Source organism: Klebsiella sp. RHBSTW-00215 (assembly GCF_014103785.1).
Taxonomy (GTDB): domain Bacteria; phylum Pseudomonadota; class Gammaproteobacteria; order Enterobacterales; family Enterobacteriaceae; genus Klebsiella.
The window spans coordinates 2,757,735-3,219,107 of record NZ_JABXQS010000001.1; the positions used below are offsets into that span (position 1 = coordinate 2,757,735).

Annotated in this window: 417 protein-coding genes, 3 tRNA genes, 1 other RNA gene, 18 pseudogenes and 1 other annotated feature (2 of these 440 running past the window's edge); of the genes and pseudogenes, 236 read left to right on the forward strand and 203 right to left on the reverse strand. The window is 52.5% G+C overall.

What is annotated here, in order from left to right:
* From gpt to crl, 3 genes are all read left to right on the forward strand, one after another.
* Positions 1 to 85, forward strand: the end of a protein-coding gene (gene gpt / locus HV127_RS13075; protein ID WP_110273886.1) for a xanthine phosphoribosyltransferase. It extends 374 nt beyond the left edge of the window; 85 of the gene's 459 nt are visible here — the last part of the coding sequence; its start codon lies off the left edge, out of view; it ends in the stop codon at positions 83 to 85.
* Positions 86 to 191: 106 nt separating this feature from the next.
* Complete coding sequence (gene frsA, locus HV127_RS13080) at positions 192 to 1,436, forward strand: esterase FrsA (protein WP_182236529.1); 1,245 nt, start codon at positions 192 to 194, stop codon at positions 1,434 to 1,436.
* Between the two features lie 57 nt (positions 1,437 to 1,493).
* Positions 1,494 to 1,892, forward strand: a complete 399-nt coding sequence (crl, locus tag HV127_RS13085) for a sigma factor-binding protein Crl (protein WP_181483450.1) — start codon at positions 1,494 to 1,496, stop codon at positions 1,890 to 1,892.
* Positions 1,893 to 2,008: 116 nt separating this feature from the next.
* Here crl and gabD read toward each other — a convergent pair whose 3' ends face one another.
* The 6 genes from gabD to uxuA form a co-directional block, all read right to left on the reverse strand.
* Positions 2,009 to 3,457 (reverse strand): NADP-dependent succinate-semialdehyde dehydrogenase, encoded by a 1,449-nt coding sequence (gabD, locus tag HV127_RS13090; RefSeq protein ID WP_182236531.1) that lies wholly within the window; start codon positions 3,455 to 3,457, stop codon positions 2,009 to 2,011.
* Positions 3,458 to 3,822: 365 nt separating this feature from the next.
* Positions 3,823 to 5,931: a ferrioxamine B receptor FoxA gene (foxA, locus tag HV127_RS13095; protein ID WP_182236533.1), complete on the reverse strand. Its 2,109-nt coding sequence runs from the start codon at positions 5,929 to 5,931 to the stop codon at positions 3,823 to 3,825.
* 121 nt (positions 5,932 to 6,052) lie between these two features.
* The gene (locus HV127_RS13100) at positions 6,053 to 7,045 is read right to left on the reverse strand and encodes an AraC family transcriptional regulator (protein WP_182236535.1); all 993 of its coding nucleotides are present in this window, start codon (positions 7,043 to 7,045) and stop codon (positions 6,053 to 6,055) included.
* 165 nt (positions 7,046 to 7,210) lie between these two features.
* Positions 7,211 to 7,987, reverse strand: coding sequence for a Uxu operon transcriptional regulator (gene uxuR, locus HV127_RS13105; protein WP_181483446.1), 777 nt, complete (start codon positions 7,985 to 7,987; stop codon positions 7,211 to 7,213).
* A 134-nt stretch (positions 7,988 to 8,121) separates the two neighbouring features.
* Positions 8,122 to 9,597 (reverse strand): fructuronate reductase, encoded by a 1,476-nt coding sequence (locus HV127_RS13110; protein WP_182236537.1) that lies wholly within the window; start codon positions 9,595 to 9,597, stop codon positions 8,122 to 8,124.
* Positions 9,598 to 9,672: 75 nt separating this feature from the next.
* Entirely contained in the window at positions 9,673 to 10,857 is a 1,185-nt protein-coding gene (gene uxuA, locus HV127_RS13115; protein ID WP_182236539.1) for a mannonate dehydratase, read from the reverse strand.
* A 527-nt stretch (positions 10,858 to 11,384) separates the two neighbouring features.
* Between uxuA and HV127_RS13120 the strand changes: the two genes are divergently transcribed.
* The 5 genes from HV127_RS13120 to HV127_RS13140 all read left to right on the forward strand — a co-directional run bounded on the left by HV127_RS13120 (position 11,385) and on the right by HV127_RS13140 (position 16,176).
* A complete protein-coding gene (locus HV127_RS13120) occupies positions 11,385 to 12,317 on the forward strand; it encodes an ROK family protein (protein WP_182236542.1) in 933 nt (310 codons plus the stop codon).
* 100 nt (positions 12,318 to 12,417) lie between these two features.
* Complete coding sequence (locus tag HV127_RS13125) at positions 12,418 to 13,392, forward strand: LacI family DNA-binding transcriptional regulator (protein ID WP_182236544.1); 975 nt, start codon at positions 12,418 to 12,420, stop codon at positions 13,390 to 13,392.
* Positions 13,393 to 13,710: 318 nt separating this feature from the next.
* A complete protein-coding gene (locus tag HV127_RS13130; protein WP_110273875.1) occupies positions 13,711 to 13,968 on the forward strand; it encodes a YjhX family toxin in 258 nt (85 codons plus the stop codon).
* Positions 13,969 to 13,978: 10 nt separating this feature from the next.
* Positions 13,979 to 14,530 (forward strand): N-acetyltransferase, encoded by a 552-nt coding sequence (locus HV127_RS13135; RefSeq protein WP_182236546.1) that lies wholly within the window; start codon positions 13,979 to 13,981, stop codon positions 14,528 to 14,530.
* A gap of 11 nt (positions 14,531 to 14,541) precedes the next feature.
* Positions 14,542 to 16,176: a class I SAM-dependent methyltransferase gene (locus HV127_RS13140; protein WP_182236548.1), complete on the forward strand. Its 1,635-nt coding sequence runs from the start codon at positions 14,542 to 14,544 to the stop codon at positions 16,174 to 16,176.
* A 290-nt stretch (positions 16,177 to 16,466) separates the two neighbouring features.
* On the opposite strand, the gene HV127_RS13145 is transcribed toward HV127_RS13140, so the two are convergent.
* Entirely contained in the window at positions 16,467 to 17,144 is a 678-nt protein-coding gene (locus tag HV127_RS13145) for a sigma-70 region 4 domain-containing protein (RefSeq protein ID WP_139541196.1), read from the reverse strand.
* A gap of 627 nt (positions 17,145 to 17,771) precedes the next feature.
* Positions 17,772 to 18,539 (reverse strand): winged helix-turn-helix domain-containing protein, encoded by a 768-nt coding sequence (locus HV127_RS13150; protein ID WP_139541198.1) that lies wholly within the window; start codon positions 18,537 to 18,539, stop codon positions 17,772 to 17,774.
* 371 nt (positions 18,540 to 18,910) lie between these two features.
* Between HV127_RS13150 and fimA the strand changes: the two genes are divergently transcribed.
* From fimA to HV127_RS13190, 8 genes are all read left to right on the forward strand, one after another.
* Positions 18,911 to 19,459 (forward strand): type 1 fimbrial major subunit FimA, encoded by a 549-nt coding sequence (fimA, locus tag HV127_RS13155; RefSeq protein WP_004099233.1) that lies wholly within the window; start codon positions 18,911 to 18,913, stop codon positions 19,457 to 19,459.
* A 79-nt stretch (positions 19,460 to 19,538) separates the two neighbouring features.
* Positions 19,539 to 20,075: a fimbrial protein gene (locus HV127_RS13160; protein ID WP_182236550.1), complete on the forward strand. Its 537-nt coding sequence runs from the start codon at positions 19,539 to 19,541 to the stop codon at positions 20,073 to 20,075.
* 100 nt (positions 20,076 to 20,175) lie between these two features.
* A complete protein-coding gene (locus HV127_RS13165; RefSeq protein WP_228727522.1) occupies positions 20,176 to 20,832 on the forward strand; it encodes a fimbria/pilus periplasmic chaperone in 657 nt (218 codons plus the stop codon).
* An 89-nt stretch (positions 20,833 to 20,921) separates the two neighbouring features.
* The gene (locus tag HV127_RS13170; protein WP_182236554.1) at positions 20,922 to 23,549 is read left to right on the forward strand and encodes a fimbrial biogenesis usher protein; all 2,628 of its coding nucleotides are present in this window, start codon (positions 20,922 to 20,924) and stop codon (positions 23,547 to 23,549) included.
* Between the two features lie 54 nt (positions 23,550 to 23,603).
* On the forward strand, positions 23,604 to 24,101 hold the full coding sequence (locus tag HV127_RS13175) for a fimbrial protein (RefSeq protein WP_139541443.1): 498 nt from the start codon (positions 23,604 to 23,606) through the stop codon (positions 24,099 to 24,101).
* A 12-nt stretch (positions 24,102 to 24,113) separates the two neighbouring features.
* Positions 24,114 to 24,620: a type 1 fimbrial protein gene (locus tag HV127_RS13180; RefSeq protein WP_139541202.1), complete on the forward strand. Its 507-nt coding sequence runs from the start codon at positions 24,114 to 24,116 to the stop codon at positions 24,618 to 24,620.
* Between the two features lie 25 nt (positions 24,621 to 24,645).
* Positions 24,646 to 25,581 (forward strand): fimbrial protein, encoded by a 936-nt coding sequence (locus HV127_RS13185; protein WP_228727523.1) that lies wholly within the window; start codon positions 24,646 to 24,648, stop codon positions 25,579 to 25,581.
* Positions 25,574 to 27,037 (forward strand): EAL domain-containing protein, encoded by a 1,464-nt coding sequence (locus tag HV127_RS13190; protein WP_182236556.1) that lies wholly within the window; start codon positions 25,574 to 25,576, stop codon positions 27,035 to 27,037. Before HV127_RS13185 ends, HV127_RS13190 begins: the two co-directional genes overlap by 8 nt.
* 320 nt (positions 27,038 to 27,357) lie before the next feature.
* Here the strand turns inward: HV127_RS13190 and HV127_RS13195 are convergent, their stop codons facing one another.
* Positions 27,358 to 27,750, reverse strand: a complete 393-nt coding sequence (locus HV127_RS13195; protein ID WP_182236558.1) for a DUF1090 domain-containing protein — start codon at positions 27,748 to 27,750, stop codon at positions 27,358 to 27,360.
* A 258-nt stretch (positions 27,751 to 28,008) separates the two neighbouring features.
* Between HV127_RS13195 and HV127_RS13200 the strand changes: the two genes are divergently transcribed.
* Entirely contained in the window at positions 28,009 to 28,221 is a 213-nt protein-coding gene (locus HV127_RS13200; protein WP_139541206.1) for a hypothetical protein, read from the forward strand.
* A 170-nt stretch (positions 28,222 to 28,391) separates the two neighbouring features.
* Here HV127_RS13200 and HV127_RS13205 read toward each other — a convergent pair whose 3' ends face one another.
* From HV127_RS13205 to HV127_RS13225, 5 genes are all read right to left on the reverse strand, one after another.
* Positions 28,392 to 29,123 (reverse strand): molecular chaperone, encoded by a 732-nt coding sequence (locus HV127_RS13205; RefSeq protein ID WP_182236561.1) that lies wholly within the window; start codon positions 29,121 to 29,123, stop codon positions 28,392 to 28,394.
* Positions 29,123 to 30,469, reverse strand: coding sequence for a fimbrial protein (locus HV127_RS13210; protein WP_139541208.1), 1,347 nt, complete (start codon positions 30,467 to 30,469; stop codon positions 29,123 to 29,125). The genes HV127_RS13205 and HV127_RS13210 overlap by 1 nt, the downstream gene beginning before the upstream one ends.
* Entirely contained in the window at positions 30,469 to 33,060 is a 2,592-nt protein-coding gene (locus HV127_RS13215) for a fimbria/pilus outer membrane usher protein (RefSeq protein ID WP_142982646.1), read from the reverse strand. The genes HV127_RS13210 and HV127_RS13215 overlap by 1 nt, the downstream gene beginning before the upstream one ends.
* A complete protein-coding gene (locus HV127_RS13220) occupies positions 33,020 to 33,664 on the reverse strand; it encodes a molecular chaperone (RefSeq protein ID WP_182236563.1) in 645 nt (214 codons plus the stop codon). The genes HV127_RS13215 and HV127_RS13220 overlap by 41 nt, the downstream gene beginning before the upstream one ends.
* 109 nt (positions 33,665 to 33,773) lie before the next feature.
* On the reverse strand, positions 33,774 to 34,310 hold the full coding sequence (locus tag HV127_RS13225; protein WP_182236565.1) for a fimbrial protein: 537 nt from the start codon (positions 34,308 to 34,310) through the stop codon (positions 33,774 to 33,776).
* 1,003 nt (positions 34,311 to 35,313) lie between these two features.
* On the opposite strand from HV127_RS13225, the gene HV127_RS13230 reads away from it, so the two are divergent.
* Complete coding sequence (locus HV127_RS13230) at positions 35,314 to 36,795, forward strand: EAL domain-containing protein (RefSeq protein WP_182236567.1); 1,482 nt, start codon at positions 35,314 to 35,316, stop codon at positions 36,793 to 36,795.
* 333 nt (positions 36,796 to 37,128) lie between these two features.
* Here HV127_RS13230 and HV127_RS13235 read toward each other — a convergent pair.
* A tRNA-Thr gene (locus tag HV127_RS13235) sits at positions 37,129 to 37,200 on the reverse strand.
* A gap of 151 nt (positions 37,201 to 37,351) precedes the next feature.
* On the opposite strand from HV127_RS13235, the gene HV127_RS13240 reads away from it, so the two are divergent.
* The 7 genes and pseudogenes from HV127_RS13240 to HV127_RS13270 all read left to right on the forward strand — a co-directional run.
* Positions 37,352 to 38,752, forward strand: a complete 1,401-nt coding sequence (locus tag HV127_RS13240) for an integrase family protein (RefSeq protein ID WP_020323778.1) — start codon at positions 37,352 to 37,354, stop codon at positions 38,750 to 38,752.
* Positions 38,749 to 39,441 carry a hypothetical protein gene (locus HV127_RS13245; RefSeq protein ID WP_020323782.1) on the forward strand — a complete coding sequence of 231 codons (693 nt, stop codon included), beginning with the start codon at positions 38,749 to 38,751 and terminating at the stop codon, positions 39,439 to 39,441. The genes HV127_RS13240 and HV127_RS13245 overlap by 4 nt, the downstream gene beginning before the upstream one ends.
* Positions 39,442 to 39,655: 214 nt before the next feature.
* Positions 39,656 to 40,681 (forward strand): IS110 family transposase, encoded by a 1,026-nt coding sequence (locus HV127_RS13250; protein ID WP_001101446.1) that lies wholly within the window; start codon positions 39,656 to 39,658, stop codon positions 40,679 to 40,681.
* 338 nt (positions 40,682 to 41,019) lie between these two features.
* A pseudogene (locus tag HV127_RS13255) lies at positions 41,020 to 41,283 on the forward strand (transposase); the annotation flags it as partial.
* A gap of 18 nt (positions 41,284 to 41,301) precedes the next feature.
* A pseudogene (locus HV127_RS13260) lies at positions 41,302 to 42,161 on the forward strand (IS66 family transposase); the annotation flags it as partial.
* Positions 42,162 to 42,447: 286 nt separating this feature from the next.
* Entirely contained in the window at positions 42,448 to 45,753 is a 3,306-nt protein-coding gene (locus tag HV127_RS13265; RefSeq protein WP_249421909.1) for a VPA1262 family protein, read from the forward strand.
* 82 nt (positions 45,754 to 45,835) lie between these two features.
* Positions 45,836 to 45,943 (forward strand): annotated as a pseudogene (locus HV127_RS13270) (DUF2274 domain-containing protein); the annotation flags it as partial.
* 247 nt (positions 45,944 to 46,190) lie between these two features.
* Here HV127_RS13270 and HV127_RS13275 read toward each other — a convergent pair.
* Together HV127_RS13275 and HV127_RS13280 are read right to left on the reverse strand one after the other, a co-directional pair.
* Positions 46,191 to 46,901, reverse strand: a complete 711-nt coding sequence (locus HV127_RS13275) for an HGGxSTG domain-containing protein (RefSeq protein ID WP_022631218.1) — start codon at positions 46,899 to 46,901, stop codon at positions 46,191 to 46,193.
* Between the two features lie 853 nt (positions 46,902 to 47,754).
* Entirely contained in the window at positions 47,755 to 48,000 is a 246-nt protein-coding gene (locus HV127_RS13280) for a helix-turn-helix transcriptional regulator (protein ID WP_071604874.1), read from the reverse strand.
* A 157-nt stretch (positions 48,001 to 48,157) separates the two neighbouring features.
* On the opposite strand from HV127_RS13280, the gene HV127_RS31695 reads away from it, so the two are divergent.
* The 10 genes and pseudogenes from HV127_RS31695 to HV127_RS13330 all read left to right on the forward strand — a co-directional run bounded on the left by HV127_RS31695 (position 48,158) and on the right by HV127_RS13330 (position 53,809).
* On the forward strand, positions 48,158 to 48,544 hold the full coding sequence (locus HV127_RS31695; RefSeq protein ID WP_022631219.1) for a hypothetical protein: 387 nt from the start codon (positions 48,158 to 48,160) through the stop codon (positions 48,542 to 48,544).
* Positions 48,545 to 48,904: 360 nt separating this feature from the next.
* Positions 48,905 to 49,309, forward strand: a pseudogene (locus HV127_RS13290) (IS21 family transposase); the annotation flags it as partial.
* Between the two features lie 167 nt (positions 49,310 to 49,476).
* Positions 49,477 to 50,028: a thioredoxin fold domain-containing protein gene (locus tag HV127_RS13295; RefSeq protein ID WP_020323942.1), complete on the forward strand. Its 552-nt coding sequence runs from the start codon at positions 49,477 to 49,479 to the stop codon at positions 50,026 to 50,028.
* A 199-nt stretch (positions 50,029 to 50,227) separates the two neighbouring features.
* Positions 50,228 to 50,476: a hypothetical protein gene (locus tag HV127_RS13300; protein WP_020323951.1), complete on the forward strand. Its 249-nt coding sequence runs from the start codon at positions 50,228 to 50,230 to the stop codon at positions 50,474 to 50,476.
* Positions 50,477 to 50,614: 138 nt separating this feature from the next.
* Positions 50,615 to 50,899: a hypothetical protein gene (locus tag HV127_RS13305; RefSeq protein WP_023279821.1), complete on the forward strand. Its 285-nt coding sequence runs from the start codon at positions 50,615 to 50,617 to the stop codon at positions 50,897 to 50,899.
* Positions 50,900 to 50,902: 3 nt separating this feature from the next.
* Positions 50,903 to 51,347, forward strand: a pseudogene (locus HV127_RS13315) (DUF2280 domain-containing protein).
* 143 nt (positions 51,348 to 51,490) lie between these two features.
* Entirely contained in the window at positions 51,491 to 51,784 is a 294-nt protein-coding gene (locus HV127_RS13320) for a hypothetical protein (RefSeq protein ID WP_023279819.1), read from the forward strand.
* Positions 51,777 to 51,904, forward strand: a pseudogene (locus tag HV127_RS31700) (single-stranded DNA-binding protein); the annotation flags it as partial. The gene HV127_RS13320 and the pseudogene HV127_RS31700, both read left to right, overlap by 8 nt.
* Positions 51,905 to 52,071: 167 nt before the next feature.
* The gene (locus HV127_RS13325; protein ID WP_020323948.1) at positions 52,072 to 52,722 is read left to right on the forward strand and encodes a hypothetical protein; all 651 of its coding nucleotides are present in this window, start codon (positions 52,072 to 52,074) and stop codon (positions 52,720 to 52,722) included.
* Positions 52,703 to 53,809, forward strand: coding sequence for an XRE family transcriptional regulator (locus HV127_RS13330; RefSeq protein WP_022631223.1), 1,107 nt, complete (start codon positions 52,703 to 52,705; stop codon positions 53,807 to 53,809). Before HV127_RS13325 ends, HV127_RS13330 begins: the two co-directional genes overlap by 20 nt.
* Positions 53,810 to 53,942: 133 nt before the next feature.
* On the opposite strand, the gene HV127_RS13335 is transcribed toward HV127_RS13330, so the two are convergent.
* Together HV127_RS13335 and HV127_RS13340 are read right to left on the reverse strand one after the other, a co-directional pair.
* On the reverse strand, positions 53,943 to 54,581 hold the full coding sequence (locus HV127_RS13335; protein WP_023279818.1) for a hypothetical protein: 639 nt from the start codon (positions 54,579 to 54,581) through the stop codon (positions 53,943 to 53,945).
* 5 nt (positions 54,582 to 54,586) lie between these two features.
* Positions 54,587 to 55,606 (reverse strand): ImmA/IrrE family metallo-endopeptidase, encoded by a 1,020-nt coding sequence (locus tag HV127_RS13340; protein ID WP_020323938.1) that lies wholly within the window; start codon positions 55,604 to 55,606, stop codon positions 54,587 to 54,589.
* A gap of 294 nt (positions 55,607 to 55,900) precedes the next feature.
* On the opposite strand from HV127_RS13340, the gene HV127_RS13345 reads away from it, so the two are divergent.
* Both HV127_RS13345 and HV127_RS13350 read left to right on the forward strand, forming a co-directional pair.
* Positions 55,901 to 56,086, forward strand: coding sequence for a hypothetical protein (locus HV127_RS13345; protein WP_020323937.1), 186 nt, complete (start codon positions 55,901 to 55,903; stop codon positions 56,084 to 56,086).
* Positions 56,087 to 56,401: 315 nt separating this feature from the next.
* Positions 56,402 to 57,609 (forward strand): IS3 family transposase gene (locus HV127_RS13350; protein WP_109455549.1). Its coding sequence is split into 2 segments (ribosomal slippage): positions 56,402 to 56,723 and positions 56,723 to 57,609, totalling 1,209 coding nucleotides; the frame shifts between segments, so codons are not numbered across the junction.
* Here HV127_RS13350 and HV127_RS13355 read toward each other — a convergent pair.
* The 8 genes from HV127_RS13355 to proB form a co-directional block, all read right to left on the reverse strand.
* Positions 57,601 to 58,935, reverse strand: coding sequence for a hypothetical protein (locus HV127_RS13355; RefSeq protein WP_182236571.1), 1,335 nt, complete (start codon positions 58,933 to 58,935; stop codon positions 57,601 to 57,603). The genes HV127_RS13350 and HV127_RS13355 overlap by 9 nt on opposite strands.
* Before the next feature lie 138 nt (positions 58,936 to 59,073).
* Positions 59,074 to 62,580: a DEAD/DEAH box helicase gene (locus tag HV127_RS13360; protein ID WP_020323939.1), complete on the reverse strand. Its 3,507-nt coding sequence runs from the start codon at positions 62,578 to 62,580 to the stop codon at positions 59,074 to 59,076.
* Positions 62,567 to 63,349, reverse strand: a complete 783-nt coding sequence (locus HV127_RS13365) for a DUF1837 domain-containing protein (protein ID WP_020323947.1) — start codon at positions 63,347 to 63,349, stop codon at positions 62,567 to 62,569. The genes HV127_RS13360 and HV127_RS13365 overlap by 14 nt, the downstream gene beginning before the upstream one ends.
* A 542-nt stretch (positions 63,350 to 63,891) precedes the next feature.
* A complete protein-coding gene (locus HV127_RS13370; protein WP_020323953.1) occupies positions 63,892 to 65,661 on the reverse strand; it encodes a DUF5906 domain-containing protein in 1,770 nt (589 codons plus the stop codon).
* Positions 65,658 to 65,927 carry a hypothetical protein gene (locus tag HV127_RS13375; RefSeq protein WP_223178539.1) on the reverse strand — a complete coding sequence of 90 codons (270 nt, stop codon included), beginning with the start codon at positions 65,925 to 65,927 and terminating at the stop codon, positions 65,658 to 65,660. The genes HV127_RS13370 and HV127_RS13375 overlap by 4 nt, the downstream gene beginning before the upstream one ends.
* Before the next feature lie 786 nt (positions 65,928 to 66,713).
* A tRNA-Thr gene (locus tag HV127_RS13385) sits at positions 66,714 to 66,789 on the reverse strand.
* A gap of 112 nt (positions 66,790 to 66,901) precedes the next feature.
* Positions 66,902 to 68,155 (reverse strand): glutamate-5-semialdehyde dehydrogenase, encoded by a 1,254-nt coding sequence (gene proA / locus HV127_RS13390; protein WP_182236573.1) that lies wholly within the window; start codon positions 68,153 to 68,155, stop codon positions 66,902 to 66,904.
* Positions 68,156 to 68,165: 10 nt separating this feature from the next.
* Entirely contained in the window at positions 68,166 to 69,269 is a 1,104-nt protein-coding gene (gene proB / locus HV127_RS13395) for a glutamate 5-kinase (RefSeq protein WP_182236575.1), read from the reverse strand.
* A 290-nt stretch (positions 69,270 to 69,559) separates the two neighbouring features.
* Between proB and phoE the strand changes: the two genes are divergently transcribed.
* Positions 69,560 to 70,615, forward strand: coding sequence for a phosphoporin PhoE (gene phoE / locus HV127_RS13400; RefSeq protein ID WP_182236577.1), 1,056 nt, complete (start codon positions 69,560 to 69,562; stop codon positions 70,613 to 70,615).
* Between the two features lie 62 nt (positions 70,616 to 70,677).
* On the opposite strand, the gene HV127_RS13405 is transcribed toward phoE, so the two are convergent.
* Entirely contained in the window at positions 70,678 to 71,238 is a 561-nt protein-coding gene (locus HV127_RS13405) for an NlpC/P60 family protein (protein ID WP_182236579.1), read from the reverse strand.
* Between the two features lie 547 nt (positions 71,239 to 71,785).
* On the opposite strand from HV127_RS13405, the gene HV127_RS13410 reads away from it, so the two are divergent.
* Both HV127_RS13410 and HV127_RS13415 read left to right on the forward strand, forming a co-directional pair.
* On the forward strand, positions 71,786 to 72,655 hold the full coding sequence (locus tag HV127_RS13410) for a DMT family transporter (protein ID WP_182236581.1): 870 nt from the start codon (positions 71,786 to 71,788) through the stop codon (positions 72,653 to 72,655).
* Between the two features lie 94 nt (positions 72,656 to 72,749).
* Positions 72,750 to 73,412 (forward strand): HAD family hydrolase, encoded by a 663-nt coding sequence (locus HV127_RS13415; RefSeq protein ID WP_182236583.1) that lies wholly within the window; start codon positions 72,750 to 72,752, stop codon positions 73,410 to 73,412.
* Positions 73,413 to 73,509: 97 nt separating this feature from the next.
* On the opposite strand, the gene phnE (HV127_RS13420) is transcribed toward HV127_RS13415, so the two are convergent.
* The 4 genes from phnE (HV127_RS13420) to phnC form a co-directional block, all read right to left on the reverse strand.
* Positions 73,510 to 74,391, reverse strand: coding sequence for a phosphonate ABC transporter, permease protein PhnE (gene phnE / locus HV127_RS13420; protein WP_182236585.1), 882 nt, complete (start codon positions 74,389 to 74,391; stop codon positions 73,510 to 73,512).
* Complete coding sequence (gene phnE / locus HV127_RS13425; RefSeq protein ID WP_182236587.1) at positions 74,388 to 75,260, reverse strand: phosphonate ABC transporter, permease protein PhnE; 873 nt, start codon at positions 75,258 to 75,260, stop codon at positions 74,388 to 74,390. Before phnE (HV127_RS13425) ends, phnE (HV127_RS13420) begins: the two co-directional genes overlap by 4 nt.
* A 68-nt stretch (positions 75,261 to 75,328) precedes the next feature.
* On the reverse strand, positions 75,329 to 76,270 hold the full coding sequence (gene phnD, locus HV127_RS13430; RefSeq protein WP_182236589.1) for a phosphonate ABC transporter substrate-binding protein: 942 nt from the start codon (positions 76,268 to 76,270) through the stop codon (positions 75,329 to 75,331).
* A gap of 23 nt (positions 76,271 to 76,293) precedes the next feature.
* Positions 76,294 to 77,136 carry a phosphonate ABC transporter ATP-binding protein gene (gene phnC / locus HV127_RS13435; RefSeq protein WP_182236591.1) on the reverse strand — a complete coding sequence of 281 codons (843 nt, stop codon included), beginning with the start codon at positions 77,134 to 77,136 and terminating at the stop codon, positions 76,294 to 76,296.
* Between the two features lie 925 nt (positions 77,137 to 78,061).
* Between phnC and HV127_RS13440 the strand changes: the two genes are divergently transcribed.
* From HV127_RS13440 to HV127_RS13470, 7 genes are all read left to right on the forward strand, one after another.
* Complete coding sequence (locus HV127_RS13440) at positions 78,062 to 78,604, forward strand: helix-turn-helix transcriptional regulator (protein WP_182236593.1); 543 nt, start codon at positions 78,062 to 78,064, stop codon at positions 78,602 to 78,604.
* 206 nt (positions 78,605 to 78,810) lie between these two features.
* Positions 78,811 to 79,791: an IS5-like element IS5 family transposase gene (locus HV127_RS13445; RefSeq protein WP_042934497.1), complete on the forward strand. Its 981-nt coding sequence runs from the start codon at positions 78,811 to 78,813 to the stop codon at positions 79,789 to 79,791.
* 172 nt (positions 79,792 to 79,963) lie between these two features.
* Positions 79,964 to 80,551, forward strand: a complete 588-nt coding sequence (locus tag HV127_RS13450) for a common pilus major fimbrillin subunit EcpA (protein WP_182236595.1) — start codon at positions 79,964 to 79,966, stop codon at positions 80,549 to 80,551.
* 59 nt (positions 80,552 to 80,610) lie between these two features.
* Positions 80,611 to 81,279: a hypothetical protein gene (locus tag HV127_RS13455; RefSeq protein WP_182236597.1), complete on the forward strand. Its 669-nt coding sequence runs from the start codon at positions 80,611 to 80,613 to the stop codon at positions 81,277 to 81,279.
* 25 nt (positions 81,280 to 81,304) lie between these two features.
* Positions 81,305 to 83,830 (forward strand): fimbrial biogenesis outer membrane usher protein, encoded by a 2,526-nt coding sequence (locus tag HV127_RS13460; protein WP_182236599.1) that lies wholly within the window; start codon positions 81,305 to 81,307, stop codon positions 83,828 to 83,830.
* 19 nt (positions 83,831 to 83,849) lie between these two features.
* Positions 83,850 to 85,463, forward strand: coding sequence for a hypothetical protein (locus tag HV127_RS13465; protein ID WP_228727525.1), 1,614 nt, complete (start codon positions 83,850 to 83,852; stop codon positions 85,461 to 85,463).
* Positions 85,432 to 86,136, forward strand: a complete 705-nt coding sequence (locus HV127_RS13470; RefSeq protein ID WP_182236601.1) for a fimbria/pilus periplasmic chaperone — start codon at positions 85,432 to 85,434, stop codon at positions 86,134 to 86,136. Before HV127_RS13465 ends, HV127_RS13470 begins: the two co-directional genes overlap by 32 nt.
* A gap of 27 nt (positions 86,137 to 86,163) precedes the next feature.
* Here HV127_RS13470 and HV127_RS13475 read toward each other — a convergent pair whose 3' ends face one another.
* The 4 genes from HV127_RS13475 to HV127_RS13490 are packed head-to-tail and all read right to left on the reverse strand — an operon-like array spanning position 86,164 to position 89,228.
* Entirely contained in the window at positions 86,164 to 86,847 is a 684-nt protein-coding gene (locus HV127_RS13475; RefSeq protein WP_182236603.1) for an amino acid ABC transporter permease, read from the reverse strand.
* Positions 86,837 to 87,589 carry an amino acid ABC transporter permease gene (locus HV127_RS13480; protein ID WP_182236605.1) on the reverse strand — a complete coding sequence of 251 codons (753 nt, stop codon included), beginning with the start codon at positions 87,587 to 87,589 and terminating at the stop codon, positions 86,837 to 86,839. Before HV127_RS13480 ends, HV127_RS13475 begins: the two co-directional genes overlap by 11 nt.
* A complete protein-coding gene (locus tag HV127_RS13485) occupies positions 87,586 to 88,404 on the reverse strand; it encodes an amino acid ABC transporter ATP-binding protein (RefSeq protein WP_182236607.1) in 819 nt (272 codons plus the stop codon). The genes HV127_RS13480 and HV127_RS13485 overlap by 4 nt, the downstream gene beginning before the upstream one ends.
* Positions 88,405 to 88,418: 14 nt before the next feature.
* On the reverse strand, positions 88,419 to 89,228 hold the full coding sequence (locus tag HV127_RS13490; protein ID WP_110273847.1) for an ABC transporter substrate-binding protein: 810 nt from the start codon (positions 89,226 to 89,228) through the stop codon (positions 88,419 to 88,421).
* A 710-nt stretch (positions 89,229 to 89,938) separates the two neighbouring features.
* On the opposite strand from HV127_RS13490, the gene HV127_RS13495 reads away from it, so the two are divergent.
* Positions 89,939 to 90,115, forward strand: a complete 177-nt coding sequence (locus tag HV127_RS13495; protein ID WP_110273846.1) for a hypothetical protein — start codon at positions 89,939 to 89,941, stop codon at positions 90,113 to 90,115.
* A gap of 119 nt (positions 90,116 to 90,234) precedes the next feature.
* On the opposite strand, the gene HV127_RS13500 is transcribed toward HV127_RS13495, so the two are convergent.
* From HV127_RS13500 to HV127_RS13520, 5 genes are all read right to left on the reverse strand, one after another.
* Complete coding sequence (locus HV127_RS13500; RefSeq protein ID WP_182236609.1) at positions 90,235 to 90,930, reverse strand: ABC transporter ATP-binding protein; 696 nt, start codon at positions 90,928 to 90,930, stop codon at positions 90,235 to 90,237.
* Positions 90,923 to 91,705 (reverse strand): ABC transporter ATP-binding protein, encoded by a 783-nt coding sequence (locus tag HV127_RS13505; protein ID WP_182236611.1) that lies wholly within the window; start codon positions 91,703 to 91,705, stop codon positions 90,923 to 90,925. The genes HV127_RS13500 and HV127_RS13505 overlap by 8 nt, the downstream gene beginning before the upstream one ends.
* Positions 91,692 to 92,741 (reverse strand): branched-chain amino acid ABC transporter permease, encoded by a 1,050-nt coding sequence (locus HV127_RS13510; protein WP_182236613.1) that lies wholly within the window; start codon positions 92,739 to 92,741, stop codon positions 91,692 to 91,694. The genes HV127_RS13505 and HV127_RS13510 overlap by 14 nt, the downstream gene beginning before the upstream one ends.
* Entirely contained in the window at positions 92,741 to 93,640 is a 900-nt protein-coding gene (locus HV127_RS13515; RefSeq protein WP_112214060.1) for a branched-chain amino acid ABC transporter permease, read from the reverse strand. The genes HV127_RS13510 and HV127_RS13515 overlap by 1 nt, the downstream gene beginning before the upstream one ends.
* Positions 93,641 to 93,713: 73 nt before the next feature.
* Complete coding sequence (locus tag HV127_RS13520) at positions 93,714 to 94,820, reverse strand: ABC transporter substrate-binding protein (protein WP_182236615.1); 1,107 nt, start codon at positions 94,818 to 94,820, stop codon at positions 93,714 to 93,716.
* Here HV127_RS13520 and HV127_RS13525 point away from each other — a divergent pair.
* Positions 94,813 to 94,956: a hypothetical protein gene (locus HV127_RS13525; protein WP_182236617.1), complete on the forward strand. Its 144-nt coding sequence runs from the start codon at positions 94,813 to 94,815 to the stop codon at positions 94,954 to 94,956. The genes HV127_RS13520 and HV127_RS13525 overlap by 8 nt on opposite strands.
* A gap of 259 nt (positions 94,957 to 95,215) precedes the next feature.
* Here the strand turns inward: HV127_RS13525 and eutC are convergent, their stop codons facing one another.
* The 4 genes from eutC to HV127_RS13545 form a co-directional block, all read right to left on the reverse strand.
* The gene (gene eutC, locus HV127_RS13530) at positions 95,216 to 95,992 is read right to left on the reverse strand and encodes an ethanolamine ammonia-lyase subunit EutC (protein ID WP_182236619.1); all 777 of its coding nucleotides are present in this window, start codon (positions 95,990 to 95,992) and stop codon (positions 95,216 to 95,218) included.
* A complete protein-coding gene (locus HV127_RS13535; RefSeq protein WP_182236621.1) occupies positions 95,989 to 97,377 on the reverse strand; it encodes an ethanolamine ammonia-lyase subunit EutB in 1,389 nt (462 codons plus the stop codon). Before HV127_RS13535 ends, eutC begins: the two co-directional genes overlap by 4 nt.
* Before the next feature lie 11 nt (positions 97,378 to 97,388).
* Complete coding sequence (eat, locus tag HV127_RS13540) at positions 97,389 to 98,768, reverse strand: ethanolamine permease (protein WP_182236623.1); 1,380 nt, start codon at positions 98,766 to 98,768, stop codon at positions 97,389 to 97,391.
* A 518-nt stretch (positions 98,769 to 99,286) separates the two neighbouring features.
* Positions 99,287 to 100,669, reverse strand: coding sequence for a glycosyl hydrolase family 28 protein (locus tag HV127_RS13545; RefSeq protein WP_182236625.1), 1,383 nt, complete (start codon positions 100,667 to 100,669; stop codon positions 99,287 to 99,289).
* 228 nt (positions 100,670 to 100,897) lie between these two features.
* Between HV127_RS13545 and mmuP the strand changes: the two genes are divergently transcribed.
* Together mmuP and mmuM are read left to right on the forward strand one after the other, a co-directional pair.
* A complete protein-coding gene (gene mmuP / locus HV127_RS13550; RefSeq protein ID WP_182236627.1) occupies positions 100,898 to 102,304 on the forward strand; it encodes an S-methylmethionine permease in 1,407 nt (468 codons plus the stop codon).
* On the forward strand, positions 102,291 to 103,223 hold the full coding sequence (mmuM, locus tag HV127_RS13555) for a homocysteine S-methyltransferase (RefSeq protein WP_182236629.1): 933 nt from the start codon (positions 102,291 to 102,293) through the stop codon (positions 103,221 to 103,223). The genes mmuP and mmuM overlap by 14 nt, the downstream gene beginning before the upstream one ends.
* A 321-nt stretch (positions 103,224 to 103,544) precedes the next feature.
* Here mmuM and fbpC read toward each other — a convergent pair whose 3' ends face one another.
* The 6 genes from fbpC to HV127_RS13585 form a co-directional block, all read right to left on the reverse strand.
* The gene (gene fbpC, locus HV127_RS13560; protein WP_182236631.1) at positions 103,545 to 104,582 is read right to left on the reverse strand and encodes a ferric ABC transporter ATP-binding protein; all 1,038 of its coding nucleotides are present in this window, start codon (positions 104,580 to 104,582) and stop codon (positions 103,545 to 103,547) included.
* An 11-nt stretch (positions 104,583 to 104,593) separates the two neighbouring features.
* On the reverse strand, positions 104,594 to 106,672 hold the full coding sequence (locus tag HV127_RS13565) for an iron ABC transporter permease (protein ID WP_182236633.1): 2,079 nt from the start codon (positions 106,670 to 106,672) through the stop codon (positions 104,594 to 104,596).
* Between the two features lie 70 nt (positions 106,673 to 106,742).
* Positions 106,743 to 107,774, reverse strand: coding sequence for an ABC transporter substrate-binding protein (locus HV127_RS13570; protein WP_182236635.1), 1,032 nt, complete (start codon positions 107,772 to 107,774; stop codon positions 106,743 to 106,745).
* Positions 107,774 to 109,063, reverse strand: a complete 1,290-nt coding sequence (uhpC, locus tag HV127_RS13575) for an MFS transporter family glucose-6-phosphate receptor UhpC (protein WP_182236637.1) — start codon at positions 109,061 to 109,063, stop codon at positions 107,774 to 107,776. Before uhpC ends, HV127_RS13570 begins: the two co-directional genes overlap by 1 nt.
* A gap of 84 nt (positions 109,064 to 109,147) precedes the next feature.
* Entirely contained in the window at positions 109,148 to 110,689 is a 1,542-nt protein-coding gene (locus HV127_RS13580; protein WP_182236639.1) for an MASE1 domain-containing protein, read from the reverse strand.
* Positions 110,689 to 111,318: a response regulator transcription factor gene (locus HV127_RS13585; RefSeq protein WP_182236641.1), complete on the reverse strand. Its 630-nt coding sequence runs from the start codon at positions 111,316 to 111,318 to the stop codon at positions 110,689 to 110,691. Before HV127_RS13585 ends, HV127_RS13580 begins: the two co-directional genes overlap by 1 nt.
* A 253-nt stretch (positions 111,319 to 111,571) precedes the next feature.
* On the opposite strand from HV127_RS13585, the gene tauA reads away from it, so the two are divergent.
* The 4 genes from tauA to tauD are packed head-to-tail and all read left to right on the forward strand — an operon-like array spanning position 111,572 to position 114,984.
* Entirely contained in the window at positions 111,572 to 112,534 is a 963-nt protein-coding gene (gene tauA / locus HV127_RS13590; RefSeq protein WP_181483401.1) for a taurine ABC transporter substrate-binding protein, read from the forward strand.
* 10 nt (positions 112,535 to 112,544) lie between these two features.
* Positions 112,545 to 113,312 (forward strand): taurine ABC transporter ATP-binding subunit, encoded by a 768-nt coding sequence (gene tauB / locus HV127_RS13595; RefSeq protein WP_182240650.1) that lies wholly within the window; start codon positions 112,545 to 112,547, stop codon positions 113,310 to 113,312.
* The gene (gene tauC, locus HV127_RS13600) at positions 113,309 to 114,136 is read left to right on the forward strand and encodes a taurine ABC transporter permease TauC (protein WP_142982628.1); all 828 of its coding nucleotides are present in this window, start codon (positions 113,309 to 113,311) and stop codon (positions 114,134 to 114,136) included. Before tauB ends, tauC begins: the two co-directional genes overlap by 4 nt.
* Positions 114,133 to 114,984, forward strand: coding sequence for a taurine dioxygenase (gene tauD, locus HV127_RS13605; RefSeq protein ID WP_182236643.1), 852 nt, complete (start codon positions 114,133 to 114,135; stop codon positions 114,982 to 114,984). Before tauC ends, tauD begins: the two co-directional genes overlap by 4 nt.
* A gap of 171 nt (positions 114,985 to 115,155) precedes the next feature.
* Here tauD and HV127_RS13610 read toward each other — a convergent pair whose 3' ends face one another.
* On the reverse strand, positions 115,156 to 116,874 hold the full coding sequence (locus HV127_RS13610) for a lysophospholipid acyltransferase family protein (protein WP_182236645.1): 1,719 nt from the start codon (positions 116,872 to 116,874) through the stop codon (positions 115,156 to 115,158).
* Positions 116,875 to 117,134: 260 nt separating this feature from the next.
* On the opposite strand from HV127_RS13610, the gene HV127_RS13615 reads away from it, so the two are divergent.
* Complete coding sequence (locus HV127_RS13615) at positions 117,135 to 117,626, forward strand: transposase (RefSeq protein ID WP_182236647.1); 492 nt, start codon at positions 117,135 to 117,137, stop codon at positions 117,624 to 117,626.
* A gap of 85 nt (positions 117,627 to 117,711) precedes the next feature.
* Here HV127_RS13615 and hemB read toward each other — a convergent pair whose 3' ends face one another.
* Both hemB and ampH read right to left on the reverse strand, forming a co-directional pair.
* Positions 117,712 to 118,686 carry a porphobilinogen synthase gene (hemB, locus tag HV127_RS13620; protein WP_181483396.1) on the reverse strand — a complete coding sequence of 325 codons (975 nt, stop codon included), beginning with the start codon at positions 118,684 to 118,686 and terminating at the stop codon, positions 117,712 to 117,714.
* A gap of 106 nt (positions 118,687 to 118,792) precedes the next feature.
* The gene (gene ampH / locus HV127_RS13625; protein WP_182236649.1) at positions 118,793 to 119,953 is read right to left on the reverse strand and encodes a D-alanyl-D-alanine-carboxypeptidase/endopeptidase AmpH; all 1,161 of its coding nucleotides are present in this window, start codon (positions 119,951 to 119,953) and stop codon (positions 118,793 to 118,795) included.
* 222 nt (positions 119,954 to 120,175) lie between these two features.
* On the opposite strand from ampH, the gene HV127_RS13630 reads away from it, so the two are divergent.
* From HV127_RS13630 to HV127_RS13640, 3 genes are all read left to right on the forward strand, one after another.
* Positions 120,176 to 120,688, forward strand: a complete 513-nt coding sequence (locus HV127_RS13630; RefSeq protein ID WP_167492891.1) for an isochorismatase family protein — start codon at positions 120,176 to 120,178, stop codon at positions 120,686 to 120,688.
* Positions 120,689 to 120,804: 116 nt separating this feature from the next.
* Entirely contained in the window at positions 120,805 to 122,025 is a 1,221-nt protein-coding gene (sbmA, locus tag HV127_RS13635) for a peptide antibiotic transporter SbmA (protein ID WP_181486482.1), read from the forward strand.
* An 18-nt stretch (positions 122,026 to 122,043) separates the two neighbouring features.
* The gene (locus tag HV127_RS13640; RefSeq protein WP_182236651.1) at positions 122,044 to 123,150 is read left to right on the forward strand and encodes a DUF1615 domain-containing protein; all 1,107 of its coding nucleotides are present in this window, start codon (positions 122,044 to 122,046) and stop codon (positions 123,148 to 123,150) included.
* On the opposite strand, the gene HV127_RS13645 is transcribed toward HV127_RS13640, so the two are convergent.
* Entirely contained in the window at positions 123,147 to 123,449 is a 303-nt protein-coding gene (locus HV127_RS13645) for a DUF2755 family protein (protein ID WP_112214084.1), read from the reverse strand. The two genes, HV127_RS13640 and HV127_RS13645, sit on opposite strands and share 4 nt — an antisense overlap.
* Positions 123,450 to 123,830: 381 nt before the next feature.
* On the opposite strand from HV127_RS13645, the gene HV127_RS13650 reads away from it, so the two are divergent.
* Complete coding sequence (locus HV127_RS13650; RefSeq protein ID WP_110273818.1) at positions 123,831 to 124,034, forward strand: DUF2754 family protein; 204 nt, start codon at positions 123,831 to 123,833, stop codon at positions 124,032 to 124,034.
* A gap of 274 nt (positions 124,035 to 124,308) precedes the next feature.
* On the opposite strand, the gene ddlA is transcribed toward HV127_RS13650, so the two are convergent.
* On the reverse strand, positions 124,309 to 125,406 hold the full coding sequence (gene ddlA, locus HV127_RS13655; RefSeq protein ID WP_182236653.1) for a D-alanine--D-alanine ligase: 1,098 nt from the start codon (positions 125,404 to 125,406) through the stop codon (positions 124,309 to 124,311).
* Positions 125,407 to 125,505: 99 nt separating this feature from the next.
* Between ddlA and HV127_RS13660 the strand changes: the two genes are divergently transcribed.
* The 10 genes and pseudogenes from HV127_RS13660 (at position 125,506) to psiF (ending at position 134,565) form a co-directional block, all read left to right on the forward strand.
* Complete coding sequence (locus HV127_RS13660; protein ID WP_182236655.1) at positions 125,506 to 126,189, forward strand: extensin family protein; 684 nt, start codon at positions 125,506 to 125,508, stop codon at positions 126,187 to 126,189.
* A gap of 169 nt (positions 126,190 to 126,358) precedes the next feature.
* The gene (locus HV127_RS13665; RefSeq protein WP_110273816.1) at positions 126,359 to 127,558 is read left to right on the forward strand and encodes a multidrug efflux MFS transporter; all 1,200 of its coding nucleotides are present in this window, start codon (positions 126,359 to 126,361) and stop codon (positions 127,556 to 127,558) included.
* Between the two features lie 177 nt (positions 127,559 to 127,735).
* Positions 127,736 to 128,278, forward strand: a pseudogene (locus tag HV127_RS13670) (SDR family NAD(P)-dependent oxidoreductase); the annotation flags it as partial.
* Positions 128,279 to 128,349: 71 nt separating this feature from the next.
* Positions 128,350 to 129,330, forward strand: a complete 981-nt coding sequence (locus tag HV127_RS13675; RefSeq protein WP_042934497.1) for an IS5-like element IS5 family transposase — start codon at positions 128,350 to 128,352, stop codon at positions 129,328 to 129,330.
* A 150-nt stretch (positions 129,331 to 129,480) separates the two neighbouring features.
* Positions 129,481 to 129,699, forward strand: a pseudogene (locus HV127_RS13680) (SDR family oxidoreductase); the annotation flags it as partial.
* Positions 129,700 to 129,795: 96 nt separating this feature from the next.
* A complete protein-coding gene (locus HV127_RS13685) occupies positions 129,796 to 131,085 on the forward strand; it encodes an MFS transporter (protein WP_182236657.1) in 1,290 nt (429 codons plus the stop codon).
* 66 nt (positions 131,086 to 131,151) lie between these two features.
* Positions 131,152 to 132,144 (forward strand): substrate-binding domain-containing protein, encoded by a 993-nt coding sequence (locus HV127_RS13690; protein WP_061155604.1) that lies wholly within the window; start codon positions 131,152 to 131,154, stop codon positions 132,142 to 132,144.
* Positions 132,145 to 132,372: 228 nt separating this feature from the next.
* Positions 132,373 to 132,633 (forward strand): anti-adapter protein IraP, encoded by a 261-nt coding sequence (gene iraP, locus HV127_RS13695; protein ID WP_110273811.1) that lies wholly within the window; start codon positions 132,373 to 132,375, stop codon positions 132,631 to 132,633.
* Positions 132,634 to 132,722: 89 nt separating this feature from the next.
* Positions 132,723 to 134,153, forward strand: a complete 1,431-nt coding sequence (gene phoA / locus HV127_RS13700) for an alkaline phosphatase (protein WP_182236659.1) — start codon at positions 132,723 to 132,725, stop codon at positions 134,151 to 134,153.
* A 91-nt stretch (positions 134,154 to 134,244) separates the two neighbouring features.
* Entirely contained in the window at positions 134,245 to 134,565 is a 321-nt protein-coding gene (gene psiF, locus HV127_RS13705; protein WP_110273810.1) for a phosphate starvation-inducible protein PsiF, read from the forward strand.
* A gap of 46 nt (positions 134,566 to 134,611) precedes the next feature.
* Here the strand turns inward: psiF and proC are convergent, their stop codons facing one another.
* Positions 134,612 to 135,421 (reverse strand): pyrroline-5-carboxylate reductase, encoded by an 810-nt coding sequence (proC, locus tag HV127_RS13710; RefSeq protein WP_112214092.1) that lies wholly within the window; start codon positions 135,419 to 135,421, stop codon positions 134,612 to 134,614.
* Between the two features lie 159 nt (positions 135,422 to 135,580).
* Here proC and HV127_RS13715 point away from each other — a divergent pair, with 159 nt between their 5' ends.
* Positions 135,581 to 136,039: a YaiI/YqxD family protein gene (locus HV127_RS13715; RefSeq protein WP_110273808.1), complete on the forward strand. Its 459-nt coding sequence runs from the start codon at positions 135,581 to 135,583 to the stop codon at positions 136,037 to 136,039.
* Here the strand turns inward: HV127_RS13715 and HV127_RS13720 are convergent.
* Positions 136,036 to 136,734: a DUF2076 domain-containing protein gene (locus tag HV127_RS13720; protein WP_182236661.1), complete on the reverse strand. Its 699-nt coding sequence runs from the start codon at positions 136,732 to 136,734 to the stop codon at positions 136,036 to 136,038. The two genes, HV127_RS13715 and HV127_RS13720, sit on opposite strands and share 4 nt — an antisense overlap.
* Before the next feature lie 335 nt (positions 136,735 to 137,069).
* Between HV127_RS13720 and aroL the strand changes: the two genes are divergently transcribed.
* The 4 genes from aroL to ppnP all read left to right on the forward strand — a co-directional run bounded on the left by aroL (position 137,070) and on the right by ppnP (position 139,168).
* The gene (aroL, locus tag HV127_RS13725; RefSeq protein WP_182236664.1) at positions 137,070 to 137,597 is read left to right on the forward strand and encodes a shikimate kinase AroL; all 528 of its coding nucleotides are present in this window, start codon (positions 137,070 to 137,072) and stop codon (positions 137,595 to 137,597) included.
* A gap of 71 nt (positions 137,598 to 137,668) precedes the next feature.
* On the forward strand, positions 137,669 to 137,860 hold the full coding sequence (locus tag HV127_RS13730; RefSeq protein ID WP_110273805.1) for a YaiA family protein: 192 nt from the start codon (positions 137,669 to 137,671) through the stop codon (positions 137,858 to 137,860).
* A 255-nt stretch (positions 137,861 to 138,115) separates the two neighbouring features.
* A complete protein-coding gene (locus tag HV127_RS13735; RefSeq protein WP_182236666.1) occupies positions 138,116 to 138,796 on the forward strand; it encodes an AroM family protein in 681 nt (226 codons plus the stop codon).
* A gap of 87 nt (positions 138,797 to 138,883) precedes the next feature.
* Complete coding sequence (gene ppnP, locus HV127_RS13740; protein ID WP_004099395.1) at positions 138,884 to 139,168, forward strand: pyrimidine/purine nucleoside phosphorylase; 285 nt, start codon at positions 138,884 to 138,886, stop codon at positions 139,166 to 139,168.
* A 42-nt stretch (positions 139,169 to 139,210) separates the two neighbouring features.
* On the opposite strand, the gene rdgC is transcribed toward ppnP, so the two are convergent.
* A complete protein-coding gene (gene rdgC / locus HV127_RS13745) occupies positions 139,211 to 140,122 on the reverse strand; it encodes a recombination-associated protein RdgC (RefSeq protein ID WP_110273804.1) in 912 nt (303 codons plus the stop codon).
* A gap of 91 nt (positions 140,123 to 140,213) precedes the next feature.
* On the opposite strand from rdgC, the gene mak reads away from it, so the two are divergent.
* The gene (gene mak, locus HV127_RS13750) at positions 140,214 to 141,119 is read left to right on the forward strand and encodes a fructokinase (RefSeq protein ID WP_182236668.1); all 906 of its coding nucleotides are present in this window, start codon (positions 140,214 to 140,216) and stop codon (positions 141,117 to 141,119) included.
* Between the two features lie 48 nt (positions 141,120 to 141,167).
* Here mak and HV127_RS13755 read toward each other — a convergent pair whose 3' ends face one another.
* The 3 genes from HV127_RS13755 to sbcD form a co-directional block, all read right to left on the reverse strand.
* On the reverse strand, positions 141,168 to 141,530 hold the full coding sequence (locus HV127_RS13755) for an NUDIX hydrolase (RefSeq protein ID WP_182236670.1): 363 nt from the start codon (positions 141,528 to 141,530) through the stop codon (positions 141,168 to 141,170).
* Between the two features lie 269 nt (positions 141,531 to 141,799).
* Positions 141,800 to 144,934 carry an exonuclease subunit SbcC gene (gene sbcC / locus HV127_RS13760; RefSeq protein ID WP_182236672.1) on the reverse strand — a complete coding sequence of 1,045 codons (3,135 nt, stop codon included), beginning with the start codon at positions 144,932 to 144,934 and terminating at the stop codon, positions 141,800 to 141,802.
* On the reverse strand, positions 144,931 to 146,133 hold the full coding sequence (gene sbcD / locus HV127_RS13765; protein WP_182236675.1) for an exonuclease subunit SbcD: 1,203 nt from the start codon (positions 146,131 to 146,133) through the stop codon (positions 144,931 to 144,933). The genes sbcC and sbcD overlap by 4 nt, the downstream gene beginning before the upstream one ends.
* Before the next feature lie 184 nt (positions 146,134 to 146,317).
* Here sbcD and phoB point away from each other — a divergent pair, with 184 nt between their 5' ends.
* The 5 genes from phoB (at position 146,318) to malZ (ending at position 153,647) form a co-directional block, all read left to right on the forward strand.
* Positions 146,318 to 147,007: a phosphate response regulator transcription factor PhoB gene (gene phoB / locus HV127_RS13770; RefSeq protein ID WP_181483373.1), complete on the forward strand. Its 690-nt coding sequence runs from the start codon at positions 146,318 to 146,320 to the stop codon at positions 147,005 to 147,007.
* A 21-nt stretch (positions 147,008 to 147,028) separates the two neighbouring features.
* Entirely contained in the window at positions 147,029 to 148,324 is a 1,296-nt protein-coding gene (phoR, locus tag HV127_RS13775) for a phosphate regulon sensor histidine kinase PhoR (RefSeq protein WP_182236677.1), read from the forward strand.
* A 412-nt stretch (positions 148,325 to 148,736) separates the two neighbouring features.
* Complete coding sequence (gene brnQ / locus HV127_RS13780) at positions 148,737 to 150,056, forward strand: branched-chain amino acid transporter carrier protein BrnQ (RefSeq protein WP_182236679.1); 1,320 nt, start codon at positions 148,737 to 148,739, stop codon at positions 150,054 to 150,056.
* A 250-nt stretch (positions 150,057 to 150,306) separates the two neighbouring features.
* Positions 150,307 to 151,677, forward strand: a complete 1,371-nt coding sequence (gene proY / locus HV127_RS13785) for a proline-specific permease ProY (protein WP_182236681.1) — start codon at positions 150,307 to 150,309, stop codon at positions 151,675 to 151,677.
* Positions 151,678 to 151,829: 152 nt separating this feature from the next.
* Positions 151,830 to 153,647 carry a maltodextrin glucosidase gene (malZ, locus tag HV127_RS13790; protein ID WP_182236683.1) on the forward strand — a complete coding sequence of 606 codons (1,818 nt, stop codon included), beginning with the start codon at positions 151,830 to 151,832 and terminating at the stop codon, positions 153,645 to 153,647.
* Here malZ and HV127_RS13795 read toward each other — a convergent pair.
* Entirely contained in the window at positions 153,644 to 154,546 is a 903-nt protein-coding gene (locus tag HV127_RS13795; protein ID WP_182236685.1) for a LysR family transcriptional regulator, read from the reverse strand. The genes malZ and HV127_RS13795 overlap by 4 nt on opposite strands.
* Before the next feature lie 415 nt (positions 154,547 to 154,961).
* Here HV127_RS13795 and HV127_RS13800 point away from each other — a divergent pair, with 415 nt between their 5' ends.
* From HV127_RS13800 to HV127_RS13810, 3 genes are all read left to right on the forward strand, one after another.
* Positions 154,962 to 155,603 (forward strand): hydrolase, encoded by a 642-nt coding sequence (locus HV127_RS13800; protein WP_112214107.1) that lies wholly within the window; start codon positions 154,962 to 154,964, stop codon positions 155,601 to 155,603.
* Positions 155,604 to 155,788: 185 nt separating this feature from the next.
* Positions 155,789 to 156,334 carry an antibiotic biosynthesis monooxygenase gene (locus HV127_RS13805; protein ID WP_182236687.1) on the forward strand — a complete coding sequence of 182 codons (546 nt, stop codon included), beginning with the start codon at positions 155,789 to 155,791 and terminating at the stop codon, positions 156,332 to 156,334.
* Between the two features lie 24 nt (positions 156,335 to 156,358).
* On the forward strand, positions 156,359 to 158,227 hold the full coding sequence (locus HV127_RS13810; RefSeq protein WP_182236689.1) for an amidohydrolase: 1,869 nt from the start codon (positions 156,359 to 156,361) through the stop codon (positions 158,225 to 158,227).
* Positions 158,228 to 158,306: 79 nt separating this feature from the next.
* Here HV127_RS13810 and fba read toward each other — a convergent pair whose 3' ends face one another.
* The 7 genes from fba to acpH all read right to left on the reverse strand — a co-directional run bounded on the left by fba (position 158,307) and on the right by acpH (position 164,169).
* Positions 158,307 to 159,167, reverse strand: a complete 861-nt coding sequence (fba, locus tag HV127_RS13815) for a class II fructose-1,6-bisphosphate aldolase (protein WP_142512209.1) — start codon at positions 159,165 to 159,167, stop codon at positions 158,307 to 158,309.
* 29 nt (positions 159,168 to 159,196) lie between these two features.
* Positions 159,197 to 160,159: a PfkB family carbohydrate kinase gene (locus HV127_RS13820; RefSeq protein ID WP_182236691.1), complete on the reverse strand. Its 963-nt coding sequence runs from the start codon at positions 160,157 to 160,159 to the stop codon at positions 159,197 to 159,199.
* 66 nt (positions 160,160 to 160,225) lie between these two features.
* Positions 160,226 to 161,617, reverse strand: a complete 1,392-nt coding sequence (locus HV127_RS13825) for a PTS ascorbate transporter subunit IIC (protein WP_139541289.1) — start codon at positions 161,615 to 161,617, stop codon at positions 160,226 to 160,228.
* A gap of 20 nt (positions 161,618 to 161,637) precedes the next feature.
* The gene (locus tag HV127_RS13830; RefSeq protein ID WP_110273789.1) at positions 161,638 to 161,925 is read right to left on the reverse strand and encodes a PTS sugar transporter subunit IIB; all 288 of its coding nucleotides are present in this window, start codon (positions 161,923 to 161,925) and stop codon (positions 161,638 to 161,640) included.
* A 5-nt stretch (positions 161,926 to 161,930) separates the two neighbouring features.
* A complete protein-coding gene (locus tag HV127_RS13835; protein WP_182240652.1) occupies positions 161,931 to 162,374 on the reverse strand; it encodes a PTS sugar transporter subunit IIA in 444 nt (147 codons plus the stop codon).
* Between the two features lie 440 nt (positions 162,375 to 162,814).
* Complete coding sequence (locus HV127_RS13840; protein ID WP_004099418.1) at positions 162,815 to 163,417, reverse strand: peroxiredoxin; 603 nt, start codon at positions 163,415 to 163,417, stop codon at positions 162,815 to 162,817.
* A 170-nt stretch (positions 163,418 to 163,587) separates the two neighbouring features.
* Complete coding sequence (acpH, locus tag HV127_RS13845; protein ID WP_182236694.1) at positions 163,588 to 164,169, reverse strand: ACP phosphodiesterase; 582 nt, start codon at positions 164,167 to 164,169, stop codon at positions 163,588 to 163,590.
* Positions 164,170 to 164,260: 91 nt separating this feature from the next.
* Here acpH and queA point away from each other — a divergent pair, with 91 nt between their 5' ends.
* From queA to HV127_RS13885, 8 genes are all read left to right on the forward strand, one after another.
* The gene (gene queA / locus HV127_RS13850; protein ID WP_182236696.1) at positions 164,261 to 165,331 is read left to right on the forward strand and encodes a tRNA preQ1(34) S-adenosylmethionine ribosyltransferase-isomerase QueA; all 1,071 of its coding nucleotides are present in this window, start codon (positions 164,261 to 164,263) and stop codon (positions 165,329 to 165,331) included.
* 53 nt (positions 165,332 to 165,384) lie between these two features.
* A complete protein-coding gene (tgt, locus tag HV127_RS13855) occupies positions 165,385 to 166,512 on the forward strand; it encodes a tRNA guanosine(34) transglycosylase Tgt (protein ID WP_110273785.1) in 1,128 nt (375 codons plus the stop codon).
* 22 nt (positions 166,513 to 166,534) lie between these two features.
* A complete protein-coding gene (gene yajC / locus HV127_RS13860) occupies positions 166,535 to 166,867 on the forward strand; it encodes a preprotein translocase subunit YajC (RefSeq protein ID WP_110273784.1) in 333 nt (110 codons plus the stop codon).
* A 27-nt stretch (positions 166,868 to 166,894) separates the two neighbouring features.
* Positions 166,895 to 168,742, forward strand: coding sequence for a protein translocase subunit SecD (gene secD / locus HV127_RS13865; protein ID WP_110273783.1), 1,848 nt, complete (start codon positions 166,895 to 166,897; stop codon positions 168,740 to 168,742).
* Between the two features lie 10 nt (positions 168,743 to 168,752).
* Positions 168,753 to 169,724 (forward strand): protein translocase subunit SecF, encoded by a 972-nt coding sequence (gene secF / locus HV127_RS13870; protein WP_110273782.1) that lies wholly within the window; start codon positions 168,753 to 168,755, stop codon positions 169,722 to 169,724.
* A 115-nt stretch (positions 169,725 to 169,839) separates the two neighbouring features.
* Positions 169,840 to 171,231: a M24 family metallopeptidase gene (locus HV127_RS13875; RefSeq protein ID WP_182236698.1), complete on the forward strand. Its 1,392-nt coding sequence runs from the start codon at positions 169,840 to 169,842 to the stop codon at positions 171,229 to 171,231.
* Positions 171,232 to 171,295: 64 nt separating this feature from the next.
* On the forward strand, positions 171,296 to 171,661 hold the full coding sequence (locus tag HV127_RS13880) for a VOC family protein (protein ID WP_112214118.1): 366 nt from the start codon (positions 171,296 to 171,298) through the stop codon (positions 171,659 to 171,661).
* A gap of 14 nt (positions 171,662 to 171,675) precedes the next feature.
* Complete coding sequence (locus HV127_RS13885) at positions 171,676 to 172,365, forward strand: YafY family protein (RefSeq protein ID WP_182236700.1); 690 nt, start codon at positions 171,676 to 171,678, stop codon at positions 172,363 to 172,365.
* Positions 172,366 to 172,409: 44 nt separating this feature from the next.
* Here the strand turns inward: HV127_RS13885 and HV127_RS13890 are convergent, their stop codons facing one another.
* Both HV127_RS13890 and HV127_RS13895 read right to left on the reverse strand, forming a co-directional pair.
* Positions 172,410 to 173,294: a nucleoside-specific channel-forming protein Tsx gene (locus HV127_RS13890; protein WP_182236702.1), complete on the reverse strand. Its 885-nt coding sequence runs from the start codon at positions 173,292 to 173,294 to the stop codon at positions 172,410 to 172,412.
* Positions 173,295 to 173,589: 295 nt separating this feature from the next.
* Complete coding sequence (locus HV127_RS13895) at positions 173,590 to 174,132, reverse strand: DUF3251 domain-containing protein (protein WP_182236704.1); 543 nt, start codon at positions 174,130 to 174,132, stop codon at positions 173,590 to 173,592.
* 147 nt (positions 174,133 to 174,279) lie between these two features.
* Between HV127_RS13895 and nrdR the strand changes: the two genes are divergently transcribed.
* From nrdR to pgpA, 6 genes are all read left to right on the forward strand, one after another.
* Complete coding sequence (gene nrdR, locus HV127_RS13900; RefSeq protein ID WP_110273776.1) at positions 174,280 to 174,729, forward strand: transcriptional regulator NrdR; 450 nt, start codon at positions 174,280 to 174,282, stop codon at positions 174,727 to 174,729.
* 3 nt (positions 174,730 to 174,732) lie between these two features.
* Entirely contained in the window at positions 174,733 to 175,836 is a 1,104-nt protein-coding gene (gene ribD / locus HV127_RS13905; RefSeq protein WP_182236706.1) for a bifunctional diaminohydroxyphosphoribosylaminopyrimidine deaminase/5-amino-6-(5-phosphoribosylamino)uracil reductase RibD, read from the forward strand.
* Positions 175,837 to 175,924: 88 nt separating this feature from the next.
* Positions 175,925 to 176,395, forward strand: a complete 471-nt coding sequence (gene ribE / locus HV127_RS13910; protein WP_110273774.1) for a 6,7-dimethyl-8-ribityllumazine synthase — start codon at positions 175,925 to 175,927, stop codon at positions 176,393 to 176,395.
* A gap of 19 nt (positions 176,396 to 176,414) precedes the next feature.
* Positions 176,415 to 176,834, forward strand: coding sequence for a transcription antitermination factor NusB (nusB, locus tag HV127_RS13915; protein ID WP_110273773.1), 420 nt, complete (start codon positions 176,415 to 176,417; stop codon positions 176,832 to 176,834).
* A 74-nt stretch (positions 176,835 to 176,908) separates the two neighbouring features.
* A complete protein-coding gene (gene thiL / locus HV127_RS13920; protein WP_182236708.1) occupies positions 176,909 to 177,883 on the forward strand; it encodes a thiamine-phosphate kinase in 975 nt (324 codons plus the stop codon).
* A complete protein-coding gene (pgpA, locus tag HV127_RS13925) occupies positions 177,864 to 178,379 on the forward strand; it encodes a phosphatidylglycerophosphatase A (RefSeq protein ID WP_182236710.1) in 516 nt (171 codons plus the stop codon). The genes thiL and pgpA overlap by 20 nt, the downstream gene beginning before the upstream one ends.
* 136 nt (positions 178,380 to 178,515) lie before the next feature.
* On the opposite strand, the gene HV127_RS13930 is transcribed toward pgpA, so the two are convergent.
* From HV127_RS13930 to xseB, 4 genes are read right to left on the reverse strand one after another with little or no spacing between them, the layout of a single operon-like run.
* A complete protein-coding gene (locus HV127_RS13930) occupies positions 178,516 to 179,490 on the reverse strand; it encodes an aldo/keto reductase (protein WP_182236712.1) in 975 nt (324 codons plus the stop codon).
* A 59-nt stretch (positions 179,491 to 179,549) separates the two neighbouring features.
* Positions 179,550 to 181,412 carry a 1-deoxy-D-xylulose-5-phosphate synthase gene (gene dxs, locus HV127_RS13935; protein WP_182236714.1) on the reverse strand — a complete coding sequence of 621 codons (1,863 nt, stop codon included), beginning with the start codon at positions 181,410 to 181,412 and terminating at the stop codon, positions 179,550 to 179,552.
* 18 nt (positions 181,413 to 181,430) lie between these two features.
* On the reverse strand, positions 181,431 to 182,330 hold the full coding sequence (ispA, locus tag HV127_RS13940; RefSeq protein WP_142515307.1) for a (2E,6E)-farnesyl diphosphate synthase: 900 nt from the start codon (positions 182,328 to 182,330) through the stop codon (positions 181,431 to 181,433).
* On the reverse strand, positions 182,331 to 182,573 hold the full coding sequence (gene xseB, locus HV127_RS13945) for an exodeoxyribonuclease VII small subunit (RefSeq protein WP_110273767.1): 243 nt from the start codon (positions 182,571 to 182,573) through the stop codon (positions 182,331 to 182,333).
* A gap of 199 nt (positions 182,574 to 182,772) precedes the next feature.
* Between xseB and thiI the strand changes: the two genes are divergently transcribed.
* Entirely contained in the window at positions 182,773 to 184,221 is a 1,449-nt protein-coding gene (gene thiI, locus HV127_RS13950; protein WP_182236717.1) for a tRNA uracil 4-sulfurtransferase ThiI, read from the forward strand.
* 63 nt (positions 184,222 to 184,284) lie between these two features.
* On the opposite strand, the gene yajL is transcribed toward thiI, so the two are convergent.
* Positions 184,285 to 184,875: a protein deglycase YajL gene (yajL, locus tag HV127_RS13955; RefSeq protein ID WP_182236719.1), complete on the reverse strand. Its 591-nt coding sequence runs from the start codon at positions 184,873 to 184,875 to the stop codon at positions 184,285 to 184,287.
* Positions 184,838 to 185,749 carry a 2-dehydropantoate 2-reductase gene (panE, locus tag HV127_RS13960; protein ID WP_182236721.1) on the reverse strand — a complete coding sequence of 304 codons (912 nt, stop codon included), beginning with the start codon at positions 185,747 to 185,749 and terminating at the stop codon, positions 184,838 to 184,840. The genes yajL and panE overlap by 38 nt, the downstream gene beginning before the upstream one ends.
* A 142-nt stretch (positions 185,750 to 185,891) precedes the next feature.
* Between panE and HV127_RS13965 the strand changes: the two genes are divergently transcribed.
* Positions 185,892 to 186,383 (forward strand): YajQ family cyclic di-GMP-binding protein, encoded by a 492-nt coding sequence (locus HV127_RS13965; protein WP_110273763.1) that lies wholly within the window; start codon positions 185,892 to 185,894, stop codon positions 186,381 to 186,383.
* 96 nt (positions 186,384 to 186,479) lie between these two features.
* On the opposite strand, the gene HV127_RS13970 is transcribed toward HV127_RS13965, so the two are convergent.
* The 9 genes from HV127_RS13970 to HV127_RS14010 form a co-directional block, all read right to left on the reverse strand.
* A complete protein-coding gene (locus HV127_RS13970; protein WP_182236723.1) occupies positions 186,480 to 187,844 on the reverse strand; it encodes an MFS transporter in 1,365 nt (454 codons plus the stop codon).
* Positions 187,845 to 188,002: 158 nt separating this feature from the next.
* Entirely contained in the window at positions 188,003 to 189,181 is a 1,179-nt protein-coding gene (locus tag HV127_RS13975; RefSeq protein ID WP_112214130.1) for a Gfo/Idh/MocA family oxidoreductase, read from the reverse strand.
* Between the two features lie 98 nt (positions 189,182 to 189,279).
* Positions 189,280 to 190,680, reverse strand: a complete 1,401-nt coding sequence (locus HV127_RS13980) for an MFS transporter (RefSeq protein WP_182236725.1) — start codon at positions 190,678 to 190,680, stop codon at positions 189,280 to 189,282.
* 409 nt (positions 190,681 to 191,089) lie between these two features.
* The gene (locus tag HV127_RS13985; RefSeq protein WP_182236727.1) at positions 191,090 to 192,454 is read right to left on the reverse strand and encodes an aromatic acid/H+ symport family MFS transporter; all 1,365 of its coding nucleotides are present in this window, start codon (positions 192,452 to 192,454) and stop codon (positions 191,090 to 191,092) included.
* Between the two features lie 10 nt (positions 192,455 to 192,464).
* Positions 192,465 to 193,283, reverse strand: coding sequence for a TIM barrel protein (locus tag HV127_RS13990; protein WP_182236729.1), 819 nt, complete (start codon positions 193,281 to 193,283; stop codon positions 192,465 to 192,467).
* 69 nt (positions 193,284 to 193,352) lie between these two features.
* Positions 193,353 to 195,053: an FAD-dependent oxidoreductase gene (locus HV127_RS13995; RefSeq protein ID WP_182236731.1), complete on the reverse strand. Its 1,701-nt coding sequence runs from the start codon at positions 195,051 to 195,053 to the stop codon at positions 193,353 to 193,355.
* Positions 195,054 to 195,063: 10 nt separating this feature from the next.
* Positions 195,064 to 195,384, reverse strand: coding sequence for an NIPSNAP family protein (locus HV127_RS14000; protein WP_004099512.1), 321 nt, complete (start codon positions 195,382 to 195,384; stop codon positions 195,064 to 195,066).
* A 13-nt stretch (positions 195,385 to 195,397) separates the two neighbouring features.
* The gene (locus HV127_RS14005) at positions 195,398 to 197,074 is read right to left on the reverse strand and encodes an FAD-dependent oxidoreductase (RefSeq protein WP_182236733.1); all 1,677 of its coding nucleotides are present in this window, start codon (positions 197,072 to 197,074) and stop codon (positions 195,398 to 195,400) included.
* A complete protein-coding gene (locus HV127_RS14010) occupies positions 197,071 to 197,892 on the reverse strand; it encodes a shikimate dehydrogenase (protein WP_182236735.1) in 822 nt (273 codons plus the stop codon). Before HV127_RS14010 ends, HV127_RS14005 begins: the two co-directional genes overlap by 4 nt.
* Positions 197,893 to 198,045: 153 nt before the next feature.
* On the opposite strand from HV127_RS14010, the gene HV127_RS14015 reads away from it, so the two are divergent.
* Positions 198,046 to 198,804: an IclR family transcriptional regulator C-terminal domain-containing protein gene (locus HV127_RS14015; protein WP_182236738.1), complete on the forward strand. Its 759-nt coding sequence runs from the start codon at positions 198,046 to 198,048 to the stop codon at positions 198,802 to 198,804.
* Positions 198,805 to 198,852: 48 nt separating this feature from the next.
* Here HV127_RS14015 and HV127_RS14020 read toward each other — a convergent pair whose 3' ends face one another.
* From HV127_RS14020 to HV127_RS14055, 8 genes are all read right to left on the reverse strand, one after another.
* Complete coding sequence (locus tag HV127_RS14020; protein WP_182236740.1) at positions 198,853 to 199,185, reverse strand: hypothetical protein; 333 nt, start codon at positions 199,183 to 199,185, stop codon at positions 198,853 to 198,855.
* Positions 199,186 to 199,482: 297 nt separating this feature from the next.
* On the reverse strand, positions 199,483 to 200,370 hold the full coding sequence (cyoE, locus tag HV127_RS14025; protein WP_110273751.1) for a heme o synthase: 888 nt from the start codon (positions 200,368 to 200,370) through the stop codon (positions 199,483 to 199,485).
* Positions 200,371 to 200,381: 11 nt separating this feature from the next.
* Positions 200,382 to 200,711, reverse strand: coding sequence for a cytochrome o ubiquinol oxidase subunit IV (locus tag HV127_RS14030; RefSeq protein ID WP_110273750.1), 330 nt, complete (start codon positions 200,709 to 200,711; stop codon positions 200,382 to 200,384).
* Positions 200,711 to 201,322: a cytochrome o ubiquinol oxidase subunit III gene (locus HV127_RS14035; protein WP_110273749.1), complete on the reverse strand. Its 612-nt coding sequence runs from the start codon at positions 201,320 to 201,322 to the stop codon at positions 200,711 to 200,713. The genes HV127_RS14030 and HV127_RS14035 overlap by 1 nt, the downstream gene beginning before the upstream one ends.
* The gene (gene cyoB, locus HV127_RS14040) at positions 201,312 to 203,303 is read right to left on the reverse strand and encodes a cytochrome o ubiquinol oxidase subunit I (RefSeq protein ID WP_182236742.1); all 1,992 of its coding nucleotides are present in this window, start codon (positions 203,301 to 203,303) and stop codon (positions 201,312 to 201,314) included. Before cyoB ends, HV127_RS14035 begins: the two co-directional genes overlap by 11 nt.
* Before the next feature lie 19 nt (positions 203,304 to 203,322).
* Positions 203,323 to 204,270, reverse strand: a complete 948-nt coding sequence (cyoA, locus tag HV127_RS14045; RefSeq protein ID WP_110273747.1) for a cytochrome o ubiquinol oxidase subunit II — start codon at positions 204,268 to 204,270, stop codon at positions 203,323 to 203,325.
* 480 nt (positions 204,271 to 204,750) lie between these two features.
* On the reverse strand, positions 204,751 to 206,226 hold the full coding sequence (ampG, locus tag HV127_RS14050) for a muropeptide MFS transporter AmpG (protein WP_182236744.1): 1,476 nt from the start codon (positions 206,224 to 206,226) through the stop codon (positions 204,751 to 204,753).
* A gap of 45 nt (positions 206,227 to 206,271) precedes the next feature.
* Complete coding sequence (locus HV127_RS14055) at positions 206,272 to 206,850, reverse strand: lipoprotein (RefSeq protein WP_110273918.1); 579 nt, start codon at positions 206,848 to 206,850, stop codon at positions 206,272 to 206,274.
* Between the two features lie 305 nt (positions 206,851 to 207,155).
* Here HV127_RS14055 and bolA point away from each other — a divergent pair, with 305 nt between their 5' ends.
* The 10 genes from bolA (at position 207,156) to HV127_RS14105 (ending at position 217,602) form a co-directional block, all read left to right on the forward strand.
* Positions 207,156 to 207,473 carry a transcriptional regulator BolA gene (gene bolA / locus HV127_RS14060; RefSeq protein WP_110273745.1) on the forward strand — a complete coding sequence of 106 codons (318 nt, stop codon included), beginning with the start codon at positions 207,156 to 207,158 and terminating at the stop codon, positions 207,471 to 207,473.
* A 34-nt stretch (positions 207,474 to 207,507) separates the two neighbouring features.
* Complete coding sequence (locus tag HV127_RS14065; RefSeq protein ID WP_167492816.1) at positions 207,508 to 207,672, forward strand: hypothetical protein; 165 nt, start codon at positions 207,508 to 207,510, stop codon at positions 207,670 to 207,672.
* A gap of 148 nt (positions 207,673 to 207,820) precedes the next feature.
* A complete protein-coding gene (gene tig, locus HV127_RS14070; RefSeq protein WP_181483313.1) occupies positions 207,821 to 209,119 on the forward strand; it encodes a trigger factor in 1,299 nt (432 codons plus the stop codon).
* Between the two features lie 313 nt (positions 209,120 to 209,432).
* Positions 209,433 to 210,056, forward strand: coding sequence for an ATP-dependent Clp endopeptidase proteolytic subunit ClpP (clpP, locus tag HV127_RS14075; protein WP_110273743.1), 624 nt, complete (start codon positions 209,433 to 209,435; stop codon positions 210,054 to 210,056).
* A gap of 132 nt (positions 210,057 to 210,188) precedes the next feature.
* Positions 210,189 to 211,463, forward strand: a complete 1,275-nt coding sequence (clpX, locus tag HV127_RS14080; protein WP_182236746.1) for an ATP-dependent protease ATP-binding subunit ClpX — start codon at positions 210,189 to 210,191, stop codon at positions 211,461 to 211,463.
* Between the two features lie 184 nt (positions 211,464 to 211,647).
* The gene (lon, locus tag HV127_RS14085; protein WP_110273741.1) at positions 211,648 to 214,002 is read left to right on the forward strand and encodes an endopeptidase La; all 2,355 of its coding nucleotides are present in this window, start codon (positions 211,648 to 211,650) and stop codon (positions 214,000 to 214,002) included.
* 208 nt (positions 214,003 to 214,210) lie between these two features.
* Complete coding sequence (hupB, locus tag HV127_RS14090) at positions 214,211 to 214,483, forward strand: nucleoid-associated protein HU-beta (protein WP_002444653.1); 273 nt, start codon at positions 214,211 to 214,213, stop codon at positions 214,481 to 214,483.
* Positions 214,484 to 214,696: 213 nt separating this feature from the next.
* A complete protein-coding gene (gene ppiD, locus HV127_RS14095) occupies positions 214,697 to 216,571 on the forward strand; it encodes a peptidylprolyl isomerase (RefSeq protein WP_182236748.1) in 1,875 nt (624 codons plus the stop codon).
* Positions 216,572 to 216,719: 148 nt separating this feature from the next.
* Positions 216,720 to 217,091, forward strand: a complete 372-nt coding sequence (locus HV127_RS14100; protein WP_182236751.1) for a helix-hairpin-helix domain-containing protein — start codon at positions 216,720 to 216,722, stop codon at positions 217,089 to 217,091.
* A gap of 109 nt (positions 217,092 to 217,200) precedes the next feature.
* On the forward strand, positions 217,201 to 217,602 hold the full coding sequence (locus tag HV127_RS14105; protein ID WP_182236754.1) for a YbgC/FadM family acyl-CoA thioesterase: 402 nt from the start codon (positions 217,201 to 217,203) through the stop codon (positions 217,600 to 217,602).
* A gap of 118 nt (positions 217,603 to 217,720) precedes the next feature.
* Here the strand turns inward: HV127_RS14105 and queC are convergent, their stop codons facing one another.
* Positions 217,721 to 218,416 carry a 7-cyano-7-deazaguanine synthase QueC gene (queC, locus tag HV127_RS14110; protein ID WP_182236756.1) on the reverse strand — a complete coding sequence of 232 codons (696 nt, stop codon included), beginning with the start codon at positions 218,414 to 218,416 and terminating at the stop codon, positions 217,721 to 217,723.
* 66 nt (positions 218,417 to 218,482) lie between these two features.
* A complete protein-coding gene (locus HV127_RS14115) occupies positions 218,483 to 220,183 on the reverse strand; it encodes an SgrR family transcriptional regulator (protein WP_182236758.1) in 1,701 nt (566 codons plus the stop codon).
* A gap of 127 nt (positions 220,184 to 220,310) precedes the next feature.
* Here HV127_RS14115 and cof point away from each other — a divergent pair, with 127 nt between their 5' ends.
* Positions 220,311 to 221,129, forward strand: a complete 819-nt coding sequence (gene cof, locus HV127_RS14120) for an HMP-PP phosphatase (RefSeq protein WP_182236760.1) — start codon at positions 220,311 to 220,313, stop codon at positions 221,127 to 221,129.
* Between the two features lie 46 nt (positions 221,130 to 221,175).
* Here the strand turns inward: cof and HV127_RS14125 are convergent, their stop codons facing one another.
* Complete coding sequence (locus HV127_RS14125; protein WP_181483306.1) at positions 221,176 to 222,228, reverse strand: PLP-dependent cysteine synthase family protein; 1,053 nt, start codon at positions 222,226 to 222,228, stop codon at positions 221,176 to 221,178.
* A gap of 115 nt (positions 222,229 to 222,343) precedes the next feature.
* Between HV127_RS14125 and HV127_RS14130 the strand changes: the two genes are divergently transcribed.
* The 5 genes from HV127_RS14130 to amtB all read left to right on the forward strand — a co-directional run bounded on the left by HV127_RS14130 (position 222,344) and on the right by amtB (position 228,290).
* The gene (locus tag HV127_RS14130; RefSeq protein WP_182236762.1) at positions 222,344 to 222,802 is read left to right on the forward strand and encodes an Lrp/AsnC family transcriptional regulator; all 459 of its coding nucleotides are present in this window, start codon (positions 222,344 to 222,346) and stop codon (positions 222,800 to 222,802) included.
* A gap of 42 nt (positions 222,803 to 222,844) precedes the next feature.
* Complete coding sequence (locus HV127_RS14135; protein ID WP_182236764.1) at positions 222,845 to 224,617, forward strand: SmdA family multidrug ABC transporter permease/ATP-binding protein; 1,773 nt, start codon at positions 222,845 to 222,847, stop codon at positions 224,615 to 224,617.
* Positions 224,610 to 226,388 (forward strand): SmdB family multidrug efflux ABC transporter permease/ATP-binding protein, encoded by a 1,779-nt coding sequence (locus HV127_RS14140; protein WP_182236768.1) that lies wholly within the window; start codon positions 224,610 to 224,612, stop codon positions 226,386 to 226,388. Before HV127_RS14135 ends, HV127_RS14140 begins: the two co-directional genes overlap by 8 nt.
* Positions 226,389 to 226,631: 243 nt before the next feature.
* Positions 226,632 to 226,970: a P-II family nitrogen regulator gene (gene glnK / locus HV127_RS14145; protein WP_004099573.1), complete on the forward strand. Its 339-nt coding sequence runs from the start codon at positions 226,632 to 226,634 to the stop codon at positions 226,968 to 226,970.
* Positions 226,971 to 227,003: 33 nt separating this feature from the next.
* On the forward strand, positions 227,004 to 228,290 hold the full coding sequence (gene amtB, locus HV127_RS14150; RefSeq protein WP_167492815.1) for an ammonium transporter AmtB: 1,287 nt from the start codon (positions 227,004 to 227,006) through the stop codon (positions 228,288 to 228,290).
* A 56-nt stretch (positions 228,291 to 228,346) separates the two neighbouring features.
* On the opposite strand, the gene tesB is transcribed toward amtB, so the two are convergent.
* Positions 228,347 to 229,210, reverse strand: a complete 864-nt coding sequence (gene tesB, locus HV127_RS14155) for an acyl-CoA thioesterase II (RefSeq protein WP_182236770.1) — start codon at positions 229,208 to 229,210, stop codon at positions 228,347 to 228,349.
* Between the two features lie 220 nt (positions 229,211 to 229,430).
* Between tesB and HV127_RS14160 the strand changes: the two genes are divergently transcribed.
* Positions 229,431 to 229,940: a YbaY family lipoprotein gene (locus tag HV127_RS14160; protein WP_181483302.1), complete on the forward strand. Its 510-nt coding sequence runs from the start codon at positions 229,431 to 229,433 to the stop codon at positions 229,938 to 229,940.
* A gap of 38 nt (positions 229,941 to 229,978) precedes the next feature.
* Here HV127_RS14160 and HV127_RS14165 read toward each other — a convergent pair whose 3' ends face one another.
* Both HV127_RS14165 and HV127_RS14170 read right to left on the reverse strand, forming a co-directional pair.
* Positions 229,979 to 230,290 (reverse strand): MGMT family protein, encoded by a 312-nt coding sequence (locus HV127_RS14165; RefSeq protein WP_182236772.1) that lies wholly within the window; start codon positions 230,288 to 230,290, stop codon positions 229,979 to 229,981.
* A 65-nt stretch (positions 230,291 to 230,355) separates the two neighbouring features.
* On the reverse strand, positions 230,356 to 230,763 hold the full coding sequence (locus HV127_RS14170; RefSeq protein WP_182236774.1) for a dTDP-glucose pyrophosphorylase: 408 nt from the start codon (positions 230,761 to 230,763) through the stop codon (positions 230,356 to 230,358).
* Positions 230,764 to 231,027: 264 nt separating this feature from the next.
* On the opposite strand from HV127_RS14170, the gene ffs reads away from it, so the two are divergent.
* The 3 genes from ffs to HV127_RS14185 all read left to right on the forward strand — a co-directional run bounded on the left by ffs (position 231,028) and on the right by HV127_RS14185 (position 231,912).
* An RNA gene (gene ffs, locus HV127_RS14175) (signal recognition particle sRNA small type) lies at positions 231,028 to 231,124 on the forward strand.
* A gap of 318 nt (positions 231,125 to 231,442) precedes the next feature.
* Positions 231,443 to 231,700 carry a hypothetical protein gene (locus HV127_RS14180; protein WP_110273725.1) on the forward strand — a complete coding sequence of 86 codons (258 nt, stop codon included), beginning with the start codon at positions 231,443 to 231,445 and terminating at the stop codon, positions 231,698 to 231,700.
* On the forward strand, positions 231,697 to 231,912 hold the full coding sequence (locus HV127_RS14185) for a hypothetical protein (RefSeq protein WP_110273724.1): 216 nt from the start codon (positions 231,697 to 231,699) through the stop codon (positions 231,910 to 231,912). Before HV127_RS14180 ends, HV127_RS14185 begins: the two co-directional genes overlap by 4 nt.
* Positions 231,913 to 232,045: 133 nt before the next feature.
* Here HV127_RS14185 and HV127_RS14190 read toward each other — a convergent pair whose 3' ends face one another.
* Positions 232,046 to 233,473: a PLP-dependent aminotransferase family protein gene (locus HV127_RS14190; RefSeq protein ID WP_182236776.1), complete on the reverse strand. Its 1,428-nt coding sequence runs from the start codon at positions 233,471 to 233,473 to the stop codon at positions 232,046 to 232,048.
* Between the two features lie 88 nt (positions 233,474 to 233,561).
* Here HV127_RS14190 and HV127_RS14195 point away from each other — a divergent pair, with 88 nt between their 5' ends.
* Both HV127_RS14195 and HV127_RS14200 read left to right on the forward strand, forming a co-directional pair.
* Positions 233,562 to 234,176, forward strand: a complete 615-nt coding sequence (locus HV127_RS14195; protein WP_182236778.1) for a hypothetical protein — start codon at positions 233,562 to 233,564, stop codon at positions 234,174 to 234,176.
* Between the two features lie 92 nt (positions 234,177 to 234,268).
* Positions 234,269 to 234,622 (forward strand): DUF1428 family protein, encoded by a 354-nt coding sequence (locus HV127_RS14200; protein WP_182236780.1) that lies wholly within the window; start codon positions 234,269 to 234,271, stop codon positions 234,620 to 234,622.
* Positions 234,623 to 234,668: 46 nt separating this feature from the next.
* Here the strand turns inward: HV127_RS14200 and HV127_RS14205 are convergent, their stop codons facing one another.
* Positions 234,669 to 235,490, reverse strand: coding sequence for a nickel/cobalt efflux protein RcnA (locus HV127_RS14205; RefSeq protein WP_182236782.1), 822 nt, complete (start codon positions 235,488 to 235,490; stop codon positions 234,669 to 234,671).
* A 164-nt stretch (positions 235,491 to 235,654) separates the two neighbouring features.
* Here HV127_RS14205 and HV127_RS14210 point away from each other — a divergent pair, with 164 nt between their 5' ends.
* Entirely contained in the window at positions 235,655 to 235,927 is a 273-nt protein-coding gene (locus HV127_RS14210) for a metal/formaldehyde-sensitive transcriptional repressor (protein WP_182236784.1), read from the forward strand.
* A 2-nt stretch (positions 235,928 to 235,929) separates the two neighbouring features.
* On the opposite strand, the gene HV127_RS14215 is transcribed toward HV127_RS14210, so the two are convergent.
* Positions 235,930 to 237,516, reverse strand: coding sequence for an EAL domain-containing protein (locus HV127_RS14215; RefSeq protein ID WP_182236786.1), 1,587 nt, complete (start codon positions 237,514 to 237,516; stop codon positions 235,930 to 235,932).
* 258 nt (positions 237,517 to 237,774) lie between these two features.
* A complete protein-coding gene (locus HV127_RS14220) occupies positions 237,775 to 238,884 on the reverse strand; it encodes an ABC transporter ATP-binding protein (RefSeq protein ID WP_182236788.1) in 1,110 nt (369 codons plus the stop codon).
* 353 nt (positions 238,885 to 239,237) lie between these two features.
* Between HV127_RS14220 and HV127_RS14225 the strand changes: the two genes are divergently transcribed.
* The 6 genes from HV127_RS14225 (at position 239,238) to HV127_RS14250 (ending at position 246,369) form a co-directional block, all read left to right on the forward strand.
* Positions 239,238 to 240,470 carry a maltodextrin ABC transporter substrate-binding protein gene (locus tag HV127_RS14225; RefSeq protein ID WP_182236790.1) on the forward strand — a complete coding sequence of 411 codons (1,233 nt, stop codon included), beginning with the start codon at positions 239,238 to 239,240 and terminating at the stop codon, positions 240,468 to 240,470.
* Between the two features lie 55 nt (positions 240,471 to 240,525).
* Positions 240,526 to 241,833 carry a sugar ABC transporter permease gene (locus tag HV127_RS14230; RefSeq protein WP_182236792.1) on the forward strand — a complete coding sequence of 436 codons (1,308 nt, stop codon included), beginning with the start codon at positions 240,526 to 240,528 and terminating at the stop codon, positions 241,831 to 241,833.
* Between the two features lie 9 nt (positions 241,834 to 241,842).
* Positions 241,843 to 242,694, forward strand: coding sequence for a sugar ABC transporter permease (locus tag HV127_RS14235; protein WP_112214163.1), 852 nt, complete (start codon positions 241,843 to 241,845; stop codon positions 242,692 to 242,694).
* A 4-nt stretch (positions 242,695 to 242,698) separates the two neighbouring features.
* Entirely contained in the window at positions 242,699 to 243,901 is a 1,203-nt protein-coding gene (locus tag HV127_RS14240; protein ID WP_182236794.1) for an arabinogalactan endo-beta-1,4-galactanase, read from the forward strand.
* 31 nt (positions 243,902 to 243,932) lie between these two features.
* Positions 243,933 to 245,990, forward strand: coding sequence for a beta-galactosidase (locus HV127_RS14245; protein WP_182236796.1), 2,058 nt, complete (start codon positions 243,933 to 243,935; stop codon positions 245,988 to 245,990).
* Between the two features lie 64 nt (positions 245,991 to 246,054).
* A complete protein-coding gene (locus HV127_RS14250) occupies positions 246,055 to 246,369 on the forward strand; it encodes a glucose PTS transporter subunit EIIB (RefSeq protein ID WP_182236798.1) in 315 nt (104 codons plus the stop codon).
* A gap of 123 nt (positions 246,370 to 246,492) precedes the next feature.
* Here HV127_RS14250 and HV127_RS14255 read toward each other — a convergent pair whose 3' ends face one another.
* Positions 246,493 to 247,764, reverse strand: a complete 1,272-nt coding sequence (locus HV127_RS14255) for a maltoporin (protein ID WP_182236800.1) — start codon at positions 247,762 to 247,764, stop codon at positions 246,493 to 246,495.
* A gap of 267 nt (positions 247,765 to 248,031) precedes the next feature.
* Here HV127_RS14255 and HV127_RS14260 point away from each other — a divergent pair, with 267 nt between their 5' ends.
* The 3 genes from HV127_RS14260 to ykgO all read left to right on the forward strand — a co-directional run bounded on the left by HV127_RS14260 (position 248,032) and on the right by ykgO (position 249,620).
* Positions 248,032 to 249,105 (forward strand): LacI family DNA-binding transcriptional regulator, encoded by a 1,074-nt coding sequence (locus tag HV127_RS14260; protein ID WP_182236802.1) that lies wholly within the window; start codon positions 248,032 to 248,034, stop codon positions 249,103 to 249,105.
* 111 nt (positions 249,106 to 249,216) lie between these two features.
* Positions 249,217 to 249,480 (forward strand): type B 50S ribosomal protein L31, encoded by a 264-nt coding sequence (locus HV127_RS14265; RefSeq protein ID WP_182236804.1) that lies wholly within the window; start codon positions 249,217 to 249,219, stop codon positions 249,478 to 249,480.
* Complete coding sequence (gene ykgO / locus HV127_RS14270) at positions 249,480 to 249,620, forward strand: type B 50S ribosomal protein L36 (RefSeq protein WP_003859006.1); 141 nt, start codon at positions 249,480 to 249,482, stop codon at positions 249,618 to 249,620. Before HV127_RS14265 ends, ykgO begins: the two co-directional genes overlap by 1 nt.
* Here the strand turns inward: ykgO and HV127_RS14275 are convergent.
* Entirely contained in the window at positions 249,617 to 250,324 is a 708-nt protein-coding gene (locus HV127_RS14275; RefSeq protein ID WP_182236806.1) for a GNAT family protein, read from the reverse strand. The two genes, ykgO and HV127_RS14275, sit on opposite strands and share 4 nt — an antisense overlap.
* 101 nt (positions 250,325 to 250,425) lie before the next feature.
* On the opposite strand from HV127_RS14275, the gene HV127_RS14280 reads away from it, so the two are divergent.
* Positions 250,426 to 251,880, forward strand: a complete 1,455-nt coding sequence (locus HV127_RS14280; RefSeq protein WP_182236808.1) for a PLP-dependent aminotransferase family protein — start codon at positions 250,426 to 250,428, stop codon at positions 251,878 to 251,880.
* Here HV127_RS14280 and HV127_RS14285 read toward each other — a convergent pair.
* Complete coding sequence (locus tag HV127_RS14285) at positions 251,858 to 252,325, reverse strand: YlaC family protein (RefSeq protein WP_182236810.1); 468 nt, start codon at positions 252,323 to 252,325, stop codon at positions 251,858 to 251,860. The two genes, HV127_RS14280 and HV127_RS14285, sit on opposite strands and share 23 nt — an antisense overlap.
* A 61-nt stretch (positions 252,326 to 252,386) precedes the next feature.
* On the opposite strand from HV127_RS14285, the pseudogene HV127_RS31705 reads away from it, so the two are divergent.
* Positions 252,387 to 252,494: pseudogene (locus HV127_RS31705) on the forward strand (hypothetical protein); the annotation flags it as partial.
* Here HV127_RS31705 and maa read toward each other — a convergent pair.
* The 5 genes from maa to acrA form a co-directional block, all read right to left on the reverse strand.
* Positions 252,463 to 253,029: a maltose O-acetyltransferase gene (gene maa / locus HV127_RS14290; RefSeq protein ID WP_182236812.1), complete on the reverse strand. Its 567-nt coding sequence runs from the start codon at positions 253,027 to 253,029 to the stop codon at positions 252,463 to 252,465. The pseudogene HV127_RS31705 and the gene maa sit on opposite strands and share 32 nt — an antisense overlap.
* A 145-nt stretch (positions 253,030 to 253,174) precedes the next feature.
* Positions 253,175 to 253,393, reverse strand: coding sequence for an HHA domain-containing protein (locus HV127_RS14295; RefSeq protein ID WP_110273703.1), 219 nt, complete (start codon positions 253,391 to 253,393; stop codon positions 253,175 to 253,177).
* 26 nt (positions 253,394 to 253,419) lie between these two features.
* Positions 253,420 to 253,794, reverse strand: coding sequence for an Hha toxicity modulator TomB (gene tomB / locus HV127_RS14300; protein ID WP_181483283.1), 375 nt, complete (start codon positions 253,792 to 253,794; stop codon positions 253,420 to 253,422).
* 481 nt (positions 253,795 to 254,275) lie between these two features.
* The gene (acrB, locus tag HV127_RS14305) at positions 254,276 to 257,422 is read right to left on the reverse strand and encodes a multidrug efflux RND transporter permease subunit AcrB (protein WP_182236815.1); all 3,147 of its coding nucleotides are present in this window, start codon (positions 257,420 to 257,422) and stop codon (positions 254,276 to 254,278) included.
* A 22-nt stretch (positions 257,423 to 257,444) separates the two neighbouring features.
* Positions 257,445 to 258,638: a multidrug efflux RND transporter periplasmic adaptor subunit AcrA gene (acrA, locus tag HV127_RS14310; protein ID WP_182236817.1), complete on the reverse strand. Its 1,194-nt coding sequence runs from the start codon at positions 258,636 to 258,638 to the stop codon at positions 257,445 to 257,447.
* Positions 258,639 to 258,780: 142 nt separating this feature from the next.
* Here acrA and acrR point away from each other — a divergent pair, with 142 nt between their 5' ends.
* Together acrR and mscK are read left to right on the forward strand one after the other, a co-directional pair.
* Positions 258,781 to 259,431 carry a multidrug efflux transporter transcriptional repressor AcrR gene (gene acrR / locus HV127_RS14315; protein WP_181483280.1) on the forward strand — a complete coding sequence of 217 codons (651 nt, stop codon included), beginning with the start codon at positions 258,781 to 258,783 and terminating at the stop codon, positions 259,429 to 259,431.
* A gap of 130 nt (positions 259,432 to 259,561) precedes the next feature.
* Entirely contained in the window at positions 259,562 to 262,906 is a 3,345-nt protein-coding gene (gene mscK / locus HV127_RS14320) for a mechanosensitive channel MscK (RefSeq protein WP_182236819.1), read from the forward strand.
* 36 nt (positions 262,907 to 262,942) lie between these two features.
* Here the strand turns inward: mscK and HV127_RS14325 are convergent, their stop codons facing one another.
* From HV127_RS14325 to priC, 3 genes are all read right to left on the reverse strand, one after another.
* Positions 262,943 to 263,854 (reverse strand): Rpn family recombination-promoting nuclease/putative transposase, encoded by a 912-nt coding sequence (locus HV127_RS14325; RefSeq protein ID WP_182236821.1) that lies wholly within the window; start codon positions 263,852 to 263,854, stop codon positions 262,943 to 262,945.
* A gap of 65 nt (positions 263,855 to 263,919) precedes the next feature.
* The gene (gene rsmS / locus HV127_RS14330) at positions 263,920 to 264,093 is read right to left on the reverse strand and encodes a pleiotropic regulatory protein RsmS (RefSeq protein WP_182236823.1); all 174 of its coding nucleotides are present in this window, start codon (positions 264,091 to 264,093) and stop codon (positions 263,920 to 263,922) included.
* A 14-nt stretch (positions 264,094 to 264,107) separates the two neighbouring features.
* Positions 264,108 to 264,635: a primosomal replication protein N'' gene (gene priC, locus HV127_RS14335; RefSeq protein ID WP_182236826.1), complete on the reverse strand. Its 528-nt coding sequence runs from the start codon at positions 264,633 to 264,635 to the stop codon at positions 264,108 to 264,110.
* A 69-nt stretch (positions 264,636 to 264,704) separates the two neighbouring features.
* Between priC and HV127_RS14340 the strand changes: the two genes are divergently transcribed.
* From HV127_RS14340 to HV127_RS14380, 9 genes are all read left to right on the forward strand, one after another.
* Positions 264,705 to 265,082 carry a DUF454 family protein gene (locus HV127_RS14340; protein WP_110273695.1) on the forward strand — a complete coding sequence of 126 codons (378 nt, stop codon included), beginning with the start codon at positions 264,705 to 264,707 and terminating at the stop codon, positions 265,080 to 265,082.
* A gap of 150 nt (positions 265,083 to 265,232) precedes the next feature.
* A complete protein-coding gene (gene apt, locus HV127_RS14345) occupies positions 265,233 to 265,784 on the forward strand; it encodes an adenine phosphoribosyltransferase (RefSeq protein ID WP_110273694.1) in 552 nt (183 codons plus the stop codon).
* A gap of 92 nt (positions 265,785 to 265,876) precedes the next feature.
* A complete protein-coding gene (gene dnaX / locus HV127_RS14350; protein ID WP_182236828.1) occupies positions 265,877 to 267,781 on the forward strand; it encodes a DNA polymerase III subunit gamma/tau in 1,905 nt (634 codons plus the stop codon).
* Positions 267,114 to 267,178: a sequence feature (DnaX frameshifting element), on the forward strand. It overlaps the preceding gene by 65 nt.
* Positions 267,782 to 267,838: 57 nt before the next feature.
* Entirely contained in the window at positions 267,839 to 268,171 is a 333-nt protein-coding gene (locus tag HV127_RS14355) for a YbaB/EbfC family nucleoid-associated protein (RefSeq protein ID WP_110273692.1), read from the forward strand.
* On the forward strand, positions 268,171 to 268,776 hold the full coding sequence (recR, locus tag HV127_RS14360; RefSeq protein ID WP_110273691.1) for a recombination mediator RecR: 606 nt from the start codon (positions 268,171 to 268,173) through the stop codon (positions 268,774 to 268,776). The genes HV127_RS14355 and recR overlap by 1 nt, the downstream gene beginning before the upstream one ends.
* A 111-nt stretch (positions 268,777 to 268,887) precedes the next feature.
* Positions 268,888 to 270,762, forward strand: a complete 1,875-nt coding sequence (htpG, locus tag HV127_RS14365) for a molecular chaperone HtpG (RefSeq protein ID WP_112214181.1) — start codon at positions 268,888 to 268,890, stop codon at positions 270,760 to 270,762.
* A 258-nt stretch (positions 270,763 to 271,020) separates the two neighbouring features.
* Positions 271,021 to 271,665, forward strand: coding sequence for an adenylate kinase (adk, locus tag HV127_RS14370; protein ID WP_009653605.1), 645 nt, complete (start codon positions 271,021 to 271,023; stop codon positions 271,663 to 271,665).
* A gap of 127 nt (positions 271,666 to 271,792) precedes the next feature.
* A complete protein-coding gene (gene hemH / locus HV127_RS14375; RefSeq protein ID WP_182236830.1) occupies positions 271,793 to 272,755 on the forward strand; it encodes a ferrochelatase in 963 nt (320 codons plus the stop codon).
* A 63-nt stretch (positions 272,756 to 272,818) separates the two neighbouring features.
* The gene (locus tag HV127_RS14380) at positions 272,819 to 274,123 is read left to right on the forward strand and encodes an inosine/guanosine kinase (RefSeq protein ID WP_182236832.1); all 1,305 of its coding nucleotides are present in this window, start codon (positions 272,819 to 272,821) and stop codon (positions 274,121 to 274,123) included.
* A gap of 76 nt (positions 274,124 to 274,199) precedes the next feature.
* Here HV127_RS14380 and ybaL read toward each other — a convergent pair whose 3' ends face one another.
* Complete coding sequence (gene ybaL, locus HV127_RS14385; RefSeq protein ID WP_182236834.1) at positions 274,200 to 275,876, reverse strand: YbaL family putative K(+) efflux transporter; 1,677 nt, start codon at positions 275,874 to 275,876, stop codon at positions 274,200 to 274,202.
* A 233-nt stretch (positions 275,877 to 276,109) separates the two neighbouring features.
* Complete coding sequence (locus HV127_RS14390; RefSeq protein ID WP_181483271.1) at positions 276,110 to 277,330, reverse strand: MFS transporter; 1,221 nt, start codon at positions 277,328 to 277,330, stop codon at positions 276,110 to 276,112.
* Between the two features lie 163 nt (positions 277,331 to 277,493).
* Here HV127_RS14390 and ushA point away from each other — a divergent pair, with 163 nt between their 5' ends.
* Positions 277,494 to 279,146 (forward strand): bifunctional UDP-sugar hydrolase/5'-nucleotidase UshA, encoded by a 1,653-nt coding sequence (gene ushA, locus HV127_RS14395; protein ID WP_182236836.1) that lies wholly within the window; start codon positions 277,494 to 277,496, stop codon positions 279,144 to 279,146.
* A 128-nt stretch (positions 279,147 to 279,274) separates the two neighbouring features.
* Here ushA and ybaK read toward each other — a convergent pair whose 3' ends face one another.
* Positions 279,275 to 279,754: a Cys-tRNA(Pro)/Cys-tRNA(Cys) deacylase YbaK gene (gene ybaK, locus HV127_RS14400; RefSeq protein ID WP_181483268.1), complete on the reverse strand. Its 480-nt coding sequence runs from the start codon at positions 279,752 to 279,754 to the stop codon at positions 279,275 to 279,277.
* Positions 279,755 to 279,955: 201 nt separating this feature from the next.
* A complete protein-coding gene (locus HV127_RS14405; protein WP_182236838.1) occupies positions 279,956 to 280,750 on the reverse strand; it encodes a TraB/GumN family protein in 795 nt (264 codons plus the stop codon).
* Positions 280,751 to 281,072: 322 nt separating this feature from the next.
* Between HV127_RS14405 and HV127_RS14410 the strand changes: the two genes are divergently transcribed.
* The 5 genes from HV127_RS14410 to HV127_RS14430 are packed head-to-tail and all read left to right on the forward strand — an operon-like array spanning position 281,073 to position 286,412.
* Positions 281,073 to 281,480 (forward strand): biopolymer transporter ExbD, encoded by a 408-nt coding sequence (locus tag HV127_RS14410; protein WP_139541382.1) that lies wholly within the window; start codon positions 281,073 to 281,075, stop codon positions 281,478 to 281,480.
* 1 nt (position 281,481) lies between these two features.
* The gene (locus HV127_RS14415) at positions 281,482 to 282,225 is read left to right on the forward strand and encodes a TonB N-terminal domain-containing protein (protein ID WP_182236841.1); all 744 of its coding nucleotides are present in this window, start codon (positions 281,482 to 281,484) and stop codon (positions 282,223 to 282,225) included.
* A gap of 36 nt (positions 282,226 to 282,261) precedes the next feature.
* Complete coding sequence (locus HV127_RS14420) at positions 282,262 to 284,502, forward strand: TonB-dependent receptor (protein ID WP_182236843.1); 2,241 nt, start codon at positions 282,262 to 282,264, stop codon at positions 284,500 to 284,502.
* Positions 284,503 to 284,521: 19 nt separating this feature from the next.
* The gene (locus HV127_RS14425; RefSeq protein WP_182240654.1) at positions 284,522 to 285,169 is read left to right on the forward strand and encodes a MotA/TolQ/ExbB proton channel family protein; all 648 of its coding nucleotides are present in this window, start codon (positions 284,522 to 284,524) and stop codon (positions 285,167 to 285,169) included.
* Entirely contained in the window at positions 285,162 to 286,412 is a 1,251-nt protein-coding gene (locus HV127_RS14430) for a phospholipase D-like domain-containing protein (RefSeq protein ID WP_182236845.1), read from the forward strand. The genes HV127_RS14425 and HV127_RS14430 overlap by 8 nt, the downstream gene beginning before the upstream one ends.
* A gap of 43 nt (positions 286,413 to 286,455) precedes the next feature.
* On the opposite strand, the pseudogene HV127_RS31710 reads toward HV127_RS14430, so the two are convergent.
* The 6 genes and pseudogenes from HV127_RS31710 to copA all read right to left on the reverse strand — a co-directional run.
* Positions 286,456 to 286,605: pseudogene (locus tag HV127_RS31710) on the reverse strand (IS4 family transposase); the annotation flags it as partial.
* Between the two features lie 69 nt (positions 286,606 to 286,674).
* Complete coding sequence (locus HV127_RS14435; RefSeq protein ID WP_182240891.1) at positions 286,675 to 287,061, reverse strand: hypothetical protein; 387 nt, start codon at positions 287,059 to 287,061, stop codon at positions 286,675 to 286,677.
* On the reverse strand, positions 287,042 to 287,602 hold the full coding sequence (locus HV127_RS14440) for a LemA family protein (RefSeq protein WP_182236847.1): 561 nt from the start codon (positions 287,600 to 287,602) through the stop codon (positions 287,042 to 287,044). Before HV127_RS14440 ends, HV127_RS14435 begins: the two co-directional genes overlap by 20 nt.
* A complete protein-coding gene (locus tag HV127_RS14445; RefSeq protein ID WP_182236849.1) occupies positions 287,599 to 288,396 on the reverse strand; it encodes a hypothetical protein in 798 nt (265 codons plus the stop codon). The genes HV127_RS14440 and HV127_RS14445 overlap by 4 nt, the downstream gene beginning before the upstream one ends.
* A gap of 191 nt (positions 288,397 to 288,587) precedes the next feature.
* A complete protein-coding gene (locus HV127_RS14450; protein WP_182236851.1) occupies positions 288,588 to 289,100 on the reverse strand; it encodes a PTS sugar transporter subunit IIA in 513 nt (170 codons plus the stop codon).
* A gap of 260 nt (positions 289,101 to 289,360) precedes the next feature.
* Positions 289,361 to 291,862, reverse strand: coding sequence for a copper-exporting P-type ATPase CopA (copA, locus tag HV127_RS14455; RefSeq protein WP_182236853.1), 2,502 nt, complete (start codon positions 291,860 to 291,862; stop codon positions 289,361 to 289,363).
* A gap of 318 nt (positions 291,863 to 292,180) precedes the next feature.
* Between copA and HV127_RS14460 the strand changes: the two genes are divergently transcribed.
* Both HV127_RS14460 and cueR read left to right on the forward strand, forming a co-directional pair.
* Positions 292,181 to 293,227, forward strand: a complete 1,047-nt coding sequence (locus HV127_RS14460; protein WP_182236855.1) for a J domain-containing protein — start codon at positions 292,181 to 292,183, stop codon at positions 293,225 to 293,227.
* A gap of 64 nt (positions 293,228 to 293,291) precedes the next feature.
* Positions 293,292 to 293,702: a Cu(I)-responsive transcriptional regulator gene (cueR, locus tag HV127_RS14465; protein ID WP_182236857.1), complete on the forward strand. Its 411-nt coding sequence runs from the start codon at positions 293,292 to 293,294 to the stop codon at positions 293,700 to 293,702.
* Here the strand turns inward: cueR and HV127_RS14470 are convergent.
* From HV127_RS14470 to HV127_RS14485, 4 genes are read right to left on the reverse strand one after another with little or no spacing between them, the layout of a single operon-like run.
* Positions 293,699 to 294,415: a DUF3142 domain-containing protein gene (locus tag HV127_RS14470; protein ID WP_182236859.1), complete on the reverse strand. Its 717-nt coding sequence runs from the start codon at positions 294,413 to 294,415 to the stop codon at positions 293,699 to 293,701. The two genes, cueR and HV127_RS14470, sit on opposite strands and share 4 nt — an antisense overlap.
* Positions 294,385 to 296,553, reverse strand: a complete 2,169-nt coding sequence (locus HV127_RS14475) for a hypothetical protein (RefSeq protein ID WP_182236861.1) — start codon at positions 296,551 to 296,553, stop codon at positions 294,385 to 294,387. The genes HV127_RS14470 and HV127_RS14475 overlap by 31 nt, the downstream gene beginning before the upstream one ends.
* A 21-nt stretch (positions 296,554 to 296,574) precedes the next feature.
* A complete protein-coding gene (locus tag HV127_RS14480; protein ID WP_182236863.1) occupies positions 296,575 to 297,033 on the reverse strand; it encodes an NfeD family protein in 459 nt (152 codons plus the stop codon).
* On the reverse strand, positions 297,030 to 297,947 hold the full coding sequence (locus tag HV127_RS14485) for an SPFH domain-containing protein (protein WP_182236865.1): 918 nt from the start codon (positions 297,945 to 297,947) through the stop codon (positions 297,030 to 297,032). Before HV127_RS14485 ends, HV127_RS14480 begins: the two co-directional genes overlap by 4 nt.
* 136 nt (positions 297,948 to 298,083) lie before the next feature.
* On the opposite strand from HV127_RS14485, the gene fetA reads away from it, so the two are divergent.
* Entirely contained in the window at positions 298,084 to 298,761 is a 678-nt protein-coding gene (fetA, locus tag HV127_RS14490) for an iron ABC transporter ATP-binding protein FetA (protein WP_182236867.1), read from the forward strand.
* Positions 298,748 to 299,530: an iron export ABC transporter permease subunit FetB gene (fetB, locus tag HV127_RS14495; RefSeq protein ID WP_110273666.1), complete on the forward strand. Its 783-nt coding sequence runs from the start codon at positions 298,748 to 298,750 to the stop codon at positions 299,528 to 299,530. Before fetA ends, fetB begins: the two co-directional genes overlap by 14 nt.
* A 183-nt stretch (positions 299,531 to 299,713) precedes the next feature.
* Here fetB and HV127_RS14500 read toward each other — a convergent pair whose 3' ends face one another.
* The 3 genes from HV127_RS14500 to tesA all read right to left on the reverse strand — a co-directional run bounded on the left by HV127_RS14500 (position 299,714) and on the right by tesA (position 302,055).
* Positions 299,714 to 300,568 carry a co-chaperone YbbN gene (locus HV127_RS14500; RefSeq protein ID WP_182236869.1) on the reverse strand — a complete coding sequence of 285 codons (855 nt, stop codon included), beginning with the start codon at positions 300,566 to 300,568 and terminating at the stop codon, positions 299,714 to 299,716.
* A 61-nt stretch (positions 300,569 to 300,629) separates the two neighbouring features.
* The gene (locus tag HV127_RS14505; protein ID WP_182236871.1) at positions 300,630 to 301,439 is read right to left on the reverse strand and encodes an SDR family oxidoreductase; all 810 of its coding nucleotides are present in this window, start codon (positions 301,437 to 301,439) and stop codon (positions 300,630 to 300,632) included.
* On the reverse strand, positions 301,429 to 302,055 hold the full coding sequence (gene tesA / locus HV127_RS14510) for a multifunctional acyl-CoA thioesterase I/protease I/lysophospholipase L1 (protein ID WP_139541395.1): 627 nt from the start codon (positions 302,053 to 302,055) through the stop codon (positions 301,429 to 301,431). Before tesA ends, HV127_RS14505 begins: the two co-directional genes overlap by 11 nt.
* Between tesA and ybbA the strand changes: the two genes are divergently transcribed.
* A complete protein-coding gene (gene ybbA, locus HV127_RS14515; RefSeq protein ID WP_181483255.1) occupies positions 302,023 to 302,709 on the forward strand; it encodes a putative ABC transporter ATP-binding protein YbbA in 687 nt (228 codons plus the stop codon). The genes tesA and ybbA overlap by 33 nt on opposite strands.
* Positions 302,706 to 305,123: a putative ABC transporter permease subunit YbbP gene (gene ybbP / locus HV127_RS14520; RefSeq protein WP_182236874.1), complete on the forward strand. Its 2,418-nt coding sequence runs from the start codon at positions 302,706 to 302,708 to the stop codon at positions 305,121 to 305,123. The genes ybbA and ybbP overlap by 4 nt, the downstream gene beginning before the upstream one ends.
* 112 nt (positions 305,124 to 305,235) lie before the next feature.
* Here ybbP and HV127_RS14525 read toward each other — a convergent pair whose 3' ends face one another.
* A complete protein-coding gene (locus tag HV127_RS14525; RefSeq protein WP_110273111.1) occupies positions 305,236 to 305,541 on the reverse strand; it encodes a monooxygenase in 306 nt (101 codons plus the stop codon).
* Positions 305,542 to 305,749: 208 nt separating this feature from the next.
* Here HV127_RS14525 and HV127_RS14530 point away from each other — a divergent pair, with 208 nt between their 5' ends.
* Positions 305,750 to 306,895: a porin gene (locus HV127_RS14530; RefSeq protein ID WP_182236876.1), complete on the forward strand. Its 1,146-nt coding sequence runs from the start codon at positions 305,750 to 305,752 to the stop codon at positions 306,893 to 306,895.
* Between the two features lie 326 nt (positions 306,896 to 307,221).
* On the opposite strand, the gene mnmH is transcribed toward HV127_RS14530, so the two are convergent.
* Positions 307,222 to 308,310 (reverse strand): tRNA 2-selenouridine(34) synthase MnmH, encoded by a 1,089-nt coding sequence (gene mnmH / locus HV127_RS14535; RefSeq protein ID WP_182240656.1) that lies wholly within the window; start codon positions 308,308 to 308,310, stop codon positions 307,222 to 307,224.
* Between the two features lie 87 nt (positions 308,311 to 308,397).
* Complete coding sequence (gene allS / locus HV127_RS14540) at positions 308,398 to 309,321, reverse strand: HTH-type transcriptional activator AllS (protein WP_182236878.1); 924 nt, start codon at positions 309,319 to 309,321, stop codon at positions 308,398 to 308,400.
* A 211-nt stretch (positions 309,322 to 309,532) separates the two neighbouring features.
* Here allS and allA point away from each other — a divergent pair, with 211 nt between their 5' ends.
* From allA to glxK, 10 genes are all read left to right on the forward strand, one after another.
* Positions 309,533 to 310,015 (forward strand): ureidoglycolate lyase, encoded by a 483-nt coding sequence (gene allA / locus HV127_RS14545; protein ID WP_110273115.1) that lies wholly within the window; start codon positions 309,533 to 309,535, stop codon positions 310,013 to 310,015.
* Between the two features lie 91 nt (positions 310,016 to 310,106).
* Complete coding sequence (allR, locus tag HV127_RS14550) at positions 310,107 to 310,925, forward strand: HTH-type transcriptional repressor AllR (protein ID WP_181483249.1); 819 nt, start codon at positions 310,107 to 310,109, stop codon at positions 310,923 to 310,925.
* Between the two features lie 87 nt (positions 310,926 to 311,012).
* Positions 311,013 to 312,794 carry a glyoxylate carboligase gene (gene gcl / locus HV127_RS14555; RefSeq protein ID WP_182236880.1) on the forward strand — a complete coding sequence of 594 codons (1,782 nt, stop codon included), beginning with the start codon at positions 311,013 to 311,015 and terminating at the stop codon, positions 312,792 to 312,794.
* 13 nt (positions 312,795 to 312,807) lie between these two features.
* Positions 312,808 to 313,584, forward strand: coding sequence for a hydroxypyruvate isomerase (hyi, locus tag HV127_RS14560; protein ID WP_182236882.1), 777 nt, complete (start codon positions 312,808 to 312,810; stop codon positions 313,582 to 313,584).
* A gap of 222 nt (positions 313,585 to 313,806) precedes the next feature.
* On the forward strand, positions 313,807 to 314,685 hold the full coding sequence (gene glxR, locus HV127_RS14565; protein WP_181483246.1) for a 2-hydroxy-3-oxopropionate reductase: 879 nt from the start codon (positions 313,807 to 313,809) through the stop codon (positions 314,683 to 314,685).
* Between the two features lie 52 nt (positions 314,686 to 314,737).
* A complete protein-coding gene (locus HV127_RS14570) occupies positions 314,738 to 315,991 on the forward strand; it encodes an MFS transporter (protein WP_182236884.1) in 1,254 nt (417 codons plus the stop codon).
* Positions 315,992 to 316,079: 88 nt separating this feature from the next.
* Positions 316,080 to 317,534 (forward strand): putative allantoin permease, encoded by a 1,455-nt coding sequence (locus tag HV127_RS14575; RefSeq protein WP_182236886.1) that lies wholly within the window; start codon positions 316,080 to 316,082, stop codon positions 317,532 to 317,534.
* A gap of 131 nt (positions 317,535 to 317,665) precedes the next feature.
* Positions 317,666 to 319,027 carry an allantoinase AllB gene (gene allB / locus HV127_RS14580; protein WP_182236890.1) on the forward strand — a complete coding sequence of 454 codons (1,362 nt, stop codon included), beginning with the start codon at positions 317,666 to 317,668 and terminating at the stop codon, positions 319,025 to 319,027.
* 185 nt (positions 319,028 to 319,212) lie between these two features.
* Positions 319,213 to 320,520, forward strand: coding sequence for a uracil/xanthine transporter (locus tag HV127_RS14585; RefSeq protein ID WP_182236892.1), 1,308 nt, complete (start codon positions 319,213 to 319,215; stop codon positions 320,518 to 320,520).
* Between the two features lie 22 nt (positions 320,521 to 320,542).
* Entirely contained in the window at positions 320,543 to 321,688 is a 1,146-nt protein-coding gene (gene glxK, locus HV127_RS14590; protein ID WP_182236894.1) for a glycerate 3-kinase, read from the forward strand.
* A gap of 196 nt (positions 321,689 to 321,884) precedes the next feature.
* Here the strand turns inward: glxK and allE are convergent, their stop codons facing one another.
* Genes allE through allD form a run of 3 tightly spaced genes read right to left on the reverse strand, consistent with a single transcriptional unit; the run spans position 321,885 to position 324,984 of the window.
* Positions 321,885 to 322,667 (reverse strand): (S)-ureidoglycine aminohydrolase, encoded by a 783-nt coding sequence (gene allE, locus HV127_RS14595; protein WP_182236896.1) that lies wholly within the window; start codon positions 322,665 to 322,667, stop codon positions 321,885 to 321,887.
* 10 nt (positions 322,668 to 322,677) lie between these two features.
* A complete protein-coding gene (gene allC, locus HV127_RS14600) occupies positions 322,678 to 323,913 on the reverse strand; it encodes an allantoate deiminase (protein WP_182236898.1) in 1,236 nt (411 codons plus the stop codon).
* A 21-nt stretch (positions 323,914 to 323,934) separates the two neighbouring features.
* A complete protein-coding gene (allD, locus tag HV127_RS14605) occupies positions 323,935 to 324,984 on the reverse strand; it encodes an ureidoglycolate dehydrogenase (RefSeq protein WP_182236900.1) in 1,050 nt (349 codons plus the stop codon).
* 315 nt (positions 324,985 to 325,299) lie between these two features.
* Between allD and HV127_RS14610 the strand changes: the two are divergent.
* From HV127_RS14610 to HV127_RS14625, 4 genes and pseudogenes are all read left to right on the forward strand, one after another.
* A pseudogene (locus tag HV127_RS14610) lies at positions 325,300 to 326,967 on the forward strand (acyl-CoA synthetase FdrA).
* A 9-nt stretch (positions 326,968 to 326,976) separates the two neighbouring features.
* Entirely contained in the window at positions 326,977 to 328,236 is a 1,260-nt protein-coding gene (locus HV127_RS14615; RefSeq protein ID WP_182236902.1) for a DUF1116 domain-containing protein, read from the forward strand.
* Positions 328,237 to 328,245: 9 nt separating this feature from the next.
* The gene (locus tag HV127_RS14620) at positions 328,246 to 329,049 is read left to right on the forward strand and encodes a DUF2877 domain-containing protein (RefSeq protein WP_182236904.1); all 804 of its coding nucleotides are present in this window, start codon (positions 328,246 to 328,248) and stop codon (positions 329,047 to 329,049) included.
* A gap of 9 nt (positions 329,050 to 329,058) precedes the next feature.
* Complete coding sequence (locus HV127_RS14625; protein ID WP_182236906.1) at positions 329,059 to 329,952, forward strand: carbamate kinase; 894 nt, start codon at positions 329,059 to 329,061, stop codon at positions 329,950 to 329,952.
* A gap of 203 nt (positions 329,953 to 330,155) precedes the next feature.
* Here HV127_RS14625 and purK read toward each other — a convergent pair whose 3' ends face one another.
* The 5 genes from purK to ppiB form a co-directional block, all read right to left on the reverse strand.
* Complete coding sequence (gene purK, locus HV127_RS14630; RefSeq protein ID WP_182236908.1) at positions 330,156 to 331,223, reverse strand: 5-(carboxyamino)imidazole ribonucleotide synthase; 1,068 nt, start codon at positions 331,221 to 331,223, stop codon at positions 330,156 to 330,158.
* Positions 331,220 to 331,729 (reverse strand): 5-(carboxyamino)imidazole ribonucleotide mutase, encoded by a 510-nt coding sequence (purE, locus tag HV127_RS14635; protein WP_181483232.1) that lies wholly within the window; start codon positions 331,727 to 331,729, stop codon positions 331,220 to 331,222. Before purE ends, purK begins: the two co-directional genes overlap by 4 nt.
* Before the next feature lie 96 nt (positions 331,730 to 331,825).
* Positions 331,826 to 332,164, reverse strand: a complete 339-nt coding sequence (locus tag HV127_RS14640) for a hypothetical protein (protein WP_182236911.1) — start codon at positions 332,162 to 332,164, stop codon at positions 331,826 to 331,828.
* 101 nt (positions 332,165 to 332,265) lie between these two features.
* Positions 332,266 to 332,988, reverse strand: coding sequence for a UDP-2,3-diacylglucosamine diphosphatase (gene lpxH / locus HV127_RS14645; protein ID WP_182236913.1), 723 nt, complete (start codon positions 332,986 to 332,988; stop codon positions 332,266 to 332,268).
* A 3-nt stretch (positions 332,989 to 332,991) separates the two neighbouring features.
* Positions 332,992 to 333,486, reverse strand: coding sequence for a peptidylprolyl isomerase B (gene ppiB / locus HV127_RS14650; RefSeq protein WP_110273134.1), 495 nt, complete (start codon positions 333,484 to 333,486; stop codon positions 332,992 to 332,994).
* 173 nt (positions 333,487 to 333,659) lie between these two features.
* On the opposite strand from ppiB, the gene cysS reads away from it, so the two are divergent.
* Positions 333,660 to 335,045 (forward strand): cysteine--tRNA ligase, encoded by a 1,386-nt coding sequence (gene cysS, locus HV127_RS14655; RefSeq protein WP_182236915.1) that lies wholly within the window; start codon positions 333,660 to 333,662, stop codon positions 335,043 to 335,045.
* A gap of 362 nt (positions 335,046 to 335,407) precedes the next feature.
* Positions 335,408 to 336,151, forward strand: a complete 744-nt coding sequence (locus tag HV127_RS14660) for an SDR family oxidoreductase (protein WP_182236917.1) — start codon at positions 335,408 to 335,410, stop codon at positions 336,149 to 336,151.
* A 32-nt stretch (positions 336,152 to 336,183) separates the two neighbouring features.
* On the opposite strand, the gene ybcJ is transcribed toward HV127_RS14660, so the two are convergent.
* Together ybcJ and folD are read right to left on the reverse strand one after the other, a co-directional pair.
* Positions 336,184 to 336,396 carry a ribosome-associated protein YbcJ gene (ybcJ, locus tag HV127_RS14665; RefSeq protein WP_110273138.1) on the reverse strand — a complete coding sequence of 71 codons (213 nt, stop codon included), beginning with the start codon at positions 336,394 to 336,396 and terminating at the stop codon, positions 336,184 to 336,186.
* A 1-nt stretch (position 336,397) separates the two neighbouring features.
* A complete protein-coding gene (gene folD, locus HV127_RS14670) occupies positions 336,398 to 337,264 on the reverse strand; it encodes a bifunctional methylenetetrahydrofolate dehydrogenase/methenyltetrahydrofolate cyclohydrolase FolD (protein WP_182236919.1) in 867 nt (288 codons plus the stop codon).
* A gap of 1,447 nt (positions 337,265 to 338,711) precedes the next feature.
* On the opposite strand from folD, the pseudogene HV127_RS14675 reads away from it, so the two are divergent.
* The 7 genes and pseudogenes from HV127_RS14675 to HV127_RS14705 all read left to right on the forward strand — a co-directional run.
* A pseudogene (locus HV127_RS14675) lies at positions 338,712 to 338,870 on the forward strand (IS3 family transposase); the annotation flags it as partial.
* 280 nt (positions 338,871 to 339,150) lie between these two features.
* Positions 339,151 to 339,227, forward strand: a tRNA-Arg gene (locus HV127_RS14680).
* Between the two features lie 174 nt (positions 339,228 to 339,401).
* Positions 339,402 to 340,613, forward strand: coding sequence for an integrase arm-type DNA-binding domain-containing protein (locus tag HV127_RS14685; protein ID WP_065806339.1), 1,212 nt, complete (start codon positions 339,402 to 339,404; stop codon positions 340,611 to 340,613).
* Positions 340,614 to 341,472: 859 nt separating this feature from the next.
* Positions 341,473 to 341,634, forward strand: a complete 162-nt coding sequence (locus tag HV127_RS14690; RefSeq protein ID WP_094818586.1) for a hypothetical protein — start codon at positions 341,473 to 341,475, stop codon at positions 341,632 to 341,634.
* Between the two features lie 234 nt (positions 341,635 to 341,868).
* The gene (locus tag HV127_RS14695; RefSeq protein ID WP_182236921.1) at positions 341,869 to 342,648 is read left to right on the forward strand and encodes a hypothetical protein; all 780 of its coding nucleotides are present in this window, start codon (positions 341,869 to 341,871) and stop codon (positions 342,646 to 342,648) included.
* Between the two features lie 75 nt (positions 342,649 to 342,723).
* On the forward strand, positions 342,724 to 343,611 hold the full coding sequence (locus HV127_RS14700) for a hypothetical protein (RefSeq protein ID WP_182236924.1): 888 nt from the start codon (positions 342,724 to 342,726) through the stop codon (positions 343,609 to 343,611).
* A 259-nt stretch (positions 343,612 to 343,870) separates the two neighbouring features.
* Positions 343,871 to 344,851: an IS5-like element IS5 family transposase gene (locus HV127_RS14705; RefSeq protein ID WP_042934497.1), complete on the forward strand. Its 981-nt coding sequence runs from the start codon at positions 343,871 to 343,873 to the stop codon at positions 344,849 to 344,851.
* Between the two features lie 576 nt (positions 344,852 to 345,427).
* Here the strand turns inward: HV127_RS14705 and HV127_RS14710 are convergent.
* From HV127_RS14710 to HV127_RS14745, 8 genes and pseudogenes are all read right to left on the reverse strand, one after another.
* The gene (locus tag HV127_RS14710) at positions 345,428 to 346,186 is read right to left on the reverse strand and encodes a hypothetical protein (RefSeq protein WP_047663481.1); all 759 of its coding nucleotides are present in this window, start codon (positions 346,184 to 346,186) and stop codon (positions 345,428 to 345,430) included.
* A gap of 3 nt (positions 346,187 to 346,189) precedes the next feature.
* The gene (locus tag HV127_RS14715) at positions 346,190 to 346,411 is read right to left on the reverse strand and encodes a hypothetical protein (protein ID WP_047722926.1); all 222 of its coding nucleotides are present in this window, start codon (positions 346,409 to 346,411) and stop codon (positions 346,190 to 346,192) included.
* Positions 346,411 to 348,801, reverse strand: coding sequence for a S8 family serine peptidase (locus HV127_RS14720; RefSeq protein ID WP_047663482.1), 2,391 nt, complete (start codon positions 348,799 to 348,801; stop codon positions 346,411 to 346,413). The genes HV127_RS14715 and HV127_RS14720 overlap by 1 nt, the downstream gene beginning before the upstream one ends.
* Entirely contained in the window at positions 348,794 to 349,987 is a 1,194-nt protein-coding gene (locus HV127_RS14725; protein WP_047663483.1) for an ATP-binding protein, read from the reverse strand. The genes HV127_RS14720 and HV127_RS14725 overlap by 8 nt, the downstream gene beginning before the upstream one ends.
* Positions 349,988 to 350,781: 794 nt before the next feature.
* Entirely contained in the window at positions 350,782 to 351,840 is a 1,059-nt protein-coding gene (locus tag HV127_RS14730) for a hypothetical protein (protein ID WP_047663484.1), read from the reverse strand.
* 43 nt (positions 351,841 to 351,883) lie between these two features.
* Complete coding sequence (locus HV127_RS14735) at positions 351,884 to 352,156, reverse strand: hypothetical protein (protein ID WP_047663485.1); 273 nt, start codon at positions 352,154 to 352,156, stop codon at positions 351,884 to 351,886.
* A complete protein-coding gene (locus HV127_RS14740; RefSeq protein ID WP_047663486.1) occupies positions 352,153 to 352,695 on the reverse strand; it encodes a hypothetical protein in 543 nt (180 codons plus the stop codon). Before HV127_RS14740 ends, HV127_RS14735 begins: the two co-directional genes overlap by 4 nt.
* Positions 352,696 to 352,907: 212 nt before the next feature.
* Positions 352,908 to 353,348: pseudogene (locus tag HV127_RS14745) on the reverse strand (transposase); the annotation flags it as partial.
* A 376-nt stretch (positions 353,349 to 353,724) separates the two neighbouring features.
* On the opposite strand from HV127_RS14745, the gene HV127_RS14750 reads away from it, so the two are divergent.
* From HV127_RS14750 to HV127_RS14760, 3 genes are all read left to right on the forward strand, one after another.
* Positions 353,725 to 355,113, forward strand: coding sequence for a hypothetical protein (locus tag HV127_RS14750; protein ID WP_047663487.1), 1,389 nt, complete (start codon positions 353,725 to 353,727; stop codon positions 355,111 to 355,113).
* A gap of 35 nt (positions 355,114 to 355,148) precedes the next feature.
* Positions 355,149 to 357,017, forward strand: coding sequence for a hypothetical protein (locus tag HV127_RS14755; protein WP_227628674.1), 1,869 nt, complete (start codon positions 355,149 to 355,151; stop codon positions 357,015 to 357,017).
* A gap of 94 nt (positions 357,018 to 357,111) precedes the next feature.
* Positions 357,112 to 359,655: a DEAD/DEAH box helicase gene (locus HV127_RS14760; protein ID WP_228727461.1), complete on the forward strand. Its 2,544-nt coding sequence runs from the start codon at positions 357,112 to 357,114 to the stop codon at positions 359,653 to 359,655.
* Between the two features lie 224 nt (positions 359,656 to 359,879).
* On the opposite strand, the gene HV127_RS14765 is transcribed toward HV127_RS14760, so the two are convergent.
* Together HV127_RS14765 and HV127_RS14770 are read right to left on the reverse strand one after the other, a co-directional pair.
* Entirely contained in the window at positions 359,880 to 361,331 is a 1,452-nt protein-coding gene (locus tag HV127_RS14765; RefSeq protein ID WP_047663490.1) for a hypothetical protein, read from the reverse strand.
* Positions 361,331 to 361,939 (reverse strand): hypothetical protein, encoded by a 609-nt coding sequence (locus HV127_RS14770; RefSeq protein ID WP_228727462.1) that lies wholly within the window; start codon positions 361,937 to 361,939, stop codon positions 361,331 to 361,333. Before HV127_RS14770 ends, HV127_RS14765 begins: the two co-directional genes overlap by 1 nt.
* A 53-nt stretch (positions 361,940 to 361,992) precedes the next feature.
* Between HV127_RS14770 and HV127_RS14775 the strand changes: the two genes are divergently transcribed.
* Complete coding sequence (locus HV127_RS14775; RefSeq protein ID WP_042934497.1) at positions 361,993 to 362,973, forward strand: IS5-like element IS5 family transposase; 981 nt, start codon at positions 361,993 to 361,995, stop codon at positions 362,971 to 362,973.
* Positions 362,974 to 363,081: 108 nt separating this feature from the next.
* On the opposite strand, the gene HV127_RS14780 is transcribed toward HV127_RS14775, so the two are convergent.
* The 3 genes and pseudogenes from HV127_RS14780 to HV127_RS31715 form a co-directional block, all read right to left on the reverse strand.
* Positions 363,082 to 363,375 (reverse strand): hypothetical protein, encoded by a 294-nt coding sequence (locus tag HV127_RS14780; RefSeq protein ID WP_182240893.1) that lies wholly within the window; start codon positions 363,373 to 363,375, stop codon positions 363,082 to 363,084.
* 73 nt (positions 363,376 to 363,448) lie between these two features.
* Entirely contained in the window at positions 363,449 to 363,898 is a 450-nt protein-coding gene (locus HV127_RS14785; protein WP_080748437.1) for an integrase core domain-containing protein, read from the reverse strand.
* Positions 363,894 to 364,016: pseudogene (locus HV127_RS31715) on the reverse strand (IS3 family transposase); the annotation flags it as partial. The gene HV127_RS14785 and the pseudogene HV127_RS31715, both read right to left, overlap by 5 nt.
* A gap of 314 nt (positions 364,017 to 364,330) precedes the next feature.
* On the opposite strand from HV127_RS31715, the gene HV127_RS14790 reads away from it, so the two are divergent.
* The 3 genes from HV127_RS14790 to HV127_RS14800 all read left to right on the forward strand — a co-directional run bounded on the left by HV127_RS14790 (position 364,331) and on the right by HV127_RS14800 (position 366,602).
* Positions 364,331 to 365,041 (forward strand): PilZ domain-containing protein, encoded by a 711-nt coding sequence (locus tag HV127_RS14790; protein ID WP_047663492.1) that lies wholly within the window; start codon positions 364,331 to 364,333, stop codon positions 365,039 to 365,041.
* A gap of 118 nt (positions 365,042 to 365,159) precedes the next feature.
* Positions 365,160 to 365,744 (forward strand): LuxR C-terminal-related transcriptional regulator, encoded by a 585-nt coding sequence (locus HV127_RS14795; protein ID WP_098363150.1) that lies wholly within the window; start codon positions 365,160 to 365,162, stop codon positions 365,742 to 365,744.
* Positions 365,745 to 365,885: 141 nt separating this feature from the next.
* Positions 365,886 to 366,602, forward strand: a complete 717-nt coding sequence (locus HV127_RS14800) for an EAL domain-containing protein (protein WP_047663494.1) — start codon at positions 365,886 to 365,888, stop codon at positions 366,600 to 366,602.
* Positions 366,603 to 366,663: 61 nt separating this feature from the next.
* Here the strand turns inward: HV127_RS14800 and HV127_RS14805 are convergent, their stop codons facing one another.
* The 5 genes from HV127_RS14805 to HV127_RS14825 form a co-directional block, all read right to left on the reverse strand.
* Positions 366,664 to 367,314, reverse strand: coding sequence for a type 1 fimbrial protein (locus tag HV127_RS14805; protein WP_182236926.1), 651 nt, complete (start codon positions 367,312 to 367,314; stop codon positions 366,664 to 366,666).
* 14 nt (positions 367,315 to 367,328) lie between these two features.
* Positions 367,329 to 368,324 carry a fimbrial protein gene (locus tag HV127_RS14810; RefSeq protein ID WP_182236928.1) on the reverse strand — a complete coding sequence of 332 codons (996 nt, stop codon included), beginning with the start codon at positions 368,322 to 368,324 and terminating at the stop codon, positions 367,329 to 367,331.
* Positions 368,315 to 370,801, reverse strand: coding sequence for a fimbria/pilus outer membrane usher protein (locus tag HV127_RS14815; RefSeq protein ID WP_182236930.1), 2,487 nt, complete (start codon positions 370,799 to 370,801; stop codon positions 368,315 to 368,317). The genes HV127_RS14810 and HV127_RS14815 overlap by 10 nt, the downstream gene beginning before the upstream one ends.
* A gap of 11 nt (positions 370,802 to 370,812) precedes the next feature.
* Positions 370,813 to 371,514, reverse strand: a complete 702-nt coding sequence (locus HV127_RS14820) for a molecular chaperone (protein WP_047663497.1) — start codon at positions 371,512 to 371,514, stop codon at positions 370,813 to 370,815.
* A 95-nt stretch (positions 371,515 to 371,609) separates the two neighbouring features.
* Positions 371,610 to 372,215, reverse strand: a complete 606-nt coding sequence (locus tag HV127_RS14825; protein ID WP_047663498.1) for a fimbrial protein — start codon at positions 372,213 to 372,215, stop codon at positions 371,610 to 371,612.
* Positions 372,216 to 372,621: 406 nt separating this feature from the next.
* Between HV127_RS14825 and HV127_RS14830 the strand changes: the two are divergent.
* Positions 372,622 to 372,744: pseudogene (locus HV127_RS14830) on the forward strand (IS110 family transposase); the annotation flags it as partial.
* Between the two features lie 79 nt (positions 372,745 to 372,823).
* Here the strand turns inward: HV127_RS14830 and HV127_RS14835 are convergent.
* Positions 372,824 to 373,140, reverse strand: a pseudogene (locus HV127_RS14835) (IS3 family transposase); the annotation flags it as partial.
* A gap of 83 nt (positions 373,141 to 373,223) precedes the next feature.
* Here HV127_RS14835 and HV127_RS14840 point away from each other — a divergent pair.
* Positions 373,224 to 373,934, forward strand: a pseudogene (locus HV127_RS14840) (IS5 family transposase); the annotation flags it as partial.
* A gap of 147 nt (positions 373,935 to 374,081) precedes the next feature.
* Here HV127_RS14840 and HV127_RS14845 read toward each other — a convergent pair.
* The 3 genes and pseudogenes from HV127_RS14845 to HV127_RS14855 all read right to left on the reverse strand — a co-directional run bounded on the left by HV127_RS14845 (position 374,082) and on the right by HV127_RS14855 (position 376,152).
* Positions 374,082 to 374,498 (reverse strand): hypothetical protein, encoded by a 417-nt coding sequence (locus tag HV127_RS14845; RefSeq protein WP_223306634.1) that lies wholly within the window; start codon positions 374,496 to 374,498, stop codon positions 374,082 to 374,084.
* 286 nt (positions 374,499 to 374,784) lie between these two features.
* Positions 374,785 to 374,919 (reverse strand): annotated as a pseudogene (locus HV127_RS31720) (transposase); the annotation flags it as partial.
* Positions 374,920 to 375,171: 252 nt separating this feature from the next.
* On the reverse strand, positions 375,172 to 376,152 hold the full coding sequence (locus HV127_RS14855) for an IS5-like element IS5 family transposase (RefSeq protein WP_042934497.1): 981 nt from the start codon (positions 376,150 to 376,152) through the stop codon (positions 375,172 to 375,174).
* On the opposite strand from HV127_RS14855, the gene HV127_RS14860 reads away from it, so the two are divergent.
* The gene (locus tag HV127_RS14860; RefSeq protein ID WP_182240895.1) at positions 376,151 to 377,464 is read left to right on the forward strand and encodes a filamentous hemagglutinin; all 1,314 of its coding nucleotides are present in this window, start codon (positions 376,151 to 376,153) and stop codon (positions 377,462 to 377,464) included. The genes HV127_RS14855 and HV127_RS14860 overlap by 2 nt on opposite strands.
* 60 nt (positions 377,465 to 377,524) lie before the next feature.
* Here the strand turns inward: HV127_RS14860 and HV127_RS14865 are convergent, their stop codons facing one another.
* Entirely contained in the window at positions 377,525 to 378,007 is a 483-nt protein-coding gene (locus HV127_RS14865) for a zinc ribbon-containing protein (RefSeq protein WP_014228404.1), read from the reverse strand.
* 227 nt (positions 378,008 to 378,234) lie between these two features.
* Here HV127_RS14865 and leuS point away from each other — a divergent pair, with 227 nt between their 5' ends.
* The 15 genes from leuS to lipA all read left to right on the forward strand — a co-directional run bounded on the left by leuS (position 378,235) and on the right by lipA (position 393,662).
* Entirely contained in the window at positions 378,235 to 380,817 is a 2,583-nt protein-coding gene (leuS, locus tag HV127_RS14870; RefSeq protein WP_182236932.1) for a leucine--tRNA ligase, read from the forward strand.
* A 14-nt stretch (positions 380,818 to 380,831) separates the two neighbouring features.
* On the forward strand, positions 380,832 to 381,422 hold the full coding sequence (gene lptE / locus HV127_RS14875) for an LPS assembly lipoprotein LptE (RefSeq protein ID WP_181483054.1): 591 nt from the start codon (positions 380,832 to 380,834) through the stop codon (positions 381,420 to 381,422).
* Positions 381,422 to 382,453: a DNA polymerase III subunit delta gene (gene holA, locus HV127_RS14880; RefSeq protein WP_182236934.1), complete on the forward strand. Its 1,032-nt coding sequence runs from the start codon at positions 381,422 to 381,424 to the stop codon at positions 382,451 to 382,453. The genes lptE and holA overlap by 1 nt, the downstream gene beginning before the upstream one ends.
* The gene (gene nadD, locus HV127_RS14885) at positions 382,446 to 383,096 is read left to right on the forward strand and encodes a nicotinate-nucleotide adenylyltransferase (protein WP_182236936.1); all 651 of its coding nucleotides are present in this window, start codon (positions 382,446 to 382,448) and stop codon (positions 383,094 to 383,096) included. The genes holA and nadD overlap by 8 nt, the downstream gene beginning before the upstream one ends.
* 74 nt (positions 383,097 to 383,170) lie before the next feature.
* A complete protein-coding gene (locus HV127_RS14890) occupies positions 383,171 to 383,800 on the forward strand; it encodes an adenosylcobalamin/alpha-ribazole phosphatase (RefSeq protein WP_182236938.1) in 630 nt (209 codons plus the stop codon).
* A gap of 223 nt (positions 383,801 to 384,023) precedes the next feature.
* Positions 384,024 to 384,341: a ribosome silencing factor gene (gene rsfS, locus HV127_RS14895; RefSeq protein WP_004100162.1), complete on the forward strand. Its 318-nt coding sequence runs from the start codon at positions 384,024 to 384,026 to the stop codon at positions 384,339 to 384,341.
* Between the two features lie 3 nt (positions 384,342 to 384,344).
* A complete protein-coding gene (gene rlmH / locus HV127_RS14900) occupies positions 384,345 to 384,812 on the forward strand; it encodes a 23S rRNA (pseudouridine(1915)-N(3))-methyltransferase RlmH (protein WP_004100160.1) in 468 nt (155 codons plus the stop codon).
* Positions 384,813 to 384,839: 27 nt separating this feature from the next.
* Positions 384,840 to 386,741 (forward strand): peptidoglycan DD-transpeptidase MrdA, encoded by a 1,902-nt coding sequence (mrdA, locus tag HV127_RS14905; RefSeq protein WP_110273333.1) that lies wholly within the window; start codon positions 384,840 to 384,842, stop codon positions 386,739 to 386,741.
* A complete protein-coding gene (mrdB, locus tag HV127_RS14910; protein WP_110273332.1) occupies positions 386,741 to 387,853 on the forward strand; it encodes a peptidoglycan glycosyltransferase MrdB in 1,113 nt (370 codons plus the stop codon). The genes mrdA and mrdB overlap by 1 nt, the downstream gene beginning before the upstream one ends.
* Before the next feature lie 10 nt (positions 387,854 to 387,863).
* Complete coding sequence (rlpA, locus tag HV127_RS14915; RefSeq protein WP_182236941.1) at positions 387,864 to 388,961, forward strand: endolytic peptidoglycan transglycosylase RlpA; 1,098 nt, start codon at positions 387,864 to 387,866, stop codon at positions 388,959 to 388,961.
* Positions 388,962 to 389,104: 143 nt separating this feature from the next.
* Positions 389,105 to 390,304, forward strand: a complete 1,200-nt coding sequence (dacA, locus tag HV127_RS14920) for a D-alanyl-D-alanine carboxypeptidase DacA (RefSeq protein WP_110273330.1) — start codon at positions 389,105 to 389,107, stop codon at positions 390,302 to 390,304.
* 106 nt (positions 390,305 to 390,410) lie between these two features.
* The gene (gene ybeD / locus HV127_RS14925) at positions 390,411 to 390,674 is read left to right on the forward strand and encodes a DUF493 family protein YbeD (RefSeq protein WP_004100153.1); all 264 of its coding nucleotides are present in this window, start codon (positions 390,411 to 390,413) and stop codon (positions 390,672 to 390,674) included.
* Between the two features lie 98 nt (positions 390,675 to 390,772).
* On the forward strand, positions 390,773 to 391,417 hold the full coding sequence (lipB, locus tag HV127_RS14930) for a lipoyl(octanoyl) transferase LipB (protein WP_182236943.1): 645 nt from the start codon (positions 390,773 to 390,775) through the stop codon (positions 391,415 to 391,417).
* 138 nt (positions 391,418 to 391,555) lie between these two features.
* Positions 391,556 to 392,509 (forward strand): YbeF family transcriptional regulator, encoded by a 954-nt coding sequence (locus tag HV127_RS14935; protein ID WP_182236945.1) that lies wholly within the window; start codon positions 391,556 to 391,558, stop codon positions 392,507 to 392,509.
* A 187-nt stretch (positions 392,510 to 392,696) separates the two neighbouring features.
* Entirely contained in the window at positions 392,697 to 393,662 is a 966-nt protein-coding gene (gene lipA, locus HV127_RS14940; protein WP_142512026.1) for a lipoyl synthase, read from the forward strand.
* Between the two features lie 243 nt (positions 393,663 to 393,905).
* Here the strand turns inward: lipA and tatE are convergent, their stop codons facing one another.
* Together tatE and HV127_RS14950 are read right to left on the reverse strand one after the other, a co-directional pair.
* Positions 393,906 to 394,112 (reverse strand): twin-arginine translocase subunit TatE, encoded by a 207-nt coding sequence (tatE, locus tag HV127_RS14945; protein ID WP_110273326.1) that lies wholly within the window; start codon positions 394,110 to 394,112, stop codon positions 393,906 to 393,908.
* Between the two features lie 126 nt (positions 394,113 to 394,238).
* On the reverse strand, positions 394,239 to 395,027 hold the full coding sequence (locus HV127_RS14950; protein ID WP_182236947.1) for a deaminated glutathione amidase: 789 nt from the start codon (positions 395,025 to 395,027) through the stop codon (positions 394,239 to 394,241).
* Between the two features lie 91 nt (positions 395,028 to 395,118).
* On the opposite strand from HV127_RS14950, the gene crcB reads away from it, so the two are divergent.
* On the forward strand, positions 395,119 to 395,502 hold the full coding sequence (gene crcB, locus HV127_RS14955; RefSeq protein ID WP_182236949.1) for a fluoride efflux transporter CrcB: 384 nt from the start codon (positions 395,119 to 395,121) through the stop codon (positions 395,500 to 395,502).
* Positions 395,503 to 395,559: 57 nt separating this feature from the next.
* On the opposite strand, the gene cspE is transcribed toward crcB, so the two are convergent.
* Both cspE and pagP read right to left on the reverse strand, forming a co-directional pair.
* Entirely contained in the window at positions 395,560 to 395,769 is a 210-nt protein-coding gene (cspE, locus tag HV127_RS14960) for a transcription antiterminator/RNA stability regulator CspE (RefSeq protein WP_004100146.1), read from the reverse strand.
* Between the two features lie 199 nt (positions 395,770 to 395,968).
* Complete coding sequence (pagP, locus tag HV127_RS14965; RefSeq protein WP_182236951.1) at positions 395,969 to 396,544, reverse strand: lipid IV(A) palmitoyltransferase PagP; 576 nt, start codon at positions 396,542 to 396,544, stop codon at positions 395,969 to 395,971.
* 289 nt (positions 396,545 to 396,833) lie between these two features.
* Here pagP and dcuC point away from each other — a divergent pair, with 289 nt between their 5' ends.
* From dcuC to uspG, 4 genes are all read left to right on the forward strand, one after another.
* Complete coding sequence (gene dcuC, locus HV127_RS14970) at positions 396,834 to 398,207, forward strand: anaerobic C4-dicarboxylate transporter DcuC (protein WP_182236953.1); 1,374 nt, start codon at positions 396,834 to 396,836, stop codon at positions 398,205 to 398,207.
* 92 nt (positions 398,208 to 398,299) lie between these two features.
* On the forward strand, positions 398,300 to 399,097 hold the full coding sequence (rna, locus tag HV127_RS14975; protein ID WP_182236954.1) for a ribonuclease I: 798 nt from the start codon (positions 398,300 to 398,302) through the stop codon (positions 399,095 to 399,097).
* A gap of 185 nt (positions 399,098 to 399,282) precedes the next feature.
* Positions 399,283 to 399,693 (forward strand): nucleoside diphosphate kinase regulator, encoded by a 411-nt coding sequence (rnk, locus tag HV127_RS14980; protein WP_110273321.1) that lies wholly within the window; start codon positions 399,283 to 399,285, stop codon positions 399,691 to 399,693.
* A gap of 198 nt (positions 399,694 to 399,891) precedes the next feature.
* Positions 399,892 to 400,320 carry a universal stress protein UspG gene (gene uspG / locus HV127_RS14985; protein WP_112214531.1) on the forward strand — a complete coding sequence of 143 codons (429 nt, stop codon included), beginning with the start codon at positions 399,892 to 399,894 and terminating at the stop codon, positions 400,318 to 400,320.
* Positions 400,321 to 400,401: 81 nt separating this feature from the next.
* Here uspG and ahpF read toward each other — a convergent pair whose 3' ends face one another.
* Together ahpF and ahpC are read right to left on the reverse strand one after the other, a co-directional pair.
* Positions 400,402 to 401,967: an alkyl hydroperoxide reductase subunit F gene (ahpF, locus tag HV127_RS14990; protein ID WP_182236956.1), complete on the reverse strand. Its 1,566-nt coding sequence runs from the start codon at positions 401,965 to 401,967 to the stop codon at positions 400,402 to 400,404.
* Positions 401,968 to 402,208: 241 nt separating this feature from the next.
* Positions 402,209 to 402,772 carry an alkyl hydroperoxide reductase subunit C gene (ahpC, locus tag HV127_RS14995; RefSeq protein WP_052284784.1) on the reverse strand — a complete coding sequence of 188 codons (564 nt, stop codon included), beginning with the start codon at positions 402,770 to 402,772 and terminating at the stop codon, positions 402,209 to 402,211.
* A gap of 406 nt (positions 402,773 to 403,178) precedes the next feature.
* Here ahpC and dsbG point away from each other — a divergent pair, with 406 nt between their 5' ends.
* From dsbG to HV127_RS15015, 4 genes are all read left to right on the forward strand, one after another.
* The gene (gene dsbG, locus HV127_RS15000; protein WP_182236958.1) at positions 403,179 to 403,925 is read left to right on the forward strand and encodes a thiol:disulfide interchange protein DsbG; all 747 of its coding nucleotides are present in this window, start codon (positions 403,179 to 403,181) and stop codon (positions 403,923 to 403,925) included.
* A 202-nt stretch (positions 403,926 to 404,127) separates the two neighbouring features.
* Positions 404,128 to 405,039: a LysR family transcriptional regulator gene (locus tag HV127_RS15005; RefSeq protein WP_182236960.1), complete on the forward strand. Its 912-nt coding sequence runs from the start codon at positions 404,128 to 404,130 to the stop codon at positions 405,037 to 405,039.
* A gap of 103 nt (positions 405,040 to 405,142) precedes the next feature.
* Positions 405,143 to 406,366 (forward strand): phosphoadenosine phosphosulfate reductase, encoded by a 1,224-nt coding sequence (locus HV127_RS15010; protein WP_182236962.1) that lies wholly within the window; start codon positions 405,143 to 405,145, stop codon positions 406,364 to 406,366.
* Entirely contained in the window at positions 406,351 to 406,980 is a 630-nt protein-coding gene (locus HV127_RS15015; RefSeq protein WP_182236964.1) for a ParB/RepB/Spo0J family partition protein, read from the forward strand. Before HV127_RS15010 ends, HV127_RS15015 begins: the two co-directional genes overlap by 16 nt.
* Here the strand turns inward: HV127_RS15015 and HV127_RS15020 are convergent, their stop codons facing one another.
* Positions 406,981 to 408,126 (reverse strand): pyridoxal phosphate-dependent aminotransferase, encoded by a 1,146-nt coding sequence (locus HV127_RS15020; RefSeq protein WP_182240658.1) that lies wholly within the window; start codon positions 408,124 to 408,126, stop codon positions 406,981 to 406,983.
* A gap of 188 nt (positions 408,127 to 408,314) precedes the next feature.
* Here HV127_RS15020 and mtnC point away from each other — a divergent pair, with 188 nt between their 5' ends.
* Positions 408,315 to 409,004: an acireductone synthase gene (gene mtnC, locus HV127_RS15025; RefSeq protein ID WP_182236966.1), complete on the forward strand. Its 690-nt coding sequence runs from the start codon at positions 408,315 to 408,317 to the stop codon at positions 409,002 to 409,004.
* Positions 409,001 to 409,543 (forward strand): acireductone dioxygenase, encoded by a 543-nt coding sequence (locus tag HV127_RS15030; RefSeq protein WP_139538640.1) that lies wholly within the window; start codon positions 409,001 to 409,003, stop codon positions 409,541 to 409,543. The genes mtnC and HV127_RS15030 overlap by 4 nt, the downstream gene beginning before the upstream one ends.
* Positions 409,544 to 409,645: 102 nt before the next feature.
* Here the strand turns inward: HV127_RS15030 and HV127_RS15035 are convergent, their stop codons facing one another.
* Entirely contained in the window at positions 409,646 to 411,955 is a 2,310-nt protein-coding gene (locus tag HV127_RS15035; RefSeq protein WP_182236968.1) for a molybdopterin-dependent oxidoreductase, read from the reverse strand.
* A gap of 412 nt (positions 411,956 to 412,367) precedes the next feature.
* Between HV127_RS15035 and HV127_RS15040 the strand changes: the two genes are divergently transcribed.
* The 5 genes from HV127_RS15040 to HV127_RS15060 are packed head-to-tail and all read left to right on the forward strand — an operon-like array spanning position 412,368 to position 417,835.
* On the forward strand, positions 412,368 to 413,348 hold the full coding sequence (locus HV127_RS15040; protein WP_110273311.1) for a sugar ABC transporter substrate-binding protein: 981 nt from the start codon (positions 412,368 to 412,370) through the stop codon (positions 413,346 to 413,348).
* Between the two features lie 44 nt (positions 413,349 to 413,392).
* Entirely contained in the window at positions 413,393 to 414,898 is a 1,506-nt protein-coding gene (locus tag HV127_RS15045; RefSeq protein ID WP_182240660.1) for a sugar ABC transporter ATP-binding protein, read from the forward strand.
* The gene (locus tag HV127_RS15050; protein ID WP_182236970.1) at positions 414,895 to 415,881 is read left to right on the forward strand and encodes an ABC transporter permease; all 987 of its coding nucleotides are present in this window, start codon (positions 414,895 to 414,897) and stop codon (positions 415,879 to 415,881) included. Before HV127_RS15045 ends, HV127_RS15050 begins: the two co-directional genes overlap by 4 nt.
* Positions 415,881 to 416,882: an ABC transporter permease gene (locus HV127_RS15055; RefSeq protein WP_181483074.1), complete on the forward strand. Its 1,002-nt coding sequence runs from the start codon at positions 415,881 to 415,883 to the stop codon at positions 416,880 to 416,882. The genes HV127_RS15050 and HV127_RS15055 overlap by 1 nt, the downstream gene beginning before the upstream one ends.
* An 11-nt stretch (positions 416,883 to 416,893) precedes the next feature.
* On the forward strand, positions 416,894 to 417,835 hold the full coding sequence (locus tag HV127_RS15060) for a sugar kinase (protein WP_182236972.1): 942 nt from the start codon (positions 416,894 to 416,896) through the stop codon (positions 417,833 to 417,835).
* A gap of 41 nt (positions 417,836 to 417,876) precedes the next feature.
* Here HV127_RS15060 and HV127_RS15065 read toward each other — a convergent pair whose 3' ends face one another.
* Genes HV127_RS15065 through HV127_RS15075 form a run of 3 tightly spaced genes read right to left on the reverse strand, consistent with a single transcriptional unit; the run spans position 417,877 to position 421,035 of the window.
* The gene (locus HV127_RS15065; RefSeq protein WP_182236974.1) at positions 417,877 to 418,905 is read right to left on the reverse strand and encodes a 2-hydroxyacid dehydrogenase; all 1,029 of its coding nucleotides are present in this window, start codon (positions 418,903 to 418,905) and stop codon (positions 417,877 to 417,879) included.
* Positions 418,902 to 420,398 carry an FGGY-family carbohydrate kinase gene (locus HV127_RS15070; RefSeq protein WP_182236976.1) on the reverse strand — a complete coding sequence of 499 codons (1,497 nt, stop codon included), beginning with the start codon at positions 420,396 to 420,398 and terminating at the stop codon, positions 418,902 to 418,904. The genes HV127_RS15065 and HV127_RS15070 overlap by 4 nt, the downstream gene beginning before the upstream one ends.
* A gap of 25 nt (positions 420,399 to 420,423) precedes the next feature.
* Positions 420,424 to 421,035 carry a methylthioribulose 1-phosphate dehydratase gene (locus tag HV127_RS15075; RefSeq protein WP_139538632.1) on the reverse strand — a complete coding sequence of 204 codons (612 nt, stop codon included), beginning with the start codon at positions 421,033 to 421,035 and terminating at the stop codon, positions 420,424 to 420,426.
* A gap of 515 nt (positions 421,036 to 421,550) precedes the next feature.
* On the opposite strand from HV127_RS15075, the gene codB reads away from it, so the two are divergent.
* The 3 genes from codB to codA are packed head-to-tail and all read left to right on the forward strand — an operon-like array spanning position 421,551 to position 425,286.
* The gene (codB, locus tag HV127_RS15080; RefSeq protein WP_182236978.1) at positions 421,551 to 422,813 is read left to right on the forward strand and encodes a cytosine permease; all 1,263 of its coding nucleotides are present in this window, start codon (positions 421,551 to 421,553) and stop codon (positions 422,811 to 422,813) included.
* A 2-nt stretch (positions 422,814 to 422,815) separates the two neighbouring features.
* Positions 422,816 to 424,051: a PucR family transcriptional regulator ligand-binding domain-containing protein gene (locus tag HV127_RS15085; RefSeq protein ID WP_182236979.1), complete on the forward strand. Its 1,236-nt coding sequence runs from the start codon at positions 422,816 to 422,818 to the stop codon at positions 424,049 to 424,051.
* The gene (gene codA, locus HV127_RS15090; protein WP_139538629.1) at positions 424,048 to 425,286 is read left to right on the forward strand and encodes a cytosine deaminase; all 1,239 of its coding nucleotides are present in this window, start codon (positions 424,048 to 424,050) and stop codon (positions 425,284 to 425,286) included. Before HV127_RS15085 ends, codA begins: the two co-directional genes overlap by 4 nt.
* A gap of 33 nt (positions 425,287 to 425,319) precedes the next feature.
* On the opposite strand, the gene HV127_RS15095 is transcribed toward codA, so the two are convergent.
* Genes HV127_RS15095 through HV127_RS15120 form a run of 6 tightly spaced genes read right to left on the reverse strand, consistent with a single transcriptional unit; the run spans position 425,320 to position 432,568 of the window.
* On the reverse strand, positions 425,320 to 426,774 hold the full coding sequence (locus HV127_RS15095) for a sulfatase-like hydrolase/transferase (protein ID WP_182236980.1): 1,455 nt from the start codon (positions 426,772 to 426,774) through the stop codon (positions 425,320 to 425,322).
* A 54-nt stretch (positions 426,775 to 426,828) separates the two neighbouring features.
* Positions 426,829 to 428,364, reverse strand: coding sequence for a sulfatase (locus HV127_RS15100; protein WP_182236981.1), 1,536 nt, complete (start codon positions 428,362 to 428,364; stop codon positions 426,829 to 426,831).
* A gap of 2 nt (positions 428,365 to 428,366) precedes the next feature.
* Complete coding sequence (ugpC, locus tag HV127_RS15105) at positions 428,367 to 429,443, reverse strand: sn-glycerol-3-phosphate ABC transporter ATP-binding protein UgpC (protein ID WP_182236982.1); 1,077 nt, start codon at positions 429,441 to 429,443, stop codon at positions 428,367 to 428,369.
* 19 nt (positions 429,444 to 429,462) lie between these two features.
* The gene (locus HV127_RS15110) at positions 429,463 to 430,311 is read right to left on the reverse strand and encodes a carbohydrate ABC transporter permease (RefSeq protein ID WP_182236983.1); all 849 of its coding nucleotides are present in this window, start codon (positions 430,309 to 430,311) and stop codon (positions 429,463 to 429,465) included.
* Positions 430,311 to 431,228 carry a sugar ABC transporter permease gene (locus HV127_RS15115; RefSeq protein ID WP_182236984.1) on the reverse strand — a complete coding sequence of 306 codons (918 nt, stop codon included), beginning with the start codon at positions 431,226 to 431,228 and terminating at the stop codon, positions 430,311 to 430,313. The genes HV127_RS15110 and HV127_RS15115 overlap by 1 nt, the downstream gene beginning before the upstream one ends.
* A 5-nt stretch (positions 431,229 to 431,233) precedes the next feature.
* Complete coding sequence (locus HV127_RS15120) at positions 431,234 to 432,568, reverse strand: extracellular solute-binding protein (RefSeq protein WP_182236995.1); 1,335 nt, start codon at positions 432,566 to 432,568, stop codon at positions 431,234 to 431,236.
* A gap of 360 nt (positions 432,569 to 432,928) precedes the next feature.
* Between HV127_RS15120 and HV127_RS15125 the strand changes: the two genes are divergently transcribed.
* From HV127_RS15125 to HV127_RS15140, 4 genes are all read left to right on the forward strand, one after another.
* On the forward strand, positions 432,929 to 433,918 hold the full coding sequence (locus tag HV127_RS15125; RefSeq protein WP_182236997.1) for a LacI family DNA-binding transcriptional regulator: 990 nt from the start codon (positions 432,929 to 432,931) through the stop codon (positions 433,916 to 433,918).
* Between the two features lie 121 nt (positions 433,919 to 434,039).
* On the forward strand, positions 434,040 to 434,849 hold the full coding sequence (locus HV127_RS15130; protein ID WP_182237000.1) for an inositol monophosphatase: 810 nt from the start codon (positions 434,040 to 434,042) through the stop codon (positions 434,847 to 434,849).
* 109 nt (positions 434,850 to 434,958) lie between these two features.
* Positions 434,959 to 436,317, forward strand: a complete 1,359-nt coding sequence (locus HV127_RS15135; protein ID WP_182237002.1) for an MFS transporter — start codon at positions 434,959 to 434,961, stop codon at positions 436,315 to 436,317.
* A 25-nt stretch (positions 436,318 to 436,342) separates the two neighbouring features.
* The gene (locus HV127_RS15140; protein WP_182237004.1) at positions 436,343 to 437,611 is read left to right on the forward strand and encodes a histidine-type phosphatase; all 1,269 of its coding nucleotides are present in this window, start codon (positions 436,343 to 436,345) and stop codon (positions 437,609 to 437,611) included.
* 151 nt (positions 437,612 to 437,762) lie between these two features.
* Here HV127_RS15140 and mtnA read toward each other — a convergent pair whose 3' ends face one another.
* A complete protein-coding gene (gene mtnA, locus HV127_RS15145) occupies positions 437,763 to 438,791 on the reverse strand; it encodes an S-methyl-5-thioribose-1-phosphate isomerase (RefSeq protein ID WP_182237007.1) in 1,029 nt (342 codons plus the stop codon).
* Between the two features lie 102 nt (positions 438,792 to 438,893).
* Here mtnA and mtnK point away from each other — a divergent pair, with 102 nt between their 5' ends.
* Complete coding sequence (gene mtnK, locus HV127_RS15150) at positions 438,894 to 440,093, forward strand: S-methyl-5-thioribose kinase (RefSeq protein WP_182237009.1); 1,200 nt, start codon at positions 438,894 to 438,896, stop codon at positions 440,091 to 440,093.
* A 121-nt stretch (positions 440,094 to 440,214) separates the two neighbouring features.
* On the opposite strand, the gene HV127_RS15155 is transcribed toward mtnK, so the two are convergent.
* From HV127_RS15155 to HV127_RS15170, 4 genes are all read right to left on the reverse strand, one after another.
* Positions 440,215 to 441,456: an LVIVD repeat-containing protein gene (locus tag HV127_RS15155; RefSeq protein WP_182237011.1), complete on the reverse strand. Its 1,242-nt coding sequence runs from the start codon at positions 441,454 to 441,456 to the stop codon at positions 440,215 to 440,217.
* A 90-nt stretch (positions 441,457 to 441,546) separates the two neighbouring features.
* A complete protein-coding gene (locus tag HV127_RS15160) occupies positions 441,547 to 442,611 on the reverse strand; it encodes a sugar ABC transporter substrate-binding protein (RefSeq protein WP_182237012.1) in 1,065 nt (354 codons plus the stop codon).
* A 20-nt stretch (positions 442,612 to 442,631) separates the two neighbouring features.
* Entirely contained in the window at positions 442,632 to 443,630 is a 999-nt protein-coding gene (locus HV127_RS15165) for an ABC transporter permease (RefSeq protein WP_182237014.1), read from the reverse strand.
* Positions 443,627 to 445,129, reverse strand: a complete 1,503-nt coding sequence (locus HV127_RS15170) for a sugar ABC transporter ATP-binding protein (RefSeq protein ID WP_182237016.1) — start codon at positions 445,127 to 445,129, stop codon at positions 443,627 to 443,629. Before HV127_RS15170 ends, HV127_RS15165 begins: the two co-directional genes overlap by 4 nt.
* Positions 445,130 to 445,289: 160 nt before the next feature.
* On the opposite strand from HV127_RS15170, the gene HV127_RS15175 reads away from it, so the two are divergent.
* The 3 genes from HV127_RS15175 to HV127_RS15185 all read left to right on the forward strand — a co-directional run bounded on the left by HV127_RS15175 (position 445,290) and on the right by HV127_RS15185 (position 447,243).
* The gene (locus HV127_RS15175; RefSeq protein WP_182237018.1) at positions 445,290 to 446,378 is read left to right on the forward strand and encodes an oxidoreductase; all 1,089 of its coding nucleotides are present in this window, start codon (positions 445,290 to 445,292) and stop codon (positions 446,376 to 446,378) included.
* 186 nt (positions 446,379 to 446,564) lie between these two features.
* Complete coding sequence (locus HV127_RS15180) at positions 446,565 to 446,858, forward strand: type II toxin-antitoxin system RelE/ParE family toxin (protein ID WP_182237020.1); 294 nt, start codon at positions 446,565 to 446,567, stop codon at positions 446,856 to 446,858.
* Positions 446,839 to 447,243 carry a helix-turn-helix transcriptional regulator gene (locus HV127_RS15185; protein WP_182237022.1) on the forward strand — a complete coding sequence of 135 codons (405 nt, stop codon included), beginning with the start codon at positions 446,839 to 446,841 and terminating at the stop codon, positions 447,241 to 447,243. Before HV127_RS15180 ends, HV127_RS15185 begins: the two co-directional genes overlap by 20 nt.
* 65 nt (positions 447,244 to 447,308) lie before the next feature.
* On the opposite strand, the gene HV127_RS15190 is transcribed toward HV127_RS15185, so the two are convergent.
* From HV127_RS15190 to HV127_RS15205, 4 genes are read right to left on the reverse strand one after another with little or no spacing between them, the layout of a single operon-like run.
* Complete coding sequence (locus HV127_RS15190; RefSeq protein WP_182237024.1) at positions 447,309 to 448,184, reverse strand: DUF2608 domain-containing protein; 876 nt, start codon at positions 448,182 to 448,184, stop codon at positions 447,309 to 447,311.
* A gap of 34 nt (positions 448,185 to 448,218) precedes the next feature.
* Positions 448,219 to 448,944, reverse strand: coding sequence for an oligogalacturonate-specific porin KdgM family protein (locus tag HV127_RS15195; RefSeq protein ID WP_182237026.1), 726 nt, complete (start codon positions 448,942 to 448,944; stop codon positions 448,219 to 448,221).
* Between the two features lie 18 nt (positions 448,945 to 448,962).
* Positions 448,963 to 450,090: an adenosine deaminase gene (add, locus tag HV127_RS15200; RefSeq protein WP_182237028.1), complete on the reverse strand. Its 1,128-nt coding sequence runs from the start codon at positions 450,088 to 450,090 to the stop codon at positions 448,963 to 448,965.
* Positions 450,091 to 450,115: 25 nt separating this feature from the next.
* Positions 450,116 to 450,283, reverse strand: a complete 168-nt coding sequence (locus HV127_RS15205; protein ID WP_182237030.1) for a XapX domain-containing protein — start codon at positions 450,281 to 450,283, stop codon at positions 450,116 to 450,118.
* Between the two features lie 302 nt (positions 450,284 to 450,585).
* Here HV127_RS15205 and HV127_RS15210 point away from each other — a divergent pair, with 302 nt between their 5' ends.
* Positions 450,586 to 451,350 carry a GntR family transcriptional regulator gene (locus tag HV127_RS15210; protein WP_023302184.1) on the forward strand — a complete coding sequence of 255 codons (765 nt, stop codon included), beginning with the start codon at positions 450,586 to 450,588 and terminating at the stop codon, positions 451,348 to 451,350.
* Between the two features lie 51 nt (positions 451,351 to 451,401).
* On the opposite strand, the gene HV127_RS15215 is transcribed toward HV127_RS15210, so the two are convergent.
* The 4 genes from HV127_RS15215 to HV127_RS15230 are packed head-to-tail and all read right to left on the reverse strand — an operon-like array spanning position 451,402 to position 455,570.
* Entirely contained in the window at positions 451,402 to 452,535 is a 1,134-nt protein-coding gene (locus tag HV127_RS15215) for an esterase-like activity of phytase family protein (protein WP_182237032.1), read from the reverse strand.
* 3 nt (positions 452,536 to 452,538) lie between these two features.
* Positions 452,539 to 453,465: a carbohydrate kinase family protein gene (locus tag HV127_RS15220; RefSeq protein ID WP_228727463.1), complete on the reverse strand. Its 927-nt coding sequence runs from the start codon at positions 453,463 to 453,465 to the stop codon at positions 452,539 to 452,541.
* A complete protein-coding gene (locus HV127_RS15225; RefSeq protein ID WP_182237034.1) occupies positions 453,462 to 454,484 on the reverse strand; it encodes an SIS domain-containing protein in 1,023 nt (340 codons plus the stop codon). Before HV127_RS15225 ends, HV127_RS15220 begins: the two co-directional genes overlap by 4 nt.
* 6 nt (positions 454,485 to 454,490) lie before the next feature.
* Positions 454,491 to 455,570 (reverse strand): ADP-ribosylglycohydrolase family protein, encoded by a 1,080-nt coding sequence (locus HV127_RS15230; protein WP_182237036.1) that lies wholly within the window; start codon positions 455,568 to 455,570, stop codon positions 454,491 to 454,493.
* A 354-nt stretch (positions 455,571 to 455,924) separates the two neighbouring features.
* Between HV127_RS15230 and HV127_RS15235 the strand changes: the two genes are divergently transcribed.
* A complete protein-coding gene (locus HV127_RS15235) occupies positions 455,925 to 457,262 on the forward strand; it encodes an MFS transporter (RefSeq protein ID WP_182237038.1) in 1,338 nt (445 codons plus the stop codon).
* Positions 457,263 to 457,496: 234 nt separating this feature from the next.
* Here HV127_RS15235 and HV127_RS15240 read toward each other — a convergent pair whose 3' ends face one another.
* From HV127_RS15240 to entA, 4 genes are all read right to left on the reverse strand, one after another.
* Positions 457,497 to 457,694 (reverse strand): YbdD/YjiX family protein, encoded by a 198-nt coding sequence (locus tag HV127_RS15240; RefSeq protein ID WP_004130340.1) that lies wholly within the window; start codon positions 457,692 to 457,694, stop codon positions 457,497 to 457,499.
* A gap of 51 nt (positions 457,695 to 457,745) precedes the next feature.
* On the reverse strand, positions 457,746 to 459,851 hold the full coding sequence (gene cstA, locus HV127_RS15245) for a pyruvate/proton symporter CstA (RefSeq protein ID WP_139538884.1): 2,106 nt from the start codon (positions 459,849 to 459,851) through the stop codon (positions 457,746 to 457,748).
* Between the two features lie 375 nt (positions 459,852 to 460,226).
* Entirely contained in the window at positions 460,227 to 460,640 is a 414-nt protein-coding gene (gene entH, locus HV127_RS15250; protein ID WP_142466582.1) for a proofreading thioesterase EntH, read from the reverse strand.
* Positions 460,641 to 461,373, reverse strand: partial view of a 2,3-dihydro-2,3-dihydroxybenzoate dehydrogenase EntA gene (gene entA, locus HV127_RS15255; RefSeq protein ID WP_182237040.1) — the 3' portion only. The gene runs 23 nt beyond the window's last position; only the last 733 of its 756 coding nucleotides appear in the window; its start codon lies off the right edge, out of view; the stop codon is at positions 460,641 to 460,643. It abuts the gene before it with no gap.

The following is a 461,373-nucleotide window of genomic DNA, read 5'->3' on the forward strand; positions in this document are numbered from 1 at the left end:
TGTAGTTGATATTCCGCAAGAAACCTGGATTGAACAACCGTGGGATATGGGCGTGGTGTTCGTACCGCCTATCGCAGGTCGTTAATTTTCAGCGTAAATGCTAATTACCACGCCCGGTTTTGCCGGGCGTGGTTTTTTTTACCCTTGTGCAGGTTACAATAGTCTCAGTGGCAACATGATGGAGGCTGCACATGTCCCAGGCTAACCTTAGCGAAACGCTGTTTAAACCCCGATTCAAACATCCGGAAACCTCAACGCTGGTGCGTCGGTTTTCCACTGGATCGCAACAACAGATTCAGACCGCGCTGAGCGGCAATAATGTTGATCACTGGTATCGACTCATTAACCGCTTGATGTGGATTTGGCGTGGCGTGACGCCGCAGGAGATCCTCGACGTGCAGGCGCGCATCGTCATGAGCGATGCAGAACGCACTGACCCGGAGCTTTACGATACGGTGGTCGGCTATCGCGGCGGTAACTGGATCTTTGAGTGGGCCAAACAGGCGATGGATTGGCAGCAAAAGGCTGGTCAGGAAGAGGATCTTCTGGTTAGCGGCCGTCACTGGCTCCATGCGGCAAACCTGTACAGCATTGCCGCTTATCCGCACATTAAGGGCGATGAGCTGGCTGAGCAGGCGCAGGTCCTGGCGTATCGTGCTTATGAAGAAGCGGCCCAGCGGCTGCCGGGTAAGCTGCGCGAACTGGAGTTCTCCATCCCCGGTGGAACGCCGATAACCGGTTTCTTGCATATGCCGCCAGGCGATGGTCCCTTCCCTACGGTGCTGATGTGCGGCGGATTAGACGCGCTACAGACCGATTATTACAACCTGTATGAGAACTATTTTGCGCCATTGGGTATCGCCATGTTGACCGTGGATATGCCTTCTATTGGTTTCTCATCAAAATGTAAGCTGACCCAGGACACTAGTTTGCTACACCAGTATGTATTGCAGCATCTGTCTAATGTCCCTTGGGTCGATCATACCCGCGTGGCCGCATTTGGTTTTCGTTTCGGCGCCAATATTGCGGTGCGGCTGGGCTATCTTGAGTCGCAACGCCTGAAAGCTGTAGCCTGCCTTGGGCCGGTGGTGCATGGTCTGCTGGTTGATCCTCTTCATCAGGGGCGGGTACCGGAAATGTATCTTGACGTTCTGGCTTCGCGTCTGGGGATGCATGATGCTTCCGATGAGGCGCTGCGCGTTGAGCTGAGCCGCTATTCGTTAAAAGTTCAGGGATTGCTGGGCCGCCGCAGCCCAACGCCAATGCTCTCGGGTTACTGGAAGGACGATCCGTTCAGCCCGGAAGAGGAGTCACGTTTGATTACCTCATCATCAGCCGATGGCAAGCTGATGGAAATTCCTTTCAACCCGGTTTATCGTAACTTCGATCACGCCTTGCGGCAGATCGCCCGCTGGATTAGCCATAGATTTAGTTAATATATTGCTAAATTCTATTGATTTGGTAACGTCATTGCATCACTAAAGGAGATCGCAATGACGTTACCGAGTGGACACCTAAAGAGTAAGCTGATTAAGAAATTCACGGCTCTTGGACCTTACATCCGTGAGGAGCAGTGTGAAGACAACCGCTTCTTTTTCGATTGCCTGGCAGTTTGCGTCAACGTTAAACCGGCGCCGGAAAAACGCGAGTTCTGGGGATGGTGGATGGAAATGGACGCAGAGAAATCACGCTTCGTCTACAGCTATCAGTTTGGTTTATTTGATAAAGAAGGGGTCTGGCGCGCAGTTGCTATTGACGATCCTGAAGTCACTGAAAAGCTCGAAAAGACGCTACGCGGCTTTCACGAACGAGCCGAGGCGCTACTGGCGACGTTCAGCCTGAAGCTGGAACCTGCCGATGATTTCAGCGAGCCGGTGAAACTGCGAGCTTAATCAGACTATTAATCTCATCTTCAGAAAAAATCCACGCCCTGCAGCGTGGATTTTTAAATTTGCTCTATAGTTACAACATACTTTAGGCTCAATTGCATTGTTGCGAATTAAATCAGCTAAACCCCAATGCACATGTATTTGATTTCTAAATAATCCTCTATACCGTACTTCGAGCCTTCGCGGCCCAGCCCGGAAGATTTCACGCCGCCGAAAGGAGCGACTTCGGTAGAGATAATTCCGGTGTTGATGCCGATGATGCCGTACTCCAGCGCTTCGCCGACGCGGAATACGCGGCTTAAGTCGCGAGCGTAGAAATAGGCTGCCAGGCCAAACTCGGTGTCGTTGGCCTGCTTTATCGCGTCGGCTTCATCTTTAAAGCGAAATAGTGGGGCTAGCGGGCCGAAGGTCTCTTCTTTGGCGACTTTAGCATCGCCGGGCACGTCTACCAGAATCGTCGGCTGGAAGAAATTCCCACCCAGCTCGTGGGCTTTCCCGCCGGTCACCACCCGCGCGCCTTTGTCTAACGCATCGGTAATATGCTCCTGCACTTTGGCAATGGCCTTCTCGTCAATCAATGGCCCGATGGTGATATTCGGCTGCAGGCCGTCGCCGATTTGCAGTTTACTTACCGCTTGCTGGAGTTTTTCGGCAAAGCGGTCATAGACGCCGTCCTGGACATACAGGCGATTGGCGCAGACGCAGGTTTGCCCGGCGTTGCGAAACTTAGAGGCCATCGCGCCTTCGACGGCTTTATCTAAATCGGCGTCATCAAAGACGATGAACGGCGCGTTGCCGCCCAGTTCCAGTGAGACCTTTTTGATGTCCTTCGCGCACTGTTCCATCAGCTGGCGGCCAATCTCCGTCGAGCCGGTAAAGGAGAGTTTACGCACCAGCGGGTTGCTGGTGAGCTCATTGCCAACTGCGCTGGCGGAACCCGTAACGACGTTAAATACCCCTTCGGGGATCCCGGCGCGGTTCGCCAGCTCAGCCAGCGCCAGCGCGGAAAACGGCGTCTGGCTGGCGGGCTTGAGCACCATAGTGCAGCCTGCGGCCAGCGCCGGACCCGCCTTACGGGTGATCATCGCCGAGGGAAAATTCCACGGGGTGATGGCGGCGGTTACGCCAATCGGCTGCTTAATCACCAGCAGTCGCTTGTCGGCCTGATGACCCGGGATCGTGTCGCCATAGATGCGCTTACCTTCTTCGGCAAACCACTCAATAAAAGAGGCGGCGTAGCTGATTTCGCCCTTGGCTTCCGCCAGCGGTTTACCCTGCTCCAAAGTCATCAGGCGCGCTAAATCGTCCTGATGCTCCATCATTAAATCGAACCAGCGGCGCAGAATATTGGCCCGCTCTTTGGCGGTGAGGGCGCGCCAGGCGGGCAGGGCGAGGTTGGCGGCGTCGATGGCCTCGCGGGTTTCCTCGGCGCCCATTTTGGGTACGCTGCCCAGTTGCTGGCCGTTGGCGGGGTTGGTCACCGCGATGGTTTCTCCACTGGAGGCATCGCGCCAGCGTCCGTTGATTAATGCCTGTTGGCGAAAAAGGGTGGGGTCGTTAAGTTGCATGGTTGCGTCCTGTCTTATCGGTAAAAGCTGTGAATGCGTCCGGTCTGCGGCGTCAAACACCTATCCTTGTTTAGTGTAGACGAACATGCTCAAGGGACCGGGTACAGCTCTGGCTGATGTGACAGTAACTAGCTTAAATTTGTGGTTGTTTGGGCTGATGGGACGTTAAAGCAGAGGATTAACATACCGGAGCGGTTAAGCGCCGGGCATGAAACTGATGACAAACCGGCTTCAGATATTATGCTCGCATTTCTGCCGAGCGGCGGCTAACGCCTTGCACGGCCTACAAATACCAAGATATCATCAGGTTCCGAATTTTTGTAGGCCCGGTAAGGTATTAGCCGCCACCGGGCATTTTCGCTGAATCAGAACTTCCAGGAGACGCTGCCGACGATGCTGCGTTCCGCACCAAAGTAGCAGTAGGAGAGCGAGTTACAGGCCGCGATATAGCTCTTATCCGTCAGGTTATTGACGTTCAGCTGCGCGCTGAGGCCTTTAATCCCTACCTTCGACAGGTCATAGCCAACCGTCATATCCACTAGCGTATAGGACGGCAGGGTATGCGTATTCAGGCGATCGCTGGTGATCCCATTAACATAGCGCACGCCGGAACCGAGCGTCAGGCCATCCAGCGGGCCGCTTTTCACATCGTAGCTTAGCCAGGCGCTGGCCTGGTTGCGCGGGGCGTAAACGGCGCGCTTGCCTTGCTCTTCCGGACTGCTTTTCTTATAGCGGATGTCGGTGTAGGTATAGGCGGCCTGCAGACGGAAGCTGTCCGTCAGCTGGCTGATGGCTTCCAGCTCCACCCCTTTCGACTCAATTTCGCCAATCGAACGATACGGATCGGTCGGCTCTTCTTTGGTGGCGATATTGGTCTGGTTGATGCGGAATACCGAGGCGCTGAACTGGCTGTTCATCCCTTCCGGCTCATACTTCAGCCCGGCTTCCCACTGCTTGCCTTTCATCGGATCCAGTATGTTGCCGTTTTCATCGGCGAAGCTGGTCGGCGTAAAGGCGGTGGAGTAGCTGATGTACGGTGCAAAACCACTATCGAACAGATACATCAGCGCGGCGCGGCTACTGAAGTTGTTCTTATCCAGATCGCTACGAGAATTGTTGAGCTTGTCGATATTAGAAACGCTCACCTGATCGTAGCGCCCGCCGAGCGTGAAGCGCCAGCGATCCCAGGACATCTGATCCTGCAAATAGTAACCGGTCTGGCGCAGCTTATGTTTTTCACGGCTGTACATGGTGATGTAATCCGGCTTCGCGCCGTAGACTGGGTTAAAAGCGTTGATGGCCGGGAATGCACCGTAATAACCGGTGGTGTCGTTGCTACGATCCTGGTAGTCAATGCCCATCAGCAGGCGATGGTTCACCGCCCAGGTATCGACGCTGCCATCAAGCTGGTTATCCAGCGTAATGGCATTCATCTTCTCGTCTGAGCCGGAATAACCTCGGTTCAGATCGGTTTCATTCAACCAGCCCGCAGCATAGACCTGATTTAGCTCGACTTTAGTATGCAGATAACGCAGCTTTTGCCGTACCGACCAGCCGCTATCAAACATATGCTCGAAGTTATAGCCGACCATATTTTCACGGCGGTCATACTTGTCATAATCATCTTCACCTTCGAAGAAGGTGTTGGCGATTTTCTTGCCGTCATGCGGGACCACGGTGCCTTCATAGGGAAGGCCTGAGTGGCTGCCGCCCTCCGGGTCGCGATGCAGGTAGGCCATTAAATCAAGACGCGTCTGGTCGGTGATGCGCCAGGTCAGGCTGGGCATAATCGCGTAGCGTTGCTCTTTTAAGGTGTCAAACTGGGAGTCTGCATAGCGAGTCATCCCGCTTAACCGCGCCGCCACCCGGTCGTTATCGTCCAGCGCGCCAGTGACATCAAACGCTGCTCCGCGCTGGTTGTTATTACCGCCGAACAGTTTGATTTCTCCGCCGGGATCGAATGAAGGTTTACGCGAGGTGAGGGCGACGATACCGCCTGGCGAGGAGCGACCGTAAAGCACCGAAGCCGGACCGCGAACCACTTCGATATTTTCCAGGAACCACGGATCGACCACCAGGGAGCTGTGCGAGTTGGTGTCGCCCATCATCTTCAGGCCATCGAGATAGACGTTATCCAGACTGCCGTCAGAGAAGCCGCGCAGGACGATATAGTCAAAGCGGTTGGAAGCGCCAATCTGGTTGCTGTAAACCCCAGGCGTATAGCTCACGGCCTGACGTACGCTGATCGCTCCCTGCTCTTCAAACTGCTCGCGAGTGATGATAGAGACCGACTGCGGGGTCTCAATATCCGGGGTGGCAATTTTGGTCGCGCCGCTCTGCATCTGCGAAGTGACCACAATGGTTTCGTTTTTAGCGGTTTCCTGAGCCAGCAGCGGGAAGGCGACGCTGCCGGTCACCCATCCTACCAATAGCGCCAGGCGAGTTTTCGCAAACATGAACATCTCCAAAGGCATTTCTAATTGTTAATAAGAATTATTACCTTTTTGATGCTTTCTATAGCTATGCGAAATGCCAGGATACGTATGCGCGCTGCCAAAGCGTCTAAGTATTCTTCGCGAAAATGTGAAAAATGCATTACCCCGTCTTTTGTACGTCACAGGGCGAGATGCCGTAGCGCCGACGAAAGGCGGTAGAGAAGTTGGTGGCGTGCTGATAACCCGACATCCATGCCGCCTGCTGCACGCTATATCCTTCAAGCAAATAGCCTCTTGCCCGCTCAAGGCGGCAGTCGCGCAGATAGTCGAAGACTGAACAGCCGTAGGCGTGACGAAACTTGCTGCGTAAGCTGCTGGAGCTCATCGCCGCCCGCTGGGCCAGCTCATTGAGGGTGTAGTCGTTCTCCGGAGATTGTTCCAGCAGGCGGCGAACTCTCTCCAGCCGCTGCTGCTCGCCGCCTGCCGGGGCGATGTGTTTAGCGCTTTCATCCTGGCACACGCTCAGACCATGGCCGAACAGCTGCAAAATGAGCCCTTCCAGCATCAGCTGGCGGGAAACGCCCCCGAGCGTGCTCTGCTGCGCATATTGCAAGCCGCTCAGCAGAAAGCCCGGTATCTGCCAGATAAGCGTTGGCGTCTGGCATCTTTCCCATTCGCGCATCAATGAATCGAGCAGACCATCGCGCCATGCGCCATCAGGATACAACCCCAGAGATAGCGTCCGTAGCCTGCTGTCGGCATCGTGGCGGGCGCTCATCGCCTGGTGTTCGCTAAGCCGCGAGGTGAACGCCATCCCGGAGCGTACGAGATGCTGTTCTCCGTTCAGGGTCAGGTCGACGCAGCCCTCCAGCACCACCAGCATATATAGCGGACTGCTATGGCGGGAGGTCGTCTCATAAGGTTGCAGCACATGAACATCAGAATGGGTAACGCACATTCCGCACGGCAGCGTCATCTCTTCCACTTCCCCTCGCAGCACGAGGCTGGCGTGCGGCGCCTGCGGTTTTTGCTGCTGCTGCGGGAAACGGTAGTCGATACCGTAACGTTCGCCAAAGTCCATAAACTCGCTGACGGAGAAGGTTTTTCTCAGCACCGAGCGGGCAGGTTCATTCTGCGGAGTCATATTGTTCATGCGGTTTTTGGCACTGAGGCAGGGTGTCATTGGGTGGAGCAACTTTATCACTGCGTGCGCAGTGCGACAATAATGATGAGAATCATTATCAATATTTGCTTTACGTATTGCCGTTACGGGAAGGGGGACCGCACGGGGAGTCTACCCGCACGGTTTGATAAGGGGTCAGGCGTCGACGTTGTCCAGCGGCCAGGAGTCAAACAGGTAGCCGTCGAAGAAAATATCATCGACGTTGGAGAACTCCAGCAGGCGACGTTTGACGTTTTCCAGATGCTGCCACATGGCGAGCTTTGCCGCGCGGGCGTCTTTTTTGATTAATGCTGCAAGGATCCGTTTATGATCGACCAGCCACTCCTGACGATAGTGGGTGTCCCCGAGGTGGCGATGCAGCTGGATCCACATGGGATTGTTTTCCCGCCACTGCCATGACTGACGAAATAGCTCCACCAGCATACTGTTGTGTGTGGCTTCGGCGATCGCCAAATGGAACTGCATATCGCCGCTTTCTGAACTCTCCGGCGCGCTGCTGGCCAGTTCTTGCTCCTCCAGCTGTAAAGCCTGGCGCATTTTGCTGATATCTTCCCGAGTTGCCTGCAGCGCGGCAAATTCAGCGATATTGCTTTCCAGTAGCTGGCGCGCTTGCAGCAGTTCAAACGGACCGGCATCATCGCAATGGCTGGCGTCGGCGCTCTCAGCAACCCCTTCCTCGGCGCTATTGTCGAGCACGTAGATCCCGGCACCGCGGCGGACTTCTACCAGTCCTTTAATTTCCAGCATGATCAGCGCTTCACGCACCACCGTGCGGGTCACGTCTAACATCTCGGCGATCTCTCGCTCCGGCGGTAAACGATCGCCAGGGTTGTACGGCGTTTGTACGATCAGATCGCGAATCATCGCGCCGACTTCCTGATAGGGTCTGTGCTGAGAAGTTTGTGATTTCATGGTGTTATGCAGTGGCATGCGATGGTGTGGTGGCTGACTATAGCATTTGAGTGACGGGTTAGCATCTCTCACGCCTTAGATACGCAAAACAGGTCAACCAAATTTTCATTGAGTTGACCTGCGATTTAGAGAGATTAGACGGCGGTTCTTAATGCCGCGACGCACTCACGCGCGCCCCATTTACACAGCTTGTGATAAGCCTGCGTAACGGCTTCGACGAAGTCACTGTTCTCCGGCAGATCCTGGGCAAAAATCCCGCTTAAGGCCAGCAGGGCGGTGACGCGCTCGGCGCCCTGGTAACGCGAGTTAATTTGCTGAATATCGGTCAGTAAAGGGTCCACTACATCGATAGGTTGCCCTTGCTCATCAACCCCCTGGGTGTAGCGCATCCAGCCCGCCACGCCGAGCGCAAGATGACGCCAGTCGCTACCGTTGCGCAAATGCAGGCGTACCGGATCCAGCAGGCGCTGCGGTAGCTTCTGGCTACCGTCCATCGCAATCTGCCAGGTACGGTGGCGCAGAGAAGGGTTACTGAACCGGGCGATTAGCAGCGTGGCATAAGCCTGTAGATCGGTGCCTTCCGGCATGGATAGCGTTGGAGCCTGTTCCTGCATCATCAGGGCAAAGGCTGCTTTTTGATACGCCGGGTTGCCCATGGTGTCGGCGATGGTTTCATAGCCGTCGAGATAGCCAAGATACGCAAGGAATGAGTGGCTACCGTTGAGCATCCGCAGCTTCATCATTTCAAACGGCACCACGTCTGCCACAAACTGCGCCCCAACCAGGTCCCACTCAGGGCGGCCGTTGACGAAGTTGTCTTCGATTACCCACTGGCGGAACGGTTCGCAGGCAATAGCGCACGGATCGTAGACCCCAAGCTGGTCGGCAATCTCCTGCAACGTTTCAGGGGTTGCCGCGGGCACGATGCGGTCAACCATAGTGCATGGGAAGGTGGCATGAGCTTCAATCCACGCCGCCAGCTCTGGGTCTCTGGCCTGCGCCAGGCCCAGCACCGCGACTTTCGCCACATGGCCATTCTCCCGCACGTTGTCGCAGGACATCACCGTAAACGCCGCCAGCCCTTGTTCGCGACGCAGGCGCAGGGCTTCGACGATGTAGCCAATGGCGGATTTCGGCGTGGCCGGGTTGGCGAGGTCGTGCTGAATTAGCGGGTTGTTGAGATCCAGCTGACCGCTGGCGGCATCGGTGCAGTAACCTTTTTCTGTCACCGTTAGTGAGACGATCGCCGTTTGCGGGCGCGCCATCGCGTTCAGAATACCGTCGCAGCCGTCAATCTCCGGGTGCAGCGCTTCTTTCATCGAACCGATAATCTTCAGCTCAGTGCGCTCGGCGCCTTTTTCCGCCACGGTATACAGCAACTGTTGGTTTTTCAGATTCTCAATCAGCAGGCGGTCGTTGCCCGGCATCAGGTTGACTTCGCAGATGCCCCAGTCGCTATCGCTGGTTTCCAGCAGATGGTGGGTGTAAAGCGCCTGATGTGCGCGGTGAAACGCGCCGCAGCCCAGATGAACGATACGGGATTGCAGGCGAGAACGATCCCACGCAGGGCGTGTAACCGGCAGGTTGCTGTCGGCAAGGGTTGCAGTCATAGCAAACTCCAGAGTGGGTCGCAAAACGCGACCGAAGGGGGAGAAGGGCGGGACGCTCGGCCCCGCCAGTCAGGATCAGCGGCTAAAGAAGGCGCGCTGAATTGCCAGCTCGACGCCGCGGACTTCAGCCAGCCCTTTCAGGCGACCAATCGCGGAGTAGCCAGGGTTGGTTTTCTTTTTCAGGTCGTCAAGCATCTGGTGGCCGTGGTCAGGGCGCATCGGGATGAGATCCTCTTTGCCTTCCGCTTTACGACGATGCTCTTCTTCAACGATGGCCTTCACCACTTCATACATGTCGACGTCGCCGTGCAGATGCGCCGCTTCATGGAAGGTTTTCGGGTTATCTTCGCGCAGGGTGGAGCGCAGATGGGTGAAGTAAATGCGCGGGCCGAACTGCTTAATCATATCAACCAGGTCGTTGTCGGCGCGCACGCCGTAGGAGCCGGTACACATGGTGAAGCCGTTTGCCATGCTGTTGACCGTATCGACCATCCACTGCATATCTTCTACGGTAGAGACGATGCGCGGCAGGCCGAGAATCGGGCGCGGTGGATCGTCCGGATGCACTGCCATGCGGACGCCAGCCTCTTCGGCAACGGGAATAATCGCCTTCAGGAAGACGGCAAAATTCTCGCGCAGCGCGGCTTTATCGATATCTTTATAGGTCGCCAGGTGTTGACGGAACTGGTCGAGGGTATAACCCTCTTCGGCACCCGGCAGGCCCGCGATGATATTTCGGGTCAGGCGCGCTTTATCTTCATCGCTTATGGTGGCGAAGCGCTGGTTTGCCTGGGCGATTTCTTCGGCGGTGTAATCCGCTTGTGCGCCCGGACGCTTGAGGATATGCAGCTCGAAGGCGGCAAACTCAATCTGATCGAAACGCAGCGCTTTGGATCCATCCGGCAGGACGTATTCCAGGTCGGTACGGGTCCAGTCGAGAACCGGCATAAAGTTGTAGCACACGGTACGAATGCCGCACTGAGCCAGGTTGCGCAGGCTCTGCTGATAGTTGGCTATCCACTGTGCATAGTTGCCTGAGTGGGTTTTGATCTCTTCGTGAATCGGTACGCTTTCGACCACCGACCAGACCAGGCCTGCCTCTTCTACGATGGCTTTGCGCTTGAGGATCTCTTCAACCGACCACACCTCGCCGTTCGGAATATGGTGTAGAGCGGTGACAACGCCAGTCGCCCCCGCCTGACGGACGTCAGCTAAAGTGACCGGATCGTTAGGGCCATACCAGCGCCATGTCTGTTCCATGCTTAACCTCTTTCACGTTGTTGACCCGCTTCAGGCCACTGCTTTGGTTGGATTGTCGGTTCCCTGAAACCACATGAAAACCGGGGAGACCGGACGATATGGTGCATAAATTCCTCTAATTTGTCATACATGTCAACCATAAAAGCAAAATTGGTTAACCAAATCACATGGGAGCAGGTTTTAAGGCGTGTTAACGGGAAGACAGGGCGGCGAGTGACAATTTTTCTTTGCGTAAATGTCTCTGACAGGGGTCAGGCGAGTGGTAATGGTTTACCAATTTAGTCACGTCTCAACCACATAATGGAGTTCGGTGGATACTGTTGGCCCAAGGGAAGTGTCACCGATAAAAGCAGCAAGTTGATATGTTTCTTTTTGTTTAGTAAACAATGTGTTTTTATATTTTTGTTTATGTGATCTTTATCACTAATGCGTATTAACAAGCTTCAAATAACGGATTTTTCACATAGGATAATGGGCATTAATAATTGTTTAGTAAACGGCGAATGAACGCTTGCTGAGGTGATAGAATGTTAAGTATGGGACTGGATATTGGCGGGACGAAAACAGAAGCAGTTATCCTCGATGCTCAGGGTAATGTCTTGTTATCAAAGCGAAGAAGTACGGTGAAATCTGACTATCAGGGATTTCTGACATCGCTGGTCGATTTTATTCAGGATGTTAAATCTTCTTTTTCGGTCCCGATCAGCGTCGGTTTATGCCTGCCGGGAACAGAAGATGTTGATACCCGGCTCATCAAAAACTCCAATATCGTGGTCCTTAACCAACGACCGCTGATTCAGGATCTGGAACAGGCGTTGGGTCATCCCGTCGCGTGGGACAATGACGCCAACTGCTTTACATTATCAGAGTCGACGGATGGTGCGGGCGCACAGGTGGGGATTGTGTTTGGCGCGATTCTGGGAACCGGCTGCGGCGGCGGGCTTTCAATGAATAAAATGCTCTGGCGAGGACGCAACGGTAACGCCGGAGAGTGGGGGCATAATCCGCTTCCTCACTATGATCCGCTGCGGGATGGTGCTGGCGTAAAATGCTATTGCGGGCAGCTAAACTGCACGGAGTCTTTTATTTCGGGGTCGGGGCTGGCACGGCAATATAATCTGATTGACGGCAATACTCTGGATGCAAAAGCCATTTTTTCGCTTATTGATCAATGCGATTCTGATGCAACCGCTTTGTTCCGGCTATTTAAAGATCAGCTGGCGAGGGCGTTAGCATCGGTTATCAATATCTACGATCCTGATATTGTGGTGGTTGGCGGCGGGCTTTCGCGCATTCCGGAGATATTTACTGACCTGACTCAGGCTGTGGAAAAGTATATTTTCAATACGCAATGCACCACGCCAATTGTCCCGGCGATGCATGGCGATAGCAGCGGCGTCCGCGGCGCGGCATGGCTGGGACGCGATGCGGCATTGAGGGCAAGCGTCAGTACAGAATAGTTTTCAATGATACGAGCTCTTGCTAACTCATTCATTCTCCTGAACAAAAATGCAACATGAAGTATGATAGCGGTAACCGTAAATAAGGGGTAGGTCAGGCATGTTGAAGACAGTCAGGGTGAGGGATATCGCGCAGAAAGCGGGTGTATCGGTAGGGGCGGTGTCGCGGGCGTTGAACCATCGGCCTGGGCTGAGCGAAGAAACCCGGCTGCGGGTGATGCAGATAGCGCAGGAGATGGGATATGACTTCTCCAGACTTCGCGATGAGAAAATTAAAAAAATTCTCTTCATACTCCACCGCCAGCATAACACCGCCAGTGCGATGAACTTCTACTCACCCGTCCTGTTGGCCGTTGAAGATGCCTGCCGGGAATACAATATTGCGCTCAGCTTTTTGGCGATGGGGCCGACGGATAATGTGACCCAACAGGTACGGCAGCATTCCCCCGATGCTCTCCTGTGCGTTGGCTTTATAGAGCCGGAGCTGATGGCGGAATTAAGAAAATTACCGCAGCCGATGGTGTTGGTTGATCACGCGATCCCCGGCATGGTCAGTATCAATCCTGATAATTACCAGGGTGGGATAGTGCTGACGCAGCATCTGATTGAAAAGGGGTATCATCGTATCGCCTTTCTGGCCAGCAGCCTTGCACATTACAGTATTCGCCAGCGTGAGAAAGGATACCGACAGGCGCTGTTTGAGGCTGGCATGCTGATGTCTCCTCAATATGAGGTGACGGCGCCCGCGCTGACGGAACTTACACCCTCTTTGGAATATGCGCTGGATGAACTGATGGCGCTACCCGAACCGCCTGATGCCCTGTTTTGTTACAACGATGCGGCGGCTATCGTGGCGATGAATTATTGCCATCAAAATGGGATAAGGGTGCCAGAGGATCTGGCTATCGTCGGCTTCGATGATATTGATTTGTCCAGCCACCTGACGCCCGCGCTGACCACAATAGCCATTGATAAAGAGTCATTAGGCAAGCGGGCCGTGGAAGAGCTTATTTGTCGCTCGAGTGCAGATAATATTTTACTGCCCGTGCAGCTCAGGCTGAGAAATAGCGCGTAAAGGCAATTTTTTGTTAGCGAACGCAGAGAATAAAAGAAAACTGATACCCGGAGAGCATGGTTTTTGTACTCGTCGCGATTCCTTTGAGATCACATTTTCCAGTTTTGATTATTCCCATCCATGCTCTCTCTGTTATCATTCACATTGAATATACCTTTCAACTCTCACCGAGGCTTTGATGCTGGAGAATGTAATCATTAGATAATCAGCTTCCCGACCTTCTCAGGCCGGACTGGTTATCGCTGCGCTTAAACTTTACGCGAACACTTTTGGGTGTTGGCTCGTTTTTACGCATGATGATTAACAGGTTTCTTCAGTATGAATCTATCCCGTCAGGAACAACGTACCTTACACGTTCTCGCTAAAGGTGGTCGGATCGCGCACGTTCGCGATACTTCAGGCCGCGTGACCTCTGTTGAATGCTACAGCCGAGAAGGGCTTCTGCTCACCGACTGTACGCTCGCCGTTTTCAAAAAACTCAAAACCAAAAAGCTGATCAAGTCCGTCAATGGGCAGCCCTACCGCATCAATACCACCGGACTGAACAACGTCCGCGCCCAACTGGATAATCGCTAAGGAGCATCTGATGACAAACCACAACTTCACTTTTCATATCACTACCGAAGGTGACGCCGGTGATATTTGCGAGGTCGAAACCCGAGCGTTCGGCTTTAGCAAAGAGGCCGACTTAGTTGCCGATTTGCTCAACGATGAGAGCGCTTGCCCGAGGTTATCTCTGCTGGCCAGACATAATGGAAAAGCGGTTGGGCATATTTTGTTCACCCGGGCGACATTCAAAGGAGAGTCTGACTCCCCGATGATGCATATCCTTGCCCCCCTGGCGGTAATACCAGAATACCAGGGCATGGGGGTTGGCGGATGGCTTATCCAAAGCGGTATTGAGCATCTGAAGGCGATGGGGAGCCTGGCGGTATTCGTTCTGGGGCATGCCACTTATTACCCGCGGCATGGCTTTGAACCTTGCGCCGGGGATAAAGGCTATCCGGCCCCTTATCCCATCCCGGAGGAACATAAAGCCTGCTGGATGCTGCAACTGCTTTCGGCCCAACTGCTGGAGAGAACGGGTCAGATACAGTGCGCTCGTGCGTTGATGAAACCCGAGCATTGGCGCGAGTAATCAATAAGGAAATGATAATGACTATTGGCACGATTATTACCGGTTCCGGACACATGGCGTTGTTATCCGGGGAGCGCAAAATCCCCTGGGATGAACCGGCTTTTAGCCAGCGTATGCTGGAGAACCATCTTTCACAGGACCACGACTGGGCCAGCCGCAGGCAGGTGGTTATTGAACAGCAGGTGGCGTGGATTGCCGGGCAGTTACCTGCAGGCGCTCGCATTCTGGATCTTGGCTGCGGGCCGGGTTTTTACACCCGTCTGCTGGCTGAACGCGGTTTTTGCTGTACGGGCGTGGATTTTTCTCCGGCCTCGATCGCCTGGGCCCGGCAGCAGGCGCAGACCGCCGAGCTGAATATTGATTATCAGCAGCAGGATGTACGCGCCTACGAGCCGGGAGAACAGTTTGATTTCATCATGATGACCTTTGGTGAACTGAACGTGTTCAGCGCGGCAGATGCCCGCTCGCTGATTAACCGCTGTGCGCAGTGGCTGACCCCGGGGGGAAAACTGCTTATTGAGGTTCATACTTTTGATGAAGTTAAACGTCAGGGAATGGCGGAACCCGGTTGGCAGCGCTGTCCGCAGGGGCTGTTTCTTGCCACGCCGCATCTGCTGCTGACGGAGCACGCCTGGGAGTCGGCAGCGCAAACCAGCTCAACGCTGTTTATGGCAATCGAAGAGAACGGCAACGTGACGCGCTTCGGCAGCCAAATGACGGCCTGGCAGGATGAAGAGTACCTCGACTTGCTGCGCACGGCAGGTTTTACCACGATTATCCGCCCGGATAGGGCGGAATGGCCGGTCAGCGAGACCTTTGAAGGCAAGCTATATGCGCTACTGGCGGAAAAAAATGAACCCAATTCTCTTACTTCAAACTCAATAAAAGGAATTCCAACATTGGATATCCCACGTATTTTTACCATCAGTGAAAGTGCTCACCGCATCCATAATCCATTTACGCCGGAAAAATATGCCACGCTGGGCCGCGTGTTACGTATGAAGCCAGGGATCCGGATACTCGACCTCGGCAGCGGTTCGGGAGAAATGCTCTGTACCTGGGCTCGCGACCACGGTATTAGCGGTATGGGTGTCGATATGAGCGCGCTATTTAGCCAGCAGGCCAAACAGCGGGCGCAAGAACTTGGCGTTGCCGACAGCGTTGATTTTATCCATCAGGATGCTGCCGGTTATGTCGCCGATGAAAAATGCGATATCGCAGCCTGCGTGGGCGCCACCTGGATTGGCGGCGGCGTGGCCGGAACTATTGAACTGTTGAGTAAAAGCCTCAACCCTGGCGGCATGCTGCTGATCGGCGAGCCGTACTGGCGTCAGGTTCCGGCAACGGAAGAGATTGCGCAAGCTTGTGGCGTCTCTTCGCTTTCGGACTTTCTCGCTCTTCCCGAACTGGTTTCCTCTTTCGAAAAGCTTGGCTACGATCTTGTGGAGATGGTGCTGGCCGATCAAGAGGGCTGGGATCGCTACGAAGCGGCTAAGTGGCTCACCCTGCGCCGCTGGTTAGAGGAAAATCCGCACGATAACTTTGCGCCAGAAGCCCGGGCTGAGCTGACGATAGCGCCAAAACGCCATGTAACGTATACACGTGAATATTTTGGCTGGGGCGTGTTTGCACTGATCAAGCGTTAGGATGAAATACCCGGCATAGCGGAAGGCTATGCCGGGTTCAGAATATCTCAAATCCGTAGAAGGCGAGTAAAAGTTAATCGTCTTCTGATTCTGGTAGGTTAACCTATTCAGTTTTATGGGGCCATGTAGAACCCGGAATATGAGCCGTTTAAAAATATTCCAATGGAATTTTATTCAAGTAAATACAATGTGGTTATGATTTTCATCATATGGAATACAATGAGGCGCTTGATATATGGGCGATAAAGTACAGGCTTAAGCTTACATCCTCTATATAAATTTACTTGATATTAATTGATATTATTATATTTAGATCTATTTTCTAATATACACGATGGTATATATGAGTCCCAACCATTGCATTGTATAAATTTTTTAAGTTGTCTGGTGTTTAGACAATCGGTTTTTTCCAGACATCGTGATATTCTTTTTTCAATTGCCTTTAGTGACACATTTTCTATGCTGGCGATTTCTTTTTGCGTCTTATTACAACTGAGTAAAAATATAGTTCTCCATTCAACATCGCTAAATAATGATGTCGGTGAGGATGATGTAACCATCAACTCGTTGAGTGAAAATTCGTTGTTGCTAAACACATGTGAATGAACATCATTTATAAATGCCGGTGTTATTTGTAGTAAAACCAGATTTACTTTGTCTGTTTCCACTGATAATGGGTGGAAATGAAAAAGAGATATATTCCAGTTCCCCTCCACGACATAAGCTTCTGCTTTGACAATTCTTTTCTTTAGTTCAATAGCCTGAGATACCGAACTTAATAAATTGATGCCATTTGATTCATTAAGATATGAAAACATATCATGTTTGGTAATGTTTATATTCTCAATGTTAAAGAGTCCTTTAAAAGCTTCATTATAAGAACTTAATGTAGTCTTTCCACTTACATCAACAACTGCCCACGGATCGCTACTATTATTCAGCAAGTCAGATAATTTGAAACGATGCATAGTATAGCCTCATCAATCTGGATTTTGGTGAAGCAAACCTACAACGTTCAAATCATAAAATTAACACTTAACGCTAAATATATAAATTATACAGAATTAATGACTGATTATTATAAATAAAATAGATTTAAATGTCGAAAAAACACTGTGTGTTACAGCCTGGTACGTCATGATTTTAACCTACTACAAATAAACAGAGGCGAGAAGTTATTGATGAATAGCATCTGTTGTTTGTCGATTTGCTCAATTTTTATAAGAAAAACATTTCCGGGTGAAGATAAAAAAAGTGGTTGAAAATCTCCAGGGATGGCGTCCCTCGAGTTCATTGTTTTGATTAAGTTAAATCTAAATATAGAAGTGGCTTTATTATATCTGAATAAATAAATTTGAGATATGTCAAGAATTTTTGCTTTCGAGTGTATCTTTCCATTTATTGCAAAGGAGACTTCATCAGATGATACTGGAGAAACATGTATAAATAATTTGCCGATATAATCGTCATTGTATACGTTTAAAATACCACTACACTCAGGGATCTCTCTTTTGTGAAAATAAAGATAGGCCGATAAGATAAAAAATAAAGTTGCTAGTGATGTAAGTGCTACACTAATTTTATGATATTTAAGTCTAATTTTTTTGAACATAGAAATTATTGCAATTTGTTGTTGGTTGTTTAGTGTGGTTATTATTACAAATATAATAAAAAGATGTTCTGGTGCCCCATTGTACAACGGGGCTTAAAGCATAATTATCATAATAATAAATAATGTGTGGAGTAGTGCAAATTTTATGAAGGTTAATTTTGCTAATGCTTAAGAGGTATGATACATCGATATCATCCTCATCGACTTCATAGTATGAGCTAATAAATTCAATTTTGCAACTTCCAACTAATCCAATAGTGGTTGTATTGGTATTGTTAAGATAATAATTGTTCTTATAAAAATATACGGAAGATATGATTGAACATAGCAAAAGAAAACCAGAAGAAAACAAAAAAATTAATGATGTAGACGGTTTTTTTTCTAATTTTATATCTGATGTAGCGCTGTTGCTTAATGAATTTGCTTTATTTATTTCCGTTACATCAGCATTGAAGATAATGCCTTCTCTGACTTTAGTTTCAATGATGCTCTCAATGCCATAGTTAAAGAAAGATTTCCTCAAAAATGAAATGACATTGTTTAAGTTATGCATCGACGGTGTCAACCCGTGTTTGCCCCAGACTTCATCCAGAATCAACTCCTTGGGTACTAGAATATTTTTGTTTTTCACTAAAAAAAACAAAGTGCGATTTTGTACTGGTGAAAGAGACATTTTTTCAATTAAATCGTAAGCATGTTCCAATGAAGCATCTTCTGGATTGTAAATTAATGACGAGTTAATTATAAACACTTCGCTTCCTTATGACGACTATAAAGAAAGATGGCATGCTGTGAAAAATAAAATCAGATACCGATTTAACAATGCTGATTATCACATGTCCATACAGCACTTTCAATGTCTCAAAAATAATAAATTGTAAATTAACTCTATAAAGTCAGGTGTGGAAAAAGTAGGGTTTTACCCCATTTAAATAAAGGGATTTTATGAACATAATTCTTAACGCTGGCCGTATGACTGGTGAGTATAGGGAGGAGTAGAATATCTATCAAGGTTATCACTCAAATTAATCTCGTTAATACCTTAGTTAGAAATAACGATCTACCGCTTTTTCAATCAATATCGAATTAACTATTCGTAAACAGAAAAACCAAGGAAATTTTATGAAATTCAAATCACTGGCATTAGTTATGACTTCTGCACTGGCTCTGACTTCTGCTGCAGCATTCGCGGCGACCACCACCGTGAACGGCGGCACAGTACACTTCAAAGGTGAACTGGTCAACGCCGCCTGCGCGGTTGATGCGGGTTCTGTGGATCAGACTGTTCAACTGGGTCAGTACCGTACTGCCAAACTTGCTGCTGCCGGTGACGTTAGCCAGAACGTCGGCTTCAACATCCAGCTGAATGACTGTGACACTACCGTAGCGACAACTGCAAAAGTGGCATTTGCTGGTGTAGCGGCTAACGCAGCTAACCCAACCGTGCTTTCTGTTGCTTCTTCTGCAGCAGGCGGCGCCACTAACGTGGGTATCCAGATCCTGGACTCCAAAAGCGTACCGCTGGGTCTTGATGGCGCAACCTTCAGCACCGCTGTGACTCTGAAAGACGGCGTGAATATTCTGCCGTTCCAGGCGCGTTACTACGCTCTGGGTGCAACCACTGCGGGTGTGGCTAACGCCGATGCCACTTTTGCTGTTCAGTACGAATAATTACCACACCACGGTAATGACAGGATGTCATACAGGGCCACGGAAGGCCTGTCCTTAAACGGAATGACAGGGTGAGATAATGCGTTCGCTGATAGTGAGTCTGCTGTTTCTTCTGCCTCCGGCGCTGGAAGCCGGCGAACACTGGGAGACCATGCTACCCGGAGGAGCCATGAGATTTCAAGGGGAGCTGCTCGCGGAAGCCTGCAGCGTGGAAATTTCTGACCGTTCCCTCACCGTGAATATGGGGCAAATCCGGACAAATATGCTGCATGCTCCGGGTGAAGATACCGACCCGGTTGAGTTTGATATTCATCTTCGGGACTGTAACCGGAACGTCAGCCAGTATGTCGGGGTGGCTTTCAACGGTGTTGCTGACGGTAAAAACCCTGATGTTATTTCGATCGGTGAAGGTACTGGCATTGCACAGGATATTGGTGTGGCTATTTTTGATGCCTCCAATACGCTTATTCCGCTCAACAGCCCGCCAAGGCGTGTTGCGTCTGTTGTGAACGGAGAAACCATATTGCATTTTGTCGCGAAGTATCGGGCAACAGGACATCATGTTATGGGAGGAAAAGCGGATGCACAGGCGTGGTTTTCTCTGACATACGAATAACAAAAATAGCATGTACTGCAAGTTTATATATTTTTAGCCATAAAGAGGGTCTGAGGTGAAGAAGAAAACTGGAATATCCCGCAGGTTGCTGGCTGGAGTGATGCTGCTGACTTGTGCAGGCCTCTCATTGCAAGCAGAAGCGGCTGTGGCACTTGGCGCCACCAGAGTCATATATCCTGCAGGTCAGAAACAGGTTCAGCTCGCAGTAACAAATAACGATGAAAAGAGCACATTCCTGATTCAGTCCTGGGTGGAAAATTCAGCGGGGCAGAAAGATGGCCGTTTTGTTATTACGCCACCTCTGTTTTCAATGCAGGGGAAAAAAGAAAATACTCTTCGGATTATCGATGCGACAAGTAATCAGCTTCCACGCGACAGGGAAAGTTTATTCTGGCTGAGTGTGAAAGCTATCCCGGCAATGGATAAATCAAAGACGAATGATAATGTCCTGCAATTGGCTATTATCAGTCGGATCAAACTTTATTACCGCCCCTCCGGTCTTTCAGTCGCGCCAGAAAAAGTGGCGGAGTCCCTGCGCTTCAGACGCCAGGCAGGAAAGTTGACCATCAGTAACCCCACGCCTTATTACGCCACAGTGACGGAATTGAATGCCGGTACGCGCAAACTGAATAATGCACTGGTTCCACCTCTGAGCGAGGCTTCAGTGGATCTGCCTGCGGATGCCGGCAGTCAGATTACCTACAGGACGATTAATGACTACGGTGCGCTTACGCCCAAAATAACTGCCCAGAACTAGTAAGGGCCACAAGTCTGTTCTGCATCACGGATTAACTACGGATCCTCTGTCAGCTGATTACCGGCGAATATATTCGAGCCGGAGGGAATATGTCACATCTGATATCTGAAAAAGGGTTAAAAACCCCGGGAAAAAGGACGCTCTCCGGATATAAATCTGGCTGCTGTTTTACCTTTATTCCACTTGCCTTACTGATTGCGGCAAATATTCCGTCAGCCCGGGGCGAGCTTTATTTTAATCCCCGGTTTCTGGCTGATGACCCGGCCGCAGTGGCGGATCTTTCAGCTTTTGAAAAAGGCCAGGAGGCTCCAGCAGGAACCTACCGGGTAGATATCTATCTCAATGATGGTTATATGACTACGCGTGATATCCGGTTTATGGCCAGTGAGAAGGACCACAGTTTGTCTCCCTGCCTGACCCGGGGGCAACTTAGTGGAATGGGGGTCAACACCCTGTCCATTCCCGGCATGTCTGTGCTGGCAGCAGATGCCTGTACTCCGCTTTCCACTTTGATACCAGATGCAACCGTTCGCTTTGATGTTGGACTGCAGCGCCTGTATATGACCATTCCGCAGGTATACATGGATAGCCGGGCTCGCGGCTATATATCACCTGAATTATGGGATCCGGGCATTAATGCCGGGATACTGAATTATAGCCTGACGGGAAATAATGCTCGCAGCAAAAACGGCGTCACCAGTAATTATACTTATCTGAATCTGCAGAGCGGTCTGAATTTTGGAGCCTGGCGCCTGCGAGATAACACCACATGGAGCTATAGTTCTGGCACGGTTCATGAGAATCGTTGGGAGCATGTTAATACTTATGCTGAGCGTGACATCGTGGCGTTACGTTCGCGCCTTACGCTCGGCGACCGGTATACTGACGGTGATATCTTTGACAGCATAAACTTCCGCGGCGCACGGGTTGCCTCGGACGATAATATGTTGCCGGACAGCCAGAAAGGTTTTGCCCCTGTTATCCGGGGTATCGCCCGCGGCACGGCGTCAGTGTCAATTAAACAGAACGGGTATGAAATTTACCGGAGTACCGTTCCACCCGGTCCCTTTGTGATTAATGACCTGTATGCGAATGGCAGCAGCGGTGACCTGCAGGTCACCGTGAAAGAAGCGGACGGCACCACACAAGTTTTCAGTGTGCCTTACTCTTCAGTGCCATTGCTCCAGCGTGAAGGCCATACCCGCTATGCGCTGACCGCAGGGGATTATCGCTCCGGTAACCGACTGCAGGAGCATCCGGGTTTTTTCCAGGGAACCGCGATGCGGGGTCTGGCAGGCGGATGGACCGTGTATGGCGGAACGCAACTGGCTGCCCGCTACCGGGCATTTAACGTCGGTGTCGGGAAAAATATGGGGGTGCTGGGGGCGGTGTCGCTTGACATCACTCAGGCAAATTCGCAGCTTCCTGATGATACTGACCACCAGGGACAATCTCTGCGTTTTTTGTATAACAAGTCGCTGAATGAACTGGGCACAAATATTCAACTGGTGGGGTACCGGTATTCCACGGAAGGATTTTTTACCCTTGCAGACACGGCATACAAACGGATGTCCGGCTATAACGTTGTCACGCAGGATGGGATTATTCAGGTCAAACCCAAATTTACTGACTACTACAACCTGTCTTATAACAAGCGAGGGAAAGTCCAGCTCAGCGTGACCCAGCAGTTGGGAAGACAGTCCACCCTTTATATTAATGGTAGTCATCAGACGTATTGGGATACGAATAAATCAGACCAGCAATTACAGATTGGTCTGAATACCGTGGTGCAGGATATCACCTGGGGGCTCAGCTACAGTCTGAATAAAAATGCCTGGCAGGATAACAATGATCAGATGCTGGCGCTTAATGTCAATATTCCTTTCAGTCACTGGATGCGTTCCGATAGTCAGTCAGTCTGGCGACACGCCAGCGCCAGTTATAACGCGTCACATGATCTGCGCGGACGGGCAACCAATACAGCCGGACTCTACGGTACGTTACTGGAAGATAATAACCTGAGCTACAGCGTTCAGACCGGCTATGCCGGGGGCGGCCAGGGGACATCCGCGGCAACCGGGTATGCCGCGCTGAACTATCGCGGTGCCTATGGCAATACAAATGTGGGCTATAGCCATACCGATGGTTATCGCCAGCTTTATTACGGCCTCAGCGGTGGTGTCCTGGCTCATGCTAACGGGCTCACGCTCAGCCAGCCAATGAACGATACCGTTGTTCTGGTCAAAGCACCGGGCGCCGGTAATGTGAACATTCAGAACCAGACCGGGGTAAAAACGGACTGGCGTGGTTATGCCGTACTGCCCTATGCCTCAGATTACCGTGAAAACCGTGTTGCACTGGATACCAACACGCTCGCCGATAATGTTGATTTAGATGAAGCCGTGGTGAGCGTTGTTCCGACGCACGGGGCGGTTGTACGCGCCAGTTTTGAGCCCAGAGTGGGGCTGAAGGTACTGATGACTCTGTTGTTTAAAGGTAAACCGGTCCCCTTTGGTGCGGTTGTGACATCCGAAAAAAATAACAGCGGAAGCATCGTTGCTGATGGTGGTCAGGTTTATCTCACCGGTTTACCGCTTACCGGCCGACTCCTGGCAAGCTGGGGGGATACACCGGATGCACAGTGTCGCGTGGACTATACATTGCCTGAGGAAAGCCGAAACAAGGCGCTCAGTGAATATCGTGCGGAATGCCGCTGAGGAGATAATATGGCTGGTAAATTTAACCGGTTGTCTGCCGTTGTGCTGATATTGATGACGATGATCCCGGGCACTCTTCTGGCGGCAGACAGCACTATAACTATCAAGGGTAATATAAAAGATAATACCTGTGCTGTTGCTCCTTCATCCCAGTATATAACTGTTGACTTAATGAATAATGCGGTAAAGCAACTTTATGCTGTTGGAAAAGTTACTACACCGGAAATTCCTTTCAGTATTGAACTGGCTCCATGTGGCGCATCCGTTATTGCCGTTAAGGTCGGTTTTGTTGGAATAGCTAATGCATATAATTCCAGCTTGCTGGCGATAGATGCCGGAGGCACGGCGGCTTCAGGTGTTGGAATTCAAATCCTGGACAGTGATAAAAATCAGATTGCAATAAATGCGGAGAGCAGCGCCCTAAGCTGGACCCCGCTAACGGCAAGTACATCGAATACGCTTAATTTTTATGCACGATTAAAGGCGTCAAATATGCCTGTCGTTGCAGGATTAACGAACAGTACAGCAACATTTACTCTGGAATACCAGTAAACTGAGGTAATTATGCAGAGTGTGAAAATATACAATAATCTTTTAGTTGCATTTCTTTTTACATTCGTTAGCCCTGTATTTTCTGCTGATGTAACTATTACGGTCAACGGTAGCGTCGTGGCTAAACCCTGCACGGTGTCAACATCGGATGTCACTGTCTATTTAGGGGACTTGTATACGTTTAATTTATTATCAGCAGGTTCGTCTTCAGCGTGGCATGAAGTTTCACTTAACCTGACAAATTGCCCCGTTGGAACATCCGCAGTAACCGCAACTTTTTCAGGTAATGCTGATGCTACGGGATATTATAAAAATTTGGGGACCGCGACCAATATCCAGCTACAGCTGCAAGATTCTTCAGGTAATGATTTGAATAATGGTACGAAAACACAAGTGTCAGTTGATGATTCAACTTTATCTGCCAGCTTTCCTCTGCAGGTGAGGGCTCTATCCGTGAATGGTGGAGCTACGCAGGGAAGTATTGAATCTGTAATCAGTGTGACTTATACATATCAGTGAGGGGAAAATGCATTTAATATATTTCATGAGAGTCTTTATTATTGCATCAGTAGCCCAGCTGACATGGATTAATTGTGCCAGTGCATTTACCTGTTATGATGCTACAGGAAATACACTTAACAGTGGTGCAGTGACGGCTACAGCGAATGTGTATGTAAACCTTCAGCCGAGTGTAGCGGTAGGGCAAAACTTGGTTGTCGACCTTTCGTCTTCTATTTTTTGTCGTAATGATAATCCGAATACACGAAATGATAATGTCAGCATGCTGAAGGGATCGGCATATGGTGGAGTATTAACAAACTTTACCGGTACCATGAGATATTATGGTTCGAGCTATCCTTTTCCTCTAAATTCAGCTACCGGTACACATAATTTTACATCGGGAAGTTATACTCCGTGGAACACTCAGCTTTACTTGACACCTCTGACCTCAGCCGCCTCGGCTGCTGGAGGGATAGCGATCGAAAGCGGGACGATGTTTGCCTCTCTTGTCATGTATCAAGTAGGCTCTGATAAAACCAATGGTGGCAATGTCAGAACAGCAACTTTTACCTGGAATCTGTACGCCAATAACAGCGTTGTAGTTCCAACGGGCGGCTGCGATGTATCAGCACGCAACGTTGCAGTGACTCTCCCTGAGTATCCTGGAAGTGCGGTTGCTGTACCTCTGACAGTTCACTGTGGTTCTAATCAGAGTCTTTCTTTTTATCTATCTGGCAATACCGCAACCAGCAATGATATATTTCTCAATACCTATTCTGGAACCAGTACTGCTTCTGGGGTTGGTATACAATTGCTCCGCAATGGAAGCGCCATACCAGCAAACCAGAACGTCTCTTTGGGGACTGTTGGCACCTCATCGGTAAGTTTGGGACTGACGGCAAATTATGCTCGTACATCTGGTCAGGTTACAGCCGGTGGTGTTCAGTCAATTATTGGCGTAAATTTTGTTTATGATTAAGCAAACAAAAGTAGAATATTCGGTTGCTTATATTGTTTCCCCTTGCGCTATGGCGGCGGCTGGCCTGAAGGAATTGATAAATAATCAAGGGGTTGCGACTAAAATTATATTACTTAACGATGCGAGTATTGATACTACCCATTCTGAGGATGATGATGTAATTGATACTTCTGGTTTGTATGTATTTTATATACCTAAGGAATCTTTTTATTTCCTTTTGATGTTGATCTACATAGCTGAGAGAATAAAAAAAGTTCATCCAGATACTGATTTCGTTTTCATTAGTGGTGTGTCATGTTCCTGGCTTCATCAAAATATACTGCAAATGGCTGGTGGGGAAAAATTTGTTTTTAGTGCGAAGATTATCTCCTCAAAATTGAGTGTAAAACGTCTGGAACAATATTTTACTCGAGTGAGAGAGAACCTACCTTTCACCTCAAGAGATCGTTTCACTGTTAACAAAAGAGGAATGAGTAATGAAGGACTAACCCCACGCGAAACTGAAGTCCTTCTTGACCTGTTCAGCGGTACTGATACCGCGCTTGTTGAAAGAAACAGAAATGTAGCATCTAAAACTTTATACAATCAGAGAAAATCAGGGCTTAGGAAAATGGTTGAGAATTCTGCTGAACTTGCCGGGAAACTTCCGGGGGCATCAAAAAGATGGAAGGCAAGATTGGCTCAAACGGAAATGTCTTCTTATGAAAAAGACTTCGTAACCGGTATTGAGATGCAGGAGGTTTATCAGGTTTATCAACCAATTATAAATACCTTACGGGAAATTTGTGGCTTCGAAATACTCACTCGCTGGCGTCAAAAAGGATATGTAATCCCCCCGAATGAATTTATTCCAGATCTTAAGTCTGAAAGCGTCCTGTTGCTACTTACTGCTATGAGCCTCAAAAATGCCATCGATGGAATAAACAGGTATGAGGGAAAGTATTTTTTCTCTATTAATATACATCCAGATTTGATTGATTGCCCAGGTCTGGTTAACATGTGTATAGAAGCTTGTCGTCAGCTAAAAGATACTCGATGGAAAAGTCAGCTTGTACTTGAGTTTTCTGAAAAATCAGATTTTTATATATCACGTGATGTAGTGAATAATCTTAATATACTAAGTGGAATGGGCATGATTCTTTTTTTAGATGACTGTTTTTCCGAAGGGAGTGTTTTTTTTTCTGTCAGAAAATTCTCTTTTAAAGGGTATAAACTGGATAAAAGTATCATTGATGATGTTTTAACGAGTAAAGATGATATAGCATTAATTACATCTCTATCAGGATATTGCTCGATGACAGGAAGGCAATGCATTGCTGAAGGTGTGGAAGATGTTTTTACTTTCGAAAAGTTGAAGCGGCTTGGTGTCGAACTTTTTCAGGGGTATTTCTTTCATCAGCCAGCGAGCGAAGAGGAATTGGCTGCTCTTGTATTGAAATCTAACCAATTTAAATAATATTATAATGGACAGAATTCATTTATAATAAATGTTGACATAATTTAAAATGATAAAATTAACGGACTACTCAGGTAAAGTTGTGATAGTCAGAATAACTGAAATAAGAATGGTTCACAGCCATGGCGACAAATCACTTGTTTTTATAAAAGATATTCATGAACCTATAAAAGTTAATCATAGACTTGAAGAGATTGAAGGATTAATTCAGACGCAGAATGCAATAATGAATCTGGATGATAAATTCTGAAAATTAGTGCCAGATAACTGGCACTAATTTTTTGTATAGCGAATGGAGGCGTTATTTCTAGAATCTATACTTATTTATTCAGTTCGCTTTGTGCTTCAAGAAGCTCACTTTTAGCCTCTTGAAGTTTTTTCTCTTTTTTATTTATCTTATCAGCGTTACCAGTTTCTTTAGCTTGATTAAGTTCAGTCATTCTTTCGGTAACTTTTTGTTCTTTTTCAGAAATTTTGTTTTTTCTTTCTTGGGTTAGTTTTTCATCAGTGCAGTTTTGACGTAATTCGCGCAATGCTTTTTCCAGACCTGATATCCGGTGATTATTGCCATGTTTAGTTGCATAGTCAATTTGCTGCTGAATTTGTTGTTCTTTAGCTGCACAACCTTTTAACTCATTGGCCGCGTATGCGCCGAAAGATGAAAAAGCGCTGATGATTGTTAAGTAGGTAAGTGCTGTTTTTATCTTTTTCATGATATGTCCTTAATTTAATTGATGAACACTGAAGTCTTTTTCAGAGATTATATTTAAATATAAATCCCCACCTATTTCAATGCGTTGATTAGTCGTTTTGTTAAAATAGGATGAATCTGATGGGGCTGTTTTATGACTTTTAAAAATTGAATGCTGCTGATAATCAATACCACTTAAGTAGTGCAGGGAGGGTTTTATATGTACAGACACTCAACGACCATCATGTTATAATTATGACTCTTCGTAAAGGATTACAATATGCAAGCTTTGCTTTCATCATGTGCACTAGTCGCGATATCTTTTTCGGTGCTTCTGTTTTTTTATGCATTCTGGATTTTTCTTACAGAAGAGGATGTTCCTTTTGTAAATATCCTCGTTGCTCTCGCCCTAATCATTATCGCTTTTTATTGTCTTGTCTGGTATACGCTTATCACACTTAAAAGTGATGGTATTGATTTTTCTATTTTTTAAGAATTCTTCTTAGTTCGTAATTACTCAATGTAAAAATATTAATCACATTGTAATATGACCTTGAATAAACACTCATAAACAAGAACTTTAATTACAATGCGATTTATGTTGAAGCTATAGGGGAATCTTTGAGAATTATCAGCAACGCTAAATAGATGTAAATGGGCTCATCATATAGTTGGTAGTGTTTTTTTTATTTCTTCAATTTCGCCCTTATCATTAATAAGTTTAAATATTATAGAACCAGAGGTTTTGATCGGCTCAACTGAAATAGGTATAAGTGAAAAGAAACTCTCTGAAAACGGTTTTATCATCAGGTCCAGATCGGCCGATGCTTTATAATATTTTCCTTGGATGTTGACTATAATATCATTATAGGATAAGACGTAACCGCTGTTATTACGGCAAATCAGGGATAAATGATTATCCTGCTTAAGTGAGCATGATACTGAATTTCCTGCATCATTAACGTTACCAGTAAGATTTTTGGGGCGATAAATAAGCTTTAGTTGAGTTTTCATTGACATTAGTAAGTATTTATCTATCCCTGGTGCCTCTTTGATGGCTGGAACTTCATAAATATTTATCCAATAGAGGCTTTCTCTATCTGTTGGTAATTTTTGGCCATTAAAAATAACTCTAACTGATTTTATTTCATTAGGGCGTAAATTAAATATTGGAGGGATCAGAACAAATGGTGATGAAGCGCTCTGCTTGAAATTGTTAACCTCGCCTAAATCCACCCATGTTTGGACAAATGTGGGATACGGATTAACATTCATGATATTAACGCTTTGTGTGACTTCACCTTCATGATAAATCACTCTGGTTTTTTCAATCAGCATTCCAGCATAGCTAATTGGCGTAAGCAGCATAAGTATTATTAATATTGTTTTACCCATCACTGAACCCTCACCCATACGTAAGCTTTAGCGCTTACTTTTCCCGCTGTTACCGTTTGGCCGGGTATTTTCTTTAATGTAGCAGTGAATACAGAATTATAACTGGTGTACCCTGACGCCGCACTACCAATAGATGATGCACCGTTTAAAACAGAATACCAACCCACATCATTACCGCTTGGACAACCGAGTGAAGTACACACTCCCCATCCTAAGAAATTCATCGCTGTGCCGGTTGAAGTATTGCTTAAAGCAATACCCACGCCGGTTGCAATTGTGGAGTTGGTACCATAGCCGTCTGAAAGCAGATAACTGACACCGCCTGATGCATTTACCAGTCCAAGTTCCTTTGCCGTTAAATAACTTTCATAGGGCACTTGCAATCCTAATGCAGTGCTACCGGAGGAAATTCCGGAGACCGCGGCATTATCACACTCAATAGACACAGTGAAATTTGACTGTGATGTTCCGCCGTTATTAAGTGATTGGATGCTAATTGTAGGCAGCAGTACTAAAGGAGTTACGTTGCGGGCCACACAGGTAGATGTATGGGTCAGCGTTGATATAGGTGACGTTCCCATTCCCATTGCGATCCAACGTCCTGTCCCCCATGTGGCGTAGTTATCTGCAGAATCGGAACCGATAGGATCGGTAGTAATACCCGGGCCTTTGAAAGTGACATAGCCATTTGGTTGTATGCAGGTGTAGCTGGAGGTGCCCGTTGGCGACGCCATTCCTGAATAAGGGGAGCTGGCAACATAACCACCGCAGTAGTTGCTTTTTCCTTGTCCTGGCAGTGTGCTTATTCTGATAAGGTCTGCTCGAATAGCGCTAAAATCTTTAACACGAATTTGTATTTTGTTACCCACTGTAGCGTAGCTGGTAATAGGATATTGTTGCCAGTAGCGAGTAAATGGAAGCCCGGAATTAATATGTGTTAACTTTATACCTACGTAGGGGAAATAGGTGGCAAAATAGTTCTGATGGGAATCATCTTTACCCAGGTCGAAGTATCCTCCGACACGATCGTCACCGTTTGTTGCAAAAACTTCATAGATATTTCCCACGTCAGTTGCGTCGCATTCATATAAAACAAGATCTCCGGCTCCACTGCTGCTATACCTGACAGCCGTATTAATACTGAATACTGTACTTGCTAATGGTGTGCCAACCGGTTGAAGGTAACTGCTGGTAATGTTGACATTGCCCAGCCCAATCCCTACACCACAACTATCGCAACCAGCATCAATAGACGACTTTCGCGTGCAGGTTGCATGAGCCTGATTGAATGAAACTAACCCGAGCAGCACCAATAAGGTCAATATAAATGATTTTGAACTAATCATTATTTACATTCTCCCTGTGTTTTTATTATTGGATCATCTTTTTGTGTATCTGAAATACGGTAATGTAAATTGCAGGATGAGTTATTTCCCCATTTCACGCTTAAATTATCTTCAAGTTTATCATTACGTACCCATGCTTGATTATTTTGTCCGACTGTCCCGACAGGATTGTCTTTGTTATTATAAACAGTGGCGCCTAACGGCAGTGGTTTATTGTAGTTGATATTTATTAACATCGGATAACCATGCAAGACACTGAACTTGACTCTAACCATGGCACCGACCATTGGTGCGATACGTTGGCTTCCTGAAACGATCTCTGCATTTTTATTGATTTCAGATGAATCAAGAGCAACGTTATTATACTGATAAGGGGCAACAGAGGGACTCAGTGCAAAGCCAAATCTGTCGACGGTCGTATTCTGGCTACCAACAACCTTCGCACCCTGAGCACCTTTTGCTTCAATTAAAGCAAATGTCTCTCCCAGGTAGGGGCCAAGAGTTGCTCCATCTTTGTGAAGAACGATTGCACCTTGCAGTCCTGCTGAGCCTTGAGAATAACTTTTCGCGTGAGAAAGCGTTCCCTGAACCGAACCGAAGGAGGTTGAGGTTTGCAATGTTCCTCCCAAGGATTGATTATTAGCATAATCATGCGCGTAGGTCAGACCATAATTAATCGGTTGGCTAGTGTCCATTAAACCTGACAATGTGGATTGTAATGTGGATCCTACTCCGTTTTGTTGGGTGTAAGTGCTACTAAGAGTATTTTGTTGATTACGTCCAAGAGGGATAGAAACAGAAACTGAACTCAACGTTTGCTGAGTGGATGAATAATAGTTATTGATATAGTTATCGTAGCCAATGCCACCATCAATGTAATTATTTCGAGCTTCGCTGTAGCGGGTTCGTGCAATAGAAGCATTGAAAGAAATACCATTGGCGAATTGTTTGTTGTATCCAAACTGGTATTGTCTGTCATTGCTTCGGCCATCCCGATACGCTTGTGTCGATCCTGATACCCATAGACTTCCCAATATATCCATATCCTGAGTTACGGAGATTTCAAATCGGGAGGATTGGTTTAAAGTTGTTGATGTCCAGTTGAGATTATTCTCGGTCCAGGCTTTACGCAGGCCTAAAACATCGGACAGATCTCGATAGCCTGCTGTTGAGTAGCGGTAACCGGCAATAGCAATTGTTGTATTGGTTGGCACAATCCGTTTGCTGTAACTTGCATGGAACATCCAGCCTGTTTGATCGCCATCTGGCAAGTTTGCTTGCGAAAAGGTGGTATCAAGCCCGAATGCACCTAATTCAGAGGAGTACACGCCTCCCATCACCCCGGAGAGATAACCTTCAGCGATACGACTACCAAAATTCGTCGTAATATTGTTGCTAAGACCGTACTGTACGGTTAATTCAGCAAATGGATCACTATCGCCAACGTAGCGAGAATGACCGGCGATGGCGGAATATTTATACATTCCTTCTCGCACAGATTCTGGTCCTGCTGCATAGGGGACCGTAAATACATTCACTGAACCATCAGCTTCTTTTATCGTGACGGATAGATCGCCTGAGTATGACACGGGATAAAGATCGTTAATCTCGAAGTTACCAGGTGGTACGGTGCTTTCATAGATTATAGCCTTCCCCTGACTAATAGTGACTTTGGCATTACTTTTGGCAACTCCCCTGATAATCGGTGCATAGCCTTGTTGTGACTGTGGCAGCATGCGGTCATCGGAGGATAGAGATATTCCCCTAAAGGCAAAGCCTGAGAAAAAACTACCGCTGGTGTAGTTATCACCGACAATCAAATTACTTTTTATTGGTAAAATTGCCCGCTGCAGATATGCGCGGTTTGTTGACCACTGCGTTGTACCAGGATCGCTGTGTGACCATGTTCCTTGTTGATGTAGCTGCCATCTACCAAAGTTTATAGCGTTATTTAAGCCTACCCAAGTAGATTTGTAACTACCGGAACCCGCTCCAGTGAAACGAGAATAATATTGATTGATGCTGTAGTTAGATAGCAGCATAGTTTCACCGTCATCTAAATCATCAGGTGAAACGTAGCCCTTGGGCTCTTTTGCCAGATCAATTTCTGGCAGACCGATCTCGACCAACATTTTTCGCATATCAGTGTTGATAGATACGTTGGGAACAATGTCAGGTAAAAAGTTACATTCACCGAGTTCTTGTTTTATCTTGTTTTTCAATGGAATGAGCTGTATCTGTTTTCTTGAAAAACAGGGTTGCGTTGAACCATTGTGTATCTTAAAAACAATATTATCATGAAATAAAAAAAGACCATTTAGCTGCACATCTACCGAATAATTACCGGGTTTGATTTTATCAGTAGATACGTAGTTGATAACGTCATCAACAGGCAGGCCACTTCCTTTCAGAAGGGTCGTATCGAATACATAGCCACTGCTATTATCATTAGAATTTGCCATACTTGAATCAGCATAGGCAAAGATTGGCAATGTTAAAAATACCAATATTGATGCTTTTTTACCCGGCATGTATTTCATAAATAAATTATTATTCTTTAAGTTTATGTTTTTGAACAACGCCGTAGTCATTGATATAACTAACGCTGATGCTTTTTTGTACCTGGGTGTTATTACAGTTAGTCGGCAACGAAAATGTTGAGTTTGGTGCAATCATTTGCATCGGTATCTCTTTATTTGCCGAGCCAAAGGTTGTAGTTAGCGAGATACTATTTAAATAATATGGAGACTGGTTGCTAATAATCAGACTACATCCGCGAGAGTCGTTCGTGATTTTATAATTAATAAAATCTAACATCTGCTCATAGGAGATTGGCAAGTTGTCGGGACGCAAGAAAATCTTGACAACACTGTTAACAATAAGTACCAGTTTATTCTTGTTACGTTCATCTTCAAGTATAGAAGGTACTTGGGTAAAATGCAGGTAGAAAATTTGTTCTTTCGACAGTTTCTTCTGTGCGTTTGTGTAGATAAGACTAATAATTTGATCTTGATGAGAGTTTATTTTGAATACTGCCGGAGAAATAGCAAAAGGACTCTCTCCAGCTTCTGATGCCGTAGTATTTTCGGCCGCGGATACCCACGTCTGAACAATATATGGAAAGCTATCGTTGTTGGTAAAGGTTACCGGTTTTTGAGATTTTGATGCATCATAGATGACACGGTTTCCTTGCATGACAACACTTGCTTCAACTGAGAAGCAAAAGGTACATATGAATGGAAGCAGGTATTTTATCATCATAGTCTTCTTTAAAGGCACACGTTATGTGTGCCTTTTTTATTTATTATTGGTATGAAATGGAGTACTGCGCAGATGCAACAACTTTACCAGCAGTAACACCCGTTGATTCGGCGTAGTATCTGGCCGTCAGTTCCTGAGAACCCGTCGTACTACTTTCCGCTTTGGTAAACTCAGTTGTCGTTACCGTAGAACCGTTGACAAATGAAAGCGGGGTGGAACCATCACTATCGACAATTTGGATGGATACATTGTTTGCGGCAGGTGAAGTTGCTGTGTTACCTAAATTTCCAGCTGCTGTCACGTTATTGCCAGCAAAGACGGTTTTGATGGTGGCCGCACTTGAGGCACAACCCGTCACGTTCACCGTAAATTTTGTATCACCAGCTGTTTTTGCCGCAGTGTCAAGATCTGCGGTTGATACCGTTGGTAACAACACGATAGGTGCCGTTGAGTTGCCATTTATATTAACCGTACAGGTCTGCGCATTAACTTCGCCCTGAAACTGAACGGTGTTATTGGATGCAGCTAAAGCTGATGTGGTTAATATCGCTAGTGGGATAGCTAACAGTTTGACTTTCATATAATTTCCTTTTGTTTTCCTGACAGGTGTACTTCGCAGTTATTTACAGTGCGAGCATTATTAAAAAGTGAGTGAAATAATATTGAGTGAGTGCGGTTAGTCTATGGAAAACCTGAATAACATATGATATTTGGTCCTTCTATAGCCTGCGGTACTGATATTTAAATTATTAAAATCATCATGGTGATTAAAGTCTTTTAAATCAATTACTTACAATGATATTTATGACGGTGAATCTACATGAAAAATTGGCTTTTTCCCTTATGAATTGAAAGGCTAAAAATTAATCTCTATAAATAATGCGGTCCATTATATGTTGCAAAATTGGTTACTTTAATTTTTTTGATGTTTTTTTTATAAAATCAGATTCTTCCCAAAAGAATCAACAAAACGCTCTTCTTTGGGAAGAATCCTAAAAAACGTGAATGTCACTATAAAGTTTGTTATTTTTATTTTGTTGCACATAATGGTCAGAGGTTGTGCGATTGAGTGCAAATAACTAACAATGTTGTGATTCTTGTATTCTCCTTGTTTTCCTCTTGTTTTTGTCGGTCAGGAATGTAATGAAAATTACACTCATTCGTGACGCGATGAATATCCTTGTATTCCAGAGAGGTAATCCCCACCTAGGCAGGGATGGATCTTTTTTTGCATTTTGATGGCTAGCCTGGATTTCTATAATTAATGTAAAGGAGGGTTTGTTATCTTTTTTGTAAGTAAATAAAATGAAATAAAATGTTAATTTTTTTTATTTTTAGTGACATCGAAATCATCATTAATTTAGAATTTTTGATGAATCTAATCCCGATGGGAATATTATCTGTAAATTAATTTTTCGTAATGTCTCACTTGTATTTTCCTTGGGGGAAGTCAATGGAATATTATGTTTTTATTTTTGTCATGATATTTTCATTTAAATGTACCGATTCAGTTACGAAATATTTATTTTGATATGACTAATTTTTATAGGAATGTTTTTTATAAAGCAAATTATGAGGCAAGGATGTGTGCTAAAGATATAAAATATGTCCGGAATAGACATTTTGATTATATTTTATCCCCTTGTGTAATGACTACCTGCGGGTTGCTTGGTATGCTTGATAATCCGAGGGATGTTACTATATTAGATGTAGAAAACCAGAATGATGCACAATTATTAGAAATTGGTAAGCATGAGCGCATAGTCGTATTTATTCCTGATGAACCCTATTTGATGCTATCAACTTTAAAGTATTTAGTGTCTCTAATGAATAATTCCAGGTATATGTTTTGGGTTCTGATTCTTAGCCGGATTCCATCATTCTGGATTTGGAATGTGATCAAATCGCAAGTGGTGAAAAGTAAAATATCACATTCTTCTATCCATATTGCACCATCGGATCTCTCATGTGAAAAGCTCTCTGAGCTTTTACTGCCAGAAAGGACTCTGTGTCCACTCATACAAGATGTGGCCGTTTTCGAAGACATTTTTCTTGGAAAAGAGGAGGGTATATTAAATCAAAGTAAGAAAGATGGATTATCTAAAAAAGAGTTACAAGTTATGTCTAGTGCTTTTAATGGTGATAGCATTACCTCACAGGCTGATTTGCTTGGAGTAAGTAAAAAAACAGTCTATAACCAGAGATTATCTGGGATAAAGAAAATGGTGGGGATAGTCCCCTTTCTGTTTTGGAGTTTTCGTGAAAAAGCTGAGATGCAGATTGAGAGGATAAATATGTTGAACGCACTGACGCCATTTGAGCGAGAGTTTGCGCATGCATTATATTGTAATGAGTTATTTGTTGTTTTACAGCCTGTAACTAAGGGGACTGATGAATTAGAGGGGTTTGAGCTCCTGATAAGATGGTATAGTAACGGTCAGGTTCTGATGCCAGCCAATTTTCTCCCAAAATTGCACTCTACTTATGTCTGGATAATACTTACAGCTTTTTTAATACAAAAAACGGTGAGCTACATTAACTTTTATGAAGGAAAATATTTTTTCTCCATTAATGTTGCATCCAGTACCATTGATAATGAGGGGCTCGTGCGCATGCTGGAAAAGGCAAAAAAGAAGTTGCTCTCTCCGGACTTGGCAGCAAAGTTCGTATTGGAAATTAACGAGAAGAACGATTTATACCAAAATGAACAAGCTATTAAAAACCTGTCTTATTTACAACAACTAGGATTTTGCATTGTCCTTGATGATTGTTTTTCAAGTAATAGCGTTATTTTTCCGATACGGAAATTTCAATTTAATGGCTACAAACTGGATATGAGTGTTGTTGATGCTTTAAATCAGGATGTGGAAGCTCTTGCCTTAGTGAAAAGTCTTTCATACTACTGCAAATTGACTAACCGGTATTGCGTTGCAGAAGGAGTTGACGAGACGGAGAAGATTACAATTCTGAGTGATGCCGGGATATCCTACTATCAGGGTAATCTGATATCTGAACCTATTACTGAAAACTACTTATCGGAATTCATTAGCAAATTTAATATATAAACATCATGTTTTTTATTACCGCACAAAGGGTCCATGCAACTGCAAGGATCCTTTGTCTTCTGAATTATGTCGCCCGCATGCAAGTTGTTTGAGCGACAATATCGATGTTATTAGTATTAAGTTTTCTCAAGCCCGTTTGCTATATGTACGGGTAACCGAATCTGTGTGGTTAAGAGCAAGTTCTGCGACATACCATGATGAATAAATATCAGAAGTAACTAACGGAGATTTTATAAAAAAATGTACTAATGAGAAATGATTTAACCAATTCTTATAGATAAGCGGAAAGCAGAGTTTTAGTCTAACTTATTGATTTTTAATTATTTAAATGTGTGGTGCCGATAATAGGAGTCGAACCTACGACCTTCGCATTACGAATGCGAAAAAACAATCATTTATTTTTATTCATTAACGTTGATTAAAATATAAAAATACAATAATAACAATGAATTAAATAAAATCAAAGATGTATTTGCATGGATAACCATTGACCTTAATACCCGTCAAATGCTTACATATAGCTTACATGAAAGTTCGTGTAATCGAGTGAAAATTAATGTCTAACTCTAATCGCATCAAACTCACAACCAGTGTTATCGACAAAGCCAAAGCTGACGCCAACAAAGTACAAACCTTCTACTGGGACAGTGAGGTGCCAGGTCTAGGTTTACGAATTACTGCAACAGGAGATAAGGCATTCATATTCCAAAGCAGGGTCCATGGTAAGTCATTGCGAATAACTATCGGCAGTGTAAAAGTGTGGCGTCTGGATGGCCCCGCAGATAGCTCAGAGAATAATGCCCGTAAGGAAGCTCGTCGCTTACAAGCTCTGTGCGATACAGGTATAGATCCACGAGAAGCCAAAGAGGAACGTCGCAAAGCGGCAGAAGAAAAGTTCATGCAGGCTGAACGAGAAACTACTACGCTTCAGGTTGCATGGTCGGCTTACATAGAACACCTGAAAACTACTCGCAGCCCAAAAACGGGCAAACTACGTTCACCTCGCTATATCACCGACCATTTCAATCTCTCTACCCCTGGTGGAAAATCAAAGACCCGAGGTAAGGGTAAAACAGTTGCAGGCCCCCTAGCCTCTTTAATGCCCTTGCGTCTCAAAGAACTAAATGCGGCTAAACTCGCCGAGTGGCTACAACATGAAAGTAATGAACGTCCTAGTGTTGCAGCCCATGCTTATCGGTTGCTGCGTGCTTTTTTATCTTGGCTTGAACAAAGCCCATGGTCTGGGTTGGCGGACAAGAACGTATGCCTGTCCCATGAAGTAAAAGAGCACTTAGCTCGTGCTGAAACTAAAGATGATTGCTTGCAACGAGAACAGCTAGCCAACTGGTTCGCTGCAGTGCAGCAACTAAGCAACCGGACAATTTCCAACTACCTACAAATCCTACTGCTGACTGGCGCTCGCCGAGAAGAACTGGCGAACCTAAAATGGAATGACATTGATTTTAAATGGCACAGTATGACTATCAGGGACAAAATTGAGGGAGAAAGGGTTATACCGCTGACGCCATATGTTTCAATGTTGGCTCACAGTTTACCACGTCAAAAGTTGAACGATGGCATAACAGATAACCCCTACGTTTTCGCCAGTGCCCGCAGCACTGATGGGCGTATCAAAGAACCTCGCCTTGCACATAATCGGGCATTGGAAAATGCAGGCTTACCACACATCAGCCTGCATGGATTAAGAAGATCTTTCGGGACTCTTTCCGAATGGATTGAAGTACCTGTAGGGATTGTTGCTCAAATCATGGGCCACAAACCCAGCGCGTTAGCTGAAAAGCACTACCGTCGCAGACCAATAGATTTATTGCGCAAATGGCATACTAAGATTGAAGAGTGGGTGCTTGAACAGGCCGGGATACTTTTTGTCACACCTGAAAAAGAAAAAACACATATCCGTTTGGTTGAAAACTCACAAGCGAGAATTGAAAAATGAAAGTTCGATTTATCGATATTATGATGATCTTTGATATAGAGCCTTGTGATTGTAACGATTGGCCTGCACCAGGAATGACCTTAAAGGAAGATGGTATATGGGTAACGCCTCCTTCAGAAATAAACAAAGAGATAAGAGATTCGTTAACAAAAGAGGAGCTTCATATTTTAATTAATCATCCAACAGGAGATTACACAAAACCGGCCATTACTATCCCATGCGAAAGAGATGATTTAGTTGATTTTCTTGTTGATATTGAATTTTTCGGATTTGGATTAATCACGAAGATAGAAAAAGAATCTGAAGATATCGAGAGACTCGAAATTAACGAAAGCGGCAATAGAAAAAGAGCAAAAGAAATGTATGTGGAGCATTATAAAAAGGAAATGGAAAAGCTTCGGGAATCGACTGTAATTGAATTAAAAAAACAGATAAATGACTATTTCCCCTCTGCGAGTAAAAATGGAGAAGATAAAAAAACCAGCATGGATCAACGTCACGAAATACTTATTCTTAAAGCCATTAGAGATTTAGGATATGAACCATTGGAGATCTACCAAGAAAACGGCAAGCAGGGAATCAAAAAGGATGTATGGAACAAACTATCCAATGAGTTCAGCCGCAAGGAAATTTTTGAATATCGATGGAAAAAAATGAGAGGCAAAGGGAAAATCAAAAATAAACAATAATATTATTGAATATTTGTATTAGCTCAGATTTGAGCTGGTTGAGCTATGCTTTATAACACTATTAAACCAATCAATCGATACGAACGAAAATCTGATAATGAAATAAAAAAACCAAACAGCATCTAAGTGGCTTTGTTAATGGAATGGTCGCCTCCCATCTCTTGTGCCACAGTGGGACGATAAATCGTCACTCATTGAACGGAGCGCTGCTATCATGAACGTTAAAACTATTGGAATCGATTTGGCAAAAAACGTTTTCCAGATCCATGGGGTTGACGAGCACGGAAAACGGTTGTTCAACAAACAACTCAGACGGGCACAAATGGCCTCCTTTTTTGCCAACATCCCACCCTGTTTGATCGGCATGGAGGCCTGTGCATCTGCTCATTTCTGGGCCAATAAACTGATATCGATGGGCCATAATGTCAAACTGATGGCCCCTCAGTTCGTCAAACCCTATGTTAAAACCAATAAGCATGATGCTGCAGACGCTGAAGCTATTTGTGAAGCCGTCACTCGACCTAACATGCGGTTCGTGCCGGTCAAAACCGCTGAGCAGCAAGCCGTATTGGCACTTCACCGGAGTCGTCAGAGCTTCATCAAACAGCGAACCGCACAAGCCAATCAAATCAGGGGGTTATTGGCCGAATTTGGCATTGTCGTCCCCCGAGGTATCCAGCAGCTACAGCGACGATTACCTGAGCTCGTGGAAGATGCGGATAACCCGTTACCCGTCCTGTTTCGTACACAGCTGAGTCTACTACAGCACCACATGGCGTACCTGTTCGATGTCATCGCTACACTCGACAAGCAGATTGAGCAGTGCTATCGGCAAAATGCTCTCTGCCAGCGTATCGGCAAGATCCCTGGTATTGGCCCTGTTACCGCCAGCGCGCTGATTGCGACCATTGGTAAAGCCAACAATTTCGAGAATGGCCGACAACTGGCTGCCTGGCTCGGATTGGTTCCACGTCAGCACTCCAGTGGGGGTAAACAAGTCCTGCTCGGGATAAGCAAGCGAGGTGATACCTATTTGAGGACCTTGCTTATCCATGGTGCCAGGGCGGTATTGCAGTCGGCCAAACATAAACAGGATGCCGTATCGAGCTGGGCTAACCAGCTAATGGCGCGCCGGAATAACAACATTGCCTCGGTAGCATTGGCTAACAAGAATGCGCGGACTGTGTGGGCGCTCCTGGCCAAAGAGCGGGAGTATTGTGCACCAATAATAAGCGCTTAAGTTGCTTAATCAGTAAGACAGAAACAACACCACCGATTGCCCAGGCAAGCATGAAGTGATGGCAAGACAGGTCAGACCGCGATGGGGAAAACCCGGTTTATTCAAGGCTCCTGAAAGAGCGCTTTGTTGATAGAGGCCTCCATCAGCGTATTCCATCAGGGACAGAGGTATTTTACATCACCTCGGCAAAGTCCGGATCTATGGCTGCAATCGATGACCAGTAAAGCCACCACAACATATTTAGCTTGGCAAACAGGAGGCGACCATCTATGAATAAATCGAACTTTTGCTGAGTTGAAGGTTCAGATCACACATTCCCTGACAACCCTGGTAGTTCCGTGGCAAAGCAGAAGTTCCGAATCAACAACTGGCGCACTTACAACAAAGCACTTATCAATCGCGGCTCCCTCGCTTCCTGGCTAGATGGTTAGGCTGTTCAGGCATGGTATGAGTCTGCAACGCCTTCAGCACGCGGAGGACCTCAGCGCTATTCTGACCTTGCCATTACTACCGTTCTGGTGATTAAACGCGTATTCCGGCTGACCTTGCGGACTGCTCAGGGGTTCATTGATTCCATTTTCTCCCTGACGGGCATTCCGCTGCACTATCCGGATTGATGGTTGCTGTCCCCGCAGGAAGAGGTGTTTCATAACTATGTCCTGACCGGCGGCAAACTCCATGCTGATGATACCCCCGTCCCGTTGCTGCTGCAGGGTAATAAGAAGACGAAGACTGTGCGGTTGTGGACGTACGTTCGTGATGATCGCAACGCCGGCTCAGCAGTTGCGCCAGCGGTGTGGTTCGCTTAAAGCCCGGACAGAAAAGGCCTCCACCCGCAGACCCATCTTGCTGGCTTCAGCGGCGTGCTGTAGGCGGACGCGTACGCTGGGTTCAGCGAGCTGTACCTCAATGGAAAAATAATGGAAGCAGCCTGCTGGGCTCACGCCCGCCGCAAGATCCACAACGTACAGGTCCGCACTCCGTCAGTCCTGACGGAGGAAGCCCTGAAACGTATCGGCGAGCTGTATACCGTTGAGGCGGAAATAAGGGGAATGCAGACAGAACAGCGCCTTGCTGAACGTCAGCAAAAAGCTAAACCACAGCTGAAAGCCCTGGAAAGCTGTCTGCGTGAAAAGATGAAAACGCCCTCAAGGCACTCAGAGCTGGAGAAGGCGTTCGCGTACGCCCTGTACCAGTGGCCGGCACTGACGTACTATGCAGAGGGTGGCTGGGCTGAAGCATATAACAACATCTCTGAAAATGCCCTGCGGACGGTCAGTCTGGGTCGCAAGAACTTCCTGTTCTTCGGCTCCGACCACGGTGAGCACGGAGCGCTGTTGTACAGCCTGATCGGTACGTGCAAATTGAACGGCGTGGATCCAGAGAGGTACCTCCGTCATGTCCTCAACGTCATAGCTGACTGGCCAGTCAATCTGTCCACGAGCTGTTACCATGGCGAGTAAGCCTGCCAGCTGAATAACACATCTCCGTCAATGAGGTTCTCGCTGTAAGCTTACGGTTAAGCTGGCGGAGCTGAACGCGAAACTGGCAGTGGAAAGCGGAGGTAACGCTGAACGCGGAGCGGGAAAAGCAGGCCGCATAGTGAACCTCAGGTGTGACAACTTCGTTGACACTTACCGACTATCACTAACTTAAGTGATAACAATAGGCTGGAGATTCAGGGGGCCAGTTTACTTCCAGCCAGCGCCACATATCTATATCCACTTTTTACTCAGCACTACAAAGGAGACCCTATGACGAGTCCAATGTGCGCGTTGCTTTCAGACTCTAGGCTATATGACTTGTTCGGAGATGATCAAAATCTCACTGTAAGCCAAATCTGGCTATTGGAGATCGAGTGGGAAGATTCAAGTGAACTACGTTTTCTGTATGGTCGGTCACTATCAGGAAACTACCAATCAAACAGTTGGAGCGGGAGCGTTAGTTCCAAAATGCCACTTACTGAGAATTGCTCAGTCAGAACTCACGCCTTGACACTTCATACCTCTACCGAGAGACTGAGGACTTTCCTTGAGCACTTCATCTGCGGAGAGACGTTTCAGAAATCTTGCCAATTCTCCGGGCTGCATATCAGCGACAAATTGGCTAAGGCGATAGGAACAAGTACATTTTGTGTGAATCCTATCACTCGCCCTGTAATGCATTTGCCGACACGCGATTATTATAGATTTCAAACTAATCGGCTAAGCCCGACCAGCTATTCCAGTGTTGACAGCGGCGCAATTTCTCCAAGAGAAAAATCAAAATTATTCAGTGTGTTGGAAGGATATGACATGAAGATTGCCAAATTTGCATGCCAAGTATTGGATGCAGATACTGGCTTAGACTTCTCCACAATTGACTCTTGGCGAATTGGAGACTTTGAGTTCATCTGTGCTCCTGGGCTCAATGCTTCAGAGCGCAGCAAGTATGACGTATCTTTGAAGGGGCAGCAGTCATCTCTGACGCTATTCGAACCACTAACCCGGGAACCTTCCGATCTGTTGGTTATTGTCAAGGCGTACAGTGATGGTGGCCTTCAGTCCTCTTATATCGCCAACCTCAGCAAGAATGCTTCATATCCTCTCCATCACACATTTGAACTCAAAGTGTTTCAGGACCAAGCTAGCACAGCTTATACAATGGAGGTTTATGCGCTTGGAATAAATGGTGAGCAATCATTCCTCCTGCTTCAAACCGGCGCAGAATTTGTGCGCGAAATGAATCTCAACATGCAGTTAGTCGAACCCATTAGGGCAAACTACCAATTCGAATGGTTGGCAAAAAAAGTACCGAAAAGGGAAAGGGCCAGACTGGAGACAGCAGGACAGATTGGGCGTGCTATTAGTCGTCCGTCTCGGTCACAAATGGGCGGGTATGCGGATGATCCATGGGTTCCACTCAACTGGCTCATCCAGAACAGAGTCAAACAGTTATGCCCCAAGAAATCCGACGGACGGTTCTTTCCTACTCTCAACGACAGCAGCGGTATGAGCCGTCTCGAGTTGATAGACTGGCTCAAAGGCATTTTCGAACGGCACCACGACGCGAAAATTGCTTGGATCGACCCATTTATGGAGGATGTAGGGATTGAGCTTCTCAACCGACTGGGCACTGCTACTGCTGATTACCTTGTCATCACGACGGAAAAAATGTCGAATGATGACAGCATAAAAGAGGCCGATGAGCCCAACCGTGTTGAAAATCTTCTAGCGAGATGTTCAGGTTGGAATAATGGCTACTTTGGAAGTGTTTGCCTCAAAATACTCTCAGTACCAGATAAAAAACTCCACGACCGCATGATCCTCATTCGCTCAGCCAATGGTCAGCCGTTAGCTGGGTACCATCTTTCCAATTCAGTTCAGAGGGCCAGCGAGAAACATCCTCTATTGGTAACCCCTATTCCTCTGGACGTGATTCCGCAAGTATTTGAGTACGTTGATCAGATTATCCAAAGTACACTCTATGGAGAGTGTAATCCCCACCTTCCTGCAAGAATAATTTTCAATTCTGCCGATATTAGCCCATGTGAGGAGGAGAAGCCTAAAGGACTAAATCACAATTCCTCATTTGCTGAGCTACCATGCGCTGGTAGCGTGCTAGCTTGGTGGCTTGATGATGAGCAGCTTTCAAACTTGTCAGGAGCTGTACTCATGGAGCAGATGAGTGCTAAAGGATATATTAAGGATGGGAAACTTGACGGAGATCGCTTTGACGCTCTTCCCGCCAAATTCTGGACTGAAGGGTTGCCAATAGCAGATTTCCACTCAGCTTGGGATGCCCTTGGTTATGTCATAGCCAACTCCCCGGCTAGTCGCTATGCAGGTAGCCTCTACAACAAGGAGCAATCAGTATTATCCGAACTTGTGAAGGTTGCACTGTTGGAGCACATCTCTCCCTCCAGAGCAAAAGCACTGCAACCACGTCTCACAAAAAAACAACTTGACATTGAACACTACTGTTCACAGGGACTTACAGCACTACTGCTTTCAAAAAATGATCCGTTCAGTACATTCACATATTCACCCGTAGATACCTCATGGAGCGATTACTACTCCATACAACTCCTATGGTCGCAAGCTCCAAAGCAGTTGGTATCTTGGTTAAACACAATATTCTCTGAACCAATCAAGTCTCCTCGTACTCACGCGCTTGTGGTTGAAGCCCTTAAGCATATTTGTTTGTGCGTCAGCTTTGACAAGCATCATGAGCAAATTGATGCGCTTTTGCAGAGCAATGTGAGTGTAATAATCTGGATAGGGCTTCATGCTCTTGAAAACGCCCTTAACAGGGGAGTCTGGGGAATTGAAGCCCTTTCAAAAATCGACCATATCGAATCAGCCACTGTTCGACGTATCATTTTGTGCTGGCTGATCAACGAAGCCAACTACCTTAATTCGGAGATTAAACCACAACTCATCGCTTGTTTAATCCAATCGTTAAAGGCTCCTCTCGCGGACGATGAGCTCAAGGATATTCTTCAACCTGTTCGGGGACGCCTCGGCAGGCTACACCATTTCACGCCCTGGATTCTTGAATCCATGCTCGTACCCATGCTGGAAAAAAGAACAATCGATATCACTCAAGTTGCCCATCAGTGGTTGACAGAGCTGACTACCCAATGGCGTACAGCACTCAAGAATGAGAGTCTCTATTTTACTCTAGATGCGGACGGTGCATTCACCGATGAGCTGGCTATTGCGACCAAATACCTAGTCTCAGCAGATCGAGTGGAGATTGTCAGAGAACTTAGGAATGTCTTTGATGCACTGGCTCGGACCATCAGGCGGCCGATGAGCGCGCAGATAAGCTGTAAATCCTACAACAATGCGCACCAAGTAAACCTCTGGCTCTATGCGCTCGCTCGTAGGATTAAAACATTGGTGCCTGATGAGTTACCACTGTTGAATGAACTTCTGCTTGAAAGCGAAGAAATTATTGAACGAATCAGCCCCTCAACTTGGCGCTGGAGTTCAAGCAAAGACCTGCTCACTTATGTAAATGGCGATCCCGAACAGATTGGGTCACATGGTCTTCATCAAATTATTCAGAGAGCAATCGAGCCACGGTGATCTAGGGCGAAAATAAGGGACCTTCGTAATCCATCGCAGTTACAAACAGGTCCCATACCCGGCCAGCCAGAAAGCCGACCTCGACCTTGATCGCTACGCCACGCTTCACGCGCAGACCTACGAGGAGGCTGTCGGTGCGGCGACGCTGATTTCGCACATACTGGAAGCTTTCATAGCGGGGGAGCGGTGATTCAGGAAGGAGGACGCGGGCAAGGCCGCGCCGTCAATGCCAAGCTGATGCTGCCGGTTTCCGCTGGTGGTCATCCCTCGACCGCGCAGCCCAAGGCTGCACGGTCCGGCTTTTTATCTCGAAGCTCTTATGTGGCTCCCAGCCCACAACACCGCAGCCTCGCAAAGCTGTCCGAAGTAGGGCTAAGCCCGCATCCTATATAGACTTCCGGCCATCAAGCTATTTTTAAATGACTTGATGCCGCCAATTATTTACTTTGACTAGCATAATGAAGCCCGGCACACTGACGGCAGCACAGCGATTCGTCGAGAAAATACAGAGAAGCTTTCCTCTTCCCGCAAGTCGGACAAACATACCACCATCGGGCGCCACCATACTGCGGGCTGGTGGTCGTCAGTCGTACCGTGATGCTATGGCTGTTCGGCAACTCTGCCACCAGCGCACCACCTGACATACGTAAGCCTATACCGTCTACTGCCTGTAACTTTCTGTCCTTTTCACTAGCACCGATCTTCGACAAGATGAGAGAGCCAATTCTTGCCACATCGCTGACATATTTGCGCGTTCGCTTCCTGCCAGCTTTGCTGGCCCGTTGTTTCTCCAGCCATGCACAATAACCCTCATATTGCCGCGCTCTGCCGCCTTTAGTTTTCGCGCCGGTACTCAAGCCTCCGTGAAATTTACAGCGCCCGTTGGAATAGATAGCTGTAATTTTGCAGGCCGTGCCTGAGCGGGTTCTGGCACCACACCGCAGGCCACTGATATCAGGATAAGGCTCATATTCTGGTTCTGGTGGTAATATCAGATGCTCGTGTCTTCCCACCAGCATCTGGTCGAGCAGGTTTCCCCTGTCACCCTCATCAAATTGCTTTCGCCACTCAAGACGTGCCTCATGATTTCTGTTCAACACAGCTTTATACAATCGCAGCAACCTATACTTCTCTTTGTCACTTATCATCTGAACCTTAACAATTCTTAACTGTTCATGGGGTAGGGTATATTGCGAAGTTTACAATACATCCCAGCATATGAAGTGCAGTTCTCCTTGGTGATCATGGAGTATTTATGCGCCTGAACAATAAAACCCGAGGTATTTCACGATGAGGGTTCTGGCCTGAAGTTATAGCGTTAATTTCCGAAATCATTAAAAGAAACACCATGAATTCGCATCTTAGTTTGCGCAAAATCAGCTGTTTCTTAACAGATTAAACGAGACGTAACAAATTGTTTTATTTGCTTTTTTATTGGTTTTTTTGCTGGATTGCGCATATCCAACACACTGACTGTGCAGAGTCGCAAATTTTGCGCTGTGAATACCCAGATAAAATGCTCTGACTCCGCTTTAGAGGAAGCCAATTGACACAACATGAGGACACATTCTAAACGGGAAGGTAGTGACGTATGCTCGCGATTTATCACAAAAATCAACCTTAGTCGGTCAACTTTGAGAAATACTCGACGGTCAGTGCAAAGTGCTTCGATAGTAAACCCTGAAGGATGCCATACCAAACCTAGGAGATGTATTACATCCGTAGCCAACTTCCAGTGTTTCCAGTGGAATAGCTGACGGATAACAGTACAGCAATAGTATTTATAAAACGCGTACATTCGTAAGTATGGTAAGACATGAACCGAAAACACAGTGGCACCCGGCCCGAAGTTTAATGGAAAAGGCGGGGATTTAGCCCACACGATGATAATTGGCTAATCAATATCAAACCCAACGGGTTAACGGCAGAGAAGGGCCTTGAGGAGGCGTTCAGACCCTATAATGAATGTACCAGGTAAGCCAACAGCCTAACTACAGCATTTTAGTCTGCATCGGGAATCCGTAGAAGCTCTGTGACATCAACTTCCAAGGCATAAGCCAAGCGCTCCAATCCATCAATGCTGATATTTGTGACGCATCTTTCTAACTGAGAAACATAGGTACGATGGAAATTCGCCAATTCGGCTGTTTTTTCCTGACTCAGTCCTTTTTCTGTACGCAACCTCTTAAGATTCAAAGAAATCCGAATCCTTGCATTTGGTAGATGTTTTGCATGAGTGTTTTTCATGCTACACAGTGTGGATTTCTGTCGTCTAAACATCTACAGTACATCAATCTACTGCTTTTAAATCTCATTTCAACTGTAGTAGACACTCTCGCACTAGCTACAAATATTGTTAATGAATTGTTTTAATGAAATTTATTTTTATTCGAAGGATTCTGATATGTTCATAAGAGTTGTCACCCTGTGTTTCGTCACACTGGTACTAACCGCCTGCGTGACAGGAGAGAAGTTTGCTAAAATCAGCCAAGGAATGAGTCGTGCAGATGTGATTGACAGACTAGGATCACCTGATGGTGTGCAGACAGAAGGTACAGTTGAACTGTTGACCTATGCAAACCGGTTTATGTCCGACTGGTCATGGGATAAAGCCGACTATAAAGTGTTACTTAATAATGGCTTTGTCGTCCAATATGGTGCCACCAATATTTATCACGATACAGGAACGGGGGAAAGAATGATGGCAGCAGGACAAATCATGCAACAGAATAAACCTGTACAAACCAACTGCTATCAAATTGGCTCATCTATACATTGTTCGAGTTATTAATACTTATAATATTCATTATATATGCGATTTTTTAATTCAAAAAACTAACGATTAGCTCACTTGTGGCTATTCAATAGCCACATTGATTCTTCACATCAAGAAAAGCAAATAAGCTATCAGGACGATTCACCCACCAGCACGAAACCCCTAAAGCCCGCAGATACCGGGCTTTTTTGTTATCATGGGATATCATAAAGACGCAACAAAGCGCATGATTGGCGTGTACGCAGAGGTGTGCCCATAATGAAAATCTAAACTGGCCCCATATATGAGACGACAATAACTCAGTCCGGTTGGCGCTGATTATTCTGGCCGATTTTGTAATCTGAGCACCATGTTCATGATCCCACAGGAAATGGCGTGACGCTCAATACTCATCAGGTCAGTTATTACATGACTCAGCGTAAGAAAGGTGTAACCCAGCATATCTCGGCCATGAAGGCCGGTATCTCTGTTCGCTCAGGTCGCAGGATCGAAAAAGATCAGTGGTCTAAAACCGGTAATCGTCACTGGCGGACGCGTAAAGATCCGCTTGAGGCCGTCTGGGACATCGAGCTTGTTCCCCTGTTGAAGGAAAGACCAGCTCTGATGCCCACGACCCTGCTGGAAATGCTGCAGGATAAATATCCCGGTCAATACCCTGGCAGCCTCCGCAGGACGATGCAGCGGCGGGTCCGCGAGTGTAAGCTGCAGTATGGTGCCGAACAGGAAGTGATGTTCCGGCAACTGCATCAGCCAGGCCTGCGCGGTCTGTCGGACTTTACCCGAAAAGCGGGAAATGAGACCGGGCATGCAGCTAATTGCTACTGCCCAATGATGAAGCCAGCATAAATCAGAAACGATCGTATTTTCCAAATGATAAAAAAGGAGTTAACTATGGCGAGAGCCGGGCGTTAACGTCCTGGAATTATAAACAGGAAGGGGGAGAGGGAATGAGGCATTTTTTTCTTAAATCATTAGCCGCAGGTATTTTTGTTTTAGTCAGCTCAGGCGTTCAGGCTTCGTCAGTATCTGCTTCTGATACGACCCCCCAGATGGCCTACGAGGATATATCTCGCTCCTTACCTGAGCTGGAACCCATAACTTTCCAGGCAGGCGCAGAAAAGCACAGGCTGTTAGTTTTTGTCGATAACCAATGTATTTATTGCAGCTATGTCGTTAAAAATATCAAAAAATATACTGACGCAGGACTGACAATGTCGTTTCTGACGGTGGTGCCGACATCCATCAAGGATTCGGTTATCGAAGATATGGGGCGAGTCTGGTGTGCGTCCGATCGCCAAAAGAGTCTTCAGAATGCCATGGCCGGTTTTTTGCCAGGCAACGATAACTCAGAAAAATGTAAAAATCTGGTGATTAAACAATCGGAGCTCGCTGACCGACTGGGTGTTACCGTAACGCCTGCAATGGTTGTGTTGGATAAGTCTGCTCACACCTTCCTGGGTAGTGTGTCCCCGGATAAAATTCTCTCCGAACTCCAGTGAGTAGATGAGAATCGTAAATAATTTTATTGGCCGTAACTCCTTCATAGTGGATTAAGTAACCCTGAGAAGCTTCACCACGCTTAGCGTTGATAATAATTCTGAGTTGGGTTGTCTGTCGCAACATTAGCGCAGTATTCCACGAGTATTGTTCGACGAATGATTGGATGTTCAGGTCAAAATGAAGAGGTGAACCATGATAATGGATTACCTGTTGATGTCGTACATTGCGCTTGCTTCTTGCTGGCCTGTGACGCTGATCCTGCTATCGGTTGCCGTTGTCGTGTTACTGCATGCTGAGCGGCGGGTGCTGAATGTGTCCATCGTTGTCTTGGTTGGTTTTCTGGTTTTTGCTGCCTGGCAGTTCGGGGCGACAATGCGTAGCCCCTTTTCATTGCTGGTGGGTGGCGCAGTTAACTTTGTACATCCTGTCGGGAAAGAAAGTCGCTAACCCTCTTCCAATTTCAGCCATCAATACTGGCGCAACACGAACGCGGTTAAGCACGGTGAACGTAGTCGGCATGCATTCTTCCCGCTTGAAGAGGCTTACGAGCTTTCTCCGTTGCTAAAAAGCAGGGTACGCAACCTGATGCTGGCCGAACATCTCGGGCTGCTAATACAAAGCGACCCAGAGTACGGAACAGAGACATGGCGGGAAATGGCACTTCTCAACGGTATGATGGGCTTGCATACTGACCGCATCATGAGGTTTGAGTTGCAGAAAGCGAAAGCTGATCTCACGCGCGCCAGACTGGAGCTGTTAAGGCTTAAAAAGCGTCTGCCCGCCAGATGCGTGATTTGCTGGCTGGTGGTCGTGAGAATTCTGGATAGTTCTGGACGTATGGGGAATATGGCAACGTTAATGGCTGAGTGAAAAATATTTATTGTCCAATCCATTGCTTGCCATGAGACGCCTACTCAGGTCGTGGAATCCGTAAGGGAAAGATTTGGCTGAAATAACCCGCCAGCAGGTCGAATCACACGATCCGACTAAGGTCAGCAGTAAGGGGCTGGCTCAAAAGTGGGTAGACATATGCAACGTCACCCGAGAACGCTTCCATAAAGATACCTCGGACATTCCGATCTCCAATAAAGCCTATCATCTCCGCGTTCTCAACCGCATGGCTGTAAACGCCGAAAGCATGAAGAACTTCGGAATGACGGCCGATATTCTGGAGCAGGCCGCTAAAGAGGTTAGCGGAATATACACCAGCCGGCTGAACGTGGAGACAGCAGGCAAAAGCAGCAGTAACGCTCAAGCACGGGCTGCAGGGATTAATCCACAAGAAACCGCTGACGCCTTCAAAAAGATGATGAGTTGAAAATGGATGCTTTTGACTTAGATCTAGCCACCAGCCTGACCTACCTTTTCTTGCAGGGCGCCACCTGCAGTTGCGAAAGATCAATGTTGGCTAAATTTTCAACGAATACCTTGGATGTTCATCTACAGCCCGGAGAGAACCAAATGAACATCAAGTTAGCCACTATTTCCGTACTTGCTGCTGCTTTCGTCTTTGTGTCAGATATGGCCATCGCCAAATCGAACCAGTTAACTGATGACCAGGTTAAGCAAAGAATTATCGACGACTCTATAGCATCCTACCCAGGTACCTGCGCTTGCCCATTCAATACGGCACGGAACGGAAGCTCATGCGGCCGCCGTAGCGCCTGGAGCAAAGCGGGAGGATATTCGCCTGTCTGCTACAAGAAGGAGGTCACGAAGGATATGGTAAAAGAGTGGCGCCAGCAGAATCAGTAACGGAGAGGCTACCTTCTGGCTGGGCGTCATTGCCTTTGGCAAGCAGGTGACGCGCTGGCAAAACACAGTAAAGGCGATCTTGTCAGCGTGGCGGGCAATATGCAGCATAATCATTGGACGAGCTATGTCCGCTACTTCCCCTCAGGCCGGGGAGGTAGTGGAGCCCTTACTGGAATATGCCTGCATGTGTAATGTTTAGATGTATTACTTTCGCACACCTTGGTTGACAAAACAGAGTAAATGCGAAAATATATGGTTTACGAATTCTGGAAAAGGCGAAACTTAAGATGAGTAACAATCAGCTAGCACCTTGTTGGGAGTTTCAGCCTTACCTTGCTGAAGCTGATGTTCAGCACTTACTGTCTGAGATTGCCAGCGTATTAGATCAGCTCTACTATCACCAGCATGTATTGGATAGTAACTGGTCAAAAGGGGTGAGGGCGTATGATTGGGTGCGAAATCATCTGATCCAGAACGAATCATCAATCCCGGGGCTGGAAATGCTATCCAAGGGATTGAATTATGTATTGGCTTTAAATAAAGTCCCGCTGCAGTTTTCCAAGGATTGCATCGACAATCCTAAAAAGCGTCATCGTCTTTTGCGCAACAAAGTGGAGCACGAACAGCTTTCATTGTTTGGAGATGTCGAAGCTGAGCACGATATTACGTGGCGCATTCTGGCTGAGCCATTTATAACCGAAGAGGAAGGCGACGAGTTAGAGCAATCATTGCCTAGGTGGGAAGTCGCACTAGTCGGTTTTAATAGTTATGGAGCTCAGATTAGTATGGTTACTCATCAATCTAATGTAACAGTACCACTTATTCCTGTCGATTCAACTTCCCTTCCTGGTGAGGCTGAAATTGATGATGCTCTTCTTCGTCGCCGTAAAAAAGAAAACGATCAGGATGTGAGTAGTAATGGAACATCAGGTGATTAACTTTGATGACTATCGCGGGGATAAGCTCAAATTGGCCAGGATGGCTGTTGGGCTTTCATGCGAAGAACTTGCCGATAAAATAGGCAAAACAAAACAGTTCGTGAGTAAAATGGAAAAGGGTTTTAAACCCACAGAGCAGGTTTTAGAACTAATAGCGAACGCTTTAAAAATAAAACCTGACTTTCTGTACTCTGAGCGTAAATATGCACTTGAAAGTGATGTTTGCCATTTCAGAAGTAAAAAGTCACGAACTCAAACTCTCACAAATAGTGTTTTGGCTAGGGCAGAGATACTTAATATCATTATATCTGCAATAGAGGAAGAGATAGAGTTTCCTGATGTCAGTATCCCTGAGTTTCCAGGGGCTGAACTGAAAACCTTTAACGATATTGAGCGTGTAGCTGAGGAATGCCGCCGAGTGTGGAACCTTGGACTTGGCCCTATCTCATCAATGGCTAAATTGGCTGAGAGTGCTGGTGTGATTGTTGCTTATGTAACGGGTGTTGATGATAAAGTTGATGCATTTACAGTCCATAACAACAGACCGGTTATTATACGGAACAATGCGAAAAAAAGTGTTTGTAGATTCCGTTCTGATATAGGTCATGAATTAGGGCATTTAGTAATGCATGAAGGGATAATAACTGGTGATAAGACTACTGAATCACAGGCTGATCGTTTCTCCAGTGCGTTACTCGCGCCTCGGTTATCATTTATAAAAGAGTTCCCTCGCATCAGAGGTAAGCAATTTGATTGGAATGCATTAGTTGCTTTCAAACTTAGATGGAAGATCAGTTTGAAAATGTGCATCTTTCGAGCAACATCTCTTGGCCTGTTAACTCAAGAGCAGGCAAGAACTGGGTATATTCATCTTAATTCAAAGGGATATACCAAAGTTGAGCCTGGGGATGAGCTTTTGAAATCTGAAGAACCTAATATGTTCTCTTCTGCTATCGATATGCTCGATGATGCAACATGGCTTAACATTCTTGCTAAGACAGGACTAAGCCAGGAGTTAATAAGAGATTTGTTTTCAATTAATCGGCCATTGATTATTCCGAGAGGTACTCTTCAGTTAGTTCGATAACCCACCTCAGCGTAACACCTATCGTTGAAGCAAAATGTTCGGTTAAACAGTCTATTGGGTATAAGCCCGGAACCAGATAACGATAAGAAAAAAGGTGCAGCTTGTCTGCGCCCTTTTTCTTAGAACCATCTTGCTAAGACGGAGATAAACGCCAATGCAACTCTATTGATAGCAATGTTGCTGGCAGTTCTCTAAGCTGTTGAAGTACGCCCTCAACAACATGTTCATGTGTACGTCCATTACCAATGCATGTTCTTAAAGCGCTATCAACCCTGCATTCTCCCTTAAAAGCGAGCGATGCTTTCGCATTGACATGTTCCAAGGATAATTCATTTATAAGAAAGCAAACCACCTGCTCTAAACAGACAAATCGATTATTTAGAGCAGCATCTTCTATAAACCCAGTTTCAGCAATAGCCTTCAAAAAACGTTTATCGCCTGATAGAAGCAAATCCTGATGATTCAATAAACCTTGAAGTAAGCGCATCTCACCTTCGTCAAGATTCTCGAAATTGTTCTGTAAATGAATCAAGCGCGGGTCTGTGATCAGCTCTTCAAACATCAAAAATGTTCCCTGTGATAAGCATTGCTGGACTCGCTCTAATGCAGCAGCGCCATATCGACGAAGGGAAGATTTTCCTCTCAACTGATACACAAGTGTATCTAAAACATAAAGTTGGCCATACTTACTTGTAAGTAATTTGCAACCATCAGCAAGTAGATCAAGTTGGGCCAATTTCAGTACTACATCGTTATCAAGTAATACAGCCACTGGCGTTACACCTCGATGTTGTTCATTCTGCAGAGCATTTCAAACTTGTCTTCCGAAACCTTCTCTTCATCAACATACTCAAGAAAAGTTCCAGCAGCTTGCTCCATCCAATCCAAACGAGGGTAAAGTAAGTTCAGTGCTTTCCCACATACAGGGAAAAAATTTCCACTATGCGTGCGGCTCATAGTTTTGGCGTAATTCAAAGCTACATGCCCCGGATCGACCTTATTGTGACGTCCTATGCGCAGAGCTTCTGAGGCCAGCACCTCTGCTGTGATCCATCCTTTACTGTGAAATGCCGCATCAGGCCTACCATTAAGTAGCTCTATCGCGTAAGCATTGGCCTCTATTTCTTGGGGGTTATCAACATCGTCTTCATTAATTTTTTCATCGATTAATAACGAGTTATTTTCAAGATGACCGCAGGCGATATGCCCAAGCTCATGAGCCAAGCCAAACAAAACTCCACTTGCATGTTTATGTTTTTTCGTAAGAGCTATAACTGGACGCTCAGAAACCTTTATAGCAACCGCATCCATCTTTTTTCTAGCTGGAATATCAGTCATATACAACACAGGAATACCTGCGGACCAAGAAAATTCCAGTAGCGACAGAAAGTCTACCCAAGGCTTTCCTTGAGACAGAATTGACTCTCGGATATCACGAGCAGAAGGGAGGCCCTGATAAGGTTTTTTTGCAACTGAAGCTGCAATTTTTGCCATACCATCTACAACTGCCGTTGCCGCTTGTAACTCTTCAACAGACTTGTTTGCGGCGTGCTTATATCTCCGCACTGACTCATTGAACCTCAATTGAGCTGTAGGATTAATAACTGTCGTTAAATCCAGATTTGCAAACTTTGCTAATCCTAAAATGACCTGCTGGCTGATACTGGCTGAATTATTAAGCGAGTCATCCCACCAATCAGGAAGCAACTTTGAAAGGCCTTCAGCCAGACGAGCGTCAAGAGCGCTAACCCGGCGTAAAAAAGTATTAAGAGGTTTCTGATGTGTAGTTACAGTCATCTCATCCCCTCCTTTATTGTTCATTTTGATAGTTCGTTATGTGCACAGTATAACCGTAGCTTTTTCGCACCACACGCATTTTCTGGGAATCATTGCTAGCATGCAGTTATCCATTATAACCTTCAGCGCACGCTCGTATCCCCATCACGCCTGCCCGCTTTGTGTAGTGGTTTTCACGCACCTGCATGAGATATGAAAAATCCTGCAAAAATGGGTGTAAAGACGGATAATGATCAGCGTTCATCTCAATAGATAGGCTTTTCTGCTACTTGGATACGAGTCAGGGAGATATTCATGATAAAAGACTACCTGATTGTGGCGTACCTGACGGCAATTGTCGCTTGGCCATTCACACTGGTGTTAATTGGTCTTTCTGCTGGAGCTGCACTCTATATGAGGCGCAGAGTGCTGTGCGTTGCCCTCGTCGTTCTGTTCATGCTGGTGGTCATCGCTGCGTGGCAGTTTGAACGCTACATGTAAAATCATACCGCCCTATGAAAATGCCTATATCTTATTTATAGGCAGAAACGGTGTGTGCTGGCTATGTATAAGCACAGGTGATGAGCTTTACCTATGAGTGAGTAAGACGCTACCACAGATATACGGCATGCTCGTGCTGACCTGTTCCCCGTTGATTAACACACCAAAAAGTCATTCATTATACGAGACGATGCAATCGAAAGAGCTTTTCGAAAAAGTCGGAGTGATGTAGCCCCCTGAAACACCAGACAGTAGCTGTATCTCCAGATAAGAGATAGGCTTGAATATATGTCTAACACTAACGCCAATTTTGAGATGACCGGGATCCTGTTAGGGCAAGAAGTCCGTAAACGTAAAACTCCTCAGGAGAAGATCGCCATTATCCAGCAGACGATGGAGCCGGGCATGAATGTCTCCCATGTCGCCCGCCTGCATGGCATCCAGCCCAGCCTGCTGTTTAAGTGGAAGAAGCAATATCAGGAAGGCAGCCTCACCGCCGTTGCGGCCGGAGAAGAAGTTGTTCCAGCTTCTGAGCTTACTGCTGCTCTGAAGCAGGTCCGGGAGCTTCAGCGCCTGCTGGGCAAGAAGACGATGGAAGTTGAGATCCTGAAAGAAGCCGTGGAGTACGCTCAGTCGCGAAAATGGATAGCGCACGCGCCCTTGTTGCCAAAGGACGGGGAATAGCCCTGGTCAGCCGCACCATGGGCGTGTCGCGTGCGCAGCTGTCACTGCGAATTAACCGTTCTGCCGACTGGCAGGACAGGCGCTGTAACCGGCGTGATGACGAAGCAGACGCTGAAATACTGTCAGAGATCCTCGATATCATCAGCGATATGCCCAGTTACGGCTATCGCCGTGTGTGGGGCATCCTGCGTACGCAACGCCGTACAGAGGGACTGCCCCCCGTGAACGCCAAACGGCTTTACCGGCTTATGAGTGAGCATAATCTGCTGTTACTGCATGACAAACCAGAGCGGTCGAAGCGTGAACATAAGGGCAAAATCGCGGTGGCAGAAAGCGATATGCGCTGGTGTTCAGATGGCTTCGAGTTCGGCTGCGACAACGGTGAGAAGCTGCGGGTCACGTTCGCGCTGGACTGCTGCGACAGAGAAGCCATAGACTGGGCAGCGAGCACAGGAGGCTACGACAGTTCGACGGTGCAGGATGTGATGCTGAGGTCGGTGGAAAAGCGCTTCGGCGACGGGCTGCCGACCACACCGGTTCAATGGCTGACGGATAACGGTTCAGCATATACCGCGCATGAAACGCGGAGGTTCGCCAGAGAGCTGAATCTGGAGCCGTGTACAACAGCGGTGAGCAGCCCGCAGAGCAATGGCATGGCCGAACGATTCGTGAAGACGATGAAGGAAGACTATATCGCGTTCATGCCAAAACCAGATGTGAGAACAGCCCTGCGAAACCTTGCAGCAGCGTTCACACATTACAATGAAAACCACCCGCACAGCGCGCTGGGATATCACTCCCCGAGGGAATATCGGCGGCAGCGGACATCGTTAACTTAAGATACAAAAGCTGTCCGGAGATGGCGGGTCAAGATCATCGAAAAAGTCGGAGATCCTCGGCGCAGCACCGTCCCCGACCAACTCGTTCGCCCCAAATCGATAGATTTCATATCCAGCGAGACGTAACTCGCGATCAGCCGACACCATGTCTGCATACACCTTTAATGACGGATGATCGTTTTCCGTGAAATGGTGCTTTCCATCCACCTCTATCACGATACGCTGACACCCTGGGAGCAGTAGCAAAAAGTCCATGCGTTGACGCGGAAGAGGTAAGCGATGGCGCAGGGTTTTCATGACAGCAGGGTCATAATGAAGGTAGACCTGTGGAAGGAGCGCGGGCAGCGTCTCGCCAAGGACGTTTCTATAGGCCTTAAAATAAGTGGCAAAGAGCTTTCGCTCAGCATCTGAGGCCAGAGACTCTTGAAGTCGTGCTCCAAGGTTTGCAGCATTGCCCTCTGGGGAGATATCGTTCCACCAAGCGACAAGCTCGGACCAGAGAAGGCCGTTTGAGCCAATTGGCCGGTCATAGACCAAACAACTTTCTTCATTGGATAGAATGACGATGTCGTTGTTGATGGCGTCGGCGAAACCAATCTCCGGCTTCGGTCCCCGCGAGGCAAAGATCAGGTTCTTAGGTCGCCCTTCAACCCCACGCACGATAGGGCGAAACCCAAAGATTGGATGACCAGAGAGTTCACATTCCTCCGCTAGCTCATATCCGTCGCGCGCAAGGATCTCGTTAAGGGCAGTGACAGTCTGCAACTGTTCGTCTCCCGACCGGGAGAGAGGGTGAACAGCTTCTTCGAGCAATGCTCCAAACCTAGCAATGGAGCAAGTGAATGCGCCGATCTTACTAAATAGGTGTTCCACCGACCAGTCGCCGGGATTGACATCCATGTGCTGAGCGACTTGATCTCGTAAACTTCGGCCATTGCTTCCAAAAAGGTTTTCAAAAGGCGAGGAAAGGGGGAAATATCGTTCGACCACCTCTACCGTGCCACGTTCACCAGCGAGATCATCTCCGAACGCCCGAGCGATGTCTCGTCGTGTGATGTGGGACAAAGGCTGGTCACCGGCCTCAAGTACCCTACGGCCCAACTCATCGAGTGCGACATCTCCACGATGCGCGGCGAATTTAAGTGCGAAACGCGCCAATTCCGCCTGTGTAAGGTTTGCCAGCGCCAAGTCGATACGCTCTCGCTTTGAAAGGCCCTCACCATTTGCGACCACCAATCCGGCGATCTGCTGCGGTGCCTCACTAAGCTCTCTATGAGTCATCGTCTGCAGAATACGGGCAATCTGCCCGTAAAGATCACTAGCCACAGCTCGTTACCTCTTCCTTTGACACGACTGAAGCGAGCAAGCCGCCGTAGTCGTAGCTGGTAATACATTTTCTTCCTCTAACAAAGGGACGTGATTCTGGGCTATTACCCTCAGTTAGAACATACTTTCCTTCCAGTATTATGCATCAGCAGGTGGCCAGCGGAGCTTTCCGCGGCCAATTCGCAATACGTCCACCAGCCTGGTGTTGCCGGGCACGCGGCCCGAGAACAGGCTGGGCTTGGGGTCAACCGCCGACTTTTTGAATGCGGCAATCCGCGAATAGTCTGGCGTCGCCAGCCAAGTCCGTCCGTCCCCCTCGTCAGTGACGATCCGATAAAGACCAGCAATAGGGGCAGTCTCGGTATCAAGCAGACGCTTATAATGTTCAACAGACCATTTTTGAATGCCTGCTCTGAGGGCTTCGGTTCGGAAATGTGCCCATAGCGAGGCCGTGTCAGGTGTTGGCCAGTCGCCTGCGACGGTATAGGCCGTAATCTCGTCGGATTCAAGCCAAGCTCGCATCTCAAAAGGAGTTACAAATACAGGATTGGCACACTTGATCGCTGCCATAGCCGCGCGCCGTGATGGAAGGCCTGCACGGATCAACATCGCCATCATGAATTGCGGGACGCCTGTTTCAACAACTGCTGCCGCGCCACCAACCACCGTTTCCGGCGACCAGCCGAGAGACATTCGTCGGACACGGACAGCTTCTAATGCCCAAACCAAACGATAGGTGAAAGCCTCTTCAACGACCCGCATGTTCTGCGGTCCGATGTTAACAACATCTTCGCCAGACACCCAACTACGTAGGATGGCCTTCCAATTCGTCGGCAGCGCGTTCGCATTGTCGGGAACAAAGGGTCTCATGAACAGCAGACGTTCACCAAGGCCACCGAGGGTTTCGACAAGTTCGTTGACGTCACCGTTCAACGCAGCAGCGTCGGCACGATCGAGGAGATCAGCTAACTCGTCAGCCATGGCGTCAATGGTGAGACCAGCCTCAAGTCCAACGCCCATGGCAAAATGCCCCCGTCGCGCCTGAGCCGTGGTGGTCTTCCAGATGAGAGCGGCACGCGCTTCAAACACCTTCTTATGCAGTGGGATTACGTCCTCATCCTCGCGGGCGATCTGACGGGCCCAAAGTGAGCCTCTGAGTGCGTCATCCAAGAGTTTTGGAAGGTCGTTGCGATCAGCATCAAGCGCCTCGAGCAGACCGAACACGGTTGCATCGAGACGTTCGACGATCTGCGAGAGCGGCTCCTCGTCAATGGTTTCTTCCTTATCATCATCGCTATCAGCGCCTTCATCGTCGTCACCAGCTTCGTATTCGCCCCCAGCAGCTAGGCGTTCAGCGACAGCGGTTTCTTCTACGGGAGATCGCCAAGCCTCACGGGCGTTGGCGAGGTATTCCCAAGCATCATCTCGACCTAGGACACCTTCGCGAGACAGCCGAACAAGGATCTCGGCGACAATCTGGATGAGTCCGCTCTTCAGTGTGCGGGCCTTCGCAGAGACGACCAGCTCTCTCCATTCTTCCTTTCGCCAATTTATCTTGTCGAACATTACATGGACGATGAGGCCCTCGACGTCCACGAAGGCGCGACCAGCGCGCCCGGCCACATTCGCGAATTCCTCGCCTTTAATCTTCTCAGATGCACGATATAATGTTGGTACTAACAAGACAGCGGCGTTGAGATTGAGTCCCTGCGACAGTGTCGGCGACGCGACGATGACCTTCAGCACCCCCTCTGATAGTAAAACTTCCACCTCACGCAGGAACGGGCTCGGCAGCCGCCCGTGGTGGATTGCAACACCGACCCTCAAGCAGGCAACGGCGGGATGGTCTTCGCCCAACCATTCCTTACCGACCTCCAAAGCGCGTGCGATCAACGCATTATCCCCCAACAGCGAGTCCAGATAGCCACGCCTACATAGGTCCACTACCTGTTTGCCGTAGCTCTCGACCCAATTTGCTTGGGTGGAAAAGATCAGGGTTCGCTTGCCCTGCCCAGCGAATTCCCACGCCACGAACAAGGCGAGATGCGAATTCTTGCGCGGATAGGGCTTCCTCTCCCGACCCCGCGCCGGTTTTCGTACGACGAATTGGTCGAGGAACGGACCATTGTCATCGAGGTCAAGCCGGAGCAGCGCATCCTCGCCCCTCCATATTAGCGCGCCAAACCTCTGCCGTGTGGGGCGCCAGTCGGAACGCACAGGTTCACCCGGTTCGTCGGAGCGTATCCATGCGGTGAGATCATCGAGTTCGTCGCCACTCGGCAGAATAGCGGAGAGACAAACAATCCGACGTTCGCCCGCATCCGCGCGTCGAAGCAGACGTTGCACTAACGTTTCGTAGCGGATTTCGCGCTCGCTCGGGCCGATCATGTGCCCTTCATCGAGGACGATCAGACCGACATCATCGATCAGGGATGGGTCACTTCGCAGGGCGAAGTCGAGCTTCTCTGGTGTTGCGATGACGATTTCGCGGGAACGCAGGGCATCTTCATCGCCAGTTGAAAGGCCGCTGGCACCGTAAAGCGAGGAAACACTAAAACCGAGGGGCGCGAAGGTCTTTCTGAAGGATCGCTCGGTCTGGGCGGACAAAGCACGCAATGGCGTGACGATCAACACCCGCCGTTCTGAAGACAAAGTCATCAGCACGGCAATCTCGGCCACCCGCGTCTTGCCTGCGCTGGTCGGCAAAGCGACGACCAAATCGTCGGTGAGGTCCGTGGAACGCTGGGCCGCTTCCAATTGAGACGGCCATAGCTCCACCTCGGAAGTCTTGCGCGCATAGAGCGACGAGATAAACAGTTGACGCAGGTCTGGGTATTTGTCCTCTGCCCCCTCTGGCGGCTCGGTCGGCAGATTCTGATGTAGCGAATGCTGCCAAAGGTCATCAATCAGGTGGCGACAGAGGTTCGAGATCCACCACAAAGGAACATTCTCCGAATTATCTGCCAGACTAACCGCTACGGCGAGCAGTGCCCGTGCTTTCTCAATCGGCTCAGATTCACCTGTCTCGAGTGCGAAGTCAAAATGGGCCAAGGCTCTGCAGATTGTAGTATTGAGGATGGTCGCTAACACCTCATCAATGTCCCCGTTTTCTCCCCGTAGCACTTCGGCAATCTGTTCATCGTCGTGAGTCTCGTCGTCCAACCACCCGCGAACAAAAGTGCGTAATTGGCCTAGATCGCGCAGGATTAGATGTCGAATAGCCATCTCACCCGGTGATGCATTGAGATCCTGTGACATCTCGTTGAAAAGCGAATAAGCGACGGCAGAAAAGCCAGCCAAGTGATAGGCCGCGGCGGCGATAGTGCGGTGGAACCCGCGGCCTGGAGCCTCTGGATCACCATTGCGAATAAGAGCCTCGAAAGCATTGGCTGCGCGTTCGAATGCCTTACTCGTCAGATTCGAAGCCCCAGCCTGAGCACGCAGGGCCATCGCGCCCCGCAGCAGGGCGAAGCCATGTTCAGCAAGATCGGTTTCGATTGTCGCGCCGAACTGCGGCGCATTCGGTGGTAGTACGCCTTCCCTGCGCATCAACGACCAAGCCGTACCACGATAGAGGAGACGGCTAAGGATGCCATCGGCGGTTGCGGCCGCAAGGAATGAGGTCAGTTCGTCAATCGTCTCCAAGGTCTTCCGCCTCTTGATACATGGCTGCGATGAAATCCTGGTGATCTTCGATATGGATATTCACGACGTAATGGTCTCGATTGGTGCTCGTGGCATCGAGATCCTTTTTTAGTGACGCGTGGGGCCCGTTGCCCGACATAGTAAAGAGCATGTGATCAATACGGTCGGCGGGAAGCAACTTCAGGCCTACTTCGTCACGGAGACTGCGGCCTAGCTCGTTGTCATCAGGGTCTTGACTCTCCAACAGCCTATTGGCAACAAATAACAGAGAATCAGGCGTGCAACGACCATTATCGCGGTTGAGTACCTTGCGAGCGCTCGTGACCGTAGCTTTACCCAGCACCCTGTTACTTTTAGCTTCGCCTTTAAGAAGCCAGAGCTTCTCGCCATTACCGTCATATCCGGCACCAATAAAGTCGTCGCCGCGCATAGCCATGTTGCGGCCGTCCTTATAGCGGAGACGGCGTACAGGAACACGCAGGCCGATCTCTTCCTCAACCAACTCTGTCGCAAGAATCTCGCCAAGATCGCCTGAGCGACTTCTGGACGTCTGAGGCATAGCTTCGCTGAGGATTTTTGCGGCTACCTTGTATCCGAGCCGACTTACGTCCTCGACGATACGTTCGAGTCGGTCGTAATGGGAACGGATAATCTCAGCAAGGTCATCGCGGATATCGTCGCGGCCACCATCCTTTTCGACATAGATCCAGTAATACTTGCGCTGTTCCTGTTCTTTGGTTGAGTCACACCACTTCTCGTATAGCCCCACTATGCTCCCCCTAAAGTTTCCATGATTTACCGCGTGATTCACTTGACCTACGATACTCACACATCGCTATCAGTACCAAGAAAAACACCGCATTTTCAATGCAACAGTTTATCCTCAATCCACCTGATCGTTGGCCGATACCTCTCAATACCCCGGCAGATATGTCTCAGCGTCATAACCTGATAGCCAACTGAATAGCGTGATGACACTGTAATGACACGGAACTCTGAACACGCCCTCTTTCTCCAGCAACACTGCATTGTTGTAGCAGTCGATCCCATTAACTCCGCTATAAAAATTAAAAAGACAGGCTCACCTGTTCACCTTTAAATTTTTCTTATTTGTTTTCATTGGATTAAGTGATGATGGCTTCATCTTCAAGCTTTCACTACTGTTCACCTTAACACTTCACCTTATTAGATAATAAGGAATAAGGAATAAGGTGAACAGGTGAATATTTAATGAATAGTTAATAAAAAATATTCATCCGTTAACTCACTATTATTAATAGATTTTCAACAGGATGAATAGTGGTGAACACTTCACCTATAAACTTTATTTTGAGTCGAGTCACATGAGGGCATCCATTCTTTCGAGTCTTCGTTCAACATAACGTTTGACCGCAATCCTTGTTTTGTCCTGTGCCTCTGGTACGTCTTGTCATATTCCGCCATTGCTCCCGGCATATCTGTACCGAACCTGGTAAGCGATATCGGCTTGCTAAGCCCATTGGCCCGCATATAGGTAAGGTAAGCGTGGTACAGGTAACGACGTGGGTTAGACGGCATAATTTCAGCGTTCCCAATAAACATGCCGTCACAGACAACTGATGTTATCAGGTAGCCGCAAAAGTCCACCAGTGAATCCCCTTCACGTTTAATAACCAAAGCTTCCTCAGATTTCTGTTGTTCATACAGTAACCGCTTTGCTTCATCTTGATCAGCAAACTTGAACAGTAGATAACGAATTACGATCGCCAACTCGGCTTCTATTTTTTTGACCAGCATCGGATCACGTTCATTTTCCGGCACAACTTCGGAAAAATTGAAAATCACCCGGCGCCGGGAAATACCTCCGCTGCGATCGCTAAATGACATAGCATTATTGTTGACTGCCAGTACTACCGCAGAGATGCGAGTGGAGTACGGTGCCTTATGTTTCGGATCGATAGATACCTTGTCCCCGCCGGTTATCGCCTTGATGCCCGCGCCATCACCGGCATAACGCGTCATATCTGGCAGGATAATCAGCGAGTAACCAACCACCAGCGCACGATCCCGCGAATCCTCAAGCGCCTTCATACCAGCTGAAACCGTGTTGACTTTTCCCGCCAGCATTGTGCATATTTCCGCGAAAACGCTCTTACCACTACCCCCAGGACCAGTAACCTCAAGAAAAAGTTGCCAGTCGTAACGATTAGCCAGCACCATAAACAGCGCCGCTAATACGCGATCCGCTTTCCGGTTGTTGTTACCGACAGAACGACTCAACCATTTCCAGAGGTTTGGGGCATGGGTATCCAGCCTTTCACCTTCCACCTGAGCACTGAATGGTAATTCGCTTGCAATCAGAAGCCAGTCATCCTTGTTGTGCTCACGAAATTGAGCGGAACGGGTATCAAATACCCCATTACTGAACCCAATGAGATTACGGGCTGTAATCCCCATAACAGGTAGGCTTAACTTCATGGTTTCGACCGCTGACTTAATACCGTTCTGCGAATAGGCAGTTTTCGCATCAATAAAGATCTGCGCCATTGTTCGTTGTAGCTCTTTATCAGACACAGGCCCCCATACCACGCCGTTATAACAGTGAACGATATCGGAATCGGCATGTATCGCCAACGCGTCGTTGTAACGTGCCATGAGCACTTCTCCGCGCTGGCTTGCTCCCATACGAGAGAGGTCGGTAACTGCCATTCTCAACCATTCTTCAGGCGATGTGGACAAGGTATCCGGCAATATTGTAGAAGCGGGAAACACCCGGTTAATCCGGGGGGCGTCGCACAATAGAACCTTCAGGTTGTCGGGGCCGATGATATTGGCTACCAGTGCCATGCGATATTCGCGCTGTTTTCTGGTATCCGTTGCCAATAGTCCCTTATCGCATAACCACTCGTAAGTAGTTTGGTTGCTATCCACTAGTCGGTAAAGTTCCTTTGTCAACTGACCATACCGGGTAGTGGAGTCCTGATGTTGTTTCATCGCCAGTTCGGCATCTTCCCGTTCAACCTGATGGCCATTCACCCAGCGATATAGGCAGCTGTAAAGCGCATCAGACATAACTTCCTGCATTTGCATCTCTGCTGTCATGCTTGAGGTCTCCTGGTCATGGTGAACTTACCGATCAGAGGGTGGAACCAGTATTTACTACCGTATTTTCGCTTTGCCTCGCGAATGACGTTCAGTGCTGCCTCCCTGAATTTGACTTCATGGACAATAACTCCGGCCTTTTGCCGAAGCATCATTACGCCACTGTTCTGTGCTAATGCTTCTGCCTTGCTGGTGGATATCCCTATTTCTGTTGCCAGCATGATTAAAGGAGCCATCCCTTCAGGGATGGCCTCTCTGTTTTGCATGGCTGCTAATGCAAGCTCCAGCGATTTTACGCGTTTCACCAACTCATCATGTTGCGATAGGCTTACATGAATAGCTTCCAGGAAGTCTCTTTGAGCCGTAGGCGACTCCCCTTGATGTAGTTTTTGGGCGTGAGCGTGCCACGGCCCGATATCGTGCCTATTTAATTTGTTCATAATTAAATCTGGGAAAATAGTTTAGAAATGATAACGAGTTATGAGCTGACGTTTATATCCGCAAGAGGATGGGAATTATCCCCATCCCTGCCTATAACGTTTCATTTACTGACCAGTTTCTCTAAGTCCGACAACCTCCAGCGCAGGCGATTACCAATTCTTACTGGGCTTATCGGTCCTTTGCCATAGCACGCCCAGCAACGTAGCGTCTGCGGTTTCAGCCCTAGGAAGTCGGCGGCTTCATTAGTTGTTAATATCTGGCGTGTTGCAAATGCTTCTTGAGGTTGTAATGAGTCTGGCATCGTTCAGAGTTCCTTACTGTTGGGAAGTATTGAGAGCGATGTGAGTAGACAATGAGAACCATGGGTGGAGTAAACCCTGGACCATGGGTAGACTTTTTTATTAATTGATTTTTATACAGTTATTAATGGAGAAAGTTAAATCTACCCAGATATACGGGATTAAACCACCATGGATAAGGTAACAATTTGAGGTAGGGAAAACGCCAGAATAGCGTTGATTGACATACGGCGCGGGTGCTTACAAAGTGCTTACATGAAAGAAATAGTTAATGAAATTAACGAGAGGATTTATCGTAACTTATTGATTTAATGGTGCCGATAATAGGAGTCGAACCTACGACCTTCGCATTACGAATGCGCTGCTCTACCAACTGAGCTATATCGGCCCTGCAAGAGGTGCTTACGAGCGTAAACACGGGTTAGAAGGTTAAAACTAACTGGGTGATGCGTCAATGCCCTTGCGAATCAAACGGCTACTTTTGCATCACCCTTTCAGCTTTAAGCACGAATGGTATCGTCGCCGAAACCAATCCACTTATAGGTCGTCAGCGCTTCCAGGCCCATCGGACCGCGTGCGTGCAGCTTCTGCGTGCTGACCGCCACTTCCGCACCGAGGCCAAACTGACCGCCGTCTGTAAAGCGGGTAGAGGCGTTGACGTATACCGCAGAGGAATCCACTTCGTTGATAAAGCGGTTCGCATTGCCCAGCGTGCGCGTCAGGATGGCGTCCGAATGCTGGGTGCCGTGCTCGCGAATATGGGCCACGGCCTCGTCCTGGTCGGCAACCACCTTCACGTTCAGATCCAGCGACAGGTATTCGTTGTCATACTGCTCTGCTTTCACCGGAACTACGCTTGCCGGACCGTTTTGCAGCGCGGGCAGGGAGGTCGCATCGGCGTGCAGGCTGACGCCGCTTTCCGCCATTTGCTTGCTCAGCGCGGGCAGGAAGCGCTCGGCGATATCCTGATGAACCAGCAGCGTTTCGACCGAGTTACAGGCGCTCGGGCGCTGAACCTTAGCGTTGACGATAACTTTCAGCGCCTCGGCAACGTCGGCAGAGTGGTCGATATAGATATGGCACACGCCAATTCCGCCGGTGATCACCGGGATCGTCGACTGCTCGCGGCACAGCTTATGCAGACCTGCGCCACCGCGAGGGATCAGCATATCGATATACTTATCCATCTTCAGCATCTCGCCGACCAGCGCGCGATCCGGGCTCTCAATCGCCTGGACAGTAGCAGCCGGTAAGCCGCACTCTTGCAGCGCCTGCTGAATCACCTTCACCGTGGCGGCGTTGGTGCGCCAGGTTTCTTTGCCGCCGCGCAGGATCGCCGCGTTACCGGTTTTCAGGCATAAAGAGGCAACATCGACGGTGACGTTTGGACGCGCTTCGTAAATCACGCCGACCACGCCTAGCGGCACGCGGCGGCGCTCAATGCGCAGGCCGCTATCGAGCAGGCCGCCATCGATCACCTGACCGACAGGATCGGCCAGATTGCAAACCTGGCGAACGTCGTTGGCAATTCCGCTCAGGCGCGCAGGGTTGAGCGCCAGACGATCAAGCAGTGCCTCGCTTAAACCGTTGGCGCGTGCTTCCGTCAGGTCCTCAGCGTTAGCACGCAGAATCTCTTCAGTCTGCGCTTCAAGATAGTCGGCAATCTTTTCCAGCACCTGGTTCTTTTCGCGACTGGAAAGCTGCGCGAGTTTGTATGAGGCCGCTTTGGCAGCAATGCCCATTTGTTCCAGCATTTTCAGCTCCTTAACGGATAATCATGTCGTCACGGTGGACGGCGACCGGGCCATATTCATAGCCCAGAATGGCATCAATTTGCTGCGAGTGGTGCCCGGCGATACGGCGCAGGGCATCGCTGTTATAGCGGCTGACGCCGTGGGCGATATCGCGGCCTTCGAGGTTGCGAATACGGATCACTTCGCCACGCGAGAAGTTGCCGGTGATGATTTTAATCCCTTTCGGCAGCAGAGAACTACCGCGCTCGAGAATTGCCTGGGTCGCCCCGGCGTCAACGGTAATTTCACCCGCCGGTGGCGCACCGAAAATCCAGCGCTTGCGGTTTTCCAGCGGCGACTCCTGGGCGTGGAAGCGGGTTCCTACAGAGACGCCTTCCATCACATCGGCAATGACGCCCGGACGACTACCGGCAGCAATAATGGTGTCGATACCCGCGCGGCAAGCGACGTCGGCGGCCTGTAATTTGGTGCCCATCCCGCCGGTACCTAAGCCAGAAACGCTATCACCCGCGACGGCGCGCAGGGCGTCATCAATACCGTAAACGTCTTTAATCAGCTCGGCCTGCGGGTTGTTACGCGGGTCGGCGGTAAACAGGCCCTGCTGATCGGTCAGCAGCAGCAGTTTGTCGGCGCCTGCGAGAATAGCCCCCAGCGCCGAAAGATTATCGTTATCGCCGACTTTAATTTCGGCGGTTGCCACGGCGTCATTTTCATTAATGACCGGCACGATGTTGTTATCCAGCAGCGCGCGCAGGGTATCGCGGGCGTTAAGGAAACGCTCGCGGTCTTCCATATCGGCGCGGGTCAACAGCATCTGACCAATGTGAATGCCGTAAATAGAAAACAGCTGTTCCCATAGTTGGATAAGACGGCTCTGGCCTACCGCCGCCAGCAGCTGTTTAGAGGCGATGGTCGCGGGCAGTTCCGGGTAGCCGAGGTGCTCACGTCCGGCGGCGATTGCCCCGGAGGTCACTATCACAATTCGATGGCCCATCGCGTGTAGCTGTGCGCACTGGCGCACTAATTCAACGATATGGGCGCGGTTCAGGCGGCGGGATCCGCCCGTTAAAACACTGGTGCCCAGTTTTACCACCAGCGTCTGGCTATCACTCATGATTCTCTGCCGTTCAAAAAGGAGTTTCGATATCGAATTGATGTTGTAACAGGAGTCAGCCCGCTTGCCAACACCTGGCGTCATGGACAAACCACTTCATTGCGCGGATCGGGCATTCTGGCGGGGAAGTGTGACACATTCATGACGGAAATAATTAAATACCCTTTTTTATAAAAAGTTCCACATTGTCATAAATTTTTAATATTAGAGCGTTAAAAAACCTGCAGTTTTTGACAGGGCTTCCGCCCGGAATTGATTAGCGCGTATAAATAAATCACCAGGACTGAATAATGAAAAAGAGCTCACTGGCATTAATGATGATGGGTCTTATTGCTTCTTCGGCGACGCAGGCAGCAGAAGTTTATAATAAAAACGGTAATAAACTGGACGTCTACGGCAAAGTCAGAGCGATGCACTATCTGAGCGACTATGACAGCAAAGATGGCGACCAGACCTATGTTCGTTTCGGTATCAAAGGCGAAACGCAGATTAACGACGAACTGACCGGTTACGGTCGTTGGGAATCTGAGTTCTCTGGTAACAAAACCGAAAGCGACTCTTCGCAGAAAACGCGTCTGGCCTTCGCTGGTGTGAAATTAAAGACTTACGGTTCATTCGATTATGGTCGTAACCTCGGCGCGCTGTACGACGTTGAAGCCTGGACCGATATGTTCCCGGAATTCGGTGGCGACTCTTCTGCGCAGACCGATAACTTTATGACCAAGCGCTCCAGCGGTCTGGCAACCTACCGTAATACTGACTTCTTCGGCGTGGTGGATGGCCTGGACCTGACCCTGCAATATCAGGGTAAAAACGAAGGCGATCGCGATGCCAAGAAACAGAACGGCGACGGTTTTGGTACTGCGTTAAGCTATGACTTCGGTGGCAGTGATTTCGCCGCCAGCGCCGCTTACACCAGCTCCGACCGTACTGATGACCAGAACCTGCTGGCTCGCGGCGTCGGTAAAAAAGCGGAAGCCTGGGCTGCCGGCCTGAAATATGACGCCAACAATATCTACCTGGCGACTATGTATTCAGAAACCCGCAAAATGACCCCGATCAGCGGTGGTTTTGCGACCAAAGCACAGAACTTTGAAGTGGTCGCGCAATACCAGTTCGACTTCGGCCTGCGTCCGTCCCTGGGCTACGTGCTGTCAAAAGGCAAGGATATCGAAGGCGTGGGTAGCGAAGACCTGGTCAACTATATTGACGTCGGCATGACCTATTACTTCAACAAAAACATGAACGCCTTTGTTGATTACAAAATCAACCAGCTGAAAAGCGATAACAAACTCGGCATCAACGATGACGATATCGTCGCTGTCGGTATGACCTACCAGTTCTAATAAATTCACTGGTAAGAGATAACAAAGCCGCCATGGTGACAGGGCGGCTTTATTATTTATGATTAACGATTTTTGGCCAGATGCAAATTATCGTTATTCATCGTTATCTGGGCGTTATATTCCTTCGGCAGGCGGCGCGCCTGGTAGAATACCGATTGCCAGTATGGATTATCCAGTGAAGAACGCATGACGCCCTGGCTGGTAGAAGCATGAAGGAAATTACGGTCGGTATCATAGAAGCCGACGTGCATTCCGCCTTTAATACGGAAGAACACTAAATCCCCCGGACGCAGCTGCCGCGGGCTCACGCGCTCACCCATATGCAGAAGCTCGCGGGTGGTAATGCGCTCCATCGGCAGGTTGAAGCGATCTTTCAGCGTGCGCCAGACGAACCCGGAGCAGTCGACGCCGCTTTGCTCCGTACCGCCCCACTCGTAGGGGGTTCCCTCCCAGGTATGCATCTGATCGTGCAGCGCGGCGATCACCGGGATCAGATCGTCAGAACCTTCGTCGATAGTCGAATTGCTATGATGAACGGTTTTGGAGGGTTTAGTTGAGGATGAACATCCTGCCAAAATCAAAAAGGGAACTAATAAAAGCGCGTAGGAGAGTTTAGGCTTCATGTCATTATTTTCGTTACTGGGGAACGGGCCGTGGTCTTTTATAGCCGATTCGTTACAGCCTCAGAATGACTAAACGCAAAATTTACGAAACCTTACGTAAATAGAATGCGCTGGATCACGAACTTAAATTTCACGAGAGCTATTTGCGTTAAAAAAGAGTTATCACTCATTAATAAATAAATTCAGTTTGAAATAATATTTCACAATTAACCATCATGGCGTGTTTATTTAAGGTCATGGTGGCAGAGCGACTTCCCCATCTTCAGATCGTCTGTCTTGTAAGGTTTTCCTTAACCATGCTAATGTTTATGCATTCTCATTAACAGGGGCTTCCCGTGACGCACAAGGCAATCTCAGGACATCATGTTTCCTGCGCTGGTTTACCGGCGGGTCGAATTGCGTCTTCACGTCGTCGCCTGTTTGCCTGCACCTGTCCTCCGCCTCCACCTCCTGAAGTTGTTGTAACCGGAGTCTGATCTCCGAACTTTAGGGCGTTTGTTGATAACGAATGCCGATCAAAACAGATTCAGGAATCTGGAGCATATTCATGCATTCTCGATACTCTTTGCTCGCTTCTCAGGCGACAACGGCGACCTTTGTCCTGCTGTGGGGCAGCGCCGCGATTTTTACCCGCTGGGGGCTGGACAACGCTTCGCCGATGGCGCTGCTGGTTTTTCGTTTTCTGCTCGCTCTTGTGGCGCTGCTACCGCTGGCTATCATGCGCAAGCGCTGGCTGCCGGCGCGCGGTACGCGTATACAAGTGGCGACCACTGGCCTGATGCTGATTGGCGGTTACTCCGTCTGCTACTTTGAAGCGATGGCCAACGGCGTGACGCCGGGGCTTATCGCCACCATTATGGGCATCCAGCCGATTCTTACTCTTTGCGTGGTTGAACGACGCCTGCAGGGCACCCGACTGTTGGGCTTGCTGATGGCGCTGGCCGGATTGGTTCTGCTGGTATGGCGCAGCTTATCGGCTTCGCAGATGGCGGTAAGCGGTATTTTATTTGCGCTCGCCGCACTGCTGCTAATGACCTTTGGCGCCATTTTGCAAAAACGTAGCCGCCAGGCGCCGGTTGACGTTCTGCCGTTACAATATACGGTGAGCTTACTGCTCTGCTTATTGATGACGCCAGTGAGTGGGTTTTATATCAACTTCAGCGCGGGCTTTATTATCCCGGTGCTGTTCCTTGGGTTGATGATTTCAGTGGTGGCTCAACTGCTGCTTTATCGGCTACTGAGCGCCGGTAATATCGTTAACGTCACCAGCCTGTTTTATCTGGTGCCGGTGATTACCGCGCTGCTTGATTATCTGCTGCTGGGCAATCGTCTGCCCTGGGCGGCGATGATTGGCATGGTGGCGATACTTGGCGGGATTATGCTGGTGTTTCGCGCACCGAAACTGAACGCTGCGTAACGAATAACCCGGGTGCGTTGCCCGGGTCATTCTCCTGTCATTTTATTTACGCATGCTCTCGCGAGACTCTGTTGCTGATTAGGGAAAATAAACGATGAGCAAAACGCTGACGATTTTCGATCTGGATAACACGTTAATTAAGGGTGATAGCAGCACGGTGTGGAGCCGATTCATGGTGCGCGAAGGCTGGGTGAACGATCCTGGCTATCTGGCGCGTGAAGCGATGCTGATGGACGACTACGATCGTGGTGAAATGAATATTGCCGATTACGTCGCCCTGATTCAGGCACCGCTGATTGGCGTACCAAAGCAGGAAGTGGGCAGTCTGCTGGTACGCTGCGTACGTGAAGAGATAATGCCGCGCGTTTACCCGCAGGCGTGGGATCTGATTCGTACTCTACAAGCTCGGGGTGAGCAGATGCTGGTTATCTCGGCGTCGGTTAGCCTGCTGGTGCAGGCAGTAGCAGCGGAGCTGGGTATCGAACAGGCGTTAGGGATTGATGTGGAGATGGCCGACGGCGGCTATACCGGGGTGATTGCCGGTACGCCGAGCTATCAGCAGGGGAAAGTGGTGCGCCTGGCGCAGTGGCGACAGGCGCATCCCGAATATTCGGGTGAGGTGACGTTCTATACCGATTCGATTAACGACCTGCCGCTGTGCCTGCACGCCGACCATGTGCGATTGGTCAATCCATGCCCGCAACTGGTCGCGGTGAATGCAGAGCATCAGTGGCCAGTGCTGGAGTGGCGGCTTTGAGTTTTCCCCGGGTCGCGGCGTAAACGCCTTACCCGGGCTACTTTTCGTGTCGTTTGGGGCGCATTGCGCCGCCTCCGGGAACGTCGCGATATCAGAACTAATCGGCTTTAAACAGCGGCACCACATTGCCGCCGATATAACGGCGGCGCAGCCACGCGGAAAGCGTATCCATCGCCATGACGACAATGACCAGCAGCAGGGTGATAAACATCACCACGTCCCAGTTCCACAGACGCATGTTTTCCGCATAAATCAGACCGATCCCCCCTGCGCCAACAAAACCCAGCACCGCTGCTGAACGGGTGTTGGACTCAATCTGATACAGACTCAGCGCCAGAAACGTCGGGAAAGACTGGGTGAAAATGCTAAAGCGGTGCTTCTGCAAACCGTTGGCACCCACTGCCGTCAGCCCGCGCCCCGGTGAGCGGTCAACCGCCTCGTGCCCTTCGGCGTACAGGCGACCCAGCAGCCCGGTATCCTGCATGATGATCGCCAATACCCCGGCCAGCGGCCCAAGCCCGACGGCGCGCACGAAAATCAGACCCCAGATTGCCATGTCGATTCCGCGCAGGACATCAAACAACCGGCGCATTAGCAGGGCGATAGTTGCTGGAATAAAGCCGCGCATAATATTGCGCGCCGCGAGAAATGAAAGCAGCAGGGCGATAACCGTCGCGGTAATGGTCCCGGCAAAAACGATCGCCAGGGTAATACCGATTTGGGTGAAATAATAGCCGAACGGCCAGTTGAAGAAGTCGCGCCAGACGAACATCCGCAGCAGATAACGGCCGATTTGCTGCAGTCCGGTGGTGAGTTGCTCGCCGCTGATGCCGAACTGCATAAAGAACCAAACATAATAAAGCACGCTGGCCAGAGCCAGCAGGCCGACGTAGCGCAGATAGCGTCCCTGAGCCTTATATAAATGCTGATGCTGACGACGGCTGGTGGCGATATCCGGTTGGTTTTGCCATTGACTCATTTTTTTCCCTCCAGAACCCACTGCCGCAGGCGGCCGGACAGCATATCCAGCAGCGACACTACAATAATGATCAGCAGCAGCGTGATGCTGACCTGATCGTAACGATCCAGTTTGATATTGGTCATCAGCTCCTGGCCGATGCCGCCCGCGCCCACCAGTCCAAGGATGGTTGAAGAGCGGAAGTTAATCTCCAGGCGCATAAAGCCGTAGGAGAGAAAAATCGGTTTCACCTGCGGCCACAGGGCAAAGCGAATGCGTTGCAGCCGCGAAGCGCCACAGGCGGCCAGCCCGCGCACCGGTTTATCCTGCGCGCTCTCTACCGCTTCATAGAACAGTTTGGTCAGGCTGCCGATGGTGTGCAGCATTAATGCCAGAAAGCCGGGGATCGCGCCGATACCGAAGGCCATAACGAAAATCACCGCCCACGCGAGCTCCGGCATGGTGCGCAGAAACGCCACCAGCACGCGAACGGCAAAGCGCAGCGGGGCAGGGGACCAGGAGTTATTGGCGGCAATAAACGCCAGCAGGGTGGCGATAACTACCGCAACCAGCGTGGACGCCAGAGCCAGCTGTAGCGTTTCCCAGATAAGCGGCAACTGAATGGGCAGGCGATAGCCCCAGTATGCCAGCGAGCCTTTGGTATGCGAATCGGCAAACAGCTCGGCGATATGCAGCGTCGGCAAGGTCTCAAACATGTAATCGAGAAAGTTGGGCAGCGAATGCCAGATGGTGAAGAGATTAAACTCGGCCATGCTACCGGCGGCGAAATAGAGAACCAATAGCAGCAGAGACCAGCTAAAAGTGTCACGCTTTTGCCGTGCGCGGACCTGCTGGTAATAGCGTTCAAATTCGGTATGGGTGTTATTCATGCGTCGCTGTGTCTTCAACGAGTCGCCGCCGCCCGCGAAATGTGCCGGGCGGCGGCGTCAGGGCGGGATTAACGCGCGCTAACCAGCTCGCGTTTCATATCGATGATCTGCTGGAAATCAGCCACGCTACCGGGGCCAATATGCTGGGTACCGCCCATCGCTTTAATAAAGCAGGCGTGATCGTCGGTATCCAGCTTTTTAATCGCAGTGACGACTTTGGCCTTGAAGTCAGCAGGCAGAGCGTTACTCACCAGGATTGGGCCATTCGGGATCAGCGGCGATTGCCAGATAATACGAATTTGTTTCATCAGGTCCGGGTGATCCATGCGAATCAGGCGATTGAAAGCACCGACGCTGTAGCCGCTGTTGTAATCGCCCACCATAGAGGTCCAGGTCACCGCCCCGGCAAACTGACCGTTCAGCACGCCAAGAATGTCTTGCTCGTGGCCGCCGGAGAAGGTCACGCTGGAGAAGAAGTTGTTATATTTATTATCCGATGTGCCGCCGAACTGCTGTTTAAACGCGTGGTTCGGAATTAAAAAGCCGGAAGTGGAATCCGGATCGGCAAAACCAAACGCTTTACCTTTCAGGTCTTCTAACTTTTTATATGGGCTATCGGCTTTAACTACCACCACTGAGTGGTAGCCGCGGGATTGATCTTTATCATCAACGGCGATACCGACAATATCAACGGCCTTCGGGTTGTTAATATAAACAGAGGCGTAAGATGACGGTGACATACTTAATACCACGTCAACTTTGCCACCCAGTAACCCCTGAATCACGCCAGAATAGTCGGATGAGTTGCGTAATTTGGTATCCACGTTCAGCTCTTTATCGAGGAACTGTTTGACGCACTGGTTATCACCAATTTGCTGCGTTGCGTTCTGACCGCCAAGGATGCCCAGATTTAATTCCTTCGGTTGCTCAGCAGCATTTGCCTGCCACGCCATCATAATGCCTGCAACCGCTGCGGATAAACGAACTGCGCCAGTGATGTACTTTTTCATTATTTTGCCCGTGTGAGTGAAATTTAATGCAATTGGCTAATTTCATCGCCGTACAGCCGATGCAGAATATCCTGATTCAGCCGAGTGGGATGGTCGTCAAAAATAATCTTGCCTTTGGCTACACCGATAACTCGGGTGCAATATTCACGCACCAGTTCCACCGAGTGCAGGTTTACCATTACGCTGATGCCCTGTTCGCTAATTTCGCGCAGAACATTCATGATCCGCTGCGTATTTTTCGGGTCGAGAGAGGCGACCGGTTCATCGGCCAGTAAAATACCCGGGTTTTGCATTAACGCCCGGCAAATTGCCACGCGCTGCATTTGACCGCCGGAGAGATTTTCCGCCCTCTGTAGCGCATGTGGCAGCATATTCATCCATTCGAGTAGAGAGATAGCGCGGGCGCGGTCAGCATCAGGAAAGACTTTGAATAACGATTTCAGGGTTGAGGTTTGGCTCAGGCGTCCCAGCAGCACGTTGGTTAACACATCGAGACGGGGAACCAGGCAGAAATCCTGAAATATCATCCCGCACTGGCTGCGCCAGGCATTTAACGCGCGGCCTGTCAGCTTTGATACATCCTGTGGCATCCCTACTTCTGGATAGCTCAGGATCTCGCCGCCGCTGGTGCTGTGGGTACCATTCAGGACATGTAATAGGGTTGATTTGCCTGCACCGGATCGGCCAATCACGCCAACCAGCTCGCCCGCATGGAGATCGAAACTGATGCTATCCAGTACGGTTTGCTGCGCGCTGTAGGATTTGCTCAGGTTGCGTACGCTTAAGACCGTCCGCTGTCGGGCGGTATGGGGTTGCGTAAACTGCTGATAATCGGTTTCTGCAACCGCAGCGAGAGTGCTGTTCATAAGTGCGTCCAGATTCGTCATTAAACTGGGCACTATTAATGGTGTTTTTTATGACTGCCAGATGACAGTAAAGCGAACAAATAGTGAACGGATGTAAAAGACAAACGCCTTGATGAGTAAAAAAACGCGTGAGGGATCACGTTTTTTCATCTACTTCCGGGAGGCGCGAGCTGTTCTGCTACCTTTATTACGCTATTTGTTGAGAAAAATACCGATACATTTTTCCGCTGATGGGGACAGGGAATTCTGTGCGACATTAATCACAAACCTCAAACCCAGGTTTATCGGGAAAACGATTCCAGATGTCCGTAGGACTTTGTGTCCTAAGTCGGTTTAATCGAATAGATAATGTTTTAGCGATTGATTACGATTTGCATCAGTAATTTTTTAGTCTGCCTTTATGCCTTTTGTGCGGCATATAAAACTGATAATAAGCATTGTTAATGAAATCATTGCCTATGGTTTGGCTGTATTTTAGGTTTATATACTTAATTTGTGTATTTGTTCGGTTTTTTAGCTTTTTAAAATAATCATTCACTTAAGAATAGTCTTAAGTTTATATGGATAAGATCCTAGGTCAGATAATAATCGATTAAGAATTTACGCATAAACCAGCAATAACCACATGAAAATGAATGGTTTTTGTGTTTAACTCAATATTCTTATTTTTATTCTCAAGGCCTAAATTGACCTGGTCGGCAATTAGCATTCACCACACTTATTGGCACTCATCGAGAAAAATCCTAAATTTGTAACCACAAGAAACAAGCAATTTCTTTAGTGTTATCTGTCTCAAGTAATACTATTTGGATTTTATATTGAATATCGATTAACGAGGGATTTGCTGACTTAGACTTTGCAGGCCTGGGCTATCAGCAGTGTGTGATACGTTCGAGATTTCCAGGACTATGGGGTTTAACTTTATATGGATCATAAATGTTCTTTAGATAAGTGCATCTGGCCTGCGCATGATAATTATTTTATGACGGGTCTGGTTGAGCTTATTTTAGATATCGATAAGCTAATTTATCTGCCACTTGCGAAAGTGTGTCAGGAGTTTGTTTTTATAAATCTTAGCGCCAGTTCTCTGAACTATTTTATCCGCCGTGATAGCGAGTGGCTGGCAGAAATGAAAGGAAAGCAGATCGTGCTTATCGCCGCGAGGCGATCAGAAGCGCTGGCCAATTACTGGTATTACAATGGATCAATTCGCGGTGTAGTTTATGTTGATTTGACCAAGGATATTCGCCAGGAGCTGGCTTACGTTATTAATGGACGTTTTCTGCGTAAAGATATAAAGAAAGAAAAAATTACCGATAGAGAAATGCAAATAATTCGCATGACGGCTCAGGGAATGCATCCGAAATCTATCGCCAAGGTTGAAAATTGTAGTGTGAAAACAGTTTATACCCATCGACGTAATGCCGAGGCGAAACTGTATTCAAAAATTTATAAGTTAGCGTTCTAATTAGTAGTGAACATTGTTTTTGAAAATTGTGCACCAGGTCGTTATACCCAAAATAATTAACGTCACAAGTAATATTTATGTGACTTGAGCTATGGCGGGAAATGAAATGCACACAGACGTGGGACATCAAGTCCCTAAGGAAGGTGCGAACAAGTCCCTGATATGAGATCATGTTTGTCATCTGGAGCCATGGAACAGGGTTCATCATGAGTCATCAACTTACCTTCGCCGACAGTGAATTCAGCAGTAAGCGCCGTCAGACCAGAAAAGAGATTTTCTTGTCCCGTATGGAGCAGATTCTGCCATGGCAAAACATGGTGGAAGTCATCGAGCCGTTTTACCCCAAGGCTGGTAATGGCCGGCGACCTTATCCGCTGGAAACCATGCTACGCATTCACTGCATGCAGCATTGGTACAACCTGAGCGATGGCGCGATGGAAGATGCTCTGTACGAAATCGCCTCCATGCGTCGGTTTGCCCGGTTATCCCTGGATAGCGCCTTGCCTGACCGCACCACCATCATGAATTTCCGCCACCTGCTGGAGCAGCATCAACTGGCCCGCCAATTGTTCAAGACCATCAATCGCTGGCTGGCCGAAGCAGGCGTCATGATGACTCAAGGCACCTTGGTCGATGCCACCATCATTGAGGCACCCAGCTCGACCAAGAACAAAGAGCAGCAACGCGATCCGGAGATGCATCAGACCAAGAAAGGCAATCAGTGGCACTTTGGCATGAAGGCCCACATTGGTGTCGATGCCAAGAGTGGCCTGACCCACAGCCTAGTCACCACCGCGGCCAACGAGCATGACCTCAATCAGCTGGGTAATCTGCTGCATGGAGAGGAGCAATTTGTCTCAGCCGATGCCGGCTACCAAGGGGCGCCACAGCGCGAGGAGCTGGCCGAGGTGGATGTGGACTGGCTGATCGCCGAGCGCCCCGGCAAGGTAAGAACCTTGAAACAGCATCCACGCAAGAACAAAACGGCCATCAACATCGAATACATGAAAGCCAGCATCCGGGCCAAGGTGGAGCACCCATTTCGCATCATCAAGCGACAGTTCGGCTTCGTGAAAGCCAGATACAAGGGGTTGCTGAAAAACGATAACCAACTGGCGATGTTATTCACGCTGGCCAACCTGTTTCGGGCGGACCAAATGATACGTCAGTGGGAGAGATCTCACTAAAAACTGGGGATAACGCCTTAAATGGCGAAGAAACGGTCTAAATAGGCTGATTCAAGGCATTTACGGGAGAAAAAATCGGCTCAAACATGAAGAAATGAAATGACTGAGTCAGCCGAGAAGAATTTCCCCGCTTATTCGCACCTTCCCTAAATAAACTCAGGATGAAAATGCTATGAAAAAAAAGGTTCTTGCAATTGCTCTGGTAACCGCGTTTGCCGGTATGGGTGTCGCTCAGGCAGCTGACGTTACTGCTCAGGCAGTCGCGACCTGGTCCGCAACCGCCAAAAAGGATACTACCAGCAAGCTGGTCGTCACTCCGCTGGGCAGCCTGGCTTTCCAGTATGCTGAAGGGATTAAAGGTTTTAACTCTCAGAAAGGTCTGTTTGATGTAGCAATCGAAGGTGATACCACCGCGACTGGCTTCAAACTGACTTCTCGTCTGATCACTAACACTCTGACTCAGCTGGATACCTCAGGTTCCACCCTGAACGTAGGCGTTGATTACAACGGCGTAGCGGTAGAGAAAACCGGCGACACCACCATGATCGACACCGCTGCTGGCACTCTGGGTGGTAACCTCAGCGCGCTGTCTACCGGCTATAACGTTGCTGGTCGCACCACTGCGCAGGACGGTTTCACGTTCTCCATCATCAGCGGTACCACCAATGGCACCACGGCTGTAACCGACTACAGCTCACTGCCGGAAGGTATCTGGAGCGGCGACGTCAGCGTTCAGTTTGACGCAACCTGGACCAGCTGATCCTCGCGTAGCATCAGGCAGGGGGAGCTCCCCTGCCTGCTTTCAAGGACTGAATTCATATGAAAAAACACATTCTGGCCATCGGCCTGTTGCTCAGCGGTATGACGCCAGCCCTGGCGCTGGATGTGGGCGATATCTCTTCATTTATGAACAGCGACAGCAGCACGCTGAGTAAAGAGATCAAGAATACGACCGACAGCGGCCGCTTAATTAATATACATCTGGAACGCCTCACCTCTCCCCTGGATGGTGGCAAAGTGATCCCGATGGATAAGCAAGACGAGATTTTACTGACCCCGGCCAGCCTGCTGCTGCCCGCGAAGGCCAGCGACGTTATTCGCTTTTTCTATAAAGGTCCGGCGGATGACAAAGAGCGCTATTACCGCATCGTCTGGTTTGATCAGGCGTTAAGCGATGCCCAGCGCAACGGATCGACTCGTAGTGCGGTGGCGACAGCATCAGCGCGCATTGGCACCATCCTGGTGGTGGCCCCGAGAAAGGCGAACTTCCGCTACCAGTATGCGGACGGAAAGCTGGTGAATACCGGCAATGCCACGCTGCGTATTCTTGCCTACGGCCCGTGCCTGAAAGCGGCGGATGGCAAGGAATGCAAAGAAAACTACTTTCTGATGCCGGGGAAAGAGCGCCGTTTCACGCGCGTCAATGTGGCTGACAAAAAAGGACGGGTCGCGCTCTGGCAGGGCGAGCAGTTTGTTCCCGTGAAATAGACATTTGTGCTGACGGACCAAGACTATGCCTCTACCAGGGATCTCCCCAGGATTAAAAAAACTCCTTGCCTCCGGCATGGTCATTTTGCTGGTTCCGCTCAGCGCCACCGCCGCAGCCGATAAAGTACAACAAATCGGCGGCGTGATTATTCCCCAGGCCTTCAGCCAGGCTCTACAGGACGGGATGAGCATCCCGTTGTTTATCCATCTTGAAAGCAGCACCGGTACTCAGGACGATCAGCGGATCGGCAACGCCTTTATCTGGCTTGATGACGGTACGTTGCGCGTGCGGCAGATTCAGCTGGAGGAAAATGATAATAACGCCACGGTTAGCGAGCAGACCCGCAAACAGCTGACCGCGCTGGCCAATGAAGCCTTCAGCAAAGACCTCAAAATCAACCTGACCGAAGATGCGCAGCTGGAACTTAGCCTGCGCCAGTTGCTGCTACAGCTGGTGGTGAAAAAAGAGGCATTGGGTACCGTGCTGCGTTCGCGTAGTGAGGATATTGGTCAGTCCAGCGTTAACACCGTCAGCAGCACCCTGAACTATAACCTCGGCGTTTATAACAACCAGATGCGCAATGGCGGCAACAACACCTCCAGCTATCTGTCGCTGAATAACGTCACCGCACTGCGCGAACATCACGTTGTGCTGGACGGCTCGCTGTATGGCATTGGCTCCAGCAACCAGGACAGCGAAGTTTACAAGGCGATGTACGAGCGGGATTTCGCCGGTCACCGTTTTGCAGGCGGGATGCTCGATACCTGGAATTTACAGTCTCTTGGCCCGATGACTGCGATTTCGGCGGGGAAGATCTACGGCGCTTCCTGGGGTAACCAGGCCAGCTCAACGGTCTTCGATAACACCCAGTCCGCTACGCCGGTGGTGGCTTTTTTACCCGCAGCCGGGGAAGTCCATCTGACCCGCGACGGGAGGCTGATGAGCGTACAGAACTTTGCCATGGGTAACCACGAAGTGGATACGCGCGGCCTGCCATACGGGATTTATGATGTTGAAGTTGAAGTGATTGTGAACGGCCGGGTGGTCAGTAAACGTACCCAGCGCGTGAACAAATTATTTAGCCGTGGGCGCGGGGCCGGGGCACCGCTGGCGTGGCAGTTGTGGGGCGGCAGCTTTCATATGGACCGCTGGTCTGCGGACGGGAAGAAGACGCAGCCGGCGAAAGACAGCTGGCTGGCTGGCGCGTCGGCCTCCGGTTCACTCAGTACCTTCAACTGGGCCGCGACCGGTTACGGCTACGACAATAACGCCGTGGGTGAGACGCGCCTGACGCTGCCGCTGACGGAATCCATCAACGTTAACCTGCAAAATATGCTGGCCAGCGACAGCTCCTGGAGCAGCGTCGGCAACATCAGCGCCATGCTGCCCGGCGGCTTTAGTTCCATCTGGGTCAACCAGGAAAAAACGCAGATTGGTGACAAAATCCGCCGTAGCAACGCCGATAACCGGGCGATTGGCGGCACCCTGAATATGAATGCGCTGTGGTCGAAGCTGGGTACCCTTAGCGTCAGCTATAACGACGATCGTCGTAATAACAGCCACTACTACACGGCCGACTACTACCAGACGCTCTATACCGGAGCGTGGGGATCAATGGGGCTGCGCGCGGGGATCCAGCGTTTTAATAACGGCAACAGTAGCGCGAACACGGGAAAATATATCGCTCTCGACTTCTCGCTGCCGCTCGGAAACTGGTTCAGCGCCGGGATGACCCACCAGAACGGCTATACCATGGCCAACCTGTCGGCGCGTAAGCAGTTTAATGAAGGCAGCATTCGTACTATCGGGGCGAATATTTCGCGGGCGATTTCTGGCGATACCGGCGATGACAAAACCCTTAGCGGCGGGGCGTATGCGCAGTTTGATACCCGTTACTCGACCGGCACTTTAAACGTGAACAGCGGCGCGGACGGTTATGTGAACACTAACCTGACCGCCAACGGCAGCGTGGGCTGGCAGGGGAAAAACATTGCCGCCAGCGGGCGCACCGATGGCAACGCCGGGGTGATTTTCAACACTGGCCTTGAGGATGACGGCAAGCTGAGCGCCAAGGTTAACGGGCGCATCGTGCAGCTCTCTGGCAAGCGTAACTACCTGCCGCTGTCCCCGTACAGTCGTTATGAGATTGAATTACAGAACAGCAAAAACTCGCTCGACAGCTACGACATCGTGACCGGGCGCAAGAGCCGGATGACCCTGTATCCGGGCAACGTGGCGGTCATTGAACCGGAAGTGAAGCAAATGGTGACGGTGTCCGGGCGTATCCGCGCCGAAGACGGCACGCTGCTGGCCAATGCGCGCATTAATAACCATATCGGTCGAACCCGTACCGATGAGAAGGGTGAATTTGTGATGGATGTGGATAAAAAATACCCGACCATCGATTTCAGTTACGGCAAAAACCAGAGCTGTGAAGTGGCGCTGGAGCTGAGCCAGGCGCGCGGCGCGGTGTGGGTGGGCGATGTGGTCTGCAGCGGCCTTGCGACCTATGCCAGCGTGCAGCCGACAGGAGAAGGTAATGAGAGCTAAGTGGTTAGCATGTTTAGTGATGTTGACGGCGGCGCTGTGCGTGTCGCGGGTTCATGCAGCGGTGACGAAAACCGTCTGGAGCGATGCACCTGCCATGCAGTTCGTGTTCGTTGAAAACAACTCGGATGATAACTTTTTTGTGACCCCCGGCGGTGCGAGGGATCCGCGAATGACCGGGGCGAACCGCTGGACCGGGCTAAAATATACTGGTTCAGGGACCATTTACCAGCAGAGCCTGGGCTATATTGATAACGGATATAACACACCGCTCTATGCTAACTGGAAGTTTGATATGTGGCTGGAAAACTCCCCTGCATCCGGCCCGCTGAGCGGTCTGCGCTGTATTAACTGGTATTCGGGTTGCGATATGGTGACCAGCCTGATCTTGCCGCAAACCACCGATGCCAGCGGTTTTTATGGCGTAACGGTGCCAACCGGTGCACAAAAGTGGATGCACGGCATGATGACCGATGCCTTCTATCAGTATCTTCAGCAGATGTCGGTGGGCAGCAGCTTCTCGATGACCATCAACGCTTGCCAGACCTCGGTGAACTATGACGCCAGCAGCGGTGCTCGCTGCAAAGATCAGGCATCAGGAAGCTGGTACGTGCGTAAGGTGACCCATACCAAAGCGGCAAATCTGAAATTGATTAACACGAATGCTCTGGCGGAGGTCTTTATTAACAGTGATGGAGTACCTACGTTAGGTGAGGGCAATGCTGATTGCCGGACGCAGACTATCGGAACCCGTTCCGGGCTGGCTTGTAAAATGGTGAACTATAATCTGCAGCATAATGGCCTGAGCAACATATACATTCATATTTTCCCGGCGATCAGCAATTCAGCGCTGGCCTCTGCGGTAGGGATTTATGATATGCAGTTCAGCCTGGATGGTAGTTCATGGAAACCCGTTAACGGCATAGCCCAGTACTATACATTCAATGAGATGAAGTCCTCTGACTCAATCTACGTTTTCTTCTCAAGTAACTTTTTTAAGCAGATGGTGGCGCTGGGGATTAGCGATGTTAACACCAAAGATCTGTTTAATTTCCGTTTCTATAATACCGATGTGCCAGAATCGGGGTGGTATGAGTTTTCTACCTCTAACACGCTGATTATCAAACCGCGTGATTTCAGTATCAGCATTATTTCTGATGAATACACCACCACACCAACGCGTGAAGGGTATGTGGGCAGCGGTGAGCCATCACTGGACTTCGGCTATATTGTTACCACCAGCGGTAAAACCGCCGCTGATGAAGTGCTGATTAAGGTGACGGGGCCGACGCAGGCTATTGGCGGACGTTCATACTGTATTTTCAGCTCACCGGACGGAGTCACAAAGGTACCTTTCCCGGCGATACTGGCGTTTACCACCCAGTCCGGGACAACCAAAACTTATGATGCCGGCTGCGATGATACCTGGCGCGATATGACCGACGCATTGTGGCTGAGTACGCCGTGGACCGATATTTCCGGGGAGACCGGGGTGATGGACAAAACGACGGTGAAGTTTTCCATTCCGATGGATGATGCGATATCACTGCGTACGGTGGATGATAACGGCTGGTTTGGTGAGGTGAGCGCTTCAGGAGAAATTCATGTTCAGGCGACATGGCGTAACATTAATTAATTTACTGCGGATGCTCGTCTGCCTACTGTCGCTGGGGGCCGCGTCTGTGGCCCAGGCGATTTCCGTCGGCAATTTAACCTTTTCGCTGGCGGCTGAAGATAATTTCGCATCTAAACGGGTCATTAATAACAATAAGAGCGCACGCCTGTATCGGGTCTCTATTGTCGGTATCGACCGACCGGGCGGCAAAGAGGTGCGTTCGCGTCCGGCGGACGGTGAGCTGCTGTTTGCCCCGCGCCAGCTAACTTTACAGGCCGGCGAGAGCGAATATTTTAAGTTTTATTATCACGGCCCGAAGGATAATCGTGAGCGCTACTACCGGGTTTCATTTCGTGAAATCCCGACCCGAAATTACGTGATGCGCAATAACAGTGGGACCGAGGTGAGTATGGACCCGGTGGTGGTGATGGACACCATTCTGGTCGTTCGTCCGCGCCAGGTTAATTTCAAATGGGCCTACGATCGCGCCGCCGGTACCGTCAGCAATACCGGGAATACCTGGTTTAAGCTGCTGATCAAGCCAGGGTGCGATACGACGGAAGAGGAAGGAGATGCATGGTACTTACGGCCCGGCGACGTTGTCCGCCAGGCTACGCTGCGCCAACCAGGGAACCACTACATCATCTATAACGATAAATTTATTAAAATGACTGACGATTGCCCGGTGAAGTAGCCGGGCAATCGTTGTCACGTTTTCATCCTATGCGAGACGCCGGGCATACCGACGATTGGCCAGCAGGCTCAGGCCGCAGCACAGCAAATAATAAACCGCGCCGGTAAAGACAAAAATCGCCAGCGGGTAAATCTGCACCCGGTTATTTACCTGTCCGGCGACGGTGGTCAGTTCCGGTACGTTGACGATAAAGGCCAGCGAAGTGTCTTTGAGCAGGCCGATAAATATCCCGACCAGCGACGGCTGCACGTTGCGTAAAGCCTGCGGCAGCAGAATCAGGCGCAGCGTCTGTCCGGGAGCAAACCCCTGCGTTAGCGCGGCTTCATACTGCCCTTGAGGCAGCGATTGCAGTCCCGCCAGCACCGAGTGCATCACCGAGGCGGCGGTAAACCACGCCAGCGCTACCGTGACGGTCACCGCCCCCGGCAGGTCGCTACCGGTGAGCATCGGTAACAGATACCACAGCCAGAAAATCACGAAAATCAGCGGAATGCCGCGAATAATCTCTGCCCACAGAAATAATAACCGCCGCACGATCCCGTCATAACGCCAGGCGATACCCGCCAACAGCACCCCGCCGGGCAGCGCCAGCGCGGCGGCGCCGATAGCCATCAGCAGCGTTAACACCACGCCGCCGGGAATACCGTCCGCCAGCCGTCCCCACAGCAGATAATCGAGGTTATCGACAATCACCGCCAGATTAGCGTTCATACCCGGCTCTCCTTTGCTGATGTTTTCCCGGACCGAAACGCGTCAGCGCCACGCCCATGACCACGCCAAGCGCCAGATACAGCACGGTGCCGACGGCAAAGGCCTCCAGCGCATGCGCGTTGTAACTCTCAATTTGCCGCACCTGATAGGTGAGTTCGGCAAAGCCGATGCCGCTCGCCAGCGAAGAGAGCTTCATCAGGTTCAGATACTGGCCGATAATCGGCTGCCAGGCGTTCGCCAGCCCCTGCGGCAGCAGAATGTGGCGCAGCTCCTGCCAGGGCGTGAACCCCTGCGACAGCGCCGCCTCCCGCTGACCGTGGCTGACGGCGCGCAGCCCGGAGGCGATCTCCTCAATCAGAAACGCCGAGGTAAAGACCCCAAGCCCCCACATCGAGCAGAGAAACTCCGGCGTCAGCCACCACACGTTGCCCGGCAGAATCGACCAGCTGTGATCGTCGTTGATAAAATCCCGCGCCCCCAGCGGCAGCAGATTCCAGGCGGCGAAATACCAGAACAGCAGTTGAACCAGCAGCGGCGTATTGCGAAACAGCGAAACCCAGGCCGCCACCAGCCAGCGTCCGGGCCGACCGCCGCCGAGGCGCAGCGCCAGCAGCAGAATGGCAAGTATCGTCGCCAGAATCATCCCGGCGACGCTCACCCAGACGGTGGTGAGAAAACCGGAGATTATCCATTGCAGCGGCTGCCCGCTCAGCACGCCGTGCCAGTCGAGATGCGGGATCACGCCTCACTCTCCTGGTGCAATGGGTCGAGCACCTTTTGCAGAAAACGACGGGTGCGGGCGTGCTGCGGTCGGGCGAAGAACTCGGCCGGAGGCGCGACTTCGAGAATATCGCCGCCGTCGATAAACACCACCCGGTCGGCAATTTCGCGGGCGAACTGCATCTCGTGCGTCACCACCACCATGGTGATCCCGCTGTGGGCGAGGGTTTTCATCACCTGTAAGACTTCGCCGATCATCTCCGGGTCGAGTGCTGATGTCGGTTCATCGAACAGGATGATTTGCGGTGAGGAGGCGAGGGCGCGGGCGATAGCTACCCGCTGCTGCTGACCGCCGGAGAGCTGGGCGGGCATCTGCTGCGCTTTATCTTCGAGACCAACCTGTTTGAGCAGCGCTAACGCGCGTTCGCGGGCGGCGCTTTTGCCCCAGCCGTGAACCCGCTCGAGCGCGAGGCTGATATTCTCCTGCGCCGTCAGGTGGGCGTAGAGATTAAACTGCTGAAAGACAAAGCCGACCCGGCTGCGCAGCTGGCGCAGGGCGCTGCCGGTGAGCTGACCCGTGGGTTTGCCGTCGATCAGGATCTCGCCGCCGCTGAGGGATTCCAGCTGGTTGATCAGGCGGATCAGGGTTGATTTGCCCGATCCCGAAGGGCCGAGGATCGCCACCACTTCGCCGGGTTCGACCTGCAAATTAACGCCGTTCAGTACCCGATGATCGCCGTAGCTTTTGGCGACATCGCGAAATTCAATACTGGCGCGCTTTAGGTGCGAAAAATCCGCGGACGATGCCGCGGAGCGTGAAAATAGAGCCGATAACATAATGGATTTTCTGCTTATTTAGCTTCGATAGTAAAGGCGCGCGGCTGCGGGGTTTTGGTGCTCGGGCCAAACCAGACGTCGTAAATTTTGGCCGCTTCGCCGGATTTCTCCAGATTTACCAGCTCGTCGTTCACCGCTTTCAGCAGAGCCGGTTCGCCTTTCTTCACACCGACGCCAATCTCTTCTTTGCTCAGCAGGTCAGGAATGATTTTGAAGTTCGCCTTGTCCGGCGCTTCCGCCAGCAGCCCGGCGAGAATGGTGCTGTCCTGAGTGATCGCCTGCACGTTACCGTTGCGCAGGGCGGTCAGCGCCAGCGGAATATCGTCATAGGAGAGCACGCGAGATTGCGGGAAACGCTGATGCAGCGCCTGCTCGCCGGTGGTGCCTTTTACCGCGCCGATACGTGCTTTGCTGTAATCATCAAGTTTATCCGCTGATTTGGCCGGGACGAGGAACTGCTGGCCAGTCACGAAGTATGGCGTTGAGAAATCAATCACCTGCGCGCGTTCCGGGGTGATAGTGATATCGGCGACGATCAGATCGGCTTTACCGGATTGCAGCAGCGGAATGCGGTTAGCCGGGTTAGTGGCGACCAGCTCCAGCTTCACGCCGAGCGATTTTGCCAGCGCTTCGGCGAAGTCCACGTCGTAGCCGACGATTTTATGCGTTTTCGGATCTACCGAACCGAAAGGCGGGTTGGCGTCGAAGGTGGCGACTTTGACCACCCCAGCGGCTTTGATATCGGCTAATTGATCGGCCTGAGCCTGCGCGGCGAGCACCAGAATACCCAGCGCCAGCGCGATTTTTGTTTTTGCAATGCGCATAATTTATCCCCTGAATCCCTGTTTTGTTTTGTGTTAATCACGCTCCCACAAATTGACCGTCTGCGGCAAAGAAGAAAAAGTTCTTATGTATAACGAAAAAGAACTTAACAAAATTGTGGATATTATTTATTCGGCTCTGTGCTACCAAACTGGGGACAAGTAGCCCGGACAGGTGCGCAGCACCGCCTCCGGGAGATATTCTGTCAGCTATTGGTATCTTTCTGAAACCATAAGACTTGCAGCGATGCCCTGGAACCCGCTGAAATCGGCGAACCGGAGGCCGGAAGACAAGGACTGGCCGCCATGGATGGCGGCCAGAGGCGAAGCGAGACAGGACGTCGAGTTGAGCCGACCGCAGGCTGAGGACCGGGAGGTGAGCACAGTGCGCAGCACCGATTTCTTTGCGGGACCGCGGGGATTGTAAAGGGGGAGGCGGTTTTCTCCCCCTTTACCCGTTCACGGGTAACGGTGAGGCATTATCTGCTGACTGAGGGTGAACGGAACCCTTGCGCATAGTCCCGGAGGCGGCGCTTGACGCGCCTGTCCGGGCTACCAAACTGGGGACAAGTAGCCCGCACCGCCTCCGGGAAAATCCTCTCCCCCCTAATATGCATCCCGCAGAATTACAAATCAGGAATTGATATTTCCCGCCCGCCGTTAACTGTGGTTGAAATAGACGCAAGCAAAACGCTTCCCGACGGAGGAGAAAAATGAAAGTGGCGCTATGGCAACGCATCACGGGCTGGCTGGCATCTTTATCTAACGGTGAAGCCGGGCAGCAGGATACCCAACGCATGATGGAGGCGATATTACCGGTCGCCAGTCTCTATGGAATCGATCTCGGTAACGTGGAAACAAGGTGGTTTCGCCATGATAAAACATACTGAGCGGCGCAGGACGCGTGAAGCCTACTGGAATGAGGTGTGCTTTGTGTAGCGAGAGGCTGTTTGCGGTTGCGGCGACGCAGGAAGCGATGCCGCAGCCATGAACAGCTTTGTTTTTCGTATTAACCGCCGAGATACATCCGCTTAATTTCCGGATTCGCCAGCACCTCCGGGGCCGGGCCGGAGAGCATAATCTTTCCATTCTCCAGCACATAGGCGCGATCGGCGATAGTCAACGCTGCCGTGGCGTTCTGCTCCACCAGCAGCACGGTAATATTCTCCTCCCGCAGCTGCTTTATCGTCGCGAACAGCTCACCGACAATTTTCGGCGCCAGCCCGAGGCTTGGCTCATCAAGCATCAGTAAAACCGGTTCGCTCATTAACGCTCTGGCGATAGCCAGCATCTGCTGCTCGCCGCCGCTCATGGTGCCCGCCATCTGATTACGCCGCTCTTTGAGCCGGGGAAACAGGCTGTACATCCGATCGCGCAGGCGGGTAAACCCGGCGAGATTGTTGTAAGCCCCCATGCGCAGATTTTCTTCGATAGTCAGGTTAGTGAAGATGCGCCGCCCCTCGGGTACCAGCGCAAGCCCCCGACGCACAATCTGGTGCGTCTGGCTGCGGGAAATATCCTCGTTGAGAAACTTCACCCGCCCTGTGGAACGCACCAGATTGACGATACCGTTGAGGGTTGAGGTTTTCCCCGCGCCATTGCTGCCAATTAAGGTCACGATCTCCCGGTCGTTGATATCAATATCAACGCCTTTCAGTCCCTGAATCACACCGTAAAACACTTTTAATTCGCGCGCGCTAAGCATAACGGACGTCCCCCAGGTAAGCGGAAATCACCTCCGGATCCTCAATGGCTTCGGACATCAGGCCGCTAAACAGCGGTTTGCCGTACTCCAGCACCATCACCCGCTCGCACAGCTTGTTGACGAACGGCATGTCGTGCTCAATCAGCAGCACGCTGAGCTGGTAGTCGTCACGCATACGGAAGATCAGATCCGCCAGATCTTCCGTCTCTTTCGGGTTCATCCCGGCGGCGGGTTCATCAAGCAGCAATAATTTTGGCGACGTCGCCAGCGCACGGGCGATCTCGACCTTACGCTGGTTGCCATAGCTGAGGTTAGTGGCCTGCATATCGGCGAAATGGGCGATGCCGATATCGTCCAGAATCGCCATCGCCCTGGCCTTCGCCGCTCGTTCAGCGGGGAAATAGCGGCCGATATGCAGCGCCGCTTCCAGCAGTGAATAGCGGCTGGCGCTATCAAGGCCGACCATCACGTTTTCTAATACCGTCATCGAGTTAAACAGGCGGATATTCTGAAAGGTGCGGGCGATCCCGGCGTTGACCACCCGGTTCGGCTTCAACCCTTTCAACGATTTGCCCGCCAGGGTCACGCTGCCGCTGGTCGGTTTATAGTTGGCGGTAATAACGTTGAACATGGTGGTTTTACCCGCGCCGTTGGGGCCAATCAGGCCAAAAATTTCCGCCTCGTCGACGTGGAAACTGACGTTGTCGATGGCCCGCAGCCCACCGAACTGCATGGTGACGTCCTGCACCTGTAAAATGACCTTATTTTGCGCCATAGCCACGGCCCCTTTTACCCACTTGCCAAATCTCTTTTTTGCCCAGCAGACCTTCGCGGGCAAACAGCATGATGATCAGCAGCAGCAGCGAGAACACCACCATTCGCAGTCCCGGATACGCCCCGAGATCGTGACCGAAGAACTGGAGCGGCTGGTCGAGAAAGCGCAGCCACTCGCCGCTGCCGACTACCAGCACGGTACCGAGCAGTGCGCCAGTGGTGCTGCCGAGACCGCCGAGAACGATAATAATCAGCAACTGGAAGGTGAGCATAAAGTCGAACAGGTTCGGCGATATGGTGGTCAGCAGCGATGCCAGCAGGCCGCCGCCGATCCCTTCAAAGAAGGCGCTGGTGGCGAAAGCACAGGTTTTAATCCGAAATGTATTCACTCCCATGGCGATGGCGGCGTCTTCATCGTCGCGCACGGCTTTCATCATTCGCCCGTATTTTGACCACACCAGTTGCAAAATCATCCCGGTTGCCAGCAGAGCGAACAGCCCGCACCAGAACAGCAGATGCGGCTGCTGGGGGATATCGTTGAGGCCAATCGCGCCGTTGGTGATCTGCGGATTGTTAATGGCGAGAATTTTAATAATAAAGCCGAAGCCGAGGGTGACGATCGCCAGATAGTCGCCGCGTACGCGGAATACCGGCAAGGCAAGGCACACCGCCAGCGCCGCCGCGCACAGGCCGCTGATAAGCAACGCGGGCAGGAAACTGGCGTGCAGCACGAGGATCCACGGGCTGGGGGCGGCCATCTCAAACATATCCAGTTTGCTGTCGCTGGAAAGGATCAGCAGAGCGGTGACGTAAGCGCCAACCGCCACAAAGCCGTTGGGCTCCAGCGACAGCTGGCCGGTGACGCCGTTGATCAGGTTGTAGCTGACCGCGAGGATCATAAAGACAAAAATAGTGCTGATGACGCGAATAATGTAGTCGTTGAAGACCACGTTAATCCCGGCCAGCAGCGCAATGCAGATAACAATAATGACCAGGTTGCGCAACTGCGCCCCGGCGGTCGTTGTCGCGTTGAGCATCAGAAACGGCTCCTTTCCAGACGTTCATCGCCCATAATGCCAACCGGGCGGAATAAGAGGACCAGAATCAAGAACATAAAGGCGAAGGCGTCTTTGTAGCCGCCCAGCTCGGGGAATAGCGCAACCGCGACCACTTCGGTAAAACCGAGAATAAAACCGCCTAATACCGCGCCGGTGACGCTGCCTATTCCGCCAAGCACCGCGGCGGCGAAGGCTTTCAGGCCAATCAACACGCCCATCAGCGGGTCGATGGTCGGATAGCTAATCGAGTAGAACACCCCGCCCAGCGCCGCGAGACTGCTGCCGAGAGCGAACACCAGCGAGATAATGCGGTTGGCGTCGATGCCCATCAGACGCACGGTATTGACGTCGAAAGCCACCGCGCGGATCGCCATTCCGTAGCGAGTCCGGTACAGCAGCCAGAGGATCGCTAACAGCAGCAGGACGGTAATCAGCGGTACGATCCACGCCACGTTGGTGATAATGACGTCGCCAAAGGCGCGGGTGTTGTTGAAGAATTCGGGCGCGGCGAAGAAGCGCGAGCTGCCGCCAAACAGCACGTTGAACAGGTTTTCGAGGAAGAAGCTGACGCCGATGGCGGTGATCAGCATCGAGATTTTTGATGCCTGGCGCAGCGGACGGTAGGCCACCCGGTCGATCAGCATCCCGAACAGGCCGCACAGCGCGAGGGTCAGGAAAACGGCTACCCCGAAGGGTAGCCCAATAGAAGAAAATAAAAACAGGGTGGTAAACGCCCCGACCATCATGACGTCCGCATGGGCGAAGTTGATCAGGCGCAGCACCCCGTAAACCATCGTATAGCCGATGGCAATCAGGGCGTACATGCCCCCGAGGCTCATTCCATTGACCACTTGCTGGAGAAAAATGGCACCATCCATCTGATATCTCTCTTATCTACCCTAAATAATTCGAGTTACAACCAACGCACATGCAACTTGAAGTATGACGGAATTAAGGATTGACCACGGTACGGAACGCCAGCTTGCCATCCTTCACTTCGTTGATGACCGCGCTGCGGATAGCGTCGCCGTTTTGCAACGTCAGAGTGCCAGTCACGCCCTGGAATTCCTTGGTGGCGCGGATTTTTTCGTTAACGCAAACCCGATCGTGCGGGTCGCTGCACTGGTTCATGGCGTTGATAATGACGTTATACGCATCCGCCGCCATTGCGCCCCAGGTATGGGTCGGCTGCTGATATTTTGCTTCCCAGGCTTTGATAAACACCTCGCCCGCTGGCGTTTGATCTTTGGCGTTCGGCGAGTAGTAATCGGTGGTCATATAGCCGTTGACCGCATCTTTGCCGACGTCAAAAAAGACCTGGTCCGCCGCCAGACCGTCGCCGCCGACCACCGGTTTGCTCAGCCCCAGCTGTTTCGCCTGCACGGCGATAAGTGCCCCTTCGGTGTAGTAAATCGGCATATAAATCATGTCGACGTTCTTCGCTTTCACGCTGGCCAACTGGGCTTTAAAGTCTTTGCTGCCGCCGGGGGCCTGAACTTCGATAGGGATGGTGCCGCCGTTTTTCAGGAACTGAGTGCGGAAGGCTTTCGCCAGGCCGACGGAGTAGTCGTTGCTGCTGTCGAAGACGATGGCGGCGGTTTTGGCTTTCAGGTCGCGGGAGGCGAGGTTTGCGCCAACCACGCCCTGGAAGCTGTCGGAGAAGCAGACCCGGCTAACGTAAGGGTGGTTGCGGGTGACGCGGTCGTTGGTGGCGGTCGAGGAGACCAGCGGCGTCTTACTGTCGTCGGCGATTTTGGTCATCGCCAGGGTATTGGAGGAGGTGACTTCGCCGATCACCGCGTCGACTTTATCGCTGGAAACCAGGCGCTGCATGGCGTTAGCGGCTTCGACCTTGTCGCTCTTATCGTCAATCACAATAAGCTTAACGGTATCGCCATTTTTTAATGTCGGGGTAATGCTCTGAATAATATCCAGCCCTTTTTGTGATGGCTGACCGTAGCCGCTCAGCGCGCCGCTCAGCGGTAATACCACGCCGATTTTAATTTCAGCCGCCTGTGCGCTATTCGCCCCGATCAACGCGGCAACCAGCGTGGCCATTAAAGACGCTTTTCCGGAAAACTTTTTCATTGCTACCTCACCGTCGGTCGATTATTTTTCTTTAACCATCAATGACTGCATAACATTGAGAAATAATTCGCCACATGAGTTGGCGAATTATTGGCTGTTATTTTGAATAGATAACGAGATATATTTAATGCGCAGAATTACCTTACCGCTTTCGTTTCGCTTTTACTCATGCAATATTCTTATTACCTGCAGGAAAGGGCATAAGGCTGATGACAATACCGTTTTTCGTACGGCCAATGCAATTTGCCGGGTGGCGGCTGACGCCTTACCCGACCTGGAAAACCCGCAATTTCAGCACGTGCCAGAATATAATATTCAGCTGCGCCTGGAATATTAAAAATCTATTCTTCTGCTCGCGTGGACAATTATTTTAATTGGCTCAAAGGTTTTATTTTTCCATGCAGCGCCGGATTATCGCTTTCATCTTTCAGGCGCACCCCGGTTAGCCGCCGTAAAAAGGCCTGCTCCAGCAGCCAGGCCAGCTTAAATGCGGCGGCATCATAGCTCAGCCCCTCCGGGCGAATATTGGAAATACAGTTGCGCTCCGACTCCAGCCGCTGACGATGCGGCTGCCAGGTCAAATAAACGCCAAGGCTATCCGGCGAAGAGAGCCCCGGCCGTTCGCCAATCAGAATCGCTACCGCTCTGGCCTTCAGCGTTTCGCCAATATCATCGCCCAGCGCCACCCGCGACTGGTGCGCGAGCACTACCGGAGCAAGGCTCAACCCAAGCGTTTCCAGATAGGGAAGAAGGGCACGGATCAGCGGCAGCGCCTGGCGCTGTACGGCGTATGAAGACAGCCCGTCGCCAACCACGATTAGCAGGTCGGCGGGACGCACGCCGCTGGCGGCCAGGTCGGCGCGGCTCTCTTCGTTCAGGCATCGTCCCAGATCCGGGCGATTCAGATAAACATGCCGATCGCTGGCGGCGCTGTGGACGGTCAGCGAAGAGAGGCCCAAATCCGCCAGCGGCTGTTCAAGCTGGTCGCTGGCGAAAGGCTGGTGGATGGCGTCGCGCGCCCTGGCGTGAGCGAGGCCGAAATTGAGCACTTCTCGGGTCGGCAGGCTCGCGCCGCTACGGCCCAGCGCAATCCGTGCATCGGTAAATTCACGCAGCGGGTTCCAGGCGTCGGGAGGATTCATACCGGTTCTCCTTGCGGCAGGACGGAAAGTAGCGGATGGCGGGCGTCGGTCAGACGCAGCGCGCCGTGGCGGTCAATAATCTGCATCCTCGCCAGCCAGTCGGCAAACTCCGGCGCATGTTTTAAACCCAGCAGGCGGCGGGCGTAGAGGGCATCGTGAAACGAGGTGCTTTGATAGTTGAGCATAATATCGTCAGCCCCCGGTACGCCGATCAGGAAGGTCAGTCCGGCGGTGCACAGCAGCGTCAGCAGGGTATCCATGTCGTCCTGATCCGCTTCGGCATGGTTGGTGTAGCAGACGTCGCAGCCGATAGGCAGCCCCATCAGCTTGCCGCAGAAATGATCTTCCAGCCCGGCGCGGATAATCTGCTTGCCATCGTAGAGATATTCCGGGCCGATAAAGCCCACTACCGTATTGACCAGCAGCGGCTCGAAATGGCGGGCGACGGCATAGGCGCGGGCTTCGCAGGTCTGCTGGTCAACGCCGTGATGGGCATTGGCGGAAAGACAGCTGCCCTGACCGGTTTCAAAATACATCACGTTGTTGCCGAGCGTGCCGCGATTCAGGCTGAGCGCCGCTTCCCGGGCCTCCTGCAGCAGCGCCAGATTAATGCCGAAACCGCTATTGGCGGCCTCGGTCCCGGCCACCGACTGAAACACCAGATCCACCGGCGCGCCGCGCTCAATCAGCTGTAAGGTGTTGGTGACGTGGGTCAAAATGCACGACTGTGTGGGAATAGCGAAGCGCTGAATAATATCGTCGAGCATATGGTTAAGCTGTGCCAGTACCGGCAGGCTGTCGCTGGCCGGATTAATACCGATCACCGCATCCCCCGCGCCGTACAGCAGGCCGTCGAGCATACTGGCAGCGATCCCTTTCATATCATCGGTGGGGTGATTCGGCTGCAGGCGCACGCTGAGATGCCCCGGCAGGCCAATAGTGTTGCGAAAACGCGTGACGACCCGGCATTTGCTGGCGGCGAGGATCAGATCCTGGTTACGCATCAGCTTGCTGACCGCCGCCGCCATCTCCGGGGTTATCGCCCTTGCGACCTGGCGCAGCGCTGCATCGTCGGTGGCATCATCGAGCAGCCAGTCGCGAAAATCGCCGACCGTCAGATGGCGAATCGCCGCGAAGCCCTGGCTGTCGTGGGTATCGAGTATCAGCCGGGTCACTTCATCCTGCTCGTAGGGAATCAGCGGATTAGCGAGAATTTCCGTCAATGGCACCTCCGCCAGCGCCATTTTTGCCGCCATCCGCTCTTCGGCAGACTCGGCGATAACCCCCGCCAGCGCGTCGCCGGAACGTGCCGGGGAGGCTTTCGCCATCAGTGTCTTCAGACTATCAAAACGCCATACCTGGCCCGATAGCGTGGTTTTATACATGTGTCGACTCCTCAGGAGACCGTGCGCAGCTGCGGATCTACCGCCGCGCGCTGGCGGGCACCTGCGGTCTTGCGAAACCACAGATAGCCGCCGAGCATCATGGCGGCGAAAATCAGCGCCAGCAGCGGGTTGTACCAGACCATCGCCACCAGGCAGAGTACCGCCATCGCCAGGGCAAAGGCCGGTGCCCATGGATAGAGCGGCGCGCGGAACGGGCGAATCAGCTTCGGCTCGCTGCGGCGCAGTTTAAACAGCGCCGCCATCGAGGTGATATACATAACAATAGCGCCAAATACCGACATCGTGACGATACAGGCGGTCAGCGGCATCCCGCTAATGGTGATCAGCGAATCAGAGAAGATGGCGGCGATACCGACCACGCCGCCTGCGAGGATCGCCAGATGCGGCGTGCGGGTACGGCGGTTCAGCGTTGCCAGGCTGGCGGGAAGATAGCCCGCGCGTGCCAGGGAGTATATCTGCCGCGAGTAGCCCATGATAATCCCGTGGAACGACGCCACCAGGCCGAACAGCCCCAGCCACACCAGCATATGTAGCCAGCCGCTGCTGTTGCCAACCACCATTTTCATCGCCTGCGGCAGCGGGTCGTTGATATTGGACAGCGTCCGCCAGTCGCCGACGCCCCCGGCAAAGACCATCACGCCAATTGCCAGTACGGTCAGGGTCAGAATGCCGCCGCCCAGCGCCCGGGGAATGGTGCGCTGCGGGTCTTTGGCCTCTTCGGCGGCCATCGATGCGCCTTCAATCGCCAGAAAGAACCAGATAGCAAATGGGATCGCGGCAAACATGCCCGGCAGCGCCAGGCCGCTGAAGCTCTCCGCACCCGCCCAGCCGTTAGCCGTAAAGTGACTCCAGGAGAAGCCCGGCGCAACCACGCCCATAAACACCAGCAGCTCGAAGATGGCCAGCAGGGTGACCACCAGCTCAAAGGTGGCGGCAATGCCGACGCCGAGAATATTCAGCGTCATAAATATGAGGTAAGCGCCGCAGGCCACCCATTTCGGGTCCAGCGCCGGAAACTGTACGTTAAGGTAGGCGCCGATAGCCATGGCAATGGCGGGCGGGGCAAAGACAAACTCAATCAGGGTCGCGAAGCCGGCAATAAAGCCGCCGGTCGGGCCAAAAGCGCGGTAGGCGTAGGCAAAAGGCCCGCCTGCATGCGGAATAGCGGTGGTCAGCTCGGTAAAGCTAAAAATAAAGGCGCAGTACATGGCGGCAATCGCCAGCGCGACAATCATAAAGCCCAGCGTCCCGGCCTGGGACCAGCCGTAGCTCCAGCCGAAATACTCCCCGGAAATAACCAGCCCAACGGCAATCCCCCATAAGCGGAAACTGCCGAGCGTTCTTTTTAGCGTTGTGGTTTGCTCTGTCATGTTTGTTGCCTCGCCAGATAAAGTTACCCGGCATCACCACGCTATTTTATTTGCCAGTTTAGGCCTGGGCAGTGCTCAAAATCCTCACGTACTACGTGTACGCTCCGGTTTTTGCGCGCTGTCCATGCCAAAACTGCCTGCAACAATGACGCTTGGTGAACCAGGTATTTCAGATATGTGGAGGGTTGCAAAGAGAGTGCCAGGTCATACCACTGATAAACGCTGTGGTTTAAGAACCTATCCCATTAGGGCTATCTTATTTGCCAGTTTGGCCCTGGGCAGTGCTCAGACAATACTCACAGAGTGTTGAACGCCCTTCAGGGCGGCCCGCAGGGGGAGCGTAGCGAATCATCCTCACGTACTACGTGTACGCTCCGGTTCTTGCGCGCTGTCCGTGTCCAAACTGCCTGCAACGATTACGCCTACTGGGATAGGCTCTAAGCCAGTGACGATCAAAAAAAGGGCAGACCACACCTGGCGGAAGAGTCGCCGTGGTGCAGCTGCCCGCAAATGTAGCGTTACTGGTGAACGATGGCCCCCGCGTCTTTTTGAATCGCCGGGCCTTCTTTCACCTGCAGATTAAGCCCTTTGGTCTCCAGCTCGGCATTACGAATGCGCAAGCCGTGGGCGGCTTCGATGTTGACGTTGGTAAGATGGAAACCGCTCAGCGGCGCTTCCGGAGTGCCGATAATGTAGGCTGCCGCTTTACTGGCACCAGTCGAAGTTAAGTTCTCAACGGTGATATTGCTGAAGTGCGGAGTCTTGTATTTGTCGAACGGCTGTTTCGGATCGCTGTCCGGCGGATAGATCTGCTCGCCGAGGGTAAAGCCGCCCGCCTGTAGCAGCTTATCGACTTCAGCCTGCACAATCGGCGCGGCTTTGTAATAGGCGGAGAAGACCAGCGGGACTTCGACGTTATGCATTTTGGTATTACGGTAAACGATGTTTTTCACCTCGCCGCCCTTACCGCGCGGGCTTTTAATGCGGATACCGTACATCGAACCTTCAAAGGTATTATTTTCCACCAGCACGTTGTTCACGCCACCGGCGCTCTCGCTGCCGATGGAGATCCCTCGCCCCTGCTTCAGGGTGTTATTGGCGATATAGATATTATCCACCACGCAGTCCGGGAAGCGCGAGTCGGCTTTCTCGGCCTTAATGGCAATATGGTCGTCGTTACAGTCGATATAGTTGTTGGTAATACGGATATTCTGGCTATCAATAGGGTCGATGGCGTCGGTATTCGGCGCATGCCACGGCGAAAGAATACGCGTGCCGTTGATATCGACATCGTGCGCGTAGCGGGTGACTACGTGGAAGCTGGGTGAATGGGTGAGGGTCACGCCGTCAATCAGCACGTTGCTGGAACGGGTGATGTAAATCAGTCGTGGCCGATCGGTGCCGCCTTTTTTGCCTGTCGCGCGGATATTCTCACGCCAGCGCTCCCACCACACCGCGCCCTGACCATCGATGGTACCTTCGCCGACGATAGCCACGTTTTGCGCATCAGCAATGCTGATAAACGGCAACCAGCCATTTTCCGCTTCGGCGTATTTAGTTTTGTCATCGCCACGGTAAGCGGCAACTTCGGTAGAAGCGACTAAAGTCGCGTCTTTCTCCAGCTTGAGCTGAATATTGCTCTTCAGGAACAGCGGGTTGGTCAGAAAGTTACCTTTCGGCACCAGTACCGTCCCACCTCCGGCGGCGGCGCAGTCATCAATCGCCTTTTGAATCGCGTCGGTATTGAGCGCGATTTGCAGTCGATGGCCTTCAGCGCCGTACTGAGTAATGTTGCAGACTTTATCGGGAAACTTAACCGAGGTGGCGGCCTGCGCGGCATGCAGCGGCAAAATGCCGACAGCTACAGCGGCGGCCCACAGAGGTAAGGTGCGGGTTGACATAGAATTATCCTTTTATGGTTTTTTGTTTTGTAAAATTAGCACCATTGTTTTGATTTTGTGGGTGCGGCGATCACGGTTTGCAATTTGTCGGTATTCTGCCCATACACGGCATTGATGGTTTGGGCGGATGCATAGATGGTGAATGAGGTCGCTTTGCAATTTTACGGTGGGCACGGTATAACGAACCTTCATTTGGATGTTTAGATGTCCATACGCTTAGAAGGTAATATGCAAACAACACAACAACAAGGTGGGCAACTTAAGCGCACCATGAAAACTCGTCACCTGATTATGCTGTCGCTGGGTGGCGTTATTGGCACAGGGCTATTTTTCAATACCGGCTATATCATCTCCACCACCGGGGCGGCGGGGACGCTGCTGGCCTACCTGATTGGTGCGTTGGTCGTGTGGCTGGTGATGCAGTGTCTGGGCGAGCTATCCGTAGCGATGCCGGAAACCGGCGCATTTCACGTCTATGCCGCACGCTACCTCGGCCCGGCGACGGGGTATACCGTGGCGTGGCTGTACTGGCTAACGTGGACGGTGGCGCTGGGTTCCAGCTTTACCGCCGCCGGATTCTGTATGCAGTACTGGTTCCCGCAGGTGCCGGTATGGGTGTGGTGCGTGGTGTTCTGCGTGGTGATTTTCGCCCTCAACGTGATTTCGACCCGCTTCTTTGCCGAAGGTGAATTCTGGTTCTCGCTGGTGAAAGTGGTCACCATCATTGCCTTTATTATCCTCGGCGGCGCGGCGATCTTCGGCTTTATTCCCATGCAGGATGGTTCCCCCGCGCCTGGGCTTTCGAACATCACCGCCGAGGGTTGGTTCCCGCACGGCGGCCTGCCGATCCTGATGACCATGGTGGCGGTGAACTTTGCCTTTTCCGGCACCGAACTTATCGGTATTGCGGCGGGTGAGACTGAAAATCCGCATAAAGTCATTCCGGTCGCTATTCGCACCACTATTGCCCGACTGATTATTTTTTTTATCGGCACCGTGTTTGTACTGGCGGCGCTGATCCCGATGCAGCAGGCGGGGGTGGAGAAAAGCCCGTTTGTGCTGGTGTTCGAGAAAGTCGGCATTCCGTATGCGGCGGATATCTTTAATTTCGTGATCCTGACGGCGATTCTGTCGGCGGCTAACTCCGGCCTCTATGCCTCCGGGCGGATGCTGTGGTCGCTGTCTAATGAAAAAACGCTACCGGCCTGTTTTACGAAATTGACCAAAAACGGCGTACCGTTGACGGCGATTTCGGTGAGTATGCTCGGCGGCGTGCTGGCGCTGTTCTCCAGCGTAATTGCCCCGGATACGGTGTTTGTCGCGCTGTCGGCGATCTCCGGTTTTGCGGTGGTGGCGGTATGGCTGAGCATCTGCGCCTCGCATTTTATGTTCCGCCGTCGCCACATTCAGCAGGGGAAGGCGCTCAGCGAGCTGCACTATCGCGCGCCGTGGTATCCGCTGGTGCCGGTGCTGGGATTTGTTCTGTGTCTGGTGGCCTGCGTGGGGCTGGCGTTTGACCCGAGTCAGAGGATTGCGCTGTGGTGCGGGATCCCGTTCGTGGCACTGTGTTATGGTGCGTATTATCTGACTCGTTCACGGAAACTCACTCAGGAGCCTCAACATGTCGCAGAATAATCCGTTAACCGCCATCCTTGACGTACAGCCCTTTGTCCTGCTGGACGGCGCAATGGCGACGGAGCTGGAAGCGCGCGGCTGTAACCTTGCCGATAGCCTGTGGTCGGCGAAAGTACTGGTCGACAATCCGGACCTTATTCGCGAAGTCCACCTCGACTATTTCCGCGCCAGCGCGCAGGTGGCGATCACCGCCAGCTATCAGGCCACTCCGGCGGGGTTTGCCGCCCGTGGGCTGGACGAAGCTCAGTCGAAAGCGCTGATTGGCAAAAGCGTAGAGCTGGCCCGCAAAGCGCGTGAAGCGTATCTTGCCGAAAACCCGCTGGCGGGCACGCTGCTGGTAGCCGGGTCTGTTGGGCCGTACGGCGCATTTCTGGCGGATGGTTCGGAGTATCGCGGCGATTACGCCCGCAGCCATGAAGCGTTTCAGGCGTTCCATCGTCCGCGCGTGGAAGCGCTGCTCGACGCCGGGGCCGATCTGCTGGCCTGTGAAACCATGCCGAATTTTGCCGAGATTAAGGCGTTGGCTGAACTGCTAACCGCCTATCCGCGCGCGCGGGCGTGGTTCTCGTTTACCCTGCGCGATGCACAGCATCTCAGCGATGGCACGCCGCTGCGGGAAGTGGTTGCCGTGCTGGCAGACTACCCGCAGGTGGTGGCGCTGGGAATTAACTGTATCGCCCTGGAAAATACTACTGTTGCGCTTGAGCATCTGCATAGTCTGACGGCGCTGCCGCTGGTGGTTTATCCGAATTCAGGCGAACACTATGACCCGGTGAGCAAAACCTGGCACCATCACGGCGAAGCGTGCGCCACGCTGGCGGGATATTTACCCCAGTGGCTGGCGGCGGGCGCGAAGCTGATTGGCGGCTGCTGCCGCACGACGCCGAAGGATATTGCTGAACTGAACGCGCAGCGCTGAGGATTAACTCCCTCGCTCATTAGGAAGAGGGAGAAAACCGGCCTACCCAGCGCAGAGGAGCGATCCCCTAGCCCCTTTGGGGAGAGGGAGAAAACCGGCCTACCCAGTGCAGAGGATTGATCCCCTCGCCCCTTTGGGGAGAGGGTTAGGGTGAGGGGAGCATGTGCGGCCTGATGCCCTCACCCCGGCCCTCACCCACAGGGAGAGGGAGAAAACCGGCCTACCCAGCGCAGAGGATTGATCCCCTCGCCCCTTTGGGGAAAGGGAGCAAACACTAAAAAAGGCAGCTGAGCTGCCTTTTTGCTTTTACCTTACTTTTGCCTAGGATAAAACAAACATCCCGTACGGGTGGATTTCGAGGTAATACTGCTCTCCGGCGTTTGGCTGCAGGCGGGTGGCGTTAATCTGCAATAAGAGCTCCTGCCCGTTCCACTCCACCGTTACCTCATACTGCGGCCCCATATAGGCCACGTGGCGAATCACGCAGCGCTGGCTCTCCTCGCCGCGATCGCTCAGGGTAATCGCCTCCGGGCGTACGCCGACGGTGCCTTCGCCCTGGACGGCGAAATGCAGCGGTCTTGGCAGCCGATAACCATAAATATCGACAAAATCCTCGCTGAAGGTGGCCGGGAACAGGTTGGCATCGCCCATAAAGCTCGCCATAAAGCGCGACGCGGGCTGACGGTAAAGATCCTGCGGCGATCCAATCTGCATGATATGCCCCTTGTTCATCACCAGCACGGTATCGGAAACCGCAAAGGCTTCGCTCTGATCGTGGGTGACGTACAGCGAGGTGATATCAAACTGCTTTTGCAGTTCGCGGATCTTATCGCGCATGCTGCGACGCAGGTTGGCGTCGAGGTTACTTAGCGGCTCATCAAACAGCAGCACCTTCGGCTTGAGGATCAAAGCGCGCGCCAGCGCCACGCGCTGCTGCTGGCCGCCGGAGATCTGATCGACATAGCGGTCCTCGAATCCTTCCAGATCCACCATCGCCAGTGCTTCTTTCACCCGCGTCTTCACATCGCTGCGCGACACGCCAAGCATCTTCAGGCCGTAGCCGACGTTATCCCCCAGCGACATATGCGGGAACAGGGCGTAAGACTGAAACACCATGCAGATATCGCGCTGCTGAATAGAGCGGTGGGTGACGTCTTCGCCATCAATGAAAATCTGTCCTTCGCTCGGTTTTTCCAGCCCGGCCACCAGGCGCAGAATGGTCGTCTTGCCGCAACCGGAAGGGCCGAGCAGGGTTACCATTTGCCCCTGCGGGATAGTGAGATTGATATTATCGATAACCGTATTGCTGCCGAATCGCTTGGTGACGTTGCGCAGCTCAACAAAATTTTTCTGACTCATAGTGCGCTCCATTACGCCTGGTTTTTGGCTTTTGAACGGGAGATACGCGCTTCCCCGATCAGCCAGTCAAAGATGAAAATAATCGCCAGCATCACTACGATCAGAATCGAGCCGTAGGCGATCGCCACGCCGTATTCACCGTCTTCCACGCGGTTCAGAATGTAAGCCGTCGCCACGCGGGTATCCGGTGTGACAAGGAACACAATGGCGCTGACGGTGGTAATGGCGCGCACAAAGCTGTAGATCAGCGCCGAGAGGATCGCCGGACGCAGCAGCGGCAGCAGAATATGCGTAATGGTGCGCAGAGAACCGGCGCGCAGGCTGAGCGATGCTTCGTCCAGCGACTTGTCGATCTGCCCCAGACCCGCGATCCCGGCGCGAATGCCCACCGGTACGTTACGCATCACCATCGAGATAATCACAATCGCCGCCGTACCGGTGAGGTACACCGGCGCGCTATTAAAGGCGAGGATGTACGACACGCCCGCCACGGTGCCCGGTACCGCGAAGCACAGCATGGTGGTGAACTCGATGGTCTTTTTACCTTTAAACTGCTGGCGCACCACGATCCACGCGATCAGTAGTCCGAACGCGGCGGTGATCGGCGCGGCAATCCCGGCGTACAGCAGGGTGTCGAGCAGCGAAGGCCACGCTCCGTCGCTCATTCCCTGGCCGAACAGCTTGATAAAGTTATCCAGCGTCAGGGTGTAATCCACTCCCCAGTTGACGGTGAAGCTGCCGTAGAAAATGCTGCCGTAGAGCAGGGCGTTAAAGGCGATCCACACCGCCAGAATGGCGATCACGCTCCATACCAGGGTCACCGGCAGTGGTTGTACGTCGCCACGGTAGGACTTACCGGAAACGGTGACGTAAGAGCGCTTGCCGATCCACATATACTGAATGCAGAACACCAGCAGCGAGAACAGCAGCAGGAATGCGCCAAGCGTGCTCGCTGCCTGATAATCGAGCTGCGAACCGGTGATGTAGAAGTAGATCTGCGTCGCCAGCACGTCAAAGTTGCCGCCGAGCACCAGCGGGTTACTGAAGTCGGCCAGCGACTGGACGATGACGATTAAAAATGCGTTCGCCAGCGCCGGTTTCAGCAGCGGAACGAAAACGCCGTTAAAGGTCTGCCAGCGGCTGGCGCGCAGGGTGTACGACGCCTCCTCCAGTGACGGATGAATGGTCTTAATCGCCCCATCGAGGATCATAAACGCCATCGGGGTGAACGCCAGTACCTGCGCCAGCCAGATGCCGGTAAACCCGTACAGCCAGTTGGTGTTGGTCAGCCCGAACCAGTCGACCATCAATTCGGTAATGTAGCCGGAACGACCCATCATCAGCGTCACGCCCAGACCGACGACAAACGGCGGGGTCACAATCGGCAGAATGGAGAAGATGCGGCCAATAATCGCGCTGCGTTTGGCGATGCGGGTGGTGTAGATCGCCAGTACCAGACCAAAGAAGGTGCAGCCAACGCCCACCGCCATCGACAGGGCGATGGAGTTGAGGATCACCTGCACGATATGCGCCTGCGACAGCACGGCCATAAACGCCAGCGGAGCAAACTCGCCCGCGTCGTTAGTGAACATCGGGATGAAAATAGCGATGCTCGGCCAGACGATAAACACGCCAATCAACGCCACGATGGTGACCAGCGAACCAATCACAAAGCGGTCGCCGCCCAGCCATTCCAGGCGGGTCAGCGCCAGGGTCATTATCGCGCCCAGCGCCACAAACAGCACGATGGTGGCGTAGCCTAACCCGCGGCCTTCCACGGTGGCGCTGATGACGATAAACGCCATACAGCAGAACGCCCAGCCAGCGTCGATATAATGACGGCTGCGCTGCTCGCGCCTGGCTTCCTGCCATGGACGAATCAGCAGCAGGCTCGGCAGCAAATACCATAACCAGCTGATGTTGAACTGTGACCAGCCGTAGGCCGCGAGAATTTCATCGCTCGTGGACTCCAGCAAACCGTAATCCAGGCTCCAGCTCGGCAGCAGGGCGAACGCCAGCCAGCCGAACAAAACCCAAAGGAATATCGCATCCCGTTTTTTCACGGGATGGAGTGCAAGTGTGTGTGACATAAGTTTTCCGGTGTTGTGTGTAGGCCCGGTAAGCGTGAGCGCCACCGGGCATTAACCGCAAAATGTGGGCTTATTTACCCATCTTCACTTCGCTAACCCACTTATTGATAAGCTGCTTACGGACTTCGGTAGAACCGTATTTATCCATGTCGTAGTTGATAAGCTTCAGGTCATCGAGCTTCAGCGAGTTTGGTGAGGTTTCGGCGGTGGTGTTGGTCAGGATCTGATAAGACTTGCCTTTTTTCCACGCCAGTTCCTGGGCCTCTTTTGACAGCGCCCAGTCGACAAACAGTTTGGCGTTGTCGAGGTTGCGTGCGCCCTTCAGGATGCTGATGCCGCCAATTTCATAGCCGGTACCTTCGCACGGAGAGATCAGCTCCAGCGGCGCGCCCTGTTCTTTTTCCAGTGAGTAATCGTGCAGGAAGCCGATACCAATGGCCGTTTCGCCACGGGCGGCGTTACGCGCCGGGGCAATACCGGATTTGGTGTACTGGGAGACGTTAGCGTTGAGCTGCTTCAGGTAATCAAAGGCCTGATCGTCCCCCCACAGCTGGGCGAAGGTGGCCAGCGCGGTGTAGGCGGTACCGGAGCTTTGCGGGTCGGCAATCTGGATTTCGCCTTTATATTCCGGTTTGGTCAGGTCCTTCCAGCATTTGGGCACCGGCAGATTTTTCTCTTTCAGGCGCTGGGTGTTCACGCCAAAGCCGAGAATGCCGACGTAGACCGCCGAAGTGTAGTTGCCTTTCAGCTTCGCCGGATCGCGGAATTGCTCCATCACCTGCTCAAGATTGGGGGACTTATAGGGTTGCAGCAGGCCCATTTCACCGGCCTGGGACTGCGGGTCGAGGGTACCGCCGTACCAGACGTCCGCCTGCGGGTTTTTCTTCTCGGCATCGACCTTCGCCAGCGTGCTGCCGGAACCGTTGCGAATAAACGAGGTTTTCACATCATATTTTTCGCCGAAGGCTTTGGTTTCGGCTTCACACATTTCGTTGGTGGCGCTGCAGTAGACCACCAGACGACCTTTGGCGTGCGCCGCGCCGCTTAACGTCGCCAGCGCAATGCCGGAAGCAATCAGAGTAGTGACCAGAGTTTTTTTCATTATTTTATCCTTTGAGCAGGAGAGGTAGTAATGCTCGCCATCAGCAGCGGCATCAGCAATAAACCCATCAGGACTGCGGCGACCGAGAGCAAACTAAACATGCCCGACCAGCCGTAGCGTTCAATGACCAGCGACAGAGGCCAGCCCGCCAGCGCTGCCCCCAGATAGGCGAACAGGCCGAGAAAACCGGTGATTGAACCCGCAGCCGCTTTGTGTCCGCACTCCACCGCCGCGAGGCCAATCAGCATTTGCGGGCCAAAAACGAAGAAGCCCACCGTAAAGAAACAGACCGCCAGCAGCGCGTAGTGATGCACCGGGGCCAGCCAGAGCGCGGCGACGGAAACCATCAGCCCCAGTGTGAACAGCAAAATCATCGGCGCCCGCTGGCCGCTGAACAGCAGATCCGAACCCCAACCGGCGAACAGCGCGCCGAGCAGGCCGCCCGCTTCAAATAGCATCACCGTGGCGTTGGCGCTGAGTAGATTCACGCCGTGGCTCTCCGTCAGCCAGATGTTGCCCCAGTCGTTAAGCGCGATGCGGATCAGATAGACCAGCACGTAAGAGATGGCCAGCAGCCAGATCATCGGGTTCTTCAGCATCGTGGTGCGTAGCATCTGCCAGAGCCCCATCGGTGGGCTTTGCTGCTCCTGACGCAGTTCCAGCGGGTCGTTACGCCAGGTTCCCACCGACGGCAATCCCTCTTCCTGGGGCGTTCCTTTCAGCTGTAGCGTTAACCAGATGCCTAATGCCATGCTGATAATCCCCGGTGCCAGCATCGCCGCCTGCCAGCCCCACCAGTGGGCGGCAAAGGCGCTAATCAGCGGGATAATCGCTCCGCCGATATTGATAGACATATTCCAGCAGCCCCACCAGAAGCCACGTTCGTTGCGCGAATACCAGTGAGTCAGCAGCCGGGCGCAGGGTGGCCATCCCCAGCCCTGAAAAAATCCGTTCAGCGCCCAGACCGCCAGCAGCAGCGTCAGCGACTCGCCAAAGGCGAACACCACGTTCAACAGACCGGTGGCGAACAGGCCAACGCCCATAAACCAGCGCTGTCCGTGGCTGTCGTGCCACAGTCCGGCGGTAAACTTCGACAGGCCGTAGGTGAGATAAAACAGCGATCCCAGCAGGCCGATATCGCCTTTATCCAGACCAAGATCCGTTTGCAGCGCTGGCAGCACGTAGTTAACGCTTTTGCGCGTCAGGTAAAACGCGGCATACCCGATGATCATGCACATCAGCAGTTGTGGACGTAGCGTCCGGTATTGTTGATTGATGTCGGTACGCATAGCCGTCTCCGTTTTGCTGACTATAAGAAAGTGAAATTGAAAGGGGATGAGAGAAAGTCCGCAGTGACTAAGACTTTTTCCTGGTTAGCAGGTTGTTTGTTGCAAATTTGTGGGCAAGTTAACAATTACTCGCGTGCCATGCCGTGATTCCAGCGTTAGCTCGCCGCCCAGGGCGCTGACGCGTTCGCGCATCCCCTGAATACCAAATCCGGCAATTTTGTCGGCGCTGATACCGACGCCGTTATCCCTGACTTCCAGGCGCAACGACTTTCCCTGCTCAAGCAAGGTAATGGCAACCTCGCTGGCCTCGGCGTGCTTGCAGACGTTATTGAGCAGCTCCTGCAGCAGTCGATAGAGGGTAAAGCGTACCGTTTCGCTCTCCGGGGTGGCGCTAAGCTGATAGTCAAAGCGGCAGCAGATGCCGCGCTCGGCAAAGGCAAATTCGTTGAGCAGGTGGTGCAGCGCCTCTTTAAACGACAGTTCGTCAAGGGCGGGTGGGCGCAGCTGGCGCAGTAGCTGGCGGGTGGAGTGGTGGATACGCCGGGCGAGATCGTTAATCTGGCTAGCGGCGGCCTGGGTTTGCGCCGGATCGCGCGCCCGTTTCACCAGCTGTGACTGAATTTGAATAGCGGTGATGTTCTGGCCTATTTCGTCGTGCAGCTCGCGCGCCAGATTTTTGCGCGTGTCCTCTTCGGTATGGATCAGCTTTTCGGTCAGCGCGCGTCGTGCCGCCAGCTCCGCTTCCAGCCGCTGGCGGTAGTGGTGCAGGTTTTGCGCCAGATGCTGCTGGCGGCTGATGGCAATCCCCAGACCGATGCCGAGCAGCGCCTGGGTTGCCAGAAAGATCTCCAGTTCAACCAGATTGTTGAATCCCACACCAACCTGGCGGGCAATGGTGATCATCATGCTGCCCAGCAGGCCGGAGAGCACGCCGCCCTGCCAGCCAAATTTCCACGCCATCACCACGTTTGGCAGAAAGACGACGATCAGCAGCAGGCGTTCAATTTCCGGCGACAACACCATCTGGGTGCCAATACCGATGATAAAAAACAGGCTGCACCAGATAATTAGCGAGGTGCGCAGCGGCGGATTGGTCGTATCCAGACCCAGCAGATGATAGCGGTGCTGCTGGCGCAGGAATTCAAAAATCAGATAGACAAACGGTGTCAGCAGCACGCCGCCGGTAAACGAGGCCAGGCCGAGCATCATTGCCGGGCTTTTCACAAACGGCGAGAGCAGCGCGGTGTTGAGTAATGCGCTTACGCTGACCGTGGCCAGCAGCAGCGTCAGCCGCTGCCAGTAAAGAGGAAAACGGTGCCAGAACTGTTGCGCCAGACCGGCAGGGAGCAGGCTAATTAGCGGCGCGGCCAGCAAGGTGTAGCCGTTCAGCAACTGTTCGCTGTGCAGCCAGAACAGCATTAGCATGGGGGGGGGCACCAGCGCGGGCCAGTAGCGGCGGGAAAGCAGGATCAGCAGCGCCAGATAGACGCCGTGTGGCAGAAACAGCGCCGCCTGCTGGCCGTTATGGGTCAGGTAAAAACCGAGCGTCCACAGCATCAGCCAGCCGCTACCCCAGGCCAGTACAATGAACAGCGAAATGACCCGGTGGCGAAGGCCGCGCGACATTAATGCCCTGCCAGCAACTGGTGGTCGAGAGCGAAGTGCACCAGCTCAATCGTGCTTTGGCATTGCAGCTTGCCCAACACGTTGGCGCGATGGACGTGCACCGTCTTGTGGCTGAGGTCGAGCTTAAAGGCTATTTCCTTGACGCTGTCGCCTTTGACCAGTAAATCAAATACTTCGCGTTCACGTGGGGTGAGCACTTCCAGCACCTGCGCCGGTTTTGCGCCGCCGCGCAGCGCCCGTAGCGCATCGGCGCACAGGTAATGACCGCCCATCCCGACGGAACGTACCGCCTGCACGAGCTCTTCCGGGCCGCAGCGTTTAGTGAGATAACCGCTGGCCCCGGCATCGAGCGCGCTCTGCACAAAGGTGGGCGCGTCATAAATGCTCAGAATAATGGCGCGAAATTGCGGCTTTTGCGCGCGCAGGCGCTTTAGCAGGCTCAGGCCGTTTTCATCCGGCATGGCGATATCCATCACCGCCACGTTGACGTCATCGCGCAATAGCGTTGGCCACGCCTGTGCCGCGCTGCTGAACTGGCCAACAACGTTGAGGTCTTCTTCGAGGCTGAGCAACTGTGCAAAACCGGAACGCACCACCACATGGTCATCGACCAGCACCACTCGAATCATGTTTCTACTCTCTTCGCGGATCATGGCCCTATGATGCCTGCCGCCGCTGCGCTGGCAATCGTCGGGGTGTGGATATGTAACGAATGTAACGAAATTGCAATAAAAGCGCGGTGGCGGTTTTTGTGAAGATTAACTAACCATTGCCGCTTTTTTTCTAAAAACACTTTGTTCTTAGCAAGAATTTTTAATTACTTCATCAAACGCATCGCGCCGGAAATACTGCATCCATAACAACTCAAGGGAAGCAGACACTATGGCACTCACATCGCGTATCACTCTTATTGCCGCCCTGGCTCTCGCGGCATTCCAGGCGCAGGCGGTTAACGTCACCGTGGCGTATCAGACCTCCGCTGAGCCGGCGAAAGTCGCCCAGGCGGACAACACCTTTGCCAAAGAGAGCGGGGCCACCGTCGACTGGCGCAAGTTTGACAGCGGCGCGAGCATCGTGCGGGCGCTGGCTTCCGGTGACGTACAAATCGGCAACCTCGGCTCCAGCCCGCTGGCGGTCGCCGCCACCCAGCAGGTGCCGATTGAAGTGTTCCTGCTGGCCTCAAAGCTCGGTAACTCCGAAGCGCTGGTGGTGAAGAAGAACATCACCAAACCAGAGGACCTGATCGGCAAACGCATCGCCGTGCCGTTTATCTCCACGACGCACTACAGCCTGCTGTCGGCGCTGAAGCACTGGGGTATCAAGCCGGGCCAGGTGCAGATCCTCAACCTGCAACCCCCAGCGATTATTGCCGCCTGGCAGCGCGGCGATATTGACGGTGCCTACGTCTGGGCTCCGGCGGTTAACGCGCTGGAGAAAGACGGCACGGTCCTGACCGATTCGTCGCAGGTGGGTGAGTGGGGTGCGCCGACGCTGGACGTTTGGGTGGTACGTAAAGATTTTGCCGAAAAGCATCCTGAGATTGTGAAAGCCTTCGCCAAAAGCGCCATCGACGCCCAGCAGCCCTACATCGCCAACCCTGACGAGTGGCTGAAGCAACCGGAAAATATCAGCAAGCTGGCGCGCTTAAGCGGCGTACCGGAAGCCGACGTGCCAGGGCTGGTGAAAGGCAATACCTACCTGACCGCCGCCCAGCAGGCGCAGGAGCTGAACGGTCCGGTCAATAAAGCCATCATCGACACCGCGAAGTTCCTAAAAGAGCAGGGCAAAGTGCCCGCCGCCGGCAGCGACTACAGCCAGTACGTTACCGACCGTTTTGTGAAGTAAGGAGATCATGATGCTGCACATCTCGCACCTTTCTGCCGACTACGGCGGTAAACCGGCGCTGGCGGATATCAACCTGACGCTGGACAGCGGTGAACTGCTGGTGGTCCTTGGCCCCTCCGGCTGCGGTAAAACCACCCTGCTGAACCTGATTGCCGGATTCGTGCCTTATCAGCACGGCAGCATCACTCTTGAAGGGCAGCGGGTTGAAGGGCCGGGGGCCGATCGCGGTGTGGTATTTCAGCACGAAGGGCTGCTGCCGTGGCGCAACATGCAGGATAACGTCGCGCTCGGGTTGCAGCTAGCGGGCGTCGACAAAACGCAGCGCCGGGCAACCGCCGCGCAGATGCTGAAAAAAGTGGGCCTTGAAGGAGCGGAAAAGCGCTTTATCTGGCAGCTCTCCGGCGGTCAGCGGCAGCGGGTAGGGATTGCCCGCGCGCTGGCGGCCAACCCGCAGCTGCTGCTCCTTGATGAACCGTTTGGCGCTCTGGATGCTTTCACCCGTGAGCAAATGCAAACCCTGCTGCTCAATCTGTGGCATGAGAGCGGCAAGAAGGTGCTGCTGATTACCCACGATATCGAAGAGGCGGTGTTTATGGCCACCGAGCTGGTGCTGCTCTCGCCGGGGCCAGGGCGCGTTCTTGAACGTCTGCCGCTCGATTTTGGCCGCCGCTTTGTTGCCGGGGAATCCTGCCGCAGCATCAAATCGGACCCGAAATTTATCGAACAGCGTGAATATGTCCTCAGCCGGGTATTTGAGCAACGGGAGGCTTTCTCATGAGTATCGTCATTAACGACAAACCGCGTCAGCGGGCGCTGAAGTGGCGCTGGCCGTTCTCGCGCCAGTTCACCCTGAGCGTGGCAACCCTGGCGGTGCTGCTGGTTATCTGGTGGGCCGTCGCCGCCCTACAGCTGATTAGTCCGCTGTTTCTGCCGCCGCCGGGGCAGGTCTTGCAGAAACTGATTACCATCGCCGGGCCGCAGGGCTTTATGGATGCCACTCTCTGGCAGCATCTGGCGGCGAGCCTGACGCGTATTGTGATCGCGCTGCTGGCGGCGGTGCTGCTCGGCGTACCGGTAGGGATCGCCATGGGGCTGAGCCCTACGGTGCGCGGGATCCTCGACCCGCTGATCGAGCTTTACCGCCCGGTGCCGCCGCTGGCTTATTTACCGCTGATGGTTATCTGGTTTGGCATCGGCGAGACCTCAAAGATCCTGCTGATCTACCTGGCGATATTCGCGCCGGTGGCGATGTCGGCGCTGGCGGGCGTCAAAAGCGCCCAGCAGGTACGCATTCGCGCCGCGCAATCTTTAGGCGCCAGCAAAGCGCAGGTGCTGTGGCTGGTGATCCTGCCCGGCGCGCTGCCGGAAATTCTGACCGGCCTGCGCATCGGGCTTGGCGTCGGCTGGTCGACGCTGGTGGCCGCAGAGCTGATTGCCGCTACCCGCGGCTTAGGTTTTATGGTGCAGTCCGCCGGTGAATTCCTCGCCACCGATGTGGTGCTGGCCGGGATCGCGGTGATTGCGATCATCGCCTTTTTACTGGAACTGGGTCTGCGCGCGCTGCAGCGTCGCCTGACCCCCTGGCATGGAGAAGTACAATGAGCGAACGTTTAAGCATTACCCCGCTGGGGCCTTATATTGGCGCACAGGTATCCGGCGTCGACATTACTCGCCCGCTGAGCGATAACCAGTTTGAGCAGCTGTATCACGCGGTGCTGCGCCATCAGGTGGTGTTCCTGCGCGAGCAGAATATTACCCCTGAGCAGCAGCGCAATCTCGCCCTGCGCTTTGGCGACCTGCATATTCACCCGGTCTACCCGCACGCACCCGGCGTTGATGAAATTATCGTTCTCGATACTCACGACGATAATCCGCCGGATAACGATAACTGGCACACTGACGTTACCTTTATTGAAACGCCGCCCGCCGGAGCGATTTTGGCGGCAAAAGAGCTGCCGTCTACCGGCGGCGATACCCTATGGACCAGCGGCATTGCCGCGTACGAGGCGCTCTCTGAGCCATTTCGTCAGCTGCTGGGCGGCCTGCGCGCGGAGCATGATTTCCGTAAATCGTTCCAGGAGTATAAATATCGTAAAACCGAAGAGGAGCATCAGCGCTGGCTGGAGGCGGTGGCGAAAAATCCGCCGCTGCTGCATCCGGTGGTGCGAACCCATCCGGTAACCGGCAAGCAGGCGCTGTTTGTGAATGAAGGGTTTACGACCCGCATCGTCGATGTGACGGAGAAGGAGAGCGAGGCGCTGCTGAGCTTCCTGTTTGCCCACGTCACCAAACCGGACTTCCAGGTGCGCTGGCGCTGGCAGCCTAACGATGTGGCGATTTGGGATAACCGCGTTACCCAGCATTACGCCAACGCCGATTATCTGCCGCAGCGGCGAATTATGCACCGCGCAACGATCCTCGGGGATAAGCCGTATTACCGGGCGGGGTAATTCCTGTCGCCTGGCTAAGGCATCCGCCGCGAGCCGTAGAGAAAATCGGAAGCTGCATTGCGCGCGGCTTCCCGGAGGCGATGCTGCGCATCTGTCCGGGCTACCGGCCCGCAGAAAGCTGTAAACCCGTAGCCCGGACAGGCGCAGCGCGCCGCCTCCGGGAAAAGGTTTTTATGCCGATTTTTGCGCGTCCAGATGCACGCCAATATAGCGCTGATATCGATTCGCCTTCAGATAGGTCAAATCTACCAGCACCAGACCATCGACGCAGTTATTGAAATCCGGGTCGCTGCCGAAATCGATAAACTGTACGCCGCCCGGTTCGCACACTTCCGAGTACTGCTTATACAGCGGCGGGATCGCGCAGCCGAGATTGCCGAGCAGGGACTTCAGTCGGGCCAGGTCGTCGTTATAATCCTCACCGGCAAACTGTGCCAGCACATCGGGCAGTGAGGCGGGGTAGGGGCGACGAGACTCCGCCAGCGGATGAGTTGCCGGGAACCACAGGCGGTAAAACGCCACCAGCAGATCCCGCGCGGCAGGCGGCAAGCCTCCAGAAATGGATACCGGGCCAAATAGATAACGATAGTGCGGATAGCGCGCCAGATACGCGCCGATGCCGGACCACAAATAGTCCAGACCGCGACGGCCCCAGTAGCGCGGCTGGATAAAGCTGCGCCCCAGCTCAATGCCGTGCTGAAGAATATCGTCCATGCGTTCGTCGTAATGGAACAGGCTGGAGCTGTAAATCCCTTCCAGTCCGCGTTTTTCCAGCTGCATAGCGGTCGGCATAAAGCGGTATGCACCGACGATCTCAAGGTCTTCTTCATCCCACAAAATCAGGTGCAGATAGTCATCGTCGTAACCGTCCACGTCGCGACGTTTACCGCTACCTTCACCGACCGCGCGAAAGGCAATTTCACGCAGACGCCCCAGTTCGCGCAGCACCGGCGCGTCTTCCTGACCATGGCGCTGCCAGAGATAAATGATTTTGCCATCCGCCGTGCGTCCCAGCGTTTCGGCCTTATTTAGTTCACGCTTGAGCAGGGCCCGGGCTTCGGGACGAGCGATAGTGCTTTCGGTTTTAAAGATCCCCGGCAGCCCTTTTCCGAGTTGTTCCAGATGACGATAGCAGCGTTCGGTGAGCTCGCGAGAAGAGGCCTGCGGGTCGAACCAAGCTGACCAGGCAATCTGTTGCCCAATATTGACCGGTAGGCTGCTGTTACGGCGGCGGAACATTTGCTGCATCAACAGGAGCAGCGGGAGATTTGCCGACACCAGGGTGCTGGCGTAAAACAGCGCGCTGTTGTGCGCATGGATCCACGCCGGGAGCAGCGGGGCGCGATATTTGGCGGCCAGCTTGATAAATCCTGAGTGCCATTTTTTATCGCGGATGCCGCGACGGGTCAGGCGTGAAACTTCGCCTGCCGGGAAGAAAATCAGCACGCCGCCGTTTTGCAACTGCTGGTCCATTTGCTGTAGCGCCGCTTTGGCGGTGCGGCCATTAATATTATCGACCGGAATAAACAGCGAACTCATCGGTTCGAGATGGTTAAGCATGCGGTTGGTAACCACTTTGACATCGCGGCGTACCCGGGAGACGGCGTAGAGCAGCGCCAGGCCGTCGAGCGTGCCGGTGGGGTGGTTGGCGATAATGACCAGCGGGCCATGTTCGGGGATTTTTTCGAGATCGTGCGCCGGGATAGCGCAGCGGATATTGAGATGTTCGAGCACCTGTTCGACCGTATCCAGTCCTTTCAGGTGGTGGTGACGTGCGGCAAACTGTTGAAACTCTTCCTCATGCAGGAGCTTTTTCAGCACCTTTTTCTGCCAGGGGGCTGGCCTCGCCTGAGGCCACAGGTCATCGAGTACATTGTCGAGACTAAACATGGTGGCACCTCCTCCGTCCTGCCCAGACAGTAGAAGGCGCAGATGTCGCTCAGATTACAGTTGAGTGAATATTTGGGGGGGGGCGAGCTATGGGGGCCGGAGCAGGTAGCCCGGACAGGCGCGCAGCGCCGCCTCCGGGAAGGCTATATGTGAAAAAGTTGCGAGCGCTTTTCCAGATTGATGTCCAGTTAATTGCCTTCTAACCTCACCCTCTTTTATCCTGGTGGAACAGGCAAAAAATCTTTGGCAGGGGGCATCCGATGGTCGATTATCGTCGTCATTACATTAATGGAGGGACTTGGTTTTTCACCGTCAATTTATGCGACAGAGAGAGTCGGTTTCTGGTTCATCGTATTGATGCATTACGCCAGGCGGTGGCAATAGTCCGCAAACAGAAACCTTTTCATATTGATGCCTGGGTTGTGCTCCCCGAACACCTTCATTGCGTCTGGACCTTACCTGGCAACGACAGCGATTTTCCATCGCGCTGGCGATCAATTAAAAAGCATTTTTCAGGTTTAACAGGCGCGCAAAGCGTGTGGCAACCAAGGTATTGGGAACACGCCATTCGTAACCAAGAGGACTATCGTAGCCATGTTGATTACATTTATATCAATCCGGTTAAGCACGGGTGGGTAAGGCAGGTACGGGATTGGCCCTATTCAACCTTTCATCGCGATGTAAGTCGTAGTTTGTATCCTGTTGATTGGGGTGGGGAGGTGAAGGAATTATTATGCGGCGAGCGTCGTTAAGGTGACTTTCCCGGAGGCGGCGCGTTGCGCCTGTCCGAGCTACCAACTCACAGAAAACTGTGAGCCCGTAGCCCGGGGACCTGAATTAACGCAGGATTTTCTTTTCGGCCAGATCGAGGGCGAAGTAGCTGAAGATCAGATCCGCACCGGCACGTTTGATGGCGCCGAGGCTTTCCAGTACCACTTTCTCTTCGTCGATAGCACCGGCCTGGGCGGCGAATTTAATCATCGCGTATTCGCCGCTTACCTGATAGGCACCTAATGGCAGGTTGGTGCGCTCGCGCAGGTCGCGCAGGATATCGAGGTATGGACCGGCCGGTTTGACCATCAGGCAGTCGGCGCCCTGGGCTTCGTCAAGCAGCGATTCGCGAATCGCTTCACGGCGGTTCATCGGGCTCATTTGATAGGTTTTACGGTCGCCTTTTAGCGCGGTACCCGCGGCTTCACGGAACGGGCCGTAGAATGATGAGGCGAACTTGGTGGAGTAGGACATAATCGCCGTATTGGTGAATCCGGCGGCGTCCAGCGCCTGGCGAATTGCCTGCACCTGACCGTCCATCGCGGCGGAAGGGGCGATAAAATCCGCGCCTGCGGCTGCGGCTACCACCGCCTGCTTACCGAGGTTGATAAGGGTCAAATCGTTATCGACACCGTGATCGCACAGTACGCCGCAGTGACCGTGCGAGGTGTACTCGCAGAAGCAGGTATCGGACATCACGATCATCTCCGGCACCGCTTGTTTGCAGATGCGGGACATGCGCGCCACCAGGCCGTTTTCGTTCCAGGCATCGCTGCCGGTGGCGTCGGTGTGGTGGGAAATCCCGAAGGTCATCACCGAACGGATACCGGCGTTGGCAATACGCTCAATCTCTCGCGCCAGATGCTTTTCCGGAATGCGCATCACGCCGGGCATGGCCTCGATGGCTTTGTAATCGTCGATTTCTTCTTCAACAAAGATCGGCAACACCAGGTCGTTCAAACTCAGTGTTGTCTCTTCAAACATGGCACGTAGCGAAGCGGACTTGCGCAGGCGGCGTGGGCGAGTGATTAAATCTGTCATGGTTTGCCTGATTTTGTGAAATGAAAAAAGATAGTCTACCTGAATTGGCGGCGGGATGTTTTGCCAAAACGATCCTGATGAATCGCAGGCAAAACACCCCTAAAGGCTATTGACTGGCTGTCTCAATGGTGGGGCGGACGCCGCTTAATTCGCTGACCAGATCGTTGATGCCGTCGCTCATATTGTTAAAGCGCGTCAACGGCGAGCGGGTGACCACCACAAACGCGCCAACGTTAGCTTGCGGATTCATCGCCATATAGGTGATAAAACCGCCGCCGCCGCCGGTCTTCTGGATAATCCCTGGTTGACCGTTTTTCGACTTCATATAAACCCAGCCGAGGCCCAACGCATCGGCTTTCCCCGGCACGTCCATGCCGATCACCTTCGTTAACTGGCTGCGCTGATAAATCAGCGTTTGCATACGATCCGCCTGCTGACCCCGAGTGTGGAAGTCAGAGGAGAGGAACTGCTGCATCCAGCGCATCATGTCGCCCGGCGTGGAGTAGACGCCGCCGCTGCCGATAGCGGCCAGGGTGTTGTTGCACGGGCTGGCCCCTTTCTCAGGGATCATCAGCCGCTGACACTGGTCCGGAGAAGGCGTAAAAGTGGTGTCTTTCATCCCCAACGGACGGGTAATTTGCTCTTCAAACAGCTGCGGATAAGGCTTGCCAGAGGCGGTAGATAACGCATCGGCCAGTAAGTCAAAGGCCAGGTTCGAGTAGGCGGCCTGCGAACCAGGAGCGACCTTCAGCGAGGCAGTTGTGATCCAGTTCCAGCGCTGCTGACGCGTCGGCCAGACGAATACCGGACGATGCGCCGCGCCGCCAGGCTGTTCACGCGGCAGGGCGCTGGTGTGCGTCGCCAGATTCACCAGCGTGATGGGCTTCCCTTGATAAGTGGGAACTCGAGCTCCCGGCGGGGCGTATTTGCTCAGTGGATCGTTGAGCTTCACCACTCCCTGGTCGAGCAGCTTCACCAGCATCTCGCTGGTCATCAGCTTACTCAGTGACGCGATACGAATCACCGAATCGAGCTGCGGATGCTCATTACTGCCGGGACGCGTCACGCCGAAGCTGCGAAACACGCGCTGATTACCGTCAATGACCACCATCGCCATACCGGTCGCGCCGCTGCCGTAGAAGATATGATTAGCATAACGGTCGACAACATCAGAGGCGAATTCCGGGTCTACGCTCGGTTGTGCGGCCTGGACCGATGTCCACGACGCCGCGCACAGCGCAGCAAAAATGAGCAGACTACGTTTCAACGGGGGCATCCATCATTGTGAAGAAAAATATAGAGCGTATTTATACTACGAAGCGACGCCGAGCAAAGCGGGAATAACTCGAATCTGTGCGGAAAAACGTAACGCGGCGTAAAAAATCCTTTTTTATGCTTTTGGATAGCCGCTTTTACCTGCGGGCGCGTATGATTACCGTTTGGCTAATGATTGGTAGCGAGAGTGACAATGGCGGCTCAACGGGTGGTAATGGTAGTGGATATGCAAAACGGCGTTTTCGCAACGCCGCGTATTGAGCGCGAACGCTGCGTCGCGCAGATAAACCGCCTGGTGCGGGCGGCGGATACCGTTATCTTCATTCAGCACAGTGAAGAGGGCGGGCTGGAAGAGGGAAGCGAAGGTTTTGATTTGCTACCTGAACTTGAGCAACCCGCTGGCGCGCTGTACGTCACCAAGACCGCTTGCGATGCCTTTTACCACACCCGGCTGGAAGAGGTGCTGCACGAGCATGATATCAAGCAGTTTGTGATTTGCGGCTGCGCCACAGATTATTGCGTCGATACCACCATCAAAAACGGCGCCAGCCGCGGCTATGCCATTACCGTCGCCGAAGATGCTCACACCACCGCCAATCGCCCGGCGGCGCAGGCCACCACGCTGATTGCCCACTACAACGAGGTGTGGCGTACCTTGACGGTACCTGGCAATCCTTTACACGTGAAACTCACAGAAACAATTCTTCGCGAATGGCAGGCGAACTAAGCCGCTGACATTCGGTCTCATAACCCGCCCACTTTGCTCCGCTGCGACACCTTTGCGGCGGGCGTTTTCGTGGTACACAGCATAATAAAACGATAAGAAGTTAGCAGGAGAGCATGATGTTTAAATCTTTTTTCCCCAAACCGGGGCCGTTTTTTATTTCTGCCTTTATCTGGTCGCTGCTGGCAGTGATCTTTTGGCAGGCGGGCGGCGGCGACTGGCTGCTGCGAATCACAGGCGCATCGCAGGATGTCGCGATCAGCGCAGCGCGCTTCTGGTCGCTTAATTACCTGGTGTTCTACGCCTTCTACGCGCTGTGCGTCGGGGTTTTCGCCCTGTTCTGGTTCATTTACAGCCCACATCGCTGGCAATATTGGTCGATTCTCGGCACCTCGCTGATTATTTTCGTCACCTGGTTCCTCGTTGAAGTTGGGGTGGCGATCAACGCCTGGTACGCGCCGTTCTACGATTTGATTCAGAGCGCGCTGGCGACGCCGCATAAGGTCAGCATTAATCAGTTCTATCAGGAAATAGGCATATTCCTCGGCATCGCGATTATCGCGGTGCTTATCGGTGTGATGAACAACTTCTTCGTCAGCCACTACGTCTTCCGCTGGCGTACCGCCATGAACGAGCATTATATGGCGCACTGGCAGCATTTGCGTCATATCGAAGGCGCCGCGCAGCGTGTGCAGGAAGACACTATGCGCTTTGCCTCTACGCTGGAAAGCATGGGAGTCAGCTTCCTTAACGCGGTGATGACGCTTATCGCCTTCCTGCCGGTGCTGGTGACGCTCTCCGCGCACGTGCCGGACCTGCCGATTGTCGGTCATCTGCCGTATGGCCTGGTGATTGCCGCGATTGTGTGGTCGTTAATGGGTACCGGCCTGCTGGCGGTGGTGGGGATTAAGCTGCCGGGGCTGGAGTTTAAAAACCAGCGCGTTGAAGCGGCCTACCGTAAAGAACTGGTTTATGGCGAGGATGATGCCAACCGCGCGACGCCGCCGACCGTTCGTGAGCTGTTCAGCGCCGTACGCCGCAACTATTTCCGTCTCTATTTCCACTACATGTATTTCAATATCGCTCGTATTCTTTACCTGCAAGTGGATAACGTTTTCGGTTTGTTCCTGCTGTTTCCGTCGATTGTTGCCGGTACGATTACGCTGGGCCTGATGACGCAGATAACCAACGTCTTCAGCCAGGTTCGCGGTTCATTCCAGTACCTGATTAGCTCCTGGACGACGCTGGTGGAGCTGATGTCCATCTACAAACGTCTGCGCAGCTTTGAGCGCGAGCTGGATGGCAAAGAGCTGCAGGAAGTGACCACAACATTAAGTTAACGATCGCAAGGAAGGAATATGGCAGCAGCCTCATCTCGTTTTGTTTCACTCTCCCTGACGCTACTGGCAGGCATGGTGCTTAGCGCCTGTTCCAGTAAACCGGAACCGGTGTTCAAAGAGGGGGAAAAGCCGATTGATGTTGCCGCCGTGGTACGGCAAAAAATGCCTTCCAGCGTGAAAGACCGTGAAGCTTGGGCGCAGGCCATCGCCAAAACGTTTGAAAGCCAGAAGCTGGCGCCGACGGAAGAGAATGTCTGTTCGGTGCTGGCGGTGGCGCAGCAGGAGTCCAACTATCAGGCGGATCCTGCGGTGCCTGGGCTGAGCAAAATTGCCTGGCAGGAGATAGACCGCCGGGCGGAGAAAATGCATATTCCAGTGTTTCTGGTCCACACCGCGTTGAAAATCAATTCGCCTAACGGCAAAAGCTATAGCGAACGCCTGGATAACGTCAAAACGGAAAAGCAGCTGAGCGCGATTTTCGATGATTTTATCGGCATGGTGCCAATGGGGCAGAAGCTGTTTGGCTCGCTGAATCCGGTGCATACCGGCGGTCCGATGCAGGTCAGCATTGCCTTCGCCCAGCAGCATACCGACGGCTATCCGTGGAAAATGGACGGCACCGTGCGTCAGGAAGTGTTCAGCCTGCGCGGCGGCCTGTGGTTTGGCTCCTATCATCTGCTGAACTATCCAGCAAACTATAGCGTGCCGCTGTATCGTTTTGCCGATTTTAACGCCGGATGGTACGCCAGCCGTAACGCCGCTTTCCAGAATGCGGTGGCTAAGGCGACGGGTGTGAAGTTGGCGCTGGATGGCGATTTGATTCGCTACGATAGCGACGAAGCCGGAACCACCGAGCTGGCGGTGCGCCGTTTATCCTCACAGCTGGCGATGAGCGATGACGATATCCATCGTCAACTGAAGAAGGGCGATACGCTGGCGTTTGAGGAGAGCGATCTCTACAAGAAGGTGTTTCGTATTGCCGATAAGAAAGCCGGTAAAGCGCTGCCGCGAGAAGTATTGCCGGGGATCCAGCTTGAGAGTCCGAAAATCACCCGTAATCTGACTACCGCCTGGTTTGCCAAACGGGTTGATGATCGACGGGCCAGCTGTATGGCGCGCCGCTAGTGCTGGCTGCGCCAGCGAGAAGCTATCCCCAATATCCCAATCAATATACAGCCCAATAGAAAAGGGACCAGGCCAAACAGGGTCCCGACCACCAGGCCTATTTCGACCCTGGGGCGGCTGCTGTCCTGCATTTGAATTAAATGCTCAAAAACGCCGGGAGTGTGTATCAGCATGCTCAGCATCTGCGCGCCGGCCCAGAAGCAAAACAGCACAAACAGGGCGTAAGCGATGTTGCTGCTGGTGATAGACCTCCTCTTTTTGCTGCCGTTGGTGGTCTTTGCAAAGGTGAACTCTGCCATATTTACCTCCGTACTTCGCTTTCCTGCCGATTTTTCAGCGATCTACATATACACAAAATCATTCAAGATGCATCGAGGCGGCAAGTCTGAGAATCCCCCAGGAGCTTACTCAAGTAAGTGACTGGGGTGAGAAGACGTAGCCAACAAAGAGGCAGTTTGAAGGATGATGTGTATAGAGGCTATTCTGGCAATGAGGATCGGATTTCAGTATCAGATTGCTGGTAATTTCCGTCCAGGAATGTTCCTGATTTCACCGGTTTGCGAGTTTGCTACAAATTTGTGAAATTTAGACCAATATCGCAATGTGCGACAATTCTCAACTCGGCTACAGACCGGCGGTGGCGGCTATGCGAAGATGCTTTTTTTGTTGTCGGAGTCATCATGAAGCTCACTGAAAAAATTCGCCGCGACTGGCACTATTATGCAGTTGCACTGGGGTTAATTTTTATTATGAATGGCGTGGTTGGGCTGCTGGGCTTTGAAACCGAGGGCTGGCGTTCATACGCCGTTGGGCTGGTGACGTGGGTGATTAGCTTCTGGATTGCCGGGTTTATTATTCGCCGTCGTCCGGTCGAGGAAGCGTGAGCCGGGGAGATAATCAGAAGCTGCATTGCGCGTTGTTTCCCGGAGGCGGTGCTGGTGCACCTGTCCGGGCTACCGGCCTGCAGATGGCTGTGAATCCGTAGCCCCGGTAAGGCGCTAGCCGCGACCGGGGAGATAATCAGAAGCTGCATTGCGCGTTGTTTCCCGGAGGCGGTGCTGGCGCATCTGTCCGGGCTACCGGCCCGCAGTCGATGGTGAACCCGTAGGCCGGGCAAGGCGCTAGCCGCCGCCCGGCAAAGTTAACCGCTATCCCGGATTAATTCATTGATGTTTTCAGCGCGCGATCGGCGGCGTGACGCTCAAGCGCCAGCTCAATCAGGCGGCTAATCAGGCTGGTGTAATCCAGACCGCTGGCCTGCCACAGTTTCGGATACATGCTGATATTGGTGAAGCCCGGCAGGGTGTTGATTTCGTTAATCACCACGTCGTTATCGGCGGTCAGGAAAACATCAACACGCGCCATGCCGCTGCATCCCAGCGTCTGGTAAGCACGAACGGCGATCTCGCGAATTTTATCGTTCACGTCGCTGTCGATAGCCGCTGGAACCACCACCTTCGCGCCCTGATCGTCAATGTATTTGGTGTCGTAGGCGTAGAATTCGCTATTGAGGACGATTTCGCCGCAGGTGCTGGCCTGCGGGTTATCGTTACCCAGCACCGCGCACTCTATTTCACGCCCTTTAATTCCCTGCTCAACCACCACTTTATGGTCAAATTCAAAGGCCAGCGCCACGGCCTGCTGGTACTGCTCTTCGCTATTTACCTTACTGACGCCCACTGAGGAACCCTGGTTCGCCGGTTTAACGAACAGCGGCAAGCCGAGTTGCGCCTGGACGTCGGCGAAGCTTAGCTGATTGCGGTTGGCGCGGGTGAGGGTGATAAACGGTGCAATCGACAGACCGGCATCGCGCAGCAGACGCTTGGTGACATCTTTGTCCATGCAGGCGGCGGAGCCGAGGACGTCGGAGCCGACGAAAGGCAAATTTGCCATCCGTAGCATGCCTTGCAGGGAGCCATCTTCCCCGAGGGTGCCGTGGACAATCGGGAAGATCACATCGATGGCCGCCAGCGGCTGACCGCTATCGGCGTTAATCAGCTGCTGGGCATCACGGCCCGGGATTTGCGCCAGCGTAACATCGGATGGACGCAGGGCAATGTGGGCAGGGTCCTGCGGATTGAGCAGATAGTTGCTGGCATCGTTGATATGCCAAATTCCCTGCTTATCAATCCCTAACAGAACCACGTCGAAACGCGTTTTATCAATCGCTTCCACGATATTTTTCGCTGACTGTAACGACACTTCATGCTCTGCCGATTTACCGCCAAAAACGATCCCAACCCTCATCTTAGCCATTTCAACTTCCATCCTGATTACATCAAAGCGCATAACATAGCATGTGAAAGAGCCGCCTGGCTGCCATAATATTTACCTTGTAAGGCATTGGGAGGTAGCGTGAAAGGAAAAGGTCTTATCGCTCTGTTAGCGCTGCTGTCAGCCGGGTATTACGGATATCGTTATCTTCCACCGCAGTATAATCCGCTGGTGCCGTTGCGCCTGGAAGACCCGCCCGGGTTAATCAGTCACTACAAGCTGCGTCGATTGACGCCCGAGCAGTGTTCTGGCCTGCTAGAGGAGGCTAATCGTAGGCAGATCATTACCAGCCAACCGGTCGCCGATAGCGGGGGAGAGTGTTCTTTGCAAAACGTGGTGCGGGTACGCGATTTTGGTGCAATAAAGCTGAGCAGTAGCTTCCTTGCAAGCTGTCCGCTGGCGCTGAGCAGCGCGCTGTATATGGAACAGCAGGCAAAACCGCTGACTCGTCAGCTACTGGCGAGCGAACTGCGCCAGGTCGAGCATTTTGGCAGCTTTGCCTGTCGCAATATTTATCATCGCCAGAACGCGCGGCGCAGCGAACATGCCACCGCGGAGGCGCTGGATATTAGCGGTTTTCGCTTGGCCGATGGGCGACGGATAAGCGTGCTGAAGGGATGGCCCGATGCGCAGTATCATCCCTGGCTGCAATCGCTGCTGACCAACGGATGCAGTTATTTTGGTAACGCGTTAGGGCCGGACTATAACGCGGCTCATGCTAATCATTTTCACCTCGGGATGCGCGGCCAGCGTTTCTGTTTCTGAGCATATCGCGCTGCATACAAGGTCTTTCACCATGAAATTGTTTGCCTGAGCGTAATCAGATGCCATAAAACACCAAACTCCGCGCCAGCGCACCTCTGGTACTACCTCGCAAGAGGGAAATTGCTAAGCTAGTTAATAATTTCCAAAAAATTAATGAATACCCGTAGTTATGGAATCCTGGAAGGTTAATCTCATCTCCGTCTGGTTTGGCTGTTTTTTTACCGGACTGGCTATCAGCCAAATTCTCCCCTTTTTACCGCTGTACGTGTCCCAGCTTGGCGTCACCTCGCACGAAGCCTTATCCATGTGGTCTGGTTTGACCTTCAGCGTCACTTTCCTGGTGTCGGCGATTGTTTCGCCGATGTGGGGGAGCCTGGCTGACCGCAAAGGGCGTAAGCTGATGCTGCTGCGCGCCTCGCTCGGTATGGCCATCGCTATTTTATTACAGGCGTTTGCCACTAACGTCTGGCAGCTGTTTATCCTGCGTGCGGTGATGGGGCTGACTTCTGGTTATATTCCCAACGCCATGGCGCTGGTCGCTTCTCAGGTCCCGCGCGAGCGCAGCGGTTGGGCGCTGAGTACGCTTTCGACGGCGCAAATCAGCGGGGTTATCGGTGGGCCGCTGCTCGGTGGGTTTCTTGCTGACCACGTAGGTCTGCGGGCGGTATTTATCATCACCGCCGCGCTGCTGACGGTGAGCTTCCTGGTCACGTTGTTTCTGATTAAAGAGGGCGCTCGTCCGCAGGTTAGCAAAGCACAAAGGCTCAGCGGTAAAGCGGTGTTTGCCTCGCTGCCCTATCCGGGGCTGGTGATCAGCCTGTTCTTCACTACCCTGGTGATTCAGCTGTGCAATGGCTCAATCGGCCCGATTCTTGCCCTGTTTATCAAGTCGATGGCACCGGATAGCAATAATATCGCCTTCCTGGCTGGGATGATCGCCGCCGTACCGGGCGTCTCCGCGCTTATTTCCGCCCCGAAGTTGGGCAAACTTGGCGATCGGATTGGCACCTCGCGGATCCTGCTGGCGACGCTGTGCTGCGCGGTGGTGATGTTCTTTGCCATGTCGTTCGTCACGACGCCATTCCAGCTCGGCGTTCTGCGTTTTCTGCTCGGTTTTGCCGATGGGGCGATGTTGCCTGCGGTACAAACTCTGTTGCTGAAGTACTGTAGCGATAGCGTCACTGGGCGTATTTTTGGTTATAACCAGTCGTTTATGTATCTCGGTAACGTTGTCGGCCCGCTGATTGGCGCATCGGTATCGGCGATGGCGGGTTTCCGTTGGGTCTTTATCGCTACGGCGATTATTGTGCTGATCAATATATGGCAGCTGGCTATCATGCTGCGTCGTAGCCGCCGTACCGCCGCCTGACCCCTTTCTTTCTCTTCAACCGGTATTGACGTCACTACGTCAATGCCGGTTTTTGATCTTCCTCATCTGTAAATGTATCACCGATCACAAAACGATCATTTTCACCTCTTACCCCCTTCTATTTGTAACTGTTACGCGTATACAGTTACGCGTAACAGTTATGGAAAAAGAGGTTTTATGAGAAATTTATTCGATTTATCAGGGAAACGTGCGCTCATCACCGGTTCTGCTCAGGGGATTGGCAATCTGCTGGCCGGTGGCCTTGCAGAGTATGGCGCAGAGATAATCATTAACGACCGTACTCAGGAACGAGCTGACCAGGCGGCGCAGGCGTTGGTGGCTCAGGGCTACCGCGCAGTAGGTTATGCGTTTGACGTGACTCAGGCGGCGGAGGTTGAGCAGGCAATAGCCCGTATCGAAGAGGAATTCGGTGCAATTGATATTCTAATTAATAACGCCGGGATCCAGCGCCGCTACCCTTTCACTGAATTCCCCGAAGAGGAGTGGGATCGGGTTATTGAAGTTAACCAGAAAGGCGTTTTCCTTGTCTCGCAACAGGTGGCGAAATATATGATGACGCGCCGTGCGGGAAAAATAATTAATATTTGTTCAATGCAAAGTGAATTAGGTCGCAAAACCATTACTCCGTATGCCGCATCGAAAGGGGCAGTTAAAATGCTGACTCGCGGAATGTGCGTGGAGCTGGCGGAATATAATATCTAGGGAAGGTGCGAACAAGTCCCTGATATGAGATCATGTTTGTCATCTGGAGCCATGGAACAGGGTTCATCATGAGTCATCAACTTACCTTCGCCGACAGTGAATTCAGCAGTAAGCGCCGTCAGACCAGAAAAGAGATTTTCTTGTCCCGTATGGAGCAGATTCTGCCATGGCAAAACATGGTGGAAGTCATCGAGCCGTTTTACCCCAAGGCTGGTAATGGCCGGCGACCTTATCCGCTGGAAACCATGCTACGCATTCACTGCATGCAGCATTGGTACAACCTGAGCGATGGCGCGATGGAAGATGCTCTGTACGAAATCGCCTCCATGCGTCGGTTTGCCCGGTTATCCCTGGATAGCGCCTTGCCTGACCGCACCACCATCATGAATTTCCGCCACCTGCTGGAGCAGCATCAACTGGCCCGCCAATTGTTCAAGACCATCAATCGCTGGCTGGCCGAAGCAGGCGTCATGATGACTCAAGGCACCTTGGTCGATGCCACCATCATTGAGGCACCCAGCTCGACCAAGAACAAAGAGCAGCAACGCGATCCGGAGATGCATCAGACCAAGAAAGGCAATCAGTGGCACTTTGGCATGAAGGCCCACATTGGTGTCGATGCCAAGAGTGGCCTGACCCACAGCCTAGTCACCACCGCGGCCAACGAGCATGACCTCAATCAGCTGGGTAATCTGCTGCATGGAGAGGAGCAATTTGTCTCAGCCGATGCCGGCTACCAAGGGGCGCCACAGCGCGAGGAGCTGGCCGAGGTGGATGTGGACTGGCTGATCGCCGAGCGCCCCGGCAAGGTAAGAACCTTGAAACAGCATCCACGCAAGAACAAAACGGCCATCAACATCGAATACATGAAAGCCAGCATCCGGGCCAAGGTGGAGCACCCATTTCGCATCATCAAGCGACAGTTCGGCTTCGTGAAAGCCAGATACAAGGGGTTGCTGAAAAACGATAACCAACTGGCGATGTTATTCACGCTGGCCAACCTGTTTCGGGCGGACCAAATGATACGTCAGTGGGAGAGATCTCACTAAAAACTGGGGATAACGCCTTAAATGGCGAAGAAACGGTCTAAATAGGCTGATTCAAGGCATTTACGGGAGAAAAAATCGGCTCAAACATGAAGAAATGAAATGACTGAGTCAGCCGAGAAGAATTTCCCCGCTTATTCGCACCTTCCCTAGGTCAACGGGATTGCGCCGGGCTATTTTGCCACCGAGATGACGACCGCGCTGGTGAACGACGAGGCGTTTTCCGCCTGGCTATATCAGCGCACCCCGGCAGCACGCTGGGGAAAACCGGAAGAGTTGATTGGCGCGGCGGTGTATCTGGCTTCGCCTGCGGCAAACTTCGTTAACGGTCATTTGTTGTTTGTGGATGGCGGGATGCTTGCTGCCGTTTAAATAACTTTGCGTCTTTCGGGAAACTGGCACGCTCGCGATACCTGAAAGACGATATATTAAACCCGTGTGATGATATTCATTATCTGAGGATTGCTTATGCAAATGCTCGCGAAATTACCAGCGCGTCGCTGGTGGTATTTAATGCCGATTATTTTTATTACCTATAGTCTGGCGTACCTTGACCGCGCGAATTATGGCTTTGCCGCTGCGGCGGGAATTGAAAGTGATTTAGGCATTACTAAAGGCACCGCGTCGCTAATTGGCGCACTCTTTTTTCTCGGCTATTTCTTTTTCCAGGTGCTCGGTGCGATATACGCGGTAAAACGCAGCGTGCGCAAAATGATTTTCTTTAGCCTTATTTTATGGGGCTTCTGCGCGGCGGCGACCGGGTTCGTCAGTAATATTCCGATGCTGATGGTGATTCGCTTTACTCTTGGCGTGGTTGAGGCGGCGGTGATGCCTGCGATGCTGATTTACATCAGCAACTGGTTTACCAAAACCGAGCGTTCGCGCGCCAATACCTTCTTGATCCTCGGAAACCCGGTGACCGTGCTGTGGATGTCTATCGTATCCGGCTACCTGATTCAGTCCTGGGGCTGGCGTGAAATGTTCATCATCGAAGGTATTCCGGCGGTGTTGTGGGCAGTATGCTGGTGGATCCTGGTCCGCGATAAACCCTCTGAGGTCTCCTGGCTGAATGAGCAGGAAAAAGAGACCCTGCAGAAGGCGATGGATAGCGAACAGAGCAATATCAAGCCGGTACGTAACTATGGCGAAGCGCTGCGCTCGCGCAACGTGATTATGCTGTGCGCCGTGCATGCGTTGTGGAGCATTGGCGTATACGGTTTCATGATGTGGATGCCGTCGATTCTGAAAAACGCTGCGCAGATGGATATTGTGGCGGTAGGTTGGCTGGCGGCGGTGCCATATCTGGCGGCGATCTGTCTGATGCTGACGGTCTCCTGGCTGTCAGATAAGTTCCAGAATCGTAAGCTGTTTATTTGGCCGTTGCTGCTGATTGCCGCTATCGCCTTCTTTGGTTCCTGGATGGTGGGTGACCAGGCGTTCTGGTTCTCCTATGCGCTGCTGGTGATCGCTGCTGCCTGTATGTATGCGCCTTACGGTCCTTTCTTCGCGCTGATCCCGGAACTGCTGCCGCGTAACGTCTCCGGCGTGTCGATGGGCTTGATTAACAGCTTCGGCGCTCTCGGTGCTTTCCTCGGCGCGTGGCTGGTAGGTTATTTGAATGGGATTATGGGCGGGCCTGGCGTTTCTTACACCTTTATGGCGATCGCGCTGTTGGCTTCGGTGGTGCTGATGTACAACGTGCGTGCCAATAACGAACCTTCCTCGTCATCGGTCACGGCAAAAAAGGTCGCGGGTTAACATAAACCGTAGCTGCTGTGGTAAGGTTCTCTGCGAGTACATAAGTCGTTTGTCGCAGAGAACCCGATGAAAAACAACCGGATGACATTGCAGGATATCGCCAACCTGGCAGGGCTAAATAAAATGACGGTGAGCCGTTATTTGCGTGACCCCGGCCAGGTTTCTCAGCGCAGCCGTGAGCTGATTTCAAAGGTCATGGAAGAGAATAACTATATCCCTAATCGGGCGCCGGAAATTCTGCTCAACGCGCGCAGCAAAACGATAGGCGTGCTGATCCCCTCTTTTCGCAATCAGATTTTCGCCGATGTGTTGGCCGGTATTGAATCGGTAACCTCCGCGCACCAGTACCAGACCCTGATCGCCAACTACGAATATGACCCGCAGCGCGAAGAGCGCGAAGTGCTCAATTTGCTCTCCTATAATATTGATGGCCTGATCCTGACCGGCAAGCAGCATAGCGATCGCATGATTCAATATGTACGCGCCAGCGGTATTCCGGTTGCGGAACTGATGGACTTCGGCGGACAGCAGCTTGATATTCAGGTGGGGTTCGATAACGAAAAGGCGGCGTGGGATATGACTAACGCCTTTCTCGAAAGCGGCAAACGGTCAATTGCCTTTTTTGGTTCAATGGACGACCCTCGCGATCTTAGTCGTTTTCGCGGCACCGAGCTGGCGCTGGAGGTTCATGGCCTGAAGGCGTATCACATGGCTCCTCGCACCATCTCCTCGGTCGCCCTTGGCCGGCAGATGTTCCTGCAAACGCAGCAGTCGCGCCCGGATATCGACGCCATTTTTTGTACCAATGACGATCTGGCGGTGGGGGTATTGCTGGAATGTCAGTCACAGGGCAAAGCGGTACCAAAAGAGATAGCCATAGCCGGTTTTCATGGGCTGGAAATTGGTCGCGCACGCTTGCAGAAAATAGCCAGCGTCATTACCCCACGTTATGACATCGGTAAAACAGCAAGTGAAATACTGATTGCCAGATTGGCAGGTAAAGACGCGCCGGACAGCGTTAATCTGGCCTACCAGATATATTATGGTGATACGTTATAGTTATCGATGGAATAGCAATATTCCATTTTATTCTTATGTTGATGAATTTGGTTATGAGGCTTATTAATTGCTATTGAGTATATTCCATGGTCTGAATAAGCAATGAGCAAAACGTTTCGCTTAATATGGGATGGAAAGAGATATTATTTTTAAAATAATACTGGTGTCCGATGGCTGATGTATGACATAAATAGCAGCCTACGGACCTCACATTAAGGATAACGCATTGTGAAGAATCTCATTGCTGAGCTACTGGTGAAACTGGCACAGAAGGAAGAGGAAGCAAAGGAATTAACGGCCCAGGTTGAGGCGCTGGAAGTGGTCGTCACCGCGCTGTTGCGTCATATGGCGCAGGATGCCCAGCAGGCATTAATCAACGATATTGAGCAGGCAATCGAGCAGGCAAGCCCTGGTCCGCTGGTCGATGATCGTGACACCCAGCTATTGCAGCAATATATAAAGAAGCTGTTACGGCATCCTCGTAGCTAGTCTCTGTGACAAGATATGGATGCTGTCATTTTACTGTCACATCGCTTTTATACAGTCTCCCTCGTTTTGTTTTTTAAAGTATTTTTTACATGGAGACGATAAAAGTGAAATTAAGCGCCCTGTTTATTGCCCTGATACCTCTGCTGGGCTCCCCGATTATTCATGCTGAAACGACACCCGCACCGGTTCTGGAAAATCGTGCCGCTCAGGGCGATATCACCACGCCGGGCGGAGCGCGTCGTTTAAGCGGCGATCAGACCGAGGCGCTGCGTGCTTCGTTAATCAACAAGCCGGCCAAAAATATTATTTTGCTGATTGGCGACGGGATGGGTGATTCTGAAATTACCGCCGCGCGAAATTATGCTGAAGGGGCGGGCGGTTTCTTTAAAGGTATTGACGCGCTGCCGCTGACCGGCCAGTACACTCATTATTCTCTGGATAAGAAAACCGGCAAGCCGGATTATGTTACCGACTCCGCCGCTTCCGCAACGGCCTGGACCACCGGTGTCAAAAGCTACAACGGCGCGCTGGGTGTGGATATCCATGAAAAAGATCATCAGACCATCCTTGAGCTGGCAAAAGCGGCGGGCTTAGCGACCGGTAACGTCTCAACGGCGGAGCTACAGGATGCGACCCCGGCAGCGCTGGTGGCCCACGTCACTTCGCGTAAATGCTATGGCCCAATCGTGACCAGCGAAAAATGCGCCAGCAACGCGCTGGAAAAGGGCGGTAAAGGTTCTATTACCGAACAACTGCTGAATGCCCGCGCCGACGTGACGCTGGGCGGCGGGGCGAAAACCTTCGCTGAGAGCGCGACTGCCGGTGAGTGGCAGGGTAAAACGCTGCACGATCAGGCAATCGCTCGTGGCTACCAGATTGTCACCGATGCCAGCTCTTTGAGCGCCATCAACCAGGCGAACCAGGACAAGCCGCTGTTGGGGCTCTTCTCTCAGGGCAATATGCCGGTACGCTGGGAGGGGCCGAAAGCCTCTTACCATGGCAATATCGACAAAGCCGCGGTGACCTGTACTCCGAACCCGAAACGTGATGCCTCGGTGCCGACGCTGGCGCAGATGACGGAAAAAGCTATCGACCTGCTGAGCAGCAATGAAAAAGGCTTCTTCCTGCAGGTGGAAGGCGCGTCTATCGATAAACAGGACCACGCGGCGAATCCGTGCGGTCAGATTGGTGAAACCGTCGATCTGGACGAAGCGGTGCAGAAGGCGCTGGAATTCGCCAAAAAAGATGGCAATACCCTGGTCATCGTTACCGCCGACCACGCACACTCCAGCCAGATTATTCCGGCAGACACCAAAGCTCCGGGCCTGACACAGGCGCTGAACACCAAAGACGGTTCGGTGATGGTGATGAGCTATGGCAACTCTGAAGAAGAATCGATGGAGCATACTGGCACCCAGCTGCGTATCGCCGCCTATGGCCCGCACGCCGCTAACGTGGTCGGTTTAACCGATCAGACCGATCTGTTCTACACCATGAAAGCCGCGCTAAATCTGAAATAGCTCGCCGCCGGTAGCGAATTTTCGTTACCGGCTGGTTTTTTCTCCATCAGCGACCAGACTTACAGAGATCCACTCATAGAAGGATGGTGCGATGAAAATAACATTACTTGTGACCCTACTTTTTGGCCTGGTATTTATGACAGCGGTGAGTGCCGCGGAAAAAGAGTTGACCCCACAGCAGCAGAAGATGAGCGTCTGTAATAAAGAGGCATCATCGAAGTCGTTGAAAGGGGATGAGCGTAAGACGTTTATGAGTAACTGCCTGAAGAAAGATGCCACCACGCAGGACGGCAAGGGGCTAACGCCTCAGCAGCAAAAAATGCGTGAGTGCAACGCTCAGGCGACCCAGCAGTCTCTGAAAGGGGACGATCGCAGCAAATTTATGAGCGCCTGCCTGAAAAAACAGGTGTAAGAAATAAGCGGGTGAGGGAAACCTCACCCGCAATTCGGCATTTAAATCAGGAGCGGCTTAGCTTTTCTGATTTCTCCATGCATTTGACCATTGCTTCGATAACGGCGGAGCGGAAGCCTTTCTCTTCCAGCACGCGCACGGCTTCGATTGTGGTGCCGCCAGGCGAGCAAACCATATCCTTCAGCGTACCCGGATGCTCCCCACTTTCGAGCACCATTTTGGCGGAACCCATCACCGCCTGTGCCGCAAATTTGTAAGCCTGAGCGCGCGGCATTCCACCGAGCACCGCAGCATCGGCCATCGCTTCGATAAACATAAAGACGTAGGCTGGGGCGGAGCCGCTGACGCCAACTACCGGGTGAATCATCTGCTCGGCGATCAGCTCTGCCTGGCCAAAACAGCGGAAGATAGTCAGGATTTCGGCTGTTTCTTCGGGGCTGACCAGCGCGTTTGGAGTGACCGAGGTCATGCCTGCATTGACCAGAGACGGCGTGTTGGGCATGGCGCGAACTATTTTGCGGTCATGGCCCAGCGCGCGTGCCAGCTGGTCGAGCGTTACGCCCGCGGCAATGGAAACGACCAGCGAGTCTTTATTCAGGCTGGAGGCCACGTCGCTGAGCACTTTGACCATCACTCCCGGCTTTACGGCGCCGAAAACGATATCCGCCACCTGGGCGACTTCCTGCGCGCTTTGTGCTGCATTAATGCCGTACTGGTCGTGCAGGGCCGCGACTTTGTCCGGCGACGGGGTGTAGACCCAGATTTGCCCCGGCTGAACCTGTCCGCTGGCGATCAGGCCGCCCAGGATGGCCTTGCCCATATTGCCGCAACCGATAAAGCCGATTTTCTTCTCCATCACCAATCCCCTTTGTTTTGTCATTAGCTCTCTAGCTTATCATCAAATAGCCCTCCAGGGACTTCGCCGTTTACGGCGGGGAGCCGTCAACTTGTCGCTTTCACGAAAGGCAAAAGCAGGTAACAATACGGTTTCTCTTTTTCGTCGACAGGAGCCGCAATGGCTATTTGGGTTGATGCGGACGCGTGTCCGAATGTGATTAAAGATATTTTGTTCCGTGCCGCCGAGCGCGCGCAAATCTCAATGACGCTGGTGGCTAATCAGCCGCTGCGCGTTCCACCGTCGCGTTTCATCCGCACCCTGCGCGTGGCCCAGGGGTTTGACGTAGCGGATAACGAAATCGTGCGCTTATGCGAGCCGGGAGATCTGGTTATTACGGCAGATATCCCGCTGGCAGCTGAAGTTCTGGAAAAGGGCGGCGCGGCGCTGAATCCGCGCGGTGAGCGTTATAGCGAGGCAACTATTCGCGAGCGTCTGACGATGCGCGACTTTATGGAAACGATGCGGGCCAGCGGCGTGCAGACCGGCGGCCCGGATAGTTTATCCCAGCGCGACCGACAACAGTTTGCCGCCGCGCTGGAGAAATGGCTGTTAGAGGTCAAACGACAGCAGAATTAAACCCAGCTATCGTCGTCGCTGCCGAAATCGCTATCGTCGCCAAAACCGGCGTCGAAATCGGAATTATAAGCACTGTTATCGGCAAGGAACTGTCCATCATCCTGGCGGAAGGTATCGTCTGCCGCGCTGGTGTCCTGTGCCTGGCTAAGGTCCGGCTGCGGTTTGTCTTCAATAATATTGACGATCTCCTGTGGGTGCGAACCGCTGAACATATTCGTCAGCATATTCCCGAGCACCACACCGCCAGCAACGCCTGCCGCCGTTTGCAGCGCGCCTGCCATAAATCCCCCGCCGCTGCGTGCTGCCGCCTGCGGAGCATAGTTTTGCGCCTGCTGGGCGTACTGCGGCTGCGCGTTAGCCTGCGGCCGGCCGTATTGCTCTGCGCCAGGAATCGGGTCGGAGCCGCGAGACTGGCCGCCACCAAACAGTCCAGAGAGAAATCCGCCGCTGCTTGGTTTCGCCGCCTGAAGCTGCGTCACCTGACTTTCCAGCGCCTGAATGCGATCGTTGAGCTGTTTGATAGCCGCCTCCTGAATCAGGATAGTTTGCGCCATATAGTAGGGGGCGGAAGGCTGCTCGCTGACGTGCTGGGCAATCCGCTCTTCAGCGCTGGCATCGCGGGATGCGCTGCGGGTCTCGGCCTCTTTCAGCCGGGAAAACAGTCCATCAATAAGGCGTTGCTCTTCAGATTGCATAATACATTCCTCAGTCATACTAATTAATGAGCGTCAGAGTCTCTCTGAACGACCCATGTTGTAAATATGTTGCCGCGTAAAGCTATGCAGAAATGTGTTACTGTTTACGCCAGACTGCGAACAAAAAATAACTTTTGCGGGAAAGTAAAGCTGGCATAACACCAAATGCAATGATAAGTTTACATGTAAAGTCCTTTCAAATACTAAGGTGAAAGGGTTTGTAGATGGTGTGTAACGTTTATTTTACGGATGTCATTGAGTGAGTTTGCGGTACCATTGTTTCTCTTTTCGCTTTCTTTATATCCGCAAAACGCGGAACCAAGGGGTCTTCGGTAATGGCACAGCTAATTTTTCTTGTCGGGCCTCGCGGCTGCGGTAAAACAACCATCGGTCACGCGCTGGCGCAAGTTCGCAGTTTCCAGTTCGCTGACACGGACCATGAGCTGCAGGAACATGAGCAGCGCACGGTCGCGGCTATCGTCGAGCAGGAAGGCTGGGAACGTTTTCGCGCGCTGGAAACTCAGGCTCTGGAAAGAGTCGCGCAGCCGGCGACGATTATCGCCACCGGTGGCGGCATTATTCTTAGTGAATACAATCGTCAGTTTATGCGCGAGAACGGCGTAGTGATTTATCTGGAAGCCTCGGTTTCTGCGCTGATTGACCGCCTCGAAGCCTATCCGAAAGCTGAGCAGCGTCCGACGCTGACCGGGAAACCCATTCGCGATGAAGTGGGTGAGGTGTTGGCGCAGAGAGAAGCGCTGTATCGTGCTGCCGCGCATCATATTATTAATGCCACCGTATCGCCGGATGAAGTGGTTGAGCAGATTATGGCGACGGTTTGCGGGGCGACCTACAGCAGTTAAGATTTTGCTTACGGTAAACGGATCGGCAGCGCCTATACTTTAAAATTCTTAAAGTAGAAAAAGGAAGCGTTATGCCGACCAGACCTCCATATCCAAGAGAAGCGCGTATCGTTGCTGTTGAAAAAGGGCCGGAAGGTCAATCGGTGACATGGTATGAACTACGCGCTGATCATCCCACGCCCAATTCGCTTATCAGCGAACATCCCTCAGAACAAGAAGCGCGAGATGCAAAACAGCGCTACGAAGATCCTGACAAATCATAATTTCCCTATTAATGTCCGGGACTCACTCTGAAAAGAACCGTTACCGGGCATCTATCACATTTTTAATCTATTAACAGTACTAATGATTACCTAAGTTACGGATTTTCAGGAGCGTTTCTAACGCTTCTGGAATCTTTACATTCCATAGCGGCGTTAACCTGCTACGCTTCTCGACGGTTGATTTTTAGTCACCATGGGGCAGATGTTGTTAATAGAAGCCTGTTTTTAAACAGCGGTACTGAAAAGGTACATGATATGAGTAGTGCATCGATGGCTATTTTGACCATTGGGGTAGTACCGGTGGCGGAGATGTTGCCGCTTTTAACCGAGCATATCAGGGAAGATCAAATCACCCACATTAGCCTGCTTGGCAAAATGGCGCGTGAAGAGGTTATGCAGGAGTATGCCGTGGAATCCGGCGAAGAGGCGTTACTGACCTTGCTGAGCGATAATCAAATTGCGCAGGTCTCTCGGCAAAAGGTAGAGCGGGATTTGCGTAGTGCTATCGCGATGCTCGACAAACAAAATTACGATCTTATTTTACTGATGAGTACCCATCCTTTTCGCGGCTTTGCGGCGAATAATGCGATCCTGCTCGAACCGCAAAGGATCATCCCGCCGCTGGTGGCATCCATTGTTGACGGTCACCAGGTTGGGGTGATTGTTCCGGTTGAAGAGATTTTGCCGCTACAGCAGGAGAAATGGCAGGTGTTAGAAAATACACCGCTGTATGCCATCTCCAATCCTGTTAGCGGTAGCAAAGATGATTTACTGGCCGCGGCCAGGGAGTTGATAGCGCAAGGGGCTGATGTACTGATGCTGGATTGTCTGTGCTACCACCAGCAGCATCGTGACGTGTTACAAAAAGCGCTGGATATTCCGGTTCTGTTGTCAAATGTGCTGGTTTCCCGACTGGCGGCAGAACTATTAGTTTAACCTGATGTAACGCGTTAATTTTACGTGACAGGGGCAAGGAGCGCCCCCTATATTGTGCCTTCAACACCAGATCATAAGGGCGAGTTTATGCTTCAAAGCAATGAATACTTTGACGGAAAAGTAAAATCTATTGGCTTCACCAGCAGCAGTACCGGTCGTGCGAGCGTGGGCGTGATGGCGGAAGGGGAATATACCTTTGGCACCGCGCAGCCCGAAGAGATGACCGTGGTTAGCGGTGCGCTGAACGTGCTTCTGCCGGGTGAGACCGAGTGGAAAGTGTATGCCGCCGGTGAAGTATTCAACGTTCCGGGGAATAGCGAGTTTAATCTGCAGGTGGCTGAACCAACTTCCTATCTGTGCCGCTATCTGTAAGACAAATATCCTTCCTGCTCAGGCAGGAAGGAATGAGTGAGATTAACGCTGCGCTTCGCCGCCTAATCCTTCCACCAGATTCTGAATGAGTGCGGCCAGTTCGCCGGTCATCAGAATAAAGTCCGCATCAAAGCGCTGAGCGAAATCTTCCCGGTCGATATCTTCATTCTGATCGCGCAACTCATCACAGAACTTCAGGCGTTTAATCGAACCATCATCGCACATCAGGAACTGAATACGCTGCTGCCAGTCGAGAGCCAGCTTGGTGACTACTTTACCGGCTTCAATGTGCACGGCAATTTCGTCGCTGACCAGATCCTGTTTCTTCGCGCGGATCACGCCACCATCTTCCAGCATTGCTTTCAGCTCGGCTTCATCCAGCAACTGGAAGCCCTGAGCCACGGTACCGGAACGAACCCACTCGGTGAGCGTCAGCTCGATCGGGTTTTCCAGCGCCAGCGGGACGACCGGCAGTGAGCCCAGGGTTTTACGCAGCAGCGCCAGCGTATCTTCCGCTTTTTTGGCGCTGGCGCAGTCCACCATGATCAACCCGTTGACAGTATCGATCCACATCATGGTCTGGCTGAAACGGCTGAAAGCGCGCGGCAGCAGAGAGTGCAGCACTTCGTCTTTCAGTGAGTCTTTCTCGGTTTTCTTTAGCTTGCGGCCCTGCTCGGCTTCCAGCTTAAAGATCTTCGCTTCCAGCGCCTGTTTGATCACCGGCGACGGCAGGATCTTTTCTTCTTTACGTGCGCAGATAACTATCTGGCCATTTGCCGTATGCGTCAGCGCATCGCTGTGCGATCCCATCGGCGAAACCCAACCAGTTTTGGCCATATCCTGGCTGCCACACGGGGTAAATGTCAGCTCGGCCAGCTGTTTTTCCATCTCCTCGGCACGTAAGGAAATGTCGCGGCTGAGACGATAAACCATTAAATTTTTGAACCACAGCATGATAATTTCCACGGCTTTGTCGTTAAATCCAGCGGGCATGATAGCGAATTGTCGCTATGCTTGCATTGTTAATCGGGGAGAGGAATTTACAGTGCGCATTGGGATTGATTTAGGCGGGACCAAAACGGAAGTTATCGCGTTGAGCGACCGGGGAGAGCAACTATTTCGCCATCGCCTGCCTACGCCAAGGGATGATTATCATCAGACGATAGAGACAATTGCCTCGCTGGTAGAGATGGCTGAGCGGGCTACGGGGCAGCGCGGCACGGTTGGTATGGGGATCCCCGGCTCGATTTCGCCCTATACCGGCGTGGTCAAAAATGCCAACTCGACCTGGCTCAACGGCCAGCCGTTTGATAAAGATCTCAGTCAGCGCCTGAATCGCGAAGTGCGTCTGGCAAATGATGCCAACTGCCTGGCGGTATCGGAAGCCGTAGACGGCGCGGCGGCCGGAGCGCAAACGGTATTTGCGGTGATTATCGGTACCGGCTGCGGTTCCGGCGTGGCGCTAAATGGGCGTGCCCATATTGGTGGTAACGGTACGGCTGGCGAGTGGGGGCACAATCCGCTGCCGTGGATGGATGAAGACGAATTGCGCTATCGCGCGCAAGTGCCGTGCTACTGCGGCAAGCAGGGCTGTATCGAAACCTTTATTTCCGGCACCGGTTTTGCTACCGATTATCAGCGGCTGAGCGGTAATCCGCTGAAAGGCCGCGAGATTATGCTGCGCGTCGATGAGCATGATCCGCTGGCTGAACTGGCGCTGAGCCGCTATGAAATGCGGCTGGCGAAGTCGTTGGCTCACGTGGTGAATATTCTCGACCCGGACGTCATTGTGCTGGGCGGGGGGATGAGCAATATCGAGCGGTTGTATCAAACGCTACCGAATCTGCTGAAACTCTGGGTCTTCGGTGGCGAGTGCGAGACGCCGATTCGCCAGGCGATGCACGGTGATTCCAGCGGCGTGCGCGGCGCGGCCTGGTTGTGGCCGCTGTAAATAATGAGCCCGTTGCGCGGTCGGTGCTGCGCAACGGATGTTGGTTGCTTACAGGTCCGGGATCTCTTCCAGAGCATAGTAAATCGTAAGCCCCAGTTTTTCTCCTTCCTGAATATCCAGATCTGCCCCTTTGGATTCGCCCGGCATCCGCAAAATAGCGTTACAACGGCTAATCAAACGGTGCGCGACGGGATAGAGATACTCCTCGCTAATCGCATCGCCAATCTCCTTTGAACCTGCCGCTTTGGCAACAGGTAAAGCTAACCATTCGCCGACCACGGGGATATGACCTTTTTGGTAAACGCTTAGCGCAACCTGCGCCATGTTGTTCAGGTTAGCGTCGATTAATTCCGGACGATTATTGGTGCCGCTGCGTACCGGGCCGGCGATCAAAATAAGAGAGCTTTTCATGTTTAAGACCTTCTTGATGCGTGAAAGGGAGTGCTGTTGAAGGTTTCCTTTCCTGTGGCACTTTCCGTCAGTCAAAACTGTTTATGCATGAATTTGCACGGAATGCATGATTAACAGTCATAATTGAGTTTTAAGATAAACTATCATGCAAGTTCGTGCAGTATCAAGATTAATCGTGAATGGAATGGTTGTATGTAATGCGCCGAACGGCAAAATGCGGCCTCTCCCCGAAGGAAGGGGCCTTTTATGAGGATATTGATGGGGGAGAACTACTCGACGGCGAAGGTTTTATCCAGGCGGCTATAGCCCAGCCCGTTGATTTTTTTAACTTTAATTTGTACCGGGATGCGCTCTTTCATCGCCTCGACGTGGCTAATCACGCCGATGACCTTGCCGCTGGCGTTAAGCGCATCCAGCGCATCCAGCGCGGTATCAAGGGTTTCGCTATCCAGAGTACCGAATCCCTCATCAAGAAATAGCGAATCAATCCGCGTTTTGTGGCTCACCAGGTCGGACAGCGCCAGCGCCAGCGCGAGGCTAACGAGGAAGCTCTCGCCACCGGAAAGGGTCCGCGTGTCGCGCACCGCGTCCGCCTGCCAGGTATCGACCACTTCCAGCTCCAGCGCCTCACTGGCTTTACGTTGCAACAGATAGCGACCATGCAGGCGGTTGAGCTGATGGTTGGCCAGCCACACCAGATTATCCAGCGTCAGCCCCTGGGCGAATTTACGGAATTTATCGCCCTCTTTGGAGCCGATAAGCGAGTTCAGCCACGCCCAGTCCTCCACTTCCTGAGCCGCGCGTTCCATCTCCTGACGCAGCGCCTGCTGACGCTGCTGGTTTTCGCTATTCTGCTTCAGCTGTTGGCGAATCTCGCCCTGACGGGCACTGTTCTCGCGCAGTAGCGACGCCAGTTGCTGAAGTTTTTCCTGTACTTGCTCAAGCGGCTGGCTGATGTCCGTTTCTGCTGGCGGTTGCTGACTGTGGCTATCCAGCGTTTCGCGGGCCCGTAGCGCCAGCGCCTGATTCTGCTGTAGCGTGCTCTCCAGCGTCTGCTTCAACCGTTCGAGGCGCTGGCGCGTCTCTTCATCCAGCAGTGCGGCAAGGAATGCCTGCTGGTCGGCGAACGGACTGGCGGCCAGCGCGGCGCTGAACTGTTTTTCGGTCTCAGTTAGCTGAGTTTGCTGCTGATTTTCCTGCTGCCCCAGCGTTTGCCACTGGCTCTGAAGCGCCAGGCAGTCGTCGTGCACCTGACGCCAGCCTTCCAGCGGCGCGGGCTCGGCCTGTTGCTCGGTTTCCGGTAGCGCTTCCAGTAGCGGCGTCAACTGCTGGAGCTGCTCCTGAAGAGCAGTGGCTTCGTTCTGTTTGTTTTGCCAGCTGCGGGTCTCTTCTTCCCGCAGCGCTAACCAGTTCGTAGCCTGGTCCGGGGCGGGTAAGCTCAGAGCAAACGCGCTCAGCTCAGCCGCCAGTGCGACGCTGCGCTGCTCTTGTTCTTGCTGAAGCTGTTGCAGCTGCTGCTGGCACTCCTGCTGCTGGGCCTGCCAGTTCAAGCGTTGTTGGTGTTGATATAGCCGCTGTTCATGCTCTTGCTGCGCATCCAGCCAGCCGGGAATATCATCCTTTGGCTTCAGGTCGATATTTAATCCGGTGATCGTCTCCTGCCATTGTGATGTGAGCGCTTGCTCCTGTTGGAGAAGGGATGCTTTCTCGGCGGTCTCTCTTTGCTGCTGTTTAAGCAGCGCATCCAGCTCGCCGCGAAGCTGTGCCCCGGCCTCTGCTAACTGTTTAACTTCACGCTCTAGCGCATCACGACGCGCTTGGTTTACGCCGGGAACCAGCGCCTGATACTCGGCGATAGCCGGATGCTGTTCGGAACCGCAGAGCGGGCACGGCGAGCCGGGCTGGAGACGGGCACGATCGGCCTCAAGTCCGGCAATCCGCGCCTCCATTTCACATAGGGCTTTCACATCGCTGAACTGCTGGTTCTTCTCTTTATAGGCCTGTCTGCGCTGGGCCAGAGTCGCTTCCAGCTTTTCCTGTTCCTGTTTGCTGGCCTGTTCGGTGGCATTTAGCTGTAATAACCGTTGGCTGAGCGGTTGTAGCTGGCTATAGAGAGAAGAAAGCTGCTGACGCAGAGGCCGGGCCTTTGTGTGCTGCGTCAACTCGAGGGCCACTTGTTCGGCATCCAGCGTTAGCGTGGCACAAGGGAGTTCAGCCAGCCTGCGGGTCGTTTCCGTCAGGCGCTGTTGCAGGGTGGATTGCTGCTGCGCATCGCGGGCCTGCTGTTGAAACGCTGCCCGCCAGCCCGCCAGCGCATTTCCCCACTGCTGATAGCGGTCGTGCTCTTTTAGCCATGCGGATAGCGTGTGCTGGTGGGCGCGCAGGCGTTCGGACTGCTGCTGGGCGGCGAGGCGAATGCCTGCCCGCAGCCGTAGCCGTTCATGTAAGCGAGTATTTACTTCTTCTCTCTGGTGGCGGGTTTGCGCCAGCGCGGCAGCTTGTTCCTGCTGGCGCGTCCAATGCGGGCGCAAGTGTTCGGCGGGCTGCGCATTGCGCAGTGCGGTCAGCTGCGGCTGCGCCTGTTCGAGCGCAGACTGCGCCTCGCGCAGCATGGCCTGGGCCTTCAGATTTTCTGCCGTCAGCTCTTCACGACGCATCAGCCATTGGCGGGCGTTTTGCAGGCAGGTTTGCTCGCTAACCTGCTGTTTTTCTTCATCAGTAAGTACTTGCAAACTTTGCTGGAGAACCTGCTGCTGCTCGTCACTCAGCAGCAGGACGCCGGAAGCCTGGGCCTGAAGTTTTTCCAGCTCAATGCGGGCAAGCTTATGCTTTTCAAAGACCTGTGCTGAAATCTGGCCGTAAATTTCGGTACCGGTTAGCTCTTCCAGCAGCTCGGCGCGCTCTTTGGGTTTGGCGTTGAGGAAGGCGGCGAACTGCCCCTGCGACAGCAGCATTGAGCGGGTGAAGCGACCATAATCCAGCCCGGTGAGGGTGGCGGTCATTTCCAGCTTATCTTTAACTTTATCGGCGAGGATTTTGCCGTCGTCGCAGCGCGCCAGCTCGACGCGCGGGGCCTGTAGATTACCATCCGGCTGGTTTCTCGCCCGGTTCTGGCTCCAGAAGGCGCGGTAGGCGATGCCTTTGACCTCGAACTCCACTTCTGCCAGACATTCGGCGGTGTCGCGGGTCATCAGATCATTTTGTGATTGTGACACGCTGCTCAGACGCGGGGTTTCGTGATACAGCGCGAGACAGATGGCGTCGAGCAGGGTGGTTTTTCCGGCACCGGTCGGCCCGGTAATGGCAAACAGCCCGTTGCTGGCGAACGGCTCGGCGGTGAAATCGATTTTCCATTCGCCTTTTAGCGAGTTGAGGTTTTTCAGACGTAAGCTCAGGATTTTCACAGACGATCCTCATCGTTCAGGCTATGCAGCGTCTCGTTAAACAGCTGCTCCAGGCGCAGTTGCTGCGACTCTTCCAGGGTTTCCAGCGCCAGGCGACGGGCAAACACATCTTCGACCTGCAGTTCGCTGAGCGTTTCCCGGCGCTCGCCCGCCAGAATGCGCTCGCGCTGGGCGCGACTGCGGCGCACCAGCAGCACTTCTACCGGTAGCGTTTCGGTCTGTGCCTGAATTTTGCGTTGAATATCATGCAAATACTCGTCGCTGGTGATCTCAATATCCAGCCAGACGGCGGGCTGCTGGCTATTATCTTGCCACTGATTCAACTGCTCGCTGATGCTGGCGAAATCACCCTTTAATACCGCCAGCGGCTGGGTAATGGGGACGATGAGCGGCGTGACGTCTGTTAGGCATCCGTTGGTGAAGGTCACCAGGTTGACGCTTTTGTTTTTCCCGGTTTCGTCAAAGCTCAGCGGGATGGGCGATCCGCTGTAGCGAATATGCTCGCAGCCTCCCACCACTTGCGCCCGGTGAATATGGCCAAGCGCGATGTAATCGGCAGGGGGAAAGTGGCTTGCCGGAAAGGCATCGAGGGTGCCGATATAGATTTCGCGAACCGCGTCGCTTTTGCTGGCGCCGACAGTGGTCAAATGACCGCTGGCGATAATCGGCAGCGGCTGGTCGCCGCGCAGTTCGCAGGCCTGCTGATACTGCTGCTGGTAGTAGTCGCTGATGGCGGTGAGGAGCTGCTTCTGCTTTTCACCGCTGGAGTGACCTGCCTGGCTGGTCACTAGCTCGCGCGGGCGCAGGAACGGCACAGGGCAAAAAATCGCCCCCGCTGAACCATCACGCAAGGGCAGAATAAAAGGAGCGTGACCGGCATTGGCGACTACCGTGGTTTTCAGGAAGGCGAGAATATCCCGCGATTCATTGAGGGTCGCCACCGAATCGTGGTTTCCCGCCAGTACCACCAGTTGGCAGCCGGTCTGCTGTAGCTGAACGACAAACCGGTTATACAGCTCACGCGCGTAGCTCGGCGGGGAGCCGGTATCAAAAATATCGCCCGCGACAATAATGGCATCAACTTCATGCTCCTGGGCGCTGGTCAGCAGCCAGTCGAGAAACGCCTGATGCTCAGCGGCGCGGCTTTTGCTGTAAAAATTTTGCCCAAGGTGCCAGTCAGAAGTGTGAAGGATGCGCATAGTGGTCCCGTAGCGAAAAAAGCGTAAGCGGCATTATAGCACTGGTCTTCAGTGAGTTAAGTCCGTGTCACAATTCAAAATCCCTTGTTCATCTGCCCGTCATTTTTTTCATAAATCTGTCATAAATCTGACGCATAATGGCCGCGCACTTCTATACTGATGGCTAAAAAATACAGGGTAAATAATGGCGAGAAGAATTCTGGTCGTTGAAGATGAAGCTCCAATCCGCGAAATGGTCTGCTTTGTTCTGGAGCAAAACGGCTTTCAGCCCATCGAGGCGGAAGATTTTGACAGCGCGGTCAATCAACTCAATGAACCCTGGCCTGATTTGATCCTGCTCGACTGGATGCTACCGGGTGGTTCAGGTTTACAGTTTATTAAACAGCTCAAGCGCGAAGCGATGACCCGCGAGATTCCGGTGGTGATGTTGACCGCCCGTGGTGAAGAGGAAGATCGCGTTCGCGGCCTGGAAACCGGCGCGGATGATTACATCACCAAGCCATTCTCTCCGAAAGAGCTGGTGGCGCGAATTAAAGCCGTGATGCGGCGCATTTCGCCGATGGCGGTGGAAGAGGTGATTGAAATGCAGGGGCTGAGCCTCGACCCTTCTTCACATCGCGTCATGACTGGTGAAAACCCGCTGGATATGGGGCCGACCGAGTTTAAATTATTACACTTCTTTATGACCCACCCGGAGCGTGTTTATAGCCGCGAACAGCTGCTCAACCACGTTTGGGGAACTAACGTATATGTAGAAGACAGAACGGTGGATGTACATATTCGCCGCCTGCGTAAAGCGCTGGAACATAGCGGCCATGACCGGATGGTACAAACGGTTCGCGGCACGGGATATCGTTTCTCCGCCCGTTTCTGAATCTCGACAGGAGTGTGAACCGTGCTGGAACGGCTGTCATGGAAAAGGCTGGCGCTTGAGCTTTTCTTGTGTTGTATCCCGGCCCTGATCCTCGGGGCGATTTTTGGTCACCTGCCGTGGTTTTTGCTGGCGGCGGTGACGGGTCTTCTTATTTGGCATTTCTGGAATCTTATGCGTCTGTCGTGGTGGCTGTGGGTTGACCGCAGCATGACGCCACCGCCGGGCAGCGGCAGTTGGGAACCGCTGTTGTACGGCCTGCATCAGATGCAGATGCGTAATAAAAAGCGCCGCCGCGAGCTGGGTAGTCTCATAAAGCGTTTTCGCAGCGGCGCAGAATCTCTCCCTGATGCGGTGGTTTTAACTACCGAAGAGGGCGTGATGTTCTGGTGTAATGGCCTGGCCCAGCAGACGCTTAATCTGCGCTGGCCGGACGATAACGGACAGAACATCCTTAACCTGCTGCGCTACCCGGAATTTGCCAACTACCTGAAATATCGTGATTTCTCGAAGCCTTTGAATCTGGTGTTGAATAATGCCAGGCATCTGGAAATTCGCGTGATGCCCTACAGCGACAAACAGCTGCTGATGGTGGCGCGTGATGTTACGCAGATGCATCAGCTCGAAGGAGCGCGGCGTAACTTCTTTGCCAACGTCAGCCACGAGCTGCGAACCCCGCTGACGGTGTTGCAGGGGTATCTGGAGATGATGCAGGAGCAGATACTGGAAGGGGGCACGCGCGAGAAAGCGTTACACACCATGCGCGAGCAAACCCAGCGTATGGAAGGCCTGGTTAAACAACTGCTGACGCTGTCACGAATAGAGGCCGCGCCGGTACTGGCGATGAACGATAGAATCGATGTGCCAATGATGCTGCGGGTGGTGGAGCGCGAGGCGCAAACCCTGAGTCAGCAGAAGCATGTTCTGCATTTTTCCGTCGATGAGTCGCTGAAAGTGTTGGGGAATGAAGAACAACTGCGTAGCGCGATTTCCAACCTGGTGTATAACGCGGTCAATCATACTCCGGCGGGAACGGAAATCACCGTGAGCTGGAAGCGGGCATCTCACGGCGCGTTGTTTAGCGTCGAGGATAACGGGCCGGGAATTTCTCCGGAGCATATTCCGCGCCTGACCGAACGTTTCTACCGTGTTGATAAGGCACGATCGCGGCAAACCGGCGGCAGCGGTTTGGGGCTGGCGATTGTTAAACACGCGATCAGTCATCACGACAGTCGTCTTGAAATTGAAAGCACGCTGGGCAAAGGGACGCGTTTTAGCTTCTTGCTGCCGGAACGTTTAATTGCCAAAAATGAGCCCTAGTTCCTGTCCTGTCAGCATTAGTTGCCAATGACCAGCTTCGGCTGGTCATTTTCATTTGCAGTCAATTTCGTTTTGCGTAATTAACGAACGTTTGCTGCTTTTTTGTTCGCATGATAAGCCACATGTTTTCCATCAGTCAGGTCAATCATTCTGGCTATGAAAATAGAGTTAGCATAATCATCTGCTTTTACGATCCCTCCTTGCTTTAAAACGTTATAAGCGTTTAAATTGCCCCCCTACGGTCGCAGACAGACTGTTTTTGCGTGGTAATTCAAAAAACAATTCTTTTCCACGCCGCTTTGGGAGCATATCCCGCTGAGTTTACTGACAATGGCCGCTGTATCATCCCCTAAGGGAAGGCGCGGTATTTATCCGTTTTTACAACACCACATCCACAGGCAGTAATGAATTTATGACCCATCAGTTAAAATCTCGCGACATCGTTGCGTTGGGCTTTATGACCTTCGCGCTGTTCGTCGGCGCAGGCAATATTATCTTCCCTCCGATGGTTGGCTTACAGGCTGGTGAACACGTCTGGACCGCGGCTATTGGCTTTCTGATTACCGCCGTGGGTTTACCGGTGCTAACGGTCGTGGCATTGGCGAAAGTCGGCGGCGGCGTAGAAAGCCTGAGCACGCCGATTGGTAAAGTCGCCGGTATCCTGCTGGCCGTAGTTTGCTATCTGGCTGTGGGGCCGCTGTTCGCTACTCCGCGTACCGCCACCGTCTCCTTTGAAGTGGGGATTGCCCCGCTGACCGGTGATGGCCCGCTGCCGCTGCTGATTTACAGCGTTATCTATTTTGCACTGGTGATCCTCGTTTCGCTCTATCCGGGCAAACTGCTGGATACGGTGGGGAATTTCCTCGCGCCGCTGAAAATCATTGCGCTGGTTATTCTCTCCGTTGCGGCGATTGTCTGGCCAGCCGGCCCGCTGAGTCACGCGATGGAAGCCTATCGCACTGCACCGTTTTCTAACGGCTTCGTTAACGGTTACCTGACCATGGATACCCTCGGGGCGATGGTCTTTGGTATCGTGATTGTCAACGCTGCGCGTTCCCGTGGCGTGACTGAAGCCCGTCTGTTGACCCGCTACACCGTCTGGGCTGGCCTGATGGCTGGTGTTGGCCTGACGCTGTTGTATCTGGCGCTGTTCCGCCTCGGTTCCGATAGCGGCACGCTGGTCGAGCAATCCGCCAACGGCGCGGCGATTCTGCACGCTTACGTACAGCATACCTTCGGCGGCGCGGGAAGTTTCCTGCTGGCGGCGCTGATCTTTATCGCCTGTCTGGTTACGGCGGTGGGCCTGACCTGCGCCTGCGCGGAGTTTTTCGCCCAGTACCTGCCGTTCTCTTATCGCACGCTGGTGTTTATCCTCGGCCTGTTCTCGATGGCGGTCTCCAATCTGGGGCTGAGCCACCTGATTCAGATTTCAATTCCGGTGCTGACGGCAATCTACCCGCCGTGTATCGCACTGGTTGTATTAAGCTTTACCCGCGGTTGGTGGCATAATTCGTCCCGCGTTATTGCCCCGGCCATGTTTATCAGCCTGATGTTTGGTATTATTGATGGCGTGAAAGCGTCACCGTTTGCCGACTTTATGCCATCCTGGACCGCGCGTCTGCCGCTGGCAGAACAGGGGCTGGCCTGGCTGATGCCGACCGCAGTAATGCTGATTCTGGCGGTTGTTTGGGATCGTGCCGTAGGACGTCAGGTGACATCCGGCGCACACTAAACGACGTCGAAAATTTAAGTGCTTAACCACGGGGTTTAACTTCCCGTGGTTTTTTGTTTTTTGGTTCTACCTGTCATACTTCAAGTTGCTTGTGCGTTGGCTACGCTCGCTCCCCCAGTCACATAGTCATCTATGCTCCTGGGGATTCGCTCCCTTGCCGCCTTCAAGCAACTCGAATTATTTAGGGTATATGCTCCTTTTGAACTTTGCCCCCGCAAAGGCCAGAGGGAGACAAACGGCATGGAACACGATGGAAAGTAGTAACAAGCTTAAGCGTGGGCTAAGTACCCGGCATATTCGTTTTATGGCTCTTGGTTCGGCAATCGGTACCGGGCTTTTCTATGGCTCGGCTGACGCGATTAAAATGGCGGGGCCGAGCGTCCTGCTGGCTTATATTATTGGCGGCGTCGCGGCGTATATTATCATGCGCGCGCTGGGCGAGATGTCGGTGCATAACCCTGCCGCCAGCTCGTTCTCACGCTACGCGCAGGACTACCTTGGTCCGCTGGCGGGTTACATCACTGGCTGGACCTACTGTTTTGAAATCCTGATCGTCGCCATCGCCGATGTAACAGCCTTCGGCATCTATATGGGCGTCTGGTTCCCGGCGGTGCCGCACTGGATTTGGGTGCTCAGCGTGGTGTTGATCATCTGCGCCGTCAACCTGATGAGCGTGAAGGTCTTCGGCGAGCTGGAGTTCTGGTTCTCCTTCTTCAAAGTCGCCACTATTATCATCATGATTCTGGCCGGTTTCGGCATCATTATCTGGGGTATTGGTAACGGCGGCCAGCCGACCGGCATCCATAATCTATGGAGCAACGGCGGTTTCTTCAGCAACGGCTGGCTGGGGATGGTGATGTCGTTGCAGATGGTGATGTTCGCCTACGGCGGGATTGAAATCATCGGTATTACCGCCGGTGAAGCGGAAGACCCGGAGAAATCTATTCCTCGGGCCATTAACTCGGTCCCGATGCGTATCCTGGTGTTTTACGTCGGCACGCTGTTCGTGATTATGTCTATCTACCCGTGGAATCAGGTTGGAACGAACGGTAGCCCGTTTGTCTTAACCTTCCAGCATTTGGGTATCACCTTTGCCGCCAGCATCCTGAACTTTGTGGTGCTGACCGCTTCACTGTCGGCGATTAACTCTGACGTCTTTGGCGTGGGGCGGATGCTGCACGGTATGGCGGAGCAGGGCAGCGCGCCGAAAATGTTCGCCAAAACGTCGCGCCGTGGGGTGCCGTGGGTGACGGTAATGGTGATGACCATTGCGCTGCTGTTTGCGGTCTATCTTAACTACATCATGCCAGAGAACGTCTTCCTGGTGATTGCCTCGTTGGCCACCTTCGCCACGGTGTGGGTGTGGATTATGATCCTACTGTCGCAGATTGCCTTCCGCCGCCGTCTGCCGCCGCAAGAGGCGCAGGCGCTGAAGTTTAAGGTGCCGGGCGGGGTAACGACGACGGTTATTGGGCTGATATTCCTCGTCTTTATTATTGGTCTGATTGGTTATCATCCGGATACCCGCATCTCGCTGTACGTCGGTTTTGCGTGGATTATCCTGCTGCTGGTGGGCTGGCAGTTTAAAACTCGTCGCGACCGTAAGCTGGCGAAGGCGTAGCCATTTTGTTCTCTCCTTGCCGGATACGCTCAGGCTATCCGGCAAGAGATCCCTCCACCCCCGCCATCCTCCCCCAATAATTCTGCCGATGATGAGTCATACGCCTGTACGCTGTGGCAAGGTGTGCCCATTCTGCAAAGAGAGGAATAACGATGTTGAAGGCATGGCACCTCCCGGTTGCTCCGTTTATTAAGGAACAGCAGGAACGACTGTTTATTACATTATGGCTAAGCGGCGACGATCTGCCGCCGCGGGTGACGTTGCGTGCGGAGGAGGACAACGAAGAGCTTTCGCTGCCGATGCACCGTCTGCGGCAGGAGCCGCATCCAGGCGTGGTAGCGTGGCGCGGGGAAATCAACCTCGTCAACGGGCAGCCGCGTCGGCGCTATAGCTTCAAGCTGCTGTGGGCCGACCGTCAGCTTTGGTTCACGCCGCAGGGTTTTAATCGATTCCCACCAGCGCGGCTGGAGCAGTTTGCCGTCGATGTTCCGGACAGCGGACCGCAGTGGGTGGCCGACCAGGTGTTTTACCAGATTTTCCCCGACCGTTTTGCCCGCAGCCAGTCGCGCGAGGCTGAACAGGACAAGGTTTACTATCATCACGCAGCCGGTCACGACATCGTGCGTAAAGAGTGGGATGAACCGCTCACCGGCGAGGCGGGCGGCTCCACCTTTTATGGCGGCGATCTGGATGGTATCAGCGAAAAGCTGCCGTACCTGAAGCAGCTTGGCGTCACGGCTCTGTATTTGAACCCGGTCTTTGTTGCCCCCAGCGTGCATAAATACGACACCGAAGATTACCGGCGCGTTGACCCGCAGTTTGGCGGCGATGCGGCGCTGCTGCGCCTGCGCCACAATACGCAAAAAGAGGGAATGCGTCTGATCCTTGATGGCGTATTCAACCACAGCGGTGATTCGCACGCCTGGTTTGATCGCCATCAGCGCGGTAGCGGTGGTGCCTGCCATAATGCCGATTCGCCGTGGCGCGACTGGTATAACTTCTCTCCGGAGGGCGTGGCCCATGATTGGCTGGGATATTCCAGCTTGCCGAGGCTGGATTATCGATCGGAGACCCTGGTCAATGAAATCTATGCCGGAGAAGATAGTGTGGTGCGCCACTGGCTGAAAGCGCCGTGGAGCATGGACGGCTGGCGGCTGGACGTGGTGCATATGCTGGGCGAAGGCGGCGGGGCGCGTAATAACCTGCGCCATATTGCCGGCATCACCCATGCGGCGAAGCAAGAGCAACCGGAGTCCTTTGTGTTTGGTGAGCATTTCGGCGATGCGCGACAGTGGCTACAGGCCGACGTTGAAGATTCGGCGATGAACTACCGCGGTTTTACCTTCCCGTTGTGGGGCTTTCTTGCTAATACCGATATTTCCTACGATCCGCAGAAAATCGATGCGCAAACCTGCATGGCGTGGATGGATAACTATCGTGCCGGGCTATCGCATCAGCAGCAGTTGCGGATGTTCAATCAGCTCGATAGTCACGATACCGCCCGCTTTAAGTCACTTTTGGGCAAGGATGTGGCGCGTCTGCCGCTGGCGGTGGTATGGCTGTTCAGCTGGCCAGGCGTACCGTGCATTTATTACGGTGATGAAGTCGGCGTGGATGGCAATAACGATCCGTTCTGCCGTAAGCCGTTCCCGTGGGATCCGGCATTGCAGGATGGCTGTCTGCTCGGCTTGTATAAGCGTATGAGCAAGCTGCGTAAGGCTAATCAGGCGCTGCGCTACGGCGGCTGCCAGGTGATTTATGCCGAAGAGAACGTGGTAGTGTTCGTGCGTGTCTATAAGCAGCAGCGGGTGCTGGTGGCGATTAACCGCGGCGAAGCCTGCGAGGTTGTTATTGAGGATTCACCGCTGCTTGATGTTAACAGCTGGCAGTTGAAAGAGGGAGCCGGGGCGCTGCACGACGGTGTGCTGACGCTACCCGCTATCTCGGCCAACGTGTGGTTTAGCCGTTAATGATAGAGCTGGCTCAGTCTTTCGTCCTGGAGAATGGCTTCACGCCACCAGCGCTGGGCCAGCCCGTCATTCCCGCTACGCCAGGCCATATAGGTAATATCTTTCTCACGAAACGACGTGACAGGCTTTTCCACCAGCTCGCCGCTTTCCAGCCACTGACGGGCGATATGGCGCGGTAAAAAGCCGCAGCCCAGCCCGGCGCGTAACAATTCCACTTTGCTGGCGAAGCTATCGACGCGAATTTGCGGCTGTTCATCAAGCAGATTGCTGTTAAGTGGATGGCAGTTGCGTGCGCTGTCGCTGATCACCACCGCGCGATGCAGGCTCAGCTGTTTGTTGGTCAGCGGTTGGGTGGTTTGCGCCAGTGGATGCTCCGGCGCAACGACGAAAATATTGTCCATTGTGCCGAGCATTTTCCACGACCATTCGGCAGACGTTGGCGGTTCATTAATCGCCCCGAGAATAATATCCGCTCCGTTGTGGGTGAGTTCTTCCCATGAACCGGCGAGAGTATGATGGGTAAAGTTAAGCCGGGTTTGCGGATGCAGCGAGTAGAACTCGTCGATCAGCGGTAACAGCGCATTAAAAGGGAAAGAGTCATCCAACGCGATGGCCAGATCCCGCTCCCAACCGGCGCTGAGCTGAACCGCCTGCTTTTCCAGATCTTTGGCAGCATTCAGCAACAATCGCCCCTTCTCCAGCATCATTCTGCCAGTATCGGTAAATTTAGCCCGATGTCCGGAGCGATCCAACAAGGTAATGTTCAGATCGTTCTCCAGTTTTTGGATCATGTAGCTCAGCGCGGCGGGGGTCTTAAAGAGTGACTCGGCGGCGGTGGCAAAAGAGCCATGTCTGTCCAGCGCGTCGAGAATCAGCAGGACATCAAGGTTTAAACGCATGAGTCAAATTCCAACAAAAAATAGTCTCTATGTTTTACCGAAGGCTGATATTCAATTCCAGTGAATAATTTAGAACAGTTAAGCGTAAAATTTTGATATACCCAAAATAATTCGAGTTGCTTAAAGGCGGCAAGGGAGTGAGTCCCCGGGAGCATAGATGACTATGTGACCGGGGTGAGCGAGCGCAGCCAACACATAAGCAGCTTGAAGTATGACGGGTATAAACATAAATTCATTAATATTGTGATAGATAATTTAATAGCCATAACTTTTTCTTCAGAAATAAATTAGAAAAAAAACTTTAATAACTCGTTAGAAATTACTGACTATACTCACCATGCTTTATCAGTCAGGATCCAGACAGCACAACGGCTACTGTAGTATCTTTTTAACTCATTGATTAACAGGATATGTTATGTCTATTCGTGAACTGATCGATCCCTCTAACTCTGCCCTCATTTTTATTGACCACCAGCCGCAAATGTCTTTTGGCGTGGCTAATATTGATCGCCAGACGCTGAAAAATAATACGGTGGCTCTAGCCAAAGCTGGGAAAATTTTTAATGTTCCGGTGATTTATACTTCAGTAGAAACTAAAAGCTTCAGCGGCTATATCTGGCCAGAACTGCTGGCGGTACATCCTGATGTGAAACCCATTGAACGCACGTCGATGAACTCCTGGGAAGATGCGGCTTTTGTGGCGGCGGTAAAAGCGACCGGGCGTAAAAAATTGATTATCTCCGCTTTGTGGACCGAAGTGTGCCTGACCTTTCCGGCGCTGATGGCGCTGGATGAAGGATATGAAGTTTATGTGGTGACCGATACGTCCGGCGGCACCTCGGTTGATGCCCACGAACGCTCAATTGATCGTATGGTTCAGGCCGGTGCGGTGCCGGTGACCTGGCAGCAGGTGCTGCTTGAGTATCAGCGCGACTGGTCACGCAAAGAGACCTATGACGCAGTGATGGACCTGGTGCGTGAGCACAGCGGCGCTTACGGAATGGGCGTGGATTACGCGTATACCATGGTGCATGGCGCGCCGGAGCGTCAAGCTTAAATACACTTCATCCTTCAAGCTGCCTCTTTGTTGGCTTCGTTTGCCCGCCCCGGTCACTGACTTATGTCAGCTCCCGGGGACGTACAACCCTGTCGCCTCGATGCAGCATGAATGATTTTGTGTATTGTCATTTATGGCTGATGGCGGGGTAAATCCCGTCATTACCCTGAAGCAAGGAACTCTTAATGGCGCAGCAGAAATCGGTGACCCTGGTTATCAGTCATGTACTCGACCCCGAACATGGCCAACGTTATGAAGAGTGGCTGGGTAAAATTATGCCGATTGCGGCGGAGTTTCCCGGACATCTTGGCGCCAACGTGATTCGCCCGGCCGCCGGGCAGAATTTATGGAGCGTTATCATTCGCTTTGACACCATTGAGCATCTTTACGCCTGGACGCAGTCAGAAACGCGTCGCGAGCTGGTGGCGGAAATCGCACCACTGCTGAGCGAAGGCGACCGGACCGAAGTTCGCACCGAACCGGCCTTTTGGTTTACGCCACCGACTGCCAACGTGCGCCAGCCGCTGCGCTGGAAGCAATTTTTAATCACCCTGCTGGTGATTTTCCCCAGTACCAATCTGGTGCCCACGGTAACCGGAATGCTATTGCCCTCGCTGAAGGGAAGTCTGTTACTGCATTTGATCAATGATGCCTGTGTGGTCGCGCTGGTGGTCTGGTTCTGGATGCCCATCGTGACCCGTCTGTTTGCTGGCTGGTTAAAGAAAAACTGAGTCAGCCTCCTCAAGGAGAGCGTTATGTCGCAAACTGCCACACTGATCCTGACCCACGGTCGGGTTCATACTCTCGATCGCCAAAACCCGCTTGCCGATGCGGTGGCGATCGCCAACGGTAAAATTCTCGCCGCCGGTAATCACGATCGGATCATGAGCTTTGCCGCGGAAGGAACGCAAATTATCGATCTCAAAGGCCATACGGTGATCCCCGGCCTTAACGACTCCCACCTGCACCTGATCCGCGGCGGTCTGAACTACAATCTTGAACTGCGCTGGGAGGGCGTGCCTTCGCTGGCGGACGCGCTGCGGATGCTTAAAGATCAGGCCGACCGTACGCCGTCGCCGCAGTGGGTGCGGGTGGTGGGGGGCTGGAGCGAATTCCAGTTTGCCGAACGGCGGATGCCAACCCTCGAAGAGCTGAACGACGCCGCGCCGGATACCCCGGTATTCGTTCTGCATCTCTACGATCGCGCGCTGCTTAACCGCGCAGCATTAAAGGCGGTGGGCTATACCAAAGAGACCCCGGATCCTGCTGGCGGCGAGATCGTTCGCGACGCTAAGGGTAACCCGACCGGGATGCTGATCGCCAAACCCAATGCGATGATCCTCTATTCGACGCTGGCGAAAGGGCCGAAGCTGCCGCTGGAGCTGCAGATCAACTCAACGCGTCAGTTTATGCGCGAACTGAATCGCCTTGGGCTGACCAGCGCTATCGACGCCGGAGGCGGTTTTCAGAACTACCCGGAAGATTATGAAATTATTGAGCAGTTACACGCCAAAGAGCAGATGACCGTGCGTATCGCCTATAACCTGTTTACCCAGCGACCAAAGCAGGAGCTGGAAGACTTTGAGCGCTGGACCGACATGCTCAAGCCGGGGCAGGGGACTGATTTTTACCGTGCTAACGGTGCCGGGGAGATGCTGGTCTTCTCGGCGGCGGATTTTGAAGACTTCCTCCAGCCGCGCCCGGATCTGCCGCAAGGGATGGAAGACGAGCTGGAAAGGGTGGTGCGCCATCTTGTCGAACACCGCTGGCCGTTCCGCCTGCACGCGACCTATGATGAGTCTATCAGCCGGATGCTCGACGTCTTCGAGAAGGTCAACCGCGATATTCCGTTCAACGGCCTGCACTGGTTCTTTGATCACGCGGAAACCATTACCGAGCGCAATATCGAACGCGTGAAAGCGCTGGGTGGCGGTATTGCGGTGCAGCACCGGATGGCTTTCCAGGGCGAATATTTTGTCGACCGCTACGGCAAAGATGCGGTCAAACATACCCCGCCGGTAGCGAAGATGCTTGAGCTGGACGTGCCGGTAGGATTGGGCACAGATGCCACCCGCGTGGCGAGCTACAACCCGTGGACCGCGCTGTACTGGCTGGTTTCTGGGCGGACGGTTGGCGGGATGGCGATGTACGACGAAAGCAACCGCCTGCCGCGCGACGTGGCGCTGGAATTGTGGGCCGCGGGAAGCGCGTGGTTCTCCAGCGAACAGGGTAAGAAAGGGCGAATTGAACAGGGCCAGCTTGCTGACCTGGTGGTGCTGTCCAAAGACTACTTCAGCGTCGCGGAAGAGGAAATTAAGGGAATTGAGTCGGTCCTGACGGTGGTTGACGGTAAGGTGGTTTACGCCGCCGGGCACTTCTCGCCGCTGGCTCCACCGTCAATCCCCGTGCTGCCTGAGTGGTCGCCGGTAGTGAAGGTGCCGGGACATTACCGTTCAGCGCCGCCGACGGCGTCGAAAATTGGCGCGATAGTCCAGATGCACCAGTGCTGCGGCAGCTGTGGAGTTCATGGGCATCAGCATGATATTGCGCGCAAATCGTCTATTCCGGTTGCTGATGAGCAGGCATTCTGGGGCGTGCTGGGCTGCTCTTGCTTTGCGTTTTAGTTCACGATTAACCCGCCCCGGTGTTGTCCGGCGGCGGGTTTCTCCCTGGGATGACGTCAGTCTATAAAGCCAAAATTTTCTAATAGCGGTTTTGCGAGCCAAAAAGCTCGATACGGCGTGCAATCATTTCTCGCACCGGTTTTAGCCCCTGATTGATCACTTTGCGCGGGTCGTTGACATCGTGGCCGGTATCGGCGGCAAAAATTGCTTTTACTTCCTGACACCAGGCGTACATATTTTCGGTATTGACGTTAATCTTGGCCGTACCGCAGGCGATTGCCTTACGCATGTCTTCATCGGCAATACCCGTACCTCCGTGCAGAACCAGCGGAACATTCACCAGCTCGGAAATGGCCTTCATCTCCGTAAACCCCAGTTTAGCTTTGCCTTTGTACAGTCCGTGGGTTGACCCCAGCGCCGCTGCCAGGCAATCAACCTGGGTCTCTTTGACCAGGGTATAGCACTCCTGCGGGTCAGCATATATTACTTCGGAATTGACGATCCCGTCTTCGCTGCCGGCGATGGTCCCCAACTCTGCCTCAACTGAAACGCCTTTACTGTGCGCCAGTTCGACCAGGTGGCGGGTGATAGCCAGGTTTTCGTTAAACGGCAGGTGCGAACCATCAAACATAATGGAGCTGAATCCTGCTTCGATAGCCGCCTCGCAGGCTTCCCGAGTGGTCCCATGATCCAGGTGCAGCGCTACCGGAGTATCAATATGTAAATAATCCATCGCGTTAACCACGATGTCATGGATACATTTTAATCCCAGCATATGTTTAACCGTACCGCCGGAAACCCCCAAAATAACGGGAGAGCGTAGCTGTTGCCCGGTGCTTAATACTGCACCGACCCATTCCAGATTATTGATATTGAATTGCCCTACGGCATAACCGTCCCGTAGGGCATGCTGAAGCATGTCCTTCATCGAAACTAACATAATCACCTCTGAAGTTTAATTAACAGCAATTATTCGCCAAAATATTGCTTTAAGTTTCTTTCGTAACTATTTAACGAGTTATGAACCACCGCAAGATCCGGCATGGATTCACGTACACCTTTTTTCTCAATAGAGATAGCCGCAGTCAGGCTGGCAAATAAAATAATATTATCGATATGCCACGAATAATGGACGCCGTAGGTAAATGCACCATGGAATACATCCCCTGCGCCGGTGGTATCCACGGCATTACACAGCCAGGTGGGGACAATTTGCAGCATCCCGTTCTTTAAGAACGCACAGCCTTTTTCTCCGAGGGTAATAAATGCTTCGCCACGGCAAATTTTATTTAACTCGATAAGCGCTGTTTTAATTTCAGCCTCGGTACTGAGGGCGCGATATCCCATATAGTCTCGGGCAAAGTGTTCACTGACGACAAAATAATCGGTCCAGGCCGCTAATTTAATATTGCTGTCGCGTAATGAACCGCCGTCCATAACCACTTTCGCCGCGGGCAGTTTTTTGATTAAATACTCGCTAATTTCTGCTTCATGACCATCAACTAATAGCGTTACCGGTTCTTCTGACGCAATAAGCCGTTCAGCCAAATCATCGAGCTTGAGCTTCTGGTCATAAGTCAGCGAAGGTGGCGTTTGCATTTTACGGGTAATAATCGTCCGCGAGCCCGTTAAGCGATTGACCAGTACCGACGCCAGCGGGGTGATCATTTCATCGGAGAAGACCACATGGCTGGTATCGACGCCCGCTTCGGCAAACTCATCGATAATGCGCTGACCGTAAAGATCTTTATTCAAATGACCGATGTAATAAACATCTTCACCCCATAGTCCCAGCAGCCACGCCGCATTTGCCGCCGGGCCGCCACCGCTCTCGATAAAGTCATGGCAGAAATTTTTGGTATTCTCCTGCGGCCACTCGTTAAGAAAAAAGAACTGATCAAAACATGAAAATCCAATGGACAAGATAGCCATAACAACTCCTGATTATTTTGTCAGCTGCGGGAAGAAATCCCTTCCCGCAGGGAAAAATGAAACCACTTATTCATTTTTCTTATCCGCAGTGAGCTCCTCATAGCTGAGCGTGTCACCGACTACACGAACTGAACGGAAGCAGAATGGCACCAGCAGCGCAACAATAAGCGCCAGGCAAATCAGATAGATAGTTATCTGACCAAACTGGGTGAAAGCATTCCCGATGATGATGCCCCAGACGGCGAAATCGAAGTCGGCAAATGTGCTGTTTTCAAAGCCAAGGTTGCCCAGCGCCGGGAGTAGCATCGCCGGGAGGAAAGCGAGGAATATCCCGCCGATGAACGAGGCAATCACGCAGCCGCGCTTGCCGCCAAGTTTGTCGGCAAAGACTCCGGAAGTCCCGCCGCAGAAGAAGTGCGGTACCATGCCAGGAATAATCAGCGCCATACCAAATGCGCCAAGGAACAGCATACCGACCAGACCGCCAATGAACGAGCTGATGAAGCCCACGACCACGGCGGTTGGACTAAAGGTGAAGAACACCGCGCAATCAACGGCCGGGATAGAGTTCGGTATCAGCTTCTGACTGATCCCCTGGAAGGCCGGGACCAGATCGCCGAGGATCAGCCGCACGCCGTTGTAGACGATGGCGACGCCGACGGCAAATTGCAGACCGGTCAGGATGGAGAAGATCAGCATGTTCTGATCCGTTATCGTACGCAGGTACTCTGTGCCTGCGACGGCGCTACACACAAAGTAGATGATGAACATCACGATGCCTGTGGTGACCGTAGTATCGCGCAGAAAGCCCCATTTCTCTGATATTTCGGTATCGGCGAAAGAATTGGCCGGGTTGCCGGTTTTGGTCGCAATCCAGGCTGAGATGTAATAGCCGAGGGAACCGAAGTGCCCCATCGCAATGCCGCCGTCTTCGGTGACCTGCTTGGTATAGCGTTGACCAATGGCTGGAGAAATGGCTGACCATGAGCCCAGCAGGAATCCCCCGATCAGAACCAGCATCCAGCCGCGGAATTCTGCCGCCTGTAGCACCGCCGAGAACAGACAGGCCAGGAAGAAAGAGTGGTGGCCGGTCAGAAAGATATATTTGTACTTGGTGAAACGGGCAATCACCAGGTTGAAAATAAACCCGAGCAGCAAAATACTCATGGTTTCCACACCCAGCACTTTCTGCGCGACGGAAACAATGGCCTCGTTGTTAGGGATAACGCCGCGAATATTAAATCCGGCTTCGATAATGCCGCCAAGCGGGTTCAGGTTGGCAACGATAACCCCTGCACCCGCGCTTAACATCAAATAGCCTAAAATAGGCTTTAAGGTACCGGTGAGTAATTTATTTCCGGGGGATCGCAGCGCTACTAAGCCGACAAATGCGATAATCCCCATCAGAAATGCGGGTTGACTAAATATTTCCGATAAGAAACTAAGAATAGCCTGCATGATCGTTCCCTCAATAATGATTAAGAGTGAGTCGCAGCAACTTTGGTGAGTGCTTCAGTAATATCTTCAGCGATTTTCGCTTTATGCACATAGCTGCGAATAATGGCAACGTTACAGTGCGCAGGAAATTGGTTTGCCAATTCTTTGATCGTGACATAAAGATCGGCTTTTTCACCTACGGCATTGGCAAAATCAACGGAGGCGACGTCAGCTTTGATACCTAATTCATCACATATTTTTTTGACATTATTAGCAGCCATTAATGAACTGCCAATACCGTTACCACAAACTGTTCTGATAACTAACATAATGACTACTCCATTTGCTTTTGGATGAAATGTAATACTGAATTGATGTCATTCTCCTGTTGGAGAAAACTGACAATATCTGACTCAATCAGTGAGGCTATAAGTTGGATCATTTTTATATGACTATCGGCATCCGCCCCAGCGATGGCGATGATGACGTTAACCGGATCAAACTCCTCATGACCAAAGGCGATTGGTTGTTGGGTGGTAACTAATGAAAACCCGGTTCGTAATGCGCCTTTTTCTGGTCGTGCATGCGGCATCGCCAGGCCGTAGTCGATAACAATGGCTGGACCAAAATCGCGATAGACTTCGAGCATTTCGCCGATATATTCCACCCGACAAATATTTTTCCGGACAAGCAGCGATCCAGCGAATTCGATAGCCTGCTCGGCGGTTGAAATATTCTGCTTAAGCGCAATCAATGTAGGGTCAAAAATAATTTCCATCATCCGATCCTTAATGCGTTCATATTCCTGAACTAGATCATGGACAAATATATCAACAAAAATGATGGTTCAGATCACATATGGATTTTTAAATATTGAAGTTGATCACACTGGAGTAATGTTTGAATTATTTTTTATGTAAAAAATAGATTTATTATGTTGTTTAATATCAGTCAGTTACAATTATTCTCTTTGTGCGGAAGAAAAAGACAGGACGAATGAATGGTCGAACATCTGAATTTTAAATGAAGAAGTGAGGTGTTTATCACAAATATAGGGGTATTTTTTTTACAAAGTTTGAACGGAGTATCAAAAAACGTGCAGAGGGACGATTTTAATCATTTGCGATATCAATGTTTGTATTGCGATGAGTTGAAAAGGCGAAATCGGGGCACAAAAAAGGCCCGCATCTGCGAGCCTTTTTCTGAAACGTCTGCCGATTACAGGCTGGAAACGTTCTCGGTCAGGTATTTAGCAACGCCTTCCGGAGAAGCGGCCATACCTTCTTTTCCTTTTTCCCACTGTGCCGGGCAAACTTCGCCGTGCTCTTCGTGGAACTGCAGCGCGTCAACCATGCGCAGCATTTCGTCGATGTTACGGCCCAGCGGCAGGTCGTTAACCACCTGGTGGCGAACAACGCCGTTAGCGTCAATCAGGAAAGAGCCGCGCAGGGCAACGCCTTCGTCCGGATGCTCGATACCGTACGCTTTCTGGATTTCGCGTTTGATGTCAGCAACCATCGCGTATTTAACCGGACCGATACCACCCTGGTCGACCGGGGTGTTACGCCATGCGTTGTGCACGAACTCGGAGTCGAAAGAAACGCCAACCACTTCTACGCCGCGTTTCTGGAATTCTTCATAACGCTTATCAAAAGCGATCAGTTCAGACGGGCAAACGAAGGTGAAGTCCATCGGCCAGAAGAACAGGACGGTAGCTTTACCGCTGGTGTGCTGTTTGAAATTGAATTTCTCAACGATTTCGCCGTTACCTAATACTGCTGCCGCGGTAAAATCCGGAGCCTGACGAGTAACCAGAACCATATGATTCTCCTGTTAATACTAAGGTTAATTGGAACGCAACGCGGGCAAGTATAGGGAGAGGGGCGAATGAACTCAATGGTAAGCTGACAATCGATGAGATAGGTTTTGTCTATCAATCGTTATTTAAAAGCGCTTTTCAGAATAGTCTTTTCCAGAAAAAGCGCAATCATTTATAGCTCGCGTTTTTTTGCCTGGGACATCATCTGCGGATAGAAGCGCCAGAACTGCTGCTCAAGCTGATCATAATGCGTATCCAGATCTTGCCAGGAGTCGCGCAGAGCATCTAGGCGCGGACGACGGCTGGCCATACCGTTGAGTACGTTCTGGATAAAATCCATATCCTTATAGCGCTCAAGCCAGCGCTCCGACCAGAGATACTCGTTGAGATTAACAAAGCGCGGTGGAGAATCGGGCAGGATCTGCGCTACCTGAGTATGCGCATAGCGAACGAACTCGCTCAGCGGCATCTCAGGAGAAATGCGTTCCCAGTGGTGCGACAGGAAGTGATCCCACATTACGTCGAGAGTAATCGGCGCGACGCGACGGGTCTGCGGGCGGAACCACTCGCGGGCTTCTTTCACTTCTGCCAGGTTGTCGGTCATCACATCGATACGCCGATGCATAAAAATGCCGTCAACGATATCGGCGGGGTAATCCTGTTGCGGATTGCCGCGAACAAAGTCGGCAAGCAGGTTGCCGGGTAGCGAACTGTCGGCGAGATGGGCTAAGTGCAGGTGTGCAAGAAAATTCATCGTTTAATCTTTGTCCTGAGGTGGTAACGGTTGCAGGGAGAACGCCCCGGCACTAGACTACCCGCCTCTTTATTAAGTCTGAGTTACCGTCATGCGCGTTGCCGATTTTTCCTTTGAATTACCCGAATCCCTGATTGCCCACTATCCCATGCCTGAGCGCAGTAGCTGCCGCTTGCTGTCATTAGACGGGCCGACGGGCGCGCTGACGCACGGTACTTTCACCGATTTACTCGATAAGCTCAACCCTGGAGATCTGCTGGTCTTTAACAATACCCGCGTGATCCCGGCTCGTCTGTTTGGCCGTAAAGCCAGCGGCGGCAAGATTGAAGTGCTGGTCGAGCGTATGCTTGATGATAAACGTATTCTGGCACATATTCGCGCATCTAAAGCGCCGAAACCCGGTGCCGAGCTGCTGCTCGGTGATGATGAAAGTATTAACGCCACCATGCTGGCGCGTCACGGCGCGCTGTTCGAAGTTGAATTCAATGACGCGCGCCCGGTGCTGGATATCCTCAACGCCATCGGCCATATGCCGCTGCCGCCATATATTGACCGCCCGGACGAAGATGCCGACCGCGAGCTGTATCAAACGGTCTATAGCACTAAGCCTGGCGCCGTCGCCGCGCCGACCGCGGGTCTGCACTTTGACGATCCACTGCTGGCGGCACTGCGCGAAAAAGGTATCGAAACGGCGTTCGTTACGCTACACGTGGGAGCCGGGACGTTCCAGCCAGTGCGCGTAGATTCAATCGAAGACCACATTATGCATTCCGAATATGCGGAAGTACCGCAGGATGTGGTCGACGCGGTGCTGGCGGCAAAAGCGTGCGGCAACCGGGTGATTGCCGTCGGGACGACGTCGGTTCGTTCGCTGGAAAGCGCGGCCCAGGCGGCAAAAAACGACCTGATTGAGCCTTTCTTCGACGATACGCAGATTTTTATCTATCCTGGCTATCAGTACAAAGTGATAGATGCGTTAGTGACCAACTTCCATTTGCCTGAATCGACACTGATTATGCTGGTTTCTGCCTTTGCTGGTTATCAGCACACCATGAACGCCTATAAGGCTGCTGTAGAAAAAAATTATCGCTTTTTTAGCTACGGGGACGCGATGTTTATCACGTACAATCCGCAGGCTATTTTTGAGCGTGTTGGGGAATAAGTCCGCGACACGAGTGTTTAACGTCAGACTGTTTTTCTGACGCAGGAGTAATAATGAAATTTGAGTTAGATACCACCGATGGTCGCGCTCGCCGCGGCCGTCTTGTGTTTGAGCGCGGCGTTGTTGAAACGCCAGCATTTATGCCCGTTGGCACTTACGGCACCGTAAAAGGGATGACGCCGGAGGAAGTTGAAGCGACCGGCGCGCAAATCATCCTCGGCAATACCTTCCACCTGTGGCTGCGCCCAGGCCAGGAGATTATGAAGCTGCACGGCGACCTGCACGACTTCATGCAGTGGAAAGGGCCGATTCTCACCGATTCCGGCGGTTTCCAGGTATTCAGCCTGGGCGATATTCGTAAGATCACCGAGCAGGGCGTGCACTTCCGCAACCCGATCAACGGCGATCCCATTTTCCTCGATCCAGAAAAATCGATGGAGATTCAATACGATCTCGGTTCCGACATTGTGATGATCTTCGACGAGTGTACGCCTTACCCGGCGGACTGGGATTACGCTAAACGCTCGATGGAAATGTCTCTGCGCTGGGCGAAGCGCAGCCGCGACCGTTTCGACGGTCTGGGCAACAAAAACGCGCTATTTGGCATCATTCAGGGAAGCGTTTACGAAGATTTACGTGATATCTCTGTTAAAGGTCTGGTAGATATTGGCTTTGATGGCTACGCTGTCGGCGGTTTGGCTGTTGGCGAGCCGAAGGAAGATATGCACCGTATTTTGGAGCACGTCTGCCCGCAGATCCCGGCCGATAAGCCGCGATACCTGATGGGCGTCGGTAAGCCGGAAGATCTGGTTGAAGGGGTGCGCCGCGGGATCGACATGTTCGACTGCGTCATGCCGACGCGCAACGCGCGCAACGGCCACCTGTTCGTTACCGATGGCGTGGTGAAAATCCGCAACGCGAAGCACAAGAGCGATACTGCTACGCTGGATGCGGAGTGTGATTGCTACACTTGTCGCAATTATTCACGCGCTTACTTGCATCATCTCGACCGTTGCAACGAAATATTGGGTGCGCGCCTCAATACCATTCATAACCTGCGTTATTATCAGCGCTTAATGGCTGGTTTACGCAAGGCTATCGAAGAGGGTAAATTAGAGAGCTTCGTGACCGATTTTTACCAACGTCAAGGTCGAACCGTTCCACCTTTGAACGTTGACTAATTTTAATAATGAGGGAATTTCAATGAGCTTTTTTATTTCTGATGCGGTAGCAGCAACCGGTGGCGCAGCGCAGGGCAGCCCGATGTCTCTGATTCTGATGCTGGTGGTGTTTGGTCTGATTTTTTACTTCATGATCCTGCGTCCACAGCAGAAACGTAGTAAAGAACATAAAAACCTGATGAGCTCCATCGCCAAAGGTGATGAAGTGCTGACGAACGGTGGTCTGGTCGGGCGTGTCACTAAAGTCGCTGAAAGCGGATACATTGCTATCGCGCTGAACGATACCACTGAAGTGGTTATCAAACGTGACTTCGTAGCTGCCGTTCTGCCGAAAGGCACTATGAAGGCGCTGTAATTACCCATTTTCCCTAAGGGAACTGCCGTGTTAAACCGTTATCCTTTGTGGAAGTACGTCATGCTGGTCGTCGTTATTGTCGTCGGCTTAGTGTATGCGCTTCCCAACCTGTATGGTGAGGATCCGGCTGTTCAAATCACTGGCGCGCGCGGAGTCGCCGCCAGTGAGCAAACGCTGATCCAGGTCCAGAAAACACTACAAGAAGAAAAAATTACCGCGAAGTCTGTGGCACTGGAAGAGGGCGCAATTCTTGCGCGCTTCGACACCACCGATATCCAGCTGCGCGCGCGCGAAGTGCTGATGGGCGTGCTGGGTGACAAATACGTCGTGGCGCTTAACCTTGCTCCGGCAACCCCGCGCTGGCTGGCGGCCATGTATGCTGAACCGATGAAGCTGGGCCTCGACCTGCGCGGCGGCGTGCACTTCCTGATGGAAGTCGACATGGACACCGCGTTGGGCAAACTGCAGGAACAGAATATTGACAGCCTGCGCGGCGAGCTGCGTGATAAAGGCATTCCTTACGCGACCGTGCGCAAGGAAGACAACTATGGTCTGAGCATCGCTTTCCGCGACAGCGCGGCGCGTGACCAGGCTATCTCATATCTTAGCCCTCGTCATCGCGATCTGGTTATCTCTACTCAGGGCAGCACTGGCCTGAAAGCGGTGATGACTGACGACCGTCTGAAAGAAGCCCGCGAATATGCCGTTCAGCAGAACATCAATATCCTGCGTAACCGTGTAAACCAGCTGGGCGTTGCCGAACCTCTGGTTCAGCGTCAGGGTTCCGACCGTATTGTGGTTGAGCTGCCTGGTATCCAGGATACCGCGCGTGCGAAAGAGATTCTGGGCGCGACCGCGACGCTGGAGTTCCGTCTGGTTAATACCAACGTTGATAGCTCTGCTGCTGCCTCTGGCCGCGTACCGGGCGACTCTGAAGTGAAAAACACCCGTGAAGGCCAGCCGGTTGTGCTGTACAAGCGTGTGATCCTCACCGGTGACCACATCACCGACTCGACGTCGAGCATGGATGAGTACAACCAGGCGCAGGTGAACATCTCGCTGGATAGCGCAGGTGGTAACATCATGTCTAACTTCACTAAGGACAATATCGGTAAACCGATGGCGACCCTGTTCGTGGAGTACAAAGACAGCGGTAAGAAAGATGCCAACGGTCGCGCGATTCTGGCGAAAGAGGAAGAGGTGATTAACATCGCCAACATCCAGTCTCGTCTGGGTAACAGCTTCCGTATCACCGGTATCAGCAACCCGACCGAAGCGCGTCAGCTCTCTCTGCTGCTGCGTGCCGGTGCGTTGATTGCGCCGATTCAGATTGTTGAAGAACGCACCATTGGTCCAACTCTGGGTATGCAGAATATCAAGCAGGGCCTGGAAGCGTGTCTGGCCGGTCTGGTGGTCTCCATCCTGTTCATGATCTTCTTCTACAAGAAGTTCGGCCTGATTGCGACTTCAGCGCTGATTGCTAACCTGGTGCTGATTGTCGGCATTATGTCCCTGATTCCGGGGGCGACGCTGACCATGCCGGGTATTGCGGGGATCGTCTTAACCCTTGCGGTGGCGGTCGATGCGAACGTTCTTATTAACGAACGTATTAAAGAAGAACTGAGTAACGGGCGCTCTATACAGCAGGCGATCCATGAAGGCTATGCTGGTGCTTTCAGTTCCATCTTTGATGCCAACATTACGACGCTAATCAAAGTTCTTATCCTGTACGCGGTCGGTACCGGTGCCATTAAAGGGTTTGCGATCACCACCGGTATCGGTGTTGCAACCTCAATGTTTACCGCTATCGTCGGCACCCGTGCCATCGTGAACCTGCTGTACGGCGGCAAGCGCGTTAAAAAGCTGTCTATCTGAGGAGTGCGTTGTGGCACAGGAATATACTGTTGAACAATTGAACCATGGCCGTAAAGTCTGGGACTTTATGCGCTGGGACTACTGGGCCTTTGGCATTTCAGGTTTTTTGCTGATTTTGTCCATCGCCATTATTGGCGTGCGCGGGTTTAACTGGGGTCTGGATTTCACCGGCGGTACGGTGATTGAGATTACCCTGGAAAAACCCGTCGATATGGACGAGGTGCGTGTGTCGCTGCAAAAGGCGGGCTTTGAAGAGCCGCAGCTGCAGAACTTCGGCAGCAGCCGCGACATCATGGTCCGTATGCCGCCGGTGCATGACGCCAACGGCAGTCAGGAACTGGGTAGCAAGGTCGTTAACGTGATTAACGAATCAACCAGCCAGAGCGCGACGGTCAAACGAATTGAATTCGTCGGGCCAAGCGTCGGGGCCGACCTTGCTCAGACCGGTGCGCTGGCGCTGATAGCGGCGCTGGTGTGTATCCTGATCTACGTCGGTATCCGTTTTGAATGGCGTCTGGCGGCCGGGGTTGTTATCTCATTGGCGCACGACGTGGTGATCACTATGGGCGTGCTGTCGCTGCTGCATATCGAGATTGACCTGACCATCGTGGCATCGTTGATGTCGGTCATCGGTTACTCGCTAAACGATAGCATCGTGGTATCTGACCGTATTCGTGAAAACTTCCGTAAGATTCGCCGCGGTACGCCGTACGAAATCTTCAACGTGTCGTTGACGCAGACGTTGCACCGTACCTTGATCACATCCGGGACCACCTTAATGGTTATCCTGATGCTGTATCTCTTCGGTGGCCCGATTCTGGAAGGCTTCTCGCTGACCATGTTGATTGGTGTCTCCATCGGTACGGCTTCTTCTATCTACGTGGCGTCCGCACTGGCGCTGAAGCTGGGCATGAAGCGCGAGCACATGCTGCAGCAGAAAGTCGAGAAAGAAGGGGCGGATCAGCCGTCAATTCTGCCGTAAGGTAATTGCACGTTGATAAACGAATCCCGGTCGCAAGGCCGGGATTTTTTTATTACAGTTGTCCGGATTTTGGTTACTCTCCAGTATCAGCGTGAAATGACATGGAGAATTGCCAATGGCTGTCGTAACTCTTTCCCCCGTTGCTCAACCTACCCTCTGGCACGATGTGCCTTCTGTTACTCTCAACGATGAGACTTTGCGTCAACGCAGGGCTAAAGTGCTGGCGAATATGCGTCAGCAGGCGTTAGACACGCTTATCGTGTACGCCGATAAAGAGCATGGCGGCAATTTCGAGTATCTCACCGGGTTTGTTCCCCGCTTCGAAGAGGCGCTGCTGGTGCTGCATCAGGACGGTGAGGCGGTGCTGGTGTTGGGTAATGAGAACCTCAAGCTAGCAGGATATGCCCGGCTGGATAATCGGGTCATCCACGCCCCGTGGTTTTCATTGCCCAATCAGCCGATGGAAACCACGAAAACGCTGGCGCAGTTGCTGCAGGATGCGGGAGTGATAGCGGAAAAGAGGATAGGGCTGGCCGGTTGGAAATTATTCACGGGTGTAGCTGACGACCGTTCGCAGATGTTCGATCTGCCTGCTTTTATCGTTGATGCCATTCGCCAGGCCACCGGGCCGCAGGCGAAATTAACCAACGCCACCGGCATTTTTATCAACCCGGAAAGCGGGGCGAGAATCACCAATAATGCCAATGAGCTGGCGCACTATGAGTATGGCGCCAACCTGGCCTCCACGGCTATTATGACTGCCCTTAATGCCATTGCTCCGGGTAAAACGGAAAAGCAAATTGGCGCGCTGCTGGCGGCGGAAGGCCAACCCAATAACGTGGTGATGATTGCTGCGACCGGCGATCGCTTTGCTCACGCGAATCTTTATCCTGGTGACAAGGTTATTCAGCATGGGGATAAATTCTCGCTGACCACCAGCTTCAAAGGCGGGCTAAGCAGCCGTGCTGCCTATGTGGTGGCGGATGAGAGCGAACTTGCGCCCGAAGTAGCGGATTATCTCGAGGTGGTGGCGAAGCCCTATTTTAATGCGGTGGTGACCTGGCTGGAAAATCTGCGTATCGGCATGCGTGGTGGTGATATGTATGCGCTAATCGAGCAAGTGTTGCCGAAGGCGGAGTATCACTGGCATTTGAACCCAGGACACCTGGTCGCTGATGAAGAGTGGCTGTGCTCGCCTATCGGACCCAATTCAACGGCATGCTTACAGAGTGGAATGATACTGCAAATTGACATCATTCCTTCCCGGGCGGGCTATGGTGGCGCAAGCATTGAAGATACCGTGGCGCTTGCTGATGGCGCGCTGTGTCAGGCGCTGGCGCAGAACTACCCCGAGCTTTGGCAACGTGTGGTCGCCCGCCGGAAGTATATTCGCGAGCAATTGGGTATCTTGCTTCCTGAAGAAGTGCTGCCATTTTCCAACTCTGTGGGATACCTGCGTCCGTGGCTGTTAAGCCCCGAGCGTGCGCTGATTTGCACACCCTACTGACATAATGCTGTCAGTAGCCCTGTCATACACTCCTCCTGAACCCAAACAATGGACAGGAGGATGTATGAATAACGTGATTAACTGGTTTGAGATTCCGGTTGCGGATATGGATCGTGCCGTGGCGTTTTACGAGCCAGTGATGCAGGTGACGCTGAAGCGGGAGAATATGGACTGTGCTGAAATGGCGGTATTTCCTTATCAGGATCCTGCTCCCGGCGGCGCGCTGGCAAAGTTCGACGGAGTTAAGCCTTCCGATCAGGGATGCATTATCTATCTGCATACTGACAATCTGGCGGCTACGCTCGATCGTGTAAATTCGGCGGGCGGAAGCTGTGTTTTTGGCCCGCTTGAGCTGGCGGATGATATTGGCACTATTGCCCTGTTTATTGATAGCGAGGGTAATCGGATTGGCCTTCACCAACCAGCGTAAATGAGATAACAGAAATGAGCCGACGCGCCGACCGCCTTTTTCAAATCGTCCAGATCCTGCGCGGTAGAAGGTTAACCACAGCCGGGCTACTGGCCGAGCGGCTTGGTGTGTCGGAGCGCACGATTTACCGTGATATTCGCGATCTGTCGCTCTCTGGCGTGCCGGTGGAAGGGGAGGCAGGAAGCGGCTACCGACTACTGGCGGGCTACGATTTACCTCCGCTGATGCTAACGACCCAGGAGTCCGAAGCGCTGGTGGCGGCGATTCGGATGCTGCAGACCTGGGGCGGCGCGTCGTTGTCTCAAGCGCTGGAGTCGGCGCAGGAAAAAGTGCTGGCGATTTTGCCCGCGGAGAGTCGGCGCAAGGCGGAACAGTCGCGCTTGTTTGCTCCGGACTTTGGCGCTCAGGGCTACACTAAAGACCAGTTTGATTTAGTTCATCGGGCGGTTTCTGGTCAGCAGGCGCTGGCGCTGCACTATCGTGATGAGGCCGGAAACGTGTCGCAGCGCGAAGTGCTGCCGCTGGGGCTTTTTTTCTGGGGAGAACGTTGGCTGCTGGTAACCTGGTGCGAGCTGCGTGAGGATTATCGCTGTTTTCGCCTTGATCGGTGCCTGGATATTGTCATGACCGGGCGTCATTTCAGCGAACGAGCCGATCGTTCATTGAGCGATTTTATGCGTAAGGTGAGATGCGAAGAGCGCTAATGATGAGGTATCCCCGGCGCGGACGCCGGGGAAAACAGAGCAGATTAGAAGTTGTAACCGACTACGAGGTAACCACCCCAGCCGGTAGAACGGACGTTAAAGTCGCCGTTGCCGAAGTTCAGCTTAGCGTCGTCCGCCCATTGGCCACCGTTATGCCAGTAACGCGCCACGACAGAGTAGTGCCAGTGATCGTAGTTCAGGGCCAGGATATGGCTGGAAGCGATGGAGTTGCTGGTGCGCGCATGCTTGCCGTTCATATCATAGAAGTTGTCATCGCCCAGATCGGAACCCCAGTCAAAGTTGGTGAAGCCGATATAGCTCAGTGAACCGCCCCACAGATCGGTCAGCGGCACAAAGTATTTCACTTTGAAGCGGTAGCCGTCCCACTCATTTTCGTTGGACGCTGCGTAGTTCTGCCACTGGTATTTCGCATAGACGTTCAGGGACAGACTCATCGGCAGGCCGGTATCGATATCGGTACCCAGACCCATATACCAGGTGCTCTGACGACCGGACTTGTTGCGGCCCATATCGTAGATGTAGTTGTTCGCGAAATACCACTCTTTGAACGGACCGAAGCTGAGGTCAGTACCGGTCAGTTTGTCGATAGAGAAGCGCGGCTCAATTTCCATAAACAGCGGCGAACCGTGGTTCCAGATACCTTTTGCGTCGGTGTTACCACCGAAGAAGACCGGCGCATCCATATAGCCATAGAAATCAAACCAATCTTTCTTGGCGAACGCTTCATATTCCAGATAGGTATCGTTACGGATCTGCGGCCCAAAACGGGTGTGATAGCTACCCACCACGTTTACACTCTGGTGCCACCAATCAGACAGATACTGCGGTTTGTCGTTTTCTGCCGCGCTGACAGAGAAAGATGCGGAGAGCGCAAGAGCGGCGCCCGCTGCCAGTAATGTTTTTTTCATAATGATGCCACTGTTTAAATTAAGCCTGAAGGCGTTAAAAGAATCGTCGAAGCGTTTCTAAATATTTCGTATTTCTGTGGCGTCTATTATAGGAATCATTGCTCACAAAAATATGTGTTGTTTCACATAACGAACATATACGTAATCGATTGCGTTCACGATTTTATGCATTTCTTGACAAAATGCCACTGAAATTCATAAATGCTGTCAATTTTTAGTGAACCGATCGGGAAATCTGTAAATGGATTTTCAGTACAGGGAAGCGCCGGATGTTTGTGATATCCGGCGGAAGGTGTTACTGCATATTTGCGGGCTGAATATCGTGGATACGGACAAAACCGACTTGTTCCGGCGTGACGCCATTCAGGCGCAGTGGAATATCGACGTCGCTCGGTGCCAGCGTGCTTGCCGGGGCGCTAATCAGCTGATCCTGCACGTTCACTTCCTGATAATTCTCAGTCGTACCGCTGATTTGTCCTGAAGCCACGGTTGCGCTAAATGCCGGCAGCGGATCGTTGGATTCGCCCTGAATGCGCAGCGTCAACCTGGTTCCGTCACCATCTGGCGTGATATTGAGCAGCGACATGCGCAGAGTACCGATCTGGCTGTTCAATCGCGCTGGCGTTTTTGCGTCAGGCAGCAGATAAACGCCGCGGGTCGATTTCGCATTCAGGACGTTTTGCTGGGTGATTTTTACCGTTTGCTGATTGAGCTGAGTCATTTCTTTGCTCAACGTACTCACGCTCTGGTTCATCTGGCGGACCTCGCTTTGCTGTGCACAGGCGCTGAGGGTGAAAAGGCTACCCATAATGGCCAGTTTTAAATAACGTCTTGTCATGGTTGGGATTCCGTTAACAGAGGATGCTTAATGGTAGACTGTTCAGGTAAGCGCACTATAGATCCTTTATCTCAAAAGCTCTTCCTTTGTTGTCGCGTCACTTCGCGGTAAACTACCTGTTAGTTTAATTACATGTCAGGACGCGCTATGCATTGCCCTTTCTGTTTCGCCGTAGATACCAAAGTTATCGACTCTCGTCTGGTGGGCGAGGGCTCTTCCGTGCGCCGCCGTCGCCAGTGTCTGGTCTGTAATGAACGTTTTACGACGTTTGAAGTGGCGGAGCTGGTGATGCCGCGGGTTGTAAAAAGCAACGATGTGCGTGAACCCTTCAATGAAGAAAAACTGCGTAGCGGAATGTTGAAAGCCCTGGAGAAACGTCCAGTCAGCTCTGACGACGTGGAAATGGCTGTTAACCACATTAAAACGCATCTGCGCGGGACCGGCGAGCGCGAAGTACCGAGCAAAATGATCGGCAACCTGGTGATGGAGCAGCTGAAAAAGCTCGATAAAGTGGCCTATATCCGCTTTGCTTCCGTCTATCGCAGCTTTGAAGATATCAAAGAGTTCGGCGAAGAGATCGCCCGCCTACAGGACTAAGCTATGCTGGACGAAATGTACATGGCGCGGGCGCTCAAGCTGGCCGCGCGCGGACGCTTTACCACTCATCCCAACCCGAATGTCGGCTGCGTTATCGTCAAAGATGGCGAGATCGTCGGTGAAGGTTTTCACTACCGTGCTGGCGAACCTCACGCTGAAGTCCACGCGCTGCGTATGGCCGGTGAAAAAGCCAAAGGCGCGACGGCTTACGTCACGCTGGAACCCTGCAGCCATCATGGGCGTACGCCGCCGTGCTGCGAAGCGCTGATTGCCGCGGGCGTTTCTCGTGTGGTTGCTGCGATGCAGGACCCGAATCCGCAGGTGGCGGGGCGCGGTCTGTACCGTCTGCAGCAGGAAGGCATCGACGTCAGTCACGGGCTGATGATGAACGAAGCTGAAGCGCTGAATAAAGGTTTTCTCAAGCGGATGCGTACCGGATTTCCTTATATCCAGCTTAAAATGGGCGCATCGCTGGATGGCCGTACGGCGATGGCTAGCGGTGAAAGCCAGTGGATCACCTCGCCTCAGGCGCGTCGCGACGTGCAGCGTCTGCGTGCGCAAAGCCACGCCATCCTTACCAGCAGCGCAACCGTGCTGGCGGATGACCCGGCGCTGACCGTTCGCTGGGACGAGCTCAACGCCGAAACCCAGGCCTTGTACCCACAGGAAAATCTGCGCCAGCCTTTACGGGTTGTTATCGATAGCCAGAATCGTGTGACCCCACAGCATCGCATTGTGCAGCAGGCGGGCGAGACGCTGTTTGCTCGCACTCACGAAGATGCTCGTCAGTGGCCGGAAAACGTGCGCAATCTGCTGGTTCCTGAGCATAACGACCATCTCGATCTGGTGGTGCTGATGATGCAACTGGGTAAACAGCAAATTAATAGTATTTGGGTTGAAGCGGGGCCAACGCTTGCCGGTGCGCTGTTGCAGGCCGGGCTGGTGGACGAGCTTATCGTCTACATTGCGCCTAAACTGTTAGGCACCGACGCACGCGGATTATGCGCGCTACCGGGGCTTGAGAAACTTAACCAGGCACCCCATTTCAAATTCAACGAGATACGTCATGTAGGCCCGGATATTTGCCTGCATTTAGTGAACGCTTGATTTCCCCGGACAAAAGGGAAAGCAGTGCGCCGATTAATATGATAGAATCCGCCCCCCTTGCGGGGCCAAGTGAACCCGAAGGAAGAGTATGAACATTATTGAAGCTAACGTTGCTACCCCGGACGCCCGCGTCGCCATCACCATTGCGCGTTTCAACAACTTTATCAATGACAGCCTGCTGGAAGGTGCGATTGACGCCCTGAAACGCATTGGCCAGGTCAAAGATGAAAACATTACCGTTGTTTGGGTTCCAGGTGCGTATGAGCTGCCGCTGGCGACTGACGCACTGGCGAAAACCGGTAAATATGATGCGGTGATCGCGCTGGGTACCGTTATCCGTGGCGGCACTGCGCACTTTGAATATGTGGCTGGCGGAGCAAGCAATGGCCTGGCGCATGTCGCTCAGGACAGCGGGATCCCGGTAGCCTTCGGTGTTCTGACCACTGAAAGTATTGAACAAGCCATCGAGCGTGCTGGCACCAAAGCCGGTAACAAAGGCGCTGAAGCAGCGCTGACTGCGCTGGAAATGATTAACGTATTGAAAGCCATCAAGGCCTGATTTTTGTAAGGGGAATTCCGTGAAACCTGCTGCTCGTCGCCGCGCCCGTGAGTGTGCTGTCCAGGCGCTTTACTCCTGGCAGTTGTCCAAAAACGACATCGCTGATGTCGAATACCAGTTCCTGGCGGAACAGGATGTGAAAGATGTTGACGTTCTGTATTTCCGTGAACTGCTGACCGGAGTGGCGACTAACAGCGCGTACCTCGACGGCCTGATGAAGCCGTACCTGTCCCGTCTGCTGGAAGAGCTGGGTCAGGTGGAAAAAGCGGTACTGCGAATTGCGCTGTTTGAGCTGTCAAAGCGTAGCGATGTCCCGTACAAAGTTGCGATTAACGAAGCCATTGAACTGGCGAAAACCTTTGGCGCTGAAGATAGCCACAAGTTTGTCAACGGCGTGCTGGATAAAGCAGCCCCGGTAATTCGTCCCAACAAAAAGTAAACCCCAGGGCCGGATTTGCAGATTTTCTTTCCTGCAAATCTGGCCTTATTCTTTCTTTTGCTGAGGCATAACGTATGGCATGCGGCGAATTTTCCCTGATTGCCCGTTATTTTGATCGTGTTAAAAGCGCTCGTCTTGATGTTGAAACCGGCATTGGCGACGACTGCGCGCTCCTGAATATCCCCGAGAAAAAAACGCTGGCAATCAGCACCGACACCCTGGTGGCGGGAAACCATTTTTTACCTGACATCGACCCTGCCGACCTCGCTTATAAAGCGCTGGCGGTGAATCTGAGCGACCTCGCCGCGATGGGCGCGGAACCAGCATGGTTAACGCTGGCCCTGACCCTGCCGGAAGCAGACGAAGCCTGGCTTGAAGCCTTTAGCGACAGCCTGTTTGTCCAGCTCAACTATTACGATATGCAGTTGATTGGCGGCGATACCACTCGTGGGCCGTTGTCGATGACGCTGGGTATCCACGGCTTTGTGCCGACAGGGCGCGGGCTGAAGCGCTCCGGAGCGAAGCCTGGCGACTGGATTTACGTCACCGGAACGCCGGGTGACAGCGCTGCGGGACTGGCGATTTTGCAGGACAGGCTTCAGGTTGAAGATGCGCCCGATGCTGATTACCTGCTGGCGCGCCACCTGCGTCCGCTGCCGCGCGTTCTGCAGGGGCAGGCGCTGCGCGATCTGGCAACCTCAGCTATCGATCTCTCCGATGGCTTGATTTCCGACCTGGGTCATATTCTTAACGCCAGCAGTTGCGGCGCGCGCGTCGATCTCGATGCGATGCCGTTCTCCGAGGCTTTGCAGCGTCAGGTTGAAACGGAACAGGCGTTGCGTTGGGCACTCTCCGGCGGCGAAGATTATGAGCTGTGCTTTACCGTTCCTGAACTGAACCGTGGGGCGCTGGACGTCGCCCTCGCCAATCTCGGCGCGCGTTTCACCTGTATTGGCCAGATTCTCCCGGAATCGGAAGGCCTGCAATTTATCCGCGAAGGCAAGCCTGTCACGCTCGATTTTAAGGGATATGACCATTTTGGCGCGTAGTAAAGATGTGGCGAAAAGCCGCCTGAATATGCTTAACCCCTGGCACCTGCTGGCGACGGGGTTTGGTAGCGGTCTGAGCCCAGTGGTGCCCGGAACAATGGGATCGCTGGCGTCGATTCCGTTCTGGTATCTGCTTACCTTACTCCCCTGGCAGCTCTATTCGCTGGTGGTGATGATGAGCATCTGCATCGGCGTCTATATCTGCCATCGTACGGCGAAAGATATGGGTACTCACGATCACGGCAGTATCGTCTGGGACGAGTTTGTCGGGATGTGGATAACCCTGATGGCGTTACCGACGATGGACTGGCAGTGGGTCGCCGCCGGGTTTGTGATTTTCCGTATTTTTGATATGTGGAAACCATGGCCGATCCGTTGGTTTGATCGCAACATTCACGGCGGGATGGGGATCATGGTAGACGATATCGTCGCCGGGGTGATTTCCGCCGGGGTGCTGTACGTGATTGGTCACCACTGGCCGATTGGTCTTTTCTAAGCACAGTAAACTCCAGGTCAGCAGCTTCCCGGAGGCGGTGCTGCGCACCTGTCCGGGCTACCTAATCCGCAGATCGCGCAGGACCCGTAGCCCGGCTTAGCGTAGCGCGAGCCGGGAATCTTGTGGGAACAGAGCGCTACTTGAACCCGACAATCGGGTGCGGTTTATACGGCGTCTCCAGCTTTTCAATCTGCTCCGGGGTGAGCGTTAAATCGACTGCATGTAGCAGCTCGTCCATTTGCTCCTGCCTTGATGCGCCGATAATTGGCGTGGCCACGCCGGGTTTGCTCAATAGCCAGGCCAGCGCGACCTGGGCGCGATTGGCGTCAAGCTCCTCCGCTACCTCGGCCAGGTTGTTGGCAATCAACTCATCGTTTTCATCCGTTGCGTTGTAGAGCGCCTTACCGACTTCATCCGATACCAGTCGGGCGGTCGTTTCTCCCCAGGGACGAGTCAGGCGACCGCGCGCCAGTGGGCTCCACGGCATCACCGCGACGCCTTCGCGGCTGCACAGCGGCAACATCTCATTTTCTTCTTCGCGGTAAATCAGGTTGTAGTGATCCTGCATGGTCACGAAGCGCGCCCAGTTGTTTTGCTCCTGCAACATCAGAGCCTGAGCGAACTGCCGGGCATGCATCGACGACGCGCCGATATAGCGAGCCTTACCCGCCTTAACCACATCGTTTAGCGCCTCCAGGGTCTCTTCGATGGGCGTGCTGTAATCCCAGCGATGGATTTGCAGTAGATCGACATACTCCATGCCGAGGCGGCGCAGGCTATCGTCAATGGAACGCAGAATCTGCGCCCGCGACAGGCCCTGCGGTAGATCACCCACCTGATGATAAACCTTGGTAGCAACGATAACCGAGTCGCGGCGGGCATACTCACGCAGCGCGCGGCCGAGGATCTCCTCACTGCTGCCGTCAGAATAGTTGTTTGAGGTGTCGAAAAAATTAATGCCGCCTTCCAGAGCGTGCTTTATCAGCAGGCGGCTGCTCTCTTCCGGTAAGGTCCAGGCATGGTTACCGCGATCCGGTTCACCGAAGGTCATACAGCCAAGGCAAAGCCGGGAAACACGCAGATCGGTATCGCCAAGGGGAATGTAATGCATAATGCGCTCCTGCTACTTTAAAGGGTATCCTTTAAGCATAGCAGGAGCACCAGGAGGGATTATGCTAGCCAGGTATTGATTTTGGCTTCTATACCAGCGGCATCCAGGCCGAGCTCGGCGTGAACTTCTTCCTGAGTCCCTTGTGGGATAAAGAAATCAGGCAGGCCCAGATTCAGCACCGGCACCACACGGCGACGGGCCATCAGCAGTTCATTCACGCCGCTACCCGCGCCACCCATAATGGCGTTCTCTTCCAGGGTCACCAGCACGTCATGTTCTGCGGCAAGCTGTAGGACCAGCGACTCGTCCAGCGGTTTGGCAAAGCGCATATCCACCAGCGTGGCGTTAAGATTTTCCGCCGCTTTTGCCGCTTGCGGCAGAAGCGTGCCGAAGTTCAGAATTGCGATTTTCTCGCCTTCACGTTTCACCACGCCTTTACCGATAGGCAGTGAGGTCAGCGGCTCAAACGTAGCTCCGGTGCCGGAGCCACGCGGGTAGCGCACCGCGCTCGGACCCTCGTTATAGTGATAACCGGTGTACAGCATCTGGCGGCATTCGTTCTCATCACTCGGGGTCATAATGACCATATCCGGAATGCAGCGCAGGAAGGAGATATCAAACGCGCCCTGATGGGTCTGACCATCTGCGCCGACAATCCCCGCGCGGTCAATAGCGAACAGCACCGGCAGCTTCTGGATGGCGACATCGTGAATCACCTGATCATAGGCGCGCTGCAGGAAGGTAGAGTAAATTGCGACCACTGGCTTGTAGCCGCCAATCGCCAGCCCGGCGGCAAAGGTCACCGCGTGCTGCTCAGCAATCGCTACGTCGAAATACTGGTCGGGATATTTTTTTGAAAACTCGACCATCCCGGACCCTTCGCGCATCGCTGGCGTAACGGCCATCAGTTTGTCGTCCTTGGCCGCGGTTTCGCACAGCCAGTCGCCGAAGATTTTTGAGTAAGAGGGGAGGCCGCCGCTGCTTTTTGGCAGCACGCCGCTGGTGTGGTCGAATTTAGGCACCGCATGGAAGGTTATCGGGTCTTTTTCGGCTGGCTCATAGCCACGACCTTTTTTGGTCATAATATGCAGGAACTGCGGCCCCTTAAGGTCGCGCATGTTCTTCAGCGTATTGACCAGACCGATAACATCATGACCGTCCACCGGCCCAATGTAGTTAAAGCCCAGCTCTTCAAACAGCGTCCCCGGAACCACCATCCCTTTGATGTGTTCCTCGGTGCGTTTGAGCAGCTCTTTAATCGGCGGTACGCCAGAGAAAACCTTTTTGCCGCCTTCGCGCAGCGTGGAGTAGAGTTTTCCAGAAAGCAGTTGCGCCAGATGGTTGTTTAGCGCGCCCACATTTTCGGAAATCGACATTTCATTGTCGTTGAGCACCACCAGCAGATCGGGTTTGATATCGCCCGCGTGGTTCATTGCTTCAAACGCCATCCCGGCGGTGATTGCCCCGTCGCCGATCACGCAGACCGCACGGCGCTGCTTATCTTCTTTCGCGGCGGCGATAGCGATGCCGATCCCGGCAGAGATAGAGGTAGAAGAGTGGCCGACGCTCAGGACGTCATACTCACTTTCTCCGCGCCACGGGAAGGGATGCAGGCCGCCTTTCTGGCGAATAGTGCCGATTTTGTCACGGCGACCGGTCAGAATTTTATGCGGGTAGGCCTGGTGGCCGACGTCCCAGATAAGACGGTCGAACGGCGTGTTATAGACGTAGTGCAGCGCCACGGTTAGCTCTACCGTGCCGAGACCAGAAGCAAAATGCCCGCTGGAACGGCTGACGCTGTCCAGCAGATAACGGCGCAGTTCATCGCACAGTTTCGGTAGGCTATCTTTCGGCAACAAACGCAACTCCTGGGTGGAATCCACCAGCGCCAGGGTCGGGTATTTGGCAATATCAAAACTCATCAGAGACTCATTTATTGTTTATTTATCACGCTGAATTATGTAATTCGCGAGCGCTTCCAGTGCCGTAGTATCCAGAGATTGCGCGGCCAGCTCATTTAGCGACTGGCGGGCGTCGGTAATCAGGTCATGGGCCTTTTTCCGGGCTTGCTCAAGTCCCAGGAGAGCGGGGTAGGTACTTTTTCCCAACTGCTGGTCGGCTCCCTGACGTTTGCCAAGGGTCGCAGTATCCCCTACCACGTCGAGAATGTCATCCTGGACCTGGAAGGCGAGACCTATATTTTCTGCGTATCGATCGAGCGCGGGTAGCGCTTTACGTCCCGCTTCACCCGCACTCAGCGCGCCCATACGTACTGCCGCGCGAATGAGCGCTCCGGTTTTGTGGCGATGGATGCGTTCCAGCGCCTGCAGGTCAACCTGATGGCCTTCCGCCTCCAGATCCAGCGCCTGACCGCCGCACATTCCGGCGATGCCGCTAGCCTGCGCCAGTTCAGAAATCATTGCCAGACGATTGCGGTCCGCGACTTCTGGCATCGGCGCATCACTCAGTATAGAAAACGCCAGCGTTTGTAGCGCGTCCCCGGCAAGAATTGCGTTCGCTTCACCGAATTTTATATGGCAGGTCGGCTGGCCGCGGCGTAAATCGTCATCATCCATGGCCGGCAGGTCGTCGTGTATCAGTGAGTAAGCATGAATACATTCGACGGCAGCGGCAGGGGCATCCAGCGTGGTACGGCTAACGCTAAACATGTCGCCAGTAGCGTAAACCAGAAATGGACGCAGGCGTTTGCCGCCTAATAATGCACCGTACTGCATCGCTTCGACCAGCGGAGTGTTCTGAAAGGGCTGCGGGGCGATAAAGCGGCGCAGCGCTTCATTGGCCTGCTCAACGCATGCCTGTAGCTGTTGCGGGAAGTTCATTTATTCAGCGTCCGGCGTAAAAGGCGTAAGCGGCGCGTCTTCGCTATCCGCCAGCAAAATTTGTACGCGCTGTTCGGCCTGCTGCAGTTTTGCTTGCCCCTGGCGGGCCAGCTGTATTCCGCGCTCAAATTCGCCGAGTGCGTCTTCTAACGGTAGTGAGCCGCTTTCCAGACGAGTGACTATTTGCTCCAGCTCGCCCAGGGCGGTTTCAAAGCTGGCCGGGGCTTCATTTTTCTTTGGCATAGTGAATATAGACTCTTGTTATGTCTCGATGGCTATCAATATGGTAACGAAGTCGAGCGGTTAATCAAATAACGCGCAATGCCAGGTGGAAAGCGTCCAATAGTGGTATACTCCGCGCCCTGGATGCAGACGCCGGTTGCGCCTGTACAACTTTTTATGCTCAAAGCCCAGTCGGGCTTGCCAACGAACTATTGTCGCCATGAAGTTTATCATTAAATTGTTCCCGGAAATCACCATCAAAAGCCAATCTGTGCGATTGCGCTTCATTAAAATCTTAACCGGGAACATTCGTAACGTTCTCAAAAACTATGATGAGACGCTTGCCGTCGTTCGTCATTGGGATCATATCGAAGTCCGGGCAAAAGATGAAAATCAGCGCCTGGCTATTCGCGATGCGCTGACGCGTATTCCGGGTATTCACCATATTCTGGAAGTCGAAGACGTTCCTTTCACCTCGCTGCACGATATTTTCGAGCAGACGCTGCCGCTGTGGCGTGAAACGCTGGAAGGTAAGACCTTCTGTGTGCGCGTCAAACGTCGCGGTAAGCATGAGTTTACCTCTATCGAAGTTGAACGCTACGTCGGCGGCGGTCTTAACCAGCACATTGAAACGGCGCGCGTAAAGCTGACTGACCCCGATGTCACGGTAAACCTGGAGATCGAAAACGATCGTCTGCTGCTGGTAAAAGGGCGTTATGAAGGTATCGGCGGTTATCCCATCGGTACTCAGGAAGATGTGCTGTCGCTGATTTCCGGCGGTTTCGACTCCGGCGTTTCCAGCTATATGCTGATGCGTCGTGGCTGCCGTGTGCACTACTGCTTCTTTAATCTCGGCGGCGCTGCGCATGAAATCGGCGTACGTCAGGTGGCGCATTATCTGTGGAACCGCTTCGGCAGCTCCCACCGCGTGCGTTTTGTGGCGATTAATTTCGAGCCAGTGGTAGGCGAAATTCTTGAGAAAGTCGACGACGGCCAGATGGGCGTCGTGCTCAAACGTATGATGGTCCGTGCGGCGTCGAAAGTCGCTGAGCGCTACGGCGTGCAGGCGCTGGTAACCGGCGAAGCGCTGGGTCAGGTTTCCAGCCAGACGCTGACCAATCTGCGCTTAATCGACAACGTCTCTGATACGCTGATCCTGCGTCCGCTGATCTCACACGATAAAGAGCACATCATTAATCTGGCACGTGAAATCGGCACCGAAGATTTTGCCCGCACGATGCCGGAATACTGCGGCGTTATCTCGAAGAGCCCGACCGTGAAAGCGGTGAAGGCGAAGATCGAAGCGGAAGAAGAAAACTTCGATTTCAGCATCCTTGAGAAAGTGGTGGCGGAAGCGAATAACATTGATATTCGCGATATTGCCCAGCAGACCGAGCAGGACGTAGTGGAAGTGGAAACCGTCAGCGGTTTCGGCCCTAACGACGTTATCCTCGATATTCGTTCTGTTGATGAGCAGGATGAAAGGCCGCTGAAGGTAGAGGGTATCGATGTGGTTTCCCTGCCGTTCTACAAGCTGAGCACTAAATTCGGCGATCTCGACCAGAGTAAAACCTGGCTGCTGTGGTGCGAACGTGGCGTCATGAGCCGCCTGCAGGCGCTGTATTTGCGTGAGCAGGGCTTTGAGAATGTTAAGGTGTATCGCCCGTAGATTTTCCTGACGCAGGCGTAAGCATTGAAAACGGCAACCCTGGATTGGGTTGCTGTTTTGCATTTACTCGTAATAGTTATAAATTCCCGCCGCCATCACCAACTGTGATGCGACTTCATGGGCTTTTTCACGCCCAACCAGCAAATCAATGATCTTCAGTGCGAAATCAATTGATGTTCCCGGCCCCTGACTGGTGAGCAGGTTAACCCGCGGGTCCCAGACGACGCGTTTGTCTTGCCATTGTTCGGTGGGGATTTGCTCTTTCAGCGTGGGAAAACCGGTCATATTGCCGATTGGGAAGAGGTTATGCGGTACCAGCACGGTGGCCGCCGCGGCGCAGATCGCCGCGACAATACGCCCGGAAAGATGAAACTGGCGTACCGTTTCTACCAGCAGCGGGCTATCGCGGAAGCACTCTGCACCTTTAATCCCGCCAGGCAGAACGATGATGTCAAAATCGCCGTCGGCAACTTCGACCAGCGGCGCATCTGCCAGCAGTTTGACGCCGCGCGAACAAACGATCGTCAGGTTACCATCGCTGGCGACGCTTGCTGTAGTGACTTTTACGCCGCCGCGAACGAGTAAATCGATGGTGGTGACCGCTTCGGTCTCTTCGCTACCAGGGGCGAGGCAAATCAGTGCCGACGCGCTCATATTCATTCTCCTTACGCTTAACCTGTTCAAATAGGCGGGCATTTTCCGGTACGGCTATGCCGTGGGCACGGGCGCGTTTGAGTAAAAAACCGGTGATATAATCGATTTCCGTATGGCGCTGGGCGAGAATATCCTGCAGCATTGAGGATGTATTTTCTGCCGTACTTTCAATGACCTGATGAATATAGAATAACAGGTTTTCCGGCGAGGTATGCATCCCTTCACGTTCCATGACCGCGGCGACTTCATAACAGATAGCGGCAACCTCTTGCGGATATTTACGTAATTCACCGTTCTGGCAATTTTTTAGCGCCGTCAGCGGGTTAATGACGCAATTTACCGCCAGCTTACTCCAGGTTGCGGGATAAATATTGTTATGCCAGGCGACGTCGGGCAGCACGCCCTGTAAGACATCGGCAAGGTGACTGTAGTCCTGCGGATAAACTTTTGCCGGGCCAATATGGCTGGTACCGTTGGCAACGTGGACGATAACGTTGCCATCGCGTCGGGCTGCCTGGGTGGTCGAGGCCATCAGCAGCGGCTGTTTGACGCTCTTAAGCTCATCAACGGTACCCATGCCGTTATGCATTAATAAGATAGGTGATGAAACAGGTAGGATTTCGCTGAGATTTTTCACCGCATTGGAGACCTGCCAGGCCTTGAGCGTGACCAGCAGCAGGTCGCTGCTGGCGAGAAAATCAGGATCGTTAGCGGTGAATGATTCATTAAACACACTACCGTCGGTTTCAATCACATTAACACTACAGAATGGCTGTGGGACGCGTAACCAGCCCTGGACTTCATGTCCGTGTTTGTACAGCGCAGTTAGCCATAACTGTCCCAGTGCACCGCATCCGAGTACGGTTACTTTCATTATTCCTCCTCACCTGTAAGTGCAGCATCAGGTGCTCATGGCTAAAGTATAGCGTTATCAGTTATCCTTTCGGGATAACAAGTTGAGTTATGTCGCGTTGTGGGTATTATGCAACGCAAAAGAAACGGAAGGAGAGGAAAAGATGCCATCTTTCGATATTGTCTCTGAAGTCGATCTTCAGGAAGTTCGAAACGCTGTAGAGAACGCAACCCGTGAAGTTGAGTCGCGTTTCGATTTTCGTAACGTTGAAGCGAGCTTTGAGCTGAACGAAAAAAACGAGACCATCAAGGTCCTCAGCGAATCTGATTTCCAGATTAATCAGCTGCTGGATATTCTGCGCGCCAAGCTGCTAAAACGCGGAATTGAAGGTAGTTCTATCGAGGTGCCGGATGAGTTCGTGCACAGCGGTAAAACTTGGTTTGTTGATGCGAAGCTGAAGCAGGGCATTGAGAGCTCGATGCAGAAGAAAATCGTCAAACTGATTAAAGACAGCAAGCTGAAGGTGCAGGCGCAGATCCAGGGCGAAGAAATTCGCGTGACAGGTAAAGCGCGTGACGATCTGCAGGCGGTCATGGCGCTGGTGCGCGGCGGTGATTTAGGCCAGCCGTTCCAGTTCAAAAACTTCCGCGATTAATATATTGATATTGCTGTGTTTTGTAGGCCGGGCAAAGCGTTAATCGCTGCCCGGCTAAACACGAGCATCAGCCAGAAGCGGGTTACCCCGCTTTTTTTACGTCCCTTTGATGGCCTGCTCAACCTCAAAGCGATTAGTCAATTTACTGTCGATTTTGATGTACACCGAACGCTCTTCCGCAACCACCAGAGCCTCTTTTACACCTTCTTTAGCTTGCAAGCGCGCCTGCAACATTGCATCGGCTACAACATCGTCTGGAATTTCTACTCGTAAACTGCTGACATATGGCGGCTCGCTCATGGTGCTGGCTACCAGTAACCACAGCATAGACAGCAATGCTCCGAGCAGGAATACGGTTTGCGAGTCAAAGAAGCCATCCACCCAACCGCCGAGAGCCCCGCCAATTGCCACGCCGAGGAATTGGCTAGTGGAGTAGATTCCCATTGCGGTGCCTTTATATCCGGCAGGTGATTCTTTACTGATTAACGAGGGCAGTAGCGCTTCCAGCAGGTTGAACGCAAGGAAGAACAGTTGAACGCCGGCCACCAACTCCCAGAAGTATCCCCCAGCTCCCCAAAGGACAATTTCAGCTATCAGCAAAATAGCCACGCACAGCATGAATACGCGCTTCATTTTGCGCTTCACTTCGGCGTAGATAATAAACGGTACCACGGCGACAAATGAGACCAGCATGGTGACCAGATAGATTTTCCAGTGCTCAGCGGCAGGGAATCCGGCGGCCTCCAGCTGACCCGGAAGGGCGACGAAGGTGGACATCAGCATGATGTGCAGGCACATAATGCCGAAATTAAGCTTCAGCAGCTTTGGCTCCGCAAGCACTTTACGAAAGCAGCCTTTTACCATCCCGGACTCGCGATTCAGCACGTGATTGTGGCTGTTAGGCACCACCCACAGAGTGAGCAAAATACCGAGCGTCGCCAGGACGGCAATCATCCAGAACAGGGCATGCAGGCCAAGCTGATGAGTAACAATAGGCCCGAGAACCATAGCGATAGCAAAGGTGACGCCGAAGCTGACGCCAATAAAAGCCATGGCTTTGGTACGATTCTGCTCGCGGGTTAAATCAGAAAGCAGCGCCATCACCGCCGCGGCAATCGCGCCGGAGCCTTGTAGCGCGCGGCCAAGAATGATGCCCCAGATGGAGTCAGATAGGGCGGCGATAATACTGCCGATAACGAAGATTAACAGGCCGCCGACGATCAGCGGTTTACGACCAATTCGGTCAGAAAGCAGGCCGAAAGGCACCTGAAATATCGCTTGAGCCAGCCCATAGATACCAATAGCCAGACCAATGAGTGCTTCACTTGCGCCCTGTAACGCCATGCCATAGGTGGTCAGAACCGGGAGGACCATAAACATGCCAAGCATGCGCAGAGAAAATACGGTCCCCAAACCCCAGGTCGCGCGCAGCTCGCCTGGCGTCATTTTGTTATCGTTCATTACCACCTCAATATAAAAACTGCGACTAGTGTAGTGGGGGGAACCTAAAGCGTAAATAAATGTTTGTTTAACAGATATTACGGCAGTGTTGCATGATGAGGTAGGTGGGGTAGAGAGAGAAAGAAACCAGTGGAGGAGCCTCCACTGGCGTGCAGAGATTATTGGCAGTTGAAGTCAACCCACTGACCGCCTGCATCGGCGGATTTAACGCACTGTTCAACCCAGTAAACGCCGTGGAGTCCGGCTTCGACGTTCGGATACCAGAAAGTCTCCAGGAATTCACGATCGCCGCGATCCATTGCGTCCATGGCGATAGCGTAGCGGCGGTAGAGGTTAGCCCAGGCCTCGAACAATCCTTCCGGATGGCCTCCGCCGATACGATCGTCCGCCAGCGCTTGCTGACTCAGATAGGGCATCCCGCGCTCAAGAACGCGTGCCGGTTCGCCCTGTACCTCATAGCTGAGCTGATTCGGGCGCTCATCCCACCATTCGATACTGGCTTTTTCCCCGATAACGCGCACTTTCTGCGAGTGCATTGCGCCGCTATTGACTGCGCTGGTCCATAGAGAACCGACTGCGCCATTGTTATATTCCATCAGTACAAAGGCGTTATCTTCCAGCGGGGCGCGGGATTTGACAAAGCTCTGTCGTGAGCACATCAGCCGGGTGATGTTGAGATTTGGCACCATCGTTTCCGCAATAAACAGCGGGTGAGTTGCCAAATCCCCTAGCACATAGCTTGGCCCTGCATATTTTGGCGTCACGCGCCAGCGGGTAGATTCAGCCTGCAGTTCGACGGCTTCATTATGAAAACCGTGGGCAAACTGCATATTAATAATGCGGATCTCACCGAGCATCCCTTCGGCGATCATCTGCCGTGCCTGCTGGATCATCTGGTGTCCGGCATAGCCGTAGGTCACACCGATGATTTTATTCTGCTTTTTACTCAGCGCCAGCAGTTCGCGGGCTTCATCGGCGGTAAAGCACAGCGGTTTTTCACAGACAACGTGCAGCCCGGCTTCCAGCGCCGCTTTGGTGATGGCGAAGTGGGTATTATTTGGCGTGGTCACCGAAACGGCCTCAATACCGTCAGGACGTTTGGCCTCTTCTGCAAACAATGTTTGATAATCGGCGTAGCAACGCTCTGGAGCGATTCCGAGCTGCTCGCCAAATTGACGCCCGCGCTCGGCATCTATATCGAGCGCACCGGCCAGCAGGGTAAAGACATTGTCGCGTAGCGCCGCGCAGCGGTGGCTATAGCCAATTTGGCTGGTACCGCCGCCGCCGACCATTCCCCAGCGCAGGGAGCGAGATAAGGGTTTCATGCCGTTTAACATGATGGTGCTCTCCTTTATAGATACTACGGATTTCAGAGGTTCGTGTATCCGCGCTTTTAGAGCGCAGGTGTGGTTTCTGGGCAATTCCAGAACAGGTTTTACATTTCTCCACGGGCTTCGCGTTCTTTCAGCTCCTGCATGATCTGCGGGTATTGCTTATCCAGCCGGTAAAACAGCAGCGTAATAATGACCAGGATCCACAGGAAGAAAGAGCCGTAGAGGTAAACGTTGTTAATCATGTCGATAGCGCTTTGCGGCTGAACGCCGGAGCCGCTACTGGAGCTGACGTAGCCCGCCATACTCAACAGGCCGGAGATAACCGCAGCGGCAACACCCGCGCCGAGCTTCGTTCCGACGGAACCGGCGGAAAAAATCATTCCTTCTTGCCTCACGCGAGTTTTCCACTGGCCGAACTCAACGGCATCGCCGCAGAAGCCGAACAGCACGGCGTTCAGCGGCGCGAAGCCAATACCGCGAATAATCGCGTTCGCCAGCGCCCAGTGATAATCATCGGAGTTAAACATAAACAGCACCTGCCCGATGGTCGCCAGCACAATGCCGCATAATGCAACATTGCGCTTACCGTATTTGCGGATGGGGACGGAACTGAGGAAGGTGAAAATGATGATACAGGACGTTTCGGCAACGAAAATGGAGCTATAGAAGGTATCGTCACCCAGTACGTAGCGGCAGTAGTAAGGCAACGCGATCCCAACCACGGTGTAGTAAACACTCTGTGCTGTCCACAGGATTGCGCTGGCCCAGAAGTACTGGTTACGAAAGAGCGCGGAGAGCTGTTTTTTAACAGGGATATTCCCCTGTTTTTCTCGCGCTTTGATAACGACTTTCTCTTCACATTTGTAGAAGCAGAACAGCAGCAACAGCAGTGCCAGAAAGGCCCAGATAGACATGGTTTTGATCCATGCGGCCTGATCGTCGCCGAAATATTTCACCAGTGGCAATGTACAAGCTACAGCGAGAATGCGACCGAACGGCGACATCGACATTCTGGTGATGCTGAGCATATCCCTTTCCCATGAGTCGCGAGTCATCATGGCGGAAAGGCTGCCGTAGGGAAGGTTGATAGCGGTGTAGCACACGGTGGTACAGAAGTTATAAGCCACCAGCAAATAAAGAAACTGTAGCGTGCTGGTGGTTTGCGGAACGGTAAATAACAGGATCGCGGAAACGGCATAGGGAACGCTCATCCAGAGCAGCCAGGGACGCGATTTACCCCAGCGGGAGTTGGTGCGTTCGACCATCAAACCCATTATTACATCGGAAACGCCGTCAAACAGACGGGAGATCAGCATCACCAGGCCGACGGTGGCGATGCTGATTCCTACGTAGTCGGTATAGAACAGGGTTAATACGGTGCCAATCATGCCAAAGACGACGTTGCAGGCGGTATCGCCGCCGCCGTAAGCAATGCGGGTGGTCCAGGTTAGCTTATCGCCGCGCGCCGCTGCGGGGGAGAGAAGGATCTGCTGTTCACTCATGGTCTATTCCTTTGTCGGGGGACAAGTAAGTACCTCAGTGCCAGTTCCGCCGGCACAACCTTATCCTGAATGTCAGCCAGAACATATGGAAATATTTATTTCATTTCAATGGTTATTTGAAATTTAATTTCTGTATATGCGAGGGGGATCGAAAAATGAAAATATTGCGACAGTGATTTTACATTCACAACCATTAAATTAAGTTGATTGATAAGGTTATTAATCAGGTTTTTGATGAGTTATTTATTTGCTTTCTGTATTGAATTGGCGCTTTTTAAGCGGAAAATTGAGAGGTGAATCGATAATTCTAGTGGGCGTATTTTTTCATTTGATAAATAAATGAAATTTATTTTTCTTTAATTGATGAGGCAAGCACGATGCCAGGCCGTGCCTGCCTGAACTTAACGTTTTATTGCGTGCTCCTGATAGCCGTTGCGGATGTGGTGGATTTTGTCGTTGAATCGGCGGCAAAAATGCCTTTGGCAGTGAGTCCGGCCACAGTAATCGCGGCGGGGATCCCCAGAATTAAAAATACGCTCTCGAAACTGAGATCCAGCGCCAGCATTTCAGCCCCGGCAAAGGCGCTGAGGATCGCGCCCATACGGCCCACGCCGTGCATCCAACTAGAGCCTGTGGCTCGTGCCTCAGTCGGATAATAGCGGGCGGAGAGCGCGTTCATACCGGTATTCGCGCCGTTCAGGCAGGCTCCGCTGATAAACGCCAGCAGGCAGATGAGCGCAAAGCTTGCCGCCGCATAGCCCATTGCCATCGTGAACAGACCGCCGACTGCGTAAATCAGCCCGAGCGCCCGATGCGGGTTGATCCGGTCCATCAGCCAGCCTGCAAACAGCGAACCAATGGTTCCGCCCGCCTGATACATCGCCGTCATCACCGCAGCCTGGCTGACCGTCAGGCCGACCTCTTTGACCAGCGTCGGCAGCCAGCTGCCGAGGAGATAGACCAGAAACAGCCCCATAAAGTAGACCAGCCACAGCATCAGCGATCCGAATCGGTACTGGCGGGAGAGCACGATACGCATCGCGTTACCATTCACGGGCTGTGTCGGGAAGGTAAACTGGGCATCATCGGCGATTTGCCCGGGGTAGAGGCGTCGTAAAATTGTCCGAATACGTTCGGCCGGTGCGCGTTTAACCACCAGAAAGCGCACCGATTCAGGTAACAGCCAAATAAGTACCGGAGCGAATAGCACCGGAAGAATGCCGCCGAGCATCATCAGCGAGTGCCAGCCAAACTGTGGGATCAGCCATGATGCGGAGAAACCGCCTGCCGCCGCGCCAAAAGTGAAACCACAAAAAATGACTGTGATAAGAAACGAGCGCTGGCGTTCCGGGGCGTATTCCGACACGAGAGTACCGATATTCGGCATTGCGGCACCTAATCCCAGTCCGGTCATAAAACGAAAGAACATCATCTGCTCAATGTTTTGTGAAAAGGCGGTGGCAATGGTCCAGAAACCGAAGAAAAAGACGCTATTGATGATGATTTTTTTCCGCCCCAGCCAGTCGGCAAGCGGGCCGGAGAAGATAGCGCCAAGCGCCAGGCCGATCAGCGCGGCGCTAATTACAAAGCCGAGTTCGTGATTGCTCACTCCCCACTCTTGTTTGAGCGTCGGGGCGATAAACCCCATGATGGCGATATCAAAACCGTCCAGAGCAATCACGCAGAAGCCTAAAAACACCACCAGTTTCTGGAAGCGGCTGAGCGGGTTAGTGTTAATTAACTCCCTGACGTCCAGGCGTTGAGTCTGTGTCATGGGATTCTCCTTATGCGCAAGGGCGCAGATAAGACTGCGCGGCATTGAACAGTAACTGGGCACGAGTGAGCGCAGGCAGCGCGCCCTGGTCACCGCTTAAGGGAACTTCCAGGGAGACCGGCAGCGTGTCTGGAAGCGCCGCCATCAGACCTCGCAGATCAAGCCCGCCTTCGCCGGGGACTTTACGTGCTGCACGGGCCTGATAAATCAGCTCTTGTTCATCAACGGGCAGCTGCGGCGAGGCATCACAAAGCTGCATATAGTTGAGGCAATTTTGCGGCAGCGTGGCAAGCGTGGAGAGCGACTCGCCCGCTCGCCAGAAGTGGATAGCATCGATCAGAATGCCGATATCCGAGCGACCGCTGGCGTTGATCAACGACCGGGCCTGGGCGATGGTGCGCAAATGGGTCCAGGGCATCGGTTCCAGATTCATGGTTAAACCATACTCCTGGCCGGCCTCGGCGAGTCTGGCCAGGTTGTCTGCGCTGCGTGCCTGATTTTCATCATTTCCGGCGACCAGTACCTGCCTGGCCCCCAGGCGCGCGGCGGTATCGAGGAATAATTGCAGACGGGCATTGAGTGAAAAATCTGGCGTCAGGCGAACAATTTCGACGTCCGAGACGCGAATGCCGGTTTCCATCAGCGCCGACAGAGTGTCGCGCACGGCAGGAGTATTACCGAGCATGTCGTAATCCGGGTCGGAGGGTGTGGCGGGAAGCAGGCGCAGGCCGACGTGGGTAAATCCGGTTTGTGCCGCGATCCGCACCTGTTCCGGTGGCGGGACGTCGAGTAGGGTAAGCGCGGCGAGTGACAGGGTTCGCATGTTCATAAAGGACTCCAGTACAGTTGCAGGTGGTTGTTGTTATGTGTATTGCCGTCCCTGGTAAGATGTCGTTTACTACATTGTTTTTGTTATGTTTACTGCCAGTTTTTTACCGACCAGATAGCCAAAGGTCATGGCCGGTCCGAGCGTGATACCGCCGCTGGGATAGAATCCCTGCATCACGCTCGACATATCGTTGCCGATAGCGTAAAGGCCAGGAATCGGTTGCTGTTGAGCATTCAGTACCTGTGCGTTTTCATCAGTTTTCAGTCCGCTGAAGGAGCCCAGAGAACCGGGAAGAATACGCACGGCATAAAAAGGTGCATGGCGCAGCTCGCCGAGGGTCGGATGGCCGGAATGGCTGGCATCACCCTGTGCGCGGTTGTATGCTGACGCGCCGCGCTGAAAATCCTCGTCTTCTCCTTTGTTGGCAAAGCCGTTAAAGCGGGCTACTGTTTCCGTTAATTGCCGCGGATCGATTGCACACTGTTGTGCCAGTGCCTCCAGCGTTTCGCCGCTTTGCAGGTAGCCGGTTCGTAACCAGGCTGTCGGTGAAAAGGGAAAGGGGCGCGCGTGGCCTAACCCATAGCGGTGCAGCGCACGACTGTCTGCTATCAGCCACGCCTGCGGCGCTTCGCCCGGTGGAGTCGCATCCAGCAGAGCGGCAATAAAATCGTGATAGGAGTTAGCCTCGTTGGCGAAGCGTTTGCCGTTGGGCAGAACGGCGATAAAGCCTGGCTTGGCGCGTTCAACCAGATGCGGGAATACCAGTTGCAGACCGCTAGCGAGCGTGACGCGCGAAACCGGTGCCCATGCCATGGCGTGTCTGAGTGAGTCATCAAACTGGCCTCCAGCTGATTCGCCGAGCCGAATGCCATCACCCTGATTACCCGGCGGTGCAGCGGAAAAATGACCGTAGCCGCTGGCGGCATGAGGCACATTTTGCGCCAGGCGCTGCCTGTCGTGAGGAAATCCACCGCAGGCGAGGATCACCGCCCCGGCGCGAACGTCTATCTCACCGCTGTCGCTGCGCAATACCGCACCCTCTATGCCTTTGTCGGAAGTGAGCAGTCGTTCTACCGGCGCGTTAAGCTGAAAATTAACCCCGGAATCCAACGCCGAACGCAGCAGGCGAGCAACCAGCGCATTGCCGTTAACCAGATGTTGCCCGCGCCCGGTGCGAAGCCGCTGCCAGCCGTGGCGTAACAGGCGGCGGGTTGCGTATATCGCCGAGCGCGGCGAGCGGGTGGCGTTAAAAAAATGCGCCATGTCCGTGCCGCCAGCGATGCCCATGCCCGCGAGGCTGATGGTTTCCAACGGCGGACGCAGGCGATGCAGCCAGTCACCGAGTAAGCGCCCGTCAAAAGGCTGCGCGGTGACCGAACGTCCACCCTGCGCATAGCCCGGCGAATTGTGGAAGTCCGGCATTTTGCTGCCGGATAGAAACTGTACCACCGTGTGACGTCGGAAGAAGTCAATCATCTCCGGGCCGTACTTTAAGAAAGTGAGCAGGCGAGCGTCGGCAGGTTGCCCATCCATCTCATGCCGGAGATAGGTGAGCGGCTCATCGAGATCTTCTTCAATGCCCTCCTCGCGCGCCAGCGGATTGCGTGGGATCCACAGCCATCCGCCGGACCACGCGCTGGTGCCGCCAATCACTGACTCTTTTTCGGCAACCAGCACGCTGGCACCGCCTAGCGCGGCGGTGACGGCGGCAGTGAGACCCGCCGCGCCGGAGCCGACCACCAGAACATCCACGTTCATCTGCCCGCTCATGCCTGACTCCTTATTGCAGTGGTGAAAAATCAGTGGGGCGCAGGAGAACCGACTCCAGGCGTTCGACGGCCGCCAGCTCGCGGTTCTTGCGTGAGAAAGTGAGCCAGCGTTCGTCTTGCGCCATTCGCGCGCGGCGCACCAGACGATCGTCGAGGCTCTCGTAGGCCCAGATATGCACCACCTGATTGACCACGCCAATTTCGGTGAAGAAAAAGCCGATCAGCTTGCCGAGGTGCTCGGTCTGGACGGCGTAAGCGTCGCTTTTGTACAGCGCCAGCCAGTCGGCCATTTTCAGCGGATTGATGGTGTAGGTACGTTTTTCATAAATCATGGTTTTCTCCAGTTTACAGTGCGTGTTGTTGTGCCATGTGGCTGGCTGAGAGGTAGCCGAAGGTTAGCGCCGGGCCGAGGGTGATGCCGGGGCCGGGATAGGTTCCGGCCATGATCGAATCCATATCGTTGCCGACGGCATAGAGCCCTTTAATAGGCAGGCCTTGTTGATTAACCACCTGGGCATCGGCGGTGGTGACCAGCCCGCGTGAGGTCCCGAGATCGCCGGTATAGAGCGTAACGGCATAAAATGGCGCGTTCGTTAGCGGGGCGTTACAGGCGTTTGGCTGGTGGCTCGGATCGCCCATCGCGCGGTTATAGCTGTTACCGCCTTTGGCAAACTCAGGGTCAAGTCCCTCGGCGGCATCGTGGTTATAGCGGGTCACCGTGTCGTTGAGCGCCTGCGGGTCCAGCCCGATCTGTTGCGCCAGCTCAGCAAGAGAATCGGCTTTGCGCAGATAACCTGCTTTCACCAGCGCATCGTTATTCACCGGGGCCGGTCGCGCCAGGCCGAGGCCGTAGCGCTTCATGGCCTGGGCATCGCAAATCAGAAAGCAGGGCGCATTTTCAGCCCGGCTTTGCATGGCGCTGGCAAAGTGGTGATAGGAGTTCGATTCGTTGACGAAGCGCACCGCACGTTGGTTGACGGCGATAACGCCGGGCTTAGCCCGGTCGGTGACGAGATGGGGAAAGCGCTCTTCAGTACCGTCAGGACGACGTAAAACCGATACCGGGGCCCAGAAAAAGTTGGAGGATAAGTCCGCGCCTTCGCGGGCGTGAACTGTTGCCGCCAGGCGAAACGCAGCACCGTCGTTGGCGCCAGGCGACATGGTGTAGTGCTCGCGGGTTTTGGGCCGATATTGCTCGGCCAGCTCACCTGCGGCAAACCCTCCGGCAGCCAGCACCACGCCGCAGCGGGCTTCCAGGGTTTGCTTCTGACCATCATGCTCAATCTCGACGCCGGTCACTTCACCGTTACGTTCGGTAAGCGAAAGCACGTTGACGTTGAGCTTGAGGGTCATGCCTTTACGAAAGGCGAGTGTCGCCATGCGGGCGATCAGTGCATTGCCCATTGCCAGTCGGGTACCGCGATGATGCTTCAGGCGGTCGCGACCGTAGCGCAGCAGCAGCTTGCTACAATGCGACAGCGAACGCAGGGAACGACGCATATCGAGAAAGTGCTGGATATCAACGCGGTTAACCATCATCCCGCCAAACAGCAGCATCCCCGGCGGCGGCGCGCGCAGGTCGCGAAAATGCTCTCCCAGCTCCCGACCGTCATACTCCACCACTTCCAGCGCCCGGCCTACATCAACGGCACCGGGCTCATCCGGGTAGTAATCCGGCGAGAGCGGGCGCAGGCTATATTTCACCGCTCCCTCTTTTTCCAGAAACGCCAGCGCCTCGCGACCGGAAGTGACAAAGGCGTCGACCAGATCCTGGCGATAGTTTTGTTCGCCGATAATGGTATGCAGGTAGGTTTTAATCTCCTGTGAAGGGCTATTTTTTGCCGGTTTCCGTGCCTGATCGCTATCGTGGATCCATACTGCACCGCCGGAAATTGCCGAGGTACCGCCAAACTGAGGAGCTTTTTCCAGCATCAGTACCGACAGCCCTTTACAGCAGGCAGTCACTGCGGCGGCAAAGCCCGCGGCGCCGCTGCCGATGACAATGACATCCCAGCTTTTCATGCCGCCGCTCCTTGTTCATGCGGGATTGCGCCAATGAACTCTCCCATCAGCTTCATCTGTGCCAGCGCCATTTCCGGCCCGGTCTGGATGACGCAGCCGCGATGTTGAGCAAAAATGAGTAATGGTGTCATTACCGGTGCGGTGACTACGTCCGCGACGTGAGTTGATGACTGGAGAGTTTCCAGTAGCGCCTGCGGTAGCGGTAAGGGATCAAAACCGGTCATTCCCGCCGGGGAGCCGTTTACCACTAAATCAAGGTCCGCGAGCGTTGCGGGCAGCTCGGTGAGATGAACCTGTGGAAAATGGGTTGCCAGACGATTGTGTAGTAACTGAAGGGTTGCCGGATTCTGGTCATAAAGCGCCAACTGGCTGATGCCTGCTTCGCAGAGTCCCCACGCAATTGCGCTGCCGACGCCGCCGCAGCCGGAGAGCAGCGCGCTTTTACCCGCGGCATTGAATCCGTGCGCCTGAGCGGCGAGTTGAAAGCCGACGCCATCGAGCATATCGCCCTGTAAACGACCATCTGCCAGCTTGCGAATCACATTCACGGCGTTGAGGTGACGAGCGCGCGGCGTTAGCTCATCCACCAGCGAGGCGGCACGCTGTTTATGCGGGACGGTGACCAGCACGCCGCTCATGTTGTGCCATCCGCGTAGCGTTTTCAGGTAATCGGCGACGGCTTCGGGGGCGATATCGACCGGGATCATGACGCTGTCCATCTGCTGGTCAGCGAAGTAGCGGTTAAAGTTCTCCGGCGATTTAACCTGGGTAATCGGATGGCCGATAACGGCGACAACCTGGGTGAATCCACTGACCATTTCAAACCTCATTTTGTTAAATGAATGTTGTGAAAGTATTTCAGTGGAAGCTGAGAGCGACAACGCAGAATTCGGCCATATTGGTTGTTAATCGCACCATCACTGCGATAATCGCGCTAAACTGATTGTATTGTTGCGAAAGTGTGAACAACTATGCAAAACGAAATACATTCCCGCGATCTGATCGTCGGCCTGCAAAAAGGACTGGCGCTGATTCAGCTGTTCTCTAAAGAGTTTCCAAGGCTCACCGTACCGCAGGCGGCGAAAATGAGTGGGTTGACGCAAAGCGCGGCGCGGCGGTTTCTTCTCACACTGCTGCACGATCGCTATTTGCAGACTGACGGACGCTATTACTGGCTAACGCCCAAAGCGTTACGTCTGGGGCAGGCGTATGTTGATTCCGCCCAGTTCCCGCGCATGGTGCGGCCCATTGTTGAGTACATTGCCAGCCGAACCGAAGAACATGCCTCGGTCGGCGTGATTGATGATGATGAACTGGTGTACATCGCTCGCAGCAAACATACGCCGTTTAACTCGACCTCCGTGCGTCTGGGGGAGAGGGTGCCGATTTACTGTACTGCCGGAGGGCGGCTGTGGCTGGCTTCGTTGCCGGAAGCTGAATGCGAAGCCGTATTGCAACGGATTAGGCGCGAGCAGCGAACGCCGTATACGGTGACGGACGTCGCGGCGCTGATGGAGAAAATCGCCCTGGTTCGTCGCCAGGGATATGCCTCTATTGAGCAGGAGTTTGAAATAGGCATGCTGGTACTGGCGGTACCGTTGTCTGACAGGGAGGGGACTTACTGGGGAGCGCTGAGCTTAACCAGTCATCTGTCGCGTACTTCCCTTGAGGCATTGTGTCGAGACCATCTTGATTTGCTGTACAGCGCCCAGGCGATGCTGGTGGGGTAATGACTGCGAGGAGCGTTGGGCAGGTTTCAGCACCTGCCCGTTGTACTATTACGCGTTAGCGCCGTCGATAAAGCTGTTCCAGTCAGCTCCCGCGTTATTGACGAAATTTGACCAGCTATTTGCCGCGGTGTTCACAAAGCCATTCCAGTTGTTCGAACCGGCTGACACGAAGGTGTTCCAGTTCGATTGACCGATAACAAACTTGCCAAACTCTACCGCGCTGTCAATGACGAAGTTGGCGAAGGCAGCACCCGAGGTGGCAACAAACGATCCAAACCCCAGCCCGGAGTTCACTACAAAATTCGTAAAGCCGGTGGCAGCGTTCATCAGATTAAAACCACCTGAAACATATTCCATTTCGCTGAATGTTAACTCTTTCATTTTTATTCCCTTATAAAACGGATTGCTATAAGTGAGCCACTCGCTCACCGTGAAAGACTAACACCGTTAAATAAAGGCAAACCAGCCAGAGACTTAAGCATGATACTGATTTATTTATTATTTTTATGTGAACCTAATGAGCGAACGACTAATGATGGTTTTACCGGATATGAAATGATGTCGGTGATTTTTCATCTGAAGTGAATTCAGGTAGGGGAGGGGGAGTCAGACTGGCGGACAAAAAAACAGCCTCCGGTCTTGCGAGCGGAGGCTGTTGAGCGGTTGCTGAATGTGGTCTTATCTGACCATCGTCAGCAGGTTATGTGAATCTGGCACCATGAAGTCAACGGACATCATCACTGATAGCGCGGTAATGGCAACGATGGAAAAGACGAACAGCTTGCGCGCCCAGACTTTATCATCCACCACTTTATAACCGCGCAGCGCCATCCCGAGCCACCAGACGCTCACTGCCGCAGCGACAACCAGATATTTATATCCAGCGTAGCCCCCCAGAGAGAGCATCAGCGTCGCGACGGCGAAAGCGATGATGTAAACGGTGATATGGTTTTTAGCCACTGAAATGCCTTTCACTACCGGCAGAACCGGAATATTCGCCGCCTGATAATCCTTGAAGCGGAAAATCGCGATGGCGTAAGAGTGAGGCATCTGCCACAGGCTGAAAATAGCCAGCAGAATGGCGGCACCGCTGTCAAAGTCACCGGTCACTGCGCAGTAGCCAATCACCGGCGGCGCAGCGCCGGAGAGAGAGCCAATCAGCGTGCCGTAGACGGAGTGGCGCTTCATGTACAGGCTGTAAACGCCGACATAAACGACAAACCCCATCACTCCCAGCCAGCAGGCCAATGGGTTAGCGCCAAACCACAGGAGCATGAAGCCAGCAATACCCAGCAGGGTGGCGTATACCAGCGACGTTTTTGGCGAGATCAGCCCTTTGACCAGCACCCGGTTTTTCGTCCGTTCCATCTTTCTGTCGATATCACGGTCGATATAGTTGTTGAAAACACAACCCGAGGCGACCACCAGGGAGACTCCAAGGAGCGTCCAGATGAACAGCGGATAGTCGATGTGGCCTTTGGAGGCCAGCAGGAAACCGCCGATCACGGAGATCAGGTTGCCAAAAATGATGCCTGGTTTCGTTACTTGCAGGTATTGCTTAAACATACTCGCCGCTCTTAGTGCATCATCATGTTGTAGTTCAGGTTCCACATAATCCAGATGGAGCCGACAACTACGATAGCAATGATGATTACGGTGAAGATAAATGCGGTCAGGTTCCAACCTTCGTCCGACTTACTGTTCATGTGCAGGAAGTACACGAGATGTACCACAATCTGCACAACTGCAGTAATCAGGATGGTTCCCAGAATAACCGCATGCGATGCGGAGCCACTCATAACCATAGCAAACGGAATAACCGTCAGAATGATCGACAGGATAAAACCTGTCATGTAGCTCTTTACGCTGCCGTGAGAAGCGCCGTTATGATCGCTAGAATGACTCATTACATTGCCCCCATCAGATAGACTACAGAGAACACGCAGATCCACACTACGTCCAGGAAGTGCCAGAACAGGCTCAGGCACATGATACGGGTGCGGTTAGTGCTGGTCAGGCCGCGACGTGAAACCTGTACCATCAGCACCGCCATCCAGATAAGACCCGAGGTCACGTGCAGACCGTGGGTGCCGACCAGCGCGAAGAATGCTGACAGGAATCCGCTGCGATCCGGGCCCATACCTTCAACAATCAGGTGATGGAATTCATAGATTTCCATCGCGATGAACCCTGCCCCGAAGAGGAAGGTCAGCGCCAGCCAGGAAACCACCTGGCTCTTGTTGTTTTTGTACATGGCGATCGCCGCCATGCCGTAGGTGATGGAGCTGAACAGCAGCAGAGCGGTTTCAACCAGAACGAACGGCAGTTCGAAAATATCTTTACCTGTCGGGCCGCCCGCCGTGCCGTTCACCAGAACGGCATAGGTTGCGAACAGAGTGGCGAAGATAATGCAGTCGCTCATCAGGTAGATCCAGAAACCGAATACCTTCATCGGTCCTGTATCATGGTGCCCGTGTTCGTGCGCGTGGGCGTTATGCGCAAGAGTATCAGTTGCCATTTTTCAGCCCTGCTTTGTTAATCTCATCGAAATGCTGATTTTCCAGTTTTTCGACTACTGCAACCGGCACGTAGTAATCCACGTCCTCGTCAAAGCTCTTAATAATCCAGGTCACCAGGATACCGACGAAGCTTGCAATCGCCATCCACCAGATGTGCCAGATCATTGCGAAACCAAACACCGTTGCGAAAGCAGCAATAACGATGCCCGCGCCGCTGTTTTTCGGCATATGAATCTCTTCATAGCCTGCTGGTTTCTTATACGCATCGCCTTTTTCTTTCATTTCCCAGAACGCATCGCGCTCGTGGATGTTCGGAACAATAGCGAAGTTATAGAACGGCGGAGGAGAAGAGGTTGCCCACTCCAGAGTACGGCCGCCCCATGGGTCACCAGTCAGGTCGCGGTTCTGTTCGCGATCGCGGATGGACACATAGAACTGAATCAGCTGGCAAAGAATACCGCAGGCGATCAGCGCTGCACCGCAAGCTGCAACAACCAGCATTGGATGGAACTGCGGGTCAATCTGCTGGCTCAGGCGACGGGTCATACCCATAAAGCCCAGCACGTACAGCGGCATAAATGCAACGAAGAAGCCGATGATCCACAACCAGAAAGCGCGTTTGCCCCAGGTTTCGTTCAGCGTAAAGCCAAAGGCTTTCGGCCACCAGTAGGTCAGACCTGCGAAGCAACCGAACACCACGCCGCCGATGATGACGTTATGGAAGTGTGCGATCAGGAACAGACTGTTGTGCAGCACGAAGTCTGCGCCCGGTACCGCCAGCAGAACGCCGGTCATACCACCTACAGAGAAGGTCACGATAAAGCCAATCGTCCACAGCATTGCAGAGTTGAAGACGATGCGGCCCTGGTACATGGTAAACAGCCAGTTGAAGATCTTAACCCCGGTCGGGATGGCGATAATCATGGTGGTAATACCGAAGAAGGCGTTTACGTTCGCGCCCGCACCCATAGTAAAGAAGTGGTGCAGCCAAACGATGAACGACAGAACGGTAATACACACTGTTGCCCATACCAGTGAGGTATAGCCAAACAGACGCTTACGCGAGAAGGTTGCAGCGATTTCGGAGAAGACACCGAATACTGGCAGAACCAGGATATACACTTCCGGGTGGCCCCAGGCCCAAATCAGGTTGATGTACATCATCATGTTGCCACCCATATCGTTGGTAAAGAAATGGGTGCCCAGGTAGCGGTCCAGGGTCAGCAGCGCGACGGTGACGGTCAGAATTGGGAAGGAGGCGATAATCAGGATGTTGGCGCACAGAGATGCCCAGGTAAATACCGGCATCTTGAACATGGTCATGCCAGGGGCACGCATCTTGATAATCGTCACGAAGAAGTTAATACCGGTTAACGTGGTACCAATACCGGAGAGCTGAAGCGCCCAGATCCAGTAATCGACCCCGACTCCCGGACTGTACTCGATTCCCGATAGCGGCGGATAGGCCAGCCAACCGGTCTGCGCGAATTCACCGACGCCCAGAGAGAGGTTAACCAGAATCACGCCCACAACGGTGAACCAGAAGCTCAGGTTGTTAAGGAATGGGAAGGCAACGTCGCGCGCACCGATCTGCAGTGGAACCACCAGGTTCATCAGACCGATAACAAACGGCATCGCTACGAAGAAGATCATGATAACGCCGTGGGCGGTAAAGATCTGATCGTAGTGGTGAGGCGGCAGGAAGCCTGCTTCCCCGGCCGAGGCCAGCACTTGCTGGCTACGCATCATTACGGCGTCAGCAAAGCCACGCAGCAACATCACGATTGCTACGATAACGTACATGATACCGAGACGTTTGTGGTCAACCGAAGTCAGCCACTCGTTCCAAAGGTAGGACCACTTACCGAAGTAAGTGATGGCAGCCAGAAGCGCCAGTCCCCCAATGATAATTGCAGCCACCGTAACCATAACAATGGGTTCATGGTAGGGCACTGCATCCAGTGTAAGTTTTCCGAACATCGTTTTCTTCCTCGGCCCCTTAGTGAGCGGTTTCCGCGTGGCTCATGTCCATGCCTTCCATTCCTTCGTGCGCTGCGTGCTCGCCTTCAGGTTGGGACATATCCATGCTCTTACCGTGAGACATAAATTTGTTAACAACATCTTTGAACAAATCAGGTTTCACGTTAGAGAAGTATTCCACTTTGTTGTATTCGCTAGGCGCTGCCAGTTTGTCGAACGTATCCATAGAATCCATGGCATTCGCAGACTGTTTTGCTTTCGCTACCCACTGATCGAAGGTTGCACGATCCGGCGTGGCGATAGCTTTGAACTTCATTCCAGAGAAGCCCGGGCCGCTATAGCTGGCGGAGATACCGTCGTAAGTACCAGCTTCGTTCGCAATGAGGTGCAGCTGAGTCTGCATCCCGGCCATTGCGTAAATCTGGCTGCCTAAACGTGGGATAAAGAACGAGTTCATCACGGAATTGGAGGTCACTTTAAAGTGTACCGGTACGTTCGCCGGGAAGGCGATTTCGTTGACGGTAGCAATACCTTGTTCCGGATAGATGAAGAACCATTTCCAGTCCATCGAAACGACTTCGATAACGATTGGTTTTTCATCGTGAGCAAGCGGTTTGCTTGGCTCTAATGCGTGAGTTGTTTTCCAGGTCAGAACGGCCAGGAACAGGATGATTAGAATAGGAACCGTCCAGACCACAGCTTCAACTTTGTTGGAGTGTGACCAGTTCGGGCTATACTTCGCATCTTTATTGCTCGCACGATACTTCCAGGCAAATCCTACTGCCATCAAGACGGCTGGAATAACGACAATCATCATCAGGCCAAAGGCCGTCAGAATCAGAGAGCGTTGCTCCAGTCCAATCTGTCCTTTTGGGTCGAGGAGCGCAGAATCACAACCACTGAGTAATACAGTACCTGCGATTAATGACATCCATCCCAAACTTTTATTGTATTTCCTAAGTCTCATTGAACGACCTCAATTCCACGGAATCTGGTGGCGCTTAAAGTGTACGGGCATTTTACGGGAAGGTTGCATTACTGTAAACATCATTGGATCTGTGTCTGTTCCGTGTTAGCGGCTTCTGCTTGGTTTGTCACATATGTTACGGAGTGTGACGTAATAGCTTGCAAAGCTTGATTTATGCGGGATTGATAGCGAAAGCGATAAGAATGGAGTGACTTATAAGAGAATGAGTATAACCATGCGTAAAATAAAACAAATAATTAACAATTACGCATCAAATAAAAGACGTGATAAAAGCGGAAAAATAAATTACGCGAGCTGAATCGGTTAAATTTTTTATAAAACAGAATGAAAGTTGTCAATAATTTCCAGAAATCTAAAACGCACAAAACAACAAATGAAGTATGATGAATATAAAATCGTTAATAAGACGTTATAATTACGTTTCGTAATTACAACGTCCCCTAACGTTTCCTGGATGATTTAAATCAGCTCAGTTTTGCGTAACGCCAGATAATCAAGGAGAGCACCGAGCAAAATACCGCCAACGGCTGTTAGCACGGCGATCTCCAGCAGGCCAGCAAGGAAGGAAAAGTTGGTGTAATCCAGCGCATTTAGCACCAGTAAAAGCAGCCATATTGACAGCATCAAACATCCTATCGCCAGAATCATTAATGCCAGCGAATAAGTCTGCGGAAAGTGCGTGCGTGGCATGAAACTCTCCGAGCGCTGGGTATGTTCCAGCGTGCGTCGGCAGACCAGCAGCAGCAAAATCCCCGGCACAGCGGCAACCACAGAGAAGAGATAGAACGTAGGCCAGCCGTGCGCTTCAACAAACCAACCCGCAATAGGGCCGACGTACACGCGCCCGACGGCGGAAAGTGCGGAGAGCAGCGCAAATTGCGTGGCTGAGAAGGATTTATTGCACAGCGTCATCAGCAGCGCGACGAATGCCGCCGTACCCATCCCGCCGCACAGGTTTTCGAAAAACACCGCTGTCGCCATCGAGAAAAGGTGTTTATCGGTAATCGATAGCAGCCAGTAACCGGCGTTGGATACTCCCTGCAAGAGACCAAAAATGAACAGCGCACGGAACAGCGTCAGGCGCTGCATTAATACTCCACCATACAGTGCGCCAACAATGGTGGCGAACAGGCCCAGCGTTTTATTGACCATACCCACTTCGCCAGCATCGAAGCCGACGCCGCGAATCAGGAACGTTGTGGTCAGGCTCATGGCAAAGGCATCGCCAAGCTTATAAAGGACGATCAGCAGCAGTATCAACCAGGCGTTATTGCGCCCAAAGAAGTCACGCAGCGGCGCGGCAACGGCCTGCTCCAGCGTTTTTGGCACCGGAATGACGTCGCTGGGCTCCGGGGCTAATAGGGTGGCGATGATGCAGGGGATCAGCAGTGCGGCCATCAGCCAGTACATCCCCTGCCAGCCTAACCAGCGATCGGCAAGCCAAAGGGCGAGACCGCCGGAAACCAGCATCCCCAGGCGATAGCCCAGTACGCTAATCGCCGCGCCGGTACCGCGTTCTTCCGCTGCCAGCACATCCGTTTTCCACGCATCGAAGACGATATCCTGAGAGGCGGAGCAGAAGGCGATAACCACCGCCAGCGCCGCCATCCAGCGCAGTTGCGTGGACGGCTCAAGGAATCCCATTGCCGCAATAGCGATAAGTAACAGGAACTGGGTAGCTAACAGCCAGCCGCGACGACGACCAAGAAAAGGCGGTGTGTAGCGGTCCATCAGCGGCGACCAAAGAAACTTAAAGACGTAGGCCTGGCCGACGAGGGAGAAAAAACCAATCGTTTTTAGATCGATATTCTCAACGGTCATCCAGGCTTGCAGCGTACCGGATGTGAGGGCGAGGGGTAACCCAGAAGCAAAGCCAAGGATCAGCAAAATGGCCGATTTAGGCTGCGTGAAAATGCGTAAGTAATGATTGGACATAAGGTATATAGCGCAGACCCGGCGTGAGGCCGGGTCTGCGGTTAATTAACGAGCGTTTTGTTTGATGAAATCGTGAATACTGGTGTCCTGTGCCATATCGGCAATGGTATCGGTCAGGACGCTATTGACCGCGTTGGCGATATTCTGGTTGGAGGCCTGGAATGCGCCTTCAACGGTGTAGCTGGCACGATAGTTTTTGTTCATTTTATTGCCGTTTGCAGCGGTCGCGATGATCGCAATATCGGCTTTGGTTGCGATGTTGTAACGCACGTTGCCCTGGGAGACGTCAGCGTACAATTTGTTAACGATAATTTGCAGATCAACAGCGCCGTTCGGACCAATCATATAGCCGCGAGAGGTCATCTGTTTTTCCAGCACTTCCTGCAGTAAGAAACGCAGGTCGCGGGAGGCCGTCAGCGTGACCTGCTGGTTGTCGCGAGTAACTTTTGCCAGCGCTTGGTCCGGACGCTGATCGGCGCCGTTGATGCTGACGGTCACGCCCATCAGGCTTGGATCCTGCTGCGGCAGGGTGATTTTTGGTGAAACATCAATAGTGGTCGGCGGAGTGGCGCATCCGGCCAGCATAAACAGCGCGACCAAAGGAAAAAGAATTTTCTTAAACATGTTCAGGGTCTCAACGCGTGGTGGAGTGGTAATTGAGGAAATTCCCGTCATCATAACATCGCCAACGGCAAGGGGAAGTAGCAACGCATGTAAATTCATCGTCTTGTGCGTTTTCTGTTCTTGCCTCATTTATTATCATGATTTTGGCGGTTGTCCTGACGGACTGAGTGAGTAAACCCGATACTTTTGAATGAAAATATCGGAGGAATGCTAATTTTTTGTTGTTTTCCCCTAATGGAAGCGGTAAAAGCGGCTAACATTTAAAGGGAATGGCGGCAATACAGCGTTGTCGGAGGAGAAAATTCATGATGATACGTGAACAGATCGAAGCAAAACTTAGAGCAGCGTTCGACCCGGTGTATCTTGAAGTCGTGGATGAAAGTTATCGCCACAACGTTCCTGCGGGCTCTGAAAGTCATTTTAAAGTGGTGTTGGTGAGCGATCGCTTCCTTGGCGAGCGTTTTCTCAATCGTCATCGCATGATTTATGGGACGTTGACAGAGGAACTCTCAAGCACCGTGCATGCTCTGGCGCTGCATACCTATACGATTAAAGAGTGGGAAGGACTGCAGGATACCATCTTCGCTTCTCCTCCTTGTCGCGGAGCTGGAAGTATCGCGTAGAAATCGCATTTGCAACCGCTGGAGCTTTTCCAGTATGTTGCGTGAAGATTTATCAGAAAACGGCCTACGGGCCGTTTTGTTTTGCCTGGAAAACATTCAGCTTGAGCGTTTTTACAGGCAGATTTGCTCGGGAAATGTGAAAAATGCCGCAACAGTGGGCGACAACCGTTCTCGACTCACAAAAGTGATGCCGCTATAATGCCGCGTCTTTTATTATGAATGTCTTCGGGATGATTCTGACGACAGGGAATGTGTTTCTGATTTGAAGAGGGCATCCCGGTTCTGCGAAGCAACCTACACGCGCTTCCAGAGTTGACCGAGCACTGTGATTTTTTTGAGGTAACAAGATGCAAGTTTCAGTTGAAACCACTCAGGGCCTTGGGCGCCGTGTAACGATTACTATCGCCGCTGACAGCATCGAGAATGCTGTCAAAAGCGAGCTGGTCAACGTAGCGAAAAAAGTTCGCATTGACGGCTTCCGTAAAGGCAAAGTGCCGATGAATGTCGTTGCTCAGCGTTATGGCGCTTCTGTTCGCCAGGACGTGCTGGGTGACCTGATGAGCCGCAACTTTGTTGACGCGATCATCAAAGAGAAGATTAATCCGGCTGGCGCACCGAACTACGTTCCGGGCGAATACAAGCTGGGTGAAGATTTCACCTACGCAGTAGAGTTCGAAGTCTATCCGGAAGTTGAACTGCAGGGCCTGGAAGCAATCGAAGTTGAAAAACCGGTTGTTGAAGTCACTGACGCTGACGTTGATACCATGCTGGATACCCTGCGCAAGCAGCAGGCTAACTGGAAAGATAAAGACGGCGCTGTTGATGCAGAAGATCGTGTCACCGTTGACTTCACCGGTTCCGTTGACGGCGAAGAGTTCGAAGGCGGCAAAGCGTCTGACTTCGTGCTGGCTATGGGCCAGGGTCGTATGATCCCAGGCTTTGAAGACGGTATTAAAGGCCACAAAGCGGGCGAAGAATTCACTATCGACGTGACCTTCCCGGAAGAGTACCACGCAGAAAACCTGAAAGGTAAAGCGGCTAAATTCGTTATCAACCTGAAGAAAGTTGAAGAACGTGAACTGCCGGAACTGACTGAAGAATTCATCAAGCGTTTCGGCGTTGAAGATGGTTCTGTAGCGGGTCTGCGCGCTGAAGTGCGTAAAAACATGGAGCGCGAGCTGAAAGGCGCAGTACGTAACCGCGTTAAGTCTCAGGCTATCGAAGGTCTGGTAAAAGCTAACGATATCGACGTACCGTCTGCACTGATCGACAGCGAAATCGACGTTCTGCGTCGCCAGGCTGCTCAGCGCTTTGGTGGTAACGAGCAACAGGCTCTGGAACTGCCGCGTGAACTGTTCGAAGAACAGGCTAAACGCCGCGTTGTTGTTGGTCTGCTGCTGGGCGAAGTGATTCGTACCCACGAGCTGAAAGCTGACGAAGATCGCGTAAAAGGCCTGATCGAAGAGATGGCTTCTGCTTACGAAGATCCGAAAGAAGTTGTTGAGTTCTACAGCAAAAACAAAGAGCTGATGGACAACATGCGCAACGTCGCGCTGGAAGAGCAGGCTGTTGAAGCCGTGCTGGCGAAAGCTAAAGTGTCTGAAGCGGCCACTTCCTTCAGCGAGCTGATGAACCAGCAGGCGTAATTTCGCCCCAAGGTTTAAGGTTTGAGCAAAAACCCGTTGCCGAAAGGCGGCGGGTTTTTTATTGCAATGATAGCCTTAGGATGAGTGCGAAAAGCCGATTTCAGTGATAGCGTTACGCCAAAAGGTTGTTATGCTTGAATTATGGCAACGCCATCCCCATAACCGAGAGACGTAACTGCATCGGCATGATCATGCTTTGTCATAAAGTATGCATATATGCACTTCTGCCTGAGGCAGAAATTCTGGCTGATAATCCGTCCATAAGGTTACAATCAGTGCAGCGGTTTTTTTCAAATTAATCCAGGAGACGGAAATGTCATACAGTGGCGAACGAGATAACTTTGCACCCCATATGGCCCTGGTGCCGATGGTCATTGAACAGACCTCACGCGGCGAACGTTCATTTGATATTTACTCCCGTCTGCTCAAGGAGCGCGTCATTTTTATGACCGGCCAGGTAGAAGACCACATGGCTAACCTGATCGTGGCGCAGATGCTGTTTCTGGAAGCGGAAAACCCGGAAAAAGATATCTACCTGTACATTAACTCGCCGGGGGGGGTGATCACCGCCGGGATGTCTATCTACGACACCATGCAGTTTATTAAGCCGGACGTCAGCACCATCTGTATGGGGCAGGCGTGCTCAATGGGCGCGTTCCTGCTGACTGCCGGGGCGAAAGATAAACGTTTCTGTCTGCCAAATTCCCGTGTGATGATTCACCAGCCGCTGGGCGGCTACCAGGGCCAGGCGACGGATATTGAAATCCACGCCCGTGAAATCCTGAAAGTGAAAGGGCGCATGAATGAACTGATGGCGCACCATACGGGTCAATCCCTTGAGCAGATCGAGCGCGACACTGAGCGTGACCGCTTCCTTTCTGCCTCGGAAGCAGTGGAATACGGCCTCGTCGACTCCATTTTGACTCATCGTAATTGATGCCCCTGGCGCAAGGGTGCCGCTATACTTGTTTGAAAGAGGGCGGCACAACGCTTGCGAGCGGCTTGCGCCTGAGAATGGCATTTGCGTCGTCGTGTGCGGCACAAAGAACTTAATAAGAGGTTTGGACTCATGACAGATAAACGCAAAGATGGTTCGGGCAAACTGTTGTACTGCTCTTTTTGCGGCAAAAGCCAGCATGAAGTGCGTAAGCTAATCGCCGGGCCATCCGTGTATATCTGCGACGAATGCGTTGATTTATGTAACGACATCATTCGCGAAGAAATCAAAGAAGTCGCGCCGCATCGCGAGCGCAGTGCACTGCCGACTCCGCACGAAATTCGCCACCATCTTGACGATTATGTTATCGGCCAGGAACCGGCGAAAAAAGTGTTGGCAGTGGCGGTATACAACCACTACAAACGTCTGCGTAATGGCGACACCAGCAATGGCGTTGAATTGGGTAAAAGTAACATTCTGCTGATCGGGCCGACCGGTTCCGGTAAAACGCTGCTGGCGGAAACGCTGGCGCGCCTGTTGGATGTTCCGTTCACCATGGCTGATGCGACCACCCTGACCGAAGCCGGTTATGTGGGTGAAGACGTTGAGAACATCATCCAGAAGCTGTTGCAGAAGTGCGATTACGACGTGCAGAAAGCGCAGCGCGGCATTGTCTATATCGATGAGATCGACAAGATTTCCCGTAAATCGGATAACCCGTCGATTACCCGCGATGTTTCTGGCGAAGGCGTGCAGCAGGCGCTGCTGAAGCTTATCGAAGGCACCGTTGCTGCCGTACCGCCGCAGGGCGGGCGTAAGCATCCGCAGCAGGAGTTCTTGCAGGTTGATACCTCCAAGATTCTGTTTATCTGCGGTGGCGCATTTGCCGGGCTGGATAAAGTCATTTCCCATCGCGTAGAAACCGGTTCAGGTATTGGTTTCGGCGCGACGGTTAAGGCTAAATCCGACAAAGCCAGCGAAGGCGAGCTGCTGTCTCAGGTTGAGCCGGAAGATCTGATCAAATTTGGTCTGATTCCGGAATTCATCGGTCGTCTGCCGGTAGTGGCAACGCTGACAGAGCTGAGCGAAGAAGCGCTGATTCAGATCCTGAAAGAGCCGAAAAACGCCCTGACCAAGCAGTATCAGGCGTTGTTCAACCTGGAAGGGGCTGAACTGGAGTTCCGCGAAGAAGCACTGGACGCCATCGCTAAGAAAGCGATGGCGCGTAAAACCGGTGCTCGTGGCCTGCGTTCCATTGTCGAAGCTGCGTTGCTTGATACCATGTACGATCTTCCATCAATGGAAGATGTCGAAAAAGTGGTTATCGACGCATCAGTCATCGACGGGCAAAGCAAGCCGCTGCTGATTTACGGTAAACCGGAAGCGCAACAAGCATCTGGTGAATAATTAGCCAACTTGCTCAAGCAGTTAACCAAAAAGGGGGGATTTTATCTCCCCTTTTATTTTTCCTGCATTCCCGCCGTTGAATGTGTGGAATACATCCCCATATACTGGTTTACATATTAACGGCGACGCGTCGTTGAATTGCGTCGTCGGCTACCTGGCGGACTTTAAACTAAGAGAGAGCTCTATGAATCCTGAGCGTTCTGAACGCATTGAAATCCCCGTATTGCCGTTGCGCGATGTGGTGGTTTATCCGCACATGGTCATACCCCTGTTTGTAGGGCGGGAAAAATCTATCCGTTGTCTCGAAGCGGCCATGGACCATGATAAAAAAATCATGTTGGTTGCGCAGAAAGAAGCGTCGACGGATGAGCCGGGTGTAAACGATCTTTTCACCGTCGGGACCGTGGCGTCTATTTTGCAAATGCTGAAGCTTCCGGACGGTACGGTAAAAGTACTGGTCGAAGGTTTGCAGCGTGCGCGTATTTCTGCACTGTCTGATAACGGCGAGCATTTTTCGGCGAAAGCGGAATATCTTGAATCGCCGGCGATTGACGAGCGCGAGCAGGAAGTACTGGTTCGTACCGCTATCAGCCAGTTCGAAGGCTACATCAAGCTGAACAAAAAAATCCCACCAGAAGTGCTGACGTCGCTCAATAGCATCGACGATCCTGCACGCCTGGCGGATACCATCGCTGCGCATATGCCGCTGAAGCTGGCGGACAAACAGTCCGTGCTGGAGATGTCCGACGTTAACGAACGTCTGGAATATCTGATGGCGATGATGGAGTCAGAAATCGATCTGCTGCAGGTTGAAAAGCGTATTCGCAACCGCGTGAAAAAGCAGATGGAGAAATCTCAGCGCGAGTATTACCTGAATGAGCAAATGAAAGCCATTCAAAAAGAGCTCGGCGAGATGGACGACGCCCCGGACGAAAACGAAGCGCTGAAGCGTAAGATCGACGCGGCGAAAATGCCGAAAGAGGCAAAAGAAAAAACCGAAGCGGAACTGCAAAAACTGAAGATGATGTCCCCGATGTCGGCGGAAGCGACCGTCGTTCGTGGCTACATCGACTGGATGGTGCAGGTGCCGTGGAACGCCCGCAGCAAGGTAAAAAAAGATCTGCGTCAGGCGCAGGAGATCCTCGACACCGACCACTACGGTCTGGAGCGCGTGAAGGATCGTATTCTTGAGTACCTTGCAGTGCAAAGCCGCGTAAACAAACTCAAAGGGCCGATCCTGTGCCTGGTTGGGCCGCCGGGGGTGGGTAAAACCTCTCTGGGCCAATCCATCGCCAAAGCAACCGGACGTAAATACGTGCGTATGGCGCTGGGCGGCGTGCGTGATGAAGCGGAAATCCGTGGTCACCGTCGTACCTACATTGGCTCTATGCCGGGCAAACTTATCCAGAAGATGGCGAAAGTGGGCGTTAAAAACCCGCTGTTCCTGCTCGATGAGATTGACAAAATGTCCTCCGACATGCGCGGCGATCCGGCCTCGGCATTGCTGGAAGTCCTGGATCCGGAACAGAACGTGGCCTTTAACGACCACTATCTGGAAGTGGATTACGATCTCAGCGACGTGATGTTTGTTGCGACCTCTAACTCCATGAACATTCCGGCACCGCTGCTGGACCGTATGGAAGTGATTCGTCTCTCCGGCTATACCGAAGATGAAAAGCTGAACATCGCTAAACGTCACCTGTTGTCGAAACAGATTGAGCGTAACGCGCTGAAGAAAGGCGAACTGACGGTTGATGATAGCGCTATTGTTGGCATCATTCGTTATTACACCCGTGAAGCTGGGGTGCGTGGTCTGGAACGTGAAATCTCTAAACTGTGCCGTAAGGCGGTTAAACAGCTGTTGCTGGATAAGACGCTGAAACACATCGAGATTAACGGCGACAACCTGCATGATTTCCTTGGCGTACAGCGCTATGACTATGGCCGTGCGGATAACGAAAACCGTGTCGGTCAGGTGACCGGCCTGGCGTGGACGGAAGTGGGTGGCGATCTGCTGACTATTGAAACCGCCTGCGTCCCAGGTAAAGGCAAATTGACCTATACCGGATCGCTCGGTGAAGTCATGCAGGAATCCATCCAGGCAGCGTTGACCGTGGTGCGTTCGCGTGCGGATAAGCTGGGAATTAACTCAGATTTTTACGAAAAACGCGATATCCACGTTCACGTACCGGAAGGGGCAACGCCGAAAGATGGTCCAAGCGCCGGTATTGCGATGTGTACCGCGCTGGTTTCCTGTCTGACGGGGAATCCGGTGCGTGCCGATGTGGCAATGACCGGGGAAATTACCCTGCGCGGTCTGGTGCTGCCAATTGGTGGTCTGAAGGAAAAACTGCTGGCTGCACATCGCGGCGGTATTAAGACTGTTCTGATTCCTGATGAAAATAAACGTGACCTTGAAGAAATTCCAGATAACGTTATTGCCGATTTAGATATCCATCCGGTGAAACGAATCGAGGAAGTTCTGGCACTTGCGCTGCAGAACGAACCGTTCGGCATGGAAGTCGTCACGGCAAAATAGTGACTTTGCGCAAATAGCGCTAAGAAAAATAGGGCTGGTAAGTAAATTCGCACTTGCCAGCCTTTTTTTGTATCGCTAACTTAGATCGCTGGCAGGGGGGTCATTTACAACGCTGTTGTAAGGGCATGACAGTCCTGATATAACTGCTGCGCGGTCGCACCACGAAGGATTCTGGTGCGATATAAATTATAAAGAGAGGAAGAGAACAGTGAATAAATCTCAACTGATTGACAAAATTGCTGCTGGTGCGGACATTTCTAAAGCCGCAGCTGGACGTGCGTTAGATGCTTTAATCGCTTCTGTTACTGAATCTCTGCAGGCTGGGGATGACGTTGCGCTGGTAGGGTTTGGTACTTTTGCTGTTAAAGAGCGCGCCGCCCGTACTGGCCGCAATCCGCAAACAGGTAAAGAAATCACCATCGCCGCTGCTAAAGTACCGGGTTTCCGTGCAGGTAAAGCGCTGAAAGACGCGGTAAACTGATCGACTTCCCCACTGGGGTCTGTGACGAAGTACAAGGGCGCATCGTGAGATGTGCCTTTTTTATTTGCCAGAATGCGACTTAATGTGAGTTTATACGCACTTGTGGGCTGACAATCACCCTGTTTTCTTGTCAAAATACGTCCTCACGCGCAGTAGCCATCACATGCTATGCTGCGCGAGCAAAAGTCATCTACAGCGGAGCGTTGTTACACCATGATGGACAACCTACGCACGGCCGCCAATAGCGTCGTGCTCAAGATTATTTTCGGTATCATTATTGTCTCGTTCATTTTGACCGGGGTGAGTGGTTACCTGATTGGCGGTGGTAACAACTATGCCGCGAAAATTAATGACCAGGAGATTGGTCGCGCCCAATTTGAAAATGCCGTTGCCAGCGAACGTAATCGCATGCAGCAGCAGCTTGGCGATCAGTTCTCTGAACTGGCGGCCAATGAAAATTACATGAAGACCATGCGCCAGCAGGTGCTGAATCGTCTGATTGACGAGGCGCTGCTTGACCAGTATGCCCGTGAACTCGGTCTTAATGTCAGTGACGACCAGGTTAAGCAGGCCATCTTCCAGACCCAGGCTTTCCAGGCTGATGGCAAATTTGATAACGAGCGCTTCAGCCGTATCGTTAATCAGATGGGTATGACGACGGACCAGTATGCGCAAGCGCTGCGTAACCAGTTGACCACGCAGCAACTGGTTACCGCTGTAGCGGGTACCGACTTTATGCTGCCGGGCGAATCCGATCAGCTGGCGGCACTGGTTTCCCAACAGCGCGTGGTGCGTGAAGCAACCATCGACGTGAACGCGCTGGCGGCGAAGCAGTCCGTAACCGACGACGAAATCAACGCTTACTATCAGCAGAATCAGGCGCGTTTTATGTCGCCGGAGCAGTTCCGCGTAAGCTACATCCAGATGGATGCCGCTAGCATGCAGGAAAACGTCTCTGACGAAGAAATTCAGTCATGGTATGACCAGCATCAGGATCAGTTCACTCAGCCGCAGCGTAACCGCTACAGCATCATTCAGACCAAGACTGAAGCGGATGCTCAGGCGGTGCTTGATGAGCTGAAGAAGGGGGCTGATTTCGCCACCCTGGCGAAAGAAAAGTCCACCGATATCATCTCTGCTCGTAACGGCGGCGATATGGGGTGGCTGGAAGATGCAGCGACCGTGCCTGAGCTGAAAGATGCGGGCCTGAAAGACAAAGGTCAGCTGTCTGGCGTAATTAAATCTTCCGTAGGTTTCCTGGTGGCGCGCCTTGATGACGTTCAGGCAGCACAGGTTAAACCGCTGGCTGACGTGCGCGCTGATATCGCGGCGAAGGTGAAACAGGATAAAGCACTGGACGCTTACTATGCGCTACAGCAGAAAGTGAGCGATGCGGCGAGCAACGATAACGAGTCTTTGGCAGGTGCCGCACAGGTTGCCGGATTGAAAGTCGTTGAAACCGGCTGGTTTGGTCGTGACAACCTTCCGCAAGAGCTGAACTTCAAACCGGTTTCTGACGCTATCTTCAACGGTGGTTTGGTTGGTGAAAGCGGTACTCCTGGTAGTAACTCCGACATCATCACCGTTGATGGCGATCGTGCATTTGTTCTGCGCGTTAGCGAGCATAAACCAGAAGCGGTGAAACCGCTGGCGGATGTGAAAGCGCAGGTCAGCGATATCGTTAAGCACAGCAAGGCGGAGCAGCAGGCTAAACTGGACGCCGACAAGCTTCTGGTGGCGCTTAAAGAGGGCAAAGGCGATGAGGCGATGAAAGCCGCTGGCCTGAGCTTCGGCGCTCCGCAGACGCTGTCCCGCACCGGTCAGGAAGCGCTGAGCCAGGCAGTATTTGCACTGCCGTTGCCGCAGTCGGGCAAACCGAGCTACGGTGTGAGTTCTGATATGCAAGGCAACGTTGTACTGCTGGCGCTGGACGAAGTGAAAGCAGGCACGATGCCGGAAGAGCAGAAAAAAGCGATGGTTCAGGGGATCACCCAGAATAACGCTCAAATCGCTTTTGAAGCGCTGATGAGTAACCTGCGTAAAGCAGCGAAAATTAAGCTCGGTGACATCATCGATCAGCAGCAATAATTTCGCGTAGCTTCGCAAAAACAAGTAACGTGATGTAATTCTTAAAGGCCGCTTTCGCGGCCTTTTCCATTTCTGCATTTTGCCTTTTGTACTCTTTTTCTCCACTCGCTATCGTGCCCTTGCTGTCAACAAACAAGGAGATAACAGCATGAAACGAGGAATGAGAACGCTTATTGCCGCCGCCGTACTGGTTTGCGCGGCGGGGAGTCAGGTGGTTTTAGCCGCGCCTTCGAGTGGTAAAGCGTCGGTGACGACGAGTAAGGAGAGTGTGCAAACGCCGCAGGTGAAAGCCCCTGATGCGATAAACGCGGCTGATAGTGAAGGAACCAGGGTTAGTATTAATAACGCCAGTGCAGAAGAACTCGCCCAGGCTTTGAATGGCGTTGGCATAAAGAAAGCGCAGGCTATCGTGAGCTATCGCGAGGAATACGGACCGTTTAAAACCGTTGACGATCTTAAACAGGTTCCGGGGATGGGCAACTCGCTGGTGGAGAGAAATCTGTCCCATCTGAAGCTATAAATTTTCAGTTGAAGTTTGCACAGTCGTAAATATTTGCCAGACTGAAGAGGTCGCACAAGTGGTGTGACCTCTGACCTCAAAATAACAATTCAAGTAAGGCATTTGCGCTATGCAGACACAAATCAAAGTTCGTGGCTATCATCTGGATGTTTACCAGCATGTGAATAATGCACGCTATCTGGAGTTTCTCGAAGAGGCGCGCTGGGATGGGCTGGAAAATAGCGCTACCTTTCACTGGATGACCGCGCACAACATCGCCTTCGTGGTGGTGAACATCAATATCAACTACCGCCGACCGGCGGTATTGGGTGATGTTCTTACCGTCACCAGCAAGCTGGAGCAGTTGAATGGGAAAAGCGGGACGTTAAGCCAGGTTGTGACCCTGAACCCTAACGGAGAAGTGGTCGCTGATGCGCTCATCACCTTTGTCTGCATTGATTTAAAAACGCAGAAAGCGCTGCCGCTTGAAGGTGAACTACGTGAAAAGCTCGATCAAATGAATTTACGCTAACATAGCTTCCGCTTTCTTCCCGGTGGCGCTGCGCTGACCGGGCTACGGGTTCACAGTCGCCAGCAGGCCGGTAGCCCGGACAAGGCGCGTCGAGCGCCGCCTCCGGGGAAATAGCTGATTACTTCAGCCCGGTTTTTTGCTTCATTACCGCCATAATACCCGGCTTATCAGCCTCATATTGATTCAGCCCGTTAGCGCGAAGATGACAGGCGGCACATTGTCCGCAGCCGTCGCCTTTAATGCCGTTATAGCAGGTCAGGGTTTCCTGGCGCACCAGATCTAACTGACCCCAATAATCGGCCAGGGCCCAGGTCTCGGCTTTATTCAGCCACATCAGCGGCGTCTCAAAGCGGATCTCCTTTGCCATTCCCAGGCTAACCGCGTGGTGCAGCGCTTTTACAAACTCATCGCGGCAGTCCGGGTAGCCCGAAAAATCGGTCTCGCAAACGCCGGTAATAATCGCTTCCGCCTTAACCTGATATGCGTAAATCGCCGTCAGAGTTAAAAACAGAATGTTGCGTCCGGGCACGAAGGTATTGGGAATACCGTTGGCATCCGGTTCATAATCCGGCACCGGGATGCTATCGCGAGTTAAACTGCTGATCGCCAGTTCGTTAAGCAGGGTGACATCAAGCACTTTATGAGCGACCGCCCCCAGTTTCATCGCCAGCTCACGAGCGACATCAATCTCGGCGCGATGGCGTTGGCCATAATCAAACGTGACGCAATGCACTTCATCATACTGTTGCAGAGCCTGCACCAGGCAGGTCGTCGAATCCTGTCCTCCACTGAAGACAACTACGGCGCGTTTCATGGTAATTCCTGACTATCAATGTAAAGGGGATATGGTAGCGCCTGATGAGCGTGGCGACCAGCTCTGTCACGGCGTTGATGCCGGGAGCCAGGCGCTGGCAAAATCAAACCAGCCACGAGCGTTCAGACGCAGGCCGTTGACGCCCGGCGGAGCGCTAATACGATAATTATAATTAAATAGCGGCGTCATGATGGCGTCATCCATCAGGTTGTTAAACACATTGCGCAACGCTTCGTTGCGGCTGCGTTCGTCCGGTAGCGCCTGCACGGCATCGAGAGTGGCCTGTAAGTGGGCATATTGTGCCCCGGTCAACAAATTAGGCCACAGTGCATCGCAGCGTAACCACTGTTCCAGCGTGTACTCAGGCGCTTCGCCTATCAGACGATCGCCCATCATCAGGTCCGCTTTCGCAAACTGCTGGCAGCCATCCCAGTTTTTAGCATCGTGAAAAATAATTGTTAACTCGCAGCCTAATGTCGCCAGTCGTTGCCTGAGCTGCTCTGCCATGGCGTGTAGTTCTACGGGAAGGTGATAGAGCAGGATGAGTTTCTCTGGCAGCGATATATCAAGATTTTCCGGCCCTTGCGGAATAGACCAGCCGGGCAGCACCTCATTGCTGGGAGCGATCAGATCTTCGTCCAGGGGGAGGGTTTCCAGTAGCGTTGAATGATGAATTAACGACACCAGCCGCTGAGCCTGCGCTTTGCTTAGGCGATGGCTCTGACGCAGAGTCAGATAGCAAAAACCGAGGCTAATACTATTGCTGACCTGCCGTAAATTGGCCAACTCATCGGGGTCGCCAATCGTTATCTGCACCGGATGACGGCAACTGGTGCCCAGATCCCGCTCAAATAACTGCGGAGTGATCCAGAACTCAACGGCCTGAATCAAAGGATGGCTAAGGTGATAACGCGGATGATTTTCTAGTCGTACAAGCTCCGGGCTAAATAGCTTCAGGCGGAAGGGCCCGCTACCAATGGCCGGATTGTCCGGATGCGCCAACACGCTACAGTAGCTCGCCAGGCGAAACGGTAGCCAAAAATCCGCCCGATGCAGGGTGATTGTCAGACATTGGGCATGAGTGACGCTAATCTCGCTGATGCTGGCGAATAGCGTTCGCAGCGCGGGGAGTTCCAGTAGCATGAGTAGCTGCTGGCGTAGTTGTGATGTCTCAACAGGATCGCCGTTATGCCAGAATAGCGTGGAACGGATATAAAAATTCCAGCGTAGGCCATCAGATGAGACTTCCCAATGGTGCGCTAAATCTCCCATTGGACCGGTACTTAGCGCATCAAATCGGGCCAGGCCAGAAAAAATCTGCCCGGCCAGATGTTGTTCAGCCCGTCCGGGTAAAAAACCAGGGCGCAGAGGTTCCAGCGGGCGATAGTAAGGAATACGTAGCGTGGGCGTATTGTTTTGCCATTGCCCCCCAAGAAAAGGATAGAGCAGCGCTTTGAGTTCCACCGGTGCAAGCTGGGCCAGCTCAAGCGCATTCTGCTGCTGCCCTTTATTTAACGCCTGCTCCATCATCTCATTGCGTAGCGTCTCCGGCGCTTTATAAAACTGGAGTTGCCCGCGTTTTCCGCGACCAGAGCTGGCTTGCCAGCTTAACCAGCCAGCCTCCTGTGCCTGGCGCAACAGCGTACGAATATGGCGCTCGCTACAAAAACAGCGTTCCGCCAGTTCGCCAACGGTGACCTGCTGCGGCTCGCCTTGGGAGGGTTGCCAGAGGCGCTGGTACTGATTCAGGCGATTTAATAGCCTCATCTTCGCTTTATCCTGATGTTTACCTAAAAACCCGGAACAATAAAATTCATCTATTCACTATTACTTCCGTATATCTCAGGCAATACTGCAACACAAGCAAAATCCACCACGCTTCGGGGAATAGAATATGGCAAGACTGGCTGCATTTGATATGGACGGTACGTTACTGATGCCGGACCATCGTCTGGGGGAAAAAACGCTTTCGACGCTCAAACGCCTGCGCGATCGTGATATCACCCTGACGTTTGCTACCGGTCGCCATGCGCTGGAAATGCGCCATGTTATTGGCGAGTTCTCGCTTGATGCCTTTCTCATCACTGGTAACGGAACGCGCATTCACTCTCTTGAGGGGGAAGAGCTGCATCGTCGCGATCTCGCTCCGGAAGTGGCGGAAGAGGTATTGCATAGTGTCTGGGAAACGACGGCCAGCATGCATATCTTTAATGACAATGGCTGGTTTACCGGGCGCGAAATCCCAGAAATGCTGAAGGCGCATGTCTATAGCGGCTTCCATTATCAGCTTCGCGATCCGAAACGCATGCCAGCGCATCAGGTAACCAAGATCTGCTTCTGTGGCGATCATGACGATCTGCGTCGGTTGCGGATCCAACTGAACGAAGCGCTGGGGGCTAGCGCGCATTTGTGCTTTTCAGCGATGGATTGCCTGGAAGTGCTGCCGACGGGATGTAACAAAGGTTCTGCGCTGGCGGTGCTGAGCCTGCATCTCGGCCTGACGTTGCAGGACTGCATGGCGTTTGGTGACGCTATGAACGACCGGGAAATGCTTGGCAGCGTCGGGCGCGGCGTGATTATGGGCAATGCCATGGCTCAACTCAAAGCACAGTTACCTCACCTACCGATTATTGGCGACTGCCGCCATCAGGCTGTCTCCCACTTTTTGACGCATTGGCTGGATAATCCTGATCTTCCTTATTCCCCCGAATAGAGAGACCCTACCAGCGAGCCAGATCTCTTGTGATATCTGGCTTTTTTTATTTTACGTGCAGCATTTCGGCGATTTTTGCCTGCCATGGGGCGATATCGCCGATATTGGCTGCTACCCACTGCGGGTTGTAATAGCTTTCCAGGTAGCGTTCGCCGCTGTCGCACAGTAACGTGACGATGGAGCCAGTGCGGCCTTCTTCGCGCATACGTACGGCCAGTTGCAGTACGCCCCACATATTGGTGCCGGTTGACGCTCCAACCTTACGCCCGAGCAGCGTTTCCAGCCACAGTGCGGTGGCGACGCTGGCGGCATCCGGCACGCGCAGCATCTCGTCGACCACATCGGGAATAAATGAAGGTTCGACGCGCGGGCGACCAATACCTTCAATTTTGCTACCGACCGGGCTGCGCAGGCTGGCATCGCGGCTTTGCCAGTAATCCATGAATACGGAGTTTTGCGGGTCAACCACCATCAGCCTGGTATCGTAGCCCTGGCTGCGAATATAGCGGCCAATGGTGGCTGAGGTACCGCCGGTACCCGCGCTCATCACGATATATGATGGCTGCGGGTGCGGTTCATGGGTCATCTGGCGGAAGATGCTGTCGGCGATATTATTGTTGCCCCGCCAGTCGGTGGCGCGCTCGGCAAAGGTAAACTGATCCATATAATGACCGTTCAGCTCGCGAGCCAGCGTTTCGGACGCGGCATAGATTTCGCAGGCGCTATCGACAAAATGGCAGCGGCCGCCGTAGAACTCAATTTGCTCAATTTTGCGCTTTGCGGTGCATGAGGGCATAACGGCAATAAACGGCAGACCCAGCAGTCGAGCGAAGTAAGCTTCCGAGACGGCAGTCGAACCCGAAGAGGACTCAATAATCGTCGTCCCTTCTTTAATCCAGCCGTTGCACAACCCATAGAGAAACAGCGAACGCGCCAGACGATGCTTCAGGCTACCGGTTGGATGAGTACTCTCATCTTTAAGGTAGATTTGAATCCCGGTGAATCCCGGCAGCGCCAGACGAATAAGGTGCGTGTCGGCGGAACGCTGATAATCGGCATTAATTTCACTAATCGCGTGTTTTATCCAGGCGCTGTTCATCTTGATTTCCTGTTTGTCATTTTGTGCCCAGCTTAACGGAAATCGAAGGAAAAATTGTTGCCATTTAGCCTTTCAATTACAATAAAAGGAGTAAAATTTTCTCCTGAGGCGCATAATGTTAGATAAAATTGACCGCAAGCTGCTTTCTCTACTACAAACCGACTGTACCCTCTCTTTGCAGGCGCTGGCTGATGCCGTTAATCTGACCACCACGCCCTGTTGGAAACGCCTGAAACGTCTGGAAGACGAAGGTATTCTCCGCGGGCGCGTCGCTCTGCTGGACGCTGAAAAGGTTGGACTTGGCCTGACGGCGTTTGTGCTGATTAAGACTCAGCACCACAGTAGCGACTGGTACTGCCGTTTTGTCAGCGAGGTCTCGCAAATGGCGGAGGTACTCGGCTTCTGGCGTATGGCGGGGGAATATGACTACCTGCTGCGGGTTCAGGTCGCTGACATGAAAAACTATGACAATTTTTATAAACGTCTGGTTAACAGCGTGCCGGGCCTGTCGGATGTCACTTCGAGTTTCGCCATGGAACAGATAAAATACACCACAGCCTTGCCTATTGATTAACGGCATCCGCCGCTACGAATTACATACTCAGGATTTAACTGCTTGCGATTATTTGCTCAACTTAGCTGGTATTTCCGCCGGGAGTGGCGTCGTTACCTCGGCGCTATTGCTCTGCTGATCATCATTGCCATCCTACAACTGGTACCGCCGAAAGTGGTCGGCATCGTGGTTGACGGTGTCACGAAACAACATTACACCGCGGAAAAGGTGTGGATGTGGATCGGTCTGCTGGTGGTTATTGCGGTGATGGTTTACCTGCTGCGCTACGTCTGGCGCGTGCTGCTGTTCGGTGCTTCCTATCAGCTGGCCGTCGAACTGCGTGAAGATTTCTATCGCCAGCTCAGTCGCCAGCATCCGGCTTTTTACCTGCGTCATCGCACCGGGGACCTGATTGCTCGGGCGACTAACGACGTTGACCGGGTCGTTTTTGCCGCGGGGGAAGGGGTGTTGACGTTAGTTGACTCCATGGTGATGGGCTGCGCGGTGCTGATTGTGATGTCCACGCAAATCAGCTGGCAGTTAACCCTGCTGGCGCTGCTGCCGATGCCGATTATGGCGCTGGCAATTAAGCGTAACGGTGATGCGCTGCATGAGCGCTTTCGCGTAGCGCAGGCAGCATTCTCCAGCCTGAACGACCGTACTCAGGAGAGCCTCACCAGCATCCGTATGATCAAAGCCTTTGGCCTTGAAGATCGGCAATCGGCGCAGTTCGCCGCCGATGCTGCGGATACCGGGGCGAAAAATATGCGCGTGGCGCGCATCGATGCCCGCTTTGATCCGACTATCTATATTGCGATTGGTACCGCGAATTTGCTCGCGATCGGTGGTGGTAGCTGGATGGTGCTGCAAGGCAGCATGACCCTGGGTCAGCTGACCAGCTTTATTATGTACCTTGGCCTGATGATTTGGCCGATGCTGGCGCTGGCGTGGATGTTTAATATCGTCGAGCGCGGGAGTGCTGCCTATTCGCGCATTCGTACCATGCTGGAAGAGGCTCCGGTAGTTAAAGACGGAAGCGAACCTGCACCTGAAGGCCGCGGGACGCTCAACGTAGCCGTTCGCGAATTTATCTATCCGCAGGCGCATAAATCCTCACTGGAAAAGGTCAACTTTACGCTACAGCCTGGTCAAATGCTGGGGATATGTGGGCCGACGGGTGCCGGTAAAAGTACCATTCTGGCGTTGATTCAGCGTCATTTCGATGTAACCGATGGGGATATCTGTTTCCACGGCGTTCCCCTGACCCGACTCCAGTTGGATAGCTGGCGCGCCCGGCTGGCGGTGGTGAATCAGACCCCGTTTTTATTTTCCGATACCGTCGCCAGCAATATCGCGCTGGGTAGACCGGACGCTACGCAGGAGCAAATCGAACACGTAGCGCGGCTCGCCAGCGTACATGAGGATATTCTGCGCCTGCCGCAGGGATATAACACCGAGGTCGGTGAGCGCGGCGTGATGCTTTCTGGTGGGCAGAAGCAGCGCATTTCCATAGCCCGCGCGCTGCTGCTGGAGGCCGAGATCCTGATTCTTGATGATGCGCTCTCGGCAGTGGATGGCCGTACGGAGCATCAAATTTTGCATAACCTGCGACAGTGGGGTGAGGGGAGAACGGTGATCATCAGCGCCCATCGCTTATCGGCGTTGACTGAGGCCAGCGAGATTCTGGTGATGCAGCATGGGCACGTTGCCCAGCGTGGTCGCCACGAAGCCCTGGCCGCACAGCCTGGCTGGTATCGCGATATGTATCGCTATCAGCAGCTCGAAGCGGCGCTGGATGATGTTGTGCAGGAGCACGAGGAGGTCACCGGTGCGTAGTTTCACTCAACTCTGGCCGACGTTAAAACGCCTGCTGGCCTACGGTTCCCCGTGGCGGAAACAGCTGATGATTGCCGTTGCCATCATGTGGGTAGCGGCGGTGGCTGAGGTCAGCGGCCCGCTGCTGATCAGCTACTTCATCGATAATATGGTGGCGAAGAATTCTCTGCCGCTGAAGCTGGTTAGCGGCCTTGCGGTGGCCTATCTTGGCTTGCAACTTCTGGCTGCTGGCCTGCATTACTGTCAGTCACTGCTGTTTAACCGTGCGGCGGTTGGCGTTGTGCAGCAACTGCGCAGTGACGTGATGGATGCCGCGCTGCGCCAGCCGCTCAGCGAGTTTGATACTCAACCGGTGGGGCAGCTTATTTCGCGAGTCACCAACGATACTGAGGTTATCCGCGATCTGTACGTGACCGTGGTGGCAACGGTGTTGCGCAGCGCCGCACTGATTGGCGCGATGCTGGTGGCGATGTTCAGCCTTGACTGGCGGATGGCGCTGGTGGCGATCGCTATCTTCCCGGCGGTGTTGATCGTGATGATGATTTATCAGCGCTACAGCACGCCAATCGTCAGGCGGGTTCGCGCTTGGCTGGCGGATATCAACGATGGCTTCAACGAAGTAATTAACGGTATGGGCGTCATTCAGCAGTTCCGCCAGCAGGCGCGGTTCGGCGAACGGATGCGCGAGGCCAGCTATGCGCACTACCTGGCGCGGATGCAAACTTTGCGCCTTGACGGTTTCCTGTTACGCCCGCTGCTGAGCCTGTTCTCTTCACTGATCCTCTGCGGCCTGCTGATGCTGTTTGGCTTCAGCAGCACCGGGACCATCGAAGTGGGGGTCCTCTACGCCTTTATTAGCTACCTTGGTCGTTTGAACGAACCGCTGATCGAACTGACAACTCAACAGTCGATGCTACAGCAGGCGGTTGTGGCGGGGGAGCGAGTTTTCGAACTGATGGACAGGCCGCGTCAGGCGTGGGGAGAGGATAGCGAACCACTGCGTAGCGGGGCCGTCAGTATCGATAATGTCTCTTTTGCCTACCGCGATGACAGTCTGGTATTGCAGGATATCAATCTTGATATCCCGTCCCGCAGCTTCGTGGCGCTGGTCGGTCATACTGGTAGTGGCAAAAGTACTCTGGCTAGCCTGATGATGGGCTACTACCCGTTGACCAAAGGTGAAATTCGTATCGATGGCCGTCCGCTCTCTTCATTAAGCCACAGCGCGCTGCGTCAGGGAATTGCGATGGTACAGCAGGACCCTGTGGTACTGGCCGATACCTTCTATGCCAACGTTACCCTCGGTCGTGATATCAGCGAAGAGCAGGTTTGGGAGGCGCTGGAAGCGGTGCAGTTGGCAGAGCTGGCCCGCGAAATGGAAGACGGGATTTATACGCAACTGGGCGAGCAGGGGAACAATCTCTCCGTTGGTCAGAAGCAGCTGCTGGCGCTGGCGCGGGTGCTGGTTGATACCCCGCAGGTGCTGATCCTTGATGAAGCAACGGCCAATATCGACTCAGGTACTGAGCAGGCGATCCAGCAGGCCCTGGCGCGGGTTCGCGAGCACACTACGCTGGTGGTGATCGCACACCGTTTATCGACCATCGTTGAGGCCGATACTATCCTGGTGCTGCATCGCGGCCAGGCCGTAGAGCGCGGGAATCATCAACAGCTGCTGGCGGCAAAAGGTCGTTACTGGCAGATGTACCAGCTGCAGCTGGCTGGCGAAGAGCTGGCGGCCAGCGCGCAGGAAGAGTCGCTTATTGCCTGATGCACCATGAGCAGGCAGCGCGGGTTTGGCGGTTTGCGGTGGTGCAAAAACGTCACATATCACGCACTGAAATGGTGCATTTTTAGGCGGACATAGCGTTTTTCCGCTTCGTTTCAAGCGATTTCTTTTCTTTCTCCCTTCAGAAGGGCCGCTTTGCGGTCCTTTTTCATTTCTGGCATAGCCCTTGCTTTATTCCCTATGTGTTAGCCGTGGCCATTACCGAATTCTGACTGGAGGGGACTTATGAAGCTGGTTACCGTGGTAATCAAACCATTCAAACTGGAAGACGTGCGTGAAGCATTATCTTCGATGGGAATTCAGGGCCTGACGGTCACTGAAGTAAAAGGGTTCGGCCGTCAGAAAGGCCATGCGGAACTTTATCGCGGCGCCGAATACAGCGTCAATTTTTTACCGAAGGTGAAGATTGATGTGGCCATTGCCGACGATCAGCTCGATGAGGTCGTCGATGTCATTAGTAAAGCGGCTTATACCGGAAAAATTGGCGACGGCAAAATCTTTGTCGCCGAGTTGCAGCGCGTCATTCGCATCCGTACCGGCGAATCTGACGAAGCGGCACTGTAACTTTCAGACCACACAGTGATGGGGAACGAAACAATGAAGATAGCAACAATGAAAACAGGTCTGGGAGCGCTGGCGCTTCTTCCGGGGTTGGCAATGGCCGCTCCGGCAGTAGCGGATAAAGCCGACAACGCCTTTATGATGATTTGCACCGCACTGGTGCTGTTTATGACCATTCCGGGCATCGCGCTGTTCTATGGCGGCCTGATTCGCGGTAAAAACGTTCTCTCCATGCTGACTCAGGTTATTGTGACTTTTGCGCTGGTCTGTGTGCTGTGGGTGGTTTACGGATATACATTAGCTTTCGGCACTGGCGGCAGCTTCTTCGGTAGCTTTGACTGGGTCATGCTGAAGAATATTGAACTCAAAGCGCTGATGGGCAGCTTCTATCAATATATTCACGTTGCTTTCCAGGGCTCTTTTGCCTGTATCACCGTCGGCCTGATTGTTGGCGCGCTGGCGGAACGGATCCGTTTCTCTGCGGTATTGATTTTCGTGGTGGTGTGGATGACGCTCTCCTATGTGCCGATTGCGCATATGGTCTGGGGCGGTGGTCTGCTCGCAACGCATGGTGCGCTGGACTTCGCGGGTGGTACCGTTGTACATATCAACGCCGCCGTCGCCGGGTTGGTGGGTGCTTACATGATGGGCAAACGCGTTGGCTTCGGCAAAGAAGCGTTCAAGCCGCATAACTTGCCGATGGTCTTCACCGGTACCGCGATCCTCTACGTTGGTTGGTTTGGCTTCAACGCCGGTTCTGCTGGCGCGGCGAACGAAATTGCGGGCCTGGCTTTCGTCAACACCGTGGTGGCGACTGCGGCGGCTATCCTGGCGTGGACCTTCGGTGAATGGGTTACCCGCGGTAAGCCATCTCTGCTGGGCGCATGTTCTGGGGCGATTGCAGGGCTGGTTGGGGTTACACCAGCATGTGGCTATATCGGCGTCGGTGGTTCTTTGATTGTCGGTATCGCGGCGGGTCTGGCCGGTCTGTGGGGCGTCACCGTACTGAAACGCTGGTTGCGTGTTGATGACCCGTGCGATGTGTTCGGCGTGCACGGTGTCTGCGGTATCGTCGGCTGTATCCTGACCGGCATCTTTGCCGCAACCTCTCTGGGCGGCGTCGGTTACGCAGAAGGCGTGACCATGGGCCATCAGGTTCTGGTACAGCTGGAAAGCATCGCCATCACCATCGTCTGGTCCGGCATCGTCGCGTTCATTGGCTACAAAGTTGCTGATATGACCGTTGGCCTGCGCGTACCGGAAGATCAGGAACGCGAAGGTCTGGATGTGAACAGCCACGGCGAGAACGCCTACAACGCCTGATAAATAGCGTTATCTCCTGAAGCAACATAGCCTCCCTTAGGGGAGGCTATGTTTTTTTACGCGTTGCGGTTGCGCATGACCCCTTCCTGTACCGTCGAAGCCACCAGAGTGCCGTCCTGGGTATAGAACTCCCCGCGTACAAAACCACGAGCGCTGGAGGCCGATGTGCTTTCAACGCTATAAAGCAACCATTCGTTAATATTGAACGGACGATGGAACCACATTGAATGATCGATAGTGGCAACCTGCATTCCCGGCTCAAGAAATCCCACGCCGTGCGGCTGCAGAGCTACTGGCAGGAAGTTGAAGTCTGAAGCATAGCCCAGTAAATACTGATGAATACGGAGATCCTCCGGTACTGCGCCGTTAGCGCGGATCCACACCTGACGCGTTGGTTGTGCAACGTGGCCTTTCAGCGGGTTATGGAATTCAGCCGGACGAATCTCCAGTGGTTTATCGCAGAGAAACTTATCTTTAACCTGCGGCGGCAGTAAATGGGCCAGCTTGCGGGCAATATCTGTTTCAGAAGGGAGGTCGTCCGGCGCAGGAGCTGACGGCATCGGTTTCTGATGTTCGTAGCCGGACTCCGGGGCCTGGAAAGAGGCTGTCATGTAGAAAATCGGCTTACCGTTCTGAATGGCCGCGACTCGCCGGGCGCTGAAGCTATTGCCATCACGCAGGACTTCCACATCATAGATTATCGGTTTCTGGCTATCGCCGGGCCGCAGAAAATAGCTATGAAATGAGTGAATCAGGCGTTCAGTGGGGACTGTCTCTTTTGCCGCATACAATGCCTGACCAACCACCTGGCCACCAAAAACCTGGCGCAATCCCAGATCTTCGCTCTGCCCGCGGAATAGCCCTTCTTCAATTTTTTCCAGATTTAACAATGCCAGCAGATTGGATAGTGCCTGACTCATAGTGACCCTCAATCAATGATAACTGCCTTGTGCAGCGCGTAATTGAGGCAAAGTATAACCTGGAATCGCAAGTGGTCCGATGGGTGTAATAATCTGAATATGAGCTCCTTTCCAGGAAGAGATCTGAGATCTGTGCCACACTTATTCACGATACTAATGTCCTGTCCCTGATTCTGGCAGGATGTACTCCTGTTACAGTAGGGATGAAAAGGAGAACATAATGAAATTTGCCTATATGTTAAGTGCCTTAGCCGTAGCGGCTACGTTGACCGCCTGTGCGAATAATCACAACGGCAATGCAGCAAATCAAACGGCAGCGCCCGATCCTTATGGCATTGCCTCACTGAGCTCCTCGCAGCAGCAGCCTAACGTTTCCGGGACAATCAATATTAGACAGCGCGTGGCGTTGCCGCCGGACGCAGTATTGACCGTCACCTTGTCAGATGCATCTCTGGCTGATGCTCCAGCGCACGTGTTGGCGCAAAAAGCGGTAAGGACGGAAGGGAAGCAGGCGCCGTTTAACTTTGTGCTGCCTTACAACCAGGCAGACATTAAGCCTAACGCACGCATTTTGTTAAGTTCTGCAATTACTGTGAATGGTCAGCTGATGTTTATCACTGATACCGTGCAAACGGTGATAAACCAGGGGGGCAATCGTGCCGATCTATTACTGGTGCCGGTCCAGCAGACGGCTGTTCCGGTAGCCAACGCTGCCCCTGTCGCGCAATAAAATCATCAGCGCCCCTGTTCAGGGGCCTTTTTTTGCCTCTAATAAATCCAACGGTAGTGCTGTAGGTCAATATGACCGCTACCGGAAACCTGCACGCCTTCCGCCAGTAGCGCCTGTCGTTGACGTTGCAGATCGGGACCAGTCAGAGAGATGTCCCCGTGACGATTGACCACCCGATGCCAGGGGAGAGTAGAGCCTTCCGGTAGACGCTTTAACACTCCCCCGACCTGGCGTGCAGCGCGCGGCGAGCCTGCCAAATGGGCAATGTCGCCATAGGTGGCAACGTAGCCTTCCGGTATCGAGGCGATTATCTGCCAGACCCGCTGTGGAAAGGTATCGTGAGAATCCATGGTACGTCCTGTTGCCGGAAAACGTTCAGGATAAGCGTTGGACGGTAGACTGTACAGATGACGACTCAAGCCGATTTTGCAACGGTAAATTCCAGAGCCAGGCCAAGGATCTGCATACCATGGATATTTTCGTTCGGGGTATTGCTCAGCAGGCTTTCAAGAAACTTCAGGCGTTTGGACTGAGCGTTAATGATAAGCTTAGCCCGCATCGCCGGGAGCTTAAGCGTTGATATCGGGTACACCAGGCGGCCGCTAACTTCGATGGGCAACTTGCGCAGTTCAACGTGCTGGAGCACGCCGACGCTGGAGTAAAGCAGCGCAACCGGCGTCACAGCCAGCAGTTGGGCATCGCTAATCGTGATGAAATCCAGCATCAGTTCTGGGCGCAGGAAGTTTAAACCGTGGAAAGGAACGGTGACTTCGTCGATAGGGGGCATCGCCAGGGTGGTGATTAAACGCGGTAATTCACTCATTCAGGTACCATTGGGATAACGTATTGATTAAAAAGGATACAAAGTATGTATGGTATTATGAATGACGACGGGAAATTGTGCTGAGAGTATGCTCGCAATCTCTTTATTTCACCCCGCTGAAGTGTATCGATAAGTATCCTGTGATACTCATTTGCTGGTTTTGCGCAATAAATCAGCAGCCGATCGGCAGCAGCTTGCAATTCACTGGTTCAGCAGGGATAATGCGCCAGCGCGTTAGGTAACTAGCGCTCTCAATGGGGGCTCTGTTGGTTCTCCCGCAACGCTACTCTGTTTACCAGGTCAGATCCGGAAGGAAGCAGCCAGAGCAGACGACGTGTGTGCCGGGATGTAGCTGGCAGGGCCCCCACCCATTTCTGGGTCTCAAAATTTTCTATCCCACAGTAAAATTGTGATTTTTCCCTTTCTCAATATTTAATATCCACAGTTATTTTGTGTATTTTATTTTATTCCTAAAATGCCTGGTTCTTATGCCAAAAAATTATTATGTCATAAAATTGAAATTTAACTGAAATATTAATGTCATTTTCGTGTCATATATGGCGTGCAAATTAGTTATGGGAAAATGTTGTTAGATATAAGCTGGAAATATATCTCTGGATCAGCATGTTAACTTCGTGTATTAATTATATGATAATTTTATTTCACGGGAAGCGTGATTATGACCACTGTGGTTCTGAACGTAAAAATTGATAGCGAGTTAAAAGAAAAACTGCGTCAGTATGCGGAAGAAAATAACGAGAATTTAGGGACGGCGACGGAGAAACTGCTGTTGCTAGCTTTTCAGGTAGTGGATTCAGCAGACGAGGCGGGGGTTTCGGAAGAAGATATCGATAGCCAGCATACCGAAGAGGAAACGTCTCCATTAACCCCTAAAGAAATCAAAGCATTACGTAAAATTCTGAAGAAGAGAAAATGAAACAACAACTCTCTACAGCCAGCAACTATAGCGAAGCCTGCGACATGCTACGGTCCGGCTACGTTAAGCATGTACGTCTGAACTGGAATATTGGTAGCGATGAGTTTTTTCGCATTGCATCCGATTGGTGTGATACCGGTGCAAAAATTAAAAAAGATGAAGATGGTTTTATTATATCGCTAAAAGGTTTTGCGATTCCGCGCCAGCATTGATGAAATTATTTCATTTTTGTCATCGGACTGACATGTCGTAATGACAAGATTGAATGGCAATTTTATAAAAACATCTCATATGCATCATGGATGATGGTTTTTGACGGGCTGGCTCCAGCCCGTCGATATTTTATTATATGATTTTCCGCAGGCGAAAATTATCCTTCTGTTCCGTAAGGCTATGCCATAGCGGCTGCAGCGTATTGAAGGCGTTGCGTAGTTCCTCATCAGACAGCGTGAAGGGCAAACGTAAATAACGGTCAAATGCGCCTGCCAGACCGAAACGCGTTCCTGTTCCGATATGAATCCCGCGACTTTCTGCCCGCACCGAAAACAGTGTCGCCAGCATTCCTGGTAATTCCACCCAAAAAGAGAGCCCTCCCTCGGGCAACGTAAAACGCCAATGCGGGAAAAACTCAGCCATCAGTTTGCCACACATGTCCCTGCGGGCGGCCAGCATCGTCCGGCGTGATGGTAACAGCGTTTTTTCATTTTCCAGTAACCAGCAGCAGGCCAGTTGCTCCAGCAGCGGAGAGCCCAGATCGAGGGAGTCGCGTGCCTGGACCAGCGATGCAATGGTTCGTGAAGACGCGCGGATCCAGCCTATGCGCAACCCTCCCCAAAAACTTTTCCCTGCAGAGCCGATAGTGATTACCGGCGCGTCCGGATTAAACGTCGCTAATGGAGGCGGTGGTGGGGCGTCGTACCATAAATCGACCATCGTCTCATCGATCACCAGAGTAGTGCGGGTTTGCGCCGCGATATCGGCAACCCGCTGGCGCGTGGCGCTATCCATACAACGACCAGTGGGGTTATGAAAGTCGGGCATCAGCCAGGCCAGTCGCGGGGCCGTTTGCGCGATCGTCGCTGCCAGACCGTCGCAATCCCATCCCTGCGCTGGTAACGCGACGCCAACCGGGCGGCACGATGCTCCCTGAATTGCGCTGATCGCCATGGGGTAAGTCGGCGCATCTACTACCACGCGATCTCCTGGCCCGGTTAATAAACGCAGCACCAGAGCAAATCCGCTTAGCGCTCCATTGACGATCATCACTTCGTCACTGCGCGTCGGCAGGCCGCGCTCGCTATAGCGGTGGGCGATCGCTTCGCGAAGAAGCGGCAGGCCTTGCTGATCGTAACCGGTATTGGATAAATGCTGAGGCATGATCTTGAGAGCCTGACTGTAGGCTTGATGGATCTCAGGTCCAGCGCTGAGCGCAGCAACGGCCAGATTGACTGACAACGGGTCCGGCGTTTTGGCTGCCATATTTACGGGGCGTTCCGGCAGAGCGATCCGCGATCCGCTGCCCTGGCGACTGTAGAGATAGCCCTCTTCTCGCAGTTGTCCGAGCGCGCTGGCAACCGTGGTGCGGCTGATATTCAGAGCGGCTGCCAGTTCACGTTCGCCGGGTAGCCTGGTTTCCAAAGCCAGGCGACCATCGAGGATTAGCAGGCGTAGAGCTTCAGCTAACTGACGCCAGAGCGGCGTACGGGAGGCGGATTCTTGCCAGTTACCGAGCAATCTGACCAGCGATTGTGAACCAAAGCGACGAGGTGACATAGCAATCCACTTTTTTAAAACTGGCCATTAATTATCAATCCATTTTTGCTGATGATAAAGAAAATCGCAATTATTAAAGAGGTAAAAAATGGTACGTCGCCTGTTGCAACTTTACATCGGTCTGGTCCTGTATGGCGTATCGACTGCGTTATTTGTTCATGCCAATCTTGGGGCCGATCCGTGGGATGTTTTTCATCTGGGGATAGGTAAACAGTTCGAGCTCGATTTTGGCACGGTTATGATTCTGACAGGCGCGGCAGTGCTGCTGTTGTGGATCCCGCTACGGCAAATGCCGGGTCTGGGTACAGTGAGTAATGTGGTTGTGTTAGGGCTGGCGGCAAATGCCACCCTGGCGGTGTTGCCGCCTATAGAGTCGCTCGTGGCGAGCAGCCTGCTGCTGGTGGGAGCTATCGTACTGAATGCACTGGCAACTGGCATGTATATTGGTGCCGGTTTCGGCCCGGGTCCTCGCGATGGTCTTATGACTGGCCTGCATGCACGTACAGGGTGGTCGTTGCGCGGCATTCGTACGGCGATTGAAGTATCGGTTCTGCTGATTGGCTGGCTATTAGGCGGTAAATTTGGCGTAGGTACCGTACTTTATGCGTTAACGATTGGGCCACTGATTCAGCTGTGCTTGCCGTGGTTTCGCCAGCCAATTACGCGCAAAGCGTCGGCAAAACGCAGTGAGGTTATTTCCTGATTTTAAGCCGTCATCAAGTGCAAAGACTAAACTTATCAATTCAGATACAGCCGGGTTCTCCGGCTGTGCTGTTCACTTCGGAGAATTAACTCATGAAGTACGTTGATGGTTTTGTTGTTGCCGTACCGGCGGAAAATAAGGAGGCATACCGCGAAATGGCAGCAAAGGCCGCGCCACTCTTTAAAGAGTTTGGCGCGCTGCGCGTGGTGGAGTGTTGGGCGGATGATGTCCCCGATGGAAAGTTGACCGACTTCCGTATGGCAGTGAAAGCTGAAGATGATGAAGAGGTGGTGTTTAGCTGGATTGAATATGCTTCGAAAGAAGCCAGGGATGCCGCCAACGCCAAAATGATGGCCGATCCGCGGATGAAAGAGTTCGGCGATAATATGTCATTTGACGGTAAACGAATGATTTTCGGCGGTTTCGCACCGCTACTGGATGAGTAATTCATCTCTGCCATCCCCGCAGCCAGTGGGGATGGCAATAGCTTCGTTACAAACTACTCCAGCCATGCAGCATCATATAGAAACCCACCACGATAATCAGCGTGCCGGAAATCCACGGTGCTTTTCGCGACAGATTGTTCAGCCCCGGCCAGCGGTTGGCGACGTGTTTCACGCTTAAAGCCGCAATCGCGCCAGAGGCGACTAAGGTAAGCGCCAGCCCCACGCTAAACCCCAACACCAGCGTCGCTCCCAGCGAGAATTTTTTCAACTGCAGGCAAATGAGCAATACGGTAATTGATGCCGGACAGGGGATTAAACCACCCGTTAGCCCGAATAACATGATTTGCCCGGTGGTGACTTGTTGTCCGTTAAAGCGACGATTGATCTCTTCTGCATGCGCTCGCTGGTGCGCGTCCTGCCAGTCGGAGGCAACCAGCGGACCTTGATGGGGGGGAGAGTTGTATTCATGTGGATGGTGATGATCATGATGATGTTCATGTTCATGTTCATGTTCATGTTCATGCGGGCGAGATTCGCGCCAGGTTCGCCACAGCATCCAGCAGGCGATCAGTACGATAAGGATCCCTGAAATCAGCTGAAACCAGGGTTCTGATGTCTGCGCGTCCCAGCCGCGACCAAACCATAAACCCGCCATTGCCACCAGCCAGACGACCGCCGTATGCGATATGGTTGCAGCTAGCCCCAGCAGTACCGCCTGCTTCAACGTGCCACGCACCGCCACAATAAATGCCGCCATCATTGTTTTAGAGTGCCCCGGCTCGAGGCCGTGCAGTGCGCCGAGCAGAATGGCGCTGGGTATAAATAACCAGGCATTGCCTTGCTGCAAAAGTGAAGTGAAATCGTTCATAACCAGCTCCCGCTAAAAGTGATCGTATGCTACTCCCCCCTAGTACATAAATACTACCCCCCAGTAGAAAAATACTCCGGGGGAGTAGAGCATGTTATGCTGTTGTCATTCCATACAAAGGCCTTTAGCGGCAAAAATTGACTCATTGAAGAGTGGATCGCGATATGTCACATACCGTTCGTCACAAGAAGATGTTATTGACCAGATTGAAGAAAATTCAGGGGCAAAGTGCGGCGCTGGAGAAAATGCTCAATCGGGAACATGAATGCGCAGAGGTGTTGCAGCAGCTTGCGGCGATCCGCGGGGCGGTCAACGGTATGATGTTGCAGGTCATCCAGGGCCACTTAACGGACCATGTCGTTAAAGAACCAGAAGAAAGCCAGCGTGAAGCCGACCTTGAAGTGGTCATGCAGGTGGTCAAATCCTACCTGAAGTGAATTCAGGCGCGATTTTCATCAGGCTCTGTGGGGGGGGCTTTGAGGTTATTCTCTGCCCACAGGATAAACTTCTCTTTCGGCAGAGCCTTGCTGTAAAGCCAGCCTTGGGCATATTGCACACCATGATCGCGCAGCCAGTCGCGCTGGCTTTCGGTTTCCACACCTTCCGCGACGGTCGCCAGATTAAGCGCTTTCGCCATCTCGATAATGTGCGGCGTAAGCGGTTTGTACTCCAGCGTATCGACAAACGATTTATCGATTTTCAGAGTATCAACGTCCAGTTTTTGCAAATAGCTCAGGCTGGAGTAGCCGGTACCGAAATCATCAATGGAGATACGATGCCCTGCCTTGCGGTAGCCCGCGATAACCGGCAGGGTGATTTGCGGATCAACAAAACCGCGTTCGGTAATTTCCAGGATGATTTGCTGGGCATGGATATTCCAGATAAGAAGCTGTTCGCGTAAAAGCTGCGGCAGCTTTGGCGAACGCAAGTCATCGACCGACAGATTAATCGCAATATGGATATCCGGACGCTGGCGTAACCAGGGGCCAAGGTCGGCAAAGATTTTTCTGACAATATCTTCCGTTAAGCGGGTGATAAGCCCGGTCTGCTCGGCAAGCGGAATAAAAATATCCGGCGATAAAAAGCTACCATCCGGTTGCTGCCAGCGCGCCAGCGCTTCAGCGCCGACGATTTTTCCACTTTGTAGCGAAATTATGGGTTGGTAATACACCTGAATGGCGTTGGAGTGCAGGGCGTCCAGCATCCCGTAGCGCGGTGAGCGTAATCTTCTTAACAAGCGAAGAAGCAGGAACGAGGTCAGCAGGCTAGTGAATAAACCAATCGGTAGCCACAGTATCAGCTGCTGATGGAGTTTTTTCTGTAATGGCAGTGTGGATGACCAGGTGGCGATAGCCAGACCCAGCTCAGGAATGGTGTGAATACGATAAACGGTATTATTGAGAGTCAGCGTATCGGCATCCAGGCGTTTAATTTTCGCCCAGGCTACCGCATCGAGCGGCTTACTGCTGATAATAATCTGATTGCGCTTGGTTCCGAACAAGAGAGTGTGAATCTCTTCCTGGCCTAATGGAATCACATCAATAAACGAAGTGGGATCAATCATCACCACATGATGCTCGCTGCCCATTGCCGTCATTTTATGTTGCAGGCCCAGGTCGTTAACCGATGTAAGCCAGGCACGATAGCCGTCGCTAGTGATGTGATCAGGTACCGGAAAGGTTACTGAAACCTGGTGATCTTCAAGAGAAGAGCACTGCGGAATGCCATCGCGTAACCACAGAACCTCCTGCACGTAGCGATGGGTATAGGCAATGCGCCGCATTTCGAGTAAGTGCTGTGGGCTACAGGTGGCTGCTGTGTGGGTATCCGCTTCCCTGAGCGCTTCCCGTGCCTGGTCGGCTACCTGCTGGACGCGCTCCAGAACGCGGGCGGAAAAATTATCCAGTTCGGTGTAAAACTGCATTTTGGCCTGCTGGGTTGCTAACCAGATACTCAGGACTATGGGCAAAATAATGGCAAGTATTAGTACCCCTGTAACCAGACTCACTTGATGCCGGGTCGTCATGAGTATTTCCTTAATTCATCGAGGGGTTCGATGAGTATACGCGAAAGATAAAAAACGTAGTGGTCAGGAAATCAGAGTTGCGCGGGATAAAAAAGCCCGAATCGCGAGATACCGACGATTTCGGGCAAACAGTGGATGATCCGCGGCGCTTAACGCTTTGAGCGATGCGGAGAAAAACGAGGGCTAGCATGCTGACAATAAGGGTTATCAGCATATATTCATATTCTAAAGCGTAATCATGACAGCCAGATGTTGTGCTTAATGGGCATCCGGTGCAGAGATATCGGCGCTAATCCGCAGGTCATTTTCATCGAACACCATGCAGTAGCGGTCGTCGAACGCAACGCTAATTTTCTGCCATGGGCGGAAATGAACGTCGCCGGGCAGCAGGATTTTGACGTTATCATGGCCATAACACTGACCGAACAGATAGGTATTGTTGCCCAGTCTCTCGACCACTTCACATTGAAACTCAACGACGGTCCCTGTGTTCACATTCGTTGAGAGATGTTCAGGGCGAATACCGAGCGTAACGGGGGCACCTGGCTGCAGCGGCGAGGTAGTGATATTGAGCGTCAGGTGGTGATCTTGCGCCATCTTCACGCTGAGCTGACCTGGTTGCCAGGCGGTCACCGCGGCGGGAAGGAAGTTCATTTTCGGTGAACCGATAAATCCTGCAACGAATTTATTGACCGGATTGTAATACAGCGACATCGGTGAGCCCATCTGCTCAACTTTGCCGTAGTTCATCACGACTATTTTATCGGCCAGAGTCATTGCTTCGACCTGATCGTGGGTGACATAGACCATGGTGGTCTTGAGTTCGTGGTGTAGTTTGGCGATATGCAGGCGCATCTCGACGCGTAATTCAGCATCAAGGTTAGAGAGCGGTTCATCAAACATAAACACTCGCGGATTGCGCACAATAGCGCGGCCAATCGCCACGCGCTGGCGCTGACCACCTGAGAGCTGTTTAGGTTTACGATCCAGCAGATGTGAAAGCTGCAGCGTTTTTGCCACCATCTCAACCTGACGGCGAATTTCATCTTTCGGGACTTTATTGACCTTAAGGCCATAGCCCATATTTTCCGCAACCGTCATATGCGGATAAAGCGCGTAAGACTGAAATACCATCGCTACGCCACGATGGGCTGGAACCACGTCGTTCATCACTTCATCGCCAATCAGCACTTCACCGTCGCTGACCTCCTCGAGTCCGGCAATCATGCGCAGTAGCGTAGATTTACCGCAGCCGGACGGGCCGACGAAAACCGCAAATTCACCATCTTCAATATCAAGATTTACCTGATGCAGCGTCACTGTACTGCCGAACCGCTTGGTGACATTCCTCAGTCGTATATTGGACATCAACATTCCCCGGGTTAGTAGCCGTTGTTTGCCGTTGGGATTAGGGCTGTAATGTGGTTTTGTATAACGTATAACAATTCAGCCTGACGATGCTCAACGACACTAAAGTCATGTGATGACTATAACTTCCAGCGTTTTTGCGCCATACAGTGATGTTTCATTTCTGCAATCATGATCACACAACTGGCAGCTTTCAGTAGTTTTATCCGCATTCAAAGCGTAGCGTATAACAAATTCAATGTGACGGAGGTTTTCGTTATGAATCACCGTTTATCAGTAGATTCAAACATTACAAAAAGTCGTACCATTCAATAAAAACCATTTAATTGTTATACCTTCACATGAGGTTGATAATGAAAAAGAACACTCTTGCTGCACTGATCCTTACCACTTTGTCTGCCGGGCAGTTAGTGAGCCTGCAGGCGCACGCGGCTGGGCAGCTCAACGTCTGGGAAGACATTAAGAAATCTGACGGTATCAAAACCGCGGTGAGTGATTTTGAAAAGCAGTACAACGTTAAGGTGAATGTGCAGGAGATGCCTTACGCCCAGCAGCTGGAAAAGCTGCGCCTCGATGGCCCGGCGGGTATTGGCCCTGATGTACTGGTTATCCCGAACGATCAGCTAGGCGGCGCGGTTGTACAGGGGCTTTTATCGCCTTTGACGCTGGACCAGGCAAAACAAGACGTTTTCACACCTGCGTCAATCAACGCTTTCCACATGGATAATGTGTTGTACGGCGTGCCGAAAGCGGTGGAAACCCTGGTGCTGATTTACAACAAAGACCTGATTGCCCAGCCGCTGGATAGCCTGCAGGCGTGGTTCGACTATTCGAAAAAACAGCGCGAAGAGGGCAAATACGGCCTGTTGGCGAAGTTTGATCAGATCTATTACAGCTGGGGCGCTATCGGGCCAATGGGCGGCTACATCTTCGGCAAGAACGACAAAGGTGGTTTTAACCCGCAGGACGTTGGCCTGAATAAACCTGGCGCGGTGGAAGCGGTCACCTTCCTGAAAAAATTCTATGCCGAAAAGGTTTTCCCGGCCGGGATCCTTGGGGACAACGGACTGAATGCTATCGATTCACTGTTCACCGAGAAGAAAGCGGCGGCAGTGATTAACGGTCCTTGGGCCTTCCAGCCGTATGAAGCGGCAGGCATCAACTACGGGGTCGTGCCGCTACCAACGCTGCCGGACGGTAAACCAATGAGCTCCTTCCTCGGTGTGAAAGGTTATGTCGTCTCGACGTGGAGCAAAGACAAAGCTCTGGCGCAGCAGTTCATCGAATTCATCAACCAGCCGCAGTACGTGAAAGCGCGCTATATCGCGACCGGCGAAATCCCGCCGTTGAAAGCGATGATTGACGATCCGGTGATTAAGAATGACGAAAAGGCCAGCGCGGTGGCCGTGCAGTCGGCGCGGGCGACGGCGATGCCTGGCATTCCGGAAATGGGCGAAGTCTGGGGTCCGACGAATGCCGCTCTGGAGCTGAGCCTGACCGGGAAACAGGATCCGCAGGCGGCGCTTGATGGGGCTGAGAAGCAGATCAAGATGCAGATCGAAGCGATGCAGGCCAGCAATCAATAATCAAGTGATGTAACAGAACGGGAGGTACTCCTCCCGTTTTCAGAAGGAGTCGTGTGTGATTATCAATCCCAGCGAAAATATTGCCGAGGTGCGCGGCGCAGGACGCCATGCGTGGTGCGGCCTGTTGCTGGCTATCGTGCCGGGTTTTGGGCAGTTTTATCACCGTCAGTGGTTGAAGGGGATTGTTTTCCTGGTGCTGCTGAGTAGCTTTATAAGCGTTTTTTATGATTTTCTCAGCGAGGGCTTATGGGGGCTATATACCTTAGGCGAAGAGGTACCGCGGGATAATTCTATTTTCCTGCTGGCGGAAGGGATTATCAGCGTACTGATTGTCGCCTTTGGCCTGCTGGTCTATTTTCTCTCGCTGCGCGATGCCTGGGTAAATGGCAAAAAGCGCGATGAGGGCATGGCGCTAAATAGCGTGCGCAAGCAGTATCAGATGCTGCTCAGAGACGGTTTTCCCTATCTGATGATTAGCCCCGGCTTTATTCTGCTGGTGTTTGTCGTCATCTTCCCGATTTTGTTTGGTTTTGCCATTGCCTTTACCAACTACAACCTTTACCACACGCCGCCGGCGAAGCTGGTGGATTGGGTCGGGTTCAAAAACTTCATCAACATCTTCACATTATCCATCTGGCGCTCAACCTTCTTTGATGTGTTGCAGTGGACAGTGGTGTGGACTTTACTGGCGACGACGTTGCAATGTACCGTCGGTGTGCTGCTGGCCATTCTGGTCAACCAGAAAGATCTGCGCTTTAAGCCGATGATTCGTACTATTTTTATTCTGCCGTGGGCGGTGCCGGGGTTCGTGACAATTCTGGTTTTTGCCGGGATGTTCAACGATTCGTTCGGGGTGATTAATAACGCGATTTTATCCTTCTTCGGCATCAGCCCGAAGGCGTGGCTGACCGATCCGTTCTGGACCAAGACTGCGCTGATCATGATGCAGACCTGGCTGGGCTTCCCGTTTGTCTTTGCCATGACTACCGGCGTACTGCAGGCGATACCGGACGATCTTTATGAAGCGGCCACCATGGACGGCGCAAGCGCGTATACCCGCCTGCGCACCATTACTCTGCCGCTGGTGCTGTACTCGATTGCGCCGATCATCATCACCCAGTACACCTTCAACTTTAACAACTTCAACATCATCTATCTGTTCAACAACGGCGGCCCTGCGGTGGCGGGTTCCAATGCTGGGGGTACGGATATTCTGGTGTCGTGGATTTATAAATTGACGATGTCGTCTTCGCAATACGCCATCGCGGCCACCATTACGATCCTGCTGTCGATTTTCGTTGTCGGCCTGGCGTTGTGGCAGTTCCGCGCCACTAAATCCTTCAAAAACGACGACATGGCGTAAGGGAAGCAAATGGCTAAATCACCGAGTATTAAACGCGAAAAGTGGATTCGCCTGTCACTGACCTGGCTGGTGGTAATCCTGGTGTCGACGATCATCATCTACCCGTTGGTATGGACGGTAGGGGCATCACTGAACGCCGGGAATAGTCTGCTGAGTACGTCGATTATTCCAGAGAACCTGTCGTTCCAGCATTACGCCGACCTGTTTAATGGCAATGTGAACTACCTGACCTGGTACTGGAATTCGATGAAGATCAGTTTCATGACCATGGTGCTGACCTTAATCAGCGTGAGCTTCACCGCCTACGCGTTCTCTCGTTTTCGTTTCAAAGGACGACAGAATGGGCTGATGCTGTTCCTGTTACTACAGATGATCCCGCAGTTCTCGGCGCTCATTGCGATCTTTGTTTTGTCGCAGTTGCTGGGGCTGATCAACAGCCATCTGGCGCTGGTGCTGATCTACGTTGGTGGCATGATCCCGATGAATACCTGGCTTATGAAGGGATATCTGGATGCGATCCCTAAAGATCTGGATGAGTCCGCACGTATGGATGGTGCCAGCAGCTTCCGCATTTTTTTCGAAATCATCATGCCGCTGTCAAAGCCGATCCTCGCGGTGGTGGCGCTGTTCTCGTTCACCGGCCCGCTGGGGGATTTTATTCTCTCCAGCACTATCCTGCGTACCCCGGATAAGTACACGCTGCCGATCGGCCTGTACAACCTGGTAGCGCAGAAAATGGGTGCCAGCTACACCACTTATGCAGCGGGAGCGGTGCTGATTGCCGTCCCGGTCGCGATTCTCTATCTGGCGCTGCAAAAATACTTTGTTTCCGGCCTGACCTCTGGCAGTACAAAAGGATAACCTCATGAAAAGATTAACACCCGCGTGGCTTGCTGTTTCTCTGGCATGCTGTTTCTCCGCCAGTACGTTTGCCGCCGATGCGCTGCAAACCAAGGCGTTCAACAATATGCCCGCTGATTTTATTAAAGGTGCGGATATTTCCACGTTGCTGGATGCGGAAAAGCACGGGGTAAAGTTTTATAACCACAATAATCAGCAGCAGGATCCGATCGCGATTTTGAAGGCTGATGGCGTGAATTATGTTCGCCTGCGTCTGTGGGTTGATCCTAAAGATGCTCAGGGTCAGGGCTACGGTGGCGGTGATAACGATCTGGCGGCGACGCTGGTGCTGGCGAAACGTGCAAAAGCGCAGGGTATGAAGCTGCTGCTCGATTTCCACTACAGCGATTTCTGGACCGACCCGGGTAAGCAGTACAAGCCGAAGGCCTGGGATAAAATGGACTATCCGCAGCTGAAAACCACCATCCACGACTACACCCGCGACACGATTGCCCGCTTTAAACAGGAAGGCGTGCTGCCGGATATGGTGCAGATCGGTAACGAGATTAACGGCGGTATGCTGTGGCCGGAGGGTAAAAGCTGGGGGCAGGGCGGTGGTGAATTCGATCGCCTCGCAGGACTGCTTAACGCGGCTATTGATGGCCTGAAAGAAAATCTCACCGGCGGCGAGCAGGTGAAAATTATGCTTCATCTGGCGGAAGGAACCAAAAACGATACCTTCCGCTGGTGGTTTGATGAAATCAGCAAGCGCAACGTGCCTTACGACATTATCGGTCTGTCGATGTACACCTACTGGAATGGCCCGATTAGCGCGTTGAAAGCCAATATGGACGATATCAGCAAGCGCTATAACAAAGACGTGATTGTTGTTGAGGCTGCCTACGCTTATACCCTGGAGAACTGCGATAACGCGGAAAATAGTTTCCAGGCGAAAGAGGAAAAGGATGGCGGTTATCCGGCGACCGTACAAGGGCAATATAATTATATTCACGATTTAATGCAGGCCGTTATCGACGTGCCGGAACATCGCGGAAAAGGTATTTTTTATTGGGAGCCGACATGGATCGCCGTGCCGGGAAATACCTGGGCGACACCTGCCGGAATGAAATATATCCACGATGAGTGGAAAGAGGGCAATGCCCGGGAAAATCAGGCGCTGTTTGATTGCCAGGGAAAAGCATTGCCATCGATGAAGGTATTTAATTAATCATTCAGCTTTAAACTTCAGGATGTTTATTATGAAAAAATTTGCGCCTTTAAGTCCTAAGGTTAATGCGCTATTGCATGGCGCTGACTATAACCCGGAGCAGTGGGAGAATTATCCCGATATTATCGACAAAGATATTGCCATGATGCAGCAGGCAAAATGTAATGTGATGTCGGTGGGGATATTTAGCTGGGCGAAGCTTGAACCTCAGGAAGGCGTATTTGAGTTTGGCTGGCTGGACAGTATTCTCGATAAACTGTATGCCGCCGGAATTCATGTCTATCTCGCCACCCCGAGCGGCGCGCGTCCGGCGTGGATGTCGCAGAAGTATCCTCAGGTGCTACGCGTTGGTCGCGATCGGGTGCCTGCACTGCACGGTGGACGCCATAACCACTGCATGTCATCACCGGTTTATCGTGAGAAAACCCTGAAAATCAACACGCTGCTGGCTGAACGTTATTCGCAGCACCCGGCGGTGCTGGGCTGGCATATCTCCAACGAATACGGTGGTGAGTGCCACTGCGGACTGTGTCAGGAGCGGTTCCGTGACTGGCTGAAGGCGCGTTATGAAACCCTGGATAATCTCAACCACGCGTGGTGGAGCACTTTCTGGAGTCATACTTACAGCGACTGGTCGCAGATTGAATCTCCAGCCCCGCAGGGGGAAGTCTCAATTCATGGTCTTAACCTTGACTGGCATCGTTTCAACACCGCGCAGGTGACTGACTTCTGCCACCATGAAGTTGCCCCTCTGAAGGCAGCGAATGCTGAACTGCCGGTGACAACCAACTTCATGGAGTATTTTTACGATTACGACTACTGGCAGTTGGCACAGGCGCTGGACTTCATCTCATGGGATAGCTATCCCATGTGGCACCGTGACAAAGATGAAACCACGCTGGCTTGCTATACCGCCATGTATCACGACATGATGCGCAGCCTGAAGGGCGGTAAACCGTTTGTGCTGATGGAATCCACGCCGAGCTCTACCAACTGGCAGCCGACCAGCAAACTGAAGAAGCCGGGAATGCATATTCTCTCTTCTATGCAGGCCGTCGCGCACGGTGCCGATTCGGTGCAGTATTTCCAGTGGCGCAAGAGTCGTGGTTCGGTAGAAAAATTCCACGGGGCGATTATCGATCACGTAGGCCACCTGGATACTCGAGTAGGCCGTGAAGTGACTAAGCTCGGCGATATGTTAAGCAAGTTGCCGGGCGTGGTGGGTTGCCGGACGGATGCCAAAGTGGCGATTATCTTCGACCAGCAAAACCGCTGGGCGCTGGATGATGCCCAGGGACCGCGTAATCTCGGGATGGAGTATGAAAATACCGTCAACGAACACTATCGTCCATTCTGGGAGCAGGGGATCGCCGTCGATATTATTGATGCGGATGTTGACCTGAGCGCCTATCAGCTGGTTATTGCACCTATGTTGTACATGGTACGCGAGGGATTCGCCGAGCGCGCCGAAGATTTCGTTGCCAACGGCGGTCAGTTAGTTACAACATACTGGACGGGTATCGTTAACGAAACTGATCTGTGCCATCTCGGCGGCTTCCCTGGCCCATTACGTAAGCTGCTGGGCATTTGGGCGGAAGAAATCGACTGCCTGAACGATGGTGAATATAATCTGGTGCAAGGACTGGCGGGGAATAAAGGCGGATTGCAGGGGCCGTATCAGGTACGCCACCTGTGTGAACTGATTCATACTGAAGCCGCGCAGCCGCTGGCGACATACCGCGATGATTTTTATGCCGGAAGACCAGCGGTTACCGTCAATCACTTCGGTAAAGGTAAGGCCTGGCACGTTGCTTCACGTAACGATCTTGCCTTCCAGCGCGATTTCTTCGCTACCATAAGCAAAGAGTTGGCGCTGCCGCGTGCCGTTGAGGCTGATTTGCCGCCGGGGGTCGTGGCAACTGCGCGAACTGATGGCGAAACCACTTATGTATTCCTGCAAAACTACAGTACCCAGCAACATAGCATTACGCTGCCGCAGGGTTACCAGGATAGCCTGACCGGTGCGGCGCTGAACGCGCCATTGACCTTAACAGCATGGGATTGCCGTATCCTTAGCCGTAACGCGTAATTCCTCTCCACCCGCGCCTGCTCATTGAGCAGGCGTTTTTTTATCTGCTTATCAGGAGTCTATTATGGTGAGTTTAAAATCCTTTCTGAATTATTTCTCCCAACCCCGCACCGCAGTGCCTTTGAGTACAACGGAGCAACAACAGATTGAATCTTTGATTCAGGCTTTCGGCGGTGAGTCGAATATTATTCATGTTGATGCTTGTATTACCCGTTTACGCGTCACGGTGAATAACCTGGCGATTGTTGATTCTCAGGCATTACAGCAGCAGGGTGCGCTGGGGGTTATTATTTTGGGGCAGCAGGTGCATGCTATTTTCGGTAAGCAGTCGGATGCTTTACGACAATTACTTGACGAGCACTTTGCAAGTCGTAAATAAAATAAAACGGGATAACGCAATAATGGGTTATCCCGAAAATATAACAAGTTATTCAATGGCAATAATCATTACCGGAGGGTAATTAACGACCTTGCAGTTGGAGAGGAAACGGTTTAAATTTTATTACCACCAGGCTTCTACCTGGACACCAAAGTTCCACGTATTGTTAGCAGTTTGATCTTCAAATGGTTTGCCATTTTCAGAATCATTCAAATATGAAGCGAAAATACGCAGTTCCGGACGTGACATAAAGTCAGGGCCATCGGCCAGGCCCAGCGCAATGGTGTATTTTTCACCGGCCTGTTTATACTCGGAGTTGTTCTTGTAGCTGTCTTTTTGATAGAAACCGCCGACTTCGCCAATCAGGCGCACGTACTCGGTAAACTGATACTGCCCGCGAGCGACCAGCGACAGCATACGCGTTTTATCCGTGTATTCAGTAATGTTGTCCGCAGAACCCCAGGTCAGAACATGGTTAATCGAGAACTTGTCGGTAATCGGAATTAAACCGGTATTAATAACGCGATATCCGGTGGCGTCATTGACGTAGTTCCACATATCGTACCAACCGCCGCCCTGGGAGACCATGTTCTGCGCCAACCCTTTGTTGGCGTACTGCAGTACCGTTTTGTTGTAGCCACCCAGCATATCCTGGCTAATCTCACCGGTCAGCATGACGCCATTTTCAGCATCATACAGTCCGCCGTAGGTATCCTGCTTTTTAGTGGTGTTCGGCATTGCGTAGTCGATACCAAATTCCGTCCAGGCACCAGACCACGGTTTCCAGCCAGCGTAGCGCAGGTCGAGATAGTTAATGTTTACATCACTGTCGCCATCGACGCGGTAATCAACGTCATTCGCGTCGCCGCGGATCCAGGCAAAGGAGACGGCCCCAGGACCTAGAGTGTAGTTTTCAAGTCCCGCACCGGAGCCGGAAATGTTCCAGTATTTGGTATCGATGATGTGTAGATCATGGCGCTGATAGTAGCGTTTACCGCCCCAAATGACCGCATTTGGATCGCCAGGGACCAGGCCTTTAATTTGAAGGTTCAACTGGCGTAGACCAAACTGCGCATCGTCATCCAGCGTGGTTTCGTTATCGTTGGAGCCGTCAGAGACCATGCTGACCATGCTATCGAGGTAGAAACTAACATCGTTTTTCTTGTAGACCTCTGAGCCTAACTCCAGCTCACCATAGGTATCAGATTCGTTACCCAGACGGCCTATTTTGTTTTTTTGCCATTCAGCCTGACTACCGTCACCGGAGACCCCAACCCCGGCGCGCATATAACCATGAAAATCGATACCTGGGACAGCGGCGGAAGCAGCCAACACGGATGGTGAAATCAGCGCAGCGGCCAACGCAACGGAGAGTGTGCGCAGCGTAGTGTTCATGTCTATCCTCTTATTTTTGTATTACGTTCACATAACCGATGTCATAAAATGCCTAAACCTAAATTCAGGCAATTGAATGATCGCCATAGTGTGATTAACTGCAAATAAATAGGCGTATTTTGTTACAGATGGTGAGTCCATTCACAATTCAATGTATTGTGAGCGTCGTACTTTTTATGGCGATTGTCATCAGGGGAATGTTGCTGTGAGCGTTTTTTCATATTGCCCCTGTTACAATCCAGGGATAACAACATAAGGAACCGGACCATGAAGTCTAAAAGCGCGACTTTAGAAGACGTTGCCCGCCACGCGGGCGTCTCCTATCAGACCGTGTCCAGGGTACTCAATAAGTCTGCTAATGTATCCAAAGCCACGCGTAGCAAGGTGGAAAAATCTATTGAGGAGCTGCGCTATGTGCCTAATCGCCTTGCACAGCAGCTGGTAGGTAAGCAGAGCCATACTGTCGGCCTGGTGACGATTTCTCTGGCTTTACACGCTCCTTCACAAGTTGCGGCAGCGGTAAAACGCTATGCCAATGTTGAAGGCTATCAGGTACTCATCTCAATGATTGATGAGAGCGTCAACCAAAGTATCCAGGATTCTATCAATGAGCTGAAGTCGCAACTGGTGAACAAGGTTATTATCAACGTGCCGCTGGAGACCGAAGAAGCCCAGAAAATCGCCGCTGATAACGACGACATTGTCTGTCTCTTTTTGGATGTTGACCCCTATAGCTCGGTGTTTAACGTTTCGTTCAATCCAGCGGATGGCACCCGAGCCAGCGTCAAATATCTCTATGAGATGGGGCACCGTGAGATAGCCCTGTTAGCCGGACCGGAAAGCTCGGTGTCAGCGAAATTACGTTTGAAAAGCTGGATGGAAACGCTTGAGGGTTATGGCCTGCAACCTGTCACAGTGGTTCGTGGCAACTGGGATGCACAGAGTGGTTACGCCGGTGCGCTGCAAATGCTGCGCGAGACACCGAACTTCACCGCAGTGCTGGTGGGAAACGATCAGATGGCATTGGGTGTGCTGAGCGCTTTTCATCAGCATCAGGTGCCGATCCCGGGGGAGAAATCGGTGATTGGTTACGATGATACCTATGAAAGTTCATTCTTCTATCCGGCGCTGACGACCGTTTCGCTAGACCTCGATTTACAAGGAAAAGAGGCTGTGCGTCGCATCCTTGATAGCGGTGATAATGAAACGCTGCATACTTCTTCGATTCTCCCCGCGCGACTGGTTATTCGCCACTCTACCGGGCCGAAAACGGAGCCCGGTAAAGATCTGCAGTCCATAGCCGAACAGCTGCGGGCGTTAGCGCATCAGCTGAATCCCTAATCCGCAACGGGCGGCCTGCGTCGCCCATTACCCTTTTCGTTCTCATGGTTGATCTTTGTATTAACTCGGCGTACCGTATTGTTATGTTATAACGTAATGATCGAGGTCGCTATGAAACCCAACATTCATCCGCACTATCGTACCGTGGTCTTTCACGACACCAGTGCCAACGAATTCTTTAAAGTCGGTTCAACCATCAGGACCGAGCGTGAGATTGAGCTCGAAGGTGAGACGTATCCGTACGTGACGCTTGATGTGTCATCCAAATCGCATCCGTATTACACCGGTAAACAGAAGGCTTTCAATAATGAAGGCAGCACCGCACGCCTCCGCCAGCGCTTCGGTGGTTTTATTGATGCGAAAAGGAGCAAATAATGCAGGTACTCAACTCGTTACGTAGCGCCAAACAGCGTCACCCGGATTGTCAGATAGTTAAGCGCAAAGGGCGGCTGTACGTGATTTGCAAAAGCAATCCCCGCTTTAAAGCCGTGCAGGGACGCAAGAAAAGACGTTAACTTACCCGTTTGCGAAAGCTCTCCAGCGTGCGCAACTGTTGGCCGTCGTTGAAGTTGTCGGCGGCCAGCCACTGCTGCATAGCGTTATCAATCTGTGGCCATTCGTCATCGATAATGGAAAACCAGTCGGTATCGCGGTTGTGGCCTTTTATCACCAGAGCCTGACGAAAACGCCCCTCATACTGAAACCCCAGACGTAGCGCTGCCCGGCGTGAGGGTTCGTTCAGGCTATTACATTTCCATTCATAGCGGCGGTAGCCGAGAATATCAAAAACGTAACGCATCAGCAGCCACTGCGCTTCGGTTGCCATCGCCGTCCGGCTTAGTAACGGTGAGAAGTGGACATGACCGACTTCAACAACGCCGTTTTTTGCATCAATTCTCATCAGCGCCAGCGACCCGACGGGTCGACCTGTCCGCTCGTCAATCACCGCAAAGTGAATGGGATCGGCCAGTCCGGCAACGCTATCAATCCACGTACGGTACTCCTCAACGCTGTTATCTGGTTCGCGCAGCAACCATGTCCAACTGCGTGTATCTGGGGCTAGCTGATGGGCGGCGAACAGTGCGCTGGCGTGTTGTGTATTTAAAGGCTCAAGGTGGCAAAAACGCCCTTGCAGATTTTGTTTTTCGGGGTGGGGCCGAGGTTGCCAATCGGGCAGGGCAGTACCAACAGGTTGATTAAACTGGTTAAGGAGGCTCATGCGGTTTTCCTTGTTTGGGCGAATGCAATGAGATTAAGAGCTTATTGGTTCTATAAAAAGTACCAAGGGTGTATGTTTTTATGGTGCCACGAGGAGCCGCGATGAATATTCCAGACGATGCGTTTTTTACTTTGTTGGAGCACGGCCTGCGTAGCAGAGGGGGTGAGACCTTGCAGCGTGCGCTGTATCAACTGTTGCGTGAGGCCGTTTTGCAGGGGCGACTGGCAGGCAATAGCCGTTTACCTGGCTCACGTGCTATGGCTCAGCGGTTGGGGCTTTCGCGTAACACGATCAACAGCGCGCTTGAGCAATTGGCCATCGAGGGCTATTTGCTACGCAGCCGTCAGGGGACGCACGTAGCGCCTTTGACGTCTCAGGGAGAGCGTGATGTTGCGGTGCACGCAATCGCGCTTCCTGAGCGCTTACAGGAGTTGCCTGGGGGCACGCGGCGTGATTCACCCACGTTGCTCTTTACGCCGGGAATGCCTGCGGTTAACTATTTTCCTCTTCCCCTCTGGCGTCGGCTTCTCGACAGAATATTGCGTGAAGAGGGAACCGCATTGCTGGGCTATGGTGACCCGCAAGGTGAACCTGCTCTGCGCGAGGCGATTGCCCGTCATCTGGCGCTATCGCGAGGGATTCGCTGCGATGTCCGACAAATTGTGATTACGGAAGGTGCGCTGGAAGGTATCAATTTATGCACGCATCTGCTGAGCGAAGCTGGGGATACCGCCTGGGTGGAAGAACCTGGCTACCTGGGGGTAAAAAGTATGTTTCTCAAAGCCGGACTTCATATGAAAGGTGTACCAGTGGATTGTGAAGGCATGCGGCCTGATATGAGTGATGAGAGTAAGGCCCCGCGATTGATCTTCACTTCACCTTCACATCAATATCCCTGTGGAGCAGTCATGAGCGCAGGGAGACGACTGGCGCTACTGGAGTATGCACGCCAGCATAATACGTGGATTATTGAAGATGATTACGACAGCGAGTTTCGCTACAGCGGCGAACCGATTCCTGCAATGTTGGGAATGGTCAAACAGGCACCGGTAGTGTATCTCGGGACCTTCAGCAAAACGTTGTTTCCCGCGCTACGCATTGGCTTTGTGGTGATGCCCTCGGCGTTGGCTGATGCGGCTCAGGGAGCGATTGGTGCACTATTGCGCGGTGGACACCGGGTGGAGCAGCGGGCGTTGGCGTTATTTATCGAAGAGGGACACTACGCGCGCCATCTTGCGGCCATGCGTCGTTTGTATCGTAAACGTCAGCAGCAATTACGGGAGATTTTGGCAGAGGAGCTTAAGGTACCTTATGAGCTCTTTGGTGGAGAAGGTGGGTTGCATTTGACGGTAGCTATCGAAGGCATTGATGATGAAGCACTTGTTCAGCTGGCTCGCCAGTTTCAGCAGGCACCAGCGGCATTAAGCCGTTTTTATCTTGATGCTAAAAATGCGAAAAGTGGACTGGTTTTGGGCTACGGTAATACGTCCGCTTCGCATTTCATTCCTGCGGTGCGGACGCTCAATCGTCTTATTACGCAGTGCCGGCGCGGGTAAGGGAAAACACATCGTAAAACGAAAGTTCACCCTTGGTATCGACCATTTTTTGCAACTGAGCCTTTTGTTCACCGGCGACGTGCGGTGATTGCAGGATTCTCTCGATCAGTTGGCCCGGGACGTACCGCGTGTTATACCACTCGCCGTTGTAACAAACGCGAAAGTCCAGTACATCAATGTCTTCATAGCGATAGCGCGGATAGACGTCAAAGAAGAAGAAGCCGTTGAGCAGGACGAACAGCACGATTAACAGCCAGACAGAATCTACCAATGTTTCTGAACGTAGCATCACGATGAGCGTAGCCAGGAAGGCGGCATACATTGCGACAAACAGCCATGGATGATTGCGAATAAAGCTAATACTAAAACGCGGACGGTTGTCGCGTTTCTCCTTTACATTAAGCTCATCAATGGTGTTCTTCAGCAGCAGCTGTATTTCTGTCATCTTATTCCCCAAATTCTGCTAAGAGCCCGGCTGCATGCTTGAAGAACAAGATGCAATTTGGGCTCAGCCTGAAGGCTATTTTATGTTGCGTAAATCACAGGGAAAAGTAACAGATCAGTTGCGAAAAAGCATAACAGTTACAGTCCTTCGCTTGGCAGCATTTTTATGATTTGTGCTGGGTTTCCGCCAACGACGGCATTCGCGGGGACATTTTTCACCACCACGGAGCCGGACGCAATGACGGCATTGTCGCCAATCGTGATTCCGGGATTGATGACTGCCCGACCGCCAATCCAGACATTGTGACCGATGACCACCGGTTTGCCGTACTCTTTACCGCTGTTGCGTTCGATGGCATCCAGTGGATGAGTTGCAGTGTAGATATGCACGCCGGGAGCCAGCATACAGTTATCACCAATATGAATTGGGCAGACATCCAGCATGACGCAATCAAAGTTAGCGTAGAAATTTTTACCCGGGAAAATATTGTAACCATAGTCACAGCGGAAAGTGGGTTCAATATAGGCATCATTAGCTTGACCAAAGAGATCGGCCAGTAATGATTTGCGTAATTCACGCTCTTCCGGTGCTGAATGATTGTAACGATGCAGCAGTTGCCTGGCACGCAGACGGTCTGCTCGCAAGGTAGCATCACCGGGTAGATACAGCTCACCGGCAATCATTTTATGTTTCTCTTCACTCATGGGGCTTTCCTTATCGTAAATGCCGCCATAGTATAAAAGAAACCGGTTTCATATGCGCCACTTGCTAATATGTGTGATTGATATCACAATTATTGCTGTTGAAGGGGGAGGCGCTACCTGTTGCTTGTCTTTCATTTGAAATATATTAGCGGATAAATTTCCAAACTGAGGGAGGGATTTTGTCGTACAGTTTATTCATCGTCAATTCAGCAAGACGATGGTCGGCTGCTGAGTAAAATACCGTCAGTTCATTATCAGGAAGTTCATATTTGTTTTTTTCAATTACGCGTTCCAGCGTATCAATTGTCTGACAGCGTCGTAAACGCATCAAATAGTCTATTTTGGTTAATGTTTTATCAGACATAAATTCACCTTTTGATTGTAATAATACTAACAAGAAAGACTTGCCGGGTTTTCCCTACTGGCGTTCACGAAGCAACGAAATAACCGGTTGCCTGATTTGCGCCATTTCTGTAGATCTGCTGTGTTAATGCCGTAGTTGCTGAACAGCACGAAAGTGTCATCCAGGTATTCGTCAAGCTGAGTAATCAGTTTATTATCCTCAGCATACTTAATTTTATAATTAAGTGCGAATGCGGCAATGTGCTCGATCAATTCATTTAGTTGAAGATTGACAGCCGAAGTCGGGTCATTAACCCAGCCATGGTTGCTCTCATCAAGGTTTGCAAGACAGTCATGATACAGGGTTTCGCAGAGAAATTTAAGCTGCGCAATATCATGTCTTTTTGGCGAGTATTCGTCCATAAAACATCCCCTTTTAAGTGGTTTAAACGACGACTAACAGCACCGTTGTGGGATGAACACGACTAACAGACCTGACACATACAATGTAATCTTGCTGTTTTAACTATAATCCACTCTCAAAAAGATTTCACCGTGCTATTACGAAAAATTACAATTATCACGGTTAATTTATCTTAAACACTGTGCGCTTTATTATATAGCAACATTAGTTTCAACGGAAAAAATGAAAGCAAACCTTATATTTCATCGGGTTAGCTGAGTATTTTAGTGGTTGTTGTCGGACAACCATACACAATGTCAGTGATTGAGAATATTCTGAGTTAGGTCGGGGCGACAAATCAGTGGATGAAAAAAACAGAGATATATGGCAGAACTCATCATTAAATATTATATAACAGGCTACAAAATAAACAATGACAATGAGTGCGCTTAATATAGATAGAAAAGGAAAGGGCCGCAAATGCGGCCCTTAGAGGGGAGATTAGTGATGCTCAACCGTATGGCTGTGCTCAATATCTTCATTTCTCTTGCTAAAACGGCGGCGAACCACCACGAAGAATACTGGTACAAAGAAAATAGCCAGAACCGTCGCGGTCACCATCCCGCCCATTACGCCAGTACCTACGGCGTTCTGTGCACCGGAGCCTGCCCCAGAGCTAATAACCAGCGGCATTACCCCCAGGATAAATGCCAGTGAGGTCATCAGGATCGGACGCAGACGCATACGTACCGCTTCGAGCGTCGCTTCAATCAGGCCTTTACCTTCTTTATCCATTAGGTCTTTGGCGAATTCAACGATAAGAATCGCGTTCTTCGCCGACAGACCAATGGTTGTTAGCAGACCAACCTGGAAGTAGACGTCATTAGTCAGCCCGCGGAAAGTTGCCGCCAGCAGTGCACCAACAACCCCGAGCGGAACGACCAGCATGACCGAGAACGGAATTGACCAACTCTCATACAATGCCGCCAGGCACAGGAATACGACAATCAGCGAGATCGCGTAGAGCGCAGGTGCCTGGTTGCCGGACAACCGTTCCTGATAGGACATACCGGTCCAGTCGTAGCCAATACCAGAAGGCAGTTTGCCCGCCAGCTCCTCCATCAGGTTCATCGCTTCACCGGTACTCTTACCAGGCGTTGCTTGACCGAGGATTTCCATTGATGGCAGACCGTTATAGCGTTCCAGACGTGGAGAGCCATATTCCCAGCGTGAAGTGGAGAAGGCGGAGAACGGCACCATCTGTCCATCGCTACCGCGCACGTACCAGTTGCCGATATCTTCCGGCAGCATACGGTATTTGGCTTCGGACATGATATAGACTTTCTTGACGCGACCACGGTCGATAAAGTCGTTGACATAGCTACCACCCCAGGCGGAACCCAATGTGGTGTTGATGTCGCTAATCGAAACGCCGAGAGCCTGCGCTTTTTCCTGATCGATATCGACTTTAAACTGCGGTGTATCTTCCAGGCCGTTTGGACGAACGCCACTTAATACATCAGGATGCTGCGCAATCATGCCAAAGAGCTGGTTACGCGCCTGAGTGAGTTTTTCGTGACCCAATCCACCCTGATCGATCAGCTGGAAGTCAAAGCCGGTAGCAGTACCCAGTTCGACAATGGCTGGCAGGTTAAAGGCGAAGACCATTGCGTCTTTAATCTGCGAGAAGTAGCCCATTGCACGGCCGGTGATCGCTTCAACCTTGTTCTCTTCGCCAGGACGTTGGCTCCAGTCCTTCAGGGAGACGAACGCGATACCGGTGTTTTGTCCGCGGCCCGCGAAGCCAAAGCCGTTAACGGCGAATACTGATTCAACGTTGTTCTTCTCATGAGTGAGATAGTAGTCGGTCATCTCATCAAGAACTTTCTGCGTACGTTCCTGCGTTGCACCAGCCGGGAGCTGTGCCATGCTGAGGAACACACCCTGATCTTCGTCTGGCAGGAAGGAACTTGGCAGACGCACGAACAGCCAGGCCATTCCCACTACGATGATCAGATACAGCACCAGATAACGACCGGTACTGCGCAGAATGTTGCCTACGCTATCGGTGTAATGATGTGTGCTCTTATCAAACATGCGGTTAAACCAGCCAAAGAAGCCGGTCGTTGCACCATGGCTGCCTTTCGCGACGGGTTTTAGCATCGTGGCGCAAAGCGCCGGGGTCAGGATCAGCGCTACCAGTACCGACAGCGCCATGGCCGAAACGATAGTGATAGAGAACTGACGATAAATCGCACCAGTAGAGCCGCCGAAGAAGGCCATCGGGATAAACACTGCCGAAAGCACCATCGCGATACCCACCAGTGCGCCCTGAATCTGGCCCATTGATTTACGCGTTGCCTCCTTCGGCGGTAGCCCTTCCTCAGCCATAACACGCTCGACGTTTTCCACCACCACGATGGCGTCATCCACGAGTAGACCGATTGCGAGCACCATACCAAACATGGTGAGGGTGTTTATCGAGAAACCGAACAGAGCGAGGATAGCAAACGTCCCCAGCAAGACGACCGGTACAGCGATAGTTGGGATCAGCGTCGCGCGGAAGTTCTGCAGGAACAGATACATAACCAGGAACACCAGGATGATCGCTTCAACCAGCGTTTTCACCACTTCGTGAATAGAGATCTGTACGAATGGCGTGGTGTCATACGGATAAACAATCTTCATGCCGGAAGGGAAGAACGGCTCCATCTTCACCAGCTCAGCACGAATGGCGTTAGCGGTATCGAGGGCGTTCGCACCGGTCGCCAGTTTAATCCCCAGACCGGAAGCCGGCTGGCCGTTAAACTTCGCGATGACATCGTAGTTTTCACCACCCAGCTCGATCTTCGCAACATCGCGCAGACGAACCTGAGAGCCATCCGGGTTGACTTTCAGCAGAATGTTGCCGAACTCTTCGGTGTTGGTCAGACGAGTCTGCGCCACGATAGAAGCGTTCAACTGCTGGCCTTTCACCGGTGGCGTACCGCCTAACTGACCCGCTGCAACCTGGGCGTTCTGTGCTTTCAGGGCGCTAATAACGTCAACCGGCGTTAGCTGGAAGTTGTTCAGTTTGTTCGGGTCCATCCAGATACGCATGGCATATTGGGAACCAAACAACTGCACGTCACCAACGCCGCTGGTACGACTAATCGTATCCTTCATGTTGGCGGCAACATAGTCAGAAATGTCATCCTGATTCATGGTGCCATCGGTATTGATAACGCCGACAACCATCAGGAAGCTGCTGGATGCCTTTTCAACGCTAATACCCTGTTGCTGTACTTCCTGCGGCAACAACGGCGTCGCAAGCGCTAGCTTGTTCTGAACCTGTACCTGGGCGATATCCGGATCGGTACCGGATTCGAAGGTGAGGGTAATCGTCGCTGTACCGGTGGAGTCGCCATTTGAAGACATGTACATCAGGTGATCGATACCGTTCATGTTCTGTTCGATAACCTGGGTTACGGTGTTCTGCACGGTTTCCGCATCAGCACCGGGGTACATGGCTGTGATGGAAATTGCCGGTGGCGCAATCGTTGGATATTGCGCTATCGGCAACTTGAGGATCGAAAGTCCCCCAGCCAGCATGATAATAATGGCGATCACCCATGCAAATATGGGGCGATCGATAAAGAAATTAGGCATGTCTTAACGGCTCCTGTTTAAGTTAAGACTTGGGTTGTTCTGACTGAGCATTGCCAGCGGCTTGCTGTTTATCGTCAGAAACGACTTCCTGCGCTTTTACCTGTACGCCTGGTTTGATTTTTTGCAGACCAGTGATGATCACGCGATCGCCCGTTTTCAAACCTTCAGTGACCAGCCATTTGTCGCCAATTGCCTGAGTCGCGGTAATCTGACGGACTTCGACTTTATCGCCTTCGCCAACAACCATGGCGCTCGCATCACCGCGTGGCGTACGAGTTACGCCCTGCTGAGGAACCAGCATAGCATCAGGATTTACACCTTCTTCCAGACGTGCACGGACGAACATTCCAGGTAGCAGAGTGTGATCCGGGTTGGGGAAGATAGCGCGCAGCGTGATAGAGCCGGTAGTCTGGTCAACGGTGACGTCGGAAAACTCCAGCGTACCGCCCTGCGGGTATTTCAGACCGTCGTTAGTGACCAGCTCAACCTTCGCTTTACCGTTTTCCTGCTGCAGTTTGCCGTTGGCTAACTCTTGTTTTAAACGCAGAAAATCATTGCTTGATTGAGTCACGTCGACATAAATAGGATCAAGCTGCTGCACGGTAGCCAGCGCGGTGGTTTGGCCGTTTTGCACCAGGGCGCCTTCGGTTACAGCGGATTTACCAATGCGACCGCTGATAGGAGAGGTGACTTTGGTGTATGCCAGATTGATGCGTGCAGTTTCTACAGCAGCTTTGGCGGCGACCACTGCAGCATTACTCTGCTGAGCGGTTGCAACGGCAGTATCGTAATCCTGTTGGCTAATGTACTTAGTGCCTAACAGTTTCTGATAACGTTTTACCGTCAACTGGTCCATATTTGCCGCGGCTTGCGCTTTTGCTAAATCGCCCTTTGCGCTTTCATAGGTGGCCTGATAGGTCGCCGGATCAATTTGATAAAGAGACACGCCAGCCTGAATATCGCTACCTTCAGTGAAGTTACGTTTCAGAATAATGCCACTGACCTGAGGGCGAACTTCCGCAACGCGATAAGCGCTGGTGCGACCTGGCAGTTCAGTTGTGATTTGTAGCGGAGCGGATTTGAGCGTCACAATACCGACTTCCGGCATTTGTTGGGCCCCTTGCTGAGCCGGTTTGTCGTCACATCCTGTTAGCGCTAAGCTGCCTGAGAGCATCAGAACGACCGCCAGAGGCGTTAACCCTCTGTTTTTGTTCATATGTAAACCTCGAGTGTCCAATTTCAAATTGTTCAGTGGCTCAATCGACCACAAACCCACTGCTGTGTTTCTATTATGGTCATGCTATGGTACATACATTCACAAATGTATGTAAACGTAACCTCTGTAAACTCATCGACCTATGGCACGAAAAACCAAACAACAGGCGCTTGAGACCCGGCAACATATTCTGGATGTTGCTCTGCGTTTGTTTTCGCAGCAAGGCGTATCATCCACCTCGTTGGCAGCAATTGCAAAAGCCGCTGGCGTGACGAGAGGGGCTATCTACTGGCATTTCAAAAATAAATCAGATTTATTTAATGAAATATGGGTACTTTCTGAAGCCAGTATTAGTGACCTCGAAGTTGAGTATCGGGCAAAATTCCCTAACGATCCACTGTCAGTTGTGCGTGAGATCTTAGTCTATGTTCTTGAAGCAACAGTGACAGACAAACGCAGGCGGTTGATGATGGAGATCATCTTCCATAAATGTGAATTTGTAGGTGAAATGGTCACGCTTCAACAAGCACAGCGTAGCATTTGTCTGGAGAGCTACGATCGTATCGAACAAACGTTGCAAGACTGCATTGCAGCGAAAATGCTGCCTGCCAATTTGCTTACCCGTCGGGCGGCTATTTTAATGCGTAGCTATCTTTCGGGCCTGATGGAAAACTGGCTGCTGGCACCGAATGCCTTCGATCTGCAAAAAGATGCGCGAGAGTACGTCGCGACGCTGCTCGAAATGTATCAATTCTGCCCTTCTCTACGGGCTCCAGAAGGAATCGAAGCTTAAGAGCGTCAGCAGAGAAATAGCCAATATTTCCTGCTTTTCGCCGCTATTCGCGCGATGTCATAAGTGCTATTCTTCGCGCTGCGACGATCCCCGGTATTCTCCGGCTTTTGCAACCACTCATGTTAACACTATGCTGCATACTATCCGTTGGCGAAATGCCATATCCGCTTTTATTTTTACCCTGATTTTTTTCGTCGGCTGTATCAGCGTCAACCAGGCGCTAGCGGCTGATTTACCTGAACGTGCTGAAGTCCAAAGCCAACTCAACACGCTGAGTAAGCAAAAAGATCTGACCCCGCAGGATAAGCTGGTTCAGCAGGACCTGACTCAGACACTGGAAACTCTCGATAAAATTGAACGCATAAAGTCGGAAACGGCCCAACTGCGTCAGCAGGTCGCTCAGGCTCCTGCGAAAATGAATCAGGCAATCGATAGCCTGAACGCATTGAGCGATGTTACTGATGATGAGGCGACGCGAAAAACGTTGAGTTCATTGTCACTGCGTCAGCTGGAATCGCGGGTTTCTCAGACGCTGGACGATCTGCAAAATGCACAGAACGATCTGGCAACTTATAACAGCCAGTTAGTCTCCCTGCAGACGCAGCCGGAGCGCGTGCAAAATGCGATGTATTCCGCTTCTCAGCAGCTCCAGCAAATCCGTAATCGCCTGAATGGCACTTCGACAGGTGATGAAGCGTTGCGTCCCACTCAGCAGAATTTGCTGCTGGTACAGCAGGCTTTACTGAACGCGCAGATCGATCAGCAGCGCAAAAGTCTGGAAGGCAACACGGTGCTGCAGGATACCCTGCAAAAGCAGCGTGATTATGTTACCGCCAATAGTAACCGTTTACAGCATCAGCTTCAGTTATTGCAAGAAGCCGTCAACAGTAAGCGTTTAACGCTCACTGAGAAGACTGCTCAGGAGGCGGTTTCTCCAGATGAAGCAGCAAAGATTCAGACTAACCCGCTGGTGAAACAAGAGCTGGATATTAACCATCAGCTTAGTGAAAAACTTATTTCAGCAACGGAAAACGGCAATCAGCTGGTCCAGCGTAATATCAAGGTAAAGACCTGGCTCGATCGCGCTTTACAGTCTGAACGCGATATTAAAGAGCAGATCTCGGTGCTGAAAGGCAGCCTGCTACTGTCGCGCATTCTTTACCAGCAACAACAGACGTTGCCCTCGGCGGACGAATTGAGCGATATGACTAACCGCATCGCTGACCTGCGCCTTGAGCAGTTTGAGGTTAACCAGCAGCGAGACGCATTGTTCCAGAGTGATGCTTACGTTGCGAAGCTGGAAGAAGGGCACAGCAGCGATGTTAACCCCGAAGTGCATGATGCTCTGCTGGAGCTGATTGATATGCGCCGGGAGCTGCTCGATCAGTTTAATAAACAGCTTGGTAATCAGTTGATGATGGCGATTAACCTGCAAATCAACCAGCAGCAGTTAATGAGCGTCTCGACCAACCTCAAAGCCATCCTGACGCAGCAGATTTTCTGGGTAAATAGTAACCGTCCGATGGATTGGGAATGGATTAAAGCCTTCCCGGAAGCGCTGCAAGGTCAGTTTAAGGCGATGAAAATCACCGTAAACTGGGAAAAGGCCTGGCCTGCGGTATTTATTGCATTTCTCGCCGGTTTGCCGCTATTGCTGATTGCCGGGCTGATTCGCTGGCGTCTGAAATGGCTTAAAGCGTATCAGGCGAAGCTGGCATCGCAGGTGGGACAATTACGCAATGACACTCAGCTTCATACGCCGAAAGCGATTCTCATCGATCTGATTCGAGCGCTACCGGTGGTGTTGCTGATTCTGGCCATTGGTCTGATTCTGCTAACGATGCAGCTGAATATCAGCGATTTGCTGTGGGCCTATAGCAAAAAGCTGGCGATATTCTGGCTGGTATTTGGCTTGTGCTGGAAGGTGCTGGAAAAAGACGGCGTGGCGGTGAGCCACTTTAATATGCCGTCACAGTTGACCAGCCACTGGCGGCGGCAAATTGTGCGCGTCAGCCTTGCGCTACTGCCGCTGAATTTCTGGTCGGTGATGTCGGAACTGTCGCCACTGCATTTGATGGACGATGTGCTGGGGCAGTTTGTTATTTTCCTCAACCTGCTGCTGATAGCGGTGCTCGTCTGGCCAATATTTCGTGAAAGCTGGCGAGATAAAGAGTCCCACGGCCTGCGTCTAATCACCGTGACCGTACTGTCGATTGTGCCGATTGCGTTGATGATTCTGACGGCAACGGGCTACTTCTACACCACGCTGCGTCTTGCGGGTCGCTGGATTGAAACCGTTTATCTGGTGATGTTGTGGAATCTACTTTATCAGACCGTGCTGCGCGGTTTGAGCGTAGCCGCCAGACGCATCGCCTGGCGTCGGGCGCTGGCGCGCCGTCAGCACCTGGTTAAAGAAGGGGCCGAAGGCGCTGAGCCACAGGAGGAACCGACGATCGCACTGGAGCAGGTGAACCAGCAGACGCTGCGTATTACGATGTTGGTAATGATCGCGCTGTTCGGCGTGCTGTTCTGGGCTATTTGGTCGGATCTCATCACCGTTTTTGCTTATCTCGACAGTATTACGCTTTGGCACTACAACGGTACAGAGGCCGGGGTCAGTGTCATAAAAAGCGTCACCATGGGCAGCTTGCTGTTTGCGATTGTGGCGTCCATGGTGGCCTGGGCGTTAATTCGCAACCTACCAGGGCTACTGGAAGTCCTGGTGCTCTCCCGGTTGAATATGCGTCAGGGGGCGTCATATGCGATTACCACGATCCTGAACTACGCCATTATTGTTATTGGCGCGATGACGGTCTTTGGTTCGTTGGGCGTTTCGTGGGATAAGCTGCAGTGGTTGGCAGCAGCGCTGTCGGTTGGTTTGGGCTTCGGCCTGCAGGAAATTTTTGGTAACTTTGTCTCCGGCCTGATTATCTTGTTCGAACGCCCGGTACGTATTGGCGATACGGTGACCATCGGTACGTTCTCCGGCACCGTTAGCAAGATTCGTATCCGTGCTACCACGATTACCGATTTCGACCGTAAAGAGGTCATTATCCCCAATAAGGCCTTCGTTACGGAGCGCCTCATCAACTGGTCGCTTTCCGACACCGTGACCCGCGTCGTCATCCGCCTGGGCGTGGCCTATGGTTCCGACCTGGATAAGGTGAAAGAAGTTCTGCTACAGGCTGCGCACGAGCATCCTAAAGTGATGCAAGAGCCCGCGCCGTCGGTCTTCTTTACTACCTTTGGTGCCAGTACGCTCGATCACGAACTGCGCCTGTACGTGCGCGAACTGCGCGATCGTAGCTACGCGGTAGATGAATTAAACCGTGCTATCGATCGCTTGTGTCGGGAGAATGATATCAATATCGCCTTTAACCAACTGGAAGTTCATTTGCGTAATGAGAAGGGCGATGAAATCACTGAGGTGAAGCGTGATGCAAATGGGGGCGATACTTCGCCAGCGATAGGCTAAGCATAATAGGGCGGTAGGTTCTCCGCCCCTTAGGTTTTAATGGCTGAGCGAGGAGAGTTCTTCCTGGCTCAGGCCTGTTATCTCCATAACCATACTGGGCTCCAGTCCGTTGGCGAGCATTTTCAGGGCAATGCTGCGCGAGAGTTCCTGGCGGCCTTCCAGTAAACCTTCCTGTCTGCCTTTTTTACGACCTTTCTCTTCCAGCCATTCGGCAATCGTCATCAGTAGCTCCTTATGCCTGGGCGACTGTTTCGCCAGCTCGCGAATGAGAGGCCCGGGCTTTTCCGTGGTTCCCGCCTGCAGCATATAGCTGATGAGCGTATTAATCTGCGTTTCCGTCAGATATCCCTGCGCCAGCAGCGTAATTAACATCGGCTGAAGCTCGGCCAGATCGCGCTGGCGGATATGTTTTTGCAGCAGCTCCAGCATCGCCATACGCTGGTGACGGACGATTTGATTATCTGGCATAACGGTCAGGTCCACCAGCGGAAAATCGCCGCTGTAAAGCTCACTGGCAAGTTCGGGGTCGTCAAAAAGATGATGCCAGTTGAGCGTGTGCGGCCAGGGACTAATGGAACCGTGATAAAACAGAATTGGCACCACCAGCGGTAGCGTATCGTGGCCCGCATCGAGGTGGCGCTGCATGGCGGCAAGCGCATAGCGCATCAGGCGAAAGGCCATAAGTTTGTCGGGTGAACTCTGATGCTCAATGAGCGCATAGATATATCCAGCGCCATGCTGAGTTTGCAGGGAATAGAGGATATCGGAGTAGCTGGCCCGCAGATCTTCTTCAATAAAGCTTCCGCAAGCCAGCTGTAGCGTATCCAGATCGCAAATACGTAAAAACTGTGCCGGAAGATAGAGTTGTAAGAAATCGCGCGCGACCTCTTTCTGGGTCAACATCTGGCGAAAAATAGCATCGTGCGGTGTGTGTGAGAATCGTTCCATGAGTATCATCCATCGTTGTAAGGGGCAGGCGATGACTCTGCCACTTGCAACGATGTGACTACAGACTACTCTTGCGCGTTTTGCGAGGCTTCTTCCGCACTTTCTACTTTGTTTTCATAGTCACGACGAATAATCTCCAGCGCAGCTAGCACGGTTTGTGCGGGGACCTTATTCTCTTCAAGCAACATAATTAAATCGACGGCTAGCTTGACCTCGTCTGATGCGTTTTCCAGCGACATATTTCTTCCTCCACTTAGCGGGTTAAACGTGCCAGTACGTTTTCGATTTTCTCCAGCGCGTCACGACAACGGGCCAGCCGCCCTGCGTAGGCGTCCACTTCTTTAGCCAACCGTTGCTGTTCATCTAGGGTTGTGGCTTGCGCGAGCTGACGCTGGCGATCGTTTCTCATCGCCAGCAGCCTGCGTTCGTATTCCTGATGCTGCAGACGTCGGCGCTGCCAGCGGTTTAGAGTGGGCGAAGCGCTATCCCAGTTGCGTAGCGACCATGTTGCCGTTTCCCGGCTGATAGCGGCGATCTGGGCAACGAGACGTTCCGCCAACCAGGTGACCTGCGGCAGTTGCTGGCGTTCGGCTGCCTGCTGTAGTTCGGCGAAGCATTCTTTGGCTTCATCCAGATAAGTCTGCATTTGCGTGCTGCGGGTGCGGAACAGTTGGCGATCAAAGCGTGGGCTGAGCGTCGCGTGATCCGCCAGTGGCGCAACTTGCGTTGCCAGCGCTGCCAGTTGATTTTCCAGCGAGTGTAAAAGCCGGGCCGTTTTCAAATAACTCCTCCCTACCCAGATAAACAACTGTGCTACATTAGCGTTATCTTTTTGATAACGATTCGCATTATGCCACGTATTATTTTAATCATCATTGGCTGGCTGGCGGTAGCATTAGGAACGCTGGGCGTGTTTTTACCCTTATTGCCAACGACGCCGTTTATCCTGCTTGCGGCCTGGTGTTTTGCCCGCTCGTCGCCGCGCTTTCACCACTGGCTACTGTATCGTTCGTGGTTTGGTGGTTACCTGCGCCATTGGCAGAAATACCGCGCTATGCCGCCTGGCGCTAAACCTCGGGCGGTGGTGATGATTTTGCTGACCTTTGCCATTTCCTTGTGGCTGGTTAATCTTACGTGGGTGCGCATCTTGCTGCTGGTGATTCTCACCTGTCTGCTGATATTTATGTGGCGCATTCCGGTGGTTGATGCAAAGCAACAAAAGCACTGATGCGCAATAATGATGGTTGCAATTGTCGCTGACAGACAGTAAATTCTGGCGTTTTCGAGCGCGGGTACGACTGGTCAAAGGTTAAACAAATGTTTCTTTGGCCCGTTTGTCATGCCCGTGAGTAACACCGTTTTAATCAGGCATAAACTTATGACCGCAACTGCACAGCAGCTTGAATATCTGAAGAACAGCATCCAAAGCATCCAGGACTACCCGAAGCCTGGTATCCTTTTCCGTGATGTCACCAGTTTGCTGGAAGACCCAAAAGCCTACGCGCTTAGCATTGAACTGCTGGCAGAGCGCTACAAAGACGCGGGTATTACCAAAGTGGTGGGCACCGAAGCGCGTGGTTTCCTGTTTGGCGCACCGGTTGCGCTGGCGCTGGGCGTAGGCTTTGTTCCAGTGCGCAAGCCGCGTAAGTTGCCGCGTGAAACCATCGCGGAGAGCTACGAGCTCGAATACGGTACCGATCAGCTGGAAATCCATGTTGATGCCATTAAAGAAGGCGACAAGGTATTGGTGGTTGACGACCTGCTGGCGACCGGCGGCACCATCGATGCGACCGTGAAGCTGATCCGTCGTCTGGGCGGTGAAGTACATGATGCAGCCTTTATTATCAATCTGTTTGATCTGGGCGGCGAACAGCGCCTGGAGAAGTTGGGAATCAACAGCTACAGCCTGGTTCCCTTCCCGGGCCACTAAGCATTTCCCGACACATAGCCTCGCTGATTGGGCGGGGCTGTGATAGCATGGCCCCCTCGTGATTTCACCTTCCAGCGTTTCAGAGCCAGCCCATGAGTTATCAGGTCTTAGCCCGTAAATGGCGCCCACAAACCTTTGCTGACGTCGTCGGCCAGGAACATGTGCTGACCGCACTGGCGAACGGCTTATCGTTAGGGCGCATTCATCACGCATATCTCTTTTCCGGCACCCGCGGGGTGGGTAAAACCTCCATCGCTCGTTTATTGGCGAAAGGGTTAAACTGTGAAACCGGCGTTACCGCCACGCCTTGTGGCGTCTGCGATAACTGCCGAGAAATAGAACAAGGGCGTTTTGTCGATCTGATCGAGATCGATGCCGCCTCGCGCACCAAAGTCGAAGATACCCGCGATTTGCTGGATAACGTCCAGTACGCACCGGCCCGTGGTCGCTTCAAGGTCTATCTGATCGATGAAGTCCACATGCTGTCGCGCCACAGCTTCAACGCGTTGCTAAAAACGCTAGAGGAGCCACCTGCGCACGTTAAATTCCTGCTAGCAACGACCGATCCGCAAAAGCTGCCGGTCACTATTCTTTCCCGCTGCCTGCAGTTTCATCTCAAGGCGCTGGATGTTGAACAGATCCGTCATCAGTTAGAGCATATTCTCGGTGAAGAACAGATTGCTTTTGAGCCTCGGGCGCTGCAACTGCTCGCGCGCGCGGCTGATGGAAGCCTGCGCGATGCGTTGAGCCTGACGGATCAGGCTATTGCCAGCGGCGATGGCCACCTGACCGCAGAATCTGTCAGCACCATGCTTGGCACTCTTGACGACGATCAGGCGCTCTCGCTAATTGAAGCGCTAGTGGCTGCTGACGGCGAACGCGTGATGGCAGGCGTCAATGAGGCGGCTGCTCGCGGCGTGGAGTGGGAAGCCCTGTTGGTCGAGATGCAAAGTTTGCTGCACCGTATTGCAATGGTTCAGCTCTCGCCGTCGGCGCTCGGCGCGGATATGGCTGCCGTAGAGCTGCGGATGCGCGAGCTGGCACGAACCGTACCGCCAACCGACGTTCAGCTTTACTATCAGACGTTGTTGATTGGCCGCAAAGAGCTACCGTACGCGCCGGACAGACGCATGGGTGTTGAAATGACGCTTCTGCGGGCGCTGGCATTCCATCCGCGCATGCCGTTGCCGGAACCGGAAGCCCCTCCGGCGCAGAGTATCCCGGTCGCACCTGTACAGCAGGCCGCCCCGGTATCCGCTCAGCAGCCACCGCAGAATCTGCCGCAGACGACCAGCCAGGTGCTGGCAGCCCGCAGTCAGCTTCAGCGTAGCCAGGGAGCACCCAGCCCAAAAAAGAGTGAACCGGCAGCCGCTTCCCGCGCGCGGCCGGTGAATAACGCTGCGCTGGAACGACTGAGTTCGATTACCGAGCGCGTACAGGCGCGTCCGGCAGCTGCCGCTCTGGAGCAAGCTCCGGCGAAAAAAGAAGCTTACCGTTGGAAATCGACGATGGTTGTTGAAACGGTAAAAGAAGAAGTTGCAACGCCGAAAGCGCTGAAAAAAGCACTGGAGCACGAAAAAACCCCGGAACTGGCGGCGAAGCTGGCAGTCGAGGCGGTCGAACGCGATAGCTGGGCGGCGGAAGTTAACCAGCTCGCGGTGCCAAAACTGGTGGAGCAGGTGGCACTAAATGCGTGGAAAGAGCAGGACGGCAACCGCGTCTGCCTGCATCTGCGTCCGAGCCAGCGTCATCTGAACTCTGCAGGCGCGCAGCAAAAGCTGGCGGAAGCGCTGGGTATTTTGTACGGTACGCCGGTTGAATTGACCATCGTGGAAGATGATAATCCCGCGATGCGCACGCCGCTTGAGTGGCGGCAGGCAATTTATGAAGAAAAGCTCACGCAGGCGCGTGAAGCGATTATTGCGGATAACAACATCCAGACGCTGCGCCGGTTCTTTGATGCGGACCTGGATGAAGAAAGTATTCGCCCCATTTGATTGCGAGTTAAACTTGCGATCATCATCCTTAACGACGACTTACTGAGAGAGAAGCCTATGTTTGGTGGAAAAGGCGGTCTGGGTAACCTGATGAAGCAGGCCCAGCAGATGCAAGAAAAAATGCAGCAGATGCAGGAAGAAGTGGCCAAGCTGGAAGTGACCGGTGAATCCGGTGCTGGCCTGGTAAAAGTAACCATCAACGGTGCGCACAACTGCCGTCGCGTTGAAATTGACCCAAGCCTGCTGGAAGACGACAAAGACATGCTGGAAGATCTGGTGGCTGCTGCATTCAACGATGCCGCTCGCCGCATTGAGGAGACCCAGAAAGAAAAAATGGCTTCTGTTTCTTCCGGTATGCAACTGCCGCCAGGCTTTAAGATGCCGTTCTGATGCAAACCAGTCCGCTGTTAACTCAGCTGATGGAAGCGCTGCGCTGCCTGCCGGGCGTTGGCCCAAAGTCGGCGCAGCGTATGGCGTTTACCCTGCTGCAGCGTGACCGCAGCGGCGGGATGCGCCTTGCGCAGGCGCTAACGCGCGCGATGTCGGAAATCGGCCACTGCGCCGATTGCCGCACCTTCACTGAACAGGAAGTGTGCAACATTTGCAGCAACCCGCGCCGTAAGGAAAATGGTCAGCTCTGCGTGGTGGAGAGTCCAGCGGACATCTACGCTATTGAGCAGACCGGGCAATTTTCTGGTCGTTATTTCGTATTGATGGGCCACCTGTCGCCGCTCGATGGTATCGGGCCGGATGATATCGGGCTCGATCGTCTGGAACAGCGTCTGCGTGACGAATCGATGCAGGAAGTGATCCTCGCGACCAATCCTACGGTCGAGGGGGAAGCTACTGCCAATTATATCGCCGAGCTCTGCGCGCAGTATGACGTAGAAGCGAGTCGTATCGCCCATGGCGTACCGGTTGGCGGCGAACTGGAAATGGTTGATGGCACCACGCTGTCCCACTCCCTCGCCGGACGGCATAAGATTCGTTTTTAACCAAACGGAGGCGCTTTTCGGGGCCTCCGCTTGAAAATTCTCCCCTCTGTCCCCATCTCACACTCAACGGTTTTTTTACCATTAACAATGGCATTGTTGAGGTTGATTTAGATGAAAGGACAAGAAACTCGTGGTTTTCAGTCAGAGGTAAAACAGCTTCTGCACCTGATGATCCATTCTCTTTATTCCAATAAAGAAATTTTCCTGCGTGAACTGATTTCCAACGCCTCCGATGCGGCCGATAAGCTGCGCTTTCGCGCGCTGTCGCAGCCGGATCTGTATGAAGGCGACGGCGAGCTGCGCGTGCGTGTTTCATTTGATAAAGACAACCGCACCCTGACCATCGCCGATAACGGAATCGGTATGAACCGTGATGAAGTTATCGATCACCTGGGGACGATTGCGAAATCCGGAACCAAATCATTCCTTGAATCAATGGGCTCCGATCAGGCGAAAGACAGTCAGCTGATCGGCCAGTTCGGCGTAGGCTTCTATTCGGCGTTTATTGTCGCTGACAAAGTCACCGTGCGTACCCGCGCGGCGGGCGATAGCGCCGAAAACGGCGTATTCTGGGAATCTGCTGGTGAAGGCGATTATACGGTTGCCGACATCACTAAAGCCGATCGCGGAACGGAGATCACGCTGCACCTGCGCGAAGGTGAGGACGATTTCCTCAACGACTGGCGCGTGCGTTCGATCATCAGCAAATACTCCGATCACATTGCGCTGCCGGTTGAGATTGAAAAGCAGGAAGAGGTTGACGGCGAAACCGTTATCTCCTGGGAGAAAATTAACAAAGCTCAGGCGCTGTGGACCCGCAATAAGTCGGAAATTAAAGACGACGAATACAACGAATTCTATAAGCACATTGCTCATGACTACAGCGATCCGTTGACCTGGAGCCACAACCGCGTAGAAGGTAAGCAGGAGTACACCAGCCTGCTGTATATCCCGTCGCAGGCGCCCTGGGATATGTGGAATCGCGATCACAAACATGGTTTGAAGCTGTACGTGCAGCGCGTCTTCATTATGGATGACGCCGAGCAGTTTATGCCGAATTACCTGCGCTTTGTGCGCGGCCTTGTTGATTCTAGCGATCTGCCGCTGAACGTATCGCGTGAAATCCTCCAGGATAGCAGCGTAACCCGCAACCTGCGCACTGCGTTGAGTAAGCGCGCGCTGCAGATGCTGGAAAAACTGGCGAAAGACGACGCGGAGAAATATCAGACCTTCTGGCAGCAGTTTGGCCTGGCGCTGAAAGAAGGCCCGGCGGAAGACAACGCCAACCTGCAGACTATCGCCAAACTTCTGCGCTTTGCCAGCACGCATACCGATTCCGCTGCGCAGACCGTGTCGCTGGAAGAGTACGTATCGCGCATGAAAGAAGGGCAGGAGAAGATTTATTACATCACTGCCGACAGCTACGCCGCTGCGAAGAGCAGCCCGCATCTGGAGCTGCTGCGTAAGAAAGGCATCGAAGTTCTGCTGCTTTCCGATCGCATCGACGAGTGGATGATGAGCTATCTGACCGAGTTCGATGGTAAGCCGTTCCAGTCGGTCGCGAAAGCTGATGAGTCGCTGGATAAGCTGACGGATGAAGTGGATGAAACCACCAAAGAAGCCGAGAAGGCGCTGGAGCCGTTCGTTGAGCGAGCGAAAACGCTGCTGGGCGATCGAGTGAAAGAAGTCCGTCTGACCCATCGTCTGACCGATACACCCGCTATCGTCACGACTGATGCAGATGAAATGAGTACCCAGATGGCAAAACTTTTTGCCGCAGCGGGCCAGGCTGCGCCGGAAGTGAAATATATCTTTGAACTGAACCCGGTCCACCCGCTGGTGAAACGCGCGGCCGATACTCAGGACGATGCGCAGTTCGGCGAATGGGTTGAGCTGCTTCTCGATCAGGCGCTGCTGGCCGAGCGCGGGACTCTGGAAGATCCTAACCAGTTTATCCGCCGTATGAACCAGCTGCTGGCGTCGTAATCTTTACCCTCACCCTAACCCTAACCCTCTCCCTGAAGGTAGAGGGGACTGGCCCGGCGCTGGCTTGCTGGCACTGAGCTGATTTTCGCCCTCTCCCTGTGGGAGAGGGCCGGGGTGAGGGCATCCAACCGCACTCTACGTAAAATATCTCACCATTAACCGTTTCAGCCGCCCCACCTTCCTTGAGCCATCCGCGTTCTGGTGGTATGGTTTAGCGCTTTTTGAAGAATTGAATCAACTTTTGAGGGGATTTTCGTAATGCGTATTATTCTGCTTGGCGCTCCGGGCGCGGGTAAAGGAACTCAGGCTCAGTTCATCATGGAGAAATACGGTATTCCGCAAATCTCCACCGGCGACATGCTGCGTGCCGCGGTGAAATCTGGCTCCGAGCTGGGCAAACAAGCAAAAGACATCATGGATGCCGGTAAGCTGGTGACCGACGAACTGGTTATCGCCCTGGTCAAAGAGCGTATTACTCAGGAAGATTGCCGTAACGGCTTCCTGCTGGATGGCTTCCCGCGCACTATTCCGCAGGCTGACGCCATGAAAGAAGCAGGCATCGCCGTTGATTACGTTCTGGAATTTGACGTTCCCGACGAGCTGATCGTTGACCGTATTATCGGTCGCCGCGTCCACGCCGCTTCCGGCCGCGTTTACCACATCAAATTTAATCCGCCAAAAGTTGAAGGCAAAGACGACGTGACCGGCGAAGAGCTGACCACCCGTAAAGACGATCAGGAAGAGACCGTGCGTAAGCGTCTGGTTGAGTATCATCAGATGACGGCTCCGCTGATCGGCTACTATCAGAAAGAAGCCGAAGCGGGCAACACTCAATACGCGAAAGTCGACGGCACCAAAGCGGTGGCTGACGTTCGCGTAGAACTGGAAAAAATCCTCGGTTAATCCAGTCCGTTCTCATCCTGCAACTGCGGGATGAGAACTCCTCTCATATTACCTTTTTCTATGATTGGTTCCGTTTAGCGCCATTTCAGCTACAATTGTCAGCGATTCAAATGGTTAAGAGGCGGTAATGCATCAGACGAAAACAGGTATCTTATTAGCCAATTTAGGCACCCCCGATGCGCCCACGCCCGATGCGGTGAAGCGCTATCTGCGACAATTTCTTAGCGACAAGCGGGTGGTGGATACCTCTCGTCTGTTGTGGTGGCCGCTGCTGCGCGGTGTGATACTGCCTCTGCGCGCGCCCCGAGTTGCCAAACTCTATCAGTCTATCTGGATGGAAGAGGGGTCGCCGCTGATGGTCTACAGTCGTCGTCAGCAGCAGGCGCTGGCAGAACGCCTTCCGGATACCCCCGTTGCGCTGGGGATGAGCTATGGCTCGCCGTCGCTGGAAGGCGCAGTGGATGAACTCATGGAGCAGGGCGTTGACCATATTGTGGTGCTCCCGCTCTATCCGCAGTACTCCTGTTCCACCGTGGCGGCCGTGTGGGATGAACTGGCGCGAATTCTTGCTAAAAAGCGGTTGATTCCAGGCGTTTCTTTTATTCGCGATTATGCCGACGATGTGGATTATATCCACGCGCTGGCCGCCAGCGTTCGCGCTTCGTTTGCAGTGCATGGCGAACCGGATTTACTCCTGCTCTCCTATCATGGGATACCGCAGCGTTATGCCCATGAAGGGGATAGCTATCCGCAGCGCTGCCGCGACACGACACGTGAGCTGGTTTCTGCTCTGGGGCTCCCTCCGGACCGCGTGATGATGACTTTTCAGTCGCGCTTTGGCCGCGAACCCTGGCTGACACCCTACACCGACGAAACGTTGAAAATGCTCGGTGAGAAGGGCGTGAAGCATGTTCAGGTTATCTGCCCGGGCTTTTCCGCTGATTGTCTGGAAACGCTGGAAGAGATAGCGGTACAGAACCGGGAATTTTTCCTTGAAGCCGGTGGGCAGCAATATGAATATATTCCTGCACTTAACGCGGACTCCGCGCATATCGAAATGATGGTTAACCTGACAGCAACCTATCGCTGATCGCGCCTGTCGCGGGGAGTATGCTACTATTTCCCGCTTGTTCACTGTCCATAAACCATCACTATGAAATTTCCCGGTAAACGCAAGTCTAAACACTACTTTCCCGTCAACGCTCGCGATCCGCTGCTGCAACAAATTCAGCCAGAAAATGAGTCTAACGTCGCCTGGGTGGTTGGTATCGATCAAACGCTGGTGGATATCGAAGCGAAAGTGGATGAGTCGTTTATCGTACGCTACGGTCTGAGCGCCGGTCATTCGCTGGTGATTGAAGATGATGTTGCTGAGGCGCTGTATCAGGAGCTGGTACGCAATGACCTGATCACCCATCAGTTTGCCGGTGGCACCATTGGTAATACCATGCACAACTACTCGGTGCTGGCGGATGATCGCTCGGTTTTGCTTGGCGTCATGTGCAGCAATATAGAAATTGGTGGCTACGCCTATCGCTATTTATGTAATACCTCCAGCCGAACCGATTTGAACTACCTGCAAGGCGTAGAGGGCGCGATTGGCCGCTGCTTTACGCTGATTAGCGATTCCGGCGAGCGAACCTTTGCGATTAGTCCCGGCCATATGAATAAGCTGCGTCCGGAAAGTATCCCGGAAGCCGTTATTGCCGGAGCATCCGCGCTGGTACTGACCTCCTATCTCGTGCGCTGCAAACCGGGCGAGCCGATGCCGGACGCTACGATGAAAGCCATCGAATATGCGAAAAAGCATGACGTGCCGGTGGTCCTGACGCTAGGTACTAAATATGTGATTGTCGATAACCCAGAGTGGTGGCAGCAGTTTCTGAAAGAACACGTTTCGATTCTGGCGATGAACGAAGAGGAAGCGCAAGCGCTGACGGGGATCTCTGATCCGCTATTGGCTTCGGATAAGGCGCTGGAGTGGGTTGACCTGGTGCTGTGTACCGCCGGTCCTGCCGGGCTCTATATGGCGAGCTTTACCGAGGATGAGGCTAAGCGCAAAACTCAGCATCCGCTACTGCCTGGGGCCATTGCTGAGTTCAACCAGTATGAATTCAGCCGCGCGATGCGCCACCAGGATTGCGAAAAACCGCTGCGTATTTTCTCGCACATCGCCCCGTATATGGGCGGACCGGAGAAGATCATGAATACCAACGGCGCAGGCGACGGCGCGCTGGCGGCACTGCTGCACGATATTACCGCCAATAACTATCACCGTAATAACGTGCCGAACTCCAGTAAGCACAAGTGCAAGTGGCTGACCTATTCATCGCTGGCCCAGGTATGCAAATACGCTAACCGTGTGAGTTATCAGGTGCTGAATCAGCACTCGCCGCGCCTGACCCGCGGTCTGCCGGAGCGTGAAGATAGCCTGGAAGAGGCCTACTGGGAGCGTTAATTTACGCCAGGCGACACAGAAAAAAGACGATGAAAAATAAGCCCCGATAAAGCGCTGCTCACCGGGGCTAAAACTATTAACCAGTAACCAGTTCACCTGCTGGCGGTGTTTCCAGTAGTTTTATCATCGCGCGGGCAATTTCACGCTCGCCCATCACCACCTGATTCGCGCCGCGTTCAATAATGTATTCCACTTCATCGTCATAGTGGGCGCGGGCGATGATCTCGATATTTGGGCACTTCTCGCGTGCCGAAGCCACGATTTCCCCGGCTTCATAGCCGTTAGGTATGGTCAGCAGCAGCCAGCGGGCGCAGTCCAGATGCGCCAGATTCATAATTTCTTCATTGGCAGCGTTGCCCAAAACCGCGCGAATACCCCGTGCACGCAGCTCGTCTACGCGGGTACGTGATGTTTCGATAACCACCAACGGTATTCCCTGGGCCATCAGTTTTTCGCCAAGCAGGCTGCCAACGCGGCCGAAACCGACCAGCAGCGCATGGTTGCAGATATCGACCGGGATCTGTTTCTCTTCTTCCAGAACTTCTTCCAGCGTCTGCTCGTCCAGCGTTTCGGTTTTATCGAGGTATTTTTCCAGCAGAGTAAACAGAATCGGGTTGAGCATAATCGAGATTATCGCCCCGGCAAGCACCAGATTCTGCCCGGCCTGCGGTAGCAGATTCAGCGCCATGCCCAGCCCGGCGAGAATAAAGGCGAACTCCCCGATTTGCGCGAGGCTGGCGGCGATAGTCAGGGCGGTTCGCGGCGAGTGACCGAACATTCGCACCAGGAAGAAGGCCGCGGCCGACTTACCAAAGATAATAATAGCCAGCGTCGCCAGTACCGCCAGCGGCTGCTCTACCAGGATCATTGGGTCAAAGAGCATGCCGACAGAGACAAAGAACAGCACGGCGAACGCATCACGCAGCGGTAGCGTATCGTGGGCCGCGCGGTGGCTGAGCTCGGATTCATTGAGCACCATCCCGGCGAAGAAGGCACCCAGGGCGAAGGAGACATCAAACAGTTCGACCGCACCGAAGGCAATGCCGAGCGCCAGCGCCAGCACTGACAGCGTAAACAGCTCGCGTGAGCCGGTCGCCGCGCTACGTGACATAATCCACGGCACCAGGCGGCGGCCTACCAGCATCATAATTGCGATAAAGGCGACGACTTTCCCAATGGTGATACCCATATCGACAGCCAGAGAAGCCAGGCCAACGTCGCCTTTCTCCGTCATACCTGCGACGGCCGGTAGCAGGACCAGCGTCAGCACCATCACCAGATCTTCAACAATCAGCCAACCGATGGCGATTTGCCCCCGCTGACTATCAATAAGCTGTCGTTCTTCCAACGCGCGCAGCAGCACCACGGTACTGGCGGTAGAAAGACACAAACCGAAGACGATGCCGGTCATCAGCGACCAGCCAAGCATTGCCGAGAGCGCCATACCCATCAGCGTCGCCACAGCTATCTGGGCGATGGCGCCGGGAATAGCGATGGCCTTTACCGCCATCAAATCTTTTAAGGAGAAGTGCAGACCCACGCCGAACATCAGCAGGATCACGCCAAGCTCGGCCAGTTCAGGCGCCAGCTTGGTATCAGCAACGAAGCCAGGGGTAAAAGGTCCGGCCAGCACGCCCGCTAATAAATATCCCACCAGAGGAGAAATACGTAGCTTATTGGCAATCATGCCGAGAATAAAGGCGAGCACAAGGCCGCCGACAATGGTGGTGATTAGCGGTGTTGCGTGGTGCATTCCGTCTCCTTGCAGTGGTGAGCTGATCCATTTTCGGTATAAAAACCAAAAAACCGAGTAATAGTTTATGACAGTTTCAGCGGTTTTGTTTATGAATAATTGTTGAATTTTGCAGAAAAGTGGAATTAATCCGCAAAAAAGCACAGACAGCAAAATGGCAGAAGATAATGCGGGGTGATGCTGATGGGGGAAGGGGTTGCGGCAGCCAAAGTTTCACTTTGGCTGCCGGATATTTACGATTTTTGGTGGTTATTAGGAAGAAATATCGTCAGGATGCCGAGAAGAGGTAGGAAAGCACAGATTTTATAGACCAGGTCGATACTGGTATGGTCAGCTAACAGCCCCAGCACCGCGGCTCCGAGTCCGCCCATGCCAAATGCAAAACCGAAGAACAGACCAGAAACCATGCCAATACGGCCCGGCAGTAGCTCCTGTGCGTAGACCAAAATGGCGGAAAAGGCCGATGCGAGGATAAAACCAATGATCACCGTCAAAATACCGGTCCATTCCAATGTGGCGTAGGGTAAAACAAGGGTAAACGGTGCAACGCCAAGGATAGAGCCCCAAATAACATATTTTCGCCCAATTTTATCGCCCAAAGGCCCGCCAATTACCGTCCCGGCGGCTACAGCAAAAAGGAAGGCGAACAGGTGAAATTGGGCGTTTTGCACCGATAATCCGAATTTTTGCATCAGATAAAAGGTGTAATAGCTGCTAATGCTCGCCATATAGAAGTATTTCGAGAAAATCAGCATTAACAGGATGCTAACTGCAAGAATCACTTTGTTTTTCGGCAACGGATTAACAATTACCGGTTTTGGTTTACCTTTGTTCATACGATGCTGGGCGGAATACCAGCGACTAATTTGCGCCAGCACCACGATGGCCAGCAGCGCAGCCAGTACAAACCAGCCAACATTACCTTTGCCATACGGGGCGATAATGAGAGCGGCGAGTAGCGGCCCTAACGAGCTACCAAAATTACCGCCAACCTGGAATATTGACTGCGCCAGGCCATGGCGTCCGCCCGAGGCCATTCGCGCAACACGAGAAGATTCCGGGTGAAACACCGACGAGCCGGTACCCACTAGCGCAGCGGCCAACAGAACCATTCCGAAGCTTCCGGAGATCGCCAGCAGCACCAGACCGCAAAGCGTAAAGCACATGCCAATGGGCAGCGACCACGGCATCGGGTGCTTGTCGGTCAGATAGCCAACCACCGGCTGCAACAGTGACGATGCCAACTGGAAGGTGAGGGTGATCATCCCAATCTGTACGAAGGACAGGGAAAACTCGGCCTGTAGCAGCGGGTAGATAGCCAGGATGAGCGACTGGATCATATCGTTTAGCAAATGAGAGAGGCTGATGGCCCCCAGTATGCGAAACGAGGTGCGTGCTTTTTGCGGCGCGGCAGCGGGGCCGGATAAGGGTTGTGCGGTCTGATTCATTGCCATAGGTTCACTTAAGTGTTTTTTATAGAGGATGCAGGTGGAATTATTATCTGCCTAACATACCTGCCCCTAAGGTTTGAATAAAGTCTCATTTCTGAAAACAAAGTTGTCTAATTCACCAACTCGCTATACTTTCGGCACTTGTTACTTTGTCAGGGAGAGAAATATGCAATTGATCAAACGGGGCGTTGCGCTGGCATTATTCACCGCGCTATCGCTGGGAAGCCTGTCAGCACAGGCTTATGAGCAGGATAAAACCTACAAAATTACCATCCTGCATACTAACGATCATCATGGTCACTTCTGGCGTAGCGATTACGGCGAATATGGGCTGTCTGCACAAAAAACGCTGGTGGACGGTATTCGTAAAGAGGTAGCAGCAGAGGGCGGCAGCGTGTTGTTGCTCTCCGGCGGCGATATTAATACCGGCGTGCCTGAGTCTGATTTACAGGATGCGGAGCCCGATTTTCGCGGTATGAACCTGGTTGGCTACGATGCGATGGCGGTGGGTAACCATGAGTTTGATAATCCGCTTAGCGTACTGCGTCAGCAGGAAAAATGGGCGAAGTTTCCGTTCCTCTCCGCCAATATTTACCAGAAAAGCACTGGTGAGCGTCTGTTTAAACCGTGGGCGCTGTTTAAACGCGGTGGACTGAATATTGCGGTCATCGGCCTGACGACCGACGATACGGCTAAAATTGGTAATCCTGAGTACTTTACGGATATCGAATTCCGTAAACCGGCGGAAGAAGCCAAGCTGGTGATTCAAGAACTTCAGCAGAATGAAAAGCCGGATGTCATTCTGGCGACCACCCATATGGGCCATTATGACAACGGCGACCATGGTTCCAATGCGCCGGGCGATGTAGAGATGGCGCGCAGCCTGCCCGCAGGATCGCTGGCGATGATTGTCGGTGGTCACTCTCAGGACCCGGTATGTATGGCGTCTGAGAATAAAAAGCAGGTGGATTATGTGCCGGGCAGCCCATGTGCGCCGGACAAACAGAACGGGATCTGGATTGTACAAGCCCACGAGTGGGGAAAATATGTTGGCCGCGCGGACTTTGAATTCCGCAACGGCGAAATGAAGCTGGTGCACTATCAGCTGATCCCGGTCAACCTGAAGAAGAAGATCACTTACGATAACGGTGAGAGCGAGCGTGTGCTCTACACGCCGCAAATCGCCGAAAACCCACAGATGCTTTCCTTGTTGACGCCGTTCCAGAATAAAGGTAAGGCGCAGCTGCAGGTGAAAATTGGCAGCGTGAACGGGCATCTGGAGGGCGATCGCAGCAAAGTTCGTTTCGTGCAAACCAATATGGGTCGTCTGCTGCTGGCAGCGCAAATGGCGCGTAGTAATGCTGACTTTGCGGTGATGAGCGGCGGCGGGGTGCGTGATTCTATCGAAGCGGGTGATATTACCTATAAAGACGTGATGAAGGTGCAACCCTTCGGCAACGTGCTGGTGTATGTCGATATGAGCGGCAAGGAAGTGACAGAGTATCTGACCGCTGTGGCGCAAATGAAGCCAGATTCAGGCGCGTATCCGCAGTTTGCTAACGTTGGTTTTGTGGCTAAAGACGGCAAGCTTAACGATTTGACCATCAAGGGCGAGCCGGTAGACCCAGCGAAAACCTACCGTATGGCAACCCTGAGCTTTAACGCTACCGGCGGCGATGGTTATCCGCACATCGATACTAAACCGGGCTATGTCAATACCGGTTTTATCGACGCCGAAGTGCTGAAGGAGTACATCCAGAAAAACTCTCCGCTGGATGTTGGCGCATTTGAGCCGAAAGGCGAGGTGAGCTGGCAGTAACGTCTGAAACTCCCCGGTGGCGCTTACGCTGACCGGGGCTACGGGTTTGCAGCCGTCTGTGGATTGGTAGCCCGGATAAGGCGCGTCAAGCGCCGCCTCCGGGATTGTCCTCTGAGATAAACCAGGGGTTAATCGCGCCGCGCGATATCTGCGAATTTCGCGTCAAGGATCTTCGCCAGATCGCTGGCCGCCAGCTCAATATCCAGCCCGCGCTTGCCGCCAGAAATAAAAATGGTGGCAAACGCCTGGGCCGGAGCGTCAATTACCGTCGGCAGGCGTTTTTTCTGCCCAAGCGGGCTGATACCGCCCACCAGATAGCCGGTGACGCGTTGCGCAACCATCGGGTCCGCCATATCCACTTTCTTTGCGCCTAAGGCTTTCGCCACCTTTTTCAAATCCAGCTGACCGGCAACCGGGGTCACCGCGACGGCAAGATGCTTCATATCGCCATTGACCGCGACCAGCAGCGTCTTATAAACCTGGTCGGCGTTTAGCCCCAGCTTACGTACGACCTCGTCACCAAAATTGGTTTCGGTAGGATCATGGTCGTAACTATGGATGTTAAAAGCGATTTTGTTTTTTTCGAGTAACTTAACGGCGGGAGTCATCGTTATCCTTCTTACCAACCGATTTGATGTGGCATAAGCATACGCCCGACGGTTGTCTAAAAAATAGTATCATCTTGCGCAATAGTGTTGGCAGTGATGGTCACTTTGAGCGACAATCAAGCGATCCGAGGTGCAAATCTCGGGATAATAATAATGATGAAATTCCTCTTTGACGGGCCAATAGAAATATTGGCCATTTTTTTACGTCAACATATCCGGCAGATTCCCTTCTCCGTACAAATGCAGCGCCCCTACGGCTACTACGTAGCGCCCCGGCGGCAGCGCCAGCAGCGTTTCGCGCCAGGCCAGGTTGCGCTGATGCATCAGCACATCATATAGCGACTGGCTAAAGGTCGTTGGCAGCACGGTTGCACCTTTTGACGGTGGCTGCTCCAGCCACCAGCCGATCATCACCTGTAACAGACGGGCGTTAGTGCGCCAGTGGGTCAGCGTATCCTCCAGCAGAGCCATTCCGCCGTCTGGAAGGTTGCGCAACAGGGCGATTTGGCTGTCGGCCCCCTCCAGTTCCATCACCCGAATATTGCTCTCGCGGGCCGCCATTAGCAGCTGGTAATCAATACCATAATCCGCTCTTAGCCCCAGCTTTTGCGCCTGGGTGGCCTGCAACACCATTGCTACCTGCCACAGCGGCTGGCTATCAAATAGCGCGATAGACAGGCCCATCTCTCCCGCTCGCTCTTCCAGTTCAGCGAGCTGGGATGCGCTCAGGCGTTCCGCCAGCGGTGGATAAGAGGGAAGGTTGCTGAACGGCGTTTCGCTGCCGGTAATATCCGCTTCAACAATCAGCGCATCGGCCTGGCGAATCAGTTTCAGCAGTCGTGCTGGAGGCGGCGACATATCGCGGGTGCCCATATGAATACTGCCGACCAGGTGCAAATAGCGTTCGCCGGGAAGAGTGACATCCAGCGCGGGCCAGGAATAAGACGAGCCGACAGCGGCTTGCCACAGCATTTTTATTCGGTTTAACAGGCCCATACGTGCTCCGTAGTGTGAAGAACTCATGCTAGCGCGTGGGGGGCAGAGGCGCAATAGGGCTAAGGGAACGCGACGGAAGATACGTTTTTCAATGTCATAAAAATAACAAAAAAAATTGATGCTCTGGTTTTTTATAATTCTTGTAATGGCCTTGTGATGGTGATTATTAATTAAAATCAAATATATATGTTTAGTTGCGCAAGTCTCGAATGGTGCTTTTTTCTCAAAAAAGTCTCAATTGTGATAATAAAATAAAAAATCTGTAACGAAAGATAAACAAAGCGCTTCTATATTGGCCCCTTCAATTTTTGGGGGGAGTGTCATGCGTAACTGGAGTGAGCCTAAAAAGAATAAAGCCCATATCGAACTGATCCCGATGATCGATGTGATGATGTTTTTACTGGTCTTCTTTGTCCTGATTAGCCTGAATGTGATCCCGGCTCTGGGCTTGAAAACACAGCTGCCGTCGGCCAGCAGCGCCCAACAGCTTAAGCCGCAGAAAAAAGCCATTATCACCCTCGGCGCCGGTGATCAGCTGCAGCTGGATGGCCAGCCGCTGGTTCTTGATGCGCTGGTCAATACCCTGAAGCAACAGCAGCAGGAAAACCAAACCACCACCATTATCGTCAACAGCGATAAAGAGGTCGCGGTGGAACGCCTGGTCGCAGTGATGGATACCTTGCGTCAGGGCGGTTTCTTCTCCATTTCCATCGCCACACGGAAGCAGTGATATGTATCTGCTTTATCGCTCACGTCACGTTGTTAGCTGGTTACCCGCGATAGTCATCGCCGGATGTTTACTGTTCGTCAGCCAGAAGGCAGTCCTGCAGGTGAAACCGCATTATGACGATACGGTGATGGAACTGTCGCTGGCCGAACCCGAGCCACCGCAGCCTGAACCTGTCCCGGAACCGCAGCCAGAGCCGCCGCCGGAACCCCAACCTGAGCCGGAACCGGAGCCGATTGCCGAGCCTGTCGTTCCTGCCCCGGAACCGATTATCCAGGCCAAACCGGTTGTTAAACCCAAACCTAAGCCGAAGCCAAAACCGGTTCAGGAGAAAGCAGTGAAGCCGCAGGAGCGCGTGGCTCCGCAGCCCGCCGTCTTGCGCAGTACGGTGGTGAGTAAACCCGCGGCGCCGCCCTCTCCTCCGGCGCCGAAAGCGAACGCACAAGCGGTGGAAAGCGGCTATCTGCAGGTGCTGCGCCGCGAGCTGGAGCAGCGCAAACGCTACCCGAGCGGCCGTCAGGCTTCGCTGGAGCGCCCGCAGGGCAACGTCGAGGTGTGGCTGGAGGTCGACCGCAGCGGCAGAGTGCTGGCTTCAGGTATTGCCAACAAAGCGCCGAGCATGCTGCTCAATCGTGCGGCGCTGAGCTCCTTACAAAGTATCAGTCAGTTGAAGCCCTTTCCTGAAGAGGCTTTTGCTGGACAAAGAAGCAAAAGATTTACCGCGACGTTTAATTATCAGGCGCCATAAAGCCTAATTAATCATTTGTTTTTTATAGGAAAAGAAATGAAGAACTTTCGTTATTCTGGGATTGCGTTAGCTGTGGTGTCGGCATTGTTATCGGGTTCCTCGCTGGCGGCGGAAAGTAGCGATGTGGGGGAGATTAACGTCAAAGGGCAGTCGCTCGGCGGCGGTCTGATGGTGCAGGAGGACAGCAGCAAAGCGCGCTCCACTTTGACCAAAGAAGCGATGGATAAAGCGCCGGGTGCCAGCAATGCCATCGACATGCTGAAATATACGCCGGGTATGAACGTTAACAGTAATGACGCCAGCGGCCTGAGCGGCATCGACTACACCATGCGTGGGATGAACTCGGATCAAATCGGTCTGTCGATGGACGGCATCCCGATTAACGACTCGGGTAACTACGCGGTCTATCCGAACCTGTTGGGCGATGCGGAAAACCTTGAGCAGATCTTTGTTACTCAGGGATCTTCTGAAGCAGACGGCCCGCATATCGGATCCAGCGGCGGTAACATTGGCCTCGTCACAAAGCGCCCATCCAAAGAGTTCGGCGGCTTCGTCAAGCAAACGCTGGGCAGCAATAATCTCAGCAAAACTTTCGCCCGCCTGGAGACCGGTGAGTACAACGGTTTTAGCAACTGGCTCTCTTACTCGCACACTGAAGCCAAAAAATGGCGCGGAGAAGGACGTAACTATTCCGATAAGTTCGAGATGAACTCGCTTTATGAGGACGGGAACGGCAACAGCAGTAACCTGATCATGAAGTACAACCGTCAGGATAACAGCAACTACAACACCCTAAGCAAAGCGCAGTTTGACGAAGACCCGCGTCAGGACTACTCGACGTCGCCGGTCTATAACAACAAAGGTCAGCTGAGCAAATATTACAAGCTCAACCGTAACCCGTTTGAAACCTTTACTCTCTCTTTCTCACAAAGATTGCAGCTGCGCGACAATCTTGCGTTGACCGTTCAGCCCTATTACTACTGGGGTAACGGCGGCAGTTTTACCGGGCAAACGGCCTCGGTACTGTCGAATACTTCTGATAAAGCCGGGCAGTACGACCTGAGCAATTTAAGTTCCAATACTTACTACCGACCTTCGTGGACCCAGACCTGGCGACCGGGTGTCACCACTAAGCTTAAGTGGGACATTAACGATGAGCACAGCCTGGATATTGGCTACTGGTATGAGCGAGCGCGCCAGTCGCAGACCCAGCCGTTTATCAGCATTCAGGATGACGGCAACCCGGCGAACGTCTCCGGTAAACCGGGCGGTTCCGATCAGGTGAAAGATGCCAACGGCAACACGGTGCAAGGCCGTAACCAGTACACCGTCACTCCGGCGCAAAAAGTATGGCTTCAGGATACCTGGTTTGTGACGCCGGACTGGACGCTGGTGGGCGGGCTGGCGTACCAGTACGTCGAACGTAAAGGCGATAACAAAGGCAGCCTGTATAACGCCCCGGAAAAACGTAATGCGACCTACCATGAATTCCTGCCGAACTTTAGCATCAGCTATAAGCCGGATATGGAAAACCAACTGTTCTATAACCTGACGCGCAACATGCGTACGCCGCCAAACTACGTGCTCTACAACGTCGGCGATTCAATCAACACCAAGCCGGAGCTGAGCTGGAACCACGAGCTGGGCTGGCGTTTCCAGCGTGAAGATATGCTGCTGAGCGCTACGCTTTTCTACATGCGCTATACCGACCGTCAGATTTCGACCACCAATGCGGACGGCGACTACGAAATGATGAATATCGGCAGCGTCGAAAGCAAAGGCGTAGAGCTGGAGTGGAGCGGTAAGCTACCGTACAACTTCAACTACTACACCTCTTATACCTACACCCATTCCGAACAAAAGGATGACATTGTCAGCAACGGCGGTCATCCGCTGCCAACGGCGGGCAAAACGGTGCCGAACGTACCGAAAAACATGCTCAACGCGTCGCTGGGTTATGACGATGGCCTCTATTACGGCAGCTTTGGCGGCAAATACGTCAGCTCGTTCTATGGCGATTTGACCAACGATGAAAAAATCGGCGGGCGCACGGTGTTTGATGTCTCCGCAGGCGTTCATCTGCCGGTGGATAAAAAGATTGTCAAAAATGCCACCCTGCGTTTTGGCATCGATAACCTGTTCGATAAACAGTACCTGACCTCCGTACGCTCGACGACCTTTAACGCGGCACCTTACGACGGCGTGAGGGCCAGCACCCCGTATTACAACGTCGGCGAAGAGCGCACCTTTAGCGTTTCGCTGGAAGCTACCTTTTAATTAACCGGAGGGCACTTTGATGGATGCCAACCTGATTCACGACATTATTTTCTACGTTATGTATGCCGCGCTGGCGATCGCCGTGGTGATTCTGGTGGAACGCGGGCTCTATTTTTCATGGGCCCAGCGTCAGGCGCAGCGCTTTGAAAAGGCGCTGACGCCGGAGGTCCGCCGCGTGTCGGACCTGCCGGAATCGCTGACCAGTCGTAGCAGTCTTCCGCTGACCCTTATTCTGCCGGTGCTGGAGAAAAAGCAGACGGCGGAAGACCGGGAAGCGATGAGCGATCTGATTGATGCTCAGTATTTGCTGAGTAAACCGCAGATGTCGCGCGGGCTATGGATGCTCGAAACCGTCGTCACCGCCGCGCCGCTGCTTGGCCTGCTGGGTACGATTCTGGGGATTATGGATACCTTTAAGGCGCTCTCCGCCTCGGGCGTCTCTGATGCCAGCATGGTTTCCGCCGGGATGGGCACTGCGCTGTACGCCACCGGCCTGGGGATTGCGATAGCGCTGCTGTGCCTTGTGGGTAATAACTACCTGCAAAGCCGCATGGAACGCATTAACGAACTGCTGAAGGTGCTGCTGATCCGCGCCGGAAGTCCGGCTAGTCGTCCGGAGCAGGGCAGCAACCGCTGGGAAGGTCGTGAGGCGCAGCGCTATGCCTGATTATCGTCGATGCGGGTGGCCGGGAGGCCGCCTGATGAGCCTGGTCGCGGGTGCCTGGATACTGCTAAGTCTGCCCGCACAGGCGGCGTTTTCGATACCGGGTTATGAGCTGGTGTATAACGCACCGCAGGAAACCACGCTACAGGATAGTGATTTGCGCAATGCTGCCGAAGTCTGGCAGCAGATGTTTGATGCGGCGCACAACCATATCGATGTTGCACAGTTTTACGTGGCAAATGAAAAAGGCTCTCTGCTGGACGGCGTGCTGAATCATCTGCGGGCAGCCAGTGAACGCGGGGTGAAAATTCGTTTTCTGATGGAGGAGAAAGGCATTGGCCTGTCGACGCCGGAAACGCTGGCGGCGCTGAAAACGATCCCGAATCTGGAGCTGCGAATTATTCCGTTCCATCGGCTGACTGGGGGGATTGTCCACGCCAAGTATCTGTTGGTGGATGGTAAAGAAGCCTTTGTCGGCAGCCAGAATTTTGACTGGCGCGCGCTGGAGCAGATTCAGGAAACCGGTCTGCGCATCAGCGATGCGCAAGCGGTACGGCAGATTCAGGCTATTTTCGATCAGGACTGGCAGGCGCAGGCCCTGCTTGCAGAAAATAAACCGGTGCCGAAGCTGGCATGGCAGGCTGCGGAATCAGCCCCGCAGGGCAATTATCTGGTTGCCAGCCCGCGTGATTACAACCCGAGCGGGGTGATCGATTCGCAGGCTGAACTGCCGCGTCTGCTGGCCAATGCGAAGTCGCGGATCCGGGTGCAGGTGATGGACTACGCGCCGCTCTCATGGGGTGAGAAGGGAAACAGACCTTTCTATGCCCCCATTGATAACGCCCTGCGCAGCGCGGCGGCTCGCGGCGTGCAGGTTGAGCTGATGGTTGCCAGCTGGAATCTGAAAAAGCCGGAGGTGTTCTGGTTAAAGAGCCTATCGCTGGTGCCTAACGTTCAGCTAAAGGTAGTGACTATTCCTCCCGCCAGCCGGGGATTTATCCCGTTTGCGAGGGTGGTGCACAGTAAACTGATGACTATCGACGGTTCGACGGCGTGGGTGGGAACCAGCAACTGGAGCGGGGGCTATTTTGATAACTCACGCAACCTTGAGCTGGTGCTGAATAGCGTGCCGATGGCAGAGCGCGTGGACGCGCTTTACAGTCAGCTATGGAACAGCCGCTACGCGGAGCCGATCAAAGTTGACTTTGATTATCCGACCCCGCATCCAGGTCGCGAGCACGAATAGAAAATCGGGGCGGTTTTCTCCCTCTCCTGGCGAAGTCTCTTGATCAGATCTTCTGATCAAGAGACTTCGCCAGGTGATACCCTTCAACGAGCCCCTGAAGTCTGAATCAGCCTTCCCACATAACTGCCCAGCCTGTGCGTTTACTGTCATACCTCCGTCCCATCTTCGCCAGCGCCAGATACGCAGCCCTCAACACCAATATCGTGAGGCGGGGACCTCACGAATGGTATTGGCATGTCTGATACCGGACGCGGTCGCTTGGTTAAGCGCCAGGTGGTCGTCTTTGCTTCCCTTTCTGTGCAGAGACCTTCCGTGGTTTGTCGGCGACGTTGTACTCCCGAAAAATGACCGCGAGATGCCGATGATTAAAGATTACGAAACTCATTACCCCCAAAAGCATAACCATCCAGCATAAGAAAATTTTCACTCCACCAATCCCACTGAATAACATGATGACGGACATACCAAATCCAGGAAACCAGGAGATGGCAACAGTTGCCGCACAGACTGCGGATAGCCACCTCAGGGAAGAGATGCTCAGAAACGAGCCGAAGAAAAAGAGCGCGACCACAGGACCAAACGCTGCGACTAAGACTGCGTACCCAGGCTCTTTTGCCATAAACATCAAATCAAAAGGTAAGGCCAGCATACTGTGTCTCTGCAGATGTGATTTCCAGTAACGGCTTTTGCTGATAACCCATAATTTTTGCTATCAGTAGCGCAGGGAATTCATTAATGCCGATGTTGTAGAGCGTGACACTTTCATTAAAAAACTCGCGTCGGTCAGCAATCTGCTCTTCCAGCACAGAAATACGCTGCTGGAGTTGAATAAAACCACGATTTGCTTTTAATTGCGGATAATTTTCCGCAACAGCAAACAGACCTTTTAATGCATGGTTTAATTCATTGCTTAATCTGACTTTATCTTCAGATCTGTTACTGGCAAACCATGCAGTACGAAGCTGAGTCAGCTGTAGCAGTGTAGCTTTTTCATATTCAGTACTGGCTTTTACGACCTTTAATAATTCGGGTAATTCATCGACCCTCTGCTTGAGCAGCACATCAATGTTGGCGAAAGATTGATCAACATTGTGATGCAGCATAACCAGCCTGTTATACAGCGACACCAGCATGCTGACACATCCGATAGCGACGAAAACGATGATGAAAAATGCGAGTAAGCTATTCATTGTGAAGAGTCTGAAAGAGAAGAGAATACATCAAGGAATGGCAGCAATTGAGAATAATGTATCACCACTTGCCGGTGTTGCACGTCGACAGGGAGTCCCAGGATTAATGCAATGAACAATGCTGTTGCGACACAATAATAGCGGGCGCGACCCAGCAGCACATTGAGCTTGCCACGTCGTTTCAGGGTGTGAACGGGTGCGATACCGAAAACCCGGCGTAGCGAGTCACGCCGAATAACTATCTGATTATCTCGTCTCACAGCTTGCCCGATAAGCAGATATTCTTCTCCGGCTTCAAGACGATATTCACGCGATATTTGACGACCGCGGTGCTTCTCTTCACTTACCGGGAGCAAATAAAAATCGAGGTTCTCGGCCACAATCTGCGCTTTGCCCGTTCCATCGTCGAGGGCAAAAGCACTGCACTGCTTCTCTTCATGCACCAGTCGGTAACGAGGTTGCCCATGAGTATCATGCTCTTTTTCTGTGACCGTATGGTAAAAGCCAATGCAGTGCTTGCCGCTCATTGGGGCTCGAATCATTTTTTGGCTGACAAGTTTACCCTCCAGTTCAACGAGGCCCGAAGCCATTGAGCGAACTTTGCTGGTGGGCAGATTTTTCTGGTAACGCATAAAGCGTCGTTGTGGTGTGGGAAGCATAAATGTAAATGCTATCACGGCGACAAAAATGAGGATGCCTGAGGTGCCAGAGAAGGGAAACAGTAAAAACAATCCTGCCAGGAAGGCAATAACTAAAGTTTTTAAAAAGAATTGAAAGGAAAACTTTTGCCGCATAAGGTCAACGTTCCTGTTGAATTATGATCATCCTGATCGAAGTAGGTACATTATTATCTACACATTCGATGGATATGTCACTTACTCATGGGAAATTGTATCTGTTTATAGAAAAAACAGGCCCGATGAGCGTTAATAGCGGGCCTGCTGAGGAATATAATTTAAGAAAATGTGAAGTGATGATGTCTGATTTATTGGGATAACGTTTGTCGCAAGCTCTCCTCTGATTGCGTATTAAGCAGCGTTTCCAGCCGATTGTTCTCATCCAGCAAATTCACCAACTGCTGTATTGTACCGATATGCTGCTCGCTATTGGCGGCCGCCAGTACCACCATTAAACCCACGCTATCTCCGCCAGGAAAGGTCACTTCATCGCCGAGACTCAGCAGTGACAGCACACTCGTTTTGCTCAGTACACCTTCGTCTGGACGGGTATGGGGTAAGGCAAACTCCGGTGTTAGCACGTACCATGGCCCAGTCTTTTCCGTTGCTGCGATGATGTTTTCTGCATAACTGGTGTGAATCAGGCCTTGTTCCTCTAGCGGCGACAGGCAATACGGTCCAGTCCGTGCAACACGTCGCGAACCGGGAGGCGGCAAAAAGCCCGGCGTCCACGATGTCACTACTGCCTGATGCACGGCATCTGCGCTGATGCCGTATTTACTTTTTAGCGCCCGGCTGTTACCGGATTCGGTAGCCCCCATAAAGTGATTGATGTCCGTTGAGTCTGGTAACCACAGGAAGAGATGGGAGATATTTGAATAGCCTGATGGTACGGCGTTTAGCTGGGGGGAGTATAGAAGTCCGTTGACACAGGTAGATATCAACAGACTTTATTGGGTCCTCCCGGTGGGAGAGGGTCGGGGTGAGGGCATCAGCGTGCACATTTTCCCCTCACCCTAACCCTCTCCCCAAAGGGGCGAGGGGATCATCCTACGCGGGATGATGGTGAACGGAATCTGCCTTATGACTTCGGCTTAAAGCGCAGCAACCGGTTAGCATTACTCACGACCGTAATTGAGGAGAGCGCCATTGCCGCTCCGGCGACTACCGGGTTGAGCAGGGTTCCGGTCAGTGGCCACAGGATCCCGGCGGCAATCGGAATGCCCAGCGAGTTATAAACAAACGCCCCCAGCAGGTTCTGCTTCATATTACGCAGCGTCGCTTTTGATATTTCCAGCGCATCGGCGACGCCGTTCAGGCTATGGCGCATCAGGGTGATAGCCGCCGTTTCAATGGCCACATCGCTGCCGCCGCCCATGGCGATACCGACATCGGCCTGCGCCAACGCAGGTGCATCGTTGATACCGTCGCCAACCATCGCCACCTGATGCCCCTGACTTTGCAGACGCTTAATGGCATCGGCTTTACCGTCCGGTAGCACTCCGGCAATCACCTCATCAATGCCCGCTTCTTTGGCAATGGCGTTGGCGGTGGTCGGGTTATCCCCGGTCAACATCACCAGCCGATAGCCCTGACGATGCAATCTGGCAAGTGCCGCCACGCTATCTTCACGTAGCGGATCGCGAATGGCGAACAGTGCCGCCGCCTGACCATCGACTGCCAGCAGCACCGGCGTTGCCCCTTGCGAAGCCTGAGCGGTCATTTCGCTTTCTATTTCGGCGGTCAGCACATTGTTCTCATTGAGTAACGCCTGATTGCCGAGCAGCAGGCTATAACCTTCGACTTCACCGCTGACGCCCAGCCCGCGCAGGGTACGGAAATTATTAACCACCGGCAGCGAGTTGCCAGCAGCTTTATCGAGAATCGCCCGCGCCAGCGGATGGCTGGAACCTTGCTCCAGCGCGGCGGCCAGGCGCAGAGCGCTTGTTTCATCAATCGCGGCAAAGGTTTTTATCGCCACCACCTGCGGCTTACCTTCGGTCAAGGTGCCAGTTTTATCAAAGACCAGCGTATCCAGGGTGCTGGCTCGCTGTAGGGCATCGGCATCACGAACCAGCACGCCGTATTCCGCTGCGCGACCTACGCCGGAGATAATCGACATCGGCGTCGCCAGCCCCAGCGCACACGGACAGGCGATGATCAGTACCGTAGTGGCGATCACCAGGGTATAAACGATTTGCGGCGCCGGGCCGAAAAAGTACCAGATCGCGGCGCTGAACAGCGCAATCGCTACCACCGCAGGGACGAACACGGCGGAGATTTTGTCTGCCAGTTGGCCAATTTCCGGTTTGCTGCTTTGTGCCTGGCGCACCATACGGATGATTCGCGCCAGAGTGGTCTGGCTGCCGACGGCGCTGGCGGTAAACAGCACGCTGCCGTCCTGCACCACGGTCCCGGCGTGAATGGCGTCAGCGTTGCCTTTTTGCTGCGGTATTGGTTCACCGGTCAACATGGCTTCATCAAACCAGGCTTCGCCCTGGCTAATCACGCCGTCAACCGGGACGCGATCGCCGGTGGTCAGGCGCAGGGTCATTCCTGCCTGAACTTCCGCCAGCGGTAGATCTTTTTCGCCTTCGTCGGTGACGACCCGCGCTGACGGCGGGGTTAAATCGAGCAATTTTTCCAGCGCTTTAGAAGAACGCTGACGCGCACGCGCTTCCAGCATATGGCCGAGGTTAATCAGGCCGATAATCATTGCGCTGGCTTCATAATAGAGGTGGCGGGCTTCCATTGGGAACCACTGTGGCCACAGGTTGACGCTCATCGAGTAGAGCCAGGCGACCCCGGTACCCAGCGCCACCAGCGTATCCATGGTGGCAGTACCGTTCTTCAGGCTTTTCCATGCGCTGCGGTAGAAATGACCGCCAGCAAAGACCATCACCGCCAGGGTAATAAGGCCGATAACCAGCCACAGCGAACGGTTGTCATCGCTGACCATCATATTGTCGCCGATCATCCCCCAGCCCATCACCGGGATACCGACCAGCAGGGCGACAATGGCCTGCCAGCGGAAGCGTTTCATGGTGGCGACGGCGGTCTCCTGCTGGCGCTCGCGACGTTCGAGATCATCTTCGATGGCCTCCGCGCCGTAGCCTGCTTTCTCCACCGCCTGGACTAATTCTGCTGCGGACGCGCTGCCCATCACCAGCGCAGTGCGTTCCGCAAGGTTGACCCGCGCCTGCGAGACGCCCGGTACCGCGGCAAGCGCGTTTTGTACCCGGGAGACGCAGCTGGCGCAGCTCATGCCGTTGATTAACAGTTGTTGGCTGTCATCCTCGTCACGGGCTGCCGGAAGCTCAGAGGTGGCCGCTGTCAGCGCTTCCGACGGGATTGATGATTCTGCCAGCGGTTTAGCCTTTGGGTGGCTGAGCTCCGCGCCGTATCCGGCCTGTTTGATAGTTTCAATCAGCGATTCAGCGCTGGCGCTGCCCGTTACGTGGGCTTCGGTAACGGTAACGTCCGCCTGTTCTACATCAGGACGCTGTTCCAGACTTTCTTTCACGCGTTTAACGCAGTGGCCGCAGGAGAGGCCATCAAGCGCCAGGTCAATAGTATGAGACATGGTTTTGACTCCTTGGTTTAACAACTGTGCTTAAGCTTAAACCTTCCAGCAACTGGAAGGTCAAGCGTTAATCCTGGTGATTTTTATCGCCTGCCCCCCACGTTAAATAAGGAATAGCGGATAAAAGAGCGACCAGCGTAAAATGGCAGGCTTGCTCGCTGATAATTATCCCCAGGCCAACCCCATAACACTCAAATATGAATGTACGGTCTCAGTGTTTTTTGTTTGCAGAAAGAGCTTATTTACAGGGCGAACCGGATGCCGACCCTGATTGAGGAAAAGGGAAGGTGTTTCACGCAGTATCCCGGGAGAAGAGAAGTGCAAACTCATTACGATAATCTTAAAGTTTCTCGCACCGCGTCGGTGGAGGAGATTAAGAAAGCGTATAAACGCCTTATTTTTATTCACCATCCGGATCGCCATCCGCCTGAACTAAAAGATGAAAAAACCAAAATCATCCAGCTATTAAATGAAGCCTGGCGTACCCTTGCCGATCCGGCACTGCGCGCCCAGCACGATGCGTGGATTGCTCAGCAGGAGAATCGGGAAAACAGCGCATTCACACAACACGATCGCCAGCGTGAACGCCAGCAGGAAGAGCGCGCCTATCGTGATTTCTGGCAGAAGATGGAAGCCGAATGGGAAGAAGAGTATCAACTGCAAAAGCGTAAAGAGGAGTGGATGCACCAACGACGCAAGCAGGATCCTGATTACTCTTACCAGGCGAAAGCCAGTGAAGCCTATACCGCAGCGGAAGAGATATTTGGTAAAGGCAAAGATTTTGTTAAACAGAAAGGCGCGCCGGTGGTGAACGCCGGAAAAAGACTGATCGTGCGAATTTTTAAATTCACCCTTGGCCTGGTGGTGCTGCTTATTGTCATTGGGGTAGTTAGAGTGATTGGCCGTGAAGTCAGTAAAACGGCAGTTGAAAGCGTGGTAAATACGCCAGCACCGGTTATTAGCCAGGAAACAGCCAGTAATAATTTTATGCGCTCGCTGCTGAGTAATGAAGGTGAGGTCAGGCAAAAAGCTGGCTCTTCCTATAAAAATAAAGGCCTGAGCTTAGGGGATATTTTCATTGATGGTCATTCACTGGTCTATGAAATTCATTACTACTCTCAGAGTGCAAATATTACGCTAAACCCAGCGGCATTTGTGGCGAAAACGATTGTCGATAATAGCCCCGCGTATAATGGCCAAAATCCCTGGAGCATTATGTGCCCGCATATTGGGAATTATATGGATGCCAGTACGTTTTTTCCGGCCGATGGTGCCATGATTTATCGCTATATTAATGATTACAATAATGATGTTCGCGTATTGCCGGTTTCCTTCTCCCTGATATGCCAGCAGACTGCGCTATAGTTTTTATGATGATTGGCGCTAGAATAACGGAGTAGCACCGTTGGCTGTTCCGTCAGGAGGAAACATGAATATTAGCGATGTGGCGAAAAAAACCGGCTTAACCAGTAAAGCGATTCGTTTTTACGAAGAGAAGGGGCTGGTGACGCCGCCGCTGCGTAGCGAAAACGGCTACCGTAGCTACAGCCAGCAGCATCTGAATGAGCTGACGTTGCTACGGCAGGCCCGCCAGGTGGGATTTAATCTCGAAGAGTGCCGCGAGCTGGTATTTCTGTTCAACGATCCCTCCCGGCACAGCGCCGACGTGAAACGCCGGACGCTGGAGAAGGTGGCGGAGATTGAGCGTCATATCAACGAGCTGCAAAGTATGCGTGCGCAACTGCTGACGCTGGCGGAGTCCTGCCCCGGCGATGACAGCGCGGATTGCCCGATAATCGATAATCTCTCAGGCTGCTGTCATCGCAAGGCGCAGGCTTAGCGCCGCGCTGGGTTGAGCATAAAGACCACTGTGCCGCGGTAATAGAGGGAGTCATTCAACTGCATTTCCGCCTGCCGATCGCGACTGCCGTTTTGTACCAGCCCGAGCTTGAATGGAATACGCAGTCGGCTGAGCGCGGGGAGATAGTCCTGATAATTCGCCACCGTGTGGCGTCCTTGATAGCTTTGCACTACCAGTTCATCAACCGCAAGCGCGTTCAGTGTGGCAATATCACCGGTTTTGGCCCAGTCCAGCAGGCCTGTTACCCCCAGTGCGAACTCAGGCGGCAGCTGCTGGCGTAGCTGTTGCAAAAACTGGGCGTAGTCGGCGAGCTGATATGTGGCTGCGTCAAAATCAACCTGCAGACCAACCACCTGATTGCCAGCCGCCCGCCAACGCTGCATCAGGCGTACGATCCGTGGCACAATCGTCTGCGGTACATCAAGTGTGGTAAATCGGACGGTAAGCCAGATTGCGGGAAACGTCAGGCGGCTGACTGGCAAGCCGAGGCGCTGGAATATTACCTCACCAGCGCGCGTCAGCACCTCGCCCTGATGCAGATACACTGTCTGCGCGTTCTGCAGATCGTTGCTGGCTTTCACCCCGGACCACAGCCAGAAGGCAGAATGCTGGCGCGCATCAACGCGCTCCGCCGCCTGCGCTGGCCCGGACAGCAGCGCGATTACCAGTAATATTTGAGTTTTTGTGCCCACGGGCTTCCCGGATACTGCGTTTTCAACTGCGTGAACCAGCCCTTACGCTGCAGTTTTTCGACATCTTCGCCGCCGCATTCGTTGCTACCGGAGGGGGCGTAACAGAGAATCGCCCGATAGAGCGCATAGCTTTTATCTTCCGGCTCCGCTTTCGGCGAGGTGATAATCTGCTGGTAATAGCTTTGGCGATCGTACTGTCCCAGAGGCTGCTCGCGGTCGATGGCGGTCTCGAGCATATCGTTGCCGGATTGGTCTTTCCATAGATCAACATGCGTCTGCGTGGTGCGAAAGAACTCGCCCAGGCAGTTAAGCTCATGGGCATCGTCGGCGTTTTTACTGAGCACTGCGACGGTGTCATCCAGGCTGCGGCAGGCATAGCCGGCTTCGGTCGCCTCGCCATTCCAGTCGAAGTTGCTAAGGTTGACGTCGTTAAAGGCCTCGCCGATTACTGGCTGGGTAATTGCGGTAGCGAGCTTTTTGTCGTTCAGCCAGTCGCTGAAACGACTTTCCGTGAGATCCCGCACCAGCAGCGTATGCAGAGCGATAGTACGTTCTTCATTGTTGGGACCTTTGGCTGCCTGTTGGCGTAGCAGTTCTGGCGAGGCCTGGGTTTTAAGCACTCGGGAGCGAAAGCGTAGATTGGTCACCTGGCTATCAGCGGCAAAAATAGCTGCCGCGTTACCGCTGTAGACCAGTGTTGCCGCCAGTTTTGCCTGGGTATACTGCTGTTGCTCGGGGTTTTGGCTAAGTTGTAGCAGCTGCTGCCAAAAATCGCGCGCCGCGGGCCACTGTTTTTGTCCCATTAGCGCTTCGCCGTAGAGGACCTGTTCGCTGAAGGCGAGAATATCATTCGCCGGCAGCGTTTTCGCCGCCGTGACAGCCTGCAGGATGGCGGCATCGTTGCCCGTTGCGCTCCACAGCTGCAGCTGTAGGTCGCGCCATAGCGGCAGATTTCCGCTCTTCTCAAACACGGCTTTGCTGGCGTCAAGCTGTGCCTGGGTTAAGGTCGGCTTATTGTCAGCATTCAGGCGCAGGGCGCGGAGAAGTTCGACATAGCTGACCTGCGGTGCGTCCGGGAATGCTGCCAGAACGGGCTGCGCGTAGAACGGCATGCCAAAGACATTATCATATTCACTCACCAATCTACGCAGCTCCCCGGCGTCGGCAGCTTGCCGGAAGGCCTGCTCATAGAATCCGGCCAGCTGCGGCCACGCCTGCAGATACCAGTTAATGCGGCGCAACATGTTGCGCGCGGAGTCGGCATAAAGCCCTGCGGGCCAGCGCTGCAAATAGAGTTGTGCTTCTTTTTGCGCTTGTGCGGCATCATCACGATTGATCCGCGCGATATCAAAATCGCCGTACTGCCCAACGCTGTTCTGGCTACTCTTGTTGAGCGCCGTGCGCATCAGCATATATTGCGCGGTCTCGGTCAGCCAGGGTTGCTTACTTTCCAGCAACAGGGTGAAATCTTGGGTCGCGGCGGTGTAATTGCCGTCATAGAAGTGGGCGATGCCGGAAAGGTAATAAGCGAATAAGTCGGCGTCCGCATCTGCCGGGAAGCTATTGAGGATATCAGCGACTGCGGTGATATTGGCGCCATAAAACAGTTTCAGCCGCGCCAGCGCCAGGTCATGACGCTGCTGCGGGGTCACAGAGGGTGCGGCCAGCAGGGCGTCGTTGAACTGGCTGACGGCGGCAAGGGTGTTGCTGACAAAACGGTTTTCCAGTTCATAGTCGGATGTTCCCAGCCGTTCAGCCGAACCGGCTACCATGACCTGCGCGGGATCGATATTCAGCGCCGCCATTTGTCGGGTAAAGGTTTCGTCTTCGCTTTGTGCAGGCGGCGCGGGAGGCGGCGGCGCGCTATCCCACTCAGGATGCCAGGCGAAGTAAACATCACGGGTACGGCTGACATCAGCGGGAATGGCCTGAACGGGCAGGGCGAAAGATTTCGCTTCGCTCAGCAGGCGCAACAGATTATCGCGAGAATCGTTTTCAGGGGTGAGGATTGGGTCGCCTTTTAACAGGCATAGCTCGTCGCTCCACGAGCAATCTTCGATATCAGAAGAAGCATATGCCTGGGCGGCTGCCGCGAGCAGGGCGCAGAGCGAAAGGGTAAACGTTGTCTTCCTGACCATGACGGGTGTCCTGTGGCGTGATTATCGTGATACGACTCTTATATGTAGGGTTATGCCCTCAACGGCGATGACTTCAACCTTGCTTCCCGCCGCGAGGTCGTCATCGGCAATCACCGGCCATGAGCTATCGCCAACGCGCACGTGCCCGTGGCCGTTGACCAGCGCGGTTTCCAGCGTGAAGCGACGGCCAATCAGCTGCAGTCCACGCTGATTGAGCTGGGCGTCTGCGGGTTTCTGGCGCTTGACGCTGTTACGCAACCAACGTGACCACAGCCAGGCTGCCAGCAGGGTCAGCACGGCGAACAGTGTTCCTTGCCACTCCCAGCTAAACGGTAGCATCCAGATTAACAAGCCGGTAATGACCCCGGCGATGCCGCTCCACAGCAGATAACCGTTGCCGCCAAGCATTTCCGCCGCCAGCAGCAGCCCGCCGAGGCTGAGCCAGAAAATATGCGGATGGGCAATAATCATCTCAATCATGATTTTTTCCGGTCGCCAGCGCCTTCTTTAATCAGCTCGCTTATCCCGGCGATGGAGCCCATTAGGCTGGTGGCATCAAGCGGCATCAGCACCACTTTACTGTTGTTGGCGGCACCAATCTGCTGTAGCGCGTCGGTATATTTCTGCGCGACAAAGTAGTTGATCGCCTGAATATCGCCTTCGGCAATCGCCGTAGAAACCATCTGCGTGGCGCGGGCTTCCGCTTCGGCAGAACGTTCGCGGGCCTCAGCTTGTAAAAACGCTGACTGGCGCTCACCTTCGGCTTTAAGGATCTGTGATTGCTTTTCACCTTCCGCTTTCAGGATCTCAGCCTGACGCACCCCTTCGGCTTCAAGGATATAGGCGCGTTTGGTTCGTTCGGCCTTCATCTGGGCGTTCATTGAGGAGATCAGTTCAGCCGGTGGGCGCACGTCGCGGATCTCAACGCGGGTAATTTTAATCCCCCACGGGTTCGTCGCTTCGTCGACGATATGCAGCAGGCGGGTATTGATGCTGTCGCGCTGGGAGAGCATTTCATCGAGCTCCATAGAGCCCAGTACGGTACGAATATTGGTCATCGCCAGGTTGATGATGGCCAGCTCCAGATTACTAACCTCATAAGCGGCTTTCGGCGCGTCGATAACCTGAATAAAGCACACCGCATCGATGGTAACGTTGGCGTTATCGCGCGAAATGACCTCCTGCGAAGGGATGTCGAGGACCTGCTCCATCATGTTAATTTTGCGCCCGACGCGATCCATAAACGGCACAACAAGGTTTAAGCCTGGCTGAAGCGTTTTCGTATAGCGACCAAAGCGTTCGACGGTCCACTGAAATCCCTGAGGGACGATTTTTACACCGGCAATAACGATAACCAGTGCGACGAAAATAAGAATGGGGATAAAAACCAGCATCAAAAACCTCCTGTCTTGTTGCCTGTTGGCGCGCCGAGAGCGTGGCGCATGTTTAACCAGAGTATATCTTTCCGCGCATCCAGGTGAAAGAAAACTGGAGTAAACTAGCGTCGTTGTGGAAAAAATAGGAAAAATAATGACGGTAAGTAATGCTATTTTGCACCTGGAAGGTGTGGGGTTTCAGGCCGACGATGTGGTGATTCTCAACGAGGTTAATCTTCAGCTCAGAGCCGGGGAATTTAAACTGATTACCGGACCTTCCGGTTGTGGGAAAAGCACGCTATTAAAAATTATCGCCTCGCTGCTCAGTCCAATCTCAGGGCGGATTTTTTTTGAAGGTAAGGATATTAATACCTTATCGCCGGAAACCTACCGCCAGCAGGTTTCATACTGCGCGCAGACACCCGCGCTATTTGGTGATTCGGTGTATGACAATCTGGTCTTTCCGTGGCAAATCCGCAATAAACAGCCGGATCAGAAAGCCCTGGTGGCCGATCTGCTGCGCTTTGGGCTGGCGGAAAACACGCTGGAAAAATCAATCAATGAACTTTCCGGCGGGGAAAAGCAGCGCGTGTCATTGATTCGTAATCTGCAATTTTTACCGCAGGTGTTGTTGCTTGATGAAATTACCAGCGCGCTGGACGAGAGCAATAAAAGTAATGTGAATGACATTATCCATCGCTATGTGACGGAAAAAAATATTGCCGTGCTGTGGGTGACTCACGATCAAAATGAAATCGCTCATGCGGATGAAGTGATTACGCTCCAGCCTGCCGCAGGGAAAGTTCAGGAGGTGAAAAATGAATGGGCATAATATTACCAATGAGTCGCTGGCGTTATCCATGGTTCTGGTGCTGGTGGCGATTGTGGTCAGCTATCGGGAAAAGTTGGCGCTGGAAAAAGATATTATCTGGAGTATTTGCCGGGCGATTGTGCAACTGATTATCGTCGGCTACGTGCTGAAATATATCTTTAACGTTAATCATGCCGTACTGACGTTGCTGATGGTGCTGTTTATCTGCTTTAACGCGGCGTGGAATGCGAAAAAACGCAGCAAATATATCGATAAAGCTTTTTTGTCTTCTTTTATTGCGATAACTACCGGGGCCGGGTTAACCCTGGCGGTACTGGTCTTTTCCGGGTCGATTGCTTTTGTGCCGATGCAGGTGATTCCGATTGCCGGGATGGTCGCCGGAAACGCGATGGTGGCGGTGGGGCTGTGTTACAACAATATGGGCCAGCGTTTTAGCAGCGAGCAGCAGCAGATTCAGGAGAAATTGAGCCTGGGGGCTACGCCGAAGATGGCTTCCGCAAGGTTGATTCGCGATAGCATTCGCGCCGCGCTGATCCCGACGGTGGACTCGGCGAAAACGGTTGGATTAGTGAGTTTGCCGGGGATGATGTCAGGCTTGATTTTTGCCGGAATTGACCCGGTAAAAGCGATTAAGTATCAGATTATGGTGACGTTTATGCTGCTATCGACCGCCAGCCTGTCAACGATTATCGCCGGGTATCTGACCTACCTCAAGTTCTTCAACGCTCGCCATCAACTGGTGGTGACGCAGTTGAAAAAGCGCCCGTAAGCTTTCACCGGGTTGCGGCTCGCAGACGGCGGTGAACTCGTAGCCCGGTCAGCGCAGCGCCACCGGGAAGATGCCACGCCTGGGTATCAGACCCGGCACATTTCCCGGAGGCGATGCTGCGCATCTGTCCGGGCTACCGGCTCGCAGACGGTAGCCCGGTCAGCACCACCGGGGTCTTGACTATTAATAAAGCAGTGAATAGAGCTGACGGCGGTACTTCGCTGCCAGCGCGTCTCCGGTACCGAGTGCGGCGAGGATCTCCTGAAGCATCTTACGAACCTCACCGTTTCCTGCGTCCAAATCTTTTTGCAGATGGCTGAACAACAGCGCCAGAGCTTCTTCGTTGCGCCCAACCTGATGTAGCTGCAATGCTAACTGGGAAGCCAGCGCCGCGTCTTCCGGGTTTTGTTCAACCTGCTGCTGCAACTGCTGAATTTCCGGCGTATCGGCGGCTTTTTTCAGCAGCTCAATCTGCGCCACCAGTCCCTGATAACGGGTATCCTGATCCTGCAACGGCACGGTTTTTAACACGGCTTCCGCTTCATCGGAACGGTGCAGCGCGATCAGCGTTTCCGCCAGCAGCAGGCCAATTTGGCTCTCCTGATTCGACAATTGCCAGGCATCTTTCAGTAGCGGCAACGCCTCGGCGTAGTTCTCTTCCTGCATCAGTGCCATGGCCTGCTGCGCCTTCAGCTCCTCTTCGCGCGGCAGGAATTTATCCAGCAGCGCACGAACCGCTTCTTCCGGCTGCGGGCCTTCGAATCCGTCGACCGGCTGACCGTTCTGGAACAGGTATACCGTAGGAATCGCGCGCAGGCCAAACTGTGAAGCCAGCATTTGCTCGGCGTCGCAATCAACTTTTGCCAGAGTAAACAGACCGTTGTACTGCGTGGCCAGGCTTTCCAGCACCGGCGTCAGCTGTTCGCAGTGTTGGCTGCGAGCGGACCAGAAATAGAACAGCACTGGCGTAGTCGCGGATTGCTGCAGCGTTTGGTGTAGGTTGGCTTCGGTAATATTGATAATATTTTGTGCGGACATGAGCGAATCTCTTTAGTCGATACTTATCTGGATATATGGGGGCAGCGCCAGGTGCTTCAACTCAGCCCTGGATAATTTTGTCCATCGCGCGGGTTGGCAGCAGGCGTTTAAGCAGGGCCACCGCGTGCGTCACCAGGGTCACCGGGTAGCGCAGTTTCGGTTTATCGCTGACAAATGCATGGCGTACCTTTTCCACTACCGCTTCCGGCCCAAGGGTAAAACGAGCGGCAATACCCGGGTTTTCCACCGGTTTATCGGCCTGAGTCTGGTTAACGTTGGTGGTAAATTGGGTGCGGATAGGGCCAGGCTCAATCAGGCTGACCTTAACCCCGCTATGGCGCAGTTCCATACGCAGGGCGTCGGACCAGGCTTCCAGCGCATATTTACTGGCGGCATAGGCGCCGCGACCCGGGCTGGAGATAATCCCCATTACCGATGACGTCATGACAATACGCCCTTCGCCGTGCGGCTCCATCGCCGGAAGCAGCAGCATCGTTAACTGATGCGCGCCGAAAAAATTGGCGGAAAACTGCTGCTCCATCTGCTGACGGCTGATGGTTGGCAGCGGGCCGTAGACGCCGTATCCCGCGTTATTAAACAAGCCATACAGGCGATTGTCTGTCAGGGCGATAACCTCTGCGGCGGCGCGCTCCACGCTCTGCGGATCGTCAAGATCCAGCAAAATACCGGTCAGTCCCAGCTCCTGCATCCGCGCGACATCGTCCGTTTTGCGGCAGGCGGCCAGCACGTTAAAGCCCTGGCGCTTTAAATCCAGCGCGCTTTCAAGGCCAATTCCGCTGGAACATCCTGTAACTAAAACCGATTTTTGCATAACTTTACCTGCAAACGACTCCCGGCTGTCAGGAGTCATGATTAACTAAGGGAGCCAAACGCGTGGCCATCCAGTCGGCGATAAACGGCTGGGCATCGCGATTAGGGTGAATTCCATCGTCCTGCATCCACTGCGGTTTCAGATAAACCTCTTCCATAAAAAAGGGCAGCAGAGGAATATCGAACTCTTTGGCCAGTGCCGGATAGATTGCGCTAAAGGCTTCATTATAACGGCGACCATAGTTAGCGGGCAGGCGAATTTGCATCAGTAACGGCTCGGCGTTCGCCGCTTTGATATCCTGAATAATGGTACGCAGGGTCTGCTCTGTCTGCTGCGGCGGGAAACCGCGCAGACCGTCGTTGCCGCCCAGCTCAACCAGCACCCAGCGCGGCTGATGCTGTTTGAGCAACGTCGGAAGCCTTGCCAGCCCCTGCTGCGAGGTATCGCCGCTGATGCTGGCGTTAACCACTGGCGTTTTGGTCTGCCACTTATCGTTAAGCAGCGCAGGCCAGGCGGTATTGCCCGCCATTCGATAACCGGCGCTCAGACTGTCGCCGAGAACCAACAGCGTGTCGGCCGCCATCGCGCGGCAGGTAAACAGGACCAGAAACAGGAAAGGCAAATGCCAGCGGAAAACATACTTGAAGTTCATCATCTTAAGAAATCCGTCGGTCAGGGTGAGCATCAGCTTTCCATCCTTACCGGAGTTGAGCTGGTTGTCAAACAGGGGCAGACCATTGCCCTGATTGGCGAGTCGGGTTCCGGTAAATCGACGCTGCTGGCGATCCTCGCCGGGCTGGACGACGGCAGCAGCGGTGAAGTCTCGCTGCTCGGACAACCGCTACATCAGATGGACGAAGAGGCGCGAGCGAAGCTGCGCGCTAAGCACGTCGGCTTTGTTTTTCAATCTTTTATGCTGATACCCACCCTCAACGCCCTCGAAAACGTCGAGCTTCCGGCGTTGCTGCGCGGTGAAAGCGACAGCCAGAGCCGCGGTAGCGCCCGCGCGTTGCTGGAACAGCTGGGGCTGGGAAAACGTCTGCATCATCTACCGGTACAGCTTTCCGGAGGCGAACAGCAGCGTGTCGCGCTGGCCCGTGCGTTTAATGGTCGTCCGGAACTGCTGTTCGCCGATGAACCCACCGGCAATCTTGACCGACACACCGGAGATAAAATCGCCGACCTGCTGTTTTCACTGAATCGCGAGCACGGTACCACGCTGATTTTAGTCACCCATGACCCGCTGCTGGCGGCGCGCTGCGACCGGCGGCTGCGCCTGGTGGATGGTCTGTTGCAGGAGGAAGCATGATTGCCCGCTGGTTCTGGCGAGAATGGCGCTCGCCGTCGCTGCTGATTGTCTGGCTGGCGCTGAGCCTGGCGGTGGCCTGCGTGCTGGCGCTGGGTTCGATAAGCGACCGCATGGAGAAAGGGCTTAGCCAACAGAGCCGCGAATTTATGGCCGGAGACCGCACGCTGCGTAGCTCGCGCGAGGTCCCAGCCGCATGGATTGACGAAGCGCGTCGGCTCGGTTTAACCGTTGGCGAGCAGCTGAACTTCGCCACTATGACCTTTTCCGGCGATACGCCGCAGCTGGCGGAGGTGAAAGCGGTTGACGACACCTATCCGCTATATGGTCAGCTGCAAACCCAGCCGCCGGGTCTGAAGCCGCAGGCCGGAAGCGTGCTGCTGGCACCGCGATTGATGGCGCTGTTGAATCTGAAAACCGGCGAAACCATTGACGTGGGGGACGCCACGCTGCGCATTGCCGGGGAGGTCATTCAGGAGCCTGATGCCGGGTTTAACCCCTTCCAGATGGCGCCACGGCTGATGATGAATACCGCTGATGTGGCGAAAACCGGCGCGGTGCAGCCCGGTAGTCGCGTCTCGTGGCGCTATAAATATGCCGGAACTCCGCAGCAACTGGCGGACTATGAAAAGTGGCTGCTGCCAAAGCTGGGGCCGGAACATCGCTGGATCGGCCTTGAGCAGGATGATAGCGCATTAGGTAAATCGCTGGAGCGCTCGCAGCAGTTTTTGCTGCTCTCGGCGCTGTTAACGCTGCTGTTGGCGGTTGCCGCGGTGGCGGTGGCGATGAGCCATTACTGCCGCAGCCGTTACGATCTGGTGGCGATCCTCAAAACCCTCGGTGCCGGGCGGACACAGCTGCGCAAGCTGATTGTCGGGCAATGGCTGATGCTGCTGGCGCTGGCGGTGATTGCCGGTGGGGCGATGGGCGTCGGACTGGAAAATATCCTGCTGGTGATGCTTAAGCCGGTGCTCCCGGCGGCGCTTCCGGCAGCAAGCGCCTGGCCGTGGCTGTGGGCGATTGGCGCGATGGTGGTGATTTCCCTGCTGGTCGGGCTGCGTCCTTATCGGCTGCTGCTGGCGACGCTGCCGTTGCGGGTGCTGCGTCAGGATGTGGTGGCTAACGTCTGGCCGCTGAAGTTCTATATCCCGCTGGTCTGCGTAATTGTTGTCGGGCTGCTGGCGTTGCTGATGGGCGGCAGTCCACTGCTGTGGGCGGTACTGGCGGGGGCGGTGGTGCTGGCGCTGCTGTGTGGCCTGGCGGGGTGGGGCGTCCTGTGGTTACTGAAGCGCGTGACGCTGAAAGCGCTGCCGCTGCGTCTGGCTGTCAACCGCCTGCTGCGTCAGCCGTGGTCGACGCTAAGCCAGCTGGCGGCCTTCTCGCTGTCGTTTATGCTGCTGGCCTTGCTGCTGGTGTTGCGCGGCGATCTGCTTGACCGCTGGCAGCAACAGCTGCCGCCGGAAAGCCCTAATTACTTCTTAATCAACATCGCGCCGGAGCAGGTGGTGCCGGTGAAAACGTTCCTCGCCGAGCATCAGACTCGCGCGACCGAGTTCTACCCGATTGTGCGTGCCCGCCTGACGAAAATTAACGGTCAGGAAGCTGCAGGTAATAAAGATGAAGCATTGAATCGCGAGCTGAACCTCACCTGGAGCAGCGAGAGACCGGATCATAATCCGCTGGTAGCTGGAAGCTGGCCGCCGAAAGCGGGCGAGGTCTCGATTGAAGAGGGGCTGGCGCAGCGGCTGAGCATTAAGCTCGGCGATAGCGTGGCCTTTACCGGCGATACTCAGGATTTTAGCGCCAAAGTGACCAGCGTGCGCAAAGTCGACTGGGAGAGTCTGCGGCCGAACTTCTTCTTTATCTTCCCGCAGGGGGCGCTCGATGGACAGCCACAAAGCTGGCTGACCAGCTTCCGCTGGGATAACGGCAACGGGATGCTGACGCAGCTCAACCGCGAGTTCCCGACCGTCAGCCTGCTGGATATTGGGGCGATTTTGCAGCAGATTGGTCAGGTGCTGACTCAGGTAAGCCGCGCGCTGGAGGTGATGGTGATTCTGGTGACGGCCTGCGGTGTCTTGTTGCTGCTGGCTCAGGTGCAGGTGGGAATGCGTCAGCGCTATCAGGAGCTGGTGGTCTGGCGCACGCTGGGGGCAGGGAAGTCTCTGCTGCGCACCACGCTGTGGGCTGAATTTGCCCTGCTGGGCGTGGTTTCCGGCGTGGTGGCGGCGATTGGCGCAGAGGTGGCGCTGGCGCTGCTGCAAACCAAAATCTTTGATTTCCCGTGGTCTCCGGACTGGCGGCTGTGGGTAATGCTGCCGCTCTGCGGGGCGATACTGCTGTCGCTGTGCGGCGGCTGGCTGGGGTTGCGTTTGCTAAAAGGCAAAGCGCTGTTCCGCCAGTTTAGTCAGGGATAGGGCGCGCGCTCGATCGAAACGTAACCTGATGATATTGAGGAAACTGTAGGCCGGGTCAGGCGGTTTGCCGCCGCCCGGCAAGAATACGAGCACAATTGCTAAATTATCGAAATTACAGATGACCGTGGTTTATCGCAGTCAGCGGCTCATTAACGTCGAAGATTTTGCAGATAACCTCATCCACCCCCAGAGACTTCAGGCGCGCGGTGTGCTTATTGAGGTAAGCAAGCGCGGTCTCTTCATCCTGGAAAAGATAAATTCCGCCTGCTTCATGATTCTGTTCGCTTTCAGTCCAAACCTTCCAGATAAACCCCGGTTCCTGATTAATTGACTCGGCCAGCTCCACAAGCTGACGGGACATCTCGCTACCGAAGGGTCCGTTAAAGGCAAAGTGCAGCTGCAGTAGTTTTTTCGACATAGTTCCTCCTTGGATGGTGTACAGCGGTAATGCTTCATTTTAGTGACACAAGGGTGAAATTATCACCACTTATTTTTTAACGGCACGAAATGCTAAGTCACTGATTTTTAACCGCACGAAACATTAAAAAACCAACAACACGGCATGCTAAATCGCAGTTAATATTCAACTGGCAAATATAAGGTTGCTTATTAATCAAGGAAAAAGTATGGCACATAAAATCAAAGCGCTGGCGATATCGATCGGCGCAGCCCTGGCGTTAACCTCCTTTGCATCCCAGGCTGAAATTACGCTATTAAAACAAGACCCTCAAGCGGGCGATCCGTTAAGTCGACTGAACTTCACCGTCGGCGGGAGTATTCGTCCGCAGTTCAATATGATGTCCGGCGATGGCGATAAAGGCTCTTATAAACGTAACGGTTTCGACGGCGGCACCCGTTTCCGCTTCGCGGCTGACTACTATCTGTTTGATGATATTAGCTGGATCAGCTACTACGAGCTGGGTGTCAATATTCCGGCGCTCTTCGACTGGGATAACCACTATGCCGAAGGCGCAAACGACACCAGCCGCCGTATGCTCTACACCGGCCTGAAAAGCGATACCTGGGGGACGTTAACTTACGGTCAGCAGAACAGCGTTTATTACGATGTGGTGGGCGTGAAAACCGATATCTGGGATTACGACATGGTCGGTCAGGCTCCGGGCAACGGGATCAACGGCGATTACGATGGATCTTACCGTTCACGCAATATGCTGAAATATAAGAAAACCGTCGGTGACGTCGATCTCTATGCTTCTTATCTGTTTGAAGACAGCGAATATCTGCCGGGCAACGGTCTGCGCTATAAGCGTAAAGGCGGCGGCTCCATCGGTGCGGATTACCACATCATGAAGGACCTGACCTGGGGCACAGCGTGGAACTATACCCGCGCCGATATGCGTAACCCGTCAAATTCGGACAGCAAATCTTACGACCAGAATATCGTCGGTACCGCGCTGAGCTGGACGCCGGATAACTGGACCTTCTCCTTCGGCGGCGGTTGGTATCAAAACTTCCTGACCACCAAGAAAACCGATGTACACAACTACTTCGCGGGCGATGCCTGGGGGATTGAGTACTTTGCCGGTTATAAATTCCCGATTGGTCAGTATGCGCTGAAATCTATTCAGCCGTACTTTATGGGCGACCGCCTGCAATACGTGAATGGTCGCAACTACCAGCGCATTGATAACGGCGTCGGCGTGAGCTTCCAGCTGGATTACGGCTTCCGCGTTGATTACGAACACGTCTTCACGTCCAGCACCGACAACCTGGGCGATATGAATCTGGTGCGACTGCGCTACGACTTCTAAGTTGTGGCAGCTCCCCGGTGGCGCGATGCGTCGGTTTTCTCCCTCTCCCCAAAAGGGAGAGGGGATCACTCCTCTGCACTTTTTAGCCAGGCAGCGAGCTGGTTTTCTCCCTCTCCCTGTGGGAGAGGGCCGGGGTGAGGGCATTGGGGGACTTTTCCCCCTCACCCTAACTCTCTCCCCAAAAGGGAGAGGGGATCACTCCTCTGCACTTTTTAGCCAGACGGCGAGCTGGTTTTCTCCCTCTCCCTGTGGGAGAGGGTCGGGGTGAGGGCATTGGGAGACTTTCCCCCCCTCACCATCATCCTCTCCTCAAAAGAGATAGGAGATCATTCTTCTGCACTTTTTAACCAGGCGGCGACTTCCTGCCAGCTGCCGCGAAAGATAATCTTCTCCGCCTTTTTCCCGAGCTGATAGCGGTACATTGGATCGTAATACTCGTTCAGCAAGGGAACCAGCCAGCCAAAATGGACATCGGTGCTGCCGGTATGCTGCTGCTCAGCCAGCGCCTCATTAAGCAGAGCGGTGAGCTGGGCAAAACGCTGTAACCCCAGGCGGCGGCGAATGGCGAACAGACCATGATGCAGATATTCGCTGTACTCTTGCCACCCAGGTTCCTCGCCATATGCGTCAATAAACTCACGATGCATCCGCGTGAAATACTCCTCGCGCAGCCGCTCAAGACGGATCTCAAACGGGTCCTCCACCACCGCCAGCGGCGACTGCGCCATACGCAGACGCATACACTCCGGCAGATGATTCGCGCCAATCATATGCCCTTCATCTTCCAGCACCCAGCACGTCTGCTGCGCGGACTTTTTAAGCATCGCCACCGCCAGGTGATTTTCAAAGGTGGCCTGCTGATGCTGCTCCTGCAAAGTCCGGCCAAACGAAGAGCCGCGATGATGAGCGAGGCCCTCGAGATCGATACCGTCAGGTTGGGCGCAGACCAGCTGGGTTTTTCCGTTACCGGTACAGCCGCCGATTAGCACGATAGGGCGCTGCACCAGCTCTTCGGTGAGCTGAATAGCCGCCTGGCGCAGTGCTTTATAACCGCCAACGATCAGCGGGTAATCAACGCCCGCTTCTTTCAGCCACTGCTGCACGATATGCGAACGCTGGCCGCCGCGGGCACAGCACAGATAGCCATCGGGATGGCGCGCGCAGGCCTCTTTCCATGCGGCAAGGCGGCTGGCGCGAACCTCGCCGTTCACCAGCTGGTGGCCCAGTGCGAGCGCGGCTTCCGCGCCCTGGCGCTTGTAGCAGGTGCCGACGGCGGCGCGTTCGTCATCGTTCATTAGTGGCAAATTGACTGCCGCAGGCATTGCGCTTTGCCTGAACTCAATGGGGGCGCGCACGTCAATCAGCTGCGTATCGCTGGCAAGAATCTGTCGAATATTCTGTGGTACTAATTCCATCATCCAAACCGTTAATCAATCCTGACGCGTCGCTCGACGCGATAATCCGTCTATTGTACGCGGTGAGCGGAATGCTGGATTGATTTTTCACGGTGTATCGCTGAATAGCGTCAGGAATCCCTGAATTTCCGGGGCGGAATGGCTGAACAGCGAGGCGATATCCTGCACCGCTTTGCCGGGATGATCTTTGCGCCAGGCGAGGCTGAGAGGCGAAGGCGGGCGCATGGCCGGAATTTGCCGGGCAATAAGCTCGCCGCGGGCGATAAGCGGCTGGCACAGCGGCTCGGGTAAAAAACCAATACCGACGCCTGCGATATGCGCCGCGACTTTGGTTTCAATATCCGGAACGATAATCTCTTTTTGCCCCGGCAGACGCCAGGCGACGCGCTTGGTCAACCGGCGGGCGCTGTCCTCAATATTCACCGCCGGATAGCGACGCAGCTGGGCTTCCGATAGCGGATCGGCTTGCTGGCTTAAGGGGTGATGCGGCGACATCACAAACAGCCAGGTCACTTCGCCCAGCGGATTAACCGCAATGTTTTCCGATAAGGGTTCGGTGCCGGTTACGCCAATCGCCAGCGAAAAGTCATCGTGCAGAAGCGTATCCCAGACGCCCATATAAATTTGGCGTGAAAAGTGAAATTGCGTAAAGGGGTAGCGTTGAGTGAGCCAGGAGAGCAGCCGCGCAATCGCGCTGGGGTCGTACATCAGGTTGTTGACGACAATATTGACCTGACGCTCAACGCCGTCGTTAATCTGCTGCAGTTCTCCGGGCATGCTGTCAATCCAGCCCAGCCACTCTCTGGCCTGCGCCAGCAGATGCATTCCCGCCGGGGTTAGCAGGACGCTGCGGGTGGTACGACTAAAGAGCGCCACGCCGGTGTTATCTTCCAGCAGCTTAATGCGATAGCTGATGGTGGCGGTGGTTTTGTACAGTTTTTCCGCTGCTCTGGAGAAGCTGCCGGTCTCCGCGACGCTCACAAATGTGCGCAGTGTTTCGGGATCTAGCATCGCCAATTTCCTCGTTATTTAATAATTCACCCCTGATTTTTAAGTATTTTTTCATAATATCCTTTTCAATAATGTGGCTTAAATCAGGTTTTGGAAAATTATTCCAACTTATAGTTGATGTCACTTTTAGATGACTCTGGATTGACCGCTACTGACATTACCCGCGATGTGTAAGACGGTAGAACAGTTTTTAATGACTAAGGAAAATGCAATGAAGCTTGAAGTATTGCCGCTGACGCGCGAAGCATTCCGCCTCTATGGAGATGTTATCGAAACGCAAGGACAAGATTTTTTCCATATTAATGATGGCAAAGTGCAGCGCTTTCACGATCTGGCGAAGGTCGAGACGCTCCAGCAGGATCGGACGCTGATCAGCATTAATCGCGCCCAGCCAGCGGTGCTGCCGATTGTGGTGACCGAACTGGAACGCCATCCGTTAGGCACCCAGGCGTTTATGCCTATGAATGGCGAAGCCTTTGTCGTGGTGGTCGCGGCGGGGGGCGATGAGCCGGATATGAACACCCTGCGGGCCTTTATCTCTAACGGCTGTCAGGGCGTCAATTATCACCGCAATGTCTGGCATCACCCACTGTTTGCCTGGCAAACCGAAACTGATTTTTTAACTGTCGATCGCGGTGGAAAAGATAACTGTGATGTCGTGGAGATCCCGACCGTGGAGTTGAGCTTTGCGTGAGGTTGCACGTGACGCTACCGATTATCTTGCATAACATGTGGGCGCTTACACACTATTTATGCTCAGGTTTTGAGCCGGAGATAATCGAGGTATGACAGAAGTTAGAAGGCGCGGAAGGCCGGGCCAGCAGGAGCCGACCGCGCAAAAAGGCGCACAGGCGCTGGAGAGAGGGATCGCGATACTGCAATACCTTGAAAAGAGCGGCGGCAGTTCGTCGGTTAGCGATATTTCCCTGAATCTGGACTTACCGTTATCGACCACCTTTCGCCTGCTGAAGGTGCTGGAAGGCGCAGATTTTGTGTATCAGGACAGTCAGTTAGGCTGGTGGCACATCGGTCTTGGCGCATTTAACATCGGCTCGGCGTATATCCATAACCGGGATGTTTTATCAGTAGGCGGGCCGTTTATGCGCCGATTGATGCTGATGTCGGGCGAGACGGTCAACGTGGCCATTCGCAACGGTAACGAAGCGGTGTTGATTGGTCAGCAGGAGTGCAAATCGATGGTCAGGATGTGCGCTCCGCTGGGAAGTCGATTGCCGCTGCACGCGTCGGGGGCGGGGAAAGCGCTGCTGTATCCGCTGTCAGCAGAAGAGCTGATAGATGTCATCGTGAAGACCGGGTTGCAGCAATTTACGCCGACGACCATTGTCGATTTACCCGCGCTACAGCGCAATCTGGATGAGGCAAAAGTCAGCGGCTACTGCATCGACCAGGAGGAGCACGTGACAGGATTAAACTGTATTGCTTCAGCGGTTTACGATGATGTGGGGAGCGTAGTGGCGGCCATTTCGATTTCCGGGCCCGCTTCCAGACTCACTGCGGACCGCTTTGTCAGCCAGGGAGAGCTGGTGAGGGAGACCGCAAGGAATATCAGTACGGCGTTGGGTCTTAAAACTCAGGCGGATTGATAGCAGATTCGACCCGCTCGCAGGAGCGGGACTTTTTTGGTTGTATTCAAATTTGGAAAATTTTTCCAACATAGTGAGGTAGTGAAAATGGCAACAATGAGAGCCGTCGACGCGGCAATGTATATACTTGAAAAAGAAGGGGTTAACACCGCATTTGGCGTGCCTGGCGCGGCCATTAACCCTTTCTACTCAGCGATGCGCAAGCACGGCGGTATTCGTCATATCCTGGCCCGCCACGTAGAGGGCGCGTCGCATATGGCGGAAGGCTATACGCGCGCCACTGCCGGTAACATCGGCGTATGCCTGGGAACATCCGGCCCGGCGGGTACGGATATGATTACCGCTCTTTACTCTGCCTCCGCCGATTCCATTCCCATTCTGTGCATTACCGGTCAGGCACCGCGCGCTCGTCTGCATAAAGAGGATTTCCAGGCGGTGGATATTGAATCTATCGCCAAGCCGGTCACCAAGATGGCGGTGACCGTACGTGAAGCGGCGCTGGTGCCGGGCGTGCTGCAGCAGGCTTTCCACCTGATGCGTTCCGGCAGACCGGGTCCGGTGCTGATCGACCTGCCTTATGATGTCCAGGTGGCGGAAATCGAGTTCGATCCTGAGCTGTATTCGCCGCTCCCGGCTTATAAACCTGTCGCCACGCGTCCACAAATTGAACGTGCGCTGGCGATGTTACTGATGGCGGAGCGCCCGGTGATTGTCGCCGGTGGCGGGGTGATTAACGCCGACGCCGCGGCGCTGTTGCAGCAATTTGCGGAAATCACCCATGTACCGGTGATCCCGACGCTGATGGGCTGGGGCTGTATCCCGGACGACCACGAGCTGATGGCGGGAATGGTTGGTTTACAGACTGCGCATCGCTACGGTAACGCCACGCTGTTGGCCTCCGACCTGGTGTTTGGTATCGGCAACCGCTTTGCTAACCGTCATACCGGTTCGGTAGAGAAGTACACCGCAGGGCGCAAAATCATCCACATTGATATCGAACCCACGCAGATTGGCCGTGTATTGTGCCCGGATTTAGGCATTGTCTCCGATGCGAAAGCCGCGTTAACCCAACTGGTGGAAATCGCGCAGCAGATGCAAAAAGAGGGCCGCCTGCCGCGCCGTGAGAGCTGGGTAGATGAGTGCCAGCAACGCAAACGTACGCTGCTGCGTAAAACGCACTTCGATAACGTGCCGGTTAAACCGCAGCGCGTCTACGAAGAGATGAACAAATCCTTTGGCCGCGACGTGTGTTACGTCACCACTATCGGTTTGTCGCAAATCGCTGCCGCGCAGATGCTGCACGTATTTAAAGACCGCCACTGGATCAACTGTGGTCAGGCGGGGCCGCTGGGCTGGACGCTTCCTGCCGCATTGGGCGTGTGTGCCGCCGATCCTGAACGCAACGTAGTGGCGATCTCCGGCGACTTCGACTTCCAGTTCATGATTGAAGAGCTGGCGGTAGGTGCGCAGTTCAATATCCCTTACGTTCACGTGCTGGTGAACAACGCCTACCTGGGCTTAATTCGTCAGTCGCAGCGCGCGTTTGACATGGATTACTGCGTCCAACTGGCGTTTGAAAATATTAATTCCAGCGAAGTCAACGGTTATGGCGTTGACCACGTGAAGGTCGCTGAAGGCCTCGGTTGTAAAGCGATCCGCGTCATCAAACCTGAAGACATTGCGCCAGCATTTGAACAGGCGAAAGCGTGGATGAAAGAGTATCGCGTCCCGGTAGTCGTGGAAGTGATCCTTGAGCGCGTCACCAATATCTCGATGGGCAGCGAGCTGGATAACGTCATGGAATTCGAAGACGTTGCCGACAGCGCCATCGATGCGCCGACCGAAACCTGCTTTATGAAATATGAATAAATGAGGTGAACCTATGTTGCGCTTTTCTGCCAACCTATCAATGTTATTTCTGGAATATGATTTTTTGGACCGCTTTGAGAAAGCGGCAGCCTGCGGTTTTCGCGCCGTTGAATTTATGTTCCCGTATGACTATGCGCCCGAGGTATTAAAGCAAAAGCTGAGCGACAACCAGCTGGAGCATACCTTACATAACCTACCCGCTGGCGACTGGGCGGCAGGGGAGCGCGGCATTGCCTGTATTCCCGGCCGCGAAGCGGAATTTCGCGAAGGCGTTGATGCCGCTATCCGCTACGCCAAAGCGCTGGGCAATCGCAAAATCAACTGTCTGGTCGGTAAAACGCCGATGGGCTATCGCGAAGAGCACATTCGCGCGACGCTGGTGGCGAATTTACGCTTTGCCGCCGCTGCGCTGGCCCAGGAAGGCATCCTTCTGCTGATTGAGCCGATTAATTATTTCGATATGCCGGGTTTTTATTTGAATACGACTCATCAGGCGCTGGCGCTGATTGATGAAGTGGGCAGCGATAATCTGAAAATCCAGTACGATATTTACCATATGCAGCGCATGGAAGGGGAATTAACCCATACGATGCAAACTTATGCCAATCGTATTGGCCATTTACAGATTGCCGATAACCCAAACCGCGGCGAGCCGGGAACCGGTGAAATTAATTATGATTATCTTTTTAAATTTATCGATAAATCAAGTTATGACGGCTGGGTTGGCTGTGAATATAAACCGTTGAGCACCACTGAAGCAGGTCTGACATGGTTTAATCACTACCGTTAATTCTTAATTTACCCGTCATACTTCAAGTTGCTTGTGCGTCGGCTGCATTCACTCACCCCAGTCACTTACTTCTGTAAGCTCCAGGGGATTCGCTCTCTTGCCGCCTTCATGCAACTCGAATTATTTAGGGTATATATCGTTGGGCAGTATTTATTATTCCATTTCCAGGAAGGGATAACTATTGCCCAAATAAATCGAAACAGAAATTCTAAGAGGACACTTATGAAACTGGGATTTATTGGTCTGGGTATTATGGGCACCCCGATGGCGATTCGCCTCGCTAAAGCAGGCCACGCTCTGCATGTCACCACCATTGGCCCGGTTGCCGACGAGCTGCTTTTGCAGGGCGCACAGCATCTGGCCACCGCAGAGCAGGTCGCGGAGCAATCTGAGATTATTTTTATTATGGTCCCGGATACCCCGCAGGTTGCCGAAGTGCTGTTTGGTGAACACGGCTGCGCCAAAGCGGCGCTGAAGGGAAAAACGCTTGTTGATATGAGCTCTATCTCGCCGATTGAAACCAAGCGCTTTGCCCAGCAGATTCGGGATTTAGGCGCGGATTATCTGGATGCGCCGGTTTCCGGCGGCGAAATCGGCGCGCGCGAAGGCACGCTCTCGATTATGGTTGGCGGTGAAGAAAGCGTGTTTAATCGCGTGAAGCCGCTGTTCGATATTTTGGGGAAAAATATCACCCTCGTCGGCGGCAATGGCGACGGGCAAACCTGTAAAGTCGCCAATCAGATTATCGTGGCGCTGAATATCGAAGCGGTCTCTGAAGCGCTGGTTTTTGCTTCGAAAGCCGGTGCCGATCCCGCTCGCGTACGTCAGGCGCTGATGGGCGGCTTCGCGTCTTCGCGCATTCTGGAAGTGCATGGCGAAAGAATGCTGAACCGGACGTTTAATCCGGGCTTTAAAATTTCGCTGCACCAGAAGGACCTTAATCTTGCACTGCAAAGTGCGAAAGCGCTGGCGATTAATTTACCGAATACCGCAACCTGTCAGGAGCTATTTAACACCTGTGCCGCAAACGGTGGCAGTGAATTAGATCACTCGTCTTTAGTTCAGGCCCTGGAATTAATGGCAAATCATAAAATATCTTAATAAGAAAATGCTGCCGGTTCAGGCAGCATTTCTAAACCTCTGTGGTGAGTTTATGGATACTAACAATAAAACGGGTATCGACTATTGGAAGAAAATAGTCGTGGTAATGAGTCTGGGTTGGGTGGCGATATGGATTTACCGAACCGTATTAACGCCTATTTACCCTGAAATTCAGGCCTCGCTGGGCAACGTCAGCAATGCTGAAATTGGCGCAATTGCCAGCTTCTATTTTCTTGCCTACTGCGGAATGCAAATTCCCTGTGGAATTCTGGTTGATAAGCTGGGCCAGAAAATTATGCTGATGTGTGGTTTCTCACTGTTCATTATCGGCACGCTGAGCATCGCTAATGCAGGAAATCTGACGCTAATTTATATAGGTTCGTTGCTGGCCGGTGCGGGCTGCGCTTCCTTCTTTAGCTCTGCCTATTCGCTGTCGTCAGCTAACGTACCGCAGGAACGCCGGGCGCTGGCTAACGCCATCATCAACAGCGGCTCCGCCATTGGGATGGGGATTGGCCTGATTGGCTCGAGCATCCTGGTCAAAAGTATGCATATGGCCTGGCAAAACGTGTTGTTTATTGTCGCCGCGATTCTGGTGATGATGCTCTGCGTCTTTACCCTGGTGATTCGTCGCAAGCTGAAAGAGCCAGCCGCAGAGGTCAATAAAAATAGCGCCGTGGCGTCAGCACCCGTTGAGGATAAATCAGCACCGCTGTTTTCCCCGCTGCTATGCAGCGTCTACTTTCTCTATTTTTGCACCTGCTACGGCTATTATCTGATCGTCACCTGGCTGCCTTCTTATCTGCAAACCGAACGCGGGTTTGACGGCGGCGCCATTGGTCTTGCTTCAGCGCTGGTGGCGGTGGTCGGGGTTCCGGGCGCGCTGTTCTTTAGTCATCTCTCGGATAAATTCCGCGACAGTAAAGTCAAAGTGATCCTCGGGCTGGAGATCGTCGCCGCCGCGATGCTGATGTTTACCGTTCTGTCACCGAATACCACCATGCTGATGATTAGCCTGGTGCTTTACGGCCTACTGGGCAAAATGGCCGTTGACCCGATTCTGATCTCGTTTGTCTCCGAACAGGCGTCAGCGAAAACATTAGGTCGCGCCTTCAGCTTATTTAATTTCTTTGGTATGAGCTCAGCAGTGGTTGCACCGACGCTCACCGGTTTTATTTCCGACCTGACTGGATCAAAAGAAATTAGTTTTGTGATGTCTGCCGGGTTAGTTATCACCGGAACATTAGTGTTTGCGCTGATTACTTTGCGTAAGAACAAAATACAGCCTAAGACAATCCCAGTATAATAAAAATAATAATCATAATAATAAGTTTTTTGTTCCACATAGCTAAACCTATTTACAAACGTAATCCGATGCGTATTAAGAGGGAATTATGGAACAAACACAAGATCTATATAAAGCCAGAGGTTACAGCGACGATCTATTACCAAAAGTAGAATCGCAGCGTAACTGGAAAACATTTAACTACTTTACTTTATGGATGGGCTCCGTACACAACGTACCTAATTATGTGATGGTTGGCGGGTTTTTTATTCTTGGTCTGTCAACGTTTAGTATTATGATGGCGATAATATTAAGTGCATTTATTATTGCGCTGGTGATGGTGTTTAATGGTGCCGCCGGGAGTAAATATGGCGTACCGTTTGCCATGATATTAAGAGCCTCTTATGGCGTGCGCGGGGCATTATTACCCGGACTGCTCAGAGGCGGCATTGCGGCGATTATGTGGTTTGGCTTGCAATGCTACGCAGGATCGCTGGCCTTTCTGATCTTATTAGGAAAACTGTGGCCGTCGTTTCTGACGCTCGGCGGTGATTTCAAGCTGCTGGGGCTGTCGCTACCGGGGCTGATCGCCTTTCTGGTTTTCTGGTTGATTAACGTTGGTATTGGTTTTGGTGGCGGAAAAGTTCTCAATAAATTCACCGCGATACTGAATCCCTGTATCTATATTGTCTTCGGCGGCATGGCAATCTGGGCTATCTCGTTGGTAGGGATCGGTCCGATCCTCGACTACCTGCCGACCGGAGTGGCAAAAGCGGAACATACTGGCTTCTTGTTCCTGGTGGTGATTAACGCGGTCGTCGCCGTATGGGCGGCCCCTGCGGTGAGCGCATCGGACTTTACCCAGAACGCGCGCTCGTTTCGCGATCAGGCTCTTGGCCAAACGCTTGGCTTAGTGGTGGCTTATATTCTGTTTGCAGTCGCCGGGGTGTGCATTATCGCCGGAGCCAGTATCCATTACGGCATGGATACCTGGAACGTGTTGGATATTGTGCAGAAATGGGACAGCCTGTTTGCCTCATTCTTTGCGGTACTGGTGATATTAATGACCACGATTTCGACCAACGCCACCGGTAATATTATTCCGGCGGGTTATCAAATCGCGGCGATTGCCCCAAGTAAACTGACGTATAAAAACGGCGTGCTCATCGCCAGTATTATTAGTCTGCTGATCTGTCCATGGAAATTAATGGAAAACCAGGACAGCATTTATCTCTTCCTTGATATTATCGGCGGCATGCTTGGCCCGGTTATTGGGGTGATGATGGCGCACTATTTTGTCGTGATGCGCGGGCAAATTAATCTTGATGAGCTGTATACTGCGCCCGGTGATTATAAATATTTTGATAATGGCTTTAACGTTACTGCATTTATTGTCACGATTGTGGCGGTTATTTTGTCGCTGGGTGGGAAGTTTATTCCGCTACTGGAGCCATTCTCACGAGTGTCATGGTTTGTTGGCGTTATTGTCGCCTTTGCGGCGTACTCATTACTGAAAAAACGGACGCTGCCGAATAATATTTCTCGCCCGGGTGTGGCTAACTGATTTTATTATTGCCAGGAAGATTTATTTCATGGATGAAGAATTAATACCCAAAGCCATTCGTATTGCAACCTGCGTGGATGCAAGCAGAAGTATGGCGGGTTACTCGTCTGTACACATACAAGGAGTTTTATATGTCTTTTGATTTAATCATTAAAAACGGCACCGTTATTCTGGAAAACGAATCTCGGGTGGTGGATATCGCGGTTACCGACGGCAAAATCGCTGCTATCGGTGAAAACCTTGGCGAAGCAAAGCAGGTGATGGATGCTTCGGGCCTGATCGTTTCGCCGGGGATGGTCGATGCGCATACGCATATTTCTGAACCGGGCCGTACCCATTGGGAAGGTTACGAGACCGGCACTCGCGCGGCGGCAAAAGGCGGCATCACCACGATGATTGAAATGCCGTTGAACCAGCTGCCAGCTACCGTCGATCGTGAAACTATCGAGCTGAAATTTGACGCCGCGAAGGGCAAGCTGACCATTGACGCCGCGCAGCTTGGCGGCCTGGTTTCCTACAATCTGGATCGTCTGCACGAGCTGGATGAAGTGGGTGTGGTCGGCTTCAAATGCTTCGTTGCCACCTGCGGTGACCGTGGAATCGATAATGATTTCCGCGATGTTAACGACTGGCAGTTCTTCAAAGGCGTGCAAAAGCTGGCCGAGATGAAGCAAACCGTGCTGGTGCACTGCGAAAACGCGCTGATCTGCGATGAACTGGGCGAAGAGGCGAAAAGGGAAGGCCGCGTGACTGCCCATGATTACGTCGCGTCGCGTCCGGTATTTACTGAAGTAGAAGCTATTCGCCGCATTCTGTACCTGGCGAAAGTCGCCGGTTGCCGCCTGCACGTGTGCCACGTTAGCAGCCCGGAAGGGGTTGCCGAAGTGACGCGCGCCCGTCAGGAAGGCCAGGACGTCACCTGTGAATCCTGCCCACACTACTTTGTACTGGATACCGATCAGTTCGAAGAGATTGGCACCCTGACGAAGTGCTCTCCGCCGATTCGCGATGCGGAAAACCAGAAAGGTCTGTGGGAGAAGCTGTTCAACGGCGAAATCGACTGCCTGGTCTCCGACCACTCTCCGTGCCCGCCGGAAATGAAGGCTGGCAACATCATGCAGGCCTGGGGCGGGATTGCCGGTCTGCAAAGCTGCATGGACGTGATGTTCGACGAAGCGGTGCAGAAGCGCGGCATGCCTCTGCCGCAGTTTGCTCGCCTGATGGCGACTAACGCTGCCGATATTTTCGGCCTTAAGCATAAAGGTCGTATTGCTCCGGGCAAAGATGCCGACCTGGTGTTTATCCAGCCGAACAGCAGCTACGTCCTGCAGACGGAAGACCTTGAATATCGCCATAAAGTTAGCCCGTACGTGGGGCGTAAGATTGGCGCGCGTATCACTAAAACCATCCTGCGCGGCGATGTGATTTATGACATCGAGCAGGGCTTCCCGCATGCGCCGAAAGGGAAATTTATCCTTAAGCATCAGCAGTAATGGACGAATAAACAGCTGGGGATGGTTTTCTCCCTCTCCCTTTGGGAGAGGGCCGGGGTGAGGGCATTTGTGGGCATATTTCCCCTCACCCTAACCCTCTCCCCAAAAGGGGAGAGGGGACCGTTCCTCGCCCCATTCTATATTTAGCGCCTGTTTAACGGCAGGCGCTTTTTCAGGATTTCATCATGGTGGTATTTCCGCTAACTAAACGAAACACCCTGGCGGGATTTCAATGGTTCTTCTTTATTTTCTGCAACACCGTTGTGGTACCGCCGACATTACAATCCGCTTTTCAGCTTCCGGCCAGCGCGCTGATTACGCTCACCCAATATGGTTTTATCACCACCGGTCTGGCCTGCCTGGCGCAGGCGATATCAGGTCACCGGCGCGCCATTATGGAGGGCCCGACGGGACTCTGGTGGAGCACGATCCTCACCGTTACCGTCGGCGAAGCCGCGCGCGGCACCCCGTTCGACAGCATTGCGACCAGCCTCGCGGTCGGCATATTTCTTTCAGCTGTGTTAACTATCATCATTGGCGTCAGCGGCATCGGCCATCGCCTGGCTAAACTCTTCAGCCCGACGGTAATGGTCTTTTTTATGCTGCTGCTCGGCGCGCAGCTCACGACTATCTTTTTCAAAGGCATGCTCGGGCTGCCTTTTAGCTCGACGCAGGCCAACGTGGCGATTCAACTGGCACCATTCGGCCTCGCGTTGGCGGTGATGACCCTGGTGCTGGGGATGATTATTTTCCTCCCGGACGGCATTGCCCGCTACGCCTTGCTGGTGGGGACGCTGGTGGGATGGGCAGGCTGGTATCTGCTGTTCCGTACTCCGCCCGCCACGGCGGCATCCGGCCCGATTCATTGGCAATGGTTTCCTCTGGGCTACGGCGGCGAATTACGTCCCGGTATTATTCTGACGGCATTGTTGGCGGGGCTGGTGAATATTACCAACACCTACGGGGCCATCCGTGGCACCGACGTTTTTTACCCTGAACAGGGAGCCAGCAATACCCGCTATCGACGTAGTTTTATTATTTCCGGATTGATGACGCTCATTACGGTGCCGCTCAGCGTGGTGCCGTTTTCGCCGTTTGTCTCATCAATTGGTTTATTAACCCAAACCGGAGAAACCTCGCGCCAGCCGTTTATTATCGGCTGCCTGTGCTGTCTGCTGGTTGGGTTATTTACGCCGCTGACCCATTTTTTTACCACCCTGCCGCTGCCAATTAGCAGCGCGGTGATGCTGGTCTCTTATCTGCCGTTGTTATATTCCAGTTTATCTTTCAGCAAGCAAATTACCTTCACTGCACGAAATATCTACCGGCTGGCTCTGCCGCTATTTGTCGGCATTTTTTTAATGGGTCTTCCGCCGGTCTATCTCCAGACGCTGCCTCTGACTATCCGCCCTCTATTGGGTAACGGCTTATTAATTGGCGTGCTGCTGGCGGTGGTTATGGAAAATCTCATTCCCTGGGATCGTATTAAATGATGACATCAATAAAGGATGAACCATGAAAATTATTATTGCACCGGACTCTTTCAAAGAAAGCGTCAGCGCCAGCCGCTGCGCCCAGGCGATTAAAGCGGGTTTTGTCTCTATTTTTCCGCAGGCGGAGTACGTCTGCCTGCCGATTGCCGACGGCGGCGAGGGAACGGTTGAGGCGATGGTTGAGGCCACCGAGGGCAAAATGGTGATGCTGCCGGTGATGGGGCCGATGGGGGATTTTGTTGGAGCCTTCTATGGCCTGAGCGGTGACGGTCAAACCGCATTTATTGAAATGGCGGCAGCCAGCGGGCTGATGCTGGTCCCGGTCGGGGAGCGTAACCCTATGCGGGCCACCAGTTACGGCACCGGGGAGTTGATTCGCCACGCGCTGGACGCCGGGGTTCGCCATATTATCCTCGGTATTGGCGGCAGCGCCACGGTTGACGGCGGAATGGGGATGGCCCAGGCGCTGGGTGCACGCTTCCTTGATAACATCGGTGAGAGCGTCGGACTCGGCGGTGGCGCATTAGAGCGGCTGGTGCAGATAGATTTGCGCGATCTTGACCCGCGCCTTAGCGAATGCCGGATCGACGTCGCTTGCGATGTTGATAACCCGCTGCTTGGCACACGCGGCGCGGCGGCGGTGTTTGGGCCGCAGAAGGGAGCCTGCGCACGAATGGTCGAAGCCCTTGAGCGCGGATTAGAAAACTATGCTCAGGTGCTGCTGGAGGCAACCGGTCAGGATGTGACGACGATTGTCGGCGGCGGCGCGGCCGGGGGGATGGGCGTGGCGGCCTGCGTGTTCCTCAACGCGGCGCTGAAGCCGGGCATCGATATCGTCATTGAAGCCGTTCATCTGGAGGAGGCGCTGCGCGATGCGGATCTGGTGATTACCGGTGAGGGGCGGATTGATTCGCAGACCGTTGGCGGTAAAGCACCGATTGGCGTGGCGCGGATTGCCAAAAAGCACGGTATCCCGGTTATCGGTATTGCGGGCGTGTTGGGCGATGGCGTCGAAGCGGTTCACCAGCACGGTATTGATGCGGTATTCAGCATTTTGCCCGCGCTCGCGCCGCTGGATGAAGTATTGGATTGCGGAGAGCAGAACCTTTACGCCAGCGCGCGCAATATTGCCTGTGCGATCAGGCTTGGCCAGAACATTCCCGCCTGAACAAAAAATGCCACGGTTCTCACCGTGGCAAAATCCAACATAGCTAAACAAAAAAAATTTTATGAGATGGGTAACAAATCCGTCTTTGCTATTGCGCCTGCCTTTCGCCGGGTGGCGGCTGACGCCTTACCCGGCCTGGGAAAGCGACGAGATTTACCCGTAGGCCCACGCAAGCGAAGCGCCGCCGGGCAATACATCAGATCTCAACGTCGCGATGGCAATCTTTCGAGTAGATATAGCTAAACGCCTCGCGCCCGACGCCATATCCCGCCTGCAGTGAATAAGCGCCCATAAAGATATAATCGCCTTTTTTCACCGGTACCCAGTTGTTGTCGAGGTTATAAACGCCCTGGCCGGAAAGAATATAAGCACCGTGCTCCTGCACGTGGGTTTCGATATAACCGTGGCTGGCACCCGGTTCGAAAGAGAGAATGTGCATATTCATATCGAAACCCAGCTCTTTCGGCAGGAAATCGATCAGAATAACGTCTTCCATCCCTTCATAATGAATCCGCTCAAGCTGGCTGACGTTACCAGTGACCAGATAAGGCGCATGATTTTCAACCGGAATATAGCGGCGCTTGTAAAGGAATAGCTGGCTGTCGCCTGCATAGTTATTAACGAACGTCACTTTCTCGCCCGGTGGGCAATACAAATAGCCGCCCTCGGTCAGCGGGAGAGTTTTGCCTTGCGCCTGGGCGGTGATTTCACCCTGAATCACATACAGGAAGGTTTCAATTCCTTTGCCGCCAAAGCCGCTCTGATTACCGCCGTTGTCATGCAGCGTGACCAGATAATCAACAAAGGTTGCGCCTAATTTCGGCGTCGACAGAATCGTCACATCGCAGTTATCAAATCCCGGAATAATATTTTTGACCAGGCCATCCGGCGTCAGCAGCGCGTAATTACCGTGGCGCACGATGGAACGGCTGGCCAGTAAATCGTCGCGATAACCCACTACATTATTTAAATATCCCATTATTTTTTCCTTATTCAGTCCAGGCCAGTTGATGCAACATTAATGCGAGGGTATTCACGCCTTCCGCCAGATCGTCGATATGCGTGCTTTCCGCCGGGTTATGGCTAATACCCTTTATGCTCGGCATAAAGATCATGCAGGTCGGGAAGCAGGGGGCGAAAATTTGCGCGTCATGCCCCGCGCCGCTGTGCATCACGCGGAAATTAACCTTCTCTTTTTCGCAAAGCGCGGTGAGCTGGGTGACCAGCGCTTTGTCCATCGGTACCGGGGCTTCATCCATCCACAGATCGATCTCGATGCCGATCTCCATTTCCTGACAGATCCGCCGCATATCGGCTTCGATCACTTCGGTAAATGCCGTTAATTCAAACGCATCGGTATGGCGGCAGTCCATGGTAAAGACCGTTTTACCCGGTACCACGTTGACGGTGTTCGGCTGCGGGTCGACCTTACCGAAGGTCAGAACCAGCGGGTCGCCGTGGGCTTTTGCCTTGGCGATAGATTCACAGCAGATGCGGCTGAAGGCGTGGATGGTATCGCGGCGGTAGCCCATTGGGGTGGTGCCCGCATGGTTGGATTCGCCGTTAAGGGTGATGGTGTAACGGCGCTGTCCGACGATGGCGTTGACCACGCCGATGGACTGCTTGTTGGTTTCCAGTACGCGGCCCTGTTCGATATGCAGTTCAACGAAGGCCTTAATATCGCGGCGCGGGGCCAGCGGCGCGGCGGGTAGCGTGAAACCGCATTGCTTCATGGCATCAACAAAAGCCACGCCTTTGGTATCTTTGATATCGCGAACGTCCGCTGGGTTGGCGATGCCGACGATATTTTTGCTGCCCCAGAACACATAAGGGAAGCGGCTGCCTTCTTCTTCCGCTAACGCCAGCACTTCGACGGTACGCAGCGGCGCGCCGTAGGTCTCTTTCAGCCAACGTACCGCCAGCCACGCCGCCAGCGCGCCGAACTGGCCGTCAAGATTACCGCCGTTGACCACGCTATCAATATGCGAGCCGCTAAGGATAACTTCGTCGGGAAAGCGCGTACCGGGCAGGCGGCCATACAAGTTGCCGACCTCATCAAAGCGCGTCTCCAGCCCGCTTTCGCTCATCTTTTGTTTGAACGCCTGCTGTGCCTGTAGCCATTCCGGCGAGTAGAGCAGGCGGGTTATGCCCCCGGTTGGGTCAGCGCCGAAAGAGGAAAGCCACGGCAACGTCTCTTCAATTGCCTGTCGAAAATAATTAGCCATACGCAACTCCTGTATCTTAATTTATTGAGCAAAAGGGGAATTGGTTTCATAAGAGCGGTTATATAAAGCGTCCGAAACCAGATAGTCATAAATCTCATCAACGATATCGATACCGTCGACGGCGCTGTTTTTCTCGTTGATATCCAGGTTCTGCCCCGGGTAATAAACCTGGTTAAATCCGGGGGCTGGCGTAATGGCGTTTAATTCGCGCATGGTGTCGCTGATATGCTGGCGGAATAACGCGCTGGAGGAGAAAAATTCCGGGTTGATAACGATATGCAGCTGGCCGAGTTCGCGTCCCTGGCTCAGGTTGTCATACATTGAGCTGACCTGACGGCCAAAGGGAAGGTTGAGCAAAATGCCGGAGAGCACATCGATCATCATCATCAGGCCGTAGCCTTTCGGTCCCGCAGCCGGCAGCAGGGCGTGAACGGCAAACGGGTCGCTGGTCGGCGCGCCGTTTTTATCCACCGCCCAGCTATCGGGGATGGTTTCATGACGCGAGCGGGCGTCGAGAATTTTCCCCCAGGCCTGCACGGTAGTGGCCATATCGAAGGTGATAATATCGTCGCCCTCGCCGGGTGCGGCAAAGGCTAGCGGATTGGTGCCGTAATAGATTTCCGCACCGCCAAAAGGGACCACCATCGGGTCTGACTGACACAGCGAAAGCCCAATAAACCCGGCGCGGGCCGCCTGCTGTGCGAAGTAAGAGATCGCGCCGCTATGCCCCATGCGCCGAATGCCAACCACGGCCACGCCGTTTTCCCGGGCGATTTCTATCGCCTGTTCCATACCCATTTTGGCGGCGACCTGACCGGCGGCGTTATCGGCATGCAAAATCCCGCTGCAGGGGCCGCTCTTTTCAAAGGTGAAGGTGGGGTTACGATTGGTTCCGCCTTTTGAAATACGCTCCGCATAATATTCAACGCGAACCGCGCCGTGCGAATGAATTCCCCTGGCATCGGCATAAACCAGCACGTCGGCAATAATATCCGCGTGATGATGAGTAAGCCCTGCTGTGTTCAGCTTATTGGCAATAAGCTGATGAAGTGTTTCCCGACTGACTTTCATCTGTCTTCCTTTTAACGACGGTGTAGAGCCTGACTGACGACTAAAATACGGGGAAAATAAACTTAAATTGTGATCTGTACGGGTAAAAATAGTTAGTTAGATTTTATTTGATAATCACCGTCGGTTTATCAGAAGGGACCCGGTTAATCTATTCATTGAAAATTACACACTAATGTCCAGGGGTTTATTTGAAAGCATCGTGTAATAATTTCCATGTGATATTGGTCACGCCACCAATAATTTTATATCGCTAGCCTGATTGCAGATTAACCATGCTCATTCAATTGCAATGGGTGCAATTATTGGGGAGTTATTATGATCCATGCCTTTATTAAAAAGGGCTGTTTTCAGGATTCAGTCAGTTTAATGATTATTTCAAGAAAACTGAGTGAGTCAGAAAATGTCGACGATGTTTCGGTCATGATGGGAACACCGGCCAATAAATCGCTGCTGGAAACCACCGGTTTCTGGCACGACGATTTTGCCACGGCGACGCCGAACGATATTTGCGTGGCGATCCGCACCGATTGCGCCGATACGGCGGTAACGGAAATGATTGTCGCCCTTCTGGATTAAGCGTTAACCGCGCTGGCGCAGGGGAGTGGGCAAAGCCAAAGCCTCAGCGTGGTTCGTCGCTGGCAAAGTGCCACGCAAAAGCTGCCGCAGGCCAATATGACCTTGATTTCCGTCGCCGGAGAGTATGCTGCGGAGTTAGCCCACCAGGCGCTCAGCAGTGAGAAAAACGTGATGATTTTCTCCGACAACGTCACGCTGGAGGACGAAATCGCCCTCAAAAAACGTGCTCGTGATAAAGGGTTGCTGGTGATGGGGCCGGACTGCGGCACCGCCATGATCGCCGGAACCCCGCTGGCTTTCGCCAACGTCACGCCGGACGGCAATATCGGCGTGATTGGCGCATCCGGTACCGGCATTCAGGAACTGGTCTCGCAAATTGTCCTCGGCGGGGAAGGGATCAGCCATGCGATTGGTCTCGGCGGACGAGACCTCAGCGCTGAAGTGGGCGGCATCAGCGCACAGACGGCGCTGGAAATGCTGACCCAGGACGGGCAGAGCCAGGTGCTGGCCTTTGTCTCGAAGCCACCCGCCGAGGCGGTGCGCCAGAAGATGATTAGCGCCATGAAGCGCAGCGCCAAGCCGGTGGTGGCGCTGTTTCTCGGCTATGCGCCGAAAGCTACCCGCGATGAGAACGTCTGGTTTGCCCGCACGCTGGATGAGGCCGGACGCCTGGCCTGCCTGCTGGCGCGAGTGGTGCGCCATCAGGAAACCCTGACCGCGGTGGCGGGAAAACAGATTCGCGGTTTGTACACTGGCGGCACGCTGGCCGCGGAATCCGCCGGGCTGCTCGCTGAACGGCTGGACATCACCCCTGACGAACATCATCCGCAGGGCATGATGCTCAATGCGCAGGGCCACCAGATCGTCGACCTCGGCGATGATTTTTACACCGTTGGCCGCCCGCATCCGATGATCGATCCCTCCCTGCGCAACCAGTTGATTGCCGAACTGGGCGAGCAAACGCAGGTCGGCGTGCTGCTGCTGGACGTGGTGATTGGCTACGGTGCGACCGCCGACCCTGCCGAATCGCTGGTGGAGGCCTGCCTGCGGGCGTGGGCCGTCAGAGACGAGCGCCATCCGCTGTATATCGTCGCCACGGTGACCGGTACCGAAACCGACCCGCAGTGTCGTTCCCGCCAGATAGCCGCTCTTGAAGATGCGGGGATTGTGGTAGTCGATAGTCTTCCTGAAGCCACCCTGCTCGCCAGCGCGCTGATTAGCCCGCAACGAATGGCCGAACTGGCCCCGCGCGCCACCCTGCTGGACGGCGTGGCGGTGATCAACGCTGGCCTGCGCAGCTTCGCGCTCGATTTACAGTCCGCCGGAACGCCGGTTGTCCACTATCAGTGGGCACCGATCGCCGGGGGGAATAAGAAACTGGCTCGTTTATTAGAACGTTTGCAATAAGAGGTCTCTATGTTTACATCAGTGGCGCAGGCCAATGACGCAGTAATAGAACGAATTCGTAATGCACGTCCGCACTGGCTGGATGTGAAGCCGGCGGGTTCTTTAATCGGGGCGCTGAATCAGAACAAAACGTTGCTCCACGCCGGGCCGCCGATGCGCTGGCAGGAGATGACCGGCCCGATGAAGGGGGCCTGCATTGGCGCATGCTTATTCGAAGGCTGGGCGCAGGATGAAAAAACGGCCCATGCGATGCTGGAAGGCGGCGAGATTACCTTTATTCCCTGCCACCACGTTAACGCCGTGGGGCCGATGGGCGGCATTACTTCGCCAAATATGCCGATGCTGGTGGTGGAGAACATCGCCGAGGGCAACCGCGCGTATTGCAACCTGAATGAAGGGATTGGCAAGGTGATGCGTTTCGGCGCTTACGGCGAAGATGTTCAGCAGCGCCTGCGCTGGATGCGCGATGTGCTGATGCCGGTTCTGAGCGCGGCGCTGAAACAGATGGATCGCGGTATCGACCTGACCGCGATGATGGCGCAGGGCATCACCATGGGCGATGAGTTCCACCAGCGTAATATCGCTACCTCCGCGCTGCTGATGCGCACGCTGGCGCCGCATCTGGCGCGCCTCAACCATGACAAACAGCAGATTGCTGAAGTGATGGACTTCCTTGCCATTACCGATCAGTTCTTCCTTAACCTGGCGATGGCCTACTGCAAAGCGGCGATGGATAGCGGGGCACAAATTCGTGCGGGCAGTATCGTTACCGCGATGACCCGCAACGGCGATATGTTCGGTATCCGCGTCAGCGGGCTGGGCGACCGTTGGTTTACCGCGCCGGTCAATACGCCGCAGGGGCTATTTTTCACCGGCTTTTCTCAGGAGCAGGCCAACCCGGATATGGGCGATAGCGCGATTACCGAAACCTTCGGTATCGGTGGTGCGGCAATGATCGCGGCCCCAGGCGTGACGCGTTTTGTCGGCGCGGGCGGCATGGAAGCGGCGAAATCCGTTTCCGAGGAGATGGCGGAAATCTTCCTGGAGCGCAATATGCAGCTGCAAATTCCGGGCTGGGATTTCCAGGGAGCCTGTCTGGGTCTCGATATTCGTCGGGTGGTAGAAACCGGCATTACTCCGCTGATCAACACCGGCATCGCCCACAAAGAGGCGGGGATCGGCCAGATTGGCGCCGGGACCGTCAGAGCGCCGCTGGCCTGTTTCGAACTGGCGCTGGAAGCGCTGGCGGACGAGCTGGGCGTGAGCTGAGGAGGCGCGATGGAGACTATTCGTCCGCTGATAGGCAGCGTCGATGCGCCGGACCATCGCCAGCCCTGGCGAACCGGCGGCCTCTGGCAACGCACTATCAATCTCTATGTTGAAGGCGGCGCTCTGCTGACGCTTCATCATCAGGGGCAGGGGGTGAGCCCTGGCGGATGGGTATTACGCCATCGCGATTTTATCCGCTTACACGCGGCGCTGCGGGCGGGGGCGTTGCCGCTTGCGCGGGATAACGGCATTCAGGTCGATAGCCTTTTGTTGTCGCCGCCGCGCCGGCGCTGCTCCCTGCGGCCTCGCTCTCATCCCGATGGCGCTCACTTGCCGAAAGCGCTGGTGGATCGCCCGGAAGAGACCGGGCTGTTCGGACCGCTGTCGCAGGCGACCCGTCTGCCGCAGCACCCTGAGCTGCGTCAGCTGCGCCACTGTTTTGCCTCCGCCCTGACCGGGAGCGCCGTCGACTGGCGATTGTGGTTGGGAAAGGGGCCGGGCCTGACGCCGAGCCTGGACGATATGCTGATTGGTATGATGCTGGCGTCGTGGTGCGCGGGGCAGATGTCGCGCCATGGCGGACGCACGTTTTTTCGTGCTTCCGGCGATCTGCATGCGACGACGACCCAGGTGAGCGTCAACTATTTACGCTACGCCAGCGAGGGTCGTTTTGCCTCGCCGCTGATGCATTTCGCGCATGCTCTTCAACGCCGACGCCGCATTGAACCCGCCGTCGAGGCTCTGCTGGCGATGGGCCACACCTCCGGCGCGGATACCCTGCTGGGATTCTGGTTGGCGCAACACATTATCTAAGGAAAAATCATGAAAACGCTGGTGGTTGCCCTCGGCGGCAACGCTTTATTGCAGCGCGGGGAAGCGCTGACGGTGGAAAATCAGTATCGCAATATTGATAGCGCGGTTCCGGCGCTGGCGCGTCTGGCGCAAAATTACCGGCTGGCCATTGTTCACGGCAACGGGCCGCAGGTGGGCTTGCTGTCGCTGCAAAACCTGGCCTATGGCGATGTTGAGCCTTATCCGCTGGATGTGCTGGTGGCGGAGAGCCAGGGGATGATTGGCTATATGCTGGCCCAGCGTCTGGCGCAGGAGCCAGAGATGCCGCTGGTGTCGACGGTGATGACGCGTATTACGGTAGCCTCGAACGATCCGGCTTTTTCATCCCCGGAGAAGTTTATTGGCCCGGTTTACGACCCGGAGCTTCAGGCGCAGCTGGAGAGCGAGTACGGCTGGACGATGAAGCGCGACGGTAAGTACCTGCGCCGGGTGGTTCCTTCGCCGACGCCGGTGAGGATTGAGGAGAGCGAGTCGATTGAGCGCCTGCTGGGCGAAGGTCACGCGGTGATTTGCTGCGGCGGCGGGGGAATTCCGGTGCTGGAGAGCGGGCAGGGCGCGGAGGCGGTGATTGATAAAGACCTCGCTGCCGCGCTGCTGGCAGAGCAGATTAATGCTGATGGCCTGGTGATCCTCACCGACGCCGACGCGGTGTATGAGCACTGGGGCACGCCGATGCAGCGACCGATCCGCGAAGCAACGCCGGAAGAGCTGGCTCCGTTTGCCCGCGACGATGGCGCGATGGGGCCCAAAATCGCGGCGGTAAGCGGCTACGTCCGCCGCCGGGGCAAGCGAGCGTGGATAGGCGCGCTGTCGCGCATCGATGACACCCTGGCCGGGCTGGCGGGAACCTGCATCAAGCCCTGATGCGTGGCTATTGTGCGCGCTTTCCCCGGGGGCGGCGCTAACGCGCCTTGCCCGGGCTACGGGTTCACAGTTGTCTGCGGGCTGGTAGCCCGGACAGATGCGTAGCATCGCCTCCGGGAAAATACCCGAAGAATCCGTGCGCATAGAGGGTTTTATAGCCCGGCTAAGGCGCAGCGCGCCGCAAGCCGGGATGACGGGCAAGATTATGCGAGCTGCGCCTGTGCCCAAACGATACCGCTGATATACTCCGGCGGCAGCAACGGCTTTAACGCTTCCAGCGTCGCGCTCAGGCGGTCGGTATCGTTATCGGTCAGGTTCAGGTGCCCGACCTTACGGCCCGGACGCACTTCTTTGTCGTACCAGTGCAGATGCACCAGCGGCAGCTTTAGCCAGGCATAATTCAGATCGGTACCGATCAGGTTGATCATCACCGAAGGGCTATTCACCACCGGCGGCGGTAGCGGCAGGCTGGTAATCGCCCGCAAATGCAGTTCGAACTGACTAATAGACGCTCCGTTCTGCGTCCAGTGGCCGCTGTTATGCACGCGCGGCGCTAGCTCGTTAATCAGCAACCCTTCCGGAGTGATAAAGCACTCCATCGCCATCACGCCGACATAGCCTAGCTCATGCATAACCGCCGACAGCATCGACTCTGCTTGCTCCTGCTGCTTCGCGTTCGCCTGCGGGAAGGCGACGCTGGTGCGCAAAATGCCGTCCTGATGCAGGTTGCGGGTCAGCGGATAGAAGACTGTGCTGCCGTCGTGGGCGCGAGCGCCAACCAGCGACACTTCGCCGGAGAAGTTAATTCCCTGCTCGACGATACACTCGCCGTAGTTATCATCCGGCAACTGAGCGGTTTCGTTCTCCCGCAAACGCCACTGGCCGCGACCATCGTAGCCACCCACCCGGCGCTTAACGATAGCCAGCTCGCCAAGGCGAGCAAATACCGCTGGCCACTCGCTTTTATCCGCCAGAAGCTGCCACGGCGCGGTGGCGAGCCCCAACTTATCGAACAGCTGCTTTTGCGTCAGACGATCGGCGATAATCGGGAAGACGTCTCGGTTGACGAAGGCGGAATGACGCGCCAGCTCGCGGGTCAGAGCGGTTTCCGGCCAGCGTTCGATTTCAGCGGTAATCACGCTTTGCTGAAATGGCACCGCTTCCGGGTCGGCATCAAGACCGACCGGCCAGACCGCGATACCCAGCGGCTCACCGGCCTGACGCAGCATTCGGCCTAGTTGACCGTTACCGAGAACGCAAACCTGCTTCATGCCGCACCCCGCGGGTCCGGATTCTCCAGCACTTCATCGGTCTGCGCCTGACGCCAGGCGCTGAGGCGTTGGTGCAGTTCTGCATCATGCTGGGCGAGGATCTGTGCGGCCAGCAGGGCCGCGTTGGCGGCTCCGGCTTTACCGATCGCCAGCGTGCCAACCGGAATGCCGCGCGGCATCTGAACAATGGAGTAGAGGCTGTCAACGCCGCTTAATGCCGCGCTCTGAACCGGCACGCCTAAAACCGGCACCAGGGTTTTCGCCGCAATCATGCCCGGCAAATGCGCCGCGCCGCCCGCACCGGCAATAATCACCTGAAAACCGTTCTCTTCTGCGCTTTCGGCGAAGCTAAACAGTTTATCGGGAGTGCGATGTGCGGAGACCACGTCGACATGGTACGGAACGTTCAGGGCATCAAGGATTTCTGCGGTAAATTGCATGGTAGCCCAGTCGCTTTTGGACCCCATCACGATGGCGATACGCGCCGAATTATTGCGGGAAGACATGCGTCTTAAAACTCCTGTGGGTGTGTTTCACACTGCTTTAGAGGCCACAGAGAATAGCATGAACTCCCGGCGAGGAAAACGGTTGCGTGCGCGTGGTTAGCCGTCTTTTGTCTCGGTTGTCGACGATGAAGTACGTTGTTTATTGGCCTTTATCTCATTCATGATACAAGTGATAAGCAGCACTAACCCCCAAGGGAGCATTATGGTACCCATTATCAGTAAATAGATTTGTACCAGCCGCCCATCGTGGGGCCGGGTACAGAGCAAATAAATAGCATAGAAATAGATCGCCCACACCAGCATTGCACACCAGACAAATGCCAGTGTGTTGCCGATAGCGACGCCGATTAAGGCAATATAGCTTACACCTAACGGATTGAGGATCGCGATGATCATTCCCCAAATCAGGGGCTGACTCCATTTTTGCATTTTCATTCCTTGAAAGTGGTTTGGCTGAAAATTAACCTGGCGGTTAAAGGTTAATACAGCAATTCTGTTGCCTGGAGGGGATTTTTCGGAATTGTGCTTGCAGGATGCTAGAAAGGGAAGTGAATCAGCTCGACGTCTTCTGGCGTCACTTTGACCATTGAGCCTTCGCTATGCCATGCGCCGAGAACCACGCGATAAGCGGCTTTGCCGTTGGCTTGTAGCTGATGAACGGCGGGACGGTGCGTATGCCCGTGAATCAGCCACTGGACGTGATGTTTCTCCATCGCGTCAACCACCGCTTGCGGGTTCACATCCATAATTTCCATCGATTTACTGCTGTTGGCGGCTTTGCTGTCGGCGCGCATTTTAGCGGCAATACGGCGGCGGATAAACAGTGGTAAGGCCAGAAACAGGCGCTGGATCCAGGGATTGTGGACTTTCGCGCGAAACGCCAGATAGCCCGCGTCATCGGTGCAAAGGGTATCGCCGTGCATAATCAGCACGTTGCGCCCGTAGAGGTCGAGAACCTTCTCTTCCGGCAGCAGAGTCATGGCGCTTTCGCGGGCAAAACGCTGGCCGACGAGAAAATCGCGGTTGCCGTGGATAAAGTAGCAGGGGACACCGGAGTTGACTAATGCTTTGATTGCGGCGGAGATTTGCTGATGCAGCGGGTTTGGATCGTCATCACCAATCCAGGCTTCAAACAGATCGCCGAGAATGTACAGAGCGTCCGCCTTGCGGGCTTCACCCTGTAAAAAGCGCAGAAAACCGGCGGTAATCGCCGGTTCTTCCGTTTGCAGATGCAAATCCGCAATAAAAAGTGTCGCCACGAATTACTCGCTGACGGTGACGCTTTTGATCACAACATCTTCTTTCGGCACATCCTGGTGCATGCCGCTGCGGCCAGTGGAGACCGATTTGATTTTGTCGACCACGTCCAGACCCTCAACGACTTCTGCGAATACGCAGTAGCCCCAACCCTGCAGGCTTTCGCCGGAGAAGTTCAGGAAGTCGTTATCGGCGACGTTGATAAAGAACTGTGCGGTAGCGGAGTGAGGCGCCTGAGTACGGGCCATCGCCAGGGTACCGCGGGTGTTTTTCAGACCGTTGTTCGCTTCGTTCTGAATCGGGGATTTGGTGGTTTTCTGATTCATACCCGGCTCAAAACCGCCGCCCTGAATCATAAAGCCGTTGATAACACGGTGGAAAATGGTGTTGTCGTAGAAACCTTCACGACAGTAGTCCAGGAAGTTTTTAACTGTTTCCGGCGCTTTGTCGTCAAATGTTTTGATTACGATATCGCCATGATTGGTGTGGAAAGTTACCATTTGTGCATCCTGTTCCGATGATTGTGGTGCCTGCACCCGGAGTCGGGCGAGATATAGGGGGCTGTTATAGCATAACCGCGGGGTTGGATCACCTTGCAATGTGTGCTGCTTCGGGGTTGAATTAAGGTTAGAATACGCGACTTATAACCACACACGTCTACACGGAATCTTCGATGTTAAAAATTTTTAATACACTGACGCGCCAAAAAGAAGAATTTAAACCTATCCATGCCGGGGAAGTTGGCATGTACGTGTGTGGTATTACCGTTTACGACCTCTGTCACATCGGCCATGGCCGTACTTTTGTCTCTTTTGACGTGGTTGCCCGCTATCTGCGTTTTCTCGGCTATCAGCTGAAATACGTGCGCAACATTACCGATATCGACGACAAAATCATTAAGCGCGCTAATGAAAACGGCGAAAGCTTTGTCGCGCTGGTGGATCGCATGATTGCCGAGATGCACAAAGACTTCGATGCGCTGAATATTCTGCGCCCGGATCTCGAGCCGCGTGCAACGCACCATATCCCGGAAATCATTGAGATTACTGAGCAGCTGATCGCTAAAGGTCATGCGTATGTCGCAGACAACGGAGACGTGATGTTCGACGTCCCGACCGACCCGAACTACGGTCAGCTGTCGCGCCAGGACCTCGACCAGCTACAGGCTGGCGCGCGCGTTGATGTGGTTGACGTCAAGCATAACCCGATGGACTTTGTGCTGTGGAAGATGTCGAAAGAGGGCGAGCCGAGCTGGCCGTCGCCGTGGGGCGCGGGCCGTCCGGGCTGGCACATCGAGTGTTCAGCGATGAACTGCAAACAGCTGGGCAACCATTTTGATATTCACGGCGGCGGTTCGGATCTGATGTTCCCGCACCATGAAAACGAAATCGCCCAGTCCACCTGCGCCCACGACGGCGAGTACGTTAATTACTGGATGCACTCCGGGATGGTGATGGTTGACCGCGAGAAGATGTCAAAATCGCTGGGCAACTTCTTTACCGTGCGCGATGTGCTCAAGTACTACGACGCGGAGACCATTCGCTACTTCCTGATGTCCGGCCACTATCGTAGCCAACTGAACTATAGTGAAGAGAACCTCAAGCAGGCGCGTTCTGCGCTGGAGCGCCTGTACACCGCGCTGCGCGGGACCGACAAAACCGCGCAGCCTGCCGGTGGCGAGGCGTTCGAAGCGCGCTTTATCGAAGCGATGGACGACGATTTCAACACCCCGGAAGCCTACTCTGCACTGTTCGATATGGCGCGTGAAGTGAACCGCCTGAAGGCCGAAGATGCCGCCGCGGCCAACGCCATGGCTGCGCATATGCGTAAGCTCGCCTCGGTGCTGGGCCTGCTGGAGCAGGAGCCTGATGCCTTCCTGCAAAGCGGTGCGCAGGCTGACGACGGAGAAGTGGCTGAAATTGAGTCTTTGATCCAACAGCGTCTGGATGCGCGTAAAGCGAAAGATTGGGCGGCGGCGGATGCCGCGCGTGACCGTCTCAACGAGATGGGCATCGTGCTGGAAGATGGCCCGCAGGGCACCACCTGGCGTCGTAAGTAATCTCTTATTTGAAATTAAGGCCGCTTTACTGCGGCCTTATCATTTAAATAAACCCCGGTAAGCACAAATTCTCTGAATTCAATTCTTTACAGTTTCTTTCCGGCTTCTGTATGCCCACAAACACAGCGTCAGAACGGCTCCAAGGCATAAAGGCACGGCGGCGTGGGTAATGATGGTTGGCATATCCCGTTATCCTGAGCAAATAATTGCCATTATCGCCTCTGGCGTCAGGTAAAGGCATTCCCCTGATTCTGATTTTGGGCAAATGAATGGATCGGCGCGCTGATTTTTTGCATTGCGACCATTCCTGTTCGTTCGCTAACGCGCTAGCGTGAAGCTAAATATCATAAGGGAGAAGACGTATGCAGAAGGTGGCGTTGGTTACCGGGGGCAGTAAAGGCATTGGCTATGCGGCGGCGCAGGCCCTGTATCAGATGGGCTACGCGGTCATCGTGGTGGCACGTAACGAGCAGCAGCTCACTGAGTGCGCAGAGGGGCTGGACGCTGAACGATTTATTCCGATTGCCGCAGACGTCACTGACCCGCAGCAGGTTGAGGCGCTTTTTCAGCGCGTCCACGAGCAGTTTGGTCGTCTGGATCTGCTGTTTAACAATGCAGGCAATAACACCCCGGCAAAATCGATTGAAGAGATCTCGTTTGATGAGTGGCAGAGGGTATTTAATCTCAACGTGCACGCCAGCTTCCTCTGTGCCAAAGAAGCTATCAAGATAATGAAACAGCAGCAGCCGATGGGCGGGCGGATTATTAACAACGCTTCTATTTCTGCAACCACCCCGCGCTTGTATAGCGCGCCGTATACCGCCTCGAAGCACGCGATTACTGGGCTGACAAAATCCATCGCGCTCGACTGTCGACAATATAATATCGCCTGCGGGCAGATTAACGTTGGCAATGCCGAGACGCAGCTTTCGGCGCGGATGCGCAAAGGCGTTTATCAGGCTAACGGCACGATTGCGCCAGAGGCGATGATGGATGTGGCCGATGTTGCGGCGGCGATTCAGATGATTGCGGCGCTGCCGCCAACCACTAACGTACTGGAGCTGACGATCATGGCCAACGAGATGCCGTTCGTCGGGCGGGGATAAAATTAAGGCGCCGGTTGTGGCGCCTTTGCTTTTTACTCGGTAACGGTAATGCTTTGACCTTCAAAGCTCACCGTTTGACCGGCGACGATTTTGCAACGCTTGCGGGTTTCAACCGCGCCGTCGACTTTGACCAGACCGTCGGCAATGGCGATTTTCGCCTGTGCGCCGCTTTCGCTCCAGCCTTCCAGCTTCAGCAGATCGCAGAGTTCAACGTGCGGGTGTTTGCCCAGAGAGAAGTTCGCCATCTTAGGCCTCCTTAATATCGTGATACTCTTCGCACGCCTGTAGCGTGTTCTGAATGAGGGTGGCTACGGTCATCGGGCCGACGCCGCCAGGAACCGGCGTGATGTAAGACGCGCGCGCGGCGGCATCTTCATAGACCACGTCGCCAACCACTTTGCCGCTTTCCAGGCGGTTAATGCCAACATCAACCACAATCGCGCCTTCTTTAATCCATTCGCCCGGAATAAAGCCTGGTTTACCGACCGCGACGATCAGCAGGTCGGCATTTTCGACGTGATGGCGCAGGTTTTTGGTAAAGCGATGGGTCACGGTCGTGGTGCAACCTGCTAACAGCAGCTCCATGCTCATCGGGCGCCCGACAATGTTGGATGCGCCGATCACGACTGCGTTCAGGCCGTAGGTATCGATGTTGTAACGTTCAAGCAGGGTCACGATGCCGCGCGGGGTACATGGACGCAGGCGCGGTGCGCGCTGGCACAGACGACCGACGTTGTACGGATGGAAACCGTCGACGTCTTTATCCGGCGAAATGCGTTCCAGGACTTTGACATTATCAATGCCGGCAGGGAGCGGTAGCTGGACCAGAATACCGTCGATGGCGTTATCGGCATTCAGCGTGTCGATAAGCTCCAGCAGCTCCGCTTCGCTGGTGGTTTCCGGGAGATCGTACGAGCGGGAGACGAAGCCTACCTCTTCACACGCTTTGCGCTTGCTGCCGACATAAATCTGTGAGGCCGGGTTGCTGCCGACCAGCACGACGGCTAACCCTGGCGCGCGTTTTCCTGCCTCAACGCGAGCCTTTACTTTTTCCGCAACCTCAGAGCGTACCTGCTGCGCAATCGTTTTACCGTCAATAATTTTTGCTGCCATCAGAGAGAGGATTCCATCTGTATCTTTACGAAAGGGGGATGGCGATATTTTGTCAGAAGCCAGCCCCGCTGTCAGTCTTCGTTTGAGATTTTATCTTTCTTTAGCCGCCGTCAGGCAAGAATTGCGGATAGATTTGCTTAATTTTCAGGCAAAGAGGGTAATGGTTGCCGCCAACTCCATTTATTTCACTGAAGGTGAGATAAAACCGCCCTGAACTTCAGGAGCATAGCTATGAGAATCCTTCTAATGCTATCGCGCCAATCATTGGTTGTCATAAATAATGCCGCTTCTGGTAAAGCTCATCGGTGAGTGAACCCCGCGCAGAAATAAAGCAGAAGCCGCATGATTCTGGCTGTTAGCTTACGGTTAATACCCGGTCTTCACGAGAAAGAAAGTTCGTAAACCGTAGTTAACGATCACGCTTGAACGCTTTACTGGTGAGTGGGCTTAGGTATCGTAACACGTTGCCAGACGATGTTGTGGTAGGCGGAGGACTGATGGTTGTAGCAGGTTTCACTATTTGGATTTCACCTAATCTGCGCCACATTAACTAAAGGATGGACGCTATAAAAAATATAGCCAGAGGTTGGTCTGGAGAGTATAGGGTTACACTAGAATAATAATCTCGGGTAGAGCGACCTTGAATGCCTGCATTAAGCGCTTTAACTAACGAGCATAGCCTCTCGTTGAGAGATACAAAACAGTACATTACGAACTTGAATTCTTAAGGGGAGATAATTTGTAAAATTTCATAACATCCTCAATGTTCATCTTCCCAATGATATGCTCATCTGAGTTTTTAAAGAAAATCATTACATTGCTACCATGGCTTTTTACAATTGAGATACTCTCCTTATTAATCAAGTAACTGCAACCGTCTACGCTTTCTATATAGAGCACGATGAATATCCTTATGCTTTGCACTCATTTTGTTTTTACAGGATTAAGCATTTTTTCACTATCGCAAAAGGAATCCTAAGAATGAAAACCTATTGCTCTGGAATTCGCACGTTTCCTTTAATTTCTTGTCAGTCAATGGGTTCCTTCTTTTTTATTGACATAAGAAGCCAGAACTATGAGTGAATTAGTGAGGAAATTTAATGTCCCTTACGTTTAAATATTTAGTGTTTACAGAGATATTTGTCATTTCAATCCGACTTCATATAAGGGCTGAGTAATCGTTCAGAAAATGTGAGTTTCATTTTTTTGCAACGAGACCCATTAGAGATATTAAACCATGAAAAAATTCTATCACTATAGTAATAAAATTTTTGTCTGAATTTATAAGTTAAAATGGGGCGGGTTATCGCATGGTTTCGAGAAATATCTTAAAAAATGATAAAGCCATCGGGGCGGTTGCTGTGAGATTTCGGATAAGAACATTTGAGTATCTCATATAAATATATTTTGACGCTGCGTCAATCGGTTGTGCTAATGCCAGGGCACCCTTAAACTCGCTAAATACATCGGTGTGGCCACTGATATCAATGAACTCAGTCTGTACAAATCCCCGTTCTACGCCTGGAGAAGCAAACAGCATCAGCAAATGACGACCACCGAACGTGAAAGCGAATTTGCTGCTGAAAATGCCGGTCTCAAACGTCAGTCCTGCTATCAGTTTTCGTTTGAGATTTTATCTTTCTTTGGCGTAACAGTTGATGGAACACGTTCTTAGTCGTGCCGTAACGAGAGTAAAAAAAGAGTATTGGGTCATAATGGAAGTTACGTACAGAAACATGCACCTGGATAAATTTTGTACTGCTTTGGCTGCATAACCAGACAGGTTATGCAGCCAAGCGCAGTTTCACGGCAAAATACATTGACTCATCAGGCGTGCACCGTATAATTCCCGGCGATTGCACATCATGAAGTTCTCACTTCTCAGTGCGCCCTTAGCTCAGTTGGATAGAGCAACGGCCTTCTAAGCCGTAGGTCACAGGTTCGAGCCCTGTAGGGCGTACCATTTTCAAGTCAACACACCTCTACTGAATTCTCTTTTTATCCTTTATACTCCCTGATATTACTGGATTTTTCTGTCACGAGTTCTATCGAAGTCAACTCAGTTCTACCTAAATCAAGTGGTAGCTGGGGGCCTTTGAGGGGGCTCATCTCGTTCAATGGAAATTAGGGGCCCCATATGCCACTAAATGCACGACAGATAGACACTGCAAAACCAAAGGAGAAGGAGTACAAACTTACTGATGGTGGTGGGTTGTATTTGCTGGTAAAACCTAACGGCGCAAAGTATTGGCGTTTGAAGTACCGATTTTTTGGGAAAGAGAAAAAGCTTTCTATCGGTGTTTACCCAGATATCTCTTTGGCTGATGCTCGCCTGAAGCGAGAAGAAGCACGGAAGGTTATTGCTTTGGGTGGTGACCCGGGAGAAGAAAAGAAAGCAGAAAAATTGGCTAAAAAAGCCAGTGTTGAAAATACCTTCAAAGCGATTGCGCTGGAATGGCATGAATACAAGCGTCCTAACTGGTCGAAAGGCTACGCTGAAGATCTGATGGAAGCGTTTGAGAACGATATTTTTCCTGATATCGGTAAACGACCCATTGCTGAGATTACGCCGCTAGAAGTGCTCAATTCGCTCCGTAAATTAGAAAAGCGAGGCGTCCTCGATAAGTTGCGTAAAATTCGTCAGGCCTGCAATCAGGTTTTTCGCTATGCCATTGTCACTGGCAGGGCTGAAACAAACCCAGCCTCTGAACTAGCCAGCGCACTGACTGCGCCTAAGTCTACCAATTATCCCCACCTGCTAGCTGGTGAATTACCTGATTTCTTACAAGCTCTTGCTGCGTATTCAGGTAGCCCGATAACTCGGCTTGCCACACGCATTTTGATGCTGACTGGCGTTCGCACTATCGAGCTTCGTCAGGCAGAGTGGAAGGAGTTTGATTTCGGTAAGCGAGTGTGGGAGGTGCCAGTAGAAAGGATGAAGATGCGCCGCCCGCATTTGGTCCCCTTATCTGATCAAGTTGTGGCGTCACTTCGTGAAATTCAGGCAGTTACTGGTCGTTACAATCTGGTTTTCCCTGGTCGTAACGACATCACAAAACCAATGAGTGAAGCGAGCATCAATCAAGTACTAAAAAGAGTTGGTTATCACGGAAGGGCTACCGGGCATGGTTTCAGGCATACGATGAGTACGATCTTGCACGAAAAGGGCTATAACACGGCGTGGATCGAGTTACAGCTTGCACATGTTGATAAGAACACTATCCGTGGTACTTACAACCATGCTCAATATCTGGAGCAGCGTAGGGAGATGTTGCAGTGGTATGCAAATTATATTGACTCTTTAGCAAACAGGACTGTGATGCAAGGAGTGTTTGATAAAACAGCGTGAAGACCCAATTGATTATTTAATTACTAAATAACCATTAACGATAAAATTACCTATGAGAAGGCATCCGTTCAGTAACGTTCGGATGCCTTTTTGCTTTTAACAACTGTAAATCAGGAGAATAAGAAATGACTACGATATGCCCGGAATGTGGTTCTGACCGTGTAAGTGAACGTAATATTGGGAGGAAGGCAGGAAGTATCGCTGGAGGTGTGGCTGGAGCACTTAGCGGCGCAGGTACAGGGGCTGCAATCGGCTCTGTTGTGCCAGTTCTGGGGACTGCGGCCGGGGCCGTTATTGGTGCTGTGTTTGGGAGATTTGTGGCTGGTGCAACTGCAGGAGCAGTTACCGGCTCAGCCCTTGATGGACTCGTGTTTGACAGATATGAGTGTGGCGATTGTAGTCATACCTTTGACTAGAAGGTTATGAGAAATTTCATATCCTTATGTTTTTAATGAATAAAAAATACCCACTACTTGCCTCATCAATTTTAATACACCACATGCCCCGCATAAACCGATCTACAAAAACGATCGATATCATTATAATGATAGCTGAGAGCTATCAAATATATAAAATTGATCGCTTATATCGATAGATTGCGCAGATCAATTATTGAAATTCGATCGGTAATAACAATTTTACCTGCACTCGTAACCTCCCTATCTTAGAAAGGATTTGATTAGAATCAGGCTAGGATTCTCATCGGGTGACAATAAGGAGATGCACCATGCGCCTATAGCAAGGATGTTTCAATGCGGCAGGTATAAGTCTGCCCATCCATTCAACATGTTTATCGGACAAAGTGACGGCATTAAACCACCACTTCAATGATTTATTGTTATTTTTCAAGGAGCCAACGATGGCATTTATTCTTTTAATTTTGTGGATCGGAGCATCGATAGTTATTGGTAAATTGGCTCAGGCCAGTGGCCGTTCGTTCTTCATATGGTTTGTTATCAGTATGCTTATAGACCCCATATTTGGTGCGATTCTTTTTGCTGTAGTCGTGAGGTCAAAATGAAACCAGACAGAGTTAAGAGGCTTTTTAAAGCCTATCTTGGTATTGGCTTTTTATTCATGTTACTTGTTTGTACAGGGATTGTTGTTTTGTTAGGTCAATAAGGGAAATGATTACGTATTTTAATAATTATTTTATATTTACTGCCATCCTCCCCTCCGGTTCAACACTCTTGATGTATATCAGTATAACGTTCTCTGTAATATTTCGGCTATTATGTAAAGATAAGGAATTATCATGATAAACTATTATGAATATCTTGAACTGGATATGAATGCCAGCGTTGATGAATTAAACCATGCGATACAAAAAGTAAGTGAACGTGATGATGCAGATTTAAAATTCATCCGTGAAATGAAATCTATTTTGTTAAACGATGAAGCCAGGGTTCTGTATAATAACAAATTGATTTCTTTTATTGTTGGCGATCGTAAAAAGTCTGATTTGGTAAGCGCTGAGAATATTCGTGAATTATTAAATATAGACAACTCGTCGTTACATGAAAAATATATCTGGATTGCAACGGGATTGTTTGTTGTCGGCGTTTTATCCGCATGTTTGTTTAGTTTAGCTGTCAACTATACGGTTAATCTGTTCGTTATGATTGCCCTGGTTATTTTGTTCTATATGGACTGGAAGCTACTGGATAAACATGGTAAGGCAAGCTTTTCAAAATGGTGGATTCTTTTTTCGCCAGTTTATATTGCTAAACGTTGTAAAGCCGTTGGTCAGGGGAAAATGCTGTTGCTGGTCTGGCTTGGGATCTGGGTTGTATATGGTATCGGGAACTTTGCGTTCAATGGTAGCAAAGCGATGCTGGAACGTACAGCATGCGAGGTGGTAACGGATATCTATCATAAACAGTTACGTCAATATTCACAGCAATGTGAGAACGTAACGTTAACTGAAAGTGAAGGGAAACAGCACTATGGATTTGCTCAACTTAGTGATGGTAAAACTAAAGATATTACCGTGACAGAACAATCAGATGGTAAGATTGTTGTATATATTGAATAGGAATTTTTGAGGGAAAGCACTTACCTTTGGGGTAAGTGCTTTTTATATATTATTTATTTTTTTTGGGTGGTTTTTATGAAGTTTTCAAATGGAATTAAATATGTGGCTGCTCTGGGGGTAATTACTATCTCCTGTTCAGTAATGGCATCACCTTATGGAGATTCAGATGTCTTGTTCGGGTGTTTTATAAAAGGTAAAACCACTAAAGAGGTGGCTGTGTTAAGGAATAATAATGAGATCACTTATTTATTCGGTAAATCGGACATTAACGGAGGTGGTGGGGTTATTCCTGAAATCACTCTGGTAAAAAATGTGAGTCAGTTAAGTCAGTCCTGGAATTACAGTCGGGCTGAGGGGGTGTCGATACATACATTGAACATACCAGAAAACGAGTATACTTACTCTATTTCCTATATCGATGATGGAAAAAATACTGATGGGGAAATAACTATTTTAAAACAGGGAAAAGAAATCAGTACGATAAAATGCGATGATATCTGGGAACAACATCTGGGTGACAGCAATATGATGCATGGTATCCCCGATGAACATTCAGACAATATTAACGAATATGTAAGTAATAAATCCAACTCAAAATCAGAGAAGATACCATCTCAATCACCTGTTAAGATCAAAATAGAAGATACCACTTACAACTTCAAAGGTAATGTCAGTGCTGAGCACACTATAAGAAGACATGCTTATGTTTATGGTTTGAAGGATAGTGTAACGATTACTGGTTTAAGTATAGACCGTGGTAGTTGTTATCGGTGGAATACCCGACCAGTAACTCTGGGCTATGGTAAGGGTACAGATTTCTCTCTTGTTATCAGTCAAAAGGTTGCCTATGCAAACTCCGGGTGGAACTGGGTTGAGATGAATAATAAATACTCAAAATGTATGTGGACTGAAATTGAAATTAAAACCGATAGCGGTAATTATAATTTTAATCTTTCAAGATAAGTGGGAATAGAGTATTCTACACCTATATATACAAATGCTTAATCGCAAAATTTGATGAATAAGCATTTGTTGATATTTTATTTATTCCTAATGCAAGTCTATCTATATTACTAGTCGCTTGATGATGTAAGTGCAGATTACTTCAATGCTTGAATATTTGGATGTGCAGAGATTGGTATCACAGTTGTTAGGGAAGGTGCGAACAAGTCCCTGATATGAGATCATGTTTGTCATCTGGAGCCATGGAACAGGGTTCATCATGAGTCATCAACTTACCTTCGCCGACAGTGAATTCAGCAGTAAGCGCCGTCAGACCAGAAAAGAGATTTTCTTGTCCCGTATGGAGCAGATTCTGCCATGGCAAAACATGGTGGAAGTCATCGAGCCGTTTTACCCCAAGGCTGGTAATGGCCGGCGACCTTATCCGCTGGAAACCATGCTACGCATTCACTGCATGCAGCATTGGTACAACCTGAGCGATGGCGCGATGGAAGATGCTCTGTACGAAATCGCCTCCATGCGTCGGTTTGCCCGGTTATCCCTGGATAGCGCCTTGCCTGACCGCACCACCATCATGAATTTCCGCCACCTGCTGGAGCAGCATCAACTGGCCCGCCAATTGTTCAAGACCATCAATCGCTGGCTGGCCGAAGCAGGCGTCATGATGACTCAAGGCACCTTGGTCGATGCCACCATCATTGAGGCACCCAGCTCGACCAAGAACAAAGAGCAGCAACGCGATCCGGAGATGCATCAGACCAAGAAAGGCAATCAGTGGCACTTTGGCATGAAGGCCCACATTGGTGTCGATGCCAAGAGTGGCCTGACCCACAGCCTAGTCACCACCGCGGCCAACGAGCATGACCTCAATCAGCTGGGTAATCTGCTGCATGGAGAGGAGCAATTTGTCTCAGCCGATGCCGGCTACCAAGGGGCGCCACAGCGCGAGGAGCTGGCCGAGGTGGATGTGGACTGGCTGATCGCCGAGCGCCCCGGCAAGGTAAGAACCTTGAAACAGCATCCACGCAAGAACAAAACGGCCATCAACATCGAATACATGAAAGCCAGCATCCGGGCCAAGGTGGAGCACCCATTTCGCATCATCAAGCGACAGTTCGGCTTCGTGAAAGCCAGATACAAGGGGTTGCTGAAAAACGATAACCAACTGGCGATGTTATTCACGCTGGCCAACCTGTTTCGGGCGGACCAAATGATACGTCAGTGGGAGAGATCTCACTAAAAACTGGGGATAACGCCTTAAATGGCGAAGAAACGGTCTAAATAGGCTGATTCAAGGCATTTACGGGAGAAAAAATCGGCTCAAACATGAAGAAATGAAATGACTGAGTCAGCCGAGAAGAATTTCCCCGCTTATTCGCACCTTCCTTAGCTTACTATCTTGCTTCGAACCGAGAAAAGAGTATTTATCCATTTGGAGATAAAATATTTCCTAATTGATACAATTGTATAGCGTCATAGAAATACTATTCGGTAATAAATCCTCTGTCTAAAATTAATCTGAATTGGAACTAAAAATATGCTTAAACAAATATCCAAAATATAACTTAATGTTTGTAATTATCACAATAATGTTTTTATGATTGTAAGTGAAAAATTTAAGCCGTAACAAATACAGTATCTACAATATCGATTTTTAACAGTTACATCAGTCAAACTTTAGCATGGCGAAGCTATTGCATTGATTGAAAAACTAAAATAACAAAGTGATTGTTTAATGAATTCTCTAGGAAATTAAAAAGACTAAGCCGTATTTATTTATACTTTTAATACGGCTATGTATGTAATTTAAATTAATCTATATCTTTACTTCATTTATTCTTTTTTGAAAGCTATCCATGAATATTTTTTCTCCAAACCCCATTACTAACCCAGCAGAAAATGCCAATATTGGATCACTTTCAATATTAGCTGAGTTAAAATTACCTAGTTGAATAATAATTACTCCCGCCTTCATCAGTAATGCAAGAGACATAGAGAAAATAATTATAAATATAATGCGAGAATAAATACTGATACTGTCACTTAAAATTGGGATAATTTCACTAAATTCAATCTTCTGAGTTCTGAATGCAAGTGAGAGCCAACATCCAGCACTAGCACCCATGCCAACTAATATCAATTTTGAAATATAAATTACATAAATATTTGTCTGAGAATTGACAATTCCTAAGTAAATTAAAAAACTTAAAAAAAACGGGATGAGAATTATTTTTAAATATCTTATTAAGATACTACTCCTGAGATATGGGGCTTTTTCATATAGAAGTTCTTGCTTAATTTTATCAATGCTATTCTGAGCAAGGATACATTGTGTTATATTTCCATTAAATGCAAGATCTGCAACAATAAATACTCTTTCATAATAGAAATTATACATTGAGTGATCATCGGCACAAAGCCGCTGCAGGACGAGCATAAATAACTCAATGTCATCTTTTAACTTGACAATGGCATCAGGGAATTCACTTACGTCATCCTCAACCTTGAAGAAGATATCTTTTAATTCATTATCAACTTCATATTTTGAGACCGTAAAATATTTATCATTTCCCATAAGTTATTTCCCGCAGAATCGGCATACTGATTTTGGTAAGGTAGGATTTTCTCTGCCCGTTATTGAAAACATTATCCCTAAACTGATCTTGTTTTTTAATATATCAATGCTTTTTTTTATTTCATCAATTTCTACCTGAGAAGCTTTCAGGCATGAAGCCGACTTTAAAGCGTCTAAACGATAAATAATTTGTTCAAAATCGTAAACCACTTCAGACTTCTTCATTATACTCTTACCTCATCACGGATAGTGATATCTTGAAATACAACACCTAAAGCTATTAAACTCTGACTCATTTCATTATATATCTTAGTGGCTTTTTTTGTTGGATCTTCGATTGTAATTATGACAGAAAATGGAATACCATCCAAAGGATGTGATACACCATCTCGAACTTGAGATGTAACCCTTAAACGCCAGTTTGATGAATTTCCAAATCCATTTTTACTGTATCTCTCATAAACTTTAGATGGCCACCATTTGAAACCGTGGTCAATCAGATTTTTTTCAAAATTAAGATCTGAACCAAGTCTATTATCCCAAATAGAATTAACAGCTTTGCTAAAATTACTTTCTGTTTTTTTTATTTTTTCTTGTTGTAAGGATGCATCAATATTAACTCTAATATATTCTTGACCATACTGCCTATCAATTGTTGGTGTATATACTAAAGACATTTTAACTTTCCCTTTACATTTTCTTGTTGCAGTTATCAGAGATTCTGGCCATATAAAGTTAAACTCAGCTACTTGTCCTTTTTTAATAATATCTTCAAAAATAAAAGTGAAGGAAGCTTCATCTCTATTTATAATATTAGAAGAATCACTTGGGAACCCGAATCCAACAAAGTCCTTGGCCTCTTTACCTAGGTTTTTTGAAGATAAACAATCAGGTATTTTTGCACTGTGAATTAGTAGTGCTTTGAGTGTATTTGTGTTAAGACTTTCATTTGATTTAAAATCAATTGTAGCGATCGATTTTGCTATATGTGGTGCTGCTAAACTAGTACCATGAGAGTTTAAGCATAAATGATTGTTTCCATCGAGTGTCACATAACAAGAATTATTTGGATCACCAATTCCACCAATATGCACTAAGTCAGGCTTTATTCCGTAAGCTGTCGCCGGTCCTCTTCGTGTATATCTTGTGGGTGCCTGAAAGGTTATTAATTCATTTTCGATATGATTGACAGATCCCACAGATAAGGATGTTACCGAATCAGCAGGCTGCAGAACTTTATCTTGTTGTTGAAATCTTGCAAGCATACGGAAAACTTGCTCTTCTGTTTTAGGCCACTCGCTCCGATATTTTTTATCTTCCAGGTTACCTACCGAAATAACAAATATTACGTTAAGTTTATTTGATATTTCATCAATCCTTGCTGCTAAGAAACTATACTCACTGTTGGATACAATTTGTTGAAAATTAATACTCATACTTATTACACGAAAACCATTTTCTCTGGCAGCTTGAACCTCAAGATATAACCAATCTGTAAATTCAGCTAGCGTTTCGAAATGATCTTCGAAACTGTACTTATCGGCTGGCAACCAGATATCATATATTTCACAACCATCCTCTTCTAAATAATCATAGTTAGAATTTAAATGTTTTGAGCCAATTAAAATGCTAGCCATTTCATCTGCATGATAATCTTCGATAATTTCTGAACCCAGTGCATCTGATTTATCATTTACCCAAGTGGATAGAATGCTGCTTCTTATTCCTTTGTCTATTAATATTACTTTTGGATATGATTGATTAGCTAATTTCTTAGGGAATGTAGTTAATTTTTTTTCGATGTCAATATTCTTTTTTGCAACTGTGAAAATTGGTGAAAGGTAATATTTTCTTACTATGGGATTAATTTTTAATTCCCGCAGCAATTCAATAACATCGGTGTTAGAATTATTCTTTGGGAAGAGTGTAATTATGTTATCCGAGAAAAACCTCGATTCAGTGACGAATTCAATAGTTGGGAACCTCGACTTTAGTTCATCCACAAGGTTTTTATAAATTAAAGAAATTTCACCATCGCTTAACGTTTCATTTTTCCTGGCAGTGAACAATTCAACGATAATTTCTCGTTTATTCTTAAGTAACTCTTGAGCAAACTCGATATCGCTCATTATAGACTTATCATTACCTGTATATAATTCAATATTTTCAATCGCACTAACTTCGCTTCGTAATTTTCCTACTTTAGGAACAATTTCTCCATTCTTATTAAATTTTATCTCAGATTGAACCTTAGCTTGGGAGATGCGTTCAACCAAACTTGGTAAGGATTTTTCATTAACCTGAACGTATATCTCACCAATATCACCACCACCGATTACTGGGTATTTATAATTAAATACTGCAGATGTAGGCCTGTGGCTTTTAGCTATAGCATCTTCTTTTAATGAAACTTTTATCGTTGCAAATTTTTTATTTTTCCTTTCTTGTATCTGCTGAGATATCAATGAAGTTTTAAGTATCAGTTTAGTTTTGTGACGAGCAAATGCAGCGTCATCTCCGTGGAAAAAATCTTTATTATCTCCGCCGGGAATGACTTCAGGACTATAGATATATTTTTTGCTGTTTTTTATCTTCAATATATTTTTTTTATTCATTTTTATCTTTCACCCATCTTGATATAGTACTCTTATGCTTTCCAATAAGATTAGATACATCTTGTATTGAATAATCATGTTTGGTTATAAGGTTTTTTGCTAATTCATGCTCTGAACCTGAAAGAATAGATTTTGTTATATCATTGTTATAATTTGCATTAATTACGAAATAAGCTTTAATTGCATTATACAGATCTACAGTTTTGCATTCATTTATGATGGTGAATCGTTTTATAAATTCAATGCAGTTTTTTATTTCTGCTGGTGTAAAACCATCCAGAATTATATTTAAAAATGTAAGATCACCATTCGATATGATCATAGGTGAAATATAAGCTGATATTATTTTCTCGCGAATTAACTTTGTCGGTTTAGGTATTTTTATCTTATTCTGAAAACGTCTCCAGACGGCAGGATCTAACAAGTTTTCATGATTTGTCGTAGCGATTACTATACCGCTTTCTTTTCTTCTGTCTAAGCATTGAAGAAGAGTATTTACAACTCTTTTTATTTCACCTACTTCTTTACTGTCATCTCTATATTTTGCTATAGCATCAAATTCATCTAATAAAAGAATGCAATTATATCTTTCAACAAAATCGAAAAGAGATGATATATTCCTTGCACTAGTTCCTAAGTAGGATGACAACATAGCATCCAGTCTTGCTGAGACTAAGGGGAGATTAAGTTTTGCTGCTAAGTGCTTTGCTAATTCAGTTTTACCTGTCCCTGGTTCGCCAAAGAAAAGGCAACTATAACTGGGTTGTATTCCATTCACTCTTAGACGTTCCGCATGTTCCCATTCAGCTAAAATACCATCAATAGCGCTTGTAATATTGTCATCAAAGAAATGAAATTCTTGGAAATCATTGATTTCTTTAGGAAACAAAACCTCAGCTAAAGGCATGCTATTTTCTTTATCAACTGGTAAAGGTGTAGATACAGTCATTTCACTTTTACCGGAAAGGAAGCCCTTGCTCCAAGTTATTTTCTTGTTGTCTAAAGTAAGATTTTTCTTCGTATCAGCTTTATCCACTAGAGCACTAAGTGCTCTAGCCTCAACAATCAAACCATCTTTTTGAAGTGTATCTCTCAGTTTGAGAACTGCTTTGATCACTTCGCGTGAGGGATCGTCTTTTAAAGCAAAACGACAGATTGTGGCTATTAGGTTCATGTACTTAGTCATTTTATCATTTCTTGGGTATTTGTTGCATTTTATTGCAACTATACACCTTAAAAAAGAATCAAAAAAGAGATTTTGTGCAACTATTTTCGATATGATGGAATGTTGTCCACTTTTATATTTCTCTATGGAAAGGGTAATTATCCAACAAAGATTGATGGACGTTATATAATGGTGGAGTTGTAATATTATATATAATTCAATGTGATAGACTGATTTCGTTAGCTTGATCTAGATAATTCTTATACAGAGGACATATGCTGCATTTTCTTAGCATTTGCTCCATTGTAGACCACGTCCAGTTATCTTGAGTGATAAAAGATTCAGTTTACCATGATGATCGTGAAGATGATTAGGTTAGAATCTGACCCTAAATCCTGCTGCATTCAGAAATACAATTCCGGCATGATAAGCTCTTCCCCCTTAGCGGAGGTTATGCCGCTTCAAATCATCATTAATAATTTTCCGTACATAAACAGGTTCCTTACCGCCAGACGACACGCAGGTAAACGCCGTCCTTGTGCAGGCAGGCTCGCTATGTGTGAATGACGGATATATTCAGAAGAGATGAGAAGCTGCAATGGCGATCAGACGTTACATTGGCTTAGATTTGTAATATCACCCGTGATTTGCCACCCGATGATCTTATTGATTCAGTTTACGTCAAGCGTACCCGCCATCGACTGAAGGCGCAGGGTTTTAGCGCAGTATGGTGAAGCGTTCAGAATACAGGCATCGGTACCCAGCCTGATAACAACTGAGCAAGTCCTCTGGTCTGGCCTTCCTCAGTGCATTCGCTAATCCGATGACTTGTTTAACTGGTAATCTTTAGTGACAGCACCCTGAGCAGAGCCAGGATTCACAACTGAAGGACGTACCCAGATCAAGCGCTCGCCAAGGCGGCGAATATGCCCCCTGCGCAGATGCATACGCTTTGTATGTGCCCCTACACCGATACCTTTACCCGTTGAGTTTGTTCGTTGTTCATCCGTAATCTGCAGCACTTTGTAGGTAAAACGGGGCCTCACTGCGGGCTCTAGTACATTAACTCGCTTGCCTCTCACCCATTGCGTTTTTCTGGTGTTCGATGGCGCCAGTTCATCCACCACCACGTTTGCGCAGTTCAGAATACTGCAGGCGTTGATGAATGCCTGTAACTCATCCCGGGAGTTGATGATAATATCTGCAAAAAGCTTATCGCGGCTTCCCAGTACAGATTCTGTCTGGCTGGCAATCTCTGGCAGGATCACCACAGGTTCAGCCTTGTATTGTTTCATGCGCGTTCTGGACACCAGACCCGCGTCCTGTAATGAGGCCACAGCCAGTCTTGTCGCCCCCGGACGGGAGGTTAAATCAGAAACGTTATTGAGCGTGTTGTCATAGGGGTAAAAGAGCCCGCCGTAACTCGGGTGCCAGCGCTTATCATCATCAACCCAGTAGACAGAGCACACAAAAACTCCGCCCTCCGGAAAACGCTCAAGCATCCGGTTAATTCCAGGTACAGGCTCCAGGTCCACTTTCGCTTCCCAGCACAATGCGATCCGCTTAGTTGAACGTAGGGACTGTTTATCAAAATAGGTCTCGGGCGTCCCCTCTTTTTCCCATGGGATTTCAAACACGACTACCGGGTAAGGCAAATGAGCCATATCCAGATGCGTCTGCCGCAGATCTTCAGGCGCAATAAAGTCAGCACAATTTGGCAGGATGAATTTAACGCTGCTCTCCAGCAGGTTTATCACATTGCGCAGAACGTAAGCTGAATACGGCGCTTCATGCAGACAATTACGTTCCAGCGCCCGCAGATCATCGATCGCAGAAGATGTGTAGTTTAATGGCGTTATCGCTTCTCTGGTCATTTGTACTCCCTGAAGAGTTGTACTTCGATGCTGTCGTGGCTGATCACTTTATCTTAATGTATTTGTTATTTTTAAAAGAATTAACCAAATCCTTCTTCATCTGTTCAACCAGCCCATCAGCATACGCCCGGGCTATTTCCATCCCTTTCGATTTAGCTATGATGAGCAAAGACGTCACATCATTTTCCCTTCCACAATTGGCACAGACGACAAAACTGTGACCAGGAGGTGAGTAATCCGTGTAAGGTAAGGCGAACTGCTCCGAGCGGCAGAATGCACAACGCAAGCGGATCGTTTCTTTAAGATCGTCCATCATCCCATCAGACCAGGCAGCGAACCAGCAAGACCGCCCACGATAGATCCGACCAGCGGGTGTTCCAGAAACTTAGCCAGGCGGCTCCTGGCTTCCTGCTTGTCTTCATCAGAAGCTGAAGACGTCTCGATCTGCTGAAGCAACTGGTTAAATACGTTGTGGATGTTTTGTGTGTTACCGTTGCCAACCTGCGCTGGCCCATGAACATTTAGCGTAGCAATCTGCATACTGGCCCCTAACTCGTATGAGCGATTTTTCCCGTGTTTAACTGAGATAGCACGACTCTGACCTTCTTCTGTCAGGGAGACATCCTGAAAGCCACCATAATCCTTACGCACAAGAGAACGGGAATGACAGATATTGATGATTTTGAACAAATACTCTTCTGGCCAGTGAAGCAGCTCGTCAATAGCAATGCGATCGTTCTGGCTCGTATCGAATCCAAATGAAACGGTTTTGATCGTTTCTCCGAGGTTCTCCATGTCGTCGTTCATGTACGTCAAAAGGGCATCAATATCAGACTGAATTTTATCTGCGTCCATGTGTAGCCTTATTTAGTGTTCTGGTGAAAAAAGAAGCATTATACATCTGGTGCAGCCAGGCGGTAAGCCCTGATGCAATTAATGATCTGGTAGCTCTGATGATGCCGTTGTTCCTGCCGCTCTGCCAGCAATGGGGCTCCTGATGACTACTATACAATCTGCAGAGCCACTGAGGAATTAACGTAAGCGTTAAGTGAGCGCCGTATTGACGATTATTTATTAGTGAGTTCTACGTTCCATGGCTGCAGTTCTGCCACTTTGTTGCTGGGCCACTCCGGCAGTACACTCAGGATATGGCGAAGGTAAGCTTCCGGATCGATACCATTGAGCCTGCATGTTCCGATGAGACCATACAGCAGGGCTCCGCGCTCGCCGCCATGATCGCTGCCGAAGAAGATATAGTTTTTCTTTCCCAGACATACTGCACGTAATGCCCGCTCAGCGGCGTTGTTATCAGGTTCTGCCAGGCCATCATCACAGTAGTTGCACAGCGCATCCCACTGGTTCAGAGCATAAGCGAACGCTTCACCCAGACGGGACTTTTTCGATAGAGTCGTTCTTTTTTCTACCAGACTCTCATGCAGGGATGCCAGTAGCGGCTTGCTTTGGGATTGTCTGGCTACTACTAACTCAACTGTCGGAAGGCTGCGTAACCACAAGCACCGATAGCCTGCATACCTGCGCATGTGCCAGCGGCTGTTCCAGCAACAACTGGCCGGAGGCGTCAGCAGCTTATTGCCGGAACCGCCCGTCTGGCGGAAGCTAGAGCCGGGACCTGCGGCGAGCATGATAATGCTGGGCGCGTTCATGAGGACGGGGTCTGTCAGTTGTGATGGGGTATTATTCCTCGCTTTCGGGGGAAGATCTAATGCAGAAGTACTTTACTATGAAGGCGAGAGTTTACATCCATTTCTGATCCGCAGATACCTTAACGGGATGTTATAAACTGATAAACATTGACCTTGATAGAGGGCTCCCGCCACGCGTCATGCTATTCTTACTCGTAGTTTCTCCAACGAATTCAGTACAATGTACATTGATAAATTTTTAACTGAATATGATGAGTCGCTGACCGGCGAGATGAATATCGACCCTTTGGGCCAACTGGTTATCTGGTCATCCTGGGGACAGGACCTCTTTCACGGACGCATCACTTCTATTGCCAATGATGTCAGGCAGTATACGCTCAACCTGCTGCACCACAGCGTCATCCGAAAAATAATGCTGGATGATGCTGTGCAAACCGCTGGCGCGATGAAAATACGCTATCCCAAAAAGCAGCTCAAAGAGTTTATCGCGGCAAGCCTTATCCACCTGGAGAATATTTATATTTATTCGATGCTGGGGGCAGAACAGGGCGACGTAACGCTTGCGGGGGTGCAGGGGATTAATAAGGCCAGGGCAAAATGGCATACCTCAGATAAGAACCCTCAGCTCACTTTTGGCCATCAGAAGGAAAGTGAACTGCTGACAAACCAGCTTGCGCTCGGTACTAACGGCCGCTATAAATCGCCAATGATCAGTATGCGTTTTTTCACGACGACCTACGACTATGATCTGCCGGATAGTAAGCCTGTATGGGAGGCCGCTGAAGCCTTTATTCGCCATGTCCCCGAGTTACACCAACTGCATGCTGATGTACTGACCTATCTTAAGTCGCTGATGTGTGAAGCAAGCAAGGATGCCCTGACGCCCTTCTTCAGTAAAATTCCAGACAGTCTTAAAACTCTCTACGCCAGCGCATTTCGCAACCCTAAACATGTGGGCAACTACTCGCAGGCATTCTGGCTCGCCAGAACCGGGCTCAATAAAAATGGTGCAGGTGCCATTTATCGGGTACTGGAGCGAGAACGAAAATACCCTGAGCAATCACTTTTGCCGATTTCGAGTGTTTTTCTTGAAGCCTGGAAGAATGCCGATGCAACGATGGAAATGGAAGAATGCGAGCGGCAAACGCTGGGATACATTATTGAGGCAGAACCGTTTCTGTCTTTAATTGACCTGATGTTCACAGGACTAAGGCGGCAGAACCAGCAGAGCCTCGGCGACTTCGCGCTATTCTGGCAGCGGAACGGACTGACGACTCAGAGTTTACCTAAACTGTCGATGAGTCTTGAGCGAAACAATGAGCTGGTGGCGTCGCTTTCCGGTACGCCCAACAGACGCTTTCGGCAACTGCTTGCGCTAGCCAGTGGGCCGTCTCTGGAGGAGCAGGTGCGTGGGCTGCTGGCGTATCATAGTGGATTGATGGAAGCACGTGGGCAGTTTCCATGGCTTATGCTTGAAGGCAATATCATCTCGCTGCAGACTCCACCTGTAGCTATTGATCAGGAACGTAAAAGTAGCGATTGGGTAAACCATTATTACATACCGCAATTCCGTCATTTACTGGATGGATTATGGGGAGATGAAGCGTGAAGCTCCTTGATGCGTTTAAAGAGCAAATAGCGCAGATGGGGCCGCTGAAGCGAGTCTGGCTTACGACCTTTAATCTTGATATCGCGTTTGTCGAAAGCCGGATTCTTCCCGCCATTCTGGATATGGACCCACCTGTAGGCCGCATGGACTATGAAGGGCTACAGCGGGCATTAAATGAAAGCAATATTGATTTTCGTGTTTATTGCGATCCGCGAATGATCGCCCTGGATAAACCTAAAAGAACCTCAATTGCAGTTTATCCCGTGTCGGTGCGTAAGCTTGCTGTGGATGAAGCATTATATCTGGACGGGGAGCGCAGCCTGTTTCATCCCAAGGTGTTTTACCTTGAAGGTAAGAACAAGAAAATTGTCCTCGGTGCCGGAAGCGCGAATCTTACGCTCAGCGGCTGGGGGCGGAATCAGGAAGCCGTGGACTTTCGGATGGTTTCCAGCAATGCGCAGTATCAGCAGATAAAACAGTTTTTCATGGGACTTGATGAGGAGCCTAGCCAGGACATATTGCCTGCAGATGGTGACATACTCTATGGTGACGATCCAAAGTGGTCGTTTATTCACAGCCTCAGCGAGTTCACGCTGATGGATGCGCTAATCGCGAATGGTGAACTGACAACGCTCAGCGTCTGGTCTCCTTATCTTGCCGATAACTTGCCTGCTCTGATAGCAAAGTTGGCAGGGCCTTATCTGCGCGTTGAGCTTGTGCCCGACCTTGCTGCAGGTCAATTCATTCGTACCCGCTGGGGAGAGGAGCTGCAGGCGTTAATTGCGGCACAGAGATTGACGTTATTTAAACCTCCCGCCGAACGTGATCCGCGATTAATGATGACGCACGCCAAGCTGTGGCTGGCAGAGAGTTCAACGGGCCGTCACCTTGCGATAGGCTCATGGAACTTCACCGGACCGGGCTGCAGTAGCCTGAAGATAAAGGGGAGAAACGTTGAAGCCGGGATCGTACATCCCGTCAGCAAGCGGACCACATTGTGCTCGACGGTGTGGGCCGTGAATGAGGGAGATTTTGCCAGTGAAGAATTGCTGGAAGAGGAGGCCCTGGTACCAGGTAGTCTCCCGCCTTTCGACTTGACGGTTATTTTTGACTGGCAGCACTGCGAATACAGGCTTACCGGAAAGTGGTTTCTCGGCAAGCCGAAGGAGGGGCACCGGCTGCTTCTGCCCGGGATCAAAAAACCGGTCAGACTTACCTGGAACACAGCTGACGGTACGCTGGCATCTCCTTTGCTGATAGATGTCGAGCAAAGCGCAGCGCTGCTGGATAGCCCTTTCTACACGCTGCGTAAAACCGGTGAAGCGGACTGGACAGGGACTATTGTTGAAGCGGGCTCAGAATATCGCCGCGTCCTGCGCTTTAAATCACTGGACGATATTCTCGACAGTTATATGAATTCCTCCGAACCTGAACAAAGCGATAATCTGATACTCCGCAGCGTGGCAGGTCAGGATGAATTATTCAGCGAGGAGAGCGACGAGACAGGGGTCCTAAGCCCGGAAGCTACCAGCTACTTCCGGCTGTTTCAGGCAATACGGCTACGCAGTAAAGCGTTATCAGCCATGGATAATAGAGAACAACTACACCGTCGCCTGTTCAGCGAACCCGGTTGTTTGCTGGAACTGGCAGAAATGGTCAAAGCGCGAGTTGAAAAGGAACCCGCGTCAGTGTTCAACTGGTTTCTGACACATGAGGTCAATAGCATGGCTGCTCTGGCACAGGCGCGATTTGATGATATCAATAAAGAAAATGCATCGAGCACCGCAGATATTTCCCCGCATCAGTGGAGCTCACTGCGCGTTCCTCCCCCACCTCTGAAGGGGAAAAAAAGTACCCAACGTTATCTGGATATCATCCGTAAAGAGTGTGGATATGATAACTAAACAACCTCAGCCTGTTACGCCTCATTGTATCTCAGAAAAGATGAACTTTGATGTAGCCGACCCCTTATGGAGTTACGAAACGTGCAGCACCAGCATGGCTGCAAAGCAGGCTGAAGGCGTAGCGGGCCTGTGGAATTTGCTTGCTGAGCAGCGGGTAGCGCTGCTTGCGGATGAAGTGGGTATGGGAAAGACCTATCAGGCAATAGCAGTGATGCTGCTAAGGTGGCAGGAGAAGCCTGATGCACGCATTCTGGTCATGGCCCCAAACTCGACACTGTGTAACAACTGGAAAACAGAGTTCACTACCTTTATTCATAAGCATCTTAGAATGAAAGATAACCCCTTTACTTCTTATAAGGGAAAGGAAAAATACGCGCCGCAGTTTCATGGTCGGCTGAAAGAACTGAGCGCAGCTGTTAAAGAAAAGTCACACCATTTCTTTCTGACCACTATCTATTCGTTGAGCGGACTGGTACCGAAGGATGAAAAAGACAATGCATTTTTTGTCGCTGAGAAGTATGGGGAGATATATCGGCAGGAAATAAAAGACGCTCTCGGTGGTACGGGTTTTGATTTAATTATCATCGACGAAGCCCACTATTTCCGCAACCGTAATGACAGCCAGCGAGCTGCTGCGGCACGTACTTTCTTTGGGGAAGGGAAAGACCGACTGGCCCGAAATGCACTGCTTCTGACCGCAACGCCAAATCATTCTGCGGCACGGAATATATACGATATATTAAGTTACTTCACAGATATTACGCTGAAGTATGACATGGATGATGTACGTTCTTTGATGGAGAATTTCGCCATCCGTCGATTGCGGAAGATGTGCGGGAGCGATAATCAGCATTACAGTAAATATGCATATCGTCGGGAGCAGGCAATTGCCGCCAGCTTTTCTGGTAGCGCTGAGGCAGAGCTGTTTTTTGCTTTTTATCAAAAAAAACTGGTTGAAGAACTGGATAAAGAGAACAAAGGCAGCGGCGACAAGCGGATGATGTATGGATACCTGGAGGGTTTTGAATCCACTGGCAATATTGAGAATGAGCAGGATGAACATGATAATGAACATACTCAAACTGATTTTAGCCGGGCGCTGGATTCGTCTCTGTTAACCGGGCTGACGCGGCAGTTTCATGATGTTTACCACCGTTTTCCGGATCATCCCAAATACGATGTACTGGTCAATGAGTGTATGTCCGACGATCCCTTTGCATCTCAGGCACTATATAGCCGCAAGCATTTGGTCTTTGTCCGCCGTATCCCGTCGGTGCGCGAGATAACTCAGCGTATTAATGCTCGCTATGATGAGATGATGGCTGAGCGATTGATTCGGCTTTGGCAACTGCCGCCGGAGGCGTTGGAGAAGTGGCGCAGTACGCGCTGGTCCCGGGAAGAGTATGAAAACCTTATATCGGAAAAGACTATCAATTCTCAGGATACAGATGAGCCTGCAGAGGAGTGCTTACTGGACGATGATAGCGAAGAAAATGAAGCAAAGCTTTCCAGCAGGATCGCGGCGCTTTTCGTGACCAAAACGAGTGGCATACTGCGGCGCACGGACTGCAGTAACGTCAGCCTGCGCTTTCGCCGTCCGGAGAGTTTGTTATCGCTGTTTCTGGAACCTGCCCGCGATGGTATTTCGGCAACTTATACACAGTATTATCGCAGAGAGTCCGGAGAGCGGATGCGTGATAGCTACAGTGATGCCGCGAGGGATATTCGTCAGGAAATGCTGGTGGAGTTTGTTTCAAACTATGCCCACCCGATGCCTACGGCCTGGGGAATTATGTTCGATTTACTTCCTGAGCAGCATCAACATCAGATCAGGACATGGAAAGCGCAGCCGAACGGCATGGCGATAGTCGAGAACCTTGCCAACTATCTGCGCATTGGCTACCTGTTTGCCAGCCCGGTGATGGTCGAACTTTACTGTTGGTTTACTGAATTTAACCGTGTATCCCAGCGCGGCGATGCCCAGCAGCGCTATCTGCAATTTATTGAATGGGTGACGCCGAAATTCAAGGATTCGCTGATACTGCGTTATTTCTCGGCAGCCATCCAAACGTTTGAAACGCTGTGTGAGAAGATTGTTGGCCAGCCGCTTGATAATAGCCTTTACGCCTGGCGCGAACTCAGCAGCCTGAACAGTCCGGCATGGTACGCCAGCGGTGAGTCTCACAACCGTGAGCGGCTTATACGCGGATTTAACTCGCCATTCTTCCCGGATGTGCTTGTGGCGACTTCGGTGATGCAGGAAGGCGTAAATCTGCATCTGCAATGCCATAAAGTCCATCATTACGGCATTGCCTGGACTCCCGGCGATAATGAGCAGAGGAATGGTCGCGTCGATCGCCTCTTTGGCCGCGTGAATATGCTGCTTAAAGAGAGCAGTAATGCCGAGATGGTTATTAATTATCCTTATCTCGCAAGCTCATTCGATCAGGATCAACTGGCTTCATTCATTCACCATAAGTACGTCGTGGAGGAAAAACTGGATAACTGTGAAACGCAGAGTTTCAATCGAGAAATTGATACGAAAGAGAGTACATCGGGCTGGCGTCGGTGGCTACGGAAGCCTGTCAGGGATCGCGAAGTTGAAGATCCTTACCCGGCAAAGTTTGGTCACCAGTAGTGGCGTTATTAATTTTCTGGGAAATAAACCTCGCCTCTCTAACAGAGACATCAGCCATGGCGGAATATTTCCGGAATACTGGAAGCACTACTGACTGGCGCAAACTGCTGAAGCTGGTACCCCTTATAATGTATTGCGTCAGGGTATCGATACTCTGACGCATATCGAGTGTTTTGTGTGCTAGCCAGATGGGTTTCAATTTTAGTAGAGGGACCAGACTCTCATCATGCCATCATAAAAGCATCCAAATCGTCCGCATTTTTGATAATTTTGTTTTTATCGACACCGTAAGCTTGTGCCAGCGTAATGCTTGCTTCCAGCAACTGGCGGTTGTTTTCCACGTTGAAGGCTGCAGTTGTCAGCTCACCTAATGCCTCAAACTCGGACAGAATACGCTTAAGCGCCCGCTGCTCAATGTCATTCAAACGGCGGTTGAAATCGTCCATTTTCGCCTGCAAGGCCTGGCTGGTTTTGCCATCCAGATTTTTGGCAACAGTGACCAGAAACTTTCCTGAGATAGATCCAATCAGTGCTCCCAATACAGGCACAGGGATTAATGTCTGGCCAGCAATGGTCATAGCGCCCACAATGGCTGATTCAGCGCAGACTATAAGCCCGAGATCGGTAAACTCATTGAGATCTATCTCACCACGCTGATAAGACATAGTAAGACTTCCTACCCCCTTGGTTGCGGTAACTAATGCGCTGGCGAAGGGGGCTCCCATTGAGGCGTAATTTGTCAGGGTGTAAATAGCCCCTGCGGACACGCCCCCTATAGCTGCTCCTTTCAGCGTATCCAGCCCTACGTCCTGCCAGTCCTCTGTATCGAATTCGCCACGGAAGATATTTTTACCGTCTTGATACTTGCGGTAAATACCCGTACCGAGAGCAAAAGTGGCCCCGAAGGCTGCCCCCATAACCGTAGCTCGCATGGCTTCGTTGAGCGAAGGCTGGTGTTCTTCAACGATTTCGGCTTTTTTTACCTCATTTTTCTCAGCTAATTCCTGGTCATGTTTATCGAGTGTTTCATCGATTTTCCCCCACTGGACATCTTTATAATTAGAGTCTCCTGGACGTACAACGTCCGCAAATGATCGGCCGGTTGCGTTTTCAATTTCTGCAACCTTTTCCCTGATGGCCCGCAGACTTCTCTCATTCATTCCCTCAACAGGTTTCCCGTCGATAACATCCTGTATCGTTTGCCAGGTATCTTTCGGGATATGGTAAAACGCTTTGTTTTGGGTGAAGTCAGGGTAGTCTTCCATGTGTTTCAGGACATGTGTCAGATTACTATTGATGCCGTTTATGAATTTTGATTGCACTTCAACGCCATCAATTAAATAGTCCGCAGGGGCCGTCCGGCCAACCCCGTCGAATGTTGCGCGAAAAGCGGACTCATCCTGTAGTCTCTCTTCGAGCGCCTGACGGGCGTTACGCACACCTACTTCTACTTGCTCGGCAATTTCACCATGCTTGGTACCTGTGGAGCCTAGTATGGTGTTGGGTGAGGCGATAAAATCACGAACCTTCAGCATTTGCTCGCCCGCATTCTCAAACGCACGAGCTTGCCTCTCTAATTCGAATATTTCGTCCTGCATCCTGGTCTGATTGAGTGCATTAACAGCACTACCGATAATCTGATCACTTACAGCATCATGGCGGTCAATAATTTTCATCACTGAATTTTCTTGTTGATCAGTTTTGATAATGCATGGATATGGTTAATCAATGCCCCGAGTTGATCTTTCTGATGCGCATTAAACTGGTTGTAGTCACGCGGTGCGGTCTTCTCCAGCCCATCAATAATGCTTTCAGTGCCATGATAATGCTCAGATGTTAGTGCCTTCAATTTATTCGCACCACGTTCCATTACCAGCAATTCGCTAGTTTTAGCCCGAATATGACGCTCTTCCTGCTGAGCTTTGTCAATAATTTTGCCGTTCTTACGACGAGCCAGAAGAGTGCCCCCTGCAATACCTGCAACTCCGATCCCCCAACCGATGGGACCTGCCAGCGCTAGCAGCGCACCGCCTGCAGACATACCACCGCCGCCAGCTGCTAAAGCCCCCCCGCCAAGCCATGCCAGTGCTGCATTTGTAGCTGCAGCACCGCTCAATGTGGCAATTGCAGTTCCGGTTGATGCTGTACCAAAGGTCGTAGCGACTGCCAGCGCTGCCGTAGGTGCAAATGCTGCAACACCGGCTCCGACGGCAACTCCCGCCGTTGCAGTCCCTTTACCAACGTGCGATGTGCGATATTCCTCCTCTAGGGAAGGTGCGAACAAGTCCCTGATATGAGATCATGTTTGTCATCTGGAGCCATGGAACAGGGTTCATCATGAGTCATCAACTTACCTTCGCCGACAGTGAATTCAGCAGTAAGCGCCGTCAGACCAGAAAAGAGATTTTCTTGTCCCGTATGGAGCAGATTCTGCCATGGCAAAACATGGTGGAAGTCATCGAGCCGTTTTACCCCAAGGCTGGTAATGGCCGGCGACCTTATCCGCTGGAAACCATGCTACGCATTCACTGCATGCAGCATTGGTACAACCTGAGCGATGGCGCGATGGAAGATGCTCTGTACGAAATCGCCTCCATGCGTCGGTTTGCCCGGTTATCCCTGGATAGCGCCTTGCCTGACCGCACCACCATCATGAATTTCCGCCACCTGCTGGAGCAGCATCAACTGGCCCGCCAATTGTTCAAGACCATCAATCGCTGGCTGGCCGAAGCAGGCGTCATGATGACTCAAGGCACCTTGGTCGATGCCACCATCATTGAGGCACCCAGCTCGACCAAGAACAAAGAGCAGCAACGCGATCCGGAGATGCATCAGACCAAGAAAGGCAATCAGTGGCACTTTGGCATGAAGGCCCACATTGGTGTCGATGCCAAGAGTGGCCTGACCCACAGCCTAGTCACCACCGCGGCCAACGAGCATGACCTCAATCAGCTGGGTAATCTGCTGCATGGAGAGGAGCAATTTGTCTCAGCCGATGCCGGCTACCAAGGGGCGCCACAGCGCGAGGAGCTGGCCGAGGTGGATGTGGACTGGCTGATCGCCGAGCGCCCCGGCAAGGTAAGAACCTTGAAACAGCATCCACGCAAGAACAAAACGGCCATCAACATCGAATACATGAAAGCCAGCATCCGGGCCAAGGTGGAGCACCCATTTCGCATCATCAAGCGACAGTTCGGCTTCGTGAAAGCCAGATACAAGGGGTTGCTGAAAAACGATAACCAACTGGCGATGTTATTCACGCTGGCCAACCTGTTTCGGGCGGACCAAATGATACGTCAGTGGGAGAGATCTCACTAAAAACTGGGGATAACGCCTTAAATGGCGAAGAAACGGTCTAAATAGGCTGATTCAAGGCATTTACGGGAGAAAAAATCGGCTCAAACATGAAGAAATGAAATGACTGAGTCAGCCGAGAAGAATTTCCCCGCTTATTCGCACCTTCCCTAGTTTTTCAACAACATTGTCGAACTCAACAATTTCTGCTTTTAGTTCACTCCAGGATTTATCGAATTCTTTTGGTTTATTTGCCAGTTGACTCACATAGTTTTCGACGTGTGTAATAAGTTGTTCACTGCATTTCTGACGCAACAGGAAGAGATTTGTAATCTCTTCCTGCGTCCTTTTTGCCTGAGTCTCATAACGGTCAGTTGCATTTTTAAGTTTGGATAAAGCGGTTTCTCTTTCGGATCCACGTAACATTTTTTTACTCCTGCTGTATGTCGTCTAAATTATTCCTATATTTGACCCTATATATCCAGATATTTTTACTCTCTTACGGTTGCGATAACTTTCTGCGTATATATTCCTGTGGTGACTGATATCCCAGTGCACTATGCGGATGACGTTTGTTGTAATGAATGAACACCACCGCCGGATTTATCACCGCAGCCAGGCTGTCCGGATTCGCCATGATGCCGATGCAGTCCCGTTTTATCATCTTCACGAAGCTTTCTGCTATTTCGTTGATTTCTGGGCTGCTCACCGCTGTTGTGCATGGCTCCAGATTCAGATCTCTGGCGAACTTCCGCGTTTCATGTGCGGTATACGCTGAACCGTTATCCGTCAGCCACTGCACCGGTATGTCCAGTAACCTGTACGCGACGATATCCGTAACTCGGCATGTCGCTGATGATATTGAGGATGTCAGACTGTATCCCAGCGTCAACTTCGTCATTACGCCGGGTACAGCATCTGTCCTGTCAGACGGCTGAACGGTTACCATGTAGGTGGACTACGTGGGAGACATTCATACTCGGCTCCATCGTCTGCTGGATAATGGCGATTTTCTCCTGAGGAGTCTTACACTTACGGGCTTATTGCCCTAACAGGATCTCGGTCATCTCAAAATTAGCGCCAGTGTTAGACAAATATTCAAGCCTATCTCTTATCTGAAGATACAGCTACTGTCTGTTTAAGGAGTCTACATCACTGTCCGCTATCGTCACTGTTGGTAGACCTGGAAAATTTATATTAAAAGATTATTCACTCCAAATGCCAAAAAAGAAAGTTCGACAATGTCAACCCCCAATCAATAGGATTATCCTATTTTTTTAAATTAAACAATAGGTTATGAGGGCGTTTTTTTAAGAAAAATACGATTCCAGCATGGGATAATAAATTAAAATTTTGGCTGTTTTTGGATTAGGGAGTCAATATGTCTGAGGGAGTTTCTAAAAAGTCCAAATATGAAATTATTGCAATTCTGAGAGATGAACTCAGGATTCAATCTAAATTGTACTTCTATTGTAATGGTATAAAACACCAGTCGACACTAAAAAAAGTAGAAGGTAATTTTTTCTATATAAAACCATCCACCTCTCATCCAGGTCTTCCTAAAGAGAGCATTTTTTATTTTATCATCCACAGCCCATTAGGGAAAATAGAATTCACAACCAACAATCGAATCACTGACAAAAGAAATTCAAACAATCTTCTATGCTTCATTATTCCTGAATCATTATCAATACTACAACGAAGGACATCACCAAGAATTAACGTTAGGTACGAAAGTCAGTTTTATTGCTCTGGAAGATACAGAAGTGGCACTATTTATAAATATCACTTGAATGATATATCAGAAGGTGGTTGCTCGTTTATATCCCTGGAACCTTTGCATAGTTTTATTAGAAGTGGAAATAAACTTGAAAACTCAGAGTTAAATCTTGGGGAGTACGGACGAATCCTTGTTAATTTAAAAATAAAACATATATCCGAAACAAATAACCACAAACAATGTGATGCAACAAACTTCAGGGTATCTTGCATGTTTTATTACGAAAGTGAAGAAAAAAAAGAGGAAATAGAAGAAATAATTGTCAAATTGATAATTGATAGAAAAATAAAAAACAGGCGAGTCTTGGTTTAATTCACTTGACGAAATAAAATTTCAAAAAAACACAATCACTTTAACCTAAATCAACATTAATGCAATAGTACGCAAGATGTTTTTATGATAAAGATAATCAACAGGAAATTTTACCCCATTGGAAAACATATTGCTTTATACTGACGACAATATCATCGGACAATCAATCCACGATTATATGGTTGATAACGAAAAAAACATCACCACCCTTAACTTCCAGGATATGGTTAAGGGAGTCATCACACCATCGACCACTACCGTTATTATCAACACTATCCATAAGGATATATCTGCAGCCACAACTGTCGCATTGCTTAACTCCCTGCGCAAGCGTCTTACGCACTGCGCGTTGCTGGTTTTAATTGTAAAAAGTGACCTCTCCAGACTGTTTCGGGAGTTGCTTGATATTAATAATTTATTGATTTTGAATGAAAAATCGTCTTTATCAGATTTCTCTGCCATCATCAACAGACCTTTAACCGCCGATGGCTGTCAGGGATTATGTACCCGGCGTACGCTAACCTCCAGGGAACTTCAGGTTCTGGAGTTAATCATTGCCTGCAACAACAATAAAAGAATCGCATTACTCCTCGATATTGATCACAAAACGGTACACAGCCATAAGGTACATATTATGAAGAAGCTGGGGATGAATAACTCACGGATAATGAATAAAAGGATAGTCAATATGTATCGGTGCTGAAGCCAAAAATATGTGGGTGACCAATCAAAAGCCGCTAATTCATTGGCAACCTTCCTTTAATAATCATTCCCATCGACACAAACCTCACCTATAATAATATTATCTTCTGTTTACCTTCGGCCTGATTTTTGACGAGAGATAATGAACGCGACGCTATTTTCCAATCATAACTTATCACGTAACGATATATCCGTTCGTTATGTCTTTCAAAAGATGTTTTCCCCAAAAGGTACGCTCGTCGCCGTTGAGTGCCTGAGTCGTTTCGATAGCCTGCCTATCTCTCCAGAAAACTTCTTCCGCTATGCCAATACGGGATTGCGCGAGAGCATATTCATGGAGCAGCTGGCGCTCATTGAAAAACATAAACAGTGGTTTAATAAAAACGGCATCTCTGCAACAATCAATGTTGATGACCATATACTCAACATATTGCTAAGATCGGAGATTAAAAACCTCGTTGACCACATTGGCTGCGTTCACTTTGAGGTAACAGAAAACTCGAATAAATTATTGAACAATGCTCTTGCTACCTGGAGCGATCCACAAAGCACGACGCTCTGGCTCGATGATTTTGGCTCAGGCAATGCGGGTATTAATGCGATTCGAAGTTACCATTTTGATTATGTCAAAATCGATAAAGACTTCTTCTGGCATTTAATGCAAAAAGATTCTGGCCGACCGCTGATGGATGCACTGATCACCTTTCTTTCCCGTAACCACCATAATGTGATTATTGAAGGCGTAGAAAGCGAAGCGCACAAGAAGTGGTTACAGGGCATGGAGTGGTTTGCTATTCAGGGACACTACTGGAAGGAAGTCAGCATTGAACAACTGGTCAAAGAAGATATCAAGGTTTAAAAAAATGCCGGAGCATTCCGGCATCAATATTAACATTCGCGCAATAAAGTCAATCAATCACTCAATTATAAACTAACTCCCAGGTCGCCCAACTGGTCAACGGACCACTGGTCGCTTTTTCCGGCGCGGGCGTAACGTAGCCAATGTAATAAGTAAATATCCCGCCATCCACCGCCTTTTCCACCAGAGGCACCCGGTTTTGCTGCGGGTCAGCCGGGACAATTTTATTGCTTTTGTCCAGCGTATTATTATCGTTGGTCGCCAGCGCCAGAAAAATATGGCTGGCACCGTCCGCGCGCGTATTCGCCAGATAACCGGCGTTTTCATTACTGACGAAATTGACCATAAACCCATCAATCCAGCGCACACTCACCATCCGAACTTCATCTTTATCCGCCGCGCCACCATCATGGCGAAGCTGGCAGTTTGAGAGTTCCAGAGTGAAAGGCTGCGGTTTCATAAATGCCCCCGCCCCGCGTTCGTGTACTTCCGCCAGGCTAACCGGTGCCAGCCAGACGCTACCGCTGCCCGCATTGTTGCCGCCGTTGAGCGCCACGCTACAGGAGATATCGGTCACCCGACCGGCAAAATCTACCCGCCCTTGTTCATAATTCGTCTCAAAACCCCACGCCGAAGAGGCCACTAGCGCCCCGCCCATCAAAGTCAGTTGGATGAGTCTTTTGCTATTTTTATACTGTGCTGAATCACTCATTCCCGCCTCCCGAATTAATCGTACGTCAGGTTAAAGATCATGTGCGACTCCACCTCACCGGTACTGGTGGTCGGCGCATATTGATAGAACCGCGCATGGAGAGGCAGGGTGATATAGCGAGTTTCCTGCGTGCGCAAGCTCCCGATGCTGTATTTTTTGTTAAATTCCAGCGGAGTGCCGTCCTTTAAAACCTGAATACCTATACCTTGTGCAAGTGAGGTGCCGGATTTTTCGTTCAGCAGCGCCCCGCGAGTCAAGGCAGTCCCCGTGGCCAACGTGCCGGAGAAAGAAGTCTGGATATTGGCGTATCCCGACTCGCTTAACCCGCCGCTGCACTGTAGCTCAATATTAAAATCCTTACCCCCGGCGGTCGTGCCAACGCCGCTAAGGTCGCTGCGCTTGATGGTGCCGACATCAACGTTCATATTTTTGCCGCTCAGGATGGTACACGAGGGCGAAACCACGGTTATCGCATTGGCGCTAAGCATTGTTTCCAGGATTGGGTTATTACCGCTTTCCCAGTCGTAGGAGGTATATTTACCCGCCGCCAGTGTGCCGCTGCCAGTCACGCTTGCCGTTTTGATCACCTCCAGGGTGAAGCGAGAACCCTCCAGCGAGTAGCTGGTGGTCCGGCTGATGGTGGATGAGAAAACATCTGGATAGGTAATATTCACCGTTGCGCCGCCGCGGCTAAAGCGCAAGCCAATACCGGGCACATTGGTGGAATAAATTTTATTTCCCAGATCGGTGGATCCTGTCGAGACAATCTTCGCTGCAAAACGGTTGGTACCGGCCGTACAGCTGTAGCTCGCTCCCCCCGGTGCCGACATTGTCCAGTCACGGGCAACGATCGTTGATCCTACAGGCAGATCTGGCGGAACGACGATTCGCCCAACAACCATATCTAAGGTCACCGTCGGTTGCGAAAGGCGCGTACAGGCAGCCCATGCCGACGTTGTCCCCAGCGCCATTAAGCCAATAAAAAGCGTCAGTTTTTTACTTAGCGACATAGCGTTTCCTTTGTTTTTTCCTGACTCAAATCCACCGAACATTGTCCACCGCTCCACTTAACCGTGGCCTTCGGTGCGCTGGCGTCGCTGATAAACATCATGCTGCCCTGTCCTACCACGCCGATTTCCTTTCCGGTAGCGCCAAATATCGTGGCACCGAACGGTAGAGGCTGACCATTCGCTTGACGCACCTGCAACGTAATGTTGTTTTGCACCGTGGTATCGAAGGAGACCTTGACCACGCTGCCTTCCCACGGCACCACCTGCGCCACGGTACGATCAAAGGCGACATCGTCGTTGCTGCCCTTCGGGTCAATTTCAACGGAGTTAATCCGGTAAGGCCGCAGATACGGCAGGATGGCGTAACCATTGCTGTCAATACGGGTTCCCGGCGAGCCGGGCAACATCGCGCCAGCGGCATCCTTCGCTTCGATCAGCGCCATGGTGGTGCCACTTTCCGGCGAGAACACCACGCCGTGGCGATGGGCAATCAGCGTTCCGCTGGCACCGACGCCGCTCTGGCGATACCCTTCGCCCTGGCTATAGCTGCCGTTCAGCGTGGTCCACGGAGTACGGTAGCTGCCGTTCAGCGCCACATCATGCTGACCGCCGGTAGACGTGGTTGTCGACACGCCGTAGTTGAGGTTGTTTTCGCTATCCAGCGAACCGTTGACGCCAATTTGTGAACTGGCGAAGCGTGAATTATTAAACGAGGTATTTGACGTCAGGTTAGCGGTACGGTTTTCACCGAACCACAGCGGGTAGCTGAAGTTGAGCGAAACGCGATCGTCGCGACGGTGGCCAGAGCTATCCGGGGTATAGACACGCTGCGCGCCCACCGACCACGAGAGCCGGCCGTACATGTTGTTGTAACTAAACTGGTACTGCTTCTCCGTTCCCGAACGGTTCCAGTAATCCGCCACCCGGCCGCTCAGATAAAAACCGCCCCAGCCATCCGGCAGGTTCTGGTTAACGGTAAAGGTCATACCGTTTTTTTGCCGCCACACGGTGTAGTTGCTGTTACGGTTCTTTTCCTGATCGACCGCATACAGCGCGTCGTTCAGGTTGTAATAGCCTTTGGTGGAGTAGCGATATGCCGCCAGCACGATGCTGGTCTGGGTTTCGGTAAACATGCGGTTAAAGGTGGCGCGATAGCTTTGCCCCTGCTCGTCGAGGGTGTCGCTCTTCAGCCGTGAATGCGTAACGTCGAATGACAGCGCGCCGATGCCGGTGTTCATCCCGGTTCCCAGCAGGAACGCCTGGTAGTCATCAAAACCAGTGACGCCGGTATAGCCGGTAAACAGGTTATTTAAACCGTGCTGCCAGGTTCCCTGGTAGAGCATCGGCTTATTACGCAACGAACTGTCGTCGACTTTACCGGCAGAGAGCGCATAGCGGGTCATTCCTGGACGCAGTAATTGCGCCACCGAGGCGTAAGGCACGCTAAACACTTCAACCGTACCATCGGCTTCTTTAACCGAAACTTCAAGGTCACTACCGTAGCCGGAAGGGTAAACATCCTGCAGGGTAAACGGCCCCGGCGGCACCGTGGTCTGATAGATAATATTGCTGCCCTGACGAACCGTGACCAGGGCGTTACTTTGCGCTACGCCGCGAATTTCCGGGGCGTAGGAGCGCATGCCGTCCGGGAACATATTGTCATCGGTCGCCAGGCTTACCCCGCGCATGCCGATGGTGTCGAAGAATTCGCCGTTGGTAAAAATCTGACCGCCGCTGACTATCGAGTTAATCTGCGGAATGGGCCGCTGCAGGTAGGTCTGGTTGCTGTTCCAGTGGGCTTTTCCCTGCTGCTGCTGCCAGTTCAGGTTACCGATATGCTTGAGCAGCCAGCCGTCCCACGACAGGCCCGCGTTAACACCCAGATAAGCACTGCTGTTATCAGAACCGTTGGACGACGAGCTGTGGCTGTTCCAGGCGTTTGCCATCCAGCCTAAATTCAGCGCCGCAACGCCTTTATCCCAGAACTCCGGGCTGACGAAGTTTTTAAGGCGCTGATCTTCGTAGATTTGTGGTACGGATATATCCAGTCGCAGGGAGGACTGGATCAGAGTATCTTTAACATTCTCTTCGTTGCGCCACTCCTGCAGGCGTCCGCAGAAGCCCTCTTTCTCGCTGAGCTGCGGGTTGAATTTTTCAGGCGAGATCCCGTATTGCATCAGCATCGCTTTGGTATAGCAGACGCCCATTTTGCCGTCTTTACCGGCGGTGATTTTCAGGTCGTAGCGCCCTTTCCATTCGCCGTTGGTATACACATCAAGTGAATAGACGCCTTCGCTGATAGCGCTGGTAGAAAAGCGCGACAGATCGACCTTTTCGCGACTGCCAACGATAAAACCATCGTTAAACTGATAGACCGTTCCCGGGTTTTCCTCTCCGCTGGAAAATGGCGGAAAGCAGCACAGCGCAACTGCAATGGCCGTGCTTAATCTTCCCGGGCAGATTGACCTCTGCTTCATGATCGTTTCCCTTATTTGACGGCAACTTTCACTGCAACATCTGCGCCATAGTCATTAATGTTGTTAACGGTCAGGGTCTCGCCTTTACTCACTGCGGAAGAAAGGGCGATGGTCTGGCTGGACTGCGGGGCAAACATCACCGTTTTGCTGTTCAGCGCTTTGCCGCCGTCGCGGGAGATACGGCTGACGGTGACATAAAATGGCGTCGGATTACTGACGGACAAATTGTTACCGTTTGCGGAAAGGACTAATTTTTCTGCCGCCGCATCGCGGTTGCCTAATCCGTTGGGACGATAGATAAACTTAAAGCGCGAACGAATCGCCAGTTGCAGAACATTCTGCCCTTCGTTTTTCTGGCTCGCCTCGACTGGCGGTATTTCCAGAAGGTTTAGCCACCACAGCGTTTCTTTATCTTTAGCGAGTCCCGCATTACTGCCGAGCTTAATACGCAGGGTCTGGCCGCTTTTCGCGTCAACGCGGGAAATAGGTGGGGTGATAATAAATGGCGTCGTAATAGTGTCCGGCGTCGCGTCGGCATTACCGTTATCCAGCCAGGCTTGTGCCAGCGCCGGACGGTCGGCGGTGTTGGAGAGCTGCACCGTTATTTCTTTTTCATTTCCTGGATAAATAAAGCGGGTGCCGTTAACAATAATATTATTGGCATGGGCCGCAAAACTAAAAATGAAACAGAAAAAAAGGGCAATACGCTTCATGCTGACCTCAGAATAAAAAATAAGCGGCAGCAGTGGCCGCTTTATTATTGTTTTATGCCGCCCCGGCGCGAGGCGGCTTTATCTCTCAGTCGATATTACTGATAGGTAATTTGGTAAGTCGCGTAGCTGTTAACCACACCGGTGGTAACCGTTGCCGGGGTGCTGGTTACATAACCAACGTAGTAAGTGAAGCGTGCGCCATCCTTAACGGCGGAATCGTCACCAGTCGCTTTAGGCTGGTTGTCATCGCCTGGGATAATTTTGTTAGTGATCGTATCGCTGGTAGATAAAGCCAGTTGGATATTTTCCGCGCCTGCGGCTTCAGTATTTGCCAGGTAGCCCTGTTGTGTGGAGGTTCCACCAGCCAGCAGGTTACCGCCGGTCCAGTTCACGCCCAGTTTGCTCACATCGTCTTGTTTTGTACCGTCAGCAGCCTGACAGTCAGATACATCGATGGTGAAAGTTTTTGGTTTAAGTAAGGTATCTTGTGTGCCTGGCGCTTTAACTTCCGTTAAAGTCACCGGAGCCAGATAAACGTTAGCATTGCTGCCCTGGCCGTTTACGGAAACAGTACAAGAGACGTCGGTAACTTTACCGAAGAAATTAACCTGACCGCCGCCTACATTGGTATCAGCAGCATTTGCCGCAGCCATACCAAAAAACGCAGTCGCCATCGCAGCAGAGAGAAGAACCTTTTTCATTGTCATTTCCTTGTCAGAGTGAATTAAGTATCAATGAGCAAACAGTTAATTCGCACAAAAGTCAGAAGCGATATGCGATGCTCACTTGTGCAACTGTTAATAGAAACTTCGACTGACCGGAAGCCGCAATATTTAAGGCGTCAGGAACGGATTCTATAAAAGAATTCGTCGATGCTGTCGGCGTCAAAGAATGCTATTTCGAAATTAAATATACATTTTTTTACAACTTGATTGAGACTGTTTTATGGATTGACACCTATTAATAAATAAAAAAACAATCAGCATTTCCAATCAAATACGCATTGACTTTTGTCAAACGCCATGAAAAACATGGTAATCGATTGATTTTTATAGATTATAATTACATAGCTATAATTTTAATGATGTTTAAAATCACAATGGCATGGGTAAGCCAGTTTATTCAAAGCGCACTGGTCGAAAAGAATTACTCCAGACAGTGGCGAACATTCCGGCCTGCCTGATTAGTGTCGAAGCGTGCACTGGGGCATTTTACTGGCAGCATGAGTTTTAAAAATTGGGACATAAAGTAAAAGTTATCAGTCCTCAGTATGTAAAACACTTTACCCGCCCTGAACTCCGGGCACACTGTAGGTGATATCAGTCACTCTGACCTGATCTGATCTGATTAGGCTTTACCACGGTAAATTCACGCTGCACGCGATTAGGGGCAATGACCGAAGGTTTGGGCCATCCGGCGTGGAGATTTATAGCCACGTACCGCTTTGATCCGGTTCAGTTGCATAATGCGATCTACACGATTTTTAACGCAGGTTTCACCGATTTCGCTCAGATAACCATTAACCCGATGATAACCATACATGCCGCAACTCAGTGTATATGAGTCTCGGATGAGCGTCAGTAGGCGTTCATTGTCTTTATCGTGTCCGGAAACAGGGTTATGCAACGACGGCAGCGGTATCGAGAGTCACAGGAAGTAGCTGAGGACTCTCTGAAGAAGATAATAGCAGCTTTCCCTCGCGCCATTGCTGGCGCGATTTGCCTGAGCGATATGGCCCAAGGAAGACCTTTTATAACCGTTTTAACCGATGGTCTAAATCGGGAGCAATTAACATTATTTTCAACAGATTACTTTCTTCTCTTGATGCCCATGGTCTCGTTGACTGGTCCACGACTGCGCTGGATGGCAGCAAAATCCGAGTACTCAGGTGCGCCGCTGGTGCGCAAATAAACATTCCGATATCACCGGAGATAATGGACTGGGTCGCTCTCGCGGTGGTTTTGGCACCAAAATCCATTTGGCGACAGACGGAAGTGGTCTGCCGTTAAATATCGTACTGAGTCCCGGTCAGGCTCACGAAAGCCAGTTTGCACAACGTCTTCTGGATGGTATTGGTATTCAACGCCAGAACGGCTGCATGAAACGTCGTGGCCATGCAGTGCTGGCTGACAAAGCCTACTCCGAGCATATATTACATAAAGAACTGAAAAGAAAGGGGATAAAAACGGTCCCCCCGAAAAACCAATGAAAAAATGGCAGCAGATAGTCGTTCACAACTTAATCGAGATGCCTACCGCAATCGCAACGTTGTTGAGCGGTGTATTGGGTGCCTGAAAGAATACTGCCGCATTGCCACACGTTACGTCAAAATGGCGAGGAATTATCTGGCGATGGTGAAACTGGGGTGTATCCGGCTGTTTTACAAAGGGTATGTAATTAAGGGATACAGCCTCGTTTGATGTTCATTTTGCCCTCCCCGGGCGTTAAAAGAACATCTGAATTACACTCTCATAAACTGCTGGGTGTCCTGGCACAAATTACCTTGCATGAGCATACTTAATCACTCCTTGCTCGGTAGTTTTTGCATGCGCTATCGGGTGAGGCGATCAAACGACAACCTTACGAGCATTTTTACTACTGGCAAGTTCACCAGTGGCTAACTTGCTAACCTTTCTTAAAGCAGCATTAAAAGCAATCACGGTAACTGGACTGTCACGGTTTTTGACGCGGTTTGAATGGCTCTGAAACACAAAAACATCTTGAGGATACGTCTCTCTTCTACGTTCCAGTATCGCGCAAACAGGCGCGCTTAACTCAATCCGTTTTGCTTTTATTCTTCCTTTCACTCGCAGATAAGCAGAACCTCTTTCAATGTCTGTATAACGAAGATCAATCAATCTACCAACACTTTGACCAGTATAAAAAATTACCGCCCATAAATCAGACCAAGTATCCGATACATGAACCAGATTGCTATTAATAGTTAAAAATTTCTTGAAACTTATTGCTTTCTTGTCTTTCACAACCAGAACATTCCCATAACCAAAACACTTATTATCCTAAACATCGTACCTCTGCAAAACTACCTATGTTTTGGATGGCTAATGGTCGCCGTAAAGTATTTGTAAACCGTCTTTACCCCTAACTGAGAAGGATGGCAGTACCGTTGGCGAGTGCCGGTAACCTCCGCTGTCAGTTTGGTATGGTGCCACTGACGGCAGCAACACTACGGACAATTGCAGGTGACAACTCCGAACGCACGAAAAACGAAACTGCATTAGTATCGCTCTGTGACGTTGAAATTTCCGACCCGAGCCTCTTTATCCAGGCGTGAAAACTGTGGGTGGTGATACAGAGACGTATTGCAACGCCTGAAATAGAATGACCGCTATTAACAACCTGTCTGACTGCTTCAACTTTAAACTCTTCGGGATAACGCTTAATGCCCGCAGGTATTTATATTTGAGCCATCTTGAATGACATCTCAGATGTATGTTAAACCTATTGTGATTCAGTGTTGGGCTGCTTAGTGAGCATCAAAGGAATTTAGGGAAGGTGCGAATAAGCGGGGAAATTCTTCTCGGCTGACTCAGTCATTTCATTTCTTCATGTTTGAGCCGATTTTTTCTCCCGTAAATGCCTTGAATCAGCCTATTTAGACCGTTTCTTCGCCATTTAAGGCGTTATCCCCAGTTTTTAGTGAGATCTCTCCCACTGACGTATCATTTGGTCCGCCCGAAACAGGTTGGCCAGCGTGAATAACATCGCCAGTTGGTTATCGTTTTTCAGCAACCCCTTGTATCTGGCTTTCACGAAGCCGAACTGTCGCTTGATGATGCGAAATGGGTGCTCCACCTTGGCCCGGATGCTGGCTTTCATGTATTCGATGTTGATGGCCGTTTTGTTCTTGCGTGGATGCTGTTTCAAGGTTCTTACCTTGCCGGGGCGCTCGGCGATCAGCCAGTCCACATCCACCTCGGCCAGCTCCTCGCGCTGTGGCGCCCCTTGGTAGCCGGCATCGGCTGAGACAAATTGCTCCTCTCCATGCAGCAGATTACCCAGCTGATTGAGGTCATGCTCGTTGGCCGCGGTGGTGACTAGGCTGTGGGTCAGGCCACTCTTGGCATCGACACCAATGTGGGCCTTCATGCCAAAGTGCCACTGATTGCCTTTCTTGGTCTGATGCATCTCCGGATCGCGTTGCTGCTCTTTGTTCTTGGTCGAGCTGGGTGCCTCAATGATGGTGGCATCGACCAAGGTGCCTTGAGTCATCATGACGCCTGCTTCGGCCAGCCAGCGATTGATGGTCTTGAACAATTGGCGGGCCAGTTGATGCTGCTCCAGCAGGTGGCGGAAATTCATGATGGTGGTGCGGTCAGGCAAGGCGCTATCCAGGGATAACCGGGCAAACCGACGCATGGAGGCGATTTCGTACAGAGCATCTTCCATCGCGCCATCGCTCAGGTTGTACCAATGCTGCATGCAGTGAATGCGTAGCATGGTTTCCAGCGGATAAGGTCGCCGGCCATTACCAGCCTTGGGGTAAAACGGCTCGATGACTTCCACCATGTTTTGCCATGGCAGAATCTGCTCCATACGGGACAAGAAAATCTCTTTTCTGGTCTGACGGCGCTTACTGCTGAATTCACTGTCGGCGAAGGTAAGTTGATGACTCATGATGAACCCTGTTCCATGGCTCCAGATGACAAACATGATCTCATATCAGGGACTTGTTCGCACCTTCCCTATAGCGATTAACGGCACAATTAATGCAAAAAACGCCATAGTCGGTGCTGGAAATTTTACATTTGATAATAGTACTGGCGCAATGACCTCTGCCGGGAAATCCGCCACGGTAATGCAAACATTGTTCCCTGAATACAGCGTCGACATCAGCAATCTCGGCGGTATTAAGGCGAACAGCATTAGTATGGTTGGCAATAATCTGGGCTTCGGCGTACGTAATAAAGGTACTATTGTTGCAAATACTACTCTTGCCATGACCAGCAACGGTTCACTGACCAATGAAGGTTCCATTGCCAGCAACGGTTACGTAACTCAGTTGGTTTCCGCAGGCGAGCTGAAAAATACGGGCACCATTGCAACCAAAAACCTCGCAATCATTAATAGCTATGGCAAACTGAATAACAGCGGTACCATTAGCAGCACATCGCAAATGTCCGTCGCTGCTGCAGACAATCTGTCTAATTCAGGAACCATCAGTGCGACAAATCTCCTGTCTGTTGCTACCAATGGTAATCTGGACACTACCTATAACTCCTGGTTAGGATCAGATAACCAGGTGGCAGTCACTGCGCTGGGCAATATCGATAACGGCGGATCTATCCGGGCCAAAAATACGACCGTAACGTTCGGTGGCGACACGCTAAAAGTCACCGGAGATATTATGGGGTCAACCACCGCACTGGTTCAGGCATCGAAAAATGGCAGCGCTACTAGCGGTGAAATTACCAACTCAGGAACAATTTCTGGCGGCAATGTTACGGTTAACACCAACGGCAGCCTGATTACTAACTATGCAAGCGTACTCAAAGCGACTGAATCTCTGACAACTCAGAGCTATTGGTTGAACAATAACGGTGGTATTCAGGGTTATGGCGCAACCATGAACATAAATAATACTGTGACCAGCAACAGCGGGCATATCATGGGTGACACATTATCTCTCAAAACCTACCTGGACATGGTTAATACAGGGACGATTGAGACCAAAGGCAATCTGACTATCAACACCCAAAACAATGGTAAACTCACTAACGAGGGTACAATCAAAGCGGGAAATACGCTGACGCTAAGCGCTAAACAAGTCGTTAATGGGACTTATAAGTGCGGCTTCCTCAATTTACGAACCTGCGGCAAAAACGGTACGCTATCCGCCAACAAGCTGATTCTGAACTCCTCGCATAAATACGCTTCTAATATGGGCGGCATTCAGAATTTTAAAGCGACTGAAATAAATACCAAATAAGTCGATTATTAAAAGACACGGTGATATTACCGTGTCTTTTAGCCAACGCAGGCCACTTTTTTATGGTTCAAACGGCCGTCTCTGAAACTGATCGTGCCCGCATTTTGGGCAGCGTGGCAGTACATCTGGGGTATAGACCGGCAGATGATAATGACACTTCTCACACACCAAATTTCCCAGTCCCACCACTTCACCACTGTGGTAAACGCCGTGATGGCTGAGATCCTGGAACACCTCACGCCACTCGAGCTGAGTTTTATCCGTTATATCCGCCAGTTCCTGCCACAAGCTCTCTTTAATCACGCGCATAAAGACGCTATCGGTGAGTTCATCCTGACTCTCTTCATAGCTGAGCGCGAACTCCTCCAGATCACGTCTGACAGCACGGATAACGTTCTCGATTTCGCTCTGCGTTAACTCGCCGGACTGGCTAATTTTAACCCTGGCCTGCTCCACCAGCGCATCTATATCGCGTTCTCCATTGCGTAACCGCTCGCTAAGCGTCGACACCAGCTCTCGGTAGAATTGAGCAACCTTGTTCATCATTTCGCCTCCGGTGTGGTTAACTTCTTATAATAATAGACGTTATTTTCCCGGTGCTTTGCCAGTTAGCCCACATAGTCGTGAAATTTTCTCCGCCGCTTTCATCCATGGAAAGTGTGCGAAAGGCTGTTTTGACGTTGGCGTTTGGGCTATGCTATGCCGATCTGAAATAACACATCCATTGGCTACGCTTTGTAGCTGTATTGAACACAGGACCACTGGCTGCCATGCAAGAGCAATACCGCCCGGAAGAGATAGAATCGAAAGTCCAGCTTCACTGGGACGATAATCGTACATTTGAAGTAACTGAAGACGAGAGCAAAGAGAAGTATTACTGCCTGTCGATGCTTCCTTATCCTTCTGGTCGACTACACATGGGCCACGTGCGCAACTACACCATCGGCGACGTGATTGCTCGTTACCAGCGTATGCTGGGCAAAAACGTACTTCAGCCTATCGGCTGGGATGCATTCGGTCTGCCTGCTGAAGGTGCAGCGGTAAAAAATAACACTGCTCCGGCCCCGTGGACCTACGACAACATCGCCTACATGAAAAACCAGCTGAAAAAGCTGGGATTCGGCTATGACTGGAGTCGTGAAGTTGCGACCTGTACCCCGGAATATTACCGCTGGGAGCAGAAGTTCTTCACCGAACTGTATAAAAAAGGTCTGGTCTATAAAAAGACCTCAGCCGTTAACTGGTGTCCGAACGATCAAACCGTTCTCGCCAACGAACAGGTTATCGATGGCTGCTGCTGGCGCTGCGATACCAAAGTTGAGCGTAAAGAGATCCCGCAGTGGTTTATCAAAATCACCGCCTACGCGGACGAGTTGCTGAACGATCTGGATAACCTGGATCACTGGCCAGACACCGTGAAGACCATGCAGCGCAACTGGATTGGTCGCTCTGAAGGCGTCGAAATCTCCTTCGACGTGAACGAGTATGCTGACAAGCTGACGGTCTATACCACCCGTCCTGACACCTTTATGGGTTGCACCTACCTGGCCGTTGCAGCGGGTCACCCGCTGGCGCAGCAGGCTGCTGCCAACAACCCAGCGCTGGCTGCCTTTATTGACGAATGCCGCAATACCAAAGTTGCCGAAGCGGATATGGCGACCATGGAGAAAAAAGGCATTGATACCGGCTTTAAGGCAATTCACCCGCTGACCGGCGAAGCCATCCCGGTATGGGCGGCAAACTTTGTGCTGATGGAATACGGTACTGGCGCAGTGATGGCCGTTCCGGGCCACGATCAGCGCGACTACGAGTTCGCCAGCAAATACGGCCTGGACATTAAGCCGGTTATTCTGGCTGCTGACGGGTCTGAACCTGATCTGTCCGCTCAGGCGATGACTGACAAAGGCGCGCTGTTTAACTCTGGTGAGTTCAGCGGTCTTGATCACGCAGCAGGCTTCAACGCTATCGCTGACAAACTGGCTTCTCTCGGCGTTGGCAAACGTAAGATCAACTACCGCCTGCGTGACTGGGGTGTATCCCGTCAGCGCTACTGGGGCGCGCCGATCCCAATGGTCACCCTGGAAGATGGCACCGTAATGCCAACGCCGGAAGATCAGCTGCCGGTTATCCTGCCGGAAGATGTGGTGATGGATGGGATCACCAGCCCAATCAAGGCCGACCCTGAGTGGGCGAAAACCACCGTCAACGGTCAGCCAGCGCTGCGTGAAACCGATACTTTCGACACCTTTATGGAGTCTTCCTGGTACTACGCGCGCTATACATGTCCGCAGTACGACGAGGGAATGCTGGACCCTAAAGCGGCGAACTACTGGCTGCCGGTTGATATTTATATTGGCGGTATCGAACACGCCATCATGCACCTGCTCTACTTCCGCTTCTTCCACAAGCTGATGCGCGATGCGGGCATGGTTAACTCCGACGAACCGGCTAAACAACTGCTGTGTCAGGGGATGGTGCTGGCGGATGCCTTCTACTACGTCGGCGAAAACGGCGAGCGCAACTGGGTTTCCCCGAAAGACGCGACCGTGGAACGTGACGAGAAAGGCCGTATCGTTAAAGCCTTCGACCCGCAAGGCCGCGAGCTGGTGTATACCGGCATGAGCAAGATGTCTAAGTCAAAAAACAACGGCATCGACCCACAGGAAATGGTTGAACGTTACGGCGCGGATACCGTGCGCCTGTTTATGATGTTCGCCTCTCCAGCAGACATGACTCTCGAGTGGCAGGAGTCTGGCGTAGAAGGTGCTAACCGCTTCCTGAAGCGCGTCTGGAAACTGGTTTACGAACACACCACCCAGGGGGCTGTTGCCGCGCTGGATGTTGCCAGCCTGAGCGAAGATCAGAAAGCGCTGCGCCGCGACGTGCATAAAACGATTGCCAAAGTAACCGATGATATCGGCCGTCGTCAGACCTTCAACACCGCCATTGCGGCGATTATGGAGCTGATGAACAAGCTGGCGAAAGCGCCGCAGGAAAGCGAACAGGATCGCGCGCTGATGCGTGAGGCTCTGCTGGCGGTCGTGCGTATGCTCAACCCGTTCACCCCTCATGCCAGCTTTACTCTGTGGCAGGAGCTGGGCGGCGAAGGCGACATTGACAATACGCCGTGGCCGGTCGCTGATGAAGGCGCGATGGTTGAAAACACCACCCTGGTCGTCGTCCAAGTAAATGGTAAAGTTCGTGGTAAAATTACCGTTGCGGTGGATGCAACCGAAGAGCAGGTTCGTGAACGTGCTGGTCAGGAACATCTGGTCGCGAAATATCTTGACGGTGTGACCGTGCGTAAAGTCATTTACGTTCCGGGTAAACTGCTCAATCTGGTCGTTGGCTAAGCGCGGGAGGAAGCGTGCGATATCTGGCAACATTGGTGTTATCTCTGGCGGTGTTAATCACCGCTGGTTGCGGCTGGCATCTACGTAGTACTACGCAGGTTCCAACCGCAATGAAAACCATGATCCTCCAGTCGGGCGATCCGAATGGTCCATTAAGTCGTGCGGTCCGTAATCAGCTGCGTCTGAACGGTATCGAACTGGTCGATGCCAGCACTTTGCGCAAAGATATTCCTTCTTTGCGTCTGGAATCATCGTCGATTCAGAAAGATACAGCATCTATTTTCCAGGATGGCCGTACCGCAGAATATCAAATGGTGATGACGGTGAATGCCAGCGTGCTGATCCCGGGCCATGATATCTATCCGATCACGACCAAAGTCTATCGCTCGTTCTTCGATAACCCGCAGGCGGCGTTAGCGAAAGATGCTGAGCAGGACATGATCATCCAGGAGATGTACGATAAAGCCGCGGAACAACTGATCCGTAAGCTGCCAAGCGTTCATGTCGCGGATGTCGAAGCCACAAAAGAGGATGAGAAGCCGGTCGCCACGACCCCAGCATCTTCAACCTCCGGCAACCGCGTCTCCACTACGCTGGGTAACTGATGATTCGGTTGTACCCGGAACAGCTCCGCGCGCAGCTCACTGAAGGGCTGCGCGCGGCCTATCTGCTGCTTGGCAACGACCCACTGCTGTTGCAGGAAAGTCAGGACGCGATACGCGAAGCCGCTGCTGCCCAGGGCTTTATCGAACACCACTCCGCCACTATTGATGCCAGCACCGACTGGTCTGCCCTGTTCTCTCTGAGCCAGGCGATGAGCCTGTTTGCCAGTCGTCAAACGCTGCTGCTGATACTGCCGGAAAACGGCCCTAATGCCGCCATCAATGAACAGCTGGCGACGCTTGTCGGCATGCTTCACGACGACTTATTGCTGATTGTTCGTGGCAATAAGCTAACAAAAGCTCAGGAAAACGCCGCGTGGGTGACAACCCTTGCCAATCGTGCGGTACAAGTGAGCTGCCAGACGCCGGAATATGCCCAGCTACCGCGCTGGCTCGCCGCACGCGCAAAACAAAATAATCTGCAGCTTGATGACGCAGCCAGCCAACTGTTGTGCTACTGCTATGAAGGCAATCTGCTGGCACTGGCGCAGGCCCTCGAACGTCTGTCATTACTGTGGCCTGACGGCAAACTGACGCTACCGCGCGTTGAACAGGCGGTGAATGATGCCGCTCATTTCACCCCTTATCACTGGGTTGATGCGTTACTGGCAGGCAAAAGTAAGCGCGTCCTGCACGTGCTGCAACAACTGCGTCTGGAAGGCAGCGAACCGGCAATTCTACTGCGAACACTCCAGCGTGAGCTGCTGCTGCTGGTGAACCTGAAACGACAATCTGCTCATACTCCGCTGCGTTCGTTATTCGATAAGCATCGGGTGTGGCAGAATCGCCGGCAACTGGTCAGCGATGCTCTCGCTCGCCTCAGTGCCGACCAGTTACGTCAGGCCGTCACGTTATTGACCCGTGCAGAACTCACCTTCAAGCAGGATTACGGACACTCCGTCTGGCCCGAGCTGGAAAGTCTCTCTTTGTTGCTCTGCCATAAAGCACTGGCAGACGTTTTTATTGATGGTTGATATGACTCAGTTGCAGGCTATGTACGGCGGCACCTTCGATCCGGTGCACTATGGTCACCTTAAACCGGTGGAAATTCTGGCTAACCAAATCGGTCTGAATAAAGTCATTATTGTACCCAACAATGTGCCGCCGCACCGCCCGCAGCCCGAGGCCACCAGCGACCAGCGTAGGCACATGCTGGAGCTTGCCATCGCCGATAAGCCTTTGTTTATCCTTGACGATCGTGAACTTAAACGTGATACACCGTCATATTCGGCGCAAACATTGCGGGAGTGGCGCCAGGAGCAAGGGCCGAAACGACCGCTGGCCTTTGTTATTGGCCAGGATTCGCTTCTCACCTTTACCACCTGGCACGACTATGAAAGCATTCTTGATAACGTTCATTTGATCGTTTGCCGGCGTCCGGGCTATCCGCTGGCAATGGATTGCGAACAAGATCAGCTGTGGCTGGACAAACATCTGACCCACGATGTTGAGCGCCTGCACAGCAGCCCGGCAGGCGTTATCTATCTGGCCGAGACGCCATGGTTTGATATCTCGGCGACAATAATCCGCCAGCGTCTTGAGACGGGTGAATCCTGCGCCGATATGCTGCCAGCAGCAGTACTGGACTATATCCGCCAGCAAAAGCTTTATTGTTGACCCGGCGCTGGCGATGCCGCTGATAAACAGAGTATCGTTGTGCTTCGTCTCTTTTCTCATTAGCGAGGTTAATCATGAAATTATGGTTAGTTCGTCACGGTGAAACCGAGGCCAACGTCGCGGGCCTGTACAGCGGGCATGCTCCAACTTCATTAACCGAACGTGGCGTCAGGCAAGCGCACGCCCTGGGAAAGCGCCTTCATGCTGTCCCCTTCCAGCGCGTATTTTGTAGTGAACTCGAACGAACCCAACGCACGGCCAGCCTGCTGCTTGGCGAACGAGAAATTCCCCAACACTGTTTTCCCGAACTCAATGAAATGTTCTTTGGCGACTGGGAAATGCGCCATCATCGGGATTTACAGCATGAGGATGCGGAAAACTACGCCGCCTGGTGCGCCGACTGGCAGCACGCGGCTCCCACCAACGGTGAAGGCTTTCAAGCGTTTGCCCAGCGGGTTTCCGGCTTTACCGCCACTCTCCCTCAGTATCAACAGCTTGAGCATCTGTTAATCGTCGGTCATCAGGGCGTCCTTAGCCTGTTGATTGCCCAATTGCTCAACATGCCGGCGGCCTCAATGTGGCACTTCCCCATCGAGCATGGCGCATGGAGCATGGTCGATATCCAACCAGATTTCGCCACGCTTCGGGTGCTAAATAGCCAGGCCGTTTGGCTAGCGGAAGAAGAATTGCGCGCAGACCATTGACAGGCCAAAGCAGGCTGTTATTCTCCGCAGCCAGGCTGCACCCGCCATTTGAAGTTTGCAGAAATTGTTTTACAAAAATGGCGATGCAATCATCGGCGATGGATGGGATGATAGCCGCCTTCACCGCCTGTCTATCGACATTTATCCCGACTTTGTCACCAGTTCGGGTATACTGTCAGGCTGTTTATTATTATCACACTTCACACTCACCCAGGGGGAACTCTTGCAGGGTAAAGCACTCCAGGATTTTGTTATCGACAAAATTGATGACCTGAAAGGTCAGGACATCGTAGCCATTGACGTTCATGGCAAATCCAGCATTACAGATTGCATGGTTATCTGCACAGGCACCTCCACGCGCCATGTTATGTCCATCGCCGATCACGTTGTGCAAGAATCTCGCGCCGCCGGTATGCTGCCGCTGGGCGTTGAAGGTGAAGCCGCCGCCGATTGGATTGTTGTGGATCTTGGCGACGTTATGGTTCACGTCATGCAGGAAGAGAGCCGTCGTTTGTACGAGCTGGAAAAACTCTGGAGTTAATGCGTGAAGCTGCACCTGGTGGCCGTTGGCACCAAAATGCCGGACTGGGTTCAGACCGGCTTTAGCGAGTATCTGCGCCGTTTTCCAAAAGATATGCCGTTCGAACTGGTGGAGATCCCCGCCGGTAAACGCGGTAAAAATGCTGACATCAAGCGCATCCTTGAAAAAGAAGGGGAAATGATGTTGGCGGCCGCAGGAAAAAACCGCATCGTGACCCTGGATATCCCGGGGAAACCATGGGATACGCCACAGTTGGCGCGCGAACTGGAGCGCTGGAAACAGGATGGCCGCGACGTCAGCCTGCTCATCGGCGGCCCGGAAGGCCTTTCTCCAGCTTGTAAAGCGGCAGCGGAACAAAGTTGGTCGCTCTCAACGCTCACATTACCTCACCCGCTGGTTCGCGTACTGGTGGCCGAGAGTCTTTATCGGGCGTGGAGCATTACCACCAACCACCCTTACCACCGTGAGTAATGATGACCAGGGTAGACTAAGCAGCGAATGAAATTACAGAATTCTTTCCGCGACTATACGGCTGAATCCTCGCTGTTTGTGCGCCGGGCGCTGGTCGCTTTTTTGGGGATTTTGCTGCTTACCGGCGTACTGATCGCCAACCTTTATAACGTGCAAATTGTGCGTTACACAGACTATCAAACACGCTCGAACGAAAACCGCATCAAGCTGGTCCCTATTCCGCCGAGTCGCGGCATTATTTACGATCGCAACGGTACGCCGCTGGCGCTTAACCGCACAATTTACCAGTTGGAAATGATGCCGGAGAAGGTTGATAACGTACAGCAGACGCTGGATGCGCTGCGTGACGTCATCGATTTGACCGATGACGATGTGGCGAACTTTAAAAAAGAGCGCTCGCGCTCGCATCGCTTTACCTCTATTCCGGTGAAAGTGAACCTTACCGAAGTCCAGGTGGCTCGTTTCGCGGTTAACCAGTACCGCTTCCCCGGCGTGGAAGTCAAAGGCTATAAACGCCGTTACTATCCCTATAATTCCGCCCTTACCCACGTTATCGGCTACGTCTCTAAAATTAACGATAAAGACGTCGATCGCCTGGATAAAGAGGGGAAGCTGGCTAACTATGCCTCGACGCATGACATCGGTAAACTCGGTATTGAGCGCTACTATGAAGATGTGCTGCACGGGGAAACCGGCTATGAAGAGGTCGAGGTTAACAACCGTGGTCGCGTGATTCGTCAGCTTAAGGAAGTGCCACCGCAGGCCGGGCGCGATATCTATTTAACGCTCGACCTGAAACTACAGCAGTATATTGAAACGCTGCTCGCGGGAAGCCGCGCGGCCGTCGTTGTAACCGACCCACGAACCGGCGCGATCCTCGCATTGGTATCGACTCCAAGCTACGATCCGAATCTGTTCGTTGACGGCATCTCCAGTAAAGATTATTCAGGGCTGCTCAACGATCCGAATACGCCGCTGGTCAACCGCGCGACTCAAGGGGTATATCCTCCTGCCTCGACGGTTAAACCCTACGTCGCAGTCTCAGCGCTCAGCGCGGGCGTGATCACCCGTAATACCAGCCTGTTTGACCCCGGCTGGTGGCAACTGCCAGGCTCAGATAAGCGCTATCGCGACTGGAAGAAGTGGGGCCACGGGCATCTGAACGTCACCAAAGCGCTGGAAGAATCCGCCGATACCTATTTCTATCAGGTTGCTTACGATATGGGTATCGATCGCCTGTCCGAATGGATGAGCAAATTCGGGTACGGTCACTATACTGGCGTTGATCTCTCTGAAGAACGCTCCGGCAATATGCCTACCCGTGAGTGGAAGCTCAAACGCTTCAAGAAGCCGTGGTATCAGGGCGATACTATTCCGGTCGGCATCGGTCAGGGCTACTGGACCGCAACGCCTATTCAGATGAACAAAGCGCTGATGATCCTGATTAACGACGGTGTCGTCAAAGTGCCGCACCTGCTGCAAAGCACGGTTGAAGATGGCAAACCAGTACCATGGGTACAGCCGCACGAACCGCCGGTCGGCGATATTCACTCTGGTTTTTGGGAAATCGCCAAAGACGGAATGTATGGCGTAGCCAACCGTGGAAACGGTACTGCACATAAATATTTCGCCAGCGCGCCGTATAAAATTGCGGCGAAATCGGGCACCGCCCAGGTCTTTGGCCTGAAAGCCAATGAAACCTATAACGCGCACCGAATCGCAGAACGCCTGCGTGACCACAAACTCATGACGGCATTTGCCCCTTATAACAACCCCCAGGTTGCCGTTGCAATCATTCTCGAGAACGGCGGCGCAGGGCCTGCAGTCGGTACCATTATGCGCCAGATTCTCGATCATATAATGCTGGGCGATAACAACACCAATCTGCCGAGTGAAAATCCGGCGGTAACGGCTGGGGAGGATCAATAATGACGGATAATCCAAACAAAAAATCGCTATGGGATAAAATCCATCTCGATCCCACCATGCTGCTTATCCTGCTGGCACTACTGACCTATAGCGCGCTGGTTATCTGGAGTGCTAGCGGTCAGGACATGGGCATGATGGAGCGCAAAATCGGCCAGATCGCCATGGGCGTCGTTATCATGATCGTCATGGCGCAGATCCCGCCGCGTGTGTATGAGGGCTGGGCTCCCTACCTCTACATCGTCTGTATTATCCTGCTGGTGGCGGTGGATGCCTTTGGCGCAATTTCCAAAGGGGCGCAGCGCTGGCTGGATCTCGGTATCGTCCGTTTTCAGCCCTCGGAAATCGCGAAGATTGCCGTACCGCTGATGGTGGCGCGCTTTATCAACCGCGATGTTTGTCCACCATCGCTAAAGAATACCGCTATTGCGCTGGTGCTGATTTTCTTACCCACGCTGCTGGTTGCCGCGCAGCCTGACCTCGGAACCTCGATCCTGGTGGCGCTGTCCGGCCTGTTCGTCCTGTTCTTGTCTGGGCTGAGCTGGCGTCTGATCGGCATTGCGGTGGTACTGGTCGCCGCCTTTATCCCCATCTTGTGGTTCTTCCTGATGCATGATTATCAGCGCCAGCGCGTGATGATGCTGCTCGACCCGGAAACCGATCCGCTCGGCGCGGGCTACCACATTATTCAATCAAAAATCGCAATCGGATCCGGTGGACTACGCGGAAAAGGTTGGCTGCACGGCACCCAGTCGCAGCTGGAATTCTTACCGGAGCGCCATACCGACTTTATCTTTGCCGTTCTGGCTGAGGAGCTGGGGCTGATTGGCGTACTGATCCTGCTGGCGCTGTATATTTTGCTTATCATGCGTGGGCTATGGATCGCCTCTCAGGCGCAAACCACCTTTGGTCGGGTTATGGCTGGGGGTTTAATGTTGATTTTATTCGTTTATGTCTTCGTAAATATTGGTATGGTAAGTGGTATTTTACCAGTGGTGGGGGTACCTTTGCCGCTGGTCAGCTACGGGGGCTCTGCCCTAATCGTATTGATGGCCGGGTTTGGTATCGTCATGTCGATCCATACTCATAGAAAAATGTTGTCGAAAAGCGTTTAAGGGGTTCGCGATGCGTAAGCAATGGCTGGGGATCTGCATAGCAGCAGGGCTGCTGGCGGCATGTCAGAGTGATGACGTTCAACAGAAAACGGTCAGCACTCCACAGCCGGCCGTTTGTAATGGACCAACTGTGGAAATCAGCGGTGCGGATCCACAGTATGAAACGCCTAACGCAACGGCGAATCAAGACTACGAACGCGATGGCAAAAGTTATAAAATCGTCCAGGATCCCTCTAACTTTACCCAGGCTGGTTTTGCCGCGATTTACGATGCAGAGCCGAACAGCAACCTGACCGCCTCAGGGGAAGCCTTCGATCCGACGCAGCTCACCGCCGCGCATCCGACGTTACCGATCCCAAGCTACGCGCGGATAACAAACCTCGCCAACGGGCGAATGATCGTGGTACGCATCAACGATCGCGGACCTTACGGCAACGATCGCGTCATCTCGCTTTCACGTGCCTCAGCCGATCGTCTGAATACCTCGAACAATACCAAAGTGCGTATCGATCCGATCGTCGTCGCCCCAGATGGCTCACTTTCCGGCCCCGGTATGGCCTGTACGACCGTTGCTAAACAGACCTACGCCCTGCCCGCACGTCCGAATCTTGATGGTGATAACGGCGCGGCCATCGGTCAACCCGCGCAAACTGATGTTCATGCCATCAGCAACTCAACGTTAAAGCCAGAAGATAGCACCGGCGCACCGGTAAACAGCGGCGGGTTTCTTGGCGCGCCAACGCCGCTGAACAGTGGGGTGCTGGAAAGCAGTGAGCCAGTTGTTCAAACCGCGCCAGTTACTGCTCCAGGCTCAGTCCAGGGCGGCGTAGCGCCTGCCGTAGCGGCGACTGCTGCGGTAACACCAGCGGCTGCCACCACCAGCGGCGACTTCGTCGTACAGGTGGGTGCCGTCAGCGATCAGGCCCGTGCGCAGCAGTATCAGCAGCGCCTGAGCCAGCAATTCTCCGTACCCGGCCGCGTGATGCAAAACGGCGCGGTATGGCGTATTCAATTGGGTCCATTCAGCAGCAAAGGGCAAGCCAGCACGGTTCAACAACGCCTGCAAAGCGAAGCTCAGCTGCAATCATTTATTACTCGCGCCAACTAAACGCGTCGGGCTGTTGTCCTCCGCTCACCACGCATGACAAAGTCATTAACAAAGTCATGCGCAATGTCGGATGCTGGCCCGCAGTGCATTTGCTATAGTAAGGCACTTTTTTTAACTCCATCACGGATGCCGTTGTTCAGACCATGAAGACCTCTTTCACCGCTCGTTTACTTGTTACGGCGCTCTCCGTGGCAGCGCTATCCTCAGCTGCCCGCGCCGATGACCTGAATATCAAAACTATGATCCCTGGCGCCCCGCAGATTGATGCCGAATCCTGGGTTCTTATCGATTACAACTCAGGCAAGGTATTGGCTGAAAATAACGCCGATTCCCGTCGCGACCCGGCGAGTCTGACCAAGATGATGACCAGCTATGTTATTGGTCAGGCGATGAAAGCGGGCAAGTTTAAAGAATCCGATCTGGTCACCGTTGGTAACGATGCGTGGGCGACCGGTAACCCAGTCTTTAAAGGCTCCTCACTGATGTTCCTTAAGCCTGGTATGCAGGTACCGGTTTCCCAGCTGATCCGCGGTATTAACCTGCAGTCAGGTAATGACGCCTGTGTGGCGATGGCCGACTATGTCGCTGGTAGCCAGGATGCCTTCGTCGGCCTGATGAATAACTACGTTAACGCTCTGGGTCTGAAGAACACCCATTTCCAGACCGTTCATGGCCTGGATGCCGATGGTCAGTTCAGCTCGGCGCGTGATATGGCGCTGATTGGCCAGGCGCTGATCCGCGATGTGCCGAACGAATACACCATCTACAAAGAAAAAGAGTTCACCTTTAACGGGATTCGCCAGCTCAACCGTAACGGCCTGCTGTGGGATAAAAGTCTGAGCGTCGACGGCATTAAAACGGGCCACACGGACAAAGCGGGCTATAATCTCGTGGCTTCGGCAACCGAAGGCCAGATGCGCCTGATCTCAGCCGTGATGGGTGGACGTACCTATAAAGGCCGTGAGTCCGAGAGCAAAAAACTGCTGACCTGGGGCTTCCGCTTCTTTGAAACCGTTAACCCGATTAAAGCCGGGAAAGAGTTCGCCTCTGAACCCGCCTGGTTTGGTGATAACGATCGCGCCTCCCTCGGTGTGGACAAAGACGTTTATCTGACTATCCCTCGTGGTCGTATGAAAGACCTGAAAGCCAGCTATGTCCTGAACAATGCCGAACTGCACGCGCCGCTGCAGAAAAACCAGGTTGTTGGCACCATTAATTTCCAGTTGGACGGTAAAACTATCGATCAGCGCCCGCTGGTCGTACTGCAGGAAATTCCGGAAGGCAATTTCTTCGGCAAAATCATTGATTACATTAAGTTAATGTTCCATCACTGGTTTGGTTAAAAATCGAACACTTGAAAGTGTGATTAGCGTCCCCATATACTAGGTATCCTGATAACTCCCACACGCCGTGGGAGTTATTATTTTTTGTTGTAACACCGGAGCTGACATGAAAACCAAACTTAACGAACTGCTTGAATTCCCTACCCCTTTTACTTACAAAGTAATGGGACAGGCGTTGCCGGAGCTGGTTGACCAGGTGGTTGAAGTGGTACAGCGCCATGCACCAGGTGATTACTCTCCGACGGTAAAACCCAGCAGCAAAGGCAACTACCACTCGGTCTCCATCACGATTAACGCCACACATATCGAGCAGGTAGAAACCCTGTACGAAGAGTTGGGCAATATTGAAATCGTGCGAATGGTGCTGTAAACCGATTGCTTGACCCGGCCTTTGTGCCGGGTAATCCTCTCTTTCTCGCTGTGATATACTCCCCACTCAAGTTATTCTCTCTCTGCGGAGACGTTGTTTTGCAGCACAATAAAATCCTCATCCGCCAACTCGGCCTGCAACCTTACGAACCTATCTCGCAGGCAATGCATGAGTTCACCGACACTCGCGACGACTCCACCCTGGATGAAATCTGGTTGGTCGAGCATCATCCAGTGTTCACTCAGGGCCAGGCCGGAAAAGCCGAACATGTTCTTGTTCCTGGCGATATCCCAGTGATTCAAAGTGACCGTGGCGGGCAGGTTACCTATCATGGTCCCGGGCAGCAGGTGATGTACGTCCTGCTGAACCTTAAGCGCCGTAAGCTGGGCGTACGTGAGCTGGTCACCCTTTTAGAGCAAACCGTCGTGAATACGCTAGCAGAATCTGGCATTGAGTCGCACCCTCGCGCCGATGCTCCCGGCGTCTATGTCGGCGAGCAAAAAATCTGCTCTCTGGGCCTGCGGATCCGTAGAGGTTGCTCATTCCACGGTCTGGCGTTGAATATCGCCATGGATCTGTCACCATTCCTGCGAATTAACCCATGTGGTTATGCTGGTATGGAAATGACCCAAATGCGTCAGTGGCAGCCGAATGCTCGTCCAGAAACCGTTGCTCCGCAATTGGCCGCGAATCTGTTGGCGCTGCTCAATAATCCACCGTACGAATACATTTCAGTCCGGTAATGATTACGTCCCGTGGTCGCGGGACGTCACATTTCCCTCTCACAACAAATTAAGTCTTTATATTTGCTGTGTATTATCACGAACCAGAATGAGTCTGGTCGTTATAATGATGCTATTCACCATTATCGGAAATATAGAGTGGAAGAAAATAACGCTCCAGCAGAACCAACTGACCCACAAGATGATCGCCACGGGCGGCAGATGTTTCGCATTTTGCGTAACATAGACCTGAACTTACTGACCATTTTTGAAGCCGTTTATGTGCATAAAGGCATCGTTAATGCGGCAAAGGTGCTCAACATCACCCCCTCAGCGATCAGTCAATCAATCAACAAACTGCGAGCACTCTTCCCCGATCCGCTATTTATTCGCAAAGGCCAGGGCGTAACGCCTACCGCCTATGCAACGCATCTTCATCAGCATATTAGTCAGGGAATGGAGGCTTTTCTCAACGCGCTGGATTTAACCGGTGATACGCACCAGGAGCGAGTGATAACCATCGCGACCTCTCCGGCTATCGGAGCGTTGATAATGCCGGTAATTACCAAAAAACTGAGAGCCGTCTTTCCTCAGGTATTGCTGCATAATATCGCCATCAACGACGCCGTCAGCCAGCTGAATCAGCGTCAGGTCGATCTGTTGATCGACAGCTTCGCGCACGCCGGGCTGTCGATTACACATCATGTGTTATTTCAGGATAGTGTGCACATATACTGCCGGGCAGGCCATCCAGCGTTAAAAATGCCGGCAACTCCAGAAAACCTTCGCCAATATGAATTCGCGCTGCTGCAACCTGAGCACCATCGCTATGCGACAATTCTGCGTCGCCTGCATGAACACCTGGGCGAGCGCCGCTGCGGCTTCAGTAGCTACAATTTGTTAACTCAGGCCGCACTGGTCAGTGAAAGCGAGATGCTGGGGCTGATTACTTCCGGGATGTTCTCCCTGGTAGAGCGCATATGGCCGTTAAAAATGCTTGATTTCCCACCTTTACAGGCAGAAAAAATTGATATTTCGCTACATTACAATAAGCTCAGCGCGCAAGAACCCTTATTGAAAGAGATTGTAGAGACCATTCGCCAGGCCTTTTAGGTGATAAAGCACGTGAGGGAAAAGCATAAAACAACAACTATTTTACAATTTGCCGTGTTACCAGGCTGCTTTCTGCCCCGCATCAATGGTATACTGCCTGCGCTTAATTCAAAAATAGTTGATAAATACAACATTTTCTTGAATTGATTCGCTTTCCTTCGTGACTCGCAACTGGAACACGCACGCTATGAGTAAACCCATTGTGATGGAACGCGGTGTTAAATACCGCGACGCCGATAAAATGGCCCTTATCCCGGTGAAAAACGTGGCAACTGAGCGTGAAGCTCTGCTCAGAAAACCGGAATGGATGAAAATCAAACTTCCGGCTGACTCGTCCCGTATCCAGGGGATCAAGGCAGCGATGCGTAAGAACGGCCTGCACTCTGTGTGCGAAGAAGCCTCTTGCCCGAACCTCGCGGAATGTTTTAACCACGGAACGGCGACTTTTATGATTCTGGGTGCCATCTGTACCCGTCGTTGTCCGTTCTGCGACGTGGCGCACGGACGCCCGGTCACTCCAGACGCCAACGAACCGCAAAAGCTGGCGCAAACTATTGCCGACATGGCTCTGCGTTACGTTGTGGTGACTTCCGTTGACCGTGACGATCTGCGCGATGGCGGAGCTCAGCATTTTGCCGACTGCATCAGCGCTATTCGCGAGAAAAATCCGACCATCAAAATTGAAACCCTGGTTCCGGACTTCCGCGGTCGTATGGATCGTGCTTTGGAAATCCTCCAGGCGACACCGCCGGATGTGTTTAACCATAACCTGGAAAACGTGCCGCGCCTGTATCGCCAGGTTCGCCCGGGAGCCGATTACAACTGGTCTCTGAAGCTGCTGGAGCGTTTTAAAGAAGCACATCCGGAGATCCCGACTAAATCGGGTTTGATGGTTGGTTTAGGTGAAACGAACGCCGAAATCGTTGAAGTGATGCGCGATCTACGTCGTCACGGCGTCACGATGCTAACTTTAGGTCAATATTTGCAGCCAAGCCGTCATCACCTGCCGGTACAGCGTTATGTTAGCCCTGATGAGTTCGAAGAGATGAAAGGTGAAGCCATGGCAATGGGCTTTACCCACGCCGCCTGCGGGCCGTTCGTTCGCTCGTCCTATCATGCTGACCTGCAAGCCAAAGGTATGGAAGTGAAGTAAACCATACCTCGACTGCTGCGTGAAACCTGGTAGCGCAGCAGTTTACTTTTCTGTTCTGCTATTCCCGAAATTCCCCATTGAAATGAATTAACCCAGCGCGGTAACAGTTGGTTGCATCTTTTTAGGCGAAATAACGTATATATAACAAAAAGAGGCCGCAACGACTAACGCTGCGGCCTCTTTGCCGTCCAGGTTCACACCTGTCGGCAGCGTGCTCCCCTCCACCGGGAAGCACGAAGTGAATTACTCTTTATGAGAGAGTTTCTGTGCCGGGATCTCTTCCTCTGCACTGGTTTTCTTCGCACTATCATCGTCATCGTTCATGGCCTTTTTAAAGCCTTTGATGGCCGAGCCCAGGTCTCCACCCAGCGTGCGTAATTTTTTGGTACCAAACACTAAAATAATCAGCGCTGCGACTACCAGCAGTTTGGTAATACTAATCTCACCCATAGCTAACCTTCTTCTCTAATACAAGCTGCGAATACGCCATCATACACGCATACAATTAACGGCTATTTGACGCGCGGACACAATAGCAATCTGTAACAAGGTGAATCAAGCCTTGTTAAAAAAACGTCATAATAATTGCGGTGGCGCAAAGCGACGATTCTGCAACACCGGCAAGCGTTCCCGTACCAGCTGAAGATAATCAGCTGAAAGCTCAGCAAAAATCAACTGCGGCTGTTCTCCAGCCCCAGCGATCGTCGTTCCAAGAGGATCAACAATACGACTCTGTCCAATATTGCGGGTTCCGCACTCACCTGCCGCGATAATATAACAGGTAGTATCCAGCGCCCGCGCCGCCAGCAACGTCGACCAATGATGTTCCTTCAGCGGCCCTTTCACCCACGCAGTGGGTAATACTAAGAGTTGCGCCCCGCTGAGCGCTAGCGACAGCGCCAGTTCAGGAAAACGCAAATCGTAGCAGGTCATCAGCCCGACGCGCATCCCATCAACCTCAATAAGCGGCGGAATTTGCTGTCCGGCATCGACCAACCGGGATTCCTGAATATTGAAAGCATCATACAGGTGTAGCTTCTGATATTGCGCAATAATCTTACCCTGACGTAAAGCCACCAGCGTGTTAGTTGCCCGCCCCTCGCCTGAAGGCACGTGCAAAGTCAGCACCGTCGTCAGCACGCTGTTTTTACTTTCCGCCAGCAGTAACTGTAAAAAGCCACCATCCAGGAGTTGGGCTGATTTAACCGATAAATCCGCATCGTTGTCATCTCGAGCAAGTAGCGCTTCTGGTAATACCAATAACGAAGCCCCCCTCCCGACAGCCTGACGCATCAGCACGACGCAAGTCTGCGCATTGGTCGTCCAGTCTGGCGTTACGGCAAATTGTCCGGCAGCAACAAGCATCTTTTCTCTCCCATCAGGTAATTCATAGCCAGCAAGGTATTTCGCGCGCTACACTCGAAGTTTAGTATCAATCAATGAACAGGGAATGACCGTGTTGCAACTCCTTTTGGCTGTATTTCTTGGCGGCGGCACCGGCAGCGTTTTACGCTGGTGGCTGGGTATGAAGCTTAATCCCATGCACCACGCTCTCCCCATTGGTACTCTTACTGCTAACCTGCTAGGGGCGTTTATTATCGGAGCCGGTCTGGCCTGGTTTAATCGCCTGACGGGTATCGATCCGATGTGGAAGCTGCTTATCACCACCGGCTTTTGCGGCGGACTGACAACCTTCTCCACATTTTCCGCCGAAGTGGTGTTTCTTCTGCAGCAGGGGCGCTTTAGCTGGGCATTGCTGAATATCGTCGTCAACTTATTAGGCTCGTTTGCCATGACGGCAGCGGCATTCTGGCTATTTTCTCAGGCCGCAAGCCGCTAACTACAGGAAAAAAAAAACCCGCTAAGAGCGGGTTTTTATATTCTACTGACGCGTTGCTTAGATAGGCATTACGTTTGCAGCAGAAGGGCCTTTGGCACCGTTAGTGATTTCGAACTCTACACGCTGACCTTCAGCCAGAGTTTTGAAACCGTTGGACTGGATTGCAGAGAAATGTACGAATACATCTTTGCTGCCATCTTCCGGAGTAATGAAACCGAATCCTTTGGACTCATTAAACCACTTAACGTTACCTTTAATCTTAGACATCAAAATTACCTTTATATGAAAAAATCGACACTAATACTGTGTCGGGCATCAGTACACCAATTGTGGTACCTTTTGTCCAGCGCAACTTTGCTAAAAAGTGATAAAAGTCTCTATCTTTTTGTAGACATATAACTTTAGTTATTGTTTTTTCAGAACATAGTCCGCTTATCACTTTTGTTGCAATGCAATGCCGCGCTGGTTAAAACTGGATGCGCGCCCACGCAAAGTAAACGTTACCGTTGTTATAGGTACCTGGAATATAGGTCATTTGGAATGTTGCAGGACCGTAACCAATGGAGGCCAGAGGCAGCACAACTGGAATAGGGATATAGTTCCAGTTATCACGCGCCGTTACGCCAAGGGTATAGCCTAAACCAAGATGGAAGTTATCGTCAGCCAACGGACGCCAGGTTTTTTCCCAACCGTAGCCGCCAATGGGCTCCCATTTGTTATAGGAGTCTTTGAAGGCCATGAGGTAAATACCATTCCAGTTCCCTTTATCATCCCAACGCGAAATGCCGAAGCCCGCCCCCCAGGGACGTTCGTTATACTTATCCGTTTTTTCTTTATCGTAGGCGAAACGAGCATGCCAGGTCACCGCCGGTATGAAAAGATCGTAGTGCTCAGGCTCATTCCAGGTCTGCGCAATGTTATCACTTAGCGTGTTGTAACCATCGCGCAGCGTTGAGCTAAACGATGCGTTAGCAGTAGTGGATGAGAGCAGCAGTCCCAGGCATCCAAGAAAAAAACATGTAAATCGACTCAGCATTAACACTTCTCTATTACCAGTATCATTTTTAAAGCGGGTTAAGATAGCAAATATAAACTTAATAATACCTTAACGGAATTAGGCAAACTCTTGATTTGTCCGGTACAAAAATCTGAAAATCATCACGTCTGGCGTTTTGGCCACGTCCCCATTGTACGGCAATTAGGGTATTCTCACCGATTTATTGATTTGCATCAGCGAGTTCAGCCCGTTTTTTAGGCACATTCGCTCACTTAATTTTTTCTTCGCTTTATTTATCAGCAGATTCTTTGGGTTAATGGTTTAGGGGTAAAAGATGCTTACGCTAGTAGAGATCCTCATTGGGATTGTGGTCATTGTGGGCGTCGCCCGCTATATCATTAAAGGCTATTCAGCCACCGGCGTGTTGTTCGTCGGCGGTTTAGTATTACTCATCGCCAGCGCACTAATGGGGCATAAGATTCTACCTGGTGATGCAAAGAGCACTGGTTACTCCGCCACAGATATTATCGAATACGTCAAGATTCTGCTCATGAGCCGCGGCGGCGACCTCGGCATGATGATAATGATGCTCTGTGGTTTCGCGACCTACATGACGCATATTGGTGCCAACGACATGGTAGTGAAACTGGCCTCAAAGCCGCTGCGCTATATTAACTCTCCATACCTGTTAATGATCGCCGCCTATTTCGTGGCCTGCCTGATGTCGCTGGCAGTCTCTTCAGCGACCGGTCTCGGCGTGCTGTTGATGGCAACCCTGTTCCCGGTGATGGTCAACGTCGGCATTAGTCGCGGCGCAGCAGCCGCTATTTGCGCCTCTCCAGCAGCGATCATTCTCTCCCCCACTTCTGGCGACGTGGTGCTAGCCGCCAAAGCCGCCGAAATGCCGTTGATAGACTTTGCCTTTAAAACCACCCTGCCTATTTCCATTGTGGCCATCATCAGCATGGCTATCGCCCACTTTTTCTGGCAGCGCTATCTCGATAAAAAAGAAAATGCCTCGCACGAAATGCTGGATGTGAACGAGATAACCACCACAGCCCCTGCTTTTTACGCCATCCTGCCGTTTACACCGATCATTGGCGTACTGATTTTCGACGGTAAATGGGGTCCGGAACTACACATCATCACGATCCTCGTTCTCTGCATGCTGTTGGCCGCAGTACTAGAATTCTTTCGCGGCTTTAATACCAAAAACGTGTTTAATGGGCTGGAAGCCGCTTACCGAGGTATGGCGGATGCTTTTGCTGGCGTAGTCATGCTGCTGGTTGCCGCAGGCGTCTTTGCCCAAGGGCTGAGCACCATTGGTTTTATCAATGGCCTGATTTCTATCGCCACCTCATTTGGTTCAGCCAGCATTGTCCTGATGCTGGTATTGGTGATACTGACAATGCTAGCGGCGATGACCACCGGTTCCGGCAACGCACCATTCTATGCCTTCGTTGAGATGATCCCGAAGCTGGCACACTCTTCCGGAATCAATCCCGCTTATCTTTCCATCCCGATGCTGCAGGCGTCTAACCTTGGACGAACTATTTCACCCGTCTCCGGCGTGGTGGTCGCGGTTGCCGGGATGGCAAAAATATCACCTTTTGAAGTGGTTAAACGCACCTCAGTCCCCGTTCTGGTTGGGCTGTTGGTCGTTATAGTCGCTACCGAAATTTTGGTCCCGGGCAGTGCTATTCACTAGCCGTGAAACCACGCGAAAAGGCGCCTGTTGGCGCCTTTTTTATGCTTTAATAACTCAATGTTATTAATGACCGTCAGTCATCAGGAATAAAAATGTTCAGGAAGGATTTCGTCGCCATTGCTCTGTTGCTTATTTCTACTCAGGCCAGTGCAGACCCGCTAATAGCAACGCAATACGGCGATTTCGACCGCTACGTGCTGGCCCTCTCCTGGCAAACGGGATTCTGCCAAAGTATGCATGACAAAAACCGTAGCGAGCCGGATGAGTGTCGTTTACAGCAAGAAAGCGCAAATAAAGCCGATTTCCTGACCGTACACGGGTTATGGCCCAGTTTGCCAAAATCCATCGCCGCACGCGGCGTAGACGAACGTCGCTGGATGCGTTATGGCTGCGCGACACGTCCACTCCCTAACATGCCAGAAGCCAAAGCCGGAAGAAAATGCCAGGCAGCGGAAACCGGTCTGTCGCTAGAGATGGCGAATAAACTCAACGGTGTGATGCCAGGTTCCGGTGGCAATTCGTGCCTTGAACGCTATGAATATGCCAAACACGGCATTTGCTTCGGTTTTGATCCCGATAACTACTTCGGCGCTATGGTTCGTCTGAACGGTGAAGTCAAACAGAGTGCTCTGGGGGTATTCCTCGCGCAACACTATGGGCAAACCGTGAGCCGTGAGGGTTTCGATGCCGCAGTCGCGCAATCCTTTGGAAAACAGAACGTTAAAGCGTTTAAATTAACCTGCAGCGGCAACCCTGCCTATCTGACCGAGATGCAAATCTCGATCAAAGCCGCAGCCATAAATGCCCCACTTTCCGCAGATTCATTTTTGCCTCAGCCCCATCCGGGTAACTGCGGTAAGCAATTTGTATTAGATAAAGTGGGTAGCTAAAGGAAGCAGACTCTGATGCCGTTATCATAAATTTCATATGGCTCAGCTATTGATCATTGATGAATGTGCGTTTAATCACTTCAAACCATCGACAAGTCTCAGTATGATGAGAGGACATTAACCCTTGCCATTTTCGGCGAGGGTTTTCTTTTACGGATAGGTTCCTGGATAACATGGAGTATGCGATGACCAGACCCGCAATCATCATTAATGAACTCGATGCAGAACGCATCGACCGACTGCTGGAACAACCGGCTTTCGCCAACTCTCCGGTGGCGGATGCATTGAACGACGAACTGGACCGGGCACAGATGCTCGCCCCGGAAGCCATGCCGCATGATGTCGTCAGCATGAATAGCCAGGTCAGATTTCGCGATTTAACAACGGGTGAAGAACGCGTACGTACGCTGGTTTTCCCCTCTCAGGTCACGGATAGCGCTACGCAGCTATCGGTCATGGCCCCGGTCGGCGCAGCCCTACTGGGCCTGAAGGTTGGTGGTACCATTCACTGGGAATTACCCGGCGGCACCTCAACGCATCTTGAAGTACTGGAACTACTGTACCAACCGGAAGCCGCAGGCGATTATCACCGTTAATCTCCCTACTGCCTGAGGCGTTTCGCGCTTTATTCAGAGGATGTATTCGCATCCTCTTTCTGCATATTTCACTGCCCTTGCTGCTTTTGACAAATTTTTACCCCCTCCTCTACCCGATCTGACAGTTTTGCGACCTGAATGGCACAATATTCTCCTATAATATGTTGATATAGAAACCAACGAACAAGGAGGAAGCATATGTACAAGACGATCATTATGCCTGTTGATGTTTTTGAGATGGAGCTGAGCGATAAAGCCGTCCGCCATGCGGAGTTTTTAGCCCAGCAGGACGGGGTTATCCATCTCCTTCACGTACTTCCCGGTTCATCAAGCTTCACAATGAGTCGCTTCACAGCAGACCTGCGTCGCTTTGAAGAACATTTACAGCATGAAGCAGAAACCCGTCTACAAACGATGGCCGGGCATTTCAGCATTGATCCATCGCGAATCAAGACGCATGTCCGTTTCGGCACCGTGCGTGATATGGTCAATGAACTAGCAAATGAAATTAAAGCCGATGTAGTGGTAATTGGTTCACGCAACCCTTCAATCAGCACGCATCTGCTGGGTTCCAACGCCTCAAGTGTGATTCGCCACGCCCATATCCCGGTAATGGTTGTTAGGTAAGCTGAACGTGATTGAGATAAAAAAGAGGCTACCCCAGGGTAGCCTCTTTACTTTGCAGGTTTGGTCTTACTTTATTATGAATTATGCAATCGTAGTGCGAATCAGGTAATCGAACGCGCTCAGGGACGCTTTCGCACCTTCGCCCGTGGCGATAATAATCTGTTTGTACGGTACGGTGGTGCAGTCACCGGCAGCAAAGACGCCCTTCACGTTGGTTTCACATTTCGCATCAATGATGATTTCACCCATGCGGTTACGTTCAACTGCGCCTTCCAACCAGTTGGTATTCGGCAGCAGACCGATTTGCACGAAAATCCCGGACAGCGCCACGTGATGCTCATCGCCGCTAACACGGTCACGATACTGCAAACCGGTTACCTTACTACCGTCACCCACCACTTCCGTGGTTTGTGCATTCAGAATAATATCGACATTCTTCAGGCTGCGAACTTTATCCTGTAACACCTGATCCGCCTTCATTTCCGGCGCAAACTCAAGCAGAGTCACATGTTCAACAACTCCGGCGAGATCAATCGCCGCTTCAACGCCTGAGTTACCGCCGCCGATAACCGCAACGCGCTTACCTTTAAACAGCGGGCCATCGCAGTGTGGGCAATAGGTTACGCCTTTAGTACGATACTGATCTTCGCCTGGCACGTTCATGTTACGCCATTTCGCACCGGTCGCAATAATAACGCTACGCGCTTTCAGCACCGCGCCAGAGGCGGTCTCAATCTGATGCAGACCCCCTTCAACGGTAGCCGGAATCAGTTTAGATGCGCTCTGAGAGTCAATAACATCGACATCATATTCATTGACGTGCGCTTTCAAAGCGCCAGCCAGTTTCTGGCCTTCGGTTTTCGGCACTGAGATATAGTTTTCGATATCTACGGTATCCAGCACCTGGCCGCCAAAACGTTCCCCCATCAGGCCAGTACGAATACCTTTACGTGCGGAGTACACCGCCGCCGCCGCACCTGAAGGGCCGGAGCCAACAATTAGCACATCATAAGCTTCACGTTTGTTCAGCTCTTCCGCCGCGCGTTTTTCCGCGCCGGTATCGACTTTGGCAACGATCTCGCTCAGCGTCATACGACCCTGGCCAAATTCCTGACCGTTCATAAATACTGCCGGAACGCCCATCACGTTGCGATCGGTGATTTCGTTCTGGAACGTGCCGCCATCAATTGCCGTATGCTTGATGCGCGGGTTCAGTACCGCCATCAGGTTCAGCGCCTGAACAACATCCGGGCAGTTATGGCAGGTCAGTGAATAATAGGTTTCAAACTCAAAATCACCGTCGATATCGCGTATCTGCTCCAACAACGTCTGCGCTTCTTTTGAAGGATGACCGCCCATCCACAGCAATGCTAAAACTAAAGAGGTGAATTCATGTCCCAGCGGAGAACCAGCAAAGCGCGGCCCCTGCTGTGAACCCGGATTCGTAATCAGGAAAGAAGGCTTGCGCACGGGCAGGCTATTTTCTTCTTTAAAGGTGACTTTGTCTGACAGTTCAGCAATTTCAGCCAGCAGTTCCCTGATTTCTGCCGATTTAGCGCCGTCATCCAGCGTGGCAATCAGCTCAACAGGTTTAGTCAGTTTCTCAAGATAAGCCTTGAGCTGGGTTTTCATGTTGGTGTCGAGCATTTTTAATCTCCTGGGCTAAAAACATCATCATGCAAACGGCCTGGTCCAGGCTGCCTGAATGCGCTTGCATCATAGTGTTGGAATAAAACGGGCGCGGCGCACCCGCTTGAGGATTAATTCGCCAGTATTTCGCGTGACAGGAAGGCAGCAAGCTTATGAATCCCCGGGAGCTTACATAAGTAAGTGACCGGGGTGATTAAGCGAAGCCAACACACCTGTAGCGCGAAAGACGCTGCAAATTTTAGATCTTACCGACCAGATCTAAAGAAGGAGCTAAAGTCGCTTCACCTTCTTTCCACTTAGCCGGGCAAACTTCACCTGGGTGAGAAGCTACGTACTGAGCAGCTTTGATTTTACGCAGCAGGTCAGACGCATCACGGCCGATACCTTCAGCGGTAACTTCGATTGCCTGGATAATACCCTGCGGGTCGACAACGAAGGTTGCACGATCTGCCAGACCTTCATCTTCACGCATATTCTCGAAGTTACGGGTAAGGGCGCCAGTCGGGTCACCGATCATCGCGTATTTGATTTTCGCGATGGTATCAGAGCTACCGTGCCATGCTTTGTGGGTAAAATGAGTGTCAGTAGAAACGGAGTACACATCGACCCCCAGCTTCTGCAGCTCTTCGTAATGGTCCGCAACGTCGCCTAATTCAGTCGGGCATACGAAGGTGAAGTCAGCCGGGTAGAAGAAGAAGACGCTCCAGCGGCCTTCGGTATCTTTCTCGGTAACTTCGATGAATTCACCGTTTTTGAATGCCTGGTTTTTAAAAGGTTTGATTTTGGTATTAATTAAGGACATCTATACTTCCTCCGTGTTTTCGTTGAGGTCTAAGTTAACGAATTTTTCCTGACTCGACCAATGCGTTTGCATTATCAAATCAATAAGCGTTATCTAACAACCGGAACAAGACAACTTTGTGAACCTATCAATGCGATCGCAGCCTTACGCCGCTTTTCACATCATATGTTGCTGAAAAGTAAAAAGGCCGCCCAATCAGGCGGCCCCGTTACCTGAAATACCCGCAGGTAGATTCAGCGCCAGGCTGACTGGCTATGTGTTGCGCTCTACACCTTAATGTAACAGCATAGGGATTACATCACCCGCGGGCTTAAAGGGCAATCTACCCAGTTCCAGGTCCTACCTATGGCTGCAATAGGTTTTACCACTATACTTACTCTACCCATTGATTTAACAAGGAATGATCATGTTAAAACGTCTGTTTTTCCTCAGTCTTTTACCCTTATGCAGCTATGCCGAGGATCTTCCCGCCCCCGTAAAAGCAATTGAAAAACAGGGTATTACCATCATTAAGTCCTTCGAAGCGCCTGGCGGAGTAAAAGGTTGGTTAGGAAAATATCAGGATATGGGCGTCGCCATCTATCTAACGCCTGATGGCAAGCACGCCATTTCAGGCTATATGTATGATGAGAAGGGTACCAACCTCAGCGAACAGTTATTTCAGAAAGAGCTGTATACGCCTGCAGGCCAGGTGATGTGGAAAAAGCTGGAGGGAGCCAGTTGGCTTCTTGACGGCAAAAAAGAGGCTCCCATTATCCTGTACGTATTTGCTGACCCGTTCTGCCCCTACTGCAAACAATTCTGGCAACAGGCTCGTCCGTGGGTAGACGCAGGAAAAGTTCAGTTGCGCACCCTCTTAGTCGGTGTCATCAAACCTGAAAGCCCAGCTGCGGCGGCAGCGATTCTTGCCAGCAAAGATCCGGCGAAGACCTGGCACGACTATGAACAATCCGGCGGTAAGATGCGGCTGGATGTGCCAACGTCCATTCAGCCAGAACAAATGAAGGTACTTAATTTCAACCAGCAATTAATGGATGAACTCGGTGCTAACGTGACCCCTGCTATTTATTATATGAATAAAGAAAATACACTTCAGCAAGCGATCGGGCTTCCAGATAAAGAAAAACTACAGATTATGATGGGTGCAAAGTAAGCATTCTTAAACTAACGCATTCTGCCTGGTTTGCCAGTACACAAAAGGATCTGGCGGAATGCGCTTCTGTGGTATATATTTAGATAAACTTAATGCAATGCTTAGTTTTAAATAATAAAAAAATGAATAATCACACAGTGAATATCATGCAAGCACATAATAATCCCTTTTTTACTCTCGCCAACTTAACAGGACGTTGATAATGGCTAATCTTTACGATCTCAAAAAATTTGACCTTAACCTATTGGTTATTTTCGAATGCATTTACCAGAATTTAAGTATCAGTAAAGCAGCGGAAACCCTCTTTATTACCCCTTCAGCGGTCAGTCAGTCACTACAGCGCCTGCGAAATCAACTTAATGACCCGCTGTTTGTCCGCTCTGGTAAAGGGATAACGCCCACGACGGTAGGCGTTAACCTGCATCATCATCTGGAAAAAAATCTTAACCAGCTCGAACAAACCATCAATATCACCAATCGTTCCGAGTTAAGAAAACGCCTCGTTGTTTATTCGCCGCAACTTTTTATCACCCCAAAAACAACAAATTTAATTCATATGTTATTAGATGATTCACATCTTCATGTTGAACATCACGATCTTTTGGCGTCGGGGGAATCCGTCGAGAGCTTGCTATCCTACCGTAAAGCCGATCTGATATTTAGTACCTCGTCGCTATCATCCCGGGCCACGGTGTGCAAACCTATTCAGGAACTCGAGATTTCGCTTGTTTGCAATGAGAACCACCCTCGATTAGCGTCGCTAACGACAACTAAAGCCATACTTCAGGAGAGCTTCACGTATTATCTTTCTAATGACCTGGGGGCTAAATCCTTTCAGAGTCAGGCAGCAGGTCTTCTGGCTGATAGAAAAATCTCTTTTAGTAGCGACTCCTACATCGCGATTCTTAATGTTATTCAGCAAACTAATTTAATTGGTTTTGTACCGACCTGCATTCTGGAACATATAAGTTTCAAAAATAAATTTAGAATTATAGATACTCCTTTCAAAATCCCAACAGTCATGATTCACATGCTTTACAATCGCGTTAATCTTGATGATCCCAACTTCATGAAATTCATCAATGATTGCGAGACAAATAGTATTTTTGCATGATTAACAGCCATGCATCACCAATATGAATGATAACTAATATCTTGATTAAGAAAGAAATATAATGTAACTACACAGTATCTTTGATATCAAAGGAATAATGGCTGTGTCTTTTATAAAACTTCCATTACCAGAATCCGTTCTGCAAGCCAGTCAGCAGCGAATAGAGTGGGTAATGGAAAACTTCTCTCGCATTTGCGTCTCCTTTTCCGGCGGAAAAGACTCCACAACCATGCTGCACCTCACCGCGCAGCATGCTCGTCAAACAGGTAAAAAGATTTGCGTTCTATTTATTGACTGGGAAGCGCAATTTTCCTGTACCATTGCCCACTGCGAAAAGATGCGCGAAGAATATCACGACGTCATTGAACAATTTTATTGGGTGGCATTACCTTTAACGACCCAAAACTCCCTCACCCAATTTAATCCAGAATGGCAATGCTGGGAACCCGGCACTCCCTGGGTCCGGCAGCCTCCAGAGGATGCTATAACCGACCCTGGCTATTTCTCGTTTTACCAACCAGGAATGAGCTTTGAAACCTTCGTCCGTGAGTTCGCCGACTGGTTTTCACAAAATCGCCCCGCAGCGGTTTTGGTCGGTATCCGCGCCGATGAATCCCTGAATCGTTTTATCACTATCTCTTCCCAACGCAAACTGCGCTTTGCTGACGACAAACCCTGGACCACCTCAGCACCCGGCGGTCACGCGTGGTATATCTACCCTATCTACGACTGGAAGACCGCCGATATCTGGACCTGGTTTGGCAAAAGCGGTCTGACCTACAACCCACTCTATAACCTGATGTACCAGGCAGGCGTCCCGTTACGCTATATGCGGATCTGCGAGCCCTTCGGCCCGGAACAGCGCCAGGGGCTATGGCTTTATCATGTATTAGAACCCGAGCGCTGGGCCGCGATGTGTCAACGCGTCAGCGGCGTGCACTGCGGCGGCGTCTACGCCGGGCACGATAATAAGTTCTACGGGCATCGCAAGATGGATAAACCCGAGCATCATACCTGGAAAAGCTACGCCCTGTTTTTGCTCGACAGCATGCCGGAGAAAACAGCGGAGCATTATCGCAATAAAATTGCCGTCTATCTCCATTGGTATCAAAAACAAGGGATGATGGATATTCCCGACACCCAGGCGGCAGATATCGGCTCCAAAGACATTCCTTCATGGCGGCGCATCTGCAAGGTGCTATTGAACAATGATTACTGGTGCCGCCAGCTCTCTTTTAGCCCAACCAAATCTAATCAATATAAACGCTACCGTGAGCGTATGAATCAAAAGCGTCAGCAATGGGGGATATTATGCAACGACAATTAATTCAAGAACTTGAATGCTATCTTCAGTCATTGAGGGGAGAGGAGGAAAAGATTACAGCACTTAACGCCTTTCGCCAGATTTTACATGAATATAGTCCATTCAAATCACAACCCGTCGATTGCGTATTATGGGTCAAGCAGGAGACCGTTACGCCTAATGATTACAACCCAAACAACCTTGCTCCGCCGGAAAAAAGGCTGCTATTCACCTCCCTGGAAACAGATGGTTTTACTCAGCCCATCGTGGTGCTGAAACAGGGACAGGAACACTACTCGATTGTCGATGGTTTTCATCGCCACGAGCTAGCCAACGGCAAAGCAGCGCTGAAAAAACGACTGAAAGGCTATCTCCCCGTCACCTGTCTGGAGAGCAGTACCGCTAAGCGCGACTCCCTGATGGCTGCCACCATTCGCCACAACCGGGCGCGCGGGCGTCATCAGATTCATGCAATGTCGGAGATTGTCCAGGAGCTGGCGCATCTCGGCTGGTCAGACGATAAAATCGGCAAAGAATTAGGAATGGACTCAGATGAAGTATTACGCCTGAAGCAAATCAACGGTCTGGTGGAGATGTTCGGCGACCGTCAATTCTCTCAGGCATGGACCGTTAAATAGCTACAAACGACACAGGCGTTCTGCCGCAGCCAGCAGCGTTGCTGGCTGTTTCGCGAAGCACAGGCGAATCAGCTTATGCGGGAACGGGTCAGCGCAGAATACCGACAGCGGAATCGCCGCCACGCCAATTTCTGTGGTTAGCCAGCGGCAAAAACTCACATCATCCAGATCCGAGATTGCGCTGTAGTCCGCCAGCAGGAAATAAGTCCCTTCACAGGGCAAAATTTCAAGACGGCTAGTACGCAGCGCATCAATAAACAGATCCCGACGCTCGCGGTAAAACTCCGGTAGCTGACGATAGTGCTCCGGTTCGCTGCGCAGCATATCGGCAATCGCCAGCTGAGCAGGCGTATTGACGGCAAACGTCAGATACTGATGCACTTTACGCAGTTCAGCGCTAATGGCGGCAGGCGCCACGCAGTAACCCACCTTCCAGCCGGTCATGTGAAAAGTTTTGCCGAATGAAGAAACCGCCACCGCCCGTTCGCGCAGCTGCGGATGCGCCAGCACGCTGGCATGTCCTTCGGCGGCAAAGCAGATATGTTCATAAACTTCATCGCTAATCACATAGATTTCACGATCGGCAACCGCCTGCCACAGAGCAGCGAAATCTTCGCGCTGCCATACCGTCGCCGACGGATTGTGCGGGGTATTGAGGATAACCAGCCGGGTTTTGTCGCTAAGCGTTTCGGCAAACTGCTGCCAGTCAACGCGAAAATGAGGGGGCTGGAGAGCAATACGCTTGAGCACACCGCCCGACAGCTCAATCGCTGGGGCATAGCTATCATAGCTCGGGTCAAAGCAGATAACTTCGTCACCGGTGCGCACCAGCGCTGTAATCGCCGCATACAGCGCTTCCGTCGCCCCAGCAGTGACAGTCACGTCGCTGTTAGCATCGGGGCGGTAACCGTACAACTCTTCGGTTTTGTCGACTATCGCTTCGCGTAGCGCCGCCACGCCGGTCATCGGTGCATACTGGTTGGCCCCCTGCGCAACATGATACGCCAGCCGCTCCTGCAAAAAGCGCGGGCCATCAAAATCCGGAAAGCCCTGCGACAGGTTAATCGCCTGATGCTGCTGAGCCAGGGCGCTCATTTGGGTAAAAATAGTGGTGCCTAATGAAGGGAGTTTACTCTCAGGAATCAGTGGCTTATTGCTCATTCTTTTTGTACCGTCTGTGATGCTGTTGTTGAAGCCACTATAACACGATGCTAATATTTGGCAATCAAGACGCTTAGACGTCTAAATGATAATGTTATTTCGCTTATGATTTAAATGCAGCTAACAACACAACGCCACCGTCAGCACGACCCACCGCTCACTCTGGAGAACTCATGATCCGCGCTATCGTGACCGATATTGAAGGCACCACCAGCGACATTCGCTTCGTCCATAACGTCCTGTTTCCCTACGCCCGCGAACGCCTGGCCGGCTTCGTTACCGCTCAGCAGTTTGTCGAGCCGGTAAAGACCATCCTCGATAACCTGCGCGAAGAGATAGCCGAGCCTGGAGCCAGCACCGCGCTGCTTATCGACACCCTATTTGCCTTTATGGATGAAGACCGCAAATCTACCGCTCTGAAGGCGCTACAGGGAATTATCTGGCGCGACGGCTATGTGAACGGCGACTTCACCGGCCACCTTTATCCGGATGTTCTTCCGGTACTGGAAAAATGGAAGTCTCAGGGTGTTGATTTGTATGTATATTCCTCAGGCTCCGTTGCCGCGCAGAAATTGTTATTTGGCTACAGCGATGAAGGTGATATTACTCATTTGTTCAACGGCTATTTCGATACCCTGGTAGGCGCTAAGCGTGAAGTGCAGTCCTACCGCAATATTGCTGAGCAACTGGGGCACCCTCCTGCCGCGATCCTGTTCCTGTCCGATATCCATCAGGAGCTGGATGCCGCAGAAGAAGCCGGTTTCCGTACCGTACAACTTGTGCGCGGCGACCGCGACCCGGCCAGCCATCATCCGCAAGTTCAGCGTTTTGACGATATTCATCCGGAGCAGATCCCAGCATGAGCGCATTAACCATTTTTTCCGTGAAAGACCCGCAAACCCCGCTCTGGCACAGCACCAACGCCGAAGAGATCCAGCAACAGCTCAACGCCAAAGGCGTACGTTTCGAGCGCTGGCAGGCCGACCGCGATTTAGGCGCGGCACCGACTTCAGAAACGGTCATTGCTGCCTATCAGCATGCAATTGATAAGCTGGTTGCAGAGAAAGGCTACCAGAGCTGGGACGTGATCAGCCTGCGCGCGGATAACCCGCAGAAAGATGCGCTGCGGGAAAAATTCCTTAATGAACATACTCATGGAGAAGACGAAGTGCGCTTCTTCGTCGAAGGCGCCGGTCTGTTTTGCCTGCATATTGGCGATGAGGTGTTTCAGGTCCTGTGCGAAAAGAACGATTTGATTTCCGTCCCTGCGCACACGCCGCACTGGTTTGACATGGGGTCAGAACCGAACTTCACCGCGATCCGCATTTTCGATAACCCGGAAGGCTGGATCGCCCAGTTTACCGGCGACGATATCGCCAGCGCCTACCCGCGCCTGGCATAACGCCAGAATTTAGTTTCCCGGAGGCGCATGGCGCGCCTTGTCCGGGTTACCCACCCCGTAGGCCGGGCAAGGCGCCAGCCGCCGCCCGGCAATTCCCGGCACCTAAGCCCGAAGAAACCTCGGTGGATCGAAAGCGGTCACCGGTGGCAGTACATCACGCCACGGTTCAATTTCCACCCAGCAACTTTGGGCGCTACAGCCCTGCCCCAGCCGCGAGCTTCCGCGATCTTCAGTTAACACGTTAGGATTACCGTGCTTATCCAGCGAACCCTTTTCATTTGGGTCCAGCGGATCGTACCAGGCTCCGGTCGACATCTGCACTACGCCTGGCAAAATCTGTTCGCTAAGATGTACCCCGGCCAGAATCGCCCCACGGGCGTTATAAACCTTCACCACGCTGCCTTCGCTAATGTCCCTCGCCTGCGCATCCAGCGGGTGCATCCACAACGGCTCACGCCCCTGAATTTTTGTCGCCCGGCTTACGCTACCGTGATCGTACTGACTATGTAACCGGGTACGCGGCTGGCTGGAGAGCAGATGCAGCGGCCAGCGCGCTGCTTCTTGCCGTTGCCAGGCCGCCTCCTGCTCATCCCACCATGGGTGACCGGGGCATTCACGATAGCCAAATCCGGCGATAGTTTCGGAAAATAGCTCAATCTTGCCGGACGGCGTAGAGAGCGGATAGCGCTGCGGGTCGGCGCGAAAATCGGCCAGAAATACCTGCGGTTTTTCAGGCGTGCTGTATTCCAGTACCCCTTGTTGCCAGAACGCCTCGAACGACGGCAGCTCAATTCCCTCTTCCCGGGCGCGTGGTCGCGACTCTTCATAGATTTGCCGTAGCCACTGCCCGGCATCACGTCCTTCGCTAAAGCGCTCGCCGCAGCTCAGCCTTTCGGCAAGGTCGCAGAAGATGGCGTAATCGTCGCGCGCTTCGCCTACCGGCGGGATCTGCGCGCTCATGGCAATCATAAAGCCGTCGTGGCCGCCGCTGCCGATATCTTCCCGCTCAAGCGAGGTGGTGACCGGCAGAACGATATCGGAGAATTTGGCCTGCGCGGTCCAGTACTGTTCATGTACCACGACGGTTTCCGGCCGCCGCCAGGCTTCACACAGACGGTTAATATCCTGGTGATGATGAAACGCGTTGCCGCCCGCCCAGTAAACCAGGCGAATATCGGGATAGCGCAAATGCTGACCGTCAAACTCATAGGCTTCGCCCGGATGCAGCAGCATATCGGAGAGCCGCGCCACCGGGATCACGCTGTTCACCGCGTTTTTGCCAGCCGGAAGACGTGGGCCGGAAAACGCTTTACGCGCCGCTCCCGCCAGATTGGTACAGGCATAACCAAATCCCAGCCCGCCGCCCGGCGTACCAATTTGCCCCAGCAGCGCGGTGAGCGCTACCGTTGCCCAGTAAGCCTGCTCGCCCTGACGCGCCCGCTGAATGGACCAGGAAATATTCACCATCGTGCGCTTGCTGGCCATCTCACGTGCCAGCGCAATAATCTGCGGAGCGTCAGTGCCGGTTATCACCGCCGCCCACTCCGGCGTTTTCGCGACGCCGTCACTCTCCCCTATCAGGTAGGCGCGATAAGTTGCAAAGCCCACCGTATGGCTGGCGACAAAGCCGCTGTCGTACAGGGATTCGTTAATCAGAACGTAACAGAGCGCCAGCAACAGAGCGGTATCGGTCCCCGGACGAACGGCAAGCCACTCGGCGCTCTCCACGGCGCTCAGATCATTACGCACCGGGCTGATATTGACGAAACGCGTTCCCTGCTCCTGCATCTTCTCCAGCCAGTATTTCAGCATATGGTCGTTGGCGCCGCCGCCGTTGACCTGCGAATTACGCAGCGGCAGGCCGCCAATCGCCACAAACAGCTGGCACTCCCGCGCCAGGTCGGAGAAATGGGTATGCTGACGGTGCAGTGGGCTTAGCGGCCCGAGGATATGCGGCAGAATGCGTTCACCCGCCGCGCTGCTGTAGGTGTTGGTGCTGGCGGTATAGCCGCCGAATGACTTGAGGAAACGGTGCAACTGGCTTTGGGCATGGTGAAAACGCCCGGCGCTGGCCCAGCCGTAGGAACCGCCGAAAATGGCTTCATTGCCGCAGCGCGCTTTGACCGACTTCAGCTCGCGGGCCAGTAGGTCGAGCGCCACCTCCCAACTCACTTCTACAAACGGCTCTTTGCCACGACCCTCTCGCGAAGCCGGGCCATTTTGCAGGTAACCCGCGCGTACCGCCGGGCGACGAATTCGCGTCTTGCTGGTGACCGCATCGGGCAGCGACTGACCGATACTGGAGGGATTTTTATCCCAGGGCACCGGCGTCACCGTATCAATCTTGCCGTCGCGAGCCTGTACTTGCCAGGTTCCCCAGTGCATCACGGTCAGATTATGTTGTTTTCTCATATTGTCTGTTTTTTCTCACCCGATAAAGGTCGCCATAATAAAGCGCGCGAATCTTGGGAATAAAATACGTATCACCATACAATCTGCTACAGAGAAAGGATTCTCCACGCAGAATAGGTCTACGTTATTCCAGGATGCGATATATTACAGCGACAGAATAATTATAATTACGTAGCAATCTTTATTTGAATAAATAAGACTTGCAAGCAAATTAAATCCACAAAATAAAAATGGATAAAATCGCATCATGAAATATTTTCAGGTTGCAGATGACAAATTTACGTTTTCCTCAGGCAAATCTGCGATATAACATTGTTGATATAACTTAGACATATTTTGTATTTGAGGTTGCATGGCTGTTATTGTCATGCTACTGCTCCGCAGCCACCTCCATCACAGGACCATAATAAGAATGTCGCAGAAAATGAAATTATTGCCCATCGCGCTGGGTCTGCTCTCGCTCGCCTCCGTTAACGCCCTGGCGGCCGATGCCTTATCGCTTCAGGGGAAAACTATCGGCGTCGCCGTTGTCGGCACGCAGCACTTCTGGGATCGTGAAGCCTATAAAGGTGCGACCGAAGAGGTAGAGAAACTGGGCGGTAAAGTGATCGGCGTCGACGGTGGCCGTGACAACCAGGTTCATGCCAATAACCACGATATTTTGCTGTCGCGCAAAGTTGATGCGGTAATTAGCATTCTGGGCGATAGCGCTGTTGAGCCTAAATTCAAAGCGCTGCGCGATGCGGGCATTCCGGTATTTACCGTTGACCACGTTTCAAAATACTCCGTCAATAACACCACTTCCGATAACTACACATTAGGCTCGACCATTGGTCGTTATATGGCCGATGAGCTAGGCGGCAAAGGCAACGTTGCAGTATTTAACGCCTTCTCCAGCTCCCTGCGTATTTGCGGCATTCGTTATGACCAGTGGAAATATGTCCTTAAGGATTACCCGGATATTCATATTATTCAGCCAGAGCTGGCAGAACAGTTTGCCAACTCACCGGAAGATGCGCGTAAGAAAACCCTCGAACTGCTGAGCCAATATCCAAAAGGTAAGCTCGACGCCATCCATGTTGCCTGCTGGGATCAGCCCGCTATCGGTATTGTCCAGGCGCTGGAAGAGACCGGGCGCGATAAAGACGTCAAAGTCACCGCCATCGATGCCGGCCCGGAAACGCTGGAAATCATGGCCGAGCCGGGCAGCCCGTTCGTTGCCAACGTCGCTCAGCAGCCGCACCTGATCGGCCAGACCTCTGCCGACAACGTCGCCCGCTACTTCGACAAGCAGAAACTGCCGGTACAAACCTTTATCCCGGTGGTCCCGGTGAAAGGCCCGCAGGAAGCGAAAGCGGTCTACAAACAGCTGGGATATGGCGAACTGCAGTGATCACTCAATCTACCGGCGGGGCCAATCCCGCCGCTGGTCTGGCGATGAACCAGATCAGCAAAAGCTTTGCCAACGTGACTGCATTAAATGCGGTCACGCTGCTTCTGAACCCTGGCGAAATTCACGGCCTGATCGGCGAGAACGGCGCGGGAAAATCGACGCTAATTAAAATTCTTGCGGGCGTCTATCAGGCCGATAGCGGCAACGCCACGCTCGACGGCGCACCCCTGCCGCTCGGTAATCCGGCGGCTATTGAAGCGCTGGGCATTCGCGTCATTCACCAGGAGCTCAACCTGATCCCGCACTTTACCGTCACGGAATCGGTGTTCCTCGGCCAGGAGTACCGCACCCGCTGGGGCGCGCTGGACCGACGGCGGATGAATGCCGCGACCGAGGCGTTTTTCCGCGACAGCTGGCAACTGGAAATCAATCCGCGCCGCCTGATCCGCGATCTCAGCCTTGCCGAGCGCAAGCTGGTACAAATCGCCCGAGCGCTGATTGACGGCGCGGCAAAGTTGGTAGTGTTCGACGAACCCACCGCGCCGCTGGAAGCACAGGAAGCCAGCCTGGTCTCGTCGGCCATCTTGCGCCTTCGCGAGCAAGGGATCGCGATTCTTTATATTTCCCATTATCTCAACGAAATCGCCGCCCTTTGCGATCGCGGCACGGTGCTGCGTAACGGCGAGGTTGTCGGCTATCCCGACCGGGACCTCCTGCAGAATACCGATGCGCTAATCAAAATGATGGTCGGGCGCGATATCGAACAGCTCTATACCCCGCGTCAGAGCAGCGCTCAGGCAGTCGATACCGCCGTACCGGTGCTGTCGGTTCGCCATCTCAGCGACGGCACGCAATTAAACGATATTAGCTTTGATATTCAACCGGGCGAGATCGTCGGCGTGGCGGGTCTGCTTGGCGCAGGGCGCGACGTGCTGGTCGATCTTCTCTACGGGCTGCGCCGCGCCCGTAGCGGCACGATTAACATCGACGGCGAGCCGAAACGACTGCGCACGCCCTATCAGGCCACCCGCGCCGGGCTGGCGCTGGTCCCGCGCGACCGTCGCCATCAGGGGCTGATTCTCCCCTTCTCTACTGCCGACAATATTAACCTTGCCTCGCTGCCGGATACCGCCACCTTCGGCTGGGAACACCGAGGGCGGGCACTGGAAAAAGCGCACAGCTGGATTGAACAGCTCTCCATCCGCCCCGGTCGCCCGGAACTGCCGGTGCGCTTCATGAGCGGCGGCAACCAGCAAAAGGCGATTCTCGCCCGCTGGCTGGGCACAGACGCGCGGCTATTTATTCTTGATGAACCCACGCTCGGGGTCGATATCGGCGCGCGCAGCGATATTTATCAGCGCACGCGCGAACTGGCGGAGCGCGGTCGCGGCGTGCTGGTTTCTTCCAGCGACGCGCCGGAACTGCTGGGCCTTTGCGACCGCATCCTGGTGATGTGGCGCGGCGAGCTGGTGGCCAATCTTCCGACCCAGGGGCTGACGCTGGACGCCCTGCTGGTGACGATCAACGGTGGACAGGAACAACAGGTATGAGTGCAGGTATCCAGCGCCGCCCCCTTGCGGGCATAACGACGCTAATCGAAAAATTCCCCCTGATTCTCTTTTTCGCGCTGCTGGTCTGGCTCAGCCTCCAGTCGCCGTTTTTTTTAAGCTGGCAAAATATCAGCATGATGCTGGTGCAGAGCGTGCCGCTGGCGATCCTCTGCTTCGGTCTGGTGTGCGTGATTGCCGTCGGCGGCGATGACGTGGTTTCCGGCGGCATCGACCTCTCGCTGCCCGCCATCGCGGTGCTCGGCGTAGCGCTGCTGAGCCTCGGCATGACGGAGTGGAATACCCCTTACCTGCTGCTGTTTTTACTGCTGATTGCCGTCTGCCTGGCCTGCGGTGCGGTCAACGCCACCCTGGTGCTGGCGGCGGGCCTGCCGCCGCTGCTGGCAACCCTGTCAACCTCCGTCGCCTTCACCGGGCTGACTGACCTGCTGACCGGGCAGCGGCGCATCGCGGTAAACGACCCGCTGATGGTGGCCTTTCGCGATAACAACCTGTTCGGCATCCCGTGGCCGCTTATCTACCTGCTGGCGGTCTTCGCGCTGTTTCAGTTTCTGCTCCATCACTCCCGCTTTGGCCAGCATTTACAGGCGGTAGGCGGCAACCGCGATATGGCGCAGATGAGCGGACTCAATGTGCGCCGTTTGACCATCATCGTCTGGCTACTGGCGGGGATCGCCGCCGGTCTGGCGATTTTACCGCTGCTCAGCCAGGGCTCCGGCAGCTCCAGCGGCACGGCAACGCCGTTGTTGCTGGAAACCGTCCTCGCCACCTTTATCGGCGCGGCGTTCTCGCGGCGTCGCGTGGTCACCATCTGGGGCGCGCTGCTCGGCGCGGTGCTGGTCAACGCGCTCTCTAACGGGCTCGGCCTGCTGGGGGTAAACATTTTCTGGATGGGCGCGATTAAAGGCGGCCTGATCCTCGTAGTGCTGGCGGCTTCGGCGGTCAGACATAAAGGAGGCAACTGATGAGCCAGTTGACGCTCAAGACCCCATCAACGGGGCAAACCGCAGCGAATCCGCTGGCGTGGCTGTCGCGGGCAGGATTCGGCGTGATTACTCTGCTGGCGATTGCCCTGTTCGGCTGGGCAAATCCGGTTTTTTTGACCTTTGATAACTGGGCGAATCTGCTGCAGGGCAGCGCGATCCTGCTGATTGTGGCGATGGCGATGACCCTTATCGTCAGCGCCGGGGCGATTGATCTCTCCGTCGGCGTGGCGCTTGATTTTGGCGCGGCTTTTGCGCTGGTGGCGCTGAAAACCTGGCACCTGCCGTGGCAGGCTGCGGTCGGCTGCGCGCTGCTCGGTGGGGTGATTATTGGCCTGCTGAACGCCTTCCTGATCCTTATCTGCCAGATTCGCCCGTTCCTCGCCACCCTCGGCACCTGGTTTATCGCCAGCAGCGCCGAGCGCATTTATACCGACGGCGGCGGCTCCATCTCTTATCGCCGGATGGCACCGGAATATCACGATCTGGCAGTCGGCAATATCGCCGGAATTCCAACGCCGGTGGTGATTGTGCTGGTGCTGTGGCTGGCGGCGTGGCTGATTACCGAACGTACGCTGTTCGGCAAATACGTTCGCGCTATCGGTCAGAACGGCGAAGCGGCGCGTATCGCCGGAATTCGCGACCGCCGCACCATGCTGTGGGTGCTGGTGGCGGCCTCCGCCCTGTGCGCCGTCGGCGGCGTTATCCTTTCCGCCAACTTGCGCCAGTTTACGCCGCTGGCCGGTCAGGCCTATCTGATGGACGCTATCGCCGCGGTATTTATCGGCACCGCCTTTAACCGACTGGGCCGGGTCAGCATCGCCGGAACCCTCGGCGGCGTGCTGTTCCTCGCGATTATTGATAACGGCCTGAACCTGATGGGGCTTAACTATCTGGTGAAAGATGCGCTGGTTGGCGTGATTCTGGTCGTTGCGCTGGCCCTTTCCTTCTGGCAGGCGCGCCTGCGTCAAACCCATCGTTAAGCGGAGCTCTCATGGCAACCTTTGACGCCGCCTTTGTCGGCCTGACTATTCTTGATATCGCCGGTCGCCCGGTTATCGACATCCCGCCGCGCGGCGGGGTGGCCTTTATTGAACAGATTCGCCTTAATCCCGCAGGAACCGCCGCAGGGGCCAACATTAACGCAGCCAAGCTGGGGATTCGTACCGCAGCGGTAGCCTGTCTGGGCAAAGATGAAAAAGCTGATTTTATCCTCGCCAGCTATGCGCGGCTGGGCATTGACTGCTCGCAGATCCAGCGCACGGCACTGAAGGAAACGTCGGCAACCATTCTACCCATCCGCCCCAACGGCGAGCGCCCGGCGCTGCACTGCCGGGGAGCTTCCGATGTCCTTTTCATCCGCGAAGAGGAGTTTGATGCGATTCTTGACTGCCGCTTCCTGCACCACGGCGGCACCGGCCTGCTGGCGGCGATGGACCAGGGGCAAAGCGCCCTTTTGCTGCAAGCGGCAAAGGCTCGCGGCGTCACCACCAGCTTTGATTTAATCGCGCCCAATGAGCACACCCTCGATCTGCTGCGCCCGCTGCTGCCGTCGGTGGACTACTTTATGCCTTCTCTTGAGGAGGCCGCGTATCTCTCTGGACAGGCGCAGCCGGAAACGATCGCCCGCTTCTTCTTCGAACTTGGCGTCGGGACCTGCATTCTGAAAGAGGGTGAAAACGGCTCCTGGCTGCTGACCCGCGACGGCGCAGTCGAGCATATCGCGCCGTACCGGGTCGATGCTGTCGACACCACCGGCTGCGGCGACAGCTACTGCGGCGGCTTTATTGCCGCGCTGGCCCGTGGATTAAGCGTCAAAGAGGCATGTGAGGTGGCCTCCGCCGTCGCCGCGCTGGTGGCGACTGGCATGGGATCGGATGCGGGCGTGGTCGACTGGGAGCACACGCTGGCATTTATGGCGGCTAACCGTCGCTGACAAAAAGCGTCGCCGCCGCATCTCGCGGCGGCTGAAAAGGCTTAACGCCACTGATAGAGCAGCGGCTCCCCGGCAACATAGCGCTGAAGGTCGGCAGCAATCATCGCCGTATGTTTAACGATGCTTTCTCTCGTCGCCCCGGCGATATGCGGGGTGATAATCACGTTATCAAACTCGGTGACAAACGGATGGTCGCGCCACAGCGGCTCGCGATGGTATACATCCAACGCCGCGCCGCCCAGCGGGCCGTGGCGCAGTGCGTTAATTAACGCTTCTTCATCCACCACCGCGGCACGAGAGGTATTAATCAGCAGCGCCCCCGGCTTCATGCTATTCAACAACTGCGCGTTCACCAGGCCATCGCTGTGCGGGCCGCTACTCAGATGCAGGCTGACAATATCCGCCTCACGGAACAGACCCTCAAGCGTCGTTTTCTGTAGCCCCGGCTCGTTGATATCCTCGGCGGCGACAAACGGGTCCACCACCAGCACCGCCATGCCAAAGGCGCGGGCGATACGCGCCACGCGGCGGCCAATATTGCCATATCCGATCAGCCCCAGGGTTTTATTGCGCAGCTCGCTGCCTTTAAACACTTCATAAGGACTTTCCGGGCTGACGTCCCACACCACATCGCGGCGCAGCCCGCTCTGGGTGGCCTGGGCGGCGTTCTCGGCGTTAGTGAATTCACCGAGCTTCAGCGCCGCGTGCGATTGCGGAATATGCCGCGCCAGACTCAGCATCAGCCCCAGCGTCAGCTCTGCTGCAGCGTCCGCGTTGCGGCCCGGCGTATAGAGTACGCGGATATCGCGCGCCTGCGCGGCTTTGGTATCAATATTCACCGGGTTGGCGCGGGTGCAGGCGATGACCTGCAGACGCGGGCAGGCGGCAATCACCTCTTCCGTCACATCATCGTAGCTGGTCACCAGCACGTCAGCGTCGTGGGCCAGCTCAATCAGTTGGCCAGCGCTCAGCTTCGGTTTACCCAGCGCCCAACCTTCCACCTGCAGTTCACCCAGTTGCTGAAATGCACTGAGGTCGCCGGCGTGTTCGGCGGTAAAAACAATTTTCATATGCGTTGTTCCTGAGAAATACGTTGAAGCGCCTCGTGGCGGGCCTGCCAGACCGGGAGCATCTGCTCGCGCAGCAGGCGATAAACCGGATACAGAGCGGCATAACGGCTATGCGCTTGCGGATTAGGTTGATAACGAGTCTGCTCAAGCGCGGGGTAGCGGGTCAGCGCATCGACGCTGCGAGCCGCCAGAATCGCCGCTCCGCGCGCGCTAAGCTCGTTAAAAGTACTGGAAACCACCGTTCTGCCGGTGCAGTCGGCAATAATTTGCAGCCAGGTCGCTGACGCCGCCCCGCCGCCGGTCAGGTACAGCTCACCACCCTGCGGATAGCCCTGAAGCGAGTCGACGATAGCGTAAGCCAGTCCTTCAAACACCGCCCGCTGTAGCTGCGCGCGAGTGGTGTGCTGGCTAATACCAAAATACCCGGCCCGCGCTTCGGGACTAAAGAACGGCGCGCGTTCGCCGTTGAGATAGGGCTGCCAGAAGACGCCGCCGCTGCTCGGCTCAACGCTGGCGATGCTCTGTTCCAGCTGCTGTAAATCGGGATTCAGCGAAATCTGCTGCTGGAGCCAGTCGATATTTGGCGTTCCGGCCTGCATCGGAAAAAGGTTAATAAAGCTGCCCGCCTCGGTGTGGGTGACGTAGCGCGTCCCCTCGTTGACCGTTTGACGACCATGGCAGACGATGCCTGTGCAGCAGGTGGTGCCGAGAATGGTATAGATGTCGCCGTCGTTCACCGCGCCGCAGCCCAGCGCTGCGCTGCACACATCGAGCGCGCCAGCCGCCACCGGCGTCGCAACGGGAAGCCCGGTCAGCGCCGCGACCTCTTCGCGCAGCGTACCTGCCTGCGCGTCCGGTGCCAGCAGCGGCGGGAACAGATGGGCTAAACCCGCCAGCCCCATCTCATTGAGCACGACCCCGGATAATGTTCCGCTCTGCTGGTTTAGCAAAGAGGTACTGGCATCGGTGAGATCCAGCGCCGCAACGCCGGTGAGGCGAAAGCGGATCCAGTCCTTAGCGAAAAACAGATAGCGGGCCGCCGCCAGCCGTTCGGGCTGATGATGTTTGAGCCAGCATAGCTGCATGCTGGTGTTGCAGGGTTGCAGATGGGTGCCGGTATCGTCAAAGAAACGGCGGTCAAAACCGGGGCGGTTGAGCAGTTCGCTCATCAGCTCGCGGCTGCGGGTATCGCTCCACAGGATACCCGGCCCAACCGGTTCGCCCTCGGCGTCGCTAAGCCAAACGCCTTCGCCCTGCCCGGCAAGGCCTATTGCGCGTAAACGCCCTTTTTGCAGCGCCGGATGCTGAGCAATCTCGCGCAGAATCACCACCACCGACTGCCACAGCTGGGCCATATCCTGTTCGGCATAACCGTTAGCCGACAGGCGCGGGCCGGTATTCTGCGCCACGTTGGCGCACGCCTGAAAATGTTCATCAAACAGCACCGCTTTGACCCGCGAGGTGCCGATATCGATTCCGAGATAAAAATCCATGCCTGACCCGTTAGTGGAGAGAAATTTAGTCGCGCTCGTAGCGGCGACGCATCAGCTCGCACTCGAACAGAAACTCCAGTCCTTCCAGCTGACGACGGGCCTCGTTAATGTCTTTGCCCCAGCAGGTCAGGCCGTGGCCGCGCAGCAGGAAGCCGTAGCGCAGCGGGTTGGTCTGCGCATAGTCTTCAATGCGCGCCGCCAGGGCGTCGATATCCTGGTCGTTATCGAAAATCGCCACCGGTACGGTATCAAGGTGGCTATGCTGACCGGTCAGGGTTTTCTGCATCTCATAACCCTGCAGCGCCAGGGTGTCGCTTTTTTCAATGCGCGATAGCACGGTGGCGTTGACGGTATGCACGTGCAGCACAAAGTTGGCCTCCGGGAACAGGCGATACACCAGGGTATGCAGGCCGGTTTCGGCGGAAGGTTTACGCCCGGAAGGCGCTTTATTGCTGGCGATCTCAACCTGGAGGAAATCTTCTGTCGTCAGGCTGCCTTTATCGCGTCCCGACTCGCTGAGCCAGCACCAGGTCTCGTCCTGACGCACCGACATATTGCCGCCGGTGGCCGGTGCCCAGCCTTTCGCGCCGATCCAATGACAGGTGGTGACCAGTTGCGCGAGTCTTTCTTGCCACATAGCAGTTCCTTAGTTTAGCGATGTTATATTTAGCCGTCTAAATGGCTATTCACCCGATACTAACACCGCCAAGTCTAGTGAACAATATTTCAGAAAAGACTTACATTAGTAATGGTTATAATAGAATTGCATATGAAATTACTTTTTTAACAATAAAGAAATTGAATGTCTTCATGATGCCAACATTACCCACCATATGCTGCCAAAAAGATAGGGGATCGTTCCGCCAGGAAACGGCGCAAAATTGGCATCATTTGTCGATTCAGCCCTCCCTGTAGGTCGGGTAAGACGCCAGCCGCCACCCGACAGGAATGCGCGCAATAGCTCAATCCCACTGCTCCACGGCGGTGCAAAACATGTCACAGTGCACACATTTATGGCAAACATCGGCTAAATAACGCCATTTTATGTGCATAGTGCCCATACATCAGTGTTACCCCTGCCCCGATTTTGTTGGCATATCTCTTGCTATCTCTCTGGCATCGCCATTCGGATAGCCACTCAGAGGTTCCACAATGTCAAACAGCAATGATTTTCCGCTCGTCGAAGCGCCTGCCTCAGGGCGCAAAGGCGTATTTTCGATCTCCATGGTCCTGTTCAGCTTTACCTTTTTTACCGGCACGATGTTCGCGGGCGGCAAGCTTGGCGTCTCTTTTTCGATTGTGAACCTGCTATGGATTGCGGTTATCGGTAACTTTCTGCTGGCGCTATACGCCGCATCGCTCGGCTGGATTGCCGCGCGCAGCGGGCTGAATACCGTGCTGATGGGGCGTTTTTGCTTCGGGGAAATCGGCAGCAAGCTAGCCGATTTTATTCTCGGTTTCGCCGAACTGGGCTGGTACGCCTGGGGTACCGCGACGGTCGCCATCTCGCTGGTCAAAATCCTCGCCCTGCCCGAGGCTATGACCATTCCGCTGATGATCCTGTTCGGGATCCTGTTCTGCGTCACCGCGCTGGTGGGCTACAAGGGGCTGGATGCGCTATCGCGCGTGTCGGTGCCGCTGATGTTTATTCTGCTGGTCGTTTCTATGTATCTTGCCGCCCATCATGCCGGGGGCTGGCAGGCGATGACCAAAATCGAACCGGGCGAAACCATGACCTGGTCGGCGGCGATCACCATGGTGTTCGGCACCTTCGCCAGCGGCGCAACCCAGGCGACGAACTGGACTAGACTGGCCAACTCCAGCCGCACCGCTATCGTCGCCAGTATGAGTAGCTTCCTCGTCGGCAACGGGTTGATGATTGTTGCCGGGGCGTGGTGCGCTATCGTCTACCAGCAGGCCGACATTGTAGAAGTGCTGATTTTGCAGGGGCTGTCCGTCGCCGCGGTGGTGATGCTGTGCCTCAACCTGCTGACGATTCAGGGGCCGACTATCTATAACGTCTCGGCTGCCGCCTGCCATCTGCTGCGCAGCGAACGCCGCCGTACCCTGACCGTGGTCGCCGCTGGCGTCGGCATTCTGCTGGCCATTGGCGGGATGTACGAAATGCTGATCCCGTTCCTGGTGCTGCTAGGTAGTATCATCCCGCCTATCGGCGGCGTCATTCTCGCCGACTATTGGTTCTATCGCGGCGGGCGCTATCCGCTGCTGCAAACCGCCCGTTTACCGCGCTTTAACTGGTTGGGGCTCAGTGCCTACGCCGTCGGCGCGGTGGTGGCTTACCTGTCGCCGTGGATTGCGCCGCTGGTGGGGATTTCCGTCTCCGCGCTGGTCTACATCGCTCTGACCCGCCTGAGCAAACGCCAGCCCGCCGCTGACTCAGTTGCGGAACAGTAACCATGAGCCTGACGGTCAATGAAATCCTCGCGCTGGACGGGCTCTCCGCCATGCGCCTGCGCGCGGGTAAACAGGGCCTCCAGCTGGCGGTTCGCTGGTACTACGTGGCGGAAAATGAAAATATCGCTGAGTGGATCATGGGCGGGGAACTGGTGTTTATCACCGGGATCAACCATCCCCGCGATGAAGACAACCTGATTCATTTGCTGATGGAAGGCAAGCAGCGCGGGATCGCCGGAATGGTGATCCTGACCGGCGACGCTTATATCCACACGATCCCGCCGCGGCTGATCGTGCTGGCCGACGAGCTGGGCATTCCGCTGATCGAGCAGCCCTATCTGCTGAAGATGGTGATTGTGACCGAGCGCATCGGCACCGCGCTGGTACGCAGCGAGAATGCCCTGCAATCACAGCGCGATATTCTACTGCAGCTGCTAACCGGCGATTATCCCGACCTGCAAATCCTGCATCAGCGTGCGCTCCACCAGCAGCTGGATTTTACCCGCCCGCTGCGGGTGGCGGCACTGCGACTTGAGGGGATAGCGCGCCTGTTTCGCCAGTTTCCGCCCGAGCAGGCCGAAGCCTGGCTCCAGCAGGCCCGCCGCACCGTGCGCCAGCGCTTGCAGCAGCAGCTCAATCAGCAGGGCAACCCTTTTCCGCTGGTCGAGCGCAGCAATATGTTTCTCTTTCTGATCCCGGACGAGGAAGGCGAGTTTTATCAACAGAAAAAGTGGTTGGAGCAGTGGTTGCTGGCGCTGGCGGAAAGCGATGATAAGTTATCGCTGCTGTGTGGCCTTTCCGCACCGGTGCAGCAGCTGCAGGGCTATCCGCGCGCGCTGTCGCAGGCGCGTCAGGCGCTGGATCTTAGCGATACTTTGCGCCCGGCCCAACGCATCAGCGACTACCAGCAACTGGGCTTTATCAAACTGCTTTCCGCCGTCGGCGACCCCACCCTGCTAACCGACTTTATGCATGGCACCCTCGGCTGCCTGATCGAACCCGATCGCAAAAGCCCGTGGCTGTTAATGGAGACTCTGGAAACGCTGCTTCAGGAGAGCGGCAACGTAGTCAGGGCCGCCGAGCTGTTGGGGATTCACCGCAACACGCTGCATCAGCGCATCCAACGAATTGAAAAGCTGACAGGCTATCCGGTCAGCCATCCGCAATTTCATCTCAACGCCTCGGTCGCTTTAGCTATCTGGCGTATGTCGCAAAACCATTTACGGGAACAACCATGAAAATTATCAACGCGCGCCTGCGCCATAAAGAAGCGCTCTATACCCTGGATCTCCAGGACGGTTTGATTAAAAGCATCACCGCGCAGGCCGCCGCACAGGCGGTTGAGGCCAACGATATCGACGCGCAGCAAAAGCTGGTGATCCCGCCGTTTGTCGAACCGCATATCCACCTCGACGCCACCCTGACGGCGGGCGAACCGGAGTGGAATATGAGCGGCACGCTGTTTGAGGGCATCGCCCGCTGGAGCCAGCGTAAAGAGAGCGTCACGGTAGAAGATACGCGCCAGCGCGCGCTGAAAACGATCGGTATGCTGCGCGATAACGGCGTACAGCACGTACGTACCCATATTGATGTCACCGACCCCTCTCTGACGGCGCTGGAAGCCATGCTAAGGGTGAAAAAAGAGGCGGCCCATCTTATCGACCTGCAAATCGTCGCCTTCCCGCAGGAGGGCATCGAATCCTTCCCCGGCGGGCGCGAGCTGATGACCCGCGCTATCGAGATGGGAGCTGACGTGGTTGGCGGCATTCCGCACTACGAAAATACCCGCGACAAGGGCGTTAGCTCAGTGATGTTTTTGATGGATCTGGCCCAGCGCCACGGCTGCCTGGTGGACGTGCACTGCGATGAAATTGACGACCCGCAGTCACGTTTTCTGGAAGTGCTGGCGGAAGAAGCCCGGGTTCGCGGCATGGGCGCGCAGGTCACCGCCAGCCATACCTGCGCGATGGGCTCTTACGATAACGCCTACTGTTCGAAGCTGTTCCGCCTGTTAAAAGCCTCGGGGATCAGCTTTATCTCCTGCCCGACCGAAAGCATTCACCTGCAGGGGCGCTTTGATACCTGGCCGAAACGGCGTGGCGTGACGCGGGTGGCGGAGCTGGACCGCGCCGGGATCAACGTCTGCTTTGCTCAGGACTCCATTCAGGATCCGTGGTATCCGCTGGGCAACGGCAATATCATGCGCATCCTCGACGCCGGGCTGCACATCTGCCATATGCTGGGGTATGAAGATTTGCAGCGCTGCCTCGATCTCATTACCGATAACAGCGCCCGCGCGCTGTGCCTGGGCGATAACTACGGTATTGCCGAAGGGCGTCCGGCGAACCTGCTGATCCTTGATGCGGAAAATGATTATGAAGCCGTGCGCCGCCAGGCCAAAGTGCTGACCTCCATTCGCCATGGCGACATTATTTTGCAGCGCCAGCCGGAACAGATTTGCTATCCAAACTGATGTGTTAAACACCCGGCGGGTTAATCTGCCGGGCTAAAAATCACTGATGCGCTCCGGCCCTGCGCCGCTCACCTTCATCATGGCGGAAAAATGCTGCTGGATAAGCTGCGCCTTGAGCGGCTTAAACTGCGGGTCGTGCCAGTGGTCATGAAATTCATGCGGATCGTTATCTAAATCAAACAACTCCCCCTCTTCAGCATCGTGATAAACATTCAGCTTATAGCGGCCATCAAAATACATACTGCCGCGCGAACCGATGCTGCCGGGAAAGCCAAGCGCGTCAAAATATTCGCTCAGCACATAGGGCTTATGCTGATGCAGCGCGCTGTCACCGTTGAGCAAAGCGTACAGTGACAGTCCCTGGTTCTGCGCGGGCACCGGTAGCCCCGCGCTCTCCAGCAGCGTCGCTGGAATATCTACCAGCTCGACTAAGGCATTCGAGCGCCTCTGCGGCGCGAAACGCTGCGGCCACGAAACGATCAGTGGCACGTGCACCAGCCCTTCATAAAAGCGGCAGCCTTTGTAGAGTAGGCCGTGATCGCCCAGCATCTCTCCGTGATCGCTCATAAAGATAACCAGCGTATTCTGCCGCTGCCCGCTCTCATCAAGCAGCGAGGTCAGGCTGCCGACCAAATCGTCTATCTGAGCTATCATGGCGAAATAGGCCGCGCGAATGGCCTTCGCATCCCAGGATTCCGGCGGCGTGTCATGGCTGCCTTGCAGGCTTTCCCCCTCTACCGCCACGTTCGGATTGACAGCCTTTTTGGTCTGCTGGTCAACCCGCGTAAAGCGCGCCTGATGGGCCAGATCGCTTTCGGCAAACAGCGGTGGGCGAATGGCATCCGCATCAATACGCTGCAAATACGCCTGCGGTGGGTCAAACGGCGGATGCGGATCGTAGAGGTTAATGCTGAGGAACCACGGCGACTGCTGATGGCGGGAGATAAATTCTCGCGCCCGCTCTGTCGCCCAGGTGGTCTGGTGAAATTCCGCCTCAACTCCCGGATAAATCGCGCCCTGCGCGTGGGCGTATAGCGCCTGCGGATCGACACCTTTCTCTTCCAACCACGCCTGATAATCGTGGCCCTCCGGCCAGTCCGGGTGCGGATGCTGACTCCAGTAAAACTCATCGTAACCATCGTCGGGGCGTTGCTCTACGCCGTGCTGGCTGGCGGAAAGATGCAACTTACCAATCAGCCCGGTGCGATATCCCGCCTGCTGAAATGAACGAGGCAACAGATGCAGGTGCTCGGGAAAGCGGCGGTTGCCGTTGCGCTGTATTTGATACGCAATCGGGTACATTCCGGTCAGAAACGATGCCCGGCTGGGGGTACAAATTGGACTTTGCACATAGGCGCGTTCAAACAGCACTCCGGCAGCGGCAAGGTTATCAATGTGCGGCGTCTGCGCCCCGGGCGTCCCGAGGCAGGAAAGCGTATCCCAACGCTGCTGGTCGGTACATATCCATAAAATATTCGGCTGATTCATGGGCTATCGCTTACTGTTTATGGCCCGCATGTCAGCGGGCCGTCACGCCGAGGGTTAAACCTCGGAAGAAACGTCCCGGGGCGTTAACCCTAGCCGCTCAAAGGCTTCCGGCGGCGCATCATTTTTCGCCATTAAATCGACCATTAACTCGCTAAGCTGCTGCTCAACCACCGGGTCGTACAGCGGAGCAAGCTGCCCCGGGTCCTCAGCCAGGTCGTACAGGCGGGTCTCTTTTTCCAGGAGCGACCCCGGGCCGTAGTTGTTATACATCGGCGAGGTATCGATAACCGGCACTTTCAGCAGTGGAACGCCTTTGGTGAAGGGGAAAGGTGCAGCCAGCGTGGTATCCGCCAGCTCTTCGGTGCTAAAACGCGAGGTGATATGCGTTGGCATCAACGTGTACTGGTAAATCTCCTGCTCGCTGAGGTTTTCCGGGTAGCGGTGGTAGGTATAGCGGCCATCGGTCACGTTGACCGCCCCGCCGAAATAGCCAAAGAGAATGCCCTCCCGCAGCGCCCGATCCTGCGCCACAACCGGCAGCAGCGAGTGTCCTTGCATCTCCGCCGGCCTTTTCGCGCCGTGAATATCAAGGAAGGTGGCGGCAAGGTCCGGCGTCTGGGTCAGAGCCTGCCTGCGCTGCCCGGCAAAGTGCGCGTACTCAGGATGGTGAATAAACAGCGGAATATGCGCCACTTCCTCGTACATATTCATGCGGTTTTTCGCCCAAAAGTCATGCTCGCCCAGTAGGAAACCGTGGTCGGTGGAGAGCACCAGCGCGGTGTCCTTCCACAGGTCGTGTTGATCAAAATAATCCAGCACATCGCCAAGCAGCGAATCGCACAGCGCAATTAGCCGATAGTAATTGGCGCGAAGTTCCTCGCCCTCTTCCGGTAATTCATCGACGCGACCATAGCGCGGCCAGTCAAGAACCGGCCCGGTCCAGTCGGTGTTAATCACATTATAAAAACGCTCCGGGGCGGTAAATGGCTCATGCGGATCGAAGGTTTCAATTTGTAGGAACCAGTTGTCGGCATGGCGGTTGGTATCCAGAAACTCCAGGCCACGGGCAAAGCATTGCACCGAGGGAAAGTCTTTCTCTTCGCGGATATACTCCCGGTTGATGATATTCCGCGCTTTTAAATCCCGCCGTCCGTTTGAAAACTGCGAGGGATGATATTTTTCCCGCAGGCGCTCCCAGTGCGGCTGCACCATCGCCTTCCACGGGTCGCCCTCCTGGCCGCGAATAAACTCAAACGAATCATAACGGTTATGATAGGTCGCTCCGCCATCTTCGAAATAGTGGTTATGATCGGTGATCAGATGGCTGTAGACCCCCTGCTGATACAACAGCTCAGGGAAAGAGTTATCAAAGGGCTCCAGCGGCCCCCAACTACGGTGCAAAAAACTCAGGCGACCGGTCTGCATATCGCGTCTGGCGGGCATACAAGGCATGCTGCCGACATAGTGGCGATCGAACGCCACCGAGCGTTGCGCCAGACGGTCAAAGTTCGGTGTTGGCACATGCTGGCCGCCGTAAGGCGACAGAGCCAGCCGGTTTAGTGAATCAAACAGCAGGAAGACGGTACGCATTATTACTCCTTAGTCAGGGGAATTCTTTCGCCGCTTTCGGCATCAAACAGGTGAATGTGGCGAACATCCGGCAGCAGGCGGATGCTATCGCCCGGCTGGAGTTCAAGCCGCTGGCGGAAGGTACAAGTCAGGATTTCGCCGCCCAGACGGGCGTTGACCAGGGTCTCCACGCCGGTGGGCTCGGTAACGTCAACCTCAGCGGGCAGACCATCAGCAGAATTGAGGACAAAGTGCTCCGGTCGGATGGCGTAAATCAGCGCCCTTCCGGCAAGATGCGCCAGGTTATCCGCCAGCGGCAGAAGCAGACCGGAATCGCTGACAAAACCTTCGCCATCGTTAGAAATGCGACCGGCTACGCGGTTGATCTCCGGCGAACCAATAAATGAGGCGACAAACAGGTTACAAGGCCGGTCGTACAGCTCCAGCGGGGTCGCCACTTGTTCAATACGCCCCTGATTCATAATGGCGATCCGATCGGCGAGGGTCATCGCTTCTATTTGATCGTGGGTCACGTAGATCATCGTGGCGTCCAGCTGTTGGTGGAGTTTTTTGATCTCAAGGCGCATATCCACCCGCAGCTTGGCATCGAGGTTCGACAGCGGCTCATCGAACAAAAAGACCTCGGGGTTGCGCACCATCGCCCGACCTATTGCCACCCGCTGGCGCTGACCGCCGGAGAGCTCGCGCGGTTGACGCGCCAGCAGCGGCGTAAGCTGTAGCGCTTCGGCAGTAGCGTTGACCCGCCCGGTAATTTCCTGTTTTTTCACCCCTTTGATCTTCAGCGAAAAGCCCATGTTCTCCGCCACGCTCATATGCGGATAAAGCGCATAGTTCTGGAAAACCATGGCAATATCGCGCTCGCTGGCGGGTATCTCATTGATATCGCTCCCCTGGAGCAAAATTCGCCCATTCTCAACCTCCTCCAGCCCGGCGATCATCCGTAATAGTGTGGATTTTCCGCAGCCGGAAGGGCCGACGAGGACAATAAACTCCCGCTTTTCAATATGCAGATCGATATTCTGCAAGACCGTGACGTTGCCGTATTTCTTATTGACGCTCTCGATTGCAACCGCGCTCATTGGATTTTCCTTTTTAATGTCATGCCTTCACCGCGCCGGACAGTAATCCTTTGATGATAAAGCGCTGGCCCACCACGAGCAGCAGCAGTACCGGAATCGAAACCAGCAGGGATGAAGAGGCCATTTCCGCATAGCGAATCTGTTCATTTTGCGAAAAAGCAGTGATGTATACGGGCAGAGTTCGCGCCTGCTCCGAACTGAGAATTAACGCTATCGGAAAGTCATTCCACACAAACAGCAGCACCAGAATCGTCGTTGCGGTCATACCGGATCTAATCAGCGGTACGAAAACGTAGCGAAAGCGTTGCCAGTGGCTACAGCCGTCAACGCTGGCGGCATCCAGCAGCTCTTTGGGGATCTCGCGGGCAAACGTCACGCCCAGCCAGAGCGCCATGGGTAGCCAGGCGGCCACGCTGGCGATAATGATGGCAATCCGCGTGTCGTAGAGGCCCAGCTGGCGAAAAAGATTGAACCAGGAACCCACAAAGGTCACCACCGGCAACAGGTTGAACAGCAGGCACCAGCCAAGCAGAACCGCCCCTAACGCGGGAGGCAGCTTACGTACGGTGGTCAGCGCGTAGGCGGAAAACAGCGTCACGGCGACGATAATCGCGGTCGTGGTCAGCGTAATCACCACGCTGTTGACGAAATAAGCGCTAAACATCGAGCCGGGGTCGAATAACAGCTCACGCAAAGTATTCAGCGTCGGCGTAAACACAAAACGGGCGAGCAGAATATCGATTTGCTTTTTAAATGCGGTGCTCAATAACCAGATAAAAGGAAACAGCACCAGCACGGCGTACAACGTGATTGCGGCGCCACGACCAGCCGTAAACAACCGGGCGCGCCCGCGTAGCGATAGCAGCATCAGCTTATCCTCCGCTTACGTAAGCTCATCAATACCACCAGCAGCAGAGCAATAATGAAGAAGGTAAACAGGGACATCACTGCCCCCAGCCCCTCACGGTCCTCAATAAAAAAGGCGCGATAAATGGAGTAGCTGACCATCTCGGTGGCAGTACCTGGCCCCCCTTTGGTGAGCAGATAGATTTCATCAAAGACCTTGAACGAGAAGATGATGCGCAGCATCAGGGTTATCAATAACGCTGGCCACATCATGGGTAAAATGACGAAACGCAGGCGCTGCCAGCGGCTGCAACCATCCAGTTGGGCAGCCTCCAACACCTCGCGGGGCAGCGCCTTCAGGCCCGCAAGCAGCAGCAGGAAGGAAAACGGCGTCCAGTGCCAGACATCAACCACAATCACCGATAGAAACGCCAGCGATGGTGTTCCCAACCAGTCAGGCGGTACGATATCCAGTTGACTCAGTACCACGTTAAGCACCCCAGAGTCGTTGTTGAGTATCAGTCGCCACATCGCACCGATTACGATGGGAGAAATCACAATCGGCAGCAGCAGGATGGTTGTCAGTAAACGCGGCTCTTTCTTCATATCGTTAACCGCCAGCGCCAGCGCAAAACCGATAACAACTTGCAGCGTCACGGCAATAACAGAAAACGCCAGCGTATTGACCAGCCCCGGCCAGTAGTAGGGATTGGCGAGAAAAGCGCGAATATTATCCAGTCCAACAAACCGGGTGACGGCGCGTCCATCCTGCCAGCTCACCTCCTGGGTGATCAGGCTGAAAAGATGGATCACTGGGGTAACCATCAACGCGGCAATAATGACAATCAGCGGCGTCAATGCTAGCCACGGCCACCAGTCACGACGTTGATACCGCGAAGGGGCTATGGACCGGGGCACGGAGAGCGGTTGTCCAGACATGGCGATTATCCTTTGCTCGCGGCATCATCAGGCAGATCCGGCGGAAGCTGCGTTTGATAACCCGCCGCCGACAGCAGCTGATATACCTGATGTGCGGCGGTATTCAGCGCCTTCTCCGCCGACTGTTCGCCACTTAGCGCTTTGTAAAGCTGGAGCCCCAGCAGCGCGTTGATCTGGGCGGACTCCTTAACCGGGCTAATAATCTGCGCCTCGGCGGTCGCTTCCGTCAGCGAAGGTAAGAAGTTGAGCGGGTCTTTTGCAACGCCCACCAGGTCGGAACGTACCGGCACACCGCCAGATTCATACAGATAAACCTGACTGGACTGTTCTTCATACCATTTGAAGAAATCCAGCGCCGCCTGCTTGTTTGCCGCCGGAATATTCTGTGGGATACCGCCAACCCAGTGTCCTGCGGCATAAACACCCTTAGCTCCAGCGGGATGAGGAATAACCGTAACGCCATACTTGTCCGTAACGATGGAGCTATCCGGATTGCTCAGCGGGCCCCGGGCCGCCGCCACAATATTCGCCTGCGCGGCCTTCCCGGTGGCGAAAAGCTGAATTAACTCCCCCTGGGTTAATGCGCCAGGATTGCTGTAACCCGCTTTGGCAATGGCGATATAGTATTTAAGCCCACGCAACGTTTCCGGGCTATTGAGGATAATATTAAAATCACCTTCACGCGGATCCTTAAATATCCCACCACCGGCAGAGAGCAGAAAGGGTGAAATATCAAAAACGATATCCTGCGGACCACCACGAATCAAAAAACCATTCTGGCGCGGCGGCTGATGCAGTTTTTTGGTGTTTTCGGTTAATTCTCCCCACGTTTTCGGCGGGGTCAGTCCGGCCTTCTGGTAAATATCTTTGCGATAATAAAACAGCTGCGGATTCGCGGTAACCGGGAAGGTATAGAGATCGCCGGATTGTTTATTGAAAACCTTGCGCGCATTGTCCCAGTAAAGCGCATCGCCAAATGTCAGTACCTGCTCAGGCAGGCGATAATCGGCCTCAATGCTTTTAATCGGCGTAAGAAAACCGCCACCGTAGAACTCTCCTAACCAGTTGATATCTATCATAGTGATATCATAGACACCCTCCTTCGCCCGCACCGAACTGCGAATTTTATCGAGTAATCCGCCGTAGGGTACCGCATCAATGCTGACGTTATTTCCGGTGTCATGATTATATTTTTCGACTGTTTTTTTAAAGCCATCGAGCCATGGCGACTGGTTGATAACGATTTTAACATTGGCCGCATAGGCCGTAGATAAAGAAGGCAACGCCAGCATAGTTAATATCGCCGCGCCGGAAATATGCAAAAAATGGTTTCTTGCCACAGGTTTGACTCCGCAAGTTATAAATCGAACAATATTTATATTCAGCCCTGGTAATACAGATGAAATTAGCTTGCGGAAATAATTGCTGTCTATAACGCAGATAGCATAACTTATGCGTCACATGAATATGCTATAAAAAGAGAGTTTAGTTTTTTGTTTTATAAAGAATTTTTATTTTAGCCACACATATATCTATATTATTACAATGCTTAGTGAAATAAATGATTAGGAATAATATATATCAAAAGCTGACAGGGAAAGAGCGCCAACCCTCTGCTCGCCCGGGGATTTATGTGGTACCTTCTTACTACTTTTCGTTGCCGACCATGGCTCCCTGAGAACAACCCGTACCCTGACACTATGAGCGAAAAAAAATGGATTAAGGCTGAGGACGTTGCCCGACTCGCAGGCGTCTCTCGTTCGGCGGTTTCCCGTACCTTTACGCCCGGCGCATCGGTGGCGGATAAAACCCGGCAGAAAGTTCTCGCCGCTGCGGAAACACTCGGCTATCAGGTCAATATCATCGCCCGCACGATGATTACCGGCAGCAGCAATTTTATCGGCATCGTCACCGCCGGATTTGATAACCCGTTTCGCAGCAAGCTATTGTCGCCGCTGGTTCACCAGCTGGCGCTCAACGGCTTTATGCCGCTGCTGATGAACGCCGACGATCCGCAGCAGCTTGCTCCGTCGCTTAAACAGCTGCTGAGCTACCACGTCGCAGGGGTCATTATCACCTCCGGGGCACCGCCGCTGTCGCTGGCGGAAGAGTATCTGGAGCGAAAAATCCCGGTGACGCTTATCAACCGTCACGCCGACTTAACCGGCTGCGACCGCGTTTGCAGCGATAACGCCCAGGGAGCGAAACTGGTCGCCGATTTATTTACCCAGCGTCAGTGGCAACAGGCCGGTTTTATTGGCGAAAATCTGGATAACTTCAGCACCCGGCAGCGCTACGAAGCGTTTGTCGCCCATACTCAAGGTATGGACGTTGCCGCGCATTTCTGCGAAAGCGGCGGTTATCAGGCAGGCTTTGCCGCCGCCAGGCAGCTGCTCGCCGAACATCCGCAGCTCCAGGCACTATTTTGCGCCACTGATATGCTGGCGCTCGGCGCGCTGGATGGCCTGCGGGCAGATAACCCCTCCGCGCCCCTGCCGGCGATTATTGGCTTCGATGATATCCCCCAGGCCGACTGGCAACCCTACCAGCTCACCACCGTGCAGCAGAATACCGCCCTGCTCGCCCATCACGCGGTGGATCTACTGGTCACGAGGATCGCCAAATTCAGCCTGCCCTCGCGCCACCGCGAAGTACCCGTGAAATTAATCATTCGTCAAAGCGCAAAATGAAAATTTCATTTTATGCAGATGCGATCACAGAATAATCTTTAAGATCCCTCCACACTCATTTCGCCCTTCGGGGCTATTTTTTACACGCAAAATGCACACGTGTGCAAAATGGAGAATAAGCATGAAACCTCTGGAATCAGACGCTCTGCAAGCCCGCTATCGCCTGGCCTGCGAGCTGGCTAAGGCTGGTGCGGAATTAGCTTTCGAATACTATCAACAGCGCGACCGGCTGGCGGTGGATCATAAAGGCAATGATCTACAGGACGTGGTCAGCGTCGCCGATAAGCGGGTCGAAGAGTTTGTTAAGCAACGCATTATCAGCGCATTCCCGCAGGATGGTTTTCTTGGCGAGGAGAGCGGAACGCAGATGCCCGACGCCCGCGTGCTGTGGGTGGTCGATCCTATCGACGGCACCAGCTGCTTTCTTAACGGCCTGCATACCTGGTGTCTTTCGCTGGCTATCGTCGCCGACGGCGAACCGGTTATCGGCGTGGTGTATGACCCCAACCATCGCGAGCTGTTCCACGCCCTGAAAGGCCAGGGCGCGTGGCTCAATGACGCGCCTATCACGCCGCATCCGGCAACCACGGTCAAAGAGGGAGTCATGGGCGTCGGCACCTCACACCGCGTGACGCCTGCTCTCTTCCTGCCTTTCCTCGATGCGCTGCTCAGCGACGGCGGCATGTTTATCCGCAACGGCTCCGGGGCATTAATGAGCGCGTGGGCGGCAGCGGGACGCTTAATCGGCTACTACGAACCGCATATGAATCCGTGGGATGGCCTGCCGGGGCTGGTGCTGATGCGCGAAGCAGGCGGCCTCACCAATGACTATCTGGCAGCGGATGGCATTCGCAATGGCAACCCGCTGCTGCTGGCCAGTAAAACGCTCTACCCACAATTAAAAAACATGCTTTGCCACCCATTACCTTAACCCGTATGGGGTCAGGCTTTATCTGATTATGTACTCTACACAAAGACGATAATCCCTCACGGACGAACCACATCAATCAGTCAGGCCTCCGACCTTCGGAGATAACACAATGTCTGGAATTATTGCGTTTTTTCGGGCCTTACCGCCCAAAGCAGGCGTGCAATTTGATGAGAAACGTTTTCGTTTTGTGCGCTGGCAAACCTTTATTGCCATGACCCTGGCGTACGTCACGTTCTATGTTTGCCGACTGTCGTTTACCGTCGCCAAGAGCGCGCTGGTTGAGCTTGGCATAACCCCGACCGAGCTTGGCATGATCGGCTCAACGCTGTTTTTTAGCTACGCCATCGGCAAACTGGTGAACGGTTTTATCGCCGATCATGCCAACGTCGTGCGCTATATGAGCCTCGGGCTGCTGCTGAGCGCCGGGATGAACCTGATGATGGGAATGACCACCAATGCCATGCTGCTGGCCATCTTCTGGGGGATCAACGGCTGGGCGCAATCGATGGGCGTCGGCCCGTGCGCGGTGTCGCTGGCGCGCTGGTACGGCTGTAAAGAGAGGGGCACCTTTTACGCCATCTGGTCAACGGCGCATAACATCGGCGAAGCGATGACCTATATGGTGATCGCGGCGGTGATTGCCGGGTTCGGCTGGCAGATGGGCTATCTCTCAACCGCCGCGCTCGGTGTCGCCGGGATCGTGCTGTTGCTGTTGTTTATGCGAGATTCCCCGCAAAGCAGCGGCTTTCCGTCAATCAACGTGATTCGCGATGAACCGCTGGAGGAGACCGAAGCGCGCGGCTCGGTGTTTAAAAACCAGCTGCTGGCGCTGCGCAATCCGGCCTTGTGGACGCTGGCGCTGGCCTCGGCGTTTATGTATATCGACCGCTATGCGGTGAACTCGTGGGGGATCTTCTTCCTTGAGCAGGATAAAGGCTATTCCACCCTGGAGGCGTCAGGCATTGTCGGGGTCAACGCTATTGCCGGGATTGCCGGAACCATTATCGCCGGGATGCTCTCCGATCGCTTCTTCCCGCGTAACCGCAGCGTGATGGCCGGGTTTATCAGCCTGCTCAACACCGCAGGCTTCGCGCTAATGCTCTGGTCGCCGCACGGCTACTACAGCGATATTCTGGCGATGATTATTTTCGGCGCGACCATCGGCGCATTGACCTGCTTCCTCGGCGGATTAATTGCCGTCGATATCTCATCGCGCAAAGCCGCAGGCGCAGCGCTCGGCACCATCGGTATCGCCAGCTACGCGGGGGCCGGCCTCGGCGAGTTTCTGACCGGGATAATCATCGACAAAACGGCAATTATCGAAAACGGTAAAACGCTGTACGACTTCAGTGCGCTGTCGCTGTTTTGGGTGGGCACCGGCCTGATGTCCGCGCTATTCTGTTTTACCACCGCCGCGATTGTCGCAAGGCGACACGCGATAGAACGTCAGACTTCATTCTCTTCATAACTCTTTAACCCATAAGGAAGATCTTATGATGCCTGTACGACATCAGGTTTTGCTACGCCTGCTGCTTGCCTGCGCCCTGCCGCTGCTGGCGGCCCCGGGCCACGCTGCTGCGCAATATCAACTGGAAAAAGTGGTTGAACTCAGCCGCCATGGTATTCGCCCGCCAACGCCAGGCAACAGGGAGGCCATCGAGGCGGCAACCCAGCGCCCGTGGACTCAGTGGACCACTCACGACGGCGAATTGACCGGCCATGGCTATGCCGCGGTGGTGAATAAAGGGCGCGAAGAAGGCGCACACTATCGCCAGCTCGGCCTGCTGACGGCGGGCTGCCCGGCGAGCGGAGAGATTTACGTTCGCGCCAGCCCCTTGCAGCGCACGCGAGCCACCGCACAAGCGCTGGTTGATGGCGCATTTCCCGGCTGCGGCGTAGAGATTCATTACGTCAGCACCGACGCCGACCCGCTGTTTCAGACCGATAAGTTTGCCGCCACGCAAACCGACCCCGCTCGCCAGCTGGCGGAGGTGAAAGCGAAAGCCGGAGATCTGGCAAAACGTCGACAGGCGCTGGCTCCGGCGATTCAGCGACTGAAAAAGGCGGTCTGCGTTCCCGATAAGCCCTGCCCGGTGTTCGAGCTGCCGTGGCAGGTCGAACAGAGCAAAAGCGGAAAAACGTCGATTAGCGGGCTGAGCGTGATGGCAAATATGGTCGAGACGCTGCGCCTGGGCTGGAGCGAAAACCTGCCGCTCAGCCAGTTGGCGTGGGGCAACATCACCCGTGCCAGCCAGATAACCGCCCTGCTGCCGCTGCTCACGGAAAACTACGACCTGAGCAACGACGTTTTTTATACCGCGCAAAAACGCGGGTCGATTCTGCTCAACGCCATGCTTGAAGGAGTAAAAGAAGGCGCAACGCCGAACGTGCGCTGGCTGCTGCTGGTGGCCCACGATACCAATATCGCCATGGTGCGCACGCTGATGGATTTTAGCTGGCAGCTACCGGGATACAGCCGGGGTAATATCCCACCGGGCAGCAGCCTGGTGCTGGAACGCTGGCGCGATACCCACAGCGGTCAACGCTACCTGCGCGTCTACTTCCAGGCGCAGAGTCTGGACGATTTACGCCGTCTGCAAACGCCGGACAGCCAGCACCCGATGCTGCGCCAGGAGTGGCGTCAGTCGGGTTGCCAGACGACTGATGTCGGGACGCTGTGCCCTTATCAGGCAGCGCTGACGGCGCTGGGCCAGCATATCGACCGGCAGTCCGCTCCGGCTGTCGAGATGGTGCTGCCATGATTTAATTATCGTGCCCGCACGCTTGTCAGGTGGCGGCTGGCACGCGATTCATATATCAAACCGGGCATCACTCCCGTAGGCCCGGTAAGGCGCCAGCCGCCACCGGGCAATATCGATATGCGAAGCCGCGAAGGCCGCTTCGCGTTTTGATTCAGGCCTTTTCTGGCTTGAACGCCCCGGCTGCAACCTGCGCCGGGGTCACCACGCCAGTATCCAGCACCCAGCCGCTAATCAGAGCGGCGGGCGTCACGTCGAACGCCGGATTATAAACCGCCGCGTCTTTCGGCGCCCACTGCACCGCGCCAAAACTTCCAGCGACGCCGGTCACTTCCGCCGCCGCCCGCTGCTCAATCGGAATCGCCGCGCCGTTCGGGCAATGACGGTCAAGGGTGGTCCGCGGCGCAGCCACGTAAAACGGGATCTGGTGATACTTCGCCAGCACCGCCAGCGAATAGGTGCCGATTTTATTCGCTACGTCGCCGTTGGCGGCAATACGGTCAGCGCCGACCCAAACCGCATCGACCTGCCCCTGCGCCATCAGGCTGGCAGCCATCGAATCGGTAATCAGTCGATACGGCACGCCCAGCTCACCCAGCTCCCAGGCCGTGAGGCGTCCGCCCTGTAACAGAGGACGCGTTTCATCCACCCATACGTTCGCCACTTTCCCCTGCTCGTGCGCCAGCGCAATCACCCCCAGCGCGGTACCCACCCCTGCCGTCGCCAGACCGCCGGTATTACAGTGGGTTAACAGGCGGCTGCCCGGCGTGACCAGGGCGCTGCCAGCTTCGGCAATATGGGCGCAAAGCTGCTTATCTTCAGCGATCAGGCGCAGCGCTTCCGCTTCCAGCGCCTGGGGATAGTTCTCTTCCGCCAGCGCCAGCTTCATACGATCGAGATTATTCATCAGGTTTACCGCCGTCGGACGCGCCGCGCGCAGCGTCTCCAGCGCCTGATTCAGCTCATCACGGGTCAGACCGCGCTTCCCCAACAGCGCCAGCAGCAGGCTGGCGGAAAGGCCAATCAACGGCGCGCCGCGCACCCGTAGGGCGTGAATGTGGTCAACCAGCAGCGCCACGTTATCCGCCGCCAGCCAGCGTTTTTCCTGCGGTAGAGCCTGCTGGTCAAGAATAAAGAGCTGATTTTCGCTTACCCGCAGGCTGGTGGTCTGTAGTGTCTGCATTTAGTTAAATCCCTGTTGCGTTGTTGTATCACATTGTGTCAGGATGGAATCCAGAAGTATAGACGTCTGAACGGCTTAATCAGAATTTTGAGGATCAAGGCAATGTCGCAATACCATACTTTCACCGCCACCGATGCGGTGGCTTACGCACAACAATTTGGCGGTCTCGATAACCCGTCAGAACTGGTGTCCGCACAGGAAGTGGGCGACGGCAACCTCAATCTGGTATTTAAAATCTTTGATAACCAGGGCGTCAGCCGGGTTATCGTTAAGCAGGCCTTACCCTACGTGCGCTGCGTCGGGGAGTCCTGGCCGCTAACGCTCGACCGCGCCCGCCTTGAGGCGCAAACCCTGGTCGCTCACTATCAGCACTGCCCGCAGCACACGGTGCAAATTCTGCATTTTGATCCCGAGCTGGCGGTGATGGTGATGGAAGATCTCTCCGATCACCGTATCTGGCGTGGCGAACTGATTAACAACATTTACTACCCGCAGGCGGCCAGCCAGCTGGGGGAATACCTGGCCCAGGCGCTGTTTCACACCAGCGACTTTTATCTGCATCCGCATGAGAAAAAGGCCCAGGTGGCACAATTTATTAACCCAGAGATGTGCGAAATCACCGAGGACCTGTTCTTTAACGATCCGTATCAGGTTCACGAACGCAATAATTACCCCGCTGCGCTGGAAGCCGATGTCGCCGCCCTGCGCGACGATGCCCAGCTAAAGCTGGCGGTTGCCGCGCTGAAGCACCGCTTTTTCTCCCATGCTGAAGCGCTGCTGCACGGCGATATCCACAGCGGCTCGATATTCGTCGCCGAAGGCAGCTTTAAAGCTATCGACGCCGAGTTTGGCTATTTCGGGCCGATTGGTTTTGATATCGGCACCGCCATCGGCAACCTGCTGCTCAACTACTGCGGCCTGCCAGGGCATTTAGGTATTCGCGATGCCGCCGCCGCCCGCGAACAGCGTCTGAGCGATATTCAGCAGTTCTGGAATACCTTCGCCGAGCGTTTCCAGGCGCTGGCGGCGGAGAAAACCCGCGACGCTGCGCTGGCTTACCCCGGCTATGCCTCCACGTTCCTGAAGAAAGCGTGGGCTGATGCTATTGGCTTCTGCGGCACCGAGCTGATTCGCCGCAGCGTCGGACTATCGCACGTGGCGGATATCGACACTATTCAGGACGAAGCTATGCGCCATGAATGCCTGCGCCACGCTATCACGCTGGGTAAAGCGCTGATTGTGCTTGCCGATCGCATCGACAGCGTCGATGAGCTGATTGCGCGAATTCGTCAGTACGGTTAATGAGTATCAAGCGCCACCTCCGGGGATTTCCCCACTCCCCCGGAGGCGATGCTGCACATCAGTCCGGGCTACCAAACCCGCAAACCGGACAGGCGCAACGCGCCGCCTCCGGGAAATATTCCTACCCCAGATACTCAATCACCGACAGCCCACCGTTGTAATCGGTGCTGTAGATAATCCCCTGCGCATCAACAAACACATCGCAGGACTGAATCACCCGCGGGCGGCCCGGGCGGGTATCCATCATTTTTGCCGGAGCGGCAGGCACCAGCGCCCCGGTTTCCACCGGTCGATAAGGGTTAGATATATCGTAAGCGCGAACGCCCGCATTCTGGTAAGTGGCGAAAATCAGCGTTGAGCTGACAAAGCTGCCGGGACGATTCTCATGCAGGTTATGCGGGCCGAAATGCGCCCCTTTCGCCACATAGTCGGTCTCATCCGGCTGCGGGAAAGTCGAGATACTCACCGGGTTTGTCGGGTCGCGAATATCAAACAGCCAGATCAGCTTCTCGCCATCCTGCTGGTTATCCAGCACCGCTTCATCAAGCACCACCAGCAGATCGCGGTCCGGTAGCGGTAGAGCGGTGTGGGTACCGCCGCCAAACGGCGGGCTCCAGTTGCGATGGCTAATCAGCTTCGGCTGCGCGCGGTCTTTGACATCCAGCAGCGTCAGACCGCCGTCGCGCCAGCTACCGTAGGCGGTGTCCCCGGCGATAATCGCGTGATGCAGGGCATAGCGCTTACCTTCGGGCCACTGCGGAGTTTCCCCCGCCGCCTGATTCATTCCCGGCAGCCACCAGCGCCCGGCGACTTCAGGTTTACGCGGATCGGCCAGATCGATGGTCAGGAAAATATAATCGCTAAAACCGTCGATCAGCGCGGAAACGTAGGCCCAGCGTCCACCGACGTACCAGATCCGGTGAATACCGATCCCGTTGAGCGACAGGAAGCTGATTTCGCGCGGTTTATCCGGCGTCGAAATATCAAAAATTCGTAGCCCGGCGCTCCAGCCCTTATCCTGCACGTCGCTGACCGTCTCGCCCACCGAGCGGGTGTAGTAAACCTTTTCGTCGGCAAAACGGGTATCGGCAAACAGATCCCGGGCGTTGATCACCAGCAGCAGATCGTCATGGGCCTGCAAATGGACGTTCCAGGTACCGGGCGGCGCGGCAATGTAATTGACCGTTCGCGGATTTTTCGGATCGCGCACGTCAACCACCGAAAAGCCTTGCGACACCATATGGCCGATATAAGCAAAGCCGCCGTGCACCATCAACTGGACGCCATCCGGGCGTCCCCCCTGTTCGCTATGCCCAATCAGCCGCATATTGCGGCTGTATTCGGGGGTGGGTAATGCAGTCACGTTAGCTCCTGTTGCCGGGTGGCGCTGGTTTTCCCCCTCTCCCCGTGGGAGAGGGTCGGGGTGAGGGCACCAGACAACCACCGGACGCTATTATTTGTTTTTCGCTTCCAGAGTGGCGAACCACGGGGCGATAAAGTCTTCGGTCTGGCCCCAGCCCGGAATAATTTTACCCAGCGAGGCGACGTTCACCGCTCCCGGCTGCGCCGCCAGCAGCGCCTGCGGGATCGCCGCGGCTTTAAAGTCGTAGGTGGCCGGAGTCGCCTCACCAGCAATCTTATTGGCGATCAGACGCACGTTGGTCGCGCCGATAAGCTTCGGATCCACCGCCACGCTCACCTTCCACGGGCTGCCTGATTCGCGCATCAGTTGCAGATCCTGGTTAGAAATATCGATGCTGTAGAGCTTGATCTCGGTGCGGCCATTCTCTTTCAGCGCTTTATAAGCGCCCTGGCTGAAGGCATCCCAGGTGCCCCAGATAGCATCAATTTTGCCTTTCGGGTATTTGGCTAAGATCGCGCCGACTTTGTTGGCGGTATCGCCCTGCACGTCAGAAGAGACGGCGCCAATCGACTCCAGCTCCTTGATGCCGGGATTTTGCTTAAGCAATGTCTGGTAAGCGGCCTGACGGCGCTCCATCGGCGGGAAGCCTGCGACCCACAGCTTGACGATATTGGCTTTGCCGTTGAAGTCTTTCACCAGTTGGCCAAAGGAGAGTTCGGTCAGCGAGGCGTCATCCTGCTGGGTGACGGTCACGCCCGGAATTTCGCCGTTGACTGCGGTATCGAAGACCGAGACTTTAATCCCTGCATCCACGGCTTTTTTCACCAGCGCGGTGGCGTAAGGGTCGCGCCCCTGGGAAAGGATAATGCCGTCATATTTCTGGCTAATCGCCTGGTTAACGAAGTCCTGAAATTTGGCATCATCACCGTTGCTGAGGAAGGTGCTGATTTTAAAACCGAGCTTTTTACCTTCCTGAATCGCCCCGGAGACAAACTGGGTGGTGTTATCGTCAGAGCCCAAATTACGGATCACCGCGATGCGAATCGGGCCGCTATGTTCGGCAATCGCCGCCGGAACCGGCGTCGGGGTTTCAGCAAAGGCCACCGCAGAGTTGAACAACCCCAGCGCGATGAGTGAAAGCGTTATCTTTTTCATAGTGTTTACCCTGTAAAATTTTAAGTGCGGCGCTGAAAATAGGTCAGTGCCAGTGCGCCAGCCAGTACCAGCCCTTTAATAATGTCCATTGCGTAATACGGCACCGAGAGCATCACCAGGCCGTTGGAGAGCACGCCCAGAATCACCGCCCCCACCAGCGTACCGAGTGCGTTTGGTTTACCGGAACCGGCCAGCGAAAAGCCGATCCACGCCGCCGCGACCGCATCCATCAGATAGCCGCTACCGGCATTCACCTGCGATGAACCGATACGCGAAGCCAGAAGAATGCCGCCCAGCCCTGCCAGCAGAGAAGCAATGACGTAGGCCGCCACTTTGTAGCGAGTGATCCGCAGGCCAGACAGGCGCGCCGCTTCCGGGTTGCCGCCGATGGCGTACATCCGCCGTCCGTGAGTGGTAAAAGAGAGTGCCAGCTGGGCGATAACGGTCACCACCAGCATAATGATCACGATAGTCGGCACCTGCCCCAGTAAACCAAACGCTGCCGGAATCGCACCTTCCGCCATATCGCCGCTCGGCAGCACCATGTTTTCGGTGATTGATCCGCCGTAGCTGTAGGTCATCGCCACCCCCTGAATCACGAACAGGCTGGCGAGCGTCGCCAGCATGTCGGGAATACGCAGGATCACGATCAGAAAAGCATTAAACAGCCCAACTAAAGTACAGAGCGCCAGGGTGATAAGGATCGCCTCGGTAGTACCAAAGCCGTGCCAGACGAACAGCGAAATCACCAGCGCGTTGGCCAGCGAGGCGGTTGATCCCACCGACAAATCAAAACCGCCGATAGTCAGCGATATCGACACGCCGATGGCGATCACCGTCACGATGGCGATGGATCGCAGGATGTTGATGATGTTAAACGGGTCGAGGAAGTTGTCCGACGCGAGGCCAAAAACGGCGATCAGCAGAACAACGGTCAGCAACATGCCCCATTTGTAGAGAAAATCAAAAAATCGCTGACGGCCCAATACCGTCGCGTTAACTGTCAGGGCCTTACTCACGCTGCTGCTCCTCCGGTGGAGTAATAAAGAATGTTCTCTTCCCGGGCCTCTGCGCCCGGAATTTCCGCCACGATGCGCCCATCCCACAGCACACAAATGCGATCGCACAGGCCGACCAGCTCAGAGAATTCGCCTGAGGCGTAAATCACCCCTTTGCCTTCCCGCGCCAGGCCATCAATCAGATTGAATAGATCCGTTTTGGCTTTCACATCGACGCCTTTGGTCGGCTCATCAAAAATCAGCACGTTGGCGTTGCCACGCAGCCATTTACCAATCGCTACCTTTTGCTGATTGCCGCCGGAGAGGCGGCGCAGGGTCTGCGCCGGTCCGGAAGTGCGAATACCCACCCGCGCAATGACTTCTTCCGCCCAGCGCCAGGCCTGACGATGACCAAACAGGCTCCAGCGGGAAAAGCTGTTATCGGCGCTGACCGCCAGATTCATCGCCACCGGCTCCTCGATAAAAATCCCCTCTTTGCGCCGCTCTTCCGGCACCAGCGCCAGACCGCGTGCCACCGAATCCGCCGGATCGCGCGGTCGCCAGGGCTGGTTGTTCAGCTCTCCATGCGTCAGGCGGCTTTTGCTGGCACCAAACAGCGCCTTGCACAGTTCCGTTTTCCCGGCCCCAGCCAGCCCGGCAATACCGAGAATTTCCCCCTTGCGCAGGCGCAGGGAGATATCCTGCAGCAACCCTTCGTCGTGCAGCCCTTCAACCTGCAACAGCACCTCATCGCTGTGCGGCGGACGCTTCGGCGGAAAGATATCGCTCAGCTCATGGCCGAGCATCTTCTCGACGATCTGCTCACCGCTCAGTTCAGCCATCGGCCCGCTCTCAATCAGGCGACCGTCGCGCAGCACCGTTAGGGTGTCGCAAATCGCCTTCAGCTCATGAATACGATGCGAGATAAACACCACGCCAATCCCCTGCTGCTGCAGGCGGCGAACCACCGCAAACAGGCGTTCGCTTTCGTTCTGGTCCAGCGGCGCGGTGGGTTCGTCGAGGATAAGAAAACGGCAATGATGCGACAGGGCGCGGGCCAGCAGAATTTGCTGTTTTTCCGCCAGCGTGCAGCTATCGATTGAACGCCGCACGTCGAGGGTGACGTCCAACTGGGCCAGCGCTTCGCGCGCCAGTTGACGCAGTCGTCCCCAGCGAAAGGCGATCCCGGGTTCCGCCAGCCTGTCGAGCATAATGTTTTCGGCGATGCTCAGGCCCGGAACCAGCGCAACATCTACCTCCTGCTGCACCAGATGAATACCCAGCTGTTTGGCATCGCGCGGCGAGCGAATACTCACCGGCTGATTGTTGATCACCACTTCGCCTTCGTAATGCGCGTGCGTACCGCACAGCACCGCCATTAGCGTCGATTTACCCGCGCCGTTAGCCCCGGTGAGCGCATGCACCGAACCACCCTTCAGGGTGAATGCCACGTTGCTCAGCGCCCGGAAGCCAGAAAAGGCCAGGCTAATGTTTTGCATCTCAAGGCGATTGCCGGTCATCCCCTGTACCCTGTCGATTAATCTTCTGATTTAATGAATTTTTCATAGCCGCCCTTGACTGACAAATGCATAAAAGGCATAAGATAAAGCGAAATAATATTAGCCATCCGGATGTCCAGACATAACATCAGGTTAGCGAAACACAACAAGGACAGCATTTATGAGTCACAGCGATATCCGCGTGGTCCCCGGCCCCGCCAACTACTACTCCCATCCCGGCAGCCTGGCCCGACTGCATGATTTTTATAGCGAAGAGCAGCTTTCACGGGCGGTATGGGTTTACGGCGAGCGGGCTATCGCTGGCGCGCAGGATTTCCTGCCGGAAGCGTTTAACGCGCCTGGAGCCAAAAGAATCTTATTTAAAGGTCATTGCAGCGAAAGCGACGTCAGAGAACTGGCCCGCGAGTCTGGTGACGATCGGTCAGTGGTGATTGGCGTCGGCGGCGGCGCGTTGCTGGATACCGCTAAAGCGCTGGCCCGCCGCCTCGGCCTGCCGGTAGTGGCGATCCCCACCATCGCCGCCACCTGCGCAGCGTGGACGCCGCTGTCGGTGTGGTACAACGACGCCGGTCAGGCGCTGCAGTTTGAAATCTTCGACGACGCCAACTTCCTCGTGCTGGTGGAGCCGCAAATTATCCTCAACGCACCGGCGGAATATCTGCTGGCGGGTATCGGCGATACGCTGGCGAAGTGGTATGAAGCGGTGGTGCTGGCCCCGCAGCCGGAGACGCTGCCGCTCACCGTACGCCTCGGCATCAACGGCGCGCTGGCGATCCGCGATGTGCTGCTGGAAAGCAGCGAAACCGCGCTGGCCGACCAGCAGCGCGGCGAGCTGACTCAGGCTTTCCGCGATGTGGTAGACGCGGTTATCGCCGGCGGCGGTATGGTCGGCGGATTAGGCGAGCGCTACACTCGCGTCGCCGCCGCCCATGCGGTGCACAATGGCCTGACGGTGCTGCCGCAGACCGAGAAATATCTGCATGGAACCAAAGTCGCCTACGGCATTCTGGTACAGAGCGCCCTGCTTGGTCAGGACGATGTGCTGGCGCAGCTGGTGCAGGCGTATCAGCGCTTTAACCTGCCGACCACCCTGGCAGCGCTGGAGGTCGATATCAACAACCGCCAGGAGCTGGATAAAGTCATCGCTCATACCCTGCGCCCGGTGGAGTCCATCCATTTCCTGCCGGTTGAGCTGAACGCCGAAACCCTGCGCGCGGCGTTCGAAAAAGTCGAACGCTTCGCCGGTTAATTCCCCCGTTTAATTCGCCTCTGCCGCCCGGCGGAGGCGATTTCGAGTCGCCTCGCAAAGCCAATGTTTCTGTCTTCGTAAGATGATGACTCTGCGCTATCGTACCCTCATAAGAAATTCAGAATTTATCTAATAATCTTATTATTTTCTTATATTCAATCAAGGTGTACAGTGGAGGTACATAGCATGATCATCTGGTCAAAAGTTGCAAAAAAGGAACTGGCAAATATCGATTATCGCTATCAGGAGCGAATCAAAAGCAGGTTAGCAGATTTAGGCGACCGTTCAGCTCCACGGCCCGATGTCAGAAAATTGATTAAGCCAGAGAATCATTACCGCCTTCGGGTGGGGGATTATCGGATCATCTTCACTCGTCAGGGGCTGACGCTTAGAGACCTGTTTATCGTGTCCATAAAACGCAGAACCTCAACGACCTATTTGCACGAGGAGAATACGCCCTATGGCTGTTCAGATAATTAAGGATGATGAAGGGAAAGCGCAGTACGCCGTGATCCCCTACGACGAATACTTCCATATGTGCTTGCAGCTAGCCGAACTGGATGATGAAACGGCAGCGGATTTTGAAGATATTCCGGTAGAACACGATATCTATGATGACGTGATGCTGCCGGGTGACGTCTGCGACATCATGGATAAAGAGAAAGTCAGCCTGCAGGCCGCCTGGCGCATCCTGCGCGGTCTGTCGCAGCAGGAAGTCGCCGACAAGCTCGGCATTAGCCAGTCTGCAGTTTCCCAGCTGGAAGCTATCGACTCCCGCCCGCAAAAGCGCACTCGCGAAAAGCTGGCGGCAATTTACGGCTGCACGCAAGAGCAAATCAGCCTGTATCTGCCGAAAGAGGGTTAACTCCCGTACGAAGTAAGATTAACGGCTATGACCTGAGCCGTTAATCTTTACTTATGCCGAAGACGCTATTTCTTGTCAGAACTACAGCTTTGCACCCGCTCCGGGAAAATGGTCTGCAAAGTACTGGAGAGCTTTGTCCATTCGCTGCTCATCCGCTGCGCCTGTTCAGCGGTTAATACCGCCCCCTGCTTCTTAATCAAATCTGATTCTACTTTGGCGTAATGAATCAGAACGGAATCGACATTCTTATATTTATCGCTCGCCAGCATATTCTTCATGGCGTTGATATTGGCAGTACCATCGTCAACAAAAACAACGGACTGATATTGACGCTGCGTTTTATCGAGCAAGAAATCCAGAATCACGCCTTTATCCTGCCCGGATGACAGCATGATGCCGTTGCCATAAATATAAGAGCGTTTCAGTCTGCCCTCATAAAGAGGCGCATCGGTTGCATTAAGCGGCTTAAGTGGTGAAGCACTAAAATTGATACCGTTCTTTTTCAGCTCACGCTCAGTAGCATAGCGGGTATCAGGCGCGCGCGAGGTCAGCGCGAAAACGCTGTGCTTCTCTTGCCAGGATTTCATCTGCGCCGCTAACCCGGGGTCGGTCAACGTCATGGTGCCAATATTATAAAGCAGCGCAATGGAATCTTCGTATAAGCAAGAGACCTTCTGGTCAGCACTGGGTTTCAACGGTAGCTTGTTGGTTTGCCATTGATACCAGATATCGCCGCCCACTTCGAGTTGGCTAGTCAGGACCGTATTATCAATATCAAATACCAGTAAGACATTTTCTGGCTGATAACGTGCGTCCTTCTCTTTAATAATATTCCCAACGGTTTCATACGAATCTGATTCAACCGTTGTCACCTCCGCCAGAGAGAGAGGAACATAGCTTAATAAGGATAAAGCAATAGCGTACCGGTAGACTTTAATCATAACAGTCCCTTATTTAATTATATTAACTTTAAATTTAGAAAGTATAAGTTAAACCCATACGATAACGGCCTTGACGTTCATCGGTGGTTTTATCGGTACCACGATAATCGGCAATACTGACGTAAGGTACCCATGAACCAAATTTGTATCCGACTTTAAATGAGGCAGTATAGTTTTCGTTGCCATTATCCCAGGTAATATAGCCATTGTTATAATAAACAAGATTCAGCTGATACTGGAAATTACTATTATCCGGGCGATAATCAACCCACAGATCGTAACGCCGGTTATTGCGATCATCGTTACCATAGCCTTTTGATTTACTGGTGGCTTTATCCATGTCATAACGGAAACGACCGGAGACGCGCCAGGCTTTGCTAAAGTTATAACCCGCAGATAAACCATACTCGTAGGTGGTCCAGTATTCGGTAGAATCTAACCAGAACATCGGCTCCAGCCAGAAGTTTTTATCATCCAGTGGCTTAAAACGGTAAACAATAGAAAGGCCGGAACCGTTGTTATTAAACTGCGACGGGTCCCATTTATCCTTATTGCCTTCCTGAGTGTTGTAACGTAATTCACCCATTAACCCGATACCGTTACTAAAGAAGGTCCCGAACTCAACGCGGTCGGCATGGGTTCTTTTCTTATCTAAATATTCGTGACGATAATCGATAAAACCATGCGGCTGTTCAGCGTAAACGCTGTGCGCCGCCAGACCGGTCAATACAATGAATGCTACTGGAATTATCCTTTTCATGATCTACCCCTATCATAATTATCTGGTTGATGTAAGTTGTTCGTATCTTTTAGCAAATCTCGCGCGAAGCGCTGGAGAGTGAGCGGACTTCTGTGCGATAGCAAAAAAATCAATATCATCACTGATAACTGCTGTGCATATTTTTTCTAAAAGCGTTTTCTGAATATCCTTTGCAACAAATGAGGCTTCAATCGCCATCATCGAAATATCAATTAGCTCCGCGCGTTGAAAACCGAATGAATCCATGGCAAATTGGTATTCTTTTAATATATCCGTTGAACAAATACCAGCATCGTCCGTATTAAGATTTAGCCTCACGCCGCTACCATAAAGCGCTCTTATTGGATGAGTACTATTCCCCTGCTGGATGTCAGTAATCAGCAAATGGTTACTGGTTAATGAGACTTCGAGTAATATTTCTTTCTCAACAAGTTCCGCAATAAGCTCCGGACACTCGATGGCGCGAATACCGTGACCAATACGCGAGGCACCGGCAGTCAGCGCCTCTTTTACACTTTGCGCACCGCAAATTTCTCCGGCGTGTAAAGAGCCACGCAGACCTTGCTGATAGAGCATATTGAGAGAAGGAACATAGTGACTAAAACGATGCATACCTTCATGGCCGGCAACATTAACGCCAACAATATAAGGGTCAGGATGGTTCATAAAAAGCTCCACAACCGCAGCCGCTCGCTCTATTCCATCATGCCTGATAAGAACAACATGCAGGCGGGTGACCGTACCATATTGTTCCTCAGCGTCTTTAATTGCCCTGGTTACCTCATGCAAACAGGTAAGATAATTGCTCTCACCGTCGCCACCGCCAACCCTCATCATATGGTCCGGAGAAATAAGCTGTTCACAATAGATCATGCCTGCCTGTGCATTGCGTGAGATAAAATCCGCCGTCACCAGATAATAATCTTCCGGCGTTTTAATCAATGATGAAATAAAATCATAAACTTTTATAAAGTGTGCAAAGTCTGATTTATCCCACGCATAATCATAATCACCAGGAACTGCACAGCGCCTGATATATTCATCTGAAATTGCAATCCCATTTTTTCTTGATAAGTGCACAGCTAAATTTGCCGTCACCGCCCCTTCCAAATGTTCATGTAAAATAACCTTTGGTATTGATAACACTATTATTACCCTTAATAATATTTCATTAACCAATAAATTGCATAATAACGTGATAACCCTTACTACCAAGATAGACGCCAACAATACCAATAATTCCCGGCAGCACCGGTGGCGCAGGTATTGGAAGTTTGAAAATGCTAAAGATAAGCCCGGTGACAATACCTACCAAAAGCGCAATAAACACCTCAGACATACAAAATCCCTATGTAAAATAAAAAACCGACTTCCTTTGTAAGAAAAGAGCCTCTATATATTCGGTTAGTCATCTCTACCAGGATTGTTCATGGTAAAAAGTATACAATGAAAAATTGGTAGATACCACCATAGCAAAAGAACAAGTCGTGATACAGTTCACATTCGCAAGCAAAAGAAAAAATGTTTAAAATACAAACAATTAATATCAATCACCTCTTCAGAATCGGCTTCAATTGCATCAAAATCTAAAAACCACTACAGTTAGAACATCATTGGTACCAACCACGGAACGAAAAAAACATGTCAGGCCTGTCTTCCCCTTCGAGCAATGATTCACAGTCATTAAAATATCTGGATCTGTTCACTATCATTAAAGAAAAAATCGATAACTATGAATGGCCAGAAAATGAAACCATTCCCACAGAACGCGAGCTAGCTGAGCGCTATCAAACCAGTCGAACTACAGTTCGCAAAGCAATCGAACATTTACGCCAAAAAGGATATCTGCATAGCGAGCATGGTCGCGGGACATTCGTTCTTCCTGAACTCAGCCGCCGTTCCCAGCGCCAGCTTCATGGGTTCACCGATGATATCCTCGCGCGTAAAGGAACGCCAAAGCAGCAGATCCTTGAATTTGGCTTCGTTTCCGTTAATGAACCTATTCGTAATGCATTACAGCTTTCCGGCCACACTCGCGTTTTGCGAATTAAGAGAGTTCGTTTCGACAACACGACCCCAATGGGCATTCAAACAACCTATCTTCCTATCGATGAAAATAATGCTTTTACCGAAGAGGAGCTGCTTGAATTTGGTTCCCTGTATAAGCTACTGGCACAAAAAATGGGACTTGAACTGCTTGAAGCTTATGAAACGATTAGCGCTCGCCAGCCCTCTTCCGCAGAGGCTTCACTGCTCGAACTCTCCGTTCATGATGTCGTTCTGACCTGCACCAGAGTCACACTTTCCGTTAACAGAAAACCGATGGAATATGTCGAAATGATCTATCCTGCCAGCCGTTATTCCTACGAAATTAAAATCACTAAAGACAGCTTCAACCACAAATAAACCTTTCCCCCCCTGAGCATGGCATTCTCCTCTCAGGGGGAAATTATTCTGCTACTTCAGTACATCATTCACATCCTGGAACAGATAGAATTTCGTATTTTGATGCGGCTGAAAATTATTATCCGAAACAAATATCAACGTCTTTTTGCCATCGTTCAGCGGACCGAAGGTGACGCCTTCTATGCAGTCCGGTGCATTCGTCACATCAGAGAAATCAATGAGCAACTTTTTCACCGCGGGTTGAATGATGCTCCGCTTCTCAACCTGCGCCAGCGATTTAATCTCTTTGATATCCGTACTTGCCGTAGTATCCGCCAGCCATACCTTGATGGAAAAATCCCAGTCGTTAAACCCTTCGGAAGCATTACGTCCAGACCGCTCAACCACCAGCAGTTTATTTTCATTAAGCGCTAAAACTTCCGACACGCCGTTATCGTTAATCCCAAACGTCGAGATATGAGCCACAGGGTCAACGTTGTAGAGGAAAGACTTTTCCAGTTCGGGCTTCTTATCACCGCCGTGATAGCGGAACTTTAAAATCCGCGCCGGGCTTGAGTTCATTGGCGAGGCCAGCGGACCATCTTGTTTTAATGCCCCTTCAGCCGCCACGAACAGATATTGATTATCCGGGGTAAACGAAAGTCCTTCCCAGGAAATGCCGCTGCGAAATCCTTCGGGATCCTCTTTTTTACTATCAACCGAATACCCCTCAGGAAAGACAGCGCTCAGGTCTTCAACGAATTTGCCGGTTAACGTGCTTTTACGCAGCGGGCTACCGGCTTCAGAGGTCCAGAGCAGCTGATTTTCTGGGGTGATGACCATCCCTTCCGCATCGACAAATCCCTTTTTAAACGCTTCGCCACCGGCATCAAGAAGATCGTACTGCTGTTCGACGACAACATCCTTAATACCTGCGATAGAGAGATCGATTTTCAGTTTATAGAAACGCGGTTTACCTTCCGTTGGGGTATTCCGGCTGTCAGAAATAGCATAAAAACGCTGCTCGCCTTCATGCCAGCGAATTGCCGAGAGTCCACCAAAGGGCACATTCTTCCAGGTAAATGACGTCGGTATCGTATACTCGCCAAGAAATTTAAGGCCCGATTCATTGGCAACAGAGTACGTTGAAAAACCCAGTAATATTGAAAGTGCAGTACCGGATAATAAAATATTTTTAATATTCAAAACCTACTCCTTTCCTTTTGCGGATGAAATAAACTGGCTAATTTCGTCAATGCTGGCCAAATGTCCTCTGGCACCTATCTGCATAATATTCAGCGCGGCGGCAGCACTGGCAAACTCAATCGCTGGCGCTAATTTATAGTTATTAGCATAAGTGTAAATAAAGGAGGCGTTAAAGGTATCGCCTGCGCCAGTGGTATCAATAACCGGGATCTTAAAACCAGAATGACGTGCTTCTTCCCGCTCGCTGACCGCAATAACCCCATCGGCACCGCAGGTCACCACCAGCGCAGACAGCGAATATTTGCGGCGTAGCGCATGCAGCACCGGCCATTCCGGGTCGCAATTGCAGCTAGCGGTAAAACCATCCTGGTTGAATATAGCGATATCGGCGAGACTTAATATTTTCTCCAACTGCTCTTTATCACTAGCAATATGCGGCTCAATATCGACCGCTACCAGGGTATTATGCTCATGGGCATATTGTGCCTGAATCGCATATTTTTCGAGGTCGCCCGGCATGGTGTACATAATTTTGCTTTCAGCAATCGCGGTAAACGCCGTCTGCTGATCCCATTCGCAATTACCCCCCGGAGCATAGATTAATGACTTCTCACCGCTCTCATCGAGAATAATAATCGCCATATTAGGATCCTGACCTGGGTTGATCTTGATATAGCGAGTATCAACACCGTGACGATTAAAATCATCGACAATGAGCTGACCATAGCGATCGTCGCCAGCGCTGGATAATGAAACCACCTTCAGCCCCAGCGTTGACATCATGCACGCGCTATTCGCTACGGTGCCGCCCACATTTTCGGATATTTTTTTGCCAACGACTTTGTCATCATTTCCCGGCAGCCTGGGCACCCGAAAAACCAAATCAATGTTGCCACTTCCGACCGCAACGACATCATATTTTTTTATCATTTTATATCCTCGAATGTAACGCGCTCTCCACCCATTGCGACGTAACGCTCCGCCAGTGTTAAAGAGAGTTGGAAAAGCAGCAGCATATTTCGCTGTAAATAATCATGTACTCTGAAATTCCCTGGCGGCGCAAAGCAATATGACAATGCCCCCTGGCGGATCAAACGCTGCTGAATAGAGGAACACAGTGCCTGGTCTTTATCTTTTTCGGGAAACATGACCACAAGATGCTGTTGATTGGCCTGGTTGAGCCTTAGTGCATGGCAATACTCTTCAATGGGGAAAAAACTGGCCTCGATTTGCGGCCCACAGGCCATCAGGTTCGATGACAGATACGCCATCCCCCAGGTTATCCCGTTGCCCAGAAAAATCACCCGACGGGAGAAAAATGCCTCAGCATACTTCGTCAGCCATGTCTGCCACTGCACGTTTTCCCAATCCTGAGACAAATGTGGAATATCGACATTGGTTATTTCTGGCACCGCCGTTTTCGCCTGAATAATCCGCTCAGCAAGCTTCATTAATAAAAAAAGCGTTGCGGAACTACTTTGGGTCGGCATCCCTTTTTTACATGCCTGTGTAAACAGCATTCGCGACGATAAGTTAGCAAACGGGCTTCCCGGTGAGTTGGTCATCCCAACAACCCCGGCTTTCATCGTGAGCGCGTGAGCAAACGCATCGAGAACCGGAGAAGGTCTGCCGCTGGCGCTGATGACAACCACCAGCGAACCAGCGCTAAAATGCGCCGCTGACAGGCCCAGGAAGGTAAACGACTGCACGGCGCGGCATCGAATCGCCCCACAACGATTTAGATATGCCTCTACCATCAGCGCAATGGCGTACGAATCACCGGATCCCACCAGGTACAGCTTTTCCAGCGCGGCAAAATCAATATCCGCTAATGCCTCCAGACCATCAGACTGAGACTGCATCGCGGATAGCAGACCGGAGATCCCGGCAATTTCTTGCCGGGTGCAGGACAATGGCATGATGACCTTATCTTCCCTATCCGCTCTCATTTTTCGTTAACCCTTCAGCGATTCCATGGCCAGCTTCGTCAGTCCGGCAGCAATCTCCGGCAGATTAAAGTCGCGACTGTTTACGGAGTTGAAAAACGCATACTGCTCTTTCGGCAGCGCGTCGAATCCCTTCCAGGCACCCGCAATCGCCCCGGCCATCGTAGCAATACTGTCCGTGTCGTTACCGACATTACTTGCGGCGACAATGGTCTCCCACGGACGCCCCTCGCAAAAGACCAGCAGACCAATTGCCGCCGGGATAGACTCATGTGCCGCCACGGAGTTACCGATATAGCCTTCAATCTCATACAGGCATTTTTCCAGTGAATCCGCTTCGCGGGCGATTTTTACCGCCAGTCGGGTGCGCATTTCAATGGAAGGACCGGCGACGCAGCGCGCATGTTTTTTCGCCAGCGATTCGCCATAGCGTGCACCTTCCAGGGTGGCGTCAATGATCTCATCCAGCGTGGTATCAACCACCATTGCCTGAGAAGTTGCGCCCGCAATTGCACAGGCACTGGCAATAGCGATATTGGTATCATGCGAGGGAATGCAGGTCAGCAGCGCCAGGTCACAGGCTTTAGTGAGCTGACCCGGATAGATCAATCCAGCAGGGGCCACGCGCATTCCCGCGCCGTTAGTGGTACCCACGTTCGGTGCCTGGCGGGTCGAGGTTCCAATGCGCCCAATCGTATTGGTAGGGTAACCCTCGCGCAGCGCTTTCACGACCTGCTCTGTCGTCGGCCCTTTGTACATAGCGTAAGGCATCATATCGGCCCAGCGCAGCAGCGCAGCTTTCCAGTCATCGTTGGTGAACTGCCCATAGCCCGCAGCAATCAACGCTTCCGCTAAAACATACATCTGGCTTGAGTCGTCGGTGATTAAACCCGCCACACCCTTTAGTGAACCGGCAAAAGTATCCAGTGGCGGCTCGACAAACTTGTCTAACCAACCGCCCCACTTCTGTTTAATCTCATCGATGCTATACAATTCCGTCGCCGCGCCGAGCGCATCGCCCATCCCCGCACACGCCAGCGCCCCGAAAATTTTGTTGTAAACCACCGAATCGCATCCAACTAAAGCCATATAAATATCCTTAATAGTCATAGAGGTAAGAGCCCGATCCGGCTAACTGACCGGTTACTGATTTTGCGCTAGCAGAATCAGGCCCTCATTCATTAATATCACTCTGAAAACCAAAATTGGTAGATACCAATAAAGCCACCATTCATAAATAACAAGAATAAAAAGCGCACAATTTTGTGATGAATATCAAAATAAATTTACACAAATCAATAAATATCAATTGCTTACAAAAAAAATCCAATGAACATCTCAAAAGACATTGATTTTTATTGTGGTAGATACCAATTTAGTGATATTACTTTTAATGAACTGCGGCGACGCCTCAAACACTCTCGTATCAGGACATGTGAGACTATGAAACTTTCAATCGGGGAAAAGATTGGCTTTGGTGCTGGTGATATGGCTATCGCTATCGTAATGATGTCGATGGCGATGATTATTACCTATTTCTATACGGACGTTTACGGCCTGACCCCTGGCGATTTGGGGATTCTGCTGATTGGCGTACGCTTTATCGATGCGGTTATCGACCCATTAATTGGCATGATGACCGACAAGACAGAGAGTCGCTGGGGAAGATACCGTCCTTATCTGCTGTTTTTCTCCATCCCCTTCGGAATAACCATCTGGATGATGTTCACCACGCCAGATTTCGATTATACCGGCAAGCTTATCTGGGCCTGGGGCTCCTACATTGCGCTGACGCTAACCTATACGTTTATCTCAATCCCTTACGTTTCACTCATCGGCGTTATTACCGACGATCCTAAAGAGCGCCTGAGCGCGAACAGCTATCGCTTTGTGATGACCAAAATCGCTATGTTTTTAGTCACCATCATCGTGCCGATGGCAGCGCTGTACTTTGGCAAAAACAACCTGGCCAGCGGTTACCAACTGGCAATGGGCTCCATGGGGATTGTGTCGACGCTACTGTGTATTTGCTGCTTCTTCACGGTAAAAGAGCGTATTACGCATAAAACCGAGTACATCCATTTTCCGACTCAGTTCAAGAATCTGATGAAGAACGACCAGTGGCTAATTCTCGGCGTCTCAATAGCGCTGATCATGTTTGGCGGCATCGTACGTAACTCGGTCGCAGCTTATTACGCCAAGTACTACTTGCATGGCGGCAACGAGCTGATTTCTCCGTTCCTGACCACCGGTGTTGTGGCGTCCGTTATGGCAATGCTGCTGGCCGGGACGATTGCTCGCTACTACGACAAAATCAAAATGTTCCGTTATACCCAGTTGCTAACCTTCGTCGCCGGGGTTGCCATGTACTTCGTCGTTGGCGAGCAGAACATTTATCTGGCATTTGTTTTCTTCTTCATCATTACGCTATTGGGCGATATGCAGCTTCCGGTGTACTGGGCATCAATTGCAGAAGCAGTGGACTATGGTGAGGTGAAAACCGGCACCCGAGTTTCCGGGCTGGCGTTTGGCGGGATCCTGTTCTTCCAGAAGCTGGGTATGGGGCTGGCGGGCGGGTTTATCGGCTTTTCGCTGAGCTTCTTCGGCTATCAGGCGGATGTCGAACAGTCGCCGTCATCGTTGCTGGGCATCACCCTGATGATGACGCTGATCCCGTCCGTATTTAACCTGATCGTCGGTCTGTTTATGAAAAAATATGTGATCAACGATCAGTACTACGAAGGCATCAAACAGAAGCTGGCGCAGGGTGATACGGCGTAAAAAAGAAAAAGGCTTCAGAATCTGAAGCTCGAGACTGATGACAAACCAGGTTTAAAGATTGTGCTCGCGTTTCTGCCGGGCGGCGGCTGACGCCTTGCCCGGCCTACAAAACTCGCAATATCAATAAATTGTGCATTTTTCGTAGGCCCGGTAAGGCGCTAGCCGCCACCGGGCAATTCCAGCCAAGTGCACTTTGTCAGTAATCTGAGGCTTCAGAATCTGAAGCCCTTTTTATTAACAGCACTTCGCCCCGCCTTTGCCGCCGTAGCGCGCATCCTGGCGTTCGCGGAAAAACTCTTCGTAGGTCATCGGCGTCTGCTCAGGGTGAGTGGCGCGAATGTGCTCGACGTAGTTGTCGTAATCCGGGACGCCAATCATCATTTTCGCCGCCTGACCTAAATATTTTCCTGCTTTTGAAAGAGTATCGAACATATTTACCTCTAACCATTGCCCCTTTCCCATTCAGGAAAGGGGCTAACTCTATTAGTGCGCGCGTTTAGCCTGAGCCACCAGGTTGTCTGCATCAGCAGGCATCGCCTGGTAAGGGGTCTCTTTCGCCGTCGGTTTGTCCTCTTTCAGCGCCGCCAGCGCGGTTTTAATTGAGAACAGCGCCAGCACCACCACCACGACCATAAAGAAGATGGTCAGACCGGCGTCCAGACGGTTATTAAACACCAGCTGCGCCAGCTGCGATTCGGTATACTGCGGCGGGATGTTGCCGCTGTCGATCATCGCCTGGAACTTGTTGGCAATCGCCAGGAAACCGACTTTGGTATCGGTGCTGAATGACTTCTGCCAGCCTGCCGTCAGGGTACAAATCAGCAGCCAGGAAGTTGGCAGCAGCGCCACCCACGCATAGCGCTGGCGTTTCATCTTAAACAGTACCACCGCACAGAGCATCAGCGCCATCCCTGCCAGCATCTGGTTGGCGATACCAAACAGCGGCCACAGGGTGTTAATGCCGCCGAGCGGGTCGACAACGCCCTGATGCAGGAAGTAACCCCACGCCAGTACGCATAGCCCGGTCGCCAGAAGGTTAGCCGGAAGCGAACTGGTTTTCTTCAGCCCCGGGCTTATCACTCCCAGCAGATCCTGAAGCATAAAGCGCGCTGCACGCGTCCCGGCGTCCACCGCCGTGAGGATAAACAGCGCCTCAAACAAAATCGCGAAGTGATACCAGAAGGAGACGTCCATCAGCCCACCCAGCGAGCCGTGCAGGATGTAGGCCATCCCCACCGCTAGCGTCGGCGCGCCGCCCGCACGGGAGATAATCGACTGCTCACCTACTTCTTTAGCAATCTGGCTGAGGGTATCAGGCGTAATGGTAAAGCCCCAACTGCTCACCACCTGCGCCGCCGATGCCACCACATCGGTGACGCCCGCCGGAGCCAGCACTGCCATCGGGCTGTTCATGGCGAAGTAGACGCCCGGGTCGATAATACAGGCCGCCACCAGCGCCATAATCGCCACGAAGGACTCCATCAGCATGCCGCCGTAGCCGATAAAGCAGGCCTGGCCTTCGTTGGCCAGCATTTTCGGCGTGGTGCCGGAGGCGATCAGGGCATGGAAGCCGGAGACCGCGCCGCAGGCGATAGTGATAAACAGGAACGGGAACATACTGCCGCTCCAGACCGGACCGGTGCCATCAATAAACTTGGTGAGCGCGGGCATCGTCAGGGTTGGGCGCATAATCAGGATACCGATCGCCAGACCGACGATGGTGCCGATTTTGAGGAAAGTGGAGAGGTAGTCGCGCGGTGCCAGCAGCAGCCACACCGGCAGGACGGCGGCGATAAAGCCGTAGCCCACCAGAATCCAGGTCAGCTGTACGCCGGTATAATCAAACCACGGTGCCCAGGTTGGGCTTTCCGCCACCCAGCCGCCGGAGATAATGGCGAATACCAGCATCACCAGGCCAATCACCGATACCTCGCCGATGCGACCCGGGCGCAGATAGCGAATATAGATACCCATAAATATCGCCAGCGGGATGGTGAAGGCCACGGTGTAAGTCCCCCACGGGCTGTGGGTCAGCGCTTTCACCACGATCATTGCCAGCACCGCGAGGATGATCACCATGATCATAAAACAGGCCACCAGCGCCAGTACCCCAGCGGTGGGCCCCATCTCCTCCTTGACCAGCTCGCCAAGCGAACGCCCGTCGCGTCGGGTAGAGACGAACAGCACCATAAAGTCCTGCACCGCCCCGGCCAGCACTACGCCCGCGAGGATCCAGATCATCCCCGGCAGGTAGCCCATTTGCGCTGCCAGCACCGGCCCGACCAGCGGGCCTGCTCCGGCAATCGCCGCAAAATGGTGACCGAACAGCACTTTTTTGTCGGTCGGGACATAGTCGAGACCGTCGTTGTGACGCACCGCAGGCGTCATCCGCGTCGGGTCAACTCCCAGCACGTTTTTTGCGATATACAGGCCATAGAAACGATAGGCGATCAGATACACGCAGACTGCCGCGACGACAATCCATAGCGCGTTGATCTGTTCACCCCGGTTTAACGCGATATAACCAAGGGCAAAGGCTCCGATAACGGAGAGCAGTGTCCAGATAAGGTATTTCCCTGAATTATTCATCATTGTGTTCCACAGGTAGGGTAATCAGGATGTTACAATTTGTTTCTAGAACACAATATGGATTTTAACAACTTAGAAACGATGCAGATGTCGCCTGACGGCAATGATTTATCTCACATTGCTAGCGAGATCACTTCTGACAGGAAAATGAATGAAAATGGAGATGGATATTCTGTAGCTGCACCACGATGTGTTTCCCGGAGGCGGCGCGTTGCGCCTGTCCGGGCTACCCCACCCGACAGCCACCAAACCGCACGGTCCCGTAGCCCGGACAGATGCGCAGCATCGCCTCCGGGACAATATTCCGCACAGCTGCCACGGTAGCCCGTAGCCCGGCGAAGGCGTTCACGCCGCAAGCCGGGAACAGGCTATGCCTCAGCCGAGGACCGCCGTGCCCAGACGGCAGGTACAGCAGCGCCGGCCCCGCTCGTCAAATACGGCAATCTCCCAGCTCTGGCCCTGGCGTCCGAGGTGCAGCGGACGGCACTCGCCGCGCACTTTGCCGCTGGAAACCGCCCGGTGATGGGTGGCGTTGAGCTCGGTCCCCACCACGCACTGGCCCTCTTCGGTCATCAACCACCCGGCCATTGAGCCGAGGGTTTCCGCCAGCGCCGCCGATGCGCCTCCGTGTAACAAGCCAAAAGGCTGATGAGTACGGCCGTCGACCGGCATTTCGGCCTCTAGCACGCCCTCCTCAATCCGGGTATAGACGATACCCAGATGCGCCACCATCGTATTCGCGCTGGTCGCGTTAAGCTCATCCAGTGTTAGCTGACGTTTCCAGGCCATTTATGCCCCCAGCGTTGAGCCACCGTCCACCACGATATCCTGCAGCGTGATGTGGCTGGCGTGACCAGAAGCAAGGAACAGAATCGTGTTGGCAATTTCCTGCGGACGGGCGATTTTCCCTAGCGGAATGCCCAGCTTAAACTGCTCGCCGAAACCGCGAATACGCTGCTGTTCAGCGTCGTCGCTGACCCACAGCGTTCGCTGCATATCAGTATCCGTCGATCCAGGAGAAACCAGATTACAGCGCACGCCGCTGTCCGCCAGCTCAAGGCCGACGGTCAGCGCCAGGCTCTTCAGCGCCGCTTTCGAAGCGCCGTAAGCGCTCATGCCGATACGCGGGGTATGTGCGGCGTCGGAAGCCACGGTGACAATCGCCCCGCCCTTCTGGCGGCGAAACTGCGCCATCGTCTGCTGGAACAGGTTAAACGCCCCGCCGACGTTGACGGCGAAGGTCTGCTGCCAGTCTTCCAGACTCAGCGTATCGGTCGCCCCCATGCGCAAAATCCCGGCGGCATTGACCAGCACATCCAGTCGCTCGATATTATCCAGCAGACGACCGCAGACCTGCGCCACCTGCTGCGCATCGGCAACGTTCAGCGTCTCGGTGGCGAAAGGATAATTGTCGCCTTCAAACGCCAGGTCAAAACCGGTCACGGTCGCGCCAGCCTCAACAAACGCCAGCGCGGTCGCATAGCCGATGCCTTTACCCGCACCGGTGATCCACACGGTCTGT

Bases quoted from the DNA above. Each gene is read 5' to 3' on its own strand.
- frsA (WP_182236529.1), top strand. From the start codon at position 192: ATGTCCCAGGCTAACCTTAGCGAAACGCTGTTTAAACCCCGATTCAAA.
- crl (WP_181483450.1), top strand. From the start codon at position 1,494: ATGACGTTACCGAGTGGACACCTAAAGAGTAAGCTGATTAAGAAATTC.
- gabD (WP_182236531.1), bottom strand. From the start codon at position 3,457: ATGCAACTTAACGACCCCACCCTTTTTCGCCAACAGGCATTAATCAAC.
- foxA (WP_182236533.1), bottom strand. From the start codon at position 5,931: ATGCCTTTGGAGATGTTCATGTTTGCGAAAACTCGCCTGGCGCTATTG.
- HV127_RS13100 (WP_182236535.1), bottom strand. From the start codon at position 7,045: ATGAACAATATGACTCCGCAGAATGAACCTGCCCGCTCGGTGCTGAGA.
- uxuR (WP_181483446.1), bottom strand. From the start codon at position 7,987: ATGAAATCACAAACTTCTCAGCACAGACCCTATCAGGAAGTCGGCGCG.
- HV127_RS13110 (WP_182236537.1), bottom strand. From the start codon at position 9,597: ATGACTGCAACCCTTGCCGACAGCAACCTGCCGGTTACACGCCCTGCG.
- uxuA (WP_182236539.1), bottom strand. From the start codon at position 10,857: ATGGAACAGACATGGCGCTGGTATGGCCCTAACGATCCGGTCACTTTA.
- HV127_RS13120 (WP_182236542.1), top strand. From the start codon at position 11,385: ATGTTAAGTATGGGACTGGATATTGGCGGGACGAAAACAGAAGCAGTT.
- HV127_RS13125 (WP_182236544.1), top strand. From the start codon at position 12,418: ATGTTGAAGACAGTCAGGGTGAGGGATATCGCGCAGAAAGCGGGTGTA.
- HV127_RS13130 (WP_110273875.1), top strand. From the start codon at position 13,711: ATGAATCTATCCCGTCAGGAACAACGTACCTTACACGTTCTCGCTAAA.
- HV127_RS13135 (WP_182236546.1), top strand. From the start codon at position 13,979: ATGACAAACCACAACTTCACTTTTCATATCACTACCGAAGGTGACGCC.
- HV127_RS13140 (WP_182236548.1), top strand. From the start codon at position 14,542: ATGATAATGACTATTGGCACGATTATTACCGGTTCCGGACACATGGCG.
- HV127_RS13145 (WP_139541196.1), bottom strand. From the start codon at position 17,144: ATGCATCGTTTCAAATTATCTGACTTGCTGAATAATAGTAGCGATCCG.
- fimA (WP_004099233.1), top strand. From the start codon at position 18,911: ATGAAATTCAAATCACTGGCATTAGTTATGACTTCTGCACTGGCTCTG.
- HV127_RS13160 (WP_182236550.1), top strand. From the start codon at position 19,539: ATGCGTTCGCTGATAGTGAGTCTGCTGTTTCTTCTGCCTCCGGCGCTG.
- HV127_RS13165 (WP_228727522.1), top strand. From the start codon at position 20,176: ATGCTGCTGACTTGTGCAGGCCTCTCATTGCAAGCAGAAGCGGCTGTG.
- HV127_RS13170 (WP_182236554.1), top strand. From the start codon at position 20,922: ATGTCACATCTGATATCTGAAAAAGGGTTAAAAACCCCGGGAAAAAGG.
- HV127_RS13175 (WP_139541443.1), top strand. From the start codon at position 23,604: ATGACGATGATCCCGGGCACTCTTCTGGCGGCAGACAGCACTATAACT.
- HV127_RS13180 (WP_139541202.1), top strand. From the start codon at position 24,114: ATGCAGAGTGTGAAAATATACAATAATCTTTTAGTTGCATTTCTTTTT.
- HV127_RS13185 (WP_228727523.1), top strand. From the start codon at position 24,646: ATGAGAGTCTTTATTATTGCATCAGTAGCCCAGCTGACATGGATTAAT.
- HV127_RS13190 (WP_182236556.1), top strand. From the start codon at position 25,574: ATGATTAAGCAAACAAAAGTAGAATATTCGGTTGCTTATATTGTTTCC.
- HV127_RS13195 (WP_182236558.1), bottom strand. From the start codon at position 27,750: ATGAAAAAGATAAAAACAGCACTTACCTACTTAACAATCATCAGCGCT.
- HV127_RS13200 (WP_139541206.1), top strand. From the start codon at position 28,009: ATGCAAGCTTTGCTTTCATCATGTGCACTAGTCGCGATATCTTTTTCG.
- HV127_RS13205 (WP_182236561.1), bottom strand. From the start codon at position 29,123: ATGGGTAAAACAATATTAATAATACTTATGCTGCTTACGCCAATTAGC.
- HV127_RS13210 (WP_139541208.1), bottom strand. From the start codon at position 30,469: ATGATTAGTTCAAAATCATTTATATTGACCTTATTGGTGCTGCTCGGG.
- HV127_RS13215 (WP_142982646.1), bottom strand. From the start codon at position 33,060: ATGACTACGGCGTTGTTCAAAAACATAAACTTAAAGAATAATAATTTA.
- HV127_RS13220 (WP_182236563.1), bottom strand. From the start codon at position 33,664: ATGCAAGGAAACCGTGTCATCTATGATGCATCAAAATCTCAAAAACCG.
- HV127_RS13225 (WP_182236565.1), bottom strand. From the start codon at position 34,310: ATGAAAGTCAAACTGTTAGCTATCCCACTAGCGATATTAACCACATCA.
- HV127_RS13230 (WP_182236567.1), top strand. From the start codon at position 35,314: ATGTGTGCTAAAGATATAAAATATGTCCGGAATAGACATTTTGATTAT.
- HV127_RS13240 (WP_020323778.1), top strand. From the start codon at position 37,352: ATGTCTAACTCTAATCGCATCAAACTCACAACCAGTGTTATCGACAAA.
- HV127_RS13245 (WP_020323782.1), top strand. From the start codon at position 38,749: ATGAAAGTTCGATTTATCGATATTATGATGATCTTTGATATAGAGCCT.
- HV127_RS13250 (WP_001101446.1), top strand. From the start codon at position 39,656: ATGAACGTTAAAACTATTGGAATCGATTTGGCAAAAAACGTTTTCCAG.
- HV127_RS13265 (WP_249421909.1), top strand. From the start codon at position 42,448: ATGTGCGCGTTGCTTTCAGACTCTAGGCTATATGACTTGTTCGGAGAT.
- HV127_RS13275 (WP_022631218.1), bottom strand. From the start codon at position 46,901: ATGATAAGTGACAAAGAGAAGTATAGGTTGCTGCGATTGTATAAAGCT.
- HV127_RS13280 (WP_071604874.1), bottom strand. From the start codon at position 48,000: ATGAAAAACACTCATGCAAAACATCTACCAAATGCAAGGATTCGGATT.
- HV127_RS31695 (WP_022631219.1), top strand. From the start codon at position 48,158: ATGTTCATAAGAGTTGTCACCCTGTGTTTCGTCACACTGGTACTAACC.
- HV127_RS13295 (WP_020323942.1), top strand. From the start codon at position 49,477: ATGAGGCATTTTTTTCTTAAATCATTAGCCGCAGGTATTTTTGTTTTA.
- HV127_RS13300 (WP_020323951.1), top strand. From the start codon at position 50,228: ATGGATTACCTGTTGATGTCGTACATTGCGCTTGCTTCTTGCTGGCCT.
- HV127_RS13305 (WP_023279821.1), top strand. From the start codon at position 50,615: ATGCTGGCCGAACATCTCGGGCTGCTAATACAAAGCGACCCAGAGTAC.
- HV127_RS13320 (WP_023279819.1), top strand. From the start codon at position 51,491: ATGAACATCAAGTTAGCCACTATTTCCGTACTTGCTGCTGCTTTCGTC.
- HV127_RS13325 (WP_020323948.1), top strand. From the start codon at position 52,072: ATGAGTAACAATCAGCTAGCACCTTGTTGGGAGTTTCAGCCTTACCTT.
- HV127_RS13330 (WP_022631223.1), top strand. From the start codon at position 52,703: ATGGAACATCAGGTGATTAACTTTGATGACTATCGCGGGGATAAGCTC.
- HV127_RS13340 (WP_020323938.1), bottom strand. From the start codon at position 55,606: ATGACTGTAACTACACATCAGAAACCTCTTAATACTTTTTTACGCCGG.
- HV127_RS13345 (WP_020323937.1), top strand. From the start codon at position 55,901: ATGATAAAAGACTACCTGATTGTGGCGTACCTGACGGCAATTGTCGCT.
- HV127_RS13370 (WP_020323953.1), bottom strand. From the start codon at position 65,661: ATGACAGCAGAGATGCAAATGCAGGAAGTTATGTCTGATGCGCTTTAC.
- HV127_RS13375 (WP_223178539.1), bottom strand. From the start codon at position 65,927: ATGCAAAACAGAGAGGCCATCCCTGAAGGGATGGCTCCTTTAATCATG.
- proA (WP_182236573.1), bottom strand. From the start codon at position 68,155: ATGCTGGAACAAATGGGCATTGCTGCCAAAGCGGCCTCATACAAACTC.
- proB (WP_182236575.1), bottom strand. From the start codon at position 69,269: ATGAGTGATAGCCAGACGCTGGTGGTAAAACTGGGCACCAGTGTTTTA.
- phoE (WP_182236577.1), top strand. From the start codon at position 69,560: ATGAAAAAGAGCTCACTGGCATTAATGATGATGGGTCTTATTGCTTCT.
- HV127_RS13405 (WP_182236579.1), bottom strand. From the start codon at position 71,238: ATGAAGCCTAAACTCTCCTACGCGCTTTTATTAGTTCCCTTTTTGATT.
- HV127_RS13410 (WP_182236581.1), top strand. From the start codon at position 71,786: ATGCATTCTCGATACTCTTTGCTCGCTTCTCAGGCGACAACGGCGACC.
- HV127_RS13415 (WP_182236583.1), top strand. From the start codon at position 72,750: ATGAGCAAAACGCTGACGATTTTCGATCTGGATAACACGTTAATTAAG.
- phnE (WP_182236585.1), bottom strand. From the start codon at position 74,391: ATGAGTCAATGGCAAAACCAACCGGATATCGCCACCAGCCGTCGTCAG.
- phnE (WP_182236587.1), bottom strand. From the start codon at position 75,260: ATGAATAACACCCATACCGAATTTGAACGCTATTACCAGCAGGTCCGC.
- phnD (WP_182236589.1), bottom strand. From the start codon at position 76,270: ATGAAAAAGTACATCACTGGCGCAGTTCGTTTATCCGCAGCGGTTGCA.
- phnC (WP_182236591.1), bottom strand. From the start codon at position 77,136: ATGAACAGCACTCTCGCTGCGGTTGCAGAAACCGATTATCAGCAGTTT.
- HV127_RS13440 (WP_182236593.1), top strand. From the start codon at position 78,062: ATGGATCATAAATGTTCTTTAGATAAGTGCATCTGGCCTGCGCATGAT.
- HV127_RS13445 (WP_042934497.1), top strand. From the start codon at position 78,811: ATGAGTCATCAACTTACCTTCGCCGACAGTGAATTCAGCAGTAAGCGC.
- HV127_RS13450 (WP_182236595.1), top strand. From the start codon at position 79,964: ATGAAAAAAAAGGTTCTTGCAATTGCTCTGGTAACCGCGTTTGCCGGT.
- HV127_RS13455 (WP_182236597.1), top strand. From the start codon at position 80,611: ATGAAAAAACACATTCTGGCCATCGGCCTGTTGCTCAGCGGTATGACG.
- HV127_RS13460 (WP_182236599.1), top strand. From the start codon at position 81,305: ATGCCTCTACCAGGGATCTCCCCAGGATTAAAAAAACTCCTTGCCTCC.
- HV127_RS13465 (WP_228727525.1), top strand. From the start codon at position 83,850: ATGTTGACGGCGGCGCTGTGCGTGTCGCGGGTTCATGCAGCGGTGACG.
- HV127_RS13470 (WP_182236601.1), top strand. From the start codon at position 85,432: ATGTTCAGGCGACATGGCGTAACATTAATTAATTTACTGCGGATGCTC.
- HV127_RS13475 (WP_182236603.1), bottom strand. From the start codon at position 86,847: ATGAACGCTAATCTGGCGGTGATTGTCGATAACCTCGATTATCTGCTG.
- HV127_RS13485 (WP_182236607.1), bottom strand. From the start codon at position 88,404: ATGTTATCGGCTCTATTTTCACGCTCCGCGGCATCGTCCGCGGATTTT.
- HV127_RS13490 (WP_110273847.1), bottom strand. From the start codon at position 89,228: ATGCGCATTGCAAAAACAAAAATCGCGCTGGCGCTGGGTATTCTGGTG.
- HV127_RS13495 (WP_110273846.1), top strand. From the start codon at position 89,939: ATGAAAGTGGCGCTATGGCAACGCATCACGGGCTGGCTGGCATCTTTA.
- HV127_RS13500 (WP_182236609.1), bottom strand. From the start codon at position 90,930: ATGCTTAGCGCGCGCGAATTAAAAGTGTTTTACGGTGTGATTCAGGGA.
- HV127_RS13505 (WP_182236611.1), bottom strand. From the start codon at position 91,705: ATGGCGCAAAATAAGGTCATTTTACAGGTGCAGGACGTCACCATGCAG.
- HV127_RS13510 (WP_182236613.1), bottom strand. From the start codon at position 92,741: ATGCTCAACGCGACAACGACCGCCGGGGCGCAGTTGCGCAACCTGGTC.
- HV127_RS13515 (WP_112214060.1), bottom strand. From the start codon at position 93,640: ATGGATGGTGCCATTTTTCTCCAGCAAGTGGTCAATGGAATGAGCCTC.
- HV127_RS13520 (WP_182236615.1), bottom strand. From the start codon at position 94,820: ATGGCCACGCTGGTTGCCGCGTTGATCGGGGCGAATAGCGCACAGGCG.
- eutC (WP_182236619.1), bottom strand. From the start codon at position 95,992: ATGAATCCTCCCGACGCCTGGAACCCGCTGCGTGAATTTACCGATGCA.
- HV127_RS13535 (WP_182236621.1), bottom strand. From the start codon at position 97,377: ATGTATAAAACCACGCTATCGGGCCAGGTATGGCGTTTTGATAGTCTG.
- eat (WP_182236623.1), bottom strand. From the start codon at position 98,768: ATGACAGAGCAAACCACAACGCTAAAAAGAACGCTCGGCAGTTTCCGC.
- HV127_RS13545 (WP_182236625.1), bottom strand. From the start codon at position 100,669: ATGTCAACCCGCACCTTACCTCTGTGGGCCGCCGCTGTAGCTGTCGGC.
- mmuP (WP_182236627.1), top strand. From the start codon at position 100,898: ATGCAAACAACACAACAACAAGGTGGGCAACTTAAGCGCACCATGAAA.
- mmuM (WP_182236629.1), top strand. From the start codon at position 102,291: ATGTCGCAGAATAATCCGTTAACCGCCATCCTTGACGTACAGCCCTTT.
- fbpC (WP_182236631.1), bottom strand. From the start codon at position 104,582: ATGAGTCAGAAAAATTTTGTTGAGCTGCGCAACGTCACCAAGCGATTC.
- HV127_RS13565 (WP_182236633.1), bottom strand. From the start codon at position 106,672: ATGTCACACACACTTGCACTCCATCCCGTGAAAAAACGGGATGCGATA.
- HV127_RS13570 (WP_182236635.1), bottom strand. From the start codon at position 107,774: ATGAAAAAAACTCTGGTCACTACTCTGATTGCTTCCGGCATTGCGCTG.
- uhpC (WP_182236637.1), bottom strand. From the start codon at position 109,063: ATGCGTACCGACATCAATCAACAATACCGGACGCTACGTCCACAACTG.
- HV127_RS13580 (WP_182236639.1), bottom strand. From the start codon at position 110,689: ATGTCGCGCGGCCTTCGCCACCGGGTCATTTCGCTGTTCATTGTACTG.
- HV127_RS13585 (WP_182236641.1), bottom strand. From the start codon at position 111,318: ATGATTCGAGTGGTGCTGGTCGATGACCATGTGGTGGTGCGTTCCGGT.
- tauA (WP_181483401.1), top strand. From the start codon at position 111,572: ATGGCACTCACATCGCGTATCACTCTTATTGCCGCCCTGGCTCTCGCG.
- tauB (WP_182240650.1), top strand. From the start codon at position 112,545: ATGCTGCACATCTCGCACCTTTCTGCCGACTACGGCGGTAAACCGGCG.
- tauC (WP_142982628.1), top strand. From the start codon at position 113,309: ATGAGTATCGTCATTAACGACAAACCGCGTCAGCGGGCGCTGAAGTGG.
- tauD (WP_182236643.1), top strand. From the start codon at position 114,133: ATGAGCGAACGTTTAAGCATTACCCCGCTGGGGCCTTATATTGGCGCA.
- HV127_RS13610 (WP_182236645.1), bottom strand. From the start codon at position 116,874: ATGTTTAGTCTCGACAATGTACTCGATGACCTGTGGCCTCAGGCGAGG.
- HV127_RS13615 (WP_182236647.1), top strand. From the start codon at position 117,135: ATGGTCGATTATCGTCGTCATTACATTAATGGAGGGACTTGGTTTTTC.
- hemB (WP_181483396.1), bottom strand. From the start codon at position 118,686: ATGACAGATTTAATCACTCGCCCACGCCGCCTGCGCAAGTCCGCTTCG.
- HV127_RS13630 (WP_167492891.1), top strand. From the start codon at position 120,176: ATGGTAGTGGATATGCAAAACGGCGTTTTCGCAACGCCGCGTATTGAG.
- sbmA (WP_181486482.1), top strand. From the start codon at position 120,805: ATGTTTAAATCTTTTTTCCCCAAACCGGGGCCGTTTTTTATTTCTGCC.
- HV127_RS13640 (WP_182236651.1), top strand. From the start codon at position 122,044: ATGGCAGCAGCCTCATCTCGTTTTGTTTCACTCTCCCTGACGCTACTG.
- HV127_RS13645 (WP_112214084.1), bottom strand. From the start codon at position 123,449: ATGGCAGAGTTCACCTTTGCAAAGACCACCAACGGCAGCAAAAAGAGG.
- HV127_RS13650 (WP_110273818.1), top strand. From the start codon at position 123,831: ATGAAGCTCACTGAAAAAATTCGCCGCGACTGGCACTATTATGCAGTT.
- ddlA (WP_182236653.1), bottom strand. From the start codon at position 125,406: ATGGCTAAGATGAGGGTTGGGATCGTTTTTGGCGGTAAATCGGCAGAG.
- HV127_RS13665 (WP_110273816.1), top strand. From the start codon at position 126,359: ATGGAATCCTGGAAGGTTAATCTCATCTCCGTCTGGTTTGGCTGTTTT.
- HV127_RS13675 (WP_042934497.1), top strand. From the start codon at position 128,350: ATGAGTCATCAACTTACCTTCGCCGACAGTGAATTCAGCAGTAAGCGC.
- HV127_RS13685 (WP_182236657.1), top strand. From the start codon at position 129,796: ATGCAAATGCTCGCGAAATTACCAGCGCGTCGCTGGTGGTATTTAATG.
- HV127_RS13690 (WP_061155604.1), top strand. From the start codon at position 131,152: ATGAAAAACAACCGGATGACATTGCAGGATATCGCCAACCTGGCAGGG.
- phoA (WP_182236659.1), top strand. From the start codon at position 132,723: ATGGAGACGATAAAAGTGAAATTAAGCGCCCTGTTTATTGCCCTGATA.
- psiF (WP_110273810.1), top strand. From the start codon at position 134,245: ATGAAAATAACATTACTTGTGACCCTACTTTTTGGCCTGGTATTTATG.
- proC (WP_112214092.1), bottom strand. From the start codon at position 135,421: ATGGAGAAGAAAATCGGCTTTATCGGTTGCGGCAATATGGGCAAGGCC.
- HV127_RS13715 (WP_110273808.1), top strand. From the start codon at position 135,581: ATGGCTATTTGGGTTGATGCGGACGCGTGTCCGAATGTGATTAAAGAT.
- HV127_RS13720 (WP_182236661.1), bottom strand. From the start codon at position 136,734: ATGCAATCTGAAGAGCAACGCCTTATTGATGGACTGTTTTCCCGGCTG.
- aroL (WP_182236664.1), top strand. From the start codon at position 137,070: ATGGCACAGCTAATTTTTCTTGTCGGGCCTCGCGGCTGCGGTAAAACA.
- HV127_RS13730 (WP_110273805.1), top strand. From the start codon at position 137,669: ATGCCGACCAGACCTCCATATCCAAGAGAAGCGCGTATCGTTGCTGTT.
- HV127_RS13735 (WP_182236666.1), top strand. From the start codon at position 138,116: ATGAGTAGTGCATCGATGGCTATTTTGACCATTGGGGTAGTACCGGTG.
- ppnP (WP_004099395.1), top strand. From the start codon at position 138,884: ATGCTTCAAAGCAATGAATACTTTGACGGAAAAGTAAAATCTATTGGC.
- rdgC (WP_110273804.1), bottom strand. From the start codon at position 140,122: ATGCTGTGGTTCAAAAATTTAATGGTTTATCGTCTCAGCCGCGACATT.
- HV127_RS13755 (WP_182236670.1), bottom strand. From the start codon at position 141,530: ATGAAAAGCTCTCTTATTTTGATCGCCGGCCCGGTACGCAGCGGCACC.
- sbcD (WP_182236675.1), bottom strand. From the start codon at position 146,133: ATGCGCATCCTTCACACTTCTGACTGGCACCTTGGGCAAAATTTTTAC.
- phoB (WP_181483373.1), top strand. From the start codon at position 146,318: ATGGCGAGAAGAATTCTGGTCGTTGAAGATGAAGCTCCAATCCGCGAA.
- brnQ (WP_182236679.1), top strand. From the start codon at position 148,737: ATGACCCATCAGTTAAAATCTCGCGACATCGTTGCGTTGGGCTTTATG.
- proY (WP_182236681.1), top strand. From the start codon at position 150,307: ATGGAAAGTAGTAACAAGCTTAAGCGTGGGCTAAGTACCCGGCATATT.
- malZ (WP_182236683.1), top strand. From the start codon at position 151,830: ATGTTGAAGGCATGGCACCTCCCGGTTGCTCCGTTTATTAAGGAACAG.
- HV127_RS13795 (WP_182236685.1), bottom strand. From the start codon at position 154,546: ATGCGTTTAAACCTTGATGTCCTGCTGATTCTCGACGCGCTGGACAGA.
- HV127_RS13800 (WP_112214107.1), top strand. From the start codon at position 154,962: ATGTCTATTCGTGAACTGATCGATCCCTCTAACTCTGCCCTCATTTTT.
- HV127_RS13805 (WP_182236687.1), top strand. From the start codon at position 155,789: ATGGCGCAGCAGAAATCGGTGACCCTGGTTATCAGTCATGTACTCGAC.
- HV127_RS13810 (WP_182236689.1), top strand. From the start codon at position 156,359: ATGTCGCAAACTGCCACACTGATCCTGACCCACGGTCGGGTTCATACT.
- fba (WP_142512209.1), bottom strand. From the start codon at position 159,167: ATGTTAGTTTCGATGAAGGACATGCTTCAGCATGCCCTACGGGACGGT.
- HV127_RS13820 (WP_182236691.1), bottom strand. From the start codon at position 160,159: ATGGCTATCTTGTCCATTGGATTTTCATGTTTTGATCAGTTCTTTTTT.
- HV127_RS13825 (WP_139541289.1), bottom strand. From the start codon at position 161,617: ATGCAGGCTATTCTTAGTTTCTTATCGGAAATATTTAGTCAACCCGCA.
- HV127_RS13830 (WP_110273789.1), bottom strand. From the start codon at position 161,925: ATGTTAGTTATCAGAACAGTTTGTGGTAACGGTATTGGCAGTTCATTA.
- HV127_RS13835 (WP_182240652.1), bottom strand. From the start codon at position 162,374: ATGGAAATTATTTTTGACCCTACATTGATTGCGCTTAAGCAGAATATT.
- HV127_RS13840 (WP_004099418.1), bottom strand. From the start codon at position 163,417: ATGGTTCTGGTTACTCGTCAGGCTCCGGATTTTACCGCGGCAGCAGTA.
- acpH (WP_182236694.1), bottom strand. From the start codon at position 164,169: ATGAATTTTCTTGCACACCTGCACTTAGCCCATCTCGCCGACAGTTCG.
- queA (WP_182236696.1), top strand. From the start codon at position 164,261: ATGCGCGTTGCCGATTTTTCCTTTGAATTACCCGAATCCCTGATTGCC.
- tgt (WP_110273785.1), top strand. From the start codon at position 165,385: ATGAAATTTGAGTTAGATACCACCGATGGTCGCGCTCGCCGCGGCCGT.
- yajC (WP_110273784.1), top strand. From the start codon at position 166,535: ATGAGCTTTTTTATTTCTGATGCGGTAGCAGCAACCGGTGGCGCAGCG.
- HV127_RS13875 (WP_182236698.1), top strand. From the start codon at position 169,840: ATGGCTGTCGTAACTCTTTCCCCCGTTGCTCAACCTACCCTCTGGCAC.
- HV127_RS13880 (WP_112214118.1), top strand. From the start codon at position 171,296: ATGAATAACGTGATTAACTGGTTTGAGATTCCGGTTGCGGATATGGAT.
- HV127_RS13885 (WP_182236700.1), top strand. From the start codon at position 171,676: ATGAGCCGACGCGCCGACCGCCTTTTTCAAATCGTCCAGATCCTGCGC.
- HV127_RS13890 (WP_182236702.1), bottom strand. From the start codon at position 173,294: ATGAAAAAAACATTACTGGCAGCGGGCGCCGCTCTTGCGCTCTCCGCA.
- HV127_RS13895 (WP_182236704.1), bottom strand. From the start codon at position 174,132: ATGACAAGACGTTATTTAAAACTGGCCATTATGGGTAGCCTTTTCACC.
- nrdR (WP_110273776.1), top strand. From the start codon at position 174,280: ATGCATTGCCCTTTCTGTTTCGCCGTAGATACCAAAGTTATCGACTCT.
- ribD (WP_182236706.1), top strand. From the start codon at position 174,733: ATGCTGGACGAAATGTACATGGCGCGGGCGCTCAAGCTGGCCGCGCGC.
- ribE (WP_110273774.1), top strand. From the start codon at position 175,925: ATGAACATTATTGAAGCTAACGTTGCTACCCCGGACGCCCGCGTCGCC.
- thiL (WP_182236708.1), top strand. From the start codon at position 176,909: ATGGCATGCGGCGAATTTTCCCTGATTGCCCGTTATTTTGATCGTGTT.
- pgpA (WP_182236710.1), top strand. From the start codon at position 177,864: ATGACCATTTTGGCGCGTAGTAAAGATGTGGCGAAAAGCCGCCTGAAT.
- HV127_RS13930 (WP_182236712.1), bottom strand. From the start codon at position 179,490: ATGCATTACATTCCCCTTGGCGATACCGATCTGCGTGTTTCCCGGCTT.
- dxs (WP_182236714.1), bottom strand. From the start codon at position 181,412: ATGAGTTTTGATATTGCCAAATACCCGACCCTGGCGCTGGTGGATTCC.
- ispA (WP_142515307.1), bottom strand. From the start codon at position 182,330: ATGAACTTCCCGCAACAGCTACAGGCATGCGTTGAGCAGGCCAATGAA.
- xseB (WP_110273767.1), bottom strand. From the start codon at position 182,573: ATGCCAAAGAAAAATGAAGCCCCGGCCAGCTTTGAAACCGCCCTGGGC.
- thiI (WP_182236717.1), top strand. From the start codon at position 182,773: ATGAAGTTTATCATTAAATTGTTCCCGGAAATCACCATCAAAAGCCAA.
- yajL (WP_182236719.1), bottom strand. From the start codon at position 184,875: ATGAGCGCGTCGGCACTGATTTGCCTCGCCCCTGGTAGCGAAGAGACC.
- panE (WP_182236721.1), bottom strand. From the start codon at position 185,749: ATGAAAGTAACCGTACTCGGATGCGGTGCACTGGGACAGTTATGGCTA.
- HV127_RS13965 (WP_110273763.1), top strand. From the start codon at position 185,892: ATGCCATCTTTCGATATTGTCTCTGAAGTCGATCTTCAGGAAGTTCGA.
- HV127_RS13970 (WP_182236723.1), bottom strand. From the start codon at position 187,844: ATGAACGATAACAAAATGACGCCAGGCGAGCTGCGCGCGACCTGGGGT.
- HV127_RS13975 (WP_112214130.1), bottom strand. From the start codon at position 189,181: ATGTTAAACGGCATGAAACCCTTATCTCGCTCCCTGCGCTGGGGAATG.
- HV127_RS13980 (WP_182236725.1), bottom strand. From the start codon at position 190,680: ATGAGTGAACAGCAGATCCTTCTCTCCCCCGCAGCGGCGCGCGGCGAT.
- HV127_RS13985 (WP_182236727.1), bottom strand. From the start codon at position 192,454: ATGACACAGACTCAACGCCTGGACGTCAGGGAGTTAATTAACACTAAC.
- HV127_RS13990 (WP_182236729.1), bottom strand. From the start codon at position 193,283: ATGAACATGCGAACCCTGTCACTCGCCGCGCTTACCCTACTCGACGTC.
- HV127_RS13995 (WP_182236731.1), bottom strand. From the start codon at position 195,053: ATGAGCGGGCAGATGAACGTGGATGTTCTGGTGGTCGGCTCCGGCGCG.
- HV127_RS14000 (WP_004099512.1), bottom strand. From the start codon at position 195,384: ATGATTTATGAAAAACGTACCTACACCATCAATCCGCTGAAAATGGCC.
- HV127_RS14005 (WP_182236733.1), bottom strand. From the start codon at position 197,074: ATGAAAAGCTGGGATGTCATTGTCATCGGCAGCGGCGCCGCGGGCTTT.
- HV127_RS14010 (WP_182236735.1), bottom strand. From the start codon at position 197,892: ATGGTCAGTGGATTCACCCAGGTTGTCGCCGTTATCGGCCATCCGATT.
- HV127_RS14015 (WP_182236738.1), top strand. From the start codon at position 198,046: ATGCAAAACGAAATACATTCCCGCGATCTGATCGTCGGCCTGCAAAAA.
- HV127_RS14020 (WP_182236740.1), bottom strand. From the start codon at position 199,185: ATGAAAGAGTTAACATTCAGCGAAATGGAATATGTTTCAGGTGGTTTT.
- cyoE (WP_110273751.1), bottom strand. From the start codon at position 200,370: ATGTTTAAGCAATACCTGCAAGTAACGAAACCAGGCATCATTTTTGGC.
- HV127_RS14030 (WP_110273750.1), bottom strand. From the start codon at position 200,711: ATGAGTCATTCTAGCGATCATAACGGCGCTTCTCACGGCAGCGTAAAG.
- HV127_RS14035 (WP_110273749.1), bottom strand. From the start codon at position 201,322: ATGGCAACTGATACTCTTGCGCATAACGCCCACGCGCACGAACACGGG.
- cyoB (WP_182236742.1), bottom strand. From the start codon at position 203,303: ATGTTCGGAAAACTTACACTGGATGCAGTGCCCTACCATGAACCCATT.
- cyoA (WP_110273747.1), bottom strand. From the start codon at position 204,270: ATGAGACTTAGGAAATACAATAAAAGTTTGGGATGGATGTCATTAATC.
- ampG (WP_182236744.1), bottom strand. From the start codon at position 206,226: ATGTCCAATCATTACTTACGCATTTTCACGCAGCCTAAATCGGCCATT.
- HV127_RS14055 (WP_110273918.1), bottom strand. From the start codon at position 206,850: ATGTTTAAGAAAATTCTTTTTCCTTTGGTCGCGCTGTTTATGCTGGCC.
- bolA (WP_110273745.1), top strand. From the start codon at position 207,156: ATGATGATACGTGAACAGATCGAAGCAAAACTTAGAGCAGCGTTCGAC.
- HV127_RS14065 (WP_167492816.1), top strand. From the start codon at position 207,508: ATGTTGCGTGAAGATTTATCAGAAAACGGCCTACGGGCCGTTTTGTTT.
- tig (WP_181483313.1), top strand. From the start codon at position 207,821: ATGCAAGTTTCAGTTGAAACCACTCAGGGCCTTGGGCGCCGTGTAACG.
- clpP (WP_110273743.1), top strand. From the start codon at position 209,433: ATGTCATACAGTGGCGAACGAGATAACTTTGCACCCCATATGGCCCTG.
- clpX (WP_182236746.1), top strand. From the start codon at position 210,189: ATGACAGATAAACGCAAAGATGGTTCGGGCAAACTGTTGTACTGCTCT.
- lon (WP_110273741.1), top strand. From the start codon at position 211,648: ATGAATCCTGAGCGTTCTGAACGCATTGAAATCCCCGTATTGCCGTTG.
- ppiD (WP_182236748.1), top strand. From the start codon at position 214,697: ATGATGGACAACCTACGCACGGCCGCCAATAGCGTCGTGCTCAAGATT.
- HV127_RS14100 (WP_182236751.1), top strand. From the start codon at position 216,720: ATGAAACGAGGAATGAGAACGCTTATTGCCGCCGCCGTACTGGTTTGC.
- HV127_RS14105 (WP_182236754.1), top strand. From the start codon at position 217,201: ATGCAGACACAAATCAAAGTTCGTGGCTATCATCTGGATGTTTACCAG.
- queC (WP_182236756.1), bottom strand. From the start codon at position 218,416: ATGAAACGCGCCGTAGTTGTCTTCAGTGGAGGACAGGATTCGACGACC.
- HV127_RS14115 (WP_182236758.1), bottom strand. From the start codon at position 220,183: ATGAGGCTATTAAATCGCCTGAATCAGTACCAGCGCCTCTGGCAACCC.
- cof (WP_182236760.1), top strand. From the start codon at position 220,311: ATGGCAAGACTGGCTGCATTTGATATGGACGGTACGTTACTGATGCCG.
- HV127_RS14125 (WP_181483306.1), bottom strand. From the start codon at position 222,228: ATGAACAGCGCCTGGATAAAACACGCGATTAGTGAAATTAATGCCGAT.
- HV127_RS14130 (WP_182236762.1), top strand. From the start codon at position 222,344: ATGTTAGATAAAATTGACCGCAAGCTGCTTTCTCTACTACAAACCGAC.
- glnK (WP_004099573.1), top strand. From the start codon at position 226,632: ATGAAGCTGGTTACCGTGGTAATCAAACCATTCAAACTGGAAGACGTG.
- amtB (WP_167492815.1), top strand. From the start codon at position 227,004: ATGAAGATAGCAACAATGAAAACAGGTCTGGGAGCGCTGGCGCTTCTT.
- tesB (WP_182236770.1), bottom strand. From the start codon at position 229,210: ATGAGTCAGGCACTATCCAATCTGCTGGCATTGTTAAATCTGGAAAAA.
- HV127_RS14160 (WP_181483302.1), top strand. From the start codon at position 229,431: ATGAAATTTGCCTATATGTTAAGTGCCTTAGCCGTAGCGGCTACGTTG.
- HV127_RS14165 (WP_182236772.1), bottom strand. From the start codon at position 230,290: ATGGATTCTCACGATACCTTTCCACAGCGGGTCTGGCAGATAATCGCC.
- HV127_RS14170 (WP_182236774.1), bottom strand. From the start codon at position 230,763: ATGAGTGAATTACCGCGTTTAATCACCACCCTGGCGATGCCCCCTATC.
- HV127_RS14180 (WP_110273725.1), top strand. From the start codon at position 231,443: ATGACCACTGTGGTTCTGAACGTAAAAATTGATAGCGAGTTAAAAGAA.
- HV127_RS14185 (WP_110273724.1), top strand. From the start codon at position 231,697: ATGAAACAACAACTCTCTACAGCCAGCAACTATAGCGAAGCCTGCGAC.
- HV127_RS14190 (WP_182236776.1), bottom strand. From the start codon at position 233,473: ATGTCACCTCGTCGCTTTGGTTCACAATCGCTGGTCAGATTGCTCGGT.
- HV127_RS14195 (WP_182236778.1), top strand. From the start codon at position 233,562: ATGGTACGTCGCCTGTTGCAACTTTACATCGGTCTGGTCCTGTATGGC.
- HV127_RS14200 (WP_182236780.1), top strand. From the start codon at position 234,269: ATGAAGTACGTTGATGGTTTTGTTGTTGCCGTACCGGCGGAAAATAAG.
- HV127_RS14205 (WP_182236782.1), bottom strand. From the start codon at position 235,490: ATGAACGATTTCACTTCACTTTTGCAGCAAGGCAATGCCTGGTTATTT.
- HV127_RS14210 (WP_182236784.1), top strand. From the start codon at position 235,655: ATGTCACATACCGTTCGTCACAAGAAGATGTTATTGACCAGATTGAAG.
- HV127_RS14215 (WP_182236786.1), bottom strand. From the start codon at position 237,516: ATGACGACCCGGCATCAAGTGAGTCTGGTTACAGGGGTACTAATACTT.
- HV127_RS14220 (WP_182236788.1), bottom strand. From the start codon at position 238,884: ATGTCCAATATACGACTGAGGAATGTCACCAAGCGGTTCGGCAGTACA.
- HV127_RS14225 (WP_182236790.1), top strand. From the start codon at position 239,238: ATGAAAAAGAACACTCTTGCTGCACTGATCCTTACCACTTTGTCTGCC.
- HV127_RS14235 (WP_112214163.1), top strand. From the start codon at position 241,843: ATGGCTAAATCACCGAGTATTAAACGCGAAAAGTGGATTCGCCTGTCA.
- HV127_RS14240 (WP_182236794.1), top strand. From the start codon at position 242,699: ATGAAAAGATTAACACCCGCGTGGCTTGCTGTTTCTCTGGCATGCTGT.
- HV127_RS14245 (WP_182236796.1), top strand. From the start codon at position 243,933: ATGAAAAAATTTGCGCCTTTAAGTCCTAAGGTTAATGCGCTATTGCAT.
- HV127_RS14250 (WP_182236798.1), top strand. From the start codon at position 246,055: ATGGTGAGTTTAAAATCCTTTCTGAATTATTTCTCCCAACCCCGCACC.
- HV127_RS14255 (WP_182236800.1), bottom strand. From the start codon at position 247,764: ATGAACACTACGCTGCGCACACTCTCCGTTGCGTTGGCCGCTGCGCTG.
- HV127_RS14260 (WP_182236802.1), top strand. From the start codon at position 248,032: ATGAAGTCTAAAAGCGCGACTTTAGAAGACGTTGCCCGCCACGCGGGC.
- HV127_RS14265 (WP_182236804.1), top strand. From the start codon at position 249,217: ATGAAACCCAACATTCATCCGCACTATCGTACCGTGGTCTTTCACGAC.
- ykgO (WP_003859006.1), top strand. From the start codon at position 249,480: ATGCAGGTACTCAACTCGTTACGTAGCGCCAAACAGCGTCACCCGGAT.
- HV127_RS14275 (WP_182236806.1), bottom strand. From the start codon at position 250,324: ATGAGCCTCCTTAACCAGTTTAATCAACCTGTTGGTACTGCCCTGCCC.
- HV127_RS14280 (WP_182236808.1), top strand. From the start codon at position 250,426: ATGAATATTCCAGACGATGCGTTTTTTACTTTGTTGGAGCACGGCCTG.
- HV127_RS14285 (WP_182236810.1), bottom strand. From the start codon at position 252,325: ATGACAGAAATACAGCTGCTGCTGAAGAACACCATTGATGAGCTTAAT.
- maa (WP_182236812.1), bottom strand. From the start codon at position 253,029: ATGAGTGAAGAGAAACATAAAATGATTGCCGGTGAGCTGTATCTACCC.
- HV127_RS14295 (WP_110273703.1), bottom strand. From the start codon at position 253,393: ATGTCTGATAAAACATTAACCAAAATAGACTATTTGATGCGTTTACGA.
- tomB (WP_181483283.1), bottom strand. From the start codon at position 253,794: ATGGACGAATACTCGCCAAAAAGACATGATATTGCGCAGCTTAAATTT.
- acrB (WP_182236815.1), bottom strand. From the start codon at position 257,422: ATGCCTAATTTCTTTATCGATCGCCCCATATTTGCATGGGTGATCGCC.
- acrA (WP_182236817.1), bottom strand. From the start codon at position 258,638: ATGAACAAAAACAGAGGGTTAACGCCTCTGGCGGTCGTTCTGATGCTC.
- acrR (WP_181483280.1), top strand. From the start codon at position 258,781: ATGGCACGAAAAACCAAACAACAGGCGCTTGAGACCCGGCAACATATT.
- mscK (WP_182236819.1), top strand. From the start codon at position 259,562: ATGCTGCATACTATCCGTTGGCGAAATGCCATATCCGCTTTTATTTTT.
- HV127_RS14325 (WP_182236821.1), bottom strand. From the start codon at position 263,854: ATGGAACGATTCTCACACACACCGCACGATGCTATTTTTCGCCAGATG.
- rsmS (WP_182236823.1), bottom strand. From the start codon at position 264,093: ATGTCGCTGGAAAACGCATCAGACGAGGTCAAGCTAGCCGTCGATTTA.
- HV127_RS14340 (WP_110273695.1), top strand. From the start codon at position 264,705: ATGCCACGTATTATTTTAATCATCATTGGCTGGCTGGCGGTAGCATTA.
- apt (WP_110273694.1), top strand. From the start codon at position 265,233: ATGACCGCAACTGCACAGCAGCTTGAATATCTGAAGAACAGCATCCAA.
- dnaX (WP_182236828.1), top strand. From the start codon at position 265,877: ATGAGTTATCAGGTCTTAGCCCGTAAATGGCGCCCACAAACCTTTGCT.
- HV127_RS14355 (WP_110273692.1), top strand. From the start codon at position 267,839: ATGTTTGGTGGAAAAGGCGGTCTGGGTAACCTGATGAAGCAGGCCCAG.
- recR (WP_110273691.1), top strand. From the start codon at position 268,171: ATGCAAACCAGTCCGCTGTTAACTCAGCTGATGGAAGCGCTGCGCTGC.
- htpG (WP_112214181.1), top strand. From the start codon at position 268,888: ATGAAAGGACAAGAAACTCGTGGTTTTCAGTCAGAGGTAAAACAGCTT.
- adk (WP_009653605.1), top strand. From the start codon at position 271,021: ATGCGTATTATTCTGCTTGGCGCTCCGGGCGCGGGTAAAGGAACTCAG.
- hemH (WP_182236830.1), top strand. From the start codon at position 271,793: ATGCATCAGACGAAAACAGGTATCTTATTAGCCAATTTAGGCACCCCC.
- HV127_RS14380 (WP_182236832.1), top strand. From the start codon at position 272,819: ATGAAATTTCCCGGTAAACGCAAGTCTAAACACTACTTTCCCGTCAAC.
- ybaL (WP_182236834.1), bottom strand. From the start codon at position 275,876: ATGCACCACGCAACACCGCTAATCACCACCATTGTCGGCGGCCTTGTG.
- HV127_RS14390 (WP_181483271.1), bottom strand. From the start codon at position 277,330: ATGGCAATGAATCAGACCGCACAACCCTTATCCGGCCCCGCTGCCGCG.
- ushA (WP_182236836.1), top strand. From the start codon at position 277,494: ATGCAATTGATCAAACGGGGCGTTGCGCTGGCATTATTCACCGCGCTA.
- ybaK (WP_181483268.1), bottom strand. From the start codon at position 279,754: ATGACTCCCGCCGTTAAGTTACTCGAAAAAAACAAAATCGCTTTTAAC.
- HV127_RS14405 (WP_182236838.1), bottom strand. From the start codon at position 280,750: ATGGGCCTGTTAAACCGAATAAAAATGCTGTGGCAAGCCGCTGTCGGC.
- HV127_RS14410 (WP_139541382.1), top strand. From the start codon at position 281,073: ATGCGTAACTGGAGTGAGCCTAAAAAGAATAAAGCCCATATCGAACTG.
- HV127_RS14415 (WP_182236841.1), top strand. From the start codon at position 281,482: ATGTATCTGCTTTATCGCTCACGTCACGTTGTTAGCTGGTTACCCGCG.
- HV127_RS14420 (WP_182236843.1), top strand. From the start codon at position 282,262: ATGAAGAACTTTCGTTATTCTGGGATTGCGTTAGCTGTGGTGTCGGCA.
- HV127_RS14425 (WP_182240654.1), top strand. From the start codon at position 284,522: ATGGATGCCAACCTGATTCACGACATTATTTTCTACGTTATGTATGCC.
- HV127_RS14430 (WP_182236845.1), top strand. From the start codon at position 285,162: ATGCCTGATTATCGTCGATGCGGGTGGCCGGGAGGCCGCCTGATGAGC.
- HV127_RS14435 (WP_182240891.1), bottom strand. From the start codon at position 287,061: ATGCTGGCCTTACCTTTTGATTTGATGTTTATGGCAAAAGAGCCTGGG.
- HV127_RS14440 (WP_182236847.1), bottom strand. From the start codon at position 287,602: ATGAATAGCTTACTCGCATTTTTCATCATCGTTTTCGTCGCTATCGGA.
- HV127_RS14445 (WP_182236849.1), bottom strand. From the start codon at position 288,396: ATGCGGCAAAAGTTTTCCTTTCAATTCTTTTTAAAAACTTTAGTTATT.
- HV127_RS14450 (WP_182236851.1), bottom strand. From the start codon at position 289,100: ATGGGGGCTACCGAATCCGGTAACAGCCGGGCGCTAAAAAGTAAATAC.
- copA (WP_182236853.1), bottom strand. From the start codon at position 291,862: ATGTCTCATACTATTGACCTGGCGCTTGATGGCCTCTCCTGCGGCCAC.
- cueR (WP_182236857.1), top strand. From the start codon at position 293,292: ATGAATATTAGCGATGTGGCGAAAAAAACCGGCTTAACCAGTAAAGCG.
- HV127_RS14475 (WP_182236861.1), bottom strand. From the start codon at position 296,553: ATGGTCAGGAAGACAACGTTTACCCTTTCGCTCTGCGCCCTGCTCGCG.
- HV127_RS14480 (WP_182236863.1), bottom strand. From the start codon at position 297,033: ATGATTGAGATGATTATTGCCCATCCGCATATTTTCTGGCTCAGCCTC.
- HV127_RS14485 (WP_182236865.1), bottom strand. From the start codon at position 297,947: ATGCTGGTTTTTATCCCCATTCTTATTTTCGTCGCACTGGTTATCGTT.
- fetA (WP_182236867.1), top strand. From the start codon at position 298,084: ATGACGGTAAGTAATGCTATTTTGCACCTGGAAGGTGTGGGGTTTCAG.
- fetB (WP_110273666.1), top strand. From the start codon at position 298,748: ATGAATGGGCATAATATTACCAATGAGTCGCTGGCGTTATCCATGGTT.
- HV127_RS14500 (WP_182236869.1), bottom strand. From the start codon at position 300,568: ATGTCCGCACAAAATATTATCAATATTACCGAAGCCAACCTACACCAA.
- HV127_RS14505 (WP_182236871.1), bottom strand. From the start codon at position 301,439: ATGACTCCTGACAGCCGGGAGTCGTTTGCAGGTAAAGTTATGCAAAAA.
- ybbA (WP_181483255.1), top strand. From the start codon at position 302,023: ATGCCAGCGGAAAACATACTTGAAGTTCATCATCTTAAGAAATCCGTC.
- tesA (WP_139541395.1), bottom strand. From the start codon at position 302,055: ATGATGAACTTCAAGTATGTTTTCCGCTGGCATTTGCCTTTCCTGTTT.
- ybbP (WP_182236874.1), top strand. From the start codon at position 302,706: ATGATTGCCCGCTGGTTCTGGCGAGAATGGCGCTCGCCGTCGCTGCTG.
- HV127_RS14525 (WP_110273111.1), bottom strand. From the start codon at position 305,541: ATGTCGAAAAAACTACTGCAGCTGCACTTTGCCTTTAACGGACCCTTC.
- HV127_RS14530 (WP_182236876.1), top strand. From the start codon at position 305,750: ATGGCACATAAAATCAAAGCGCTGGCGATATCGATCGGCGCAGCCCTG.
- mnmH (WP_182240656.1), bottom strand. From the start codon at position 308,310: ATGGAATTAGTACCACAGAATATTCGACAGATTCTTGCCAGCGATACG.
- allS (WP_182236878.1), bottom strand. From the start codon at position 309,321: ATGCTAGATCCCGAAACACTGCGCACATTTGTGAGCGTCGCGGAGACC.
- allA (WP_110273115.1), top strand. From the start codon at position 309,533: ATGAAGCTTGAAGTATTGCCGCTGACGCGCGAAGCATTCCGCCTCTAT.
- allR (WP_181483249.1), top strand. From the start codon at position 310,107: ATGACAGAAGTTAGAAGGCGCGGAAGGCCGGGCCAGCAGGAGCCGACC.
- gcl (WP_182236880.1), top strand. From the start codon at position 311,013: ATGGCAACAATGAGAGCCGTCGACGCGGCAATGTATATACTTGAAAAA.
- hyi (WP_182236882.1), top strand. From the start codon at position 312,808: ATGTTGCGCTTTTCTGCCAACCTATCAATGTTATTTCTGGAATATGAT.
- glxR (WP_181483246.1), top strand. From the start codon at position 313,807: ATGAAACTGGGATTTATTGGTCTGGGTATTATGGGCACCCCGATGGCG.
- HV127_RS14570 (WP_182236884.1), top strand. From the start codon at position 314,738: ATGGATACTAACAATAAAACGGGTATCGACTATTGGAAGAAAATAGTC.
- HV127_RS14575 (WP_182236886.1), top strand. From the start codon at position 316,080: ATGGAACAAACACAAGATCTATATAAAGCCAGAGGTTACAGCGACGAT.
- allB (WP_182236890.1), top strand. From the start codon at position 317,666: ATGTCTTTTGATTTAATCATTAAAAACGGCACCGTTATTCTGGAAAAC.
- HV127_RS14585 (WP_182236892.1), top strand. From the start codon at position 319,213: ATGGTGGTATTTCCGCTAACTAAACGAAACACCCTGGCGGGATTTCAA.
- glxK (WP_182236894.1), top strand. From the start codon at position 320,543: ATGAAAATTATTATTGCACCGGACTCTTTCAAAGAAAGCGTCAGCGCC.
- allE (WP_182236896.1), bottom strand. From the start codon at position 322,667: ATGGGATATTTAAATAATGTAGTGGGTTATCGCGACGATTTACTGGCC.
- allC (WP_182236898.1), bottom strand. From the start codon at position 323,913: ATGGCTAATTATTTTCGACAGGCAATTGAAGAGACGTTGCCGTGGCTT.
- allD (WP_182236900.1), bottom strand. From the start codon at position 324,984: ATGAAAGTCAGTCGGGAAACACTTCATCAGCTTATTGCCAATAAGCTG.
- HV127_RS14615 (WP_182236902.1), top strand. From the start codon at position 326,977: ATGTTTACATCAGTGGCGCAGGCCAATGACGCAGTAATAGAACGAATT.
- HV127_RS14620 (WP_182236904.1), top strand. From the start codon at position 328,246: ATGGAGACTATTCGTCCGCTGATAGGCAGCGTCGATGCGCCGGACCAT.
- HV127_RS14625 (WP_182236906.1), top strand. From the start codon at position 329,059: ATGAAAACGCTGGTGGTTGCCCTCGGCGGCAACGCTTTATTGCAGCGC.
- purK (WP_182236908.1), bottom strand. From the start codon at position 331,223: ATGAAGCAGGTTTGCGTTCTCGGTAACGGTCAACTAGGCCGAATGCTG.
- purE (WP_181483232.1), bottom strand. From the start codon at position 331,729: ATGTCTTCCCGCAATAATTCGGCGCGTATCGCCATCGTGATGGGGTCC.
- HV127_RS14640 (WP_182236911.1), bottom strand. From the start codon at position 332,164: ATGAAAATGCAAAAATGGAGTCAGCCCCTGATTTGGGGAATGATCATC.
- ppiB (WP_110273134.1), bottom strand. From the start codon at position 333,486: ATGGTAACTTTCCACACCAATCATGGCGATATCGTAATCAAAACATTT.
- cysS (WP_182236915.1), top strand. From the start codon at position 333,660: ATGTTAAAAATTTTTAATACACTGACGCGCCAAAAAGAAGAATTTAAA.
- HV127_RS14660 (WP_182236917.1), top strand. From the start codon at position 335,408: ATGCAGAAGGTGGCGTTGGTTACCGGGGGCAGTAAAGGCATTGGCTAT.
- ybcJ (WP_110273138.1), bottom strand. From the start codon at position 336,396: ATGGCGAACTTCTCTCTGGGCAAACACCCGCACGTTGAACTCTGCGAT.
- folD (WP_182236919.1), bottom strand. From the start codon at position 337,264: ATGGCAGCAAAAATTATTGACGGTAAAACGATTGCGCAGCAGGTACGC.
- HV127_RS14685 (WP_065806339.1), top strand. From the start codon at position 339,402: ATGCCACTAAATGCACGACAGATAGACACTGCAAAACCAAAGGAGAAG.
- HV127_RS14690 (WP_094818586.1), top strand. From the start codon at position 341,473: ATGGCATTTATTCTTTTAATTTTGTGGATCGGAGCATCGATAGTTATT.
- HV127_RS14695 (WP_182236921.1), top strand. From the start codon at position 341,869: ATGATAAACTATTATGAATATCTTGAACTGGATATGAATGCCAGCGTT.
- HV127_RS14700 (WP_182236924.1), top strand. From the start codon at position 342,724: ATGAAGTTTTCAAATGGAATTAAATATGTGGCTGCTCTGGGGGTAATT.
- HV127_RS14705 (WP_042934497.1), top strand. From the start codon at position 343,871: ATGAGTCATCAACTTACCTTCGCCGACAGTGAATTCAGCAGTAAGCGC.
- HV127_RS14710 (WP_047663481.1), bottom strand. From the start codon at position 346,186: ATGGGAAATGATAAATATTTTACGGTCTCAAAATATGAAGTTGATAAT.
- HV127_RS14715 (WP_047722926.1), bottom strand. From the start codon at position 346,411: ATGAAGAAGTCTGAAGTGGTTTACGATTTTGAACAAATTATTTATCGT.
- HV127_RS14720 (WP_047663482.1), bottom strand. From the start codon at position 348,801: ATGAATAAAAAAAATATATTGAAGATAAAAAACAGCAAAAAATATATC.
- HV127_RS14725 (WP_047663483.1), bottom strand. From the start codon at position 349,987: ATGACTAAGTACATGAACCTAATAGCCACAATCTGTCGTTTTGCTTTA.
- HV127_RS14730 (WP_047663484.1), bottom strand. From the start codon at position 351,840: ATGACCAGAGAAGCGATAACGCCATTAAACTACACATCTTCTGCGATC.
- HV127_RS14735 (WP_047663485.1), bottom strand. From the start codon at position 352,156: ATGATGGACGATCTTAAAGAAACGATCCGCTTGCGTTGTGCATTCTGC.
- HV127_RS14740 (WP_047663486.1), bottom strand. From the start codon at position 352,695: ATGGACGCAGATAAAATTCAGTCTGATATTGATGCCCTTTTGACGTAC.
- HV127_RS14750 (WP_047663487.1), top strand. From the start codon at position 353,725: ATGTACATTGATAAATTTTTAACTGAATATGATGAGTCGCTGACCGGC.
- HV127_RS14755 (WP_227628674.1), top strand. From the start codon at position 355,149: ATGGGGCCGCTGAAGCGAGTCTGGCTTACGACCTTTAATCTTGATATC.
- HV127_RS14760 (WP_228727461.1), top strand. From the start codon at position 357,112: ATGGCTGCAAAGCAGGCTGAAGGCGTAGCGGGCCTGTGGAATTTGCTT.
- HV127_RS14765 (WP_047663490.1), bottom strand. From the start codon at position 361,331: ATGAAAATTATTGACCGCCATGATGCTGTAAGTGATCAGATTATCGGT.
- HV127_RS14775 (WP_042934497.1), top strand. From the start codon at position 361,993: ATGAGTCATCAACTTACCTTCGCCGACAGTGAATTCAGCAGTAAGCGC.
- HV127_RS14780 (WP_182240893.1), bottom strand. From the start codon at position 363,375: ATGTTACGTGGATCCGAAAGAGAAACCGCTTTATCCAAACTTAAAAAT.
- HV127_RS14785 (WP_080748437.1), bottom strand. From the start codon at position 363,898: ATGGTAACCGTTCAGCCGTCTGACAGGACAGATGCTGTACCCGGCGTA.
- HV127_RS14790 (WP_047663492.1), top strand. From the start codon at position 364,331: ATGTCTGAGGGAGTTTCTAAAAAGTCCAAATATGAAATTATTGCAATT.
- HV127_RS14800 (WP_047663494.1), top strand. From the start codon at position 365,886: ATGAACGCGACGCTATTTTCCAATCATAACTTATCACGTAACGATATA.
- HV127_RS14805 (WP_182236926.1), bottom strand. From the start codon at position 367,314: ATGAGTGATTCAGCACAGTATAAAAATAGCAAAAGACTCATCCAACTG.
- HV127_RS14810 (WP_182236928.1), bottom strand. From the start codon at position 368,324: ATGTCGCTAAGTAAAAAACTGACGCTTTTTATTGGCTTAATGGCGCTG.
- HV127_RS14815 (WP_182236930.1), bottom strand. From the start codon at position 370,801: ATGAAGCAGAGGTCAATCTGCCCGGGAAGATTAAGCACGGCCATTGCA.
- HV127_RS14820 (WP_047663497.1), bottom strand. From the start codon at position 371,514: ATGAAGCGTATTGCCCTTTTTTTCTGTTTCATTTTTAGTTTTGCGGCC.
- HV127_RS14825 (WP_047663498.1), bottom strand. From the start codon at position 372,215: ATGAAAAAGGTTCTTCTCTCTGCTGCGATGGCGACTGCGTTTTTTGGT.
- HV127_RS14860 (WP_182240895.1), top strand. From the start codon at position 376,151: ATGATGAACCCTGTTCCATGGCTCCAGATGACAAACATGATCTCATAT.
- HV127_RS14855 (WP_042934497.1), bottom strand. From the start codon at position 376,152: ATGAGTCATCAACTTACCTTCGCCGACAGTGAATTCAGCAGTAAGCGC.
- HV127_RS14865 (WP_014228404.1), bottom strand. From the start codon at position 378,007: ATGAACAAGGTTGCTCAATTCTACCGAGAGCTGGTGTCGACGCTTAGC.
- leuS (WP_182236932.1), top strand. From the start codon at position 378,235: ATGCAAGAGCAATACCGCCCGGAAGAGATAGAATCGAAAGTCCAGCTT.
- holA (WP_182236934.1), top strand. From the start codon at position 381,422: ATGATTCGGTTGTACCCGGAACAGCTCCGCGCGCAGCTCACTGAAGGG.
- nadD (WP_182236936.1), top strand. From the start codon at position 382,446: ATGGTTGATATGACTCAGTTGCAGGCTATGTACGGCGGCACCTTCGAT.
- HV127_RS14890 (WP_182236938.1), top strand. From the start codon at position 383,171: ATGAAATTATGGTTAGTTCGTCACGGTGAAACCGAGGCCAACGTCGCG.
- mrdA (WP_110273333.1), top strand. From the start codon at position 384,840: ATGAAATTACAGAATTCTTTCCGCGACTATACGGCTGAATCCTCGCTG.
- mrdB (WP_110273332.1), top strand. From the start codon at position 386,741: ATGACGGATAATCCAAACAAAAAATCGCTATGGGATAAAATCCATCTC.
- rlpA (WP_182236941.1), top strand. From the start codon at position 387,864: ATGCGTAAGCAATGGCTGGGGATCTGCATAGCAGCAGGGCTGCTGGCG.
- dacA (WP_110273330.1), top strand. From the start codon at position 389,105: ATGAAGACCTCTTTCACCGCTCGTTTACTTGTTACGGCGCTCTCCGTG.
- ybeD (WP_004100153.1), top strand. From the start codon at position 390,411: ATGAAAACCAAACTTAACGAACTGCTTGAATTCCCTACCCCTTTTACT.
- lipA (WP_142512026.1), top strand. From the start codon at position 392,697: ATGAGTAAACCCATTGTGATGGAACGCGGTGTTAAATACCGCGACGCC.
- tatE (WP_110273326.1), bottom strand. From the start codon at position 394,112: ATGGGTGAGATTAGTATTACCAAACTGCTGGTAGTCGCAGCGCTGATT.
- HV127_RS14950 (WP_182236947.1), bottom strand. From the start codon at position 395,027: ATGCTTGTTGCTGCCGGACAATTTGCCGTAACGCCAGACTGGACGACC.
- cspE (WP_004100146.1), bottom strand. From the start codon at position 395,769: ATGTCTAAGATTAAAGGTAACGTTAAGTGGTTTAATGAGTCCAAAGGA.
- dcuC (WP_182236953.1), top strand. From the start codon at position 396,834: ATGCTTACGCTAGTAGAGATCCTCATTGGGATTGTGGTCATTGTGGGC.
- rna (WP_182236954.1), top strand. From the start codon at position 398,300: ATGTTCAGGAAGGATTTCGTCGCCATTGCTCTGTTGCTTATTTCTACT.
- rnk (WP_110273321.1), top strand. From the start codon at position 399,283: ATGACCAGACCCGCAATCATCATTAATGAACTCGATGCAGAACGCATC.
- uspG (WP_112214531.1), top strand. From the start codon at position 399,892: ATGTACAAGACGATCATTATGCCTGTTGATGTTTTTGAGATGGAGCTG.
- ahpF (WP_182236956.1), bottom strand. From the start codon at position 401,967: ATGCTCGACACCAACATGAAAACCCAGCTCAAGGCTTATCTTGAGAAA.
- ahpC (WP_052284784.1), bottom strand. From the start codon at position 402,772: ATGTCCTTAATTAATACCAAAATCAAACCTTTTAAAAACCAGGCATTC.
- dsbG (WP_182236958.1), top strand. From the start codon at position 403,179: ATGTTAAAACGTCTGTTTTTCCTCAGTCTTTTACCCTTATGCAGCTAT.
- HV127_RS15005 (WP_182236960.1), top strand. From the start codon at position 404,128: ATGGCTAATCTTTACGATCTCAAAAAATTTGACCTTAACCTATTGGTT.
- HV127_RS15015 (WP_182236964.1), top strand. From the start codon at position 406,351: ATGCAACGACAATTAATTCAAGAACTTGAATGCTATCTTCAGTCATTG.
- mtnC (WP_182236966.1), top strand. From the start codon at position 408,315: ATGATCCGCGCTATCGTGACCGATATTGAAGGCACCACCAGCGACATT.
- HV127_RS15030 (WP_139538640.1), top strand. From the start codon at position 409,001: ATGAGCGCATTAACCATTTTTTCCGTGAAAGACCCGCAAACCCCGCTC.
- HV127_RS15035 (WP_182236968.1), bottom strand. From the start codon at position 411,955: ATGAGAAAACAACATAATCTGACCGTGATGCACTGGGGAACCTGGCAA.
- HV127_RS15040 (WP_110273311.1), top strand. From the start codon at position 412,368: ATGTCGCAGAAAATGAAATTATTGCCCATCGCGCTGGGTCTGCTCTCG.
- HV127_RS15045 (WP_182240660.1), top strand. From the start codon at position 413,393: ATGAACCAGATCAGCAAAAGCTTTGCCAACGTGACTGCATTAAATGCG.
- HV127_RS15050 (WP_182236970.1), top strand. From the start codon at position 414,895: ATGAGTGCAGGTATCCAGCGCCGCCCCCTTGCGGGCATAACGACGCTA.
- HV127_RS15055 (WP_181483074.1), top strand. From the start codon at position 415,881: ATGAGCCAGTTGACGCTCAAGACCCCATCAACGGGGCAAACCGCAGCG.
- HV127_RS15060 (WP_182236972.1), top strand. From the start codon at position 416,894: ATGGCAACCTTTGACGCCGCCTTTGTCGGCCTGACTATTCTTGATATC.
- HV127_RS15065 (WP_182236974.1), bottom strand. From the start codon at position 418,905: ATGAAAATTGTTTTTACCGCCGAACACGCCGGCGACCTCAGTGCATTT.
- HV127_RS15070 (WP_182236976.1), bottom strand. From the start codon at position 420,398: ATGGATTTTTATCTCGGAATCGATATCGGCACCTCGCGGGTCAAAGCG.
- HV127_RS15075 (WP_139538632.1), bottom strand. From the start codon at position 421,035: ATGTGGCAAGAAAGACTCGCGCAACTGGTCACCACCTGTCATTGGATC.
- codB (WP_182236978.1), top strand. From the start codon at position 421,551: ATGTCAAACAGCAATGATTTTCCGCTCGTCGAAGCGCCTGCCTCAGGG.
- HV127_RS15085 (WP_182236979.1), top strand. From the start codon at position 422,816: ATGAGCCTGACGGTCAATGAAATCCTCGCGCTGGACGGGCTCTCCGCC.
- codA (WP_139538629.1), top strand. From the start codon at position 424,048: ATGAAAATTATCAACGCGCGCCTGCGCCATAAAGAAGCGCTCTATACC.
- HV127_RS15095 (WP_182236980.1), bottom strand. From the start codon at position 426,774: ATGAATCAGCCGAATATTTTATGGATATGTACCGACCAGCAGCGTTGG.
- HV127_RS15100 (WP_182236981.1), bottom strand. From the start codon at position 428,364: ATGCGTACCGTCTTCCTGCTGTTTGATTCACTAAACCGGCTGGCTCTG.
- ugpC (WP_182236982.1), bottom strand. From the start codon at position 429,443: ATGAGCGCGGTTGCAATCGAGAGCGTCAATAAGAAATACGGCAACGTC.
- HV127_RS15110 (WP_182236983.1), bottom strand. From the start codon at position 430,311: ATGCTGCTATCGCTACGCGGGCGCGCCCGGTTGTTTACGGCTGGTCGT.
- HV127_RS15115 (WP_182236984.1), bottom strand. From the start codon at position 431,228: ATGTCTGGACAACCGCTCTCCGTGCCCCGGTCCATAGCCCCTTCGCGG.
- HV127_RS15125 (WP_182236997.1), top strand. From the start codon at position 432,929: ATGAGCGAAAAAAAATGGATTAAGGCTGAGGACGTTGCCCGACTCGCA.
- HV127_RS15130 (WP_182237000.1), top strand. From the start codon at position 434,040: ATGAAACCTCTGGAATCAGACGCTCTGCAAGCCCGCTATCGCCTGGCC.
- HV127_RS15135 (WP_182237002.1), top strand. From the start codon at position 434,959: ATGTCTGGAATTATTGCGTTTTTTCGGGCCTTACCGCCCAAAGCAGGC.
- HV127_RS15140 (WP_182237004.1), top strand. From the start codon at position 436,343: ATGATGCCTGTACGACATCAGGTTTTGCTACGCCTGCTGCTTGCCTGC.
- mtnA (WP_182237007.1), bottom strand. From the start codon at position 438,791: ATGCAGACACTACAGACCACCAGCCTGCGGGTAAGCGAAAATCAGCTC.
- mtnK (WP_182237009.1), top strand. From the start codon at position 438,894: ATGTCGCAATACCATACTTTCACCGCCACCGATGCGGTGGCTTACGCA.
- HV127_RS15160 (WP_182237012.1), bottom strand. From the start codon at position 442,611: ATGAAAAAGATAACGCTTTCACTCATCGCGCTGGGGTTGTTCAACTCT.
- HV127_RS15170 (WP_182237016.1), bottom strand. From the start codon at position 445,129: ATGACCGGCAATCGCCTTGAGATGCAAAACATTAGCCTGGCCTTTTCT.
- HV127_RS15175 (WP_182237018.1), top strand. From the start codon at position 445,290: ATGAGTCACAGCGATATCCGCGTGGTCCCCGGCCCCGCCAACTACTAC.
- HV127_RS15180 (WP_182237020.1), top strand. From the start codon at position 446,565: ATGATCATCTGGTCAAAAGTTGCAAAAAAGGAACTGGCAAATATCGAT.
- HV127_RS15185 (WP_182237022.1), top strand. From the start codon at position 446,839: ATGGCTGTTCAGATAATTAAGGATGATGAAGGGAAAGCGCAGTACGCC.
- HV127_RS15190 (WP_182237024.1), bottom strand. From the start codon at position 448,184: ATGATTAAAGTCTACCGGTACGCTATTGCTTTATCCTTATTAAGCTAT.
- HV127_RS15195 (WP_182237026.1), bottom strand. From the start codon at position 448,944: ATGAAAAGGATAATTCCAGTAGCATTCATTGTATTGACCGGTCTGGCG.
- HV127_RS15205 (WP_182237030.1), bottom strand. From the start codon at position 450,283: ATGTCTGAGGTGTTTATTGCGCTTTTGGTAGGTATTGTCACCGGGCTT.
- HV127_RS15210 (WP_023302184.1), top strand. From the start codon at position 450,586: ATGTCAGGCCTGTCTTCCCCTTCGAGCAATGATTCACAGTCATTAAAA.
- HV127_RS15220 (WP_228727463.1), bottom strand. From the start codon at position 453,465: ATGATAAAAAAATATGATGTCGTTGCGGTCGGAAGTGGCAACATTGAT.
- HV127_RS15225 (WP_182237034.1), bottom strand. From the start codon at position 454,484: ATGAGAGCGGATAGGGAAGATAAGGTCATCATGCCATTGTCCTGCACC.
- HV127_RS15230 (WP_182237036.1), bottom strand. From the start codon at position 455,570: ATGGCTTTAGTTGGATGCGATTCGGTGGTTTACAACAAAATTTTCGGG.
- HV127_RS15235 (WP_182237038.1), top strand. From the start codon at position 455,925: ATGAAACTTTCAATCGGGGAAAAGATTGGCTTTGGTGCTGGTGATATG.
- HV127_RS15240 (WP_004130340.1), bottom strand. From the start codon at position 457,694: ATGTTCGATACTCTTTCAAAAGCAGGAAAATATTTAGGTCAGGCGGCG.
- cstA (WP_139538884.1), bottom strand. From the start codon at position 459,851: ATGAATAATTCAGGGAAATACCTTATCTGGACACTGCTCTCCGTTATC.
- entH (WP_142466582.1), bottom strand. From the start codon at position 460,640: ATGGCCTGGAAACGTCAGCTAACACTGGATGAGCTTAACGCGACCAGC.